This window comes from Litorisediminivivens sp. KMU-197, from assembly GCF_056858395.1.
The window spans coordinates 1-446,544 of sequence record NZ_JBXEQG010000002.1; the positions used below are offsets into that span (position 1 = coordinate 1).

Sequence of the window (446,544 nt, forward strand, 5' to 3'; positions counted from 1 at the left end):
TCCAAGACAAAATCGACGAATGTGCTGGCTGCCCCAATCGCAAGACGGGCATGGCGTGGTTGCAGTCCCTTGAAGTCGCGACCGCGGCCGTGGCCCTTGCCATATACGTTCCGCAATGGAGCGAGAGAATGCGCGATATTACCCAAGCTGGTCAGGATACCTCTGATTTCGTTCGCTCCTTTGGCGCTTTCGTCAATCCCATCCGGCATAATCTTGATCTCCTTGCGAAGGAACTTCAGCAACTCGGGGATTTCCGCCTTTTCAGGATATTCCACCTTCCGATCATCCAGGATCAGTTTGCAGCAGCTCTCGACGATTTCCTTGGCCAGGGCGATTGCCTCGCCAGGCTCACTGTCGCCGATGCGCTCGAGGCGTCGAAGGTCCTCGTAGAGCGTGTCTGAGTTCAGGGTGGCCGCCACGGACTTGATGCGCTGGACCGATCCACCCAGGGCGTGAACCTTGCGTTGCGGCACATAAGCCGGTCTGCCATCTATGATGGCGTCCTCGACGAGTTCCCATCCGTCAGCCCGCAGGTGACCATTGAATGCCCTGGCGAGCGCGTCCTGTTCCGAGTCTTCTTTTCGGACGATGGGATGGAGAACCTCGCAGATGAACTTCAGGAAGATGTCCGCTCGGCAGCATAGAGGCGGAAGCGCGGGTCGCTGTAGACCCAATCCTGTGGCCAGTCGAAGTTGTTGATGCAGTGCTGCCAGATGTCCTGCTCGGCGTTCTGGAAGCGGCTGTCATGAGCGGGCAGGGAGGTTAGATCAAAGATCCGGCTGAGAAAGGCGATCTCATCCAAGGCGCCGTGCCAAACCGTCTCCCTGGCGCGCATTTCGTCGAGGATGGCGGCGCGTGTCCGTTCGCGGATCTTCCCGTCGGACAGACGCCGTCCCGCCGGCGGCGCGCGCATCGGCGAGATCTCCGCGCTCACCCAGTATCCATTATCCTTGCCTGTGACGAGTTCGAGGTTCTTCGAAATGATCCCGGCGATCTCATCCCGGCTGTCCTCGATCGACACGAAAACGCTGACCGGGACGCGAAGAAAGACAGTCCAGAGTTCGGTGCCGCCATCCCAATTGTCGTAGCCGACCTCGTCGATCTCGATGTCTGCCTGGCTCATGGCGCGGAGAGCATCGTGTTCGCCCTTCTGGCGAAGGAGCTCCGCCACGGTGGGCAGGCTGCCTTCGTTCTCGCGTCTGATGCTCAGGTATCTCATAGGCTTCGGCTCAGAGTGTTGAAAAGAAGCAGGTTGGCAGTTCCCAACCCACCCTCCATCATTTCCCGTCTTTGTTTTAGGCCACGGCGAAGCCTCGAAGAGCGGCCAGCGCCGAACCAGGTAGTATGCGTTTCGGCGTTGCCTGCGCAAACCTTTGGGCAAATCGCGCAAACTTATGGGGATCGCGCACGATTACACGCGATCCTACAACCTGCTCAGAAGTCCAGATTTTCCACGCTTAGCGCGTTCTTCTGGATGAACTCTCTGCGCGGTTCGACCACGTCGCCCATCAGCTTGGTGAAGATGTCGTCGGCCTCGGCCACGTCGTCGATCTTGACCTGCAACAGCGTGCGCGCGTCCGGGTCCAGCGTGGTTTCCCAGAGCTGGTCGGGGTTCATTTCGCCCAGACCCTTGTAGCGTTGCAGCGTGTTTCCCTTCTCGCCCTCTTCAAGGATCGCGCGCAGCAGATCCAGCGGTCCGTGAATCACCTGATGGCGGTCCTTGCGGTGCAGGGTGGCGGCCGTGCCATAGACCTCTTGCAGGGACTCGGTGAAGCTGCCGGTGCGGCGCGCCTCGCCAGAGCGGAGCATCGGGCCATCGAGGGTGCGGACCTCTTCGACCCCGCGCAGGATACGGGCAAGCCGGATGCCGTGATCTTGCGTGATGCGGCCGCGCCAGCCCTTTTCGTATTCCACCGCGATCAGGTCGAGCCGTTGGGCCACCTGGTCGGCAACGCCTTGGAGGTCGGCGTCCACCGCGCCGGGCACGAAGGCGCCGGCGATGGCGGCCTGTTCGAGGATGTGGCGCGGGTAATGCGTCGGGAAGGCGTCGAGCACGCGCTTGAGCTGGCGGGCTTCTTCGACGATGCGCAGGAGGTCCTGGCCGGTGATCTCTTCGCCCGAGGCCAGCTTGAGAACCGCGCCCTCAATCCCTTGATTCATCAGATAATCATCCATCGCGGCCTGGTCTTTCAGGTAGACCTCGGACTTGCCGCGGCTGACTTTGTAGAGCGGCGGCTGCGCGATGTAGAGATAGCCGCCCTCGATCAGCTTGGGCATCTGGCGATAGAAGAAGGTCAGCAAGAGCGTGCGGATGTGCGCGCCGTCGACGTCGGCGTCGGTCATGATGACGATCTTGTGGTAGCGCAGCTTGTCGATGTTGAATTCATCGCGGCCGATGCCGGTGCCCAGCGCCATAACAAGGTTGCCGATTTCCTGGCTGCCGAGCATGCGGTCGAAACGGGCGCGTTCGACGTTGAGGATTTTGCCCTTGAGCGGCAGGATCGCCTGGGTGCCACGGTCGCGGCCGGTCTGGGCCGAGCCGCCGGCGCTGTCACCCTCGACGAGGAACAATTCGGTCTTGGCGGGGTCTTTTTCCGAGCAGTCCTTCAGTTTCCCGGCGAGGTAGTTCACGTCCATCGCGGTCTTGCGGCGGGTCAACTCGCGGGCCTTGCGGGCAGCCTCGCGCGCAAGCGCGGCCTCGATGATCTTGCCGACGATCTGCTTGGCTTCGTTCGGATTTTCCTCGAACCACTCGGACAGCTTCTCGCCGACCAGGTTCTCGACCGCCGGGCGGACCTCGGAGCTGACCAGCTTGTCCTTGGTCTGGGAACTGAACTTCGGGTCGGGCACCTTGACCGAGAGCACGCAGGTCAGGCCTTCGCGGGCGTCGTCGCCGGTGAAGTTGACCTTCTCCTTCTTGGCGATGCCGGTTTCCTGCGCGTATTTCTGGATCGTGCGGGTCAGCGCACCGCGGAAGCCCGCAAGGTGGGTGCCACCGTCGCGCTGGGGGATGTTGTTGGTAAAGGGCAGCACGGTTTCGTGATAGCTGTCGTTCCACCACATCGCCACTTCGACGCCGATGTCGTCCCGCTCGCCGTTAACATAGATCGGCTCGGGCATGACCGGGTGCTTGTGGCGGTCGACGTATTTGACGAATTCCTTGACGCCCCCCTCATAGAACAGCTCGATATGGAGCGGCTCAGCCGGGCGGTCGTCTTCCAGAATGATTTTCACGCCGGAGTTCAGAAAGGCCAGTTCGCGCAGGCGCTTCTCGAGAGTGTGGAAATCGTAATCGAGGTTCGAAAAGGTGTCGGTCGAGGCGAGGAAGCGCACCTCGGTGCCATGTTCGCCATGGGCGTCACCGACAACGCGCAGGTGTTCCGAGGTCTCGCCATGTTCGAACTTGGCGTAATGCTCTTTGCCATTGCGCCAGACGCGCAGTTCCAGCCAGACCGACAGCGCGTTGACGACCGAAACGCCGACCCCGTGAAGGCCGCCCGAGACCTTGTAGGAATTGCTGTCGAACTTACCGCCGGCATGCAACTGGGTCATGATGACCTCGGCGGCGGACACGCCTTCTTCCTCGTGGATGTCGACCGGGATTCCACGGCCGTTGTCACGTACGGAGACCGAGTTGTCGGCGTGTATTTTCACGTGCACATAGTCGGCATGACCGGCCAGCGCCTCGTCGATGCCGTTGTCCACGACCTCATACACCATGTGGTGCAGGCCCGAGCCGTCGTCGGTGTCGCCGATATACATACCGGGACGTTTGCGGACGGCTTCCAACCCTTTGAGAACCTTGATCGAATCCGCGCCGTATTCCGGTGCGGGCTGAGCTTGCTCGGACATGCGATGCCTTCTTTTTCAGTTGCCCGGAATATATGCGGTTTTGGGGGGTATGTCACGCCGATGCCACAATATTTTGTGTCATAGGCAAGGGTTTGTCAGGCTTCCGTTACGGCGGATTGCCCGTTGGTTTCGGTCACTTCGAAACGCTGGGCGCGCGGGCCCAGATCGGCGAAGAGTTCCGGGCCGGTGCCGGTCATCCAGGCCTGTGATCCCAGGGCGCAGATCTCATCATACAGCGCGGCGCGGCGGGTGGCGTCGAGATGGGCTGAAACCTCGTCGAGCAGCAGGATCGGCGGGCTGCCGGTGTCTTCAGAGAGCGCACGCGCATTGGCGAGGATCAGCGAGATCAGCAGCGCCTTCTGCTCACCGGTGGAGCAATCGCGCGCGGGGGTCCCCTTGGCGATATAGACCGCGTGCAGATCCGCACGGTGCGGGCCAACCATGGCGCGGCCGGTGGCCATGTCGCGGAAACGGCTTTCCGACAGAGCGGTGCGAAGGTCGTCTACGGTCGCGGGCATTTCGCCTTCGGTCGAGGTAAGATCGAGTTCGCTGACCGGAAAGGCGGTCATGGCGTCCTGCTGGGCGGTGGCGATCCGCGCGAGGGCCTTCAGGCGGTTGCCGTGCAAGGCGGCCCCGGCGCGGGCCATTTGTGCCTCGAGCGCGGTGTACCAGTGTGGATCGCGGACCTGATCTTTCAGCAGGCGATTGCGCTCGCGCATGGCCTTTTCGTAATCGAGCACGGTCTGGGCGTGATCCGGAAAGAAGCTGAGGGTCATGCGGTCGAGGAACCTGCGCCGCCCGTCCGCGCCTTCGATCCACAGGCGGTCCATCGCGGGGATCAGCCACAGGACGCGGGCGATGCGCGCGAGAGCGACCTGCGGGGCGGGTTTGCCGTCGATCCTGACCTGACGTGCGCCGCCGTTTTCCGAAGTGCTGTCGATCTCGTGCAGGCGTTCGGCCTGCACCTCGCCCGAGACCTTCCAACCCAGCGCCTCCGGCCGGCGCGTCATCTCGTCGGCGCTGGCACGGCGCAGGCCGCGCCCGGGCGAGAAAAGCGAAACCGCTTCGAGGATGTTGGTTTTGCCGGCGCCATTGGGGCCGTACAGCGCGACAGGACGGGCGTCCATCTGCATCACCACGCGCTTGTGCGAGCGGAAATGAGACAATTTCAGGGATGTCAGATGGGTGTGCAAACCGCTCCGGTCACACCCGCATCGGCATGACGACGTAGATCGCGCTGGTGTCGTTGCCTTCGCGCATCAATGTCGGATCGCCGGCCGAGTTGAACAGGAATACTGCGTTCTCGCGGTCGACCTGGCTGGCGATCTCCAGCAGGTATTTCGCGTTGAACCCAATTTCGAGCCGCTCATCGCCGTAGGCCACGGCCAGTTCTTCCTCGGCCGCTCCGCTGTCGGGCGCGTTCACCGACAGGATCAGCCGATCCTCGTCCAGCGCCATCTTCACGGCGCGAGACCGTTCGGACGATACCGTCGCCACCCGGTCCACGGCGCGGGCGAAATCGCTCGCGTCCACTTCCAGCTTGCGTGTGTTGCCCTGCGGGATGACCCGGGTGTAGTCGGGGAAGGTGCCGTCGATGACCTTGGACGTCAACGTGATCTCGGGAGTGGCGAACCGGACCTTGGTTTCCGACACCGAGACCGCGATTTCCATGTCGTCGTCATCGAGAAGCTTGCGCAATTCGCCAACCGTCTTGCGCGGCACGATCACGCCGGGCATGTCCGCCGCACCTTCGGGCAGGTCAGCGTCGATCCGGGCCAGCCGGTGGCCATCGGTGGCCACGCAGCGCAGCACCTTGCCGCCCTCGGAGTCCGAGACGTGCATGTAGACGCCGTTCAGATAGTACCGGGTCTCTTCGGTCGAGATGGCGAATTTCGACTTGTCGAACAGCCGCCGCAGCACCGAGGCCTTGGCCTTGAAGTTGGTGGCATATTCCGAGGTCGCCATGACCGGGAAATCCTCACGCGGGAGCGTCGCCAGCGAGAAGTTGGAGCGTCCCGCCTCGACCGTGAGCCGCCCCGAGGCGCCTTCTTCGGTCAGCGACACCAATGCGCCGTCCGGCAGTTTGCGGACGATTTCGTGCAGGGTGACGGCAGAGACCGTGGTGGCCCCGGCGCGTTCCACCTGGGCGTTGGTCTTGTCGACGACCTCGATATCCAGGTCGGTGGCGCGGAAGGACACGGTGTCGCCCTCGGCCTCGATCAAGACGTTGGCGAGGATCGGGATGGTGTTGCGGCGTTCGACCACCGATTGCGCCTGCGCCACCGCCTTGAGCAATGTGCCGCGTTCAATGCTGATCTTCATACCCTGTCCCTCCGAAACCCCGGGACCGGCACGTTAGCCGTATCCCCCTGTCGCTCCAAGCCCTTTTTCCGGGCGTTGCCGGAAGGTTTCCAATGCTTTGCGAGGGGCGTCAAGGGCAGGCGGGCAGGGAAGGCCCCCTGCCCGCGCTTTTGATGTTTTTGGCTTACGCTTCCAGCGTGCGGCGCAGCATTTCAAGGTCTTCGGCGATCTGGCCGTCCTGCACCTTGAGCTCTTCGATGCGGCGCACGCCATGCATCACCGTGGTATGGTCGCGCCCGCCGAAGCGACGGCCGATTTCCGGCAGCGAGCGGCTGGTGAGTTGCTTGCAGAGGTACATCGCCACCTGACGCGGGCGGGCAAAGACGCGCAACCGCTTTGGGCCGACCAGTTCGGACAGGCGAATGTTGTAATGCTCGGCCACCTGACGCTGGATCTCCTCGATGGTGATCTTGCGTTCCGAAGCGCGCAGCACGTCGGCAAGGCAGTCCTGCGTCAGCTCCATCGTGATCGGACGGCCGACCAGCGAAGCGAAGGCAAACAGCCGCGTCAGCGCGCCTTCCAGCACACGCACGTTGGTCGAGATGCGGTGGGCGAGGAATTCCAGCACCTTACCGTCAAGCTCGAGGTCGGGATATTGCAACCGGTGTGCCGCCAGCTTGGATTGCAGGATGCCGAGGCGCAATTCGTAGTCGGTGGGGTGCAGATCCACCACGAGGCCAGATTGCAGGCGCGACTGGATACGGTTCTCCATATCCTTGATTTCGCCCGGGGCACGGTCGGCGGAGATGATGATCTGCTTGTTCTGGTCGACCAGCGCGTTGAACGTATGGAAGAATTCCTCTTGCGTGGATTCCTTGCCGGCGATGAACTGCACGTCGTCGACCATGAGCACGTCGACCGAGCGGAAGATCTGTTTGAAATCCATCATCTTGCGGTCGCGCAGAGCCTGGACAAAGCGATACATGAACTGCTCGGCCGAGAGGTAAAGCACGTTGAGGTGCGGCTGGCGGGCCTTCAGTTCCCAGGCCATGGCGTGCATCAGGTGCGTCTTGCCAAGCCCGACGCCACCGTAAAGGAACAAAGGGTTGAAGGTGACTTCGCCGCCCTCACCGACGCGGCGCGCGGCGGCATGGGCCAGTTCGTTCGGCTTGCCGACGACGAAGCTGTCGAAGGTGAAGCGCTTGTCGAGCGGCGCGGACGGCAGCAGGTCCGCAGCCTCGGGCTTGGGCGCGCGGGCTTGCGGACGGGGCCGGGCACTGGCCGCAGGCGTGCTGACCTCCATGGCGGACGGCATCGTCGTCTTGTTGGCCGGCACGTCGAACTCGATGCGGCGCACTTCGGCGCCAGCGTTTGTCATCGTGTAAAGCAGCAGGTCGCCGAAGTTCCGCGACACGTAATTGCCGAGAAAGCTGGTCGGCACCAGAAAGCGCGCGACCCCATCCGCGACACCGTCAAATTCAAGTGGTTCGATCCAATTCGTGTAGTTGTTTGTCCCCACGGTTTCCCGCAGCTGCCCCTGTAATGCGCCCCATTGGTCTTTTGTCATGTTGTCCCTGCATCCGTTCCCAATTATGTCCGGGCGTCCCACAACACCCGTCGTCCCCGTTTTCGATGCCATATTGACCCCACCGGGCAGCCCGGCGGGAATGGCCTTTGCGGTCAGGATTACGATCCCCGGCAAAGGCAGCGCCGTGGGAATCGGTTCCAGAACCGAATTTCACTATGTTGGACACGGCAGCGAATAGAATACTCTAACTCGTTCAAAAAGAAGAGGTTTCCCCCTTCCCGCCGAACAAACCAGTCGTGGCAACGCGACTGTTTCCGCCTGTCCCCCCATGTGCGAGATGACTCGCAGGACCGAACCTAGCAACCTCGTCTGCGGAGCGGCAACCGAAACTAAATCTTGACTCGCACAAAGCCTGAAAAGAATCTTTCGGGCTGTGCAGACGCGCCACATACGCCTGGAGAAGCGCTATAGACGCAAAAAAGCGCCCGACGGACGGGCGCTTTCAATTCGTGCAGCGATGTGGCGCGTATCAGCCCAGCGCTTTGACGCGCGACGACAGGCGGGACATTTTCCGCGATGCGGTGTTCTTGTGCATGACACCCTTGGACACGCCGCGCATGATTTCCGGCTGGACCGCGCGAAGGGCCGCGGTGGCGGCGTCCTGATCGCCCGAGGCGATGGCCTCTTCGACCTTGCGGAGGTAGGTGCGGATGCGCGAACGGCGCGCCTTGTTCACGGCAAAGCGTTTTTCGTTCTGGCGGGCGCGTTTCTTGGACTGCGGCGAGTTGGCCATGTTCGTCTTCCCCTTCTTCGGGTCTGGTGCGTTTCAATTCTCAGCGCGATGCCAGACCGTCCCGGACCTTGGTCCACCGGGGTGATTCTAGCCTGAGCGGGCTGCACGCGCATGTATGGCGGCGGGCTATAAGCCAATTCGCCGCGCTTGCAAAGGGCTTATTGCAGCCCCGGTCTACTTGTCGCGGAACTGCGCCTCGCGCTTTTCCTGAAAGGCGGCCATGCCCTCGGTCTGGTCTTCGCTGGCAAACAGCGAATGGAACAGCCGCTTTTCGAACAGCAGGCCCTCGGCCAGCGACACTTCTTCGGCGCGGTTGACCGCTTCCTTGGCGGCGCTGGCGGCCAGCATCGACTTTTCGGCGATCTTCTGGGCGGCGCTCTGAGCCTCTTCCATCAGCTTCTTGGCGGGCACCACGCGGCTGACGAGACCGGAGCGTTCGGCCTCTTCGGCATCCATGAAACGGCCGGTCAGGTGCATGTCCATCGACTTGGACTTACCGACCAAACGGGTCAGGCGCTGGGTGCCGCCAAGGCCGGCGATGACGCCAAGGTTGATCTCGGGCTGGCCGAACTTGGCATTTTCAGCGGCAATGATGAAATCGCACATCATCGCCAATTCGCAACCGCCGCCCAGCGCATAGCCGGCGACGGCGGCGATGATCGGCTTGCGGGTGCCGGCGATCGCCATGTGTTCGGGCCAGAAGAAATCCTCGGTGAAGACCTCGACATAGGTCTTCTCGGACATCTCCTTGATGTCCGCACCCGCCGCAAAGGCCTTGTTCGACCCGGTCAGGATGATGCAGCGCACCTTGTCGTTCTGCTCCGCATCGCCCAGCGCCTGCACCAGCTCGCCGAGGAGCTTGGAGTTCAGCGCGTTCAGCGCATCGGGGCGGTTCAGGGTGATGGTGGCAACGTGGTCTTCTACTTCGACGATGATCGTCTCATAGGCCATGCTTGATGCTTTCCGTTGTTGCGGTCAGGTTCACCGTGCTTACCATTCCTGTTTGCCGGTTCAAGCTATCTTTGGCAGGCCGGGCAATAGAAACTCGAACGGCCGGACTGCACCACCCGGGCAATCACAGCGGTGCAGCCGGGGTTGCGGCAGGGCTGGCCCTCGCGCCCGTAGACATCGAAGCTGTGCTGGAAATATCCAAGCTCGCCATCGGCTTGCCGGAAATCGCGCAGCGATGAGCCGCCCGCGTCGATGGCTTCGGCCAACACGTCGCGGATCGCGGGAACGAGGCTGCGAACCCGCGCCTCCGCCACGTTACGAGCCTTGCGGCGGGGGGAGATGCCGGTGCGAAACAGCGCCTCGCAGACGTAAATATTGCCCAGCCCGGCGACGATCCTCTGATCCAGCAGCGCGGATTTGATCGGCGTGTTGCGGGTTTTCAGCGCCTCGACGAGATAGGATTCGCTGAAGGCGTTGCCCAGCGGTTCGGGCCCCAGCTTCGCCAGCAGGGGATGGGCCTCGGCGGTGTCGGTGGGCATCAGGTCCATCGCCCCGAAGCGGCGCGGATCGTTGAAGGTGATCCGGGCGCCGCTGGCCATGTCGATCACCACGTGGTCGTGCTTTTCCGCGGGCGGATGGTCGTGCACGAAGCGCCCCAGCGGATCGCCCGAGATCAGCATCCGGCCCGACATCCCCAGATGGATCAGCAGGGTCTCGCCGCTGTCCAGATCGGCGAGGATGTATTTCGACCGCCGCCGCAGCCGCGCGACCCTCTGGCCGGCCAACCGGTCGGCCATTCGGTCGGGGAAGGGCCAGCGCAGGTCGGGGCGGTTGACGGCGACGGTGGAGATGACCTCTCCCTCCATAACCGGGGCCATGCCGCGGCGAACCGTCTCGACTTCGGGTAATTCGGGCATTCCGGGCGGTCCTGTCCTTGGGGTCGCATTGTAACGGCCTGTCAGCGCCCTATAAGAATGCGTGAGGCAATGAAACGGCAAGGGCCCGGGCGACAAAGATGAGCGACAACGACGCAAAGACCACGCATTTCGGGTATCAGACCGTGCCGGAAACCGAAAAGGCCGGCCGGGTACAGGGCGTCTTTAACTCCGTCGCCTCGCGCTATGACGTGATGAACGACGTGATGTCGATGGGCATCCACCGGGTCTGGAAGGACGCGATGATGGACTGGCTGGCGCCGCGACCCGGCCAGCGGCTGCTGGATGTGGCGGGCGGCACCGGCGACGTATCGTTCCGGTTTCTCAAACGCGCGGGCCATGGCCATGCCACCGTGCTGGACCTGACCGAGCCGATGCTGATCGAGGGCCGCAAGCGCGCCGAGGCCGAAAGCCTTGCCGGCAGTCTCGATTGGGTGGTGGGCGACGCGATGGCCCTGCCCTTCGAGGACAACAGCTTCGACGTCTACACCATCAGCTTCGGCATCCGGAACGTCACCCGCCCCGAGGATGCGCTTTCGGAAGCCTACCGTGTGCTGAAACCCGGCGGCCGCCTGATGGTGCTGGAGTTTTCGCAGATCCCCAACCCGTCGCTGCAGTGGGCTTACGACCGTTATTCGTTCAACGTCATCCCGGCGATGGGGCAGATGATCGCCAACGACCGCGACAGCTATCAGTACCTTGTCGAATCGATCCGGCGCTTTCCGGATCAGGAGACCTTTCTGCAAATGATCCGCACCGCCGGTTTTGAACAGGCGAAGTATCGCAACCTGACGATGGGCGTCGCCTGCCTGCACTCCGGCTGGAAACTCTGATGCGCGGACCTCACAACATTTTCCGCCTGATCCGCACTGGTGCCACGCTGGAACGCACCGGCGCGATGAACGACGTGCTCGATGCCTTCGACGCGCCGGCACCGCTTCGGCTAGCCGCGCGGGCCTTGGGCTGGCCATTCAAGTGGCTGGGTTACAAGGGCGACCCCTCCTTGCCGCCTGTCACCCGCGCACTGACGGTGATGGGGCCGGCGTACATCAAGTTCGGTCAGGTTCTGTCGACCCGGCCGGACGTGGTGGGGTCGGATCTGGCGCTGCAATTGCGGCTGCTTCAGGATCAATTGCCGCCTTTCCCGGTGTCCGAGGCGCGGCTGTCGATCCAACGGGAGCTGGGCAGCGATGCGCTGTTCTCCGAGATCAGCGAACCTGTCGCCGCGGCCTCGATCGCCCAGGTTCACAAGGCCAAGGTGGCCGAGACCGGCGAGACCGTGGCAATCAAGGTGCTGCGGCCGGGCATCGAACGCGCTTTCCGCCGTGACATCGACGCCTTCTATTTCGCCGCGCGCTCGGTCGAGGTGCTGTCGCCGTCGTCGCGCCGGTTGCGGCCGATGGAGGTGATCCGGCATTTCGAAGGCGTGGTGATGGGCGAGCTGGACCTGCGACTGGAAAGTGCGTCGGCATCCGAATTCGCGGCCAACACCGGGGCCGACGAGGGCTTTCAGCTTCCCGAGGTGAAATGGGAGCTGTCCGGCCGCCGGGTCATGACACTGGGTTGGGCCGAGGGCGTACCGCTGGGCGACAATGACGCGCTCGACGCCGCCGGTCACGACCGCGAGCGGCTGGCCGAGAGGGTGCTGCAATTGTTCCTGAGCCATGCCCTGCGCGACGGTTTCTTTCACGCCGACATGCATCAGGGCAACATGAAGGTGGCGGCGAACGGCGACATCATCGCCTATGACTTCGGCATCATGGGCCATATCGACGAATACACCCGCCGCGTCTATGCCGAGATCCTCTTTGGGTTCATCCAGCGCGACTACCGCCGCGTGGCCGAGGTGCATTTCGAGGCGGGCTATGTGCCGGCCGACCGTGACGTCGATGAATTCGCGCGCGCGTTGCGGGCCGTGGGCGAGCCGATCTTCGGCATGGACGCGACGCGCATCTCGATGGCGAAGCTGCTGGCCTATCTGTTCGAGGTTACCGAACGGTTTGGCATGGAAACCCGCACCGAACTGATTCTCCTGCAACGTACTATGGTGGTGATCGAAGGGGTGGCGCGCTCGCTCAATCCGCGGACCAACATCTGGGAGGTCGCGCAGCCGATCGTGGAAAGCTACATTCGCGACAGTCTTGGACCGCGCGCTCTTGCCGGCGATCTGGCGCGGGCGGCGCGGGTGCTGTCGCGGTTTGGCCCGCGGCTGCCCGGGCTGGTCGAGGTTGCCCTGATCCGTCAATCGGAAGCGCCCCCTCCGCGGCCCCGGCCGCAGGCGCGTCATAACGCCTTCATGCTGGGCGTGGGCGCGGTGACGGGCGGTCTGCTGGTGGCCTTGGCGATCGGGTTTTCGTGACCCTTGTCGCGCCTCAAGCTACTGATCCACATAAAAAAACGGCGGCCCATCGGACCGCCGTTTTTTTTCGATTACCGCATTCCGATTAGTCGGAGCTGCCGGTCGTCGTGGTCGTGGACGAAGACGAGCTGTCGTCCTTGTTGGAAAGCGCCACGATGGTACCGACTGTTGCGATACCGCCCAGCACGTAGAGCGGAGTCAAATCCGACGGAGTGGCAACCACCACGAACGGGTCATCATCTTCATAATCGGTTTTCGACAGGTCCGCAGCGGTAGCTGCCGATGCCAGCGCGACCGCTGCTGCAGCGGCGGCGGCAAAGGTAAATTTTGTCATCATGTTCTCCAGACATCTTGGGTGAACACACACCCCACACGAGGCGAACCTACATCTACAGTTCGCGAGTTTCAAACCGTAAGCTACGGAATTTCATCAGTTTGAGCGACATGCAGCCCACCGCGGCAAAAGTGCAACAAAATAAGGCTGTGGTGAAGGTGCCGTGGCGGCATCACATGGTCGAAGCGCCAAGGTTTTGAACGTTAAGCAGGAATTTGCAGCACTCGCCGAGGTAGAATCAGGAGCGGATGCCTGTCACTGCCTCGGGAGTCACTGCATATCCCGTGCCGAACACAAGGTATACCTGCCCACCGTCAACGCGGGCCTCGGTGACCTCGTTGTAAGTTGCCACAGCCGTGCGGCCCAGTGATTCGCCGGCGGCGAAGTTTTCGACCGAGAAGCTGTACTGTCCGTGCGGGAACGGCGCGCCGCTGTCATCCAGCCCGGGCCACTGGAAATTGCTGCGGGTGGGGTCGATCGGGAAGGCCTGCACTAGGGTGCCGTCATCGGCATAAACCTCGAGCGTGGAGGATTCCGTGCCGATCACCGGCGTCACCGACACCGACACCGGCGCGCCGTCGAAACTGGCAGGCGCAGGGCTGCGCACTTCGCGTCCGACCCAGCCGGCAAGGTCGTTCAGACCGCTGGCGCCGAGCAGGCCAACCATGCTGCTGAGCAAATCGTTGGTGACCACCTGCTGCTCAACCGAGGAAAAGGTCGCAAGCTGCGCGGCATAGTCTGAAGAATCGATGGGATTGAGCGGATCCTGATTCATCATCTGCGCGGTCAGCATCTTGAGGAACGTATCGAAATCCGAGTTCAGTACGGTTTCGCCCGCGTCGGTGCCTGCCGATGCTGTGGCGCCGCTGAACAGCGGCGGCGTGTTTGTCGAGGGTGCGGTGATCATCTGGGGGCCTCCTACAGGCGGATATCGAGGCGGCCAGTGGCCAGCGGCTCGGGCCGCGGTGCCGGCTGGTCCGGGCTGGGGTTTTCGGTCATGGCATCCTGCCGGTCATCACCGGTGCCGGACGACGTGTCATCCCGACGACCGGAGGTTCCGAAATCGAAGGCGATGTCGCTGTATCCGAGGTCACGAAAGGCGCGTTCGACAATGTCGATGTGACGGCGCATGAGATCATGTGTTTCCGGGCGTTCGCTGAGGATCTGCAGGACGATCTGCCCGTCCGATCCGCTGAACCGCATCCGCACCTGACCCAATTCTTCGGGGCGCAAGGTCAGTTCGGTGACCTCGCCGGACGCAACCCGGGTGACCGACGACAGTTGCTGCGCGATGTCACGCGCCAGCGTCGCCTGATGAGCCGCCGAAGGAGGCAGGGCAAAGGGGGCTAATGTGGTCTCTCGCACGGCGGAGGAAGGAAGCTCCGCAGGCAACACTGGCGCCTGACCTTCCGGAATGGGTGGCACCGGGGATGCAACGCGGGCGGCGGATTCGACAAGCGTCTGCACCGGGGTCGGGTCCGGTTTCGGCGAGGGCGCGTGGAGCCTGAGCTCATGGTCGGGAGCCTGCGGGGCATGTGGCGCCTCGCGCCAGCCGCGACTGTCCGTCCTCGGCTCCGCGATCCGGAATCGTGGCTCTACCTCAGCGGGTGTCAGACCCACTTGTTGCGCGGGCGGCACAGGCATGGCGGACGCCGGTTTCGGCGATGGCTGGCCCGGCCGACCCATCGGTGCAATTGTCTCGAGGGCTGAGTGCGGGCGCGTGTCTCGTGGCGGCTGCGGGGTCGCCTGCATGGAGGTCTGAACTTGCCGCTCGGCACCGGTGGCAAGCTCTGATCCAGGCCTGCCCGACACCCCTATTGGGCTCGCGCTTTGGTTGTGCGTGCTTCGTGCTGGCTCAGACCCCTTAACCGGGTGCGGGGTCGCTCTGACGGTGGCCGGGTCCGGCAGTTGCCCCGTCGGCGCAGGTGCTGCGTTCGGGGACGTGCCAAGCTGCGTGCCGGGCTCGCCTGCTGTGCTGCGGGCAACAGGCATCATGGCTTTGGCTTCACCCGGATTGTCCTTCAGGCCGTGGGCGAACAAGAGGCCACGTCCCGGACCTGCTGCCGGCAGAACCCCTTCTGCGCGTTCCGAAATAGACATCGGCAATTCGGAACTGCTGGCGCTGGGGGGTGGGACCAATGCAGATACTGGCCGATGGGTGGCAGCGTCGGCCCGTCCGATTTGCGGCGACGGGTGAGGTGGCAGGGACTGGAGGGGCTCAAGGCCGAGCCGGGTGCCTGCCACGATCCGATCAGCACTCACACGAGCCGGGGGGGAACCGGGCCCGGGATCAGGTAGAGCCGTTTCCATGCGTGGGGCCGCCCGGGGTGTCCGGACGGAATCGGCCCTTGTGTCGACCAATCCCGCCTGCGCCGTATGCGACCGCGCCGCTGCGGCCATAGCCGGCACCGGGGCAGGCGGCAACTCTCCCGAAGGCTGAGCAGGGCTACCAGTGGATACCCTAGGTGCGCCTTCTTCAGGCCCGGCGGTGCGACCGGTTTCAATCGGGGCAACCTGCAGCACCTCGCTATTCCCTCGCGGCAGCCGTCGACCGTCCGCAGGAGGTGCGGCCAAGGTGCTCCAGGCCAGCTCGGCAATATGATCCCGGCCGTGCGATCCGACCGCTCGGTCGGGGCGCCGTTCAGAAACGACCCGGCCAGAGACATCCGCCTGATCCGGCATGTCAATGTCTGGGGCTTGCGCGCGGCCCTGGGGCGCCGGTGACGGATCGTCGATATCTGTATCGAGGTCGGCCGGCGCATCCTCCCGACCATCAGCCGCCCTTGGCACAGCCGGTTCTTCGTCCTCGAAACCTTCCGGGTCCACAACGTCTGGGTCGGCCGGGTTGGCATCGGTGTCATCAGCCTCGGTGGGGTCGGCCACATCGGAATCGCCATCTGGCACTTCCACATTGGACGTTGCACCGGGCATGTCTGTGTCCGACGGCGCCAAGGAGGAATACGCCTCGGCAAAATCCGGGGCGCCGGACACGTCCGCCACTGACGGCCTGTCTGGCTGCGGGTTGCGGCCCTTCATCGTGAGGGACAGGAACACTTCGGATTGCATGCGAACTCCAGGAATTCTTCCTAATGCCGCCGTTTATCCGCCATGACAGTTACCAGTTCTTTACCGGTTTCCCGTCAAATTCCTCAAAACCCTTAGAATTGTGGAGAGTTTGCACATGATCGAACCATTCCCTCACCGTATGACTGTGGCAATGCAGCCGGTTCCCGACCGGATGCGGCAGGCCGCGCAGGAGCTGGAGACCACGTTCCTTGCGGAGATGTTGAAAACGGCCGGTTTCGGCAAACCGGTCGAGGCTTTCGGCGGTGGGCCGGGCGAAGAACATTTTTCGTCCTTCCTTGTCCAGGCTCAGGCCGAGGCAATGGTGCAAGCTGGCGGGATAGGCCTGTCGGAAACATTCTACAAAGCGCTTATGGAGAAAGAACATGTCTGAACGCGCCTCCGAACTTCTCGATCAACTGAACGACCTTCTCGACCAGGAGCGCGCAGCGTTGCTGGCCGGCGACATTGACGAGGTCGGGCGGGTTCTGGACACCAAGGAAGCGCTGCTGCGGGACCTCACGGCCTGCGCCGCGGCCGATACCGAAGGGCTGAGCGATCTTAAGAACAAGCTGATGCGGAACCAGGAGTTGATCGACAGTGCCATGAAGGGCGTTCAAGCGGTCGCGGAACGGTTCGCGACGATCCGGCGGGTGCGCAAGTCGCTGGAGACATATGACCGCAGCGGCCAACGCAGGATGATCGACATTGCGCCGGGCGGCCGACTGGAGAAGCGCGCCTGACGGGCGCGGACTTGGTTTGAGTCAAATGCGGCGGAAGCCGGGGAGGCAAATTAGGGAAGCGTTAGGACCGAACGGTCAGATTGGCCACGCACCGGAAAGGTGGCGCAGTCAGGACCGAATGAGTGCTGGATGCAACTGTCAGAATGACAACGACGTCGGGGGTTCCGGCGTCTGGCATGAACACGGCGCAAAAGCGCCACACGCGTATATAGAGGAAAACCTATGTCCAGCATTCTGACCAACAACGGCGCAATGGTTGCGCTGCAAACTCTCAAGACCATCAACAAGGGCCTGTCCGACGTACAGTCGGAAATCTCGACCGGCAAGACCGTCGCCACTTCTAAGGACAACTCGGCGGTCTGGGCGATTTCCAAGGTCATGGAATCCGACGTCAAGGGCTTCAAGGCCATCGGCGACAGCCTCTCGCTGGGTCAGTCGACGGTTGCCGTGGCCCGCAACGCGTCGGAAACCATCACCGACCTGCTGACCGAAATGAAAGGCAAGATCGTCGCGGCGCAGGAAGACAACGTCGACCGCACCAAGATCAACGACGACGTCACCGCCCTGAAGGACCAGATCAACGCGGTCGTTTCGGCGGCGCAGTTCAACGGTCTGAACCTGATCGACGGCAACACCGCCAGCGCATCGGTTCTTGCGTCGCTGGACCGTGACAATGCTGGCAACGTGACCGCCTCGTCGATCACGGTCAACGGACAGGACCTTTCGTCCGGCAGCTACGTGGCCAACAACGTCTTCGGTGCCGGTCTCGGCACGGCGACGGTTTCTGCGGCGGCCGACACTTTCGTGATGTCGCTGGACAGCGCCGTCGGTGCGGATTCCATCACCATCCAGGATGGCGCGACCGCCTGGGCCGCCGGCGACAAGGTCTCGATGACCATCGGCGAGGAAGTCGTAAGCTACACCGTGACCGCGGATGATGCTGCGGCGACCACCACGTCCGATATCGTGGCCGTCGGCCTGAAGAACGCAGTCGACAACCTGGGCATTTCCGGACTGACCGTCGACTACAACAGCGCCAACCCCGGTCAGCTGGACTTTGCCAACACCGGCGCCACCGACCTGTCCGTCACCGGCCAGTTCACAAATGCCGGCTCTGGCGGTCTGGGCGCGATGAGCGGGATCGACGTCAGCACCGGCGGCGGTGCGACCTCGGCCCTGGCCACCGTGGAAACCCTGATCGACACTGCGATTTCGGCCTCGGCGGCGTTCGGTTCGGTGGAAGGCCGGATCGAGATCCAGGCGACCTTCATCTCGGACCTGACCGATTCGATGACCTCGGGCATCGGTGCAATGGTAGACGCCGATATGGAAGAGGCCTCGGCCCGTCTGCAGGCCCTGCAGGTTCAGCAACAGCTGGGCGTCCAGTCGCTGTCGATCGCCAACCAGGCACCGCAGCAGCTGCTGTCGCTCTTCCGGTAATCCGGACAGACGGGGGCGGCGACATCCGTCGCCCCCGCCCCTCTCATCACGACTAACCCGAGCTCCAGAAGGAAGGACGCGTCATGAACGCCCAGTCCATGGCACAGCGCGCCTATGCGCGATCCGCTGGCCCTACGAAAACCGACCGCCGGGCAGAATACGAGACCATTGCCCGCGCCACGCACGAACTGAAGGCCGCGGCGGAAAGGGCAGAATCGGATTTTCCCGGCCTGGCCGGCGCCCTGCACCGCAACAACCGGCTCTGGACCATTCTTGCCGCCGACGTCGCCGACCGCGACAACCGGCTGCCGCGGGAACTCAAGGCCCGGATCGTCTTCCTCTCGGAATTCACCAAGCGTCATACCACTCAGGTTCTTGCCGGTAAGGCCGGCGTTGCGCCCTTGCTGGACATCAACACCGCGATCCTGCGCGGGCTGCGCAACGGGAGCGCAAGCACATGACCGGGCTGGTCCTGAAACTCGGGCCCAAGGAACGGGTCCTGATCAACGGCGCCGTGATCGAAAACGGCGATCGCCGCAGCCGGCTGAACATCGTCACGCCGAACGCCCATATCCTGCGCCTGCGCGACGCGATCCATCCGGAGGAAGCGAATACGCCGGTCCGCCGGGTCTGCTTCGCCACGCAGCTGGTGCTGACCGGCGACGCCGAGCCGGAAGACCAGCGCCACCAGTTGCTGCGTCGGATCGAAGAGCTCAGCCAGGTGCTGACCGACGCTGACAGCCGAAAACTGCTGACCTCGGCCACCGAGGCGCTATTGGGCGATCAGTTCTACCAGTGCCTTAAGGCGCTGCGGGCCCTGATTCCGCGAGAGGACCGGCTGCTGTCGGCCGGTCTGAAATGAGCTTCCAGCCGCTCCTGCCCTCGACCGGACTGATCGGTTACAAGCTGCTGACCCGCACCATGGAAACGCAGCAGACGGCCCTGAACGAAAGCCCGGCGATTGCGCGCGATACGGAATACTTCAAAGCCAACATCGCCGCGATCGAGACGGCAGAACAACTGGTTGATGACCGACGCCTGCTGCGGGTCGCGCTTGCGGCCTATGGGCTGGAAGAAGACATCGACAACAAGTACTTCATCCGAAAAATACTTGAGGAAGGCACGCTGGAGCCGGACACCCTGGCCAACAAGCTGGCGGACGAACGGTACGCCGTTTTTGCCGAGGCCTTCGGTTTCGACCAATTCACCGGCGCGAATACCTACAACCCCGCCTTCGCGCGGGAGGTCGTGGACCGCTATAACCGCGCCTCCTTTGAGCTGGCGGTCGGTCAGCAGGACGAGGACATGCGCTTGGCGCTCTACGCCACGCGCGAGCTGCCCGAGATGGCCGCGCGTGACGGCACCGACGACAGCCGCTGGTTCCTGGTGATGGGCACGCCCGCCCTGCGCGAGGTTTTCGAGACCGCGCTTAACCTGCCCAGCGGCTTCGGCCAGCTCGACCTCGATCAACAGCTCGGCGAATTCAGGAAGCGGGCCGAGCAACGGCTGGGTGTGACCGAGATCTCGGACTTTGCCGACCCGGAGTTGAGCGAAAAATTGATCGAGCAGTTCATGCTGCAAAGCCAACTGGCCGAGAGCACCAGCTACACCGGCATGTCCATCGCGCTGACCCTTCTGCAGCAGGGCGCGCGATAATATCTAGCCAAGCCTGCGTGGTGCACGTTGCGCCGGCACGCGCCCGGCCTGCCCCCGGTTCGGACGATGGGTTTCGGCCTCGCGAAGGATTGCGTCCAGCCGCTCGAAGCTCTTGGCGATGTTTCCCGGCTCTTTCTGAGCGATCAGGCTGTCAAGCTTCTCGAAGACATGCACCGCCTGATCCAGAACGGCGTCGCCACCCGGCGCATAGAGCCCGGCTTTGATCATGGTCTCCGACCCGTGATAGGCGCTCATCAGCTTGCGGGCGTAGCCAATCTGCTCATTCTCGCGATCGCCCGCACAGGCCGGCAGGCTGCGCGAAACCGAGCGCAAGACATCCACCGCCGGATAGCGCCCGCGTTCGGCGATGGCACGGTCCAGCACGACGTGGCCGTCCAAGACGCCGCGCAGCACGTCGGCCACCGGTTCGTTCATGTCCGACCCGGCCACCAGCACCGTATAGATCGCGGTGATATCGCCGCCACCTTCGACCCCGGGACCGGCGCGTTCGCACAGCGACATGATCATATGCGCCATCGACGGCGGGTGGCCGCGCAGTGCGGGCACCTCGCCACCGGCGACGGCGACTTCCCGGTGCGCCTCGGCCAGGCGGGTGATCGAATCGGCGAGGAACAGCACCTTGAGCCCCTGGTCGCGGAAGTGTTCGGCAATCGCCATCGCGGCCGCGGGACAGCGACGGCGCACCAGCGGGGACCGGTCCGAGGTGGCCGCCACGACCACGCTGCGTGCCATACCCTCGGGGCCCATCACGTCATCGATGAATTCGCGCAGCTCGCGCCCGCGCTCACCCACCAGCGAGACCACGACGACATCGGCCTCGACCTCGCGCGCGAAATGGCCGATCAGGCTGGTCTTGCCGACACCGGAGCCCGCGAAGAGCCCAATGCGCTGCCCGCGTACCAACGGCAGCATGGTGTTGAAAAGTACCATGCCGGTCTCGAGCCGAGCGCCCATTCGGCCTCGGCTCGCCGGATCAGGCGGGCGGGCATGGATCGGGCGCAAATCCGCGCCGCCGTGCAGGGGCCGTCCATCGAGCGGCGTTCCGTAGGGATCGACCACGCGGCCGACCCAGCCGTCATGCGGCGCGATCTGCGCTTCAGGCATCAGGAACACCCTGTCGCCCAGCGCCACGCCCTCAAGCGCGTCGTCGGGCAGCATCATCACGCCGTTGGGTGCAATTTTAAGCACTTCGCCCCGAAGTGGCGCCCCGCGCGACCGCACGAGGCGCAGTTGATCGCCCATCCGCACGTTCTGGCCCAGCCCATCCACCATGAGATAGGTGCCATCGACACTAATGACGCGCCCAAACGGGCGGATCGGGGTGAGGCCGGCAATGCGGTTTCTCAGTCTCTCCAGTCGGGGCTGCTGCATCCGTGCGCTTCCTTCATGTCCTGAGAACCATTTCTAAAGGAATCATCGTTAAGCCTTGATTGAAGCCAATCGAGGGAGAAGCCCCGATGTTCGACAATCTGGAAGTCCTGCGTCTGTCGCAGGCGATGGCCCGCCATGCCGGGGCGCGACAAAGCGTTGCCGCCGGAAACATGGCCCACGCTGATACGCCGGGCTACAAGGCCCGCGACCTGATGTCCTTTCCCGAAATGATCCGGCAGGAGACCGCGCAATTCGGTCTGCTTGCCACCCGTGGCAACCATCTGCATGGCAATCGCAGCGGGCAGATGCCGGAACCGGCCGAGGATACGGGCGCGGTCAGCGATCCCAACGGCAATTCCGTGTCGCTTGAAACCGAGATGATGCGCTCGGTCGAGATCAAGCGCCAGCATGACCGCGCGCTGGCCATCTACCGCTCATCCCTGACCATTCTGCGCACCAGCCTCGGCCGCAACTAGGAGCGCCTGACATGACAGATTTCTCTTCTTCGCTATCGATCTCCGCCAGCGGGCTGAAAGCCCAGGCGACGCGACTTCGGCATGTGTCGGAAAATATCGCCAACGCCGATACGCCCGGATACCGGCGCAAAACCGCGCCGTTTGAACTGGACCGCCAGAACGGCGGTGCCGAGGGCCTGGTGACCACCGGTCGCGTGAGGCTGGATCAGAACGATCTGGCCAAAATCTACGATCCTTCGCATCCGTTGGCCGATGCTGCCGGCCAGTACGAAGGGTCGAACGTGAATCTGGTGATAGAAATCGCCGACGCACGGGAAGCCCAACGCAGCTACGAGGCGAACCTCAAGATGTTCGATCAGAGCCGGCAAATGTCGACCAGTCTGCTCGAACTGCTGCGCCGCTAACCCAGAAGGAGACCCAGAATGGATGTCCGCTCGATCTTTGCCGCGCAGAAATACGCGGCCTCCCGCCCCGCAACCATCCCCGACGACACGGGATCGGCCAGCGACTTCATCGCCGACAGTGCGCGCGATTTCGCCTCGACGCTGAAAGAGGCCGAACAGACGGCGAAATCCGCCATGGTTGGCGATGCCGATCCGCATGCTCTGGTGCAGGCGCTGTCGCAATCCGAGCTTGCGGTCGAGACCGTGGTGACAGTGCGCAACAAGGTGGTCGAGGCCTATCAGGAAATCCTGCGAATGCCGGTCTGACCTGATGGACGAAGCCATGTTCTTCGACACCATGCGCCACGGGCTCTGGGTTTCGGTGATCATGTCGGTGCCGATCCTGTCGGCGGCGCTGATCGCCGGGGTCACAATCGGCCTGTTCCAAGCGCTGACCTCAATCCAGGAAATGACGCTGACCTTCGTGCCCAAACTGGGCGCAATCGTCTTCGTCTTCTGGCTGTCGATGTCCTTCATGACCGAACGGCTGGTGGCCTTCTTCCACGGCTGGATCATCCCCCTGATTGCAGGAAGCTGAGATGGAAAACGCAACCTATACCACGCTGACCCGGCAGACCGGGCTGATGCGCGAGATGCAGATCGTCGCCAACAACATCGCCAATGCCGCCACCACCGGCTTCCGAAGCGAAGACATGGTCTTCTCGGAACATGTCGCGCGGGTCGAGAACGGGCCCTCGATCTCGATGGCGACGGCGAACATTTCGCATTCCTCGAACCTGCAGGGCGCGCTGACCGCCACCGGCGGCCAGTTCGACGTCGCGATCGAGGGCGAGGGATACTTCCTGATCCAGACCCCGGCCGGCGAACGCCTGACGCGGGCCGGAAACTTCACCCCTAACGCGGTCGGCGACCTTGTCACCAAGGACGGATACCCGGTGCTCGACGCTGGGGCGGCGCCGATCTTCATCCCGCCCGATGCCACGGACCTTGCCATCGGCGGCGACGGCACGCTCAGCGCCAACGGCCAGCCGCTGGCGCAGGTCGGGATCGTCGTGCCTACCGAAGGCCAGGACCTGATCCGCGAGGACGGCGTGATGTTCGAGGCGCCGGACGGCTTCGAGCCTGCGGAAAATCCGCGCGTGCTGCAGGGCTTTCTCGAAGGCGCCAACGTCGACCCGATCCGCCAGATCGCCCGCATGATCGAGGTCCAGCGCGCCTATGAAATGGGCCAGAACTTCCTTGACGCCGAAAACGAACGCATCCGTACCGCGTTGCAAACACTGATAAAATAAGGAGTGGGCAGATGCGCGCCCTGAAAATCGCCGCCACCGGCATGGCCGCCCAGCAGATGCGGGTCGAGACCATATCGCAGAACCTCGCCAACATGTCGACGACGGGCTACAACACCCGCCGCGCCGAGTTTGCCGACCTGCATTACCAGCAGTTCGCCCGCGCCGGCACCGTCAGTGCCTCGGACGGGACGGTGCTGCCGACCGGGGTGCAACTTGGCCTCGGCGTGCGGCCGGCGGCCATTTCCATGCACCTCGAACAGGGCTCGCTGTCGGCCACTCAGGGCGATCTTGACGTGGCAATCGACGGGCGCGGCTATCTCGAGGTGACGCTGCCCTCGGGCCAGGCAGGCTATACCCGCGACGGCGCGCTGAAACGCACCGGCGAGGGGTTGATCGTGACGTCGGACGGCTTCCCCGTCTCACCCGAGATCGTCATCCCGGACGATACCCGCAGCATCTCGATCAACGCCGACGGCGAGGTTTATGCCTACTTCAACGATTCGGCCCAGGCGCAGCTTCTCGGCCAGATCGGCCTGACCGGCTTCACCAATGCCAAGGGGCTGGAAGCGATCGGGTCAAACCTGTTTCTCGAAACCGAGGCCTCGGGTCCACCGAATGTCACCACCCCCGGGCAGGACGGGCTTGGCATCCTGCGGCAGGGGTATCTCGAGGACAGCTCCGTCGATGCGGTGCGTGAGATCACCGAACTGATCGAGGCGCAGCGCGGCTACGAGCTGAACGCCAAGGTGATCTCGGCCGCCGACCAGATGCTGGGCGCGACGACCCAGGTGCGGTGATGCGACTGGCGCTGATATCGCTTTTCGTAGCCGGGGTGGCCACAGCAGAGACGGTTGTCCCGACGCAGACCCTGCGCGCCAACACGATCCTGTCGCCCGATGACCTTCTGGTCCGCCCGGTAGAGACGCCCGGCGCGATCTCGGACCCGGAGGCGATCATCGGGCTCGAGACCCGCGTCACGCTCTATGCCGGGCGGCCCATCCGGTTGCGCGATATCGGCCCGCCGGCACTGGTCATCCGCAACCAGCTGGTGGTGCTGCGCTACGTGTCGAGCGGCCTGTCCATCCTTGTCGACGGCCGCGCGCTTGGCCGCGGCGGCGCGGGCGACCGTGTTCGGGTGATGAACCTCGGCTCGCGCACCACGCTTTTCGGAACCGTCCAGCCGGACGGCACAATCCTGGTTACCAACTGAGGCGACGTACATGCTGAATCGATCCACCGCCGGGCTGCTGGCGCTTCTTCTGACGACCCTTGCCTGCGGGAGGCTCGATCACGTGGGCCGTGCGCCAACCTTCACCGAGCCGGAAGAGACGCCCGAGCACTTCGCGATGCTCAGCCCGGGACTGCCCGTCGAGACAGAATACGCGAACCCCGGCCCCGAGCCGTCGCTGTGGGACGGCGGTCAGGCGTCGCTGTTCGGCGATCGGCGCGCGATGAAACAGGGCGACATCCTGACCGTGGTGATCGAGATCGACGAAAGTGCCGAGATATCCAATTCGACGTCCCGGTCGCGTTCGGGCAATGAATCCTTGGCGGTCCCAGAGCTGTTCGGCCTGCCGCAATACGCGCAGCCGCACCTTCCGGCCGGCTTCAACCCCGGCAACTTGGTGGAGCTGAACGGCGCGTCCAATTCCAGCGGCGACGGCGCGGTGCGGCGCAACGAGAAGCTGGAACTGCGGGTCGCGGCCACGGTCGTGGGCGTGCTTCCCAACGGAACGCTAAAAATCCAAGGGCTTCAGGAGGTTCGGGTGAATTTCGAGCTGCGCGAACTGATCGTGACCGGCTTCGTCCGGCCCGAAGACATCTCGCGCCAGAACCAGATCACCTATGACAAGATCGCCTCGGCGCGCATTTCCTATGGCGGGCGCGGCCAGATCACCGATGTTCAGCAACCGCGTATCGGGCAACAGGTGCTCGACGTCGTGCTGCCGTTCTGAGGGGGTGGCATGGGCAAGATCCTTCCCATCCTTCTGGCCGCAATCGGGATCGGTGCCGGGATTGGCGCCGGACTGATGCTGAAACCTGAACCGAAGCTCGACGAGATGGGCAATCCCTGTGGCGAGGTGCCGGCCAAACACGATGACGAACCGGAAGAGCCCGAGGCGCCCACCAATGTGGAATATGTCAAGCTGAACAACCAGTTTATCGTGCCGGTGGTCGATGAGGCGCGGGTGGCGTCGATGATGGTGATCGCGCTCAGCGTCGAGGTCTCGCAAGGTCGCCGGGAAGAGGTCTTTGCCCGTGAGCCGAAGTTGCGCGACGCCTACCTGCAGGTGTTTTTCGACCATGCCAACCTCGGCGGCTTCACCGGCACTTTCACCGCGTCGAAAAACCTTGAGACATTGCGGCGGGCGCTGCGCGAGACTTCGAAGAAGCATTTTGGCAACCTGATCAACGACGTGTTGATCACCGACATCGCCCGGCAGGACGTCTAGGGCTAGCTGGTCCTGCGCGAGGCCGCCATCCAGCGGCGGCCGAGTTCCAGATCGACCAGCGATTGCAGCTCTTCCTTGGCTGCCTGTTCCTCCAAATCGCTGCGCGCCCGCACCTCCAGATCCGTCAACGCCGAGTTGCGGCCAAAGGATTCGCGGGTGCGGGCCCTGATTTCGCCGGTAATGGCGCGTTGATGGGCCAGCTCAAGGTTCAGCTCACGCCGCCGCCGGTCGGCCCATCCCTGCCAAAGCGCCTCGCCCGTCTGGGCAAAGGCAACTTCCAGTTCGCCCTGAAGGGCCGCGGCGCGGCGGGCCTCGGACGCGGCCAGTGCATCCAGCGCGGCCTGCAAGTCGGCTTCCTTCGCCTGCGCCGCGCTCAGCGCTATGGCGTCGCGATCGAACTGCGCCTTGGCCACCCGCCGCAAATCCGCAAGCTGCTTCACGTCCATGAGCGGCGTTTCCTGCGCAGCGCGTCGGCGTAGCGGATTGCCACCGCGACGGCCTCGTAATGCTGGGGATTGATCTGCTGGTCGACCTCGATCGCGGCGTGCAGGGCGCGGGCGGTCGGCGGGTCGCTATAGATCGCCACGCCCGCCTCGAGCGCGATTTCCTTGATCTTCAGCGCCACCTCGTCGACGCCTTTGGCGACGCAGACCGGCGCTTCGCCGGCAAGTCGTTTCCATTTCAGCGCGACCGCATAATGCGTCGGGTTGACGATCACCACGTCGGCGTCCGGCACATCCTGGAGCATCTGGTTGAAGGCAATCTCTTGCGCCTTGCCGCGGCGGGCGGATTTCATGTAGGGGTCGCCTTCGGAATCCTTGACCTCGTCCTTTATCTCCTTGTCGGACATGCGGTTCTTGGCCATGTGACTGCGATACTGCCAGAGGTAATCGACCAGCGCGATGGACACGGCGATGGCCAGCACGATCCCCATCAGGTTGATCGAAAGCTGCAGCCAAAGCACCACCGCGCTGCCGACATCCAACTGCATCGCACCGAGGATCACTTCGCTTTTCGAGCGCAGGAATGCGGTAAGGATGGTGCCGTAAATCGCCAGCTTGACCGCGCTCTTGAAGAACTCGAACAGGCCGTTCCAGCCGAATTTGTTCTTGAAATTGCTGAGCGGAGAGATCCGCGAAAGCTTGAACTGCAGTTTGGTCGGGGCAAAGACCATGCTGCGCTGGGCGATCACTGCGACCAGCACGGTCGTGAAGGGCAGCAGGATCCAGGGTGCGGCGGCCATCAGGACGGCACCGATCAACCAGCCGCTGAACTCCATTCCGTCACCGCCAAACACGCCGTCCGCGATTTCGTGCGACCGGGCGAGCAAGGGGGTCGCGGCTTCGCCCAGCGCAGTCAGCGAGCTGCCACCGAATACAAGCCCGACAACAAGAAACCCCATGTACATGGCCGCGGTGTTGACCTCGGCGGACTTGACCAGCTCGCCCTTCTTGCGGGCGTCATCGAGTTTCTTGGACGTTGGTTCGTGCGGTTTGTCGCCATTTTCCGTCTCCGAGGACATTCACGGCCCTCCAAACGGATTGGCAAGGAACGCCGCGACCGCATCGTGCCAATGCGACAGCATGAATGGCGCGGCCAAGGTCAGGCAGACCATGCCGCCCAGGGTGATCACAGGCGCGCCGACAAAGGACACCATAAGCTGCGGCATCGCCTTGTTGATGACGCCGAGCGTGACATTGTAGAGCATCGACAGGATGACGAACGGCATCGCCAGTCGAAACGCCAGCGCAAAGGTCTGGCTGACGTGGGCTGAAATCCACATGGCCAGATCGCCCGAAGTCGGAACGGTGCCGATCGGCCAGATATCGTAGAACCCGGCAAGCGTGGCGAGAAAGGTCAGATGCGCGCCGCTGAGAAACAGCAGCGCCAGCCCGCCAACCACGAGGATATGGCCGATGGCCGGCATCGGCTCGGCCCCGGCGTTGCCGAATATCTGGCTGAGCGAAGTGGACTGCGCGGCGATGGTTCCGGCGGTCTGAAGCGCGAAGATCATGAAGCGGAAGGCGAGTCCGATGGCCAGCCCGATTACGGTTTCGCCGAAGAGCAGCGCGGCCGAGGGCTCGGGCACCGACTGACCCGGGGCGTAGAGCAGAACAGCGTAGAACCCCGACAGGGTCAGCGCCAACGCCAGCCGGATCCGCATCGGCACACTTTGTGTGCCGATGCCCGGAATGACAGAGACCACCGCGGCGATCCGAAAGAACACCAGGGCCGCGAAGGCAAGCCCGTCGCCCAGCGCGGCATAGGCGGCCTCGGACGTCATGCGGCCACCGTGCCCACCAGCATCGGACGGGCGTCGAGCCCCAGTTCCTCGAACGACAGCACCGGCGTCTGGAAGCCCTTGGCCCGGACGATCCGGCGCAGGAAGCGACGGCGGCGCGACGAGGTGATGATCGAGGCGGCCAAGCCGGTTTCGCCCGCGCGCTCGATCTCATCGGCGAGCGCGCGGGTCAGCTTGGCGAAAACCTCGGGCGGCAGGGCCACGTCGACGCTGTTCTGATCGGATTCCACCTGGTAGGTGGCGAAGGCCTCTTCCCATTCCGGCGCAAGCTGGATCAGCGGCACGCTGCCGTCCTCACGGCGCAGTCCGGCGACGATCTGGAAGCCCAGCCGTTGGCGCACGTGTTCGCAGATCGCCTCGGGCTGAGTGGTGAATTTCCGGGCTTCGCCAATGGCTTCCAGAATGACGGGCAGATTGCGGATCGAAACCTGCTCGTCCAAAAGGTGCTTGAGCACTTGGTGCAGCAGGTCCATCGGCACCCGGTCCGGTATCATCTCGTCCAGCAGCTTGCGGTTGGCCTCGGCGCGTTCGGGCTCAGTCAGGTTGACCATCTCGTCGAGCAGGCGGCGAAGCGCCTTGTGGGTGAACAGGCGGCTGAAGTTTGACTTGATGATCTCAAGCAAGTGGGTGGCCAGAACCTCGTTCGGGGTGACGATGGTCAACCCCTGAAGCGCCAGCTCCTCCTGCTCTTCGGGCTTGATCCAGCGCGCGGGCGCGCCATAGACCGGCTCGTCCACGTCCTGACCGACAGGCAGGTCGCCGGATCCCTGCGGGATCAGCGCTAGCACCAGATCGGGATGAACCTGCGCACGCGCCTGTTCGACGCCTTGGATCTGGATGATGTAAGTCCCCGGCTCGACCGAGACATTGTCGGTCAGGCGGATCTCGGGCAGGATCAGCCCATATGCGCTGGCGATATGTGTACGCATGTTGGAAATGCGCGCATCAAGTCCGGACGATGGGTCAAGCACCATGTCGACAAGGTCGCCCGCGAATTCGAGGTGGATATCATCGAGCGTCAGAACGTCGCCGATGGGCTTTGTGCGGGGGGCTTCGGGGGCTTCGGCAATGACCGGTTCGCCCTTGTCGGAGGCCTGCCGACGGTATCTGTAAAGCCCCATGCCGGCAAAAAGCAAAGAGCCGAGCACGAAGGGCACGAAGGGCAGTCCCGGCACCACCGCGAAGGTCAGCATCAGAAGCCCCACCGCCACCAGCGCCGCAGGATGGTTGCCAAGCTGCTTGAACACCGCGACATCGACCGCGCCGGTGTTGCCGCCCTTGGCGAGCAGAAGGGCCGAACCGATCGAGACGATGACGGCCGGGATCTGTGTCACCAACCCGTCGCCGACGGTGAGGATGGCATAGGTTTCAAGCGCGGACGCGAATTCCATTCCATGGGCAAGCGCGCCATTGGCGGTGCCCACCACGAGGTTGAGGACGGTGATCAGAAGCCCGGCCACCGCATCGCCCTTTACGAATTTGGACACCCCGTCGAGCGAACCCAGAAACGTCGTCTCGCGCTGGTCGTGTTCGCGCCGTTTCTTGGCGGTTTCGTGATCGATGGCACCGGCCGAAACATCGCTGTCGATCGCAAGCTGCTTGCCCGGCATCCCGTCCAGGGCGAAGCGCGCGCCGACCTCGGCCATGCGGGCGGCGCCCTTTGTGATCACGACGAAATTGACGATCAGGATGACGCAGAAAGTGACGATCCCGATAACGAAATTGCCGCCCATTATGAAGTTGGCAAAGCCGTCGATAACGTTGCCGGCGGCCTGGGTGCCTGTGTGGCCTTCACCGATGATCAGCTTGGTCGAGGACACGTTGAGCGCAAGCCGCAGCATCAGGCCGGCGAGCAGGATCATCGGAAAGGACGAAAACTCAAGCGGTTCGTTGATGAAGAGCACGATGACGAAAACGAGGATCGCAAGCGCGAAGCTGAACGACAGACCCAGGTCGAGGACCACGGCAGGTATCGGAAAGATCATCATCGCGACAATGCCAAGCAAGCCCACCGCAAGCAGAACAGTGTGATTGACGACCAGCGTCGGCAAACCCTTACCGGGCAGCGCGGGAGTGTCGGCGGGCATGATCAGGATTCTCCTGGTTCCGGGCGTTCTGCCCCGTGTTCGGTGTCACTGGTCCAGCACGAGCGCCGGGTCGGCCAACATTTCGGCCACTGATCGCGCAAGGGCCGAGGTGCTCTCGGTCAGTGCATTGGCGGTTTTCAGGGTCAGGTCGGGCGCGGCGGGGCCGGCGGCGTCGGGGGCCGGGGTGGTGTCCGCCTCCGGGTCAAGCCGCAACAGGAAATCCACCGGGTCGGGTTTGCCGAGTGCCATGGCGGTCTTCTTCGCCTCTGCAAAGCGTCCTGCAGATAGCAGCGCGGTATATCGCGCCTCCGCGGCCTCGGGCACGTTTTCCGCGCGGTCGAAAAGGACATCGTCCGGGATGCCCACGTCCCCGAACAGACGCGCCGACAGCGCCTGCGCGAGTAGCGCCGGGTCGAGCGTCTCCGAATGGCCTACCAACCTGGCCGCGGCCGAGTGAAACCTGTTCTGGTACAACCGGGCCGCCAGGGCCTGACGCACGTCGGTCGGGGTATCGGCCGCGGCGGCCAGATCGCCCAGCACGATCTTCAGGAAGGTCACGGTCTTCGCCGACTGCGCCAGCTCTCGGTAGAAGTGCGTTGCCGTGGTGGAAAAGGCGTCGCCGTCAAGGTCGCCACTGGACAGGATCGCCTGCGCCTCGGAAAATGCACCGCGGGAAATCAGGGAGAACGCCTCTGCCTTGCGCAGCATCTCGGCTGCGTTTCCCTGCCGTTGCTCGGCCGCGTGGCTGGACACCAGCTCGGACAGGCGCGCCGGCACCGTCTCGCCGGCTGCGATCTTGCGCTCGACCAGAAGGGCGCTTGCCTCGGCGGCTTCGCTGCCGTTCGACCGGGCGATCTCGTCGAGGATCGCATCTTGCGCGTCTGCATCCGTGGCAAGCAGGACGTCGGCCATTGATGGGTCATCTGTGCGGCCGGCCCGGTTGACGATGCGGCTGATCATGTCCGCCGGGTCGGGCTGGCCGGAGTTGACGAGGTTGGTGATCAGGCGCGGCGCGACGACGCGCAACAGCGGACGCGGCAAAAGTTCCGCCGCGCGAGCCACTTGCCATGCGGAGTCGTCGTCCATCGGCTTTCGCGCGGTCGCCAGAACCGACCAGAGAAGGTTGCCGGGCGCGCAGTGGACAAACCGGTCGACCGACGCGCGCGTGACCGTTCCTGACGCGTCGATGAGGCCGGCGAGGTCGGCCAGAAACGCCCTGCTCCCCGAAGGCTTGCCTGCCATGTTCAGAAGCTGCGCGGCTTCGGCCCCGAGCCCGCGTGACAGGTGCAATTGCGCCAGTTCGATCGCCGCGATGCCGTCCAGATCGAGCCGCTCGGTATAAAGGCGGGCGGTGATCGCGGCCTTTTGTTTGGCAAAGTTGCTTTCGCCATCGAACCGGCCAAGCGGGCTCACCGCGCGCGCGTCGCAATCGGCCTTGCGCCGCTCGGTCGGCTGTTTTGCGCTGTCCGGCAAAGATATGTTGGGCAGGTTGATGTTCCGCAGGTCCGCGCCGACGCGCGCATTCCGCGACGGCTGCACGGCGTCGGGGTTGCCGAGGTCAAGCACCTCGCGCGTGGTGCGCCGGGCAAGGGCTTCGGCAAATTGCGACAGGCTGGACGTGGAATAGGCGCCGCGATCGACAAGAGGACCGCGCAACGCCTCGCGCAGGGCCGGGACCTGTGCGGAGACCTCAGGCGCAACTCTGTCGACGGCGTCCGCGCTGTCATCGCTCTCGGAAGCGACCGCCGCTGCCTGGGCCGGCTCGACCCCCGGGTCGGTCGCGTCCTTGACGTCAATCACCAGCATGCGCGGCGATTGAAAGAACGTGTCGACCGCGCAGTCGCAGGACAGGGAGATCGCCAATCCGTTCCGGCCGGCCTGCTTGATAGCGTCGATGCGGGTTTTGGGGATGCGGTTGAAGACCGTTCTGGTATCGAATTCGAACTGCCGGTCACCGGTGATCCGCAGCGCAACCTCCCTGCCGTCGCGTTCGACCGTCCATTCGGGCTTTGCGGGCAGGAAAGCCACCAGCCGCGTAAAGGTCTCATGTTCGCCCGAGCGCACGGTCACTGTCTCGGCCCGGATCAGGCCCGGCAAGGAAATCAGCACCAAGAGCAGCAGGCGTCCTATCATGCGGCGTCCTGTTTCAAAGCCTTGATGGCTTCCTCAAGATCGTTGAAGTCCGGACGGATGTGCGCCGGCGTGTTCTGGCGACCGACCTCGATACAGATGTTGGTGGGATGCGCATGCAGGTTGGCCACCAGTACCTCGCGGATCAGCTGGTGAAAGTGCGAATCGTCCTCGACCACGGTCTTTACCCTTGCCGCGAAGGGGCCGACGAGGCCATAGGCCAGAAACACGCCCAGAAAGGTGCCGACAAGCGCGCCGCCGATCATCTTGCCCAGCACCTCGGGCGGCTGGTCGATCGAGCCCATGGTCTTAATCACGCCGAGGACCGCGGCAACGATGCCCAGCGCAGGCAGGCCGTCGGCCACCGTCTGAAGGGCGTGGCTGGAGTGCATCTTGTGGTGATGTGCGGCATCCATGCGCTTTTCCAGCACCTCTTCGACCTGGTGCGGATCGTCGTAGTTCATGGTGGCGGCGCGCAGTGTGTCGCAGATCAGGTCGACGGATTCCTTGTCGGACTGGATCTTGGCGTATTTGCCGAAGATCGCCGACTCGCCGGGGGATTCGATATGTTCTTCCAACTGAACGGGGTTTTGCTTGGCGATGCGGATCAATTCGAACAGAAGGCACAGCAGATCGCGATAATCCTCCTGCTTCCACTTCGGACCCTTGAAGACCTTGCCGATGTCTCCGACCGTGTGTTTCGCACTTGCCCCATCGTTGGCGATCAGGAAGGCGCCTAGCGCGGCGCCACCGATCATGATCATCTCGAAGGGCAGCGCTTTCATGATGAGGCCCAGCTTGCCCCCGGCCAGAAGATAGCCGCCGAAGACCATGCCGAATACCACTGCAATCCCAACAATTCCGATCATCGTTACACCCCTCGTTTCGCCAACCTTGGAATCGCACGGAAGTCTGAAGAAACCGTTCGTTTAGTCCTTCGGCACCTCGGCATTTCGCCCGGCCAACACGACCGAGATGGTATAGGCTGTCTCGGGTGCCAGCCCGGTCATGATGTCGGCGGCGGCATCCGGCCGCATCCGGCCGAGGAAACCCGCAGCAAACCCGGCATCCATCGTCTCGAACAGGGCGGCGGCGTCCTTGGGCTTCATGTTCTCGTAGACCGTGGTCAGCCGGGCCAGATCGGATTCCGCAGCCTCGTCGGCCAGGGCGATGGTGGCGCGCAGAGCCTCTTCCGAGGCTTTCAGCTCGGCCAGTTTTCCGGCGATCTTGTCGTCGGCCACCTTCAGCGCCCGCATCCGCATGGCCATCCGCTCCTCACGCTCGCGAATGCGCTCTTCACGCTCCTCCATCGCTTCCAGAAGCGGCATCAGGTCGGGGTCGGTCACACATTGCTGCGGCTCGGGACGCGACAGCGCCTCTTCCGCGGCCATGGCGGGCGCTTCACCCTCACGGGCGATCGCCTCAGTTGCCTGCAAGCCCACCCGCAATATGGCAGAGCCCAGCAGGAACACCGCGATGACCGTCAGAGTGCCGCGGCCGGGCCGGCGCGCAGGCTTGCGTTTCGCGGCTTTCGTCGTTTTCTTCTCGGCCATTCTCAAGCCCTCCCGGAATGGCGGGAAAACACCGGCGCCTGCGGATTGTCCTGCGGCGCAGGCGTCTGCGCCGTGTCGTCGGGGATGTCGTGCATCGAGGCGACCAGCAGTTCGAGCTTGCGCGAAACGGTCTCGGCCCGGCCGGTCAGATCCTCCAGCGACTTGCTGGAACCGCTGGCGGCGGCTTGCGCGGCCTGAAGCGTTTTCGTCAGGTCATCGACCTGCGCCGACAGCACGGCGACAGCCCCTCCGACACCGTTTTCCAGATCGTTGAACCGGCTCAGCCGCCGTGCCAGCACATAGCAGTACATCCCGGCCCCAAGGGCCCCCGCAACCAGCAGTACATCGGCGATCATTTCCACCATTGGGTCCCCCGTCAGTTGACCACGAATTCCATCACGAGCAGGTTGCTCACCCGCTCGTCACCCAGAACCAGTTGCGCCCGCCTGAGCAGGTGCGACCGGTATTTCAGCAGCGCCGTCGGCTGCTCGAGATCGGTAATTTCGACCGCGCGAAGATACCCGTTGAAGACGTCGACAACGCGCGGGAGCAATGTTTCGACATCGGCCTTGGCGGCGGTCGGCACCTCGAGTTGCGCGGTAAACTTCAGATGGCGCGTACCGGCCTGCGACGGCAGCGAGACGACGATCGGATCGAGCGGTACGAAGGCCACGTCGGGCATGTCCATCGTCCGGGCGTCTTCCTCGTCCTCAGTGTTTTCCGGGGTGGCTTCGGCGTGTGCGTCTCCGCCGCCGAGGATCATCCCCGAGTAGACCACGAAGAACCCGCCGCCGCCGCCCGCAAGCGCCAGCACCAGCCCGATGATCAGCCCGAGCTTGGATTTCTTCTTGACCGGCTCTTCTTCGGTTTCGTCGGTATCGGCCATGGTCCGCCTCTTGGGTTGGTTTCCCAAGCTATAACCTCAGATCAACTAACCGATTATTAAGGCTGTTCGGTCAGAACCAGACGGCAACGTCGTGCAGAACGCCGATGGACGGAGGACCGAGTGGAGCAAATCGCCAGAACCTGGACAGGCCTGAGCATAGGCAAGAAGATCGGCGCGATCGTTGCCGCCGTCGGCATGTTCACCGCAGTCTTCTTCATGAGCCGCATGGCCGCACAGCCCAACATGGCGCTGCTTTACGCCGGGCTGGAAAATGGCGCCGCGGGGGATGTCGTGCGGGCGCTGGAGCAGCGCGGCACGGAGTACGAGATTCGCGGCGGATCGATCTTCGTGCCGTCGAACCTGCGCGACGAACTGCGCCTGACCATGGCCAGCGAGGGCCTGCCGGCAAACTCCACCAAGGGTTACGAGCTGCTTGATTCGCTCAGCGGGTTCGGCACCACCTCGCAGATGTTCGACGCCGCCTACTGGCGCGCGAAAGAGGGCGAACTGGCGCGCACCATCCTGTCGAGCCCGGCCATCGCCTCGGCGCGGGTGCATATCGCGAATGCCTCGACGAACCCATTCCGCCGCGACAACGATGGTTCGGCCTCTGTCTTCGTCACGACGTCAAGCGGCGGGCTCTCGCCGCAGCAGGCCAAATCCCTGAAATACCTCGTGTCTTCGGCTGTGCCGGGGCTGGCGCCGGAAAGCGTCGCGGTGATCGACAGCGCCGGCGGATTGATCTCGGCCGCAGAAGAAGACGCCCCGGCGTCGGTCGGAGACGAACGCTCGGCCAGCTTGCGCGACGCTGTGACGAGGCTGGTTGAAGCGCGGGTCGGATACGGCAACGCCGTTGTCGAAGTCTCGGTCGAGACGGTCACCGAAAGCGAATCGATCCGCGAGCGCCGCATCGATCCGGACAGCCGCGTGGCGATTTCCACCGACACCGAGGAACGCACCAACAATTCACAGGAAGCCGGCGGCGGCGATGTTACAGTTGCCTCGAACCTGCCGGCCGGCGACGGCGCGGGCGGTGGCGAGTCGCAGTCGCAAGGCGCCGAAACCCGCGAACGGGTGAACTACGAGGTTTCGCAAACCGAACGCGAGCTGGTGCGCAGCCCCGGCGCGGTCAAACGGCTGACGGTCGCGGTGCTGGTCAACGGCACCAAGGCGACCGACGCAGGCGGCGCCGAGGTTTTCACGCCGCTGCCGGAGCAAGAGATCGCGGCTCTGCGCGAGTTGGTGTCCTCGGCCGTCGGTTTCGACGAGGCCCGCGGCGACGTGATCACCATCCGCTCCATGGCGTTCGAACCCATTTCGGAGGTCGGGACGGAGGCCAGCCCCGGCCTGATGGCGCAACTGCCGTTCAACATCGGCAATCTGATCCAGATCGCCGTTCTGGGGATCGTGGCGCTGATCCTCGGATTGTTCGTTGTCAAACCGATCCTCACCAATCCTCCGGCGCCCGAGATGCTGGCCCTGCCCCCGCGCAGCAATACCGGGCAGGAGGCTGACGAGGCCACCGACATCACGCCGCTCGACGGGGAAATCGACGACGGGGCCGGCTTCATGCCGCTGTCGCCCCAGGCGATGGGAACTGCCGAAGCCTTCGACATGTCGTCGCTCGACAGCGCCCAGCCCGACCCGGTCGACCGTCTGCGCGCCCTGATTGGAGAGCGCCAGGAAGAGACTGTCGAAATCCTGCGCGGATGGCTTGATGACACCGGAGAGAAAGCATCATGAGCATCGAGCACCTACTTGAGGATTTCGGTGGCGGACGGCGTTCGCTGACCCATTCTGCCGCCCTTCCGGACGAGGAAGAACTGGAAACCCGCCGCCTCGCTGCCTTTGAAGAGGGCTATCAGGCCGGATGGGACGATGCCGTGGCCGCGCAGGCCAAGGACAAGCTGCGCATCACATCCGACCTGGCGCAGAACCTTCTCGACATGTCTTTCACCTACAACGAGGCATATACCCACCTTTTCCGGGAATTGCGTCCGCTTCTGCGCGAAATGGTCGACAAGCTGCTGCCGCAGGTGATGCGCAGGGCCATCGGTCCGCGGATCGTCGAACAGTTGCAGACCGCCGCGGCCGAGAACCTGGGCGGTGACGCGCATATCCTTGTCCATCCGGCGCTGGTGGACCTCGTCGAGACATTGGTCGAGCAGGAGAACTCGTTCCCGGTAACGATCCGTGGTGAGCCTGGCCTGGCCGAGGGTCAGGCGCAGTTGTCGCTCTCGGACCGCGAGATAGAAATCAACCTGGACGAAATGGTCGCCGAGATTTCCTCCGCGCTCGATGCATTCACGCACGATCTTCAGAAGGAAGACATTCATGAGCGACAAAACGTCGTATGACGCCTCCGACAGCCCGTTCAAATCCGTTCCGATCGAGATCACGATCTCGGTCGGCAAGGCCCGACCAACAGTGCGCGACCTGCTGCAACTGGGGCCGGATTCCGTTCTGCCGCTGGACAAGCGCGTCGACGATCCCGTTGAGCTTTACGTCGGCACCCGGCTGATCGCGCGGGGCGAGCTGATGGAGGCCGGCGACGACCTGCCCGGCCAGCTGGCGGTGCGACTGACCGAAGTCGCGGACCTCAGGGACAACCTGGGCGAAGGCTGATGGCGCGCACTATCCTGCACGGCGCCGGTGCGGCGGCGCTGCTTCTGTTTCTGACGACCGGCGGTGTGCAGGCTCAGGAATTGTCGCTGGATCTCGGCGAGGGCGGTTCGCTCACTGTGCGCTCGATCCAGTTGATCCTGTTGATCACGGTGCTCAGCCTGGCGCCCGGCATCGCGATCATGGTCACCTGTTTTCCGTTTCTTGTCACCGTGCTGTCGATCCTGCGCCAGGCCCTTGGCCTTCAACAGGCGCCGCCCAACATGCTGATCGTGACGCTGGCGCTGTTTCTCACCTATTACGTGATGGATCCGGTCTTCACGGCAGCCTGGGAGCAGGGCATACGACCGATGATCGATGAAACCCTGAGTCCGGAAGACGGGTTCCTCCGCGCGCTGCAGCCGTTTCGCGTTTTCATGGCGTCGCGGCTCGATCCCGATACCTTCGATGCGATGGCGGCTTTGCGGCCCGACGTCGGGACCGCCGAGGTGTCCCCCGAGGCACCGCTCAGCGTGCTGATCCCAAGCTTCCTGCTGTCCGAGGTCGCCCGCGCCTTCCAGATCGGCTTCCTGATCTTCCTGCCCTTCCTGATCATCGACTTGGTGGTTGCCGGCGTGTTGATGTCGATGGGCATGATGATGGTGCCGCCAGCCATCGTTTCGCTGCCGTTCAAGCTGGCGTTCTTTGTGGTCGCTGACGGCTGGGCGCTGATTACCACCAGCCTGGTCAGAGGTTATCTCGGATAACTGGCACCTCCTGCCGGTACGACCAATGGTTTATTATTACGTTGCCGGACAGAACGTCGGACGCCTCGCAAGGACCCGTCATTCCGCAAGCTGAGCCGGGCGCATCACTGCTGCCTCAACTTGTCGGGTCTGAAACCAATGGCTCGCCCGAAGGCCCGCAATCACTGCGGCCCTCCCTGAAACGCCGCTATCTTCAGCGCACCACGAATTCCGCGTGCAACGCTCCGGCGGCCTTGATCGCCTTGAGGATATCGATCATGTCGCGCGGTGCCACGCCCAGCGCATTCAGACCCGCCACCACCTCGGACAGCGAAGTTCCGTCGGGCACTTCGGCAAGGTTGATGCCGGGTTCTTCCTCGATCTCGGCTCTGGTCCGTGGCACGATGACCGTCTCGCCTTCCGCGAAGGGGTTCGGCTGAACGGCGACGGGTGCCTCCTCGATCCGCAGCGTCAAGTTGCCCTGGCTGACCGCCACCCGGGATATGCGCACATCTTCGCCCATGACGATCGTGCCGGACCGCTGGTCCACGACAACGCGGGCCTTGCGCTCCGGCTCGACGAGGATGTTCTCGATCCGGCCCAGCGCATGCGCCGTCGACCGTGCCCCGGTCGATCCGATATCCAGCCGGACCGTGCCGGAATCCAGCATCAGCGCCACTTGCCGGCCGAAAGCCTGGTTGATCGCACGTTCGATCCGCGCGGCGGTGGTGAAATCGGGCTCTCTGAGGGCCAACCGCATGACCTCGAGCGAGGCCAGATCGAAATCGACCTCGCGTTCGATGCGGGCGCCTGCCGGGATCACGCCCGCGGTCGGCACGCCGAAGGTGACCTGTGCGGCATCGCCCTCGGCCTTGGCCCCGCCGGAGATGACGGTGCCCTGCGCAACGGCGTAGATATCTCCGTCGGCGGCATTGAGCGGCGTCATGATCAGCGTGCCGCCCAAGAGGCTCTTGGCGTCGCCGATGGCCGAGACGGTCACGTCGATCATGCTTCCTGACCGGGCAAAGGGCGGAAGCGTGGCGGTGACGAAGACGGCGGCCACGTTCTTCGGCCGGAACTGCTCACCGGTGACGTTGACCCCCAGCCGCTCGAGAATGTTGGTCATGATCTCTTCGGTAAAGGGCGCGTTTCGCAGACCGTCGCCGCTGCCGTCAAGCCCGACGACGAGGCCGTAACCCACAAGATCATTGCCGCGCACACCGTCGAATTCGACAAGGTCCTTGAGCCGGATCGGGCTGGCCGCCGCAAGTGCGGGCTGAAGAATCAGAACCAGTGAGATGAATAGGCTGCGCAGCACGGGGTTCACCTCATGAAATCCAGCAGCGACAGGCGCGAGGCGCGCACCGTCACCGCATAAAGCGTTTCGATCTGGGTCTGCACCTGCTCCAGCCGCGTGGCGGCCTCGTAGGGCTCGACGCCGAGCAACGCATTGCGCGACATTTCCAGCGTCAAGGCAGCGGTTTCATTGCGGACCTTGTTCTCTTCGATCCGCGACTGGACAAGGCCCAGCCCGGCGATGGTGTCGGTCAGCTCGGGCTGAAGCTCGATTAGGTCGGTGCCAGCCTGGGTCACCAGCGCCTGCTGAAGATTCGGGGCGAATGCCAGCGTCTCATCCCCAGCCAGCGCCGCCAACGCGGTGGCCTTCATCACATCGCGGAACACTTGGTCATCGGCTCGGATCGACAGGCCGACGCGGACGTCCTCGGACAATTGCAGGGGCGTGCCGTCGGTGTCGGACCCGACATAGCCCATGGTCGCGAACCCGCCGGCGGGGTCGTCAAACCAGGTGTCGAGGGCGTCCTCTATGCCGGTCAGCGTCACCTCGCCCGCCACCGCAGCGCGTAGCGAGGTCAACATGTCGGAACTGTCCGCAAGGGCGGCGGTGTCATAGGCGGCGCCGGCGAAAAGGCTGCGGTCGGCGGCGCTGGTATTGAACTTGCCGATGATGGTGCGAAACGCGTTCTCGGCATCTTCGGAGACAGTTGCCAGCCCCTGATGCGCACCGGACTGCGCCGCCAGCAGGAGACCGGCAGAGAGATCGGAGGACACCTCCTGCACCACGCCCAGCGCGCCCTGCATGGCAATCGTCATGGTATCGGCTTCGGTGATGGCAAAGCGGTAGGTTTCGAGCAGCGTCAGGCTGCGCTCGATGTCGCCGAGGTGCGCGTAGTCGCCCGACAGATGGCTGCGCGTATCGGCGGCCAGGCCGGTGGTCAATTCGACCTGAAGTCGCTGCGATTCGGCTTTGAGGTCAGCCTGGGTATGGCGCATGACGAAGCTGCGCGAGAGGTCGCCGATCGTGGTCAGGTTCATCAGGTGATCCTCAGCAGGACGTCGAGCATCTCATCGACGGTTTTCAGGACTTGGGCGTTGGCCGTATAGGCCTTTTCGATCTGCATCAGCTTCTGCAGCTCGGTGTCGGTATCGACACCGGTGCGCAGTTTCTGCTCGGTCAACTCCGCGCTGCGGGCGGCGGAATAGCTGAGCCGCGCCTCGCTGCGCGACAGATCGGAGCCGATGCCGGTAAGCAAGGTCGCGGTCAGGCCAGCCATGTCGACGGACATACCGGTCTGGCTGCCGGAGGCGACGGGGCGGTCCTCGCCCAACCGGTCGATCATGCCGAGCAGAAGGGTGCCGTTGCCCGAAGGCCCTTCGGCGCCGGCGTAGAGACCATCCCGCAACCGCCAGAGCGCGCCGCCGGCGTCCGGATCGACCTGCCCGTTGATCGCCAACCGGCGTGACAACCCGACCTCGTCGGCAGGGTTGAAGGCGGTGCCGCCGTCGGTGAACAGACCGGCCGCGCCGGCGCCTATCGTGGGGTCGAGCCCGCTATCCTGAAAGCGTTCCACAAGGTCGCGGGCCAGGGCGTCGACCTCTGCCTGATAGCCGACCAGCGTCTCGTCGCGCAATTCGAACAGTGCGGCAAGGCTGCCGCCACGGATGCGGCTGTCGTCGGATCCGAGCGGGTTATCGAAGCCATCGATGGTCAGACCCGACAACAGCCCGTTCTGCGCGGTCATGAATTCGGTAACCAGGCCTTGCGGCGTGAATTCGATTTGGGCAGCGCGACCCTCAAGCAGCACGGCACCGGAGGTGGTGACCAGCGCCACAGCCCCATGATCGCGCGGCATGACCCGCACCGGCACGATCTTGGCAACCTTGTCGATGGTTTCCTGCCGCAAGTCATAAAGCGCCTGCGGGTTCTCGCCGTTTTTCTCTGCGGCTGCGATGCGCGCGCCGATATCCTCGAGGTTCGAGAGGTGGCCGTTGAGGTCGCTCACCATCCGGCCAATGTCGGCGTCAATCTCGGAGCGCAGGGCCTGAAGTCCGGATGACGCGCTGCCAAAAGCGGTCACCAGGTTGTGCGCGCTGGAAAGGACATCCGCCTGCCGGTTGGCAAGGTCGGGACGCGCAGCCGCCGTGACCAGCGCGCCTTCGAACCGGTTCATCAGACCCGAGAGCGAGCCGGCCTCGTCGGGCGAGCCGAACAGACGCTCCGTCCGCGTCAGGAAGCCGGTGGCCACATCGAGCTCGGCAGTACCGGATTGCGCGCGCCGCCATTCGTCCAGCAGCGGCGCGTTCACCTCGCGGGTGACCGCGTCGATGGTGATCCCGCCCGACGCACCGTTGATGCGGGACGAGACCTCGAGGTTCCGGGTTGCGTAGTTTTCGTTGGTCGAGTTCGCCAGATTTGACGACACCAGCTCGGCCGCCATCGACGCGGCGCGCAAGCCCGACAGGGCGTTTGTAATGGACCCGGTAAAGGACATCTGTCACCTCGGTTCCGGCGCGAGCGCCTTAGCGTTTGATGTTGGTGGTTTCCTGAAGCATCTCATCGACGGTCTGGATCACCTTGGCATTCGACGAATAGGCCCGCTGGGTCTGGATCATCGACGTCAGCTCGGTCGCGACGTCGGTCGTCGATTCCTCGCGGGCGAAGGACTTCACGTCGCCGGTCGGGCCGTCACCGGCATCCCACAGGAAGAAGGATCCGCTGGTTGGCGAAATGCGATAGGTCTGCGCGTCCAGCGCGGTCAGCCCATTCGGATTGGGCATGTCGACCAGCGGGATCTGATACAGCCGCTCGGTCACGCCGCTGTCATAGATCGCGTAGACATAGCCGTTCTCGTCGACCTCGACCGAGGTCATGTTGCCGACCGGCGATCCGTCCTTGGTGATCGAAATCGGTGCGAAGCTGTCGGACAGTTGCGACAGGCCCTGGTTCTCACCTACCGCGCCGATGTCGAATGAGATCGGGCCACCCTCCACGTTGACGACCACTTCGCCGGTCAGGGGGTCATAGGTGCCGCCCGTATTGGTGACGACAGAGGCAATCGTTCCGCCTGAGGTCCGGCTGTCGTCAAAGGTCACCACGTATTCGCCGATCACCGCGCCGTTCTGCGCGGAATCGGTCATGGTGATCGTCCATTCGTTCGACGATCCGCTGGCCGGCACGGTCGGCGTGAAGGCCATGGCGACGGTCTGCGAGGTACCGAGGTTGTCGTAGTATTCGATCGACAGGTTATAGGGGTCGCCAGAGCCGCCCGCGATGGTCTGGGTTGCCGGCAGGTTCAGGCTGATGTCGACCCGGGTGGTGGGGTCGCCGACAAGGCTCTGCGCGAAACGGATCGGCACAAGCGCATCGGCGGTATCGCGTGAATAGGACGGTATCGAACCGTCGGGATTTGCCGGCCAGCCCATCAACACGAGTTCGGACGGCGTTGCCAGATAGCCATCTTCATCGATGCGGAACGATCCGGTTGTGGCAAGCAGCATTTCGGGCTCGCTGCCCGGTGCCCGCACCTCTGCAGCGCTGGTCACGGGAAACATGCCGCGCCCGCGCACCGCAAGGTCGGTCGGGTTCGACGTGGTGATCAGCGACCCGCTCTGATCGACCATCCTCTGTGTGCTGGTGCGCACGCCGCCGGCGGTATAGCTTCGGTTCGACTGGCCCAGCACCAGCGAATGAAAGTCGGTTTCCATCCGTTTGTAGCCGTAGGTCGAGGCATTCGCGATATTGTCGGAGATCGTGGCCAACCGGGTGGCATTCGCGGTCAACCCGGCCACCCCGGCATTCAAGGAAGAGGAAATCGTCATGGACACGCCTTTCTGCTGCATCGCTTCATCTGCATGCAACAGATAGACGGGCGCCCTTAACGCCCGCCTAACAGCTAAAATCTGCCCTAGTTTGGCTGGCGCAGGAAGATCACCTCCAGCCGCGAGTTGCGCAGCGCCAGGGGGTTGTCCACCGCCAGCTCACGGTCGGCATGTCCGGTCACTCGCGCCATGTCCGTGCTCGACATGCCCTCGAGTTCCAGCAACCCGCGAAAGGTCTGCGCACGCGCGACCGACACGTCCCAGACGACGTTCTCACGTACCACGATGGGGCTCGTGGGCACGTGGCCTTCTATGGCGACGGGGTTGTCGACGGTGCGGGCGGCCTCGGCCAAGGCATCCGCCAGCACCGCAAGCACCTCGGTCGGATGGCCGGCGTCGTCGAACAGCCGACTGTCATCAAGTTCGAACAATTCGACCACCAGGCCTTCGTCGGTTGTTTTCAGGACCACGTGCTTCAGCGTATTTTCCATGACAAGGCTTTCGCCTCCGGTGCCAAACAGGGCCTCTTCGATGATCTTGGCCTGTTCCTGAAACCTGTCGGCCTCGCCGGAACTGCCCTCGTCCTGGCCCGCGGTGCCGCCGGATTGCTGATGCGCTGTCGTATGCAGGCTGGTCGCGCCGGTGCCGTTCTGTGCCTTGATCTGCTGGGACATCACGCTGTCGCCGTTCAGCGGGCCTGCGCCGCCGCCCGATACCCTCACCAGCGGGATGGTCGGTGCGAAGAAGTCCGCAATGCCTTTTCTCTGTTCTTCAGTTGTCGCGTTCAACAGCCACATCAAAAGGAAGAACGCCATCATGGCGGTCACGAAGTCCGCATAAGCGACCTTCCAGGCACCACCATGGTGCCCGTCGCCGCCAACGACCTTTTTCCTTTTGATGATAACCGGCGCGACGTTTCCGTCAGCTGCCATGATCTCACCACCTATTTCACCCAAGGTCTTGATAACAGAGCGGCTGTTACCGCGGACTTAACATCTAAGATTGCGCCTTTTTCACGCTTTGGCTTCACCGTTCGGATTTTGCCACATTGGCGGGCTTTCGCCGGTCCGGCGATGGACTTGCCCCGAGGTTGCCCTTAACACTTCTGCGGAGGATCAGGGACAGGGCGATGTCATGCCGAATACCATGCGAGCCACGCTGAAAGGCAGCGTTACGGCACTGGCTGTCGGGATGATGGCGTTCAGCGGACCGTCCGCTATCGCCGAAGGTGTCCCGTCGTACAATCTGTACGGCGCGCCCGGCCTGATCGACATGCCCACCGGCACCGCCGCACCCGAAGCCACGCTGTCGTTCACGGGCGGTCATGCCGGCGATCAGACGCGGTTGACCGCAAGCTTCCAGATAACCCCAAGGCTGTCGGGCAGCTTCCGTTATTCGCGAATCGACAACCTGCCCATCGAAGGCGCGGTCGACGGGGTCTATTACGACCGCAGTTTCGACATCCGCTACCAGGTGCTGCACGAATCCGACCTGATGCCGGGTGTCACCGTTGGACTTCAGGATTTTGCCGGTACCGGGCTTTTCTCGGGCGAATACATTGTCGCCACCAAGGAAGTCGCGCCGGGCCTGCAGGTCACCGGCGGCATCGGCTGGGGCCGGCTGGGATCGCGTAACCCGATCGGCGGCTTCGGCGAGCGGCCGGATGACGATATCGGCCGCGGCGGCGTGCCAAGCTTCGAGCGCTGGTTCCGCGGCGATGCGGCGGCCTTCGGCGGGGTCAGCTACGCACCCACTCGCAACCTGTCATTCTCGGTCGAATATTCCTCGGATCGTTATGCCGTGGAAAGCCGGTTCGGTGAGCATGAAGACGATTCGCCGTGGAACTTCGGCGTCGATTACCGCTTTGACAACGGTGCGCAACTGTCGCTCTACCATGCCCACGGCAACACCGTCGGCGCACAGCTCAGCTTTCACACCAACCTGAAGGAAGCCCCGACACCGGGCGGTTCGGAATCCGCACCGCTCCCGGTCAAGCGGCGTGTGCCGGGGGCGCGGCAGGATCTGGGCTGGGTGGACGCCGGACCCGAAAGTTACCGGCGCTTGCTCGACAAGGCGATGACCAAGGACGGGCTGGTGCTGGCCGGTCTGTCGCTGGAACCGACCCGCGCCACCGTCCGCCTGCGCAACCCGAAGTACGGACAGGTGCCGCAGGCCGTTGGGCGCACCGCACGGGCGATGACCCGCAACCTGCCCGCTTCGGTCGAAACCTTCGTGATCGTGCCGGTAGTGAATGGCATGGCTTTGTCGGCCCTGACCTTCCGCCGCTCGGACCTCGAGGCGCTGGAGCATGAGGACAACGCCGAGATCCTCGCCCGGACGCAGATATCCGATGGCTTCCGGTTGGCGCCTTCAGCCTTCGATGATCAATATCCGAGGTTCGGCTGGGCGATCCTGCCCGACTTGGACATCAGCGCATTCGACCCGCAAGAGCCACTTCGCGTCGGTCTGGGCGTGCGGGCGCAGGCCCAGTACCGGCCAACCGCCAATCTGCTGGTGTCCGGGTCGGTCATCAAGAACCTTGCCGGCAATCTCGACGATATCGACCGCGAGACATCGTCGCCGCTGCCCAGGGTGCGCACGGACGGACCGAAATATCTGGCCGAAGGCGATCCCGCCGTCGAGCACCTGACCCTGACCCATTTCGGACGCCCCGCGCCTGAAACCTACAGCCGGGTGACAGCAGGCTACCTTGAATCGATGTACGCCGGTGTCTCGGGCGAATTGCTGTGGAAACCTGTCGACAGCCGTCTCGCGCTGGGCGCCGAGATCAACTTCGTCAAGCCGCGTGACTTCGACGGCGGTTTCGGCCTGCGGTCCTCGGATACGGCAACCGGCACCATCCCCGACTTCAACGGCCACGTCTCGGCCTATTACGATTTCGGCAACGGCTTCCACGGACAGCTGGATGTCGGTCGCTACCTGGCCGGCGATTACGGGGCCACCGTTTCGGTCGACCGCGAATTCGTCAACGGCTGGCGGGTCGGGGCCTATGCGACGCTGACCGACGTTCCGTTCGAGGATTTCGGCGAAGGCTCGTTCGACAAGGGCATCCGGATCACCATTCCGGTTGGCACCGTCTCGGCCCAGCCGTCGACCGGACGCAGCACGTTGGCGCTGCAATCGCTGACCCGCGACGGCGGCGCCCGGTTGCACGTGAACGACCGGCTGTACGAACAGGTGCGCAGCTATCATCAGCCCGAAATGGCCAAGACGTGGGGCAGGTTCTGGAGATGAGCGTGACTTCGAAGACCCGGTCCCTTGGACGTGCGACGCTGGCAGCAGTGGGCTTTGCCGGTCTGCTGTCCGGCTGCACCAGCGGCGAGGACTATACCGATACCCTGGCAATCGGCCGCAGCGTGCTGGACAGGACCCTCTCGCGCGGCGAAACCGTCGGTCCGCAGCGTGTCACGCCGGAGCAGTTGCAGCGGGTCGCCGCCACGACCGATCTGCCGATCGTGTTGATCGACTTTTCCAACAGCGGGTCCAGCGCGGCCCTTCTCGAGATCGAGCGCAGCGGCAACATCCGGGTCTATGCCACCTCGGCGCGGCAGACGGTTGCACTGCAAAACGGCCTTGCGCGCGGCACCCGCGGGCTAGGTGGCGACCTGATGTCGGCTGATCTCGGGTCCCTTCCCGCCCTGATCGCGGCACGGCGGGGCGGCACCACGACACGCGAGCTGCGTTTCCTGAATGGCGAGGAGATAACCGAGCGGCTGCGCTTCACCTGTTCGGTCCAAGCGGCACCCACGGGTGGCGGGTTGACCGCGATGACGGAAACCTGCACTCAGCAGAACGGACCGGAGCGCTTTACCAACACCTATCAGGTGGACACTCGCGGGCGGGTCGTCGCCTCACGCCAGTGGTTCGGTTCGCTTCAAGGCTATGCTACCATCCGGCAAATCCGCTTCTGATTTCGTAAGGCGCGGCGCTTAGCCTGCGCTCGCGCCCTCTTCGCTGCGCGCGCCCTCGATTTCGGACAGCGCAACCGCGTCCTCAAGGCGCCGCTCGACCCAGCGCTCCGCAATCTGGCTGACGGTGGTGCTGTCGTGCATCTCGATGGCCTTGCGCAGGTCCTGCAACACGTTCGCCATCTCCAACTCGGACAAGTGCCCCTCCTGCGCGCGCAGGATTTTCGGATGCGGCGTGGTCAGCATGTCGGTCCCGATCAGCAGCTCTTCCTCAAGCTTTTCGCCGGGGCGCAGACCGGTAAACAGGATCTCGATATCGCCCGAAGGATTGGCGGCGTCGCGCACCGTGTAGCCCGAGTTCTGGATCATCTTCCGCGCCACCTGCCAGATCGAAATCGGCTTGCCCATGTCGAGCACGAAGACATCCCCCCCGCGCGAGAACGAGCCGGCCAGCAGGACCAGCCGCACCGCTTCGCTGACGGTCATGAAATATCGGGTGACGTCGGAATGGGTCACCGTGACCGGCCCGCCCCGCGCGATCTGATCCTGAAACAGCGGGATGACCGATCCGGACGAGCCCAGCACGTTGCCGAAACGCACCATGGAATAAAGCGTCTTGCCCGAGCGCGTCGAGAGGTCCTGCACCAACATCTCGGCCAGCCGCTTCGACACGCCGAGAACACTGGTCGGCCGCACCGCCTTGTCCGTCGAGATCAGGATGAAGCGTTCGGCCTCGTACTTGCGCGCGGCATTTGCAACGACACGCGTGCCCAGCACGTTGTTGCGCATCCCCTCGATGTCGTTGGTTTCCAGCAGCGGCAGGTGCTTGTAGGCTGCGGCATGCAGCACCACGTCAATCGCGTGTTCGCGGAACACCCGCTCCACCAGCTGCGGTTCGCAGATCGAGCCGAGGATCGACACGATCTCGACGTCATGCTGGATCGCATGCAGTTTGCGGTGGATGTTATAAAGCATCAGCTCCGAGTGATCGAAAAGGATCAGCTTGGACGGCTGGCACATGGCGATCTGACGGCACAGCTCGGACCCGATCGACCCGCCGGCGCCGGTGACCAGCACGCATTTGCCTTCGTAAGCGTCGCTCACCCCGGGCAATTCCGCTTCAAGGTGGTTGCGCCCCAGCAGCTTCGAGAAATCCAGTGGCTTGGTCAGGGTCCGCGCGCCCTGGTTCAGAAGCATCTGCGCAAACGACGGCATGATATGGACTTCACAGGGCAGATGACTGAGTTGCCGGGCGATGCGCGCCTTGTCGGCCTCGCTGGCCGAGGGCATCGCAAGAATGATCCTGTCCACACCCTGGTTTTCAACCATGGTCTCGAGACGGGCGGGCGGGTGCACCTTGTTGCCCGCGATGGTCAGCCCGTGCATTGCCGGGTTGTCGTCGACAAAACCCACCAGCGACAGTTCGATATCGGTCAGCAGCGCCGAGGCCAGCTGCTGCCCGGTCCGCCCTGCCCCATAGATCATCACCCGCTTCAGCGCCTTGCCGCGCCGATAGATCCGGATCACCACCTCGCGCAGGATCAGCCGCGACCCGGCCGAGGAAATCAGCAGGATCATCGAGGCGATCACGAACAGCTGCGGCGAAATCCGCGCACCGTAGGCAAGGCTGACCAGAAGCCCAGCCACCCCGGTCGCCGCCGCCATGAATGCGGTCTGCAAAACACCCTTAAGCTCATAGGCGATCAGCTTGGTCCGGTGCAGGTCGAAATACAGGATAACCGCCAGCGCCACCGGGATCATTCCAGCCAGATAAGGCAGGCTGGCCCGCAGCACGTGTGCTGTAGGCATCTGTCCGATCAGCAGCGAATTCGACGCAACGAAAGAGAACGAGACGAGAAAGACGTCGATGGCGGCTATGACGGCTGCCTTTTGCCCACGGCTCATGCGTACCAGAATTCCGTGCAGCATCTACGTCTACCTCGTCTGACAGGCCGGCCGATATCGGCGTCCAAAGGCCGTGTGGCGACCTGTCACGCCAATCTTTGCAGTTTCTTCACACGGCACTGTCCTTGCCACAGACGGCGCTCATTTCGAAAAATTATCTGTCCCTATGGCGGGTTTCCGCCCAAATTTCCAGCGGTTGGACCGTCAACGGCGTCTGCGCAGGGGCACAGCGCGCAAAACCGTAGCCAGCATGAGCCGGAAATCATAGCACAGCGACTGGTTGTGCGCGTAAACCAGGTCCAGCTGTGCCTTTCTCGGCACGCAGCGCCGCGCATAGACCGAATCAGTCTCTTCCGGGGTGCTGCATCGCGCCAGCAACTGCTCCTCGCGGCGATGAAAGGCCAACGTGGCAAGCCCGGTAACGCCGGGACGCGACTTCAGAACCTCGGCATAGACCTCGGGGAACCGCTCGACGTACATGCGCAGCGGCGGGCGCGGTCCGACGAAGCTCAGATCGCCGCGCAGGATGTTCAGCAGTTGCGGAAGCTCATCCAGCCGCGTGGCGCGCAGGAAACGGCCCGTTCGGGTGACCCGCGCCGACTTGTCTCCGCCCGACACGCCGGAATTCTCCTGCGACTGGCGCATGGTGCGGAACTTGTAGAGCGCGAAGGCCTCGTCCGGGGTCTTCATCCGCTCGGACACATAGAGCACCGGCCGCCCGTCCCGCAGCAGGATCACCAGCGCCACGCCAAGGATAAGCGGGCTCAGCACAACCGCGAGCAGCAGCGCGATGACGATATCGAAAATGCGTTTCTGAAGCGTCATGCACCCTCTCCGTAACGCCGCCACTGAGCAACCAATTCCGCTGCCTCCGCGCTGTCCGTACCGGGATCGACCAGCCCCAGCAGGCGTGTCACATCCAGCGCCATCACCGGCAAGGCACCCTCGGGCGCAGGCTGCCAGTTGAACGCGCGTCCGGCGGCGCGGACGATGTCTTCCATCGCGACAGGGTCACGTCCCCCGACATTCAGCACGCCGGGCAGCTGGTCCACCGGCAGCCGCATCAGACCCTCGAGTATCCACGCCAAGGCACGCGGCGTGATATAGCTGCGTTTCGGGCCGCTGCCATCGGCAAACCGGTCCAGCTGCAACGGCTCAGGCTTAGAAAGAGAGTCGAACAACCCCCCTGCCCCGGCGACATTGCCGATCCGCAGGCAGACCGGTTTGGGCTCGGCACGCGCGAGCGCCTGTTCCATTCGCAGCTTCGCCTCGCCATAATCATTGCGCGGCAGGCACGGGTCTGTTTCGGTCAACCTTTCGTCCGACGGCGCATAGACCGCGGCGGACGACGCGTGAAAAACCCGGTCCGCGCCGCAGTGACGCGCAGCGCGTTGCGCCTCTTGTGCCAGCGCGGCGTTACGGGCCAGCAGGTCAGGCAAGCCGCCCACCACCCCCCACAGCGCGAGAACGGATTTGCACTGTGGCAACGACTCCACAGAAGCGCCTTCCTGCCAGACAATGTCGACACCCGGCGCAGCGCGCCGTCCGACCCAATGAAAGTGCATGTTTTGCGGCGGTTTTTCCGCCCAGACATGGCGCAGCATCCGCGCCGTCCGGCCAGTGGCGCCCAGCACGAGGACACTTATCTTCTGATCGTCGGGTGACACGCGGGCAAACCATCTGAATTATTGAATTCCCGGTCTGTCTATCACCGCAAAGAGCGGCTAGAAAGTTGGTGGACCTAGCGTTGATGATCGGGGGATGTCTTCGTGTCGATTATGTTGCGGCTGATTGCCGTTGTCTTGATGTTCGCCGTCGCCGGCTGCGGTAACCTGCCGCGCGGGGCTGCGCTACAGCGCGAAGTCACCCGTGAAGCCGGCACCGAGGACGCGCAATTCGACCTTGTCCCCGTCACCCGCGCCAACGCCGCGCTGATCGCCGACTGGCCGGTGACCGGCTGGACCGGCTCGTTCCACTGGATCAAGGCCAGCCGTGGCCCGCAAAGCCAGGTGCTGCGCGTCGGCGACCGCGTCGACATGCGGATCTGGGACGCACAGGAAAACTCGCTGCTGACGCCCATCGGATCGAATACCACCACAATGGAAGGTCTCGTCGTTTCCGCCGACGGGACGGTTTTCGTGCCCTATGTCGGTGACGTTGTCGTCAACGGGCTTACCGCCGACGGCGCGCGCAAGCGCATCCAGTTCGAGCTGGCCCCCATCGCCCCGGACGCGCAGGTCCAGCTGACCTCGTCCGCCGGCGTCGGCAATTCGGTCTCGGTCGTGGGCGGCGTTGCCAGCCCCGGGGCCTTTCCGCTGCCTAATCGCGATACGTCGATCCTCAACATCATCGCCCTTGCAGGCGGAATTCGCGACGGTCTGCGCAATCCCATCGTCTCGTTGCAGCGGGGCGACCGGACCTACTCCATACCGGCCAAGGATCTTTTCGCAAGCCCGGCCAAGAACACGCGCCTGCACGGCGACGACAAGATTATCGTGCAACAGGACGAACGCGTCTTCACCGCGCTTGGCGCATCCGGGTCGGAACAGCTGATCCACTTCCCCAAGGAATACGTCACCGCGCTTGAGGCGATGTCACTGATGGGCGGGCTGGACGACAACCGCGCCGATCCTCAGGGCATCCTCGTCCTGCGCGAATACCCTGCCTCCGCCGTGGTGGCCGAGCCGAAGAATGGCCCCAACCATCAACAGGTGATCTTTTCGCTCGATCTGACATCGGCCGATGGCTTGTTCGCGGCGCGGAATTTCCTGATAAACCCGAATGATACCGTTCTGGCAACCGAGTCGCCCGTCGTCGCAATTCGGACAATCCTGTCCCTGTTCGGCGCAGCTCTCGGCACCACGGCCCAGGTGGCCTCGACCGCCCGGACCGTTTCCAACTAGTTCACCGCACGACTGCCTCCGGCGCGACGTGCCTGAGGAGCTGATATCGTGCGCACGCGCTCTTTTCTGGCGGACAACGCGCCCTGGTTGGCTGCCGGGGCGCTTCTGGCGTTCCTGTCGAGCTTCGGGCAGACCTTCTTCATTTCGCTCTTCGCCGGTGAAATCCGTGCCGAGTTTGGGCTGAGCCACGGCCAGTGGGGCGGAATCTACTCGCTCGGCACCACGCTGTCGGCTGCGGTGATGGTCTGGGCCGGCGGGCTGACCGATCTGTTCCGCGCCCGGGTCTTGGGCTCCGTCGTGCTGGTGATGCTGGCCTTCGCCTGCCTGTCGATGGCGGTGTCTACGGTCTGGCTGCTGCCCGCCGTGATCTTCGCGCTGCGGCTGACCGGACAGGGGATGACGGTGCATATCTCGGCGGTTGCCATGGCGCGCTGGTTCGTGGCCTCGCGCGGCAAGGCCCTGTCGATCGCGCACCTTGGGTTTTCCGTAGGCGAAGCCTTCCTGCCGTTCATCTTCGTCGCCCTGCTGGCGATCTGGGACTGGCGGATGCTGTGGATCCTCTCGGCGGGTATCGCCATGGCCGGGATACCGATCCTGCTGCTGCTTCTGCGCACCGAACGCACGCCGCAAAGCCTTGCGCAAAGCGGCCAGAGCACCGGGATGGGCGGCCGTCACTGGACCCGTGGCCAGACACTGCGCACCCAGCTGTTCTGGTTCATGATCCCCGCCCTTCTGGGACCGTCCGCCTTCAACACCGCCTTTTTCTTTCAGCAGGTCCACTTCGCCGAGGTCAAGGGGTGGGCGCATCTCGACCTTGTGGCGCTGTTTCCCGTCTACACCGGCATCAGCGTGATCTCGATGATCGCCTCGGGCTGGCTGCTCGACCGGACCGGCACCGCGCGGCTGATCCCGTTCTACCAACTGCCGATGGTCGCAGCCTTCGTGGCCTTCGCCATCGCCGGTTCACCGGCGTCGGCGCTGATCGGTTTCCTGTTCCTCGCGCTGACCACCGGTGCCAATGCCACCCTGCCCAATGCCTTCTGGGCCGAATTCTACGGCACCGCTCACCTTGGCGCGATCAAGGCGATGGCCGCAGCCGTCATGGTGCTGGGCTCGGCGCTGGGTCCGGGGCTGACGGGGCTGTTGATCGACCTGGGTGTTGGCATCGAATCCCAGTATCTGGGCGTCGCGGCCTTTTTCGTCTTCACCACGGTGATGATGATGATCGGCGTCGGCCGTGCCCGCGCGCGCCTTACCGTCGCCGCCTGAGATAGACGTAGAACGCCCCGTGGCCACCGTGTTTCAGATGCGCCTCGCTGATCTGCAACACCAACGGTGCCAGTGGCGCCATCCGCAGCCATTGCGGCACCTGATGGCGTAGCACGCCCTGCCGCTGCGGGATCGGGCCGCCATCGTCCTTGACCTTGCCCTTGCCGGTAATCACCAGCACCAGCCGAAGGTCCTGCGCCGCCGCCCGCTGGATGAAACCGATCAGCGCCGGATGCGCCCGGTCCAGCGTCATGCCGTGCAGGTCGATGCGCGCCTCGGGTTTCAGCTTGCCGCGCTTCAGCCGGTGAAACGCCTTCTTGTCCATCGCCGGCGGCTCGGCTGCCAGCCTGTCGGACAGCGACGGTTGCAGCTTGTGCCGCGCCGGCGGGCCAGAGGCCTTTTCACCAATGCGGAACTTGGAAATCTCGGCCTTGGCCTTCGGCTTCGCGGGTGCGGGCGTCTTCGGATCCGGCCTCGGCGCGGCGGCTGGGCGCTTCTTGTGCATCGGAATGGCGGTCTTCGCCACCTGCCCCCACAATTCCGCCTCGTCCGGTCGCAAGCCACGCTTGCGTTTCATTGCACCGATTCCGGCAGCAGCGCATAGGCCCGCTGGATCGGCATCAGCACCAGCATTCGCCCCGGATCGCGCAGCCGTCCGGCCAGTTGGCCGGCCTTGTCCCCGGTGCCAAAGAATATGTCCGCGCGTTGTGCGCCCTTGATGGCCGAACCGGTATCCTGCGCCACCATCAGCCGCCGCATCGGGTCTGCGCCGTCCTTTTCGATCCAGACCGGAGAGCCGAGGCGCACGATCGACGGGTCCACCGCGATCGACCGCATCGTGGTGATCGACCGGTTCATCGCCCCGAGCGGCCCCTTGTCGGCCGGCACCTCCGAAACCTCGCGGAAAAACACGTAGGACGGGTTGTGATAAAGCAGTTCCTCGCCCACAGGCCCGTTGCGCTTGACCCAGTTCTTGATGACCGCGGCCGAAACCTGGTGCGCGTTATAGACACCGCGACGCACCAACTCCTGCCCGACAGAGCGGTATTCGTGCCCGTTCTTGCCGGCATAGCCCACCCGCACCATCGAGCCGTCATTCATGCGGATACGGCCGGAGCCCTGGATTTGCAGGAAGAACAGTTCCACCGGATCGTCGACCCAGGCGATTTCCAACCCCCGGCCCTCCATGGTGCCCGAGGTCAGGATCTCCTGCCGCGACAGCCACGGCTGGTTGCGCCGCGCCTCGGCGGGCATCCGGTGGACGGGATAGCGAAAGCGCGAGGTCCGCACCCGCGAGCCATCCAGCTCCGGTTCGAAATAGCCGGTGAACAGCATCGGCTGACCGTCCTCGATCAGCACCGGACGAAAGGTCAGTTCAAAGAACGCGCGACCGTCGTCCATGTCATGCGCCAACGCGCACAAGGCTTTCCAGTCCGGCCCGCGCATGTCGCGGCAGGTGTTGCGGAAGACGTGCAGCGCGGCGGTGTGGTCGTCATCCTCCCACCCGTCGAGATCGGAGAAGTCGAGCACCTTGTAGGTGATTTCGGCCATGGCGGGGGGCGCGCTCATCATCAGGCCGATCAAGCCAAGAAGGGCAAGCAACCTCCGCATCGCACCGGGTCACTCATCGGTTGCGACGAGAACCCAGTTCGGGTCGTCAGACCCCATGGTGCGGGCGAAGGTCCAGACGTCCTTCTGTTTCTTGACCTGGCTGGGGCTGCCCTCGATCACCTCGCCCGAACGGTCGCGGACCACCTGGGTCAACTCGCCGATGAACTTCATGGTGATCTCGGCCCGGTCCGAGGCCTTGTCGAAGGAAGCGCCTTGCAGGGTCAGTTCGCGCACGCCGACGAAATCGGCCTCGATGGTCAGGCCCTGCTCCTCGCGCGCCTCGACCACCTCGGCGAAGGTTTCATAGACGTCTTCGGCAAGGAACGGCTTGATCTCGGCCAGATCGCCGCGTTCAAAGCCCATCAGGATCATCTCATAAGCGCCGCGCGCGCCACCCATGAACTCCGAAACGCTGAACGACGGTTCGACACGCTTCATTTCGGTCAGGGCCTGCGCGGTGTCGCTGCCTTCGGGGACATAATCGGTGATGTCGCGATCAGGGCCGCCCTCGATTACCTCGAAGTCGCGCCGCCGGCCGGGTGTCGTGGTGCCCTTGGGCAGCGGAGGCTTCTCGAACCCGTCGCGCGTGCCCAGCACGGACTTCAGCCTCAAGATCAGGAATACGGCGATGCCAGCAAGGACAAGAAGCTGGAGCAGGGGCGAATTCATCGGGACCTCATGACTGGCGCGCTTTGAAAGCGGTTGAACTTGCACTTATGTAAGGCGTGTGTGGGGGCAAGTCCACCGCACGAACCGCAACCCTTCGGGATTACACAAATGTATCTTCTTCTGGCCTTCATCCTCGTTCCCTTGATCGAGATCGGACTGTTCATTCAGGTCGGCGGGGCCATCGGTCTTTGGCCGACCTTGCTGATCGTGATCCTGACTGCGATTGCCGGTACGATGATGGTGCGCCAGCAGGGTCGACACGCGATTGCCAGCCTGCAACGGTCGTTCAACGACCTGCAGGACCCGACGAAACCGCTGGCCGACGGCGCGATGATCCTGTTCTCCGGGGCGCTTCTGCTGACGCCCGGGTTCTTCACCGATGCGGTGGGCTTTGCGCTGCTGCTGCCGCCGGTGCGGCAGGCGGTCTATGACTTCATTCGCAAACGGGTAAAGGTGCAGCGCTTCGAAATGGGCCGCGGTCCGCGCGATCCGCACGCCCCGCATGACCCGCGCCGCCCGCGTGACACGGTGATCGACGCAGAATACACCGAGGTGCCGCCGGAAAACCGCGGATCGGGCAGGCCTTCGGGCTGGAGCGACCATTGAGCCTTGCCCACCAGGCTGGTAAAGCACCGCAAACCCAATTGCGGAGATGACAATGGCCGAGAACGAAACCGAAAACGGCGCAGCGGCACAGACCGAGACGCCGAAACCCCCCAAGATGAACGTGCTGGCGCAATACGTGCGCGATCTGTCGTTCGAAAACATCCTGGCGACCAAGGGCACCTCGGGCGAGGTCCAGCCCGACATGCAGGTGCAGGTCAATCTGGACGCCAAGAAGCGCGCGGCCCCGAACCAATTCGAAGTCACGCTGAAGCTGAAGATCACTTCGAAGTCGAAGAGCAACGAAGACGTGCTTTTCATCCTCGAGATGGACTACACCGGCATCTTCAACATCGAGAACATGCCCGACGATCAGCTGCACCCGTTCCTGCTGATCGAATGCCCGCGGATGATCTTCCCCTTCGCGCGTCGCATCGTCAGCGATATCACCCGCGATGGCGGTTTCCCGCCGGTGAATCTCGAAACCATCGACTTCGTTGCGCTCTATCGCAACGAGATCATGCGCCGGCAGGCCGAGCAGAAGCAGGCCAGCGAAACGGCCAACTGAGACCTCAGGCAAAACCGTAGGCCGGGCTTCAGCCCGGCACCCGCGGTCCCCATCCCGTTTGCCGGCCTATATCCGGTTCCAGAGCGCGTCTTCGCCCATCGCCGCAACAAATGCAGCATGGGCGGCGCGCTCTTCTTCCGTAATGCGGGGGGGCAGGGGCTCCGGACGCGGCGCAGGCTTCCATGCCCCGCCGCTGGCCACGTTGGTGCGTTCCACCCCGGCCAGAACAAGCCCCGGCTGACGTCCGCCAATCAGCTCCAGATAAACCTCGGCGAGGATTTCGCTGTCGAGCAGCGCCCCGTGCAGCGTCCGCGCCGAGTTGTCGATGTTGAACCGCCGGCAGAGGGCGTCTAGCGACGCAGGCGAGCCGGGAAACTTTTTGCGTGCCATCGCGACGGTGTCGATGGCGCGGTCCATCGCGATGATAGGCAGCTTGCACCACCCCAGTTCGGCATTGAGGAATTTCATGTCGAAGCTGGCATTGTGGATCACCAGCTTGGCGTCATCGGCCACGAAATCGAGAAAACTCTGCCCGACATCGCGAAACAGCGGCTTGTCGCGGAGAAAATCATCGCCCAGCCCGTGCACCTCGAAGGCTTCCTTCGGCATGTTGCGTTCGGGGTTGATGTACTGGTGATAGGTGCGGCCGGTGGGCACGTGGTTGTAAAGCTCGACCGCCCCGATCTCGACGATGCGGTCGCCGGTGTCGGGGTCGAAGCCCGTGGTTTCCGTGTCGAGCACGATCTCACGCATCTGCCATCCTCGCCTTGATGTCCCCAACCACTTCTGCCACCTGCGCGCGGGCATGTTCAAGCGTGTCGGTCTCTATCCGGTAATCCGCGCGGGCGAGTTTTTCCTCGATCGGCATCTGGTTGCCGAGAATTTGCAGGAATTGCGCCTCTGTCATGGTGCCGCGGGCAAGCACGCGGGCCCTTTGCTCCTCCGGCGACACGAAAACACACGCGACGGCGTCCATCTGCGCATCGCCGCCGGTCTCGTAAAGCAGGGGGATGTCGAAGACAGTGATAGGAACGCCGGCCTGCGCGGCAAATTCCGCCCGGTCCTGCGCCACCAGCGGATGCACGATCTGCTCCAGCCGGGGTAGGGCTGCGGCGTCGCCCGCGATCACCTGCTTCAAGGATTCGCGCGACACGGCGCCGTCCACGATCACCTCTGGCCAGGCGTTGGCAATCGACGCCACGGCCTCGCCGCCCCGGGCGTAGAGCTTGTGCACGGCGGCATCGGCATCCCAGACCGCGCAACCCGCGTCGGCAAACATCGCAGCGGTGGTGGATTTGCCCATGCCGATAGAACCGGTCAGCCCGAGCCGGAAGCTCATGGCAGGACGGCCAGCCTGAGGTTTTCGTCCACTTCGGGGCGGCGACCGAACCAGCGTTCGAAGCCCGGCACCGCCTGATGCAACAACATGCCCAAGCCATCCACGATGTGACAGCCGCGCCTGTCTGCCTCGTCCAGCAGACGCGTGCGCAGCGGATTGTAGACCAGATCGGTGACCACCGTGCCCGGCCGCAACCCGTCCAGCGGCACCCGCAGTTCCGGCTGGCCGGTCATCCCGAGCGAGGTGGAGTTCACCACCAAGGCCGCCTCTTCCATGACATTGCCGGCCTGCACCCAGTCGACGACCTGCACGCGTTTTCCGAATTCGTGCTGCAACTGCTCAGCCTTGATCCGGGTCCGGTTCGACACCATCACCTTGGGAACGCCGGCGTCGATCAGCGAGGACACAACCGCGCGACAGGCACCGCCCGCGCCCAGCACAACCGCCGGCCCGTCCGAGGCCTGCCAGTGCGGCGCACCCTGCCGGAGGTTCTCAAGAAATCCGTAACCATCTGTATTGTCTGCCAAAATTCCGCCGTCACGGCGAAAGATCAGCGTGTTGGCCGCGCCGATGATGGTTGCGCGGTCGGTGATCTGATCGGCAACCTCAAGCACCCGGACCTTGTGCGGAATGGTGACGTTGGTGCCGACGAACCCCATCTTCGGCATCGCCCTGAGCACGTCCATCAGATCCTTCGCACCAACCTCCATCGGCACGTAGTGGCCCCTGATCCCGTAGCGCCGCAGCCAATGGCCATGCAGCACCGGCGACATCGAATGATGAATCGGTTGGCCGATGACACCTGCCAGGGGCACGTTGTCGCTCATGTCTCGATCTCCCCGCGAATCGTCAGCCAATTCAACAGGTCGAGAAGGGGAAGTCCAAGCACGGTGAAGTAATCGCCGGTGATTGCGGTGAACAGGCGCGCGCCTTCCTCTTCAAGCTTGTACGAACCGACCGAGTGGCGGATGCTGTCCCAATTGCGGGCAACGTAGTCTGAGATGTAGCCGTCGCTCAATTGCCGCATGTGCAGTCTCACCACGCCGACCGTGCGCCAGACCGGCGCACCGTCGTCGAAGGCCACGCAGGCCGACAGAAGCTTGTGCCGCTGGCCACTGAGATGGTGAAGCTGCGCCTCGGCCTCTTCCGGTGTGTCCGGTTTCGATAGCAGGTCTCCGCCCAGGTCGAGCACCTGATCGCAGCCAAGGACCAATGCGTCGGGCCGTTTGGCGGCGGCTTTCGCGGCCTTCATCTCGGCCAGCAGGTCGGCGATATCGCGCGGGCTTCCGCCGTCATCTTGTACCGACCGCTTGATGGCTGATTCGTCGATTCGCACCGGCAACACGTCGATCTCGAGGCCGGCATTCCGCAAAAGCCGGGCGCGGATCTTGGAGCCGGAGGCAAGAACGATGGATTTCGGCATGTGGATCATTCCGTGGAAGGACACAGGGACAGGACAGTGACTATATGTGCGAAACGCCAAGGTCGAGACGGAGCAGGGGATGAATTGCCGAATTTCAGCCCGGTAGCGGAAAAGGGAACACAAAGGGAAAAGCATATCTCGAAGATCGGGGGAAAGTCGGTCCGTCCGCGGATTGTACCCTGCGATATGCACAGGCGGCTCGAGTGGTGGAGTTCCGATAACCATCTGAATTTAGGATGAAATTAGTCGATCTTTCAGCAAGTCCCTTGGATATGCCTTCAACCTCTCCGCATGTCGCGCACAGTGTTGATAAGCCGGGGCAGGGATCGGTAATCCACAAGTCGGCCACTCCCTACTCTCAAAATCAATTCTTTCTTTATTCTCTTTTTAAGGAAGGATGACCGGGAGCCCCGCGTCTCTGGCCTGCCCGATCGGCTCAGAAAAATGCAGAGATTGACTTTGAAGGTCTCGCTGTCTAGGTGATGACCTGTACCGTCCGGTACGTGTATTCCCATTCAAAGATGAAGCCAGGACGCCGAGTGTCGGCGCAGGCCCGGATATCCCATGACAGAAGAGCATCTGAACCTTGCTGACCTGAAGGCGAAAAGCCCCAAGGACCTGCTTTCCATGGCGGAAGAGCTGGAGATCGAGAACGCCTCGACCATGCGCAAGGGCGAGATCATGTTCCAGATCCTGCGCGAACGCGCGGACGAAGGCTGGAAGGTCTCGGGCGACGGCGTGCTGGAGGTCCTGCAGGACGGTTTCGGGTTCCTGCGTTCGCCGGAAGCCAACTATCTGCCGGGTCCGGACGACATCTATGTCTCGCCGACGATGATCCGCAAGTTCTCGCTGCGCACCGGAGACACCATCGAGGGCGAGATTTGCGCGCCCGACGACAATGAACGCTATTTCGCGCTGGTGAACGTCACCGCGATCAACTTCCAGGATCCCGAGCGCGCCAAGCACAAGATCGCCTTCGACAACCTGACGCCGCTCTATCCCGACCAGCGGCTGAAGATGGAAATCGAGGACCCGACGATCAAGGACCGCTCTGCGCGGGTGATCGACCTGGTGTCGCCGATCGGCAAAGGCCAGCGAGCGCTGATCGTGGCGCCGCCGCGGACCGGTAAGACGGTGCTGCTGCAGAACATCGCCCATTCGATCGAAACCAATCACCCGGAATGCTACCTGATCGTTCTGCTGATCGACGAGCGGCCGGAAGAGGTGACCGACATGCAGCGCAGCGTGAAGGGCGAGGTGATTTCCTCGACCTTCGACGAGCCTGCAACGCGGCACGTCGCGGTGTCGGAAATGGTGATCGAAAAGGCCAAACGGCTGGTCGAACACAAGCGCGACGTGGTGATCCTGCTGGATTCGATTACGCGCCTTGGTCGCGCCTTCAACACGACTGTGCCGTCTTCTGGCAAGGTCCTGACCGGCGGTGTCGATGCCAACGCCCTGCAGCGCCCGAAACGCTTCTTCGGTGCGGCGCGGAACATCGAAGAGGGCGGGTCGCTGACCATCATCTCGACCGCGCTGATCGACACCGGCAGCCGCATGGACGAGGTGATCTTCGAGGAATTCAAGGGCACCGGCAACTGCGAGATCGTGCTTGACCGGAAGGTGGCCGACAAGCGTGTCTTCCCGGCGATCGACATCCTGAAGTCCGGCACGCGGAAAGAGGACCTGCTGATCGACAAGATAGATTTGCAGAAAACATTCGTGCTGCGGCGCATTCTCAACCCGATGGGAACCACCGACGCGGTGGAATTCCTGTTGTCGAAACTCAAGCAGACCAAGACCAACTCGGAGTTCTTCGATTCGATGAACACCTGAGCCGGAGGCGGCAATGGACACGATCTTTGCCCTGGCATCTGCCCAGGGAAAGGCCGGCGTATCGGTCATTCGCATTTCAGGCCCGCAGGCGTTCGCCGCGGGCCGATTGCTTTGCGGCACGCTGCCGCCGGTACGCAAGGCCGGCCTGCGCGTGTTGAAGGACCGGGCGGCACGGCGGATCGACGAGGCTTTGGTGCTGTGTTTTGCCAAAGGCGCCAGCTTCACAGGCGAGGATGTCATCGAGCTTCAGGTACACGGTTCCATCGCCGTGGTGCGCAAGGTGCTGGACGAACTGGGGCAGGTGGACAACCTGCGACTGGCCGAACCCGGTGAGTTCACCCGACGCGCCTTTCAGAACGACTGCATGGACCTGGCCCAGACCGAAGGGCTTGCCGACCTGATCGATGCCGAGACCGAGGCCCAAAGACGCCAGGCTTTGCGCGTGTTGTCGGGCGATCTCGGGCGCGTGGTGACGGGCTGGCGCGAACAGCTGGTGCGCGCGGCTGCGCTGCTGGAAGCGACCATCGATTTTGCCGACGAAGAGGTGCCTGTCGACGTCTCGCCCGAGGTGACGGAGCTTCTGGATGAAGTTCGTGGCGGCATATCGCGTCAGGTCGAGGGTGTCGCGGTGTCGGAACGCATTCGCAACGGCTTCGAAGTCGCCATCATTGGCCGGCCGAACGTCGGGAAATCGACGCTGCTGAACCTCTTGGCTGGCCGGGATGCTGCCATAACGTCGGATATTGCGGGGACGACGCGCGACGTGATCGAGGTGCGGATGGACCTGAACGGTCTGCCGGTCACATTGCTGGATACGGCCGGTCTTCGTGAGACCGAGGATGCGGTCGAGGCGATAGGCGTGTCACGCGCCCGCGAACGCGCGGCCATGGCGGATTTGCGTGTTGTCCTGGTCGAGCCTGGGGATCAGCCGGATTTTGAACTTCAGCCGGACGATATCCTCGCGGTGTCGAAGGCTGATCTGCATGATGTGGTCGGCAATGGAATTTCCGCTATATCGGGTGTTGGTATAGATCATCTTGTGGCTCAGATCACCGATGTGTTGACGGCGCGCAGCGCGGGCGCTGGACTGGCCACGCATATGCGGCACCGCCAAGGCATGGAACGCGCATTGGCTGGACTGGCCGTCGCTCAGCAATGGGTGCGCGCAGGTCCTGATGGATATGATATAGCGGCCGAAGAATTGCGGATCGCGATTCGGGCTCTTGAAAGTTTGTTGGGCCGTGTGGATGTAGAAGATTTGCTGGATGAAATCTTCTCGCGGTTCTGCGTCGGAAAGTAGGAGTGTTTCACGTGAAACATTTTGATGTGATCGTTGTCGGTGGCGGGCACGCCGGATGTGATGCTGCGCATGCCGCGGCACGGATGGGTGCGCGCACCGCGTTGGTGACATTGAAGCGCGACGGGATCGGCGTGCTGTCATGCAACCCCGCCGTGGGGGGCTTGGGTAAAGGCCATCTGGTGCGCGAAGTCGATGCACTTGACGGTCTGATCGGGCGGGTAGGGGACCGCGCCGGCATCCAGTTCAGGTTGTTGAACCGGCGCAAGGGTCCCGCCGTACAGGGGCCGCGGGCGCAGGTCGATCGTCAGGTCTATCGCACCGCGATGCTTCAGGAAATCGTGTCGTGCCCGGGCCTTGAGATCGTCGAAGGGGAAGTGACCGATCTGGTCGTCAAAGGTGACACAGTGGAGGGGATCGTTCTTGCTGACGGCAGCATCGTCACCGCTCGCTCTGTGGTCCTGACAACAGGGACCTTCTTGCGCGGCGTGATTCACATTGGCGACAAGTCTTATTCCGGTGGCCGAATGGGCGACGACGCGTCCAACCGCCTGGCTGACCGTCTCTACGCGATGGACCTGCCGATTGGCCGTTTGAAAACAGGCACCCCGCCCAGATTGGCCAGCAAGACCATCAACTGGAGCATCCTCGAAGACCAGCCCGGCGATGCCGAGCCCGTTATGTTCTCGTTCCTGAACCGGTCCCCTGAATCGTCGCAGGTATCCTGCGGGATTACCCATACGAACGAACAGACCCACGAGATCATTCGTGACAATCTGGAACGCTCCGCCATGTACGGTGGACACATCGACGGCATCGGTCCACGCTATTGCCCCTCGATCGAGGACAAAATCGTGCGATTTGCCGACAAATCCAGCCACCAGATTTTCCTCGAGCCCGAGGGTCTGGAGTGTGAGACGGTCTATCCCAATGGGATTTCGACAAGCTTGCCGGAAACGGTTCAGTACGATTACGTGCGCTCCATCCGTGGGCTCGAAGCGGTTGAGATCCTTCAGCCGGGCTACGCGATTGAATATGATTACATCGATCCCCGCGCATTGACGTCGCAACTCAGCCTGAAGGATCTGAATGGTTTTTACCTGGCTGGCCAGATCAACGGCACCACAGGATACGAAGAGGCTGCCGCTCAAGGACTTGTTGCCGGTGTGAACGCCGCGGCACGCGCGTTGGGCAAGGATGCTGTCACATTCAGCCGGGCAGACAGCTATATCGGCGTCATGATCGACGATCTCGTAACGCGGGGCGTGTCGGAACCTTATCGCATGTTTACGTCGCGCGCCGAATTCAGACTTTCCCTGCGGGCGGACAACGCGGATCAGCGGTTGACGCCGCAGGGGATCGAAATCGGGTGTGTCGGACCGAAGCGAATGCAGGAATTCGATCAGAAGTCCGAGCGTTTGGCTGCTGGGCGCCGTATTCTGGACGCTGTGACTTTTACCCCCAAGGATGTCGCGTCGGTTGGAATAACTCTTTCAAATGATGGGGTTCGCCGGAGCGCGTTCCAACTACTGGCCTTTCCTGAGGTCGAAGTCGACGTCTTGAAGACCCTTGCACCGGAGATTTCACAGATTGAGCCGGAAACCTCGGAGCAATTGGCGCGCGATGCGCTGTACGCGAATTATGTCGACCGTCAGAAGCGTGACGTGGACGCGCTGCAGCGCGACGAAAAGTTGACCATCCCGTCCGACTTCTCTTACGCAGCTGTCGAAGGCCTGTCGAACGAGCTGAAGTCGAAGCTATCCCAAGCACGGCCGGAAAACCTTCTGCAAGCGTCTCGCTTGGATGGCATGACGCCGGCAGCACTGACATTGCTTTTGGCCAAAATACGGAAAATCGAGCAGCGGCGCAGCGCATGACGGATGACCCGTCTCTCGAAGAGCTGAATGTTTCACGTGAAACATTCGACCGCCTGTGTTCGTACGTCGACCTACTGAAAAAGTGGTCCCCAAAGATAAATATGGTGTCACGATCGACGCTCGATCACGTCTGGGATCGTCATATCAAGGATTCTCTTCAGATCGTACGGGCAACCCAAGACCTCACAGGCAAGCTGACCGATTTGGGCTCTGGCGGCGGCTTGCCCGGCCTGGTCATTGCCCTATGCCACCTCGATAACTTGTCTTCGGTGACGCTGATCGAGGCCGACGCCCGAAAAGCCGCCTTCCTACGCACCGTTCTGCGCGAAACAGACACCCCGGCAACCGTTCTTTGCGAGCGGATTGAAAAGTCGTCGCCTCAAATGGCCGACGTCCTCACCGCGCGCGCATTGGCCCCCTTACCCAAGCTTATCGAATTTTCAGAGCGCCATCTTGCACCTGGCGGCATCGCGCTGTTCCCCAAGGGTGTCACCTGGGAAAACGAATTGGCTGAGGCGAGGAAGAGATTTTCTTTCAGCGTCGACCCGATTAAGAGTGAGACTCAAGATGGTGCCGTCATTCTTCGCATAGGAGCGATTTCCCGTGTCTGACCCAATCCGCCCCACCGGACCCAAGATCATCGCGATTGCCAACCAAAAGGGCGGCGTCGGCAAGACGACAACCACGATCAATCTCGGGGCTGCCTTGGCAGAAGACGGCTACAACGTCCTGATCGTCGATCTCGATCCGCAGGGCAACGCGTCCACCGGCATCGGGGTCATCCCCGAGGATCGCGATATGTCGACATATGAACTTCTGCTCGAAGATGTCGCCCTCGAAGACGTCATCCATCCCACTGCCTTCGAAAACCTCGCCATCATTCCTGCCACGGTCGATCTGTCCTCCGCCGATATCGACCTGATTTCCAACGAAAAACGCAGCTATCTGCTGCATGATGCCCTCCGCCAGCCCGCGATCGACGACTATCGCTACGATTTCATACTGATCGACTGCCCGCCCTCGCTGAACCTTCTGACAGTCAACGCCATGGTCGCGGCACATTCGGTCCTGGTGCCGTTGCAAAGTGAATTCTTCGCGCTCGAGGGTCTGTCGCAGCTCATGCTGACGATCCGGGAGGTGCGCCAGAATGCAAACCCCGATCTACGGATAGAAGGCATCGTCCTGACCATGTACGATTCCCGCAACAACCTGTCGCAACAGGTTGAATCGGACGCTCGCGAAAACCTGGGTGACTTGGTGTTTACGACCCTGATCCCGCGCAATGTTCGGCTCAGCGAGGCGCCCTCTTACTCCATTCCGGTTCTCGACTATGATCCGCACTCCAAGGGTGCCATGGCCTATCGCGCATTGGCACAAGAGCTGGTAGGTAAAAACACAAGACGCGCAGCATAAAGGGGTCGAGCAATGAAAACCGCAAAGGATAAACGTCGCGGTCTGGGCCGCGGACTTTCGGCATTGATGGCGGATGTCGAACCGCAGGCGGTCGATGGCATGGAGACCCCGCGCAGGGCCGACCGTGACATCCCGGTCGAGCGGATCTTCCCCAATCCCGATCAGCCGCGGCGTCAGTTCACCCCGGATGCATTGCAAGAGCTCGCGAATTCCATCGCCGAAAAGGGCGTCATCCAGCCGCTGATCGTCCGACCCCGCGACGGGGACAAATACGAAATCGTCGCCGGCGAACGCCGCTGGCGGGCCGCGCAGATGGCACAGCTTCACCAAGTGCCGGTGATCATTCGCGAATTCTCCGACACTGAGGTTCTTGAAGTCGCGATCATCGAGAATATCCAGCGAGCCGATCTCAACCCGGTGGAAGAGGCGATGGGCTACCGCCAGCTTATGGATCGCTTTGGCCACACCCAGGAAAAGCTGGCCTCGGCGCTTGGAAAAAGCCGCAGCCACATTGCCAACCTCCTGCGTCTGCTCAATCTGCCCGAGCCGGTCCTGGACATGCTGAGAGGTGGCGAACTATCCGCCGGCCACGCCCGGGCGCTGGTAACAAGCGACGATGCCGTTGCCATCGCCAAACGTGTGGTCGAGCAGGGGCTCTCCGTGCGTGATACCGAAAAGGCCGCCAAGGCTTCCGGCACACCGAAACCCAGCGAGACAGCCGCGTTTCTGTCAGAACCTGCGGGCAAGGATGCCGACACGCGCGCGCTCGAAGGTGATCTGTCCGCTCATCTAGGCCTCAAGGTGACGGTCGAGCACAAGCAGGGCACCGAAGGCGGAAAATTGATGCTTCATTACAAGTCTCTGGATCAACTAGATGATATCTGTCGGCTTCTCGCCGGCAATTGATCAGTCCAGATCGCGGGCCAGTTCGCCAAGTATTGCGTTCAACACCGGTCGTCCGGCCGGTGTGATCGACACTTCCCTGTCGTCGGCGGTCAACATGCCTAGCGCTTGAAGATGTTCAAGCCGTTCGCGGCTCAGCTCAACCCCGGTGGTCCGCTGTAGGCGCTCCAAATCAAGAGGTTCCAACGTTCTCAGCCCCATCATGATGTATTCCAACGCAACATCTTGGGGTGATAGACAGTCGCGCGTCTCCGCCGTCTCGGACGCGACGGCCGACAGCCAACCGCCGGGCGTTCGCACGGCTTCGGTCGCGATCCGCCTGCCACCGAGTGTCAATCTGCCATGCGCGCCCGGGCCAATCCCCGCATAGTCGCCCGCGCGCCAGTAAATCAGGTTATGGCGGGATTCCGCACCCAGCCGCGCGTGATTTGAAACCTCGTATGCCGGCAGCCCGGCATCTGAGCACAGCATTTGCGTCAGTTCGTACATGTCTGCGGCCGTATCATCCTCCGGCAACCCGCGCAGCTTGCCGGCACGGAAACGGTCGCCAAACGCTGTGCCGTCCTCGATCGTCAGCTGATAGAGCGACATGTGATCAGCGCTGAAGGACAACGCCAGACGCAGTTCCGCTTCCCAATCTACAAGGCTCTGATCCTGCCGGGCGTAGATCAAGTCAAAGCTCACCCGGTCAAAGGTCTCGCGCGCGATTTCCAGTGCGCGTCGCGCCGCGGCCACGTCGTGCAACCGTCCGAGCCGCCGCAAATCCACATCGTTCAGCGCCTGCACGCCAAGCGACACCCGGTTCACGCCTGCCGCGCGATAGCCCGCGAACCGCGCAGCCTCGACCGACCCCGGGTTGGCCTCCAATGTGATTTCGACGTCATTCGCAAGCGTCCAGCGCGCAGACACCCGCTCCAGGATCGCCGCAATGGTTTCGACCTGCATCAGCGACGGCGTGCCGCCCCCGAAATAGACCGACCGCAGAACCCGCGCCGGGGTGTCGTCCGCGATCCGGTCGATTTCGCTCAGATAGGCCGCGGTCCAGGCCTCATGGTCGATGAACCGCGATACATGCGAGTTGAAATCGCAATACGGGCATTTCGCCTCGCAAAACGGCCAGTGGACATACAGTCCGAAGCCGCCGGCCTGCCAGTCCTCAGTCAAAGCACCCGGCCACCAGTTTCCGGAACGCATCCGCGCGGTGGCTGATCCGGTTCTTCTCCCAGCGATCCATCTCGCCGAAGGTCACGTCATACCCTTTCGGCACGAAGATCGGGTCGTACCCGTGCCCTTGATCGCCGCGCATCGGCCAGACGACCTCGCCGGGCATCACACCCGGGAACACCTCGTCATGTCCATCCGGCCAGGCCATCACCAGCGTGCAGCAAAACCGGGCCGTGCGCGGCGCTGGGGCGCTCTTCGCCTCCAGTTCTTCGTGCGTGCGTGTCATCGCCATCACGAAATCCCGGCCATTCGGCGTCTCCGCCCAGTCCGCCGTATGCACCCCCGGCGCGCCACCCAGCGCGTCGATCTCGATTCCGCTGTCGTCGGCCAGCGCCGGAAGCCCGGTGGCCTTGGCCGCGGCATGCGCCTTGATCCGCGCATTCCTGACAAAGCTGTCCTCGGTTTCGTCCGGCTCCGCCAGCCCAAGCTCGGCCGCGCCGACAACCGCCACGCCGTAGGTGTCCAGAAGCGCCTGAATCTCCTCCAGCTTGCCCGCGTTGTGGGTCGCGATCACAAGCTTGTCGCCGGCGAATTTCCGCATCACGCCACCGCCGCCTGCTGTGCCTCGACCAACTCGCCGACACCCTTCTCGGCAAGGTCAAGCAGCGCATTCATCTGATCGCGCGAAAAGGTCGCGCCCTCCGCCGACATCTGGACTTCCACCACCTGCTTGTTGCCCAGCATGATGAAGTTGCCATCCACGCCGGCTTCGCTGTCCTCGGGATAATCGAGGTCCAGCACCGGCTGCCCGGCATAAATACCGCAGCTTACCGCTGCGACCGGTGACACCAGCGGGTCAGACACCACGTCGCCCACCTTGATCAGCTTGTTCACCGCCAGCTTCAAAGCCACCCAACCGCCGGTGATCGCGGCGCAGCGGGTGCCGCCGTCCGCCTGGATCACGTCGCAATCGACGGTGATCTGACGCTCGCCCAAGGCAACCCGATCCACGCCCGCGCGCAGGGAGCGACCGATAAGCCGTTGAATTTCAACGGTTCTGCCACCCTGCTTGCCGGCCGAGGCTTCGCGCCGCATCCGTGTGTTGGTGGCACGTGGCAGCATTCCGTATTCCGCCGTCACCCAGCCCAGGCCCGAGCCCTTGATGAACGGTGGCACCCGGTCCTCGATCGTTGCGGTGCACAGCACGTGCGTGTCGCCGATCCGGATCAGGCAGGAGCCCTCGGCATGTTTGGTGACACCGGTTTCGATTGAAACGGCGCGCATTTCGCTTAGATTTCGTCCAGACGGTCGCATGGTCAGCTCTCCCGAGATTTCCCTGTCGGGATACGGGCGGCAGGACCCATGCGCAACCCTGTCGTCACGCCCCGAGAAAGGGTCACCAGAACCAATGAGCGACGAATCGAACCTGCTCGAAGAAATGAACGACCGCTCGCGCGAAGTGTTTCGCCGTGTGGTCGAAGGCTATCTCAGCTCGGGTGAGCCGGTTGGATCGCGCACTCTGACCCGGACGCTGTCGGAAAAGGTCAGCGCCGCCACCGTGCGCAACGTGATGCAGGATCTCGAATACCTCGGCCTTCTCAACAGTCCCCATGTCAGCGCCGGGCGCATTCCCACGCAGCTTGGCCTGCGGATGTTCGTCGACGGCCTGCTGGAAATCGACGAACTGGCCGTCGAAGACCGTGCCGCGCTCGATCAGACCATGGGCGACAATGCCGCCGATGTCGCCGGACTGCTCGATCGCGTCGGCTCGGCACTTTCCGGCGTGACCCATGGCGCGTCGCTTGTGCTGACGCCCAAGCACGAAGCACCGATCCGCCATATCGAGTTCGTCTCGCTGGCGCAGGACCGGGCGCTGGTGGTGCTGGTTTTTGCCGATGGTCATGTCGAAAATCGCCTGTTCACGCCGCCGCCCGGCCAGACCCCAAGCTCCATGCGCGAGGCCGCGAATTTCCTCAATTCTCTGGTCGAGGGCCGCACCCTCAGCGAGCTCCGCCACCAGATCAAGCAAGAGATGGCCACCCGCCGGCAAGAGATCGACAGCCTCAGCCAGGCGCTGGTCGACAGCGGCCTCGCCATCTGGTCCGAGGATGCCGACGACACCGGACGCCTGATCGTCCGAGGGCGCTCGAATCTCCTCGGCGATCAGGCCGAGGCGGAGGATCTTGACCGTATTCGCGTCCTTTTCGACGACCTCGAACGCAAACGGGACATCGCCGATTTCCTCGAACTCACTGAAAAGGGCGATGGTGTACGGATTTTTATCGGCTCCGAGAACAAACTTTTCTCACTTTCGGGTTCCTCTTTGGTGGTCTCTCCTTATATGAACGCGGATCGAAAGATCATCGGTGCGGTGGGCGTCATCGGCCCCACGCGGCTGAACTATGGACGCATCGTTCCGATTGTGGATTACACGGCACAGCTGGTCGGCAAGCTGATTTCCGACCGCAGTTAGAGGTGAAGAATGGCAGAGCCGGAAAAAGACAATTTCCTCGACGACATTGACGAGGCCGAAGCCGAAGAACTGGCTGGCGAGATCGAGGAACCGGATAGCGAGGCAATCGAGTTGGACGCACTCCGCTCCGAGCGCGACGAGCTGCGCGACAAATTCATGCGCGCGCTGGCCGATGCCGAGAATGCGCGCAAGCGCGCCACCAAGGAACGCCACGATGCCGAGCGCTACGGCGGCTCACGGCTCGCGCGCGACCTGCTCCCGGTTTACGACAACATGAAACGCGCCGTTGAAAGCGCGCCGGAAGAGAACAAGGAAAGCAACAAGGCGTTGATCGAAGGCGTGGAGCTGACCATGCGCGAGCTGATCTCGGTGCTCAAGAAACACGGGATCGAGCCGATTTCGCCCGCGGTGGGTGACAAGTTCGACCCGCAGCATCACGAGGCGATGTTCGAAGCCCCGGTGCCCGGCACCAAGGCAGGCGAGATCATTCAGGTCTCGGCCGACGGCTTCATCATGCACGATCGCCTACTGCGCCCCGCGCAGGTCGGGGTGTCGTCCAACACCGCCGGCTGAACGCTCCAGTTTGCCCCAGGGGTAGGCCGGGCTTCAGCCCGGCACCCGCCAGCGACAGCGTCAAGCGGTAGGATGGGTGATCCTCACCCATCTTTCGCCAAGGCCTTCAACTCATAGATCAACTGCAAGGCCTCCCGCGGCGACAGGTCGTCGGGATGCAACGACTTCAGCCGCGCTGCGACCTCGGAGTCCTTCGCAGGCGCCGGGGCAGGGGGCGCGGCCTGCACCGCCGAGAACAGCGGCAGATCGTCGATCACCGCCTTGGCCTTGCCACCCTCGCGTTCGCCCTGTTCCAGCGCATCCAGTATCTCGCGCGCCCGGCTCACCACGATCTTCGGCAGCCCTGCAAGCTGCGCCACCTGCACGCCGTAACTGCGGTCCGCCGCGCCCTTCCTGACTTCGTGCAGGAAGATCACCTCGTTTTCCCAATCCTTCACCGCCACGGTGGCGTTCTCCACGCCTTCCATGCGCGAGGCCAGCGTCGTCATCTCGTGATAGTGCGTGGCAAACAGCCCCCGGCAGCGGTTCACGTCGTGCAGATGCTCCAGCGTCGCCCAGGCAATCGACAGCCCGTCATAAGTGGCCGTTCCGCGCCCGATCTCGTCAAGGATCACCAGCGCGCGGTCGTCCGCCTGGTTCAGGATCGCCGCCGTTTCGACCATCTCGACCATAAAGGTCGACCGCCCCCGCGCCAGATCGTCCGATGCGCCGACCCGGCTGAACAGCTGGCTGACCAGCCCGATCCGCGCCACATCCGCCGGCACGAAACTGCCCATCTGCGCCAGCACCGCGATCAATGCGTTCTGCCGCAGGAACGTCGATTTACCGGCCATGTTCGGCCCGGTCAGCAGCCATATTGCCGATGCCCCGTCGGCATCGTTCAATCCGCAGTCATTGGCCACAAAGGGATCACCGGCCCGTTTCAGCGCCGCCTCGACGACCGGATGCCGCCCCGCCTCGACGTGAAACATCCGGCTGTTGTCGACAACCGGACGCACCCAATCCTCCTGCGTCGCCAGTTCCGCCAGTGCGGTCGACACGTCCAACTCGCTCAGCGCGCGCGCCAGATCACCCAGAGGCCCCGCAGCATCCAGAACCTGTTGCCGCAACGCGCCGAACAACCGCTTCTCGATCTCCAGCGCCCTATTGCCGGCGTTGAGGATCTTGGTCTCCAGCTCCGACAGATCCACCGTCGTGAACCGCACCTGGTTCGCGGTGGTCTGCCGGTGGATGAAGCGCTCGGACAATGCATGCATCTTCTCGGCGTGGGTCGCCGTGCATTCGATGAAGTACCCCAGCACGTTGTTGTGCTTGATCTTCAACGATCCGATGCCGGTTTCGCTCGCGTAGTCCTGCTGCATCCGTGCAATCACCGACCGGCCCTCATCCCGCAACGTCCGCGCCTCGTCCAACCCGTCGTCATATCCCGGCGCGATGAACCCGCCATCGCGCGCCAGCAAGGGGGGCTCCGCGATCAAAGCCTGATCAAGTGAATCAAGCAATTCATCGTGCCCGGACAGCCGATCGACTGCGCCAGCCAACCGGTCCGGAAGGTCCGTCGGTTGCAACCGGCCACCGATCTCCGCCGCCTGTTCCAGCGCATTCCGCACAGCCGTCAAATCACGCGGCCCACCCCGGTCCAGCGCCAGTCGGGACAGCGCCCGATCGACATCCGGGACCTTGCGCAAAGCCTCGCGCATAGCTGATCGGAACCCGCTGTCTTGCGAAAAAGCCACCGCCTCCAGCCGCGCCGAGATCTCCGTAAGGTCGCGCGACGGGCTCGACACCCGCCGTTCCAACAGCCGCGCCCCGCCCGCCGTCACCGTCCGGTCGATGCAGGCCAGCAAAGATCCCGCCCGCCCTCCGGACAGGGCCGATGTCAGCTCCAGATTGCGCCGCGTTGCCGCGTCGATCTGCATCACCCCGCCCGAAGCCTCCTTTACCGGCGGCCGCAGCAGCGGCAGCTTCCCCTTCTGCGTGATCTTCAGATAGTCGACCAGCGCCCCCATCGCCGACAGTTCCGCCCGCTCGAACGTCCCGAAAGCATCCAGTGATGCCACGCCAAACACCCCTGCCACCCGGTCCGGGGCCAGCGATGAATCGAAAGACGCCCGCCCCAGCGCGGTCAGCGCCGCGCCGGATTCGCTCACTACGCCGGCCAGGTCGGTCTCCTGCGCCTCCGACACCAGCACCTCGGACGGTGCCAGCCGCGCCAGTTCCGGCCCCAGCCGCACCGGCGGCAGGGGCATCACGTGAAACGCACCCGTCGAAATATCCACCCAGGCCAGCGCGGCCTCGTCCCGCACCAGCGCATAGGCGGCAAGGTAATTGTGCCGCCGCGCCTCCAGCAGGCTTTCCTCGGTCAGGGTGCCCGGCGTCACCAGCCGCACGACGTCGCGCTTGACCACAGACTTAGCGCCCCGCTTCTTGGCTTCGGCCGGGCTTTCCATTTGCTCGCAGACCGCCACGCGAAATCCCTTGCGGATCAGCGTCAGCAGATAGCCCTCTGCCGCATGCACCGGCACGCCGCACATCGGGATATCGCCGCCGTCATGCTTGCCGCGCTTGGTCAGCGCGATGTCCAGCGCCTCGGCCGCCGCCTTGGCATCGTCGAAGAACAGCTCATAGAAATCGCCCATCCGATAGAACAGAAGCGCATCCGGATGCCCGGACTTGATCTCCAGGTACTGCGCCATCATCGGCGTGACGGTCGATTTTCCGCTGCTCATCAAGACCCCCTCAAGTTCCGGCGGACCATACAAACCCGCGATTGTCTCGAAAAGCCGAAAGGCCCCTTCGTCCGGCTTGTGCTTGGCACGCCGCCCTGCGTTAGCTATGCGCAACGGGAAGACGAAAGGGAGGCCATCGGCATGGCGAAAGCAAAGTTCACCCGCGAAGAGGCGCTGGCCTATCATCTCGAGCCCACGCCGGGCAAATTCGAGATCACGCCCTCGGTCGCCATGACCACCCAGCGCGACCTTTCGCTGGCCTACTCCCCCGGCGTCGCCGTGCCCTGCGAAGAGATCGCCGCCAACCCCGAATGCGCCTACGACTACACCAACAAGGGCAACCTCGTCGCCGTCATCTCGAACGGCACCGCGGTGCTGGGTCTCGGCAACCTCGGCGCGCTGGGATCGAAACCGGTGATGGAGGGCAAGGCCGTGCTGTTCAAGCGCTTCGCCGACGTCAATTCCATCGATATCGAACTGGACACCGAAGACCCCGACGCCTTCTGCAACGCCGTGCGCCTGATGGGGCCGACCTTCGGCGGCATCAACCTCGAGGATATCAAGGCCCCCGAGTGCTTCATCATCGAGCAGCGCCTCAAGGAAGAGATGGACATTCCCGTCTTTCATGACGACCAGCACGGCACCGCCGTGATCTGCGCCGCCGGTCTGATCAACGCACTGCACATCTCGGGCAAGAAGATCGAAGACTGCAAGATCGTCCTGAACGGGGCCGGGGCCGCCGGGATCGCCTGTCTTGAGCTGGTCAAATCCATGGGCGCCAAGCATGACAACTGCATCATGTGCGACACCAAGGGCGTGATCTATCAGGGCCGCACCGAAGGCATGAACCAGTGGAAATCGGCCCATGCCGCGCAGACCGACGCCCGCACGCTGGAAGAGGCGATGAAGGGTGCCGACGTGTTCCTTGGCGTCTCGGCCAAGGGGGCGGTCACGCAGGACATGGTGTCCAGCATGGCCGAAAACCCGGTGATCTTCGCCATGGCCAACCCCGATCCCGAGATCACGCCCGAGGAAGCCCACGAGGTCCGCGCCGACGCCATCGTTGCCACCGGGCGCAGCGACTACCCGAACCAGGTCAACAACGTGCTGGGTTTCCCGTATCTGTTCCGTGGCGCGCTGGATATCCACGCGCGGGCCATCAATGACGAGATGAAGATCGCCTGCGCCGAGGCCCTGGCCGAGCTTGCGCGCGAGGATGTGCCCGACGAGGTCGCGCTGGCCTATGGCAAGAACCTGACCTTCGGCCGCGACTACATCATCCCCACACCCTTCGATCCGCGCCTGATCCACCGCATTCCGCCCGCCGTCGCCAAGGCCGGCATGGACACCGGCGCCGCCCGCCGCCCGATCGTCGACATGGAGGCCTACGAACTGTCGCTCAAGTCGCGGCTCGATCCGACCGCCTCGATCCTGCGCGGCATCAACGCCCGCGCCCGCGCCAATCAGGCGCGGATGATCTTTGCCGAGGGCGATGACCCCCGCGTGCTGCGCGCCGCCGTCATGTACCAGCGCAACGGGCTGGGCAAGGCGCTGGTGGTGGGCCGCGAGGACGACGTGAAGGCCAAGCTGACCGCCGCCGGCATGGGCGAGGCCGCGCGCGAACTGGAAGTGGTGAATGCCGCCAACTCCCGGTACCTCGATACCTACAAGGATTTCCTCTACGCCCGCTTGCAACGCGGCGGCCACGACATGAAGGATATCCACCGGCTCGCCGCGCGCGACCGGCACGTCTTTGCCGCGCTGATGCTGGCGCATGGTCATGGCGACGGCCTGATCACCGGTGCGACCCGCAAGTCGGCGCATGTGCTTGAGAAGATGAACTATGTCTTCGACGCCGATGCCGAACACGGAGCGGTCGGGGTCACGGCACTACTGCACAAGGGGCGGATCGTGCTGATCAGCGACACGCTGGTTCAGGAATGGCCCGACGAGGAGGACCTCGCCACCATCGCCGAACGCAGTGCCGATGTCGCCCGCCACCTCGGGCTTGAGCCGCGCGTGGCCTTCGTCAGCTTCTCGACCTTCGGCTACCCGGTGTCGGAACGCGCCACCAAGATGCATCTGGCCGCCAACGTGCTGGACCGGCGCGGCGTCAGCTTCGAATACGAGGGCGAGATGACCGTCGACGTCGCGCTGAACGCGCAGGCGCAGAAAGCCTATCCGTTTTCGCGGCTGACCGGCCCGGCCAACATCCTCGTGGTGCCTGCGCGGCACTCGGCCTCGATTTCGACCAAGCTGATGCAGGAAATGGCCGGCGCCACCGTGATCGGCCCGATTCTCGCCGGCGTGGACAAGTCGATCCAGATCTGTTCGTCTGTCTCGACCGCCAACGATATCCTGAACATGGCGGTCCTCGCCGCCTGCAAGGTGGGGTAGGATCGGCGCGGCACGCGAAACGGAAGAGGCTTCGGCATGACGATTTTCAATCTCGGATCGATCAATGCCGATCTCTTCTACCAGCTGCCACATCTGCCCGGCCCGGGCGAAACGCTGGCCGCGACCGCGTTTCATCGCGGTCTTGGCGGCAAGGGCGCCAACATGTCGGTTGCGGCGGCGCGCGCGGCAACGCATGTGACGCACATCGGCGCGGTCGGCAGGGATGGGCGCTGGGCAGTGCAAAGGCTGCTGGAAAACGGCGTCGATACCCGCCACATCGCGGAACTGGACGCCGCCACCGGGCACGCCATCATTTACGTCGATGCCTCGGGCGAGAACCAGATCGTGATCCACCCCGGTGCCAACCGTGCGCTGGGGCAGGGCCATGTCACGGCGGCGCTGGCCGAGGCCGGCCCCGGCGACACGCTGATCTTCCAGAACGAGACCAACCTGCAAAGCTTCGCCGCCGGGCTGGGCCGGCAGAAGAACATGCGGGTGATCTATGCCGCCGCGCCCTTCGATGCGCAGGCGGTGCAGGCGGTGTTGGACCGGATCGATATTCTCGTGCTGAACGAGGTCGAGGCCGGACAGCTTGTCGAAGCGCAGGGCCGCCGGCTGGAGGATCTGGAAGTCGCCGACGTGGTCGTCACACTGGGCGCCGATGGCTGCCGCCATCTCGATCTCCGGCGCGGGCTGGACCTGCACTACCCAGGGATCGAGGTCGAGGCCGTCGACACCACCGGCGCGGGCGACACCTTCACCGGCTACCTTGCCGCGGGGCTCGACCGGGGCATGACCAAGGAGCAGGCGATCCAGCTTGCCCAGCGCGCCGCCGCCCTGATGGTGACGCGGCAGGGCACCGCCGACGTGATTCCGGACCTGAAGGACCTCGAGGACTTCTAGGCGGACGCGCCCCCGCCAGTCCCGGAACACATCACCTCCGCATGACAGTCGCCCGTCCCGGGCTTGACCCGGGACCTCATGGTCAGCGTCACCGCTGGCTCGGGCTCACCCGCCCGCGAAGGGGGCCGCATCGCCCCAAAGGCTGCGCACCTTGGCGTCCCGCTTGCAGGCATCCCGATAGCGCTTGTAGGCCTTGGCCCGCGAGATGTAACCGAACCGCGTCAGTGTGCTGGCCTGCGACTTGTAGTAATTCTGGTGATAATCCTCGGCCTCCCAGAATTTGCCCGCCTGCAACACCGGCGTCACGACCTTTCGGCCCAGCGCGGCCTGTGCCTCGGATTTGACCCGCTCGGCCAGCGCCCGCTCCCCCGCATCCTGCGCGAACACCGCCGTCCGGTAGCTTTCGCCCCGGTCGCAGAACTGCCCGCCCGCGTCTGTGGGATCGACCGACCGGAAGAACAATTGCAGCAGTCGTTCGCGCGATATCACATCCGGATTGAACCGGATTTCCACCGCCTCGTAATGCCCCGTGCCGCCGCGCGTCACCTGCTTGTAGGTCGGGATCGCCGTCGTACCGCCGGTATAGCCGCTGACCACGTCGGACACGCCTTTGACCTTCTCGAAATCCGCCTCGACGCACCAGAAACAGCCGCCGGCGACGGTCAGAACCTCCAGTTCGGTAGCCTGGACCCGTTTCGCCTGAAGCAGGCAGGCAATCACGATCAGCACGGCCAGCAGGACGGGTTTCATATCGGTCAAACGCAGCATGGGCACTCCTCCTGCCTGCGAGGTTTCCGCAGATCCGGCGCTGCGGCAAGTCACAAGCCCGCGCCGTCACGCACAGGTGAGCCGATGTGAGCAAGCCAATTTCTCAAGCGGTGAAACTCGCCGCCCGTTCATTCCGTAGCTTCCTTCATGCCGGACGCGATCCGCGCATCGAAATTGTTCAGGGAGTTATCTGATGAAACGTTACGCACTGACCCTCGCCGCCACCCTTGTCGCCAGCACCGCGTTTGCCGGCGGCCACGGCATGGCCCCCGCCGTCGAAGCCGCCGATCAGGATGTTTCGGCCGGCACCGTCACCGCGTCGAAGGTTACCGCCGGCGCCAACGGTTGGCTGGTCGTCCACCGCACCGGCGAAGACATGAAGCCGGGCCCCGTAGTTGGCTATGCACCGTTGAAGATGGGCGAAAACATGGATGTCGCCGCGATCCTTCAGGAAGAGGTCGCCTCGGGCGACATGCTGATGCTGATGGTCCACGGCGAAGAGGGCGGCATGAAGACCGGTGTCTTCGAATACACCCTCGGCGCCAAGGAAGACGGCCCGGTCAAGCCCGACGGCGAACTGGTGATGGCGACGATCACCGCACAATAACACGAACAGATCCGCGGCCTGTTTCTCACGGCACATCCCGCCTGGCTGGCGGATCGTCCGGGACCGTCGGCTCACATGCCGGCGGTCCCATTTTACTTAGGGTGGGTGTTCAACCCACCACCAGTGATCTCAGCCTTTCAGCCGCCGGTCCCGCGACGCCAGCAATTTCAGCCGCAGCGCGTTCAGCTGAATGAAACCGGCCGCATCCTTCTGGTCGTAGGCGCCGGCGTCATCCTCGAAGGTCACATGTGCCTCGGAATAGAGCGAGTGGTCCGACCACCGTGCCACCGTCCGTGCCGCGCCCTTGAACAGCATCACCTTAACGGTGCCAGTGACGTGTTCCTGGCTCTTGTCGATCAGCGCCTGCAGCATCTCGCGCTCGGGGCTGAACCAGAAACCGTTGTAGATCAGCTCGGCATAGCGCGGCATGATCGAATCCTTCAGGTGGCCCGCGCCGCTGTCCAGCGTGATCTGCTCGATGCCGCGGTGTGCCTCCAGCAGGATCGTCCCGCCCGGCGTCTCGTAGATGCCGCGCGACTTCATGCCGACGAAGCGGTTTTCCACGAAGTCCAACCGGCCGATCCCGTGGCGGCGGCCATACTCATTCAGCTCGGTCAGGATCGTTGCCGGGCTTTTCGCCTCGCCATTGATCGCCACCGCGTCGCCCTTTTCAAAGGTGATCTCGATGTATTCCGGCTGGTCCGGGCCGCCGACCGGATCGTCGGTGCGCTGATAGACATAATCCGGCGCCATCTCGGCCGGGTCTTCCAGCACCTTGCCCTCGGACGAGGTGTGCAGCAGGTTCGCGTCGACCGAAAACGGCGCCTCGCCGCGCTTGTCCTTGGCAATCTGGATCTGGTGCGCCTCGGCAAACTCCAGCAGCTTGGTGCGCGAGGTCAGATCCCATTCGCGCCATGGCGCTATCACCTTGATGTCGGGGTTCAGCGCATAGCAGGCCAGTTCGAACCGCACCTGGTCGTTGCCCTTGCCGGTCGCGCCATGGGCCACCGCGTCGGCGCCGGTCTCCTCGGCGATCTCGACCAGCCGCTTGGAAATCAGCGGCCGCGCGATCGACGTGCCCAGCAGGTAAAGCCCCTCGTAGACCGCGTTCGCCCGGAACATCGGGAACACGAAGTCGCGCACGAATTCCTCGCGCACGTCCTCTATATAGATCTCCTTGACGCCCATGGTCTCGGCCTTCTTGCGCGCCGGCTCCAGCTCCTCGCCCTGGCCCAGATCGGCGGTGAAGGTGACGACCTCACAGCCATACTCGGTTTCCAGCCATTTCAGGATGATCGAGGTATCGAGGCCGCCGGAATAGGCCAGGACGACTTTCTTGGGCGCGGTCATGGGGCGATTTCCTTTTTGAATGACGCCCGCGCGATACCGGGTTTTCACGGGCGGGGCAAGGCGGCGGCGTTGACCTTGCCCCGCCCAGCGCCCACTGTGCGCGCGAATTTCAATGAAGAGGGCGGCGATGAAAGCCTGGTCAATGTTCACCCACTCGGTGCGCCTGGTGTTCAACAATCTCGACGTGGCGCTCAGGGTGTCGCTCGTGCTCTACGCGGTGCAGGTGGCCAGCCAGATCTACACCCATGGCGCCGCCGGTGAAATGGTCGAAGCCCCCGATGGCACCCGCGTCCCGGCGATCAGCGGCGACGAGGCGATGATGATGCTCGTGCTCGGCCTTGCCGCGCTATGCGCCAGCCTTTGGATCGCCGTGGCGTGGCACCGCTACGTGCTCTTGGGCGAAGAACCGCAGGGCTGGATCCCGCGCTGGCCGGGCGGCACCATCTGGGGCTATCTCTGGCGTTCGATCCTGTTGGGGCTGACGGTGGGTCTGGTGCTGATCCCGCTTGTCACCGTGCTGGGCTTCGTCGTGCCGCCGGCCTTCCTCGCCGCGCTCGCGGTGGGTGTCGGCGCCTACGTCTTCTTTCGCCTGTCTCCCATCCTGCCCGCCATCGCCACCGGGGAAGAGCTGAGCTTTCGGCAGGCATGGGCCCACACGCGCGCCCATTCGAACACGCTGATCGGCCTGTCCGGGTTGATGATCGGGGCGTCTCTGGTGTTGCAAATCCCCACTATCCTCAGCGGCGATCCCGGTTCGCTGGTCAGCCTGATCTATGCCTTGGTCGTCGGCTGGTTCGCCACGATGATCGGCATATCGCTTCTGACAACGGTCTACGGCCATTGCGTCGAGGGCCGCGGCATCGACTGAGCCGCAGGCGCGGGCTTGACCCCCGCGCCCGGTTTGCGCTTTACCCATCCGACAGCCAAAGCGAAGGGCCCACGATGAAGCCACCCGTTCCGTTCCGGCCCGACACCGAGCATCTGCGGCTCTACCGCAGTGCGCTCGGCCAGTTCGCGACCGGCGTGACGGTGGTGACCGCGCTGGGCGATCAGGGCCCCACCGGCATGACCGCCAATTCCTTCACCTCGGTTTCGCTGGCGCCGCCGCTGGTGCTCTGGTGCCTGTCGCGGCGTTCGCAACGCGCGCAGGTCTTCCTTGGTGCCGAACGCTACGCGCTCAACGTGTTGCATTCCGGCCAGTACGAGCTTGCCATGGGCTTCGCCGGCGACGGCGGCACCTTTACCGAGGCGAACTCGGTCGAGGGCACCGGCGGTGTGCCACTTCTGCGCGAGGCGCTGGCCGTCTTCGAGTGCCGACTGGACAAGACGGTGGACGCCGGCGACCACTCCATCGTCATCGGCGAGGTCGAGCAGTTGCGCTTTCGCGACGGCGATCCGCTGATCTTTCACGGCGGACATTTTGGCACCTTCTCCGGATAACGCGCGCTTCGCGGGGCAGGGGCTGCTCTCCCTTCCCGAGGTCCCGGACCTCACGGCCACCCGGTGCCTGCTGATGGCCCGCTACGACATGGACGCCTACCGCGACCGTGATTTTGCCCATTTCGGACTTGAACTGCCAAAGGCCTTGTCCCGCGCCGTTCCCAAGCGCCGCGCCGAATTTCTGGCCGGGCGCGCTCTGGCGCAGCACGCCCTGCACCTGCTGGACAGACCTGCCGCCACCATCGACCGGGGGGACAAGGGCGAACCGCTCTGGCCCCCCGGTGTGACCGGTTCAATCAGCCATTCCCGTGGATGGGCAGGGGTCTGGCTCGCCACCGACGGCGTGCATGTCGGCCTCGATATCGAGGCGCTGGCGGACGACCGGGCCACCCGCGCCATCCGCCACACCGTCCTGACCGCGGCCGATCGCGTCACCCTCGGTCCAACGGCCGATGCCGCCGACTGCACCGCCGTCTTTTCGGCCAAGGAGGCGCTCTACAAGGCGCTCTTTCCCATCGTCGGCCGGTTTTTCGGCTTCGACCATGCGGAGGTGACGGAAATCCACCGCGACAGGACGCACCTGCGCCTTGTAAAGCCTCTCGGACCCCGGTTCGATGCGGGATGGACAATCGACATTCACCAGACCTGGAAGGCAGGCAGCGTCATCAGTCGCTGCGAGATCGACCCATGACGCCAGACCTCCGCAAGACCGCGCTTCACCTCTTCGACAAGGCTGTCGAGGCCGCCGACCCCGCGATCGCCCTGCGCCGTGCCGTTGCGGACCATCCCCTGCCCGATCCCTCGGGCAAGCTGCACCTGATTGCCATCGGCAAGGCCGCGCCCGCCATGCTGAAAGAGGCCCTCAGCCACGTGTCGCGCCCCTGCGAGGCGCTGGCCGTCTGCCATTACGAGAATGGGATGGATGTCCCCGGCGCAACCGTCATGCGCGCCGCCCACCCGGTGCCGGACGATGCAGGGCTGCGCGCCGGACAGGAGATCATGTCGCGTCTTCAGGGGCTTGGCGCACAGGACGCGGTGGTCGTTCTGGTCTCGGGCGGGGGATCGGCGCTTGTGCCGGCCCCGGTGGAGGGCGTGTCGCTGGAAGAAAAAGCGGCGGTCAACAAGCTGCTTTTGGGTGCCGGGCTGGACATCGTGCAGATGAACCTCGTGCGGCAGCAATTGTCCAAGCTCAAGGGCGGCGGGCTGGTGCGTTGTGCCGCGCCCGCGCCGGTCGCGGCTTACCTGCTGTCCGACGTGATCGGCGACGACTTGCGCGCCATCGCCTCGGGTCCCACCGTCGGCCCGATCGGCACCCGCGCCGACGCGCGGGCTGTGCTGGAACGGGCAGGGGTCTGGGACCGATGCCCAGAAAGCGTCAGGTCGCATCTGTCGCAAACCGTCACCCCGCCCGCGATGCCCGAAGCTGAAAACCACCTGATCGGCTCCAACCGCAAAAGCCTCGAGGCCATGCTTCAGGCCGCCTCCGGGTTTGACGCCCGCATCGCCTCGGACGCGCTCGAAGGCGACGTGGCCGAGGCCGCGCGCATCGTGCTCGAAACCGCCGCTCAGGCCCCGAAGGACAAGCCGGTCGCCCTGATCTTCGGCGGCGAAACCACCGTCACCTTGCGCGGCGACGGTCGCGGCGGCCGCAATCAGGAGCTGGCCCTCCGCGTGGCGCTGGGTGCCGCGGACCACGACCTTCCCGGCAACTGGCTGTTCATGTCCGCCGGCACCGATGGCCGCGACGGACCCACCGACGCGGCCGGCGGCATCGTCGATGCCGGCACCGCCGCCGCCATCGGGGACGAGGCCGATCGCCTGCTTGCCAACAACGACAGCCACGAGGCCCTGCGCCGCGCCGAGGCACTTCTGATCACCGCCGCCACCGGGACCAACGTCGCCGACGTTCAGGTCTTCCTCGCAGGCTAGCTGGCCAGCCGGATGTCCAGTCCGGCACACAGGTCCCGCCGCGAGGCCGCATAGACCGTCACCAGCTTGCCGATATCGACGGTGTCGCCTTGCCCGGTCGCAGCCGCGCTTTCGCCCGCGGCGCAAAGCGCGGCGAAGGCGTCGAACCCAAGGTTCAGCGCGCTGCCCTTCAAAAAATGCATCTGCCCGTCAAGGTCCGCCATGCCCGGCGTCAGACCTTCGATGGCGCCGTCGACCTCGGACAGGAAAAGTTCGACCACCTCGGCGAAATCCTCTTCCCCGATTTCGTCCCGCAGTTCGGTCACGCGTGTCCAATCGATCATGCCGGCCTCTCCGATCCTGTGTGATGGAAAACTAGCGGAAAAGACTGAAGAAACCCTTGCGCAGATACCGTGGATTTTCGGCAAATGTCGCCCTTCATCAGTGGTTAAGGCAGGCCCGCCTATCACGGTCCGCAAGGTTTCGGACGGGTGATGCGTGATGGTTGTGGCAGAACAGACAACGGACGACAGGGCGCAGACAGACAAGCAGTTGCGGGTGCTGGTTGTCGACGACAGCGCCCTGCAGCGCAGGATTCTGTCGGCCTCGCTGCGCAAGCAGGGCTACGCCGTGGCAGAGGCTGAAAATGGCCAACAGGCGCTCGACTTCTGCAAGGCGGACCCGCCCGATCTGGTGCTCAGCGACTGGATGATGCCGGGCATGGACGGTCTGCAATTGTGCAAGGAATTCAGAAGGATGGAGCGTGAAACCTACGGCTATTTCATCCTCCTGACCTCGAAAAGCGACAAGGTTGCCGTGGCGCGCGGACTGGACAACGGGGCTGACGATTTCCTGTCCAAACCGGTGCACGCCGAAGAACTGCGCGCCCGCATCACTGCCGGTGAACGCATCATCCGGATGCAGCGCCAGCTGAGCCAGCAGAACAAGGTGATTTCCCAAACCCTGGCCGAGTTGCAAGGGCTCTATGACGCGCTCGACAACGATCTGATCGAGGCCAAGAAGCTTCAGCAATCGCTGGTCCGCGAACGCTTTCGTCGATTCGGTCCTGCGGACCTGTCGCTGCTGTTGCGGCCGTCGGGTCATGTCGGTGGCGATCTCGTGGGCTTCTTTCCGGTCAGCCGGACCCGGCTGGGGGTCTATGCCATCGACGTTTCGGGCCACGGCATCAGTTCGGCGCTGATGACCGCGCGGCTGGCCGGATACCTGTCTGCCAGCACGCCCGACCAGAACGTCGCGCTGCGCGACACCGGCGACGGCAGCCATGTGATGATGCCCCCGGCCGACGTCATCGCCCGGCTCAACACTCTCGTGCTCGAAGAGATGGAGACCGAGCATTATTTCACCATGGTGCTGGCCGATGTCGACCTCGCCACTGGCCGCGTCCGAATGGCCCAGGCCGGGCACCCGCATCCCCTTGTGCAGCGCCGCGACGGCAGTCTCGAACTGATCGGCAAGGGGGGTCTGCCGGTTGGCCTCTTCGACGGCGCCGAATTCGAAGAGTTCGAAACCACCCTCGCCCACGGCGACCGGCTGCTGCTCTATTCGGATGGCATAACCGAATGTCCCGTGGCCACGGGCGGCTTTGTCGACGACGCCGGGCTGAAGGACATGACCAGCAGCCTGCGCCACCTTGCCGGCCGCGAGTTCCTTGAAGCCATGGTCTGGAGCCTTTCGGAACAGGCCGGACAGGACGAGTTTCCCGACGACATCTCGGCCGCGCTGTTGGAATTCAGCCCAGACATCCCCGGCTGAACGCCAGCCGCAGCAGCGCCCGGTCGACCGGATTGGACAGGGCGGCGCTGGCTTGGCCCACGGGCACCAGCTCCGCATCGTGGCCCGGCTCTGAAGGCGCGCCGTGGCACCGCGCCGGGCGGGCCAGATACACCGTGCACAGCTTCTCCGCCCACAACCGGTACTCGGGCATGTAGACGAAACGTCGTGCGGCCCCCACCCGGACCGGCGCGCCGATACGCCAGCCGGTCTCTTCAAACACCTCGCGATGCAGCGCCCGCAGGGGCTGTTCCCCCGGATCGATCCCGCCGCCCGGCAGTTGCAGCGGCTCCTGCGACCCCGCCTGCCGGGTCAGCAACAGATGCCCCTCGACCGGCAGGATCGCATAGACCCCGGCGCGCAGCCGATACATCCTGTCGGGGTCTGGACTGTCGCCGACGCGCCGGATCATGCCTGTTTCCTTGCCCCGTCAGGTCTATTGGTTCCTGCCTTGCCGCCCCTATATAGAGGCGATATGCCAAGTCCGGGCAACAAGGAAACCCCATGACCTCCGTAAACAAGATCGCCTGGGACGATACCGTCCTGCCTTTCCAGCTTGATGCCTCCGACATCCGCGGTCGCGTGGCGCGGCTCGACGGCGTCCTTGGCGGTATCCTGAAGCAGCACGATTACCCGCCGCAGGTCGAGGCGCTGGTGGCCGAGATGGCGCTGCTGACCGCCCTGATAGGGCAGACCATAAAGCTGCGCTGGAAGCTGTCGCTTCAGGTCCAGTCCAACGGTCCGGTGCGGATGATCGCCACCGATTACTACGGCCCCGCGAACGAAGGCGATCCGGCGCTGATCCGCGCCTATGCCAGCTTTGACGAAAGTCGCGTGACCGATGCCGATCCCTTCGATCAGGTCGGCTCCGGCTATTTCGCCGTCCTGATCGATCAGGGCCAGGAAATGCAGCCCTACAAGGGCATCACGCCCCTGGCCGGCGGCTCGCTCCGTGCCTGCGCGGAGAGCTATTTCGCCCAGTCCGAACAGCTGCCCACCCGGTTCTCGCTCAGCTTCGGCAAGTCGACCGAAACGGGCGGCGAAGAACACTGGCGCGCCGGCGGCATCATGCTGCAGCACATGCCCAAAGCCTCGCCCTCGGTGAGCGGCGAAGGCGGATCCGGCGAACAGGGTCTGCTGACGGTCGACGATCTGCTGGCCGACGACGACGAGGCCGAGAACTGGAACCGCGCCAACATCCTGCTGGACACGGTCGAACAGCTGGAACTGATCGGCCCGCAGGTGCCGCCCACGGACCTTCTGGTGCGCCTGTTCCACGAAGAACAGCCGCGCGTGTTCGACGCCCAGCCGGTGCAGTTCGGCTGCACCTGTTCCGAGGACCGCGTGCGTCGCAGCCTGTCGATCTATTCCGCCAAGGACATCGAGAAGATGACAACCGACGAAGGCCGCGTCACCGCCGACTGCCAGTTCTGTGGCGCGCATTACGATCTCGATCCCGCCACCGTGGGGTTCGAGGCGGATGAGGACTGACCTCCGCGACCCTTTACTGAAGGCGTTGGCGCGTGACGCCGGCGCCTCTTCGGATTTCGATCTGAACCCGGATGTCCGCCTGCCCGAGGGCCGCAAGCTGCGGCCTGCCGGCGTTCTGGCGGCGGTCATCATGCGCGCGGACACCCCGCACCTGATCCTGACTAAGCGCTCCTCGGCGCTGAAACACCACCCCGGCCAGATCGCCTTTCCTGGCGGCAAACAGGAAGAATCCGATTCCGACGTCACCGCCGCCGCCCTGCGCGAAGCGCATGAAGAAATTGGCCTTCCCCCCGACCAGGTCGAGATCCTCGGCAGGCTGCCCACCCACGAGACCGTCACCAGCTTCACCATCACCCCGGTGCTGGGCTGGGTGAAGGGCGATTTCACCCCGGTGCCCGAACCCGGTGAAGTCGAAGAGGTCTTTACCGTTCCGCTTGCGCATGTCACCAATCCGCTCAACTATACGGTGCAATCGCGGCGCTGGCGCGGGGTGAGGCGACACTACTATACTGTGCCCGTCGGTCCCTATTACATCTGGGGCGCGACAGCCCGGATCCTGCGGGGACTGGCGGAAAGGATGTCTGCATGAGGGTAACGGGCGACTGGCTGACCAACCCGGCGACGCAAGCGGTCTGCAAGATGCTGACCGATGCGGGACACACGTCCTATTTCGTCGGCGGCTGCGTCCGTAACGCGCTGATCGGCGCCCCCGTCACCGACATAGACATCACCACCAACGCCCGGCCCGAGCAGGTGATGGACCTTGCCGGACAGGCCGGGCTGAAAGCCGTGCCCACCGGCATCGATCATGGCACCGTGACGATCGTGTCGGACGGCAAGCCGCACGAGATCACCACCTACCGCAAGGATGTCGAAACCGACGGACGCCGCGCCCTGGTGGCCTTTGCCGACAGCATCCACGACGACGCCCGGCGCCGCGACTTTACCATGAACGCGCTATACGCCGATCCCCGGGGCAGCGTGCTCGACCCGGTCAGCGGCCTGAGCGACCTCAAGGCGCGCAAGGTGCGCTTCATCGACGATGCCCAGGCCCGCATCCGCGAGGATTATCTCCGCATCCTGCGCTTCTTTCGCTTCAACGCGTGGTATGGCCGCGAAAAGGGCGGCTACGACCGCGAGGCGCTGGCCGCCATCGCCGCCAACCTCGACGGGCTCGACACCCTGTCGCGTGAACGTGTCGGGGCCGAGATGCTCAAGCTTCTCTCCGCCCCCGATCCCACCCGTGCCGTCGCCGCGATGGACAAGGCCGGGGTGCTGGTGCGAATCCTTCCCGGCGCCACCACCGCCTTTCTCGGCCCGCTGACATATGTCGAGGATGAGGCCGGCATCGCTCCCGACCCGATCCTCCGCCTTGCCACCCTCGGTGGCGAGGATGCACCCGAACGCTTCCGCCTCAGCAAGGCCCAGACGCGTGAGCTGGCCTTCTTCCGCACTGAAGTGGCCGCTCCCACGCCGCCGCACGAAATCGGTTACCGGTTCGGTTCGGAGCTGGCCGAGAAGCTGCTGGTCTACCGCTCCGCGCTGCTGCAGGAACACATCGACCGCACCGCCTTCGCCGAAATGGAGGAGGGTGCGAACGCCATCTTCCCCGTCAAGGCCGCCGACCTGATGCCCGCCTACGAGGGAGAGGCGCTGGGCGACAAGCTGCGCGCGCTCGAAATCCTCTGGATCGCGTCCGGCTTCACCCTGACAAGGGCGCAACTGCTCGCCGATGATTGACCCGCTCTACGGTTTCGTCTTCTTCGGGCTGTTCTCGCCGGGTCCGAACGTGATCCTGCTCACCACCTCGGGCGCACGCTTCGGCTTCCGTCCGACGCTGCCGCACCTTGGCGGCGTGGTGCTCGGGGTGGGCATCACCGCGGGTCTCACCGGGCTGGGCCTCGGGGCGCTGCTGGCCGCCGCCCCGGGGCTGGAGGCGACGCTGCGCATCGCCGCCGCGCTGTGGATCCTCTACATGGCGTGGAAGCTCTGGACCGCGCGCCCGCGCGAGGCCGCCCCCGGCCAGCGCCCGATGACCCTGCCCGAAGCGGTGCTGTTCCAATGGGTCAACCCCAAGGTCTGGGCGGTCGCGCTGGCCGCCGCCTCCGCCTATCCCGGCGGTCTCGCGCCGTGGCAAGAGGCGCTGCGGCTGGGCACCGCCTTTTCCGGCATCAACCTCTTCGTCTGCCTGTTCTGGACCTCCGCCGGGGCGCTGCTGGCCTACCTTCTCCACGCTCCCCGCGCATGGGTGATCTTCAACCGCACCATGGCGCTGGGCCTCGGCAGCTACGCCTTCCTGCTTTTTCTCTGACCGGCACCGCGGCACCCCCGTGCTCCCGCGCCCCGGCCGCCGCGCCGGGGCCTCCGCGTCAGGCCCATGTACCCCGGGGGTGACAAACCGCCGCACACGCGCTATGAAATCGACCTACCTGAACGGGAGCGCGCAGCATGGAGACAAGGTTCCGACCCAGCATTCGCTGAGCCACGGTCCTTGACGCGTGGTTCCGCCACGCCTTTCCCCGAGTTGCCCATTTCGCGCTGAGGAGCGCCCCATGTTCAAGTATTTCGAAAACCTCATAGACCCCTATTGCGATTATCCCCGGACCGATCATCCGCCGCAGACGCTCTGGGCGTTCCTCTGGGATTACGCCCAACCCTTCAAGCGGGTCTTCGCGCTCGCCGCGCTGATGTCGGTGGTGGTGGCCTCGGTCGAAGTCGGGCTGATCTGGGCGATGGGCTGGGTGGTCGACATCCTGACCGGCGCGCCGCAGCAGGTCTGGCAGGACTACGGCGGCTGGCTGATCGCGCTTGCGGTCTTCCTGCTGTTGGTGCGCCCTGTCCTGCACGCGCTCGATGTGGCGCTTCTGAACAACACCATCCTGCCCAACTTTGGCACCCTGATCCGGTTTCGCGCGCACAATCACGTGCTGCGCCAGTCCGTCGGCTGGTTCGAAAACGACTTCGCGGGCCGCATCGCCAACCGCATCATGCAAACCCCTCCTGCCGCCGGCGAGGCCGTGTTCCAGGTCTTCGACGCCATCACCTTTTCGCTGGCCTACGTCGTGGGCGCGGTGATCCTGCTCGGCCAGGGCGACCCGCGCCTTGCCGTCCCGCTGCTGCTGTGGCTGGTGGGCTACGCCTTGCTGATCCGCTGGACCGTGCGGCGCGTCGGCCCCGCGTCGAAAGCCGCCAGCGACGCCCGCAGTCAGGTCACCGGTCGCGTGGTCGACGCCTATACCAACATTCACTCGGTCAAGATGTTCGCCCACCACGACCGCGAAGCGATCTATGCTCGCGAGGCCATCGAGAACGCCCGCCGCACATTCCAGCGGGAAATGCGCATCTTCACCCGCATGGACGTCACCCTGACGCTCCTGAACGGCTTTCTCATCGTCGGCGTCGTCGGCTGGGGCATCTGGCTGTGGATGCAGGGCAGCGCCAGCGTCGGCGTCGTTGCTGCCGCCACCGCGCTGACGCTCAGGCTCAACGCCATGACCGGCTGGATCATGTGGGCACTGACCTCGTTCTTCCGCCAACTTGGCGTCGTGGCCGAGGGCATGGAGACCATCGCTCAACCCATCGTCCTCAAGGACGCGCCGGATGCGAAGCCTCTGCGCCTCACCCGGGGCCGCATCGAAATCGACCAGCTCTCGCACCACTACGGCCGCGGGCGCGGCGGTCTCGACCGCATTTCGCTGACCATCGAACCGGGTGAAAAGGTCGGGCTGGTGGGCCGCTCCGGCGCCGGCAAGTCGACCCTCGTGAAACTCCTGCTGCGTTTCTACGACGCCGAGAGCGGCTGCATCCTGATCGACGGTCAGGATATCGCCGACGTCACGCAGGACAGCCTCCGCCGCAATATCGGCATGGTGCAACAGGACAGTTCGCTGCTGCACCGCTCGATCCGCGACAACCTGCTCTACGGCCGTCCCGACGCCATCGAGCAAGAGATGATCGCCGCCGCCAAGCAGGCCGAAGCGCATGACTTCATCCTCGATCTCGAAGACCAGATGGGCAATCGCGGTTACGATGCCTTCGTCGGCGAACGCGGCGTGAAGCTCTCGGGCGGCCAGCGCCAGCGGATCACACTGGCCCGTGTGATCCTCAAGAACGCGCCGATCCTGCTGCTGGACGAGGCGACATCGGCGCTCGACAGCGAGGTCGAGGCGGCGATCCAGCAGACCCTCTACGGCATGATGGAAGGCAAGACCGTGATCGCCATCGCCCACCGGCTGAGCACCATCGCCCAGCTTGACCGTATCCTCGTGATGGACGACGGCCGCATCGTCGAGGAAGGCAGCCACGATGTGCTTCTTGCCCGGCAAGGTCTATATGCAGGGTTCTGGGCGCGCCAGTCGGGCGGGTTCCTTGTGACCGAAGACGACGACGCGGAGGCGGCGGAATGACCCCGAAAACCTGGATCGACCCCTTCGCCCACGCCGCGACGCCACCGCCCCGCACCCTCTTGCGCTTTTTCCACTGGTCCCTGCGCGGCGCGTTCCCGGCCATCGGCGCGGCCTGTTCGGCCTCCACGCTGGCCGGCTTCCTCGAGGTCATGGCCGCGATGACGCTGGGCTTCGTGATCGACGCCGCCCTGGCCGGAGAGCCGGCGACCATCTTCTCCGATCACGCCCTGCTGCTGTCCGGGGTGATGCTGTTCTTCCTGTTGCTGCGCCCGCTGGTGCTGATGCTGTCGTCCTACCTGCAGTCCATCGTGGTCCAGCCCAACGTTCTGGCCCTCGTGCTGTCGCGCCTGCACCGTTACACGCTGGGTCAGGACGTGACCTTCTTCGACAACGACTTCGCCGGCCGCATCGCGCAGAAGGAAATGCAGACCGCCCGCGCCATCACCGACGTGGTGGTCGAGATGATCCATACCATCTGCTTCGCGCTGGCCTCGGTGGTCGGCTCGATCCTTTTGCTGGGCACGGTGGACGGGCGCATTGCCGCCGGGCTGCTGGTATGGCTGATCGGCTACGGTCTGATGATCCGCTTCTTCATGCCCCGCATCCGCAAACGGTCCAAGGCGCGGGCGGCGGCGCGGGCCATGGTGACGGGGCAGGTCGTTGATACCGTGACCAACATCAAGACGGTCAAACTTTTCGCCCATTCCGACCACGAAGACCGCGCCGCGCTGGGCGCGATGGCCCGCTTCCGCGAGCGGCAGCTCGAATTCGGGGCCCTGTCGGTCCAGTTCCGCTTCTGGCTGATGTCGCTGGCCGGTATCCTGCCTGTGCTGCTGGTCGGCGGCGCGCTCTGGTACTGGTCGCGCGGGCTGGTCAGTGCCGGCGATATCGCCGCCACCGGCGCGGTGTCGCTGCGGCTGGCGCAGATGACCGGCTGGGTCAGCTTCACGCTGCTGTCGGTCTATGCCAGCATCGGCGAGGCCGAGGACGGCATGCGCACCCTGACCCCGCCGCACGGGCTGACCGATGCCGCCAACGCCACCGAACTGCAGGTCCCCGAAGGCCGGATCGCCTTTCGCCACGTGGATTTCGCTTACGGCCGCGACATCGGCGGCGTCGAGAATATTGACCTGACCATCGCGCCGGGCGAGAAGCTTGCCATCGTCGGCGCTTCCGGTGCCGGCAAGTCCACCCTCGTGGCGCTGCTCCTGCGCCTTTACGACGCCGAAAAGGGCGAAATCTGCATCGACGGGCAGGACATCGCCGGGGTGACGCAGGAAAGCCTGCGCCGACAGATCGGCATGGTCACGCAGGAAACCGCCATGTTCAACCGGTCGGCGCGGGACAACATCGCCTATGGCAAGCCCGATGCGACCGAGGCCGAGATCATCGAAGCCGCGAAACGTGCCGAAGCCCACGACTTCATCGTCGATCTCGAGGATCACGAGAAACGCCCCGGCTATGACGCCCATCTGGGCGAACGCGGCGTGAAACTCTCGGGCGGTCAGCGGCAGCGCATCGCGCTGGCCCGCGCCATTCTGAAGGACGCCCCGATCCTCGTGCTGGACGAGGCGACGTCGGCGCTCGACAGCGAGGTCGAGGCGGCGATACAGACCGCGCTCGACAACGTGATGGAGGGCAAGACGGTGGTTGCCATCGCCCACCGCCTGTCAACCATCGCGCGGATGGACCGGATCGTGGTGCTGGACGCGGGCCGCATCGCCGAACAGGGCAGCCACGATCAGCTGCTTGCCAAAGGCGGCCTCTACGCGCGCTACTGGGAGCGGCAGTCGGGCGGCTTTCTCAACATCGTCGAGGCGGCGGAATGACCGGCACCCCCTTCGCGAACCAGCCCGATCCATCAATGGATCGATCCTGATCCGTCAACGGATCAGCCACCGCACCCGGCCACCGTCCGCCACCGCGCCATAGCCGCCCGGTCAACCCGCGGGCCGCCCCCGATCCATCAATGGATCGGCACTGATCCGTCAACGGATCAGCCCCCGTCAGGGCTTCCCCAATCCGCGCCATCCCGCTATCCCCTCCGCCATGGAATACCTCATCGAACGTCTCGGCCACCATGGCGACGGCATCGCACAGGGCCCCGTCTTCGCTCCGCTCACCCTCCCTGGAGAGCGCGTCACCGGCACCGCCGAAGGCGACCGTTTGCGCGATGTGCGCATCATCGCCCCCTCGGACGACCGCGTCGCCGCCCCCTGCCGGCACTTCAAATCCTGCGGCGGCTGCCAACTCATGCACGCCTCCGACGCCTTTGTCGCCGATTGGAAACAGCAGGTCGTGCAACGCGCCCTTGCGGCCCAGCGGATCGAAACCACCTTCCGCCCCATCGCCAACTCGCCCGCGCAAAGCCGCCGCCGCGCCACCTTTTCCGCGCGGCGCACCAAGAAGGCCGCCATGGCCGGCTTCCATGGCCGCGCCTCGGGGGTGATCGTCGAAATCCCCGGCTGCCAGTTGCTGCATCCCGACCTGCTGGCCCTGCGTCCGGTGGCCGAGGCGTTGGCCACGCTCGGCGGCAGCCGGAAAGGCGAACTCTCGGTCCAGATCACCCTGTCCGAGGACGGCCCCGACGTCGCCGCCACGGGCGGCAAACCGTTCGACAAGACCCTTGAAGTCACCCTTGCCGAACTGGCCGGCCAGCACCGTCTGGCGCGGCTGGTCTGGGACGGCGAACCGATCGCCATGCGCGCCCCGCCGGGCCAGCGCTTCGATGGCATCCGCGTGGTGCCGCCGCCGGGCGCCTTCCTGCAGGCTACCGCGCATGGTCAGGCCACCCTGATTGCCGCCATGCAGGAGGCGGTGGCGGGCGCGGCCCATATCGCCGATCTCTTCGCGGGCTGCGGCACCTTCGCGCTGCCCCTCGCGCGCCACGCCGAGGTGCACGCCGTCGAGGGCGGCGGCGACATGCTCGCCGCGCTCGATCACGGCTGGCGCAACGCGCAAGGGCTGAAGAAAGTCACCACCGAGACGCGCGACCTGTTCCGCAACCCGCTTCTGCCGGAGGAACTGGATCGCTTCGACGCCCTCGTCATCGACCCGCCCCGCGCCGGTGCCGAAGCGCAGGTGGCGCAGATCGCCCGCAGCAGCGTCGCGCTGATCGGCTTCGTCTCGTGCAACCCTGTCACCTTCGCCCGCGACGCCGCCAAGCTCATCGACGCGGGGTTCCGCCTCGATTGGGTGCAGGTGGTGGATCAATTCCGCTGGTCGGCGCACATCGAACTTGCAGCGCGGTTTTCCCGCCCTCATATGTGACCCGGAACTTCCGAGGGACATAGACATGCGGGCGAAACTGGCGGTCTGGCTGGACCAGACTTGGGTGCGCAACACCATCATCGGCGTGATCCTGTTCAACGCGGTGATCCTCGGACTGGAAACCTCGGACGCGGTGATGGCCCGCTTCGGCGGGTTGATCGTGCTGGCCGACCGGCTCTGCCTCGCCTTCTTCGTTGCGGAACTGGCGCTGAAGATGTTCGCGCAGGGCACAGGCTTCTTCCGCCGCGGCTGGAACCTCTTCGACTTCACCATTGTCGCCATTTCGCTCGTGCCCGCCGCGCAGGGGCTCTCGGTGCTTCGTGCGCTGCGAATCCTGCGGGTGCTGCGGGTGCTCTCGGTCGCGCCGCGCCTGCGCCGGGTCGTGGAAGGCTTCATCACGGCGCTGCCGGGCATGGGCAGCGTCTTCCTGCTGATGGCGATCATCTTCTACATCGGCGCGGTCATGGCCACCAAGCTGTTCGGCCGCACGTTCCCGGACTGGTTCGGGGACCTCGGCTCCTCGGCCTATTCGCTGTTCCAGATCATGACGCTCGAATCGTGGTCGATGGGCATCGTCCGCCCGGTGATGGAGGTCTATCCCTACGCCTGGGCCTTCTTCGTGCCGTTCATCATGGTCACCACCTTCGCCGTGGTGAACCTGCTTGTCGGCCTGATCGTGAACTCGATGCAGGACGCCCATCACGAGGAAAGCAATGCCGCCACGGTCAGCTACCGCGACGAGGTTCTGATCCGGCTCGAAGCGATCGAAAAACAGCTGAAAGACGCTCAATCCCGATGAAACCCCTTCGCGACCTCGCGGTCTCATGATATGGTGCCGCAAAACATAAAAAAAACGAGGCGCGGTGCAGTATGCGGTTTCTTCGGATTCTTCTTTTGGTGTGCCTTGCGGTCGGCGTGTCAGCCTGCAGCAAGTTCAAGACATATAACGGCCCCGAGGTGACCCGCGTGGTCGTCGACAAGGGCGAGCGCAAGATGTACCTGCTGCATCACCAGAAGGTGTTGAAGCAGTACGACGTGGGTCTGGGCTTCACGCCCGAGGGACACAAGCTGAAACAGGGCGACGGTCGCACGCCGGAAGGCAATTATACGATCGACCGGCGCAATCCCAACAGCAGCTATTACCTGTCGATCGGCATCGACTATCCCAACGTGCGCGACGTTGCCAAGGCGCGCGCGGCCGGCGTCAAGCCGGGTGGAGACATCTTCATCCACGGCAAGCCCACCAAGCCCTTGGCCCGCAGGCGCATCAAGAAAACCGACGGGGACTGGACCGCCGGATGCATCGCCGTGAACAACGGCGATATGCGCGACATCTATGCCATGGTGAAGGACGGAACGCCGATCTCGATCCTGCCCTGAGATTGGCCTCCCGCCGTCCGCGCACTAGGCTCATACGGCAGGAGGCACCATGGCGGGACATCACCATCACCACGTCGATCCGGACGCCGGCGACCGCCGCGTGTTCACCGCGATTGCCGTCAACCTCGGCCTGACGCTGGCGCAGGTCATCGGCGGCCTTCTGTCCGGCAGCCTCGCCCTGATCGCGGACGCGCTGCACAATTTCTCCGACGCGATCTCGCTGATCATCGCCTTCGCCGCGCGCAAGATCGCCCGCAGGCCCCGCGATGCCCAGATGACCTTCGGCTATGGTCGGATCGAGGTCGTCGCCGCGCTGATCAACTACACCACGCTGATCCTCATCGGCCTTTATCTGCTTTACGAGGCCGCGATGCGCTTTGCCGATCCGCAGCCGGTCGGCGGCTGGATCATAGTCATCGTCGCCGGCATCGCGCTGCTGGTCGACCTCGTGACCGCGGCGCTGACCTACACCCTGTCGAAAAGCAGCGTGAACATCCGCGCCGCCTTTCTCCACAACGTGGCCGACGCCCTCGGTTCCGTCGCGGTGATCCTTGCCGGCACCCTGATCCTGTTGTTCGGATGGCATCTGGTCGACCCTCTCGTCACCGCGTTGATCGCAGGCTACATCCTCTGGCAAAGCCTCCGGGAAATCGGTCCCGTCATCCGCATCCTCATGCTCGGCAGCCCGCCCGACATCGAAACCCGCGCCGTGCTTGACGCGATCAGTTCCGTCGATGGCGTGACCGAGGTTCACCATGCCCATTTCTGGCAGATGGACGAACACCGCGCCGCGCTTGACGCGCATGTGGTTCTGGCAGCGGGCGAATGGTCGCGCGCGGACGCCATCAAGGACGCCATCAAGACATGCCTGCGCGACGACTTCGGCATCCATCACACCACGCTCGAGTTGGAATGCGCCGCCCACGCCTGCACCGACGCCGAGACCTTCGGCGGCGAAGGCGACCGGCAGACCGCCTGAGGCACAAGGTGTGCTACCCTTGCCGGATACCTTTCCCGCAAGGGTCATTTCCATGACCGACCCGTTTCAGAATCTCGCCGATCAAAGCGACGACCTGCTGCAGATGGTGGCCACCACGTTGGAAGAGCGGGCCGAAGACCCTGCGATGATCCCCACCATCGACGCCTATCTCGACGATATCGACTGGGCGCAGACGGGTCTCGCCGTCGAAGTCGGCAGCGGCACCGGCCCGATCTGCCGGATGATGGCGGCGCGTAGCTCGGGAACCCGCGTCGTCGGGGTCGAGCCTGCCGGACTGCTGGTCGAACGCGCCAAGGAACTTGCGCGGGACCTGCCCAACGTCAGCTTTCACACGGGCGGCGGCACCGATCTGCCCTGTGCCGACGGCGAAGCCGATCTGGTGGTCATGCACACCCTGCTCAGCCACGTCACCGCGCCGCCGGACTTCCTGTCCGAAGCACATCGCGTCCTGCGCGCCGGCGGTACGCTGGTCATCTGCGACAACGATTTCTCCAAAGGCACACTGGGCAACGCCTGGGGCGACCCGCTGCAATCCATGGCCGACTATTTCATCGAGAACTTCGTGACCGACCGCTACCTGACCGGCAAGCTCCGCGCCCTGACAACCGAGGCCGGGTTTGAAAACCGCACCTTCCGCATCACGCCCCGCGTCGTCACAGACAGCCACCAGATGGCGGCGTGGATCAGGTTCAGCGGCACCCACATGGTCGATCGCGGGCTCATCGGCCAGCCCCTCGTCGACGCGCTTCTGGCGGAATACGAGCGGCGGCAAACAGGTGGGATGCTCTACGGCTTTCAGGCCTTCGCGACGCTGATCGCCGAGAAGCCCTCAGCCGGCCTTACTTGAAGTCAGCGACAGGAACACGTCCTCAAGGTCCGCTTCCTGTGTCTTCACGTCGCGAATGCGGATACCGGCGGCGCGCACCGCTTCCAGCACGTCCTCGGCGCTGGTCTGGCTGGCGTTGTAGGTCAGAGTGATCGTGTCGCCGGTCTGTTCGGCCTCCAGTCCCTGCGCTTCCGGCAGGCGCGCGACCGGACCGTCTGGGACAATCACCATCGCCTTGCCCTCAAGCCGTCCCAGCAGGTTGGACGTGGAATCCCGCGCCACCACCTCTCCGTGGTTGACGATGGCGATCTCGTCGCACATCTCCTCGGCTTCCTCCAGATAATGCGTCGTCAGGATGATCGTCATGCCCCGCTCGCGGTTCAGCTTGCGCACGTTCTCCCACAGCATCTGCCGCAGTTCGATGTCGACGCCGGCCGTGGGTTCGTCCAGCACCAGCACCTGCGGATGATGCACCAGCGCCTTGCCCAGCAGAAGCCGCCGCCGCATCCCGCCCGACAGCGTCCGCGCATAGGCATTGGCCTTGTCCGACAGCCCCACCATCTCGAGGATCTCGTCGCTCCGCCGCTGCGCCTTCGGCACACCGTAAAGGCCCGCCTGCACCTCCAGCGCGGCACGCGGCGCAAAGAACGGATCGAGGTTCAGCTCCTGCGGCATCACGCCAATGGCGGCCCGCGACTGGCGCGGGTTCACATCCTGATCGAAGCCCCAGATCTTCACGGTGCCTTCGGTCTTGATCACCAGCCCCGCGAGGATGTTGATCAGCGTCGACTTGCCGGCGCCATTGGGCCCCAGCAGCCCGAAGACCGACCCCTGCGGAATGTCCAGATCGACGCCCTTCAGCGCCTCCTTGGCGGGGGATGTCCCCTGCGCCGCATAGACCTTGCGCAATCCGCGTAACTCGATGGCTGCCTCAGTCATGCCCGTACCCCCTGCTTGGTGACGGACAGCAGATACCGCGCCCGCGTGTCCGCTGAAACCGCGAAATCAGCTGTCGTCGCTCTGGCCCTTCTGCAACGCGCTTTCGATCCGCGCGGGTTTGGGGTTGCCCTTCTTCGCCGCGGGCCAGCCTTCGCGCTGGGCGGTGCGGTCGCCGTCGGTGTCCTCGGTCTGGTCGTGAAACAGCACCATCCGCGTCGGATAGGGCATGTCCACCCCGTCCGCGTCGAGCGCGTTGTAGACCTGCTTGATGACCTGCGCATAGACGTGCACCACGTCGGCGCGCTCCGGCTTCGTCCACCAGCGCAGGCGCACGGTGTTGCCATCGGCGTCCATCGACCACGGCAGCGCTTCCGGTGCGGGGTCGCTCAGCACGCCCTCGACGCCCGCACAGGTGTCGATCATGATCTTGCAGGCATTGTCGAAATCGTCGGAACAGCCGATCTGGATGTCATACTGCGACCGCCGCTTGTCGAAGGCGGTGTTCACCATGACGGCGTCGGTATAGATGTCCGCGTTCGGGATCACCACGCGACGGCCATCGTAGGTCTTGATCATGGTGGCGCGGGTCTCGATCCGCTCCACCGTGCCCTCGAACCCGCCCGAGACGATCTGATCGCCGACCTCGAAGGGCTGGCGCAGCAGGATCAGGATGCCGGCCAGCATGTTCTGCAGGATGTCCTTGAAGGCAAAGCCGATCGCCACCGACGAAATCCCCAACCCGGCGAACAGGTCGCCCGGGGTTATGGTCGGCGCGATGATGGTGATCGCCAGCATGACCCCGACGATGATGATCGCCCAGCGCGCCAGCGCACCGCCGACGTCGCCAAGGCTCGGACGGTCGCGGCGGTGCGCGACGCGGCTGATCAACCGCCCGATGAAACCGGCGATGATCCAGAACAGCACCAGCACCACCAGCGCGATCCCGATGTTCGGCAGAATGGTAAAGAACCCATCGACCCAGGCGTCGATTTTCTCGAAGAAGTTGCCGGTATCGGCATCGACCTTTTCCAATCCGGTATCTTCTTCCTGTTCCATGCACGCGCTCCCTGGCAGAAATCATCCTGATTGCATGCGAAATGGTCCGGTCTGACGGACCGTCAAGGTTCCAGCCTCTTGCTCCCCGGGGCCGGATCGGTATCATGCCGCCCGATGTGTCGCTAAGGCGCGTCACCCAAGTCACTCAACATTTCGGAACGCCCATGACCCTTGCCCCGCCCGAGACGCATATCGTGACCGCAACCCGTATCGCCTGCGACGGCGGCGAGGCGGCGCTGGGCCACCCCCGCGTGTGGCTTATGATCCCGGCCGAGACCGGCTGGGTGGAATGCCCGTACTGCGACGCCAAGTACGTTCACCAAGACCACGCGGACAAGGTCTGAGCATGGCGTTGCGTCGTCTCTCCGCAGCGCTGCTCGCGCTGGCCGTCTTTGCCGCGCTCGCATGGCGCATCGGGCTGAACATGCAGGTCAATGACTGGAGCCTGCCCACCGCGCTGTGGGAAATCTTCCGCTACTTCACCATCTGGACCAATTTCGCGGTGGGCGTCGCCGCCGCACTGATCGCACTGCGCGGGCGGCTCGACGGCCGGGTCTCGGGCGGGCTGGTTATGGCGATTGTCGCGGTCGGCATTGTCTATCACGCGCTTCTCGCGCATCTGAATGACTACACCGGCATCGACTTCGTGCTGGACGAGACGTTCCATACCATCGTGCCGATCTGGTTCGCCCTGCACTGGCTGGCTTTCGAACCGAAAGAGCGCATCAGCTTCGCCACCCTGCCGCTCTGGCTGGCCTATCCCGGTTTCTACTGCGTCTGGGCACTGGGCCGCGCGCAGTTTGACGGCAACTATCCCTACTTCTTCCTCGACATTGCCGATCACGGGCTCATGCAGGTGACGATCAACATCCTCGGCCTGATCGCCGCCTTCGCGGTGCTGGGCGCGGTGATCGTCGCGGTGGCCAAGGCGCTCGGACCCCGGCAGGTGGCGCAGCAGGGCTGAGGCCGGATTACGCGTATTCGCAAACCAGAGGGCGGGGACGGCTGGCCTTGCCCCCGCCGGCGTGGCATGAAACGGGCCGACGCCTAAAGGGGGACGCGCGATGTCGCAACAATTCGGCAAGGGATGCCACCTGCATCTGATCGACGGATCGGCCTATATCTTCCGCGCCTACCACGCGCTGCCGCCGCTCGCGCGCAAGTCCGACGGTCTGCCGATCGGCGCTGTCGCGGGCTTCTGCAACATGCTGCAGAAGTTTGTCGAGGATAACGCCGGACCCGACGCACCCACCCACGTGGCGGTGATCTTCGACAAGGGCAGCCACACCTTCCGCAACGAGCTTTATGATCAATACAAGGCCAACCGCGACGCCATGCCCGAGGACCTGCGGCCGCAGATCCCGCTGACCCGCCGCGCCACCGAGGCCTTCAACATCGCCTGCAAGGAGATCGAGGGCTTCGAGGCCGACGACATCATTGCCAGCCTTGCCTGTCAGGCCCGCGACGCCGGCGGCCGCGTCACCATCCTGTCGTCCGACAAGGACCTGATGCAACTGGTCGGCGAAGGCGTCGAGATGCTCGACCCGATGAAGAACAAGCGCATCGACAGCGATGGCGTGTTCGAAAAATTCGGCGTCGGCCCCGACCGGGTGGTCGACGTGCAGGCGCTGGCCGGCGACAGCGTCGACAACGTGCCCGGCGCCCCCGGCATCGGCATCAAGACCGCCGCGCTGCTGATCAACGAATTCGGCTCGCTCGAAGAGCTTCTGGACCGCGCCGAAGAGATCAAGCAGCCCAAGCGCCGCCAGACCCTGATCGAGAAACGCGACCAGATCGAACTGTCCAAGAAGCTGGTGCAACTCGACTGCGACATGGAACTCCCCTTCGGCCTCGACGATCTCGAAGTGCGCGAGCCCGACATCGACGTGCTGATGGATTTCGTCACCGAGATGGAGTTCCGCACCCTGTCCAAGCGCCTCGCCGACAAGTTCAACGTCGAGGCCCCGGTCATCGCCGAAAAAGCCCCCGCCGCCGCCGAAGCCGAGACGATCGAGCAACCGCCCTTCGCCCCCGACGCCTATGAATGCGTGCGCGACGCCGCAGCGCTTCAGGTTTGGATCGACCGCATCAATGACCGTGGCTACGTTGCCGTCGACACCGAGACCACCGGCCTCAACGACATGCGCGCCGATCTGGTGGGCATCTCGCTCTGCGTCAAACCGGGCGAAGCCTGCTATATCCCGCTGACCCACCGCGCCGCCGCCGCGGACGATCTCTTCGGCTCGGACACGCTGTCGGATGGCCAGATGGGGCTGGACGACTGCCTGACCCTGCTGAAGCCGGTGCTGGAAGACCCCGCCGTGCTGAAGATCGGCCAGAACATGAAGTACGACGCCAAGATCTTCGCCCGCAACGGCATCACCGTCGCACCCATCGACGACACCATGCTGATGTCCTACGCACTCAATGCCGGGCGCCACAATCACGGCATGGACGTGCTGTCGGAACGCTACCTGTCGCACAGCCCGATCCCCATCAAGGAAGTCATCGGCACCGGCAAGAGCCAGATCACCTTCGACCGGGTCGAGATCGACAAGGCCACCCGCTACGCCGCCGAAGACGCCGACATCACGCTCCGCCTCTGGCAGCAGTTCAAGCCGCAGCTTCACGCCCACCGCGTCACCCGCGTCTATGAGCGCATGGAGCGTCCCCTCGTGCCGGTGCTGGCCGAGATGGAGATGCACGGCGTCAAGGTCGACCGTGACACCCTCAGCCGCATGTCCAACGCCTTCTCGCAGAAGATGGCCGCGCTGGAGGATGAGATTCACACCCTCGCCGGCCGCAAGTTCAACGTCGGCTCCCCCAAGCAACTGGGCGAGATCCTGTTCGACGAAATGGGGATCGAGGGCGGTAAGAAGGGCAAAACCGGGGCCTATGCCACCGGTGCCGACATCCTCGAAGACCTCGCCACGCTGCACGACCTGCCCGCCCGCGTCCTCGATTGGCGGCAGCTCAGCAAGCTGAAATCCACCTACACCGACGCGCTGCAGGAACACATCCACCCGGACACAGGCCGCGTCCACACCTGCTATTCCATCGCCGGCGCCAACACCGGCCGTCTGGCGTCCACTGACCCCAACCTGCAAAACATCCCGATCCGCACCGAGGAGGGCCGCCGCATCCGCGAGGCCTTTGTCGCCGAGCCCGGCAACGTCCTCGTCTCGCTCGATTATTCCCAGATCGAGCTGCGCATCCTCGCCCATATCGCCGACATTCCGGCGCTCAAGGAAGCGTTCCGCGACGGTCAGGACATCCACGCCGCCACCGCGTCCGAGATGTTCGGCGTGCCGCTCGACCAGATGACCCCCGACGTCCGTCGTCAGGCCAAGGCGATCAACTTCGGCGTGATCTACGGCATTTCCGGCTTCGGCCTCGCCCGCAACCTGCGCATCCCCCGCGCCGACGCGCAGGGCTTCATCGACCGCTATTTCGAGCGGTTCCCGGGCATCAAGGAGTACATGGACAAGACCGTGGCCTTCGCGAAGGAAAACATGCGCGTCGAGACCCTCTTCGGCCGCCAGATCCACACCCCCGAGATCAACGCCAAGGGCCCCCACGCCGGCTTCGCCAAACGCGCCGCCATCAACGCCCCGATCCAGGGCACCGCCGCCGACATCATCCGCCGCGCCATGATCCGGATGCCCGCGGCGATCGAGGGGTTGCCCGCGCGGATGCTGCTACAGGTGCACGACGAGTTGCTGTTCGAGGTGGACGCAGGAGTGGCGGACGATCTAATCGGCCGCGCGCGGCAGGTGATGGAAGGCGCCGCCGACCCGGTGGTGAAGCTCGACGTGCCGCTGGTGGTGGACGCCGGGCAGGGGGCGAACTGGGCGGAGGCGCATTGAGGGAGCGAAACTCACCAGAAGTAGAAATAAGAGATTTAGTGACCCATGCTGACCACGTCATTCTGGGCCACCAGATCTTGGAGGAGGCCGAAAACCACATCAGCGACCGCTTCGGATACGCGAGAGTCACTCTTTTCCCGCTACAACCCCTAGATTTCTCTCGCCGCAGCCTGCAAAGTCCACCTTATAGTAAAATCATATGATTTCGGTGAAGGGCGCAGATGGAAGAGCTAGGCGCGAAGATTAATAGAATTCTAGACTATTTCGAAGGACTTGATTACGCAAAGCTTCTTAAGAACGGTGTAATAATTCTTTCTTTTTCGGTTTTGCATTTTATTGGGTATATCTACTTTGCATTTGATAGCGTTCCACCTTTCGTAGATTTCAAGTCTTTTTCAAGTCTAATTTTTGTGGCTGGAGGGTTCTTGGCAGTGGCAAGCCTTTTGAGCCGTGTTATTTCGATATTTTTTGTCAGGCTTTTGTTTCCGTATGTTCTGATGTTCTTAACGACGAAACGCCGGTCTAAGCATTTCTCTCTAAGAATTGCGCGCCGTGATGACAATGGGTTTGCTTTGCCGGCAGAACATCTGGCTCGGCGTCAGTATTTAAAACGGAATATTTATAGAGCTAGGAAAGTCTACATCAAAGCTTTAGAAATCCCCGAGAGGCGATATGATCTAGTTGTAAGATTTACACTACTGGGTCTAATATTCTCTTTTCTGTATCTCGGTTGGAGGATAGCGCCGATCTGTATTGCGGTCTTGACTGTATATTCTCTTGTCTTATTCTTTGCTTACTCCATAGTATATATCGTTCTTGAGTTGACCGCCACAGTCGTGATTAGTGAAAATAGGTCTGAAAGGGATCAAAGCCGGAGGGCGTCTTTATGGCAAGCACTACGCCATATATCTTCGATAAAGACTCTATTTGTCCTTCGAAAAGGTCAGCTAAGTGCGGCAGGCCAATCCTTAAGGCTATTCGTGTCCGCAAACGTCGGCCTTATGATAGTCATATCGGCGCTTGTGTTCGGTGCAGGTAGGTCCGCTCACATTCTCAGCACTGACAACTTTGAGATTAAAACAACAAGTAGCCGTACAGAAGAAATCATCTCATTGTCAGTCGTCTTAGTGACCTCCGATGGTATCTTGGGTAAAACGACGAAGGATCAATCCATGTTATTTATATCTTTTGATGCGGCACATGTGATAAAGCCGAACTACGATATCCAGCCGACATCTTACGTCAAACCGTTGGTTCACATGTTGATGCCGTTTCTTTGAGGCTAGGTTTAGAAGCTGGTGCGGGTTCAGATCTTTCGGAGCGCATCTAGGAGCCTACTGTAACATTTCTTTCACCCCAACTCCCCAGACGGTATAACCCCAAAGAACTCCCCCGACGACCACACCCCGAACCAGCTCTCCCCGTCCACGTCCTCGTGACAGCCGATCTCCACCAGCCGGTAAAAGCTCTTCCGGTCGATCAGCGCCTCCAACTCCGCCCGCACCAGCACATAAGGCGAGGGCTCGCCGGTTTCCGCGTCCCGCTCCACCCGGATCGGTGCCTCCGGCCCGGCCACCGTGAAATCGCCCACGTTGGTCTCAAACGTCAGCACCTGCTCCCGCCCGGACCCGGACACCTCGAAATCCACCGCCACGAAGGGCGCATCGTCGACCGTAATCCCCACCTTCTCGACTGGCGTCACCAGCACGTAGCGGTCGCCGTCCTTGCGCAGGATGGTCGAGAACAGCCGCACCAGAGCCTTCCGCCCGATCGGCGTCCCGAGGTAGAACCACGTCCCGTCCCGTGCGATGCGCATATCGATGTCGCCGCAGTCGTCGGGGTTCCACCGATGCACCGGCGGCAGACCCTTGCCCTTGCTCGCCGCCTTGGCCTGCGCAGCGATACCGTCCGCCGAGGGCTGCGCGCGATTTTGTGACGTCATTGCTTTTGCCATTTCCTGTTTCAGCGATACACTCACAGCCAGTGACCTAGTGCGCAAGGAGCAGTTTTCATGACAGACGCCCAGGATCTTGTGGCCGACATCGAGGCCTTGGAGACGAAACTGGCCCTTGCCCGCGAGTCCATTACCAAGCGCTTCATCGGACAGGAGCGTGTGGTGGACCTCACCCTCTCGGCCCTCCTGTGCGGCGGCCACGCGCTGCTGATCGGCCTGCCCGGGCTGGGCAAGACGCGGCTGGTCGAGACGCTCTCGACCGTCATGGGCCTGCACGGCAATCGCATCCAGTTCACGCCGGACCTGATGCCAGCCGATATTCTGGGCTCCGAAGTGCTGGAGACCGCCTCCGACGGCTCCCGCGCCTTCAAGTTCATCGAGGGCCCGGTGTTCTGCCAGCTTCTGATGGCCGATGAGATCAACCGCGCCAGCCCCCGCACCCAGTCCGCGCTGCTGCAAGCCATGCAGGAGAAACAGGTCACCGTCGCGGGCGAGAACCGCAAGCTGGCCGCGCCGTTCCACGTCCTCGCCACCCAGAACCCGATCGAGCAGGAGGGCACCTATCCGCTCCCCGAGGCGCAGCTCGACCGGTTCCTTGTGCAGGTCGACGTGCTCTACCCCGACCGCGACACCGAGCGTGACATCCTGCTCGCCACCACCGGCGTCATGGAAGACGACGCCCACGCCGTTTTCACCGCCGAGGAACTGATCGCCGCCCAGACCCTGCTGCGCCGTATGCCGGTGGGCGAAAGCGTGATGGAGATGATCCTCGATCTGGTGCGCGCCTTCCGCCCCGACGAGCCCGAAGCCTCGGACAGCGTCCGTGAAAACGTCGCCTGGGGCCCTGGTCCCCGTGCCGCGCAGGCGCTGATGCTGACGGTCCGCGCCCGTGCGCTGATCGAAGGCCGCCTCGCGCCTTCGGTCGACGACGTGATCGACATGGCCAAACCCGTGCTGTCGCACCGCATGGCACTGAACTTCGCGGCCCGCGCGCGCGGCATGTCGCTGTCCGGCCTGATCGACGACACCGCCGCCAACCTGTCGCGGACCGAGGCCGCGGCTTGACCCACAGCCCCGCCCATCTGCGCGCCAGATCCGAGGAAGAGGCCGCCACGCTTCCGCCCCTGCTAGCCCACGCCGAACATCTGGCGGGCACGGTGCTGCTGGGCGAACACGGCCGCCGGCGCGCCGGGGTGGGCGACGATTTCTGGCAGTACCGACCGGCGCAGCCCGGCGACCGTCGCCGCAGCATCGACTGGCGGCGTTCGGCCCGGTCCGACGGCACCTATGTCCGCGAACGCGAATGGCAGATCGCGCAAAGCGTCATGCTCTGGGTCGATCAGGCGGCCTCGATGCGGTTTTCCTCAACCAAGGACCTGCCCGAAAAGGGCGAGCGCGCCCGCCTGCTGGCCATGGCCACCGCCATCCTGCTGGTGCGCGGCGGCGAACGGGTCGGCCTGACCGGCGGCAGCCTCCCCCCTAGGCGCGGCGAGGCGCAAATCATCCGGCTGGCCGAAGCCTTTTCGCAGGACGATGCGCAGGACTACGCCGATCCCGAGGCACGCCTGATGCTGCCCCATGCCCGCGCCATCTTTATTTCCGACTTCCTCGCCCCCACCGAACCCGTCGAGGCCGCGCTGACCAAGGCCGCCGACCGGGGCGTCAAGGGCGTGCTGCTGCAAGTGCTCGACCCTTCGGAGGAATCCTTCCCGTTCCGTGGCCGCACCATTTTCGAAAGCGTCGGCAAGACCGTCCGCCACGAAACCCTGAAGGCCGCCGAGCTGCGCGACCGCTACCTGCAACGTCTGGCCGAGCGCAAGGACTGGCTCACCGGGATCACCCGCGCCACCGGCTGGCAATACCACCTGCACCACACCGATCACACCGCCCATGAGGCGCTGCTCTGGCTCTATCGCACGTTGGAGGACGCGAGGTGACACTGTTCGGCATCGGCTTCCTCTCGCCCTGGCTGCTGCTGGGCCTCGCGGCATTGCCGATCCTCTGGATCATCCTGCGCGCCGTGCCGCCCGCGCCGATCCGCCGGATGTTCCCCGGCGTGGTGCTGCTGTTGGGCCTCAAGGACGACGATCAGGTCACCGACCGCACCCCGTGGTGGCTGCTGCTGCTGCGCATCCTCGCCGTTGCCGCAATCATCATCGGCCTTGCCGGCCCCATCCTGAACCCGCGCGAAGAGGGCGACCGCGGCTCCGGCCCGCTGCTCATCGCCATGGACGCAAGCTGGGCCAGCGCCGGCGACTGGGCCGCGCAGTCCGAAGCCCTCGAGGCGCTGCTTCTCGAAGCACAGCGCGACAACCGCACTGTCGCCATGCTGCGGCTGACCCAGCCTCAGCCGATCCGCTTTCAGGCCGCCGACACCTGGCGCTCGCGCCTTCCAGGCCTCGCCCCGCAACCCTGGCTGCCCGGTGAAACCCTCTACGACGACGCCACTGCCGCGCTGGGCGACGCTGATTTCGACACCCTCTGGCTCTCCGACGGTCTCGCCCACGACGCCCGCGCCGGTTTCCTCGCCGAGCTTGAATCTCGCGGCACCGTCCGCGTGGTCCAATCCGCACGGCCGCTGATCGTCCTTGCCCCGCCGGGCTTCGAGGACGGCGCCATTCAGCTTGCCCTGCGCCGCATCGACACCGCGGGCGCCTACGAGGCCGCGGTGTCCGCCCACGGCAAGGACCCCTCGGGTAACCCCGCCGTCCTTGCCCGCACCACCGCCGAATTCGCCGCCGGAGACGACACCGCAACCATTGCCCTGTCGCTGCACGCCGAACTCCGCGCCCGCATCACACGGTTCGAGGTCGAAGGCCAGCGCTCCGCCGCCGCCACAGCCCTGTCGGACGACAGCTTGCAACGCCGCGAAGTCGCGCTGATCGCCGGTCGCGAAGACCGCGAGGGTCTCGAGCTGCTGTCCCCGCTCCACTACCTCGAACGCGCGCTCGAACCCAACGCCGACCTGCTGCAAGGCGCGCTCACCGATATCCTGCCCGCCAATCCCGACGTGGTGGTGCTGGCCGACGTCGCCACCCTCGCCCCCGGCGAGGAAGAGGCGCTGCTGGATTGGGTCGAGGATGGCGGCCTGCTGTTGCGCTTCGCCGGTCCCCGCCTTGCCGCGTCGGATGTCAGCCGCGCCGAAGAGCACCCGCTGATGCCGGTGCGTCTGCGCGCCGGCGGCCGCACCGTCGGCGGCGCCATGTCGTGGGGCGAACCCAAGGCGCTCGCGCCCTTCGCCGACGACAGCCCCTTCGCGGGTCTGCCCGTCCCCGATGATGTCCGCATCAGCGCGCAGGTCATGGCCCAGCCCGACCAGACGCTGGCCGACCGCGTGATCGCGCAACTGGCCGACGGGACGCCGCTGGTCACCCGCAAGCGGATCGAGCAGGGACAGGTCGTGCTGGTCCACGTCACCGCCAACGCCGAATGGTCCACCCTGCCGCTGTCGGGCCTCTTCGTGCAGATGCTCGACCGGCTCGCCGTGTCCTCCTCGGCCAGCACCCCCGACGCCGACAGTCTCGACGGCACCACGTGGGAGCCGCTTCAGGTCATGGACGCCTTCGGCACCCTCAGCGATGCCGGCACCCTGCCGGGCGTCGACGGGCCGGACCTTGTCACCGCCGATCTCGGCCCCGACCTGCTGCCCGGCCTCTACGCCAGCGAAGACCGCCGGCTGGCCCGCAACGTCATCACCGAGGACACCGAACTGGCCGCCGCCCAGTGGCCCGCCCGCATCACCGTCGAGGGACTCAGCCGCCCGCAGGAAATGCCGCTGGCCGGTATCCTGCTCAGTGCGGCCCTTGCGCTGCTGCTGATAGACGTGATCGCCTCGCTGGCGCTGGCGGGGCGCCTCACCGGCAACCTGCGCACCGCCGCCACCGTGCTGGCCGCGCTGCTGCTGATGCAGTCGCCGGCCGAGGCGCAGCAGCAGGGCAGCGACGATTTCGCGCTGCTGGCCACCTCCGAACTGGTCCTCGCCCATGTCCTGACCGGCGATCCGCAAATCGACGATACCGCCGCCGCCGGCCTTCGGGGCCTGTCGGAAACCCTGTTCTTCCGCACCTCGGTCGAGCCCGCCGATCCCATCGGCGTCAACCTCGAAACCGATGAACTGGCCTTCTTCCCCTTCCTCTACTGGCCGATCCATGCCGGCCAGCCGATCCCCTCGCAAGAGGCCTATGCCAAGCTGAACGAATACCTGCGCTCCGGCGGCATGATCCTGTTCGACACCCGCGATGCCGACGTGGCGGGCTTCGGCGCGGCCTCGCCCAACGGCCAGCGCCTGCAACGCCTCGCCGCGCCGCTCGACATTCCGCCGCTCGAACCGGTGCCCGAGGATCACGTCCTCACCCGCACCTTCTATCTGCTTCAGGACTTCCCCGGCCGCCACGCCGGCCGCGATGTCTGGGTCGAGGCCGCCCCGCCGGATGCCGAACGCATCGAGGGCATGCCCTTCCGCAACCTGAACGACGGGGTGACGCCGGTGGTGATCGGCGGCAACGACTGGGCGGCGGCCTGGGCGATGGATGATCGCGGCAACGCGATCTATCCGGTCGGGCGCGGCTACAGCGGCGAACGCCAGCGCGAACTGGCCTACCGCTTCGGCGTCAATCTGATCATGCATGTGCTGACCGGCAACTACAAATCCGATCAGGTTCACGTGCCTGCGCTGCTCGACAGGCTGGGCCAATGACCGGAACCATCGTCTTCGACCCGATGCTGCCCTGGCCGGTGCTGGCCGGGGTTGCCCTGCTGGTGCTGGTCGCCGTCAGCCTGGCGCTCTGGCGCGGCCTCTCCGGATGGGGCCTGCGTCTGCTCGGCGGGCTGGTGGTGCTGGCGGCGCTGGCGCAACCCGCCTATCAAGAGGAAGACCGCGCGCCCCTGACCGACATCGTCATGCTGGTCGAGGATGAGAGCGCCTCGCAGCAGCTCGACGACCGGGCCGAGACAACCGCCACTGCCGCCGACCGCCTCGAAACCACGCTAGCGGCCCGCGACAACACCGAGGTGCGCCGCGTCACCGTGGGCGACGGCGAAGGCGATCTCGGCACCCAGTTGATGACCGCGCTCAACACCGCGATGGCCGAAGAACCCCGCGCCCGCATCGCCGGCATCATCGCCCTGTCGGACGGCCGCATCCACGATATGGCCCGCGCCCCCGCGCTGCCCGCCCCCATGCACCTGCTGCTCACCGGGCATGAGGACGACTGGGACCGCCGCCTGATTGTCTCCAATGCCCCCGCCTTCGCCATCCTCGGCGAGCCCGTCACCCTGACGCTGCGGGTCGAGGACTCGGGCGCCGCCCCCGGCGACACCCAAACGCCGCTGCTGGTTTCGATCGACGGCGGCGAACCGCAGGAATTCATGGTCACGCTGGGGCAGGATATCGAGATTCCCCTGACGCTGCCCCACGGCGGCCGCAACGTGCTGCAATTCACTGTCCCGGAGGCCGACGGCGAACTGACCGACCGCAACAACACCGCGCTGATCCAGATCAACGGCGTCCGCGACCGGTTGCGGGTGCTGCTGGTCTCGGGCGAGCCGCACCCCGGCGGCCGCACCTGGCGCAACCTGCTGAAATCCGACAGCTCGGTCGATCTCGTCCACTTCACCATCCTGCGCCCACCCGAAAAGCAGGACGGCGTCCCGGTGCGCGAACTGTCCCTCATCGCCTTCCCGACCCGCGAGCTGTTCCTTGAGAAGATCGACGATTTCGACCTGATCATCTTCGACCGCTACAAGCGCCGCGGTATCCTGCCGGCGATCTACCTCGACAACGTCGCCCGCTATGTCGAAGAGGGCGGTGCCGTCCTCGTGGCCTCAGGCCCGGATTTCGCCAGCGCCGACTCGCTCTACCGCTCGCCATTGTCCGAGGTCGTGCCGGCCGCGCCCACCGCCCGCGTGATCGAGCAGGGATATGCGCCCAAGGTCACCGACCTCGGTGAACGCCACCCGGTGACCTCCGGGCTCGGCAATCCGGACGACTGGGGCCGCTGGCTGCGCCAGATCGAGATCACCCCCGACAGCGGCGAGGTGCTGATGTCCGGTGTCGACGACAAGCCGCTTCTGGTGCTCGACCGCGTCGGCCAGGGCCGCGTCGCGCTTCTGGCCTCCGACCACGCCTGGCTATGGTCGCGCGGCTTCGAGGGCGGCGGCCCGCAACTGGAACTGCTGCGTCGGCTGGCGCACTGGATGATGAAGGAACCGGAGCTGGAGGAGGAAACCCTCTACGCCGAGGCCACCGGCCAGACCATGCGCATCATTCGCCGCACCCTTGATGAACAGGCCGGCCCGGTGACGGTGATCGGCCCCGACGGCTCCGAGGTCGTGCTGGAGCTAAAAGAGGTCAGCCCCGGCCGCTTTGAGGCCATCCACGAAGGCCCCGAAATCGGGCTCTATCGTCTGGTCGACGGCGATGTCGAAAGCGTCATCGGCCTTGGCCCCGCCGCGCCCAAGGAATTCGAGGAAACCATCGCCACCGCCGCGGTGGTCGAGCCGCTGATCGACACCCTGCGCGGCGGCGTCCTGCGGCTGGACGACGGCCTGCCGCGCATCCGCGACGTGCGCGAAGGCCGCCCCGCCGCGGGCCGCGGCTGGATCGGCCTCACCCCGCGCGGTGCCTTCGAAACCCGCGATGTGACACAGGTGCCGGTGCTGCCGTCGTGGCTGGTTCTGCTTCTTGCCTCGGTGCTGATCGTCGGCGCATGGCTGCGCGAAGGGCGCAGCTAGGGGTCCGGCAGAATCGGACCGGTGCCCGGCGCGAGATCACGCACCCTGCGGCGTCGCAGGCACCATTGGCTTTGAAAGATAAGCGGCGCGCCGGGCCGTCAGTACCCGCCGTGGCCCGAAGGCTTCAGCTCGACCCGCACGGCTTCCTTCGCCCAGCCGTGTTTCGAACACCGCGCCCGCACCAGCACCACCCGCGCGCCGTCGGGTATCATCACGCCGCGCAGCGACCGGGTGAACGGCTGCTCGTGCACATGTGGATGATGCAGCTTGCGAGATCCCAGCCGTTCGCCATCCAGCGCCAGAACCTCCCAGCCGTCGGCGAAGTGGTCCCAGCCGGTATCGGCATGGCGCAGCGTTACCTTGAATTCCCAGCCCATGTCTGGCCTCGTCGCAGTGACGTCGACGATCTCGGGCGCCGCGGCACCGGCGAGGTTTGCGCTGAAGGCAAAGGCGAAGATCAGGGCGGATCGGATCATTTGGGCTCCGGACGGGCAGTTTCAGGCACCAATAGGGCTGCGCGGGATTGCGAGGCGAACTCGCGTCGGTAAAGAACCGCCAGCGTGAACGACACCGCCAATATGAGGGGAACCGCGCCCAAAAGCCATGCGGTCGCCGCCATCGCGAAGTAAATTGATCGTAATCCCCTGTTATAAGCGCGTGCGGCGGTGATGTTCAGTTCGGCCGCCTTCATCGCCCTCGGATGCGCCGCCGGGTGCTCGGGATCGTTCGGCACCGACGCCATGATCACCGCGCAATAGCCGAACAGACGGTGCGACCAGACGAATTTCAGGAAGCCGTTGACCACCAGCAGGATCATCACCAGCAGCTTCAGTTCCCAGACGATGATCGGGTCGCGCTCCAGCGTCAGGTCCTCGGCCAGCCCGGCCAGCCGCTCTGCATTGCCGATCAGCGCCAGCCCGCCGCCGATCGCGATCATGCAGGCCGAGGCGAAGAATGCCGTGCCCTGCCGCAGGATGCCGAGGATCTGGCTGTCGAAGATGCGCGGGTCGCGGGTCAGCATCTGCTCCATCCAGTCGCGCCGATACCGCCCGGTCAGCGACGAGACCGAGGCCCGCTTGCCCGGATATTCGATCAACAGCCCGATCCCCAGCCAGGCCACGATCAGCAGGATCAGACCGGCGAGGTCCCAATAGGTGAACAGGTGCAGGCGGTCGGTCCATGTCATGGCCGCAGCCTAGTGGGGTTGCTGTCCCGGCGAAAGGGGTGCGTCTTCAAGACCTTGCGGACAGGCCCGGCGTCGTGTCAGGCTCGGACTTGCTTTTAGGCGAAATTGGTTATATTTCTTTACCAATCCACAGGAGGCCCGCCCATGCAGATGCCAGACCCCCGCCCCGAACGGCTCGCGCGGAAAGACGATCTGGCCGCAGACCTGCGCAAGGTGCTTCCCGATACCGCTGTCATACACGATCCCGCCGAGTTGCGCGCCTATGAATGTGACGCGCTCTCGGCCTATCGCTGTCCGCCGATGCTGGCGGTATTGCCCTCGACCACCGAAGAGGTCGCCGCCGTGCTCAGGCTCTGCCACGCCGCCGGTGTCCCGGTGGTGCCGCGCGGCGCAGGCACCTCGCTCGCGGGCGGGTCGATGCCGACGGCGGATTCGGTGATCCTCGGCGTGGCGCGGCTGAACGCGGTGCTGGAAACCGACTACGACAACCGCTTCATCCGCGTGCAGACCGGGCGCACCAACCTGTCGGTCACCGGCGCGGTCGAGGAAGAGGGCTTCTTCTACGCCCCCGATCCCTCGTCGCAGCTGGCTTGCGCCATCGCCGGCAACATCGCGATGAACTCGGGCGGGGCGCATTGCCTGAAATACGGCGTCACCACCAACAACCTGCTGGGCGTGACAATGGTGCTGATGGACGGCACCGTGGTGGAACTGGGCGGCGCGCACATGGACGCCGGCGGCCTCGACCTGCTGGGGGTGATCTGCGGCAGCGAGGGCCAGCTCGGCGTCGTGACCGAGGCGACCCTGCGCATCTTGCCCAAGCCCGAGGGCGCGCGCCCGGTGCTGATGGCCTTCGACAGCAACGAGGTCGCCGGCGCCTGCGTGTCCGATATCATCCGCGCCGGCATCCTGCCGGTCGCCATCGAATTCATGGACCGCCCCTGCATCCGCGCCTGCGAAGCCTTCGCGCAGGCCGGATACCCCGACTGCGAGGCGCTGCTGATTGTCGAGGTCGAAGGCTCCGACGCCGAGATCGACGACCAACTGTCCCGCATCATGCAGATTGCCCGCCGTCACGATCCGCTGGAACTGCGCGAGGCGCAGGACGCCGACGAAGCGGGGCGCATCTGGCTGGGCCGCAAGTCGGCCTTCGGCGCGATGGGCCAGATCAACGACTACATGTGCCTCGACGGCACCATCCCGGTGAACGAGCTACCTTACGTCCTGAAACGCATCGGCGAGCTGAGCGAGGCCTTCGGCCTCGGCGTCGCCAACGTGTTTCACGCCGGCGACGGCAACATGCACCCGCTGATCCTCTACAACGCCAACACGCCCGGCGATCTGGAGAAATGCGAAGCCTACGGCGCCGAGATCCTCAAGCTCTGCGTCGAGGTCGGTGGCTGCCTGACCGGCGAACACGGCGTCGGCATCGAGAAGCGGGACCTGATGTGGCACCAGTACACGGCGGCGGACATGGAGGCGCAGATGGCGGTAAAGGATGTCTTCGACCCCGACTGGCTGCTCAACCCCGCCAAGGTATTCCCGCTGGACGCCTCCGAAGGCCGGCGGGCGGTGGCCAGGGCGGCGTGATCTTCGGGGGCGCTGCCCCCGGACCCCCGGGATATTTCTGACCAGAAGAAGAGCTGGACATGCGACCTGAGACCGAGGCCGAACTTGCCGAACTGATTGCCGGGGCCAAGGGGCCGTTGCGCATACGCGGCGGCGGCACGCGTGACGTGGGGCGCCCGGTCGCGGGCGCGGTGCTGGAAACCGGTGGCCTGTCCGGCATCACGCTCTACGAACCCGGCGCGCTGACCATGGTGGCAAAGGCCGGCACCCCGCTGGCCGAAATCGAAGCGGCGCTGGCGGCCGAGGGCCAGCGGCTGGCCTTCGAGCCGGCCGACTGGCGCGGGCTGCTGGGCACCGAGGGCGACAGCACCATCGGCGGCGTGGTGGCCGCCAACGTCAGCGGGCCGCGCCGGGTGACGGTCGGGGCCTGCCGCGACTTCATGCTGGGCGTGCGCTTCGTCGATGGTGCCGGCAACGTGGTGAAGAACGGCGGCCGGGTGATGAAGAACGTCACCGGCTATGACTTGGTAAAGCTGATGTGCGGCGCATGGGGCACGCTGGGCGTGCTGACCGAGGTGTCCTTCAAGGTGCTGCCCAAGGCCGAGGCGGTCGGCGTCCTGCTCTGCGAGGGGTTGGACGACCGGACCGCCGTCAAGGCGCTCGGCCGGGCGCTGGGGTCCCCGTGGGAGGTTTCGGGCGCGGCGCATCTGCAACAGGGCTTGGACGGCGCGCCGGTGACGATGATCCGGCTCGAGGGGCTGGAGGGCGCAGTGGCCTATCGCTGTGACGAAATGCAGAAGCTGCTGGCCGACATCGGCGCGTTCACAATCGAGCGCGACCCCGAGCGCACTGCGGCGGGCTGGCGCTACATCCGCGACGTCGAGCCGTTTCACGGCCAGACGGGCGCGGTCTGGCGGGTCTCGGTGAAGCCGTCCGACGGACCTGCGGTCTCGGCGGCACTGGGCGAGGCCGGGGTGGAACACCGCGCGGTCTATGACTGGGGCGGCGGGCTGGTCTGGCTGCTGGTGCCCGAGGCAACGCAGGTCCGGGACGCGGTGCAGCATCTGGGCGGCCATGCGACGCTGATGCGCGGCTCGGACACGGGCGGGCGCGACACCCCGGTGTTCCAGCCGCAACCCGCACCGCTTGCGCAGATCGAAGCCGGACTGCGGCGGAAATTCGACCCGAGGGGTCTCTTGAACCCTGGACTGATGGGATAGGGCGATGCAGACGACATTCACCGAAGAGCAGCTGAAAGACCCCGCGACCGCGCGCTCGAACGAGATCCTGCGCGCCTGCGTGCACTGCGGCTTCTGCACCGCGACCTGCCCGACCTATCAGGTGCTGGGCGACGAACTGGACAGCCCGCGCGGCCGCATCTACCTGATCAAGGACATGCTCGAGAACGAGCGCAAACCCGACCCCGCCACCGTCAAGCACATCGACCGCTGCCTGTCCTGCCTCGCCTGCATGACGACCTGCCCCTCGGGCGTGCACTACATGCACCTGGTCGATCACGCCCGCGAATACATCGAAGACAACTACGACCGCCCGTGGAGCGACCGCGCCCTGCGCTGGCTGCTGGCAAAGATCCTGCCCTATCCGGGGCGCTTCCGGCTGGCGCTGCTGGGGGCCAAGATCGGCCGTCCCTTCGCGCGGCTCATGCCCGATCCGCGGCTCAGGGCCATGCTGCAGATGGCCCCCCGGCAGATCCCCCCGGTCAGCCGCAATGACGATCCGCAGAGCTTCCCAGCGAAGGACGCGCCGAAGATGCGTGTCGCGCTGATGACCGGCTGCGCGCAGAAGGCGCTCAACACCGACATCAACGACGCCACCATCCGCCTGCTCACCCGGCTGGGCTGCGAGGTCGTCGTCGCCAGGGGCGCCGGCTGCTGCGGCGCGCTGACCCATCACATGGGCAAGACCGGCGAAAGCCACGCCCATGCCGCCGCCAACATCCGCGCCTGGACGCAGGAGATGGACGGCAAGGGGCTAGACGCGATTGTCATCAACACCTCCGGCTGCGGCACCACCGTCAAGGATTACGGCCACATGTTCCGCAACGAGGCGCTGGCCGGAGATGCCGCCCGCGTCTCGGCCATCGCCATGGACGTCAGCGAGGTGCTGATGCAGCTCGACCTGCCCGAAGGCGCCGACAAGGGGCTGACCGTCGCCTACCACGCCGCCTGTTCGCTGCAACACGGCCAGAAAATCAAGACCCACCCCAAGACGCTGCTGAAACACGCCGGCTTCAAGGTGGCCGAGCCCGCCGACAGCCACCTCTGCTGCGGTTCCGCCGGCACCTACAATCTGATGCAGCCTGAAATCTCGGCGCAGCTCAAGGACCGCAAGGTCCGCACGCTCGAAGCCACGCGCCCGGACATCATCGCCGCCGGCAACATCGGTTGCATGATGCAGATCGGCAGCGGCACCGGGGTGCCCGTGGTCCACACCGTCGAACTGCTCGACTGGGCCACCGGCGGGCCGGTTCCGCCGGCCTTGCAAAAGGACTGAATTCGCAAGCCAAACGCCGCAATTTTGCCTAAACTCCTTGCTACCTCTGAAGACACCTCTAGTGCCAAGACGACAGGGACCCGGGTTTTGCGTATTCTCCTTTTGCTGTTCGCCGCGATCTTCTCTGCCTCGCACGCCCTCGCCGAAGCCCGCGCCCTGCGCCAGTTGAACACCGGCATCGACGGCCGCGGCTGGGAGGCGGTGGGCCGTCTCGACTTTGGCACCACCGGCTTTTGTACCGGCGTTCTGGTGGCGCGGGACCTCGTGCTGACCGCCGGGCATTGCCTGTTCGATCAGGACAGCGGCCGCCGCTTCGAACCCGCCGAGATCAGCTTCAACGCCGGCCTGCGCAATGGCCGCGCCTCGGCCTACCGCGCGGTGAAACACGCCGTCCTGCATCCGCGCTATCGCTTCACCCGCAAGACCGACACCAGCCAGGTCCGCAATGACGTGGCGCTGCTGCAACTGGCCCGCCCCATCCAGACCACCGAGGTTCACCCCTTCGGCACCGCCACCCGCCCGGCGCCGGGGGCCCGGATCAGCGTCGTCAGCTATGCCCACGACCGCGCCGAGGCGCCATCGCTGCAAGAGGCCTGCGAGGTGATGGACCGCCGTCGCGGCGTGCTGGTGATGTCCTGCTCGGCGGATTTCGGGGCGTCCGGGGCGCCGGTGTTCTCGCTCGACAGTGGTGAGCCGCGGATCGTGTCGCTGATTTCCGCCAAGGCCGAGGCCGGCGGCGTGCCGGTGTCGCTGGGCACCTCGCTGGAAGAGCCGTTGTCGCTGCTGCAGGTCGAGCTGAACGCCCAGACCCGCTTTCGCCGCGCCAGCGACCGGACCCGGCCGGGCGGCGCCAAGTTCGTGAAGCCCTGACCGAGCCGGGCTTTCCAGCCTCAGAAGGTAACTGTCAGTCGGCTGCCCTGCGGCGTCAGTTCGGTGCGCAGCTCACCGTCCAACTGCAACGCCGCTGCGGCCATCAGGTCCGAGCCGAGATTGCCCTGCGCGTCGCCGTCGGCCTGATCGCGCGATCCGACACCGTCATCCTGGCAGTACAGGGTCATCGTATCGCCCATACGGGTCAGCCCGACACGCACCTTGCCGGGCTGGCCATCGGGATAGCCATGCTTGATCGAATTGGCGACGAACTCGCTGACGATCACGCCCAGCGCCGACACGATGTTCTGGCTCAGCCGGATCGAATCGGCCTCGCAGGTCAGTGTAGTGTTGGGCGGCGCGGAATCCTGCAACAGCGCCACCACCCGGCACAGAAAGGCGTCCACGTCGACGGACCCCCCCATGCCACTGTCCTGCAACTCGCCGTGCAGCGCGCCGATCGCCTCGATCCTGCGACGCACCGCCTCGAAGGCGTCAATGGCGGCAGGGTCCTTCAGGCTCCGGCCATAAAGCCGCACCAGTGACGACAGCGTCTGAAGCGAATTCTTCACCCGGTGATCGGCCTCGTGCCGCAGGGTCTCCTGTGCCTTCAGCGCAATCCGCAACTCCAGCTGCTTCATCACCTGCCGCGACAGTACCGCCAGCGCCTGACGTTGCAGGTCGGTCAACGGGCGGGGCTTGGTGTCCAGCACGCAGAGCGTGCCCAGCGGCATCCCGTTCGGCGCATCCAGTCGCGCCCCGGCATAAAATCGCATGTAGGGCTCTTGGTAGAGCAGCGGATTGTCACGGGTGCGCGGGTCCTGGGTGGTGTCGGGGATTACGACCACCTCGTCCTGAAGGATGGCATGGGCGCAGACCGATTGATCCAGTGGGGTCTCGCTCTTGCCCAGTCCGACCTCGGCCTTGAACCATTGCCGGTCGGTGTCGACAAAGCTGATAAGCGAAATAGGCGCCTCGCAAATCTGGGCCGCCAGCGCAACGATCTCGTCGAAGTCTTCTTCACGGGCGGTATCGAGGATCTCGTAGGCCCGAAGCGTGCGCAAGCGCTCGGACTGGTCCGGATGGAGCGGTGCAAGCAACGAAAAACCCCCTGTAAGTCCGTCATTTATGTGGACTCAGGCAGTCCGACGTCAAGTCGCCTGACGTATGCGGTGTGGATGACCAGACGGGTATGCCCGAAAGACGCGGAAATTGCCACTGCACGGGACCCCTTGAAAGCCGAAAATCCGATCCCCAGATAGGGGCTGTCCGGACGCCACAACGGGTCCGGACACGACCCGCGCCTGTCCCACTTGGGAAGGCGTCACATAATGGTATCGCTCAATGGAGGATGACCCATGCGTAGCTATGATTTTGCACCGCTGTACCGTGCAACCGTCGGCTTTGACCAAATGGCCGACCTGATGGACCGCGTACTGTCCAACGACGTGCAGTCCCAGACCTACCCGCCCTACAACATCGAAAAGACCGCCGACGATGCCTATCGCATCTCGATCGCCGTCGCCGGTTTCGCCGACAAGGATCTGGGTGTCGAGGTCAAGGATAAGGCGCTTGTCGTGACCGCACGCAAGGCCGAGGACGAGGGTGAGCAGGAACGCTCCTACCTGCACCGCGGCATCGCCACCCGCGCCTTCGAGCGCCGCTTCCACCTCGCCGATCACGTCAAGGTGGTGGGTGCGAGCCACGAGAACGGCATGCTCCACATCGACCTCGAGCGCGAGATCCCCGAAGCGCTGAAACCGCGCCGGATCGAGATCGCCAACGGCACCAAGGCCATCGAGAAAGACGTGGTCGACGCCAAGGCCGTCAACTAAGACCTGCCCCGGCGTCAGCCGGACATCCCACACACCCGCGCCTGCCGAGCACACCGCCCGGCAGGCGTTTTGCATTCTGTCGCCGGCGCAGGGGCGCCCTGCCGCGACCGTCCGCCTCTACCGGGAGGCCCGATGTCAGCCCACGCACATGACCCTTACCCAATCCGTGCGAAGTCTGGCATTATGTTGCGGAAAGGAGCCGTCTCATGCTGCATCTCGATCATCTCGTCGTCTCCGGCGAAACCCGCGACATTGCCGCTGACGCCATTGCCGCCACCCTCGGCGCCAGCCTTTTGCCGGGCGGTGACCATCCGCATTTCGCCACTCACAACCACCTGCTGAAACTTGACAACCGCCTCTACCTTGAAGCCATTTCCACCGACCCCTCGTCCAGCCCGCGGCAGACGCCTCGCTGGTTCGGCCTCGACGACTTCGAAGGGCGGCCGAGGCTCACCAACTGGGTCTGCTGGACCGATGATCTCGACGCCCTCCTCCGCGACCTCCCCGAAGCCGGCACGATCGTCGCCCTCCAACGCGGCGACCTGAAATGGCGCATGGCCGTCCCCGACGCCGGGCAGACCGCCTTCGACGGCGGCTTTCCCGCGCTCATGCAATGGGACACCGACAGACACCCGGCCGATACCCTCCCGGAGTCCGGCTGCTCGCTCGACCGTCTCACCGTCATCCACCCTCAGGCCGACCGCCTGCACCAGCGCCTGTCGCCCTACCTCGATGATGGCCGCATCCATTTCGAGCAAGGCTCGCCGCACCTTTCGGCCCGCATCCTCTGTCCCGCCGGCGAGAAGACCCTGACATGATCCGCCCTGCCGCGCCTTCGGACGCCGAGGGCATCGCCGCATTGGTCAACCCGGTGATCCGCGATACCCCGATCACCTTCACCACCACCGAAAAGTCGCCCGCCGACCTCGCCGACGCCATCGCCCGCTCGCAGTCCTATTTCGTCGCCGCCGACGGCACGCGGGTGGTCGGCTACGCCTGCTACTTCCAGTTCCGCGCCGGGCCCGGTTATACCCGCACCCTCGAACACTCCATCACGCTTGCCCCCGAAGCCCGCGGCAAGGGCATGGGCCGCCTGCTCATGGCGATGCTCGAAGACAGCGCCCGCGCCCGCGGCGGCCATTCGCTGATGGCCGGGATCAGCGGCGAAAATCCCGCCGGCATCGCCTTTCACACCGCCATCGGCTTCCGCCAGGTCGCGCGCCTGCCCGAAGTGGGCCGCAAGTTCGACCGCTGGATGGACCTCGTGCTGATGCAAAAAATGTTGTGATTGTCACGCTGACTTGTGCCGCGCCGCGGTCTAAACTCCCCTCATGTCGATCTGGACCCGCATCTCCGCCGCGCTCTCGGCGCTCCGCACCGGCGAACCCCTCAGCGAGGTGTTCGACCGCTTGCGCACGCCGCCCGAACGCTCGGTCGCCTTCACCATCGCGGTGATCGCGCTGGGCGCCAAGATGGCCAAGGCCGACGGTCTGGTCACCCGGGACGAGGTGACCGCCTTCCGCGAGGTGTTTCGAATCGCCCCCGAGGACGAGGCGCAGGCAGCCCGCGTCTTCAACCTCGCGCGGCAGGACGTGGCTGGCTTCGACGCCTACGCCCGGCGCATCAGCGAGATGTTCGACGGCACCCACAACGCGCTCTGCGACCTGATGGAGGGGCTGTTTCACATCGCCGTGGCCGACGGCAGCTACCATCCCGCCGAAGACGAGTTCCTGCGCGAAGTGGCGGCGATCTTCGGTCTCGACGACCGCCGCTTCAAGGCGCTCCGCGCGCGCTTCGTCCCCGATGCCGAGAACGACCCCTACACCGTGCTGGGCGTCGATCCCGACACCCCGATGGAGGATATCCGCAAAGCCTGGCGGCAGGCGGTGCGCGACAGCCACCCCGACAGGATGATGGCCCGTGGCGTCCCGGAAGAGGCCATCCGGATCAGCGAAAAGCGCATGATCGACATCAACAAGGCGTGGGAAGACATACAGGCCAGCCAGCGGCAACCAGCCCGGGCCTGACACGATCCGCAACACAGGATGTTGCACCCTCCGCAGTCCCGGACCTGATCCGGGACCTCATGGCCAGCGCTGATGAAGCGGTCCCGGATCAAGTCCGGGACGCGGGCGTCTTGGGGCCCTAGCCGTCGCTCAACTCAATGGCCGAGGCCGCGATATCCTCGATCGCCCGGCCGCCCAGGGCAGAGGCCGATGGCACATAGCCCTGCGATCCCGGCGCGCCCATCACCAGCGTCCACCAAATCTTGCCGTTGTCTTCCTGGAAGAAGGCAAAGCCCAGGTCGCGCGCATCCGGCGACAGGATCACCTCGCGGGTCCCCGGCTCTTCCATCCAGGCCGCCAGCGTTTCCAGCTCGGTCTCGTAGGTCTCGGAAATCGCCTCGCCCAGCATCCGGCCCTGGTACCCAGCCCGCGCCACCCGTTCGATCGGGGACGATCCGTCCGAGCCGAAATGCCACGGCCGGTTCTGCACCGACATGTCGCGCGCATGGGTCGCTGCGGCGGCGTTCAGGCTGGCGTCCAGTTCGACCCGCGGCAGGGCCCGCGCGTCGCGCAACGCGTTGATCGCGTCCAGCATTCGGAACTGCACCTGCCCCTGCGCGCCCGACCCCAGCTTGTAGACCCGTGGCAGCGGCTTGCCGTCCGGACCGAGCGTCGACACCGGGGTGGTGGTGCAGCCGGCCAGCACCAGCGCAATCGGCAGCAGAAGGAAGGCAAGTCTGTTCATGTCGGGAACCATGCGAAAATGCGTTTCGCCTGCCTTATCGCGAATGCCGTGGCCTTTCAAACCCACCTCGGCGACGTTCCGCCGCCCGCGCGCCGGTTTGATTTGCGACTGAGGCTTTCGCGCACTACAACACCCTGTGATCCCAGATGCCCCGCGAAGGAGACGGACATGACCTCCAAACCCCTGTCCCAGGTGAACCGACGCGCCTTCCTGACCGGGACCGCGGCGCTGCTTGGCGCACCGGCGCTGGCGCAAAACGCCGGCACCGTCGAATTCGAACGTGACCTGTCGACCTCGACTCGTCGCAATATCTCCAGCTTCCGCGCGCTGGACTGGCGACCTTATTTCAACAATCTCTCCAACGGCGCGATATTGGTCGATATCACGAGCCGTGCCTTGCACTACTGGTCCGAGGGCGAAACCGCCTACAGGCTCTTTCCGACCTCGGTACCCCTGACAGAGGATCTGACCCGGCGCGGACGTACCTCGATCGTCCGCAAGGTCGAAGGCCCCAGCTGGCGTCCGACGCCCGCGATGAAGAAGCGCAATCCCGAATGGCCGGACTTCGTCGGTCCCGGTCCAGACAACCCACTGGGAACCCACGCACTTTACCTAAGCTGGACGTATTATCGCATTCACGGCACCCACGATACGCGCAAGATCGGGCGGCGGTCGTCGAACGGATGCATCGGCCTTTTCAACGAGCATATCGCCGAACTTTTCGCGCGTGCGAAAGTGGGCACTCAAGTGTTGCTAATTTGACGACATGCGGGCGCGGCGCTGCGGCAAGGCATCAAGATCGGTTTGCATTCGCTCCGAATAGCTGCTTAGAAAAATGCACGAGGTAAGTCTTGGGTGCTTGCCGCAACCAGTAAGGTATGCGCGGCAAGTGAATATCTGGAGGATATGATTATGAAGAAACTCGCACTCGCCGCGGCCCTGTCCGCAGCAGCATCGACCGCATTCGCCGGTTCGTATGGCAAAGACGAAGTCATCATCGAAGCACCGGTGATCGTCGAAGAAACCGCACAAGCATCGTCGTCGGCCGGCATCCTGGTTCCGCTGATCCTGCTCGCGCTGGTGATCGCAGTTGCAGCACACGACTCCTAAGTCGTAGCGACATGCACAAGGAAAACGGCGCCCTCGGGCGCCGTTTTTCGTTTCGGGGGGCTGGGGGTCAGTCCAGCCAGCCGCCCAGGTTTTCCGCGATCACCTTCGACAGCGCCGCAATATGCGCCGCGTCGTCGTTCAGGCAGGGGATATAGGTAAAGTCCTCGCCGCCCGCGTGTTCAAAGCTCTCGCGAATTTCCTCGTTGATCTCTTCCAGCGTCTCGATGCAATCGGCCGAAAACGCGGGCGCGATCACCGCGATGCGCTTTTTGCCGTCTTCCTTGGCCAGCCGCGCCACCTCGTCCACGGTATAGGGCTTCAGCCATTCCTCCGGGCCGAACTGCGACTGGAAGGTGGTGGTGATCTCGGTATCCGCCCAGCCCAGCCGCTCTTTCAGCAGCCGCGTCGTCTTCTGGCACTGGCAATGATACGGATCGCCCTCCATCAGGTAGCGCTGCGGCAGCCCGTGGTAGGAACACACCAGGATGTCCGGCTTCCGCTCCAGCTCTGCATACTTGCGCTCGACCGAAGCGGCCAGCGCGTCGATATAGACGGAATGCTCGAAATAGGGATCGACGATCCGCGCCGTCGGCTGCCATTTCTCCGCCATCAGCGCCCGGAAGAACTGATCGTTCGCGGTGGCCGAGGTCGCCCCGGCATATTGCGGATACAGCGGGAAAAACAGGATCTTGCGGCATCCGGCCTCAACCATCGCCCGCACCTTGGACTGCGTCGACGGGTTGCCGTAGCGCATGCAGTAATCCACCATCACCCGGTCGCCGTAGCGTTCTTCCATCGCGGCCCGGATCGCCGCCGTCTGCGCCTTGGTGATCGTCGCCAGCGGGCTCTCCCCGGCGTCGTTGTTCCAGATCGTCTTGTAGGCAGCGCCCGAGGTGAAGGGCCGCTTGGTCAGGATGATCGCCTGCAACAGCGGCTGCCACTTCCACGCTGGGTAATCGATGACCCGCTTGTCCGACAGGAACTCGTTCAAATAGCGCCGCATCGACCAGTAATCGGTCCCGTCAGGCGTCCCGAGGTTGGCCAGCAGGACGCCCACCTTCGGGACGGGCAGGCTCGGGTGATCTTTCGGCCCGTGTGCAGGACGGCTGGTCTCGGTCATGGCTCTCTCCGCATGAGGTCGGACAGGACTTAACGGCCCCCCCGCCAAGGTCAATCGCTGAGCTTCGTCTCGCGACTGTTCAGCGCATCCGCAAGGCTGGCCTGCGCCGAGCCCGGACGCAATGGCTTTGGCTGGCTTTCGTCGGGCGACCACCCGGTCAGCACGATCATCTCGAAGCTTGCCGGTATGCGCCCGTCAGGCCCGGCGTGGGTCTCCGCATAGATCTGCGCCGCCCGCAGCAGCACTCCGCGCCGGGTGGGCCGGCGCAGGCGCGCGTCCAGCGCGTTGCCTTCACCCATCGCCCGCAACTCGCGCATCAGATGCAGCGGCGAGGCGTAACGGGCCGTCAGCGTGAACGAATCCGCCACCGGCAGGGCAAACCCCGCGCGTTGCAACAGCCCGCCCATGTCGCGGATCTCGGCCATGGGCGCCACGCGGGGCGACAGCCCGCCGGTGATCTCCGACTCGGCCTGCGCCAGACAGGCGCGCAATTCGTGCAGGGTCTGCCCGCCGAACAGCGATGCCAGAAGCAGCCCGTCCGGCCGCAGCGCCCGCCGGCACTGGATCAGCTGTCCCACCGGATCGTTGGCCCAGTGCAGCCCGTGCGAATGCACCACCAGATCATGCGCAGCCTCGGCCGCGTCCAGTGTTTCCATATCCGCGACAATCTTCGCCTCCGGCAGCACATTGTCCCAGATCGTGGGTTGCCCGGTCACCACCAGCGGCGCCGTAAACGATCTCTTAACCAAGCTCAGCCGATCCTCCAGATCGTCGCGCGCGGCCTCGAACAGGAACATCGCGCCGGGAACGGCGCGGGAACGATTGCGGGCAAGCGCGCGGGGATCGGTAAGACGTTGGTTCATGAAGGGCTAGATAGAGACGTGTCGGAGATAGTTCAAACCGCCTTGCGCGTCGTGTACCCGCCGCAGTGCCTGCTGTGCCGCGATCTGGTGGAATCCGAATTCGGCCTGTGCGGCCCCTGCTGGCGCGACACGCAGTTCATCGGCGGCACCGTCTGCGACGCCTGCGGCACGCCGCTTCCCGGCACCGATACCTTGGAAATCGCCCATTGCGACGCTTGCCTCAGCCGCCCGCAGCCATGGCACCGGGGCCGGGCGGCGCTGCTCTACCGCGACAACGGCCGGCGGCTGGTGCTCGGCCTCAAGCACAACGACCGCCGCGACATTGCCCGTACCGGCGCCGCATGGCTGGCCCGCGCGGTCGAACCCATCCTCCATCCCGACATGCTGGTCACCCCGGTGCCGCTGCACTGGATGCGCCTGATGTCGCGCCGCTACAATCAATCCGCCCGCCTGGCCGAGGCGCTGGCCGTCCATCTGGGCCTGTCCTATTGTCCCGACCTCTTGCAGCGCATCCGCCGCACCCGCAGCCTCGACCGGCGCAGCGCGGCCGAGCGCCACCGCATCCTCGATGGCGCAATCACCGTCCACCCGCGCCGCCGCCACCGCGTCGCCGGCGGCCGCCCGGTGCTGCTGGTCGACGATGTGCTGACCACCGGCGCCACGCTCGCCGCCTGCACCGAGGCGCTGCATGGCAGGGGCGCAGGGCAGGTCTGCATCGGCGCACTGGCACGCGTAGACCTTGCGGACTAGATAGAGGGCAACACTCTATCAAGGAAGGCACCACATGCCCGCTATCGACATCTACACCTCGCCGCTCTGCGGCTTCTGCCACGCCGCCAAGCGGCTGCTGAAACAGAAAGGCGCCGAGTTCAACGAGATCGACATTCTCGAGAACCCCGACCGCAAGCCCGAGATGATCCAACGCGCGCAGGGCGGCCGCACCGTCCCGCAGATCTTCATCGACGGCGAACATGTCGGCGGCTGTGACGATCTCTATGCGCTGGAACGCGCCGGAAAGCTCGACCCGCTGCTCGCCGCCGCCTGATGCGCAGCGCGCTGCTGCAACTCACCTCCTCGGACGATCCGGCCGAGAACCTCGCCACCGTTTCGGCGATGGTCGACGAAGCGGTGGCCGGCGGCGCGGGCTTCGTGCTGACCCCAGAGGTCACAAATTGCGTCTCCGCCAGCCGCACGCGGCAGCAAGAGGTGCTGCAACGCGAACACGACGACCGCACGCTGGCCTCTCTTCGCGATGTGGCGGCCCGGCACGGCATCTGGCTTTCGATCGGGTCCCTCGCGCTGAAGACCGGCGATGCCGATGGCCGCCTTGCCAATCGCTCCTTCCTGATCGACCCGCAGGGCGGGATCGCCGCCCGCTATGACAAGATCCACATGTTCGACGTGCAGGTCAGCGAGGCCGAGACCTACCGCGAAAGCGCTGGCTACCGCCCCGGCAGCCGCGCTGTCACCGTCCAAACCCCCTTTGCCACCCTCGGCCTGACGATCTGCTACGACATCCGCTTCCCCAACCTCTACCGCGCGCTGGCCCATGCCGGGGCCGAGGTGCTGCTGGTCCCCTCCGCCTTCTCCCCCGTCACCGGTGCCGCCCATTGGCAACCGCTGCTCCGCGCCCGCGCCATCGAATCCGGCGCATGGGTGCTGGCGGCGGCGCAATGCGGCACCCACGCGACGACACGGGGCAAGCAACGCACGACTTACGGGCACTCCATGGCGATCTCGCCCTGGGGCGAGGTCGTGGCGCAGGCGGGCACCGGCCCCGAGGTGCTTTATGTTGACCTGTCGCGCGATGCGGTGGACAAAGCCCGCAGCCGGGTGCCTTCGCTCACCCATGACCGAGACTTCCAAGGACCGTGATGGCCGACACCGCCAATTCCCTTGCCGTTGCCCTGTTCTCCGAACTCTTCACCTCGGACCAGATGCTGCGCAACCGGCTGGGCAAGATGCTGCCCAAGGGCATGGAGCTGTCGCATTTTTCGGTCCTCAACCACCTCGCCCGCTTCAAGCAGGAACGCACCCCGGCGCAATTGGCCCGCGCGTTTCACGTCACCCGTGGCGCGATGACCAACACCCTCGGCAAGCTCGAACTCGCGGGCTACGTCCACATCCGCCCCGATTGGGACGACGCGCGGTCCAAGCTGGTGACGATCTCGCCCGCAGGCGTCCATGCCCGCGACAGGGCGCTGGCGGCAATCACCCCGCTGATCACCGATCTTGTCGGCGATCTGGGGGCGGAAAAGGTCCGCGCCGCGCTGCCGATCCTGCGCGAATTGCGGCTCAAACTGGAGCAGGAAGGCTGAGCCGGCCGTCCGCGGGGGGCTTTTGTACAAAACAGGGGGGAGTTTTGTACAAATTGTACAAAACTCCCCGCCCGTGCCCTACGCCGGTTTCAGGCTCGTTGTGACATAATTCACGCTCAGATCCCGCGCCGAGACAGACCACGTCCAGGCCAGTGGATTGAACACGAATCCCTTGCGGTCCACCGGCTCCATCCCCGACTTTCTCAGCAGTTCGAACAGCTCGTCCGGGGTGATGAATTTCGACCATTCGTGAGTACCCTTCGGCAACCAGCGCATCACGTATTCCGCGCCCACGATGGCCATGGCAAAGCTTTTCGGGTTGCGGTTGATGGTCGAGCAGACCTGCAATCCGCCCGGTTCCAGAAGCTGCTGACAGGCTGTCAGATAGGCCAGCGGATCGGCCACGTGTTCGACCACCTCCATGTTCAGCACCACGTCGAAACGGGCGCCCTCGGCCACCAGCGCCTCGGCCGTGGTGTGCCGATAGTCAATCTCAAGCCCTTGCGATTGCGCATGAATCTGCGCCACGGGGATATTGCGCTCGGCCGCGTCGACACCCACCACCGAGGCCCCCAGCCGCACCATCGGCTCACACAGCAGCCCGCCGCCGCAGCCGATGTCCACGATCCGCAAGCCTTCGAACGGCTTCGGTTTCGACAGGTCGCGATCGAACTCTCCGGCAATCTGGCTGGTGATGTAATCCAGCCGTGTCGGGTTGAGCATGTGCAGCGGCTTGAACTTGCCGTTGGGGTCCCACCATTCGGCGGCCATCGCCTCGAACTTGGCGATTTCGGACGGATCGACGGTGGTCTCGGCGGCCTGCATGTCACGCTCCCTATGGTCATTCGGTCATCAGGTCTCATATAGGGGAGTATGGACAAATTCTCAGGGCAAAAACGCGCGGTCCAGTACCTCTATCCGCAGATCGATCCGTTCGATCAGCGCATGCTCGACGTCGGCGATGGCCATACCATCTACATGGAGCAGTCCGGGCGGCGCGACGGCATACCTGTAGTGGTTCTTCATGGCGGACCCGGCGGCGGATGCAGCCCTGCGATGCGGCGTTACTTCGATCCCGATGTCTATCGCGTGATCCTGTTCGACCAGCGCGGCTGCGGTCGCTCGCGGCCCCATGCCAGCGTCAAGGACAACACCACCTGGCACCTTGTCGGTGATATTGAACACATCCGCAGCGAGCTGGAGATCGACGACTGGATGGTCTTCGGCGGCAGCTGGGGTGCGACGCTGGCGCTGATCTATGCGCAGAGCCACCCGGACCGTGTGCGCGCGCTGGTGCTGCGCGGCGTGTTCATGATGACCCAGGCCGAGCTGCACTGGTTCTACGGCGGCGGGGCCGGCCAGTTCTGGCCCGAGACCTGGCAACGCTTCGTCGACCTGATCCCCGAAGATGAGCGCGGCGACCTGATCGCCGCCTACCACAAGCGTCTGTTTTCAGGCAATCTTCCCGAGGAAATCCGCTATGCCAAGGCCTGGGCCGCGTGGGAGAACGCGCTCGCGTCGGTCTATTCCTCGGGTCATGGCGGCGAGACGCCGGGCGATTACGCGCGCGCCTTCGCACGGCTGGAGAACCACTATTTCACCCACGCCGGTTTCCTCGAATATGACGGCCAGCTGCTTGATCGGATCGACCGCATTGCCCATATCCCCGGGGTGATCGTGCAGGGGCGTTACGACATGATCTGCCCGCCCCGCCGCGCCTGGGAACTGGCGCAGCGCTGGCCAAATGCCGACCTGCGCATGATCCGCAACGCCGGGCATGCGCTGTCCGAGCCGGGCATTTCGGCGGAACTGGTGCGGGCGATGGATCAGCTTGCCGGGCGCTGATCGGCACTGGTAGGGGCCCGCGCGCCGACGAACAAACTGTTGATTCCATTGACGCGGCGAGCGCTGCTAAGGTGAGGGGCGAATCGCGCGGGGGGGAATGGTGCCACCGCGAAACGGGGAGAGACCATGACACGACTGACACGACGCGGATTGCTGCGCTCCGGTGCCGCCGCAGGTGTTCTGGCCGCCTCGGGTTTGCCCTTGCAGGCGCAGATGCAGCGCGGCGGGCGCCTGCGCGCCGGGTTGGGCGGGGCGCATGTGTCGGACAGTTGGGATGCGCGAAGCCACCGGGACAGCTTCATGCAGATTGCCGGGCAGGGCGCGGTGTTCGACACGCTCACCGAGGTTGCCGCCGATGGCACCTTGAAGGGTGAGCTGGCCGAAAGCTGGGAGGCCAGCGGCGACGCCAAGGTCTGGACCTTTGCCCTACGCCGGGACGTGAGTTTCCACAACGGCAAGCCATTTGGCGCGGACGACATGATCGAATCGCTGCGGATGCACATGGACACGCCGTCGCCGGCGCGGCCGATCCTGTCGGGGATCACCGGGATGACCAAGCTTGGCCCGCATCAGGTGCAGCTGGTGCTTGCGGCCGGTAACGCCGATCTGCCCTACCTGCTGTCGGATTATCACCTGCTGATGTATCCCGCCGGTCAGATCGACGAGGCGATCGCGCAGGGCATCGGCACGGGGCTCTACCGGGTCGAGCATTTTGCGCCGGGGGTGCGGTTCCTCGGGCGTCGGGTCGACGGTCATTACAAGGACGGCAAAGCGGGCTGGTTCGACGAGGTCGAGTTCTGGGCGATGAACGATCCGGCGGGGCGCATGCAGGCGCTGCTGGCGGGCGAGGTGGATGCCATCAACCGGGTCGATCCGCGTCAGGCCGGGAAGATCGGCGGCGCATATCGTTTGCAGGAGGTCGCGGGCAACCGGCACCTCAGCTTCGCGCTGCGCTCGGACAGGGCGCCGCTGGACGATGTGAACCTCCGCCGCGCGCTGAAGCACGGGATCGACCGGGAGGCCATGCTGAAACGCGTTCTGAAGGGCCACGGCCGTATCGGCCATGACAGCCCGATCGGCCCCGCGAACCCCTATTTTGCCGAGCTTGACCCGGTGCTCTACGATCCCGACAGGGCCGCCTATCACCTGCGGCAGGCGGGTATAAGCGCGTTGAGCATCGACCTTTCGGTCTCACCTGCCGCCTTTGAGGGCGCGGAGGCGGCGGCGCGGCTGTACCAGAGTTCGGCCAAGCCTGCCGGGGTGCACATCAACCTTGTGCCGGAGACGGCCGAGCTTTCGCAAAAGGCCCCCGTCCGCGCATCGGCATGGTCGGGGCGGGCAACCGAGGACTGGATGTTCTCGACCGGTTACGCGCGTGGCGTGCCATGGAACGAGGGCCGCTGGGAGGACCCCCGGTTCGAGCGTCTGCTGACGGAGGCGCGGGCAGAGCTGGACAGCGACAAGCGCCGCGAGATGTACGGCGAGATGCAGCGCATGCTGCGTGACGACGGGCCGGCGGTGATCCCGGTCTTCGCCAACTGGGTGCAGGCGGTGTCGGCGCGGCTGAGCGTGCCGGACCGGGTGGGCAACCTGTGGGACATGGACAACGCCCGCATGGCCGAACGCTGGGCCTTGGGGTGAGGGTCGGGCCGCAAGACGCGCTGCGGTCCGCATAACCGGGAGCGGGCGATGATCCGTAGGCCGGGCTTCAGCCCGGCGACGAGAGGGCCGGGCTGAAGCCCGGCCTACAACCCGGTCATCAGCCCCGGAGCCGTGCGCCCGGGACGGCCGCGCATCCTCTTGCGTCAGAGCACGTAGCGGCTCAGGTCGGTCGAGCGGGTCAGTTCGCCGAGGTTCTTTTCGACGAAATCGGCGTCCACCGTGACCGACTGGCCGGCGCGGTCGGGGGCGTGGAAGCTGAGTTCCTCAAACACCCGCTCCATCACCGTGTAGAGCCTGCGTGCGCCGATGTTCTCGACGCTGTCATTGACCTCGAAGGCGATCTTGGCGAGCGCGGCGATACCATCCTCGGTAAAGCTGACCTCGACCTCTTCGGTGCCCATCAGCGCGGTGTACTGGCGGGTCAGGGCATTGTCGGTTTCGGTCAGGATGCGCACGAAATCGCCCTCGGTCAGCGCCCGCAGGTTGACCCGGATCGGCAGACGGCCCTGCAATTCGGGCAGCAGGTCCGAGGGCTTGGCGATATGGAAGGCGCCCGACGCGATGAACAGGATGTGGTCGGTCTTGACCGCGCCGTGCTTGGTGCTGACGGTGGTGCCTTCGATCAGCGGCAGCAGGTCGCGCTGCACGCCTTCGCGGCTGACGTCGCCGCCGCGGGCCTCCTGTCGGGCGCAGACCTTGTCGATCTCGTCGAGGAAGACGATGCCGTTCTGTTCGACCGCTTCCAGCGCCGCCTTTGTCACCGTCTCGTCGTCGAGAAGCTTGTCGGCCTCTTCGCCAATCAGCACGTCATAGCTTTCGCCCACGGTCATCTTCTTGCGGGTGGTGCGGCCGCCGAAAGCCTTGCCGAAGATGTCGCCGATGTTCATCATCCCCATCTGGCTGCCGGGCTGGCCGGGTATGTCCATGATCGGCATCGGGTTCGAATGATCGGTCAGTTCCAGTTCGATCATCGTGTCGTCAAGCTCGCCCGACTTCAGCTTCTTGCGAAACATCTCGCGCGTGCCCTCGCGGGCGTCCTCGCCGGCCAGCGCGGTGATCACGCGATCCTCGGCGGCCTTGTGCGCCTTGGACTTGACCTCGTCGCGCATGTATTCGCGGGTCTGGATGATGGCGTCCTCCATGAGGTCACGCACGATCTGTTCGACGTCGCGGCCGACATAGCCGACCTCGGTGAACTTGGTGGCCTCGACCTTGATGAAGGGCGCTTTCGCCAGCTTGGCGAGGCGGCGGCTGATCTCGGTCTTGCCGACGCCGGTGGGGCCGATCATCAGGATGTTCTTGGGATAGACTTCGTCGCGCAGGTCGTCGGAAAGCTGCTTGCGCCGCCAGCGGTTGCGCAGCGCCACGGCCACGGCGCGCTTGGCGTCGGCCTGGCCGATGATGAAACGGTCGAGCTCGGAGACGATCTCGCGGGGGGTCAGGTCGGTCATGGGTGTCCCTTTTCGTTGCGCGACAGATACGCATCGCGACGGGAGATTTGAAGGGGTTGAAATTTGTAGCTACAGGATGTAGATATATGCTCAGTCGGGCATTGGCGCAGCCTGGTAGCGCGTCCGTCTGAGGGACGGAAGGTCGCAGGTTCGAGTCCTGCAAGCTTGACCATTACGCTCCTCTCCCATCAGACACACCCGACTGCGGCCGGCTCCGACAACTCGGAGAAATCCGCCATGAATACCAAGACCTCACCGAATACATTCGAATGGGACACCAGAAAGAGATTAAGGAACTTAGAAAAGCATGGCCTCGATTTTATCGATGTTATCGAGATATTCTTTTCCTCATACCTTTCTGGCCCAGCTCGAAGTACAGACGAGGTGCGAACGAAAGCTATAGGTCAGGCCGATGGCATTGTATTCACCGTGATTCTTACAGTTCGGGAAGATGCAGTCCGTCTGATCTCAGCCCGGAGGGCTAGCCGAGATGAGCGACAACAGTATCAAGCGTTTCTCTCTCGAAGAGATTCAGAGGATGAAAGGAAAGACTGATTGGGAACGCCTGCGCGAGGCCGGCGATTATGAGGGTGAGCCAGAGTTCGAAGTTGACTGGGCTTCGGCCGAATTAATCGAGCCGGAGCCGAAAAATCTTATCTCGCTCCGGATCGATGCTGATGTCGTGGAGTTCTTCCGGGATCAAGGCAAAGGCTACCAGACCCGAATGAACGCCGTTTTGCGAGCCTACATGAAGGCCCAAAAGAAGGCTGATTAGCCGCCGATGGTCTCAACCGTCAGGTTGCCGTTGGTGTAGACGCAGATGTCGGCGGCGATGGCCATGGCCTTGCGGGCGACCTCTTCGGCGGACAGATCCGTGTCCATCATGCCCCGGGCGGCCGCCAGGGCGTAGTTGCCGCCCGATCCGATGGCGGTGACGTCATGTTCGGGTTCCAGCACGTCGCCGGCGCCGGTGATGACGAACATCTGATCGCCGTCCGACACGATCAGCATCGCCTCGAGCTTTTGCAGGTACTTGTCGGTGCGCCAGTCCTTGGCCAGTTCGACGCATCCGCGCGCCAGTTGCCCCGGCGTGGCCTCGAGCTTGGCTTCGAGCCGTTCCAGCAGGGTGAAGGCATCGGCGGTCGATCCGGCAAAGCCGCAGACCACGTCGGAGCCGCCAGGAGTGATGCGGCGCACCTTGCGGGCGGTGCCCTTGATGACGGTCTGGCCGAGGCTGACCTGCCCGTCGCCGGCGATCACCACCTTGCCGCCTTTCTTGACGCCGATGATCGTGGTGCCGTGCCAGCCGGGGAATTCTGTGTCGGACATGCTCGCCTCCTTCTTTCAACGGCCCATATGGGGTAAGCGAGCGCTCCGGGCAAGGCGTCGGGGCGAGACAGCGCCCTGCGGAGGCGGAGAGGGAATCGGAATTCGGAGAGCTGAAGGCACCGTCGTTCTGACCCGATCGCACGGTGTGGATCGGCTGTTTTCGCTGACGCAACGGGCCTTCGGGACGCTATACTAGCCTGTCAGAAGCCGCGCGGCGGCGTGAAACAGGCGCACACCCGGATCGATGAGCGGGTCGGGGAAGTCGTAGTCGGGGTTGTGCAGGGCCGGGTGCGACCGTCCCGCGCCAAGATAGACCATCGCCGCCTTCGCGTCCTGCCCGAACAGTCCGAAATCCTCGGAGGCGCGCATCGGGCAGCCCGCGTCGTCATGGGCCATGCCCAGAGCGTCCAGCGCCCGCCGCAGCAGGGCGACGGCCTCGGGATGGTTTTCGCAGTGCTGGAAGACGTCGTGATAGGCAATCTCGACCTTCAAGGCCCCGGCGGACCGGGCGATCAGCGCCTCGGCATCGGCGCAGAGCGCCGCCATGCCGCCGTCGATCCGGGTGCGCAGCGTCGCCTGCAGGCGGGCCTCGCCCGGTGCAACGCCGAAGGCGGGCTGGCCGAGCCGGGCATGTGTGACCGTCACCAGCCGGAACGCCCTGTCCTCCAGCGTGCCGTGACTGAGGGCGGCAAGCCCGGGCATCAGCGTGGCCAGCGCCGCCATCGGCGACAGCCCGCTGTCGGGGTCCGAGGCATGGGCTTCCTTGCCGCGCAGGGTGATGTCGATCCCGCGCGAGGCGCAGGCCACCGGCCCCCCTGCCAGCCCGATGTGACCCAGTGGCAGGCCCGGACGATTGTGCAGGGCAAAGGCATAGTCCGGGCGCAGCCCGGCCCAGCGGGGATCGGCGCGCACCGCCGCCGCGCCGGCGCCGGTCTCCTCGGCGGGCTGGAACAGCAGGATCACGCGGCCCCGCGCCGGTCTCTGGCGGGCAAGCAGTCGAGCCAGCCCGACGAGGATCGCCATATGGCCGTCATGCCCGCACAGATGCGCCACTCCCGGCTTCTCGGACATGTGGGTGGGGCCGGGCCGTTCTTGGATCGGCAGGGCGTCCAGCTCGCAGCGGAAGAGCACCGTCGGACCCGGTACCTGCGCCCGGTAGACTGCCGCCACGCCATGTCCGCCCAGCTTGGTCAGCACCTCGTCGGGCGCGAGGCCGGACAGCACGGAGACCACCTGATCTGCGGTTGCGGCCTCTTCCCCCGACACGTCGGGGTGGCGGTGCAGGTTGTGCCGGAACGCGGTGAGGTGGGCGATATCGTCAGCTGTGAGGTCCGTCATGGCCCGACCCTGCCGCATTGTCCCTGAAAGCAAAAGGGCCGCCGGTGAGGCAGCCCCTTTCCGATCACGGTCGCCTGTGGTCTCAGGCGATGGATTCGTCGATCCAGCTTTTCAGCGCTGCCTTGGGGGCCGCGCCGGTCTTGTTCGACACCGGCTGGCCGTCCTTGAAGATGAACAGCGCCGGGATGCCCCGGATGCCGAGCGCGGCGGCGGTGTTGGGGTTGCTGTCGACGTCGACCTTGGCGATCTTGACGTCGTCGCCGTACTCGGTCGACAGTTCTTCCAGCGCCGGGCCGATCTGCTTGCAGGGGCCACACCACTCGGCCCAGAAATCCACCACCACGGGCACGTTGGATTGCTTGACCTCTTCGTCGAAGGTGGCGTCGGTAACGGCAACGGTGGCCATGGCTCTGTCTCCTGACTGGATTCGCTGATGCGTGTTGGAGCGGGAACGTAGGTATGCCCCCGCCAGAGGTCAAGGCGATGTTGTGCGTGCCAGCGCCGCCGTCACCAGATCGTGTGGAAGTATCATCAGCGTCGCGGTGCGGGTCCAGAGCAGGCCGGTGACGATTTCATGCTTTGGATAGAGCGGCTTGAGCAATTCCGCATAGGCCCCCATCTGGCGCAGCAGGCCCTCGGGCACGTCCTCGGGGCGTTGCGGCACGGTGGCGTTGGTCTTGAAGTCGATCGCCCGGACCAGCCTGTCGTCCACGACCAGCCGGTCAATTACGCCGTGCAGCCGGCCCAGACCGGCCACGTCGCCGGTGATCGCCACCTCGGGCAGGGTGCCGGGCGCGAACAGCGGCGCGATGTCGGCGCCATCCAGCACGGCGCAGGCTTCGCGGTGGGCGCGGGCCTGCTCATCATCGGTGGGGGTCTTGGCGCGGGCTTCGGGCGGCAGGTCCGCCAACCGTTCCAGTGCGAGGTGGACCAGCGTGCCATAGCGTTTCGCCGTTTCCTCGTCCTGACCGTCGAGGCCAGGAAGCGCCTTGGCGCCGCCAAGATCCGAGGGGCTTAGGCTGGCCACGGCGGGCAGCGGTTGCATGGCCGGCTGCTGCGCCCAGCCGGGCAGCACCGCCGGACGCGGTTCGTGCGGCACCTCGCGGACCGAAGCGAGGCGCGGCCAGTCACCACTCTGATAGCGCAGCCCCGGCCCGAAGGCGAAGTCGTGTGGCGCGGCATTGGCACTTTGCATGGCCATGGCGCAGGTCTCGTACCAGCTTTGCCCGTCCTTCCCCAGATCGCCGGCGGCGCAGACGATCAGCCAGACCTCGGCCCGGGTCATCGCCACGTAGAGCAGACGGTCGCGTTCCTGCTGCTGCTTGTCTTTCACCACCTCCAGCGCTTCGGCCAGCGCGGCGGGGCTTTCGGGGGCGTTCGTCTTCCACGCCACGGTGTCCTGCAGCGGGATCAGCGAATCCTGTATCCGGACCTCGCGCTTGGCGCAGTCCGGCAGGATCACGATCGGCGCTTCAAGACCCTTGGCGCCATGCACCGTCATCACCCGGATGCGGTCGCCGGCGCTGTCCATCTGGCGCTTGATCTCGAGGTCGTCGGTTTCCATCCAGATCAGGAATCCGTTCAGGCTGGGCACCTCGGTCTTCTCATAGGCCAGCGCTTGGCTGAGCAGCGCGTTGATGCCGTCCTCGGCCTCGTTCCCCAGCCGCGCCAGCAGTTTGCGCCGCCCCTCGTGTCGCGTAAGGATGCGTTCGATCAGGTCGTAGGGCCGCAGGAAGTCGGCGTTGTTCTGAAGGTCGGTCAGCATCGCCCACAGCTTGGGGAATTCTGCCTGACGCGCGGCCAGTTCGCGCCAGAGGTATTTCTGTTCGCGGCCCTGCGCGAGATCGTAGAGCTGCGCCTCGTCCCAGCCCACCAGCGGCGATTTCAGCACCACCGCAAGGCTCAGATCGTCCTCGGGCAGCGCCAGCCACGACAACAGTGCCGCAAGGTCGCGCACCGCCAGTTCCGCGCCGACCTTGAGCCGGTCGGCCCCGGCGATCGGCAGGCCCTCTTCCTTGCAGGCGCGGATGATCTCGGCAAACAGGTCCGACCGGCGCTGCACAAGGATCAGGAAATCGCCCGGTGTCAACGTGCGCCCGGCCCAGCCGTGCGGCTCCTGTTTCCAGGGGATGGTTTCCTTGGCCTCCAGCATACGCCGGATCTCGCCCGCGATGCGGCGGGCCAGCAGGACGTTGTGATGGGTGTCGGCGGGCAGGTCGACGGGATCGTCCCAAGCACTTTTCTCGACCTTCCCGGCCGGTTCGATCACCGGCCAGAGATCGACCCGCCCGCCCATGTCGGATTTGAACGCCCGGTGGGTTTCCTCGCGCGAGAAGCCCGAGCGGGCCTTGGCCTCGAACACCGTGTCGACCAGCCGCAGGATCGCCTCGGCCGAGCGGAACGAGAATTGCAGTGTGGTGTCCTGCAAGGGCTGCTGCGTGGCTTGCAGGCGGTCGGCGAATTCTGCCTTCATCCTGTCGAACTCGGACGGATCGGCGCCCTGGAAGGAATAGATCGACTGCTTCTTGTCGCCGACCACGAAAATCGTGCGGGGCGTGTCGGGGCGCGCGCCTTCGCCGCTGGTGAATTCCTGCGCCAGCTTCTCGATCACCTGCCACTGCACCGGGCTGGTGTCCTGCGCTTCGTCGACAAGGATGTGATCGATGCCGCCGTCAAGCCGGTAGAGCACCCATTCCGCCACCCTGCGGTCTGTCAGAAGGGCCAGCGTCTTGTGGATCAGATCGTCGAAGTCGAGCCAGCCACGTGCGAGCTTCGCGGCCTCGTAACGCGGCAGGAAGGCGCGCGCGAAATCGTGCAGCGCCGTGCAGCGGGCGGCGGCGGCCAGCGCGCAGCGGGGATCGCGGGCGTCCTCGACCCGGCGCATCAGGTCTTCGAGTAGCGGCATGGCCCCGGCAAGGGCCCCCTCGCGCATCCCCTTTGTGGGGAAGTTGCCGATCTTGGCGGAGTGGGGCGATTTGGTCTTTTCGCCGTTCAGCAGCACGTCTTCCAGCACCGTCAGGGCCGCGAGGTCCGGCGCGGTGATGGTCTTCAGCTTGGCGGCGGCCGTCTGGTCTTTGGGCCCGCTTCCGGCCAGCGCAGCCGCGCAGTCTGCGAGCAGGTCCATTTCGCCGCCCAGAAAAACCCGGGCCAGCAACCAGTCCTCGCTGGCCTCTTCGGGCAGGCCGAACAGCGCCTTGATGTCGGTGCCACTCATCGGCTTGGCCAGCACGTTGCGCGACCGTGTCACCTCGGCGGTGATGGCGGCGAAGTCCATGTCCGTGAGGTAGGCGGCGATGCCCTCGACCACTGCCTTGTCTGCACCGTCGACCATCTGATCGACGATATCGGCGCGCAGCAGGGCGGCGGCGCGGTCCTCCATCTCCTGAAACTGGGGCGAGACCTGCGCTTCGAGCGGGAAGCGCCGCAGGATCGAGGCGCAGAATGAGTGAATGGTCTGGATTTTTAGACCGCCGGGGGTCTCGATGGCGCGGGCAAACAGCGTCCGCGCCTCGCGCAGCTTGTCAGCAGGGATCGACCCGTCGATGCCCAGATCGTGCAGGGCACCGCGCAGCGCCGCGTCTTCCTTCATCGCCCAGTCGCCAAGCCGCTGGAACAGCCGGTTCTGCATCTCGCTGGCCGCGGCCTTGGTGTAGGTCAGGCAGAGGATGTGCTCGGGCGAGACGCCCTGAAGCAACAGCCGCGCCACGCGGTCGGTCAGCACCCGCGTCTTGCCCGATCCGGCGTTGGCGGCCAGCCATGTGGACCGTTCGGGCCGCGCTGCCGCGATCTGGCGCAGGGTGGCTTCGTCGCGCTGGGTCATCCGACAGGTTCCCCCTTGGCGTCGTCCGTCAGTTCCCATTCGCCGAACCGCGCGAGCTGGTCGTAATCGCTGACATCGCGGGCCTGCTGCATGGCGCGGCGCGCGGTATAGCCCTGCGCGGCGTCCATGTATTTCGCGATCAGACCTTCGAACTGCGTCCAGACCTCGGCCGGCGGGTTGTCGGCCAGCGGCGCGGGTGTGTTCTTCGGCGTCGTGCCCAGCCCGATATAGAGCGCCTCGGCCACCTCGGCGGGGTCGATACCGTCGAAGCCACCGGTCTCGGCCACCGCGGCCTCGAGCAGCAACTGCTTGTCGAAATGGGTCTGTTCGTCCTTCGACGGCGGGGCGCCGGTCTTGTAGTCGTAGAGGCTGAGCCGCCCGTCGCCGAGCCGGTCGATGCGGTCGGCCTTGCAGGTCAGGCGGAAGTTCAGCGCCGGGATGTCGCGCCCGCCGCTGACCTCGTAGGCAATGGGTTGCCCGGCCTGCTGCCGCTTTTTCTCGTCACAGACGAAGGCGTCGGCGACACGCGCCATCCGCGCCTGCCACATGGTGCGCGCCGCGGGCCAGGGCACCTCGTCCGCCAGTACCGTGGCGGTGGTGGTCAACAGATCGCCGCGTGTCAGCCTTTGCGGGTTGGCCACCGTGTCACGGACGAAGCGTTCGAGCACGTCATGCGCGATGATCCCGCGCAGCAGCGCATCTGGCGCTTTCGCAAGCGAATCCAGTCGCTTGAGGCGCAGCACATGCCGCGCGTATATGGCATAGGGATCACGGATCAACCGCTTGATCTCGGTCACCGACAGCTTCCTGGGACGCACCTCGGCCGGCGGGCGGGGCGAGGGGCGCGGGGCAGGGGCCACCGGCGAAACCGCCTCGACCGCATGGGCCAACGCCAGCCAGTTTCTTCCGCGCCCGGCCATGCCGGCATAGGCCGCCTTGCCCTCAGCCCCCAGCCCGCGCAGCAGGTTCGACATCCGGTTCAGCCAGCGCGACGGCACGGTTTCGGCATCGTCCGAGCGGATCGCACGGGTCAGCCAGACCTCGCGCGCTCCGATTGCCTGCTGGAAGTCATGCGCCGACAGGCCGATCCTTCGTTCGGGCAGCAAGAGCCCCGCCTTGTCGCGCATCACCCGGTTGAGCCAGGGGTCGGGGCTGGGCGGTTCGGGCCAGGACCCTTCATTCAGGCCGCCGAGGATCAACAGGTCAGCGCCCATGACCCGCGCCTCGAGCGTGCCCCAGATGCGGATATGCGGGTGGCCGATATCACGGTCGCGCTGCTCTTCGCGGCTTAGCACCGCGCCGAAGAGATCAACGTAGTCGCGGGCGGTGAGCACACCGCCATGCGGCGCGGCCTCTTCCAGCTTGCGCACCACCACCAGAGTCTCGATGCCCGCTACCTGCACCCAGAGTTGCCCCGCGCCTTCCTGTCCGGCACCGGCGGCAAGGCTTTCGGCCAGCGCCCGGTGCCGCGCCAGCCAGTCGGTCAGGGGCTGCGGGGGCGCGCCGTCCAGCGCGCAGACCTGCGCGACCCACTGGCCCCACTCGGGCGCGCCCTTGTCCTTGGCGAAGGCCGTCAGCATCCCGCCGTCGGGGAACGGCGGTCCGTTGCGGCGCAGGTGCAGTTCCAGGTCACGGGTCAGGCGCAGATGCTCGTTGCGCGCGCCGCCCGAGTGGCAGAGCGGGTGTTTCAGCAGCGTCAGCAGGTCGGCAGCCGAAAGCGGTCCTGCGAAGAGGCCCGCCACGTGGCGCAGGAACCGCCCCGGCGCGGTTAGTTGCAGCGGGATACCGGCGCTGTCGTCCGGCACGATGTCCCAGCGGTCGAGCGTGGCCGTCACCTGCCGGGTAAGGTGGCGGTCAGGGGTGATCAGCGCCGCGCTCTGCCCGTCCTCGGCCGCCTGCCGCAGACGCAATGCAATGGTCAGAGCCTCTTCGCGCCGGTCCTGCGCCTCGACCAGCGTGATGTCGCGGGTGGCCTTGTCGAGGTCTTGCAGCGCGGGGCCTTCCGTCAGCCAGGCATCGGTGACGGGTGCGGGACGCAAGGCCAATGACACCAGTCGGTTGCGCGGCGGACAGGGGGCCGGCGTGGTGAGCCACGGCAGGACCTTGTCGACCTTCAGCGCGCGTTTCAGGCGGGCGAAGCGGAACTGTGGGTGATCTTCGGACACCAGCGCCTTGTCGAGCGCGGCCCAATTTGCCGGCGTCATGTCGAAGTCGTACCCCGGCAGCACAAGCGCGCCCTGCGGCAGGCGCGCCACCCCCTGCATCAGAAGCGCCGCCGCCCCGCGCGAGCCGGTGGAGCCGGCGACGATCACCGGGTGATCGGGCGGATCGGTCTGCCAATGCGCGGCCAAGACCTCGATCACGCGGCGCAGACGGGCGGTACCATCGGGGGCGTCGTCTTCGGGATCGAAGAAGCGTTGCACGATGGACAGGAAATCGCGCGCCCGCTGCCAATGGCCGGACTGGTCGGTCACGTCGAGCGCGTCGATGTCGGCTGGCGAGACGCCTTCGCCCTCCATTTCGTCCATCAGCCCGGCCAGCGAATCCGCGAGGTCGAAGAGCGCGGCACGGGGCGCGAGGTCGGGCTGCGCGTCGAGCAGGCGCGACACCAGCTGAACCAGTTCCAGCCGCCGTTGCAGCGGCGGCACGGCCTCGGGGATGTCGGCGGTCCAGGGTGGCTGAAGCTCGTTGAGCACGCGAATGCGCGGCAGCAGGCGCGGCGGGCCGGCGTCAAAGATCGCGCGGATCCGGCGGCGCATGCGTTCGGTGTTGACGATCAGTTCGACACGGGCCAGCGCCTCGGGGGGCTGGCCCTCGACGCGTTTCAGCAGGCCGTCCACCAGCGCCTGCGCGAAATCCACCCCCGGCGGCAGGCCGAAGACATGCGGCGCAGCAAGGCGGTCAAACATGCGCCATCATCTCTTCGGCAATTTCAATCGCGGCGGGGTAACCTACGTCGCACCAGTGACCGTCGTAGGGCAAACCGTACATGCGCCCGGCGGCAAGCATCGGCAGCCAGAGTTCACGGATCGAGAAGACCTTGTCGGGGATCGCTGCCAGCCCGTCGGGCTTGATGATCTGCAGCCCGGAATAGACCATCCCCGGCCCGCGCGTCAGCCGCCCCTCGGCGTCGCGCAGGAAATCGCCCTTGCCCTTGTGGCCGTGGGCCCGTTCGAGCGGGATGCAGAGCAAAAGGGCATCCATCCGCGTGGGATCCCACGCGGCTTCGAGCGCGCGGAGGGGGTTCGGGCCGCGCCAGACAGCATCGGTGTTGAGCGTGAAGACCGGGCCGGGGCCGAGCATCGGCAGCGCTCGTTTCAGCCCGCCGCCGGTTTCCAGAACCTCGGGTGATTCGTGGCTGATGGTGACGCCGCGCCCGGCAAGGTGATGCGCGATCATCTCGCCCCTGTAATGGGTATTGGCGACGACGCGGGGCAGGGCGAGCGGCTCGACAAGATCAAACGCGTGGTCGATCAGCGTCTTGCCATCCACCTGGATCAGCGGCTTGGGGCGGTCATCGGTGAGCGGGCGCATGCGGGTGCCAAGACCGGCGGCAAATAGCAGGGCGGCTTCGGGACGGGTCATGCGGCTACCTCGGGGGCGGGCAGATCGGCGAGGATGCTGCGCAGGTCGGACAGCGCCGGATGCGCCAGGTCGGCCTGCAGGTGGCGCCAGACGCGGGGTTGCAGGCGGCGGTAGTGCGGTTTCTGCCGGGTGACGGCGAGTTTCGAAAAGACGCCGAGGATGCGCAGGTTACGCTGCGCCCCGAGGGCGGCATAAGCGGCGCGGAAGGGCGATGGCTCTGCCCCGGTCGCGTCGATGAAGTAGGTGAGGATCGCGTCTTCGATGCCGGGGCTGAGGTCGCGACGGGCGTCCTGCAGCATCGACACGAGGTCATAGGCAGGATGCGTGGCGAAGGCGTCCTGAAAGTCCAGCAGCCCGACTTGGCGATCGCCGTCGCGGTCCGGCAGGTGGATCATGTTCTCGGCGTGGAAGTCGCGCAGCGCCAGCACTGCCGGTTGGGCGGCAACGGGGTCCAGCGCGTGTTGCAGCGCGTCGCGGGCGTCTGACAAAAGGCCTGCGCATTCGGGGGCGTAGAATTCGAAGGCGGGGACGACCATGGCGGCCAGCGCCGGGGCTGTCATGGGGCGCAGGCCGGCGGGCAGGGGTTTGGACTGAAGGCGGATCAGCATGTTGGCGGCAAGGCGATACAGCGGCTCTTCCTGCGTGCGGTCGGTCGCCATGACGCGGGCAAAGAGCGCGTCTCCGAAATCCTCGAGCAGCAGCAATCCGACATCGGTGTTTTCGTGGTGCAGCACCGGGGCAGAGAAGCCCAGCCGGTAGAGGTGCGCGCGAATGGCAAGGAAAGCGCCCTGATCGCCGCAGGTTTCGGGGTCGGCGTCCATCAGGATCAGCGACTGTCCGTCGGGGCCGCGCAAACGTTCGTAGCGGCGGGACGAGGCATCGCCGGCAAGCGCGTCGCGACGCCAGCCATTCAGGCCAGCCTCGGCGAGGAAGCCGGCGATCAGGTCGTCGCGAGTCATGCGGCCAGCGCTCCGGGCAGGTCGTCCCAGCGTGCCGCGCTCCACGCCAGTGTCAGCACGCGGGTGTCGTGATCCGGGCCCGGCTCGAAGCTCAGCCGCAGGGCCGTTCCCGGGGCGGTCTCCTCAAGACGGTCCGGCCATTCGATCAGGCAGATCGCGCTGTCGAATGCCTCGGTCAGGCCCAGTTCCTCGACCTCGTCCACGTCGCCAAGGCGGTACAAATCGGCGTGCCAGATTTCACAGGGCGCGGCGTCGTAGGTCTGGACCAGCGTGAAGGTCGGCGAGGGTACGTCTTCGGGTGCAGTCAGCAGCGTCTGGATCAAGCAGCGGGCGAAATGGGTCTTGCCGGCGCCGATCTCTCCCTCAAGCAGCAGGACGTCGCCCGGCCCCAGCCGGACCCCGAGACGGGCGGCAAAGCGGCAAGTCGCCTGCGGGGACGGCAAGGTGAGCGAGAGGGTCTGAGAGGTCATGGGCGGACATTACCTTGCCCGCCGGTCCGTGCAAGGCCGATCAGCCGAGCAGGGGCACCGTTGCGCCGTCACCGGCGGGTCCCGGCTCAACCTCGATCTGACGGAAGGACACCAGCGTCGCGCCACCTGGCAGCGGTTCGGCGCAGAAATCCAGTGCGCCGAGGGTTTCGTGTTGCAGCCGCGCGCGCCGTGCCGACCGCTCACCGAAGGCCGATACGAATTGCGACAACCCGTCCCAGACCGGGCTGACCGCACATTCCGACTGCCAGATCTTGAGGATGTCCGAGATCGTGGTTTCCGCGAAGCTTGAATCGGGGTCGAACCTCCACATCTGGCGGAACGCTTCGTTCGAGAAGGTCAGGATGCCAATCTGCGAGAACACCACAAGCGCATTGTCCTGACGGTCGAGCACGGCCTGACTGGTTTCCAGTTCGGCCCGGAAGCGGCGGGTCAGGGACACCTCGGCGCTGATATCCTCGAACAGGAAGGCCACCGCGCCGTCCGGGTGGGGCTTGCCGGTGACGCGGTAGGTCAGGCCGGAGGCGAGGTTCCAGGTGCGGCAATAGCGGCCGTCGCGCGCCGCCGCGATCACCGCGCCGATGCGTTCGCGCCAGTCGGGATAATTCTTGGGTTCGGGCATGACCTGATGGTCGCGCAGGTAATCGAAGAAGGCGGCAAGGCTGGGCCGCGCGGTCAGGAATTCAGCGGGAACGCCGGTCAGGTCGACCAGCGCCGGGTTGAACAGCGCCAGCCGCTGGGTGCGGTCGAAGACGGCCAGCCCGGTCGACAGGTGTGCGAAGGTCTTGGTCAGGGTCTGGACGAAGTTGCGTTGCGCCTGCTCGGCGCGGATCACCGCATCGACATTGACGGCATAGGCGACATAGCCGTTGTGGGTAACGCGGGTCGACACTTCGTACCATTCGGCGATCTCGCTGTCGCGGTCGCGGAGGGGCAGGCGCTTTGGGGTCGATACGGCCTCGGCGGGATCGAAGGCCCCGAACGGGCCCTTGAGATCGGTATCCATGCCGACCTGCTGGGCGAGGGTGCGATAGGCGCGGTTGTGCCAAGTGACGGTCGCGGTCTCGTCCACGGCCCAGACCGGATTGGGGGCGTCGGCGATGGCGGTGCGCAGGAAGCGCAGCTCGCGGTTGACGTCGATGCCAAGCTGACGGTCCAGCGACTGCGACGCATCGTCGATCAGCGTGATGCGCACCGCGTCGCCGGCCCGCGAAAAGATCAGGCGACCGGGATCATCGGCTGCCACCGCGGCGTAGGAGCGGCTGGTTTCCGCCCCGGTATCGAGCGCGTCTTCGGGCCGGTCAGGGAGGTCGCCGAAGCGGCGGCAGAGCTTCCTGCGCAGGCCGTGCCAGGCATTTCCGGTTGCGTCGTCCTCGGGATTGACATCATCGGCCAGCACCATCGCGGCCCCGCTGGCATCTGTCAGATCGACGCCGTGGAACAGGAAGCAGACGGTGTCGTTCTCGGGCTTGGCACGGCGTCGCGCCATGGACCAGCCCGGGTGCCCGACAACGAGCGCGGTCAGCAGTGTACCGGCCAGCGTCCCGCTCAGCAAAACAGCGAATTCGACAGTCGTGACATCGGCCAGCATGGATTGCTCTCCCTGTCCTCTGTCATGCACCGGGTCAGGTTAACAACTTGTTAAGACTGCTCGCCCATTTTTAACGGTTTCCGCCTCAGATCTCGATCGGCTGGTTCTCTCCCAGCGGGCCGGACCCTGCGCCCGCCGCACTGTCGAGCCGGTTGCGCGGCCAGGAGACCTCGACCAGCGCGCCGGACTGCCGGCCGGGTTGCAATGACCGGTCGTGGGGCGTGGAGGCATTGGTGAAGCTCAATTCGGCCCCCGAGCGCTCCAGCAGGGTCTTGGCGATGAACAGCCCCAGCCCCATGCCCTCGTACCCCGGGCGCTTGCTGCGGTCTGGATCGGTCCGGCGGCTGCGGACGAAGGGATCGCCGATCCGCCCGATCAGTTGCGGCGGATAGCCCAGCCCGTCGTCGACGATGCGGATCGAGATCTTGTCCTCGGTCCACATGCTGTCGATCCAGACATTGCCACGGGCGAAATCGACGGCGTTCTGCACGAGGTTGCGCAGCCCGTGGATGATTTCGGGCTGGCGGGCGATGGTGGGGATCGCCTGTTCGCCGCCGGGGCCGGGCTTGTGCTCGTAGTGAATTTGCTTGCCGCGGCTTTCGTGCGGTTCGGCGGCTTCACGGATGACTTCGGACAGGGGCGCGCGGCGAACCTGCATGTCGGCCTTGCCGGCGCGGCCCATGGAGCGCAGGATATCGCGGCAGCGGTCGGCCTGTTCGCGGATCAGCAGCGCGTCTTCCTTCAGGTCGGGATGGTCGTCCAGCTCGTCGGCTATCTCGGCGCTGGTCAGCTTGATGGTGGCCAGCGGCGTGCCCAGTTCGTGCGCCGCCGCCGCCACCACGCCGGCCAGATCGGTCAGCTTCTGTTCGCGGGCCAGCGCCATCTGGGTGGCGGTGACGGCATCGGACATGGCGTGCAGCTCGCCGGTCACACGGCGCGAATAGACCGACAGGAAGACGATGGCGATCACCATCGCCATCCATTTGCCGAAGACGAAAATGTCAGGGGTGCGCAGGATGAAGCCCTGCTCGGTACGCAGCGGCAGGTGCCAGACCGCGAGGACCGAGACCAGCAGGATGGCGATGGCGGCGATCACGATGGTGGGTCGGGTCGCCAGTACCGCGGCCGAGATCAGCACCGGCCCCAACAGCAGGATGATGAAGGGGTTGTGCAGCCCGCCGGTCAGAAACAGCAGGAAGGCCAGTTGCAGCAGGTCGAACAGCACCATCAGCATGTTTTCGGTGGCGCTGAGGCGCTTGTTCTCGGGGAATATCGCGATGGCGAAGAGGTTGGCCACGACCGACAGGCCGATCGCCAGATAGCACAGCCCGATTTCAAGCGAGAGGTTGAACCATTGCTGCGCCACGATCAGCGCCGTAAGCTGACCTATGATCGCCGCCCAGCGCAGCATGATCATGGTGCGCAGCCGGACCCAGTTGCCGCGGCGGTGTTCGGTCAGGAAGTCCGAGCCCAGTTCTGCCATCTGCGCGCTTTCGCCTCTTGATCCCGGATGGGGGATTGATACGTGTCGGACGCCGGGCATTCAACGCCCAAGGTCATCTTCGAGGTTGTCCCCATGGTCCGTATCGCCGCCCTTCTGGCCTCCCTAGCCGTCGTCGCGCTTGTCGGGGGGCTCTGGTATGCCTCGCAGCCGCGTGGGGGCGACCAATTTGCCCAGTGCCGGTCGGCGGCCATAGCCGGCGGCACCGATGCCATTGGCGGGCCGTTCGAATTGGTGAACGGGCAGGGCGAGACCGTCACCGACGCGGAGGTGATCACCGAGCCGTCGATCCTTTACTTCGGGTATACCTTCTGCCCCGACATCTGCCCGCTGGACTTTGCCCGCAATGCGCAGGCGGTCGATCTGCTGGCCGACCAGGGGCATTCGGTGACGCCGGTCTTCATCTCGGTCGATCCTGAACGCGACACGCCCGAGGTGGTCGGCGACTTCGCCTACAACAACCACGAGAAGGCGATCGGGCTGACAGGATCGGCCGAACAGGTGAAGGCCGCCAGCCAGGCCTACCGGACCTATTACAAGGCGCATGACAAGGACGACGAATTCTATCTGCTCGACCACACCACCTTTTCCTACCTCGTCCTGCCCGAGCACGGTTTCGTCGAATTCTTCCGACGTGAAGCCACGCCCGAGCAGATGGCCGAGACCACGGCCTGCTTCATCGGCGCCGCCGGCTGACGGGCGGCCTGCCGGCAGGAGGTTTGACACCGCCGCACCGGTCGGAGAATACTCGCTTCGACGCGGGGGAAGCCCTGCCTACCAGGAGGACGACGAGTGGCAGAGAACACGCAGGATCTGGGCGAGGACAAGTCGCTTCTACTGGTCGATGACGACGAACCCTTCCTGCGGCGGCTGGCCAAGGCAATGGAAAAGCGCGGTTTCGAGGTCGAGAGTGCCGGATCGGTCGCCGCAGGCCGCGCCATCGCAACCGCCCGCCCACCTGCCTATGCCGTGGTCGACCTGCGGCTCGAGGATGGCAACGGGCTCGACGTGGTGGAAGTGCTGCGCGAGAAGCGGCCCGACAGCCGGATCGTGGTGCTGACCGGCTATGGCGCGATTGCCACCGCGGTGGCGGCGGTCAAGATCGGGGCCACGGATTACCTGTCGAAACCCGCGGACGCCCGCGACATCACCAACGCGCTGCTTGCGACCGGCGACGACCTGCCGCCGCCGCCGGAGAACCCGATGAGCGCCGACCGCGTGCGGTGGGAGCATATCCAGCGGGTCTATGAGCTGTGCGACCGCAACGTGTCCGAAACCGCGCGGCGGCTGAACATGCACCGGCGGACCTTGCAGCGGATATTGGCGAAGCGATCTCCGAAATAGCGGTCGTCGGCGCGTCGGGTGGGTGCGGAAGTGGGGGCCAGCCCCCTTGCCCAGCTAATGATTGCACTTTTGGTGCACTGCTCGTCAACCGTGATGAGCTCAACCGCCCAATGGGATCAAGTGGCATGCAATCACAATCGAAAGCCTGTCTGGTGCAAGGCGTGTAGTTTGGCACAATAAACGTCCAAGGTGAGTCCCCTGGAGCCAAAACGTGCTTGCTGTTTCCAAGGCCTCATCAACGCGAACGGCTTGTTCTATACCCGCGCAGTCGGGCGCAGCCCGCAGGAAAGGCGCCGAACGGATCGGCGCCTTTCCTGCGGGCGGGCTTCCAGCGGGTCGATGCCTTATCAGCACACGATCCGCTGTTTCTTTGCCTCGCCTTTCTCGCCTGAAGCCTGCGAGCTCACCAGGCTGGCAAGGTCGGTTTCGAACTCGGCGCGAATTCCATGGAGCGCGGTTTCGTCCGGGATCAGGTCGATCGGAGCGATCAACATTTCCGGGTAGGTGTGGGCCTGGTCCACCATGGCGGGATCTCCGAGCAGCTCCTCCATCTGCGCCACGATCCGGGCATAGACGGTTCGGGGGTCCATCTCCGGCCGGCCCTGATGCTGCCTGCGGCGCAAGACTTCGGCAAGCTCCGCCTCGGCCGCTGCCAACCCGCGCCCGGCGTCTTCCAGGGGCGATTTGAGATCTGCAAAAGGCGCGCCGTCCTCGATCGCACGGAACAGGTTCTTCCGCTTGCGTTCAAAGCTGGCGATGGCCTTCCTCAGGCGTGCCTCTTCCGTCTCCAGGTTTGCCCCGGCCAGCTTTGCGCGCTCTTCCTTCAAGGCGGACTCGAAGCGAGCGCGCATGCCCGGGGCCTGGAAGGCGGCGCGCAGAGCACCGAAGACCCGCGCTTCGATACGGCGTCGCGAAATGGCCGTGCGGTTACCGCAGGCGCCCTTGCGCGCTTCGCCTCAGGAATAGCTCGTCCTGCTCGACATGACGTAGTTCGCCCCGCACTGCCCACAGCGCAGCAGGCCGGACAGCAGGTAGCGCGTGCGATGGGCCGAGCGCGGGTTGCCCTTGGCCCTTGCCGCGCGCTGTCGCCGTTCGAGCTCCGACCGCACGGCAGTCCAGAGATCGTCGGAGATGATGCGAAGCTCGGGGAATTCCTGCTCCACTGCATCCTCTTCGGTCTCGAAGGTTCGCTTCGAACCGGTTTCGGGATGATAGTGGCGCCCCGTCTTGCAGACGCTCGCGATTCCGATGTAGAGGCGATTGCGCAGGATGCCTTCGTGTCGCGCGGCGTGGCCGCGGATCGTCGTGCCCTCCCAGGTTCCGCCGTTCGGAGCCTCGATGCCGTCGATATTGAGGGCTCCGGCGATCTGCTGGCTCGACCGGCCTTCGGCGAACTCGGTGAATATGCGGGTCACGACCTCGGCCTGCTCGGGGTCGATCTCGCGGTTCAATCCCTCCGGCACATCCCGTTTGCGATAGCCGTAGGCCCGGGTGTGTAGCCGACCGCGGCTCAGCGCGCCGCGCATGCCGCGCCGGGTATGGGCCGCGATCATCTCGCTGAAATTCTGTGCGCCGAAGCCAGCGAAGAGAACCTTGAAGAAGTCCTGCGGCCCTTCGGTGGCCGAGTGCAGGGTGATGCCTTGGAACTGCAGGATCTCGAAGTGGTTGAGGGCGTCGGCCAGCCTGCGGGTCAGGCGTTCGACCGCCTCGATCACCACCACATCGGCCTGACCGGCCATGGCCGCATCCTTCATGGCCTGGAAGCCGGGACGCCGGATATTCCGACCGGTCATCTCCATGTCCGAATAGACCGCGACGACGGTCCAGCCGTTCCGGTTGCAGTATTCCCGCGCCATGCGCTCCTGATCCTCCAGCGAAGTTGCTTGCTGCAGGTCTGAGCTGAAACGCGTGTAGATGATAGCCCGCTTGCTCATGCGAGGCACTCGTCGCTGGCTCCGATCGCGAGCTGCTGCGCGTTGACGTTTGCCGGCAGCTTGCACGCCTCGCGCTGCGCCTCGGCACGGGCCAGCAGGCTCAGCAGACCGGTGATCGCAAGATCAGCGGCGCGCCTGCCGCAGGGGTTGTCGTTGGCAGCCTGGAGAGCGCGGGCGGGGGTGGTGATGGTCATCTTGGGATCCTTTCCGATTGCGATGGCCCGTCAGGGCAATCGGGAATTCGGTTCGCTTCTCCGGAGAGAGAATTATTTATTTCCAGGTTTGACCCCCGCTCGTCGCGCCCGGGGCGAAAGCCACCGGCCGCGCTGGTCTCAGGAGTCTTCGGCGCGGAACATCTCGGTGAGGTGCTCAGCCCGCCGGAGATCGTGGAGCTGTTCCAGGCGGTCTCGCAGGAGGACCAGCGCCTGCTTGCTGGCGTCGAGACGCGCCGCGTCTTCCGAGTAGGCCCAGTAGACCTCCGGTTCCCCGAACTCGTGGTAGTCCACTTGGCGCACGCGGCCGTCTTCCACCTTGGCGGCCACGGCCTCGATCACCCGGTCGAAGGCCGAGAGATCACGCGGGTCGAAGATGCGGTCGCGCGCAATCATCGCGCCGAGATCGCCCGCCCTTCGCGCCACGGCCCCGTCGAGCGCGGCAGTGATCGCCTGGAGCGCCTCGAGCGCCGGGCGCATCTGCACCAGAACCTGGTAGACGGAAGACAGCAGCGGATCGTAGTCGAGAACCGGTTCAGACATGACGCAGCTCCCGCACCGTGCGCTTGCCGCGCGCCCGCCACTCGACGGTTACCGTCCGGGGGCGCGATCTGCCGAAGAGCCTGCTGCGCCGGATGTCCCGCTCGGCATGGATCCGGGCGCGCACCCTCTGCATCCGCTCCTGCGAACGGCCGGTCAGCCGGCCCAGCACCGGCGTCTTGAACACGGGGTGCACGTCAAACCCCGGGTGGGAGAGCGCGACCTTGACGCGTCGCGTCATGTCGAAGCTCGTGGGACGGTCCAGCGAGGCGGAAACGAGCTCATCGCGCTGGTCAACGGCAATGGCATGGCTGGCGCGGGACGGTCGCGGCCGCGAGGTGCCGTAGGCCAGCTCGGCGAAGACCTGGTCACCGATCCTCTCCAGTTCGAGCACCAGAGAGGGCCGGCATTTGGGGGCGTCCGAGCCCCCGCACTCATGCGGGAACTCGAAGGCAACCACGTCGCCGACCCGGAGTGTCCTGGCCCAGGGGGCGGTCGTGTCTTGGGGCAATGAGGGCTCGTTGGCCATTTGTATCACTTGTGTTCGTCGTTGCGTCTTCTGCCGCCCGGTCGGGACCCTGTTTGCGGCTGCGCGACACCACCGGTGCGCAGCCGCAAACAGGGTCATGGCCGGCCTGCATCCTGACTGGCTTCGTCCTTGGGGAGAGCGGTCGAGAGGGTGGCCCTCTCGACCCGGCGCCGGGCGCGCGATCAGGTGGGGGTTTGGGGGAGGAGTGTGGAACGACGCTCTCCCGGGCGCCGGGGTCTCGGGGTGTGCAGAACGGCCCCGAGCGGTTTCCAACGGAAACTGCGCGGCCTGATTAGTGAGTAACCCGGCCCGCACCACCCCCATGGCGTCCGGCACGCGATAGACTCAAACCGCTTCGTTTCCGGAATTCGACCTTTGATCAGACCTCCCGACCTCCAGAACGGAGGACGGAAGATGGACGAAACAAAGAAGTTTCCGGTGGTTATGCGGATGCAGGGTCTCTCACCCAAAGATCTCGGCGGCTTCGAGGCCCACCGATGCCGACGCGGCGGAGACCTCGGCCATATCGATCAAGCGCGTTCCAAACTGAACCGACCCCTCATTGGCGACGGCGATTGGGCGGCCAAGGCGCAGGCCGAGGTGCTCGACATGGCTCATGAAAACTTCGCAACAGAACTGGAAGGGTTGAAGCGCCGCCGCCGCAAGGCGGACCTGCGCAAGCGCCTCACCGAGGGTCCCCGCGACCCTCGGCGTACCACCCGCCATGGACCAATGCGCGAGATCATCCTGACCGCGAACCAAAAGTGGTTCGAGAAGGACGGCGAGGCCATGGAAGACGGCTCGATGTCGATCGAGCAAATGTTCGGCGAGGACCGGATAGAGCTCTTCGAAGAGCGGGCGCTCGCCTGGCTGCAAGAGCACTTCGGTGACGATGTGATCCATGCCCGCGCCGACCTCGACGAGACCACCTATCACATCCACGCGGTGATCCTGCCCCGGGCCCAGGGCAAGGACGGCCGCCGCATGCTGCAGCCGTCGAAGCATCCGATGATCCGCGACTACGAGGCAGCCCAGGACAGCGTGGGGGCGTGGTTCGGCGGGATCGGACTGACATGCGGCGAGAAGCGCGCCGAGAAACGGCGAAATGCGATCCGTCACAACGAGAAGCTGCGCCAGGACCAGGCGCAAGGGCAGCGCGAAGAGGAAATTCCGGACTCCGTGCCGGAGAAGCGTCGGCATGTCAGTCCCCGCGTTTGGCGGCGGGAGCAGGAGGAGAAGCTGGCCCGGCAGGAAAGCGCCCTGCAGGCGCGGGAGGTCGAGGTCACCGAGAAGCAGCGCGACGCCCAGGATGTGCTCGACGTCGCCGCGAAGATTGCCGCTGGTGACACCACCGCCGTTGAGGCGCAGCCCTTGGATAGCCCCGGGGTGACACGCGCCCGAACACTCTTCGCGCGGGCCTTTGTCCGGCTACGGCACGCTGCACGCCATGAAGCGCAACAGCGCGTGAAAACCGCCTTGGAGCAAATTCGTACCGCTGACGCGGCGATTGTCCGGATGGCGAAGCAGCTGCCGCGCCAGGCCCGTGAAGACATCGCCAAGACGCGACCCGGGCTCGCCAGGACTCTCGGAAAACTTGGAGACATCGTCGGAGGGGCTGCCGGCCGCAAGCGCGGCAGGGACGATGAAGAACGGTAGAGTCAAACAATCAAACAAACCGTTTCCGAGTTCGCCAGACGGTATCACTTCCCATTCAGCCGTGGGCACTTGCCCCGGTCGCGGCACGCCGCTCACCTCAGAAAACCAAAAGGAAACCAATAGAATGAAAATGTCCCAGTCGCAGAAGCGCATCCTCTCCACGATCAGCGAAACCATCGAGCGCGAAGAGGCAGAAACCGCCATCATGCGGGTGCTCCAGGTCAAGATCGGCAAGTTCTTCGAGACTGCTCAAAGCGACCCGACGTTCCTCATCGAGTTCTTCGCCCGCGTCGAGATGGTCGCCAATGCCTCGCAGGCCAAGTCCATCGCAACGCATCCCATCCCGGCCGCCACAGGCAGCACGGCGTTAGGTCGTGAATTTTGAGCCTGAATCCGTTACAACAGCACCAGCGTAGGTGGTGTGGGCCGTAATCGGTGCAATCGACCGATGAAGTCAGGTATCCGGATGACCGGGTATTGCCGGATCGCCAACATGACAGATTACTGGCGAACACCGAAAGATAGTTACGGTTTCCCGTGCCCATACAAATTTGATTTCTAAACGTTTTTTACCGCCCTGCGCACAGAACTTTCTCTCGTTCACATTTGACAAAAGGACAAACAATGACCAGACACCAGGCACAAAGTATCTCGCGTCGCACATTGTTGCGATCCGGGGCCGCGTCGGCGGCGGCGTTGACGTTTGCGCCAAACGTTTTGCGGGCTCAGGGCGCCCGTGTCCGCAAGAACATGAAGAGCGAAGGCGGTCTTGTCGACCTGCAGACCTACGGCGAAGGCGTGGCCGAGATGCTGAAGCTGCCTTTGAGCGATGGGCGCAACTGGTACCGCCAAGGCTTCGTTCATTTCATCGACTGCCCTCATGGAAACTGGTGGTTCACCAGCTGGCACCGCGGATATCTTAGCCATTTCGAAGAGATCATCCGCGAATTGACCGGCAAGGAAGACTTCATGCTGCCCTATTGGGATTGGACAGAGCCTGCCCACTCTGTACCCGCGTCGATGTTCGGCAGTGACAATCCGCTGGATCCGGTCAATTTCAGGTCGCCCACGGCCAATTTCATCGCCACCAAGGAGGAGTTCCAGAAAACGGTCCGTCCGGTAATGGAAGACTTCTGGAACCATATGACGCCTAGCCAGAAAGTCGAGCAGGACAAGCGATCCAATACCGACTTCGAAGTCATGTGGGCCCAAAAACACCTCGAAAACGCCACCTATGCCTTCCAGGAACGGAAGTACGCGCGTTTTCTGACCGAAGCGAACCCGAAGCTGGACTCCCGCACGCGAAAGATGGTCGCGCTTGACGGGGTTCTCGGCAACCTCGCGCCGACGAAATTTGCCGGTCCGTTCAAAGGGAAAGATGATCCGTTTTTCGAGAATTCGGTAACCGACAGTCACCACGTAGAAGGCAAATTCAGCGGTTTGTCGGCGACCCATAACCTGGTTCACAACAGCACCGGCGGTTTCGAGGATGAACAGGAAAACTACGTTGAACCCTACGGCAACATGATGAACAACCTGTCGCCGTTGGATCCGATCTTTTTCCTGCATCATTGCAACATAGACCGGCTATGGGACGTCTGGACGCGAAAACAACAGGCCCTCGGATTGCCGATTGCCCCGACGGGGGACCTGCTTGAGCCCTACAAGAAAGAGCAATACCTGTTCTTCTTCGACCGCGCCGGTGACCCCGTCGGCGGCAACTCCACATCATGGGACTACTTCGATACCAGCGCCTTCGGTTACAGCTACCAGCCAGGTTCTGGTGAGCAAGCCGTCCCCCCGACGACCAGGCTTGCGAAAAGCGAGAATGTCGCCGGCGCCATGTTGGTCGCATCAGCCGGTCGCCTTGCCCCAACTGTGGATGCCGTCGTCTCAGGCGCATTGGCGCGGTCCATCGCACAGCCCAAAGAAAGCACGGTCCACCTGGCAACCGTTACTTTCGTGCCACCTGCCGACAGCCGTGCGAAGGTCTTCGATCTTTATATCTCGCCAAAAGGACAGCCTCCTGTTCTTGGCCTGGACAGCCCCGAATTCGCGGGCAGCTTTGCGTTCTTTGGTCACGGGCAAAGCACGGAGACCGGGTTTACCGTGCCGATCGATGCGGTTCTGGATCGCATGGCGGAAGACGGACTTCTGTCCGAAGGCGCGGCGTTGTCGTTTTCGCTGGTCGTTGCGGGAAGTGACAAAGCCGAGGCGGCCAGCGTGGAGGACAACGGGCTGCTGCAGTCGGTGAATGTTCACGTCGTTTCCGAGGGGTAGTGATCGCGCCCGTCACGCTCCGACGCGGGACTTGCGAAGCCTTTTGGCGCAACTGTTCGGCCCGCTTGGCATGCTTAGACCTTGCCGGGCGGGCTGCCTTGATGACCGCAGCTTGAGCACGAGAATTCGCAAATTTCCGCCAAATCGTGCACGTTGACAGAAAATCTACGGTGGTGATCATGGAGAACGTGGATTTGCGGGCCTGCGTTGGGGTCGCAGGACGTTTTTGCACCGGTACAGACTGGTTTAATCCGAATGAGCGCGCTGCTGCTCGGGCTATTCCGCCAAGATCACGGGAACTGCAGTCGCCGGTCTGCTCGCTACACCATTGAAGCTATTCGGAGAGAAAAAATTGACCCCACCAGCAGGCGTGTTCAGATCGTGCATCGGAAAATATCAGGTTACCGCGCTTTACGACGGCGCGATCCAGGTTCCAAACGACGTCTTTCTCGGGGAGGATCGGCAAAAGATCCAGGAGGCCCTACAGAACGGTGGCATGGGGCTGGCGCCTGACCTGGTCCCAATTCCGGTTCTCGCCTTTTGTCTGCAGTCGGACGATGCGACGATCCTGATCGATGCGGGGCTTGGCGCCGTCGACGCGTTCGGCCCCGGAACCGGGCACGTGGCAAGCGCGCTTTCGGCGGCGGGTATCCAGCCATCGGAGGTTTCGCTTGTCGTGGTGACACACGCGCATCCCGACCACATCGGCGGGTTGCTGACAGGCGAAGAGCCGACCTTTCCCAATGCCCGCATGGTGATGACCGAAGCCGAGCATGGGTTCTGGTCTGACACCGGGATCACGGCCCAGGCTCCGGAAGACATGCGCGGGTTCTTCCACCTGGCGCAGGGAGTGTTCGGCGCCTACGGAGATCGCCTCGAACTGGTGTCGCCGGACACCGAAATTCACAGCGGCATCCGACTTGAAGCTGCACCGGGACACACACCGGGTCATTCGATCCTGCATATCGATGGCGGGGACCAGCAATTCGTGATGATGGCCGACATTGTGCACAACGCGGTTCTGCAGACCTCCCATCCCGAGATAGGATTTGCCTTCGACGTCGATCCGGGCCAGGCCGCCGAGACGCGCTCCGGCTTGCTGGATCGCTGCGCTGCGGACAATGTGCTGATCGCAGCCTCACATGTGCCGTTTCCCGGGCTCGGGCGGTTCCTGCGGGATGGCGCCGGGTACCGGTATGCGCCTGCAACGCTGGCCGGATGATCGGTCTCGGGTGACGCCGTCCCGCGGCTCTGTGGTCCTGTGCCAGCCCGGTAAATCCTTGTGCCACGCCAGCGGCCCATGTCATGACTTGGTGTGCGGCATCCGGAATTATTGCCAATGCCCGGGGGGAATACGATGACACGACGTATCATGATCCTTGTATATCCGGGCTGCATGGCGCTTGATATCGTTGGCCCCTCGGACACGTTTTTGATGGCCAATACCGTCGTCCGCGAACATTCCGGCCAGACGGCCGAGCCCGCCTACGACGTCTCGCTGGTTGCGCCGACGCTTGGAAGCCTCAAGACCGCCGGTTCCATCATCACGATAAACGTCGATCGCAGGTGCGAAGACGTCACCGACGCGGAACTGGACGACACCGATCTGGTGCTTGTCAGCGGCGGCGTCTCTGCAATCGACATCCGAACCGACCCGGGGATGCAGGAATTCATCACCCGAGCCCATGGCCGGGCCAATCGGATCGGTTCGATCTGCACGGGGGCCTTTCTGCTGGCCGAGGCGGGCATCATCGGCGGCCGCAAGGCAGCAACCCATTGGCGCAAGGCCAAGGTGCTCCAAGAGGCCTATCCGGATGTCGAGGTCGAGCCGGCCAGCATCGTCTGCAAGGATGGCAACGTCTGGACCTCTGGCGGCATCACGTCCGGCATCGATCTGGCGCTGTCGATCGTCGAAGAAGACCTCGGGCCGGAAATTGCCCGCTCTGTCGCCCGACTGATGGTGACGCACATGACGCGGCGCGGCGATCAGAACCAATATGAGGATATCGACCTCGACGCCCCGACGCGCGTCGGAGCGGCGGATGTGGTGATGCAGGAAATACTCATCTACATCCGCGTCCACCCGACAAGGGACCTCAGGCTCGAGACGCTGGCCGAGCAGTTCAACCTGACGGAAAAGACGCTTGCCCGACACTTCAAGTCGTTCTCGGGAAGGACGATAGGGAAGTACGTCGAAGAGGTTCGCCTTGTCCATGCGCAGGCGCGGCTTGAAAACTCGGGGGAATCCTTAAGTGAAATCGCTCGCAGTTCGGGATTTCCGTCGAACGAGGCGTTGCGAAGAGCCTTCTCCAAACGCTTTTCCATTACGCCGGCGGAGTTCCGTGCGCGGTTTCGGACGGCTGCAGAGCAGTTGCAGAAGGCCCCCGCCGAATGAGCCCGTACCAAGCCGGATCGTCACTGCCCTGACCGCTCTGGCGCTACGCTTGTACCGAGCCCTGCTGCGCTGTGGTTGAAACTTACACAAGCACCGGGATCACGAGAACGGCTTGCCACGTCGGACGATCTCACCCGCAGTAAGCCAGAGCCTTTAAAGCGGTCGGTCCCGGGCCACTTTGTCCGAAATCGCGTGTCTTCTGTCCTGTGTCCGAGACAGCGGGATCCGTAGTCTTGTTGGATCAACAAGACAGGAACCTTTGCAATGTCTTACTCAGATTTAACTACATATTTCATGACCTTGGTGGCAATTTCCCTGGCGCCCGGCCCGGTTTTCCTGATGTTGCTGGTGCGGTCGGCCGGCAACGACATCTCGGGCGCGATCGGCTTTGCGATCGGTTACGCGATCGGCGGGATCGCGATCATTTCGGTGGTCTGCTTCGGGCTCAGCACATGGCTCACCGCGGTTCCCGAGGTTCTCGAGTACAGCAAGTACGTCATGATGGCTTACATGAGTTGGCTGGCCTACGGGATCTGGAAAGGCGACTTTGACTTGAACAGGTCGTGCGATGCGCCGCGCCGCCCGATCCTTTCCTCGATCTTCGCCGGGGTTTTCACCTGCTTCATCTCGCCCTACATGATGGTTCTGTTCCCGCTGGTGCTGCCCGAGATGATGGACATCACCCTGATCCGGATGCCCGAATTCCTGATCATCGCGGTCACAACCTTCCTTTCCCTGTTCGGAAGCGCGGCCCTGATCGTGGGCTTCGCAGCACCGCTGCGCCGCCTGGCCAAATCGCCGCGCTCGATGCGCCTCATGAACCGTTCGCTGGCGACGATCCTGGTATCGGTCGGCGGCTGGATGGCCCTGACCTGACCCTCAGGCATCCGGTTCGATGGATGCAGCCGGGTGACCATTGTCAGCGAGCTTCGGCTCGCTGACATGACGCGACGGGCAGGCCTCTGACGAAGGTCAGGCTGCGGCCCGGATCAATATCCTTGTTAACCCGTCACGCTGCCCCAATACTCGGCCGTGACAAAATCTGGAGAGCGCCATGCCGAAATTTCAGGGCAAGAGAATAAGAATTGCATTGGCGACAGCGCTTTTGATCGGCGGGGCTCCGCAGGCATTCGCGGCAAACTGCCTTGAGGTCACGCTCACCGGCACACAGGGCGGACCGGCTGTGTTCAACGGGCTGGCCGGGGCCGGAACTCTGGTCCGGTATGGCCCGGAGGAGAAGGGCTGCTCTGACATCCTGCTGCAATTCGATGCCGGTCGTGGCACGCTGCAGCGACTGTCGCAGATCGATGTGACAGTCCTCCAAATCCAGGCGATCTTTCTGACGCATGTCCATTCCGACCACGTCGATGGTCTGGCCGATCTGATGCAGTTGCGCTGGCACCTGGGGTCGCAGTTGCCAAAGGTCGATCTGGTGTGCAGCCAGGACGCGCCGTCGCCGACCGGACATGCGATGAGCTGCACGCAACTGGCGGAACATATCGGCGATCCCTACCTCCGGTCCGGCGAAATCGCCCAGCGGTTGGCCGAGAACCCTGATCGGCTGCCAGGCGGGTCAGCGGACCTTCTGAATATCGAGGTGTTCACGCCCGGCAACGCCCCCGCAGAAGTCTGGCGTCAGGACGACGTGGTCGTCAGCGCCATCGCGTCACGCCATGTCCCGGGGCACGTCTCCTACAGGGTCGATACGCCGGCAGGAAGTGTGGTGATTGGTGGCGACGCTTCCAACGACACACCGAAGCCGCCACGGGACAGCTCCGTGTCGGCCAACGTCGAAACCCTGGCGCAAGGGGCCGACATCCTGGTTCACAGCGTGATCCATCGCGTCATGGGGCCGGGCGGCTCCAGCGGATTTCCGACCTCGGTCTACTATCGCCAAAGCACCGCCGAGGACCTCGGCGCGATGGCAGAACGGGCCGGCGTCGCCAACCTGATGTATACGCATCTCATCCCACCGTTGGGCGCTGCGGTGATGGGGCCTTATCCCGTGCAGCCCGGCGGGCTGAGCGAGGCTGATTTCGAAGCCTCCGCGCGCGAGGGTGGATATTCCGGCAACGTGGTTGTCGGAACCGATCTGGCAACGCTCAAACTTCCCGCAGATTAGACCCTCGCGGATCAAGCGAAGGTTCACTTGAGCGCTTCCCCCAATTCAGTCAACTTCGCCTCTGGTTCTTACGGCTGACATCCACAGCTCAACCTGTGCGGCCCAGAGAGGATGATGTCCCGGGAAGTGGTGTAGCTCCGCATGAGCCTCGCGCTCACTGGCGGGCCGAGCTGGTCAGTCGCGCTGCGCAGCAGGCAGGCTGACCATGACATCATCGCAGACCGGCGTGAGCGTTTCCAGCGTCATGTAACGGCCACGCTGGACGGTCCATTCATCGGTCTGCTCCATCAGGATCGCCCCCACCAGTCTCCGGATCGACGCCTCGTTGGGGAAGATCCCGACGACGTCCGTGCGTCGCTTGATCTCACCGTTCAGGCGCTCAATCGGATTCGTGGAATGCAACTTCGCGCGGTGCTGGGCCGGGAAGGTCATGTAGGCCAGCACGTCCTCCTCCGCCGTATCCATGAGCGTGGCCAGTTTCGGCAGCTTGGGCCGCATCTGGTCCGCTACCAGCCGCCACTGGGTCTTGGCCGCGGCATGGTCGGGCTGCGCAAAGGCGGTGGCGATAAAGGCCGAGACCACCCTGCGGCTGCTCTTGCCGGCATGGGCCAGGGCATTGCGCTGGAAATGCACCCGGCAGCGCTGCCAGGTGGTGGACAAAACCCGAGCCGTGGCCGCCTTGATGCCCTCATGCGCATCGCTGATCACCAGCTTCACGCCGGAGAGACCGCGGCGGACGAGATCGCGCAGAAACTCTGTCCAGAACGGCTCGGCCTCGGAAGCACCGATCGCCATGCCCAGCACTTCGCGCCGGCCGTCAGTGTTCACGCCCACCGCGATCGTCACGGCGACGGACACGATCCGACCACCCTGGCGGACCTTGAGATAGGTCGCGTCGATCCACAGGTAGGGCCATTCTCCTTCGATTGGCCGGGTGAGGAAGGTATCGACCCGCCCGTCGATCTCTTCGCAGAGCCGGCTGACCTGGCTCTTGGAGATACCGGTGCCGCCCATGGCCTGCACGAGGTCATCCATCGATCGCGTCGACACGCCATGGACATAAGCTTCCTGGATGACGGCCGTCAGCGCCTTTTCCACCGAGCGCCGTGGCTCGAGAAAAGAAGGGAAGTAGGAGCCCGTGCGCAGGCGCGAGATGCGCAGCTCGACGCTGCCCGCCCGGGTCTGCCAGTCCCGATCGCGATAACCGTTGCGCCGTGCCAGCCGCTCGGGGCTCTTTTCGCCGTAGTCGGCGCCGGTCTTGGCACCGACCTCCAACTCCATCAGCCGCTCGGCGGCAAAGCCGATCATCTCGCGTAGCAGGTCCGCATCGCCGCTCTTCTCGACGAGCGCGCGAAGGTCAATCATCGGTTTGGTCATCGGGTCTATCCCTCGGTTCAAGTTGGTTGTCGCAACCCGACCCTACCGAGAAACCCGATGGCCACCGACAGCTACACCACGCCCCGGGACGTCACCCCAGAGAGGCGGACCTCCCCTGCAGCGACGGCGGAACTGCAATGGTCCGGCCGGGCGCGCCCATACGCCTGACCACTCGCTCCAACGTCGCTCTGCGGATGCCTGCAAAGGTGTCAATGGCTGCTATATCAAGTGCGCCTCTGGAGCCTAAGCTCCCAGCGACACGCATGCTATTGCACAGGTCTCAGAGCACAGAGCCGCCCGAATGGAAGTCCAATTGACGGCCGGGCAGCGCCCCACACCCCCGGAGTTTAGGGGCAAGATGAAGGAGCGGGTCAGCATTGCTCCAGCAGCGTGGCGTGACGCGCCGTGAAATCGTCGCGGACCTCGCGCGGCGGGCGCAGGGTGATGGTGAGACCGTCGATCTTGTCGGGGTCCGGCCTGCCGAAGAAGCCGTTGGCCTCCTGCTCGGTAAAGCCGGCGATCTGCGTGGCCTCCATCCAGGCGCTGATCCGGTCTGCCCGCTTGATCTGGCGCTTGATGATGGCCGGCAGCACCGCGGGCAGACCGAAGCGGATGTGGATTGCCGCGGTCAGCCGGTCGTCGAGCGCGCCGTAATCCGGCCCGACCGCCGCCTTGACCGGCGAGATCATGTCGCCGATCACGTATTCCGGCGCATCGTGCAACAGCGCCGCCAGCCGCCAGCGCACAGGGGCCTTGGGGTTCATACGGGAAAACAGCGCTTCGACCAGAAGCGAATGCTCGGCGACGGAATAGGCGAAATCGCCCCGGGTCTGGCCATTCCAGCGCGCCACGAAGGCGAGGCCATGGGCAATGTCCTCGATCTCGATATCCATCGGGGTCGGGTCCAGCAGGTCGAGCCTGCGGCCCGAAAGCATCCTCTGCCAGGCGCGGGGTGATTTGGGGGGCATCGCGTGGTCTCCGTTCGGGCACCGGTCCTAGCGCGCGGCCGGGCCGCCTGCAAATGCAAAGGCACGGGGTCGTCACGGGATTTTGGCCTGACGTTTATGGCGGAGAGGGCGATCACACGCCATATTTTGTGTGTGACATGACCGGGCTTCACTGCCCTTGCACATGAGGCCCCTGAACAAGGAGACTTCTCATGTACAAACGTCTGATAGCAGCAGCCCTGGTGTTTGGCGCGGCCGCGCTGGCGCCGCCCCTGTCGGCCCAGCCTTCGATCTGCATGTCGCGTGACGCGCTTGTGAAATCGCTCGAGACGCGCTTTGCGGAATCCTTCGGCGGTGGCGGCCTGCAGTCTGAAAAAAGGCTGATCGAGGTGTGGCGTTCGGTGGATACCGGCAGCTTCACGATCCTGCTGACCCGCCCCGATGGCACCAGCTGCGTGCTGGCGACCGGCGCCCACTGGCAGGACGCCCTGCTTGACCCCGAAGGTGTGGCCGGCTGATTCGATCCATGTTGTCGATCAGCCTGTCCGGTGCTATCTGCCGCTGCAACGTGAAATGTCAGCAGGATCCGATCACATGAGCACCGACTACACCGTGAAGGATATCGCGCTCGCCGACTTCGGTCGGAAAGAGCTGGATATTGCCGAAACCGAGATGCCGGGGCTGATGGCTCTGCGCGAGCAGTATGGTGAAGAAAAGCCGCTGAAGGGCGCACGCATCGTCGGCTCGCTGCACATGACGATTCAGACCGCGGTGCTGATCGAGACGCTGGTGGCGCTGGGCGCGGATGTGCGCTGGGCCTCGTGCAACATCTTCTCGACCCAGGATCACGCGGCGGCGGCCATTGCCAAAGCGGGCATCCCGGTGTTTGCCATCAAGGGTCAGTCGCTGGCAGAGCACTGGGACTACCTCGATAAGTCCTTCGCCTTCCCCGAGGGTGCCAACATGATCCTCGACGATGGCGGCGACGCCACGCTTTACGTGCTGCTTGGCGCGCGGGCCGAGGCCGGCGAGGATGTGCTGGGCGTGCCCGGATCTGAAGAGGAAGAGGTGATCTTCAACCAGATCCGCAAGCGCATGAAGGAAAGCCCCGGCTGGTTCACCAAGACCCGCGACGCCATCAAGGGTGTCTCGGAAGAGACCACCACCGGTGTGCACCGTTTGTATGACCTGCAGAAGAAGGGCCAGCTGCCGTTCCCTGCGATCAACGTCAACGACAGTGTCACCAAGTCGAAGTTCGACAACAAGTACGGCTGCAAGGAAAGCCTTGTCGACGGCATTCGCCGCGCCACCGACACCATGATGGCCGGCAAGGTCGCCGTGGTCTGCGGCTATGGCGACGTGGGCAAGGGTTCGGCCGCGTCGCTGCGCGGCGCCGGTGCCCGCGTGAAGGTGACCGAGGTCGATCCGATCTGTGCGCTTCAGGCGGCGATGGACGGTTTTGAGGTCGTGGTGCTGGAAGACGTCATCGACAGCGCCGATATCTTCATCACCACCACCGGCAACCGCGACGTGATCCGCATCGAGCACATGCGCGAGATGAAGGACATGGCGATCGTCGGCAACATCGGCCACTTCGACAACGAGATTCAGGTCGCCAACCTGAAGAACCACAAGTGGACCAACATCAAGGAACAGGTGGACATGATCGAGATGCCTTCGGGCAACCGCATCATCCTGCTGTCCGAAGGGCGCCTGCTGAACCTCGGCAATGCCACGGGCCACCCGTCCTTTGTGATGTCGGCGTCCTTCACCAACCAGGTGCTGGCGCAGATCGAGCTGTGGACCAAGGGCGACGACTACGGCAACCAGGTCTACATCCTGCCCAAGCACCTCGACGAGATGGTGGCCCGCCTGCATCTTGAAAAAATCGGCGCGCGGCTGACCACGCTGGACCCGGAGCAGGCCGCCTATATCGGCGTGACGCCGGAAGGCCCGTTCAAGCCCGAGCATTACCGCTACTGACACCGGCCTGCGCCCGGCTTTAGCCGGGCGCGCCTTCCGAAATCGACAGGCAGGTCGATTTTCGGCAAGAATTTTCTGCTGATCGGATGATACTACCTCAATCCGCGCCGATCGCGGCTGCGGGACAGGAGATCGTCGTGGTTACCGCTGTAGAAGACCCCGAACCCCTGCCGGACGGCGTTGTCGACTTGACGGCTGTGCCGTCGTCAGAGCCGATCGCCCGCACCCCCGAAAACGACGCGATCTACCGAGCCATCCGCGGCGAGATCAATGCCGAGCTGGCTCTGATAACCGCGAGGGTCAACTGGCTGATCGCCTCGCAGGCGTTCCTGTTCATGCCGCTGACCATCGGCAGCCGGTCCGAGAGGCTGGCCGACAGCATCCTGTTTCCCTTCGTCCCGGTGCTGGGGCTGGTGCTCTGCCTGCTGATCCTCGTGGCGATCTTCGCCGCCGTTTGGCGCAGCCAGCAGTGGCGGCGAAAGGCGAGGCAGGGTGCCTATCGCGGCGACACAACGGCCGACGAATTCTCGATCGTGTTGCCGCACACGCCGCTCATTCCCTACCTGGGGTTCATCGGCAGCCTTGGCGTTCCCTTGGCGTTGATCATCGCCTGGAGCCTGATCCTGTTGGCGCCCCCCGCTGCCGGGTGATCGTTGCAGGGCGCACACGCTGATCGACGACTTTTCAGTTTCCGGAAAAGGTCGGAGGGATTAGACATTGTCAGATCGTCGTTTGCCGGTAAGGTTGCCCTACAAATGACGCCCGCGAGATCGGGCGCGAGAAACGGGGAGACAGATATGGGAAAACGTGACGATCTGATTGCGCGCTACGCGGAAGATCTGCGCAACAAGTGCGGCATGGAGCCGGACATGGACCTTCTGCGCAAGGTCACCATCGGATGCGGTCCGGCGATCTACAACGAAGATTCGAACACGGTGGCGGGGTCGCAGACCAGCGAACTTCGGACCATCGAGAAGAATTTCCTGATGAAGAAGCTCGGCCTGCCCGAGGGGCCGGAGCTGATGGGCGGCATTCAGAAGGCCATCGAGACCTATGGCCGGTCCGAGCGGAACAAGTATCGAGCGGTGGTCTATTACCTGCTGACCAAGCACTTCGGAAAGGAATCGGTCTACGGCTGATTTCCCGCCGGAACGGTCGTTTGGCTGAAGGCGCTCCGATCCGGGGCGCCTTTTTCAATGACACCGAACTGAAAAGCCGGATTCCAGCCGCCTTGGTTGCCGAATTGCTAACCGGTATCCGCTACCCCTTGTTTCCAAGAGGTTGCCGCGGTGCCAAGCGCCGAAATTAATTCCGTTTTTACTAAGACCTGTGGGCTAACGCCGGTATTGCCTACAACTGGACTGAATATCAATTTGGTCCGGCGCGATTACTAATGTAGCTAGATAGGCGTCGGACCAGAAAGGTCGGAGCCAGGAAATTCACGAATGGATGTGTGGGAGCATCCGGGGTGAGTTGAGGCCCTGACCGAATACGCGGTCAGGGCCTCATTTCTTTTTAGAACAATGTCAGCATCAGACCCATCGCGGCACAGGCCAGCGTGGCATAGCCCGCGTCGATCGCCGACAGCTTGAAGGGGTTGCCCTGATAGAGGTTGTTGAGCACGATCCAGGGGCTGATAAAGAACAGTCCGATCCCGATTCCGGCCACGATTCCTTTACCTACCGTGTCGATGGCGGTCAGCGCGAAGGTGTGACGCATCATGCCCGCGACCAGCAGGATCATCAGGAACGACAGCGCGAAAATCTTAGGATCCTGCCCGCCCTTGGGCTTGCCGTCGGCGTCGCGTTCGATCCCTGCGGCTGTCATCCACGGTTCGGCCAGCCACATGTACCAAAGCGCGCCGAGGCCGAAGCCCACGATCGCTGCCAGAAGGACACTGAAAATTCCCATGTGATTCTCTCCCTGCGTTTGCCCTCGGAATTAACCCTTTGGCAAGCTTACCGCAGGGTATCCGGTCTGCGCAGGACTTTAGTCGAATTGACTGATCAAACCCCACCGAGGTCGCAGATGTGCTGCCATTCCGCCTCGGTCACCGGCTGCACGGACAGGCGGGAGTTCTTGACGAGCACCATGTCGGCGAGCTTCGGGTCGGCCTTGATCTGATCGAGGCTGACGGGTGTCGCAAGCGGCTTCACCGCCCGGATATCGACACATTCCCAGCGGTCATCATCGGTGGTGCTGTCGGGATGCGCTTCGGCCGAGACCTCGACGATGCCGACGATCTCGCGGTCCTTTTGCGAGTGGTAGAAGAAGCCCCGGTCGCCCACCTTCATCTCGCGCATGAAGTTGCGCGCCTGATAGTTGCGCACGCCGTCCCATTCCTCGCCCGCGTCGCCCTTGTTGACCTGATCGTCCCAGGACCATGTCGAGGGCTCGGACTTGAACAGCCAGTGGTTCATCCGCCGATCACCCGCTTCCATTCGATCAGCTGGACGTTGTCGAACAACCCCGCCTTGGCATAGGGGTCATTGTCTGCCCATGTCTGCGCTGCGGCCATATCCTCGACGTCGAGGATCACCAGAGACCCGGCCATTTCGCCGGCTTCCAGAAGCGGCCCGGCCTGCTGCACCACGCCGGTTTCTTCGATATAAGCAAGGTGTGCATCGCGGTTGTCCTTGCGGGTCTGAAGAGCGCCCGCCTTGTCGCGGGCGATCAGGGCAATCAGCATGTCATTCTTCCTTCAGTGGCCGGGCGAGAAGCTGGTCCATCGCCGCGCGGACGTCAAGCTTGCCTTCGATGATGGCGGCGACGGCAGCGGTAATCGGCATGTCGACGTCCTGCGCCCGCGCCACCGGCAGCATGGCCTTGGCCGTCGCGGCGCCCTCGACGGTGGTGCCGGGGTCGAACGCCGTGCCGCTGCCCAACGCCTGCCCGTAGCGATAGTTGCGCGACTGCGTCGACGTGCAAGTGAGCGTCAGGTCGCCAAAGCCGGACAAGCCCGCCAGCGTCTCAGGCTGCGCGCCAAGCGCCATGGCGATGCGGGTCATCTCGGCGAAGCCGCGGGTCATCACGGCGGCGCGGGCGCTTTCGCCCAGACCGGCGCCGATGGCCACGCCGGCGGCGATGGCAATCACGTTCTTCAGGCCGCCGCCCAGTTCGGCGCCGCAGACATCGGTGGTTCGGTAGACGCGCAGGTTCCGGGTCGAGAGTTGTTCTTGCAGCCCCTCGCTGCGGTCGGCATCGGAGCAGGCCAAGGTGAGCGCCGTCGGCAGGCCCCTTGCGATGTCGCTGGCAAAGCTCGGCCCGGTGAGGATGGCGCCCTGAGCGTTCGGCAGGATGCGGTTGATCTGGGTGACAGGGCCTTCGCCGGTGCGGACGGAGAAGCCCTTGCAACAGGCGACCAGGGTCTTGCCGGCCAGCGTATCGGCGTTGTCTTCCAGAAGCGCTTCGAGTTGTTGCATCGGCACCGACAGCAGCAGCACATCGGGCGCGCTGGCCTGCGTGAGGTCGGCGGTCGCGGTCAGGCTGTCGGGGAAGGCTGCACCGGGAAGGCGCTTGGCGTTCTCGCGCGCGGTCTGCATCCCGGCCATGGCCTCGGCGTCGCGGCCCCAGAGCAGCACCTCGCGCCCGTCCGCTGCCAGCGAGATCGCCAAAGACGTGCCGAAAGCCCCCGCCCCGATCACCCCGATAGTCATGCCTTGGCCCCTTTCTTGCCGCTGCCCAGCATCGGCGCGGCGCTTCGGTCGAGCGGCCAGCGCGGTCGCGCCGCGAGCGTCATGTCGTCAACCAGCCCCAGCGCCATACGTTCCAGCCCCGCATAGGCGATCATCGCCGCGTTGTCGGTGCAGAGCTTGAGCGGCGGGGCGGTGAAACTGACGCCGGCCTCCTTGCAGACCTCTTCAAGGCGCTGGCGGATCGCGGCGTTCGCGGCAACCCCGCCGGCGACGGCCAGCACGGGGGCGGCTGGTGCTTCCGCCACGTAGGTCACCAGCGCGCGTCGCGTTTTTTCGCCCAGAACATCCACGACGGCGGCTTGGAACCCGGCGCAGAGATCGGCGCGGTCCTGTGGCGTCAGCCCGCCCTTTTGCGCGACTATGGCATCCCGCGTCCGCAACAGTGCGGTCTTCAGGCCCGAAAAGGACATGTCGCACCCCGGACGGTCCAGCAGCGGGCGGGGGAAGGCGAAGCGCTTGGCATCGCCTTGGCGCGCGTCCGCCTCTACCGACGGGCCACCGGGCTGTGGCAGGCCCAGAAGCCGCGCGGTCTTGTCGAAGGCCTCGCCGGGGGCGTCGTCGATGGTGCCGCCAAGGCGGGTGAAATCCTCGGTGCCGCGCGCGATCAGGAACTGGCAGTGCCCGCCCGAGACCAGCAACATGAGGTAAGGAAAGGCGGCGCCGTCGGTCAGGCGTGGGGTCAGGGCATGGCCGGCGAGGTGATTGACCCCGACCAGCGGCAAGCCCGCCCCGGCGGCGATCCCCTTGGCGCACATCACGCCGGACACGACGCCGCCGATCAATCCCGGACCGGCGGTCACGGCGATACCGTCAACATCGGTTAGCGTCACCCCGGCGTTGCGCAGTGCTTCGCGCACGCAGACATCGAGCTTTTCCACATGCGCCCGCGCCGCGATTTCGGGGACGACGCCGCCGAATGCCTCGTGCAATCCGTTCTGGCTTTCGACGACCGAGGCCAGCACCTTTGCCTGTCCGGGCACACCGCGCACCACGGCGGCGGCGGTGTCGTCGCAGCTGCTTTCGAGGCCGAGCAGGGTCAGGGTGTGGGTCATTGCCGTCTCGTTGCGGTCATGTTGATTGGCAGGTATCACTTGCCCCCATGTCAAACAATCCCGACCGTGGCCGATGACCGACGCCAAGCCTGCGCTGTTGCTGACCCGGCCCGAGGCGGACGCGCGGGCCTTTGTCGAGGCATTGCGTGCACAGGTGACGCCCGGACCGGTGGTGATTTCGCCGCTGATGCAAATCGTGGCGCGGGACGTGGGGCCGAACCTGGCTGATATTGACGGGGTGATTTTCACCTCCGCCAACGGCGTCCGGGCCTTTGACGGTGGTACCGACCGGCGCGCCTTCTGTGTCGGGCGGAAGACCACCCAGATCGCAATGCAGCGGGGGTTTCGGGCGGAGTATTGCGGGCCGGATGCTGATGCCCTTGTCGATCACCTTCGTTCGACCCGTCCGGTACGGCGTTTCATGCACCTGCGCGGATGTCACACGCGGGGCGAAATCGCGGCTCGGCTGACGGAAAGCGGGCTGCCGACCGACGAGGCGGTGATCTACGATCAACAGGAGAGGCCGCTCAGCCCGGAGGCGCTGGCGCTTCTGACCGGGACGCGACCAGTGATCCTACCGCTGTTATCGCCGCGCAGTGCCGACATCCTGTCCGGTCAGATATCGCCTCGGGCGCAACTACTTGTGGTTGCAATTAGCCCGGCGGTGGCCGAGCGTGCCGCAGCGTTGCGCCCAAAGGTTCTGCGCATTGCCGAAAGTCCCGACCTCACTGGGGTTTGCACTGCGGTCGCGGCGCTCTATCTACATCCAAGTCCGCTTGAGGGGGGCAGACCACTGCCATAAGGTAAGATTGTTGCGTTGCAGCAGTAAGATTCGGAAAGGGTGATCGCAGGTGTCCAAGTCCAGAGGTCCGAAGTCGACGGAGAACCAAGACAAGCCGGTGACGGAGAACGAGACCGTCGAGAGTTCCGGGGCGGCGGAGGCCGAGACCGTAAGCGCATCCAAGGATGATCTGGCCGGCGAAGATACCCTTGTGCCTGCCGACGACACGTTGTCCGGCGGCGACACGGTTATCGGACCGGACGACGAGGACACCCTGCCCGAAGCCACCGACGACCTCGGCGACGCGGACGGAATTGGCAGCGAAGATACGGACGAACCTTTGGAAGCGCCGGAAGAAGAGGCAGCCGTCCTCACCGACGACCCGACGCTGGAAACGGCGACGCCCGCCACGCAATCCGCGCGCCGCGATGACAACCCGTGGCAGACGCAGGACGAGACCCCTGAGGAAGCGCTTGCCGGCGACGATACGCTGGGTGGGGACGATGCCTATATCGCGTCTTCGAATTATGACGATGACACGCTAAGGGCCAGCGACACCGACACGAACACGTCCAGCAGCACCGACGGCGGCGGAACCGCCGGCGTGGTGCCGCCTGCGGCCTCTGGCGATGGCGAGAATCGCCGCGGCGGGTTCGTCCCGATGGTGTTGGGCGGCGCGGTGGCCGCGGCGCTGGGCTTCGGCGCGGCTTGGTATCTCGGGCAGGACGACAGTTTCGAGACGGAATCCCGCGACACCTTTGCCGCGCAGTCCACACAGATCGAGGCGCTGTCCGGACAGGTCACCACGTTGAACAACGATATCGCGGCTCGGATCGGTGCCTTGGAAGAGGACCTGGCGGCGATTCAGGAGATCATCGGCGTGACGCAGGGCGACCTGTCGGCCATCGCAGATCGCGTCGGCGCCACCGAGAGCTTTGCCGACCAGATCGCGGAAATCGATGAACGGCTGACCACGCTGGCCAAGAAGCCGATCGCCGACACCGTGTCGCGCGAAGCGATTGCCGCCTATGAATCCGAGCTGGAGCGGCTGCGCGGGTCGATGGAAGAGCAGCGGTTGGCGATCGAGGAAACCGTCGCCGCCGAGAAGGCCAAGATCGAGAAGATCGCCGCCGAGGCCACCCAGATGGAGGAACGCGCACTGGAAGAAGCCCGGTTGGCCGCCGCCCGTTCGGCGATGACGCGGATCGTCTCGGCGCTGGACAACGGCACCGGGTTCGAAGAGGCGCTGGCCGAATTGCAGGACAACGTCGAGGCCGAGACTTCGGCGCTTGAAGCTGTGGCCGCCGAGGGCGTGGCCACGCAGAACGCCCTGCGCGAACGCTTTCCCGACGACGCCCGCGCCGCGCTGCGGGCCGCACGTGCGAATGCGCCGGACGAAGACAGCGGCGGCATCGGTGGCGTTTTGGGAAACATGTTTCAGGTCCGTTCGGTCGAGCCGCGCGACGGGGTGGGCGCCGACGCAGTGCTGTCACGCGCAGAGGCCGCAGTGCGCCGTGGCGACCTTGCCGAGGCATTGACCGAGATCGAGACCCTGCCGGAGGTGGCGAAAGAGGCTCTGTCGCAATGGGTGGCGGACGCCGAGGCCCGCAGTGCCGCGCTGGACGAAGCCAATGCCATCGCCGCGCGCCTGAACCAGTGATAAGGACGAAAAAATGCTTTGGACTCTTCTGAAAATCCTCGTCTTTGTCGCGGTCGTGGTGGCCCTCGCCTGGGGCGCCGGTTGGCTGCTGGAATATGACGGCGCAGGCATGCGCGTCACTTTTAACGGGCAGGAGTTCACCTTCTCGGCTCTGCAGGCGGTGCTCGCGCTGCTGGCGCTCTTGGTGGCGCTTTGGATCGTGCTCAAGGTGGTGTCGTTCCTCTTCGCGGTCCTGCGCTTCGTCAATGGAGACGAGACCGCGATCTCGCGCTATTTCGACCGCAACCGCGAACGCAAGGGCTACAATGCGCTGAGCGACGGGATGATGGCGCTGGCCTCGGGAGAGGGCAAGCTGGCGATGGCCAAGGCGAACAAGGCCGAGCGGTATTTGAACAAGCCGGAGCTGACCAACCTGCTCAAGGCGCAGGCGGCCGAGATGTCTGGCGACCGGGCCAAGGCCGAGGCGGTCTACAAGCAGCTGGTCACCAATGAAAACACCCGCTTCGTCGGGGTGCGCGGGATCATGAAGCAGCGGCTGGCCGATGGCGATACCGACACCGCGCTGAAGCTGGCCGAACGGGCCTTTGCGATCAAGCCGCGCCATGAAGAAACGCAGGACATCTTGCTGAAGCTGCAGGCCGAGCACGGCAATTGGTCGGGCGCGCGCAAGACGCTGAACGCCAAGCTGAAGCATGGTTCGTTGCCGCGCGACGTTCATCGCCGTCGGTCTGCCGTGCTGGCGCTGTCGGAGGCGCGCGACGTGGCCGCCGAGGACAAAACCATCGAACAGCGCGAGATTGCCATTGAGGCGAACCGCCTGTCGCCCGAGCTGATCCCGGCCGCCGTCATGGCCGCGCGCAGCTATATCGAACAGGGCAAGCCGAAGTACGCGACCCGCGTGATCAAGAAGGCATGGGAAGCTCGGCCGCACCCCGACCTTGCCGCCACCTTCGCGGCCATCGAGCCCGAGGAAACCCCGGCCGAGCGCATCAAGCGCTTCCAGCACCTGTTTAAGCTGGCACCGGATCACCGCGAAACCAAGCTGCTCAAGGCGGAACTGCACATCGCCGATGAGGATTTCCCCGCCGCCCGCCGTGCACTGGGCAACCTCGCCGAGGAAGACCCGGATATCCGCACCTTGACCATCATGGCCGCGATCGAACGTGGCGAGGGTGCTTCGGACGCGGTGGTCAAGGGTTGGCTGGCCCGGGCCTTGAACGCCTCGCGCGGGCCGCAGTGGGTGTGCGAGAACTGCTCGAATATTCAAGGCGAATGGACGGCGGTCTGCACCAATTGCAGCGCGCTCGACACGCTGAGCTGGAAGGTGCCTCAGGGCGAGACGTCCGCGTCGGCGCTGACCCGCGCCGACAGCGCCATGCTGCCGCTGATCGTGGGATCGATCGAAGACAAGTCGGCGATGAACATGGCCGCGGCGGACGATGCCGAAGGCTACGTGGATGACAGCGAACCCGTGGACGAGCCGGAGGATGCCGAGGTGATCACCACACCTCCGCCGCCTGACGCGGAAATCGAAACAGACAGACCTCGCGCCTGAACGGATTTAAGCATCACTGACGGATTTCCCCGGCCGGGGCCAAAAAGTTTCGGCCCGGGTTTGTCTGCGGCCAAGCCGACATGACTTTGATGGAGTTCGAGATCGGAGCCGGACAGATCGAAAGTCTATCGATGGGACTTGCAAGACCTGTCGGTAGATTTGCACCGCCCTGAGCGGGGTCATTCTGCGGGGGCGAACCCCTCAACCAACTGGCGCAGGCCCACGTAGGCCCCGGCGAAGATGCAGGCCAGCGTCACCGGCGCGCTCCACGCCAGCAATGACATCGCCGACAGACCCTGTCCGATGCTGCATCCCGTTGCCAGAACCGCGCCTGTGCCCATCAGGACGGCGCCGCCCAATTGGCGCTTCAACTCGCGCGGGTCGTCGCAGGCCTCCCAGCGGAAATGGCCCTTGATCATCGAACCTATGAAGGCCCCCGCCAACACACCGGCAACGGAGCCGACTCCGAAGCTCAGCCCCAGGCCGGAGGACAGCATCGCATAGAGAATCGCATCGCCAAGCGGCACCGAAAAGGTGTGCGACATGACCGCAACGTCTTCCCACCCGGTACGCGCGACCCAGGCGGTTCCGGCCCAGCCGCCCGTGATGGCCAGCCCCACCACAGCGCCCCAGATCAGGGTTTCGGGTGAGCGGTGCACCCTGCGCGGCAGGATCACCAGCAACAGCACAATCAGCCCTAGCGTTATGCCGAGGGGCACAACGCCAAGTCCTGTCAGCCGTGCCAGCCCATGTGCGATGCCGGGCAATGCATCGCCGCCCTGTTCGACCGGGAACAGCCAGACGCGCAGCGCCGCAAGCGGCCCGGACAGCGTGATATAGGCTGCAATCCCCGTCACCACCACGATCACGAAGGACCGCATGTCACCGCCACCAAGCCGCGCCAGCGCGCCGAAGCCGCAGTTGCCGCTGATTGCCATGCCATAGCCGAAGATCAGCCCGCCCAGGACCGAGGCCGCGGGATTCCACGCCTGCGCAAGAAACACCGGATCGGCCGGATCCAGCAAGTCCAGCCCGATCAGCCCAAAGGTGCCGATCACCGCTACGGCAAGAGCCACACCCCACATGCGCAGCCGCAGGTCCGAGCTGGAATAGAAGTAATCCTCGACCGCGCCCAGCGTGCAGAACCGTCCCAGCCGCGCCGCCAGCCCCAGCATTAGGCCGGTCACCAGCCCGACCAAGGCAACGGCTGCAGGTTCTCCCACTGTCTCGATCATCGGCGGATGCCTTCCTGAAAGGGCCGTCCTGCATTCATTCCTTTGCGCGGGCAGGGTTGCAGAACAGGTTGTAGACAACTTCCATAATCTGCCGGGGCCGCTCGTCGGCCAGCGAATAGTAGATCGCCTTGCCGTCGCGCCGGGGCTTCACCAGTCCCTCAAGACGCAGCCGCGAAAGCTGCTGCGACACGGCCGCCTGACGCGCGGAGAGCAGGTCTTCCAATTCGGTCACCGATTTTTCGCCAGTGGCGAGGTGACACAGGATCATCAGCCGGCCCTCGTGCCCGATGGCCTTGAGGAAGTTCGCCGCGCGGGTGGCATTTTCCATCATCTGTTCGAGATCTTCGTCGCAGGTGTTTTCATCAAACACCGGCAGGCCCACCGGACCCTGATCCACCTCTGCGCGTGTTGTGTCCATCATCCCGCCATCTCCGGTCCACTCGTTACTGCTGCCCGTTCGCCCAGCACGTCTTTCGCGTCTTCCATCAATTTGCCGAGCAGACCCCAAAAGAAGTCCTCGCCCGGGTACCCTTCGATCCTGCCGCTTTCCACCCCATCGACCATCAGGATGAAGGTTGGCGTGAAGTGGAAGGCACGATCGAATTCCATGTCCTCGGGCGGCCGGTCGCGGATGTCGATCCGCATCAGCGGCGCGGCTTGGCCCTCGGGGGTCTTGGGATAGATTGGCGCAATCTCGTCGTTCCAGCGGGCGCACCACATGCAGCCGTGCTCTTCAACCATGACAAGCGCCATCTCGGCACGGGCCGGCCCGGCCCACAGCAGGAGGGCCGACAGGATTCCGAAAAGAAATCCGACAATCGGGGAGGCTTTTGTTTGACCGCGCATTTGATAAACAACATAATTTGAATATGTGAATTTTACAAGCGGGAAGCGGAATGTTCGACGTCACCTACATCGGGGCTCTGCTGGCGGGGCTCTTGTCCTTCCTGTCGCCCTGCATCCTGCCGATGGTGCCGTTCTACCTGAGCTACCTTGCAGGCGTCAGCATGACCGAAGTTACCGCCGAGGCCACGATATCGCGCGCCGTGCGCCTGCGTGCGATGATTACCGCGACCGCCTTTGCGCTGGGCGTCATCACAATCTTCGTGGCGCTCGGAGCCTCGGCCACGATCTTCGGCCAGCTTGTGCGCGACTGGTTTGGCGTGCTGCGCTGGGTGGCGGCGGCGATCATCATCCTGATGGGCCTGCATTTCCTCGGCGTGATACGCATCGGCTTCCTCTACCGTCAGTTCCGCGCCGAGACGAGCACGACGTCCAACCTCGGCATCGTCGGTGCCTATGTCATCGGCCTGGCTTTTGCCTTTGGCTGGACTCCCTGCGTTGGTCCGGTGCTGGCCGCGATCCTGTTTACCGCCGCCGGGCAAGAGACCGCCGCGACCGGTGCCACGCTGCTGTTCACCTACGGGCTGGGCATGACGTTGCCTTTCATTGCCGCGGCGCTGTTCATCGGGCCGTTCATGCGGTTCATGGCCCGCTTCCGCCGTCACCTGCCGCTGGTGGAGAAGGCGATGGGGGTGCTTTTGATCATCTTCGGTGTGCTGATCGCCACCGACACGATAAACTACATCGCATTCTGGATGCTGGAGACCTTTCCGGTCTTCACAAGGATCGGCTGACGCCGAGGGGAGGACGACATGACACGGATTTTCGCATTGCTGACGGTGCTTCTGCTGGCGATTCCGGCCACTGCTGCCGAGCTGGGTGACGACGGGCTGCACAAGGCAGACTGGATGCGCGACACCTTCAAGGACCTGCGCGAAGATCTTGAGGAAGCCAATGCCGAAGGCAAGCGGCTGGTCCTGTTCTTCGAGCAGCGGGGATGCGTCTATTGCGACCAGATGCATCGGGAAGTGTTTCCGGTCCCGGAAATCGACGCGATGATTCGCGACAATTATTTCGTTGTCCAGCTGAACCTGCACGGAGACGTCGAGGTCACCGATTTCGACGGCGACGTGCTTGGCGAAAAGGACATGGCGCGCAAGTGGGGGATTCTCTTCACGCCCACGCTGATGTTCCTGCCCGAGGAGGTTCCGGAGGGCCAGACCGCGCCCCAAGCCGCCGTCGCCACCATGCCCGGCGCCTTCGGTCCGGGCACCACTCTGGACATGTTCACATGGGTCGCGGAAAAGCGATATCTGCTTGATAACGATGAAGATTTCCAGCGGTACCATGCGCGGATGATCCAGGAGCGAGACAACGGCAGCACCGACTGATTCAAATAGACTAATTCAAAGTCATGAATTTGTTGTTGCGTCGAGGTGACGCAGTGGACTACGGTACACCACAGCAACCTGACTCAAAAACAAGGTAGCGACTAAGGGAGGGAATATGAGGCTAACGACACTAGCACTGGCGGTTGTCGCGCTGGGCGCACACGCCGCGATCGCGGCCGAGGTCGCGCCGCAAGACGTCACCTATGACGATTACGGCGCCATCGAGGCCTCGCTCTCGGGCGCGGCGGGCGACGCGGAAAGCGGCGCCCAGATCATGATGAGCAAGTCCAAGGGCAACTGCCTTGCCTGCCACGCGGTCACCGCGTTGAACGAGGCGCCTTTCCACGGCGAAGTAGGGCCCGTGCTTGACGGAGTCGGATCGCGCTGGGAAGAGGCGGAACTGCGCGGCATCGTCGCCAATGCGAAGATGACCTATGACGGCACGGTCATGCCGGCCTTCTACAAGACCAGCGGTTACATTCGCCCCGGCTACGGTTTCACCGGCAAGGCGGGCGAAGAGCCCCTGCCGCCGCTGCTGAGCGCACAGGAAATCGAAGACGTGGTGGCTTTTCTTCTGACCCTGAAAGACGAATGACCTGCCCCCTGAAAGGAGAGCAATGATGCAATTCACGCGACGCGAAACACTGGCCCTCGGTGCCGGTGCCGCGCTTATGACCGTTCTGCCGTTCCGCGCCTTCGCGGCGGTCGAGGACATGATCAACGAGTTCACCGGCGGTGCCGACGTGGGCGAAGGCGGTCTTGAACTGACAGCGCCCGAGATCGCCGAAAACGGTAACACCGTGCCGATCGAGGTCTCCGCACCCGGTGCCAGTGCCATCGCGGTGTTTGCCGCCGGCAACCCGACCCCGCCGGTCGCCACCTTCAACTTCGGCCCGATGGCCGCCGCGCAGGAGGCTTCGACCCGGATTCGACTGGCCGGCACGCAAGACGTGATTGCCGTGGCGAAGATGGAAGACGGCAGCTTCGTCCGCGCCTCGAAGACCGTGAAGGTCACCATCGGCGGCTGCGGCGGCTAACCAGACAAAGGGAGTATTTATCATGGCAAAAGGTGTGAAACCCCGCGTCAAGGTGCCGAAAACGGCCAGCGCCGGTGAGGCGATTACGATCAAGACCCTGATCAGCCACCAGATGGAATCGGGTCAGCGCAAGGACAAGGAAGGCAACCCGATCCCGCGCTCGATCATCAACCGCTTCACCTGCGACTTCAACGGCGAGAACGTGATCGACGTGGCGATGGAGCCGGCGATTTCGACCAACCCGTATTTCCAGTTCGAAGCCACCGTACCGGAAGAGGGTGAATTCAAGTTCACCTGGTACGACGACGACGGCTCGGTCTACGAAGACGCCAAGAAAATCACCATCGGCTGAAGGCCCCGGCCTGTCCCGACTACGGGGCAGGCGCGCAATCTGACCCCGAAAAGGGGCAGGACAGCTTTGGGAGGGAAGACATGAAACTAAGGGCACTGACAGCCATTGCCGCGATGCTGGCGGTTCCGGCACTGGCCGGCGGACCGGACGACGACAACCTGCTGATCAACGGCGACGTCGAGATGATCACCAAGACCGACGCGCCCGCGCATCTGGATGGTGCGCTCGACCAGGTGATTTCGGGCTGGCACTACCGCACCGATGAAACCCAGTCGCTTGAGCTGGACGATTTCGACAACCCTGGCATGATTTTCGTCGATCAGGCGCTGGACCAGTTCGAAGTGGTCGAGGGCGACGCCGGCAAGAGCTGCGCCTCATGCCACGAGGATATCGAAGCCTTCACGGGCCTCGGTGCCAAGATGCCCAAGGTCAACGAATCCGGCAAATTGGTGGTGATGGAGGATTTGATCAACGCCTGCCGTACCGAACGTATGGAAGCCGAGCCTTGGAAATGGTCGGGCGCGGACATGCAGGGCATGGTCGCCGCGATCTATCACCAGTCGCGCGGCATGCCAGTGGATGTGGCCATCCACGGCCCGGCCCAGAGCTTCTGGGAGCAAGGCAAGGAGATGTACTATACCCGTTACGGCCAGCTTGAGCTGTCCTGCGCGTCCTGCCACGAGGACAACAACGGCAATTACATCCGCGCCGACCACCTGTCGCAGGGCCAGATCAACGGCTTCCCGACCTACCGTCTGAAGCAGGCCAAGCTGATTTCGAAGCACAACCGTTTCCGCGGCTGCATTCGCGACACTCGCGCCGAGACCTTCGCCGAGGGTTCCGACGAGTTCCGCGCGCTGGAGCTTTACGTGGCTTCGCGCGGCAACGGCCTGTCGGTCGAGACCCCGGCGGTCCGCCAGTAACCAACCAAACCCCCGCGTCGTCACCGGCGCGGGGGTTTCTGTTTTTAACTCATTCACATATGCGCATGTGAAAAGGATGAATGCCCGATGATCTCCCGCCGTGATTTCCTTCAGGTCTCGATGGCCGCTTCCGCCATGCTGGGTGCCTCCGGTTTCGGCAACTGGTCGCGCCTCGCCGCGCAGCAGGCACTGACGCAGGACCAATTGCTGGAGTTCGACACTTTCGGGAATGTCTCGCTGATCCATGTCACCGACATCCATGCGCAGATGAAGCCGATCTACTTCCGCGAGCCATCGATCAACATTGGCGTCGGCGACAACAAGGGCGCGGTGCCGCACGTCACCGGCGCGGATTTCCGCAAGCTCTACGGCATCGACGACGGCTCGCCGTCGCACTACGCCCTGTCCTCGGGCGACTTCGCCTCGCTGGCGCAGGCCTACGGACGGGTCGGCGGGCTTGACCGGGTCGCTACCGTGATCAATTCGATCCGCGCCGCCCGTCCCGACGCGCTGCTGCTCGACGGTGGCGATACCTGGCACGGCAGCTACACCTGCTATCACACGCAAGGCCAGGACATGGTCAACGTGATGAACGCGCTGAAGCCCAACGCCATGACCTTTCATTGGGAATTCACCCTGGGCTCAGACCGCGTGCATGAGATTGTCGAGGGGCTTCCCTTCGCGGCGCTTGGCCAGAACATCTTCGACGCCGAATGGGACGAACCGGCCGAGATGTTCCCGCCCTACCAGTTCTTTGAACGCGGCGGCGTCAAGATCGCCGTCATCGGCCAGGCCTTCCCCTACATGCCCATCGCCAACCCCGGCTGGATGTTCCCGGAATATGCCTTCGGCATTCGTGACGAGCACATGCAGGAGATGGTCGACGAGGTCCGCGCGCAAGGCGCCGAGTTGGTGGTCTGCCTCAGCCACAACGGGTTCGACGTCGACAAGAAGATGGCCGGCATCGTCACCGGCATCGACGTGATCCTGTCGGGCCACACCCATGACGCATTGCCCGAGCCGGTGCTGGTGGGCGATACGATCATCGTGGCCTCCGGCAGCAACGGCAAGTTCGTGAGCCGCGTGGATCTGGACGTGCAGAACGGCCGCATGATGGGCTTCCGGCACAAGCTGATCCCGATTTTCTCGGACGTCATCACCCCCGATGCCGAGGTTGCGGCGGTAATCGACGAACAACGCGCGCCTTACGAGGCCGAGCTGAAAGAGGTGATCGGCGAGACTGACACGCTGCTTTATCGTCGCGGTAACTTCAACGGCTCGTGGGACGACCTGATCTGCGATGCGCTGCTGTCGGAGCGCGACGCCGAGATTGCCCTGTCGCCCGGCGTCCGTTGGGGCCCCAGCCTGATCCCCGGACAGAAGATCACGCGCGAGGATATCTGGAACGTCACTTCGATGACCTATCCCAACGCCTATCGCACGGAAATGACAGGCGAGTTCCTCAAGGTGGTGATGGAGGACGTGGCCGACAACATCTTCAATCCCGACCCCTATTACCAGCAGGGCGGCGACATGGTGCGCGTCGGCGGCATGGGCTACCGCATCGATGTTTCCAAGCCGCAGGGCGAACGCATCAGCGACATGACCCTGCTCAGCACGGGCGAGGCCATTGACCCCGCGCGCAATTACGTCGTTGCCGGCTGGGCGTCTGTGAACGAAGGCACCGAAGGCCCGCCGATCTGGGACGTGGTCGAGGCACATATTTCCAAGTTGGGCACCGTTACGCTCGATCCCAATAACAGCGTCGAGGTCACCGGCGTCTGACAGACAACTTGGAGGAGACCCGCATGAAACGAATCGTCATCGCAGCCACCCTGGCAGCCACCCTTGCCACCACCGCCTGGGCGGAGGGGGAGACCCACCACGTCGCCTTTCACGTCGACGAAAACGACCCACAGGTGATGAACATGGCGCTGAACAACGTCGCCAACGTCACCAAGTTCTACGAAAGCCAGGGTGACACCGTCATTGTCGAGTTGGTGGCTTATGGCCCCGGCCTGAACATGCTGATCCCTGGCAAGAGCCCTGTCGAGGACCGGATCTCGGCCATGTCTCTGGAGCACGAGAACCTGAGCTTCGCGGCCTGCGGCAACACCCATCGCGCGATGAGCAAGAAGGCCGGCAAGGAAATCGAGATGATGGATGAAGCCAACATGGTGACATCGGGCGTCGTGCGGCTGATCGAGCTTCAGGAAGAGGGTTACGCCTACATCCGACCGTAACGCGCGACCGACCACCGCTCACGAAACACCGCCGTGCTGCTTTGGCAGCGCGGTTTCTGAACGCGCCAGCCATCTGGCGTTATCGTAACCCAAGGGAGAAGGGGCATTCATGTCTGACATCCTGAAATCATCCCGCCGCGCCTTCCTGCGCGGCAGTGTGGCGGCGGCGGCTGGCGCCGTCACCGCTGGTGCCGCCCGCGCCGTCACCCCCGATCCGCTGATCACCGATGTTCAGGACTGGGCCTCGGGCCTTGGCCACGGCGTCGACGAGGTGCCCTACGGCCTGCCCATTGAGTTCGAGAAGGACGTGATCCGGCGCAACGTGGAATGGCTGACCGCCGATACCATCAGTTCGATCAACTTCACCCCGATCCACGCGCTCGACGGCACCATCACGCCGCAGGGCTGTGCCTTCGAACGGCACCACTCGGGCGCGATCGAGCTGAAGAAGGAAGACTACCGCCTGATGATCAACGGGCTGGTCGACCGGCCGCTGGTATTCACCTACGCCGATCTGGAGCGCTTCCCGCGCGAGAACCATGTTTACTTCTGTGAATGCGCCGCAAACACCGGGATGGAATGGGCGGGCGCGCAGCTTAATGGTGCGCAGTTCACCCATGGCATGATCCACAACATGGAATACACCGGCGTGCCACTGCGGACCCTGCTGAAAGAGGCCGGACTGACCGCCGAGACCGAGGGCAAATGGGTCTATGTCGAGGGCGCCGATGCGTCATCCAACGGCCGGTCAATCCCGATGGAGAAAGCCTTGGACGACGTGCTCGTCGCGTTCAAGGCCAATGGCGAGGCTTTGCGTAAGGAGCACGGGTATCCCGTCCGCCTCGTCGTGCCGGGATGGGAAGGCAACCTCTGGATCAAGTGGCTGCGCCGCATCGAAGTCACCGAAGGGCCGGTGGAATCGCGCGAGGAGACCTCGAAATACACCGACACGCTGGATGACGGCACCAGCCGCAAGTGGACATGGGTGATGGACGCCAAGTCGGTCATCACCTCGCCTTCGCCGCAGATGCCCATCACTCACGGAGATGGCCCGCTGGTCATCACCGGCATGGCCTGGTCAGGGCATGGCCGGATCACCCGGGTCGATGTTTCGAAGGATGGCGGCATCACCTGGGAGACCGCGCGATTGGCGCGAGAGGGCGAGAACAAGGCACTGACGCGCTTCTACCTCGATACCGAATGGGACGGCGACGACATGCTGCTGCAATCCCGCGCCATGGACGAAACCGGCTATGTGCAGCCAACCAAGGCCCAACTGCGCGAGGTGCGCGGTGAGAATTCGATCTATCACAACAACTGCATCCAGACCTGGCATGTGAAACCCAATGGGAAGGCCGAGAATGTCGAAGTTTCCTAATGCCGCATTGGCCGCCGGCTGTATCGTCGGCTTCGCCGGGATCGCCGCAGTGTCCATCACCTTCGCCGACCGCGCCATCGTGCAGGTGCCCGAGAACAATCCGACCGTGCCTTTCGTGGTGAACATGCCGGCGAAGGTCGCGGCGGATGAACCCTCAGCCGAGGCAACGGTTTCGACATCCGGGTCCGAAACGGCCGCGGAGACGGAGCAGGCAAAGTCCGGAGCCGCCGAGGCGGAAAAGGTTCAGGTCGCGGAAGCCGCGACAGCCGCGCCGGAGACCGAAGAAGCGCCCACCGAACCGGAGACCGAGGTCGCCGCCGCACCGGAGACCGAGAATGCACCCGTCAAGGCCGCCGCGCTGCGCACCGATGCTGTAGAGGGCACCTTCGGCATCGGCCGTCCCGCACTGCCCGAGGAGGTCGCCGCCTGGGACGTCGACGTTCTGCCTGACGGCACCGGCCTGCCCGAGGGCTCTGGCGACGTCTGGACCGGCGAAGAGGTCTTTGCCGAGAAATGCGCCGCCTGTCATGGTGACTTTGCCGAAGGCGTCGGCAACTGGCCGAAACTCGCGGGCGGCTGGGACACGCTCGACCGGAAGGACCCGGTGAAGACCGTAGGCTCCTACTGGCCCTATCTCTCGACCGTCTGGGACTACGTCAACCGTTCGATGCCCTTTGGCGCGGCGCAGACGCTTACCGATGACGAGGTCTATGCCATCACGGCCTATATCCTTTATTCCAACGACATCGTGGGTGACGATTTCACCCTCACGCACGAGAACTTTCTCGAGGTCGAGATGCCCAACGCCGAGGGTTTCATCGTCGACGACCGGGCCGAGACCGAGTACCCGCAATGGCGCACCGAACCCTGCATGGAAAACTGCAAGGACAGCGTCGAGATCACCATGCGGGCGACGGTACTGGACGTGACCCCCGACGAGAGCGGTGACGCGGCCGAGATGGAAGCCGCCACCGAAGAGGTCAACGCCGAGGGCGAGGCCACCGAACTGGCCGTGGCCGGGGACTCCGCCGCCGGCGCGGCACCGGCGCCCACCGCGGACGCGACACCGGACCCGGAACTGGCCGCCGCGGGCGAGCAGGTGTTCAAGAAGTGCAAATCCTGCCACCAGTTGGGTGAGGGTGCCAAGAACCGCACCGGGCCGATGCTCAACGGGATCGTCGGGCATCCGGCAGGGGCGATTGACGGCTTCAAATATTCAAAAGCGTTGAAAGAGGCCGGCGAGAATGGTCTGATCTGGACGGAGGATGCGCTGAAAGCCTTCCTCGCCAAGCCTCGGGATTACCTCAAGGGCACCAAGATGTCCTTCTCAGGGCTGAGAAAGGACGCGGATCAGGAGGCCATCGTGGAATACCTGAAAACCTTCCCGGCGGAATGACGCCCCGGCGGTGTCTTGCCGCTCTGACCCTGGCCCTCTGCTCCGCGCAGATGGCCGGGGCCGAACTTTTGGGGGATGCCGAGCGTGGCAAGACCCTGTTCCGCGAATGCCGATCCTGCCACCAGATCGGCCCGCGCGCGCGTGACCGCGTCGGGCCGCACCTGAATGACCTGATTGGTCGCCACGCCGCCGCGCACGAGGGCTTTCGCTATTCAAAGGCGGTCCGTCAGGCCGCAGTCGACGGGTTGGTCTGGACCGAAGAGGCGCTCGATACGTTTCTGCAGAACCCCAAAGTGATGATACCCGGAACGCGGATGACTTTTGCCGGGGCGCGGAAGGCCGAGGATCGGGCCGACCTGATCGCCTATCTCGCGTCATTTACCCATGCTGTCGAACCCGAAGCCGCCCCCGCGAGCGTTGCTGCGGAAATTCTCGCGCTTGAGGGCGATCGCGAGTACGGTGAATATCTGTCGTCGGAATGCACCACCTGCCACCAGCGTGACGGTGGCGACAGCGGCATTCCGTCCATCGTGCACTGGCCGGAAGAGGACTTCGTTATCGCCCTTCACGATTACAAATCAGGGCGCAGAACCCACCCCGCCATGCAGATGATCGCCGGACGCCTGTCCGACGAGGAAATCGCGGCCTTGGCCGCTTATTTCGGGTCGCTTGAGGATTAGGGCGGCCGCACCATTTTCGGGAGGAAGACCATGTCAATTAACAGACGCACATTCATCGGTACGGCGGCGGCCACCTTGGCCGCGCCGATGGTTCAGGCCGCAGGCCACGGAATGCCGCGGGTCGTGGTGGTCGGCGGCGGTGCCGGCGGGGCAACGGCGGCGCGCTACATAGCAAATGACAGCAAGGGCGAGATCGACGTCACCCTCATCGAGCCAACGCGCACCTATTACACCTGCTTCTTTTCCAACCTCTATCTTGGCGGTTTCCGCAGTATCGAGAGCATCGCGCATTCCTACGGGACGCTGGCGTCGAACGGCGTGAATGTTGTCCACGATTGGGCCACCGGGGTCGACCGGGGCGGCAAGACTGTGACGCTGGCGGGCGGCGGCACGGTGCCTTACGACAAGCTGATCCTCAGCCCCGGCATTGACTTTGTCGAAGGGTCGGTCGCCGGCTGGGACCTTTCGGCACAGAACGCCATGCCGCATGCCTACAAGGCCGGGTCGCAGACCGAATTGCTGAAGGCGCAGATCATGGCGATGCCCGAGGGCGGCACCTATGTCATGGTCGCGCCGCCCAACCCCTATCGCTGCCCGCCCGGTCCGTACGAGAGGATCTCGATGGTGGCGCATGTGCTGAAGGAAAATAATCCAACCGCCAAGATCATCATCGCCGATCCGAAGGAGAAATTCTCGAAACAGGCGCTGTTCGAGGAGGGCTGGCAGAAGCATTACCCGGGGATGATCACCCGCATCGGCCCCGACTTCGGCGGCGAGAACATCAGCGTCGATCCCGCCGCCATGACCGTCGATATCGACGGCGAGGTGATCGAGGCCGCAGTCTGCAACGTGATTCCGGCCCAGAAGGCCGGGCGCATCGCTGACCTTGCCGGCGTGACCGAGGGCAACTGGGCCCCGGTGAACGCGATCGACATGTCGTCGAAGGCCGATCCGGATGTCTACGTTCTAGGTGACGCCAGCCAGCAGGGCGACATGCCGAAATCGGGCTTCTCGGCGAATTCGCAGGCCAAGGTCTGCGCCAACGCGGTGCGCGGTGCGCTGACCGGCTCGCGCGTGTTCCCAGCGCGGTTCTCCAACACGTGCTGGTCGCTGATCGCGACCGAAGATGGCGTCAAGGTCGGTGCCAGCTACGAGGCGACCGAGGAAAAGATCGCCTCGGTGGATACCTTCATCAGCCAGACCGAAGAGGACGCGGCGCTGCGCAAGACCACCTTCGAGGAAAGCCTTGGCTGGTACGACGCGATCACCGTGGACATGTTCGGCTGAGGCGGGTCATGCGTTATGCAGCGGTAGCCCTGGCTCTGATCGCGGTCGGAGCCGAGGCTAAGGAAGGTGCCACCGACACCGCCCGCCGGGCCAGGTCTGGCGACTTCGATGCCAAGGCCGAGATTGCCTGCGCGCAAGAGCGGGGCGAGGCACTGGGGGTCTGCCGGGCTGGGGTGGCACGCGGCAATGGCGGCAACGCCACCGTCGCCGCGACTTTCGGCAACGGGTTCACACGGCTGCTGTACTTTGTCGATGCAGAATTCGTAAGGGCCAGCGCGACCATGTCCGGGGTCGGAACCGATATCGAATGGCGGCTTGAGGAGGCCACCCATCACCTGCGCGTGGACGACCAGCGCTTCGTGATACCGGACAGTTTCCTGTTTATCGACTGACCGAAAAAGGAGCTGCGCCAAACAGGATGGCGCAGCTCTCTGTCAAATGGATCAGGGCGTGATCTTGTGGATCATGCCTTCATCCACGGCGGCATAGAGGCTGCCGTCGGGTCCGACTACAAGCGACCGGAAGCGTCCGGGTTCCATGCCCTCGGGCAAGGTCATCTCGGTCACGTCGACGACTTCGGTTTCGTCCTCGGTAAGCTGGATCACGTCGATCCGCTGGCCGATTGGCGTACCGCCGAAGCCAATGCCCATGATGCCCACGACCATGGCGTTCTGCCATTCGCCCCATTCTTCGCCGCGCAGGAAGTCGGCGGACGAGGTGCCCTGCGACCAGCCATTGTTGTTCCAGATCGGAGGCATGGCGTCGGGATAGGTGTCGAAGTCGGTCATCGGCATCCATGCCGCGCGTTCGAAGCGGTTCATGCCTTCCGCCTGGTTCGGGCTGTAGCCGCAGTAGTTGTCCGGACAATCGTCACGCCCGGCCATGTTCGGGCGCGGGTCCCATCCGGCATTTCCGCCGTTCACCAGCACCGTGATCTCGTCCGAGTGCCAGGGGCCGTGCTCTGCGGTGATCGGCGTGCCCGAGGCGTTGAACGTGATGCCCTGCACGTTGCGGTGCCCATAGGTGTAGGTCCGTTTGTCGAAACCTTCGGGCGGCGCGTTGTCGGGGGCCGCATTGCCGTCGGTGTCGATGCGGATCACTTTCGATCCCATCATCGTCGGGCTTTGCGGCACTTCGCCGTTATGGTTGTCGCCGGTGGTCAGATAGAGGAACCCGTCCGCCGAGTTGAACCGCACGCGCCCGCCGTTGTGCGCGCCGGGCCCGCCGAAGGGGTGATCTGTGGCTTCCATCTTGTAGGGCACGTCGTCGATGATGTCGGTTCGGCCCGAGACTCCGGTGAAGTCCTCGTTCACCTCGAAGCGCATCAGCCGGTTGGTATGCGGGTCGGACATGTTCGAGGTGGAATAGACGTAGATCCTGCGGTTGTCGTCAAACGCCGGATCAAAGGCCACGCCCATCATCCCGGCCTGTCCTTCGCAGAACAGGTCATCGCCGTTCGACGCATAACCCTCTGTATCGCCCACGCCGTAGAGCGCGTTGACGGTGCCGTCGGGCATGCGGACCGATAGGCCCTTGCACTTCTCGGTGAACAGCATCGTGCCGTCAGGCAGGAACGCCATGTCCCATGGGTTTTCCAAGCCTTCCAGCACGACGGAATGCGACAGACTCGAGGTGTTCTGTGCCAGTGCCGGCACGGCGTAAAGCGCCGCACCCATGGCGACAACCACCGCCAATGGTCTTGTATAGCTAAGCATTTTTAGTCCTCCCAGTGGTAAGTGAAATGCCCACCCGACCGGAGAAACTTGTTAAACCAACCTGCCTCGCCCGACGCTCTCCCCGCCGACCGTGCGCGCCTTTGGCGGCGCTATTCTTCTATTGATGTTATAAAAGCGACCACGTCGCCGATGTCTTCATCAGACAGCTTGCGGGCGCGCGGCGCCATGAGCATCGTATTGGGGCCGATCTTCTCGCCCGAGCGATACCGTTCGAGCATTTCGACCAAGTGCTCCCCGGTCTTGTCGGAGAGTCTAGGGTAGCTGGAGACCCCCTTGCCGGTGGGTCCGTGGCAGGCCCGACAGTTCTTCATATAAAGCTTTTCGCCTGCTTCGGCATCGAAGGCAGCGGCGTCGAAGGTGGCCTCTTCGTCCATGCCCTCCATGTCCGCGCCGTCGGACTGCTCCGTGGCCGCGTCTGACATGGTGGCGTCTTCGGATGCGCTGCCCTCGGCGACGGACTTCGTAACCTTGGAGCCGGCAAAAGCCCAAGCGGGCGCGACCCCGACAGCCAGTGCAAGCACGAGTGTCGTGTAAATGTTCAAGTGATTGATCCTCCCCCCAAAAGCGGCATGACTCCAATGTTTCGCGCCGTCATCAAGGATATGGTTCGACCAAGCGACAAGGCAAATACAATTTTAGCCGGTGATTTTAAGCGCGGTCTCGCGCGCATTTCCCCGCGATGTGCCTGCGGCATCAGGTGCTATGGCGAGGTGAAGCTTTCGCGCCAGCGCTCAAGGAACAACTCGCGTTTCTGCCGGTCGAGGCCGACCAGAAGAACCGGGGAAAGCGGTATCTGCCGGATGGCTGACCGTATCTCGGAGGGGTAGAAGAAGGCGCCGGGCACCGGGTCGGGATCGGTGAAGTCGACGATCAGGTGCTGCGTGGCCATCGCCCGGCGGCCGGTGTCCGACAGCATGTAATCGAGGAAATCCTGCGCCGCGCCAAGCGTGCCCGCACCCTCCGGGATCAGTGCCGCGCGCGACAGTACCAGCGTGTAATCCTCGGGCGCAACGACCACGAGGTTCGGCGTCTCGGAAGCGCGCGCCAGCGCGTAGGACCCCAGCACGTTGTACGCCACAAGGTAGCGTCCGCTGACCACGCCGTCGATGATTTCGGCCGAGCAGCAGGTGGCGATGGCGCCGGTGCGGTCCAGCGCCTCGAGCAGGCTGCCGAAAGTTGTGGCCTGACGCGAGTCGAGGAAGGCGAAGAGGTAGCCCAGTCCTGACGCCTCGATGTCGTAGGTTGCTACCCGCCCGGCATAGGGGCTGCCGTCCGGGCGCAGTAGGTCGATCAGGTCGAAGCGCGACCTCGGGGCCTCGGTCGGCGGCACCAATTCGCGGTTGTAGACTAGCACTGCCGGCTCACTGGTGATGCCCCAGAGTTCGTCTCGCCAGTTCAGCGCCTCGGGCAGGGCGGCGGTGCGGTCAGAGCGGTAGCTAGAGGCGCAGCCGTCGTTGACCAACTTGACCTGCAGGTCGACGGCGGATGAGATCACCATGTCCGCGACTTGCCCGCCTTCCGCGCAATCCTGCGCGGAGCGGGCGAAAAGCTCGTTTGAATTCCATTGCTCGTAAGTGATGCGGACATCCGGGCGCTGTTCGGTGAAGCCGGTCAGCAGCGGATCGAAGAGGGCGATATCGGTGGTGCTGCGGATCAGCAGACTCTGCGCATCGGCCGCGCCGTAGGCCTTGGTGGCCTCGGGCTCGGCGATGAGCGGAGAGGCCAGAAGGCAAAGCAGGAGCACCAGCGATCTCATGATGCGGCCTCGGCGGCGCGGGGCATGATGAGGGCGGCCTCGAAGCCCGCCTCGGAGCGTGAAAACGCCAGTTCGCCGCCGTGCGCGGCCGCCACCGCGTCGACGATCGCCAGCCCAAGACCGGCACTTTCGGTCGAGACACCGGAGGTGCGCAGGAAGCGGCTGCCCGCGTCGGCCCAGAAAGACGCCGGGAGGCCCGGCCCGGCATCGCGAACGATCAGCTTTGCCGCTCCGTCGGTCTCGGCCACGGCTAGGGTGACCGGCTCCGCACCATGGCGGAGCGCATTGCCCAGAAGGTTCTTGCAGGCCTCGACGAGGGATAGCGCGTCGCCATGGCACCAGACCGCGTTCTCGGGCAGATCCAGCCGCGGTCGGGTCTGACTGCCAAAGAGCGCATGGTCGGTTTCCTCCATCGCCTGAATCGCCACGGACCGCAGATCGACCCGCTCCAACGGTACGTTGTCGGCCCGGTGAATGATCAGCGCGTGGCTCAACAGCTGGTCCGTCAACCGGCTGAGGCTGCGCGACCGGACATGGATGCGTGCCGCGATCGCCCGCAGCCGGTCGGGATCGTCTTCTTCCTGAGCCAGCTCCGCCTGCGCCCGAAGCGCGGCAATCGGGGTGCGCAATTGGTGCGACGCATCGGCGATCAGGCTGCGCATCACGGCGATTTGCCGGTCCAGACGGGTCATGAAGCGGTTGAGCGTGGCGACGAGGCCCGCGACCTCGCTGGGGATAGCCACGTCGATGGGTGTCAGGTCCTCGACCGCGCGGCCGGCGATGTCGCGCTCGATCCGGCGCAGGGGGGCAAGGGCCGACCGCACGGCGAAGATCGCCAGCGCCGACATCATCAGTCCGGCCAGCGCGGCGGCGATCAGAGCGTTGCGGGTGATCTGCGATGCAAGCTCGTTGCGCGCTCGCATGGTCTGGCCGACAAGCACGTCGATGGTGCCGGAATAGGCGCGTTCCGAGAAGGTGCGGGCGGCGCGGGCCACGCGCACCGGCTCGCCGGTGAATTTAGCGGTAAAGAAGGTAGCCGCCTCGCCCGGCAGATGCAGCGCGTCGTAGCCGGTGATCACCGCGCCACCGCGTTCGATCACCGCATAGATCACGCGGTCGTCGGGGGCGAGCGACAGCAGCTCGAATGCCGAGACCGGCATGTCGACGCGCACGCGCCCGTCGCGCAAGTAGATGGACTCGGCGATCTGGTTGGCCGAGCCGATCAGAAGTCGGTCGAAACTTTGTCGGGCCGCCTCGCGGCCATAGGCCAGTGCTGCCAGTGCCACGGCGATGCCGCCTGCGGCCAGCACCACGGCCAGCGCCACCGCCAGCCGCGCGGTCAGGGAATAGCGGCGCGGGCCGGCGAGGTCAGGGATCGGCAACAAGCTGATACCCGAGGCCGCGCAGCGTGCGGATCGACACCTTGCTGCCCGCCAGTTTCTTGCGCAGCCGTCCCACGTAGGTTTCGACCGCGTTCATTCCGACCTCTTCGTCGTTGAACGCGAACATGCGCTCGAAGATCCGCTCTTTCGGTACCACGCGTTCGCGGTTGCCGAGCAGGATCTCAAGCAGACTGACTTCGCGCCGGGTCAGCGACAGGGGCTCGCCGCGCGCGGTGACCGAGCAACTGGCCGGATCATAGGTTACGTCCCCGAATTCGACGATGCCGCCCCGGTCGGGCCCGGCACGCCGGGCCAGCGCCCGCACCCGTGCCTCAAGTTCGCGCAGGTCGAAGGGTTTCACAAGATAGTCGTCGGCCCCGCTGTCCAGTGCCGAAACCCGGTCGTCGACCCTGGTGCGCGCAGTCAGCATTAGCACCGGCGTTGCGCTGTCGCTTGCGCGCAGGGCCTGCAGGACCTCCGTGCCACTGCCGTCAGGCAGACCGATGTCAAGCACTGCAACGTCGTAATCCTGCACCGCCGTGCTGGCCAGCGCGTCGGCCACGGTCGCCGCATGATCCACGGCATCGCCGCGCCGGGCAAAGCTGGCACAGATCGCCTCGGCAACATCAAGGGCGTCCTCAAGTAGCAGGATACGCAACCGGGTCAGCCTCCCCACCGCCGATTTCGGAGGCTCCACTATAGGCGGTGGCGGGAGCGGCGCAATACGGGTCCGGGTGCCGGACAGGATTCGACAGGTTGGTGACAGGGTGGCTTGATAACAGGGCGCATCGGGACGCGAATCGTGACGTCCCGTTCGATAATTCGCATGGTAAGGGAGGAAACATCATGCTTATCACTTCGTCCGTCCGCAAAGGACTTTCGGGTGTCTTCGCCGCGGCCGCGCTGTTCGCCGCGCCGGTAGCAGTGCAGGCCGGAAGCCATGCCTACAGCCCCGAGAACCCCGAATGCATCGCGCCCGCCAACCCCGGCGGCGGCTGGGACTTCACCTGCCGGCAGGTCGGCAAATCGATGCAGGATCTCGGTCTGATCGACAGCACTATGCAGGTCGTTAACCTTGCCGGCGGCGGCGGTGGCGTGGCCTTTGCCGAAGTGGTCAACAAGCGTGGCGACGACAATGACCTGATCGTTGCCGCCTCGACCGCGACGGCGACCCGTCTGGCGACCGGCGCCTATCCGGGCAACACAATGGACCAGGTGCGCTGGCTGGCCACGATCGGTGCCGACTATGGCGTGATCGCCGTGGCCGCCGACAGCGAGTTCGAAACGCTGCCCGAGTTGCTTGACCAGATCAAGTCCGACCCGACCTCGGTCTCTGTTGCGGGCGGCTCGGCTGTCGGCGGCTGGGACCACCTGAAGGTGCTGATCGCGGCCAACAAATACGGCATCGACGACGTGCGTTCGGTCAAATACATCGCTTTCGACGGTGGCGGCGAGGCAGTCACCCAGCTTCTCGCCGGGTCGGTCCAGGCGTTCAGCGGCGATATCTCGGAAGCCAAGGGCTTTGTGGACAGCGGCGACATCAAGGTGATCGCGGTGCTGGCGCCCGAGCGTCTTTCCGGTGACTTCGCCGACTTCCCGACTGCGACCGAGCAGGGTGTCGAGGCTGTCGGCGCCAACTGGCGCGGCTTCTATGCGCCGAAGGACATGTCGGATGCCGCCTATGACTACTGGGTCATGCAGATCAAGACGCTGTACGACTCCCCCGAATGGAAGGAAGTCATGGCGGCCAACGGTCTCGAGCCGCTGGACCTGCAGGGCGAGGCGTTCGAGAAGTTCGTGTCCGAATCGGTCTCGCAAATCCAGGACCTGACGGCCGAAATCACCAAGTGATCACCCACTGGACCGGGGCGGCAGCTTGTCGCCCCGGCACGCCCGTGACCCGCGGGCGTTCGTGATACCGGCGGAAGGCCCAAGGCCTTGCCGAGCGTCACGATAACCACCCACCGCACTCACCATTGGAGGACGTCTCATGAGTGACCGCATTCTCGGCGGAGTCGGCTTGTTTCTGGCCCTGTCCTACATCTGGTTGGCGACGCAGATCGAGGAAAGCCCGTTCTCCGACGTCGTTGGCCCCAAGGTCTTTCCGATCATCATCTGTGTCGTGATGGCGCTGAGCTCGCTCTACTTCATCCTCAAGCCCGACGCACAACCGACATGGCCGCCGATGGCGCGTCTGGCCGAGATCGTCGGCGCGGTGGCCTGCATGGTGCTCTATGCGCAGCTGCTGCCGGTACTGGGCTTTCTGATCGCGACTGCGCTGGCCTCGGCCTATCTGACCTGGCGGCTGGGCACCCGTCCTCTGCAGTCGGTGCTGGTCGGCGTTCTGACCGCGGTGGGCATCTACGTGGTCTTCCGTCTGATCCTCGGGCTGTCGCTGGCCGAGGGCCCCTTCGGCTTCTGAGTATTCGAGGATATCATGGACGTACTTGCTTCTCTCGGTGACGGGTTCGCCGTCGCCTTCACCTTCCAGAACCTGCTGCTTGCGGCACTGGGCTGCTTTCTCGGCACCGTCATGGGCGCGCTGCCCGGTCTCGGGCCGTCGAACGGCGTCGCCATCCTGATCCCGCTTGCCTTCACCATGGGCCTGCCGCCGACCGCGGCGCTGATCCTGCTGACCTCGGTCTATTACGGGGCGATGTACGGCGGGCGAATCTCGTCGATCCTGCTGAACATCCCGGGCGACGAGCCGGCGCTGATGACCTGCCTCGACGGCTATCCAATGGCACAGGCCGGCCGCGCCGGCGAGGCGCTGGCGCTGTCGGGCATCGCCTCTTTCGTGGGTGCTTTCTTCGCCACGTGGGGTCTGGTCTTCATCGCGCCGCAACTGGTGAAAGTCGCGCTGCTGTTCGGCCCGGCCGAGTATTTCGCACTGTTCACACTGGCCTTCGCCACGCTGGGCGGAATCTCGTCCACCAACCAGGGCAAGGCTGCCTTTGCCGCCGCGCTGGGCCTTCTGATCGCCACCATCGGCGTTGACGGCCAGACCGGCGTGCCGCGCTTCACCTTCGGCGAGGTGCACCTGTACGACGGCATCGACTTCCTCGTCGCGCTGGTGGGGCTGTTCGCGCTGTCCGAGGTGCTTGTCTTCCTCGAAAACCGCCATGGAGAGTCGGACGCGGCCAACAAGAAGGTCGTGATCGGCCGCATCACCCCGTCGCTGTCGATGCTGAGATACTGCACGCCGACCATGCTGCGGACCTCGGTCCTGGGCTTCGTCGCGGGCGTCCTGCCGGGCGCCGGGGCCTCGCTGGGATCGTTCATCTCCTATTCCATGGAGAAGCGCCTGGTCGACAAGGAAGGCACCTTCGGCACCGGAGACCCGCGCGGAGTCGCCGCCCCCGAGGCCGGCAACAACGCCGCCGCCGGCGGTGCGCTGGTGCCGATGCTGGCGCTGGGCGTGCCCGGATCGGGCACGACGGCGGTCTTGCTGGCGGTGCTGCTGGCGATGAACATCACGCCGGGTCCGCTGCTGTTCACCCAGAATCCCGACGTGGTCTGGGGCCTGATCGCCGCGCTCTTCATTGGCAACGTCATGCTCTTGTTGATGAACATCCCGATGGTGGGGCTGTTCACCCGCGTGCTGCTGGTGCCGCCACGTATTCTGATGCCGATCGTCGCCATGGTGTCCTTCGTAGGGATCTATGGCATCTCGGGCTCCAGCTTCGACCTGCTGGTCATGGTAGGCTTCGGCGTGCTGGGCTGGGTGCTGCGCAAGCTTGACGTGCCACTGGTGCCGATCATCCTCGGGATCCTTTTGGGCAATGCCATGGAATCGAACCTCCGCCGCGCCATGTCGATCTCGAACGGCGACTGGTCGGTTCTTGTGGGTTCGCCTCTGGCCATAGGTCTTTGGGCGGTCGCGCTGATCGGCTTCGTCCTGCCCATCATCTTCGGCGCCGCGCTGAAACGCCGGATGCGGATGGCCGGCAAGAAGGACGAAGAGGGCTCGTTCGTCGACTGAGGACCCCCGCGTGTCGCACCCGAAACCGTCCGGCACCGATGCCGGGCGGTTTGCATTGAGGGTGGGGTTACGCAAATTATAAGATGGTGCCGCTGATAGGACTCGAACCTACGACCCCATCATTACGAATGACGTGCTCTACCAGCTGAGCTACAGCGGCGCCGACAGGGCGTTTAGCACTGCGGATATGCCGAGGCAAGCCGAGATCTAACGCTCTGTGCCGCCCAAAGTCGGTGCCTGCGGCGATATTCCACCAGATATGCTTTTGACCTCCGTCCCGGATGACCTTAAGGAAGGCGCTCCTATTCCCGCGGCCGCGCGGCGGCCCGTTACAGGCAAAGGACGTCCCGATGCTGGACCATGTCGACATGCGCACATCGCTTGCCGAACACTATGACCTCGCCCCTTCGGTCGAACTGGCCGAAAACCTCGCCCACCTCTACGCGCCCATGAAACGCTCCATGCCGTTCCCGGACTGGGCGATGCATGCGCCTTACGTGGCGGCGATCAATCGGCTCAAGAAAGAGCGCAACGCGGTGATTTTGGCGCACAATTACATGACGCCCGAGATTTATCACGGCATCTCCGACGTGATTGGCGACAGCCTGGCGCTGGCGATCAAGGCCAAGGAGGTCGAGGCCGACGTGATCGTGCAGTGCGGCGTGCATTTCATGGCCGAGACGTCGAAGATCCTGAACCCGGCAAAGACCGTGCTGATGCCTGATATGGGCGCCGGTTGTTCGTTGGCTGAATCGATCACCGCCGACGGCATCGCCGAGATGCGGGCGAGGTATCCCGGCGCGCCGGTGGTCAGCTACGTAAACACCACGGCCGAGGTGAAGGCCGCGTCGGACATCTGCTGCACCTCCGCCAATGCGCTGCAGATTGTCGAGGCGATGGACAGCGATACTGTCATCATGACCCCCGACCAGTACCTGGCGCAGAACGTGGCCGCGCAATCGTCCAAGAACGTGGTCTACTGGCCAGGTTCCTGCGTGGTGCATGAGCGGTATTCGGCGCAGGAAATGCGCGACTACCGCGCCGCCAACCCCGGCACCCGCATCGTGGCCCACCCCGAATGCAAGCCCGAGGTGGTGGAAGAGGCCGATTTCACCGGCTCGACCACCGGGATGATCGACTGGGTGCGAGATAACCGCCCCGAGAAGGTGCTGCTGGTCACCGAGTGTTCGATGGCCGCCAACGTGGCGGAAGAACTGCCCGAGGTCGACCTTGCCAAGCCCTGCAACGCCTGCCCCTACATGAAGAAGATCACGCTGGAAAAGGTGCTCTGGTCGCTGCACACCATGACCGAGTCGGTGGAGGTTGATCCGGCAGTGGCTGAAAAGGCCCGCGTCGCGGTTGAGCGGATGATCGACCTGTCGCGCGAGCTGGGACTCTGAGCCCGGTGCAACGGATCGAAACCGCCCGCGTCATAATCATTGGCGCGGGACTGGGGGCGCTCTACGCAGCGCTGAAACTCAGCCCACACCCGGTGGTGATGATCTCGCCCGATGTGCTGGGCCGGGGCGCCAGTTCGGCCTGGGCGCAGGGTGGTGTCGCGGCGGCGATGGACCCGGCAGACAGCGCCGAAGCGCATGCTGCCGATGCTGTCCAGGCGGGCGCAGGGATCGTCGATGCCGAAGTAGCGGGGCGGGTGGCGCAGGACGCTCGGGCGCATATCCTCGACCTCACCGAATTGGGCGCGCCGTTCGACCGGGGGCCGGACGGCAGCTACGTCCTGTCGCGCGAGGCGGCGCACAGCTTTGCCCGCGTGGTCCGCGTTAAAGGCGATCAGGCCGGGGCGGAGATCATGCGCGCGCTGGTGGCGCAAGTGCGCGAGACACCGTCTATCCAGGTCGTGGAGGGCGTGTTGGCCATAGGGCTGGAGGTTTCCGGCGGGCGCGTCACCGGGGTTCGCCTGCGCCGCGACGGAGGCTCCGCGCCGGTGCTGCTGTCTGGGGCGGCCGTATTGCTGGCCGGTGGTGGCTCGGGCGGGCTCTACAAGCTGACCACCAATCCGAGGCGCATCCGAGGACAGGTGATCGGCATGGCGGCGCGTGCCGGCGCGATGATCGCGGACCCCGAATTCGTCCAGTTCCACCCCACCGCTATCGACACCGGCGACGACCCCGCGCCGCTGGCCACCGAGGCCCTGCGCGGCGAAGGCGCGGTACTGGTCAATCGGCACGGCACGCGCTTCATGACCGATGTTCACCCCGACGGTGAACTTGCTCCGCGTGACATCGTGGCCCGGGCTGTGTTCTCACAGACGCGACAGGGCCTGCGTCCGATGCTTGACACGACCAAGGTGCTGGGCGCGCGGATCGAGACCCTCTTTCCCGGTGTTGCCGAAGCCTGCCACCGTGGCGGCATCGACCCCGCAATTGCCCCCATCCCGGTGGCTGCGGCGGCGCATTACCACATGGGAGGGATCGCCACCGACGCGCAGGGACGTGCTTCGCTCCGCGGTCTCTGGGTCTGTGGCGAAGCGGCATCGACCGGGTTGCACGGCGCCAACCGGCTGGCCTCGAACGGGTTGCTTGAAGCGCTGGTCTATGCCCGGATCTGTGCCGGCGACATTGCCTCGGAAACTTCTTCGGGCGAGGCGCCGCCGGTGGTACTGCGTTTTGAACCGGCAGCGCCGGCGGATACTGAGACAGATGTTCAGGCCCTTCGGCAATTGATGACCGATCACGTAGGCGTGGTACGCGACGCCGCGGGGCTCAAGCGGGCATTGGCGGGCATCGCCCGACTGGAAGATGCCCATGGCCGCGACGAGACCTTCCGCAACATGTGCGCCACCGCAACTCTGATCGCTGCCGCTGCATTGCGCCGCGATGAGAGCCGCGGCGCGCATTTCCGTTCGGATTTCCCAAACGCAGGCCCCGAGGCCAAGCGGACCCACATCACGCTGCCGGAGGCGTTGGCCCTGCGGCAAGCCGCCAGCCAAGAGGAATTGGCATGACCACGACCGCACCCCTGCCCGACCTTGTGCTCGAACCGATGGTGCGCCATGCGCTGCTCGAGGATCTGGGCCAATACGGCGACATCACCACCCGCACCACGATCCCGTCCGGCACCCGCTATACCGCGCGTCTCAACGCGCGTGAGGCCGGTGTCGTCTCGGGGATGCAGGTCGCTGCGCTGGCCTTCCGGCTGGTGGATCCTGCCCTGGTGATCACCACCCACAGGCCGGACGGCTACGGCTGCGCCCCTGGCGACCTACTGATGGAGATCGAGGGTTTCGCTGCATCCATCCTGTCGGCTGAGCGCGTCGCGTTGAACTTTGCCGGTCGGCTATCCGGCATCGCCAGCCTGACCGCGCGCTTTGTGGCAGAGACGCGGGGCACCGCCAGTCGGATCACCTGCACCCGCAAGACCACGCCGGGGCTCCGCATCGTCGAGAAACTTGCCGTGCTGCATGGTGGCGGGTTCAACCACCGGATCTCGCTGTCCGATGCCATTCTGATCAAAGACAACCACATCGCGGCGGCCGGCGGAATCCGCCCGGTGCTGGAGGTCTGCAAGGCGCAGGCCAGCCACATGATCCGCGTCGAAATCGAGGTCGACACGCTGACGCAGCTGGCCGAGGTGCTGGAGGTCGGCGGCGCGGACGTGGTGCTGCTGGACAATATGGAGACCGACACCCTGCGCGAGGCGGTGGCGATGGTGGACGGACGGATGATCACCGAGGCATCTGGCAACATGGCGGCGGAGCGTATCGCCGAGGTGGCGGCAACCGGGGTGGACTACATCTCGTCGGGAGCGCTGACCCATTCGGCGCGGACACTGGACCTCGGCCTCGATTTCTAACCCGAGTTCGTGGCTCGGGACGTCAGGGCCGGCGCTGACGTGGAGGTCCCGGATCAGGTCCGGGACGCCGCTGCGGATCAGGCAACCGCCGCGTGGTCCACCCCGCGCGTGTTTGTCCGGTTGAAATCGCGCCGCTGCTCGGCTAACCCGGCGACAACCGAAGCATTTGGCGAAGTCCGGGCTGCGCCGGGACGGGGTGGCAGCCGCCTTTACGTCCGAAAGAAACCTGCGTTTCCACTGTCAGAAAAGGGCATCAGATCATGGCCGAGAACAAGTCTCCCGACATATTGTATACCATTGTAGACGAAGCGCCGGAACTCGCCAGCGCGTCGTTCCTGCCGATCATCCGCAAGTTCGCGTCGGCAGCCGGAATCACCGTCGGCACCAAGGACATCTCGCTCGCCGGCCGGATCCTCGCCACGTTCCCCGAAAGCCTGACTGAGGACCAGCGCCAGTCCGACGATCTTGCGGAGCTGGGGCGACTGGTCAAGCAGCTCGACGCCAACGTCATCAAGCTGCCCAACATCTCGGCCTCGGTGCCGCAGCTTGTCGCCGCGGTGAAGGAGCTTCAGGGGCAGGGCTATGCGCTGCCCGACTACCCCGAAGCCCCGAACACCGACGAGGAAAAAGCGATCCGCGCCCGTTATGACGGCATAAAAGGCTCGGCCGTGAACCCGGTGCTGCGCGAAGGCAACTCGGACCGTCGCGCCGCCAAGGCCGTCAAGAAGGACGCGCAGAACAACCCGCACCGCATGGGCAAATGGTCGAATGACTCCAAGACCAAGGTGTCGTCGATGGACGGAAACGACTTCCGCTCCAACGAGGTCTCGGCCACGATGAGCGCCGCGCAGGCGGGCAACGCGAAGATCGAATTCGTCGGCAAGGATGGTAGCACCGAGGTGATGAAGGACGGCTGGGCGCTGGACGAAGGTACCGTGGTCGACGCGACCTACATGTCGGCCAAGGCGCTGTCGGACTTCCTCGCGCTACAGATCGAAGAGACCAAGGCCGACGGTACGCTGTTTTCACTGCACATGAAGGCCACGATGATGAAGGTCTCGGACCCGATCATCTTCGGCCACGCAGTCCGCGAATGGCTGAAGCCAGTGTTCGAGAAGTACGGCGACGACCTGAAGGCCGCGGGTGTGAACCCCAATTCCGGCATGGGAGATCTTCTGGAGCGGGTGAAGGACAAGCCAGAAATCATGGCCGCCATCGAAGAGGTCCGTGACCAGCGCCCGCCGATGTACATGGTGAATTCCGACAAGGGCATCACCAACCTGCACGTGCCTTCGGATGTCATCATCGATGCTTCGATGCCGGCGTTGATCCGTGCGGGTGGCAAGGGCTGGGGTCCGGACGGGCAGGAGCACGACACCAACTGCGTGATCCCCGACAATTCCTACGCGCCGGTCTATGACGAGAGCGTGAAGTTCTTCAAGGAGAACGGCGCTTTGGACCCGTCCACCGCCGGGACAGTGCAGAACGTCGGCCTGATGGCCCAGAAGGCCGAGGAATACGGCTCGCACCCGACCACCTTCGAGGCACCTTCCGACGGCATCTTCCGCATCGTGCTGGAAAATGGCGACGTGCTGCATGCGCATGGCGTGGAAGCCGGCGACATCTGGCGCGCCTGCACCACCAAGAAGGCACCGATCGAGAACTGGGTGCAGCTTGCCATGGACCGCCAGCGCCTGACCGGCGCCGAGTCGATCTTCTGGCTGGACGAGACCCGCGCCCACGACGCCGAGCTGATCGCCTACGTCAAACCGATCCTTGCAGAGGCCGGCGTTGCCGACAAGTTCCAGATCATGGCCCCGCGTGAGGCTACCCGCGCTGCGCTGAAGACCATCACTGCCGGCGACGATTCCATCGCCATCACCGGCAACGTGCTGCGCGACTACCTGACCGACCTGTTCCCGATCCTCGAGCTGGGCACCTCGGCCAAGATGCTGTCGATCGTCAAGCTGATGAACGGCGGCGGGCTGTTCGAGACCGGCGCCGGCGGATCCGCGCCGAAGCACGTGCAGCAACTGGTCGAGGAGAACCACCTGCGCTGGGATTCGATGGGCGAATTCTGCGCGCTGGGCGAGAGCCTCAAGTTCCTCGCCGACAGCCAGGGCAATGCCAAGGCCGGCGTGCTGGGCGAGGCCGCCGAGGTTGCCACGCAGGGCATCCTCGACAATGACCGGTCGCCCTCGCGCAAGGTGGGCGAACCTGATAACCGCGACAGCCACTACTGGTTCGCCCGCTACTGGGCCGAGGCTCTGGCGGCGCAGTCGCAGGACGCCGATCTCGCGGCGCACTTCGAGCCGATCGCCAAGGAGCTGGCCGAGAAGGAAGCGCAGATCACCGGTGAACTGGCCGAGGCGCAGGGCAAGCCGGTCGACATCGGCGGCTACTACAAGCCCAGCGTCGAAAAGAAGGCTGAGGTGATGCGCCCGAGTGCGACGTTGAACGCCATCATCGGCTGATCGCTACCTTAAAGAACAAGCAAGCCGCCCGCATCGAACCGGGCGGCTTTTTCATGCGCGGTGCAAAATCCATCAATGGATTTTCACCGATTTGTCGACAGATCGGCGTCCTCATTCAGCCGCGATGTCGCCGATCCGTCGCAGGCCGGCCAGGTCGCAGATCGTCGCCAGCACTGCGTCGGGGCCGGTGCCGTGCCGCAGCGCTGTAAACAGGAACGGCCGCCCCTCACGCATCCGCCTTGCGTCACGCTCCATCACCTCCAGAGAAGCGCCGACGTGCGGCGCCAAATCGGTCTTGTTGATGATCAGCAGGTCCGACTTGGTGATCGCCGGCCCGCCTTTGCGAGGGATCTCGTCACCGGCAGCCACGTCGATCACGTAGATGGTGAAATCCGCCAGCTCGGGGCTGAAAGTGGCCGACAGGTTGTCGCCACCCGACTCCACCAGCACCACCTCGAGGTCATCATGCAGCTTGAGCATCTCGGTGATGGCCGCGAGGTTGATCGAGGCGTCCTCGCGGATCGCGGTGTGCGGACAGCCGCCGGTTTCTACGCCCATCACCCGGTCCTGCGGCAGCACCTGCATCCGCATCAGCGCTTCGGCGTCCTCCTGCGTGTAGATGTCATTGGTGATGACGCCGATGGAATAGGCGGGATGCATCAACTGCGCCAGCTTGGCCGTCAGCGTGGTCTTGCCGGCGCCCACGGGGCCGCCGATGCCGATCCGTAGGGGTCCGTTCATCCGTATCATGTGCGAAAGAGCCTCGGTTGTTGGGTTTCATGCGCCATTGCCGCCACGTCAGACAGGAAGGCGTTGGAGTAAAGGTCGTCATGTGTGGCAGCGGCGGTTTCTTCGGCGATATGGGCGCAAAGGGGTGTCTGTGCCGCCAGAACTGCCTGCCCTTCGGTCTGGCCCAGCGGCATCAGCCGGATCGCCGCCGATGTCAGGTTGGCCACGAAGGCATGCAGGTACATCGCAGAGGTCTGCTGCAACGGCAGGCCGGCCAACGCCGCCGCCCGCCCGATCGCCACCGGCAGCAGCATGTCCGGCAGCTCAAGGCCCCAGACCGCGTGCACCGTTCCGGCAAAGGCCGCGCCCTGCAGGTCGGCCTCCAGCAATCGCTCGGCTGCCGGGGCGAAAGCGCGGGCTGTGGCGTCGACTGCGTCCAGGTCCCTTGGCGTGTCCGCGCGGTAGGCCAGTGACAGAAGCACCGCGTCCGAACGCCCGCTGCCTTCGGTCAGAAGCGGCGCTAGCCAATCGCGCAGGCTGTCGGATGACATCACCCATCCGCGCGCGATTGCCAGCTCCAACCCGTGCGAATAGGCGAAGGCGCCGACCGGAAAAGACGGCGACAGCCAGTGTTGCAGGGTCAGAAGGTCAGTGTGCATGCGCCGTGTGTCCGTGCTCATGCGCATGGGTACGGCCATGGCCATAGGCGCCGCCCTCGGGAGTGAAGGGCTCGGACACCTCAATTAGGGTGGCGCCCAGATGCTCCAGCATGTGACCGATCACCTTGTCGCGCTGGATCAGCAGACGGTCGTCGCCGATCTGGCAAGGCGTGTGCCGGTTGCCGATGTGCCAGGCTAGGCGGACGAGGTCCCCGGTCACGGCATAGAGGTCTTCTTCGGCCGCCACCATCGCGATGCAGGCACCATTCGGCAGCACAAAGCCGTGCCCGTGATCGACAGACGTGGCGTGATCGAGATCGACAAGAAAACGCAGGCCGCGTTCGCTGGTCAGCACCTTGCGGCGCAGAAAACGGTCGTCATAGGTCAGATGCACGCGGTCGGTGAAATTGTCGGGGTGGGCGATTACGGTCTGGGTGACGGGGAGGGTCATCGTTTACACCTTGTTTGGGATGCTGCGGCAAGCTTGGGTGCGAACAAGGCGGACAGACGCGCTGGAAAGAGGAAGCTCATGCCCGGGGCCCTAGAAAAGGAAATACCGCTGCGCCATCGGCAGCACCTCGGCGGGCTGGCAGGTCAGCAATTCGCCGTCCGCGCGCACTTCGTAGGTTTCGGGGTGAACCTCGACCTCCGGTGTCGCCGTGTTCAGCTTGAGGTGTGACTTGCCGATCTTGCGGGTGTTTTCCACTGCAACGGTCCGCTTGGCCAAGCCCCATGTTGCGCCGATCTCCTCGGCCTGGGCGGCGGCGCTGACAAAAGTCACGGCGGAGTGTTCGACCGAGCGGCCATACGCGCCCCACATCGGCCGGGAATAGACCGGCTGCGGTGTCGGGATCGAGGCGTTGGGATCGCCCATCTGTGCACAGGCGATGGTGCCGCCCAACAGGACCATCTCGGGCTTCACGCCGAAGAAGGCCGGGTTCCAAAGCACCAGATCGGCGCGTTTGCCCACTTCAATGGAACCGATTTCGTGGCTCAGACCATGCGCGATGGCAGGGTTGATAGTGTACTTGGCGATGTATCGGCGGACACGGAAATTGTCGTTGTCGCCGGTTTCTTCGGGGAGCCGTCCGCGCTGCTTCTTCATCTTGTCAGCGGTCTGCCAGGTGCGGATCAGTACCTCGCCCACCCGACCCATGGCCTGGCTGTCAGAGGCGATGATCGAAAAGGCGCCCATGTCGTGCAGGATATCCTCGGCGGCGATGGTCTCGCGCCGGATGCGGCTTTCGGCAAAGGCCACGTCCTCCGGGACCCGTTTGTCGAGATGATGACAGACCATGAGCATGTCGAGGTGCTCTTCCAACGTGTTTACCGTGAACGGACGCGTCGGATTGGTGGACGAGGGCAGAACATGCTCTTCACCGCAGATCTTGATGATGTCGGGGGCGTGGCCGCCGCCGGCGCCCTCGGTGTGGAAGGCGTGGATGGTGCGGCCCTTCATGGCTTTGACGGTATGCTCGACGAACCCGCTCTCGTTCAGCGTGTCCGTGTGGATCATCACCTGCACGTCCATGTCGTCGGCCACCGACAGGCAACAGTCGATTGTGGCGGGCGTGGTGCCCCAGTCCTCGTGCAGTTTCAGCGCGCAGGCACCGCCCCTGACCTGCTCCACCAGCGCTTCGGGCAGCGATGCGTTGCCCTTGCCCGCGAATGCGAGGTTCATCGGGAAAGCGTCCGCCGCCTGAAGCATCCGCCCGATGTGCCACGGTCCGGGGGTACAGGTGGTGGCCAAGGTGCCATGCGCCGGGCCGGTGCCGCCGCCGAGCATCGTGGTCAGGCCGGAATGTAGCGCGTCCTCTATCTGCTGCGGGCAGATGAAATGGATGTGGCTGTCGAAGCCGCCGGCGGTGAGGATGCGGCCTTCACCCGCGATGACCTCGGTGCCCGGCCCTATGATGATGTCGACGCCCGGCTGCGTGTCGGGGTTGCCGGCCTTGCCGATGGCGGCGATACGGCCGTCCCTGAGACCCACGTCGGCCTTCACGATACCGGTCCAGTCGACGATCAGCGCATTGGTGATGACGGTGTCCACTGCGCCGCCGGCGCGGGTGACCTGGCTCTGGCCCATGCCGTCACGGACAACCTTGCCGCCGCCGAACTTGACCTCTTCGCCGTAGGGTCCGGTCAGGTCACGCTCGACCTCGATGATCAGGTCGGTGTCAGCCAACCGCAGCCGGTCGCCCACGGTTGGGCCGAACATTGCGGCATGATCGGCGCGTTTGATGGTGGTTGGCATTGGCGAGCTACTTCCGTTTCTTCGGCCCGCGCTTGATCAGCCGGCCGACATTGGACTTGGTGGTGGAGCGGATGGGCTTCAGCGCGTGGCTCAGCGTCTTGTGATTTTCCTGGCCCTTCATCGTGCCCAGCACCATGCGCATGCCGGCCTCGGTGAAGGCTTTCTGCTTTTCGGTCACCATGCGGGTGTTTTCGGATGGCAGGACGGACCACACGCCAGCCCAGCCCATGACCCGCATCGAGATGACCGCGCTGGCCTCCATCGCCATCAGCATGGCCTGTGTCTGGAATTTCAGCATGCCGAAAGGATCGGTGTAGACATCGTATTTCATAATTTACCCATTACCCGTTGATTGAAGCCGTAGATGCGGCGCGCACCGGAGACAGGGATCAGGCTGACCTCGCGCCGCTGGCCGGGTTCGAACCGGACCGCGGTGCCGGCAGCGATGTCCAGCCGTTTCCCGTGCGCGGCGTCACGGTCGAAATCTAGGGCGGGATTGGCTTCGGCAAAGTGGTAATGCGAGCCCACCTGCACCGGACGGTCGCCGGTATTGGCGACCATCAGCGTGATCGCCTTTGCGCCGTCGTTCAGCGTCAGCGTGCCGTCGGCGGGGATGAGCTCGCCGGGGATCATTTGCGCAAGGTTGCAATTGTGGCGGCGAGGGCGACGAAGCCCAGCGCCAGCGCCACGGTCAGCCAGTTGCCTGCGCCGTGCGGATGCAGGTGCGGGCCGGAGTGGGCAAAGGCGGGGGAGGCTGTCAATACGAGCGCGGGGGCAAGCATGCGGGTCATGAATAGGCTCCTAGTGCGGGCGCCGGGCTGAAGCCCGGCCTATGGTTAACGGATCGGATTGTGGACGGTGACAAGCTTGGTGCCGTCGGGAAAGGTGGCCTCGACCTGCACCTCGTGGATCATTTCGGGCACGCCTTCCATGCAGTCGTCGCGAGTGACGACCTCTGCGCCGGCCTCCATCATATCGGCTACCGACCGACCGTCGCGGGCGCCTTCGACGACGGCGTGGGTGATCAGGGCGATGGCCTCAGGGTGGTTCAGCGCCACGCCACGGGCCAGCCGCTTGCGGGCGACCTCGGCCGCCATGGCGATCAGCAGCTTGTCCTTTTCACGGGGAGTGAGTTGCATGGGTCAGAGTCTCCAGGACATGGGCAGCGTGTCGTTCGAGAGCAGGTCGAGCACGGGCAGAAGGTGACGGCGCAGCAGGTGGCTGTCGGGGGTGAGCAGGCGCAGGGCCATGACGTCGGGGGACAGCAGGCTGACGCCACCGGTCGCAGGCAGATGATCGCGGACGGCGGGCAGCAACGCCTCGGCATCGGGAGCGACATATAGGAGGCAGGCCATGGCACCTGCGCCATCGGCAACAGGTGTCTGTGCGAGGCGGTCCGAAATGGCGCCTTCCAGCCGGACCCCATCGCAGTAGAGAGGCCCTCCGGCGCGGCGGACCTCGATCCGATCGTGAAAACGACCCGAGTTCAACCGCTCGCCCATGGCCGCGCGTCCGAAGACCACCGGTTCGACCATCAGCAGTCGGGCGTCCGGGGCAAGTTCGATCCGCAAGGTGCGCGAAATTGCGCATCCATTGTAAAGGATCAGCTCTTGCGGGAGCCAGTGCAGCAGTCCGCCCTTAGCCACCTGCAGGCGGGTGTCCATATGGCCAAACTCGCCCCCGCGCGATCGATAGGCGCGTTCGGCGGCCTGTGTCGTCAAGCCCAGCCCTGTACCTTCGCCCACAGTAGCCTGAAGCGACAGCTTGTCGCCACCGGTCACGCCGCCCGAGGTGTTAATAATGATCGCCTGCAGCATGCTCCCCGTGCAGGGAAACAGCGTCTTGTAGGAACCCTGCTGCCGCAGCCCGTCGATCACGCTATCCGGTCCGCGACGCTTGGTCGACAGGGCAATCCTGCCGCGGGTGCGCGGCTGCGTGGCTTCGATGATATGGCCAGGATGCAGGGTGATGGGATTGCTCCGGGTTGGCGGGACGGTCGCCGTTTAATGAGCAGTTCCGATCGGAAATGGGTAGGTTCGCAGCAGATTCGAAGCTCGTGCCGGGGCCTCGCGCATAATTATCGGGCAAAATTGCGGATTACTGCCTGCAAAAGGGGCAATCGCTGCGAGAGTTGCGGAAAATACGCCGGTGGAATTGATCCGATCGCCGCAATGCAGAATGCCTGTAGTCGCTCAGCCGCAGGACATGATCCGAAGCGATGGGCGTGTGACGGCCTTCTGAACTGGCATTCGCTCCGGCCGCCACACATTCGCAACACTGATGTTGCAGGGCAGACCCGCCCGTGCATGGCACGCTTGGCCGGTCAAGTACCCTGCGGGGAGATATAGATGACCCGTTACACCAAGACCATGACCAGTATCGCCGCACTCGGCATGTTCGCCGCCGCCCCGACGCTGGCCGCGGAGTGCCCGATCAAGGTCGGCGTACTGCATTCGCTTTCCGGCACCATGGCGATCTCGGAGACGACGCTCAAGGATACCGTCGAAATGCTGGTCGAACAGCAGAACGAAAAGGGCGGGGTTCTGGGTTGCGAGCTTGAGGCCGTCGTGGTCGACCCGGCGTCGGACTGGCCCCTGTTTGCCGAGAAGGCGCGCGAACTGCTGTCGGTACACGAAGTTGACGTGATCTTCGGCAACTGGACGAGCGTCAGCCGTAAATCCGTCTTGCCGGTAATCGAAGAGCTGAACGGCCTGCTGTTCTACCCCGTGCAGTATGAAGGCGAGGAATCGTCGAAGAACGTCTTCTACACCGGCGCCGCGCCCAACCAGCAGGCGATCCCGGCAACCGACTACTTCCTAGACGAACTCGGCGTCGAGAAATTCGCCCTGCTAGGCACTGACTACGTCTACCCGCGCACCACCAACAACATCTTGGAGTCCTACCTGAAGTCCAAGGGCATCGCCGAGGACGACATCTTCGTCAACTACACCCCCTTTGGGCACTCGGATTGGGCCACCATCGTGGCCGATGTCGTGGCGCTGGGCGCGGATGGCAAGCAGGTGGGCGTGATCTCCACCATCAACGGCGACGCCAACATCGGTTTCTACAAGGAACTGGCCGCCGCGGGGGTATCCGCGGATGATATTCCCGTCGTGGCCTTCTCAGTCGGTGAAGAAGAGCTGTCGGGTCTGGATACCTCGAACCTCGTCGGTCACCTGGCCGCGTGGAACTACTTCCAGTCGGCCGAGACCGACGCCAACGCCGAATTCATCGAAACCTGGAAGGCCCGAATGGGCGAGGAGCGCGTGACTAACGACCCGATGGAAGCCCATTACATCGGCTTCAACATGTGGGTGAACGCGGTGGAAGCGGCGGAGACAACTGACGTGGATGCCGTGCGCGCCGCGATGTACGGCCAGGAGTTCCCGAACCTGACCGGAGGCACCGCGGTGATGCTGCCGAACCACCATCTGGCCAAGCCGGTGCTGATCGGTGAAATAACCGAGGACGGCCAGTTCGACATCGTCAGCCAGACTAAGGAAGTGCCGGGCGACGCCTGGACCGATTTTCTGCCTGAATCGGCGGTGCTGAAGTCGGATTGGAAAGACCTCGGCTGCGGCATGTACAACACCAACACCGAGACCTGCGTACAGATCAAATCCAACTATTGATCTGACCATCCGGCGGGCGCGGCTCCGGTCGCGCCCCTGCACCCTTCGACTGACAGGCCGATGAACATGCACCGCGTACTCTCCGCGTGCCTGGCCCTGCTTTGCCTGCCGCTGGCGGCAACGGCACAGGATCAGGCCCCCACGCACCCCGCCGAGCCAACCCTTCAAGCGATCTTGAAGACCCACGCGCCGCTGGTCGCCAAGCCCTCGCGCCGCACCATCGACACGGTGCTGGGGGATCTCGTGGACTCCGGCCTGCCGCAAGTGCCGGAGTTCCTGAACCGCTATGCGGAAAAGAACGTCTGGACGCGCGCAGCGGACGGTCGGTTCTTCTACGCCGAGAAGTCCGGTGACGAATACGCCCTCACCGATATCGACAGTGGCAACGTCGTGGCCAAGGCCTCAGGCGACGCCCTGGCCCGCATCAAGCCCAACGGCGGTGTGCGCCGCGCGATCGGGGCCGCGCTGGTGCAGTTTCAGCTCTCGGACCCGGATATCGCACGCCGCCGCGACGCGCTCGACGCCATTTCGCGCAACCCGGGTCCGTCGCAGCTGGACGCGCTTACCGCTTCAATCGAGGGCGAGACGGACCCGACCCTTCGCAGCCGAAAGGAACGCGCTGCCAACTACCTCACGGCCCGTTTCGGCACCACGATCGACGCCCGCGTCAACGCCATCCGCGCCCTGTCCGGTGACCTCAGCGTCGAAGGCCGCGCGGTGTTGAACCAGATCCTCGCCACGCAGTTCTCAGCCGCGGGTGAATTGCCCAAGGACGCAAACATCACCCGCGTCATGACCTCTGGCGACGGCATCGACCGTGACGTGGCCTATGCCGCGTTGGTCGAGGCCGGCCTTGCCCGGCCGGTGATCCGCGCCGACGAAGTCCGCGCCGCGCTGGAAAGCAATATCATCGACGGTCGCGTCGGCGGGGTTCCGACAGGTCAGCTCGGCACCCCCGAGGCCCGCGCCCGCGCCTATGCCGCGCTTGCCGGCGACGGCACCGTCGCCCCGCTAGTGACCGATGCTGACATCGACGCGGCGCTGGCAGCCCATGTCTTTTTCGACGTCTACGACGAGGCCGATCCCGCCATTACCGCGATCGCAGAAGAGACCCTGGCCGCCGTGCGCACCCGCGTTGGCATCGGCCAGACCATCGACCTGACGATGGACGCGGTGTCTCTGGCCTCGATATATTTCCTCGCGGCCATCGGCCTTGCCATCACCTTCGGCGTGATGGGGGTGATCAACATGGCGCATGGCGAATTCATCATGATGGGCGCCTACACCGGCTATGTCGTCCAGCTCTTCATCCCCGACTACACCCTGTCGCTGATCGTCGCCCTGCCGCTGGCTTTCGCCGTCACATTCGCCGCCGGCGTGGCGATGGAGCGGTTGGTGATCCGCTGGCTCTACCACCGCCCGCTTGAGACGCTGCTGGCCACCTTCGGCATCTCGATCGCACTGCAACAGCTGGCGAAGAACATCTTCGGCACGCAGGCGCGGCCTCTGACCTCGCCGGGCTGGCTCGACGGGGCATGGGTGATCAATGACGTGGTGCAGATTTCCTACATCCGGATCGCGATCTTCGTGCTGGCGCTGATGTTTCTCGGCCTGCTGCTCTTCATCCTGAAGAAAACCCGGCTCGGGCTTGAAGTCCGAGCGGTGACGCAGAACCCGCGCATGGCGTCGTCGATGGGCATCAACCCCGACCGCATCAACATGCTCACCTTCGGCCTGGGCTCGGGCATCGCCGGCATCGCGGGTGTCGCCATCGGGCTTTATGCAAAGGTCACGTCGGAAATGGGCGCCGATTACATCGTGCAGAGCTTCATGACCGTGGTCGTGGGCGGCGTCGGCAACGTCTGGGGCACACTGGCGGGCGCCACGCTGATTGGCTTCCTGCAAAAGGGCATCGAGTTCTTCAATCCGTCCAACACGCTGGCGGCGCAGACCTACATGATCCTCTTCATCATTCTCTTCATCCAGTTCCGGCCCAAGGGTATCGTCGCTCTCAAGGGCCGCGCCGCAGGAGATTGATCATGGAAATCCGCATCCTTCCCGAACCCACCCCCGAAGTCGAACGGCTGGTGGAGACCCACACCGCATTTTGCGACGCCACCGCGCCTGCCGAAAGCTGCCACAGACTGCCGGTCTCCGCGCTCTTTGCACCGCAGATTACTGTCTGGGGCGTCTATGATCCCGACCTGATCGGCATCGGTGCTCTGAACCAGTTCACGGACACCAAGGCCGAGGTGAAGTCGATGCACACGACCTCGGCCGCCCGCGGCAAGGGCGTCGCGCGGGCCTTGCTGCGCGCGATCATCGAAGAGGCGCAAGCGCGCGGACTGTCTTCGCTGTCTCTTGAGACCGGCGTGCACCCCGATTTCACCGCCGCGCGTGCGCTCTATGCCAGTGCCGGGTTTGTCGAAGCCGGGCCGTTCGGCAGCTACGTGACCGATCCGCACAGCACCTTCATGACCCTCGACCTGACCGCAGAGGCCACCCGATGACCCGCTCCTTCCTGTTCCGCAACCCGTCGGTGATGTGGTTCCTCGCGGCGCTGGCGCTCTTCACCCTCGGCGTGACCGCGCTGTCCGAGGCAACCGGCGTTGGCCTTGTATCGACCAGTTTCGTGAAAACGCTCGGCAAGACCCTCTGCCTCGCGCTCATTGCCATCGCGATGGACGTGGTCTGGGGCTATTGCGGCATCCTCAGCCTCGGTCACTTCGCCTTCTTCGGCATCGGCGGCTACGCCGTCGGCATGTGGCTGATGTATGCCCGGACCGAGGGCATCGTGCTGGAGAGCCTGCAGGCCGGCGCACTCCCGCCCACCCCGCAAGAGGTCACGGACGCCATCGCCGGGCAGATCTTCGGCGTTGTCGGTGCCTCCGAGCTTCCCGGCCTCTGGACCTTCGCCTATTCCCTGCCGCTGCAACTGGCAGCCGTCGTGATCGTCCCCGGCCTGCTGGCGCTTGTCTTTGGCTGGCTCGCCTTCCGCAGCCGCGTCACCGGTGTCTACCTGTCGATTTTGACCCAAGCGATGACACTGGCGCTGGCGCTTTACCTGTTCCAGAACGACACCGGGCTGCGCGGCAACAACGGCCTCTCGGGCCTGCAGAACATCCCTGGTTTCGAGGACACGCCGCAGAGCGTCATCTCCATGGCCTTCTTCTGGGCCTCGGCGCTGGCGCTGGGCGTGGGCTACCTGCTGTTTGCCTTCGTGGTAGATGGCAAGATGGGCAGCGTCATACGGGCCATTCGCGACAACGAGGCGCGGGTGCGTTTTCTGGGTTACCATGTCGAGAGCTACAAGCTTTTCGTCTTCACTCTGACGGCCGTGGTCGCGGGCATCGCCGGGGCGCTTTATTACCCGCAGGCCGGCATTATCAACCCGGCGGAGATCGCGCCAATTGCCTCGATCTATCTGGCGGTCTGGGTCGCCATCGGCGGGCGTGGCCGGCTTTATGGCGCGGTCATCGGTGCGGCCTTCGTGTCGCTACTCTCAAGCTGGTTCACCGGCGGCGGCGCGCCTTCCATTCCGCTGGGCTTCTACACCATCCAGTGGACCGACTGGTGGCTGGTTCTGCTGGGCCTGTCGTTCGTCGTCGTTACGCTTTTCTTCCCGAAAGGCATTGGCGGGCTGTTTGATTACGTCACCATCCGCCACCCGATCCCCGACCGCGTCGGTGACTATGGTCCCGACGGCGGCGCGCGACGCAAGGAGGAGGGCAAGCCATGAAAACGCTTCTTGAAATGTCCGGCGTCTCGGTCAGCTTCGACGGCTTCAAAGCGATCAACAACCTGAGCTTCCAGATCGGCGAGCCGGAACTGCGCGCCATCATCGGACCCAACGGCGCCGGCAAGACCACCTTCATGGACATTATCACCGGCAAGACGAAGCCTGACGAGGGCCGGGTGCTTTTTGGCGAAAAATCCGTGTCGCTTCTGAAGATGAGCGAAAGCCAGATCGCCCGCGCGGGCGTCGGGCGCAAGTTCCAGAAGCCCACGGTCTTCGAGGCCCAGACCGTGCGCGATAACCTCGCCATGGCGCTGGCGAACAAGCGCGGGCCGTTCGACGTGCTGGTCTATCGCAGGTCCAAACGCGTTGCCGCCCGAATTGAGGAGATCGCAGAGATGATCGGGCTGACGGATGCCCTGCCGCGTACCTCGGGTGAACTCAGCCATGGTCAGAAGCAATGGCTGGAGATCGGCATGTTGCTGGCGCAAGACCCGCGCCTTCTGCTTGTCGACGAACCCGCCGCCGGGATGACACCGGCAGAGCGGGAAAAGACAACCACAATGTTGGTAGAAGCGGCAAAGAAACACGCCGTCGTGGTGGTTGAACACGACATGGAGTTCGTCCGCCGACTGAACTGCAAGGTCACGGTCCTCAACGAAGGCTCGGTGCTGGCCGAAGGCTCGCTCGATCACGTGACCAAGAACAAGGACGTCATCGATGTCTATCTCGGACGGTAAACCGATGTTGGAAACTCGCGACTTGACGCTGAAATACGGGCACTCGCAGATCCTCCACGGCATCTCGATGCAGGCCCGGGCAGGCGAGGTGACCTGTGTGATGGGCACCAATGGCGTCGGCAAGACCAGCCTTCTGAAGGCGATCTCCGGCACCCATCCCCGCGCCGGGGGTGACCTGCTTATCGACGGTGAGGCGATTGGCCCGGCACCTGCCCACGCATTGGCACAAAAGGGCGTTGGCTATGTCCCGCAGGGTCGCGACATCTTTCCGCTGATGACGGTGATGGAGAACCTGGAAACCGGCTATGCCTGCCTGCCGCGGTCCGATCATCACGTCCCGGACGAGATCTTCGACCTTTTCCCGGTGCTCAAGCAGATGCGCACACGCCGGGGTGGTGACCTTTCGGGCGGGCAGCAACAGCAGCTTGCCATCGCGCGGGCGCTGATTACAAAACCCAAGCTCCTGCTGCTGGACGAACCGACCGAGGGCATCCAGCCCAACATCATCCAGCAGATCGGCGAGGTCATCAAATACCTGCGCGACAAGGACGAGATGGCCATCATCCTCGTCGAGCAGTTCTTTGACTTCGCCTACGGTCTGGGCGATCGTTTCGTCGTGCTCAAGCGCGGCGAGGTGGTGCTGGAGCGCGACCGCGCCTCGGCCGAGCGCGAGGTGCTTCTGCAACACGTTTCGGTCTGACCTCCCCGCATTCAGGACCTGAACCGGGCGCCTTTGCGACACCTCAGTCACCGACCAGGGGTCTGGCAGGTCCGGCTTCCCCAGTGGGCCCTGTAACGCCAGCGCATCGCAGGCTTTGGGTTGATCCGATCTCCCGCAGGATTGACCAAGCGGAAGGCCGGCGTCACATCGCGCAAGGCGCGACATTGTGATGATGTCGGCCTAATAATCGTCACAGGAAGGCGTTCAATGACACCCGCGAAACAGGAGGTGCGGTGATGATCAAACTCTTTGCGAGGGTTCTATGTCTTGTCTTTGGTGTGATCGGCGGACCTGTCATGGCGCAAGACGTCGGTTCGGTCCGGGCATATGTATGGGGCAACTCGCTGATCAATCATCCGACTGCGTTCGACGGCACGGCGGTGCCGGTATGGCTCGACCGGTTGGCCGAGGCGGATGGCCGCGAATTGGCTTTGAGCGGTGAATACGCCTTTGGCCGGGAGTTCCCGGACAAGCTGCCCGCCCGCCCGACGTGGGGGTTTCCCGGTGTGACCGCCAGCGTCGAAGCCGGTCAGAGCTTCGCCGACAAGCGCATTGACACGCTGCTCATCAACCCTGAGAACTTCATACAGTACAAGGGACCTTCCGAGCCTTATGACGGCGCCCGCGATGACCGCTCGCCAGTCAGTGGCACCGTGGCACTGACGCGGTGGGTGGCAGAGCAGGGGGCCGATCCGACGGTCTTCCTCTACGAGGGCTGGGCCGAGATGGACCGCTTTCCGCCCACGCGCCGCGCCTACCGACGGTATCTGGCTTATACCACAGGCGACTACCACGATTGGTATCTTGGCTATCGGGACGCAGTGGCGGCGGCACTGCCCGACATGGACGTGCGCCTGATCCCCGTGGGCCCGATCCTGACGCGTCTGCTGACGGAAGGGCCCTTGCAGGACCTGAGGCCGGTCGACCTCTATACCGATAACTCGCCGCACGGGACGCCGACGACCTATCTGATCGCCGCCTTGATCACCTATAGCGCGCTTTACAACACGCCACCGCCGGCAGGGTTTGATGCTTTCGAGGACGTTCACCCAGTACTGATATCGAACTACGCGGCAACGGTCGAATACATCTGGCGTGAAATGCAGGACCATGTGGCCCCCCGTCGCCATGCCGCGGCAAGCCCCGGTGCTGCACAGATCGAAAGAGCTGGTCTGCGGCAAACACCCGATGACATTTCGGGAGAGGATCTTTCCGCCACAGCCGCGTACGCCGGTCTGGACAAATCGTATCCGGCGACCGGCCTTGAAAATCCCTCCGTGGCTGTCGGCCTCAACGGCATCGCAGATTGGTCAACGCAGCGGCCCTTCATCGACGTGATGAAATCCGCGCGGCCCTGGGTCGGCCATTTGTCGGGTGCCGAGTGGGGCGGGATGACCGCACGTGATTTGGAGGAGGGTGGCTTTCTGGACGAAAACGGTTGGATCATGCGCCTGCCCGAAGCGATCGACCGGATTGAGACCTTCGTGCTGACCGACATGCCGCCCGAGGCGGTGTCCCTCGCCGGGCGCTACCGGATGACCTGGGAAGGCGAAGGCACCCTTGATATCGCCGGACGCGCGCGGGTGCAGCAGCGCGGGCCGAACGCGCTATGGTTCCTCTATGAACCGGGCGAAGACACCGTTGCGGTACAGATTCACGACACCGATCCGCGCGGAACAGGCGACTATATTCGCAACATCCAGATCGTTCACGAGGATCACTTGCCGTTTGCCGAAGCCGGGATGATCTTCAATCCCGCGTTCACCGCCCGCATCGCTGACTTTCGCGCGCTGCGTTTCATGGACTGGATGTTCACCAACGGTTCGCCAAAGGTCACCTGGGACGACCGCGCCCGGATCGAGGATTACACCTATGTCCGCCGGGGCGTCCCGGTAGAGCATGTGGTGGCACTGGCCAACCTCGTTGGGGCCGACCCATGGGTCTGCATGCCGCACCAAGCAGACGAGAGCTTTCTGCGTGGCTATGCCGAAACCGTCCGCGGCGGGCTTGACCCGCGGTTGAAGGTCTATGTCGAATATTCAAACGAGCTTTGGAACCGCATCTTTCCGCAGGCGGCTTGGGCAGAGGCTCAGGCCCGTACGCGCTGGGGTGAGGATGCGCCCGAAGACGCCTGGATGCAGTTTTCCGGCGCGCGCGCGGCGCAGGTTGCAGATGTCTGGGCTGCGGTTTTTGGAAAAGAGGCCGAGGCTCGTCTGGTCAACGTTATCGGCGTCCACACCGGCTGGCCCGGTCTCGAACAGCCGCAACTGGCCGCGCCGCTCTGGCAGGACGAGGGAAACGCGCCGCCGTCCGAAAGCTTTCAGGCCTACGCCGTCTCGGGCTATTTCGGCCACATGATCGGCAGCGAAATTGGGGGCGAGAGGGTCCGCGCGCTTCTGGACGCGGCGCGCGACAGGGTTCGGTCAGAGGGGGAGGCACTGGGTTTGCAGCGGGTCGCCCTGCGCGAATACATCCGCGCGCACCAGTTCGATGGCACCCTTGCTCCGACGATCGCCCGCCTGCGCCGCGATGCCCTGACCGAGTTGACCGGTACGCTCTGGCCCCATCACGCGGCGGTCGCCGCCGAGCATGGTTTGCGTCTGGTGATGTACGAAGGCGGCAGTCACGTCCTCGGTCATGGTTTTTGGCGGGAGGATGAGGAAATGACCGCCTATTTCCACGCCCTGAACTACTCTGCCGAGATGGGCGAGATCTATGCCGAGCTGCTGGAGGCCTGGCGCGGGCTCGGTGGCACCCTTTTCAATGCGTTCGTCGATGTCGGCAGTCCGTCGAAGTACGGCAGCTGGGGCAATCTGCGTCACCTCGACGACAGGACGGCGCGTTGGGATGCACTGACCGCCTTTAACCGTGTAACTCCCGGTGACTGGGAGGGTCGTGCCCCCGGTACGTTTCGGCAAGGTGTGATCCTGCGCGGCAGTGACGCGGCGGACCGGCTTTTGGGGACGGTGGAAGAGGATGCATTGTTGGGGTTCGGCGGCGACGACGTGCTGGTTGCGGCTGGCCGCAGCGATGTCCTGCACGGTGGGCCGGGGCGTGACGTGGCAGTTCTGCCGGGTGTCTACGCAGACTACGGCTTCGACCGGTCAGACGGTGTGCTTAGGGCATGGCGCGGCGCGGACGTGGTGCACTTGCGCGAGATCGAGGTCCTGCGCTTCGCGGATCTGGAGGTCGGCGCCGAGTTGGTGCAGTGAGGGGTTCGCGAGAGGATCGGCGCTGACCCGGCGCGCGCCGAAAGGCTAGCGGCCTCTGGCCACGGATTCGTGACGCCGGATACTAGCGGAAACCGTCAGTTGGCAGGCGGTGTCGTGACGCGCCGCATTTCCCGGGCAATGACCTCGGCTCCGAGGCTGGACCGGTAGTCGCGGTCTATGCGGGCACGGCCGGTTCGGCTGAGGCTCTGGGCAAGATCGGGGTCATTGACGATCCTCAGGATCGCCGCGGCTAGGGACTGCGGATCCTTCGGTGGAACCAGCAGGCCTTCGACGCCGTCGTCGATAAGCTCGGGCACCCCGCCCGCCGCGGTGCCGATGGTGGGAACGCCGCAGGCGATCGCCTCCATGTAGGCAACGCCCAGCGGCTCGTGCCAGCTGGCCAGCGCAAAGATGTGGGCCTGCAGCAGCCGCGCCTTGACCTCCGCCGCGTCTATTGCGCCCAGAAGTGTGACGTGATCCTGTAAGCGGTGCTGCTTGATCAGCTGTTGCAGGACCAGCCGGAAGCCCGAGCCCCCGTCGTCGTCCTGCCCGGCAATCTCGAGCCTGACGTCATGACCGGCCGCACGCAATTGGCGGACCGCTTCGATCAGGTCCTGATGGCCCTTGACCACGTTGAGACGGCCGCAGGCGAAGACCCGTATCGGACCATCTGGCGCTGGCGGCGCATAGGGCGCGGTACGGCGCAGATAGTCGGTGTCCACCCCCATCGGCCGCAGGATCATGGGCGGCAGGTCTTCGGGCTGCGCGGCCTTCATCTCGGCCATCAGCTTTCGGGTAATGACGGTGGCAAAGCGTGCATGGCGCCATTTGTAGCGTTGGCCGGATCCATAGTCGCTGAGCGGTCCGTGCAAGGTCAGCGAATAGCCCGCGCCGCCAAGGTGGTGCGCGAAACCCGCAATCATCGCGGCGCGACCGCACGAATGAACGTGGATATGGCTGATGCCCAGCCGCACGCAATGATCGCGCAGAGCCTCACCGGCGGCGGCGCATATCACGATGTCCTTGAGCAACCCGACCCCGTCGCGTGGCAGCTCGCGCAGCAATTCGCGCCATGGAAGTCGCGGCAGCACCCGCGCGGCACGCCGCAAGGACACCTCGTCCAAATAGGTGGTCCGCGCCATCGCCTCCTGCGACCAGTCATGCGCGATCAGCCCCTCGGGGGGCTGGCGGGTGGAAAACAGGATCGGTTCGATCCCCATCGCCTCGAAGGCCGCGATCTCGCGCCAGAAGAAGACATGGGTCTGCCCCGGAAACTGCGGTATCAGCACGCCCAGTCTGTCGCCTTGCCCCATCGGTCTCTTTTCCGTGATTATTGCGCTATATCATGGTTTGGCCACAGTTGGATGTATAGTCCTCAAGCTGAACGACTATTGTTTTGAGGACGCGTGTGGATCCGGACGTCCCCTTTGATCTGTCCGTGGCCGTCCCCGCGCATGACGAAGCGCGCTGGATCGGCCCCTGTCTCGACGCGGTCGTCGCGTCGAAGGGGCCGTTGCGCGCGCAGGTGATCGTCGTGGCAAACGGCTGTTCCGACAATACGGCGGCCCGGGCGCGGAGTTTTGCGCAAGCCTTCGAAGCGCGGGGCTGGCGGCTCGACGTGCTGGAACTGGCGCGGGGCAGCAAGCCCGGGGCGTTGAACGCGGCGGATGCGATTGCCGAGGCCCCTGTGCGGGCCTATCTGGATGCCGATGTGCAGGTGGACGAGGACGTTCTGGGACAGATCACCGACAGGCTGACGTGCGATCAGGCCGCCTGGGCCACCGGGCGGCTTTGCATTGCGCCGCCGGTCTCTGGCCTGTCCCGAGCATATGCCCGGATATATCGGCGCGTGCCCTTCATTGTTCAGGGCGTTCCCGGTTGCGGGCTCTTCTCGGTGAACGCGGCGGGACGCGCGCGTTGGGGTGCGTGGCCCGATATCATCTCTGACGACACTTTTGCGCGGCTGCATTTCGCCGGACCCGAAAGGCAATGTGTCGACGGCACCTACACCTGGCCGCTGGTCGAGGGGTGGCGGGCGCTGGTCAAGGTGCGGCGGCGGCAGAATCGCGGTGTGGAGGAGGTGCGCAGGCTCTTCCCGGAGCTTGCCGCGAACGACGACACACCTGGCGTTTCCTTGCGCGACAAACTTCGCATGGCGGTCAACGATCCCTTTGGATTTGCCGTCTATGGTGGGGTCGCGCTAGCCACGAAGGTCGGCGGTGACACGGGCTGGAGCCGAGGCAGATGATCGCAATGGCACAGAAGTTCCGCGGCGGTTCGCTGACCGCGCGGGCACTGCGTTCGGCGGCCTTCACGCTTGGCGGGTTCGGCACCTCTCAGGTAATCCGGCTGGCCTCGAACCTTATCCTGACGCGGCTGCTGTTTCCCGAAGCGTTCGGAATGATGGCGCTGACCATGGTGTTCATGCAGGGGCTGCAGATGTTCTCGGACGTCGGCGTCGCCCCGGCCATTCAGCAAAGCAAACGTGGCGACGATCCGGAATTCTTGGATACCGCCTGGACAATCCAGGTGGTGCGCGGCGTCTGCCTGTGGCTGGCGGCCTGCGCGCTGGCCTGGCCTGCAGCGCAGATCTACGGCGAGCCTATGCTGACGCTGCTGTTGCCGACCATGGGGATCACGCTGCTGATCCAGGGGTTCAATCCGACCAAGATGGAAACCGCGAACCGCCACCTCATGCTCGGCCGTGTCACTCTGCTGGACATTGCCACTCAGGTGATCGGCATCGTCATTGCCGTGGCGCTGGCGTTCTGGCTTCGATCGGTCTTTGCCTTGGTGATCTCGGGCATCCTGTCGATGGCGGCGCAGCTTTGGCTGAACCGGGTGTTCCTGCCGGGGCGGCTGAACCGCTTCCGCTGGGAGCGACCTGCAGCGCGGGAACTGATCCATTTCGGCAAGTGGATCTTTCTGGCGACGCTGGTGGGCTTCCTGTTCCATCAGGGCGACAAGCTGATCCTCGGGCGCTACCTGCCGATCGATCAGTTTGGCGTCTATAATATTGGTTTCTTCCTTGCGTCGTTCCCGATGCTCATGGGGCTGATGATCACCCGCAAGGTGCTGATCCCGATCTACCGCGAGACCCCTCCTGGCGCTGATCCGGCAAACTTCGCCAAGCTGCGCCGAATGCGGGTGCTCGTGACCGCCTCGCTGATGGTGCTTCAGGCGATCTTCGCTGCGTCGGGCGTCTGGATGGTCGACCTGCTCTACGATGACCGATACGCGCTGGCGGGGCCGGTGGCGGTGGTGATCGCCATGGCGCAAATTCCGCTGATCGTGGCACTGACCTATGACCAGACGGCGGTGGCGGCGGGCGACAGCCGGTCCTTCTTCTTGCTGCAGGCCACCCGCGCCTGTCTTATGGTCGCCGGTATCCTTCTGGGTCTACAGGTTGCGGGATTGCTGGGCGCGCTGGCCGGTCAGGGGCTGGCGATGCTGGCGGTCTACCCTGTCGTGGTGCGGCTGGCGCGACGGATGCGGGCTTGGGACCCGTTGCATGATGCCGTCTTCTTCGGCGTAGGCGCGCTGATCGCCCTGGGCGCCTGGGGCATCAACGGCGCTGCGATTTTGCAGCTGATGCCAGGCTTGCAACCGTGACCGGCGCGGCAGGCGACAGGCACGAATTAGGTGCTAAACTGGCAGGGGGCGGGACAGGGGTGTCCCGCATTTGCCGCAATTTCACCTCAATTTTGATCTATCCCTGCCATGTGGGGGCAAACGGGGTTCCGGATGTCTGTTTCAGATAAGCTCGCAGAGGTAAGCGAGACCGATATCGCCATCGTCGGCATGGCCACCCGGCTTCCTGGGGCCGGTTCTGTCGATTCGTTCTGGGACAACCTGCGCAACGGCCGCTCTTCAATACGCCGCCTGTCTGACGAAGAATTGCTGGAGGCCGGCGAAAGCCGCGGACTGATCCGTCATGCCGATTACGTGCCTTTCGCCGCGCCGCTTGACCACTTCGCCGACTTCGACGCCGAGTTCTTCGGTCTATCGCCCAAAGACGCGGCGATCATGGACCCGCAGCATCGCCAGTTCCTCGAATGCGCGTGGGAAGCGCTCGAGACGGCAGGCCATACGCCCGAGGCCGCACCCGGGCCGGTGGGGGTTTTCGCGGGATGTGGCATGGGCAGCTACTTCTACTTCAACGTCTGTTCCAACCCGGATCTGGTGGACGACACCGGGATGTTCCTGCTGCGCCACACGGGCAACGACAAGGACTTCCTGTCGACGCGGCTGAGCCACATCCTCGACCTCAAGGGTCCGTCGCTGAACTTGCAAACCGCTTGCTCCACCTCGCTTGTGGCGACGCACTATGCGGCGCAATCGCTGATCAATGGTGAATGCGACATGGCGCTGGCGGGCGGGGTGACCATAGAGCTGCCGCAGGGTCGGGGTTACCTTTTTAAGGAAAACGAGATCCTCTCACCCGATGGCGAATGCCACGCCTTCGATCACCGCGCACAGGGCACGGTCTTCGGCTCGGGCGTGGGTGTCGTGGTGCTGCGCCGGCTGGCCGATGCCATCACGGACGGAGACCACATCTGGGCCGTCATCAAGGGCAGCGCGGTCAACAACGACGGTGCGGCCAAGGCGGGCTATCTGGCGCCTTCGGTCGAGGGGCAGGCAGCGGCGGTGGCCGAAGCGCACGCGATGGCCGGCGTGACCGCCGATACCGTGGACTACGTTGAGTGTCACGGCACCGGCACCTACCTTGGCGATCCTATCGAGGTGGCCGCGCTGACCCAGGCCTTCGCCGAGACGACGGATGAGACCGGCTTTTGCCGCATCGGATCGGTCAAGACCAACATCGGCCATCTGGACACGGCTGCAGGTGCCGCCAGCCTGATCAAGGCCTCTCTGGCGCTGCACCACCGCGAGATTCCGCCGAGCCTTGGCTACGAGAAACCCAACCCCGCCATAGACTTCGGCACCTCGCCGTTTCGCGTTAACGACCGCCTGATCCCTTGGGAGCGCCGCAAGGGGCCGCGCCGAGCGGGGGTCAATTCGCTTGGCGTCGGCGGAACCAACGCGCATGCGGTTTTGGAGGAAGCGCCGGCGCGTCCCGCCTCGGAGCCCAGCGACTGGCCGTTCCACATCCTCACCGTCACCGGTCGCAGCAAGGCCGCGGTCGAGGCCAATGCACGCAAGCTTGCCGCCCACCTGCGGGCGCACCCCGAGCAGGACCTTGCTGACGTGGCCTTCACGCTGCAAACCGGGCGGCGGCACTTCCAACACCGGCGCGTGCTGGTCGCCGAAAGCCATGCTGAGGCGGCGGAGTTGCTGGAAACGCTCGACCCTCGCCGGGTCTTTGCCCACACAGCCCTGGAAACCGCCGCAAAGCCGGTCTTCATGTTCCCCGGCGGAGGCGCGCAATATGCGGGTATGGCCCGCGATCTCTATGAGACCGAACCGGTCTTTGCCGACTGGATCGATCGCGGATTGGCCGTCTTGCAACCTAAGCTCGATTACGACATTCGCGCGCTCTGGCTACCGCACGATGAGGACAGGCAACACGCCGAGGAGCGGCTCACCCGGCCCTCTGTGCAGTTGCCGCTGATCATGATCGTCGAATATGCGCTGGCGCAGCTCTGGCAGAGCTGGGGCGTGCCGCCGGTGGCGCTGGTCGGTCATTCGATGGGCGAAAACACCGCGGCCTGCGTCGCCGGCGTGATGTCGTTCGAGGATTGCATCGGCCTTGTCCACCTGCGCGGTACGCTGTTCGACAGTATCGCGCCAGGTGGCATGCTCTCGGTCTCGCTGTCGCCCGAGGCGCTGAAGCCCTACCTTGGTGACAGCCTCGATATTGCCTCGGTCAACGGGCCCGAGCTTTGCGCGGCCTCTGGACCGCAGCAGGCGCTTAAGGATCTTCAGCTGCGGCTTGAAGGCGAGGGCATCGACTGCCAACGCATCGCCATCGACATCGCCGCACATTCCGCGATGCTCGATCCGATCCTCGCAGACTTCAAAGCCTATCTGGCCGGTATCGACCTGCGGCCGCCGCAGCTGTCCGTCATCTCGAACCGCTCCGGACAGGAACTCACCGCAGAAGAGGCCACCGACCCCGAGTACTGGACTGCGCACCTTCGCCACACCATCCGTTTTGCAGACTGTATCGACACGCTGGCGCAGGACCCCGGTCATGTCTTCCTGGAGGTCGGGCCGGGCAAGGCGCTGGCCTCGTTGGCGCGGCTGCACAAGGACGTGCCGGGCAACAGAATTGTCGGCTCGCTGCGTCACCCGGGCGAGGACTTTGCCGACGACAAGTACTTCCTGACCGCGCTGGGCAGGCTGGCGACCCTGGGCGTCGCCGTCGACTGGGCGCAGGTCTGGGGCGAGGCGCGGCGCAATCGTGTGGTACTGCCGACCTATGCCTTCCAGCATCAGACCTACTTCATCGAGCCCGGTGAAGCTGTAGAACGCAAGGCCGAGAGCTTCCTGACCCGGACCGACGACATCTCGGGCTGGGCCAGCCACATGGCCTGGGTGCCGCAACTGGCCGCCTGCGAGATCGACGTGGAACATGAAATGTCGCTGAGCCAGCCTGAAACCTGGCTGGTCTTCATGGACGACGCCGGACTTGCACAGGAGGTCACCACGCGACTGCGCAGCGCAGGTCACAGCGTCATCGAGGTCTGGCCGGGGGATGCCTTCGCCCGCACTGGCGACGACGTGTATTTTCTTGCTCCGGAGCGTGGCCGTGAAGGCTATGATCTGCTGATCCGCGACCTCATGGGGCGGGGCGTCGTGCCCGGCCGTGTCGCGCATTTCTGGCTGGTGACGCGCGATCAGCGCCATCGTCCGGGCTCATCCTACTTCCACCGCGTGCAGGAGCAGGGGTTCTATTCTCTGATCTTCCTCGCACAGGCCATGGAGGAGGAAAACCTGCCGAAACCATTGCACCTGACCGCTTTCACCAATGGCGCGGCGCGGGTGCGGCAAGAGGCTCTGCTCTGGCCCGAGAAAGCCACGCTGGCCGGCCCGCTTCGTGTGCTCCCGCGCGAGGTTCCGGGCGTCACCGCAGCATCGGTCGATCTTGTCTTGCCAGAGGGGCGCGGACGCACCCAGGCGATGCAGGAACTTGCCGTGCAGGTTCTTGAAGACCTGCTGGCACCTCCGGCAAATGACGAAGCCGCCCTGCGCGGCGCCAAGCGTTTTGTCCGCAAGCCGCGGCCTTTGCCGCTGCCCGAGGCTCAGGTTGCGCCGGTCCGTCCGGATGGCGCCTACCTCGTCACCGGCGGCTTCGGCGGCATCGGGCTCAGCATCGCGCGGCGTCTGGTCGAAGACGGCGCCACTGCGCTGGTCCTACTGGCGCGCAGCCCGCTGCCCGATTGCGGTGCTTGGGACAACCATTTGCAAACCCATGCGCCACAGGACGCCGTCAGCCGCCGCATCCGCGCGGTTCAGGCGTTGGAGGAGATGGGCGCAGAGGTCATGGTTGCCGCAGCCGACGTCTGCAACCTGCAGCAGATGCAGAACACCGTTGCCGCCGCCCGCGCCCGTTTCGGCCGCATCCGGGGTGTCATCCATGCCGCCGGTGTCATCGACGACGCGCCGCTGCTGACCAAGACGCAAGCAACGATCGAGGACGTGCTGACCCCGAAAGTCCATGGTACGCAGGTGCTGGGCCAGATCTTCGAGGACGGCGATCTTGACTGGATGGTGCTGTTTTCCTCCAGCTCGACTGTCACCGCCCCGGCCGGACAGGTCGATTATGTTGCCGCCAACGAATACCTCAACGCCTGGGCACGCGCGCGGCAGGGCGGCAGGACCCGAGTGCTCGCGCTGAACTGGGGCGTCTGGGCCGAGGTCGGCATGGCGGCTGAAGCCGTTGCCGCGCGCACCGGTGGGCATCCCGTATCCGAGACAAGACCCGCAACCGTTCCGCTGTTCGACAGCACCGGCTTCAATGCCGCCGGCGACCGGACGTTGGAAGCCAGCTGGAATCCGAAAGACCTCTGGTTGCTCGACGAACATCGCACCCGTGATGGCGCGGCCCTGTTGCCCGGCACCGGCTACCTTGAACTGGCCTCCGAGGCCCTTCGCGCCCAGGGCGAAACCGGGCCTTTTGAAATCCGCGATCTGACCTTCCTGCGTCCGCTGCACACCCCGGACGACACGGCTACGACCATACGGCTGACCCTACGCCGCTCTGAGCCGGGCTATTCGATGTCAATGAGCAGCGCCGTTGCGCACAACGGGCGCACCGGCTGGCAGGTGCATGCCGAGGCCGAGCTTTCTCTGGCGCGGGTTGCCGCGCCGCCCACCCTTGATCTCTCCGCGGTGCGCGCACGCTGCTCGGGTGGCGCCTATAGCGACATTCCGCAAAGAACAGCGCAGGAAATGCACCTGAACTTCGGGCCCCGCTGGCGTGTCCTGCATGCCACCGCGCTGGGCGAACGAGAGGGCGTAGCCGACCTCGCGCTGCCGAAGGCTGCGAGCGGAGACGGGGCCTTGGGCATTCTGCTGCACCCGGCACTCATAGATATCGCCACCGGCTGGGCGATGGAACTGATCGATGGTTACGATCCGGCAGAGTTGTGGGTGCCAATGTCTTATGGACGGGTGACGGTTCACCGCGCCGTGCCTGACCGACTGGTCAGCTGGGTCCGTCTTGCACGCGCAAACAGTCTGAAGGACGCCGTTGCACGTTTCGACATCACGCTGGCGGATTCGCAGGGCAATGTCTGCGTCGATATCAAGGACTTCGCGATCAAGCGATTGGATGTCGGCGGCACTTTCGCGGTTGCGCCGACACCGTCTGCGAACGAATTGCACTTCGACGACGCGCAAGAGATCCAGCCGATGACGCCTGCCGAAGAGCGCTTGCGTCACAATCTGACCCAGGGCATCCGCCCCGAAGAAGGTGCCGAGGCCTTCCTGCGCGCGCTCGCCAGCCCGGTGGATCAGATCGTCGTCAGCTCGCTCGATCTGCCGTCGTTGATCGCGCAGGCGTCAGAGCCGGTGACGACGCGCGGCAGCGCGGCGCGGTTTGACCGACCTGACCTGGGCACCGACTATATCGCGCCCGCAACCGATATCGAACGAACATTGGCCGGGTTCTGGAAGGATCTGCTGGGGCTGGGTCAGGTGGGCGCAGAGGACAACTTCTTTGATCTGGGCGGGCACTCGCTGATCGCGGTGCGATTGTTCGCGATGATCCGCAAGACCTACCGCGTGGATTTTCCGATCTCGGTGCTGTTCGAGGCCCCCAGTATCCGCGCCTGCGCCGGGCTGATTGCCAGCCGTCTTGGCCCTCAGTCGGACGCGAACCGGCAGGAGGCAGACGAAAAAGAACCTGCACGGCGTTTCACACACCTTGTGCCCATGCACGAAGGTCGCGGCGGCGACAGCCTGCCGTTCTTCCTTGTCGCCGGCATGTTCGGCAACGTGCTGAACTTACGTCACCTGGCCCACCTGATCGGTGCCGATCGGCCGTTTTACGGGTTGCAGGCGCGGGGACTTTACGGAGACGACAGACCGCACCGCGACATCGTCGAGGCTGCCCGCGACTATATCGCCGAGATGCGTCAGGTGCAGCCGCATGGCCCCTATCTGCTGGGCGGCTTTTCGGGCGGTGGCATCACCGCCTACGAAATGGCGCATCAGCTCGAGGCTGCGGGCGAGGAGGTAGCGCTGGTGGTCATGCTCGACACCCCGCTGCCGGTGCGCCGTCCGCTGGAGCCGAAGGACAGGCTGTTGATCCAGTGGCAGGAGCTGCGGCGCCACGGCGTTGGATACCCGTTCCGCTGGGCTGCCAATCGTCTGCGGTGGGAAATCGCCCGCCGCCGCGTCCCGCAGACCGACGCTGCGCCGGAACACCAGTTCCACAACGCCGCCATCGAAGCCGCGTTCTATGAGGCCATCACCCATTACGAGGTCCGCCCATGGAACGGCAATCTGCATCTCTTCCGTCCGCCGATGCGCGGCAAGTGGCAGGTCTCTGGCGGGAGGTTGGTAAATGCCGACCGCGCCTATGTGCTGCCCGACAACGACTGGAGCCGCTATGCACCGGGCCTGCAGGTCGAAGAGGTGCCCGGCGATCACGATTCCATTGTGCTGGAACCGCAGGTCCGGGTCCTGGCGGCCCGCATCCGCGCGGCGATCATCGGCGTTGAGACCGTTCCTGATACGGAAGACACACCCAAAGCGGAGGCCGCGGAATGACCGGACCACGTCTGCTGGCCATCGTGCTGAACTACCGGACCGCCGAGATGTGCCTTGAGGCTGCCGAGGCCGCGATCGTCGCGCTCGACGGATTGGATGCCGAGTTGGTTATCGTCGACAACGACAGCGGCGACGGCTCGTTCGAGCATCTGACAGAGGCTGTCGCGGCGCGGGGCTGGCCGCACGTGCGGGTGCTGGCCTCGGGTTACAACGGCGGCTTCGGGGCCGGCAACAATTTCGGTATCAGGGCAGGACGGTCGGACGGCGCGGAGCCGGATTATGTGTATATCCTCAATTCGGATGCCTTCCCCGAACCCGATGCCATCCGCACCCTCGTGAACTGGTGCGAGGCACATCCCGACACCGGCATCGCGGGCGGGCTGACGCTCGACCCGAGCGGAGAGGCGCATGTCACCGCGTTCCGCTTCCCCTCTGTCGCCAGCGAATTCGAACACGCGATGCGCTTCGGTCCCGTCACCCGCATGCTGCGCAACAGCCGGGTACCGATGGATCTTCCCCCGGTCCCGCTTCCGGTCGACTGGCTTGCCGGAGCCTCGCTCCTGCTACGCCGCGAGATGCTGGATCGGATCGGGCTGTTTGACGAGCAATTCTTTCTCTACTTCGAAGAGACCGACCTGTGTTTGCGGGCTGCCCGCGACGGATGGCAGAGGGTTTTTCTGCCGGACAGCCGGGTGGCGCACATCGGGTCGGTCTCAACCGGCATGAAGCGCTGGGCGCGGACGCCGGAGTACTGGCTTGACAGTCGTATGCACTATTTCACTAAAAATCACGGCGCGCTCTATGCCGGACTCGCCACTCTCACACATATCGCCGGTGCCGTGCTTTGGCGTATCCGCCGGCAGGTCCAGCGCAAACCGCCTGCCGACCCGCCGCGCTTTCTGCGCGACCTGATCCGGCACGCCCTGCGCTCGCTGGTGCGTCCGCTCAGCACGCCCGGTGTTTCCCGCCCTAAACCGCAACCCGCAAAGAGGCTGCCATGACCGCTCTGGAAGTGATCCTCATCGGCAACGACACCCTGACCCGAGAATGTGGTCAGCAGGTGCTGGACGCCGGACATGCGATAACTGCACTGGTTACCCGCGAAGCAAGTCTGCAAGATTGGGCAGAGAGCCGTGGTCTGGCGGTCACGGCTCCGGGCCCCGGCCTCACCCGGCGGCTGAGCGGGCACGCGTGCGACTGGTTGCTGTCCGTGGCCAATCTTGACCTGTTGCCCGCGGATTTGCTGGCGCTTCCATCTGGTGGCGCGGTTAACTTCCACGATGGTCCCCTGCCGCGCTATGCTGGTCTGAACGCGCCGGTTTGGGCGCTGTTGAACGGCGAGCAATCCCACGGCATCACATGGCACAGGATCGAGGGCGAAGTAGACGCAGGAGACATCCTCGTTCAGCGCCAGTTCGACATTGCAGAGGATGAGACGGCGCTCAGCCTGAACCTGAAGTGCTATGCTGCGGGGCTTGAATCCTTTCCCGACGTTCTGTGCCAGCTTGCCGCGCCCCAGCCCGCCTGGAAGCCACAGGATCTGGACCATCGCAGCCTCTACCGCCGCGACCAGCGACCGCCTGCCATTGGACATCTGCGCTTTGACCAAACCGCCCGCGACAACCTGCGTTTGATCCGGGCTCTGGATCACGGCGACTACGTCAACCCGCTGTGCACGCCCAAGCTGTCATTGGCCGAGCAGGTCATCACCGTCGGCGGTGCACAACTTTCCGCAGGGCAGGGCGCGCAGGGGCAGATCCTCGCGCTTACCCCCGAGACGTTGACTGTGGCCTTCGCCGACGGTGCGCTCTGCCTGTCGCGCCTGCGGCATATGAACGGCGATGCGGTGTCCCCGGATACACTGGCAGCGGTGGGAGATTGTCTCGTAACCCCGGACGAGGCAACTCTCGACCGCCTGACAGCGCTGGGCGAGGAGATCGCCGCAGCCGATCCGGTCTGGCGCAAACGGTTTGCGTCTTTCGCGCCGGTGTCGCTGCCCACGATGCGCTCGGACGAACACGGCGTTCGAAGCCTTGCCCTGCACTGGCCCGCGGCGCTGACCCTGCAGCAGAAGGCCAAACTGGTGGCCGAATGGGCGGCGCAGGCGGCGGGTGAAGAGACCGCTGATATCGCCTTGCTGAGCCTTGCCACGGACACCATTCCCGGTTTCACCTTAAGGTGGATGCCGCTGCGACCGGGCGAGGACCCGACGGCGGTGCTCGCACAGCCGGCGCCGTCCGCTGATATCGCCCTGCGGGTGCCCGGCTGCCGTGGCCAGACTTGGCCGGACATCGCGTTCGACCCGCAATGCGGCGGTTCGCCCGGCTCAAGCCTGACGGTTACCGCCGACGGTCAACTGCATGTCGATACGGCGCGTGTGCCCCTTGCGCTGGCGCAGATTCTTGCAGACCGTCTCGCTTCCATGGGCGAAGCCATCGCCGCGGGCAAAACTCCCCCCCGGATGCCCGAGGCCGAGCGCGCGCTTGTGTTGCAAAGCTGGAATGCCACCACGGCGGACTATGACGAGACAGCCACGGTTCACGGGCTCTTCGAGGCTCAGGTCGCCCGTACCCCTGACGCGCCTGCATTGGTGGTCGGCTCCGAGGTCCTGACCTACGCAGACCTCAATGCCCGCGCCAATCGCGCCGCACATACCCTGCGCCTGATGGGTGTCGGACCAAACACGCTGGTTGGCCTTTGTACGCGTCGCAACGCCCATATGGTGGTCGGCGCATTGGCGATCTTCAAGGCCGGCGGAGCCTATGTGCCGATGGACCCGGCTTATCCGGCGGAGCGTCTGGCACTATACCTCGAAGACAGCGAAGCGCCCGTGGTGGTGACGGAAAGCGCGGTGGTCGGGGACCTGCCGTCCGGCACCGCGCAGATACTCGCACTGGACACCGCGCCCGAGATCGGTTCGGCCGAGACCGCCAATCCCGAGCCGACCTCAAGGCCGGAGGATCTGGCCTACCTGATCTACACCTCCGGCTCTACCGGGCGGCCCAAGGGGGTCATGGTCGAGCATCGCAACCTGTCCAATTTCATCAGCGGCATGGACAGCCGCATCGGGCGCGATACCCCGGGGACCTGGCTGGCGGTGACTTCGCTCAGCTTCGACATCTCGGTGCTCGAACTGTTCTACAGCCTTGCCCGCGGCTACAAGCTGGTGCTGGTGAATGAGGAAGACCGGCTTGAGGCTGCGGCTGCTCGACCGGTGGGAGGGATGGAGTTCAGCCTGTTCTACTGGGGCAATGATGATGGCGTGGGGCGCGACAAATATCGCCTGTTGCTCGACGGCGCGAAGTTTGCGGACAAGCATGGCTTTTGCGCGATCTGGACGCCCGAGAGGCACTTCCACGCATTTGGCGGCCCCTATCCGAACCCTTCCGTCACCGGCGCTGCCGTGGCAGGCGTGACCGAGAATCTCGCCGTGCGGGCGGGATCCTGCGTTGCGCCGCTGCACCATACGGCGCGGATCGCCGAGGAATGGGCGGTCATCGACAATCTCACCAACGGTCGCGCCGGATTGGCCATCGCCTCGGGCTGGCAGCCGGATGACTTCGTCCTCCGCCCGGAAAACACCCCGCCCGACAACAAGCCCACAATGCTGCGCCAGATCAATGAACTTCGGCGCCTGTGGGCTGGCGAACCGGTGGAATACGCCAGACAAGACGACACGATGCACCCTGTCGTAACCCAGCCGCGGCCGGTGTCGAAGACGCTGCCAATATGGGTCACTACCGCTGGTAATCCCGAGACCTGGAAAGAAGCGGGGCGGATCGGCGCCCATGTCCTGACCCACCTGCTAGGCCAGTCGGTCGCGGAGGTCGCGGACAAGATCGCGATCTACCACGCTGCGCTGCGCGAGGCCGGGCACGATCCGGCGGCTTTCTCGGTCACGCTGATGCTTCACAGCTACATCGCCGAGACACGCGACAAAGCGCGCGAGGTGGCGCGCGGGCCGATGAAGGATTACCTGCGTTCCGCCGCCGGGCTGATCAAGCAGTATGCCTGGGCATTTCCAGCCTTCAAACGGCCCGAAGGCGCGAGCAATGCCTTCGATCTGACGCTCGACGGGTTGAGCGATGACGAGCTGGACGCCATCCTCGAGTTTGCCTTCCAACGGTATTTCGAGGAATCGGGACTGTTCGGCACCGTCGAAGACGCGGTGGCACAGGTTGAAAAGCTCAAGCGGATCGGTGTGACCGAGGTGGCCTGCCTGATCGACTACGGCATTCCGGCCGATACGGTGCTGGAGGGTCTGCGCCCCCTCGCCGAGGTACTGGCACGCTGCAACGAAGGCATCGCGACCGATCACTCCATCGCCGCGCAGATCGTGCGACACAAGGTCACTCACCTGCAATGCACACCCTCCATGGCGCGGCTTCTGCTGATGTCGCCGGTGACCTGCGCGGCGCTTGGCGGGGTGGAGCGACTGATGCTGGGGGGCGAGCCGCTGGCGGGTGCGCTGGTGGACGAACTGCGCAACCTGACCGACGCGCAGATCGATAACATGTACGGGCCCACCGAGACGACGATCTGGTCGTCGACCTCACCAGCCTCTGGCGGCGATGCGATCTGCGACATCGGCACACCCATCGCCAATACGCAAATGTACATTCTGGATGCCGACCGCCAGCCAGTGCCGATCGGCGTGACCGGCGAACTCTATATTGGCGGCGCGGGTGTCGCCCGCGGCTACTGGCAGCGTCCGGACCTCACGGCAGAGCGCTTCCTGCCCGATCCCTTCAACGGCGGGCGGATGTATCGCACCGGCGATCTCGCTCGGTGGCAGGCCGACGGGCGCATCGACTTCCTCGGGCGCGCCGACACGCAGGTGAAATTGCGCGGCTTCCGCATCGAACTTGGCGAAATCGAGGCCCGGCTCGAAGCGATGGAGGGCGTCGGTCAGGCCGTTGTCGTGGTGCAGGACGGTGACACGCTCACCGCATTCTATGATGGCACTGCCAAGGCCTCGGAGGTTCGCGCCGCGCTGGCAAGCGACCTGCCGGCATTCATGGTCCCGTCGCGGCTTGAAAAGGTCTCATCCTTCCCGCTGACACCCAACCGTAAAGTCGATCGCAAGTTGTTGGCTGAGCGGAGGGCGCCATCGCCGGAGATTGCCTCGCCACCATTGCCGCAGGGTCCCTTGCTCCCGGATTTGCACGAAGGCATCAGCCGGGTTTGGCAGAAAACCCTGGGGCTGCAAGAGATCCCGACACAGGGCAATTTCTTCGACTTGGGTGGGCATTCGCTGCTGGCGATCCAAATGCACCGCGCCTTGCGGGAGGATCTGAACCTGACCCGCGTGAGCATCGCCGACGTATTCGGATATCCGACACTCGACGGTCTGGCCGCCCGCGTTGCGGAACTGGGCGAAACTGGTTACCGATCAAGCGGCCCGCAATCGGCACAGCCTGCAAACCGATCGGAGAACCCATCCGATAACAGGCCGCCGGTCACGGAGTCCCGTGCCGCAGCACGGTCCGATGCGATGGCGCGTCGACGCCAGATGAGGGCCAGGCGTCAGGCTGGATAGGTCAACACCGGTATACCGAAGGTGATTCGGTAAATATCTGGTATAATTATGAAATTATTGCCTGGAAACGCATTGTTTCCGCCTGAATTCACCGGAAAAGGTGGCGAAAATCGGGCATTTGAACTAACTTGCAGTCAGGCACGATACATGGTCCATCGCGTTGCGCAGGCAGCGGTGGACGCGGCGTGCCGCCGCGGGGGCGCGGAGTGGAGCGTAGAAGATGAACCAGTTGGGATCGTTCAGCGATCTGTTGTCCGTGCTGCGCCGCCGGCTGCCGCTGATCCTGTTCGTGACGTTGATCGGCTGCGCCCTGTCGGTGCATTTCGCCCTGCGACAGGAAAAGGTTTATGAGGCCATCGCCGTCGTCCAGATCGAGGACGCGCGCATTGTCGATGGCCGCACCGGCCGCACCGACGCCGGCCACCGCCTGCAACTGATCGAACAGCGGATGATGGCGCGTGACAATGTCATCGAAATCATCGAGGACTTCGGCCTGTTTGCGGATGAGGACGAGTCCATCGGTTACAAGGTCGCCCTGTTCCGCGAGGCGACCACCATAACCCCGGTCATGGACAGTGCGCAGCCCTGGCTGACCGACGGCAGCCCTACCGGGCTGACCATCACCGTCACGCTAGCAGACCCGCAGCGCGCTGCCGACGTGGCCAATGAATTGCTGGCGCGCGTGGTTGATCAGGGCCGTTCCCGTCAGGAAGAAGAGACCGAGAACGCGCTGATCTTCTTTTCTGGCGAAGAGCGCCGTCTGATCAACGAAACCGTTGCGTTGGAAGGGCGGCTGGCCGAGTTCAAACAGACCCACTCCGACAGCTTGCCTACCGCCGTGACAGCCCAGCGTGCGCGGCTTGATACCCTGCGCCAAACGGAACTGGATATCGAACGCGATATCATCCAGATCCAGACCGGAAGCCGTCGTACGCGTGAGGGTGTGCTTGAGGCGCAGGTCGCGCAGCTTGACGAACAGCGCCGGCTGGTGCGCGACCGCATCGAAGAGGTCGAAGCAGCGCTGCTGGCCGCGCCGACCGTCGAGCAGGAACTGGCGATACTCACCCGTGAGCTTGACCAGCTTCGCGAACAGTTGCGCCAGGTTACCACCCGCCGTGTCGAGGCCGAGACCGAACAGACCCTTCAGCAGCAACGGCAGACCGAGCGGTTCGAGGTGCTCGAAACCGCACTTGTTCCGGAGCATTCAGTGTCGCGCAGCCGCAAGAAAACCGCCGTCATGGGCGGCATCGCCAGCGTGATCTTCGCTGTTGGCCTTGCCCTGATGCTTGAGATGATGAACCCCGCGATCCGCAATTCCGCGCAGCTCGAACGTGCTTTGGGCATTCAGACAGTGGTGTCGATCCCTGTGGTGACAACGCGACGGGAACGTCGCTGGCACCGGTTCCTCGTGGCGAGCGGGGTTCTGGCCTTCGTGGCCTTGGCGATCGCGGCGGTGCGGCTGATAACCGACAGGTGGCCCAACATCATCCCTTTTAGGCTGGGCGAAGGCCAGACTGCCCGGCCCTGACCGATCCAGTGGCGCAGCCCGTAAGGGCTCAGTAACCGTAGACTTGCGCGTCCTTGTCTTCGGATTTGTTAAGCACCACGCCAAGCAACGGCGTGTCCGTGCCCAGGCGCCGTTCGACATCCCGCACCTGTTGCGGCTTGGTCATGCCGCCGCCGACGATCAGGATGATCCCGTCATAAAGCGGTCGCGCCGCCAGCACGTCGTCGTTGACCAAGGCTGGCGGCATGTCGAAAAGCACAACGTCCGGCTTGAGGGTGGCCTCCATGTCGTTCAGCACCGCTGCCGTCTGGCTGTCCTGCAGCAATTCGGCAGCGTAATCCTCGCGCCGGGCGTTCAGACCGAATGCGATATTATCGCCGATCTTGTGCGGGTTGCGGCCCGGGCGACGCAGAAATTCCTCTGGCGATAGTTTTCCAGACAGGAAGTCCCCCACTGCAGGCGGGTTCGATGCGTTCATGACCTTTGCCAAGGTCGGATGTCGCATGTCCAGATCGAGTATCACCGTCCGGCAATTGCTTTGCCGTGACAGGGATAGCGCGAGGTTGGCGGCCATGAAGGTCTTGCCGCAACCTTCGGTGGGCGAAGTGACAGCGACGCGGGTCCACCCGTTTTCGCGCAGGGCCCGCAACAACTTGGTGCGCAGCACGTCGAAGGCAGAATGGACCGGGTCCTCGCGGGTGGCGGTGATGACGCGGTTTCGTTCCAGCTTGTTTGCGTCGACCGGAAACCGGCCCAGCGCCGCCCAGTTACGGTCGATCCGGGCGGCTGTGGTGGTGTCTTCCGTGACGATGTCTGGCGCGGCAACGGCCTCGCTTTCGCGCGCGGCAGCTTCCCGTGCCTGTGGAACTGTTGAGATCACGCCAGAGTCCATGGCGGCCTGTTCTGCTGATTCGTCATCCCGTCTTGTGTCGGATGGCGCGTCGGTCTCTTCCGGCGTTATCGCGGAAGACGCTTCGCCTTGATCGACTTCTTCGCGCTCGACGGGCGTCGCAACCCGGACAGCATCATCCAGGCGCGTCAGGTCGATATCGCCCGAGAGCGCCGGCTTGGGATCGGGCCCGCCTGCATCGCGCGCTGCGCGTTTCTTTCTGGTCCAGCGTTTTTCCATAGTCATATGCCCGTGCCGGGTTGATCCCGGTCCTGCCCGCGGTCGACGTCCCCGGCAGGGAACACGAAAAATCGGGCAGAAATAAGCCCCTCCGTCCAATGCGGCTCAGAAGCCGAAGAGATTGGCCCGGGTGATCGCCTTGTCGATGAACGCCCTCCGGTCGGTCTCGGGTTGCCAGTCCAGCATGGATTTCGGCTTGGTGTTGTCGAACGGAGACAGATGTGCACGGCTTTTCCAATCTCGAAGCGAAGCGCGGACCGCCCCTCTGCGCCCGAGCAGGTGCCGCTTCAGTTGGTATTTCACAGCGTCGGCGGCCCAGAACGTGTAGAGGTTGCCGTGGCTGACCCTGATCCGCGCGCCAAGTTCCGCGTGGATCGCATCGAAATACGCCCGCGCGGTCATCATCGGCTCGCCCACGAGGTTGAAGCTTTCGCCCATCGCGCGAGGATGATCGCCCATAGTGATCAGCGCGTCGCAGACATCGTCGATCAGCACGAAGGGCAGAATGTTGCGCCCCTTGCCCCATATGCGGACCGCCCCAGCCCCGTGCCACCGACCGATGCCCCAGTGCTGCAGCGGACCGCCGGGGCCGACCACGATGCCAGGGCGGGCGACGGTTATCGGCAGGCCTTCTTCACGGTGCATCTGCATCAGCCTGCGCTCGCATTCCGCCTTGGACCGCGCATAGAGGTTGCGATCTTCCATGTCCTCGGGAAAGCCGGTGGCCTCGGTGATCGTCACCGCCGGATCGGACATGTCATACGAGGCGATGGTACCAGTATAGACCAGACGTTTCACGGCTGCCTCTTGCGCGGCCTTGGCCACGCCCACCGCGACGCCGACGTCGTTTTCCAGCGCCGCGTCCCAGGTTGTGTCAAGCGATCGCGCGAGGTTATAGACCACGTCTACCCCCTGCATCGCCTCGACCAATGCGGCATGATCTTTCAGCGAGACACCCACTGTCTCGACCTGATCCGGCAGGTCGGCGAACGGTCCCGAGCGTCCCCGCGACAGCACCCGCACGTCTGTTCCCCGCCCCACCAGCGCCCGTGTCAGGTGGCGTCCGATGAAGCCGGTGCCGCCGATCACCAGTGCTTTCGGATCGGGCTGGCGGCTTTGTTTAGGGATCGCGGGCGCCGGCAGTGCCGGCATCAAGGCCAACGTGTCCTCCAGCGCTTGCGTGATCTGCATGGCGGAGGTCATGCCGAAGCGCCCATCCACCGGTCGTCCGGTCTCTGCCGCCGAATAAAATGCTCGCACCATGCCCTGAAAGGAGAGCCCGTAAGGTGACTTGCGATTCAGGGACGCCAATTGCCGTGCGCCATTTCTCACGCCTTCCCGCAAGGCTTGGCCTGCTTGTCCCATTTGATGGATGAACGGGTTGGCGACGATGTCGGCACTGTTCTCGCGCTGAACAACCAGCGTGTCGCGGGCGTAGTCCAGCCTGGCCATCGCCGACGATCCCCGCACCGTCACGGAACGGTCGTCCATCACCTCGACCAGAGAGATATTGACCGCCAGGTCCACGCCACCCGCGTGCGCAAGCATTCGCCAAACCTGCGGCCGCGTTCCCATTCCGGGCAGGTCCACCGGCCGACCGATATCGAGGACGGAGACCTTCACCGGTCCGAAAAGGTCACCCGCGAAGGCGTAGAGATGCGGACCGAGCTCTTTCAGCAGGTTTCCCGGCTCACGCAGCAGCCACAACCCGTAGGGTCCCGAGCGCAAGGGCGGAAGCGGAAAATGCCAGTTGATCTCGGCCTGAACAACGCGCCCCAGATCACCTTCGCGGACCAGTCGCTTCAACCGCTCGTAGCCCGGCACCCCGAGGAAATTGTGGCCCGCCGCCAGTACCTTGCCCGAGGTTTCGGCAGCCTTGGTCATGCCGATCATCTCGTCCACAGACAGCGCCACCGGCTTCTCAACCAGACAGTGCAGCCCGGCGTTCAGGCACTGCACCGCAAGTCCGGCATGCAGGTGTGGCGGCGTGCAGATGTGGACCGCGTCCACAGCGCCTGCACGGATCATTGCGTCCACCGAAGTGAAGACCTTTGCGTCAAAAGCCCCGGCCAATGCCTCCGCCGCGTCTCTGTTCGGGTCGCAGACCGCTGCCAATTGCGCCGCACCGGTGGCCTTGATCGCCTCGGCGTGCCAGCCCGCGATATAACCTGCGCCGATGATGCCTGTGCGTAGTGTCATGTGTCTCACTTGTACTCGATGATCGACATGTCCCGCCCCATCCAACGTCGTAGATGAAAACGGATCATGCCAAGGACATTTGGAACCTTTGAAAGTGTCAGGTAGACAGACTGGTGCAGCGCCGGAGCGCGCGCCAGCCCCTCGTTTTGCTTGAGGCCGCGTGCCGTGCGCCACCACGACGCCAGATAGGCCAATGCGACCAGCACGGTCAGCCACGGTGCCGCAATCAGCCCAAAAAACGCCAGCATGGGCGCAGCAAGGCCCCAGACCCACGCGCGCCATCGCTCGCGAACGAAGTATTCCGGGTGCAGGTGACCGACCTGCGCGAAACCGTGGCCCGTACGCACCGCCCGTTGCCACCATTGGGATGGTTTCAGCATTGCCGCATCGTGGCGTGTCATGGGCTCTGGCAGACGCAGCAACCGCCAGCCGGCCTTGCGCAGCCGGCAGCATAGCTCATCATCTTCCGCTGCGATGACCGAGGCGTCGAACCCACCGACCGCGCGAAAGGCTGCCGCACGCACCATCATGTCACCGCCGCAGGCCATGATATCGCCCGCCGGGCGGTGCCATTCGACCTCGGCCATGGCATTGAAGACCGACGCCTCCGGGGCGACCTCGCTGCGCCAGCCAGTCACCAGCCCTAGGGTCGCGTCATTGGACAAGGCCGCTTGGCCGGCATTGATCCAATCCGGGCATATCGCGCAGTCGCCGTCGATGAACTGTACGAATGTCGCCGCGCCCCCGCTGCTTTCCAGGTGATCAATCCCGGCATTGCGTGCCCGTGCCGCCGTGAAGGGGCGCGAGCGATCCAGATGGACCACTTCGGCGCCCGCTGCCTCTGCCGCCGCGATGCTTCCGTCTGTCGAACCACTGTCGACGTAAACTGTACGTCGCGCCAAGCCCCGCGCCGAGACGAGGCAACGTTCCAGTCGCGCGCCTTCGTTGCGACCGATCAGGATCAGGTCCACCTCGGTCACGGACGCTTTCCAGGATGTGAGCTTTCACTCGAATAAATCTCGAATAGCCGGCCCAGCCAGACCGCCTCCTTGTCGATGTCGAAGGCCTCTTCCACGCGTTTGCGTCCGGCTGCGCCCATTTGCCTCCGCCAGTCCGCATCGCTCAGAACGTCGACTATTGCCTCTGCCAAAGTCAGCGCATCGCCCGGATGCACGAGATAGCCGCTGACCTTGTCCTCAACCAGTTCCGGAATGCCGGCGACCGAGGTGGTGATGACCGGTCGCCCCGACGCCATCGCTTCCATCAGCACAACAGGCAAGCCCTCGGCGAAGCTGGGCAGCACAAGTGCGTCGGTTTCCCGCAGGGCTTCGGCGACCTCGGTCTGATTGCGGTAGCCTGCGAAGGTGACGACGTCCCCAAGATCCAGATTGGCGGCGTCCCGCTCCAGCCGCGCCCGTTCCGGGCCATCGCCAATCAGCGTGACACGCAGGTCCGGTAGTTGCGGTTTGAGGAAGGCCAGCGCTTCGAGCAGAACGGGGATGCCTTTGACCGCAGCCAGACGTCCGACGAATAACAGATGCGGCGGTCCATTTCGCGGTGCCGGGTCGTAACGTGCAGGGTCTATGCCACAGTGCACGATATGCAGCTTGTGCCAGAGCTCCCGGCGGGAAAACACCATGGCCTGCGCGCGACAGAACTCTGAGATGCAGGCCACGAAGCGCGCTTGGGCGATTTTTTCGTCCAGACGCCAGTGCTCGGGACCGAAAAAGATGTCCGGGCCGTGCAGGGTGAAACTGAACGGAATGCCCGTCAACCGCGATGCCAGCATTGCCACCGTGCAGCTTGCCTTGGCGATGTGGTTATGCAAGTGCCTGACATTGTTGCGCTTCAGGAACTCGGCCAACATCAGGGCTTCTGCGAAGTAGAACATCTGCCACAGGTGGCCTCGCAGCCCGCCGGGTGCGGTTTTCCACGCCAAGGCGAACGCGCCCCAGAAGCGAGCCGGATGACGCAAGGCGCGCAGTTTGGCACGGGCCAGACGCAGAGGATTACGTGCGGCTTCGAGCACGTGGAAGGTGCCTGCCGCCTCCGAGACCTGCTCATCGCCTACCAGATGCTCGGGGCCGGTGCGGCGGATCGAGCAGGTCAGAACCGCGTTGCCGTGTCTGCGCAACGCCGCGACCTCGCGCTGGATGAATGTGTCTGTGGCGCGGGGATATTCGCCCGTCAGATAGGCGATCGGACTGGGGGCGCTCATGTCTGAGCCTCATGCATCAGCGCCTCGAATCCATGCGCCTGCCGGACGCCGAGGACATCCCGCATGCGGCTGTTGTCGTAACTCACCTTCAGGAAACGGGCCCTGAGCACGTCACGTCGCAGCAGTCCCGGCAGGCGCTCTGCCGGCGCGAACCGCGCGGCGGCCCAGGCCAGCGGGACCAGCCACTGCCACGGCAGGGGCACGGTGACGCGCGGGCCGTCGCGCAGGTTGGCAAGAAAGCGTACCCGGTCCGGCAGGTCTTCGTCGACCACGTTCACCGCCCCCGCCGCAGGACGTTCTGCCGCGTTCAGCAGCGCTGCCACACAGGTAGTGACATGGCAGAGGGGTATTTGTCCTTGGTGAGCGTGCCGGATCAGGACCGGTCCCAATCGCAGGCCCAGATGCGCATTCTGCAAGCGTCCGGGTCCGAAGATTGCTCCGGCGCGAAGAAGTGTGAGTGAATACTCATTTTGTCGCGCAGACCCCTCGACAAGTTTCTCTTGCGCACGCTTTGCCTGTGCGTAGCCGTCACCGTTGCAGCCCTCTATCAACTGGGTGCGCTCCGTGATCAGGTCGCCGGGCTTGACAGCGTCCATATCATAGACCGCGATGGAGCTGAGATGCACGAGCTTGGCCTTCGCCGGCAAACAGGTCAGAAGCTTGCGGGTTGCCTTTAACGTGTCCCGTTCATGGGTTTCAGCATCACCCGACATCGAGGCGGCCAGATGCAACACGACATCCGCTGACGCACAGGCCTCGGCCAGTCCCTCGACTGTTGCCAGATCACCAGCCAGCACCGTGATCCCGTCATCGCCGCTCCAATCCTCGGGCACACGGCCCCGCACAACTGCGATCACCCTGTGGCCACGTTCGCGCGCCTCGCTGACGGTATGGCGTCCGGCGTAACCAGCTGCGCCGGTGATCAGAAGGGTCAGACCGCCCATGGCATCGGCTCCGGTTTGCGGCAGGTGGTCGTCATGTCCTGCGGGCCGGTGTCGTCACCTGCATTGTGAATGGCCAGCGTGACCTCGGTCAGGTGCAGCGAAAAGTCGTTGTCGATACGACAGGCGCGGTCCTCGCGGATTGCCGCGAGCATCTCGACCGGTCCCAAGGCAAAGTTCATCGCGGCCGCCCCCTTGCGCGACACTTGCGGATGTGTCGGCCCACCTGTCCGGCAACGTCGGCCGAAAGGCAATTCCAGCAGTCGCCGCCGAACGCGGATGCGTCGATGATAGCGCACTGGCGCCGCGTTGTTCCATGCTGCGCGCACTTGCAACACGCCATCGTCGCCGATCACCCGGATGCGGTGGTCATGCGGGGCCGCGATCGAGCAGGTCAGCCGTGCAACCTCGCCCGAGTGAAAGAAAAGCGTCGCGACCGAAAAATCCGACGTTCCGTTTCCGCCCGGTTTGCCGGGCAATGTTTCCGCCGACGCCGCCACCACCCGGCGCACCGGTCCAAATGCGGCAATCATCCACGACAGGTAATAGCCCGCGTGCTCCAGCGTACAGCCGACCGCGAACTCATCCTCGGCGGGCCAGAGCGCGCCGCTTTCGCTGATCCAATGGCGATAGGGTGCCTGAGGGATGAAGCCGTCGTCAAGCTCGGCATAGATCAATCGCACTTTACCCGCCGTCTGGTTACGGATTGCCCGCATAAGTAGTTGCGCCGCCTCGCCCAGCACGCTTGCGGGGGCTGAGGCCAGCAACAGCCCCCGGTCTTCGGCCAGCGCGTGCAAGCGTGATGCTTCTTCCAGTGTCAATGCCAGCGGCTTCTCGCACCACACATGGCGGTCCGCATTCAGACACGCGAGATTCACGTCATAATGGGCCGTCGGATTGGTCAGGTTCAGCACCACGGCGCCATCGGGCAAAGCTGCCAAAAAATCTTCGAAATCGGGGTTTGCCGGGACCTTCCAATGGTTTGCGAAAGCCTTCAGGCGCTTCGCGTCAATGTCGTGCACTGCCGCCACCGTGATATCCGGATACAGAGCGAAAGAGCGCATGTAGAGATCGGCAACGAAGCCGCAGCCGATGATGCCCACAGCCTGCATCACCGGTCCTCCCACAGGGGGCCGGGCCAGAGCGTGGTGTCAGGCCTAAATATGCGCAACTGTCGTATCATCCTTCGGATCCAATCCCTTTCACCATGCGAAAGTGGCAATTCTTCGGCCCTCGGTGGCAGAAAACACCTGCGACTTCATGGGAGCCAGAGATTTACGGCCCCAGCCGCCCGTCATGGCCCGATTTGCCCTTATATTTGCCACCAACTCCGGCGAAACTGCCAAGCGCCAATCGGAGGGCATGTCTTTGTATTTTCAGGTGGGACCGACCCGCGTTGCAATCAATATGCCGCGACGTGATGCGCTGATGACCGAAATTGCTGCGCGGTTCGGGCGTGGCGAAGGGTTTGCGCTTGCGACGCTCAACCTCGATCACCTGGTCAAGCTGCGCGACGATCCCCTGTTCCGGGATGCCTATTCGATGCAGGATCTCGTTGTGGCAGACGGTAATCCTCTGGTCTGGATGTCACGGCTGGCAGGTGAGCCGGTAGAGCTGATCCCCGGTTCCGACCTGGTCGAGCCGTTGGCCGATCTGGCGGCCCGGATGTCAATTCCGGTAGCGCTGGTAGGCAGCACCGAGGGCGCCCTGGCCGCGGCAGCAAGAGCCCTTGGCGATCGCATCCCGGAGCTGACCATCGCCACCTGTGTCGCGCCGCCCATGGGTTTTGACCCCGGCAGCCCCGCCGGCGACGTTCTGCTGGACGAGATCGCCGCCTCGGGGGCGGTCATGGTTTTTCTAGCGCTTGGCGCGCCGAAGCAGGAAATCCTCGCGGCGAAGGGCAGGGCGGTGACCCCCGCAATGGGCTTTGCCTCGATAGGCGCGGGTCTCGACTTCCTCGCCGGGCACCAGACCCGGGCGCCAATCTGGGTTCGCAAGCTGGCCCTGGAATGGCTTTGGCGGATGTTGTCGAACCCTTTGCGCCTGACCAAGCGCTATGCAAGATGCTTCGGAATTCTGCCCGGACACGCACTCGAGGCGTTGCGATCGCGCCGGTCTTAAAGGTTACGCCCGTCCGGATTTGATCTCCGAGACGCCCAGCACTTCGAGCACCTTCGCCTCGATATCCTCTGCGTTGAGGCCCGCCACCGCGTACATGTCGCGCGGGCTGGCTTGGTCGATAAAGGTGTCCGGCAGAACCATCGAACGAAACTTGAGCCCGTGATCGAAAACGCCCTCGTCGGCCAGAAGCTGCGCCACGTGCGAGCCGAAGCCGCCCACCGCGCCCTCTTCGATGCAGATCAGTGCCTCGTGCTCGGCCGCGAGTTTCAGGATCAAGTCGCGGTCGAGCGGCTTGGCAAACCGGGCATCCGCCACCGTCGGCGTGATCCCCTTTGCGCCCAGCGCATCGCAGGCGTCCAGCACCTCTTTCAGCCGCGCGCCGAAGGACAACAGGGCCACGCCCTTGCCCTCGCGGACTATGCGGCCCTTGCCGATTTCCAGCGGGACGCCTTTTTCCGGCATTTCGACGCCCACGCCCTCGCCGCGCGGATAGCGGAAAGCGATGGGCCCCGCGTCGTGAGCCGCGGCGGTGGCAACCATGTGAACAAGTTCCGCCTCGTCGGCGGCGGCCATCACTACCATGCCGGGCAGGTTGGCCATGAATGCGATATCGAACGCGCCGGCATGGGTGGCCCCGTCAGCCCCCACCAGCCCGGCCCGGTCGATTGCGAAACGCACCGGCAGGCGCTGTATGGCAACGTCGTGCACCACCTGATCATAGCCGCGTTGCAGGAAGGTCGAGTAGATCGCGCAGAACGGCCTCATGCCGCCCGCCGCCAGACCGGCGGCGAAGGTCACCCCGTGCTGTTCGGCAATGCCCACGTCAAAGCAGCGCCCCGGGTAGCGTGTGCTGAACAGATCGAGTCCGGTGCCGTCGGGCATTGCCGCCGTCACGGCACAGACACGGCTGTCTGCCTCGGCGGCCTTGATCAGCGCCTCGCCGAATACCTTGGTATAGGACGGCGCGTTCGATTTCGCCTTCTTCTGCTTGCCGGTGACGATATCGAACTTGGCAGTGGCATGGCCCTTGTCGCTCGCCGTCTCAGCCGGGTGATACCCCTTGCCCTTGCGCGTCACTGCGTGGATCAGGATCGGCCCGGTCGCGCGCGCCTGAACCGTGCGCAAAACTGGCAGAAGCTGGCCCAGATCGTGGCCGTCGATCGGACCGAGGTAGGAGAACCCAAGCTCCTCGAACAGCGTACCGCCGATGGTCATGCCCTTGAGCATCTCCTTGGCACGCTTGGCGCCTTCGCGGAACGGCTCGGGCAGCAAGGACACCGCCCCCTTGGCAGCGGCCTTGAAATCCTGAAATGGCGCCTCGGCATAGATCCGCGACAGGTAGGACGACATCGCCCCGACTGGCGGCGCGATCGACATTTCGTTGTCATTGAGGATCACGATCAGGCGTTTTTTCAGATGCCCGGCGTTGTTCATCGCCTCATAGGCCATGCCCGCACTCATCGCGCCATCGCCGATCACCGCGATGGCGTCGCCGTGACCGGTCTCGGATGCGCCGCCGAGGTCACGCGCCACCGCAAAGCCGAGCGCGGCGCTGATGGAGGTCGAGCTGTGGGCCGCGCCGAACGGATCGTAGGGGCTCTCGCTGCGCTTGGTGAAGCCCGACAGCCCGTCCTTCTGGCGTAGGGTCCGGATGCGGTCACGCCGACCAGTAAGGATCTTGTGGGGATAGCACTGGTGGCTCACGTCCCAGATGATCTTGTCGCGCGGTGCATCGAACACCGCGTGCAACGCCACGGTCAGCTCGACAACGCCAAGCCCTGCCCCAAGATGGCCGCCGGTTTCGCTGACCGCGCTGATGGTTTCCTCGCGCAGTTCATGCGCCAGCCGGACCAGCTCGGCATCGGAGAACTGCTTGAGGTCGGCGGGTCCGTGAACGCGGTCCAGCAGCGGGGTTTCCGGTCGGTCTGACATGTCGGCTCCTTCATGCCGGGCGTCGGGCCCTAGCTGTCGCGCGAGATAACGAAGCGCGCCGCCTCTCGCAAGGTGTCGGCCCTTGTTCCGAAGGGCAGCAATGCGTCACAGGCGGTTTCGACCAGGGTCCGTGCCTCGGCCTTCGCCCCGCCCAATCCCAGCAGCGAAACGAATGTGGCCTTGCCCGCCGCTTCGTCCTTCTGAAGCCGCTTGCCGGCTTTTTCGGCATCGCCCTCCACATCCAAGATGTCGTCCGCGATCTGAAAGGCAAGGCCCAGCGTCTGCGCATATGCGCGCATCGGAGCAAGGTCCGCCTGCGCCAGCCGCGCCCCGGCCTCGGCCGACCATTGGATCAACGCGCCGGTCTTGCCGGCCTGCAAGGCGGTGATCTGCGCCAGCGTCAGGGGCGCGTCGGCGGTTTCCGCAGCAATGTCAAGCGCCTGGCCCAGCACCATGCCGCGGGCACCTGCGGCTTGCGCCAGCGTCAGCGCAAGATCGGCCCGCACCTCGGCCGCCTCGTGGCAGCGGGGGTCGCAGACCAGCTCGAAACCCAGCGTCTGCAAGGCATCGCCGGCCAGCACCGCCGTCGCCTCGTCCCATTTGACATGCACCGTCGGCTGGCCGCGCCGCAGGTCATCGTCGTCCATGCAGGGCAAGTCGTCATGCACAAGGCTGTAGGCATGCACCGCCTCGATCGCCGCTGCGGGCCACAGCGCCTTGTCTTCGAGGACCCCGAAGAGCCGCGCGCTTTCCATCACCAGAAAACCGCGCAGACCCTTGCCACCGGTGGCGGCATAGCGCATCGCCCGCGTCACGGGCAGGTCGTCCATGCCGGAGATTACGGCGTCAAGGTGGGCCGAGACGCGGGCGGCATCGGATTTCAGGGTGTCGGTGAACATCGGATTGTCCTCAGGCTGTCACACCGGGCCGCAGCGCGGGCCAGGAGTACCGGAGCCTCCGGCGGCAGATTATCTGGCAGGATGGGGCAGCGGCGCGATCAGAGCCCTTCTACCGGGCGTGTGCCGGTGGCATTGCCCTCGGCGTCGGTGGTGATCGCATGGACCTTTTCCTCGGCTTCCTTCAACTTGGTTTCGCAGCGTTTCTTCAGCGCCGCGCCGCGTTCGTAAAGCCGGATCGAATCGTCCAGCGCCACGTCGCCGCGTTCCAACTGGCCGACCACCTGTTCCAGTTCAGCCATCGCCTCTTCAAAGGTCATTTCCTCGACCGGTCTTTCGCTCACGCTGCTGCCTCCTGAAGGGTCCTCACATGGGCGGTCACGCTTTCCGCCAGTGCCGCCAGATCATAGCCCCCTTCAAGGGTAGAGACCACCCGGCCGCCGCAAAGCTCATCGGCCAGCCCGCATATTTCACGGGTGAGCCAGGCGAAGTCCTCGGTGCTCCAATTGAGGTTGGCCAGCGGATCGTCGCGGTGTGCATCAAAGCCCGCCGAGATCAGGATCAGCTCGGGCCTGAAGGCGCGCAGGCGGGGGAAAACCGTGTGGGTATACGCGTCGCGCATCTCGTACCCGTCACTGCCGGGGCTGAGCGGCACGTTCAGCACATTGTCATGGGCACCGCGTTCCGACGGGTCGCCGGAGCCGGGCCATAGCGGCATCTGCTGGCTGGTCGCCAGAAGGGCGCGTTTCTCGTCCCAGAGCAGCGCCTGCGTGCCATTTCCATGGTGCACGTCGAAGTCGATAATGGCCACCCGGTCCAGCCCGTGCCGCTCCAGCGCGTGTTTGGCGCCGATGGCGACATTGCCAAACAGGCAGAACCCCATCGGGGTCTCGGCCTCGGCATGGTGCCCCGGGGGCCGCATTGCGCAGAAGGCATTTCTGGCATCGCCCGTCAGCACCCGGTCAACCGCCTCGCGCGCCGCGCCGACCCCGCGCCACGCGGCGGCCAACGATCCCGGCGACAGCCATGTATCCGCGTCCAGCGCCTTGGCGCCGGCTTCGGGCTGCTCGGCTTCTAACCGCGCTACGTAGCGCTCCAAGTGACACAGCAGCACATCCTCGCGCGTGCCCTCCGGCGCCGTCTCGACCGTCACGTTGGCCTGCCGCAAGGCGTGCAGCACCTGCTCCAGCCGCGCCACCTGCTCGGGGTGGCCCTCTGGCGTCACATGTCCTAATCCGGCCTCGTGGCTCAGCACCAATGTCGGCATCTCGCCCCCGTTTCTTTTCTGTCTCACATGCCCACGTCCCGACCCTTCCGTCGCGGGTGCCGGCAGGCCGGGCGCCTCACCCATTTTTCTCAGTCAGGCGCCAGCATGTAGCCCGCGCCGCGTACCGTCTGCAAATATCTGGGTTGTTTCGGGTCGGCTTCCAGCTTGCGCCTCAGCCGGGTGATCTGTACGTCCACGGCGCGTTCATGGCTCTGGCCCTTGTCGCGGCCGAGATCCTCAACCAATTGCGTGCGGCTCACCGCCTCGCCCGGGCAGGCCGAGAATATCCGCATCAGCTGGCTTTCGGTCGCGGTCAGTCGCACCTGTTCGTCCCCTTGCCACAGTTCGCCGCGTTCGATGTCATAGCGCAAAGGCCCGAGCGACAGCACTTTCGGCATCGCCTGATCCTCTGCCGCCTCGGGCATGCGCCTCAGAATGGCATTGATCCGGAGCAACAATTCCTTGGGCTCAAAGGGTTTCACGAGGTAATCGTCCGCCCCGGCCTCGAGCCCGGCGATCCGGTCTTCGGTCTCGCCCTTGGCGGTCAGAAGCAGAATCGGTGTCGCAGAAGCCTTGCGGAGATCGCGCGTCAGGCTGATCCCGTCCTCGCCCGGCATCATCACGTCCAATACGATCAGGTCGAAGTCCAGCCCCGACAGGATCCGCCGCGCGTGTCCCGCATCGCGCGCTGAACTAACGAGGAAACCGCTGCGGATCAGGAACTTCTGCAAAAGGCTGCGGATACGCTCGTCGTCGTCGACGATCAGCAGATGCACGTCCGGTGTCATGTCCGCGGCTCCCTTAGCGCTTGGTAGTTGCGCCGCATGTCCGGGTCCATCATCGCTTCGAGTACCTGTCGGAACCCGGCCACAGCCTCCGGACCCGCCCGGCGATAGGCAGCCCGCATCCGCGCCCGCTGTGCATCCGAGAGTTGCGCTTCAAGCGCCTTGCCCTCATCGGTCAGGAACAGATGCCGTTCGCGCTTGTCCATCCGGCCCACCCGGCTTTCCACCAGCCCGTCGGCGATCAGGGTCCGCAGCACCCGGTTCAGTGATTGCTTGGTGACGCCGAGGATGTTCAGCAGGTTGTTGACGGTCGTTCCGGGTGCGCAATTGATAAAGTGGATTGCGCGGTGATGCGCCCGGCCATAGGACAGCTCGTCGAGAATGCGATCAGGATCAGCGGTAAACCCGCGATAGGCAAAGAACATTGCCTCGATACCCTGACGCAGTTGTTCGTCTGTCAGGTATAGAAGCTGTTCACCGCTCGGCTCTGCCATGCCGCCTCCCACTCGTCTTTCGATGACAGTACGTCAGCCTTGTTGACATTCCAACCCTGAACTGGTAGCGACTCACAGTTTTTGCGCAACTTTATGTCCGCATCGGACCGAACGGGCGCAACATATGGAAAAAGAACAGCTTTGGAGGAGCGACATGGCTGGCGCTTACGATGACCGCGATGGCAAGATCTGGTTGGACGGCAAGCTCGTCGACTGGCGGGATGCCAACGTGCATGTCCTGACCCACGGGTTGCACTACGCCAGTTCCGTATTCGAAGGCGAACGGGCCTATAACGGCAAGATCTTCAAGAGCGCCCGCCACTCCGAGCGGCTGCGCGAGTCCGGCGAACTGCTTGATATGCCGATCCCCTATTCGGTCGAGGAACTCGAGGCCGCGAAGTACGAAACGCTCAAGGCCAACGGGCTGACCGATGCCTATGTCCGTGCCGTCGCGTGGCGCGGCTCGGGCGAGGACATGGGCGTTGCTTCGTCGAAGAACCCGGTGCGGGTGGCCATTGCCGCATGGGAATGGGGCGCCTACTACGGCGACGCCAAGATGCAGGGCGCCAAGCTCGACATCTCCAAATGGAAGCGCCCCAGCCCCGAGACCATTCCTACCTCGGCCAAGGCTGCCGGGCTTTATATGATCTGCACCATGTCCAAGCACGCGGCCGAGGCGAAGGGGTGCTCGGACGCGCTGTTCATGGATTATCGCGGTTACGTGGCCGAAGCGACCGGCGCCAACATCTTCTTCGTCAAGGACGGGGAAGTGCACACCCCCGACCCCGACTGCATCCTCAACGGCATCACCCGCCAGACGGTGATCGGCATGCTGAAGGACCGCCAGATCACGGTGCACGAGCGCCACATCATGCCCGAGGAACTGGAAGGTTTCGAGCAATGCTGGCTGACCGGCACGGCGGCGGAAGTGACTCCGGTAAGCCAGATCGGCGACTACACCTTCGAAGTCGGTGCGCTGACCCGCGAGATGTCCGAAGCTTACGAAAAGCTGGTGCGCGAATGATCTGAACACGGGGCCGACCTGTCGAAAGGTCGGTCCCGATCTATCAACGGTTTCGGCCGGTTTTGCGATCAAAAAAAGACCCGAGCCGAAGCCCGGGTCAGTCCAACAGGGAGGTGCATGTGATAACCCGCACATGCGACGGGAACTGTTCTACCTTGAGCATAGCATCAGAACCGCTCTGACGCTATACGACCTTCAGGCATTCAGGCGATAACCACCAGATTCCGTGACCAGAAGCCGTGCGTTGGACGGCTCCGGCTCGATCTTCTGGCGCAACCTGTAGATGTGCGTCTCAAGCGTATGCGTCGTCACACCTGCATTGTAACCCCAGACTTCATGCAACAACACGTCGCGCGGAACGACGCCTTCTGGCGCACGATAGAGATACTTCAGGATGTTGGTTTCCTTCTCGGTCAGACGGATTTTCTTCTCGTCCTCGGTCACCAGCGTCTTCATCGCCGGCTTGAAGGTATAGGGGCCAAGAGCGAAAACCGCGTCCTCGCTTTGCTCATGCTGGCGTAGCTGCGCACGGACACGCGCCAGCAGGACGGGGAACTTGAAGGGCTTGGTTACATAGTCGTTCGCGCCGGCATCAAGGCCCAGAATTGTATCGGCATCACTGTCGTGGCCGGTCAGCATCAGCACCGGAGCTTTGACGCCCTGCTTGCGCATCAACCGGCAAAGCTCGCGTCCGTCGGTGTCGGGCAGACCAACGTCGAGGATGATCAGGTCGAAATGCGAAGCCTTCACTTTTTCCATCGCGGCGGCGCCGCTGTCGGCCTCGAAAACCTCGAAATCCTCGGTGATGATAAGTTGCTCTGCCAACGCTTCGCGCAAGTCGTCGTCATCGTCGACGAGAAGCAGGTTCTTCAATTGGGCCATTGCGCGTCCTCCGGTATTTGTCGTCAATGAGATCGTCACTGTCAGGGCAGGGCACAAGTTTTGCTGCAATGCTTTCACGGCCTCGTGTGTTCATAACGGCCCAATCAAGGAAATGTTTCAATTTCCTTGGATTAAGGTCTACATGACAGCCGTGATGACAGATGCTTTCGCGCCTTCGACAGAGGAACTGATCAACCGCGCCCGCGCCGATCTGCGCATGGGGGTGCCGGTCATTCTGCGCGGTCACGGCTCTTCGATGTTGGTTCTGGCGGCCGAAACCATGGGGCCGGACCGTCTGGCAGCGTTGCGCGCGTTGAGGGGACAACTCGTGATGACGATTACCGGTCGCCGCGCCGAGACGCTTAAGGCCCGTGCCTATGACGGCGATGTTGCCCGGTTGCCCCTGCCCGAGGATGCCGATTGCGCCTGGATACGCGCCATTGCCGATCCCAAAGATGATTTGCACATGCCGATGAAGGGCCCGCTTTTCGCCTTGCGTGATGGCGACGCCGCACTGAACCGACTGGCGGTGTCGCTGGTCAAGACAGCGCATCTGCTGCCCGCGGCGGTGATGCTCGATTGCGATCCCGCGGAATTGCCGGATGCTGCCCTGCTTACCGTCTTGGACGCCGAAACATCCGGCCCCCTGCTGCTGCGCGCGTCGCATCCGCATCCGGTCGTGGCTGCACGATTGCCGGTGAGGCTGGCAAACGGAGGCCGGTTGCACATCTTCCGGCCCGACGACGGCGGGGTCGAGCACTATGCTTTCGAGGTTGGTTCGCCCGACCGCTCCGAACCGGTGCTGGCGCGGTTGCATTCGGCCTGTTTCACGGGCGATGTGCTGGGGTCACTGAAATGCGACTGCGGACCGCAATTGCACGCCGCGCTGGCCCAGATGGGCGAAGAGGGTCGCGGGGTGCTGCTCTATCTCAATCAGGAGGGGCGCGGCATCGGGCTAGCAAACAAGATGCGTGCCTACAGTCTTCAGGATCAGGGTTTCGACACTGTCGAGGCCAACCACCGCCTTGGCTTCGAGGATGACGAGCGTGATTTCCGCATCGGGGCGGATATCCTGAAGCAGATGGGCTTTGGGACCGTGCGTTTGCTGACAAACAATCCCAAGAAAATTGCCATGATGGAAAACGCGGGCGTCGCTGTTGCCGAACGTGTCCCTTTGAAGGTGGGCCTGACCGATCAGAACGCCGCCTACCTGGCCACCAAGGCTGCAAAGTCGGGCCACCTGCTGTGATGGTCCTGACCCCGCTGGGTTTGCGCTTCGCGGGCCGGCTGTGGCCATGCACCATCGGGCGCGCGGGCCTCACGTCCGACAAACGCGAAGGCGACGTGGCCACTCCGCGCGGACTTCACTGCATAACCGGGCTGCTCTACCGCCCCGACCGTCTGCCGCGGCCTGCCCCCTGGGCGCGGCCAATCCGTCCCGGTGACCTGTGGTCCGACGATGCGTGCCGGGCAGACTATAACCTCCAGGTCAGGGCGCCCTATACCGGTTCGCACGAGGTCCTGCGTCGTGCCGATCCGTTGTATGACTTGATCCTGCTGACCGACTGGAACTGGCCGAAGGCCGAGGTCGGCAGGGGATCCGCCATCTTCCTGCACCGGTGGCGGCGGCCCGGCTATCCGACCGAAGGCTGCATTGCCTTTCGACCCGACCATCTGCGCCGCATCGCTGCGCTGGCCGCGCCGGGAACGCCGCTGCTTGTCAGGTGAAGCCATAACTGAAGAGCGGTCGAACGAATGGCAGAAGTCTTTCCTTTACCGCTTCGACTTTGGCTCGCAATCGCCCTTGGTACAGGCCAGAACCTGCGCGCGCATCTCTTCGGTGGGTTCGGCAAAGGCGTTCCCGCCGCAGGGAGTTATCACAAGCTCTGCCGGATCGCGGTCGATGTTGACGAAGGCGAGATGCTCTTGTCCGGGCACGGCAGTGGCGCACCAAGGCCCGAAACACTGTGCATTCAGCACGATGTCCTGACTGTAGGCCTGATCAAAACCGCTAGGTGACAACGCTGTGCCGACCAGCGTCGCGGGAATGCGCGTCTCTTCGGGCGTGTCCTGCTGGTTGTTCAGGTCGGTTTCGGGCAGGAGATCGGGGGCGAATGTCAGCCGCCCCACGACCACCACATACCGATCCTCGCTGGCATTAGCCTCTTTGAAGGTGGCCGCCACGTCATGCGGCAGGCAGCTCAGCGCCTGCGCGGCGGCAGACCAGAACACGAAGGGCAGGGCGGCAGTCAGGCGAAGCATGGGTTATCCCTCCAGATAGGGCGCGAAATCCTCGACCACGCGGGCATAGACGTCACGCTTGAACGGCACGATATTCGTCACCAGGTCTTCGGGCGGAAGCCAGCGCCATTCGGAAAATTCCTGAAAATCGTCAGCGTCGATACGAACCTGATCGTCGCTGCCATGAAACCGCAGCAGGAACCATCTTTGTTCCTGCCCACGGTAGCGGCCTTTCCAGATCTTCGGCACGAGGTCATGCGGAAGGTCATAGGGGATCCACTCGGTGGTCTCGGCCTCCACCGTCACCAGTTCGGGTGCGACGCCGGTCTCTTCCTGCAATTCCCTGAGGGCAGCGGCGCGCGGGTCCTCACCCTTGTCGATCCCGCCTTGCGGCATCTGCCATGCCGGCGCATCCGAGTCGCTGCGTTGGCCGACGAAGACATGTCCCTCGGCGTTGACCAACATGACGCCCACGTTGCGGCGATAGGGCAGCTTGGCGATGTCCTCAGAGCGCATCGGTCCCTCCGGACGCGGGCGGAGATCCGTCAATCGGTCTTCGCCATCTCTTTGAATAACGGTTGCGCCCCCGAGCCCATGCAGGATCCCGTGGGCGCCAAGGTTCACTTGTTCCGCGGACCCAATGCAACCAGACCCTTGAGGATGTCGATCGCATAGGCCAGTTGATAGTCCTCTTCGCGCAGCTTGGCAGCAGCTTCTGCCTCGGCCCGGTCTTCTTCGATCTGGCGCACCTCGTCCTCGGACAGACTGTCATTATCGAGCGAGCCGCGCAGGTCGGCTTCGGACCGGGATTGTGGCGTCGTGCCCTCTTCGGCCTCTTCCTCGGTGGCAGGATCACGACGGGGCTGCTCTACCACGATGTCGGGCGAAACGCCCAATGCCTGGATCGACCGGCCCGATGGCGTGTAATAGCGCGAGGTGGTCAGGCGCATCGCGCCGCCTTCGCGCAGCGGCATGACGGTCTGTACCGACCCCTTGCCGAACGACTTGGTACCCACAACGATGGCGCGGCGGTGATCCTGCAAAGCGCCGGCAACAATTTCCGACGCGGAAGCCGAACCACCGTTGATCAGCACCACGATCGGCTTGCCATCGGCCAGATCACCCGGAGTGGCGTTGTAGCGTTCGCCGTCTTCCGGCTGACGGCCCCGGGTCGAAACGATCTCACCTTCTTCGAGGAAGGCATCCGACACCCGGATCGCCTGGGTGAGCAGCCCACCGGGGTTGTTACGCAGATCAAGCACGATGCCGTTGATGTTGTCCAACCCGCCGGCGGCCTCAAGCTGTTCCTTCAGTCCGTCCTCGAGGTTCGGCATGGTCTGATCGTTGAAGGTGGTGACGCGCAGGACAACGGTCTCACCTTCGGTGCGGGTGCGCACGGCGGTCAGCTTGATCGTGTCGCGGATGATCGAGACGTCGAAGGGCTCGGGGGTTTCCTCGCGGACCACGGTAATGATGATTTCCGACCCGACCGGTCCGCGCATCAATTCGACAGCTTCGTCCAGCGTCAGACCAAGAACCGATTCGCCGTCGACGTGCGTGATGAAATCGCCTGACTCGATGCCAGCCGCCGCAGCCGGGGTGCCGTCGATCGGCGAGACCACCTTGACGAAACCCTCTTCCTGGGTGACTTCGATGCCCAGTCCGCCGAACTCGCCACGGGTCTGAACGCGCATGTCGGCAGCGTCCTCGGGCGAAAGATAGCTGGAATGCGGGTCGAGCGAGGTGAGCATGCCATTGATCGCGGCTTCGACAAGCTCGCGTTCATCGACGTCCTCGACGTATTGTGCACGGATGCGTTCGAAGATGTCGCCGAAGAGGTCGAGTTGTTCGTAGACGTTGACCGTCTTGCCGTCTTCCTGCGCCAACAGCGGGCCGGCGATCTGGGTCGTGGCGACGATGCCTGCCAGCGTGCCGCCGATGGCGGCCATGAAGAATCTTTTCATAGGTTGCTTATCCCTTGTCGGTGCGGAACCAGTCCTGCGGGTCCACCGGCTGATTATGCTCTCTCACCTCTATATAGAGCGTTTCCGGCCGCGTAGTTCCAGCCCCTTCACCCGATAGTGAGACATCGGTCTGCAGGTCCCCGCCCATCAGGCCCACCGGATCGCCGCCCGGCAGCACCTGGCCGATCCTGCCGAAGACCGCGTCCAGGCCGGCAAAGACGAAAAGCGTATCGGCCTGTGGTTCCAGGATGGTCACCAGACCATAGTTCAGAAGCGGCCCGGCATAGCGCACGGTGGCGGCGGTCGGCGTTGTCACCACGGCCTGTGGCCCGGTTGCCACCAGAATGCCGGGGCGGCGGACTCCGGCGGCATCGGCTTCACCCGGACCGCGCAGCAACTGCCCCTGCACCGGCAGCGGCAGCTTGCCCTTGCGGTGGCTAATATCCGGCAAACTGCCCTGTGCCTCGTCCTCGGCAATGGTGCTGAGCCCGCTGGCGAACCCTTCCAGAGTCTCGGTGGCAGCGATCAGAACGGCGGTCTGCACGGGGTTCTCGACAAAGCGTTGCGGCAGGTCCTTTCGGTCGGCCACGGCCTTCGACAGCGCGGTGCGCGCATCCTGCGCCCCGGTCAGGCCTTCGCGCAGCTTCTGAACCGATTGCTCCTGCAGCAGACGAAGGGTCTGCACCTCGTCCAGATCGGCGCGCAGCGCGTCGGCCTTGGCCTTCAACCCCGGCGTCACGTCGGTCAGCAGCATTCCCGCCCGCGCCGTACCAGTCGGTCCGGAGGGATGCAGCAGCGTCACCGGCGCCGGCGCCCGCGACATCGACTGCAAGATGCCGAGCAATTGAGAAATCTCGGTGTCCCGCGCCCGCAGGTCTTCGGTCAATTGCGCCTCACGCAGTGACGCCGCCCGCAAACCGTCACGTAGCGCGGCCAGCCCGGATTCATAACCCTTGACGATCTCGGTCAGGGCCTTGACCCGCTCCCGCCCGCCCTTGGCTTCGGTCAGGGCCTGCGAGGATTCCTCGAGAATGCGAACGGCATCCAGCGCAGCCGCACCCGGATCCTGCTGTGCAGATGCAGGCGCAGCCAGTAACGCCACCACGACAAACGCGCGAAGGATCATGCGATCAGGCTCTCCCCGGTCATCTCTTCCGGCGGGTCGATCTGCATCAGCGCCAGCAGCGTCGGCGCCAGATCGGCCAGCTTGCCGCCAGAGCGCAGCGACGCACCCTCGGGTCCCCCGACGAGGATCACCGGCACCGGGTTCAGCGTATGCGCGGTGTGCGGACCGCCGGTCTCGGGGTCGACCATCACCTCGCAATTGCCGTGGTCGGCTGTGACGATCATCGCGCCGCCAGCCTCGTCCAGCGCCTCCAGCGCCCGGCCCAATCCGGTATCGACCGCATGGCAGGCCGCCTTGGCCGCCTCCAGATCGCCGGTGTGGCCCACCATGTCGGGATTGGCATAGTTCACCACGATCAGATCATATCCCGCCCCGATCGCCTTGACGAACTGGTCCGAGACCTCCTCGGCGCTCATCTCGGGCTGCATGTCGTAGGTCGCCACCTTGGGTGAAGGTGCCATGTAACGGTCCTCGCCCTCCTCGGGGACTTCCTTGCCGCCGTTGAGGAAGAAGGTCACATGCGGATATTTCTCGGTTTCGGCGAGCCGGAACTGCTTTAGCCCTTTCGCCGCCACCCAAGCGCCGATGGTGTTCTTTACCACCTTCTTGGGAAAGGCCGCGGCCATGAAGCTGTCGTGCGTCTTCGAGTAATCCACCATGCCCAGGATCGACGACCACTGCGGGCGTTTGCGATCCTCGAAGCCGTCGAAGTCGTCCTCGCCGACGGCCAGCAGAATCTCACGCGCGCGGTCGGCTCGGAAATTGAGGCAAAAGAAACCGTCGCCGTTCTTTGCGCCGTCGTAGTCACCTATCACCGTCGCCGGGATGAATTCGTCGGTCTCGTCGCGGGCATAGGCCTCCTGCACCGCTTCGACTGCATTCTTCGCGTTGTGCTCTGCCGTGCCGCCCACTATGGCGCGATAGGCTTTCTCGACGCGGTCCCAGCGGTTGTCGCGGTCCATCGCGAAGTAACGACCGGTTACCGTGCCCACCTTTGCGCCCTCAGGCAGCTTGCCCATCAGAGTCTTCAGAAACCCCTCGCCGGATTTCGGTGCCACGTCGCGCCCGTCGGTTACGGCATGCACGACCACCGGAACCCCGGCCGAGACCACCATTTCGACTGCCGCAAGTACGTGGTCGATATGGCCATGCACCCCGCCGTCCGAGATCACGCCCATCAGGTGCGCCATGCCATCATGACCCTTGACCGACTCGATGAATGCGTGGATCGCCGAGTTGGAGAAGAACGACTTGTCCTCGATCGCGAGGTCGATCTGGCCTAAGTCCATCGCCACTACCCGACCGGCGCCGATGTTGGTATGCCCGACCTCGGAATTGCCCATCTGCCCGGTGGGCAGCCCGACCTCGTTGCCGTGTGTCTTCAGCGTTGCATTGGGGCATTCCGCCATTAGCCGGTCGAAATTCGGCGTTTCGGCCAGAGCCACCGCATTGGCCTCGGTGCTGTCGCTCAGGCCCCAGCCGTCAAGGATGCAGAGTACAATGGGTTTCGGCGCAGACATGGGTTCTATCCTTGTTCTGACGGATCATTCAGCCCGCAACCGGGGCTGCTTTTCTTTCGAAATACGCGAAATCCACGAAAGCCTCGCGCGGGGCTTACTCCTCGTAGGTCGGGTGGAACTTGCCAGCGGGCGACAGCGTGAAGATTTCGGCCCCGTCCGATGTCACGCCCACCGAATGCTCGAACTGCGCCGATAGCGATTTGTCGCGGGTCACGGCTGTCCAATCATCTGACAGCACCTTGGTCTCCGGACGGCCGAGGTTGACCATCGGTTCGATGGTGAAGAACATACCCTCTTCCAGCACCGGCCCGGTGCCGGCGCGACCATAGTGCAGCACGTTGGGGGGCGCGTGGAACACAGTGCCCAGCCCGTGGCCGCAGAAGTCGCGCACCACCGACATACGCTGGCCTTCGACGAAAGACTGGATCGCAAAACCGATGTCGCCGAAGGTGTTGCCGGGCCGCACGGCCTCGATCCCGCGCATCAGTGCGTCATGGGTCACCTGGATCAGTCGCTCGGCCTTGCGGCTCAGCTTGCCGGCCACGAACATCCGAGAGGTATCGCCGAACCAGCCGTCGACAATCACCGTGACGTCAATGTTCAGAATATCGCCGTCCTTCAGCTTCTTGTCGCCCGGTATGCCATGACAGACGACGTGATTGACGCTGATACAGGAGGCATGCTGATAGCCTTTGTAGCCGATCGTGGCGGACTCTGAACCCAGCTCTTTCACCCGGCGTTCGATGAACTCATCCAGCGCGCCGGTTGTCTGGCCGACCTCGACCATTCCAGCCACCTCGTCGAGGATCTGCGCGGCGATTGCGCCGGCCTTGTGCATGCCTGCGAAATCGGCCGGGTCGTGTATCCTGATGCCGTCCCGCGTCATCCGGCCCTTGTGACGGTTCATGCAGTCGCTCCGTTCGTCGTGTTTCGCCCTATACTTATGCGCTTGCAGCAAAAAGGGCCAGCCCGTTGGCGCTGCCGCACACTGGGGTCCGGCATCCGTCACGGAAGGAAGGTGATCGGATCGGAAGGCACAATCTCGATCGGGCTCATGCGGCACCCCAGCGCCATGACCTCGACACCCGCGGCGCGCGCCGCGGCGAAGCAATCGACATACGCCGGGTCGATGTCCGCAGCCAGCCGCATCGCCTGACAATCTGTGCGCTGCACCAGATACAGCATCACCGCGCGCTGTCCGGCCTGCGCCATGAGGGCCAGTTCGCGCAGGTGTTTCGCCCCGCGTGCCGTCACGCTGTCGGGAAACTCGGCCAGACCCGGCGCGCGGCTCAGCGTCACCGACTTCACCTCGACGTAGCAGTCACGCCGCCCAGCGCCCTGCAGAAGAAAGTCGATCCGGCTGCCGGTGCCGTACTTCACCTCCGGCCGCACGGTGTCGTAGCCCTCCAGCCCCGGAACCGTGCCCGCCTCCAGCGCCGCGCGCAAAGCGCGATTGGGCACCGAGGTATCGACACCGACAAGCACACCCTCGGCAGGCGACACCAGCCGCAGCCCGAAATCCAGTTTCTTCTTCGGATCTTCGTTAGGCTCCAGCCAGACGGAAAACCCTGGCTCTGCCAGCCCCATCATCGATCCCGGATTTGCGCAATGAGCCACAACTTCGCGCCCGTCATCCAGCCGGCAATCGGCCAGGAAGCGTTTGTAGCGGCGCAGCAGGGTGGCTCGCACAAGAGGGGTTTGAAAGCGCATGATCCCCGCCTATACCTCTGAAAACCTGTGTTCAAGGAGGCCCGGATGGCCAATCCCACCGCTGCCATGCTGGTGATCGGCGACGAGATCCTGTCGGGTCGCACCCGCGACGCCAACATGCACTATCTCGCCGGGGAATTGACCAAGCAGGGCATTGACCTCAAGGAGGTGCGCGTGGTCTCGGACGAGGCTCCGGCCATCGTCGCGGCGGCAAGGGCGTTGTCGGAAGGATTTGACCATGTCTTCACCTCTGGCGGCATTGGCCCCACGCACGACGACATCACCGCCGATTGCATCGCCGAGGTCTTCGGCGCCCACATCGACGTGCGTGACGACGCCCGCACCCTGCTGGCAGAGCACTACGCTAATACCGGGCGCGCGCTGAACGAAGCTCGGCTGCGGATGGCCCGCATCCCCGACGGCGCCACGCTGATCGATAATCCGGTATCTATCGCGCCCGGCTTCACCATCGGCAACCTGCATGTCATGGCCGGTGTGCCGAGCGTGTTTCAGGCTATGGTCGCCTCGGTCCTGCCGACGCTGCGCGGCGGCGCGCCCTTGCTCAGCCAGACCCTCAAGGTTCAGCGCGGCGAGGGCGATATCGCCGGTCCACTGGCCGAACTTGCAGGTGAATTCGATGATCTGTCCTTCGGTTCCTATCCCTATCAGCAGGATGGTGTGCACGGTGCAAACGTGGTGGTTCGCGGGCAGGACGGCACCCGTGTCGATGCCGCGATGACACGGTTGCGGAAGCTGTTTCCATGAGCGACATCGCAGCGCACCTGATGGGGGTCTGCGAGGCGACCTGGCCACCGGCGCGCCGCTTCGATCTGGGGCCGTTTACGCTTCGCGACGGGGCTGGTGGGGGCAAGCGCGTCTCTGCCGCAACTCTGAACGGTGGGAAAGTGCCGTCCAAGAGCGAGTTGCAACAGGCCGAAGGGGCGATGCGCAATCTGAACCAGGTCCCACTTTTCCTGATCCGCGATGGCGAGATGGCTTTCGACGCCCAGCTTGCCGCAGCGGGGTACGAGATCATCGACCCGGTGAACCTCTATGTGATTGAGGCAGCCGCTCTCACAGACCGTCCGCTTCCACGTGTGACGACCTTTTGTATCTGGGAACCTCTGGCCATCATGCGCGACCTCTGGGCCAGCGCTGGCATAGGAGCCCAAAGGATCGCGGTGATGCAACGGGCGGAATGCACAAAGACCACGATCCTCGGTCGTATCGAGGACGAGCCGGCCGGATCTGCCTATGTCGGGCTGCATCAGGACACTGCAATGCTGCACGCTCTTGAGGTGGTTCCGGAGAAGCGCAGGAAAGGGCTGGCGGAATGGATGATGCGCGCGGCGGCCTTTTGGACAATCGAACAAGGCGGCACGATGCTGTCTGTTCTCTGCGTTGCGGATAACTCCTCCGCGAACGGGTTGTATCGGTCGATGGGCTTCCGCCCGGCCGGGACTTATCACTACCGGATCAAGCGCGGCTGACTGCGTCGGAGAACGGCCCCGCTTGCGAGGCCGAACTCCTCGTCTCCGGGGTCTCAGACCCAATACAGCGGCGCGCGATAATGCTCGTGAAGCCGGGTTTCCCAGGCACGGTCGCGGTGCCAATCGGCGCTGCGTTCCGGTGCCCCTTGCACCTCGGTCTCGGTCAAATCGGTTACGAAGCCGTCCTTGCGGGTGTCATAGGTCAACTTACCCCATGGCACCGGGTGATGATCTTCCCCGAGCCCGAGAAAGCCACCGAACCCTATGACCGCATAGGCCACCTTGCCCGACTGCTTGTCGATCATCAGATGGTCTATCGAGCCGATGTGCGTCCCGTCGGACCCGTGCACGTTGGTGCCGTTGACGTCCGCCGACGATACCAGGCTGCTGTTGCCTGCGGTGCTCATGGTAAATCCTCCATTTCATGGACCCTGAGATCAGCCGGCGATCGGCAATGTTCCTGACGACCGCGCGTGGCTGAACGTGTCCAAATCACAGTTTCGCGAGTTTTCCTCTTGGCAGGCAGGGCGGTGGCGCTAGCTGGAAGATCAGATTTAAAGCAACCAGGAGCCTGACATGCGCAGCATCATCTATCTCGTCGGACTAGTCGTCGTCGTGATTGCCATCTTGTCCCTACTGGGACTGACCTGACACCGGACCGGCCCTAGACGGGCGCCGAACTTCCAAGACAGCTTGACGCCGGCGGTTGAACACGCCGGCGTTTTGCAGTTTGCTCACCCGGCACAGCCGGAGATACAAATGCGCACACCCGATCAGCCCACCGCGCTCGATCTGCCGATGGTCGATCCTTTGCCGGACGATACGCAGAAATACTTTGATGTATGTCAGGACAAGCTCGGCATGGTGCCGAATGTGCTGCGCAGCTACGCCTTCGATATCGACAAGCTGAACGCCTTCACCGCGATGTACAACGACCTGATGCTGGCCGATAGCGGGCTCAGCAAGCTTGAGCGGGAGATGATCGCGGTTGTCGTATCATCGGTGAACAAGTGCTTCTATTGCCTCGTCGCGCATGGTGCCGCCGTTCGGCAGCTTTCGGGCGACCCGAGCCTTGGCGAGAAGATGGTGATGAATTGGCGGGTCGCCGATCTGGATCATAGGCAAAGCGCTATGCTGCTTTTTGCCGAGAAGGTGACGAAGTCCAGCGCCGAGATCGTCGAGGCCGACCGGCAGGCCCTGCGCGATGCCGGGTTCAGCGACCGCGACATCTTTGACATCGCCTCGGTGGCCGGTTTCTTCAATATGACCAATCGGGTGGCCAGCGCGACCGCCATGAAACCCAACCCCGAATACCACGCTCAGGCGCGCTGACGCGGATGCGGGTGCTGGCGTTGATGCTGTCCATGCTGGCCACTGCGGGGGCGGCGCAGGATCTTACAATGCCGTCCGGTGCCCGCATGACGGCAGAGGATAAGACGCCGCTTGGCAGCTATGCCTTGCCCACCGGACCCTTCGCAGACGGAAGCATCCCGGTCGACGTCGTTGAAGGCGCGATCCTGAGACAGTCGTGGCGGCTGCCCGGTACACAACGGACGTTGCTGCAGATTCTCGCTCCGCTGCGCGAGCAAATCCAGTCGGCAGGGTTCGAGATCGTCGTCGACTGCAAGACCAGCGGTTGCGGCGGGTTCGATTTTCGCTTCGCGACCGAGGTTATGCCGGGGCCGGGCATGTATGTCGATCTGACCAATTTCCGCTTCCTGTCCGCCAGAAAGGATGGTGCCGCAGTCTCGGTCTTGGTGTCGCGGTCGTCCTCGGCAGGGTTCATCCAGTTGATCCGTGCCGGAACGGTTGCACAGGCAGACGTGCGCAGCGATCCGGAGGCTGCGTACGCGATTCCTGTGACAATTTCGGGGCCTCTGGCAGAGACGCTAGAGAGCCGGGGCAGGGTGGTACTGAGCGATCTGTCCTTCGAAACCGGTTCTTCCGACCTGGGAGACGGCAGCTTTGGCAGCCTCGACGCGCTTGCGGCCTATCTTGCCAGTAATCCAGGGCGCCGGGTGGCAATCGTCGGCCATACCGATTCCGTCGGCGCGTTGGACAGCAATATCGCGCTGTCGAGACGGCGGGCGGGATCGGTGCTGGAGCGATTGGTGGGTGAATATGGCGTGAAACGGGCGCAGCTTGAAGCCGGCGGGATGGGCTATCTGGCGCCGCTGGAAAGCAATCTGACCGCCGAGGGGCGCACCGCGAACCGTCGGGTCGAGGCCGTTCTGGTGTCGACGGAATAACACCTGCTGCAAAGGCCTAACCGTCTGAGTTCACGTGGCTTTGCGGATCGACAGTCGCCAAGCCCGCGTGTAGGGTTGCGCCGATCCGCTGTTGCTGATGAAGGAAAATGTATTGACCAAGGTCGTCCTTGTCTCCGCCGTCGCCCTGATTGACCGCGACGGTCGTGTCCTTCTGGCACAAAGACCCGAGGGCAAGTCGATGGCCGGGATGTGGGAGTTTCCCGGCGGCAAGGTAGAACCGGGCGAGACCCCGGAAGCGGCCCTGATCCGCGAATTGCACGAGGAGCTGGGCATCGATACCTGGGCCTCTTGCCTTGCACCTTTGACCTTCGCGAGCCACCAGTACGATACCTTCCACCTTCTGATGCCGCTTTTTGCCTGTCGCAAATGGGAAGGCATTCCGCATCCGAAAGAAGGGCAGGAACTGGCCTGGGTGAAACCGCAGAAGCTGCGCGATTATCCGATGCCGCCCGCGGACATTCCACTGATCCCGATCCTGCGCGACTGGCTCTGATCCGTCTCCGTTAACGAAAGCTTCAGCAACCTGTGGCAAATTGTTATGGACGCGAACCTTAGGTCACCTCGTCAACCGTTGGCCTGACAGGCGTCTCTTAGTGGTGCGGCAGCTCGGGTGGCGAAGATGCTGAGAACAATACTTCTGGGAAAATACATCGCGGTGCAGGGTGTCTTTGTACGTGCCTACGCCGATGGCCGGATCGCCGTGCGGGACGGCAGCCGAGTGTTCAAGGGCTTCCCGGTCCGTCTATCTACAGGCTGACCCGTTAATATACCGGCAGGAAATGCAAAAGGGGGCAGATTGCTCTGCCCCCTTTGAAGATTGGTTCCAGTGACGATTAGTCCAGGGTGCGTTCGACTTCCTGGCGTTCGAAAATCTCGATCACGTCGCCGGGGCGGATATCGTCGTAGTTCTCGAAGGCCATACCGCATTCCTGGCCGGACTGCACCTCGGCAACCTCGTCCTTGAAGCGTTTGAGCGTCTTGAGCGTACCTTCGTGGATCACCACATCGTCGCGCAGCAGGCGCACACCGGCGGAGCGGCGCGCCACGCCTTCGGTGACGAGACAACCCGCGACCTTGCCGACGTTGGAGACCTTGAAGACCTCTTTGATCTGCGCATAGCCGATGAAGTTCTCGCGCACTTCTGCCGATAGCAGGCCCGAAGCCGCCGCCTTAACGTCGTCCACGAGGTCGTAGATCACGCTGTAATAGCGGATTTCCACGCCCTTCTGGTTGGCCGAATTCCGTGCCGAGGCATTGGCCCGGACGTTGAAGCCCAGGATCGGCGCGTTGGACGCCTCAGCCAGGCCGACGTCGGTCTCGGTGATCGCGCCCACGCCATAGTGCAAAACGCGCACACGAACCTCTTCGTTGCCGATCTTCTCCATCGCCTGAACGATGGCCTCGGCCGAACCCTGCACGTCCGCCTTAACGAGAATCGGCAGCTCGGCCACGTTCTCGTCTTCCTTGGCCTTGGCCAGAAGCTGGTCGAGCGTGGTGGCGGCACCGGCGGCAGCGCGCTTGTCCTTGGCGGCTTGCTCACGATACTCGGCAATCTCGCGGGCCTGTGCCTCGGTTTCGACGACATTCAGAACGTCGCCGGCCTCAGGCGTACCGTTGAGACCCAGAACCTCGACCGGCACAGACGGCCCGGCCTCTTCGACACGGTCACCGGTGTCCGAGATCAGCGCGCGGACCTTGCCCCACTGCTCGCCGACGACGAAGATGTCGCCTTGGCGCAGGGTGCCGTTCTGCACCAGAACGGTGGCCACGGGGCCGCGGCCCACGTCAAGCTGGGCCTCGATCACGGCACCATGAGCGGCGCGGTCGGGGTTGGCCTTCAGTTCCAGAATCTCGGCCTGAAGCGCGATGGCTTCCAGCAATTCGTCGAGACCCTTGCCGGTGATGGCCGAGACCTCGATGTCTTGCACGTCGCCAGAAAGCTTCTCGACGATGACCTCGTGTTGCAGCAGATCGGTGCGCACCTTGTCGGGGTTGGCCGAGGGCTTGTCGCACTTGTTGATCGCCACGATCATCGGCACCTGCGCCGCCTTGGCGTGGTTGATCGCCTCGATGGTCTGCGGCATCACCGCGTCATCGGCGGCCACGACCAGCACGACGATATCCGTCACCTGGGCACCGCGCGATCGCATCGAGGTGAAGGCTGCGTGGCCCGGCGTGTCGAGGAAAGACAGCACGGCGCCGCCTTCGGTTTCCACCTGGTAGGCCCCGATGTGCTGAGTGATCCCGCCGGCTTCGCCCGACACCACCTTGGTGTTGCGGATCGCGTCCAGCAGCGAGGTCTTGCCGTGGTCGACGTGGCCCATGATGGTGATGACCGGCGGACGATCCTGCAGGTCTTCGGGCTTGTCCTCGACCTCCTTGATGACATCCTCGACATCGGCGTCGGACACGCGGGTGAACTTGTGGCCGAATTCCTCGATGATCAACTCGGCGGTATCTGCGTCGATGGTCTGGTTCTGCGTAACCATCATGCCCATCTGCATCAGCGCCTTGACCACGTCTGCGACACGTTCGGCCATGCGGTTGGCAAGCTCGGAGACGACGATTGCCTCGGGCAGCTTGACGTCACGCACCACCTTTTCACGCTCGACCGGCCCGCCCATCGCCTTCTGGCGGGCGCGCTCTTGCTTGCGCTTCATCGCGGCCATCGAGCGTTGCCGACCGCCTTCGCCGCCGGTCAGTGCCTGGTTCACGGTCAGCTTGCCGGAGCGACGGCCACCGTCACGGGCCCCCTTGCCACGGTTCTGGCGGTCCTGTTCGCGCTCGGGCGCCTTTTTGACCGGTGCGGTCTTGGCGGCACGGGCCTGGTCCGGGTCGGGCGCGGGCTGCGCGGCCTTGACGGCGGCAGCCTTGGCTGCATCCTCCGCGGCCTTGCGCTGGCGGTCCTCTTCCTCGGCCTTCGCCTTGGCCTTTTCCTCGGCCTCGCGCTGTTCGCGCTCCTTGGCCTCGGCCTCGGCGCGACGGCGGTCACGCTCTTCGGCGCGCTGCTTTTCCTCGGCCTCGCGGGCCGCAGCCTCCTCGACTTCACGCGCCTTGGCGGCCTGCACGGCCTTCAGGCGGCGGTCCATTTCGGCGTCGGTGATCCCGGCCGGACGCTTGGCAGCGCCACTGCCGGCCCCGGGGGTGCCGGTCGCGGGCTTGTTGCCGGCACCAGGCTTGGGCACGACAACGCGTTTACGCTTGGTTTCGACTACGACGTTCTTGGTCCGGCCATGGCTGAAGCTCTGCTTCACATTGCCTGAACGAGGTCCACGCAGACCAAGGGTCTTCTTGCCGTCATTATCGCTCATGAAGCTCTATTTTCCTTTCCGGCGACCGCTGCCGCCGTCGTCTTGCACGCGCAGATATTTCAATCTTGCGGCATCCTCTACTACACGATCCGTGAGTCCACCAGACGCGAGCGCGCCATGTATCACAGTTTGTCGGCCAAAAGCCAATCCTAACTCATTCGAACTCAGCCAGCCGATGAAGCTGCCCCACTGGGGCGTGCTCAGCTTCGACTTGCCGCGTTCCGATCCGTCGCTGGCCTGGATGAGGACGTCTGCCTCTTCCTTCATCAGCCAGTCCTTGACCCTTTCGTATCCGGCGACCGCTTGGCCACCCTTGCGCGCCAACGAGATCAGGTCGACCACGCGGCGTGCCAGCTGTCTTTCGACTTCGTCCACCAGACCGTCCGGAATGGTGACCGGTTGCTTGGCCGAGCGGGCGAAAAGCTTCTTCGTCACCGCCTTGTCCAATGCTTCGCGCGTGGACGAAACCCAGATGCCGCGCCCCGGCAGCTTGCCGAGGATATCGGGCACCACTTGGTTCTCGGGTCCCACGACGAAGCGGATCATCCGGGCCTTCGGCTGTACTTCGCCAGTTGCGATGCACTTTCGCTCGGGCCCGTCCTCGCCGCGATCCTTGTCCTTGCCGCCGCGCGTCATGCTGGCTTCCCCGGCGCTCAGGCCTGGGCCTCCGCGTTGGCTTCGGCGTCGCCTTCGCCCTCTTCGGCTTCGTCTTCCTCGTCCGATTCGAGGTCCGCGGGGTCGACCCAGCCGAGTTCGATCCGGGCGGTCATCACCAGTTGCTGGGCTTCTTCGAGAGAAACGTCGAAGGGTTCCAGCAGGCCGTCGTCCTTGATCCGCTCACCGTTGTCGGTGGTCCAGCCGCCGGCGAGTTCCCAGTCGGCGCAGGTGGCGAAATCTTCAAGCGTCTTGATGCCGTCCTTGGCGAGAACCTCGATCATTTGGGGGGTGAGACCCTCGAAGTCAATGAGGCTGTCCTGCGCACCGAGTTCGCGGGCCGCTTCCAACGCCTTCTTGGCCTGAGCTTCCAGGAACTCGCGGGCCCGGGTCTGCAATTCGGCGGCAGTGTCTTCGTCGACGCCGTCGATCACCAGCAGTTCGTCCTGCTCCACGTATGCCACCTCTTCGAGGTTGGTGAAGCCTTCCGATACCAGCAACTGGGCGAAGAATTCGTCGAGGTCCAGCGTCTCCATGAAGAGGTTTGTGCGCTCCTCGAACTCCTTCTGACGACGCGCCGACTCCTCGGCCTCGGTCATGATGTCGATGTCCAGCCCGGTCAGCTGCGACGCCAGACGCACGTTCTGACCACGGCGGCCGATGGCGAGCGACAGTTGCTCTTCGGGAACCACCACCTCGATCCGCTCGGCTTCCTCGTCGAGAACCACCTTGGTGACTTCCGCCGGTTGCAGCGCGTTCACCAGGAAGGTCGGCTGGTCCTCATTCCACGGGATGATGTCGATCTTTTCGCCCTGAAGCTCGTTCACGACGGCCTGGACGCGGCTGCCGCGCATACCGACGCAGGCCCCCACGGGGTCGATCGACCCGTCGTAGGAAATCACGGCGATCTTGGCGCGCGAACCGGGGTCGCGGGCGACGGCCTTGATCTCGATGATGCCGTCATAGATCTCGGGCACTTCCATCTTGAACAGCTCGGCCATAAACTCGGGCGCGGTGCGCGACAAGAAGATCTGCGGGCCACGCGCTTCGCGGCGCACGTCCTTGATGTAGCAGCGGATGCGGTCGTTTGGGCGATAGCTTTCACGGCCGATCTTCTCGTTGCGGCGCAGGATCGCCTCGCCACGACCGACGTCGACGATGACGTTGCCGTATTCCTCGCGCTTGACCTGGCCGTTGATGATGGTGCCGGCGCGGTCCTTGAATTCGTCGTACTGGCGGTCACGTTCGGCTTCGCGGACCTTCTGCAGGATCACCTGCTTGGCCGACTGCGCCGCAATCCGGCCCATTTCCACCGGCGGCACTTCCTCGACATAGGTGTCGCCGACCTTGGGATCGGCCATGTACTGCTTGGCCTGCTCGACGGTCATCTCGGCCTGGTAGTTTTCCAGCTCTTCTTCCTCGACCACGGTGCGGACGCGGGTAAAGGTCGCCCGACCGGTGCGGCGGTCGATGCTGACGCGGATGTCCATCTCGGAGCCGTAGCGGCTCTTCGCGGCGCGGGCGAGGCTTTCTTCCATCGCCTCGACCACGAGACCAGGGTCGATCATCTTTTCGCGCGCCACCGCCTCGGCGGTCTGCAAAAGCTCAAGCTGGTTGGCTGACGTAATTGCCATTATTCTTTCTCCTCTTGAGACGCCGCATCGTCGGTCTCGATCTCGTCAAACTTGGTTTCGTCCACTTCCGCCGCCTTGCGCTGGCGCAGCATCTCGCGGACCAGCTCGTCGGTCATGACCAGCTTGGCATCGCTCAGCCAGTCGAACTGCAGGCCCAGCGTCACGGTCTCTTCTCCCTCGGAGGAACCGTCGACGTTGATCAACACCTCTCCACCCTCGACACCGGCCAGTTCGCCTTTGAAGCGGCGGCGGCCGTCGATCAGCTCGGTGGTTTCCAGTTTGGCTTCATAGCCTTCGAAAGTCTCGAAATCCTTGAGCCGGGTCAGCGGTCGGTCGATGCCGGGGCTTGAGACTTCCAGCGTGTAGGTATCGAGAATCGGGTCCTCGACGTCCAGCACAGCGCTGACGGCGGTCGAGATCTCGGCGCATTCGTCGACTTCGATCCCGCCGGACGGGCGTTCGGCCATGATCTGAAGCGTCTGGCTCTTGCCGCTCATCAGGCGGATTCGGACCAGTTCGAAGCCCATGTCCTCGATCACCGGCGCGATGATCTCGGCCAGGCGGCGGTCGATTGCGGCCTTTGCAATCAGCGTGTTGGACAGAATATCGGTCATGCGGATCCTGAAGTGGTACGGGCACAAAAAAACGGGCGCGCGGCCCGTCGATCATTCCCGGTGGAGCTTCAGGCTTGGCCCGACGCGCCGCTGTTGAAGGGCCATATACGCGGTCCGCCCTCTCGGCGCAAGGGGCTTGCGGCACAAAGGGGTCCAAGCATTGCGGTGAATGCCGCCGGGGCCCATCCGATTGAGCCGCCCGGCATCCAAGTTCGCCGCCCGTAACCTGGACTCGGCACCGTGGCGCCCCAGCATATCGGCCTTGCCGTTTCAGGCGTCCTGCGAAGCGTGGCGAAAGACACGCCCTGATCTGACCGATCGATCGTGCCGCCACTGCCTCAGACCAAGATGTCTTCATCCGTCGCCACGGGTTCATCGTCGCCGGAGTCCGTAGTGTCGGTCATCAGAACACTGGTGGCCAACAAGGCTTCGGCCCATGATGACGTCAAGATCGGCGGATTGGAAGGCTTCGAAATCCGCATTCCAGGCGGGAACTATGCCCTCGAAACCCCAGCCTGAGCCCTGCGGATCGATGTCGGCAAACTGGGAAAGGAAACCCGAATTGTTGCTGGCCTCTTAGGTGTGTCCGGCAGCTTCGGCCACGTAGTTCGTCCAGAGATGTAGGCTCGTCTGGGGCGAGCCGTGGAAGTTGACTAATGAATTGGCGGAGATGAACTGACTTCTCTCAACAGGCATGGTGGCCCCTTCGGAGCAGATCAATGCAGGTGCGGTCGTGAGCGAACGCCTCGGTTGGTGCCAGTCAACCGACTAGAGGGAAACAAAGTTGACGGCACCTTAATGAATGCCAATTCAGTCTCACGCCGCCTCCTGCGGTGGCGCATGCTTAAATTTCAACGAATTGGCCGTGATGGAGCGCACGCTGCCGGGGCAAGCCAGCCGGCGCGACTGGCAAGAAAGTCCGGCACTCAGGTCTTCAGGCGACCGGCGGATTCCTTGATTGCGTCGTATTGGCCAGCCTTGCGGAACCGCCAGAGATAGTCCGGAATCACCGCCTCGATCGCCGTCGGCTGGATACCCAGATCGGCGAAGCCGGGCTGGCTGCCCGACACCACGTTGTCGACCCTGAGCGATTTGACCTGATCAGGAGTCAGCACGCTGTTCGAGAACAACCCGAAGGTCATCGTGGACAGGAGGTCAAGCGTCTTGGCCAGAAGCCCCGCCAGACCGAAGGGCATGTTCAGAACCATCCGGCGGCGTCGAATCACGTCGAGCATGTCCTGCATCAGATCGCGGAACGTCTTCACCTCGGGTCCGCCCAATTCATAGATGCCCGAGGCCTTACCCTCAGCCCCCATCACCGCCGCCTGCGCCACGTCATCGACATAGACCGGCTGGAAGCAGGTGTCGCCACCGACCACAGGCAGGACAGGTCCCAGACGCGACATGCCGGCGAAGCGGTTGAAGAACGCATCCTCCGGCCCGAAGATCACCGAGGGTCGCAGGATCATGGCACCGGGCATATGCTCCAGCACGGCTTGCTCGCCTTCGGCCTTGGTCCGCTGATAAGCGCTGTCCGATTCGGCATCTGCGCCGATGGCCGAGACATGCACCATGTGCGCCACGCCGGTCTCGGCAGCAAGCCGGGCGATCCGCCCGGCGCCGTCCACGTGGATGGCATCGAAGTTGTTCTTTCCCTTGGCGTCGAATGTGCCGACGCAATTAATCACCGCGTCTGTGCCCTGCATCACCTGCCGCACGGAGTTGTCGTCGCGGATATTGCACAGGACCGGTTCGACCTGACCGACAACACCGTAGGGGCGGACGAAGATCGCCTCGTTCGGGCGGCGGCAGGCGACACGCACACGCCAGCCGGCCTTGGCCATACGGCGCGCAATGTAACGACCGACGAACCCGGAACCGCCGTATATCGTGACCAGTTTCGACATGGTGGGCCTCACTTCCTGCGCGTGTTGCACAGGGAATATCGCCGGCCCGGGCACGTGACAAGGTGATAAGCTGACGCTTGCATCGCATTTCCTGAAGATTCCGCGTTGACACTCCCTTGTGGCCCAATTAAACGCCTGCCTCACGACACCTGCCCAGGTGGCGGAATGGTAGACGCGCTAGCTTCAGGTGCTAGTGTCCGTATGGACGTGGAGGTTCGAGTCCTCTCCTGGGCACCACTTTCCATTGAAACCTCAGTGTTTTCAGGCTGCTAGCCCGGATGCCACTTCACAAACGCTACATGAGATCGGGTGGCGGACATGAGGTTAACGATGGATGTGCATCGGTGTCAGTCGGGCGCTTGGCAGTCGACCTTCGATGAAAATATTCCCTTCATGATATCCTACGATATGATGGACCTGAGGAGATCATCCGTAATCTTGCCAATTACCTGACGCGGAGAGACTCGAGCGACTGTTGGGCATACCACACATAAGTATCGCGGATCCCTTCTTCCAAGCCGATACTGGCGGTCCAACCCAGGCGCGCAAGCCTGCTGACATCCATGAGTTTCCGAGGCGCTCCGTCCGGCTTTGTAGTGTCGAAGCTTAGTCGTCCCGCAAACCCTGTCACCCGGGCCACCGTCTCGGCCAATTCTCGGATCGTCACATCCGTGCCTGTGCCGACATTGATGTGGCTCAACATCAGATCGGTTTCGCGCGCATAGGTCTCGGCATCGAGGTCCAGTACGAACAGCGACGCCTCGGCCATGTCATCCACATGCATAAATTCCCGCATCGGGTTACCGGTGCCCCAGACCAACACCTCGTCGCGGTCCTCCTGAACCGCTTCCTGGCAACGGCGGATCAGGGCGGGCAGAACATGGGAATTCTGCGGATGAAAGTTGTCGCCCGGGCCATAGAGATTTGTCGGCATCACGCTGCGGTAGTCGGTGCCATATTGGCGATTGTAGCTCTCGCAAAGCTTGATCCCGGCAATCTTGGCTACGGCGTAGGGTTCATTTGTCGGTTCCAGAGGCCCGGTCAGCAGCGCGTCTTCGCGCATCGGCTGAGCGGCCATCTTCGGATAAATGCACGACGACCCGAGTTGAAGCAGCCGATTGACACCGGCACGAAATGCAGCATGGATCACGTTGCACTGGATCATCAAGTTTTCATAGATGAACTGCGCCGGGTAGGTGTTATTGGCCAAGATGCCGCCGACCTTCGCCGCTGCCAAGATCACCGCATCGGGCGCTACCTCGTCCATGAAGGCCATCACTGCCCGCTGGTCCATGAGATCGAGTTCCGACGACGTCCGGGTAACCAGGTCCAGCGCCTCGCCGGCGGACCTGCGTGCCTCCAGCTTTCGCAGGATCGCTTCACCCACCATACCCTTGTGTCCTGCGAGGTAGATTTTCATCCGCCGTTCTCTGCGGCCATCGGCAGGGCCAGCCCATGTAGCTTCAGCAAAGCGTGGCGGCGGGCGGATTTCAGATCTTCCGCCACCATCTCGGCGCATATCTCCTGTGCGGTAATTTCCGGCGTCCAGTTCAGCTTGGCCTTGGCTTTCGAGGGGTCGCCCAGCAGGGTTTCCACTTCTGCAGGGCGGAAATAACGCGGATCGATCCGCAGGATCACGTCGCCCGGCTTCACGGCCGGGGCCATATCGCTCGTCACCGCCGATACGGTTGCGATCTCATCGACACCATGGCGCGAGAACTTCAGAGTGATCCCCAATTCCGCTGCCGCCCAAATGATGAACTGGCGCACGGAATACTGCACGCCAGTGGCGATAACAAAATCCTCGGCTGTGTCCTGCTGCAGCATCATCCACTGCATTCGTACGTAATCCTTAGCGTGACCCCAGTCCCGCAGCGAATCAATGTTACCCATGAATAGGCAGGGCTCGAGTCCCTGCGCAATATTCGCCAGCCCGCGAGTAATCTTTCGGGTCACGAAGGTTTCGCCCCGGCGCGGACTTTCATGATTAAACAGAATACCGTTGCAGGCATACATTCCATAGGCCTCACGGTAATTAACCGTGATCCAATAGGCGTACATCTTGGCCACTGCATAGGGTGATCGCGGGTGGAACGGCGTGGTCTCGCGCTGCGGAGTCTCTTGTACCAACCCGTATAGCTCCGAGGTCGAGGCCTGATAGAAGCGAGTCTTCTTCTCAAACCCCAGGAAGCGAATCGCCTCAAGCAGGCGAAGTGCGCCAATTCCGTCCACATCGGCGGTGTATTCCGGTGCCTCGAAGGAAACCGCCACATGCGATTGCGCGCCTAGGTTATAGACCTCATCGGGCTGCACTTCGCTGAGGATGCGGGTGAGGTTCGAGGTGTCGGTAAGATCGCCATAGTGAAGCTTCAGTTTCGGGTTTGATTCGTGAGGGTCTTCGTAGATATGGTCGATCCTCTGGGTGTTGAATAGCGACGCACGCCGCTTGATCCCATGAACCTCGTAGCCTTTTTGCAGCAAAAACTCAGCCAGATAGGAGCCGTCCTGCCCGGTTATACCGGTGATCAATGCCTTTTTCATCCTCGCGTCTTACACCCTGCCAACCAATCGCCCCACCCTCAACGGGTAAATATTAGCGAGCGCTTCGATACCGCATATGTCGATCTTGAGCGGCGCCCGATAACCCTCGATGCATATCCGTATGATATTCGTCGGCATCGATAGTCGGCAAGCCCGCGATCACTCTTCGCAAAGTCAGCGAAAACCAAATGTACTGTAACATTTTTTCGATCGATCGCGACCACGATCCAGAAGTCGTATAGGTTACGCTGGCGCAACAGGACAAGAACGCCGTTCGGCGAGCCTACAAACGGACTACATGTCTGGAGGAACGCAACCCGCTGATGCAGGACTGGGCGGGTTTGCTGGACGAATTCGATGGAAAGAGTCGCGAATAAGACAATATCGAAATGCCGCAATGCGCGACGGGCGAAAACAGTTGATGGAACACCTTTCCCCCTACCGCCGAAAGGCACCGTCAAGTTCCAAATGAACTTCCGTTTAGACGTCCCCGGGATGTTGAACGCGTACTGCACTCGAAACACGGGTCGATCTCGCGCGATCCGGCGTTTTTGTTTCTTTGGGGCGCGAATATGAAGCTCTGCAAGGCTTTGCATGATTGCAAGGAAAGCGCCCAGTTTTTGCGCAGCTCTTCCGGCTTTTGCTGCTTCACGCGCTGTACCGAAGCGCCGGCCAGGTTCAGCTCAATGGCGAGTTTTTTTGTCATAGTCCAGCTTGTCGTTGGTGCCGTCGATCAGCAGACTCATAAGCTGGTCCGACCGGGCTTTGCACCGCGTTGCGTTCGGCGGTGCCTTTTTGGCCAAGCCTAAAGTCGGCGGCTGCATGTGATCATCTTGGGAAGCGACCCGGTTGACACTCCTACGCCGAGCCCTGGTAGAGGAGACAGTCGCAACATCTGCCTCAGATCAGCGATGGTTCCTAAGCGACACTGCCAAGAAATGTTGTCCTTTGCAGAACTTTGGTTGCATGGGTAAATCCAGACCAGATAGGCTGTGGGGCACTGAGCGTGTACACTGGGACCATCATGCGCAATTAAATTTGGCAGGTTGACGATTGATGAAACTGGTCATCCAAATCCCCTGTTTCAACGAGGCCGAAGACCTGCCGGGCACCCTTGCAGCGTTGCCTCGGGAAATTCGCGTAAACGACGTGATTAAAACCATCATTGTTGACGAAGGAAGCAGCGATCAAACCAAAGAGGTCGCACACGCCAGCGGTCTGGTGAGCGCCATCATCGGGCATCGCCGAAATCGCGGACTGGCATCGGCATTCCAAAGCGAGCTGGACGCCAGTCTTGCGATGGGCGCAGACATCGTTGTGAATCTTGGGGCCGATGGCCAATACGAAGCGACTGATATTGCCTCCGGTGTGCAGCCGATTGTCGAAGGTAGGTCAGATAAACTCGTCGGAGATCGGAGTGTCGCTGACAACGCGGATCTCTGCCCATGCAAAGGCGTGTTGCAGCGCTGGGGCAGCGCGGTTGTCAGGCAGCTTTCGGGCTCCTACATCCAAAATGCGGGGTTTTTACCTGGTGTGCTTTGGCGACTGCCATTGGGCACTTTGCCTAATTCTCCGTACGCCTCCCTCGCAGGGATGCGGATCATGGGGTCAGGTGGAGCCTCAGGTTCTTGTCCAGCGTACTTGTATCGGGCGACCGCGGGCTTGGAAAGTTCAGCTTGATGGCTCTGCATGGTCCCGAATACCCGGCTATCGCGCACTGTATCCCGTCCGACCACGCGCGAAGCTGCACCGCCTTTGACTTGCTGTTCGAAATTGCTAACTCAGCGAAGTGGTCCCGGCCTGCTAAGGTGCTGGATTTCGGGTGTGGCGATGGCCGCGCCGTCGATACGATTCGCCGGATCATACCGTCATGCGACTACACTGGTGTTGATATCGAGACATCGCCCGAAGTTGACAGCCGACGTCGCGATGACGCGCGGTTTGTCAGCTATAATGGTGTCGATTTGCCGTTTGCTACTTCGAGTTTCGATGTGGTACACTCGAGGCAGGTCTTCGAGCATGTCCGTCACCCTGACGCTGCCGCCGCTGAGATTGCGCGCGTGCTGGTGCCCAACGGAGTGTTCGTCGGATCGCTCAGCAATCTCGAGCCCTATCATTCGTTTTCCATTTTCAACTACACGCCATGGGGTCTTTTCCGCTTGATCGAAGACAATGGCATGCAACTATTGGCAATGCGTCCCGGACCCGAGGGCATGGCGATGATTATTCGACAATTGACAATGCGCCGCCTCAGTTTCGGGCTGGCTTATCCAGCAATCCGTGCGATGGGCCTGATTGCCGGTTGGGATGTCAAACAGCGAAACTACTTGAAGCTTCGTTTTTCCGGCCACATCTGCTTTATCGCACGTCGAGCAGAGCAGTAGACGGAAAGGAGACGTCTTGACTGCGCTGCCCCCATATGTCCGGTTTGTCACACGAAAATGGCCGCCAGCGGTTGGCGGCATGGAAACTTATTGTCTGCGCTTGTCAGAGCATTTGCCGAAATACTGCGACCTCGAGGTCATCGCCTTGCCAGGGCAGGCGAATGGCAATTCACCATCGGCGTGGAAACTTGCCCTTTTTGGAATAATAACTGCTCTAACATTGATGACTTCCCGCCGCGGCTCGGACGCCACGCATATCGCCGACATGGCCGCCTGGCCCTTGGGAGTGGTAGCTGGTTGCTTTAGCCGAAACAAAAAAATCGTGCTCTCCGCGCATGGCACGGATGTCAGCTTTGCTTTCCGCGAGGGGTGGAAAAACCGGCTGTACTGTCGGTATCTCGGCGCTGGGCGTAAGCTATTGGCCGACGCGACAATCGTGGCAAATTCGTCTGCGACGCAGGACGCGCTCCACCGCCTTGGCTTCGGGAACGTTCGCGTCGTACCTCTGGCTGCTGACAGCGCAGAGGAGATCCCGACCACTCAGCCGCAGCTGCATCTCTTGTTCGCTGGTCGGATTATCCGGCGAAAGGGGCTGTCTTGGTTTGTAAATTCGGTGCTGCCACTATTGCCACCCGAATTGACGCTGCACGTTGCCGGTCCTATCTGGGAGGATAATGAGGCAGTGTGCCTAAAGAACCCGCGGGTCAATTACCTAGGCACCCTGAGGCCCGACGCCCTGAATGTCGCATACCGCAACGCTTTAGCCGTGATCGTTCCCAATCTGGATTTGGAGATCGGTCATCTCGAAGGCTTTGGATTGGTCGCCACGGAAGCCGCGGCCGCCGGCGCAGTGGTTGTCGCCTCAGACGCTGGCGGCTTGGTGGACGCAGTTCTAGACGGACAGACGGGATTCAATGTCCCGGCAGGAGACGCAGAGGCCTGGGCAGCAAGGATCAGCAACGTCCGAGATTGGAGCCGCGCTGACCGAACAGCGTTCTTGCGACAGTCTAAAGAAGCCTGCCGTGCACACTTTTCTTGGGACCGGGTCGCGCGTGAGACGGTTCGTACATACTTCAGGGACTAGATTAGAATGCAAGCATTGCGAGCAAAGCCAATGAACTCTGGTTGCTTCTTGCGCGAGATCGTATAAAAATTCTTGGTCTGTTCTGTGGTGCAAGTACCAAGGTTCGAATTGAACATCGCTAAACCCGTCCGCAAGCTTCGTCAGTTAGTCTAAGAGTGTGCGAAGATTGGCGAGGTTGTCATAACCACAAACCGTTTGAGAACCGTGTAGCCATTGGCTTTGATATCTGAAGGTGTGCTCGCAGATGGAAAGTGCACGGGGGCACTTGCGTCAAGTCGAGAACTTAGCGTGCTAGGTGAGAATTGCGATTGCCTCAAAGCACAGAAGTTCTAACAGAACCCTTCCGAAGTAGAGCGCCCAGCATCACGAAACTCCAAATTGCAGTCATGGATGTCGTGGCAGCGGCGGCCCCAAGAAGCCCATAATATGGAATTAGGATGAGATTCAGCAGCACGTTGGCGACAAGAGCTACGCCTGCTGCGATTGCAGGCCATCTTTCTTCACCGATTAGGTTGAGCTTCGTCGATACAGGCCCAACGAACGACACAACCACAGGACCAATCGATAGAAGGAGTGCCACAGGATACGCGCTTTCGTAACCCTCCCCGAAAAGGTTCTCAAAAATGTAGCGTCCCAATATTGCAAGCAAGGCAATGCTGGCGACCGTCACCGCGAACATCGCAGACGATGCGCGCTGTAGGAATTTTCGAAGAGCAACTTGATCCGCGTCATCGATTAGAGCGATGAGGCGGGGGATGATAACCACAGTTATCGAAGCCATCCCGAACAGGATGAAGTTGGTCACATTTGCAGCCACACGATAAATACCTACGTCGCTCGCCTCCATCAGTGCTCCGAGCATCAAAACATCCACCGATGAATTCAAGGCCTGAATGCTCATGGCAGCGCCCAGCACGATCGAGGCGCGGAGCCAAGCTCGGCTCTGGTCGCGCGCGGGCCGCGGAGCGCTTCGGGCGGGGGACGGATAAAAGCGCCGAAACAAAATGTGGCCGATCAGGAAGGCAATTGCCGTTGCGGCCAAGTTCCACAGCATCGCACTTGTGGCCGAGGCCTGTCCGCCGACCACGACGAAATAGACGACTGCCGCCGAGAGCAGCAGCAAAGGCCGGAGCAGAAGTTCGGGCATCTGGCCGGAGTTCACGCGGCCAATTCCTCGTAGAGCCGCGCTGCGAATGCCGCTCATTGCGACCAGAGGGATCAGCGGCAGACTAAGCAGGATCGTGGTCATCCCGACGTCGGGACGTGGCAGCAGCATGAGGCTCAACAAGTACAATCCGACAAGAAACACCGAAAGCTTTCCAACGATTCTGGTCGCCCATCTCCAGATCGTGTTGCAGTCCTGTTCGTTCTCGCGGTGGAGCGCTCTCCCGATTTCGCGCACCAAAAGTGTTGGCAGTCCGGCCTGGGCGGGCACTGCTAATATTCCAATAAGCGAGATTACGTAACTATATTGCCCGAATCGGGCGGGGCCCAATAGGCGCGCAATGGCGATCGAAGCAGCTAGACCACAAGTTGCACCCGATATTTTCAGCGTCAGGTTAAGGGCGCTTGATTTCACTTCCTGATACTTCATGACCGGGCACGTTTTATGACATCTTGATAGAGATCGAGATACTTTTGGGCAATCGTCGCATATCCGAACCTCGAATGTGCCATTTCAACAGCCTGTTTTGACAGACGGGCAAGCCGTTCCGCGTCACGCAGGAGCCAGTCGGTGCCCTTCGCGAAATCCTTCGCAGAGAACGGCTGGGCAAGATAACCTGTAGACTGGTGATCCACGATGTCTGTAATCCCGCCTGTCTCGAATGCGACAATGGGCGTGGCACAGCTCAAAGCTTCGAGTCCGCAATTTGGCAGGTTGTCCATGCGGGATGGCAAGACAAAGACGTCTGCGGCAGAGTAGGCGCGTCTGATATCCAGGTCAGAGTTGAGCTTGCCTAAATAATGCGTCGGCGCGAGAAATGGCGGGCCATCGGCCTGCCCAAAGACAGCGAGATGCACGCAGGGCTGTCGTTGAACAAGCTCTTCTATGGCGGACCGAAGCAGATCGGCGCCCTTGCGCGGGTCTTTAATGCCTCCGTCCGCGCCAAACAGCACCAGCGGTACCTCAGTAGGTATTCCGAGTGCCGCACGTGCCGCCCTCTTATCAATTTGACACCAGATGTCCGTATCAATGGCATTGGGGATAACCGTGACCGGCCAGTCCTGCATGAGCGCACTGTTCCGGACGCAGTTGGCCAACCAATTTGATGGACAAATGAGTTGGATCGGCGTTTTCCAAGCTCGTCGCTTTGCCTGCCAAGTTAGCCTGTCGAGGTCTATCCCCGTTTGACCTGCTGGGCGGTTGGCCGCTGTGTAACCGGTCTCCCACCGATCGGTCTCAGAATAGTGCTCGGTTCCGCAGAAGGCCCACATGTCGTGAAGTGTCCAAACCAACGGTGCCTTAAACCGCACGAGGTCTGCTGGCGCCATCATTTGAGCGTTGATCCAGTGCAGGTGAACAATATCTGGTGTACCGCGATTGACACGCTCGGGAAGTCGCGATGGTATTGATGCAGGAGAACGGAACCCTTTGTCCGCTGAACTTTGCAACCAGTTTAATTTCTGGCCCACACCAGACCTGATCTTTGCGGCCAAGAGGCCCATCTGCCCTGAGCCAATGACCAAAGGGTCGCTGGAGTTTTTCCGCGAAACCAACATTCGGGAGCTGGCGTTCAAGCTTCCTAGAGCTTGATGGATACGATGTGCTGCGCGGCCAGCGCCTCCGTTGTCTGTGTATGTCAGGTGAACGACGTTCACGCGGACAGCGTCCATTTCTCGAACGCCTTTTCCAAGGCCCTTGTCAACTTGAGCTCACGGGCGGCAACTGTGCGCGGCGAATCCAGTCCATCTTCTAGAGCGTCAACAAGGCTTTCTGCAGTGAGTCCCATGAGGTTGAGGCAGGTAAGATCATAGCTTTCGGCAAGCTCCGAAACCTTGCCCCGTCCGAGCGTGTAATCAATAACGACTGGCCTCAGGCCGAGGCCAACCGAGAATATGGCCGAGTGAAATCGCATCGCAAGCACCAGGTCAGCGCTTTTGAAAGCTTTGGCGTAATCTATCGGTGGCAGCTCCCGCCCCAGGAGGCTCATGTCGATGCGGTCGCCAAACGATACTCCGCGAAACAGCCTGCGATAAAACCAGCGGTCGTCACCTCCGAAGTGATTTGTACACATCGGCAAAGGCCGAATTAAGAGGTTCTGGTTCCGGACGCACAATTCTTTCAATGCATCTACAACAGCAGATTCGTACTTCGCGTTCAGTCCTTCAATCGCGGACTGTGAGAGGTGTCTGGCATACTGATGACCGGGGAAGTCTCTCAGTCCGAGAAGCAGCACACGGTCATTGGATTTCTCGGTCCGTCCAAGTTGAACGGATATCTCTTTCAGCCAATTTAAAGCGGGATCTTCAGCGACTAGATCGTCTGGTCGCGCCGTATCGAGTTTTGCGGCCAGCTGGAGCGAACGGTCGTCACGGAAAATGCGGATATTGGCCAGTTCCAGAATGCGCGAGATTGAAGCATTTTGGTGTGGCAGACCCATTGGCCCGACGCCGCAACCGGCGATGATGGTTGTGACACTGGCCTTATGCGCAGTCTCGAACAGCACCTGCATTTCCGCCAGCTCCTGCAATCCCATGATTGGGCCGCCGCCAAATGCGAGAAAGTCGGCCGCAGACACCTTTGCCACCGCACTTTCGGGACTGACGATGGTCCAGCTCTCCAACTCCGGCATTTGGGCGACGGTTTGCGAGCTGATATATGGATTCAAGGACACAAGAATAAACTCAACGTCTCCAAGCACGGTCCGCAATGCGCTGGCTAACCCTGTAAGGATGGCCTTGTCGCCCAATGTCTCCGTGCCATACCAGCCGGCGATCATGACCCGCCGCTTTCCCTCAATTGCGCAATTCGGTCGCACAGCGACGGCGAGCTGTCGTAGCTCTGCAATCCGAGACGCGAAACCACGCTTCTTCCGCCACGTCCCCAGGCCAATGCGAGCGTACAGACCCTTCGCAGTATTTGTCAGTCGCAACTTGTCGAGTACCTCTAGAATAGTTTGTCGGACAAGCTCCTTTCGAGGTGGTAACCCGACATAGTCGTGATTACAGCTGTCGCATTCGTGTGCAATAATCCCGTCAAGATGCGGCTTGTTGCCGAAATAGAGCGCATTTGAATCGGCTTCGTAGATGCGTCCGAGGCTGTCGCTCTTGACCGCGCAATACAGCAAATCGCCCTTTGACGTGAGCGTCACGCCCCTGTGCTGCCAATCACAGCCTGCGGTACGCGGTTTGCTGTGAATGATTTGGCCTATCAGAGATTGATAAAAAAATCGCTGACTTGCACTTGGTTCGTAATTGCTACACAGCCCCTCGAGAAACTCAGCGAAGTGATACCGTTCCTCAAAAGTCAGGGCATAAGGCTCTTTGACGTCGGCGGTGTAGAGCCTGCGATGCGGTATGCCGAGGCGATATTTCACGTAAAAGTCTTCTGCGATGCAGAATTCGAGAAGGTCCTCAATTCCAAAAACGTTCTCTTTGATTACGGTGCATCCAATCCGAACCGAATGAACGGTCGGCTCGGCCTTGATGAACTCAAGGACCCTCTGCGCTCGGGCAAAGTTGCCTGGCTTCCCGCGGACGCGATCATGAACCTCGCCCACGCCGTCCAGTGACACCATCACGTCCAGTTTCGCGCCATGGTCATCAATGATGCGACCTATCTCAAATATCCGTTCCGTAACTTCATTTACGCGGAAAGCGTTGGTAATGAGAGAGACATTTCTGAGCGACGGCAGCCTTTCAAGAAGCACGGAAACTAGCTGAGCCAGGTCTTTTCGGAGCGTCGGCTCTCCGCCGTTAAGCCCCACCGCGCGGATGTTTGAGAAAAGCTCGTTATCCAAGCCCTGTCGCAACTGTTCCGGGGTAATATCGACTGATTTCTTGTTTTCCCAAATCTTGCACATTTGACAACGCGAGTTGCAGATATCGATGACCGGGAATTGAAGGACGACCGGTTTTTCCAATCGATATGGGGGACCCTTAATAATGTGTCCAAGTCGGTCCAGCTTACTTTTCATAGAGGGAGTTCGGTCCAATGGACGAAAGCGTTGCAATTGTACTTCAACCCGTTCCTTTCGGCTATGCAGGTTCGAAATTTGTCCTGACTGGCATACCGCGGAAGTGCAGCCAATTTGAGGCGCGCCATCGCAGTGTGCTGTAAGGCAACGTATCTGCGGTTTAACCTCCACATATATTTCATCGTAGTCTTGCTCCGCAGACATATCGGGCTATAAAGCACCTTGCAAAGGCAAGCGGGCGGGACAATGCCTTGGCTGCCGACAGACCTGCGGCAAAGAATCGTCCCTGCTCAACGTTGTCTCTGAGATCAAGGGAGTGGCTTGTAGCCGCAATCTCTGCGGGCAACTGCGCTAGCCTTCTCTTTGACTGAAATGACAGGGATTGATACGCCTGATCCTCGCAAATCAAGTCTATCGCAAGCTGCTGTTCACCAGTGCTGCGAAGTGTTCGGGAGCTATCCGATACCTGACCAGACTTGGTTCCCCGTCTCTGCGTGTAGAGGTAGTAAGTATCGCCAATCAGGCTGAAGCGGGCGCCGGCCATGAGCACGCGCATCAAGAAAACCATATCTTCCGCATGGCGAAGCGTCGGCCATTCGATGTTGTGCTGATTCAAAAAGCTACGCCTGACGACCGGTTGCATCCAACCCATGTTGATGCGTCCACCCGGCCGTGAATTTTTAAGAAACCGCTCTGCGGTCACAGCTATCTTGTCGCCCGAAGCCATTGAGAAAGCGTGACCCACGACTTGGCCAAGCCCTGGGTCAACCAACGCAAGGTTGTCGGCAATGGCATCTAGATAGGAATATTCAGCTTCGTCGATAAGTCGCTCCAAACGAACCCTGTCCATGTCGTCATCGGCATCCAGAACAGCGACCCACTTACCACGAGCAGCACGAAGTCCAAACGCGCGGGCAAATCCCGGGCCGCCATTTTTGTCTAAATTGACCAGACGGATACGGGGGTCGCGTGCCATCGCTTCCGAAACGATTTCTGCCGTACGGTCTTCTGAGGCATCGTCTATCACTATGACCTCCAAATCGCTGAGGCTTTGATCGAGGGCGCAGGTCATAGCATTTGCTATGAAGCTCTCACCGTTGTAAACCGGGATTAGAACAGAGGCGCGAACGGGTGAGGCAGCGGACATATTAGGTACCCAGCAGCTTCGAACGCAGACGACGATAAGTCAGATAAAGCGGCCAATAAAGCGCATAAGCCAAGCGCATCCTCAGACTTGCACAGTGCTGCATCTGCGCGCGCTCTTCTTCTTGGAACCTGTACCGCAGGGAACGCCAGTCATTGCGCGAGCTGATTCCGGTGTCGTCCATACAGGCCAGTATGCGCTTTATCGGAAGGAATTCGCATCTGGCCCGCCGAGCGCGAAGGAAGAACTCGTAATCCATCGCGACCCTAAATGACTCATCGAAACCACCGATTCTTTCAAACACTTCCCGACGGCAGATCGATCCTTGATGCAGAATAGCCTTGAAGGTCAAGCGCATACGAGGATGGTCAAAAAACAAGCTTCTGTAATTTCCGGAAGTTCCATGCAAAATGCCGCAGATCAGGATGTCGACGCAGCGTCCCGTGTACTCATCAATATCAGATAGGCTTTCTGCCTCGGCAAAAGTATCGCCCGCGTGCAGAACAATAATCCATTCACCCTTCGCCAGCGCGATCCCCTTGTTCATCGCATCAGCGATACCTGCGTCGGGTTCGCTGATCCAGACTACAGAGGCGTCAAGCGTTTCAAGATACGGCCGCGTCCCATCAGTCGACGCGCCATCTACGATCAAATGCTCCACATTGCAGTAGGTCTGCTCGCCAACACTGGCGATCGTCACCTTCAATGGGCCAAGCGCATTGCGGCACGCCGTGACGACTGAGAACTTCGGGCGCCGATCGGACGAGCCCAGTGGTACGATTTTGGGAACGGACGTGCGGCTTGGGTCAGCGATAGTCACAGTGCTTATGCTTTCTCGCGCTTGAGACGGTTTTCGCTTATTACGGCCTGCTGTCTCTCTCTGCAGCTTGGGGGTCGCTCTTTGACTGAGAGAGTAATTCGAGAAGTTGCTGGATGCAAAGGTGCATTGACGTCGATTGTGCGCTGACTGTGCACGCCCGGCCACAAGGCCCCTGTATCAAGAATGTCGGCTAGGTGTTTCGCGGAGTGTAAGCCGGACTTCGAGCCATACCAGAACCTCATCCTCAACCTAGCCCACCCGGTTTGAGCCCAGCCGGACCCTTTTAGGAAATTGGCCTGATTTTGCTGCCTGCCGCATTGATGGCAATGTCATCGTACCGTACGTGCTCTGCCACCCCCACCCGTAGTCCCTGCCAAAGGAGGCCGAGGTGTTTTGCCCCGGCGCATGATCCGGCCGCCAGACATTTCGCGGAACGACCGTTATTCGATCCGCCTAGGGCCGAAACTACAGAGCCGGGAAAGTCCGCGACGGGTTCAGCGTGAGTTGGCTGGACGCGGATATTGCAGTGCCTGCTAGGCTAAGATGTCGCCGGCGGATTGAACCCGATTCATGACACGGCCCGCTCAACACATAACACGGCCGGTTTTCTGAACAGGGCGAAGACCGCGTCCCCGGCGCAAGAACCGCAGGATCTTCACGTGGCGATGACCGAAACCACGATCCAGAACGCGCAGAACCATTTCACCCGCGTCTGGCCCACACGCTCCAGCAGGCGTGGGGCCAGGTAACCGCCCAGCAGGGCGCCGGAGGCCACGATCAGTCCGGTGTTGACGTCCGCGGGCAGGCTGGGGAAATCGACCGCCTGCACCGACAAAACGGTGAGCGCGGTGACCACCACCGCCATACCAATCGCCAGCGCCATGCGGAAGCCACGCAGCAACAGGTAGACGCCGATCAATTCACCCACCCCGATCGAGATCCACCCGACGAAAAGCCCGCCTGCAAATCCCAGGCCGGCCAGCATCGGCCCGTCCCGACCGGCGCGGAACCGGCCGTCACCTCGGTAGCGGCTGAGGCTCGCGGCCACGATCAGCACCACAAGCGCCAGTGAGATCGCCTTGTAAATCAACGTCAGCGGCAGGTCCGGGCGCAGGCCCAAGCGGGTCACGCACAACGCACCCAGCACTGCCGGCAACACCGCGAGCAGAACCATGCGCGTATAGTCGGTTCCGTCCACCGCGCATCCCTGACGCCGCCGCCGCGACAGGTAGGTCAAAGCTCCCATGGTCATGCCGAAGGACTGGATCAGCAGCGAGGTTCCGACGATGTCCTCTTCCGGCAAGCCGAGGTGGTTGAAGGCCGGCACGAACACCACGCCGCCTCCGATGCCGGTTGCGTTGGCCACCAGCGCTCCGGCAAGCCCGATCAACGGCAACCAGGCCTCCGCGATCATAGCACCGGGGTCGACCACTGTCAGCAGCAGCGCGACCAGCACCGCAACCAGCGCGATCCGGGCGCCGCTGAAGGACGCGTCTGATCCGGTCCGGCGATCTGGTGCGGAGGAGGTATCGCTCATGACCTTGCGTCATTCCGCAGCGGCCGCCGGCTGTCAATGAATCCGTGAAGGCTCCCGCCAACTTGTCGCAACCTGCTGCGTAAATGCTCTGTCTGATGGGGGCTTGGCAACCATCTTGCAGCCTCAGTACCAGGCATCTTCCATCTCGGACTTGCGACGCGCGACAAAGTCTTTCAGCGCCATGTCGGTGTCCATGTCGAGGGCGGGCGGCTCATAATCTTTCAGGATCTTCTTCCAGCGGGCATTGGCGCGGGTGGCATAATCCTCGGCACCGTCCTCGTCCCAGGTCTCCCACGGGCGGTCGTCGTTCAGGGCGCTATCCCAGTAGGCGTCCTTGTAATGCCGGAGCGTGTGTTGCGTCCCGAAAAGGTGCTCGCCCGGTCCTTTCTCGGCCAGCGCCTCGATGCCCAGTGTCTCATCCGTGACCTCGAAGCCCTTTAAATAGGCGTGCAGGGCACCGCACATGTCGGCGTCCATGACAAATTTCTCGTAGGACATGCTGAGCAGTCCATCGAGGAAGCCCGCCGCGTGCAGGATGAAGTGCGCGCCGCCCTGCACCGCCGACATCATCGACATCATCGCCTGCTGCATGGCCTGTCCATCGGGCCGTTTGGACGTTGAGAAATTGCCGCCGCACCGCAGTGGCAGTTGCAGCCTCCGTGCCAGCTGGCCCATGACCAGCGTGCCTACGGCCGGTTCCGGCGTGCCGAACGTGGGGCTGCCTGACCGCATTGCCATCGACGACATCAAACCGGCAAGGATCGCCGGGGACCCGGGCCGTACCAGCTGCGTCAGCGCGCATCCGGTCATCGATTCGGCCAGGCATTGCGCCAGCGTACCCGCCATGGTCAGTGGCGACACGGCGCCGCCCAGCAGGAAAGGCAGCACCAGCGCGCCCTGTCCCGCCTCGGCATAGGTGCGGATGCCGCGCAGGGTGATCCCGTCCAGCACCAGGGGCGAGGTGGTATTGAAGTTGCCGAAGGTCACGCAGTTCCGGTCCACGAAGTCGCGCCCAAAGGCGATGCGGCACATCTCGATCGAATCCGCCGCCCGCTCGGGCGCGGTCACCGACCCCAGGAAGCATTTGTCCGACAGCGTCAGGTGGGCATAGACCATGTCCAGGTGCCGCTTGTTCACCGGCACGTCGGTCGGCTCGCAGATGGTGCCGCCATTGTGGTGGAGCCAGGGTGTCGATTGGGTCAGCCGGATGAAGTTGCGGAAGTCGGCGATGGTGCCATAGCGCCGCCCCTCGTCAAGGTCCATCACGAAAGGCGAGCCATAGGCCGAGGCCAGCACCACCGCGTCGCCGCCGATCTGCACGCTGCGCGCCGGGTTACGGGCATGCTGAGTGAAGCTGGCAGGCGCTGTTTTCAGGATCTCGCGGATCATCCCGGGTTCGAAGGTCAGGATCCATGTATCGCGCGCCTTGTCGGTGACGGTGGCACCGGCCTTGCGGAACAACTCGACCGCTTGCGCGTCGTCGCGAAACTCGATGCCGATTTCCGACAGGATGCGCTCCGCCCCCGCTTCGATCTTCTCGAGGCTGGCTTCATCGAGCAGGTCATAGGTCGGGATGCCCCGGGTGATGTAGGGCACCTCTAGGTGCGGGTTTTGACCGGGCTCTGCGGTGCGCTCCGGGCGGGATCTGCGGCGACGGCTGTTTCGGGTGGATCGGTCGAGCATGATGGCGGCGCTCCCTGCTATGGTGCGCGGGATCTTCGACCCGCGACGCGGCGCATGGCAATTGCAAAAATATTCCCTTTCAGGTTAGCTGAATTTAGCCATGGGTTGCCCACGGTGCACGCTGTACGTTTCAGCCCGTGATCTTGACCAAGGATGCTTAATGCCCGACCGGCCCTATGATCTGCCCGCCCTGACCGCGCTTGCCAGTTTCGAAGCGGCGGCCCGGCATGAGAGTTTCAAGTCCGCCGCCCAAGAGCTGAACGTCACACCCGCTGCCGTCAGTCATCAGGTGAAGGCACTGGAGCGCGAATTGCGCCAGAGCCTGTTTCACCGCCATCACCGCGGCGTCGCCCTGACCGAGACCGGCGCCTATCTGCTGGTGGCCCTGCAGCGTGGCTTTGAAGAGATGTCAAACGCAATCAATCAGTTGCGACGTCGTGCACCGCGACCTGCGGTTACGATCCGCGCCACCACTGCGGTCAGTTCGCTCTGGCTGACGCCGCGGCTGGGCGCGTTCTGGCGCGCGCATCCCCAGATTACCGTGGCGCAGAATGTCACCGACGTGGAGCCGGCGGACGGCGACAGCGATCTTGCCATCCACTATGGAGATATCTCGCGCGAGAGCGGTGATTGCCGGATGCTGATGCACGATCGCATCCAGGCTCTGGCCAGCCCGCGATTTGCCGCGGAACATCCGGTGCAGGATGTTCGCGACTTCGAGCGACTGCCGCTAATTCATGTCGACCGCGCCGAGACCGGCTGGACCTCGTGGAGCGAATGGTGCCGGGCGCTGGGATACGGCGGGCCGGTCGGCAGCGGGTTGCACGTCAACAACTACATCATCGCGCTGCAGGCGGCCGAAGACGACATGGGCGCGGTGCTGGGCTGGGAGCGGCTGACCGGACCACTGCAAGAGGCAGGACGACTGGCGCCCTTGATCGAGGCGTCGGTGCCCTCACCGCTGGATTTCTACATAAAGGTCAGCCCGCAGGCATCGCGTCAGGCGCACCTGCTTTGCCGTTGGCTGGAAGGGCAACAGTAGCCTGATAGTCAGACTGCCATCGCAGAGGCCCGGGCCAAGCCTGGCTCTTCCTGTGGCGCCACTGTGACCTCAGAACGCCGCCCCGCGCCTAAATGCGCGGCGGCGCTTCATATTGCCCGCGCGACGTGTCATCACGGCATCTGGAAAAGACGAGGCAAACATACCGATGCTGACCAGACGACATTTCATTGCCACCGGCGCTGCGCTGTTCTCGGCCCCCCTTTCAGCGCAGGCCCAGTCGTCCCGGTGGGACCAGTGGGATGCCCAGGTGACGCCCGCGAATTACGATCCGGCCACCTCGAACCCCTGGGGCCTGCACCCGCGACTGCTGCCGAGACAGGTTGAGCACAAGGCGGGGCTGACACCGGGCGACATCCATGTCGATGCGGTGGCACGCTACGTGTATCACATTCGCGATGATGGCACGGCGATGCGCTACGGCGTGTCGATTGCCAAGGGCAACCTCTACGAGCCCGGCACCTACACCATCAGGCGCAAGGCCAAATGGCCGGGCTGGATACCGACCGCGAACATGATCCGGCGTGAGCCGGAGACCTACCTGCAATTCGCGGACGGCGTGCCGGGCGGCCCCGAAAACCCGCTCGGGGCGCGCGCGCTGTACCTGTATCGTGGCAATCGGGACACCTATCTGCGGATTCACGGCACACCGGTGCCGCGCTCGATCGGTGGACGCGCCAGTTCGGGTTGCGTGCGGATGGTGATGGCGCACATCATCGATCTCTACCCCCATGTTTCGACCGGGGTGACCGCCTACCTCTACCCGCCGGAAGACCGCGTCACCGCCGCAAGCTGACGGTTTGCGCCGGGCCCGCAGGGGCCCGGCTTTGGCACGTCCCTGTTCAGCTTGACTGGGCGCGGGCGCAGATCGGGGCGCCGCTCGCGGTGCGCAGCGGCAGATCGGCCACCTCGACCGGGCCGTCATAGCGGTACCAGTAGCAGCCGTCGGACGACTTGTAATAGGCCGTCGAAAGGTCTTGGTAGGGTGCCGCGATCTCGCGGACCTTCTCGGGCAGTGTCGACGCGATGACCGGGCCGCCCCCCGTTCCGGGCTCGGTACAGGCGCCAAGCAGAAGTCCGGCAGGCAACAGAAGGCGGGCAGAGATCATTGCGACAGTCCTTTTCAAGTTTCCAACGAGATAGACACCAATCGCCCCGCGCTGACAAGGCCGCGGGACAGTAGGCAGAGATCACCCCTTCTACACCTGTCCCGGAAGCCACAGCACGATGGCCGGAAAGGCCACAAGCAGCGCGATGGTGATGCCGTCGGCGATGAAGAACGGCGTCACGCCCTTGAACACGTCCTGCACCGACAGGTCGTCTCGCACCCCCGCCACCACGAAACAATTGAGCCCGATCGGCGGCGTGATCAGGCAGAATTCAGCCATTTTGACCACAAGGATGCCGAACCAGATCGCGCACATCGGACCGGACATGCCGAAGGTGCTGTCGGCGGCCGACACGAACTCGCCCCCGTTCAGCGCCATTACCGCCGGATAGACCACCGGCAGGGTCAACAGCAGCATGCCGATGGCGTCCATGAACATGCCTAAAACGGCATAGGCCAGCAGGATGCAGACCAGGATCAGCATCGGCGACACTGTGAGAGAGGTTATCCAGTCCGCAAATGCCCCCGGAAGGTCGGCAAAACCCAGGAAGCGCACGTAGATCAGAACCCCCCAGATGATGGTGAAGATCATCACGCTGAGCTTCGCCGTCTCCAGTAACGCATCCTTGAGCTCGGCCCAGCGCATTCCGCGATAGAGCGCCATCAGGAAGACCACGAACGCCCCGATCGCGCCGCCCTCGGTCGGCGTGCCCCAGGCATCTCCGCCGAACGGGTTGTAGACAAAGAAGATGATCGTCACGACGACAAAGACAATGGGCAAGGCCGGCGGCAGCGACACGAAGCGCTCGCGCCAGGTGAAGCCCTTCACCGGGGGGCCGAAGCCCCTGATCGTCACCGCCATGAGGATGATCAGCAAGCCATAGATTACTGCGGAGAAGGCCCCGGGAATGAAGCCCGCCAACAGCAGCTTGCCCACGTCCTGCTCGACGATGATGGCGTAGATCACGAGGATTGCAGAGGGCGGGATCAGCGAGGCCAGCGTGCCGCCTGCCGCGACCACCCCAGCGGCGAAACGCTTGTCGTAGCCAATGGCCAGCATCTCGGGGATGGCGATCCGGGCAAAGACGGCAGAGGTGGCGACCGAAGCGCCGGAAACGGCGGCAAACCCGGCAGTGGCAAACACCGTGGACACCGCCAGCCCCCCAGGGACCCAAGCCAGCCAGCGCTTGGCGGCCTCGAACAGCGCCTTGGTCAGCCCCGCATAATAGGCCAGATAGCCGATCAGGATGAAGGTCGGGATGAGGGACAGCGCCTGGCTGGAGATCTTGGAATGCGGCACCTGTCCGGCGGTCTTCACCGCAACGGTCAGCGCCCAGCCGAAATCGTCCATGCCATAGGCTTTCTTCGACCAGAAGATCCAGATCAGCCCGACCAGCCCCGCGAACCCGGCGGCAAAGGCCACCCGCATGCCAAGGATCACGAGCACCAGCAGCCCGCCGGTGACCGCCAGGCCGATATCGATGGATGTCATGCGAACTCTCTCCGGTCAGGGCTCATGTGTCGTGGCCCGAGACATGCTCGGCCTCGGCTGCAGCCAGTTCCGCCGCGCTTTGGACCAGCGGCACCGCCACCGGCGTCGGATCATTGCGGCGGAAGGCGCGACCATAGGCCCAGAGTTGCAGCACCAGCCGGACGCAGAGCACCCCGAAGGCCACCGGCGCCAGCAGCTTCGCGGGCCAGATCGGCAGCGCGATGTCCATGGTGCTGTCACGGCTCCACATCGGGGCAGCGAAATCGAAACTGCGCAGGAAATGCGCCCAAGAGCCCCAGACCATCAGCACCATCAGCAGCAGGATCGCCAGCGTCGTCACGATCTCGGCGGCATAAAGCGCCCGCCCGCGCAGCGCGCCCACCACCATGTCCATGCGAATGTGGCCGCCATCGCGCTGGGTATAAGCGATGCCGGTGAAGGCAATCAGCGGCATCGCGGTCTCGATCCAATCTACGTAACCCGGCAGCGGCTGGTTGAAGAAGTTTCGCCCACCGACCGAGATCACCGCCAGAACCATCAGTGAAAACACCGCCAGCCCCGAGATCAGGGCCAGTATACGCTCGATCCGGTAGAGCCGCCGGTCCAAGCGGCTGAGCGTTGAATCGTCGGAAAGCACCTGCGAAGCACCGGCCATGCGCGTCCCCTTTCTTGTGAAATAGCCCCGCCGCGGTAACGGCGGGGCAGGGCGCTTACATGTTGTCTTTGGCCACCATGCCGGTCACCAGGTCATAGAGCTCCTGAGCTGGCAGGCCGCGGCCGTTCATCTCTTCGATCCATGCCTGCGCAGCAGGTTCGGCGGCGGCTGCCTTGAAGGCGTCGATCTGGTCTTGCGGAAATTCGACCTGCTCGATGCCGCGCTCTTCCAGCGCCGGGCCCCAGGCCGCCATGGTCTGGTTGTTGTAGTAGTCGATGTAGTGGTCCAGCGCCTCTGGGACCGAGGACATCAGCGCCTCGCGCTCTTCGTCCGACAGGGCTGCCAGCGCGTCGTTGTTCACCACCACCGGGCAATTGACCGTGCCGGGGTTCAGGTTGGTAGTCCACCACTCGGCGTTTTCAATGGTGCCGAAGGACATATGCGCATGCGGCGCGAAGCTGACCGCCTTGACCACACCGGAATCCATCGCCTGACGCACCTCGGTCGCGGTCATCGAGGTCGGCACCGCGCCCACGGTTTCCATCGCCGCGCCAATGCCGCCGGTGGCGCGCACCGACATGCCTTGGAAATCTTCCAGCGTCTTGGGCGCGTCGCCCACACCCACCAGGTTGTACTGCGGCAGCGGCGAGGGCATCAGCAGTGTCGCGTTCCACCGCGCCAGGTCTTCCTGCACCGCAGGATGCTCATAGACCGCCATCGAGATCTCGCGCTCTTTTTCAAGCGACTCGACGCCGAGGAAGGGCAGTTCCAGCACGGTGATCGACGGGTTCTTGTCGCGGTGGTATCCTGCGCAGAACTGCGCCATCTCGAAGGCACCGATCGAGATGCCGTCAAGGTTCTCGCGGTTGTTCGACAGCCCGCCGTAAGAGATGTTCATGGTGAATTCGCCGCCGGTCTTCTCGGAAACCAGTTCGGCCAGTTTCTCGACGTGTTCGGTGAAGGCGCGGCGTTTACCCCAGACCGAGACATTCCACTCCGTCGCCATCGCCTCGCCGGCGAAAGCCACGGTAATCGCTGCAACGGCTGTGCGTGCCAGTAGCTTGTTCATGTAATCCTCCCAGATTATTTTGCTTTATGGGGGGACTATAGGGGCATTGTCGTGACTTTGAACAGGGCGTGTTTGCCAGCTGCAAGATCGCATGGGCGACGGTCGGGTTCGGGTGTCATTCCGGCCCGGCGCAGGGATCCGGCTTTGCGTCCGCGGGATCGCCCGGGCCAGACGTGGTAGCCTCTTCGCCGATGATCGGTTCCAGATTGCGCTCGGAAAATATGCACAAGGCTTCCGGCGTTTCGAAGTAGGGCATGACCAGCAGGTTGCCGCCTTCGGTGCCGGTGGCCATCATGACCTGTTCGTCAGCCGTCACGGCCATGTCCAGCGAGGTGATCGCACTGCTGTGCCCGGGCAATGCCGACCGGACGCTGGCCGTGAGATTTCCGCCTGCGCCATCTTTCAGCGCGTCCCGTACCTTCTTTGGCATCACGTCCCAGACCGCAAGAACTTCGTCCGAAGAGACGGTGATGGCGGTCATGCTGCCCGGAGCGAGATGCACGTCGGTGACCTCTGACTTGTGTTCTCCGGCCAGCAGCACGGTCTCGGAACGTCCCGTCGGCCAGAACCGGGCGGTGCGATCCGCCGCGCCGGTGATCAGGCTGCCATCGTCGCCGAAATCGACGGCGGTGACGGGGCCGGTATGACCGGTGCGGGCATCGGGATGTGCGGCCGGATTGGCGAGATCGAAGACCCGCAGGCTGCAATCCAGCAAACCAACCGCCAGCCGCCTGCCGTCGGCCGAGAAGTCGAGCGCATTGGGTTCAGGAGCCGCATCAGCGCAGGCGTCCTGAAGACCGGCCAGATCGGGCAGGGGGAAGCGCAGGACGTCTTCGCCGCCCTCTTCGCAGACCGTGTCGGACAAAAGCGCGTCGAGCGGGCAGACCACGATGGAATAGCCGCTGTCCGAGCCGATGCCGACAGCCAACCGGGCGCCGTCGGGCGAGATGGCGAGCGGACGGTTTGCAAGGCCAAGCGACGACGCGCCGCCGAACGCAAAGGTCATCCGGTGTTCCCTGTAACCACCAGCGAGGTCGCCAGTCCACAATTGCACGGCCTCCTCGTCCAGCGCGGCAGCAAGGATCGTCTGCGCCTTGTTCTCGTCGCCGCCGGCGGCAAGGTGGACAAACTTCGTGCCTTCGACGGCTTCTCTGTCTAGCGCGACGGGTGGTCCCTTTTCGGCCTTGATCAACACCTTCGTGCCATCGGTCAGTGCGACCCACTCGGCATTCGGGCCAAAGGCCAAGTCCACGATGCTGCGCGGTTCCCCATTTGGCTTGATCGAAGCGAAACGTCTGCTGAACCCGTCGTTCGCCGCCAGCGGCGCGTAAGGCGACCAGAGCCGCGCGCTGTTGTCCAGAGAGGCGCTCAGCAGGTATTGACCTGTGCTGTCAAAAACTACTGTGCGCCCGGCTTTTTCGTGCCCCTGCATCACGCCAAGCGGTTTCCAATGGCTGGCCTCGAACAGGCGCATCGACCCGTCCCAAGCCATGGTGGCCATGGTCTCGCCGTCGGGATCAAAGGCGATGTCCCAGATATCACTGTCATGCCACAGGTTGACCCCTGAGTTGACGACGTGGCTGCCGCCGTCGGGGTCATTTCGGACAGGCATTACCTTCCAGATCACGGCGCGGTCGTCGCTGCCGGCCGACACCAGCAGGTCGGCCTCGGGCTGGATGCCCGATCTGCTGATCTGCTCCGGCCGTTCAGCCTTGGGGCGAAAGGCCATTGCCTTGACCGGCTGACCGGGCAGGTGGCCGTCGCCGCTGCAAATCGGCACCGCCCCGTCAGGTTTCGGATGCGCCACGCAGACCTTGCCGTTGCTAAGCCCGGTTGCCAGGACCGAGCCATCCTCGTTCAGAGCCACCGAATAGACCCGAGCGCTGAAACCAATACGCGAATGCGAACGCCAGTCCAGCAAGCCGGGACCCTCGTGTCTGTAGAGCCGGACCATCTCGCCATCCCAGGACGCGGCGGCGAGATAGGTGCCGTCGGCGGAAAAAGCCAGGTCCAACAGCGATCCGCTATCCGGATCGAGGTCGTCGCGCGGTTGCTTCATCTCGCCACTGTCCGGGTTGACAAAAGCCAACGCACCCTTGTCGGTGCCGACCACGGCGAGTGTCCCGGACGGGGCGACCCGCATCGAAAGACCATGATGTCCCTCCAGCCCGAGCGTGTCGGCGGCGTCAAGGGTCGCGTGCGCAACGTCCTGTCCGTCACGCTTCCAAAGGTGAAGGATCGCGGCGTGGGTCAGGGTCAGAATGCGGTCATCTCCGTGCAAAAAGCCCGCGCCATAGACATCGCTGGACTCTTCGCCGCCGCCGGTCGTGACCGAATGTTTGTAGCGTCTTCGCTCGAAGGCATAGAAACCGGCGCGCCAGAGCTTGTTCATCGCGTTGCCGACGATGCTGTCCTCAAGGTTCAAAGTCATTGACGAACGTATGACTTCGACGGCTGTTTGAATCGTGATCGCTGGCGTCTCATCCGATGCTCCGGGCAGGATTGCGTCGACCGCGCGCATCGCCTCGATCCTGACGGTCTGTCTGGCGGCCTCGACCCGGGTCTGTGTGCGATCGGCCTGCCAGAGCAGGAACCCGCCAAGCGTCAGAAGCGCCGCAGCGGCGATCGTGCCCCGGCTCATCAGGGTCCGGTCGGCCTCGGCCTGATAAGAAACCCGAAGGAATGACTTGGTATGACGGTAGGTGACGTCGTCTGCGGTACCGGCCACGGTCCTTTGGCGGCCTGTTTTGCCTTCTGCGTTGACCTCGGCAAGGTGACGCTGCGCCCAGGCCTTGTTGGGGGCATGTTCCTTCCACCAGCCGTGGTACTGCCGCAGTCCGGCGCCCCGCAGCAGCGCATCGTCGCGGAGCCTCCGCCAAAGTGACCGCTCACCGTCCCAGCCCCGCGCCCGCCGCGCGAGATCCTTGAACATCTGCGCATTGCGCGCCTCACCGGGCAGCCATTCCTCTTGCAGACGCTCCCATATCCGCAGCACGCATTCGTGGCGTACGTCGATCTCGGGGTTTTCCTCGGCGGTCAGCGGCCCGCTGGTGCGCAGATAGCCGTCCTCGCCCTGTATGAAGGCTTCGATAAGCTTGATGGTGTCATCCACCGATCGGTCGATGATCTTTGCCAGCTTGTCGAGGGTCACCGGGTTGCGAATGTCCCGGCCTTCGCTGGTCATGTTGGTCAGGGCGCTGAAGGCCCGGGGAGTGACGACACGCAGATCGGGCGGCAGGCTTGCATAGATCCGGTCAAGACGGTTGGACATCGCCCGCCGCAGCGCTTGGTGACTGGAGGCGCCGGCGAACTCCGGGTCGGCGTCCAGCTCGAAAACTTCGTTGAAATCATCGACGCCGATGACAAGAGGCTGGCGGTGCTTGCGCCGCTGGTACAGAAGCTTGAGCGCGTGCTGCATCAATGGCAGCTTGTCCATTTCGCTTTCCAGATCGTTGAGCATCCGGACCGTCAGACGCGGGTCAATTTCGCCTCCGAACAGGCGGATTGGGCCTTCTATGGCCTCCTGCAACTGGTAGCGGTCCAGCGCCGGGGTCAGGAACTGGCTGGCGTTTATCGCACGGTTGAGACCGGGAAAGCGGGCGCAGCGGGCCAGCTCTTCATGGCGCACGGTGATCACCACATGGACGCGATCCGCCGCCTGCGCGGTCTTGAGCAGCACGTCGACGAACCGTGCCGTGGCGTGGAGATCCTTCTGCGGATAGCGGTGCAGTTCCTCGAATTGGTCAGCGAGGATGATGACCGGCCGGTCGCCAACTTCCGTCAATTCGTTCAGCGCCGGGTTCAGGTCGCTCGACACTTCGTCGATATAGCTCGCGAAACCCTCGGCCAAAGCCGCAACCCGGTCTTCATCGGGGGTGTCGGCACCGTCGGCATAGGGATCGCGCAGCACCGCGCGGGCCAGAGCATCGACCAGTCGCGGCAATGGGGCTTCGCCGGGCCGCATGTCGCAGATCACCCAATCGGATCCGGCACCGGGCAGATAGCCGGCCAGCAGCGCATTGAACAGCCCGGTGCGCACCAGCGAGGATTTGCCACTGCCGGAGGTGCCGGTCACGCAAAGGAAATGTGCCTTTTCCAGCTTGCCCAGCATGGCGTCGACCAGATCGTCACGGCCAAAGAAGATGTCGGATTCGCTCTGCTCGAAAGTGCGCAGGCCGGGGTAGGGGGCAGGGCTGAGGTCAAGCTGCAAGGCTCAACTCCCCGCGAGCGCCGCGCCGTCCTTGGGCTTCACGCCCAGCGCTTGGAAGAAATCGTTCAGGTCCCCTTCGTCAACCTCGTCCCGCACCCGAATGCGATAGATCCCGCGCCCCACCGGGCAGGGGTTGACCGCGCCGGGCGCCGCATCGCCGATCGCCAGCCGGCAGATCGCCGTCTTCTGCGACTGACAGAAGCGCCAGAAATCCTTGAAGTGCCGCTTTGCGCGGATCTGGGACGCCTCGTTTTCGCTATAGACCACCAGCACGGCGTCATTCTCGGCCACCGTGGTGCGAAGATCATCGCGCGAGGCGTCGTTGGTGATGGTGTCCGCGATGGCGATATTGTCCTGCTGGGTCAGGCGCTGGGCGAGCTTGTCGAACTTGTCCCGGTCCGTGGCAGGGTCGAAGTCGATGGCGATCAACTTGCCGTTCATGTCCGGCAATTCGTCCAGCCGCTGGTTTCTCCGCTGTGCGCTTGCCGCGGTGGCGCGGGCCGCATCAATGCATTTGATCAGGTACTGTTCGAAAGCCTCGACGGTGGTCGGATGGCAATTGCAGTCTTTCAGAAAGGCGCTGTGTTCCGGGCCGCAATCCTCGACATAGACTTCGGGCGCAAGCATGAGCGACGTGTCGGTCCCGGCCCGCGTTGAGGCCTCGTACTGCGCGGCCACCAGCGGCCGGCCCGTGCCGAACAGGTCGGCTTTGCCCGGCACCGCACCGACGATCTGCGCATAGTGATGACAGCCCGCGATGCGCTCTTGCAGGCTGTCGATGGTCCAGCCGTCCAGCCCCTCGGTCGCCGTCAGATCGTAGCAGGCGACGCTGTAGCCCTTGTCCTCCAGCGATTTCTTCAGGCGCATGGCGTGCTTGTGCGCATCTCGGGTCGGACAGGCAAGAAACAGGTCGTGAAATGTGACCGGGGCGGTCGGGTCAGACAGGTCGGTCACGAAACGCGCCGCAGGGACGGCAGCGTTAGCGTGGAATTCAATCGCGCGCCTGACCTCGGTCAGCAATTCCTGCAACCGCTCGGTGCCCTTGGGTCCAGCGCGGCTGGGGCGCGGGCTGGCCACGAGGTCCGAGACGCCGTCCACCTCGGTCCAGAACTGTGCGCAGCGCAGCCGATCTTGGGAATGGATTCGATGGCCCAGATCGCCCAGCTCGGTTCCGGGAACCTTGTGCCAATCCTTGACCATTTCGACCACGATGATGGGTTTGCCCAAGCGGTGCAGCTCGCGCAATTCATCGGCGCAGCCGGGCGAGTAGAGATAGTGCCGAGATATGAAGGCCACGGCCACGTCGCAATCGGTCAGCGCCGGTTTGATGGTGTCGTCGATGCCCTGACCGGCCACAAGGCCGCTGCGGTCGGTCCAGACCTTGAACGGCACCCGTTCGTTATTGGCGCCGATGGCCCGCTTGATGCGATCCTGCACCTCGGCCAGCCAGGATGTGTCTTCGCCCAGAAGCGGCTCGTAATCCTTGTGGGCGTAGCTGAAAAATACCAGCGTCTGTTTTGTCATTTTCGGGTCCACTGAAGCGATCTTTAAAAGATACTGCTCGCCCTCGAACCGTCATAAGAATGCAGTCTATGGTAACATCTGCCCAAAAAGTCGCAACCTAAAGTCGCGTGGGCGCATGGTTTTACCGGCGATTGACGAAGGCCAGAGAAAAAACGCCCGCGCCTTGCGGGCACGGGCGTCCTCCGGTCCTTGCGGGCCGAGAAAACCTTTAGCGGCGGATGCCGAGGCGCTTGATGAGGTCCTGATAACGGGCCTCTTCCTTGCCTTTCAGGTAGTCGAGCAGTTTCCGGCGCTGTGCGACCAGCTTCAGGAGGCCACGACGGGAGTGGTTGTCCTTTTTGTGGGTCTTGAAGTGCTCGGTCAGCGTACGGATGCGCGAGGTCAGGATCGCAACCTGGACTTCCGGAGAACCGGTGTCGCCGTCCTTGGTGGCGTATTCTTTCATGACCTTGGTTTTTTCTTCGACAGTAATCGACATCGGGGTCTCCTTTCGGAATTAGAGGAATGGCGCAAGCCGGGATGTCGTCCAGCAGGGCCCGTGGAGATGGAAAGCCCCCGGCACAGGGCCGAGGCTGGAGGGGCGTATACGCCATTCAGGAGATTTTGCAAAGCCCTAACGGCGCTATGCCGCGGCGGGCTGGACCTCGTATTGCGCGGCCTCGGTTTCCGAGACGAGCAGCATGTCGGACAAAGTGATGTCATCCGCGCCGCGCAGCAGCGCGACCTCTTGCCCGTCGACCGCCATGCGCATCAGGCCTGGATCGGCTTCGTCGGGGGTCAAACTGATTTCGACACCGCCCGAAGGATCGTCCACCACGATCATCAGCTGGTCCTCACCGCTCTCGAAGTCGATCAGGGTGACTTCCTGTCCGGCACCGGCATACAGGTAGATGTCGTCCTCGCCCTCGCCGCCGGTCACGACGTCTCCGTCGTCGGCGAGGATGATATCGTCACCGCCGTTGCCATTCAGGAAATCGGGGGCGTCAATGCTTTCCTCTGTGCCGTCTAGAACATCGTCGCCCGATCCGCCAAACAGTGCATCGCCTCCTGCGCCGCCCTCAAGCGTGTCGTCTCCATTGCCGCCCAGCAGCCCATCCTCGCCCGTGCCGCCGCGCAGTAGGTCTGCGCCCATGCCGCCTGTCAGGTCATCGCTGCCTGCGCCACCGGACAGCTGGTCATCGCCTGCGTGGCCAAAAAGGTGATCGTCGCCATCGTCGCCGTGCAGGCTGTCGTTGCCGGCTTCGCCGTGCAACGTGTCGTGATCGCTGCCACCATGCGCCTCGTCATCGCCGTCGCCGGCCCAGATCCAGTCGTCGTCGCCATTACCTGAAAGCGTATCGTCGCCGCCCTGTCCGTCGATGGCATCGCTGCCTGCGCCGCCGCTGATCGAGGAGGCGAGGTCGGTTCCTGCCAAGGTGTCGCTGGCGTCGGTGCCGGTGACGACCTCTTGAGGCGACGTTGCCGCCGCATCGTCCGGTTCGATATAGCCGTCCGGAGCCTCTAGCGCGTCGTTTTCCACGTCGGCTTCCGGCAAGCCGCGATCCGTGGTCTCGTCGTCTTCGCCAAAAGATCCGATCATGAAGACCGAGCCCATGGCAGCCATGCCAAGCAAGCCTGCGAATAGTAACATCGTCTCACACCCTTTTACCCAGGGTGAAGTATCGGCAAGAATGGCCGACGCGTCAAACCATACCGGAGCAAATGGTTAACGCTTTCATAAGGTTAGTATGTGTGCGCCATCCATCGTGCCGGTTTGTGAGTGTAGGAGACATAAAGCGGATGGCGCGGCAGGCCGTGCCGCGTCAACCCGAGGGTGTGCAGCTTCTCGGGCCGCGCAGCCAGCAGCGGCAGCGCCTCGGCGTCGCGGCCGCGATGGCGGCCATGCACACCCCAGGCGAGCAGGATCATGTCGGCCTCTTTGCTGGCTCGGCCAAGGAAAACGTCATTCTCGGGCCCGACCGGCCGGTCGGCGGCGCGCAGGTCTGACGGCTCGGTGGCGCGATAGGCAAACAGGTTGACGACATCCAGCGCGCCGAAGCCCAGCAAACGCGCCCGTTTTTCGCACCGGGCGATCGTCGGGTCATTCACCTTCTCGTTCGCGGTCGAGGGATTGAGCATGACGAAGGCCAGCCGGGGCCCGCCGGCGTCCCAGTAGCGCGTCAGGCGATAACGGTAGAGGCCGCAACCGGAATAGACAGCCTCGGACCGGCAGTCAGGGGTCTCATGGGTCTTGGTGACGAGCATCGCGGATCAGGTCAGGACGAACACACGCGAGGGGTGCAATGTCCCGCCGCGATATTCGCCCACGGCCACCGGCTGACCGTCATGACTGACCCAGGCGGTGTCGCCGAATTCGGCGTCGCTGCCGATCACCTCTCCGGGGTTGCCGTTGCGCAGGCGGGTGGCCGCATCGATGCCGCAACGCAGCTCGGGCAGGTCCTGCAGGCCGGTTTCCAGCGGCAGCAGAAGCGCATCCAGGTCCGGCGTGCGGGCCAGTGCGTCGATCTTGTCCAGCGTCACCGCGTTCTCCAGATCGAATGGGCCGGACCAGAGCCGCCGCAGGGTGACAACATGGCCAAGACAGCCCAGCGCCTGGCCGAGGTCGCGGGCGATCGAGCGAACGTAGCCGCCTTTGCCGCAGGTCATTTCAAAGACTGCGTGGTCGGCGTCAGGTCGGTCGGTCAGCAGAAGTTCCTCGACCCATAGCGGCCGCGGGGCAATCTCGACCTCTTCGCCGTCGCGGGCTAGCTTGTAGGCGCGCTGGCCGTCGATCTTCACGGCGGAAAACTGCGGCGGCACCTGCTGGATTTCGCCAACGAACTGGCCGAGTGCGTCCTTGATGGCATCGTCGGTAGGGCGCAGATCGGACGTCGCGGTAACCTCGCCCTCGGCATCGTCGGTGTTGGTGGCCTGTCCCCAGCGAACAGTGAACTCATAGGCCTTGAGTGCGTCGGTGACAAAAGGAACCGTCTTGGTGGCTTCGCCCAGCGCCACGGCCAGCAACCCTGTCGCATCCGGATCCAGCGTGCCGGCGTGGCCTGCCTTCTTCGCATCGAATGCCCAGCGGACCTTGCCCACCACTGCGGTCGAGGTCATTCCGGCGGGTTTGTCGACCACCAGCCAGCCGGATATGTCGCGTCCCTTGCGTTTGCGTGCCATGAAGCCCCCGTTTGTCAGAAGCGGCGGAATAGGCATCCGGGCGCGCCGCGTCAAGATGGGTGGGAACCACCCACCCTATTGCTCCGGTTCGACCACGCCGATGATCGGCCCCATGGGAAAACCCGGATCGCTCCGTGACAGTTCTGGCGCGTGCAGGCGCGACACATTGCCGTCGAGAAACAGTGCCAGCGGCACGCCCAACTCGTCGCGGAAAAAGCTGGCGAAATCCCAGAAGTTGACCGCATTGTTCGAGATCACGAACACCGCGCGGTCTCCGCCGGCGCTAGTTCCGACGCCGTTGCGGATAAAGCGAGAGGTGCTGCGCGGCCGGAACTCGGGATGCAGGTCGCCGTCGATCACCAGCATCGGACCCGACTGGGTGGCGTAGCGGCAGTCGGGTTTCCGGTCCAGATAGTCAAGCGTTTCGTAGACCCGCGCCGTGCCCTCGCCAATGCAGAACACGCCGTTGGGCAGCAGGCCGAAGTTGCCCGGTCCGGCGTTTGGCACAACGCGCATCTCTTCCTCGCCGTCCTCGACGTAGTGGCCCACAGGGGCCCGGTCTTCGTGATACATGCCGCCGTTGATCGCGAAATCGAGCTTTCGGCCCTCGCCCCTCAGAGCTTCGTCCAGAGTGGCGAAATTACCGTAGGGGGTGCCGCCATCGTCGGCACGAAACAGCCGCAGGTCCTCGGCCGTCGGATCGACGGTGCAGACACTGTAGCTGTTGCCCATATGCGATCTGTCCTCGCACTCCGCAGCGCTCGCCTGCGCAGCCGACAGGGTCAGCAGCAATCCCAGGAGCGCCAGCCGCATCATTCCTCCAGATCGCGCCGCACGTTGTCCTGCGCGAAGAGGCGCCGGGTGTCGTCCATCCGGTCGAAGGTGTCGTCGAGCCGGAAGCGCAGGTCGGGCGCGTGCTTGATGGTGAGTTGCTTGCTCACCAGCCGGCGCAGCTCGCCCTTGTTGCGAGCTAGCGCGGCAATCAGGTCGTCGCCGCCGTCGCCGCCCAGCGGGGAGGCAAAGACCGTGGCGATGCGGAGATCGGGGGTGACGCGCACTTCGCCCACGGTGACGGACACGCGCTGCAAATCGGGATCATGAACCTCGCCACGCAGCAGCACCTCGGACAAGGTCCGGCGGATCAGTTCCCCGACCCTAAGCTGACGTTGCGATGGGCCTTGCCCGTCTTGGAAGGTTTTCTTTGCCATGCTTCGCGACTTAGTGCGTTGGGCAGGCTTTGCCAAGCGTCCCCCCGCGGGTTATGTGGGATCCGACAGAAGGAGACCCGAAACATGAGCGCACCCATCCCCGGCATCGTGATCACCGGCGCCTCCGGCCGTATGGGCCGGATGCTGATCCGGAGCGTCAGCGAAAGCGACAAGGTCCAGCTTGTCGGTGCGGTCGAGCGCAGGGGCCACGACTGGATCGGCCGCGACGTGGGCGAGGCAATGGGCGGCGCGGCGCTGGGCGTTTTGGTCAGCGACGACCCGCTGGAGGCTTTCGCCAATGCCCAGGCGGTGATCGACTTCACCGCGCCTGATGCGACGGTCGAGTTTGCCGGTTTGGCGGCGCAGGCGCGGCTCTGTCACGTGATCGGCACCACCGGCTTCGAAGAGGCGCACCTGGCCCGGTTGCAGGCCGCGGCGCGGCATGCGGTGATCGTGCGGGCTGGCAACATGAGCCTCGGGGTGAACCTTCTGACGGTGCTCGCACGAAAGGTGGCGACAGCGCTGGACGACGATTACGACATCGAGGTGATCGAGGCGCACCACGGCCAGAAGGTGGATGCGCCGTCCGGCACGGCGCTGATGCTGGGCGAGGCCGCGGCAGAGGGGCGGGGCGTCAAGCTGGCAAATGTGGCGGACCGCGGTCGCGATGGCATCACCGGGGCGCGCAAGCGGGGCGATATCGGCTTTGCCGTGGTCCGTGGCGGCGACATTGTGGGCGAGCATGACGTGATGTTCGCAGCCGCCGGAGAACGTATCGTACTGCGGCACGTGGCAACGGACCGGGCGGTCTTTGCCCGCGGCGCGTTAAAGGCGGCGCTCTGGGGTCAGGACAAGACGCCTGGCGAATACGACATGCTGGACGTGCTGGGGCTGTCCGACGGGGCCTGAACCCACGGCGCAGGTCCCTGCCCGTTAATTGGACCTGACCCAACGGCGTCAGGTAAACGACCCGGCGGGATGATGCCGCACCGTAGAAGGCTCAGAAGTCGATGGCGAGGCCCTTCTTTTCCCAATCTCCGTAGCGCACGGGTTCAGGGCCGTCACGACCGCCAAGCTCGGTAGGCAGCGGCGGTTTCGCGGCCTCCGCGTCGCGGCGGGCATCGGCTTCTTCCAGCGCGCGGCGGGCGGCTTCGGGAAGGGTCGCGCGGCGTCGGGCTTCGGTTTCGGGCTGGGTTTCAGGCATCGGGCTTTCCTTGTCGCTTGGCTCTGGATATATGCCCTGAGCTTGAACACGCAAGCAGGCGAGGGGTCGCAGATATGGCGAGTATGGCACGGCAGGGCGCGATCTGGCTTCTCAATCAGGTGCTGGAGGAACGGCGGGTGCTGTCGGAACTGACCGTGGCACCGCAGCATCAGCGGTTGGAGCCGGCGGACCGGGCCCGGGCCTTGAGGCTGGCGGTGGCGACCTTGCGCGGATTGGAACGGGCGGACCGGGTGCTGAAACCCTACCTGCGCAAGATGCCTCCGCTGGCGGTGCGCAACGTGCTCAGGATGGCGACGGTGGAACTGGTGCAGGGCGGCGATGCGCACGGGGTGGTCAATGACGCCGTGGGATACGTGCGCAGGGGCAAGCGGACCACCAGCTATGGCGGTCTGGTCAACGCGGTGTTGCGCAAGGTGGCGGCAGAGGGGGCTGCCAGATGGGCCGAACTGCGGGTGCCGCATCTGCCGAAATGGCTGCGTGGACCGTTGAGGGAGGCATGGGGCCCGCAGGCGGTGGCTGCGATGGAGGCCGCGCATTTCTCGGGTGCACCGGTGGATGTGACGGTGCGGGCCGATGCTGCGGATTGGGCTGACAGACTCGGCGGCGAGGTGCTGCCCACGGGATCGGTCCGGCTGGCCGAGGCGGGACAGGTAAGCGCCCTTCCGGGGTTCGACGCGGGCGCTTGGTGGGTTCAGGACGCGGCGGCGGCGCTGCCGGTGCGGGGTCTGGGCGACGTGGCCGGGCTTGAGGTGCTGGACATGTGCGCCGCGCCTGGGGGCAAGACGCTGCAGCTGGCAGCCGGCGGGGCGCGGGTGACGGCGCTTGACCTGTCCGAGGCACGGTTGCGCCGGGTGTCGGAAAATCTGGACCGGACCGGTTTGACGGCAGACATCGTCGTCGGGGATGCCCGAGACCACAAAGGGCAATACGACGCCATCGTGCTGGATGCGCCCTGTTCGGCAACCGGCACGATCAGGCGGCATCCCGACCTGCCGCTGGCGCGCGACGGCGCCGAGATCGGCGGTCTGATCGCGCTGCAGGCCGAGATGCTGGACCATGCGCTGGGCTTGCTGAGACCCGGCGGACGGCTTGTCTATTGCACCTGTTCGCTGTTGCCGGATGAAGGCGAATGTCAGGTACTGGACGCGCTGGAGCGGCACGAAGGACTGCGCGTCGTGTCGGAAGCTTTCGACCTGCCCGGCGTGGAGCCAGAGTGGCGCAGCGAGGACGGCGGGCTGCGGCTGCGGCCGGACTATTGGGCGGACAAGGGCGGCATGGACGGGTTCTACATGGCCTGCCTGACGCGTTGAAGACGCCGGTTTCGGAACGGGCCCGCCCGACCTTTCACGTGACGGCGGTCGCGAACGCTCGGACCTACACGCGGTGCTGCCCGGCACTGCCGGCCAATCACATTCCCAGCTGCACGATGACGATTGCCGTCGGCCCGGTCTCCGGTGCGCTGCCATGAGACCGGGTGGCAGAAGCTTGCCTTTTCCAAGGTGACTTTGCTGCAAGTCACGACTAGGATTGTGCTAATAATCGCACGGAATGTGCGGACGAGGCAGAGCAAATGTCGGAGACCGAAAGCTGGTCAGTGCGATACACACGCCTGATGCACCGCGTTCACGCGCGGCTCGCAGCGCGGTCGCGTGCCGCGGCGGCCTTTGTCTCGCAGCCCGAACCTCGAACCATCGGCAGCTTCAATCGCGGTCGTCAGCTGACCGCTGGAAACCTGATGTTCGCCGGGCACCTGATCGAAGCCAAGGACGCCATGCTTTGGGACATGGAGCCGCCGGATCAGGCCTTCATCGAGCAGATCCACGGCTTCGGCTGGCTCGACGATCTCGCCGCCGTGGGCGACATGAAGGCGCGGAAGGTGGCGCAGCTCTGGCTCTGGGGCTGGATCGAACGCTACGGGCGCGGCACCGGCCCCGGCTGGACACCGGACCTGGCGGGGCGGCGTCTGATCCGCTGGACACATCACGCGATCTTCCTGCTGCGGGCGCGTGAGCCGGAAGCCTCCGCCGCCTACTTCAAATCGCTTGCCCACCAGACCCGCTTCCTCGCACGGCGCTGGTCCAGCGCGGCCCCCGGCCTGCCCCGCTTCGAGGCGCTGACCGGGCTGATCTATGCCGGCATCAGCCTAAGCGGAATGGAAAAATACGTTGGCCCGGCGCGGGCGGCGCTGGCCAAGGAATGCGCTGGCCAGATCGACCGGCAGGGCGGGATCCCGACCCGCAATCCCGAAGAACTGCTGGAGGTCTTCACCCTTCTCACATGGGCGGCGGCGGCGCTGGAAGAGACCGGCCACGACGTGGACCCGGCGCACCAGACCGCGATTGCCCGCATCGCGCCGACTTTGCGCGCGCTGCGTCACAGCGACGGCGGACTGGCGCGGTTCCATGGCGGTGGGCGCGGCATCGACGGGCGCCTGGACCAGGCGCTGTCGGCATCGGGCGTGCGCAAGGGGGCCGATGGGCTGGCCATGGGGTTCGCGCGGCTCTCGGCCGGACGCACCAGCGTGATCGTCGATGCCAGCGCGCCCCCCGAGGGCACCGCGTCTTACAACGCGCACGCCTCGACGCTGGCGTTTGAACTGACCTCGGGGCGGCGGCCACTGATCGTGTCCTGCGGGTCTGGCGCCTTCTTCGGCGAGGACTGGCGTCGGGCCGGCCGCGCCACGCCGTCACATTCGACGCTGGCGCTCGAGGGCTATTCCAGCGCGCGGCTTGGCCGTGAGGGCCGGGTGCAGGGCGCGCGCCGCGAGATGCTCGAGGACGCGCCGACCGAGGTGCCGGTCGAGATCGGCCATGCGCCCGACGGGCTGAAGCTGGAGGCCGGGCACGACGGCTATGTCTCGACCCACGGGCTGACCCATGCCCGCGTCCTTGAACTGACCTTCGACGGGCGCGGGCTGGTCGGCGAGGACATGCTGCTGGCCCTGAAATCCCCCGACAAGAGGCGATTCGTGCGGGTGCGCGCGGCCGCCGGCACATCGGGCATTCCCTTTCACGTCCGGTTTCACCTGCATCCGGATGTCGACGCCGAGGTCGATATGGGCGGCATGGCGGTCTCGCTGATGCTGCGGTCGGGCGAAGTCTGGGTATTCCGGCATGAGGGCGAGGCGCAAATCTCGCTCGAACCCTCGGTTTATCTCGAAATGGGCCGTCTGAGACCACGCGCGACGAAACAGATCGTTTTAACTCACCGGGCAATGGAGTATGCGACCCGCATCCGGTGGTCCCTGGCCAAGGCGCACGACACGGCGGTGGCCGTCAGGGACCTGATCCGGGATGACGATTTGGACCCAGACAGCTGACCGCAGGACCCGTGAGACCCATGACAGACGCAAACGCCCTCGTGCCGATCCGGCGCGCCCTCCTTTCCGTATCCGACAAGACCGGACTGACCGAACTTGGCAAGGCACTGCACGACCGCGGCGTGGAACTGCTGTCCACCGGCGGCTCGGCAAAGGCGCTGCGCGAGGCGGGCCTGCCGGTCAAGGACGTGGCCGAGGTGACGGGCTTCCCCGAGATGATGGACGGCCGCGTCAAGACCCTGCACCCGAAGGTCCACGGTGGGCTTCTGGCGCTGCGTGACAACGACGACCACGTGGCGGCGATGGAGCAACACGGCATCGGCGGCATCGACCTGCTGGTGGTCAACCTCTACCCGTTCGAGGACACCGTGGCGCGCGGCGCGGGCTATGACGAATGCATCGAGAACATCGACATCGGCGGTCCGGCGATGATCCGCGCGGCGGCCAAGAACCATGGCTTCGTCACCACGGTGGTGGACGTCGAGGACTACGAGGCGTTGTTGGCCGAGCTGGACGGCAACGACGGCGCGACGTCTTTTGCCTTCCGGCAGCGGTTGGCGCAGATCGCCTATGCCCGCACCGGCGCCTATGACGCCGCCGTCTCGTCGTGGATGGCGGGCGCGCTGGGCGAGGTGGCCCCACGCCGCCGGGCGGTGGCCGGCACGGTCCGCCAGACGCTCCGCTATGGCGAGAACCCGCACCAGCAGGCGGCGTTCTACACCGACGGCTCAGATCGTCCCGGCGTGGCCACGGCGCAGCAGCACCAAGGCAAGGAACTGAGCTACAACAACATCAACGACACCGACGCGGCGTTCGAGCTGGTGGCGGAGTTTGCCCCCGAGGACGGCCCCGCCTGTGCCATCATCAAACACGCCAACCCCTGCGGCGTGGCGAAGGGCAGCACGCTGACCGAGGCCTACAAGGCCGCGTTCGACTGCGACCGCACCTCGGCCTTCGGCGGCATCGTGGCGCTGAACCAGCCGCTGGACGAAGAGACCGCGCGCGAGATCACCGGCATATTCACCGAAGTGGTGATCGCGCCCGGTGCCAGCGAAGGCGCAATGCGCATCTTCAAGGAGAAGAAGAACCTGCGGCTGCTGACCACCGATGGCCTGCCGGATGTGCGCGCAGGCGGACAGGTCATGCGGCAGGTGGCCGGCGGTTTCCTGATGCAGGACAAGGACGTGGGCTTCGTCGGGCTGGATGACCTGAAGGTGGTGACGAAGGTTGCGCCCAGCGAGGCGCAGATGCGCGACCTGCTGTTTGCCTGGAAGGTAGCGAAACACGTCAAGTCGAACGCCATCGTCTACGTCAAGGACGGCGCCACCGTGGGCGTCGGCGCCGGACAGATGAGCCGGGTGGATTCCGCGCTGATCGCCGCGAAAAAGGCCGAGCGCATGGCCGAGACGCTGGGACTGTCCGAGCCGCTGACCAAGGGCTCGGCGGTGGCCTCGGACGCGTTCTTCCCCTTCCCCGACGGGCTGATGGAAGCGGCGGCGGCGGGCGCCACCTGCGTGATCCAGCCGGGCGGCTCGATGCGCGACGACGACGTGATCGCCGCGGCGGACGAGGCCGGGCTGGCGATGGTGTTCACTGGCATGCGGCATTTCCGGCACTAGGTGCGGGCAGGGGCGATGGGTGCCAAGCACTCATCCTGTGGCAGGAGGCAGCGATGAAAACGGTGTTCTGGGCGGGGGCTTGGGTGTTCCTGCTCGATCAGCTGAGCAAGTACCTGGTGGTGCATGTCATGGATCTGCGCACCCTGGGCGAGATCGACGTGCTTCCGCCATTCCTCAACCTCCGCATGGCGTGGAACTCGGGCATCAACTTCGGCCTGTTCTCGGGTCATACCGAATACGTCCAGTGGGTGCTGATCGCGATCGCGCTGGTGATCGTTGGCGCGGTGCTGGTCTGGGTCCGCCGCGATCCTCCGGGGCTGATCGGCAAGATCTCGGCCGGCATCCTGATCGGCGGTGCGCTGGGCAATGTGGTCGACCGGGTCGCCTATGGCGCGGTTGCGGATTTCCTGAACATGTCGTGCTGCGGTATTGAGAACCCCTATGCCTTCAATGTCGCCGACATCGCCGTTTTCGCCGGGGCACTGGGGCTGGTGTTGTTTTCCGGTTCCGGCTCCGGCAAGGCCTCGCCGGGTGGGAAAAAGGGCGCGTGACCTTCCCCGCCCGATCCGTTAAGTCTTGGCCAGCAGACAGGTGGAGTAAGGACGCATGACGATGTCGCCGGTTGCCAAGCTGGGAATCGCGCTGGCCGTGGTGGCCGGACTCTCGGCCTGTGGCGACAGGAGCGAGACCCGACTGCACGAACTGCGCGTCGGCGGCGACGGACCCGAGGAATTCTCGATCGTTCCCAACAAGCCGCTGCAAGCGCCCGAGACCTTTTCCGCACTGCCGCCCCCCACGCCGGGTGGCGCAAACCGCACCGACCAGACGCCCGAGGCCGATGCCGTGGCGGCCTTGGGCGGCGACGGCAACCGCGTTGCGGTGCGCGGCACCGGTGCCGCGGCGGGTGATGCGGCCCTTGTGACCTATGCCGCACGCGGCGGCGTGACCCCCGGAATTCGGGCGCGTCTGGCGCAAGAGGACCTCGCGTTCCGCCAGCGCGCTTCGTTGTTCTCCTGGCAGATCAAACGCGAGGACCGGTACTACGACGCCTATCGCAGGATGGCGATAGACCCCTACGAAGTGCTGCGCCTGTTCCGTCGCGCCGGTGTCCGCACCCCTGCCGCCGATCCGTCGGGCGATTGATCCGCGCGCATCGGACTGCCCTGCCGCGGCAGGGCGTTTATGGTTTTCAACCTCGCGTCACGCGCGATCACACAGCTTTCGCTTGAACTATTGCCAGCGTGAACCAAGGTTACGCGCATGCCACGTCAGGAGAGCCAGATGAGCGGACCCGCCCTTTTCGGACCCATGCGATTTCTTCGCCCCATTGTGCTTGGCCTGGGGTTGCTGAGCGCCAGCACCCTGGCGGCCGAGACGTCGATCGAGGATCAGGTAACCACCGACAGGCTCGACAATGGCATGGAGGTGGTGATCATCGAAGATCACCGCGCCCCTGTCGTCGTCCACATGCTGTGGTATCGCGCAGGCAGCGCTGACGAAAAGCCCGGCGTCTCGGGTGTGGCGCATTTCTTGGAACACCTGCTGTTTCAGGGCACCGAAACGCTGGAGCCCGGCGAATTCAGCCGCGTGGTGGCCGCGAATGGTGGTTCGGATAATGCCTTCACCAGCTTCGATTACACGGGCTATTACCAGCGCGTCGCCGCCGACCGGCTGGGGCTCATGATGCAGATGGAGGCCGACCGGATGGTCAACCTTCAACTCGGGGAAGAGGAAATCCGCACCGAGCGCGAGGTCATCATCGAGGAACGCAACATGCGCACCGAGAACGACCCCGGCGCCCTGATGCGCGAACAGTCGTGGGCGGCGCAATACCACAACCATCGGTACGGCGTACCGATCATCGGCTGGAAGCACGAGATGGAGGGCCTCGATCTCGAGGCCGCGCTGGACTATTACCACACCTATTACGCCCCCAACAATGCCATCCTTGTGGTGGCCGGCGACGTGCAGCCCGATGAGGTCATGGATCTGGCGCGCGAACACTATGGCCCCTTGCCCGCCAATCCCGAGCTTGAGCCGCGCGACCGCCCGCAGGAGCCGCCCCAGACCGCGGCCCGCCGGCTCGTGTTCGAAGATCCGCGTGTGTCGCAGCCCTATGCCATCCGCTCGTATCTTGCGCCGGAACGTGATCCCGGCGCGCAGGAAAAGGCGGCTGCCTTGACCTTGCTGGCCGACGTGCTCGGCGGCGGGCAGACCTCGGTCCTGAACGAGAAGCTGCAGTTCGAAAGCAAGATGGCGGTCTATGCAGGCGCCTCCTACAAGGGTGTGTCGCTGGACGACACCACGTTCTCGCTGGTGGTTGTGCCGGCGGACGGGGTCAGTCTCGAGCAGGCCGAAGAGGCGCTCGATATTGCGGTGGCGGAATTCCTTGAGGAAGGCGTCGATCCCGATCAGCTGGCCCGCATCAAGCGGCAGGCCGAAGCCGCACGGATTTATGCCCGTGACAATGTCGAGCAACTAGCCAACCTCTACGGCAGGTCGCTGGCCTCGGGCCTGACGGTCGATGACATCCATGCCTGGCCGGACGTGCTGGCCGCAGTGACCGAAGCCGACATCCTTGCCGCCGCGCGCGCAGTGTTCGACGAAAAAGCCAGCGTCACCAGTTGGCTGACCCGCCCGCAGGAGGTGACCCAATGAAACCGTTCCTTTATGCCGCAGCGGCGTTGATCCTGACGGCGCTTCCGGTTCGCGCCGAGATCGAGATACAGGAAATCACCACCCCCGGGGGCATCGACGCCTGGCTGGTCGAGGAACCCTCGATCCCGATTGTCGCGCTGGAGCTTCGCTTCAAAGGTGGCGGATCGCTGGATGCACCGGACAAGCGCGGCGCGACCAACCTGATGACCGGGCTGCTCGAAGAAGGCACCGGCGACATGGACGCCCGCGCCTTCGCCCGCGCCACCGAGGAACTGGCGGCCTCGTTCTCCTACTCCACCTATGACGACAGCATCGCTATTTCGGCGAAGTTCCTCACCGATACCACCGACGAGGCGATGGCGCTGCTGCGCGGCGCGCTGGTCGAACCGGCCTTCAACCAGGTGGCGCTCGACCGGGTGCGGGGTCAGGTGCTTTCGGGCATCGCGTCGGATCAGACCGACCCGGACAAGATCGCCGGGCGCACGTTCGACAAGTTGGCCTTCGGCGACCACCCCTATGCGACACCTTTGCAAGGTACCGCAGAAACCGTTCGCGCCCTGACGCGCGAGGATATCGTGGCGGCGCACACGGCGGCCTTTGCGCGTGACCGGGTCTATGTCAGCGCCGTCGGCGACATCTCTGCGGAAGAGCTTTCCGAGTTGCTCGACACCCTGCTGGGCGATTTGCCCGAAACCGGCGCGCCGCTGCCCGAGGATGCCCCTTGGCTTCTCGAAGGCGGGCTGACCGTCGTGCCCTTCGACACACCGCAATCGGTGGTGATATTCGGCCATCAGGGGCTTGAGCGCGATCATCCCGACTTCCTGGCGGCATATGTGATGAACGACATGTTCGGTGGATCGGGCCGTCAGAGCCGACTGATGGAGGAAGTGCGCGAAAAGCGTGGGCTGACGTATGGCGTCTATTCCTACCTCGTGCCCAAGGACAATGCAGAACTGATGATGGGCTCGGTCGCATCGGCCAACGACCGTGTCGCCGAGGCTATCGACGTGATCCGCGCCGAATGGGCCAGGATGGCGGAAGAGGGCGTGACGTCCGAGGAACTGGAGACCACCAAGACCTATCTGACGGGGGCCTATCCTCTGCGCTTCGACGGCAACGGCCCGATCGCCAATATCCTTGTCGGCATGCAGATGGACGGTCTGGGCACCGAATATGTGATAAACCGCAATTCCATGGTCGAGGCGCTGACGGTGGAAGAAATAAACCGCGTCGCCTCGGAACTGATGAAACCCGAGAACCTGCACTTTGTCGTCGTCGGCCAGCCGGAAGGCCTGGAAGCCGAACCCTCCCAGTAACCCGCAATGAACTCGGCCCAGCGCATCACCTGCGTCCGGGCCTGACTTCGGCAACATAGCCGAAGGAGCATTCGGGGGGGCGGTCGCCGCCTAGTTCAGCAGTCCCGCGTGACGCAGCCCGGCGTCGATCCTGTCGCGGACCGGTTGGCTCACCGGCAGCAGCGGCAGGCGGATCTCTTCACCGCAAAGCCCCAGCTTCGACATCGCGTATTTCGCCCCGCAAAGTCCCGGTTCGGCGAAAATCGCTTGGTGCAGCGGCATCAGCCGGTCCTGCACCGACAGCGCCTTGGCGAAGTCGCCCGCCTGACAGGCCGCCTGCACCTCGGCACAGAGCTTCGGCGCCACGTTGGCGGTGACCGAGATGCAGCCAACCCCGCCCTGGGCGTTGAACCCGTGCGCGGTGCCATCCTCGCCGGAAAGCTGCACGAAGTCGGTGCCGCAGGTAATCCGCTGGGCCGAGACACGGGCCAGATCGCCAGTCGCGTCCTTGACGCCGATGATGTTCTTCAGCTTGGCCAATTCACCCATGGTGGCCGGGGTCATGTCGACCACCGAGCGCGGCGGAATGTTGTAGATGATCACCGGCAGGTCGACGGCTTCGTGGATGGCGGTGAAATGCGCGATCAGTCCGGCCTGCGTCGGCTTGTTGTAATAGGGCGTCACCACCAGCGCGGCGGCCGCCCCGACCTCCTTGGCGTGACGCGCCAGCCGAATCGCTTCGGTGGTGTTGTTCGATCCGGCCCCGGCAATTACCGGGATGCGGCCGGCAGCGGCCTTGACGACTTCGGTCACCACCTGCTCGTGCTCGGCGTGGGTAAGCGTCGGGCTCTCGCCCGTCGTGCCCACGGGCACGAGGCCCGAGCTGCCCTGATCGACATGCCAGTCAACCAGCTTTCTCAGCGTCTCCAGATCGATCGCACCGTCCTTGAACGGCGTGACCAGGGCAGGCAGGGACCCTTTGAACATGGTGACGCTCCTTTCTTCGCGTGGCCGCGGCACGGGGGCCGCGAATGTTGTCGCCACTATCGGCATCGTGAGTTGAATGCAGTGGGCGGTGGGTTATCTTCTGGCTCGTGTCTATTCCTCTTAAGACTAGAAATTGCAAGTGATGATGCGTGTCCTCCTTTGCCTGCTGCTGATCGGCGCTGGTCCTGTCTCTGCACAAACCAGCACCGGGTCCGGTATCGCCGAAGATCTGACCTCCTCGCCCCGGCCCAGGCTGCGGGCGACTGGCGAAACAGAAGACGACCGAACGGCCGCCGCCGTGGTCGACGAGGAAGAGGTGGAGGCCACGGACCCTGCCGTGGAACCGGAACCGCCGCTGGCCGACGCCCGTCCCAAGGCGCGGCCGCAGGGCCTGCTGACCGAACGCCTCGATTCCGAAGTGCCGCCTGCCGACGCGGGCCTGACGGCGGCGTTGGCGCTGATGCGTGACGGGCTTTGGGAAGATGCCTTTCGCGTTGCCGGTCCGGAGGGTTCGGTCGCCCGCGACATCATCATGTGGCATTTCCTGCGCGGCGGCAGCGGCAGCCCCGGCGATGTGATGGGCTTCCTGCGCCGCAGCGGCGATTGGCCCGGCCTAGCCTACCTGCGCGAAAAAAGCGAAGGCACCATGGTGGCCGGCTCGGTCGAGGAACGGCTGACGTTCTTCGGCGATCACGTGCCCGAAACCGGCACTGGCGCGCTGGCCTATGCCGATGCGCTTTCTGCCAGCGGCGAGGATGGCGCGGCGCAGGCGACCGCGGTGCTGGCCTGGCGTACGTTGGCCCTGTCGGATGCCGAACAGAGTGCCTTTCTCGCCAAGTATGGCAGCCTGCTGAAGTCCCATCACGAGGCGCGGCTGGACTATGCACTCTGGCAGGGCTGGGCAATCAACGCGACCCGGATGCTGCCGCTGGTCTCGGACGGCTGGAAGAAGCTTGCCGAGGCCCGCCTCGCCCTGCGTGCGCGCCAAGGCAACCCGGATCCTCTGATCGCCGCGGTTCCGGCCAGCCTGCGCGACCACCCGGGCCTTGCCTATGAGAGGTACGAGTGGCGGATGCAGAAGGGTCTGACCGACGGTGCCACCGAGCTGCTGCTGGAACGCTCGTCCAGTGCCGAAGCACTAGGCGAGCCGGAATATTGGGCAGACCGCCGTCACACCATGGCGCATCGGGCCATGCGCGCGGGCAAGACCGATCTCGCGTACCGCATTGCCTCGACCCATTTTACCACCACCGGCCGTGACTTCGCCGAACTCGAGTGGCTGTCCGGCTATCTTGCACTGCGGTTCCAGAAGGACCCGCTGAAGGCGCTGGCGCATTTCGAACGCTTCCGCGAGGACGTCTATACCCCGATCTCGATGGGCCGCGCCGGGTATTGGATTGGCCGCGCGCACGAAGCCGCCGGCAATACCGCCGAGGCGCAGAAAGGCTATGCGCTGGGCGCCGATTACCAAACCAGTTTCTACGGGTTGCTTGCGGCCGAGCGCGGCGGACTGCCCTTTGACGCGGACCTGGCGCTGCCGCATCCGGCGGGTAACTGGCGCAAGGCCAAGTTCACCAATTCCAGGGTGCACGAGGCCGCCCTGATGCTGCTGGCCTCGGGCGAGGATTGGCTTGCCGAGCGCTTCTGGACCCACCTCGCCGAAAGTCAGGATACAGAAAGCCTGCGCATGATGGGAAAGATGCTTGACGATCTCGGTCAGCCCAACATCGGCGTCATGCTGGGCAAGCGCGCCGCGCAGGCCGGCGAGGAAATTGCCGCACCCTACTACGCGCTTCATCCCGTCGCCGCCCGTGCCCAGCCGATCCCCAAGGAGATGGTGCTGGCCATCGCCCGACGCGAAAGCGAGTTCGACCCCACCGTTGTCAGCCATGCCGGCGCGCGTGGGCTGATGCAGGTAATGCCGGGAACTGCCAAGATCGTCGCGCGACGGATGGGACTTGCTTACAACGAGGGGCAGCTTACCAGCAGCTGGGTCTACAATTCGCGGCTCGGCGCCGATTACCTGCGCGGACTGGCCGAGGATTTCGACGGCAACGTGGTGATGATGTCGGCGGGCTACAACGCCGGTCCCGGTCGTCCCCGGTCGTGGATGCGCAGTTACGGCGACCCGCGGCGCGGTCAGATCGACGTGGTCGACTGGATCGAGACCATTCCCTTCAACGAGACCCGCAACTACGTGATGCGTGTATCCGAGAGCCTGCCGGTCTACCGCGCCCGTCTGGGCAAGGAGCCGCACCCGGTGCCGTTCTCTGAAGAGCTGGTGGGTTCGACCTTGTTGCCGACAAAGAGGTAAAGCCGCGGTGACAGAGGGCATGGCTGCTGCTGTCTTGCGGCGCACGTTCGGTCTCGCCTGAGGTCGGCGATTACGCGGCGGCCTTCGGCCTTGAGTCCGCGCAGGGTGGGCGACAGAGAACATGCACTTCAGACCAACAGGTCAGCTCAATCCGCGACCGAGACCCCGCCCCGCCGCTTCTGCCGTTCTCGCCAGAGGGTGAACAGCCCGGCCCCCACGATCAGGGCCGCGCCGAACACCACCGTGACCCGCAGGCTTTCACCAAAGATCAGGATTCCCATGGCCGAGGCAAATGGCATCTGCAGATACGCGAAGGGCTGCACCGAACTGGCCTCTGCCACCTCGTAGCACTTGATCAGCAGCCAGTGACCGCCCGCCCCGGTCAGGCAGAGCGCCGCCATCCAGCCCCAGTCGGGCAGGATCATCGGTTCCCAGAACCAGACACCGATGGCGGTCATCCAGACGCAACCCACCGTGCCGGTCCAGAAGAACGAGGTTTCGGCCTTGTCCAGCCGCGCCACGTACCGTGTCAGCAACCCGTAGAGCGCAAACATCGCCGCCGCCAACAGCGGTATCAGCGCATAGACCGAAAACACCCCGGCACCCGGATCGATGATGATCATCACCCCTACGAAGCCGACGCCGATCGCCAGCCAGCGCCGCCAGCCGACCTTCTCGCCCAATATCGGCCCTGACAGGGCGGCCACCAGCAGCGGGTAGCTGACGAAGATCGCGTGGCTCTCGACCAGCCCGAGGTAGGTGAAGGCCAGCACCATGACGCAGATCTCGGAGGCCAGCAGGATACCGCGGAAGCCCTGCACCAGCGGCTGGCCGGTGCGGGCCACGTCGCGCAATCCGCCGGCCTTACGCACCGAGATTGCGATGACGAAGGCGGCGAAGAACCAATAGCGGATCATCACCACCATGAAGACGTTATATTCCGCCGCAAGATGCCGGCTCAGCGCGTCCTGAACGGCGAAGACCAGTGTGGTGGCGACCATCAGCCAGATGCCAAGGACCGTGTCATTGCGCATCACAGCACCGCCGTCGTCATGTGGCGTTTGCGTCCGAACCCCGGCGCGCGGGTGACAGTGAAGCCTGCGGCCTGAAGCGCGCGGCGCACATGACCGGCGGCGGTATAGGTCGCCGCGGTGCCGCCCGACGCGGTGTGGCGGGCGACCTCGGTCATCAGGTCCTCGCCCCAAAGCTCGGGGTTCCTGGCAGGGGAAAACCCGTCGAGAAACCAAGCATCCGCCTTGCCTTGCCATTCTGGCAAAGTCTCGCGCGCGTCGCCCGGAATCAGGGTGAATATCAGGTCATCGGTCTCGAAGGCTGTATCGCGGCGCTGCCAGAAGCCATGCAGGTCGCCCGCGATCCCGGCGATCTCGGGAAAAGCCGCCTGCGCCGTGATCATGTCCTCGGCCGCCATCGGGAAGGCTTCGAAGGTGGTGAAGCGCAACTTGCCCGGCACGCCCGCCTGCCGAAACGCCTGCAGCGCCGTCAGCAGGTTCAACCCGGTCCCGAACCCCAGCTCGGCAACATGGAACCCGTCGGTAAACCGGTCCGGCAGCCCGTTGCCGGCCAGAAACACGTGCCGCGTCTCGTCCAGCCCATTGTCTAGCGAGTAATAGGGATCGTCGAACCGGGTCGAGACAGGAACGCGCCCGTCGCGCCATTCCAGCTCTGCGCTCTGGTCTGTCATCGAAGCCTGCCGTAAGGGTTTGACCGAGGGGTAATCCCGTTGGAGGGGCTTTGCAATGGTCGACGTCACAGTGCGCGGGGCAGGGGTCTTCGGCCTCTCGGTGGCCTGGGCCTGCGCCCGGCGCGGCGCCTCGGTGCGGGTGATCGATCCGCATGGCCCGGGGGCTGGCGCCTCGGGCGGCATCGTCGGCGCTCTGGCGCCGCACGTGCCGGAGAACTGGAACGAAAAGAAAGACTTCCAGTTCCGCTCGCTGGTCATGGCAGAGACCTTCTGGGGCGAGGTTGCAGAGGCCGGCGGGCGCGACCCCGGCTATCTGCGCTCGGGTCGGTTGCAGCCGCTGGCCGACGGTCATGCGGTTGACCTCGCACGTCAACGCGCGGTCTCGGCACGGACGCTGTGGCAGGGCGAAGCCACATGGAGGGTTGTGGACAGCGCAGATCATGGCGATTGGGCGCCGCCGTCCCCGACCGGCCTGCTCATCCACGACAGCCTGACCGCCCGCATCCACCCCCGTCGCGCCTGCACCGCGCTGGTCGCGGCCTGCGCGGCCAGAGGAGCCGAGATCGTGACCGAGGGGGCGGACGAGGGCGCGGTGGTCTGGGCGACGGGTGTGCATGATCTCGAGGCGATGAGTCGCGCCGCAGGGCGGATGCTGGGCAACGGGGTGAAGGGGCAGGCGGCCCTGCTGCGCTTTGATGCAGCGCAGAGACCGCAGCTTTTCGCCGATGCTTTGCACATCGTGCCGCATGGCGACGGGACAGTGGCGGTGGGATCGACGTCCGAGCGCGACTATGAGGACCCGGTCGCAGTGGACGCGCAGCTTGATGCGGTGCTCGAGCGGGCGATGGCGGCGTTCCCGGTACTGCGCGGCGCAGAGGTGATCGCGCGCTGGGCGGGGGTGCGGCCACGATCACGGAGCCGCGCGCCGGTGCTGGGGCCGCATCCGCTGCGTCACGGCGCCTTCATCGCCAATGGCGGTTTCAAGATCGGTTTCGGTATGGCGCCATTGGTGGGCGAAGTGATGGCCGATCTGGTGCTGGACGGGCGCGATACGGTGCCGGACGCCTTTCGCGCCGAGAGCGTGCAGGGGTAATCCGCCCCGCAATCTGTCACCGAGGTCCGGCTCCCGAACCTCGCGCCCTCACTTCTCTCGCGGTGGCGTGCTGCGATAGACCGGCAGCTTCCAACCGAACCGCAGGCTTCCCGCACGCAGCACCCAGGTCGTCGCGGCGCAGCCGAGCAGGCTGAGGTCTTCCACCACCCCTGCCGAATCCAGCAGCAGGGCCGAGGCGGCCCCGGCAAGCGCTGCCGTGGCGTAGAGCTCCCCCTGCCGCAGCACCACAGGCACGTCGTTGACCACCACGTCGCGCAGCAACCCGCCGAGGCATCCGGTCGTCACCCCCATCAGCAGCACGATCAGCGGCGGATAGCCCAGCACCAGCGCGACGCCGGTCCCGGCTGCCACCGCCACGGCCAGCGCGAAGCTGTCGAGCCAGACCAGCAGCTTGATACGGCTTTCGACCAGATGCGCGGTGAAGAACACCAGCACCGCAGCGGCACAGGCGGCAAGGATGAAACCGGCATTGCCGATCCAGAACACCGGGTTGCGGTCCAGCAGAAGGTCGCGCACCGTGCCGCCGCCCACCGCCGTCAGGCAGGCCAGGAAGCAGAACCCCACGATGTCCAGCTGCGCCCGCGAGGCCGCCAGCGCGCCGGTCAGGGCAAAGACGATCACCGAAGCGTAATCCAGAAGCGTCAGCAGCATCCGCAGCCCTTTTGCATGGCGCCCGCTTTCACGATTTGACCTTGAAGGGCGCCATTCCGGCGCGGGCCAATTCATCCGCGCGCTCGTTCTCGGGGTGACCGGCATGGCCCTTGACCCATTCCCAGGTCACATCATGCCGGTCCTGCGCCGCGTCGAGCCGCTGCCAGAGCTCCACGTTCTTGACCGGCTTCTTAGCCGAGGTCTTCCAGCCGTTGCGTTTCCAGCCGTGGATCCAACCGGTGACACCGTTTTTCACATAGGCGCTGTCGGTCACCACGGTGATCTTCGACGCCCGCTCCAGCGCTTCAAGCGCATGGATCGCCGCCAGCAATTCCATGCGGTTGTTGGTGGTCTGGGCCTCGCCGCCGCTCAGTTCGCGTTCGCGCACCACGGTCTCGCCATCCTTGGCCTGCAACAGCGCGCCCCAGCCCCCCGGGCCGGGATTTCCGGAGCAGGCGCCGTCGGTATAGGCAAAGAGCGCGGGCATGGCTGTGTCCTCGGGTGGCGGCGGATGCTGCCACATCGCAAAGGGCGCGCGGGGTTGCAAGCGCGGGTTTGCCTATTTCGACGGAGAACCAGGATTGGAGCGCCGGATTGACGCAGAGCACTTCATATCCGGATTTTTAGGGGATCAGCCCCGGGGCGGCTGTCGGTCATCGCCGCCTGACCCTTTGATGCTCCGTCGCGCCGGGACAGGCTACCTGCCGCGATCCAGTCCGTCAGGCTGGCTGGCGCAGCACACGGGGCACCTTGAACTCGACGTTTTCCTGTGCCGTCTCCACCTGCTCCACGGTCACGTCGAACCGGGCGCGGAAGGCGTCGATCACCTCGTTCACCAACACCTCGGGGGCCGAGGCCCCGGCGGTGATGCCGACCGAACGGATACCCTCAAGCGCCCGCCAGTCGATGTCGGTGGCGCGTTGCACCAGTTGCGCGTAGTCGCAGCCGGCACGGCGGCCGACTTCGACCAGACGCTTCGAGTTGGACGAGTTCGGCGCGCCCACAACCAGCATGGCGTCGCATTTGGCGGCCATGGCCTTGACGGCCTCCTGCCGGTTGGTGGTGGCGTAGCAAATGTCTTCCTTGTGCGGACCGACGATCGCCGGAAAGCGCCGCTTCAGCGCCGCCACGATATCCGCCGTATCGTCGACCGACAGCGTTGTCTGGGTGACGAATGCCAGGGCATCGGGGTCACGCACGTCGACCTTTGCCACGTCGTCCACGGTTTCGACCAGCAGCACCTCGCCCTCCGGCAACTGGCCCATGGTGCCCACGGTCTCGGGGTGGCCGGCGTGACCGATCATGATCATCTGGAGGCCATTGTCGGCGTGACGCTGCGCCTCGATATGCACCTTGGAAACCAGCGGACAGGTGGCGTCGACAAAGACCATCTCGCGCGCCTGCGCCGCTTCGGGTACCGACTTCGGCACACCGTGGGCCGAAAAGATCACGGGACGGTCGCCGGGGCATTCTTCAAGCTCTTCGACGAAGACCGCGCCCTTGCCCTTCAGATCGTCCACCACGTATTTGTTGTGCACGATCTCATGGCGCACGTAGACCGGCGCGCCCCATTTCTGCAGCGCCATCTCGACGATCTTGATGGCGCGGTCGACGCCGGCGCAGAACCCGCGCGGCGCGGCTAGATAAAGGGTAAGGGGCGGGTGTTCGGACATGATGGGCCTCCGGCTTTGTGCGTGAGGTAATGCCTTTGCGCCGCCGCGTCCAGTGAGGCGCGTGGTCACGCGGGGGTGACTTGACCTTACCCTGCTGGAAGGCTGGAAGGCGGGCAAAAACCAAGGAGACTACAGTGAACAGACTGACGATGACGGCGGCGATGACGGTTCTTGCGGTGCAGGCCACTGCCGGAGAGCGCCCCGAGGATGCGGCGGGACTCTTTCCCTATTGGGACGCCGAGGCGGTTGCGCAGGGCGCGACGCTTTATGCCGACAATTGCGCGGCCTGCCACGGCGCGGATCTCGAAGGCGAGGACGACTGGCGCGGGCGCAACGACGACGGTTCGTATCGCGCGCCGCCGCATGACGAGACCGGCCATACATGGCATCACCCGGATGCGCAGCTTTTCGCTATCACGAAACTGGGCACCGAGACGGTGACCGGCGGCGCCGTGCAATCCGATATGGCAGGCTTCGGCGATGTGCTGAGCGACGAGGAGATCCTCGCCGTGATGGCCTTTATCAAGGCGCAGTGGCCGGAGGAGATCATCGCGCGGCACAATCAGATGAACCGTCAGTACGAAGCATCGCAGTAACGCCTGAATGCTCCGCGCTCCGGTTCGCCGCCGCACTCCCAGTGCGGCGGCGGAGGTCCCGGATCAGGTCCGGGATGCGGGCGGTTCACACCTGCGCCGTCGCCCAGGCCAGCACCAGGTAGCGCCCGGTCTTGGCCAGCGTCACCAGGACAAGAAACAGCCACAGCGGCGTCCGCATCACGCCCGCAATCACGGTGAAGGCATCGCCGAGCGGTGCCCAGCTCAGCAGCAGGGTCCAGACACCCCAGCGCGCGTACCAGCCTTCGGCACGTACCATCTGGCGGCGCGATACCGGGAACCAGCGGCGGCCCTCCAGATGCGCCGCCGACCGGCCCAACACATAGTTGACGCATGCGCCCAGCACATTTCCTACGCTGGCCCATATGACCAGCGAGGCGACCGGCGCGGTGCCGGCCAGTTGCATTCCGACGAAGACGATCTCCGACTGGAATGGCAGGATGGTGGCCGCACCAAAGGCCGCTGCGAACAGCGCGAACAGTGGACCGAGTTCACCCAATATCGTGGCGTCGCCGAGCGATCAGCCGCTGACCGCCTGTGCGGCGCGCGGTTCCTGGTTTTCGCGCGGTGGTCTTCCGATCACCTCGCGCAATCCGTCCAGTTCAATGAAATTGTCGGCCTGACGGCGCAATTCATCGGCGATCATCGGCGGTTGGCTGCGTATGGTCGACACGACCGAAACCCGGACACCCTGACGCTGGAGGCTTTCGACCAGAGGCCGGAAGTCGCCATCGCCTGAAAACAGTACGATATGGTCGATGCGCGGTGCCAGTTCCATGGCATCGACAGTAAGTTCGATATCCATGTTGCCTTTGACTTTGCGACGACCCTGGCTGTCCGTGTATTCCTTGGCCGGCTTGGTCACCATGGTAAACCCATTGTAATGAAGCCAGTCGACCAAGGGCCGGATCGGAGAGTACTCTTCGTTCTCGAGCAGGGCCGTGTAGTAGAAGGCACGCAAAAGCTTACCTCGCCGCACGAATTCCTGTCGAAGAAGTTTGTAGTCTATGTCGAACCCGAGTGCCTTAGCAGCAGCGTAGAGATTGGATCCGTCGATGAACAGCGCGAGCCGTTCGTCCTTGTAAAACATCAATTGCCCTTCCAATAATGTGGGCCCATTGCTCCGCTCCGTGAGTGAAATTTTGCGGATGAGCCTGTGTATAAGGGTAGAGAAAAAAGCACGTGCTGCAAGGGATAGATCACCAAAAAGAGGCAATCGGCCGCAACTTTAGCGCGAAACAGGCTCTGTTGGCGCTGGGCGCGAACCTGCCTTTGGGTCAGCGTTCTCCTTTGGAAACATTACAATCGGCACTGCACGACCTGAACGAAAGCGGTTTGGTCCTGCGAGCCTGCAGCCGATTCTATGCCACCCCCTGCTTTCCCAAGGGAGCGGGCCCTGATTACGTCAATGCGGCCGCAATCGCTGATTGGACGGGTGATCCCGCCGATTTGCTGGCACTTCTGCATGAGGTCGAGGCGCGCCATGCCCGCTCCCGTGAGACCCGCTGGGGCATGCGTACACTCGATCTTGACCTGATTGCGCTGGGTGACGAAATCCAGCCGGATCATGCAACCTGGACGTGCTGGCGCGATCTTGCCCCGGATGAGCAGGCGCGCCGCGCGCCCGACCGGCTGATCCTGCCGCATCCGCGGATGCAGGACCGCGCCTTCGTGCTGGTGCCGCTGATGGACGTGGCTCCGGACTGGCGGCATCCGGTGTCGGGCATGACGGTGGCCGAAATGACCGACGCCCTGCCAGAGGCCGAACGCGCCGAGGTCAAAGCTCTGTGAACTTGCCGTGACGCCCCTGCGGAGCGACAGAAAACCTGCTTGTCAAGGCTTTTGATCCGCTTTAAGAGCTACACTTTCTGACAGAACAAGCCAGACGGAGATTCCCCATGGCCCGCGTGACGGTCGAAGATTGCGTTGACAAAGTCCCCAACCGGTTCGAACTGGTGATGCTGGCCGCCCACCGGGCGCGCGAGATCTCTGCCGGTGCGGCCATCACCGTCGACCGCGACAACGACAAGAACCCCGTCGTGTCGCTGCGCGAGATCGCTGACGAAACCCAAAGCGCCGACGAACTGCGCGAGCGGATGATCGAGTCGAACCAGACCCAGATCGAAGTCGACGAGCCGGAAGAAGACGCCATGGCGCTTCTGATGGGGGCCGAGCCCGACAAGCCGCAGGACGACGACATGTCCGAAGAAAAGCTGCTGCGGGCGCTGATGGAAGCTCAGGGCCAGGGCTGACCCTCGCCCCCCGGCGCCATAGGGACGCGCGATGATATCTGCTGACGACCTCATCGCGCTTGTCCGCAACTACAATCCCAAGACCAATGAAGCGCTGATCCGCGCGGCCTATGAGTATGGCCGCGCGATGCACGAGGGCCAGTTCCGCCGCTCGGGCGAGCCCTATTTCACGCATCCGGTCGCCGTCGCCGCCATTCTGACCGAACAGCGGCTGGACGATGCGACCATCGTGACCGCCCTGCTGCACGACACCATCGAGGACACGAAAAGCACCTACGGTCATATCTCCGAGAAGTTCGGCGAAGAGATCGCGGTGCTGGTTGACGGCGTCACCAAGCTGACCAACCTCCAGCTCAATTCGTCCGAGACGAAACAGGCCGAGAACTTCCGCAAGCTGTTCATGGCAATGAGCCGCGACCTGCGGGTGATCCTCGTCAAGCTGGCCGACCGGCTGCACAACATGCGCACCATCAAGGCGATGCGCCCGGAAAAGCAGGTCCAGAAGGCGCGCGAGACGATGGACATCTATGCGCCTTTGGCGGGCCGCATGGGCATGCAGTGGATGCGCGACGAGCTTGAGGACCTGGCCTTCCGGGTGCTCAATCCCGAAGGCCGCGCCAGCATCATCCGCCGCTTCATCACGCTGCAACGCGAAACCGGCGACATGATCCAGAAGATCACCGGCGACATGCGGGCCGAGCTGGAAAAGGTCGGCATCGAGGCGCAGGTCTTCGGTCGCGCCAAGAAGCCCTATTCGATCTGGCGCAAGATGCAGGAAAAAGAGATGGGCTTTTCCCGCCTCTCCGACATCTACGGCTTCCGCATCATCACCGAAAGCGAATCCGACTGCTATGCCGCGCTGGGCGCGATCCACCAGCGCTGGCGCGCGGTGCCGGGGCGGTTCAAGGACTACATCAGCCAGCCCAAGTCGAACGGCTACCGCTCGATCCACACCACGGTGTCGGGCCGCGACGGCAAGCGGGTCGAGGTGCAGATCCGCACCCGCCAGATGCACGACGTGGCCGAAACCGGCGTCGCGGCGCACTGGTCCTACCGCGACGGGGTGCGCAGCGGCAACCCATTCGCCGTCGACCCCGCCAAGTGGATTTCCTCGCTGACCGAGCAGTTTCAGGACGACGAGGATCACGAGGATTTCCTCGAGGCCGTCAAGCTCGAGATGTATTCGGACCAGGTATTTTGCTTCTCGCCTAAGGGCGACGTCATCAAGCTGCCGCGCGGCGGCACGCCGCTGGACTTCGCCTATGCGATCCACACCCGCATCGGCCACGCCTGCGTCGGCGCCAAGGTGGATGGGCTGCGGGTGCCGCTCTGGACCCGGCTCAAGAACGGCCAGTCGGTCGAGATCATCACCGCCGACGGCCAGACGCCACAGGCCACATGGCTGGACATCGCGATTACCGGCAAGGCGAAAAGCGCCATCCGCCGCGCCCTGCGCGAACAGGACCGCGAGCGTTTCGTGCGGCTTGGCAAGGAGCTGGCGCGGGCGGCCTTTGAACACGTCGGGCGCAAGGCCAAGGACAAGGTACTGGAAACCGCCGCCCGCAACCTGCGGCTCGATAGCGCAGAAACACTGCTGGCCCGCCTCGGCTCGGCCGAGCTGACCACGCGAGCGGTGGTCGAGGCCGTCTATCCCGACCTGATCACCGAGGACGGCGACGAGATCGACCGCAAGCGCGCCGTGATCGGGCTGGAGAAGGGGCAGGGCTTCCGCCGCGCCCCCTGCTGCCAGCCGCTTCCGGGCGAGCGCATCGTCGGCATTACCTATCGCGGGCAGGGCGTGGTCGTGCACGCCATCGATTGCGAAAAGCTGGCCGAGTACGAGGAACAGCCCGACCGATGGCTCGACCTGCACTGGTCCGAAGGCAAGCACCCGGCGGAATACGTGGTTACGCTTGACTTGACGATGTCCAATGACGCCGGCGTGCTGGGACGTATTTGCACGTTGATCGGAGAGCACAAGGCGAATATCTCGGACCTCGAGTTCATGGACCGGAAACCCGATTTCTACCGGCTGTATGTGAATGTGGAACTGCGGGATGCCGAACATCTGCATTCCCTGTTCACCGCGCTGGAAGCGGAAAGCGACATCGCGCGGGTCGCGCGGATGCGGGATGTCACCCCGATATCCGCGCGCGCCGAGGCAAACTGAGAGGTATCAGGAACCGTGGTCTTCAAGCGCCGCGACAGAAAGCCAACCTGGCGCGCCGTGTGGGAGTTCTTCTGGCCGCGTGGAGGATGGACTCGTGCCGCCCGCTACGTCAAACACCGGCTGCGGCGCTTGCCGGATCCCCCCGAGAAGATCGCCCGTGGCATCTGGGCCGGCGTCTTCACCACCTTCACGCCGTTCTATACCATGCACTTCGTGGTCGCGGGGCTGATCGCCTTCATCATGCGGGGCAACATCCTTGCCGCGCTGCTGGGCACCTTTTTCGGCAATCCGCTGACCTACGTGCCGATTGGGGTGATCTCGCTCCAGACCGGGCAATTCCTGCTGGGGACAGAGCTGTCGCCCGATGTCGAACGCACCCTCATGGGCAAATTCGTCGACGCCGGCGAGGACCTGACCCGCAATTTCTGGCTCTGGATCAAAGGCACACCACAAGATTGGCGCGGGCTCGAGGTGTTCTGGCACGACGTCTTCTACCCCTACATGATCGGCGGTATCATTCCCGGCATCATCACCGCCACCATTGCCTACATCATCGCCGAACCGCTGATCCGCGCCTACCAGGCGCGCCGCAAGGGTGCGCTAAAGAAACGGCTCGAGGCCATCAAGGCCAAGGCCGCCGCGCGCAAGGCCGCGCAGGCCGAAGAGGCCGACTAGGCGGATTCGGGTTTCCTCGGTTGTTCCGCGGCGTTAGCCTGTGCCGAACAGACTTTCGGGGGCATCCATGACCAACCTCAGGCTCGGCGTGAACATCGACCACGTGGCGACCGTCCGCAACGCGCGCGGCGGCGCCTTTCCCGATCCGATCCGCGCCGCGAAGCTGGCCGAAGAGGCCGGCGCCGACGGCATTACCGCGCATCTGCGCGAAGACCGCCGCCACATCTCGGACGCCGACATCGACGGGCTGATGGAGGTGCTGTCGGTGCCGCTCAACTTCGAAATGGCCGCCACCGACGAGATGCAGGCCATCGCGCTCCGTCACAAGCCCCACGCTGTCTGCATCGTCCCCGAAAAGCGCGAAGAGCGCACCACCGAGGGCGGATTGGAGGTCGCGCGGGATGAAAACAGGCTGGCGCATTTCATCGCCCCCCTGCGCGACGTCGGCTGCCGGGTGTCGATCTTCATCGCCGCCGACCGCCGCCAGATCGAGGCCGCCCACCGCATCGGCGCGCAGGTGATCGAGCTGCACACCGGCGCCTATTGCGACGCCCACGCCGAGGGCCGCATGGACGACCGCAATCGCGAATTGGAAGCGCTGCGCGACATGGCCGCCTTTGCCCACGACCTCGGGCTGGAGGTCCATGCCGGCCACGGGCTGACATATGACACCGTTTCGCCGGTGGCCGCCTTCCCGCAGGTGATGGAGCTCAACATCGGCCATTTCCTGATCGGCGAGGCGATCTTTCGCGGGCTGGAACCCGCAATTGCCGAAATGCGCCGGCTGATGGATGCAGCCCGCACCTGAGCCGCCTGTTGCTGCGTGTCTTCGCAGTCGATCCGCATCGATGCGCAGGCTTCACACCAACGTGACGGCCCAACGCTTGCCGTAAGGTCACCCTCGGGCGCAGGCTGAAGCTTCCTGTTCATCCACGAGGTATTTCCGATGACCCGCCTGTTCACCACCCTTGCGCTTTGCGCCGCGCTGCCTGTCGCCGCGCAAGAGCCTACCCGCGCCCTGCACCACGTCACCGGCGATGTCTATCTGTTCCAGAACAACTTCCACAATTCGCTGGTGGTCTCGACCTCCGAAGGCACCGTCCGCGTCGATCCGATCAATGCCGAGGCCGGCGCATGGCTGAACGAGAACCTGTCCACCATCGACGCCCCGCCGGTGTCGCACCTGATCTATTCGCATTCCCACGGCGACCACGGATCGGGCGGCTCGGCCCATCCCGACGCCACCGTCATTGCGCACGAGGACGCCCCCGAGACCATCGACGACACCACGCCCGACACCCGGGTCGGCGACAGCCACACCCTCGAAGTCGGCAATAAGACCTTCGAGCTGACCAACCTCGGCTCCGGCCATGACAACCACATGCTCGCCGTCGTCGTGCGCCCCGAGAACGTCGCCTTCATCGTCGACGTGGCCGCGCCCGAACTGCTGCCGTGGCGTGACTTCGGCGGTGCCAACGTCGACGACTGGATCGGCCAGATCGAGGCCGCCGACAGGCTCGATTTCGATCACTTCGCGCCCGGTCACGGCCAAGTCGGCGACAAGGCCGACGTGCAGGAGAACCTTGCCTATTTCAACGATCTGCGCAGCGGCGTGCTGGAGGGGCTGAAGGCCGGCAAGTCGGTGGATGAGATCAAGTCGGAACTCACGCTCGACGCCTATGCCGGTTGGGGCCGCTACGACCAGATGCGCGAGCTGAACATCGAAGGCATGGCACGCTACCTGACCGAGGCCGGGCTGGTGAACTGAACCGGTCAACTGAGCCTTTCGTTCGCCTGCATTCCCTTCTAGCCTGAGACCGAACAAGGTAATGCAGGCACCCATGATCCTCGGCATCGGCACCGATCTGTGCAACATCGAACGGATCGAGGCCATCCTCGACCGCTTCGGAGACCGCTTCCGCAACCGCGTTTTCACGGAACGCGAACAAAGGCGTGCCGCCCGCCGCCCGCATGAAGCCGCCACCTATGCCAAACGCTGGGCCGCCAAGGAAGCCTGCTCCAAGGCGCTAGGCACCGGCTTGCGCATGGGGATCGCGTGGAAGGACATGTCGGTGACAAACATGCACACTGGCCAGCCCGTCATGCATGTCACGGGGTGGGCGAAGCGCCGGCTGGATGCGATGACGCCGTCGGGGCACGAAGCGATCCTGCACGTGACCCTGACCGACGATCACCCCTGGGCGCAGGCCATGGTGCTGATCGAAGCGCGGCCGCTGGGCTGAGTTTCACCACCCCGTCACACGCACGGCGCCGCCCCGGACCTCCTGCACAGCGGTGGCATGAGGCCCCGGATCGGGTCCGGGGCGGCGGCCCGCGACTGCCAACGGCCTCACTCCCCGCGCGGAAAACGCTGTCGTTCCTCGACCACGTTCAGGTCCATATGATTGCGCATGAACCGCTCGGACGCCTGCTGCAGCGGCTGGTAATCCCATGGGTAGTAGTCGCCATTGCGCAGCGCCTCGTAGACCACCCAGCGCCTCGCCTGGCTTTCGCGGACCTCGGCGTCGAAACTTTCAAGGTCCCAGCGCGCGGCCGCCGCGACCCGGAAGCGCTCAAGCTCCTCCGCATGGGACGGGTCCTCGGCAAGGTTGGTCAACTCGTGCGGGTCCACATCAAGATTGAACAGTTGCTCGGGGTCGAGCGCGCAATTGGTGTACTTCCACCGTCCCGCCCGCAGGCAGACCATCGGCGAATACGAGGCTTCTGCCGCATATTCCATCGCAACCGGGCTGATGCGCGTGCCGTCCTGGCCCAGCGGCACCAGCGTCTCGCCCGTCGTCCACGGCATAACCTCTTCCATGCTCACCCCGGCCAGATCGCACAGCGTCGGGCAGACGTCGATGGTGCTCACCGGCACCTCGACCAGCCCGGGCGCCATCTGCGGCGCCGAGATCATCAGCGGCACCCGGGCCGAACCTTCGAGGAAGGACATCTTGAACCACAGCCCACGCTCGCCCAGCATGTCGCCGTGGTCCGACACAAAAAGGATGATCGCCTCCTGCCGCGTCGACTCCAACGCTTCGAGGATGTTGCCGATCTTGTCGTCGAGGTACGAAATATTCGCGAAATAGGCGCGCCGCGACCGGCGGATGTCATCGTTCGAGATATCGAAGCTGCGCCAGTCGTTAGCGTCGAAGATGCGCTGCGAATGCGGGTCGTGCTCATCGTAGTCGAAGGCCGGCACCTCGGGCAGCAGGTGTTCGCAGTCTTCGTAGAGGTCCCAGTATTTCCTCCGCGCCACGTAAGGATCATGCGGATGGGTGAAACTGACCGTCAGGCACCACGGCCGCGCGTCCCTGCCACGGGCAAGGTCATAGAGCTTGCGGGTGGCGTGATAGGCGACCTCGTCATCGTATTCCATCTGGTTGGTGATCTCGGCCAAGCCCGCGCCGGTCACGCTGCCCAGATTGTGATACCACCATTCGATGCGCTCGCCGGGCTTACGGTAATCGGGCGTCCAGCCGAAGTCGGCGGGATAGATGTCGGTGGTCAGGCGCTCCTCGAACCCGTGCAACTGATCGGGCCCCACGAAATGCATCTTGCCCGACAGGCAGGTATGGTATCCGGCACGGCGCAGGTGATGCGCATAGGTCGGGATCGACGAGGCGAACTCGGCCGCGTTGTCATAGACCCCGGTGGCCGAGGGCAGCAGCCCAGACATGAAGCTTGCCCGCCCCGGCGCGCAGAGCGGGGAAGCGGTGTAGGCATTGGCGAAACAGGTCGAGCGCTGCGCCAGCTTGCGCAGGTTCGGCACATGCAGCCAGTCCGCAGGTCCGTCGGGGAACATTGTGCCGTTCAATTGATCGACCATCAGGATAAGGATATTGGGGTGTTCGGTCATCTCGGCCTCCCTGCTGTCTGGCGCAGCATTGGCCATGACGATGGGTTGCGTCCAGTGCCGATTGCTTGACACCTATGCCCCGGAGCCGCATGTAGCCTGCGACAAGCACACGCGGGGAGCCCCATGTCCATGGCCGAAGAGAAAAAGGGCAATGCGATCGTCGAGACGATCAAGACCGTTGTCTACGCATTGCTCATCGCGGGTGTCTTCCGCACGCTGTTCTTTCAGCCGTTCTGGATTCCCTCCGGCTCGATGAAGGACACGCTGCTGATCGGCGACTTCCTGTTCGTCAACAAGATGGCTTATGGCTATTCCTACGCCTCCTGCCCGTCGATCATCATACCGCGCTTCGGCATCAACATGGACGCCAAGGACTTCTGCGGCTGGGCCGACGGCGACAACACGCGCCTGTGGGGCGACGAGCCCGAGCGCGGTGACGTGGCGGTGTTCCGGCACCCCGTGACCGGCCGCGATTTCATCAAGCGGGTGGTCGGTCTGCCCGGCGAAAAGATTCAGGTCAAGAACAGCGTGCTGCACATCGACGGCCAGCCGGTCAAGCTGGAGCCGGTTGGCAATTTCGAGGAACGCGCCGGACCACAGGGTCCGCAACGGCTGTCTCCGCGCTGCTCCAACGCACCGGTGGGCGATGGCGGCACCTGCGTGAAAGAGAAATTCTCCGAAACCCTGCCCGACGGCACCAGCTATTCGGTTCTGAATATCGCGCCGCAGTCGTCCGACAACACCCCGGTCTTCACCGTGCCCGAAGGGCATTACTTCATGATGGGCGACAATCGCGACAACTCGACCGACTCGCGCTTCCGGCAGGAAGTGGGCGGCGTCGGGATGGTGCCCTTCGAAAACCTCGTCGGCCGCGCCGACCGGGTGATGTTCTCCTCCGCCGGCAGCTCGATGCTGTACTTCTGGACCTGGCGGGGGGATCGCTTCTTCAAGGCGATCAAGTGAAGCTTTCCGCCGAATTGAAGGCCCTGCAGAAGCGGCTGGGGTACGATTTCACCAACCCCCGCCTGCTGGTGCAGGCGGTGACCCATTCGTCGATGTCGACGCCTACGCGCAATGACAACCAGCGGATGGAGTTCCTCGGCGACCGCGTGCTCGGGCTGGTGATGGCCGAAGCGCTGCTCGCCGCCGACGAAGCCGCCGCCGAGGGCCTGCTGGCACCCCGCTTCAATGCGCTGGTACGCAAGGAAACCTGCGCCGACGTCGCTCGCCAGATCGACTTGGGTGCGGCGATGAAGCTGGGCCGGTCCGAGATGATGTCTGGTGGCCGGCGCAAGATGGCGCTGCTGGGCGACGCAATGGAAGCGGTGATCGCAGCCGTGTATCTGGATTCCGGTTTCGAAGCGGCAAAGGCACTGGTGCTGCGGCTCTGGGGCAAGCGCATCGACGCGGTCGACGAAGACGCCCGCGATGCCAAGACCAGCCTGCAGGAATGGGCGCAGGCCCGCGGTCAGAAGCCGCCGGTCTACGATCAGGTCAGCCGCAGCGGCCCGGACCATGCGCCCGTCTTCGTGATCGAGGTGCGGCTGCAAAGCGGCGAGACCGAGCAAGCCCAGGCCGGGTCAAAGCGGCTGGCAGAGCACGCGGCGGCCAAGGCCCTGTTGGACAAGCTGACCGCCGGCTGAGACAGCGCCCTGATCCGGCGGTGGACGCCACCGATGGCTGCACGGACATATCGTCCGCGCCAAACGCAAACCGTCAGAAGAACCCGGCCGATGACATCGCCTGCGCCGCCGCGCCGCCGGCGTTGGCGACAAGGACCGCCGCCGTCGCCACGACTGACACCACGGCGACCCAGCGGCCGGCGACATCGCCCTGCGGAGCAGGCCGCGCGCGAAGCGCCGCGGCCCCGGCCTCGATCGTTTCGGACCGGTCGACCGGACCGCAAATGTCCATCCGCAGGACGTTCTCTAGCACCCGCTGCGACTGCGCGGATGACATCCGGGGCACGGACCGGGCCGCCTTGCGCTTGACCGGCGGGCGTTTCGGGCGTCCCAGTGCCGGGTCGAGCGCCCGCAGAAAGCTTTCGCGGTCAAGCACCGCAGCCTGATCCAGCCATGCGATCCGCACCACCCGATGTCTGCGCACCAATGCCAGCGTCAGGCGCGCCAGTTCGGCCAGTGCAACCTCCGAGCTCGCGGCACGGACCGAGACCTTGCAGGCCGCCGGCCGGCGCGACACGATTTCGCAGACGGCGCGCACGCTGCCGGACGGGTGACCAGGCAGGGATTGCAGGCTCGAGATCTCGTTGGTCATCTGCCGCAGCAGCGACTCGGGCGGCGGGCCGGGCAGCGCTGGCCAGTGAAGAATTGCGAATTGTGTGACTAGGTTCTCGTCTGTTGAAGTCATAGTTTGCCCCGTTCCTGAACGCCGGGATCTAGTTAAGGAATGAGGCGGCAAATTGGACGTTTCGTGGAAAATTGTTTGCAGCGGATCGGATTGTGCACGTTTTCTGCCGCAATTGGTTCCCCCGGGGCATCAATGCCATCGCATGACACGGTATTGTCGCTGTGCTGTCGGCGCTGCATTGCATCTGGCGAGCGCCGGCAAAATCCTGTAAACGACCGGCTTTGATCACCTGGACCGGAACCCCATGACCACACGCGCCGGCTTCGTCGCCCTGATCGGAGAGCCCAATGCGGGCAAATCCACCCTCACCAACCGCATGGTGGGGGCCAAGGTCTCGATTGTGACCCACAAGGTCCAGACCACCCGCGCCCGAATCCGCGGCGTGGCGCTGGAGGGCGATGCGCAGATCGTGCTGGTCGACACGCCGGGCCTGTTCAAGCCGCGGCGCAGGCTCGACCGTGCCATGGTGGCCGCGGCGTGGGGCGGGGCGGCGGACGCCGACATCATCGTGCTGCTGGTCGAGGCGCACCGGGGCGTGACCGACGGCGTCGAGCGCATCCTGGGCGGGCTGGACGAGATCGGGCAGGGCCGCCGCGTGGCGCTGGCGATCAACAAGATCGACCGGGTGAAATCCGACGTGCTGCTGGGCCTGTCCGAAAAGCTGAACGCCGCCTATGCCTTTGAAGAGACCTTCATGATCTCGGCCGAGAAAGGCTATGGCGTCGACGACCTGAAGCGCTGGCTGGGGGCTGAGTTGCCCGAAGGCCCGTGGCTCTATCCCGAGGACCAGATCGCCGACCTGCCGCTTCGCATGATCGCCGCCGAGATCACCCGCGAGAAGCTGACGCTCAGGCTGCATCAGGAACTGCCCTATCAGCTGACGGTCGAGACGGAGAACTGGGAAGAGCGCAAGGACGGCTCGGCCCGGATCGACCAGATGATTTATGTCATGCGCGACGGCCATAAGGGCATCGTGCTGGGCAACAAGGGTGAATCGATTAAGGCGATCTCCAAGGCCGCGCGCGAAGAGCTTGAGGAATTCCTCGGTCGCCGGGTGCACCTGTTCCTGCAGGTGAAGGTGCGCGAGAAGTGGCAGGACGAGAAGGAACGCTATTCCGAGATGGGCCTCGATTTCCGCGACGGGAATGCCTGACCGGGGAGGCCTGCGATGCGCCTGACAGCGGATTTCTGGGTGGCCGCTTATATCGGCCGGCTGCGCCAGCAGGACATCCCGGCCTTCGTGGTGGCCCATGGAGACGATACGTCGGGCATGGTCGTGATCAAGCTGAACACGCTGGACGGTCAGGCCCGGCTGTACCAGCGGATGCACGACCTGATGGCCGACGAAACCCGCTGGGAAGAGATGCTGTCGGGCCCCGAGGCAGAGATCGACGCCGCGCTGTCGGCACAGCGGCGCAGCGACCCGGACCTGTGGATCGTCGAGGTCGAGGACCGCGCCGGACGCCACCTGCTCGCGGACGGCGGGCTGTGATCCGATGGAATGGCGTGACACCGGCATCCTGCTGAGCATCCGCCACCACGGCGAGAATTCCGCCATTGTCGAGGCCTTCACGCCCGAGCACGGGCTGCACGCCGGCGTCGTGCGCGGCGCCACAAGTCGCAAGCTGGGTCCCGTTCTGCAACCCGGCGCCCAGCTCGACCTGCGCTGGCGCGGGCGGCTGGAGGAACACCTCGGTGGGTTCTCGATCGAGTTGCAACGCTCACGCGCCGCGCAGGCCATGGGCAGCCGTCTGGCGCTGGCCGGCCTGAACGCGGTCTGTGCGCTGCTGGCCTTCTGCCTGCCCGAACGCGAGGCGCATGTAGCGCTCTATCGGCGGACCGAGCAGTTGCTGGACCTGCTGGGGCAGGACGAGGTCTGGCCGCTGGCCTACCTGCGCTGGGAATTGGCGCTGCTGGAGGACCTTGGGTACGGGCTCGACCTTTCGGCCTGCGCGGTCACGGGGGCGTCGGAAGGCCTGGTCTATGTGTCGCCCAAGTCCGGACGCGCGGTGTCGCGTGCCGGCGCCGGGGACTGGGCGGACCGGCTGTTGCCGCTGCCGGAGGTGCTTTTGGGGCGCGGTGCGGCGGAGGATGCGGAGATCGTCGCGGGGCTGGCGGTCACCGGCTATTTCCTTGGCGAAAAGCTGGCGCCGGCGCTGGGCAGCAAGCCTCTGCCGCCGGCGCGGGCGCGGTTGCTGGACAGGTTGCAGGCGCGGCAGGCGTGATCCGCCGGGGCGCTACGCGCGCAGGTTGGTTTGCGCTCGGGCCACGCAGGCCTTGGGGGCTCTGCCCCCAAACCCCCGGAGTTTACCTGGCAAGATGAAACCCGGGGGCGTTGAAAACCACGCCCTGTCCGGCGCCGTGTGACACGATCAGCGCGGCGCGGGCAGCCGCGGGATGATGCGTTATGTACGCCACGGATCGTTGCATGACGCGAAGGTGAAATATCGCGCTTCGCCCTTTCCCCGCCCCGCCCTGCGGGCTAGAACCCAAGGTATGCGCTGGACCCTGCCCAATATCCTTACCCTGCTGCGTCTCGTCGCGGCGCCCGCGGTGCCATTGATGTTCCTCTACTGGGCGCGGCCCTATGCCGACATCGCGGCGCTGGTTCTGTTTCTGGTGGCGGCGGTCACCGACTGGTTCGACGGCTACCTGGCACGCGCCTGGAAGCAGGAAACCAAGATCGGCACCATGCTGGACCCAATTGCCGACAAGGCGATGGTGGTGATCGCGCTGATGGTGATCGCGGCCTATTCGTCCTATTCGCCGTGGCTGGTGCTTCCGGCGACGGTGATCCTGTTCCGCGAGGTCTTTGTCAGCGGGTTGCGCGAGTTCCTGGGCGACGTGGCGGGCACGCTGAAGGTAACGAAGCTGGCGAAGTGGAAGACCACGGCGCAGATGGTGGCGATTGCCGTGCTGTTTTCGCAAGGCATCTTCGAGCATTATTTCGGCATGTGGTCCTGGGGGATGGACCAGCAGATGGTCGTCGACATCCTCGAGGGCCGCGAAGAAGACAACCTCGGGCTGGTGAACATGTACCATGGCATGTTCTGGTCGGGCTACATCGGGCTTGCGCTGCTGTGGATCGCGGCGGCTTTGACCTTGGCGACCGGGTGGGATTACCTGCGCAAGGCATTGCCGCATTTGCGGGAGGAAAGCTGATGGATGTTCTGTATTTCGCCTGGGTCCGCGAACGGATCGGCGTGCCGAAGGAACGGATTGAGACCGGGGCCGCGACGGTGGCCGATCTGGTGACCGAACTGAAGGGCCGCGAAGCGCGCTATGAAGCGGCCTTTGCCGACCTGTCGGCCTTGCGGGTGGCGCTGGATCAGGAACTGAGCGACTTCGACGCACCGCTGGACGGCGTGCGCGAGGTGGCGTTCTTCCCGCCGATGACCGGGGGCTGAGGGTCATGGACCTGAGGGTTCAGAGCGAGGCCTTCGAACTGGGGCAGGAAGCGCAGGGTTTTGCCGCCCGGCAAAACGGTGCCGGCGCGGTGGTGACCTTCACCGGCATCGTGCGGGACCGGGCGCAGGGCGGTCTGGCAGCGATGGAGATCGAGCATTACCCCGGCATGACCGAGCGCGCCCTGCGCAAGATCGCCAAAGACGCGCAGGACCGCTGGGATCTGGCCGACGTGCTGGTGATCCATCGGCACGGACGGTTGGCACCCGGCGAGATGATCATGATGGTTGCCACCGCCGCACGGCACCGCAAGGCGGCCTTCGAGGCGGCGGAATTCCTGATGGACTTTCTCAAGAGCCGTGCCCCCTTCTGGAAGAAGGAAATCGGTGCCGACGGGGCCGAATGGGTGGCCGCTAAGGATGAGGACGAGGACGCCCTGACACGCTGGTAGGACTTGGCGTTTCGTCAGGCCGACCGGTCTCAGGACACGGACGGAGGAGAGGCACCATGCGCAGGTCATTCGACGTGCGGCATCCGCTGTTCAACCCGCTCTGGCGGCGTGTGCTGGTGGTTGCGGTGCTGGCCGGCTGGACGCTGTTCGAAGCCTTCGCCGGCAATTGGCTCTGGGCTTTGGTGTTCGGCGCTGCGGGGGCGTGGTGCGCATACGAGTTCTTTGTCACTTGGCAGCCGCAGGACCCCCGCGATCGGTCGGACTGACTCCAGGCCAAGCGGCGGCGCGTTTATTCCACCTGTTTCTTGCCAGCAAATTCGTTCCAATGTGTCAATTGGGTTTCTAGTATGTTAGATGTGCGGGTAAACGAGGGAGAAGGACGAGGATGAAGCGGCTTTTGATCACTGGCGCGGCAGGCGGGCTGGGTGCGGAAATGCGCCATCGGCTGCGTCACATGGCGGACATTCTGCGGCTGTCCGACATCGCCGAGATGGAACCGGCGGGCGACGGTGAAGAGGTCGTGCGCTGCGACCTGGCCGACAGGGCGGCGGTCGAGTCGCTGGTCGAAGGCTGCGACGGCATCGTCCATTTCGGCGGCAAATCCGTCGAAGGCGCCTGGAGCGTGGTCCGCGACGCCAACATCGAGGGCGTGTTCAACTTGTACGAGGCCGCGCGCAAGCATGGCCATCCCCGGATCGTCTTCGCCTCGTCCAACCACGCCATCGGCTTCTACCGGCAGGACCAGCGCATCGACAACACGGTTTATCCGCGCCCCGACGGGCTTTACGGCGTGTCCAAGGTGTTCGGCGAAGCCATCGCCCACTTGTACCACGACAAGTTCGGGCAGGAGACCGCGATCGTCCGCATCGGGTCGTCTTTCCCGGAACCCGTCAACCACCGCATGCTGTCGACCTGGTTCAGCTATGCCGATTTCGTGCGCATGATCGAGCGGGTCTTCGACGTGCCGCATCTGGGTTGCCCGATCCTTTATGGCGTCTCGGACAATGCCGCGACGTGGTGGGACAATTCCAACACCGATTGGCTAGGCTGGACTCCTCAGGACAGCTCCGAGCAGTTCCGCGCCAAGATCGACGCCGCAATGGACCGGCCCGCCAAAGACGCGCCCGAGGTGATCTATCAGGGCGGGACATTCACCGCCGAAGGCATCCATGAGGACGACTGACATGATCGCACCCAATGAGCTGCAGGGCATCATCCGCTCAGGCTTGCTGTCCTTCCCGGTGACGCCGTTCGACGCCGAAGACCGCTTCAACCCGCAAGCCTTCTCGGCGCATCTGGAATGGCTGAGCCCGCACAGGATCGCCGGGTTGATCGTCGCCGGCGGCACCGGCGAGCTGTTTTCGCTGACGCCCGACGAGGTGGTCGAGGTGGTCAGGACCGCCAAGGCGGCGCAGCCCGGACAGCCGATCATCGCCGGCTGCGGCTACGGCACGCGTATGGCCTGCGACATGGCACAGGCGATCGAGGCGGCGGGCGGCGACGGTATCCTGCTGTTGCCGCACTACCTGATCGGCGCGCCGCAGGATGGCATCGCGGCGCATATTCGCGCGGTCTGCCGGTCCACCAACATGGGCGTGATCGTCTACAACCGGGGCCAGTCGGTGGTCGGGGCCGAGGCTCTCGTGCGGCTGGCCGAGGAGTGCCCCAACTTGGTGGGCTTCAAGGACGGCACCGGCGATATCGACACCGTCAAGCGCATCACGGTTGGGCTGGGCGACCGGCTGGCCTATATCGGCGGGATGCCGACGCATGAGTTGTTCGCGCAGGCCTACCGCGGCGCGGGGGTGGATACCTACAGTTCCGCCGTGTTCAACTTCGTGCCCGAGACGGCGCTGAAATTTCACGCGGCCTTCGTCGCCGGGGATGACGCGACCTGCACGCAGATGCTGCGCGACTTCTACTACCCCTTCGCGCAGATCCGCGACCGCAAGACCGGTTACGCGGTATCGGCGATCAAGGCGGGCGTCAGGCTGCGCGACTTCGATACCGGCCCGGTGCGCAGCCCCTTGACGGACCTCACCGACGAGGAAACCGCCATGCTGCAGGACCTCATGAAGGGTTACGCGTGAGCGCTCCTACAACTTCTGCCCCGACATCAGGCGCGGCAGGTCGCCGGTCAGTCCCGCCGCCTCGCGGATGAAACCACGCCTGAGGCCCGGCACCGCGTTCACCAGTCCCATGCCCAGATCGCGCCCGGCCCGCAACACGGCGTTGTCGCTTGAAAACAGGCGGTTGAACGTATCGGTCGCCAGCGCCAGCGCCGCCGTGTCGAACCGCCGCCATTCCGCATAGCGCGCAAGCACCGGGCTGCTTCCGATATCCTCGCCCCGGCGTGCCGCGTCGCAAAGCACCTCTGCCAAGGCCGCGATGTCGCGCAGTCCAGCGTTCAGCCCTTGCCCGGCAATCGGGTGGACCCCATGCGCCGCATCCCCGGCCAGCGCCACCCGCTCGGACACGAAGCTTTGCGCCAGCGTCAGCCCCAGCGGATAGGTGAACCGCTCGCCGGCCAGCGAGATCTCTCCTAGGAAATCCCCGAACCGTGGGCGCAGCACCGTCAGGTAATCCTCGTCGGGCAGGGCGTTGATCTTCGCCGCCATCTCGTGCGTCTCGCTCCAGACGATGGACGACCGGTTGCCGGTCAGCGGCAGGATCGCCAGCGGCCCCGCGGGCATGAAGAACTGATGCGCACAGCCGCCGTTTGGCCGCTCATGCGCAATCGCACAAACCAGCGCGGTCTGGCCATAGTCCCAGCCCGTTCGCCCGATCCCCGCGCGCGCCGCCGTGCCCGAACCGCGCCCGTCGCAGCCCACCAGCACTTGTCCCGACAGGCTCCGCCCCGTGGCCAACGTCACCGAGACCGACGTCACTCCGACGTCCTGAGCCACCACCTTCTCGCCCGGCAGGTGGGTCACCAGAGGCTCGGCCTCCATCGCGTCCAGCAGCACCCGCCGCAGACACCGATCCTCGACCATAAAGCCCATCGGGCCTTCCTCGATCTCGTTGTGATCGAAGTGCATGAAGAACGGCGACGACCCTTCGCCGGCTCGCCCGTCCGAGACGATGATGTCCAGCATCGGCTGCGCGTCGTCCTTCAGCCGGTCCCACAGCCCCAACGCCGCCAGCATCCGTTGCGAGGCGAGGGCCAGCGCATAGGCGCGCCCGTCGAAATTGTCCGATCGCTGAGCGCCCGGCGCCTGCGCGTCGATCACCGTCGCGGAAAACCCGGCCTGCGCCGCGGCCAGGGCCAGAACCGGGCCGTTCAGCCCGCCGCCGACGATCAGAAGGTCGCTGTCATGTGTCATGCAGGCGAATATGGGCGGCAGGGCGGGATTGTCCATGCCATTCCATGCCGCTACCGTCGCGCCGACACGAAGCGGAGGCATCATGCAGGACTGGCTATGGATGACGGCGGCCGATCTGGGCCGTGCAATCGGTGCGGGACAAATCGATCCGGTGGCGCTGACGGACGCCTATCTTGCCGCCATCGACGCCCATGAACACGGCGCCGCGACCTATGCCCGCACCACCCCTGACCGCGCACGCGCCGAGGCCGCCGCCGCCGCCCAACGCGCCCGCTCAGGCCACCGGCTGTCGCCGCTGGACGGCGTGCCGATCAGCTGGAAGGATCTCTTCGACACCGCGGGGATTGCCACCGAATCCGGCTCCGCGCTGCTCAAGGGCCGCACCCCCGTCCGCGATGCGGAGGTCCTGCAGAACGCCTCTGCCGCGGGGTTGGTCTGTCTCGGCAAGACGCACCAGAGCGAGCTCGCCTTTTCGGGGCTCGGCCTCAACCCCGTCACTGCCACGCCGCCCTGCGTAAACGGCGAGGGCGCGGTGCCCGGCGGCTCTTCCTCCGGCGCCGCCACCTCGGTGGCCTATGGGCTGGCGGCCGCCGGGATCGGCTCCGACACCGGCGGATCGGTGCGCATCCCGGCCGCGTGGAACGATCTCGTCGGCCTGAAAACCTCGCACGGGCGGCTTTCGAACGCAGGCACCGTGCCGCTGGTCGCCACCTTCGACACCGTCGGCCCGTTGACCCGCACCGTCGAGGACGCCGCCCTGCTGCTGGCCATCCTGGGCGGTGGCAAACCCGCCGACCTGCGCGGAGCCTCCCTGAAGGGCCGCCGCTTCGCCCTGCTCGAGACTGTCGCCATGGACGACGTCCGCGACGCGCCCCGTGACGCCTTCTTCGCGGCCGTCACACGGCTCAAGGCGGCGGGCGCGCAGGTCGAGACCATCGAGATACCCGAAATCGCCGACGCCATGGCACTGTCCGGCATCCTTTACGCCCCCGAGGCTTATGGCACATGGCGCGACACCATCGAATCCGCACCCGAGAAGATGTTCGCGCCGATCCTCGAACGTTTCCGCAGCGGCGCCGACGCGAAAGCTTCGGACCTGATCGCCGCCTATCAAACCTTGGACCGGTGCAAGGCCGCGTTCTACAAGGCAACTGCCCGGTTTGATGCCGTGCTCACCCCCACCGCCGCCAACCTGCCCCCGGATCAGGAAAGGTTGATGACCGAGCACGATTATTACGTCACCGAAAACCTTCTGACCCTGCGCAATACCCGCATCGGCAACCTGATGGGCTGCGCGGCGCTGACCCTGCCCACCGGTGTGCCCTCCTGCGGCTTGCAGATGCTGATGCCGCCCGGCACCGATGAACGGCTGCTGCGTCTGGGTCGGGCGGCGGAGCAGGCTCTGGACTGACGCCATCGCGGCACAATGCACCTGCGCCGTGCCGGACCTGATCCGGCACCTCAGGTCCCGCCGGGCCCCGTGCCCAAAAGCCACAAACCCTTCCCCCATCCCGCCTTTTTCTGGACGCGGTCCCTCTGCTGCCGTATCCTGACCGTCAAACGGGGCGCAGACGACCCCGTATCCGAGGCAGTAAAAGCAGTAATCCCATGTTCCCCGATCGGTTCTCGAACCTTCCGGCCTATGCATTCCCGCGCCTGCGCGCGCTGCTGGACCCGCATGCGCCGCGCGCCCATGCGGACGATGTGCTGCACATGACCATCGGCGAACCGCAGCACGCCTTTCCGGCCTTCGTGGGCGACATCCTGGCCGAGAATATCGCGGACTTCGGAAAGTATCCGCCGAACGAAGGCACACCCGAGTTGCGCAACGCCATCACCGATTGGGCGCAGCGCCGCTACGGCGTGACTCTGGACCCCGAGACGCAGGTGATGGCGCTGAACGGCTCGCGCGAAGGGCTCTACAACGCCGCCATGGCGCTCTGTCCCGAGCGGAAGAATGGCCAGCGCCCCGTCGTGCTGACTCCGAATCCGTTCTATCAGGTCTACATGATCGCCGCGATTTCCGTGGCGGCGGAGCCGGTCTTCGTCCCCGCCACGGCCGAAACCGGCCATCTGCCCGACTACGTCAGCCTGCCCGAGGACGTCCTGAACCGCACCGCGCTGGCCTATATCTGTTCGCCGGCGAATCCGCAGGGCGCCATCGCTCCGCGCGGCTACTGGCGGGACCTGATCGCGCTGGCCGAGAAGTATGATTTCCGCATCATCGCCGACGAATGCTATTCCGAGATCTACCGCGACACGCCGCCCACTGGCGCGCTCGACGTCGCGGCCGAGATGGGCGCCGATCCTGAGCGTGTGATCCTGATCAACTCGCTCAGCAAGCGGTCGAACCTGCCCGGCCTGCGCTCTGGCTTCATCGCGGGCGGACCCGAGAGCATCGCCCGCGTCAAGATACTCCGCGCCTATTCCGGTGCGCCGCTGCCGCTACCGATCCAGCGGGTCAGCGAAAGCGTCTGGGCAGACGAGGCGCACGTGCAGGAAAACCGCGCGCTCTATCAGGCCAAGTATGACGCAGCGGACGAGATCTTTGCCGGTACCCGGGGGTACACCGGACCAGAGGCGGGGTTCTTCCTCTGGCTGCCGGTCAAGGACGGTGAAGAGGCCGCGCTGAAGGCGTGGCAGGAGACAGCGGTCAGGGTGCTTCCGGGTGCTTACCTGTCTCGTGACGTGGCCGGGGCCAACCCTGGCAAGCAGTATATCCGGGTCGCCATGGTGGCCCCAATGGACGACATGCGCCGCGGCCTCACTCGGCTGCGCGACTGTCTGTTCGCAAAACAAAGGTGAGGTGAGCATGGCATTCCAGGCACGCGGGCGCGATCCGCTTCTCGACAGCAACACCCAGGCCGCCGTGGAACGACGCGGCAAAGAGCTTTTCGGCATCGCCCTGATCCTGCTGGGACTGGCAGCGGCGGCGATGATCGCGTCCTACACGCCGGACGATCCCAGCTGGATGTCCGCCACCGATGCGCCGGTGCAGAACTGGATGGGCCGCGCGGGGGCCTCGATCGCCGCGCCGCTGTTCATGATCGTCGGCTGGGGCAGCTGGGGTCTTGCCGCCGTGCTGCTGGCCTGGGGCCTGCGTTTCGCGCTGCACATGGGCTCGGACCGCGCCATTGGCCGCGTCATTTTTGCCCCCATCGCCATTGCGCTGGCCGCGGTCTATGCCGCCACGCTGGTGCCCGGCCCGGAATGGAGCCACGCCTTCGGCCTTGGCGGGCTGTTCGGCGACACTGTGCTCGGCTCGCTTCTGACTGCGCTGCCGGTGGGCTCCGCGGTGGTGGTCAAGCTGGCCTCGCTGCTGATGGGGCTGGCGATTCTCGCCGTCGGCGCATTCGTCACCGGCTTCACCATGCCCGAGCTGAAAACCATTGGCCGGTTCCTCCTGCTTGGCATCATCATGGCCTATGCCACGCTGCTGCGGTTCATCGGCGTCGGCGCAACCGGCGCCCTGGGCGCGGCGAAGATCCTGCAGGCCCGCCAGGCCGAGCGCCGTGCGCAACGCGCCGAAGAGCGCCGCCTTTCCGCCGAATGGGCCGAGCAGCAGGCCGCCGAGGCCGCCGCCGCCGCGCGGACCGCCACCCCGATGCCCGCCGCCCCGGAAGAGGCGCAGCCCGAGAAAACCGGCCTTCTGGGCCGCATGCCTTCGCTCATCCGCCGCTCCGATCCCGAGCCGCAGGAGATGCCCGGCCCCGAGCTTATCGAACGCACAGGCCCGACGGTCGACATCGACGCCCCCGGCGAAGACCGCATCCGCGCCCGCATCAACAGCGCCATCAAGGACCGCGTGCGCCGCAATCCCGAGGTGCAGGTCGAATCCGTGGCGCCGTTGACGAAGGGCCGCGGTCGTGGCCCCGACCCGCTAATCCTGCGAGATGAACCACGCCTGTCCGGCGGGCCTGCGCGTTCCGAACCGCCGCTCACCGCCGGTTCTGCGCCCGAGGCCCCCGCCGTCCCGGCCGCGCCCCCGGTGGCTGCCCAGACCGCTTACGGTAGCCACGTCCATGCCGAACCCGAGGCGACACCGACCGCCGAGAACATCTTCCGTGACGAAGGGGCCGGATACGGCGCCGAGGATGACTTCGAAGTCACGGAGGCCCCCGCACCGCAGGCCCCCGCCTTTACCGCGCGGCCCCCGGTGGCCGAGCCGAAGAAGGTGGTGCAGCAGCCGGTCCGCAAGCCCACGCAACTGTCGCAACGCGCCAAGGCCGAGGCGCAGCCGGAACTGGGTTTCGACCCCGCCGATGCGGAGTACGAACTGCCGCCGCTGGCGCTGCTCGGCGACCCGGCACTGATCGAACGGCACGTGCTGTCCGACGAGGCGCTGGAGGAAAACGCGCGGATGCTGGAGTCTGTTCTCGACGACTATGGCGTGAAGGGCGAGATTGTCAGCGTCCGCCCGGGCCCCGTCGTCACCATGTATGAACTGGAGCCCGCGCCGGGCCTCAAGGCCAGCCGCGTGATCGGCCTGGCCGACGACATCGCGCGGTCCATGTCGGCGCTTTCGGCACGGGTCTCGACCGTGCCTGGGCGCTCCGTCATCGGCATCGAACTGCCCAACGAGAAACGCGAAATGGTGTCCTTCCGCGAGATCCTATCGGGCAAGGACTACGGCGACGGCAACCGGTCGCTGCCGCTGGCGCTGGGCAAAAACATCGGCGGCGAGCCGGTGGTGGCCAACCTCGCCAAGATGCCGCACCTGCTGATCGCCGGGACCACCGGCTCGGGCAAATCGGTGGCGATCAACACCATGATCCTGTCGCTGCTCTACAAGCTGTCGCCCGATGACCTGCGGCTGGTGATGATCGACCCCAAGATGCTGGAACTCAGCGTCTATGACGGCATCCCGCACCTGCTGTCGCCGGTTGTGACCGATCCCAAGAAGGCCGTGGTGGCGCTGAAATGGGTCGTGGGCGAGATGGAGGAACGCTATCGCAAGATGTCCAAGATGGGCGTCCGCAACATCGACGGCTACAACTCGCGCGTGGCCGACGCGCTGGCCAAGGGCGAGATGTTCTCGCGCACCGTGCAGACGGGGTTTGACGAAGAGACCGGCGAGCCGGTGTTCGAGACCGACGAATTCGAGCCCAAGAAGATGCCCTATATCGTCGTCATCGTCGACGAGATGGCCGACCTGATGATGGTGGCCGGCAAGGAAATCGAGGCCTGTATCCAACGGCTTGCACAGATGGCGCGGGCGAGCGGAATCCACCTGATCATGGCAACTCAGCGGCCGTCCGTGGACGTCATCACCGGCACCATCAAGGCCAACTTCCCGACGCGGATTTCCTTCCAGGTGACATCGAAGATCGACAGCCGCACCATTCTGGGCGAGCAGGGGGCCGAGCAGCTTCTGGGCATGGGCGACATGCTCTATATGGCCGGCGGTGCCAAGATCACCCGCTGTCACGGGCCGTTCTGCTCGGACGAGGAGGTCGAGGAAATTGTCAATCACCTCAAGGCCTTCGGCCCGCCGGAATACGTCTCGGGTGTGGTGTCCGGCCCCGACGACGACAAGGCCGAGAACATCGACGCGGTGCTGGGGCTCAACACCGGAGGCAACACCGGCGGCGAAGATGCGCTCTACGATCAGGCGGTTGCGATCGTGATTCAGGACCGCAAATGCTCGACCTCCTATATCCAGCGGAAACTGGCCATCGGCTACAACAAGGCGGCGCGACTGGTCGAGCAGATGGAAGACGAGGGCGTCGTCAGCGCATCCAACCACGTCGGCAAGCGCGAAATTCTGGTGCCGGAGCAAGGCTGACGGCGACCGCGAGGCGGGCCATGAGGTCCCGGGTCAGGCCCGGGACGCGGTGGCAATATCACGCTAGGTTGAGCCTCGGCCGGGGCCGCCGGGTTTGCCCTCGGCCGGGCCCGCCCCTACATCCCTGACAAGGGACCGTGTTATCGCATATCATCGGCGTAACCGTGTAAGTGGTCCTCATGTAACCAAGTGGAAAGAACGCTCATGCGTGTACTGACGACATTGATTCTCACTCTCGGCGTGGCGCTAGCCGCGTTGCCTGCGGCAGCCGAGAAACTGTCGCTGGGGCAAATCCAGAACTATCTCAACCAGTTGCAGCAGGCCAAGGGAGCCTTCACCCAGGTCAATGACGACGGGTCGATCTCGACCGGGACAATCTCGATCCGGCGGCCCGGCATGGTCCGCTTCGACTATAATCCGCCGGCGAAAGCGCTGGTGCTGGCGTCCGCCGGCGAGGTGGCGATCTTCGATCGCAAGACCCGTCAGGCGCCTGAGCGGTATCCTTTGGGCGATACGCCGCTGAGCATCATCCTGGCCAAGACGGTGGACCTGTCGCGTGCCAATGTGACCAACCACACCTATGATGGCACCGCGACGACGATCCGGGCGCGCGATCCCAAGCGGCCGGAGATCGGCACCATCGACTTGGTGTTCACCGCCAACCCGGTGGAGCTGCGCCAGTGGGTCATTCATGACGATGCCGGCAGCGCGACAACGGTGATCCTCGGTGATCTCAACAAGAACGCGCGGCTGCCGCTGATCAACTTCTCGATACAGGAAGAGTTGCGCAAGCTGGGCAACTGACGCGGGGCCGAGTTTTGTACAAATTGTACAAAACACCCCCCTGTTTTGTACAAAAGCCCTCCCGGACCGGGGTCAGAGCCCGGTCCGGTCGAGAACCTCGGACAGGATCGGCGCCAGACGCTGCGCCCAGGCGCGCTGGGTGGCCTCTTCGGCGATCAGGTCGTTGCGCAATTCGATCAGCACATTCGGCAATCCCGTCTCAAGCGCGTGTCGCGCGATGCTGTCGCCGGGCAGGTGGCCGGAATAGGGCACGTTGGCTTCGGCCACGAGGTCGGTTTCCTGCTTGAGACGCGCGAGCAGCGGCAGGGCGAGGCGGGCGTCATGGCCGTGAAGAAGACCGATGTGCCACGGGCGCGGCGGACGCGCCTGTAGTTGCGGCGTGAACGAATGCACCGCGACGATCACCGTGTCCGGGCGACGCGAGGCCAGACGGTCGTATTCCGCATGATAGGGCCGGTGGTAGGCATTCAGCCTGCGGGCGCATTCGGCATCGTCGGCATGGCGGTTGGCCGGGATGATGGTCCCGTCGTAGAGCCTCATCAGCAGCGTGGGATCGTCCTCGCCGCGATTCGGGTCGATCACGAGACGCGAGAAATTCGCGAACAGCGCCGGGCTGTCGAGACGCTCGGCCAGGTAGCGGGTGACGCCCAGGGCGCCCGGGTCGAATGCGATATGACGCCGCATGTCGGCGGCCGAGAGTCCGAGGTCGCCGCCGTTGACTTCGGGCGGGACGCAATTTGTGGCATGGTCGCAGGTTATGAGCCAGCGGCCCGGCCTGTCGGCACCTTCTGTCCAATAGGGGTGGAAGCTCATGTCATCCTTTCGTAATGTCGCCCCGGGATATGTAGCCTGCCCGGCGCTTGCCTGCGAGGGCGAAACGGTGCATAGAGCGGGTGAAGGACGTTAGCGGTAACATCGCCTGATTTCAGCGCATACCGCCAGACACGAAAGGGCCCGAGCGCCAATGAAACGTGACCGCAAAGTCAAGATCGTCGCCACTCTGGGACCGGCGTCGAGCACCTACGAGATGATCCGAGCGCTGCACGAAGCGGGCGCAGACGTGTTCCGGCTGAACATGAGCCACGGCACCCACGAGGAGCAGGCGGCGCGGCACGCGATCATCCGCAAGGTCGAGAAGGACCTCGACAGCCCGATCGCCATCCTGGCCGACATGCAGGGCCCGAAGCTGCGGGTCGGCACCTTTGCCAACGACAGCGAAGAGCTTGAGCAGGACGCGATGTTCCGGCTGGACCTCGACAAGGCCGAGGGCGACGCGACCCGCGTCTGCCTGCCGCACCCCGAGATTTTCGCCGCGCTCGAGCCCGGCTCGCACCTGCTGGTGAACGACGGCAAGATCCGCCTGCGCGTTCAGGACTGCGGCAAGGACTACGCCAACTGCGTGGTGGTGGCCGGCGGCACCATTTCCGACCGCAAGGGCGTGAACGTGCCCGACGTAGTGCTGCCGCTGGCGGCGCTGACCGAGAAGGACCGCCGCGACCTTGAGTTCGCCTGCAAGCTGGGGGTCGACTGGATTGCGCTGAGCTTCGTGCAGCGGGCCAAGGACGTCTGGGATGCGCGCGACCTGATCGACGGCCGCGCCGCCGTGCTGTCGAAGATCGAAAAGCCCGCCGCGGTGAAGGACTTCGACGAGATCCTCGATGCCTCGGACGGGATCATGGTGGCGCGCGGCGACCTGGGTGTCGAACTGCCGGTGCAGAACGTGCCGGTGATCCAGAAGCGGCTGGTCAAGAAGTGCCGCTCTGCCGCCAAGCCGGTGATCGTGGCGACGCAGATGCTGGAAAGCATGATCGACAGCCCGATGCCGACGCGCGCCGAGGTGTCGGACGTGTCGAATGCCATCTACGAGGGCGCCGACGCCATCATGCTGAGCGCGGAATCGGCTGCCGGTGACTATCCGATCGAGGCCGTGACCACGATGGACAATGTCGCCATCGAGGTCGAGAACGACCCGACCTATACCGACGTGATCGAGGCCGGACGCAAGATCGAGCGCAAGTCGATCGCCGACGGCATCGTCGCCGCCGCGCGCGAGATCGCCGAGGCCACCGACATCAAGGCGATCTGCTGCTTCACCTCGTCCGGTACGACCGCGTCGCTGGTGTCGCGCGAAAAGCCGCGGGTGCCGATCATCGCGCTGACCAACCGGTTGACCACTGCGCGTCGACTGGCGCTGACCTGGGGCTGTTATTGCGTCAACACCGGCGACATGGAGCGCTTCAAGCAAGCAGTCGTGTCGGCAGCGCGGGCAGCGCGGTCTTCGGGCATGGCGACCGAGCGCGATCAGATCGTGGTCACCGCCGGTGTGCCGTTCAATGTCTCGGGCACAACCAACATCCTGCGGGTGGCGCCCTGCGATGAGCGTTTGATTTACAACACCGATCCGGAATAGAATCGGCCCCGGTTTCAAGGGGAATTTATTAGTATGGATACGGATTTGGCGCTGGTTCTGGGGGCAATCATCCTTGTCCTCGCGGTTCCCTCGATCATCTCGGCGCTCAGTGACGGCCGCGCCCCGCGTGCGGCCTCGATCGCGGTGCTGGTGGGGGGAGGCCTGATGGTCTTTGCCATCGGCGCGCATCCCGGCGGCTATCAGATTGGCGAGCTTCCGGAAGTGTTCTTTCGCGTGATGTCGCGCTTCTTCTGATCCCGATTTTTGCGCTTGGCATTCGTGGTCATGCGCTCTATACGGCAGCTTCCAACCGCGCGGCCGGCCGATAGTGGCATGCCGAGTCGCGCCTGAACGATCCATCAAGGAGACCGAAATGCCCAAGATGAAGACGAAATCGAGCTGCAAGAAGCGGTTCAAGGTGACGGCCTCGGGCCGTGTGAAGGCCGGCCAGGCGGGCAAGCGCCACGGCATGATCAAGCGCACCAAGAAATTCATTCGCGATGCACGCGGAACCACCGTGCTGACCAAGGCTGACGAGCAGATCGTCAAGCCGATGATGCCCTATTCGCGCTGAGGAGACCTGACACATGGCACGCGTCAAAGGTGGGACCGTTACCCACGCCCGTCACAAGAAAGTCGTCAAGGCAGCCAAAGGGTACTACGGCCGCCGCAAGAACACCTTCAAGGTGGCCCGTCAGGCCGTCGACAAGGCCAACCAGTACGCCACGCGCGACCGCAAGGCGCGCAAGCGTTCGTTCCGCGCGCTGTGGATCCAGCGGATCAACGCCGCCGTCCGCGCGCATGACGAATCGCTGACCTATTCGCGCTTCATCAACGGTCTGGCGCTGGCCGGGATCGAGGTGGACCGCAAGGTTCTGGCCGATCTTGCCGTGCATGAGCCGGCCGCGTTCGGCGCCATCGTCGACCAGGCGAAGGGTGCGCTGCCGGCCTGATGGGTCCGCCAGCGAGATGATGAGGGGCCGCTCCGGTTGGGGCGGCCTTTTGCGTCGGCAAGCTTCGTGTCGACAGGGTGGGGGGCTTCGCCCCCCCCCGGCCTGCGGCCTCCCCCCAGGATATTTCCGGCCAGAAGAAGCGCAGGGCGGGTGGCGGCTTGCGCAGGCGGGGGCATGGGGGTAGTTGAGGCGGAACGCCGAAAATGACCCCGAGGGCCCCCGTAATGGACGATTTGCGCGACAAGTACATCCAGTTGATTGCCGATGCCGGTGACGAGGCCGCGCTGGAGGATCTGCGGGTCACTGCCGTGGGCAAGAAGGGCGAGATCAGCCTGAAGATGCGCGAGCTGGGCAAGATGACCCCCGAGGAGCGGCAGGTCATGGGGCCGAAGTTGAACGCGCTGAAGGACGAGATCAACTCGGCCCTGGCGGCGCGCAAGGCGGCGCTGGGCGATGCGGCGCTGGAAGAGCGTCTGCGCGGCGAGTGGCTGGACGTGAGCCTGCCCGGGCGTGGCCGGCGGCAGGGCACCATCCATCCGATCAGCCAGGTGCGCGAGGAAGTCACGGCGATCTTCGGCGAGCTGGGGTTCTCGGTCGCCGAAGGGCCGCAGATCGACAGCGACTGGTACAACTTCGATGCGCTGAACATTCCGTCGCATCACCCGGCACGGGCGGAGATGGACACCTTCTACATGCACCGGGCCGAGGGCGACGACCGTGCACCGCATGTGCTGCGGACCCATACCTCGCCGGTGCAGATCCGCGCCATGGAGGCGCAGGGTGCGCCGATCCGGATCATCGCGCCGGGGCGGGTCTACCGGGCCGATTACGACCAGACGCATACGCCGATGTTCCACCAGGTCGAGGGGCTGGCGATCGACCGCGACATTTCGATGGCGCAGCTGAAGTGGACGCTGGAGGAGTTCCTGCGGGCGTTCTTTGAGGTCGAGGGGGTGGAGCTGCGGTTCCGGGCCTCGCACTTCCCGTTCACCGAGCCGTCGGCCGAGGTGGATATCCGGTGTTCCTGGGAGGGCGGTCAGCTGAAAGTCGGCGAGGGCGACGACTGGCTGGAGATCCTCGGGTCCGGGATGGTGCATCCGAAGGTGCTGGAAGCGGGTGGCATCGATCCGGACCAGTGGCAGGGGTTTGCCTTCGGGATCGGGATCGACAGGATCGCGATGCTGAAATACGGCATTCCGGACTTGCGGGCGTTCTTCGACAGCGATCTGCGCTGGCTGCGGCACTACGGGTTCACGGCGCTGGAGCAGCCCAACCTGCACGGCGGTCTGAGCCGATAGCGGGCGTTTGACCTGCGCATCGGGCCTGGTGGGAGGGGTGCCGGGCTGAAGCCCGGCCTACGGGGTGCTTTTGTCGGGTGGGGTTTCACGTAGCGGTATGCGCAGGCCTTGACGCTTGGCAAGAGGTCCCGGATCAGGTCCGGGACTGCGGTGGGGCGGGGTGTCAGTGTTGTGCTCTGGCTACCCTGACGGCGCGCTCCAGCGCATCCAGAAACCGTGACCTGTCTGCCTTGGAGAAGGGCTTGCCGCCGCCCTGGCGGAAGGGGTCGGCGGCGCGCAGGTCGGCCATCAGGTCGCGGGTGGCAAGTTTCTGGCCGATGTTGGCGGGGGTGAAGGCCTCGCCGGTGTGGCGCAGCACTTGCGCGCCGGCCTCGACGCATTTGGCCGCCAGGGGAATGTCGCCGGTGACCACCACGTCGCCGGGGCCGGCGCGACAGGCGATCCACATGTCGGCGACATCCGGGCCGTCGGGGACGATCACCACCTCGACCGCCGGGTTCTGCGACAGGCGCAGCCCGCCGTTCGACACCAGGTACATCTGCAAGCCGTGGCGGGTGGCGACCTTTTCGGCCTCGGCCTTGACCGGGCAGGCGTCGGCGTCGACATAGATCGCCACGTCAGCTCCAGAGCTGCTCGGCGTGGAAGATCACGTGTTCCTCCATGAAACTGGCCACGAAGAAATAGGAGTGGTCGTAGCCCTTCTGCATCCTGAGCACGTGTTCGACGCGCTTTTCGGCCATGGACTGGGCCAGTGCTTCGGTCTTCAGGAGGTCGCCGAACTGGTCGTCGGTGCCGGTGTCGATCAGCACCGGTACGTCGATCCCGTCCTGCCGCATCAGGCGGCTGGCGTCGTGGGCTTCCCAATCGGCGTCCTCGCCCAGGTAGGCGGTGAACTGCTTGCGGCCCCAGTCGCTGTCCGACGGGTTGCAGATCGGCGAGAAGGCGGAGACCGAGACGAAGCGGCCGGGGTATTTCATCGCCAGCGTCAGCGCGCCGTGGCCGCCCATGGAATGGCCGGTGATCGCCTGGGCCTCCTCTTCCAGCGGGAAATTGGCGAAGAGGACGCGGGGCAGCTCTTCCATGATGTAGGTTTCCATGCGGAAATTGGGCGCCCAGGGGGATTCGGTGGCGTCGATGTAGAAGCCGGCGCCCTGCCCGAGGTCATAGGCGTCGTCATTGGCGATCCCATCGCCGCGGGGCGAGGTGTCGGGGAACACCATGGCGATGCCGGCCTCGGCGCACCAGGCCTGGGCACCGGCCTTTGTCATGGCGTTTTCATGGGTGCAGGTCAGACCGGAGAGATACCAGATCAGCGGCACCGGCCCGTCCTCGGCCTGCGGGGGCAGGTAGAGGCCGAAGGTCATGTCGCATTTGCAGGCCTCGGAGGCGTGGGTGACGACGAGCTGCTGGCCCCCGAAGGCGCGGTTCTGTGCGGTGATGTCCATGGTGGTCCCTCCTGGGTCTGCGACGACGCCTCTGGCGGGCGTATTTGGGGAAGAGAAGAAGACCCCGGGCGGCGGGTGTCAAGCGCCGGTGATCCAGGCGATGACGTAGGGCAGGGTCAGGATCGACAGCGCGGTCGAGATCAGGATCGCCGCCGAGACCCTTTGCGGCGCGACGCCGTAGTGCTGGGCGAGGATGTAGACGTTGCCGGCCACGGGCAGCGCGGCGGCGGAGACCACGATGGTGGCCGAGAAGGCATCGACCTCGAAGACGTAGAGCACCGCAAGCGCCACCGCGATCGGGTGCAGCACCAGCTTGCAGAAGCTGAGCCAGCCGGCGATCTGCATCCGTTCGGCGGATTTCGACGCCAGCGAGGCGCCTATGGCGAAGAGCGCGCCGGGCGTGGCCGCGCCGCCGAGAATGAGCAGGAATTCGTTGGCCGGACCGGGCAGCGGGATGTCGGCGGCGGCCCAGGCGAGGCCGAGGCTGATCGAGACGATCATCGGGTTCTTCAGCAGCCCGAGGCCGACGGTGCCGAGGATCGCCAGCGACATGCGGCCATCGCGGGCACCGGTAATCAGGATCACGATCAGCGAGGAAAACACGATCAGATCGACGGCGAGGGCCAGCATGCTGGGCCCGATGGCCTGTTCGCCGAACAGCAGGACAAACATCGGAACGCCGAGAAAGCCGGCGTTGCCGATCACCGCGCATTGGGCTTCGACCGCGGTCTGTTCGATCCCGATGCCGCGGATCAGGCCGACAAGGGTGGCGACGAGGTAGATCGCGGTGGTGCCGGCGAGATAGGCGAGCACCAGCTGGGTGTCCCAGATCTCGGCCAGCGAAAGGTTGGCGGAAAACCTGAACAGCATCGCCGAGAGGGCGAAGTAGAAGACGAACTTGGTGAGATATGCGGTGGCTTCCTCGGAAAAGAACCGGGTTCGGCCGGCGCCGTAACCAAGCGCGATTATGGCGAAGAAGGGCAGGGTCTTGAGGAAGATGGGCAGCATGGGCACCGCATAGCATGTGGGGGGGCGGGGTCAATTTGGATCTGCGGGTGGGTGCAAGGCCGGCGGCGCGGCCACGGGGGGCGTGGGCGATGAGGTCCCGGCGCGGGGGCCGGGACCGCGGGGCGCCTGGGGCTAGCCGGAGCCGATCAGGACGCCGGCGGCGAATACCAGCGCGCCGCCCAGCACCACCTGAAAGGCGGCGCGGAGCATCGGGGTTTCCATGTACTTGTTCTGGATCCAGGCGATGGCCCAAAGCTCGACGAAGACCACGAGGATGGCGATGGTGGTGGCGGTCCAGAAGTCGGGGATCAGGTAGGGCAGGGCGTGGCCTAGCCCGCCGAGGGTGGTCATGACGCCCGAAGCGATGCCGCGTTTGACGGGCGAACCACGACCGGAGAGTTCGCCGTCGTCGGACGCGGCCTCGGTGAAGCCCATCGAGATGCCGGCGCCGACCGAGGCCGCCAGCCCCACGAGGAAGGTGGTCCATGTGTTCTGGGTGGCGAAGGCGACCGCGAAGATCGGCGCCAGCGTCGAGACCGAACCGTCCATCAGCCCGGCCAGTCCCGGCTGCACCCATGTCAGGATGAACTGACGGTGCGCGCTGGTATTTTCCTCGCTGCGCGCCTCGGGGTCGAGATGCGCCTCTTCCAGACGCTCGGCACTGTGCTGATGGCCGGCCTCGGCGGCGGCAAGGTCGCCCAGCAGCTTGCGGGTCTCGGCGTCGGAGGTGCGCTTGGCGGCCTTGAGGTAGAAGCGTTCGGCGTCACGCTCCATATTGGCGGCTTCCTCGCGCATCCGTTCGAGCCCGAGGTTCTCGACCAGCCAGACCGGCCGGCGGGCGTAGTAGCCTGCGACGTGTTCGCGGCGGATCAGGGGGATGACCTCGCCGAAGCGCCGCCGGTGCAGGTCGATCAACTGCTGGCGGTGGCTGTCCTCTTCCTCGGCCATGCCGTCGAAGACGCGGGCGCTGTCGGAGAAATCGGCGCGCAGGCGCTCGGCGTACATGCGGTAGATGCGGGCGTCGTCCTCTTCCGAGGAGATGGCCAGCGCCAGCACCTCCTGTTCCGAGAGATCGGAGAAATGCCGGCGTTGTGTCAGGAATCGCATCGCTGCCCTCGCGCTGGGTTTAGAATTGTTCTAAAGATATGCGTTGGACCGCGTCGGGCAAGAAGATTGTTGCGCTCAGTTGCGGCTGGGTGGCCGTGTGTCGGACATCAGGGCAAAAACCTCGTCGTTGCCCATCGCCTCGGCGGCGTAGGTGAAGGTGCCCTCGTCCAGAACTTCGCGGCCGGCGCGTTGCAACGCGCCCAGAGCGGCCCGGGCGAAAGAGCCGCCGACGCTGATGCGGCGCACCCCGGCCTCGGCAAGCTGAGATACGGTGAAGGCCTTGCCTTTCAGGCCCATGACCACATTGACCGGCTTGCTGACGGCGGCACAGACGGTGCGGATCGCGGCCAGGTCCGGCAGGCCGGGGGCATAGAGCACATCGGCGCCGGTCGCTTCGAAGGCTTGCAGCCGGGCGATCGTGTCTTGCAGGTCGGGGCGGCCCCAGAGGTGGTTCTCGGCCCGGGCGGTGAGCAGGAAGGGCTGGCCCCGGGCGGCCTCGGCCGCGGCGGCGATGCGATCGGTGGCCAGCGCGATGTCATGGATCGGATCGGCGGGATCGCCGGTGGCGTCCTCGATAGAGCCGCCGACAAGGCCGGTGGCGACGGCGTCGCGGATGGTGCGGGCGCAGGCCTCGGGGGCGGAGCCGAACCCGTCTTCGAGATCGGCGGTGACCGGCAGGTCGGTGGCCGCGACGATGGCACGGGCGTTGGCGAGGATCTCGTCGCGGGTCAGGCTGGCGGCGCTGTCGCGCTTGCCGGCGGCGAAGGCGTATCCGGCACTGGTGGTGGCCAGCGCGGCATAGCCCAGCGCGGTCAGGATGCGGGCCGATCCCGCGTCCCATGGATTGGCGACGACAAAGGCGCCGGGGCCGTTGTGCAGGCGGCGGAAGGTCTGGTATTTCTGCTGCTGGTCGGGCATGGGCGGACCCCCTTTTTGCCCCTGAGTAGCAGCGCGCAGCCGGGTCACGCAACGTCGCAGCCGGGCGGCGGCCTGTTGAAACTGAACCGAACGGTCTATACTTCTGGGGAAAGAACGGGTGAGACATGGGTGCAGACGCCAAGCTGGCACAGGCCGCAGAGGCCGGACAAATCCGCCGCGGACGCAAGTTCGATCAGGTGCTTGAGGGCGCGCGCGACGTGTTTCTGGCACAGGGGTTCGAAGGCGCTTCGGTCGACGATATCGCCCGGGTGGCGGGAGTGTCGAAGGCGACGCTGTACAGCTATTTCCCTGACAAGCGGCTGCTGTTCACCGAAGTGGCGTCCTGCGAATGCGGTCGCCAGGCCGAACATGCGCTGACCCATGTCGACATGTCGGCACCGCCGCGGCAGGTGCTGCTGCAGGTCGGGCGGCATTTCCTGAGCTTCATCCTGTCGGATTTCGGCTTGTCGATCTTTCGCATCTGCGTCGCCGAGGCGGACCGGTTTCCGGACCTCGGGCGGCAGTTCTACAATTCCGGCCCTGCGGTGATGAAGGGTGCGGTGGTGGCCTACCTGAAGGCCTCGGCGGCGCGCGGCGAGCTTCGGATCGAGGATTACGAATTGGCGGCGGAGCAGTTTGCCGAGCTTTGCAAGTCGGACCTCTGGCCGCGGCGGGTGTTCAACGTGGCGGAGGGATTCTCGGAGGAGGAGGTCGACCGGGTGCTGCACGGCGCGGTCGAGACCTTCATGGCGCGTTACGGCGCCCGCACCGAGGGCGCCACAGGCTGAGCGGGAGGTCCCGGATCAGGTCCGGGACTCGATTTCCGCATGGCCGACAGACAGATCGGGATTGCGCTGGCGGACGGCAATGATTGAGCCGCTAGAATGCCGCCAGGGTGTGTTCAAGGCCCTTGTCGATGTGCGTTTTCAGCGTCTCGGCGGCGGTGTCGATGTCGCGGGCGAGGGCTGCTTCGAAAACCTTGCGATGCTCTGCGACCGCCTCTTCGCCGCGATGGGTCAGGACCAGCATCTGATAGCGCAGGTACTTGTCATAGAGCACCGAGTGCAGGGAAAGCAGGTTCTTCGAGCCGCAGGCCTCGATCAGGGCAAGGTGGAATTCCCAGTCGTAGCGCTTCCAGTCCTCTTTCTGACTGTCGTCACCGTCGAGCATCTTTTGCTCCATCAGGTGCAACTTGTGGTGCGCCGCGACGAGGTTGCCCTCCCAGTCGGTGTCGCCGTTTTCGATGGACAGCCGCAATGCGTGGCATTCCAGCAGAACGCGGAGGTTGGCGATTTCGATCAGGTCCTCGCGAGAGACCGGTGTCACGAAGAAGCCGCGCTGATCCTGCGCGGCGACGAAACCTTCGCTGGCCAGCCTGTTCAGGGTTTCGCGCAGGGTGGACATCGACGCTGCATAGCGTTCGCGCAGACCGTCCAGCTTCAGTTTCGATCCCGGTGCGAGGGTACCGAAGATGATGTCGCGCTTGATGCGCTGGTAGGTCGATGCGCCCACGGCGTTGAGCGATTTTGCCATCAAATTTCGTCCGTTAGCCCTTGAGTGTTCCGACAAAGTATCCGAACGCAATGCTGACCGCAATTCTGAAAATTATATGCGATAGATAAAAATATCAGACATTATTGACTTCGTGTGTTGATAGCGTAAGTTGCGCGACGAACGGATTCGCGAGGCGGAAAGGTCAGGACATGTCACAGAGAACGCAGATTGCGATTGCAGGCTTTGGTCTTGTCGGTCGTCGCCATGCCGAGGTTGTCAGGCGTGCGCCGGACATGACGCTTTCGGCGGTCGTTGAGCCAAGTCCGGAAGGTCGGGCCGCGGCGACGGCGCTTGGCGTGCCGGTATACGCCTCGCTGGACGAGATGCTGTCATATTCCAGACCGGACGGCATCATCCTCGCAACGCCCACGCCGCTGCATCTGGAGCAGGGGCTGACCTGCATTGCTGCCGGCTGCCCGGTCCTGATCGAAAAGCCGATCGCGGTCACGTCCGAAGAGGCAAGGCAACTGACCGATGCGGCGGAGAGGGCCGCTGTCCCGCTTCTTGTGGGGCACCACCGGCGGCACAACGGGATGGTCAAGGCCGCGAAACAGGCGTTGGAGGACGGCGCCGTCGGGGACATTCGCGCGGTTCAGGCAACCTGCTGGTTCTACAAGCCCGACTATTATTTCGACGTCGCCCCGTGGCGCAGGGAAAAAGGCGCCGGGCCGATATCGGTCAATCTTGTCCACGATGTCGATCTGTTGCGCCATTTCTGCGGTGATGTCACCTCGGTTCAGGCTGTGGCGGTTCCGTCGCGCCGCGGTTTCGGGAACGAAGACCTTGCGACGGCTATCCTGAAATTCCGGTCCGGAGCGATCGCGACGATTTCCGTCTCCGACAGCATCGTCGCGCCCTGGAGCTGGGAGATGACGGCCCGCGAAAACCCGGCTTACCCGGCGACATCCGAAAGCTGCTATCTGATCGGCGGTTCCGAAGGTGGCCTGTCTCTGCCTGATTTGCGGGTCTGGAGCCACCCGGACGCGCCGGACTGGTGGACCCCGATTTCGGCGAAAAACCTGACCTGCAAGCGGGATGATCCGCTTGTCGTTCAGATGGAGCATTTCGCAGCCGTCATCGCCGGGCGCGAGACACCCCTGGTGTCGGGGTCGGAGGGGCTGAGATCTCTGGAAGTCGTCGAAGCCGTTGCCCTGTCCGCCGAATCCGGGCGCGAGATTGCACTTGCATTGGAGGCCGAAACTGACGCAACGCAAATTGCCTGCGGATAGCAAATATATCTGGTATTTTGCAAAATATATCTCAAACTGGAAAACGTCGCCATAAATACTGAAGCGCCCGTGGGGCGCAAAACCTAAGGGAGGACTCTCATGATGAAACTTACACGGCGGGCCGCGATCGCGTCCGTGGCAGCGCTTGGTCTTGCTGCTTCCGCGATGTCTGCGGCGGCTGACAGTCACAAGATGACATTCACACTGGCCACGTCAGGCTCCGAAATGGACCAGCGCTCTGTCGCGATGGCAGAGGTGTTCGCGCCCATGGTGGCGGAGTTCGCTGACTACCAGCCCGGCTACAACGGCACGCTCTTTGCGCAGGGGACCGAACTGGAGGCCATCGCAGGCGGGAACCTGACGATGTCCATCGCCTCGGCGCAGGAACTGGCACAGTTCTTCCCCGAGTTTTCGATCTTTGCCACGGGTTATGTCCATCAGGACGCGGCGCATCAGGTGCGCGTGTTCAACGACCCTCTGATGGACCCCTTCAAGCAGACGGTCGAGGATGAACTTGGCGTCAAACTGTTGTCGGTCATGTACCTCGGCCGCCGTCACGTGAACCTGCGCCAGACCCGTGACGAGCTTGAGGTGATGACGCCGGCCGATCTGGAAGGCGTGAACCTGCGGATGCCGGGCACCGATGCGTGGCAGTTCCTCGGCTCGGCGCTGGGCGCATCGCCCACCCCGCTGGCCTTTTCGGAGGTGTACACCTCTCTGGCTTCGGGCGCGATTGACGGTCAGGACAACCCGCTGCCGACCGTCGTCGACCAGAAGTTCTATGAGGTGACCAAGCAGATTGCGCTGACCTCGCACCTTGTCGACCTGAACTACATCGCCTTCTCGAAAGAGACATGGGACAGCCTTGATACTGACCAGCAGTTGACGGTTCAGCGTGCCGCGGATGCCGCCGCCGCCTATGGCCGACTGAAGCAGCTTGATAAGGAAAACAACCTGGCTGATTTCATCCGCAGCAAGGGCGTCGAGATTTATACGCCCGATCTGGATGCCTTCCGCTCGCATGTGCAGGCCCAGTACGTCGGCAGCGAAGTTGCCGCAGCTTGGCCCGAAGGCGTGCTCGAGCGCATCAACGAACTGGGAAACTGATCCGAGCAGTCCCTAGAGCCGCGGGAGAGCGAGCATGAGTGTATTTCTCAAATGGTTCACCCGCGGCGCAGAATTCATCGCCGCCATGGCCTTGGCGGCGATTTTCGTCACGTTCCTGCTGCAGATCCTTTTCCGCTACGTGCCGTTTCTTGAACCGATCGGCTGGTCGGTTGTCCTGATTTCGCTTCTGTGGGTGTTTGTCATCTTCTTCGGTTGCGCCTTCGTGGTGCGCGAATCCGATCACGTGACCTTTGACGTGCTGTACCTTGCCGTGCCGCGCCCCGTGCGGAAGGTGCTGGCCCTGATCACCGCCGTTCTGATGATTGCCGCAATGCTCTATTCCCTGCCGGCCGTGTGGGACACGGTCTTTGCCAATCGGTTGATGGACCTCAAGAAAATCCAGACGATCCGGATGCCGATCACAGGGGACAAGATCGCCATCAAGTGGCTGTTCGCCCCCTTCGTGATGCTGATGGTCGTGGTCACCATCCGCTATGTCTGGCGCATCTACACCGTGCTGCGATTTGGGCCGCCCAACACGGAAATCGGGGCGCTGCTGGAGGGCGAGACAGACAAGATGGAACCGCGCGAATGAGCATCGAGCTGATTTGCGGCATGATCGCGCTGTTCGGCATGGCGGCGATCGGCACGCCCGTTGCCTATGCGATCCTCGTGGGCGTTCTGGTCTATCTCGGCGTCTCGGGGCAGGACCTTGCGATTGCCGGAACGACGATGGTGCAGCGGCTGTTCGACGGGTTCCTGCTGCTGGCGGTTCCGCTGTTCATCGCGTCGGCCAACATCATGAATGCCGGGTCGATCTCGGACCGGCTGCTTCAGTTCTGCATCGCGCTGGTGGGCCGCTTCCGGGGTGGCATGGGGCATGTGAACGTGGTGGCCAGCCTGATATTCTCGGGCATGTCCGGATCGGCCGTGGCCGACGCCGCCGGGATCGGCAAGATCATCATCGACATGATGGTCAAGAGCGGGCGCTACACGCGCGGTTACGCGGCGGCCATCACGGCGGCAACCGCCACCATCGGGCCGATCATCCCGCCGTCGATCCCGATGGTGCTGTATGCGCTGGTCTCAAATGCCTCGGTCGGCGACTTGTTCCTTGCCGGGATCGTGCCGGGGCTTGTCATGGGCATCGTCCTGATGGCGATGAATACCGCGATCTCGCATCGGCGGAATTTCGGGCAGGAAGAGGCCGTGCCAATGCGCGAATTGCCGGGGCTGACCGTGCGGGCCTTTCCGGCACTGCTGATGCCGGTCATCCTGCTGGGCTGCATCTATTCCGGCGTGACGACACCCACGGAGGCGGCGGCCATTGCGGCCCTTTACGCGCTGATCGTGGCGGCCGGTCTCTATCGCGCCATCAAGATCAGGACGCTTTACGAGATCTTCGTGGAAAGCGCGCGGTCCGCGGCCTCGGTCGGCCTTGTGATCGGCGCGTCGATGATCCTGACCTACATCGTCATTCAGGAGAACATCCCGCAGGCGATTTCGAGCAGTTTCGCGGGGGCCGACATCAGCCCGCTGATGTTCATTCTGCTGGTCAACGTGCTTGTGCTGCTTCTGGGGTGCATTCTGGATGCCACGGTGATCATCCTCGTGATCATCCCGCTTTTCATTCCCACCTGCCGCGAACTGGGCATCGACCTTGTCCATTTCGGCGTGCTGATCGTTGTCAATTCGATGATTGGCCTGATCACGCCGCCCTATGGCATCCTTCTTTTCGTCATCAACGCGGTCACCGGCATCCCGCTGAAGGAAATCATCCGCGAGATCTGGGCCTTCCTTGCCGTTCTGCTGGGGGCGCTTCTGCTCATGATACTGTTCCCCGGCATCGTGCTGTGGCTGCCGAGGCTGTTCGGGTACCAGGGATGAGGCGTGCTGTGAACAAAGGGGCCGCAGCGAGGGGATTTCGCCCGCCCGTCTTTCGAAACCACCACCCACAGGAGAACGATGAGTGACCCCGCGAAATCCTTCCGGGTCGGTCTGATAGGGACCGGTCGCATCAGCGACATCTATCTTACGAACATCAAGGGATGCGCCGGCGTCGGGATCACCGCCTGCGGAAGCCTGAACATGGATGAAAGCCGCGCCAAGGCAGCCGATCATGGCGTGCCGCGGGTGATGGCACCAGAGGAAATCATTGCCGATCCCGACATCGACGCGGTGCTCAACCTGACCGTTCCGGCGGCGCATGCGGCGGTCAGCCTTGCGGCGCTTGAGGCCGGCAAACACGTCTATTCGGAAAAACCCTTCGTTACCGATCTTGCGGACGGGCGGCGCATTCTGGAACGCGCCGCTGCCAAGGGACGCAAGGTCGGCAACGCACCTGACACGTTTCTTGGGGGGCGGTGGCAGACCCTGCGCAAGTTGCTGGACAGCGGCATTATCGGTGAGCCGCACAGCGTGTCGGCCTTCGTGCCGACCAGCGGGGTCGAGCGGCATCACCCCAACCCGGATTTCTATTACGCCGAGGGCGGCGGCCCGCTTCTGGATCTTGGCCCCTATTACCTTGCGGCGCTGGTGTTCTGCCTTGGTCCGATCGCGCGTGTCGCGGGCATGGGACGTCGGCGGGAAACGGCGCGGAGGATCGAAAACGGGCCCCGCCACGGCCAGATGATGCCGGTGGAGGTCGACACCCACTGCCTTAGCCTGATCGAATTCGAAAGCGGCGTCACCGGCCAGATGATGGTGAGCTTCGATGTCTGGGACAGCGAAACCCCCCGGCTGGAAATCTACGGCACCGAAGGCACGCTGTGCATCCCCGATCCCGATCCGGGCGACGGGGCGAACATCTTTCAGGGGCCGGTCTGGCTGCGGACCCGCGACACCGCGCGCTGGACGAAGCGCCCGCGCCCCGACGCCCCGGCGCAATGGCAGGCGGCCGAGAATACCCACGGGCTGAACTTTGACGCCCGCGGGGTGGGGCTGGCAGATCTGGCGTGCGCCGTCCGCGAAGGGCGCGAGCCGCGTGCCAGCGGCGCGCTGAGCCTGCACCTGTGCGAGGTGATGGAGGGCATGACGCGAAGCCCCGGCCTTGGCCGCTTCGTCGAAATCGAAAGCACCTGCACCCGCCCGCCCATGCTGGCCGAGACCTCCGAGCCCGGCCTGAATGTCGATCTGAGGGTTGCGCCATGACCATCGAGACACTGACCATCGGCGACCCGTTCTTCCGGCTCCGCGTGTTGAGGAACGAGGACCGTCACGCCATCGCCGGCAGGACAATCGTTCTGAACCTTGCGGAACGGCCGCTTCGCGTACGCGACCAGTCGCTTGGCGCGCTGCAATCGGTGATCCTGAAGGACACCGACATTCGCGACGTGGCCCATGCTGTACTGATCGAGGGGGTCGACGATCATGCGGACGAGGGCGCGCTGCTGGCCCGCATCCGGGACACGTGGCCTTCGGCCTATCAGGTGCGCGGCGAAGAGCGCCTGCGCGGGGTGGCGCATTACATGTCGCCCAAGGTCTGGATCGGGCAATTCGGCTTCACGCTCTACCATTCGGCCTCGGTGCCGCTGAACGTCGGGCTGCACCGCGATCATGCCTTCTGCCCGGTGCCGGGGTTTCGCGAGGTGCACACCCAGATCATCGGTTTCGGCAAGATGCAGCAATGCCGCGCGCGGGATGTGGCGACGCTTTATCTTGAAGAGCCGATGGCCCCCGGCGCGACCCACCGCCCGATGTATGACGCCCAGGGCAACTATCCCTGGCACCAGTACGAGACGATCACGCCGTCGGTCTTCATGGCGGTCGAAATGCTGCCCGAGGGCGTGATGCCACCCGCATGAAGGAGGTCTGCCATGCTGTTACCTGAGACGATTGATTTTGACGGCAGTTTCCCCCGGCTCAGCCGTCGCCTGCGTCTGGGCGTGGTCGGCGGCGGGCGCATTTCTGGGATGCAGGCCACGGCCGCGCGCCTGACCGATCGGTGGGAGGTCGCGGCAGGCGCGTTTTCCTCTGACCCGGTGCGCGCCCGGGCGGCCGCGGCCGAATGGTATCTTCCCGAGAGCCGCTGCTATGGCTCTTACGCGGACATGGCGACCGCCGAGGCCGCCCGCGAAGACGGGGTGGACGCGGTGATGATCACCACGCCGAACCACCTGCACTTCGACTGCGCCAAGGCCTTTCTGGAGGCCGGGATCGATGTGCTTTGCGACAAGCCGCTGACCAACGAGGTGGCAGAGGCCGAGGCGCTGGTGGAATTGGCTGACGAGACAGGCTGCGTCTTCGGGGTGTCCTACGTCATGTCCTGCTTTCCGATGATCCGGCAGGCGCGCGAGATCGTGGCAGGCGGCGGGATCGGTCGGATCAACCAGATCCACGTCGAGTTCATGCAGGACTGGATGACGCCCGACGACGTGGCCGATGCGCCGCATGTGAAATGGCGGCTTGATCCGGCGAAATCGGGCAAGACCAGCTGCGTAGGCGACATCGGCACCCATGCTGCGCACCTTGCCAGCTTTGTCAGCCATCTGGACCTGACCGGGTTGCGGGCCGAATTCCACGTTTGCGGCGCACCGAAACCGCTGGAGGACACGGTCTTTGCCTGGACACGCCACGGCGACGTGCCGGGAACGCTGATGGCCACGCGGCTGGCGCCCGGCAATCGCGGCGGCCTGCGGCTGCGGGTGTTCGGCTCGGACGGCGGTCTGGAGTGGGACCTCGAAGATTGCGACCGGCTGAAGGTCAACCGTTTCGGTGAACCAGACCGTGTCCTCAGCCGCGGCCATGGTCACGGCGTGTCGGCCGCCACCGAGCGGCTTGTGCGCACCGCGCGGGGGTTCCCCGAAGGCATCATCGAGGCCTGGGGCAATCTTTACACCGAGTTCGCCATGGCTGTCGCCGCGCGCCGCGACGGCCGCGACCTGCCTGCGGGATGGCTTGGTCTGCCGCGTGTGGCCGATGGCGCCGAAGGCGTCAGGTTCATCGACGCCTGCGTGCGGTCGCACGAAGCGGCGGGATGCTGGGTTGAGCTGGCTTGCGCCGATGGTGCACGCGATATCTGATGTCTTGAGATGACCGACACCGTCGGCCGCTCAGGGGGCGCTGCCCCCTCGGCCCTTGGCCTCACCCCCGGGATACTTGTGAACCAGAGAAGACTCGGGGACGACGCTGCTGCTTCATCTTGCCGGATAAACTCCGGGGTGAGCCCGCAGGGCGAGGGGCAGCGCCCCTTTCTTTCTTTCAGGCTCAGTCGACGCGCCGCACCAGCAGCTGGTTGCCGGCGCCCTTGCGGGTCTCGAAAACCTTGAGCTTGGCCACGAGGTCGCTCAGCTTGCGGTGGCCGTAGCTGCGGGTGTCGAAGTCGGGATTGGCGGCGGTGATGAACTGGCCGATCTGGCCCAGGGTGTACCACTCGTCGTCCTGCTCGATCCCCTCCATCGCCTTGAAGATCAGGTTGCGCGCCTCGTCGAGCGAGCGACCGCTAGGGGTAGCCTTGGGTTCGTCTTCTCCGATGTTTTCGAGGAAGATGAAGCGTTTACAGGCCTTGCGGAAGGCTTCGGGCGTCTTGCGCTGGCCGATGCCATAGACCGCGAGGCCCTGTTCGCGGATGCGACTGGCGAGGCGGGTGAAATCGCTGTCCGACGACACCAGCACGAAGGCGTCGAAGCGGCCCGAATGCAGGATGTCCATGGCATCGATCACCAGCGCGATGTCGCTGGCGTTCTTGCCCACGGTGTTGGCGGGCTGGTGGTGCGGGACCATGCCGAATTCGGCCTGCACCCGCGACCATCCGGCCATCTGCTGTGAGGAGAAATCGCCGTAGCAGCGGCGCACGGAGGCCTCGCCCAGGGTGGCGATCTCGTCGAAGATCGCCTTGGTGTACTTGGGAGAGGTGTTGTCGGCGTCGATCAGGACGGCGAGCAAGGGGGTTTTGTCAGCCATGGGTTCCATATGGGCCACGGGTGCGGCTCCGTCAAACCAAAGTCTTGTACATCACCAGCGCGTCGACATGACCGTCGGTCGGGTGCCGGAAGGCGCCGGGCAGGCGGCCTACCACATCGAAGCCGGCCCGCTGCCAGGTTTCGATGGCGCGGATGTTGGTCGCGACGACGAAGTTGTACTGCATGGCGCGGTAGCCCTGCCGATGCGCCTCTTCCAGCGAAAACGTCAGCATCTGCCGCGCCACGCCCTTCCCTCGCGCCGCCGGGCTAGTGCAATAGCCGGCGTTGCAGACATGCGAACCGCCGCCGGTCTGGTTCGGTCGAAGATAGAAGCAACCGAGGTCTTGCCCGTCTTCCGAGGCGATCCAGACCTGCGCCGCCGCAGGCCAGAAGTACGCCAGCCCTCCGGCCATGCCGCCATTGGGATCGGCGCAGAAGGTATCGCCGGCCTCGACGGCCGGTTTCAGGATCTGCCAGACCCGCGCATCGTCCTCTCCGCGCCGGGCTTCCTGGATCGTGACTTCCATTCATCCCACTCCTTAGGCCTAGTCTACGCCACCCCATGCGCACCACGTGACAAAGGGGACCGCAGCCCCCCTTTGTCGGTAGGATGGGTGCTCGGCACCCATCGCCTGCGTCAGTAAACCACGACCGAACGGATCGACTTGCCCTCGTGCATCAGGTCGAAGCCCTTGTTGATATCCTCGAGCGGCATGGTGTGGGTGATCATCGGGTCGATGTCGATCTTGCCGTCCATGTACCAGTCGACGATCTTGGGCACGTCCGTCCGGCCCCGCGCGCCGCCGAAGGCGGTGCCGCGCCAGACCCGGCCGGTGACCAGCTGGAACGGCCGCGTCGCGATCTCGGCCCCTGCCGGCGCGACGCCGATGATGATCGATTCGCCCCAGCCCTTGTGCGCCGATTCCAGCGCCGTGCGCATGACGTTGACGTTGCCGGTGGCGTCGAAGGTGTAATCCGCGCCGCCCTTGGTAAGCTCGACCAGATGCCCCACCAGATCGCCGTCGACCTCGGACGGGTTGACGAAGTCGGTCATACCGAACTTGGTGGCCATGTCCTTCTTGTCGTTGTTCAGGTCGACGCCGACGATCTGGTCGGCGCCGGCCAGCCGGAGCCCCTGGATTACGTTCAGGCCGATGCCGCCGAGGCCGAAGACAATGGCGCGGGCGCCGATCTCGACCTTGGCGGTGTAGATCACCGCGCCGATGCCGGTGGTGACGCCGCAGCCGATGTAGCAGACCTTGTCGAAGGGTGCGTCCTTGCGGATCTTGGCGAGGCTGATTTCAGGCAGCACGGTGTAGTTCGAGAAGGTCGAGCAGCCCATGTAGTGCAGGATCGGCGTGCCATCGAGCATCGAGAACCGCGAGGTGCCATCGGGCATCACGCCCTTGCCCTGGGTGGCGCGCACCTTCTGGCAGAGGTTGGTCTTGGGGTGCAGGCAGTATTCGCATTCGCGGCACTCGGCGGTGTAGAGCGGGATCACGTGGTCGCCGACCTTGAGGTCCTTGACGCCGGGGCCGACCTCGACCACCACGCCGGCGCCCTCGTGTCCGAGGATCGCCGGGAACAGCCCTTCGGGGTCTGCGCCCGAGCGGGTGAATTCGTCGGTGTGGCAGATGCCGGTGGCCTTGATCTCGACCAGAACCTCGCCCTCTTTCGGGCCGTCGAGGTTCACCTCCATGATCTCCAGCGGTTTGCCGGCCTCAAGGGCCACGGCGGCTTTGGTGCGCATTGTCTCGCTCTCCCTGCGTCAGATTTCGCAAGACCCTGTGGCAAAGCGGGCGCGGGATCAAGAGCGGAGAATGGCTTTACTTGTCGATGCGATAGTCCTCGTGGCAGCTGCTGCAGGCGCGGCCGATCTGCGGGATGCCGGTCTTGAGCGCGTCGAGGCTGGAGGTGTCCAGGGCAGCCGCTGCCTGTTCCAGCGCTTCCGCCTCGGCGGTGAACGCGTCCCAATCCTGCCAGATGTCCGGCAGCGCTTCGCTTTTGGGATCGGCGGCGGGGGTTTTGAAGACCTCGGGGATGGCGGCGGCGCGGGCCAGCAGCTTGTCGCGTGCGGCGGCGGCCTGTTCGGCGTCGAAGGGAGCCATGCCGCGGGCCATGCCGGCCAGCGTCTTGACCGCCGTGCCCAGTGCAGACATGCCTTCCATCCGGGCCATGACGTCCGGGTCCTTGACGCCGTTGTGGGCCAGCGCGGCCGTGGCGAGAAGGGCAGAGAGGGTAAGGGCGGTGAGAGTGGATTTCATCGGGAAGGCCTTTGGTTGGGTCGCTTTGGCCGCAAGGTGGCGCAGGCCTGTGGCGGGTGCAACCGGTCGGTCTTCACGATCGGGGGAACTTCGCCGGGACCCGGCGGTTTTCCTTGCATGACTTTGGGGGTGCCTATGCGGAATTTCGTGATCAGTGTCTGTCTTGCGGTGCTGGCGGGTTGCGACGGGGTCGCGCCGATCGGCGAGGACGGGATGACCTGCGGTGCGGACCGGTTTGCCGAGCTTGAAGGCCAGCCGGTGACGGCGGCCGAGGCGGTGCCCGAGCCGAAGCGGATCATCCGTCCGGGCGACGTGGTGACGCTGGAGTTCAACCCGGTGCGGACCAACGTGAAGGTGGATGCGGAGGACGTGATCACCGGGGTGTACTGCGGCTGACGGCTTGGCCCTGCCGCGGCGGGCTCGGCGCCGCGCTGGGCAACCGCTGACTGTTTCCGACCAAAGCCGCCCTGCCTCGACTCCTTCGTGCGCCGGTGCTACCATGGAACAAATAGCGAACAAGCTGCCTGTTCCATGTCCCGCCGCCGTATTCTCTCTCTCTGGTTTCCCCGTCTCGGGGCCGAGCGCCTGTTGCGCCGTCTGCGCAGCGAGCCTGCCTTGCAGGACGCGCCGTTCGCGGTGGTTGAAGACGTGGGCAATACCCAGATCCTGTCGTCGGTCTCGGCGGCGGCAACGGCGGAGGGAATCTTCAAGGGACAAGCGTTGCGCGATGCCCATGCGGTTTCGGCCCGGCTGCGCACGGCGCGGCGCAACCGGCAGGCCGAGGCGGGGTTTCTGGATGCGCTGATGCGCTGGGCCGGGAAGTTCAGCCCCTGGGTCACGGTGGATGGTGACGACGGGCTGCTGCTGGATATCACCGGCTGCGCGCATCTGTTCGGTGGTGAGGCCGGGCTCTGCCGGCAGCTGGCCGAGGAGACCGCCGACATGGGGCTGACCGCGCGGATCGGGCTGGCCGACAGCCGCGGCGGGGCCTGGGCGCTGGCGCGTTATGCCGGGCGCGGGGCGGCGGCGGCGCGGTCGGGCGACGACATCGACCAGGAGGCGCCAGCGACGCGGTCGCGGGCCGGCAAGCGCCGCCACTGGGAGCGTGGCGGGGCAGCACCGGCTGCGCGGCAGGCCGAGGCAGGCACGGGTGGCGTTGCCGCACCGGGCCAGACGCGGACGGCGCTGGCGGGACTGCCGGTGGCGGCATTGCGGCTGGATCCCGAGGTGGTGGCACAGCTGGCGCGGCTGGGGTTGCGGGTGATCGGCGATCTCGCGGGTCAGCCGCGGGCGGCGCTGGCGCGGCGTTTCGGGCAGGCGCTGGTGCTGCGGCTCGATCAGGCGACCGGCGCGGTGCCGGAACCGCTGTCGCCGGCGGCGCCGCCGTTCCGGTTTGCGGTCAGGATGACCTTGCCCGAGCCGATCGGGCTGGAACAGGACATGGCTGCCGGGCTCGACCGGCTGCTGGCGCGGCTGGCGCAGTTGCTGCAGGACAAGGGGCAGGGGGCGCGGACGCTGCGGCTGCAGGCATACCGCACCGACCACACCATGCAGGCCATCGAGGCGCGGCTGGCGCGGGCCTCTCAGGATCCGGACCGGCTGCGGCCGCTGCTGGCGATGAAGCTGGGTGATATCGACGCCGGGTTCGGCATCGACATGCTGCGGCTGGAGGCGGTGCAGGTCGAGCCTTTGGCGCTGCGCAGCGCGGTCGGCCACCTGGCGGCCGGCGCGGCGGTGAACGCGCGGCTGGCGGCGAACACGGCGTTGGACGACCTGATCGGGCGGCTGGGGGCGCGGGTCGGCATGGAGGCGATCACCCGGCGCCATCCCGGCGACAGCCACATCCCGGAGAAGACCGAGCAGGTGCTTGCCGCCGCCTGGTCCGAGCCTGCGGCGGCCTGGCCCCGGGGCGGGCTGTCACGGCCGTTGCGGCTCTGGCGGCCCGAGCCGCTGATCGCGGCGGATCGGCCGCTGCCGCCGGCGCGGTTTCGCTGGCGCGGGCGCGATCTGCACCTTGCGGCGGCAGAGGGGCCCGAGCGGATTGCGCCGGAGTGGTGGCTGGACGATCCCGACTGGCGCACCGGCCAGCGCGATTACTGGCGGGTGACCTGCGCCGAGGGCGACCGGCTGTGGCTGTTCTTCGCCCATGGTGCGACCATGTCGCCGGGCTGGTTCTGCCATGGCAGTTTTGCGTAGGATGGGTGCTGAGCACCCATCCTACATGTCCTTCATCGCGGCGAGAAAAGCCGCCACCTCGGCCAGCGAATTGTAGTGGCACATCGAAACCCGGATGCAGGAGGGCTGGCCCAGCGGATCGAGGATGTTGCCGGAATAGTGATCCGCCTTGCGGGTGTGGGTGCGGATGCCTTGCGCGTTGAGGGCGGCAACGATTTCTTCCGACGCGGTGCCGTCGCGCCAGAAGCTGACGAGACCTTCGCGCGCCGGGTTGTCAGCGCCACCGACGATCTGCACGCCCGGCAATTCGGCGAGGCCGGGCAGGTTGCCGGTGCCGTGCAGCATGGCTTGCGTCAGCGCCTGTTCGTGATCGTGGATGGCGGCGCCGGCGGCGAGGATACGGTCGCGGCGCGCCTCTGCGTCCGAGACCTGTTCCCCCAACCAGTCGAAGTAGTCCACCACGTCGGAGAAGGTGGCATAGGCGCCGGTGTCGCGGGTGCCGAATTCCCAGTTTTCGTCCGGGCCGCCCTGAAGCCCTTCGAGCCGCAGCTTCGACGCCCGGTCCGAGACCCAGGCGATGCCGTAGCCATGGCGCGAGAACACCTTGTAGGGCGAGATCACGTAGCCGTCGATGTCGTAGCTGTCGATGTCGATCAACCCGTGCGAGGCATGCTGGATGCCGTCGACGAAGATCAGGCAGTCGGGGGCCGTGGCGCGGATGGCCTTGACGATGCCCGGCAGGTCCATCGCCATGCCGGTCACCGGCGAGGTGTGCAGGATGGTGGCGACGGTGGTGTCCTCGGTGACGTGGGCGGCGTAAGCCTCGGGGGTGGCGAGGCCCCGGGCATCGTCATGCGGCACGGCGATATAATCGCGGCCCGACACATGCGCCCATTTCCGGGCGGCAGAGCGCGAGGCCGGGTGCTCGACGGTCGAGCCGATCACCGGGCCCTGGCGGGAACCGAGGATCATGGCGCGGAGCAGGCGGAAGGTAAGCTCGGTGCCCGACTCGCCCACGAAGAATTGTCCCGTGGACGCGCCGAAGAAGGTGGCCATGTCGGATTTGGCCGTTGCGATGGCGTCCATCAACGCGTGGGCGGCGGGGTTGTCGCGGCCCTGATTGTCGGGGATGGCGGCGAACCGTGTTGAGGTTTCGACCACCGAGTTGAGGGTCAGCGCGCCGCCGGCGTTCTCGAAAAAGATGCGCGGGCCCTGAAAGGGGCAGGTGTCGACATGGGCAAAGCGGGCGCGCACCTGCGCGAGAAGGGTGTCGGGGAACATGGGGCCTCAGTCGAACTGGCGGATGGTGATGCCGGAGGATTCCAGCGCGGCGCGGACAGAGGCCGCCAGCTCGACCGCTTCGGGCGTGTCGCCGTGCAGGCAGATGGTGTCGATCTTGGCTGGGATGTGCTTGCCCGACTCCGTGATGATGGCGCCGGCCTTGACCATCTCGGCAATGCGCGGCCCGGCGCGGTCGGCGTCATGGATCACGGCGCCGGGTTTGGACCGGTCGACCAGCGTGGCGTCGTCGTTGTAGGCGCGGTCGGCGAAGATCTCGCCCACCCAGCGGTCGCCCAGCTCTTCAACGGCGGCCTGTTGAGCGGTTTCCGCAAGCACCATGATGCGGGCCTCCGGCGCGACCTTGATCGCCGCACGATAGCAGGTCAGCGCGAGGTCGCGATCTTCGGAGCACATGTTGGCCAGCGCGCCGTGCAGCTTGATGTGGCGCACCTCGCCCCCGGCGGCGCGGGCCATGCCCTGCGCAGCGCCGATCTGGTAGGTGACGAGGTTGGACAATTCCTCCGACGACAGTTTCAGGCGGCGGCGGCCGAAACCGCGCAGGTCCTCGAAACCGGGGTGGGCGCCGAGGCCGACGCCGTTCTTCACGGCCAACGCCATGGTTTTTGCCATGGTGTCGGGGTCGCCGGCATGGAAGCCGCAGGCGATGTTGGCCGAGGTGATGGTGTCGAGCAGCGCGGTGTCATTTCCCATGACCCACGGCCCGAAACTTTCGCCCATGTCGGCGTTGAGATCGACGCGGAGGCTCATGCTCATATCCTGTGGTTTGCGGAGGTTTCGGGCAGCATAGGCAGCGCGGCCGGGGGTGCAAGGGGGCCGATCTTTGTTGAGAATGGTTCTTAATTGCATTGACATCCGGGGCCGGGGCCGCATATTGGCGCAGAGGACCCTGAAGGAGAATACGCGATGTTGAGAGCTGCGATTGCCGCACTGACGCTGGCTGTTGGCGGGCCGGTGGCGGCACAGGATTTCAAGGTGGTGACGACCTTCACGGTGATTGCCGACATGGCGCAGAACGTGGCCGGCGACGCGGCGAAGGTGGTCTCGGTCACCAAGCCGGGCGCCGAGATCCACGGCTATGAGCCGACGCCGCGCGATCTGGTGGATGCGGTGGATGCCGACCTTGTGCTGTGGAACGGCATGAACCTCGAACTGTGGTTCGAGCAGTTTCTGGGCAACCTCGGGGACAAGCCGTCGGCCACGGTCAGCGAAGGGGTCGAGGAGATCCCGATTGCGGAGGGATCCTATGAGGGCAAGCCCAACCCCCATGCCTGGATGTCGCTGGATAACGCGCTGATCTACGTGGACAACATCCGCGACGCCTTGGCCGAGCACGACCCGGACAACGCCGAGACCTATTCCGCCAATGCTGCGGCCTACAAGGAACAGATCACGCAGGCGATTGAACCGCTGCGCGAGTTGATCCAGACCGTGCCGGAAGACCAGCGCTGGCTGGCGACCTGCGAGGGCGCGTTTTCCTATCTGGCACGGGATTTCGGGCTGAACGAGGTTTACCTCTGGCCGATGAACGCCGACCAGACCGGCACGCCGCAGCAGGTGCGGCGGATGATCGACACGATCCGCGCCAAGGAAATACCGGTGGTGTTCTGCGAAAGCACGGTGAACACTGATCCGGCGAAACAGGTCGCGCGGGAGACCGGTGCGCGGTACGGCGGCGAGCTTTACGTGGACAGCCTGAGCGAAGCGGACGGTCCGGTGCCGACCTATCTGGACCTTCTCAGGGTGACGACCGAAACGGTGGTGAACGGATTGACCGGTGGCTAGGATCGAGACGGCTGAGTTCGACACGGCGGGGCTTTGGGTCCGCGATCTTGCGGTGACCTATCGCAACGGGGTGACGGCGTTGAAATCCGCGTCCTTCGCGGTGCCACGGGGGTCGATCGCGGCCCTCGTCGGCGTGAACGGAGCCGGGAAATCGACGCTGTTCAAGGCGATCATGGGGTTCCTGCCGGCCTCGAAGGGCGAGATCGGCATTCTCGGGCAGGGGGTCGCGGCCTCGCTGAGACAGGGGCTGGTGGCCTATGTGCCGCAGGCCGAGGAGGTCGACTGGACCTTTCCGGTGCTGGTCGAGGACGTGGTGATGATGGGCCGCTATGGCCGGATGGGGATGCTGCGCATCCCCTCGGCCAAGGACAAGGCGGCGGTCAAGGCGGCGCTCGACCGGGTCGGGATGCAGGGCTATCGCAAGCGCCAGATCGGCGAGTTGTCGGGCGGCCAGCGCAAGCGGGTGTTCCTGGCGCGGGCGCTGGCGCAGGAGGGCCAGGTGATCCTGCTGGACGAGCCTTTCACCGGCGTCGATGTGCAAACCGAGGAGGCGATCATCGCGCTGCTGCGCGAGTTGAGGGCCGAGGGCAAGGTGATGCTTGTGTCGACGCACAACTTGGGTTCCGTGCCCGAGTTCTGCGATCAGGTGGTGCTGGTGAAAGGCACGGTACTGAACTACGGCCCGACCGAAGAGGTGTTCACGCGCGAGAACCTCGAGGCGGCCTTTGGCGGCGTGCTGCGGCACTTCGTCCTCGGCGGCGCCGACCTGCATGACGATGAGGACACGCGGGCGGTCACCATCCTGTCGGACGACGAGCGGCCTTTCGTGATGTACGACGATCAGGCGCGGACCCAGCACGCGGCCGAGGACGCGGCGAACGACAACGGGGACGAGACGTGAGCACGCTGCTCGAGCCCTTCGCCTATGGCTACATGACCAACGCGATGTGGGTCTCGGCGCTGGTCGGCGCGGTCTGTGCGTTCCTATCGGCCTACCTGATGCTGAAGGGCTGGTCCCTGATCGGTGACGCGCTTTCGCATTCGATCGTGCCGGGGGTGGCGGGGGCCTATATGCTGGGGCTGCCGTTTGCGCTGGGCGCCTTTCTGTCGGGCGGTCTGGCGGCAGCGGCGATGCTGTTCCTGAACCAGCGGACCGGGCTGAAGGAGGATGCGATCATCGGCATCATCTTCACCAGCTTCTTCGGGCTGGGGCTGTTCATGGTGTCGGTCTCGCCGGTGTCGGTGGACGTGCAGACCATCATCCTTGGAAATATCCTTGCGATCACGCCGGAGGACACGCTGCAACTGGCGATCATCGGTTTCGTGTCGCTGGCGGTGCTGCTGTGGAAATGGAAGGACCTGATGGTGGCCTTCTTCGACGAGACACATGCGCGGAGCATTGGCCTCAGGCCCGAGCGGTTGCGGTTCGTGTTCTTCGTGCTGCTGAGCGCCTCTTGCGTGGCGGCGTTGCAGACGGTGGGGGCCTTTCTGGTGATTGCCATGGTGGTGACGCCGGGCGCCACCGCCTATCTGCTGGCGGACCGGTTTCCGGTGCTGCTGACGATCAGCGTGGCAATCGGCGCGGTAACGTCCTTCGTGGGGGCCTATGCGTCCTATTTCCTTGATGGCGCGACGGGCGGGATCATCATCTGCTTCCAGACGGCACTGTTCCTGCTGGCGTTCTTCTTTGCGCCGAAGCACGGGTTGCGGGCGGCGAAGGCCCGCGCGGCCGAGGCGCTGCGGGAGGCGTGATGGACCAGCTGGCGATGCCGTTCCTGTTTCCCTTCATGCAGAACGCCTTTCTGGTGGCGCTGCTGCTGGCGCCGCCGACAGCGATCCTGAGCTGCTTTCTGGTGCTCAAGGGCTGGTCGCTGATGGGCGACGCGGTGAGCCACGCGGTGCTGCCCGGCGTGGTGCTGGCCTACATGCTGGGCATTCCGCTTATCATCGGGGCCTTCGTGGCCGGGATGACCTGTGCGCTGGCAACGGGGTATCTGAACGCCAACAGCCGGGTGAAGCAGGACACGGTGATGGGGGTGGTGTTCTCGGGGATGTTCGGCCTGGGAATGGTGCTTTACGTCAAGGTTCAGACCAACGTGCACCTCGATCACATCCTGTTCGGCAACATGCTGGGGGTCGGCGCGGCGGACCTGTGGACGGCGGGCATCGTGGGGGCGTTCGTGACCTTCGTGCTGGTGCTGAAATGGAAGGACCTGCTGCTGCATGCCTTCGATCCGGCGCAGGCGCAGGCCATCGGGTTGCCGGTGGGCTGGTTGCACTACGGCATGCTGTCGATCCTGTCGCTGACCATCGTCGCGGTGCTGAGCGCGGTGGGGCTGATCCTGGCGATCGGGCTGCTGATCTCACCCGGGGCGATCGCGTTCCTGCTGACGCGGGAGTTCCGGCACATGCTGGCGGTGGCCGTGGGGGTGAACCTGACGGCGATGCTGGGCGGGGTCTATGCGAGCTTCTGGCTGGACAGCGCACCGGCGCCGACCATCGTGCTGATGCTGACGTTATGGTTCATCGGCGCGTTTCTCTGGCGGCAATGGCGCAATGCGCGGCGGGAACGGACTGTATGACGGCGCCGGCGGTGGCGCTTGCGGGAATGCGGGAGCCTCCGGCGGGAGTTTTTCCGGCAAGATGAAGCGGGAGGAGCGTGACATGGCGCGGGTCGGGTTTATCGGAACGGGGCATATTTCGGCGCCGATGGCGCGGGCCTTGGCGCGGGCCGGTCATGAGGTGAGGGTGTCGGAGAGAAACCGCGAGACCTCGGCCAGGCTGGCGGCGGCGGGTCTGGGGATCACGGTGGCCGAGAACCAGGCCGTCGTGGAGGGCAGCGAGGTGGTGATCCTGTGCCTGCGTCCGGGGGTATGGCGCGAGGTGGTTTCGGCATTGGCCTTCCGGGACGGACAGCAGGTGGTGTCGGTGATGGCCGGGGTGTCTCTGGCGGAGTTGGGCGAGGTCTGCGCGCCGGTGACGCGGCTTTCAGTGACGATCCCCTACGGCTTTGTCGAACATGGCGGCTGTCCCTTGCCGGTGGCGGGGGACGCAGGCGCGATGCAGGCCCTGTTCGGGCCGATGAACCCGGTGTTGCCGGTGGCGGAGGATGCCATTCCGGCGCATTTCGCGGCCTCGACGCTGGTGACCGGGGTGCTGCAAATGCTGGAAACCGGGGCCGGCTGGCTGGCAGGCCGTACCGGAGACGCGGACGCGGCCGAGCTTTACGTGGCGCGGCTGGTGACGGGGTTTCTTCAGAGCACGCCGCTCGACCGCGCCGGTCGGCTGGCCGAGGAAAAGTGGGCGCTGGCCTCACCCAAGACGCTGAACAGGCAGATGGTGGAGGGCGTGGGCCTGGGCGACCTGCCGGAGGTTCTGGCGCGGATCGAGCGCAGCATGGACTAGGCCTCACGATTGACCGGTGCGAAATTCCGGTCAAGATAATCAACATGAAACTGCGCGATCACGAGGTGATGTCGGCGGACGAAGCCCGCGACCTGCTGAAGGTCAGCGCGCAGACGCTTTATGCCTACGTCAGCCGTGGCCATATCCGGTCGTTCCAGCATCCGGGCGATGCGCGCAGATCGCTGTATGTCCGCGAAGACGTTGAATCCTGGGCGGCGCGGAAGGCGCGCGGACGCACGCGCACCGCAGTGCGGCTGGAGCGCGGCGCGCGGGCGCCCCTGATCACGGAGGTGCGGGACGGGCGGCCGTTCTATCGCGGGAAGGATGCGCTGGCGCTGTCGCGCACGATGTCGTTCGAGGCGGTGACGGCGCTGTTGCTGGGACGCACCCTGACGGCTGCGCGGCCGGACAAGATGCCCCTGCTGGCCGCTCCGGAAGCGCTGCCGCGGATGTTGATGGCGCTGGCCCGGAGGGTGGCGGACCCGGAGGTCACGCCGCTCGACCTGGTGCAGGCACTGGTCAACGCGGTGACGCGGCAGCGCGGGATCGGGCCGGTCGAAGAGCAGTTGGCCGAGGCCTGGGAACTGGCCGACGACGAGGGAGACCTGTTGCGGCGGGTGCTGGTGCTGTGCGCGGATCATGCGCCGGACGCATCATCCCATGCCTGCCGGGTGACTGCCTCGACCGGTGCGGGGCTCGCCGCCTGCCTGGTCAGCGGGCTGGCGGCGCTGTCGGGCAGGGGCGACGGGGTCGTCCGGGCGCTGGAGACGATGCGCGCGGTACGCGACAAGCTGCCGGAGGATGTGCCGGCAGGGTTCGGGCAGTTGTCGTCAGAGGCCGATCCCCGGGTCGACGAGATATTCCGGGTGCTTCCGCTGGAGCCGGACTGGGAAAGGGTGGTCGCGTGGCTGGCCGAGCGCGGAGTCTGTCCGGGCCTCGACCTGGCGCTTGCGCATGTGGTGACGGTACTGGACCTGCCGGAGCAGGCGGGGCTCGAGCTTTTCGCGCTGGGGCGCTGTGCCGGGTGGATGGCCCATGCGGAGGAGCAGGCAGCCAGCGGCGCGGTGATCGGGCCGGGTTAGATCCCGGGCGGGTCGCCGGGGTCGCGGCTGCCGGGGACCGGCATGTGCAGGGCCTTGCAGATGTCGCGCAGGGCCGAGCGGAGGCCCTCTTCGAGCGTCGGGTGGTAATAGGGGCGGTTGTCGAGCAGGTCGCTGGCGGTGGCGCCGGTTTCGATCGCCCAGGCCAGCAGGTGTCCGAGATGCTCCGCGCCCGGGCAGAACAGGCTGGCGCCGGTGATGCGGCCTTCGGGGGCAGAGGCGTAGAGGCGCAGGAGACCGACGTTGCGAGCCTCGACCCGCGCGCGGCCCTGATCGGTGTAATGCGAGGTGCCAGTGTGGCCGTCGCCCTCGGGCGGGTGTCCGATGGACACCACGGGCGGGTCGGTAAAGGTGATGGTAAACGGCACGCGGCAGTCGGTCTTGACCACGGCGGGAAAGGCCACCGCATTGCGCCCGGCCACGGCACCCTCAAGCGAGGCTTCGTGAAGTACCGGGCGCATGCCGTTCACGTCGCCTGCCATGAAAATGGGCGCGTCGCCGCACTGCATGGTGGTGGGGTTGATGTCGGGCAGGCCCTTGTCGTTCAGTTCGAGGCCGGTGGCTTCGAGATCGAGCCCGTCCAGTTGCGGCGGCCGACCGGCGGCAAGAAGCACCTTGTCGAAGGTGTCGGTCTGGCCCTCGATGGCGAGGCGGACCTTGCCGTCGTGCACACTGGGCTGAGGATCGGTGCCGAGGTGCAGGGTCAGGTCCTGCGACAGGGTGTTCTGAAGCGCCCGCTGCACGGTCTGGTCGCGCATGGCCGCCAGCGTGGTTTCGCGGTCGTAGAGCGCCACGCGCACGCCGAGGCGGGCCATGGCCTGCGCCAGTTCCACGCCGATGGCGCCGCCGCCAATGACGGCAAGGCTTCCGGGCAGGTCGTCCAGTTCGAAGATGGTGCGGTTGGTGAGCACAAGGTCGCCGAGATCTTGGTAAGGCTCAGGGATCATAGGCGCGGACCCGGCGGCGATGATGACGGACTTCGCCTGCACGGTGCGGCCATCGTCGAGCGCGAGGTCGGTGGGGCCGGTGAAGCGGGCGCAGGCCTGGATGCAGGTGCCGTCAGGCAGTTCGTCGAAGCTTTCACGGGTGTGGGAGGCGAAGTCGTCGCGGAGGTCCTGGACGCGCTGCATGACGGCGGGTCCGTCAATGGCGACCTCGCCGGTGCGGATGCCGAAGGTGTCGCTGTTGCGCGCGGCATGGGCAGATTTCGCGGCGGTGATCAGAAGCTTGGACGGCATGCAGCCCACGGTGGCGCAGACGGTGCCGGCGAAATCGGGGTCGATCAGCAGGGTTTTGGCCCCGTGGCCGCGCGCGTTGCGTTCTGCGGCGAGCCCTGCGGTGCCCGCACCGATGATCGCCACGTCGCATGTCAGATCGGCCATGTTGGTCCCCTCAGGTTGCGGGGACACAACGTGTTGCGGGCGGGGTGGTTCCCTGCCCTTGGCCTTAGCCGCGGGAAGCCTTTTCGGCGATGCCGGAAGTGCCCTGCCGACGGGCGAGTTCGGCCAGAACGTCGTCGAGCGGCACGTCGCGGGCGGCGAGCATGACAAGGAGGTGATAGAGCACGTCGGCGGCTTCGTCCCGGAGGTTGTCGCGGTCGTTCTTCACCGCGGCAATGATCGCTTCCACCGCCTCTTCGCCGAACTTCTCGGCGCATTTCTCGGGCCCCTTCGCCAACAGCTTGGCGGTCCAGGAACTGTCGGGATCGGCGCTTTTGCGGGCGGCGATGGTGGCCGCGAGATCGTGCAGGGTGCTCATGTCAGCCTCATCGGGATGCCGCTGTCGATCATGTGCTGTTTGGCCTCGGCGATGGTGTAGTCGCCGAAATGAAAGATCGAGGCGGCGAGCACCGCAGAGGCGCCGCCCTCGAGCACGCCGTCGACGAGGTGATCGAGGGTGCCGACCCCGCCAGAGGCGATCACCGGGACCGACACGGCGTCCGAGATCGCGCGGGTCAGCGGCAGGTTGAAACCGGCCCGCGTGCCGTCGCGGTCCATCGAGGTGAGCAGGATTTCCCCGGCGCCCTTCTCGGTGACCAGTTCGGCGAATTCCACCGCGTCGATGCCCGTGGGCTTGCGGCCGCCGTGGGTGAAGATCTCCCACTTGCCGGGGCTGACGGTCTTGGCGTCGATGGCGCAGACGATGCACTGGCTGCCGAACTGGTCGGCAGCCTCGGCGATGACGTCGGGGTTGGCCACGGCGGCGGAGTTGAAGCTGACCTTGTCCGCACCCGCCAGCAGCAGCTTGCGGACATCGGCGGCGGTGCGGACGCCGCCGCCCACGGTGAGCGGGATGAAGCATTGCTCGGCGGTGCGCTGCACCACGTCCATCATCACGCCGCGGTTTTCGTGGGTGGCGTGAATGTCGAGGAAGCAGAGCTCATCCGCGCCCGCCGCGTCATAGGCACGGGCCGATTCCACCGGGTCGCCGGCATCGCGCAGGTCGACGAAGTTGACGCCCTTGACGACGCGGCCGTCGGCAACGTCGAGACAGGGGATGATGCGGGTCTTGAGCATGGGGTCTCATACGGCGCGGCGCGGCAGGGGGCAAGCGGGGCGTTGCAAATCGCGGCGGCTTGGGAAATGGTATACCAAAGTTCGGAGGAACACGGGATGACGGAATTTGCGCGCTATCCGAGCCTGCGCGGGCGGTCGGTGCTGGTGACCGGGGGAGCTTCGGGGATCGGGGCGGACATGGTGCGCGGCTTTGCCGGGCAGGGCGCGCGCGTCGGTTTCATCGACCTCGACGCGACGGCCGGCGCGGCACTGTCGGAGGAGCTTGGCGTGGCCTTCGCGGCCTGCGACCTGCGTGACATCGGGGCCCTTAGGGCGGCGGTGGCCGGACTGGCGGAACGTGTGGGCGCGCCGACCGTGCTGGTCAACAACGCGGCGCGGGACGACCGGCATGACTGGCGCGATGTGACCGGGGATTATTGGGACGACCGGATGGCGACCAACCTGCGGCATCAGTTCTTTGCGATCCAGGCGGTTGCGCCCGGGATGATCGAGGCCGGCGGCGGGTCGATCGTCAACATGGGGTCGTGCAGCTGGAAGCAGGGCATGGGCAACATGCCGGCCTACACCACAGCCAAGGCGGCGGTGCACGGGCTGACGCGGTCGATGGCGACGGCGCTGGGGCCGCACCGCATAAGGGTCAACACAGTGGTGCCGGGCTGGGTGATGACCGAACGGCAGAAGACGCTCTGGGCGACGCCAGAGGCTTTGCAGGAAAACCTAGACACGCAGTGCCTGAAGGAGCTGATCCAGCCGGGCTACGTAACGCAGATGGTGCTGTTTCTTGCGGCCGAGGATTCGGCGATGTGCACCTCGCAAGAGTTCCTTGTGGAAGCGGGGTTGCTGTGACGGGGCGCGGCCCCCGTCAAAGCCAGCACTGCGGCGTTTTCAGACAGACGACGGGCCCGAGAGCGGCCGGGCCGTGCGCAGGGCGGCGCGGTTCAGCAGCGCGACCAGCAGCGCGAAGAACGGCGCGGAGAGGACGTAGCTGAGCAGGATCAGGCGCATGTGCGGCGCGGCGGCGGTGAAGGCTGCGGTGACGGAGGGGCCACCGGCACAGGCCGCGAAGTCGCCATAGAGGCCGCCATCGCAGAGCAGGCTTGGCAGCAGGGCGAGGCCGGTCAGCAGCGACCAGACCGCACCGGCCCAGAGGGCGATGGCGCGCGCGGCGCGGTGCGGGTGTTGCCGGGCCGTGACCGCCGAGATCGCCGCGGGGGCGATCACGAAAAAGGCGAGGAGGGCGTCGCTGAGCATGGGCGCTCCGGTTTGGCCGGGATTATGCGGCCATTATGGAGAGCGCCTCGCGCAGGTCAATCGCACCGTCATAGAGCGCGCGGCCGGAGATCGCACCGTTGAGCGGGGCGCCGCAGGTCTTCAGCGCGCGCAGGTCGTCGAGTGAGGAGACGCCGCCGGAGGCGATGACAGGGATGGACACGGCGTTGGCCAGCGCCGCCGTGGCCTCGATGTTGGGGCCCTGCATGGCACCGTCGCGATTGATGTCGGTGTAGATGATCGCGGCGACACCGGCGTCTTCGAAGCTTCGCGCCAGATCGGTAACCAGCACGTCGGTTTCTTCGGCCCAGCCCTTGGTGGCGACGCGGCCGTCGCGGGCGTCGATGCCGACGGCGACCTGTCCGGGGAAGGCGCTGGCGGCTGCGCGCACCAACGCGGGATCCTCGACGGCGACGGTGCCGAGGATGACGCGGGCAAGCCCCTTGTTCAGCCAGCTTTCGATGGTGGCCATGTCGCGGATGCCGCCGCCCAGCTGGGTGGGCACCGCGGTGGCGGCGAGGATCGCCTCGACCGCGCCGGCGTTGACGGGCGCGCCGGCAAAGGCGCCGTTCAGATCGACGAGATGCAGCCATTCGCAGCCCGCATCGACGAAGGCGCGGGCTTGGGCGGCGGGGTCGTCGTTGAAGACCGTCGCCTTGTCCATATCGCCGCGCAGCAGACGCACGGCGTTGCCGTCCTTGAGGTCGATGGCCGGGTAGAGGATCATGAGCGTCGGAACCCTTGGTGTCGCAATAGCGAGGGCGTTTTGCATGTTAAGCGTCGGATTGCAATGGACCCCACGTCACACTTGCCAGTCGCGGCATATGACTCTCAGGATTGCATCATCACTCAGGGAGGACGAGAGATGAAAAAATTCGCGATGGCCTGTGCCGCACTGGCGCTGACGGCAGGGGCGGCAGTGGCCGATCCGGTGCTGGGCGTCTGGCAGACCGAGCCCGACGATGGCGCCTATGCGCATGTCACCATGAAGCCCTGTTCGGGCAAGGTCTGTGGCGTGATCAGCCGGACCTTCAACGCCGGCGGCGAATACGATTCGCCCAACAAGGGCAAGACGCTGGTGATCAACATGGTGCCCAATGGCGGCGGCAAGTATTCCGGCAAGGTCTGGCGGCCGTCGAACGACAAGATCTATACCGGCAAGATGACGCTGAGCGGCAATGCCTTGAAATTGCAGGGATGCGTCGCGGGCGGATTGCTGTGTTCGTCGCAGAACTGGTCGCGGATCCAGTAGGGTGCGCCACTGGGGGCAGGTGTCGGGAAGCGCCTGCCCCGCAACGATGACGGGAGATCCCGGATCATGTCCGGGATCGGCGGCGCGCCTGGGGGTGCGTGGACATGAAAAAGCCTGCCGCGCGGTGCGGGGCAGGCGGATGTCTCGGAGCGGAACGGCCGGTGTCAGGCGGCCTTCATCGCCTCGTGTTCGGTCAGGATCGTGTAGAGCGTGGAGCTGTCGTGGTTGGCGCGCAGCTTGGTGCAGACCGCTGCATCGCGCAGCAGGCGCGACACCCGGGCCAGCGCCTTGAGGTGTTCGACGCCTGCGTCCTCGGGCGCGAAAAGGCCGAAGACCAGATCCACCGGCTGACGGTCGACCGAATCAAAGTCGATCGGCTTTTCCAGCAGCAGGAAGCACCCGACGACGCTGTCGATGCCGCTGATCCGGGCATGCGGCAGGGCGACGCCGTGGCCAACGCCGGTCGGGCCAAGGCTTTCGCGTTCCAGAAGCGCTTCGACCGCGGTCGAGCCGTCGATGCCGTAGGCATGACGCGCCAGTTCGGCGACGTCATGCATCAGGCGCTTCTTGCTCGAACAGGTCGTGGAGACCCGGATCGCCTCGGGCTTCAGCAGTTCAGAAAGTTCCATGTCTTGCCTGTATTAAAGTCCCCTGAACGATCCGCGACCCACGTCAGGCCTGCTCTTGCGGTTCAATCCAGCCGATATTGCCGTCATCGCGACGATAGACGACATTCAGACCCTTCTTTTCGTTCCGGAACACAAGAACAGGCGCCCCGGCGATTTCCATTTGCATCACCGCTTCACCCACCGTGAGTGCGGGAATGTCGGTCTTCATCTCGGCGACGATCATCGGTTGCAGGCTGTCCGGCTCCGAATCTTCGTCGACCCCATCGCTGGCGAGGATATACGACGACGCCCCGAATGTTTCAACCGGCTCGCTCCGGTCCTTGTGATGGTCCTTCAGGCGGCGCTTGTAACGGCGCAGCTGCTTTTCCATCTTGTCGGCGCAGCTTTCGAAAGCTGCATAAATTTCAGTGTCATGCGCCTTGGCCTGAGCGGTCAGGCCGGTCGACAGATGCACTGTGGCTTCGCAGACATATTCATGCGCTGCCTTGGAGAACACCACGTTGGCGTCTGTCGGACGTTCGGCGTATTTCTGCATCACGGCCCCCAGCCCATCCTGAACGTGGGTTTGCAGGGCTGCCCCAATGTCGATTTGCTTGCCGGTTATTTGATAGCGCATCTCGGGTCCTTCTTATTGTTCCGGTGGCACGTCGGGCGCGGGGCTGCGTGGAACAGCCCAGCCGGATCAGGCACCATCTTGGGAAACTGACGCAGTTACTGACTTCATTGTACTCACCCATCCTGCAGGCAGGAGCGCGACGTCTGACACGGAAAGCCACTCGTGCGTCATGCCTCTATTTGAGGACAGGCAAAGCCTGTCTGTCAATGACCTCTGCAAAGATTATGGGTGGATTCGTAAGCGAAAGGTAAAAATCGCCGGGCGTCACGAGATCGAGAACTGATCGCCCAGATAGACGCGCCGGACATTTTCATTCTGAACCACCTCGTCGGGCGTGCCGGACATCAGCACCTTGCCGTCGTGCAGGATGTAGGCGCGGTCGACGATCTCGAGCGTTTCGCGGACGTTGTGATCGGTGATCAGGACGCCGATGCCACGGTGCGACAGGTCGGCCACGAGGCTGCGGATATCGCCCACGGAGATCGGATCGACACCGGCGAAGGGCTCATCGAGCAGCAGGTACTTGGGTTCGGCGGCCAGGCAGCGGGCGATTTCGACCCGGCGGCGTTCGCCGCCCGACAGCGCCAGCGCGGGGGCGCGGCGGAGGTGCTCGATGTGGAATTCCGACAGCAGTTCTTCCAGCCGCTCGCGGCGGCGATGGGCCTTGGGCACGGCAATGTCGAGGATGGCGCGGATGTTGTCTTCGACGGTCATGCCGCGGAAGATCGACATTTCCTGCGGCAAATAGCCGATGCCCAGCTTGGCGCGTCGATACATCGGCATCGAGGTGACGTCCTGTCCGTCGATGATGACTTTGCCGCCCTCGGGGAAGACAAGGCCGGCGACTGAGTAGAAGGTCGTTGTCTTGCCCGACCCATTGGGGCCCAGAAGCGCCACCACCTCGCCGCGCTGCAGCTCCATGCTGACGTCGCGGATCACCACCTTCTTGCGGTAGCTCTTGCGCAGGTGGTCGATGCGGAGGCCGGCGGAGCCTTCGGTCAGGGTCAGCTCTGGCTCGGGCATTACTGGCCGGCGTCGCTGCTGGGCTGGATCACGGTCTTGACCCGTCCGGACATCTGCGCCGTGCCTGCGTTGAGGTCGGCGACCATGCGCTCGGCGGTCAGCGCGTTGCCGCCCTGGGTCAGCAGCACGTTGCCGGTCATCACCACGGTGCCGGCCTCGACGTCATAGTCGGCGCTGTCGCCCTCGGCCGCCTCTTCGCCGGACACCAGCGTCACGCCGCCACGCGCTTCGAGCCGGGCGATGCCCGAGCGGTCGGAATTGTAGACCACCAGCACCCGCGGGGCCGAGAGCCGCATGTCGCCCTGGCCCACCACCACGTTGCCGGTAAATTCCGCGGTGCCGTCTTCCTGATTGACCGCAAGGTTGTCGGCGGTGACTTCGACCGGAGCGTCGGGATCGGCCTGTATCGTGCCAAAGCCCACTTGCGCGTTCTGTGCAAATGCGAAGGCGGGCAGCAGCGCAATCAGGCAGACCGCGAGGATACGAATACCGGTCATGGAGTATCACTTTCTACGTCACGGGTGGCTTTTGCGGGGTGATATACCAGTTTCACCCCCTTTGTGAAAAACAATTGAACGTCACCGTGGGTTCCGGCCTCGCGGATGCGGAATGCGCCGGCGGTGAGGTCTCCGATCGGGCCTGTCGCGGTCACCCCGCCGGGGGCGTCGGCGGTGACCGAGCGCAGCGCGGACCGCAGGGCATCGGTGCGCACCACGTAGCCGGAGGAGCTGTCGATCACCACGTCGCCGGTCAGGTTCAGCCGGTCGGCGGGTTCGTTCACCGCCGCGGTCTTGGCGACGATGTGGATGCGCGAGCCGTCGGTGAGGTGGAAGGCGGCATCGAGCCGGTCGGCGATGACCCCCGCCGGGTCCTCGGGCATCGGGCGGGCATGATCGGCGGTGACAAGCACCGCATGGCCCTCGGGCGTACTGCCGGTGTAGTAGGGCGCGGTGACGCTGTCGCTTTCGGGGATCTCCGAGGCGTCGCCGAGGAAGGTCAGGTCGGGGTCTTCGTTGACCGAGCGCGACAACAGGAACACGGTCGACAGCAGCGCCAGCGCAGTCAGCGGCAGCAAGACCTTGAGGCCGGCCACGATACTGGAATGGAGCGACTCTCGCATGGTCGGGCGGGTTCCTGTTGGATCGGCTTATACTTAAGCGCGGCGGGGCCGGGTGCAAAGGCGCCTTAATGCGCGAAGATGTCGGTGTCCGGCCAACCGGCGAGATCCAGCCGGGCGCGGGTGGGCAGGAAGTCGAAGCAGCTTTGTGCCAGATCGTTGCGGCCTTCGCGGTCGAGCCGTGCATTCAATTCATCGCGCAGCTGGTGCAGGTAAAGCACGTCCGAGGCTGCATAGTCGATCTGCGCGCGGGTGAGCGCCTCGGCGCCCCAGTCGGAGGATTGCTGCTGCTTCGAGATGTCGATGCCGAGCAGTTCCTGGATCAGGTGCTTCAGCCCGTGGCGGTCGGTATATGTGCGGACGAGTTTGCTGGCGATCTTGGTGCAATAGACCGGCGCGGCGAGGGTGCCGAAAGCGTTGTGGAGCGCGGCGATGTCGAACCGGCCGAAGTGAAACAGCTTGAGCACCGCCGGGTCGGCCAGCATGCGGCAGAGGTTCGGGGCTTCGGTCTGGCCTTTCGCGACCTGCACGAGGTGCGCGGCGCCGTCGCCCGAGGACATCTGCACCACGCAGAGACGGTCGCGGTGCGGGTTGAGGCCCATGGTTTCGCAATCCATGGCGACCACCGGCCCGAGATCGAGCCCGTCGGGAAGATCGCCCTGATAGAGTTGATGCGCCATGGCCGTGGGCTCCTGTAGGAAATGTGCCATGGGAATAGTAGTTTGGCGGGTGCGATGCAATGACGGCCCCGGCCGCCGGATGCCCGAATCACTTTGCCGCAATATCGCCGCAAATTTTTCCCGAATTTGTCCAATCCCCGGATCCGGGGGGTATTGATGACGCCGATAATCGCGTTTTGATGGGCTATCGCAAATAAATATTCAAGTTCTCGTATGGGTCATCGACGGCAATTTTGAATAGCCAAATGCCCTAGCGGAAACCGCGGGGCCCAGGGATTCCGGACCTGAGATTGGCGTCAATAGCCAGAGTTTTTTGCAAGTTGAACGCAGGGTCACGGAATTTTCAGGATCAGTATTGTGGTGCGTATTCGGCGTTATTCGGAAAAATCGCATGGCATTGTTTCGCCAATTTCGACAATTGCAATCGCTTTGCACGTCCGGCGTGTGTGGTGGCACTGCCGCATTCCCCGGACGTCCCCGGACCCTTGCCGGCGCCGGCGGTTGGGTACCGAATCGTAGCTTTGGCGGGATGGTCCGCTGTGCCGGCTTGGGGCGCCCGTATCGCGCCGATGCAGTACCGTGGCGCACCTTGACGGGACCGGTGCACCGCGCCAGATTTGACGAAGTCGAGCAAGACAGAGCTTCAATCGTGGCAAAATCTTGCAAACGGCACTTGGGGGTTGGTGCTTTCACTCTGGAGTGAGGGAAAAGGGTCAATAGTCTGTAATCGGCACGGTAAGAGCGCTGCTCGGCCCTGTCGTGACATGATATGTACATGAGGACGTACGGCACATCGCACCGGCACCGGTGCGACTGTCCGCGTGTGTCCGTCAGACTGGAAGCCTGAGCTTCGCTTCGTCGATGACCGCCTTGGAGGGCACAACATTGACACTGCACATGCGTTCGGTGGGACCTGCTGCCGGAACAACGGAAGACTTGCTGGCTGGCTCTATCGACCCGCTTCACCGCGGCGTCTATCGGCAGTTCGCCAAACGGCTGATTGACATCGGGATCGTGCTGCTGGCCCTCATCCCCGTGTTGATGATCCTGCTGCCGCTGTGCCTGATGGTGGCCATGGACGGACATTCGCCGCTGTATCGGCAAGAGCGGATCGGCCGTGGCGGGCGCGTGTTCCGGATGTGGAAGTTGCGATCCATGGTGCCGGATGCCGACGTGCAGTTGCAGGCACACCTCAACGCCTGTCCGCAGGCGCGGGCCGAGTGGAGCCGCAGCCAGAAATTGCGCGACGATCCCCGGATCACCGCGGTGGGCAGCCTGATCCGCAAGAGTTCCCTCGATGAGTTGCCGCAGCTGTTCAACGTGCTCCGGGGCGACATGTCGCTGGTGGGGCCCCGCCCGATGATGGTGAGCCAGCGGTCGATCTATCCCGGCACGGCATATTTCGCGATGCGGCCGGGGATCACCGGAATCTGGCAGACGTCGGCCCGCAACGAGGCCAGCTTTTCCGAGCGTGCGATCTTTGACGCGCGGTATTTCCGCGAGTTGTCCTTTGTCACGGACCTGCGGCTGATCGGACGGACCTTTCACGTGGTGCTGAAGGGCACCGGGCACTGACATCCTCGACCTTCCGAACGGGCGGTGCTAGGCCGGGCGCGCAATCGCGGCCCGGCCGCGCGACCCGGATTGGAGGCATGTGATGACCCTGAACGTATACCTGAGCGGAGAGATCCACACCGATTGGCGCGAACAGATCATCGAGGGCGCGCATGGCCTTGACGTGGTGTTCTCGGCACCGGTGACCGATCACGCGGCAAGCGACGATTGCGGCGTGGCGATCCTGGGTGGTGAAGACAACAAGTATTGGCATGACCACAAGGGTGCCATGATGAACGCCATCCGCACCCGCAAGGGCATCGAGGAGGCGGACGTTGTGGTGGTGCGCTTCGGCGAGAAGTACCGACAGTGGAACGCGGCCTTCGATGCCGGCTATGCGGCGGCACTGGGCAAGTCGCTGATTGTGTTGCAGCAACCCGATCACGACCACGCGCTGAAGGAGGTCGACGCGGCGGCGCTGGCGGTGACGCGCGAGCCGTCGCAGGTGGTCGATATCCTGCGCTACGTGCAGACCGGCAAGCTGCCGGGCTGAGCGGCGACGGCTGGACGCGGGCGGACGCCTGCGCCCGCCCGTCCCACGGGGCTGCGCAGGGCCGGGTGGACCTGCCCCAGCGTAAGCCCTTGGCGAAAAGTCTTGCTTGCGCTTTGGACAGGCGCAACCCTGCCGGCGTAGGCAAGCCAGCGAGGGACGGCAGACATGATCAAGGAATTCCGAAACTTCATCGCCAAGGGCAATGTCATGGACATGGCGGTCGGCATCATCATTGGGGCCGCCTTTACCGCCATCGTGCAATCGGTGGTGCATGACCTGATCAACCCCATCGTCGGCCTGTTCACCGGCGGCATCGACTTCACCGATCAATACGTGGTGCTCGCGGGCGAGGCGCCTTCGGACACCAGCCTTGAGGCGGCGCGCGAGGCGGGTGGGTCGATCTTCGCCTATGGTGCCTTTCTCATGGCGGTCATCAACTTCCTGATCATCGCCTTCGTGGTCTTCATGCTGGTCAAGATGGTCAACCGGGTGAAAGATGCGGCCATGCGCGAGGAAGAGCCCGACACCCCCGCCGAAGCCAAGCCGGCGGGACCCACGCAACTGGACGTGCTGTTGGAAATCCGTGACCATCTGAAGCGCGAATGACCCCTGCTCCCGTGGCGGGGCGTACCGGGGAGGGCCTGACATGGGACAGCCGGACCGACGCGCCGGCATCTGGTTCGACAAGCGCACGCGCTGGCAGGGCGAACTGCGGGCGCTGCGCGACATCATGCTGGGCTGCGCGGTGGACGAGGCTTTCAAGTGGCGCGGGCCGGTCTATTGCGCGCATGGCAGCAACGTGGCGATCCTCTGGGGCTTCAAGGAGCACTGCGCGCTGGGGTTCTTCAAGGGCGTTCTGCTGGACGATCCCGAGCGGTTGCTGATTGCGCCGGGCGAGAACTCGCGCTCGGCGCGGATGATCCCGTTCTCCAGCGAAGGCGAAATCCGGCGGTTGCAGGCGGTGATCGAGGATTATGTGGGGCAAGCGGTGGCGCATGCGGCGGCCGGGTTGAAGGTCGACCTGCCGAAGGACGATTTTAAGCTGCCCGAGGAACTGGCGGTTCGGTTGGCCGGCGATCCCGCATTGCAGGCGGCGTGGGCGGCGCTGACCCCGGGACGGCGGCGGGGTTACGTGCTGCAAATATCCGGCGCCAAGCAGGCCAAGACGCGGGAGGCGCGGATCGACAAATGGGCGCCCCTGATCCTTGCAGGCAAGGGGATGCACGACCGCTAGGGCGCCTCGGGAAACACCTTTACCTTTGGCATCCTGCGACCGGCCTGGGATTAGGGCTTCGGCGGGCGCGGCGTCAGCGACATAAGGCTGTCGACCCAGGCAAGTTGCTGCGGCAGGCAGACGGTTTTCAGGTCATACTGCGCGACCACGTGGCGGCGGGCGTTGGCCTTCAGGTGGGCTTGCAAGGCGGGATCGTCGAGCAGGGTGCAGACCTTGTCGACCAGCGCCTCGCGGTCGAAGAAATCAACCAGCAGGCCGGTTTCGCCGTCGCTCAGCGCCTCGCGCACCGGGGCGGTGTCGCTGGCCACGATCGGCGCGCCGATGCTCATCGCTTCGAGCAGGGACCAACTGAGCACGAAGGGGTAGGTCAGGTAGACATGCGCCCGGCTGACCCGCATGAAGGCGAGGAAACGGTCGTAGGGCACCCGTCCGAGGAAATGCACGCGGGCCCAGTCTTCGTCGGGGATCTGGCCGCGCACCTCGTCTATGAAGACCTGTTTCCAGCTTTTTCCGTCGGGGGCCTTGGCGCCGTAGCTGACCTGATCGCCGCCGATCAGCACGACCTGCGCCGCGGGGCGGCGGCGCAGCAGTTCGGGCAGGGCGCGCATGAAGATGTGATAGCCGCGGTAGGGTTCGAGATTGCGGTTGATGAAGGTGATGACCTCGTCGTCGCGGGTCAGGTCGCGTCCGTCCGAGACGGTGAGGCGGGCGTCACCATCGGGCTTTGCGAGGCCCGTGTCGATGCCGTCATGCGCGACGGTGATGCGCCGGCGCATCTCATCGGGGAAGGTGTCGGCCTGAAAGGCGGTGGGGCTGATACCGGCGTCGCCGATTTCGAAGTGCAGGCGGTTGTTGAGGTTCTTCAGGCGCAGCCGCAGGGAATCGGTCTCGGGCGAGGGCGGCGTGAACTCGGGGTCGAAGCCGACGAAGGGATAGTCATCGGTATGATAGAGCTCGCAATACAGGCCGAGGCGGGCGTTGGGCCAGACGTCCTTGAGAAACAGGCTCTCGCCCCAGCCGTGATGGGCGAGGATCACGTCGGGCGAAAAGCCGCGTTCTCGCAGGGCCACGGCGGCGCGATAGCAGGACTGGCCGCGAATCAGCTTGGTTTCGAAATCCACCAGCCATGGGTGGAGGCCCTGCGCAGGCTTGCCCTGATACTTGTACGGCAGCACGGTGACGCCCCGCCACTTCGTGGCCTTTTCGACCTTGGGGGTCAGCGCGACTACCTGATCGCCGCGCGCCGCGAGGGCGGGCGCGAGGTGCTTGTACTGGCCGGGGAAATTCTGGTGGATCAGGAGGTACTTGGTCACGCCGCCGCTCTTTGCCTTTTCCCGCGACTATGAGGGCAAAGTGCGCGGCGCTCAACCGCGCAGATCGGCAAAAGGAAAGGGCCGCGCATCACTGCACGGCCCTTCCGAATTCGGTTCGCTTGAAGCGCTCAGCCCTGACGGGCCTTGAACCGCCGTTGCGTCTTGTTGATCACATAGACGCGGCCCTTGCGGCGCACAACGCGGCAATCGCGGTGGCGATTCTTGAGCGAGCGGAGCGAGTTCTTGACTTTCATGGTCAGTCTCTCCTTCTACGCGGCGCTGGCGTGCGCCTTGGTTGCGGTTCTGCCACCCGGGGGCGGCGGTGATATGGTGGGCGATACTGGGATCGAACCAGTGACCCCTTCGATGTCAACGAAGTGCTCTACCGCTGAGCTAATCGCCCGGAAATCCGGCACCGTCGCGAGAGCCCCAAATGAATGGGGCGCGGAACCCCGCGCCAGTAGCGGTCCCTATAAATGGGTTCGTGGGGGCGATCAAGGGCTTTTGATACGGAAAGAAAACGGATTATCATCTGCCAAGCAAGTCTGGAGGCCTGAGTGCCGAAATTCGCATTTCACCTGTCGCGCCCCGAGCGGCTGACGACACCGGTCGTCTTTGCAAGCCCGCATTCCGGGCGCGATTATCCGTGGTCCTTCCTGCGCCGCACGGTGCTGGACGAACATGTCATCCGAACCTCGGAAGACGCCTATGTGGACAGGCTTTTCGAATGCGCGCCGCAGTTCGGGGCCCCGTTCCTGAAGGCCGGCGCGCCGCGCGCCTTCGTCGATCTGAACCGCTCGGCGGACGAGCTTGATCCGGCGCTGATCGACGGGGCGAGGAAGCCTGGTCACAATCCGCGCGTGACCTCGGGGCTGGGGGTGATTCCCCGGGTGGTGGCCGGCGGGCGCAACATCTATCGCGGCAAACTTCCGCTGACCGAGGCCGAGACCCGAATCGACCGGTACTGGCGGCCCTACCACGACGAGCTGCAAGGATTGCTCAGCGAAGCGCATTCGATTTTCGGCGAGGCAGTGCTGGTGGATTGCCATTCGATGCCGCACGAGGCGTTGGAGCCGATTGCCCGCGCGGGTGCGCGCAGGCCCGAGGTGGTGATCGGCGACCGGTTCGGGGCGTCGGCGAGCGAAGCGGTGGTGGACCGGATCGAAGCCGCATTCGTGAGCGCGGGACTCTGCGTGGTGCGCAACGCGCCCTTCGCGGGGGCCTATATCGCGCAGCATTACGGACGCCCGTCGCGCAACCAGCACGCTGTGCAGATCGAGATCGACCGGGCGATCTACATGAACGAGCAGGCGATCCGTCCGAACGCGAACTTTCAGGCGTTCCGCAAGCTGATCCGCGGCGTTGTGGCCGAAATCGCCGGCATCGGCGCGCAGGAGGTGCCGCTGGCCGCGGAGTGACGCGGCGCGGCGGTGTCGGCAGTGTGTCCCGATCCGGTCCGGGGCAAGTGCCGCATCACCCTAGCGCAAAGCCCGGCCCTTGAGGATCGCATCCGGCCCGAAACGGGCGCGAATGGCGTCGGTGGCGCGTTCGGCGCCGGCGCGGCGGACGGCGTCGGGGTCCAGCAGGTCGCCGGAGCGGTCGGCCTCGCCCGCCGGGACAAGGTGTGACAGCCCGCAGCCCAGCAGACGATAGGGCCCGCGGTCGCCGGTCGCGTCAAACAGCGCGCGGGCGGTGCGATAGACGGTATTGGCCATCTGGGTGGCGTCGCGCAGCGACTGGCGGCGGGTGAGGGTCTGGAACGTCGCGGTCTTCAACTTCAGCGTCACCACCTGACCGGCCTTGTCCTTGGCCTTGGCGCGGTCGGACACCTTTTCGGCCATGCGCCAGAGGTGGCCGTCCAGGAGATCGGGATCGGAGGTCGGGTCGTTGAAAGTGGTCTCGTTCGAGATCGACTTGACCGGCGCATTGGCCGAGACCCGCCGGCGGTCCTGCCCGCGCGCCAGATGCCACAGCCGTGTTCCCATGGAGCCGAAACGCGCGCTGAGATCGCGTTCGTCCCAGCGGCGCAGGTCGTCGAAGGTACGGATGCCGGCGCGCTCCAGCGATGCCTGCGCTGCCTGTCCGACGCCCCAGATCAGGCGCACGGGCTTGTCGTGAAGGAAGGTTTCGGTCTCGGCCTTGCCGATGACGGAAAAACCGTGCGGTTTGTCGAGGTCCGAGGCGATCTTGGCGAGAAACTTGTTGTGCGACAGGCCGATGGAGCCGGTGATGCCAAGCTCGGTCCGCATCCGTCGCGTCAGGCGGGCCAGCATGACGGCGGGCGGATGACCGTGCAGCCGTGCGGTGCCGGTGAGATCGAGGAAGGCCTCGTCCAATGACAGCGGTTCGACCACCGGGGTGAGTTCGTCCATCATGGCGCGGATGGCGCGGGAAACCTCGACATAGGCCTGAATGCGGGGCTTGATGATCACCGCATCGGGGCAGAGCTTGAGCGCCTGGAACATCGGCATCGCCGAGCGCACGCCGCGGATGCGGGCGACGTAGCAGGCGGTGGAGACGACCCCGCGCCGACCGCCACCGATGATGACCGGCTTTCCAGCCAGGGTGGGATCGTCGCGTTTCTCGACGCTGGCATAAAAGGCATCGCAATCCATGTGGGCGATGCTCAGGTCCCACAGTTCGTCATGCGCGACCACGCGGCGCGAGCGGCAGGCGGGGCAAAAGGCTCCGCTGTCGAAATCGTGCAGACAATCGCGGCAAAGGGCAGGCATGGGGTGCTCGGGCGCAGGTTTCGGTCTAGCTATGGTACAACGGGGCGGGCGCAGGTGCGAGACCTGCCGGGAAGGGTGTGGGGCGTGATGGGACAGGCGAAGATCGCGGTGATCGGGTTGGGGCCGCGCGGGCTGGGCGCTCTGGAGGCGCTGGCGGCCTCGGGGCGGTGTGACAGTCTGGCGGTGGATGTGTACGAGCCGGGGCCGCATCCCGGGGCGGGGCCCAACTTCTCACCCGAGGAGAGCGCGCTGTGCCTGCTGAACATTCCGATGCGGGACCTGTCGATCCGGCCGCCCGAGTTCACGAGTTGCGGCGGTTTTGGGGAATGGCTCGAGCAAGCGCCGGACGCGGATGCCTTTCCGACGCGGGCGGATCTGGGGCGGTATCTGGAAGCGCGCTACGCGGATTTGCGCGGGCTGGGCCGGCTTGATATTCGCCATTCCAGCAAGCGGGTGACGGCGCTGCGGCGCAAGGCAGAGGGCTGGTCACTGGAGGCCGAAGGCTGGCGCGGGCCCTATGCGGAGGTGCTGTTGGCGCTGGGGCAGCCGGCGGTCGCGCCGGACGATCAGTGGGCCGGGTGGCAGGCGCATGCTGGTACAGGCGGCGCGGTCGTGGCGCAGGCCTATCCGGCGGCGAGTCTGGTCGAGGCGGCACGGGACTGGACCGGCAAGGCGGTGGCGATCCGGGGATTGGGACTGTCGTGTTTCGATGTGCTGCGCGCGCTGACCATGGGGCAGGGCGGGCGGTTTGACGGCGGGCGATACCTGGCCTCGGGGAGGGAACCTGCGCGCATACTGCCGTTTTCGCTGGACGGGCAGCCGCCTTTTCCGAAGCCCGCGACCGGGGCGCTGGATGCGCGGTTTCGGCCGGGATCGCACGAAACGGAACAGTTTTCCGAGGCGATCGAACACGCGGCGGCGGCGGAGCCTGACGTGGCGCGGGAGGCGATCAGCCAAGCGCTGGCGGGCCCTGTGTCGCGAGTGCTGCGTGAGAACGGGGCGGCGGAGGCCGCCGGCGGAGTCGGCGACTGGATCGCGGCAGAATGGCGCGAACCGGGGTCGCAGTTTCAGGCCGGGCCGATAGAGACCTTGCAGCGGGGGGTGGCGCTGGCCGAAGGCAAGGTGCCACCGACGATCGGCTATGTCACCGGGCAAGTCTGGCGGCATTGGCAGGATGCCTTGCGCGCGGGGTTCAACCCGGTTCAGGCCAAGGCCGAAACGGCAGAGGTGATCGTGCGGTTCGACGAGGGGATGAAGCGGTACTCCTACGGGCCGCCAGTCGGGTCAGCGCGTGAGATGCTGATGCTTGCCGAGGCGGGGGTGTTGGACTTGGACTTTACGCGGGATCCGGACATCTCGGAGGTGGACGGCGGTTGGCGTCTGGCGTGCGAGGGCGCTGAGGCGGAAGTTTCGGTCATGGTCGACGCGGTGCTGCCCAACCCGGATCTGGGGATCGTGACCGACCCCTTGATCATGGGACTGCAGGCCGACGGCCGGATATACCAGATGGCGGAGGGGTTCGGTGCGCGGATCGACGCGGACGGACGGTTGCTGGGTGCCCAAGGTCGCGCACAGGACGGGCTGGCGTTGCTGGGTCGGATGGCGCTGGGCAGCGTGATCGCGGCGGATTCGTTGCATGACTGTTTTGGCGCGGCAGCGGATCGCTGGGCCGAGGGCGTCGTGGTGCGGCTGGGCTGACCCCCTCAGTCGAGCAGATCCTCGACGCCGCGCAGCAATTCCTCCTGCCGGAAGGGTTTGGCCAGCCGGGGACAGTCACGCATCTCCTCGGGGAAGGCGCTGGGCTCATAGCCGCTGAGCAGCACGAAGGGCACCCCAAGCTCGCGCAGGCGTTGGGCGACCGGCAGGCTGGTGCCGCGGCCGAGATTCACGTCGAGCACGGCGGCGTCGGGCTTGTCGGTTTCCAGCAGTCCCGTCGCCTCGCGGACGGAGTGGGTATAGCCGAAAACCTCGTAGCCGCCCTCTTCCAGCGTGGTGCCCACGTCGAGCGCAAGAAGCGGATCGTCATCAAGCACCAGAATGCGGCGCGTCATATCGGCACCGTGAACGAATGGATCCCGTCGGTCGGGATCGCGAATTCATAGACGACACCGGACGGGTCAAAGCTGACGTCCATCGTTCCCTCCAGCTGGGTTTCCACGGCGCTTCGGATGACCGTGCTTCCGAAGCCCTTCACACCGGGTTCGGACACCGCGTCCAACCCGCTTTCGTGCCACGTAAGCCGCAGCCTTTCGTCGTCAATGGCCCAGCAAACCTCGAGCCGTCCACCGGCTTTCGACAAGGCGCCGTATCTGGCGGCATTGGTGGCAAGCTCATGAACCGCCAGCGCGAGCGACTGTGCCGCCGCGGGGCCCACCTGCACCTCGGGGCCCTCGACCGAGTAGTGCCCGAAGTCGCCGGGGCCGAAAGCCTCAAGCTCGTTGCGAACGAGACGATCCAGAGCGATGCCATCCCAGTTTTTCTGCGCCAATGCCGCATGTGTCCGCGACAGCGACTGGATGCGGGCGGCGAAGACCGATCTGAAATCCTCGATGTTGTGTGCGGTGCGCGCGGTCATGCGGGCGATGGTGTTGACCAGCGACAGGATATTCTTCACCCGGTGGTCGAGCTCGGCCGAGATCACCTTGTTCCGCTCTTCCCAGCGCTTGCGTTCGTCGATGTCGATGGCAGCGATGTAGTAGCCTTCGAGCCGTCCCCCCTGCGCACGCGGTGCGCATTGCATGAGGAACGTCCGATCCCCATCGCCCGGAGTGGGCAATCGGCTTTCGAAATGCACCGCGCCGCCTTCTACCTCTGGGCTTGACCGCCTGAGCGCGTCCGCTGCCGGTTTGCCGAACACGGTCTCGACCGGGGCATTGCGGACCTCGTCGCTCACCAGACCGATCTGCTCGAACGTGCGGTTGGCCATGCCGATGCGGAAGTCTTCGTCGACGAGGGCAACCATCACCGGCAGGCCGTCGATCAGGTCTTGCAGGGCCTGTGTTTCGCGTTCGCGCATGCGTTGGGTTTCGGCGTGGTTGATGGCCAGCCAGAGGATCCGCGCGACGGCGCGCAGATAGTTGGTTTCCTCGACATCGAAATTGCAGTGGTGGTTGCGCCAGGCGCAGAGCACGCCGCTGGGCGCCCGTGGGGTGCCGATGCACAGGCAGACGCCGCATTTGACTTCGCGCTCTCCCAGCATTTCGGTCGGGGTGAAGCGACTGTCGTCGGCGATGTCAGGAACCACGACCGCCTGCTGCTGGCCGAGCGCGAAGCCCAGGTGCTGGTGCGGATCGTTCGGCGACAGTGCGTGGCCCACCATGCCGCTGGGCCAGCCATGCCCGGCGGTCAGTTTGAACCGGGACCTGTCAGGCGTGAGCATCTGCACCTCGACAACACGGGCGTCGAGATGTTCGGCGATGTCGTCGGCGATCCGCGCAAAGAGATCGTTCAGCGCGCCGGGGCTGAGCGCGAGTTCGCTGAGGTCGGCGATGCTGGCCTGTCGACGGGCCTGTTTTTCCATCCGCTCGTTGGCGTGCCGAAGGGACTGGACATCGGAATAGGTCACGACGATGCCCTGCATCTGGTTGGTGCGACTGCGGTAGGGCACGACGCGGCGCAGGTAAGCGTGGTGCGGCCCGGTTATGCTGCGCTCGACCGGGTCCTGCGTGCTCAGGACGCCTTGCACGTCGTCCAACAGCCTAGGGTCGCGAACCTTTAGGCTGAGTTCAGTAATTGGACGGCCGATGTCGGCGTCGCGGATCGACATCAGTTCGGCGGCCCTTTCGGAATAGCGGCGAATTGTCAGTCCGGTATCCACATACAGGGTCGCGATGTCGGTCGAAGAGATCAGGTGGGTGAGATCGTCGTTGGCGGCCTCGAGTTCGCGCACCTTCTTTTCGAGAGCGGCAACGCGGACGGCCAGAGCCTCGTTGCGGGATTTCAGTTTTTTTGTCGCGCCTGACCGTTTCTCGCGAGCGACCGGAAGCTCATCGTTGTCGGCGCGCAGGACTTCATCCGTAAAAGCGCCCGTCTTGGTGACTGTTTGCGCTTCGCGGTGGAGGGTCTGCGTCTGTTGCTGGTGGTCGGCGGTGAGCATGGTGTGCGGTGAGTCCGGGCGCTCTTGGTCTGTCGATCCGTCATCAGCGACGTTAGCGCGAACTGATTTGCCCTCCAAAGGCTCCGCCATGACCTGTGCCGTCCCTTTCTGTCCGTGTAGGTCACGAACCAGCATCTCGCTGCATTGTTCCGCTGCCCTAGCGGCAACCGGAGACCGATCTGCAAGCGTGCGCAGCGGGTGCGCGAGTGGGTCTTCAGGTATGGCTATTGGCGCTGATGGCAAGACCTGCTCACGGCAGACCGGGGCGCGGAACACGACCCGCCCCGCGCCTCTGGGAAAGGGCAAGGTCGGCCTACTACCCGCCATATCCTCGGATTAGCCGGAAACGGTTGGTTGACGCCTGCGGTAGGCGCGGGCACCGTTGTCCCGGAGGCGGATACCATGGATGAGACGGACGACCGGGGGGGCGAGGCGCCCTGTTTCCAGCACCTTTTGGGCGACGAACGGGCCGCAGACGAGGAGACCCTGCGGGACGTCATGCGCTTTCGCCGGGCCGAACGGACCCGCTTGCTGGGGCTGCGCAAGCGGTCGGTTGCGGCACGCAAGGCGGACGAGGCGGTCCTGACCGATTGCCTTGGGCGGATCGTTCCGGCAGGGCCGGGCGTGCGAATCGCGGCCTACTGGCCGATCCGGGGTGAGCCGGATCTGCGCGGCTGGATGGTCCGGGCGGCGGAGGCGGGCGCGGATGTCCTGCTGCCGGTGGTCGTCGCGAAGCAGCAGCCGCTGGAGTTTCACCGCTGGGCGCCCGGCTGCGCGATGACGCGCGGCGCGTGGAACATCCCGGTGCCGGTGGAGGGGCGGGCGGAGACGCCTGATGTGGTGGTGTCACCGCTGGTCGGGGTCGATGAGAAGCTGTTTCGGCTGGGCAATGGCGGCGGGTACTACGACCGGACGCTGGTGGCGCTGCCGGTGAAGCCGCGGGTGATCGGCGTCGGCTTCGCGGAGTGCCGGGTAGAGACGATCTTTCCGATGCACTGGGACGTGCCGATGGACGAGGTCGTGCTGTCGGACGGGACCATATTGCCCTGAAGGTTCAGCCGATGACCGGAAGCTCGGTGGCGGCACGCGCGGTCAGCAGTTCGGCGCCGTGGCGGCGCACGACGATGTTCTCTTCGTGCACCATGATGCGTCCCTCGCCGTAGCCCATGGACGGTTCGAGCGTCAGCACCATGCCCTCGGTGATTTCCGTCGTGTCCCAGGCCGCGTGCGAGGGCCATTCGGTAAGCTGCATTCCAAGCCCGTGACCCAAGCGGCCGACGTCCCCCGTGACGGGGCCGATCACGTCCTGCATGGCGCGGAACAGATCGCGGCATGTGTTGCCAGGACGGGCGGCGGCGATGCCGGCCTCGGTGGCGCGCCAGAGCACGTCATTGGCCCTTCGCGCGGCGGCGTCTGGCGGGCCCACTGCGAAGTTGCGATCGAAGTCGCAGAAGTAGCCGTCCCAGGTGGCCCCGGTGTCGAGCATGAGGATATCGCCCTTGGCCAGAGGGCGGCGGGACGGCGGCGAGATGACGTCGTGATAGCCGCCGGTGTCCGCGCCACCGACGAGGTAGGGCACGTCGTCGGCGCCCTGCGCCAGCGCCTCGCGGCGGAAGGCGCGGAACAGGTCTTCGAGCGGCTGTCCGACGTGGGCGATCTGCGGCACCTGCGCGAAGGCGCGCGAACCGATAGCGCAGATGTGGGCGATCTTGGCGATCTCGGCCTCGGACTTCACCATGCGCAGGGTGCGGATCAGCGGGGTGGCGTCTTCAATTCGAAGACCGGGAAGGTTTGCGCCAAGGCGTTCGTAATCGCCAAGCGGCATGCGCAGGTGAGTCTCGTGTCCCTTCGGGATGCCGATGGTGTCCTTGCGGCTGGCAAGGGGCAGAAGCAGATCGGTCAGCAGGCCGACACCGTCATCGCTGGGGGCGGGGGCGGACCATGTGCGGATATCGTCGAGCCATGTCCGGCGCATCAGGTCGGCGCCGATTTCGGGGATGATCGCGACGGGTTTTCCGCTGGCCGGCACGAACAGGAACCACGGTCGCGTCGGGCTTTGCCAGAAGAGGGTTTGGAAGCCGCTGAAATAGCGCACCTCCGCCTCGGTGGTGAGCAGCAGGCCGGAAAGGCCGGTTTCGGCCATCAGCGCTTGCGCGCGGGCGGTGCGGGCGGCGAACTCTTCCGCGGGGAAGCCACGGTCGGGGGCGGTCATCGGCGGTCCTTTCGCGTCGGGCGTGACAAAGTCTTTCCGGTTTCGCGGAAAGTGGCGAGGGGTTTTTTAGCCGCCGCGTCCGAAGACGGAAATTGCAAAGGCCGGAGGGGCTGTAGAGAGTGGGCGCAATCAAGGAGAAGAACGACATGACCGATACGCTGGAATTTCGGCCGGAGGTGGACCGCGCTTTGGCGTTCTTCCGTGCGCAGCCGGGCTATGCGATTTCGCCGCTGCACCGGATCGAGGGGCCGGGCGGTCTGACCGTTCTGGCCAAGGACGAGACCGGGCGCATGGGGCTGGGGGCCTTCAAGGCGCTGGGTGCGCCCTATGCTGTGGCGCGAATTATCGGCGAGGGCTGGCACGCGCAGACCGGCGAGGACCTGACGCCCGAACGGATGGGCGACGCTGATGTGCGGGCCTTCGCGGCGGCGCATACCTTCGTCTGCGCCAGCGCCGGTAATCACGGTATCGGCGTCGCGGCCGGCGCGCGTGATATCGGGGCTAAGGCACGGATCCACCTGGCGGCCACGGTGCCCGAGGGCTTTACCGGCCGGCTGGAGGCGCTGGGCGCCGAAGTTGTCCGGTCCGGCGACGACTATGAGCAGAGCGTGGCGGCGGCCTCGGCGGACGCGGAACGGACCGGAGCGACGCTGTTGGCGGACGGCACCTGGGAAGGCTACACCGAGATCCCCAAGTGGGTGATGGAGGGCTATTGCGTCATTGCCGAGGAACTGCGGGGCGAATTCGAAGCCTCGGGGGACTGGCCGACGCATGTCTATCTGCAGGCGGGTGTCGGCGGGCTGGCCGCGGCGATGGCGCATATGATCCGGCTGAACTGGGCGGAGCAGCCTGAGTTGATCGTCGTGGAGCCGGAGGCGGCGGCCTGCCTGCGGGCGAGCCATCTGGCCGGCAAGCCCACGCGGGGCGACGGGCCGGACTCGGCGATGGGGCGGCTTGACTGCAAGGATGCGTCGATCGTGGCGTGGCAGGCGCTGGAGCGCTGCGACGTGCGGTATGAAATGCTGACCGAGGAAGAAGGACAGGCGGGCGCGGATGCGCTGACAGCCAAAGGACTGGCGACGACGCCGTCGGGGGCGGCCGGGTATGCGGCGCTGTGCAAGCGCGTGCCCGAAGGTCCGGAGGTGCGGCCGCTGGTGATCGTGTCGGAAGGCCCTGCGTAGGGCGGGCACGGGCCCCCGGATTCCGGGGACCCGTCTGTCAGGCGCGGATCAGTTCAGCGCCGCGTCGGTGATCTTGGCGGTATAGGCGCCTTCCGGCTGCTTGGTGATTACCGGGTCCGAACCGCCAGCCAGCAGCGTATCCACCGTGCGCTGGAAGTCTTCGGGGTCGAGCGCGCCGTCAGACCCTTCGGTCAGCTTGGCGATCTCGCCCATCATGCGGATCTGGTGATCCTCGGTCTGGGCGCCGGTCTCGTCATTGTCGAGCACGATCATCGCCGCTTCCTCGGGGTTTTCTTCGGCCCATTTCCAGCCTTTCATCGACGCGCGGACAAACTTCTCCATCTTGGACACGAAGTCGGGGTCGTCGAGGTTTTCCTCGAGCACGTAGAGCCCGTCCTCCATGGTGGCGACGCCCTGATCTTGGTACTTGAAGGTCACCAGTTCATCCTCGGACACGCCTGCATCGAGCACCTGGCCGTATTCGTTGTAGGTCATGGTCGAGATGCAATCGGCCTGGCGTTGCAGCAGCGGATCGACGTTGAAGCCCTGTTTCAGAACCTCGACCGAGCCTTCGGCCTTGCCGTCGGTCTTGATCCCGAGGCTGCTCATCCACGACAGGAAGGGATATTCGTTGCCGAAGAACCAGACGCCCAAGGTGCGGTTGTCCAGATCTTCGGGGCTTTCGATCCCGGCGTCTTTCCAGCAGGTCAGCATCATGCCGGACGATTTGAACGGCTGGGCGATGTTGACCAGCGGCAACCCGTTTTCGCGCGCCGCCAGCGCGGCGGGCATCCATTCGACGATTACGTCGGCGCCGCCGCCGGCGATCACCTGCGTGGGCGCGATGTCGGGGCCGCCGGGCAGGATGGTGACCTCCAGTCCCTCTTCTTCGTAGAAGCCCTGATCCTGCGCCACGTAGTAGCCGGCGAATTGCGCCTGTGTGACCCATTTCAGTTGCAGGGTGACATCCTCGGCGAAGGCCGGGACGGCGAGGGCCGCGCTGGCGAGCGTGGCGATGAGTGTGGTTTTCATTGTCGTTCTCTCCTGTTGGTCTTCTTTTGATGCCTGTTCGGGGCCGGTCACCGCCTTTGCGAGGGGTGCCAGAAGGTCGTCCAGCGTTCCGCCAGCGTCACGAGGCCGTAGACCAGCGTGCCGGTGATCGCGGCGACGAGGATAGCCGACCAGACGAGGCCCAGGTCAAGCTGTCCGATGGATGTGGAGATGCGAAAGCCAAGGCCCAGCGTCGGCGAGCCGAAGAATTCGGCCACGATGGCGCCGATCAGGGCCAGCGTCGAGGTGATCTTGAGCCCGTTGAAGATGAAGGGCAGCGCCGCGGGCAGGCGCAATTTGCGCAGCGTCGCGCCCCAGGTGGCGGCGTAGGTCTGCATCAGGTCGCGCTGCATGGCAGAGGTTTCCTGCAGGCCCGCGACGGTGTTCACCAGCATCGGGAAATAGACCATCAGGACCACGACGGCGGCCTTGGACTGCCAGCCGAAGCCGAACCACATCACCAGGATCGGCGCGGTGCCGACAATGGGCAGCGCCGCCATGAAATTGCCAAGCGGCAGAAGGCCCCGGCGCAGGTAGTCGAACCGGTCGACCAGAAGCGCGGTGAGGAAGGCGGCCGCACAGCCGATAACCCAGCCCGACAGCGCGCCCTTGAGGATGGTCTGCACGAAATCGGCCCAGAGCATCGGGAGGTTGGCGGCGAAGGTCGCGGCGATCTCGGACGGGGGCGGAAGGATCACGCGTGGGACGTTCAGGCCGGTGACGATGAGTTCCCACATGATCAGGATGGTGGCACCGAAGATCAACGGCACGGCGAGGCGGGCGGCGCTGCTGTCGCGCGCGGGGCCGTTTGCGAGCCGCAGGTTGACGGCGAGCCCGATGATCCAGACGGCGAAGGCACCGAAAACGTGGGTCATGGCGTCATTCCCATGCGTTGCAGCGTGCGCCGCTCGGCCCAGCCGATGGCCCAGACCAGCAGCGCGGCGAGGGCGGCGGCGAGGAATAGCGCCGACCAGATCTGCACCGTCTGCCCGTAATAGCTGCCGGCCAGCATACGTGCGCCGAGGCCGCCCTTCTGCACCGGCAGTTCCCCGACGATCGCGCCGACGAGACTGGCGGCGATGGCGATCTTGAGCGAGGCGAAGAGGTAGGGCACCGAAGCCGGGAGCCGCAGCTTGAACAGCACCGCCGAGGTGGGCGCGTTGTAGGTGCGCATCAGGTCCATCTGCATGGCGTCGGGGCTGCGCAGGCCCTTCACCATGCCGACCACCACCGGAAAGAACGACAGGTAGGCGGAGATGACGGCCTTCGGCAGCAGCCCCTGCACGCCTACGGAATAAAGCACCACGATGATCATCGGCGCCAGCGCCACGATCGGCACGGTCTGGCTGACGATGGCCCAGGGCATGACCGACATGTCCATGACGCGCGAATGCACGATGCCGACGGCCAGCAGGATGCCCAGCCCGGTGCCTATGAGAAAGCCCACCAGCGTGGCGTTCAGCGTGACCACCGCGTGATAGACAAGCCCGCGGTTGGACAGGCTGCCGGAGTTCACAAGGCCGCGGCGGCCGGTGGTTTCCTCGACCCAGGTGGATTCGTAGAGCTCGGTCATGACCTGGTGAGGGGCAGGCAGTCGCGGGCGGTCGAGCGACCAGCTTTCACCAAGCGCATGGGTGTTTCGCGCGACCAGCGCCCAGGTGCTGGCGTCGCGGCGGTCCACGGCGGCGGCCGGGGTGACGGCAACACCGGCGCGTTCGGCGCGGGTCAGGGTTTCCTGCACGTTCATCGGCACCACGGCGACGTACCAGAGCGCGACGAGGCCGAGGATGACGGCGAGCACCGGGGGAAGGCTGAGGCCGGCCGCCGTCCCGGACTTGATCCGGGACCTCATGTTCAGCGCCTCAGACATGAGTGGCCGCCGTTGACGAGAGGCCCCGGATCAGGTCCGGGGCGGCGGAGCGCATGGGATGGATCATTCCTGGTACCCCGCGCGCAGGCCTTCGCGGACGCGGTGGGCGATCTCGATGAATTCCGGCGTGTCGCGGATGTCGAGCGGACGATCGGCGGGCAGGGGGCTTTCGATCACATCGGTAATCCGGCCGGGCCGGGGCGACATGACGACGATATGGGTCGACAGGTACACCGCCTCGGGGATCGAGTGGGTGACGAAGGCGATGGTCTTGTCGGTCTTGGCCCAGAGGCGCAGCACCTCTTCGTTCAGGCGGTCGCGCACGATCTCGTCCAGCGCTCCGAAGGGTTCGTCCATCAAGAGCAGGTCGGCGTCGAAGGCCAGCGCGCGGGCGATGGACGCACGCTGCTGCATCCCGCCCGACAGTTGCCAGGGAAACTTCTTCTCGAAGCCGCTGAGATCGACCAGGTCCATGACCCGGGCGATGCGCTCCTTCTGCTCGGTCTTGGAGAACCCCATGATCTCAAGCGGCAGGGCAATGTTGCTTCCGATGGTGCGCCACGGGTAGAGCCCGGCGGCCTGAAAGACGTAGCCGTAAGCGCGTGCCTGTCGGGCTTCGTCGGGGGTCATGCCGTTGACGGTGAGGCTGCCGCCGGTGGGGTGTTCCAGCGCCGCGATGCAGCGCAGGAAGGTGGTCTTGCCGCAGCCCGATGGGCCGATGAAGCTGACGAAGGCGCCCTTGGGAATGTCGAGAGAGACGTCCTTGAGAGCGTGCACCGGGCCATCACCCGTCTCGAAGGTCAGGTCCAGGTGGCTGGCCTGAATGACCGGTTCTGCCTGGGCCTGCGCGGGCTGGGGGGCGGGGGATGTCACGTCGGCGAGGTCCTCTGTACGGGGGCGGCGCTGGTCGAGCTTGAACGCGGCTGTCATCGGGTTGTCTTGCGCGTCGGGCGGGTTTGCACCGTCATACCCCGCTTGCCGGGATGCCCGACCGTTCCACCGGGCGCGGTGCCGTCAGTTCCTTCCACTTCGACAGCGCCTTGTTGGTGGCGGTGTTGGGCGTGCGCTTGACGAATTCGCCGTGTCCCTCCTGGCTGCGCAGCTCGCCATCATGCACCGCGACATGGCCGCGGGTCAGGGTGAAGCGCGGCAGGCCCTTGACCTGTTTGCCCTCGAAGACGTTGTAATCGATGGCCGAGACCTGCTTGTCGGCGGTGATCGTCTTGGTCTTCTCGGGGTCCCAGACTACGATGTCGGCATCCGCGCCGGGCAGGATCGCGCCCTTCTTCGGGTAGCAGTTCAGCACCTTGGCGATGTTCGTGGAGGTCACGGCGACGAATTCCTCGGGCGTCAGGCGGCCGGTTTCGACGCCATGGGTCCAGAGCATCGGCATCCGGTCCTCGAGCCCGCCGGTGCCGTTGGGGATCTTGGTGAAATCACCCACGCCGTAGCGTTTCTGCTCCGTGGTAAAGGCGCAGTGGTCCGTCGCCACGACCGACAGCGAGCCGGATTGCAGCCCCGCCCAGAGCGAGTCCTGATGCTTCTGGTTGCGGAACGGCGGCGACATGACGCGGCGGGCCGCGTGGTCCCAATCCTTGTTCATGTATTCGCTGTCATCCAGCGTCAGGTGCTGGATCAGCGGCTCGCCCCAGACGCGCTTGCCTTGCTGGCGGGCGCGGCGGATGGCTTCGTGCGCCTCTTCGCAGCTCACGTGGACGATGTAGAGCGGCACGCCGGCCATGTCGGCGATCATGATGGCGCGGTTGGCGGCCTCGCCCTCGACCTGCGGCGGGCGGGAATAGGCGTGGGCCTCGGGGCCGGTGTTGCCTTCGGCCAGCAGTTTTTGCTGGAGGTCGGCCACCACGTCGCCGTTCTCAGCATGGACCAGCGCGATGCCGCCGAGTTCGCCGATGCGCTGGAACGAGGCGTACATCTCGTCGTCCTGCACCATCAGCGCGCCCTTGTAGGCCATGAAGTGCTTGAAGGTGTTGATGCCGCGGTCTTTGACGACGGTTTCCATTTCGTTGAACACCTGCTCGCCCCACCAGGTGACGGCCATGTGGAAGGAATAGTCGCAATGGGCGCGGGTGGATTTGTTGTCCCACATCTTCAGCGCATCAAGCAGGCCCTGACCGGGAGAGGGCAGGGCGAAGTCGACGACCATGGTGGTGCCCCCGGCGAGCGCGGCGCGGGTGCCGCTATCGAAGTCGTCGGTGGAATAGGTGCCCATGAAAGGCATCTCGAGGTGGGTGTGAGGGTCGATGCCGCCGGGCATGACATAGCAGCCGGTGGCGTCGAGGGTCTCATCGCCTTTGAGGTCAGGGCCGATCTCGGTGATCTGGCCGTTTTCGATCAGGACGTCGGCCTTGTAGGTCCGGTCGTGGGTGACGATGGTGCCGTTCTTGATGACTTTGGTCATGTGTGTGTCTCCCTGTATCGCCCGTCCCGGCCTTGCGCCGGGACCTCGCCGGCGCCTACTCGGGAACGAGATGCGTAATGTCCCGCCATTGCGGGTTGAGTTCCGTGATGAGTTGGTCTTTCCACGCGCGTCGCCAGCGCTTGAGGCGCCGTTCGCGCAAGAGTGAGGCTTCGAAGTCCTCGTGCGCTTCGAACCAGACCAGAGTGCGGATGTTGTAGGCGGCGGTGTGTTCGGACATCCCGGCGCGATGCGTTTCGATCCGGACGCGCAGGTTGTGGCTGCGCCCTATGTAGATCGCTCCGCCTGGACGGGAGGCCATGATGTAGACGAAATGCGCCATACCGCATCGTTTTACGAGCAAGGTTAACACGGGATGAATCGCGCCCCGGCCCCCGCGCCGGGGCCTCGTGGCTGGCCATGAGGTCCCGGGTCAGGCCCGGGACGCGAGGTTTGAAGAGGCTCACGCCACGATCTCCGCCGTTTCGATCACCGCGTGGAACAGCACGTCGGCGCCGGCCTTGGCCCAGTCCTTGCTGATATCCTCGGCCTCGTTGTGCGACAGCCCGTCGACGCAGGGGCACATGACCATCGCCGTGGGCGCCACCCGGTTGATCCAGCAGGCATCATGCCCGGCACCGGAGATGATATTGCGGTGGGAATAGCCCAGCCGATCGGCAGCGTTGCGCACGGCGGCCACGCAGTCCATGTCGAACTCCACCGGGTCGAAGCCGCCGACCTTTTCGAACTCGACCGACAGGCCCATGTCGTCGCAGATCTTCTGCGCCTCGGTCTTTAGTCGCGCTTCCATGTCCTCGATCACCTCGAGCTGGGGCGAGCGGAAATCGACGGTGAAGACTGCCTTGCCGGGGATCACGTTGCGCGAGTTGGGGAAGACCTCGATATGGCCGGCCGCGCCCACCGCGTCGGGTTTGTGCGACCACGCGATTTCGTCGACCTTTTCGAGGATGCGCGCCATGCCGAGACCGGCATTCTTGCGCATCGGCATCGGGGTCGAGCCGGTGTGGCTTTCCTTGCCGGTCACGGTGACCTGCGTCCAGCTGAGGCCCTGGCCGTGGGTGACGACGCCGATGTCCTTGCCCTCGGCTTCGAGGATCGGCCCCTGTTCGATGTGCAGCTCGAAGAAGGCGTGCATCTTGCGGGCGCCGACCTCTTCCTCGCCGCGCCAGCCGATGCGCTGCAACTCGTCGCCGAATTTCTTGCCGTCGTGATCCTCGCGGTCGTAGGCCCAGTCTTGCGCGTGCATCCCGGCGAAGACGCCCGAGGACAGCATTGCGGGCGCGAAGCGGGTGCCTTCCTCGTTGGTCCAGTTGGTGACCACGATCGGGTGTTTCGTCTTGATCTCGAGGTCATTGAGGGTGCGGATGATCTCCAGCCCGCCCAGCACGCCCAGCACGCCGTCGTATTTGCCGCCCGTCGGCTGGGTGTCGAGGTGGCTGCCCACGTAGACCGGCAGGGCGTCGGGGTCGGTCCCCTCACGCCGGGCGAACATGTTGCCCATCTGGTCGAGGCCCATGGTGCAGCCGGCGGCCTCGCACCACCGCTGGAACAGAGCGCGGCCTTCGCCGTCTTCGTCGGTCACGGTCTGGCGGTTGTTGCCGCCGGCGACACCGGGGCCGATCTTGGCCATTTCCATGAGGCTGTCCCACAGGCGGTCGCCATCGACGGTCAGGTTGGCTGTCGGTTCGGTCATTTGATTCCCTGTCGTTGGCCCTTCGGGCTCTCATTGAATTTGACCAATCGGTCAAAAGCACGCTACCACGGGTGAGAGGTCAGTCAAGGCATTCGCTGGCCCGGCAGGCAAATGGCGGTAATTTGGGCAGGATTCGCGTGATATGACAGAAAGAACTGCACGGGCGCAAAACGGCGCCGTCCCCAAGCCGCGCACCCGCATCCAGAAGCGTAACCGCGAGGTGATCCTGAAGGCGGCGCTGGAAGTGTTTGCGCAATACGGGTTTCGCGGCGCCACGCTGGACCAGATCGCTGCCGAGGCCGGGCTGTCGAAGCCGAACCTGCTGTATTACTTCCCGTCCAAGGAGGCGATGCACGAAGAGCTGTTGCAGGGGTTGCTGAAGACCTGGCTCGATCCTCTGCGTGCGCTCGATTCCGAGGGTGAACCGCTGGACGAGATCCTTGCCTATGTGCGCCGCAAGCTGGAACTGGCGCGGGATTATCCGCGCGAGAGCCGTCTGTTCGCCAACGAGATTTTGCAGGGTGCGCCGCGGATGCTGCCCTACCTGAAGACCGATCTGCGCGAGCTGGTCGAGGAAACCGCGGCCGTCGTCGAGCGCTGGATTGCCGAGGGGCGGCTGGCGCCGGTAGACCCGGTGCACCTGATCTTTTCGATCTGGGCGCAGACCCAGCATTACGCGGATTTCGAGGTGCAGGTGACGGCGGTGCTTGGCAAGGGAGACCCTTTCGAGGCGGCAGAGGCGCATTTGGAGCGGGTGTTTCGGCGGGTGCTGGTGCCGTAGGACTGAGTGGCGTGCCTGAGACGTCACGGCGGACGGATCGTTCGAGTATGGTTCCAAGCGGGTTAACAGCGGCGAAGCCGCCCCGCATCGCCGGGCCGCCCTCCGGCACGGCGATATGACTGATGGACGCCTGTCAGCCTGAGCGTCTACGGCAACCGAAGGCATCAAGTGGCCTCCACGGATGCTGGATCGCCGCACCTCGGCCCGGCGATGCGGGGCTTAGCGTCCAGCCGGGATCTCCAGAATTTTCCGGTCATCCCGGCCAGTGCGGTCGGTCGTGTCCCCTTATTGTCCCCGATTACTCCGCCGCCTGTCCCATCGGGTTGTTGGGATGCGTGGTCCAGTTGGCGTATTCCTCCTGCACCACCTTGCCGGTGCGCGGATCGACGGTGCCGGGGGCCAGCCGTTCCATGGTGATACAGTTCTCGACCGGGCAGACATCGACGCAGAGGTTGCAGGCGACGCATTCGGCATCGATCACCTCGAACTTGCGCTCGGGCGACATGGCGATGGCTTGATGCGAGGTGTCCTCGCAGGCGGCGTAGCAGCGGCCGCACTTGATGCAAGCGTCCTGATCGATGCGGGCCTTGGTGACGTAGTTGAGGTTGAGGTACTGCCAGTCTGTGACGTTGGGCACCGCGCGGCCGATGAAGTCGGACGTCTTAGCATAGCCTTTCTCGTCCATCCACTGCGACAGCCCGCGCTTCATCTCTTCGACGATCTTGAAGCCATAGGTCATCGCGGCGGTGCAGACCTGCACGTTGCCGGCGCCCAGCGCCATGAACTCGGCCGCGTCGCGCCAAGTGGTGATGCCGCCAATGGCAGAAATAGGCAGGCCGTGGGTCTCGGGGTTGCGGGCGATCTCGGACACCATCGACAGTGCGATGGGCTTGACCGCCGGGCCGCAATAGCCGCCGTGGCTGCCCTTGCCGTCGATGGTCGGCTGCGGTGCGAAATTGTCGAGGTCGATGGCGGTGATCGAGTTGATGGTGTTGATCAGGCTGACCGCGTCGGCACCGCCGTTCTTGGCCGCCGTCGCCGGCTTACGGATGTCGGTGATGTTGGGGGTCAGCTTGACGATCACCGGACGGTCGTAGTTTTCCTTGCACCAGCGAGTGACCATCTCGATGTACTCCGGCACCTGGCCCACGGCGGAGCCCATGCCGCGTTCGGACATGCCGTGCGGGCAGCCAAAGTTAAGCTCAATCCCGTCGGCGCCGGTTTCGGCGACACGCGGCAGGATCGCTTTCCAGGCGGCTTCCTCGCAGGGCACCATGATCGAGGCAATCAGGGCGCGGTCGGGATAGTCGGCCTTGACGCGGGCCATTTCTTCGAGGTTCACCTCGAGCGGGCGGTCGGTAATCAACTCGATGTTGTTCAGCCCCAGCAGCCGGCGGTCGGCGCCGTGGATCACGCCGTAGCGCGGGCCATTGACGTTGACGACGGGCGGGCCGGCCTCGCCCAGCGTCTTCCAGACGACGCCGCCCCAGCCGGCCTCGAAGGCGCGGCGGACGTTGTATTCCTTGTCGGTGGGCGGCGCAGAGGCCAGCCAGAACGGGTTGGGCGAGGTGATTCCGAGGAAGTCTGTGGTCAGGTCAGCCATGGGTTCGGGTCCTTGATCCTTGCGGTCCGCAGCCCCGGACCTGATCCGGGGCCTCCGCGGATGTGTGGTGAGGTCCCGGATCGGGGTCCGGGACTGCGGCGCATCAGGCAGTGAGCGTCGCGTGAATGTCTTCCGCCGCGTCGCGGCCTTCGGCAACGGCAACCACCGTGAGGTCCTCGCCGGGGGTGCAGTCGCCGCCGGCCCAGACGCCGTCAATGCCGGTGCGGCCAGCGTCCGTCACCGCGACTTTGCCGCCGTCGAGGCTCAGACCGTCGAGCGGCACCAGCGTCTGGCCGATGGCGCGCAGCACCTGCACGGCGGGCAGTTCGAGGTAGTCGCCGGTGCCTTGCAGGCGCCCGTTGGCGTCGGCGGTATATTCCAGCACCAGCTTACCATCTTTCATCGCCACCGGCATCACGTTCGTCAGGATGCGGACGCCCTTGGAGGCCGCGAGATCCTGCTCGTACTTCGAGGCACCCATGCGGTCACGGCCGCGGCGATAGGCGAGGGTGACGTTTTCGGCACCAAGCAGCTTGGACTGCACGGCGGCGTCCACCGCCGTCATGCCGCCACCGATCACCACCACGTCGCGGCCCACGGGCAGGGTGGTCAGGTCGGCGGTCTGGCGCAGGGTGGCGATGAAATCGACGGCGTTGTCGGCGGCCTCGTCGCCCTCCATGCCCAGTGCGTTGACGGCACCGAGGCCGATGCCGAGGAAGACCGCGTCGTGATCGGCCTTGAGCGCGTCCAGCGTGATGTCGCGGCCCAGCGCCTTGCCGTATTCCACGGTGATGCCGCCGATGCCCATCAGCCACTCGGCCTCGCGCGCGGCGAAATCATCGGTCGTCTTGTAGGCGGCCAGCCCGTATTCGTTGAGCCCGCCGGGCTTGGGCCGCGCCTCAAAGATGGTGACCTTGTGGCCCTTCATCGCCAGCCGGTGCGCGCAGGCAAGGCCGGCCGGCCCCGCGCCCACCACCGCGATGTGCTTGCCGCTGTCGGCGGCGCGGGTGAAGGGGTGGCCCTGCCGGGTCATCAGCGCGTCGGTGGCATAACGCTGCAGGCGGCCGATCTCGACCGGCTTGCCCTCGGCCAGTTCGCGCACGCAGGCCTCTTCGCAGAGCGTTTCGGTCGGGCAGACACGGGCGCACATGCCGCCGAGGATGTTCTGTTCGAGGATGGTCTGCGCAGCCGCCTCGGGCTGGCCGGTCGAAATCTGCCTGATGAACAGCGGGATGTCGATGTCTGTGGGGCAGGCGGTGATGCAGGGCGCATCGTGGCAGAAGTAGCAGCGGTCGGCGGCGACATGCGCCTCATGCGCATCCAGCGGCGGGTGCAGGTCGGAGAAATTGGCCGCGAGGTCCTCGGGGGACAGCCGCGCGGCGGCGATACCTGGGGTCAACGGGTTGGTCATGGTAGCTCCCTGTTCTTTTGACGACAGGCTGCCACAGAAAATTTTTTTATCAAATGGTAAAAAACGGTGAAGCGGCGGAAATGTGCGGCTTGTATAAGGAAAGCGCGTGAAAACAGACGTTTCCGGGTGGGGCGAAAGATTTGCGAGACGCGCGGAACGGGCCGCCCGGGCGGTCTTTCGACGCTGGAGCACGTGTTAATCGGCGACCGGTGTCCTGTCCAGACCGGACTTGCGGTCGACGATTTCGCCTTGCGCCAGCCGTCTCAGGATCGAGCGAGTCGGCGCATGGGGTTCGCGCTCGGCGGCGTGACGGATGATGGATTTTGCATGGATGTTGTCCTGTCGCAGCAGACTGCGGGCGGCTTCGATCCGGACGGTGGGGTCGGGGTCGGCGAGGCCGCGGTTCACAAAGAGCTCGAAATTGTCGGTTCCGGTCTGTCCGGCCAGCGCGCTCAGCGCGGCCTTGCGCAAGGCGGGGTCGTCCGCGTCCGCGGCGATGTCCCTCAGACGGCGGATCGAGGCCGCGTCGGCGCGGTAGCTGAGCTGGACGATTTCGCGCGTGGCGCGCGCACGCTGGACGCGCAGGTCGGCCGGTGCGGGGTCCTCGGTCGTGGCCCCATCCGACGGGGATTGCGGGGCGACGGTGGTGGGGATGCCGTCGGCAATGACCCAGATCTTGCGCAGCGACGGGGGGCCCGCAGTCGCGCCGTCATAAAGCAGCACGACGGATTTCTGCGCCAAAAGCAGGCGCAAGGCGTCTTCGACCGAGAGCCGGTCGAAGGTCACGTCTTGGTGCAGCGCGGGCAATCTGGCGCTGATCCTGACGTCGACGCCGGCCAGCTCGCCGATCCGCCGGATGATGCTGGCGCGGTCGGTGCCTTGCGGGAGGCTGCCGGACAGCAGGTTTTCACGAGCCTGATAGGTGAGCGATGCGGCGGCGGTGTCATCCACCGAGGCGGTCGCACCAGTGACCGCCGCGCAGATGAGCGCGGCGGCCAGGGCCAGGCGGGCCACAAGTGATTTGCAGCCCGACCGGGTCATCGCAGGGCGCGGGGGCCGCGGAACGCCATGGTTTTCATGGATGCCATCGTCGCGTTGGGGCTCGCCTTGGCCGTGCCATTGACCGACGAGGTCGTCATCGCGAAGGTCAGCACCGCATGCGCGGCCGCGTCGCTCATCTGGTCAAGCGCCTCGAGGCTGATGTTGTCGAACGTGTCGCAGGAGAGGTGGTAGCAGGGGTCGTATTGAGCGCCCGCCACGCCGCCATAGACCGCAGCTTCCTCGGTGGTCTTGGTGCCCTCCGCCCCGGTGAACAGCCCTGCCGCGGGAATGCCGACCGCGATGAACGGGCCATAGTCCGAGCGACCGTCGAAGGCTGTCGGTTCCACCGGCAGGCCCTGCGACGCGAAGTAGTCGAGGAAGATCGCCTCGGCATTGGCTGATCCGTTCGGCCCGGCGGTTCCGGTGGCGTCGCCGTCGCCGTCATAGACGAAGCGCACGAAGTTGGGTGATCCGATCATGTCGAAGTTGAGGTTGATGGCGATGTCCTTGGTGTCGCGCTTCGACAGTTGCGCCACGTAGTATTCAGAACCCAGCAGCCCGGCCTCTTCCGCGCCCCACCAGGCAAACCGGACCTGATTGCGCGGCTCGATCCCCAACTCGGCCATTTGCAGCGCAATTTCGAGGATCGCGCCCGATCCGGTGCCGTTGTCCTGAATGCCGGGGCCTTCGGACACGGAATCGAGATGCGCACCCACCACGACGACGCGGTCGTCCCGGCCGGCCGGGCTGTCGGCGATGACGTTCGCGGTGCTGCGAATTTCGGACGTGGCGTCGACCACCATGCGGACAACGACATCCTCGGCCGTTTCATCGCCATAGGCAGAGGCGAGGTCGGCGCCGACGGAGAACGAGGCGCCCACCACCGGGATGGTGAAATCGGGGCCGCCGAGGGTGCCGAGGAAGTTCTCGTCGCGCTCCGGCTGGCCTTCGTTAAAGATCACCACGCCCAAGGCGCCGGCATCCTGGGCATTGCTGGCCTTCTGGGCGAAGGAGCAGCTGCCGCGCTGGATGATCGCGATGTTGCCGGCATCGAAGTCCGCGAAGTCGGACGCTTCGCAGCCGCTGGTCGAGGTGTTGGCGTCGGGTGCGGGCGGCAGGATCAGATCGACGCCCTGAGCGATGCCGTTCACGTCGCCCGATCCGGAGTAGGACATCGTGGCAAACCCGGGCTCACCGAAGTAGGTGTAGCTGGTCGGGTTGGGCGAGATCTGTTGAAGGATCGCCTCGGTCAGTTCTTCGAAGAAGGGATAGTCGAAGGGCTGCACGGTGACGTTGTATCCGGCCTCCTGCATCAGCCGCGCGACGTATTCGACCGAGTCCTGATAGCCGGCGCTCGAGGCTTCGCGGGTGCCGCCGCTGTTATCGGCGAATTCCTGAAATGCCCACTGGTGGGCACGGATGGCCTCGACCGTGACGGCATCGCGCAGCGCCTGGCTGTCGGTTCCGACAGCTGCGTAACCCGAACCGACGAAAGCGGGTGCCAGAAGCAGTGCAGTCGAACCAAATAGGGTTTTTCCAAATGACATCTGTTCGATCTCCCATGTATTTCCGATTTTTTGAAGGCCCGAGGGTCGTTGCCCAACGGAGCGTCTTGAAAGACGTGCGGTGGCAAAAAGGGTCTGCCTCTGCGCGCGAACAGGCTACGCTCAGATCCGGGTTCTGCGCAACGATTCGTAGAGTTGATCATGAAATTGCAACCCATAGGTTGATACATGGCGTCTGCCTGAAGCGGGTTACGAGCGCGCATGAGGTGGCTTTGCCCGCCGCCGCAATGAGGCAGCAGCGGTGCGGAGCCAGCCATCGGGGGCGAAATGATCCGCCAGTCGGCTTGACACGCCCGGCACGAAAGGTGCGAATGGCAACTTCTGATGTGGCGGCAATGACCATGCGTCAGCCGTAAATTTTGAGAGGTGCCGATCGGCTTCAAAACCTACCACCGGTAGATCACGGAGGAGATATCATGCCCGCCCTTAGGAACCTTGCGCTCGCCGCGGCAGTCAGCGCCCTGACCGCACCGATTGCGGCACAGGATTACAGCTGGAAGCCAGACCGTCCGATCAATATCATCGTGCCGTGGTCGGCGGGCGGATCGACCGACCAGGTCACCCGCGTCGTGGCGCCTATACTGGAAGAGGCCTTGGGCACCGAGATCGTCGTGGTCAACCAGCCCGGCGCCTCCGGATCGACCGGCACCAAGGCAGCGCTGGACGCGCCGCGCGATGGGTACACATGGACCGCCAATGCCATTGCCAACAATGCCACCTATACCGTTACCGGGTTGATCGAGGATACCTCGATCGAGGATTACCGTATCTACCTGCATGTCGCGAATGTGCCGGTGGTCAGCGTAAACGCCAATGCGCCCTACCAGACCTTCCCGGAGCTGCTGGAGGCGATGAAGTCTGGATCGGTCACTGTCGGCACCGCCGGGGTGAACTCGTCTGGCGGCATGGCGTTGGCGTCGATCAAGGAAAGCGCCGAGGGCGACCTGTCGGGAGCCCGGATGATTACCTATGACGGCGGCAACCCCGCGGTGATCGCGGCGGCCAGCGGTGAGGTCGAGGTCACCACGCAGCTTGCGGTGGAACAGACCGAAATGATCCGCGCCGGTCGCCTGCGCCCGCTGACCGTGCTGTCGGACACCGCGCTGGTGGTCGAGGGCATCGACCCGGTGCCGCCGATCACCGACTTCCTGCCGGATTTCCACGTTGCGGCGGATTACTTCGGGGTGTTCATCCCCACCGGTGCCCCGCAGGAGGTCTATGACACCGTTGATCAGGTCTGGCAGGACCATGTGATGAACAGCGAGGCGTTGAAGACTTATGCGACTGACCGTGGCGCCGTGTTTTCGCCGAGCTATGGGCAGGCGGCGCTCGACAAGGCGATGCCGGTTGTGGTGACCGAGGCCTGCGCCCGCGTTACCCGCGGCGAGGCGGTCGTCGATCCCTCCGAGATCGGCATCGACTGCCCCGCTGAATAGGGCCGCGTGGGCGCGCAGCGGAGTACCGCGCCCGCGCCGCGTGGCAACGACAGGTGATCCGATGACCATGGCTCTGGCCGACCGGCTGACAGCGGTCCTCCTCTTTCTGCTCGGGCTGGCGTTGCTGGGCGGGGGTTACATGATGGACCGGCTGGAGGTCCGCCAGATTCATCCGGCTTCGATCCCCGGGCTGGTGCCGATGATCCTTGGCGTCCTGCTGGCGCTTTGCGCGGCGATGCTGTTCTGGTCGTCGTTCAGGGCGCGGGCCGAAGGCGAGGCGATGGTGTTGCGCGGAGGCTCTTGGGTGCGGCTGGGGCTGACCGCCGCGATCTGCGTGATCTATGCGTTGGGGCTGGTCGGGTCGCTGCCCTACGTCTGGGCGACCTTCCTTTTCGCCAGCGCCTTCGCGCTGCTGTTTTCCTTTCCGTTGAACGGCACTCGGCAGGCGCAGGCGGTCGCGGTGCTGGGCGCGCTGGCGCTGGGCACCGGGGTGGCCTTCGGATCGGCGCTGCTGTTCGCAGAGCTGTTTCTGGTGCGGCTGCCATGAGCGGATTGGGCGACCTGTTGAACGGGCTGGCCACGCTGGCGACACCCGGGATGCTGTTTCACGCGGGCTGGGCGACGCTGCTGGGCATTCTGGTGGGATCGCTGCCGGGGCTGACGGCGACCATGGGCGTGGCGCTGATGACTACGCTCACCTATTCGCTGGATTCGACCACCGCGATCCTCGTGCTGGTCTGCATGTATGTCGGCGCGATCTACGGCGGCTCACGCTCTGCCATCCTGCTGAACATCCCCGGCACGCCCGCAAGCGCAGCAACCTCACTGGACGGCTATCCCTTGGCCAAGGCCGGACGGGCCGGCTATGCCATGGGGCTGGCGACGGCCGGATCGGCGCTGGGCACGCTGGCGGGCGTGGTGATGTTGGTGCTGGTAGCGCCGCCCTTGGCCGAGGCTGCGCTGAACTTCGGCAGCTTCGAATTCTTCTGGCTGGCGGTCTTCGGAATCCTGATCTCGGGTCAGCTGACCGCCGGCACCACGCCGCTCAAGGGCTACATTGCGGGGCTGCTTGGGCTGGCGGTCGCCATGATCGGCTCGGAGGGTATCCACGCGCATGTGCGTTTCAACCTCGGGCTACAGGACCTGAATGCGGGCATCGCCCTGATCCCCGCCATGGTCGGTGCCTTCGGCTTTGCCGAGGTGCTGACGGCGATGTGGAACCGCGCCGGCGAGCTGGCGGTGAATAGGGATAAGAGCGACCGGACCCTGCCCGACATGATCGACCTGTGGCGTTACAAGTTCACCATCGCGCGGTCCGGCATCATCGGCACGCTGGTGGGCATCATCCCAGGCGTGGGCGAGGATATCGGCGCCTGGGCCAGCTATGCGGCGGCGCGCAGGACCTCGAAGGAGAAGGACAGGTTCGGCCACGGCAGCCACGAGGGGCTGATTGCGGCCGAGACCGGCAACTCGGCGGTGGTGCCCGGCTCGCTGATCCCGGCGATCACGCTTGCGGTGCCGGGCTCGGCCTCGTCGGCGGTGCTGATCGCGGCGCTGTTCATCCACGGCATAAGGCCGGGGCCGCTGATCATGATCGAGCAGCCGGACTTCATCGGTCTGATCAGCGCCATGGTGGTGATCGCGACGCTGTTCATGGCCTTCTTCGGGCTGACGCTGACGCGGGTCTTCGTGCAGGTGCTGAAGGTGCCCTATGCCTATCTGATGCCGGTGGTCTTCGTGCTCTGCGTGATCGGCACCTACGCGTTGAGCCAGCGGATTTTCGACATCTGGATCATGGTGGCCTTCGGGCTGGTGGGCTTCGTGCTGCGGCAGATGAAATACCCGATGGCGCCCCTGGTTCTGGGGATCATCCTCGGTGACCTGCTGGACAAGAGCTTGCGCCGCGGCCTGACGCTGAGCGACGGCGATTTGGCGCCGTTCTTCACCCGGCCGGTGTCGGCGGTCTTCGTGGCGCTGATCGTGCTGTCGATCGCAATGAACGTGGCGTCGGTGCGGCGGGCGGCGCTGGCGCCCTTTCGCTGGATCGGGGCCCGACTAAATGCCTGACCGACCCCTTTTGGATGCGGATCCGGCTTGACCCGACGGCAGTCTCTGAACAGTGGCTTGGCGGCGCAACGACATATACACTTAACATCGAAACGATGAGACGAGATTGAATGGCCAAACAGGTGACCCCGATCCGCAGGGATCGCAAGCGCAACCCCGAAGTGACACGCTCCGCCATCCTGATTGCGGCTTTGCAGGAGTTCAGCGAAGTCGGCCACTCCGGCGCTCGCGTGGACCGCATCGCCGCACGGGCCGGTGTCAGCAAGCCGATGATCTACGACTACTTCGGTGACAAGGACGCGGTCTATGCCGCCGCGCTGCGCGAGGCCTATGTCCAGATCCGCGAGGGGGAGTCCAAGCTGGAACTGGACACCCGTGAGCCGGGAGAGGCGATCCGGACGCTGGTGATGTTCACCATGAACCACTTCTGGAACAACCCCTGGTTTATCCGGATGCTCAACACCGAGAACCTCCGGGGTGGGTCGACCATTCGGGAACTCAAGGACGCGGCCGACATCCAGTCGCTGTTGCTGCAGCGGGTCGATGAAATTCTGCGCAAGGGGCGCGAGACCGGTCTTTTCAAATCCGAAATGTCCCCGGTGGAACTGTACATCTTCATTGCCTCGGTCTGCTGGTTTCCGATCTCGAACATGCACACCCTGTCGATCGCTTTTCGCACCCCGATCGAGGAAGACTGGCTGACCGGCCATGCCGAGAAGGCTGCGAACATGATTGTGACCTATCTGAAGACTGCCGACCCGGATGCGGAGTAGCCACGCTCAGCCCCCCGTTTAGCACAACCCTTTCGGGAACGAGGTCGCCCTGCGGCACCATCTTCGGCTTGACATAACTGATATAAACTACTATTTAGTAAGTTAAGCGTTTCAACCGTGCGGCGTAGTGAAGGGAGCGCGTGTCAGGGGGCGGCCCGGAGGGGCGTCAAGGCGGGGGACGTGACAATGGCAACACGACGCATCGGCATTATCATGCACGGGGTCACCGGCCGAATGGGGATGAACCAGCACCTGATCCGCTCGGTTCTGGCGATCCGCGATGAGGGCGGCATGGCGCTCAGGACCGGCGACCGGCTTGTGCCCGACGTCATCATCGTGGGCCGCAATGATGCCAAGATTGCCGAACTGGCCGCCAAACACGGCGTCGAGCGCTATACCACCGACCTTGATGCGGCGCTGGCCAACCCTGACGACTCGATCTTCTTTGACGCTGCCAGCACCCGGATGCGCCCCGGCCTGCTGCGCAAGGCAATCGACGCGGGCAAGCATGTCTATTCGGAAAAGCCCGTTTCGGAGAGGCTGGATGAAGCCATTGCCATTGCCCGCCACGCCAAGGAAAAGGGCGTCAAGAACGGCATCGTGCATGACAAGCTGGACCTGCCGGGTCTCGTTAAGCTCAAGCGGTTGCGCGACGCAGGGTTCTTCGGGCGAATCCTCAGCGTGCGTGGCGAGTTCGGCTACTGGGTGTTCGAGGGCGACTGGATGGCGGCACAGCGGCCGTCGTGGAATTATCGCAAGCAGGACGGCGGCGGCTTAGTGTCGGACATGCTCTGCCACTGGCGCTATGTGCTGGATAATGTAATCGCGCCGGTCAAGGCGGTATCCTGTACCGCCGTCACTCACATCCCCGAGCGCTGGGACGAGAACGGCGAACGCTATGACGCCACCGCCGACGACGCCGCCTATGCGACCTTCGAACTGGAGGGCGGCATCATTGCCCAGCTCAACAGCTCGTGGTGTACGCGCGTGCGGCGCGACGATCTGGTGACCTTTCACATCGACGGCACCCACGGCAGCGCGGTGGCCGGGTTGCACACCTGTTATTCCCAGGCACGGGTCAACACGCCCAAGCCGGTCTGGAACCCCGACCAGAAACAGACGATGAATTTTTTCGACGACTGGGTCGAAGTGCCCGACAACGCCGATTTCGACAACGGCTTCAAGGTGCAGTGGGAGCAGTTCCTGCGCCACGTGGTCGAGGATGGGCCCTGGTCTTATACGCTGGCAGAGGGCGCCAAGGGCGTGCAACTGGCCGAACTGGGCTACAGGAGTTCCGCGGAACGCCGCTGGCTCGATGTGCCGGCGCTGGACATCTGAGGAGGCGGAGATGGCGAGGCTGATCCTGCCCACCTCTGGCGGCGGCCTAGCACCGGTCGAGATCGCCGCAGGCCCTGTCCCGGTGCCGGGCGGCGATTGGACCCGCACCGCCTATGCCGCGGCGCATGTGGTCTCTGACCCAACGGCAGACGTCGACCCCGGCGATGGGATGGCCGTCGATTGGCACCGCACGATCTCGTTTCGCCAGCACCTGTGGTCATTGGGGCTTGGTGTGGCCGAGGCGATGGACACCGCGCAGCGCGGCATGGGTCTGGACTGGCCGACCTCGCTGGAGTTGATCCGTCGCAGCATGGACGCCGCGCCCGAGGGTGCGTTGATCGCCAGCGGCGCCGGGACCGACCACCTTGCCCCCGGCCCGAATGTCACCATCGACGACGTGATCGCCGCCTACGAGATGCAATGCGAGGCGGTCGAGGCCACCGGCAGCCGCGTGATCCTGATGACCAGCCGTGCGCTGGTGCAGGCCGCGAAAGGACCGGAGGACTACGCGAGGGTCTATGCCCGCGTGCTGTCGGGTCTGAGACAGCCGGCGATCCTGCACTGGCTGGGCGAGATGTTTGATCCGGCACTTGCGGGCTACTGGGGCAACGGCGACCACATGACGGCAATGGAGACCTGTCTGTCGGTCATCTCCGACAACGCCGACAAGATAGACGGTATCAAGATCTCGCTGCTGTCGGCCGAGAAGGAGATCGCCATGCGCCGGCGTCTGCCCAAGGGCGTGGCGATGTACACCGGCGACGACTTCAACTACCCCGAGCTGATCAAGGGCGACGATCGGGGCTATTCGCATGCGCTGCTGGGCATCTTCGATCTTATCGCCGGAGCGGCATCCCGGGCGCTGACGGCCTTGGCCGAGGGGGATGCCGCCGCCTATCACGATGCGTTCGATCCGACCGTGCCGCTCAGCCGCCATATCTTCAGGGCGCCGACGCGTTTCTACAAGACCGGTGTGGTGTTCCTTGCCTACCTGATGGGCCATCAGGACCACTTCACCATGATCGGTGGGCAGGAAAGTGCCCGATCGACCCTGCACCTGGCTGAGACGATCCGGCTGGCGAACGCGGCGCAGATCTTCACCGATCCCGACGAGGTGGTGCGCCGCGCCAAGCCGGTCTTCCAGGCCCGGGGTGTCTGGTCATGAGAACGCTGACCGCCGCCGACCTGTCGCTGAACACCGCGACCGTTTCGAGGCAATGGACCCTTGCGGAATGCATCGAGGGCTGCAAGCGTCACGGCATCGGTGGCATTTCCCCTTGGCGCGACGCGCTGCAGGCGTGTGGCGTAGACCGCGCCGCCAAGCTGATCCGCGAGGCGGGGCTTGGCGTATCGGGGCTCTGCCGGGGCGGATGGTATACATCCGAGGGCGCGCTGACACAGAGCGTGATCGACGACAACAGGCGCGCCGTGGACGAAGCCGCCGCCATCGGTGCGGACTGCCTTGTCATGGTGGTGGGCGGGTTGCCCAGAGGCTCCAAGGATATCGAGGCCGCGCGTGAGATCGTCACCGAAGGGCTGGAGAAGACGCTGGACTACGCCCGCACCGCCGACGTGAAGATCGCCATTGAGCCGTTGCACCCGATGTATGCCGCCGACCGCGCCTGCGTGAACAGCACCGGGCAAGCGCTGGATATCTGCGACAGGCTCGGCGACGGAATCGGCGTGGCGCTGGACGTCTATCACATCTGGTGGGACCCCGAGGTCGCGGCGCAGATAAAGCGCGCCGGCCGGGACCGACTTCACGCCTTCCATGTCTGTGACTGGCTGAACCCGACCCGCGACCTGTTGACCGATCGGGGTATGATGGGCGAGGGCGTCATCGACATCCCGGCGCTGCGCGGCATGGTCGAGGATCAGGGCTTCGACGGTTTCGTCGAGGTCGAAATCTTCTCGGCAAGGAACTGGTGGACCAAGCCGGCGGACGACGTGCTGGCGGCCATGGTAAAGGCGCTGCCTGCGATCTGACCGGCTCAGGTCAGCGGGTGTTCGGGAAGCGGAAGTCCGTCCGGCGGCGCGGCATCGGGCGTCAGGTAGGTGCGCATCCGCTCGTCGCAGCAGGCAAAACCCCAGTTGATCAGCAATCCCTGCTCGGTGTCATCGAAGGCGTTGAGCCGGGTGCGCATCGCGGCGATCCGCGCCACGGTGGCGGGCGAGCGCGGCAGCAGATCGGGGGCTGCGTCGGACGTCGGCCCCATGTCGATGCCCCAGTAGGATAGCTTCTGCTCGGTGAAGGGGCGCAAGGCGAACAACGCCGACACCCGGCGCGCGCGGGACTGATCCATCGCGATGTCGAGTGCGCGCAGCACCTGTTTCGGCGACAGCGGACCGAAGGTCGGGCCGTGGGTGAAGGGCTTGCCCGCGTCCGAGCACAGGATGGTGCCGAAGCGGTCGATGCGTTCGAGCCCGAGGTTGTCGTAGACGCCGCCGTCAGTCAGGTTGAGCTTGGTGGTGAACTCCGGTTTGCCAAAGAACTGCGTGCCCGGCAGGTCGCTCCAGTCCGAAGCGGCGAGGTCGAAGCTTACCGGCGACAGCACCGGGGGAAAGGCGCTGGAGGCGGCCATCGCCTGTGCCACGCTGAACCTTGCGGTATTGCGGATCTCGCCCACGAGGTAATCTGCCACCCGCACCCGCGAAAACCGGCAGGTGCGGCCGGTCTGAAGATTGGTGGACTTGAAAATGAAATCCGGCCGCTCGGGCATTTCGTCGAGGGTCATGCCACCCGTGAGCTGTTCGTCATAGGCGTCGATCAGGCGCTCGGCGGCGGACTTGGTAAAAGGGATCAGGCCCAGGCCCACGACCTTGAGGTCCAGCGTCTGGCGGCAGAAGTCGCGCAGCGGTTCGATGACCTCAGGCATCAGGTTGCCGGCCACGCCGCCCGCGCCGAACTGCAGGCGCGACCAACGCGCCGCAAGCCGGCCCGAGGCGATCGAGCCGCCCGACACGCTGGTGATCCGGTCGAGCCTCGGCAGCCAGCCGAGTTCGTTCAGACGCATCAGCGCGCCGCAATGGTAGAGCGTGGCGCGGAAGCCGCCGCCCGAAAGGGCAAGGCCGATGCGGGTGTCGGGGCGGGCGTCAGGCATCGGTAATGTCTTTCAGGATGGTCGGGATGTCGGCGTGGTTGTCGTACCAGATGGGCGTGATGCCCAGCCGCCGCAGGACGCGTGTCTCCTGCTCCTGCGCAAGGTCTTCGACCGCCTCCAGAATGCCCCGGATCTCGTGTTCGTAGCGGCTAGCGGCCTTGACGTTGTGACGCTGAAACCCCTTTTCCTTGCGGCCCATGGCGCGGGACTTGATGCCGGCGCTCTGAAAATCGTCCAGCAGCTGTTTCGCAGCGCGGTCGATCCCGTCGACCTGTGTCTTGTCGGGGACATGCCGGTCGGGGGTCTTCAGAACAGCGTAAATCTGCGCCCGCACCGGTGACAGTGACAGCGCGTCCAGTAGGCGGCGGATATTGCGGTCCGACAGCGACAGGCCGACCATCAACCCCACCGAGCTGGACATTTCGCGCAGCTGCACGAGGTTGGACCAGCTATAGGGGTCGCTGGCGGCGGCGTTGTATTCCTCTTCGGTGAAGACCACGCCTTCGGGCCCGGGGCCACCGTCGCGCGGAAAGGGGATGTAGCCGTGGACGTGAAAAATCGGCAGGCGGTTGCGTGGCGGCGCAGCGCGACTGAAGACCGGTGCGGCCTGCCTCTGGCCCTCAAGCGCGCGCTCCAGCAGGTCGTCGTAGTTGTAGGTCACTACCGAACGGACACCATAGCGTTGCCCGGTGTTGCTGGCACAGAGCCGGGCAACTGCTTGCAGCGTCTCGTTCCCGTCGATCTCGGGCGCGCCGCTGTCACGCAGGGTGGCATCCTCGATCCGGTAGAGACCGTCTCGTACTGCCGACAGGAACTCGACGTCGCCGTGCTCACCCTCGGGGTAAAGCTGGCGCAGCTTGCGGGCAACGACCTCCAGCGGTTCACGGGCTTCGCCCAGATACCAGTCGGCAATGGCAAAAAGGTAATTGGGGAAGGGGCGCCACTGGCCGAGCTTGGCCTCGGAGATGGCAGCGAAATAGACCGAGAGTACCAGCTTGTCCCAAGTCGGCAGGGCGCTGGCGACCGAAACACCGGCGCCAAGGTAGAGGCAGAGCTGCCGGTCCCTGAAAGCGCCATGCAGGGTTTCGCGGGCGTTGTCGGGCCAAACATAGGTCATGCCGAAAGACCCTGACGGCAGCAACCGGTGCAGGCCGGCCGCGCAATCGGTGGACAGAAGGATTTCAGACGCACGGCAGCAATTCCTGAAATTAAAAGGCGAGTTCTGAAAACTTTCGCAACCAGTGTGTGTGCGGAGGGGTGATTCAGCAAGGATTTTTTTGCCGTCTGGTCAAATTTTTCGCCCGCGTCCGAGTCCTGACTGCAAGGGCGACAGCGCTAACAGGCGCCGCCACTGGACCGCGCGGCCGCATCTGGGGCCTTGTCAATCGCAACGCGGTGGCAAAGACTGCGCGCATTGGCAAAGACCAGAAACGAAAACAACCAACAGGAAACTCCATGAACAAGACACTCGTATGCACCGTGACGGCCGCTCTGCTGGCCTCCACCGCATCGCTGAGCGCCGAGACGCTGCGCTGGGCGCGCTCCGGTGACGCGCTCACGCTTGACCCGCATGCCCAGAACGAGGGCCCGACCCACACCATTCGCCACCAGATGTACGAACCGCTGATCATCCGTGATGTGAAGGGCGATTTCGAACCCGCGTTGGCCACCAACTGGGCGCCGTCCGAAGACGATCCGAACGTCTGGGTCTTCAACCTGCGTGAAGGCGTGAAATTCCACGATGGCGCGGACTTTACCGCTGAGGACGTGGTGTTCAGCTTCGAGCGCGCCAAGCAGCCGAACTCGGACATGAAAGAGCTGATCGGCTCGATCACCGAGGTCCGCGCGGTCGACGACTACACCATCGAGATGGTCACTGACGGCCCGAACCCGATCCTGCCGTCGAACCTGACCAACCTCTTCATCCTCGACAAAGGCTGGGCCGAGGCCAACGACACCGTCAACGTCCAGGACTTTGAAGGCGGCGAGATCACCTATGCCACCACCAACGCCAACGGCACCGGACCCTACAAGCTGGAAAGCCGCGAGCCGGACGTGAAGACGGTGATGACCATCAACGAGGATTACTGGGGTAAGGACCAGTTCCCGATGGAAGTGACCGAAATCGTCTATACCCCGATCCAGAATGCCGCCACGCGGGTTGCCGCGCTGCTTTCGGGCGAGGTCGACTTTCTTCAGGACATGCCGGTGCAGGATCTGGACCGCGTCAACAACGCCGAGGGTCTGACCGTCAAGCAGGCGCCGCAGAACCGGGTGATCTTCTTCGGGATGAACCAGGGCGCCGATGACATCGAGGCAGACAATGTCGAGGGCAAGAACCCCTTGGCCGACGTCAAGGTGCGCAAGGCAATGTCGATGGCGATCAACCGCGATGCCATCCGCCAGGTCGTGATGCGCGGCCAGTCACAGCCCGCCGGCATGATCGCGCCGCCCTTCGTCAACGGCTGGACCGAGGAGATGGACGCTGAGGCCAAGACCGACATCGAGGCCGCCAAGGCGCTGATGGAGGAAGCGGGCTATGCCGACGGCTTCTCGATCCGACTGGACTGCCCGAACGACCGCTATGTCAATGACGAGGCGATCTGTCAGGCCGCCGTCGGCATGCTGGGTCAGATCGGCGTGACCGTGAACCTCGACGCGAAGCCCAAGGCGCAGCACTTCCCGCTCATCACAGACGGCAAGACCGACTTCTACATGCTGGGCTGGGGCGTGCCGACTTACGATTCCGAATACATCTTCAACTTCCTCGTGCACGGGCGCGAAGATGACATCGGTACCTGGAACGGCACCGGCTACGACAACGACGAGCTGGATGCCAAGATCGAGACGCTGGCGTCGAACACCGATCTGGAGGCCCGAAACAAGGACATCGCGGACATCTGGCGGGTGGTTCAGGATGAGCAGCTCTACATCCCGATCCACCACCAAGTGCTGAACTGGGGCATGGCCGAGAAGGTCGGCATCGAGGTCGACCCGGAAGACCAGCCCAAGATCAAGTACTTCACGATGAACTGAGCCTGCCGCTTCGGCGCTGGTTCGACACCTAAATGACAAAGACGCCCCCGCGAATGTTCGTGGGGGCGTTGTCGTTTGACATGATGACCTTGTCCGGCCGCGTCAGCCCGTGACGAGGCGGTTGACCCCTTGACGCGTCAAGGACGCAATCAGTGCGTCGGGTGGAAGTTCCTGTACGGGCACGTTCGCCTGCAATGCCAGCGCGGCGGCGGTGCCGGTCGCCTGTCCCATCGTCATGCACTGCGGCATCCCCCGGACCGAGGCAAAGGCCACTGGGTCCGCCGACAGGATGCGACCGGCGAACATCAGGTTCGCAATCCCGACGGGGATCAGGGAGCGGAACGGAATGGTATAGAAATCGCCCGGCTGCAACGCGGCCTCGTGGGTCATGTCACCCTCGGCGCGCATGACGTCGTCGATCGGGTTGTCGCAGGCCACGATGCCGTCGGGGAACTTGGTCGCGCGGGCAAGGTCCGCGCCGGTCACGCGGTAGACGCCCTCCAGCTTGCGCGTTTCGCGCACGCCGACGGTTGGTGACAGCATCGACATGTGCGCCTGTTCGAAGCCCGGCACGTCGCTGCGCAGGAACCGCGCCAGCTGGAGGCATCGGCGGCGGCCTTCCTGCGTGGCCTTGCCCACCGCGACGGGGGCGGTGCCATCGACGCCCCGGACATGGACGGAATTGCAGAAGACGGTGCCCCGGTGAAAGCCGCGCATGAGATAGAGCCTTGCAAGGTCGGGGTGAAGGCGCCCCTCGGCGACACCGCGCGCGCCGTAGCGTTCGAAATAGGGGTCGGGATTGGCGAAGGCCGCCTGCCAGTCCACGCCGACCATGTGAAACGAGATCGTGACCGCCATCATGTTGCCGCACGCGTCGCCAAGCACGTGCGGCACGCCCGCCTTTGCAGAGAGGTCGCCGTCGCCCGAGCAGTCGATGACAATGCCGGCCTCGACGGTGAACGGCCCGTTCCTGTCGCAACATGACACTGCTGCGATCCTGTCGCCCTGCATCTGCGGATGCAGCGCCATTGCGCCCAACCGGAGCCGCACGCCCGCCTCTTCCAGCATCTCGAACATGGTGAGTGTCGCGAGGTCGTGGTCGTAGACGATCTCGGGCCCGAAATTGTCCAGTGTGCAGGGGCGCACCTCGGCCGCGGGCGGATCCATCGCGGCAAGCCGCTCCGTAAGCTCCTGAATGAGGCCGCCGACGATCCGGTCCTGCGGGTATCCGCCGCCCCAGGGCATGCCGGGGCAAAAGGCCATGACGCCGCCGATCTTGGTGGTCGCCTCCAGCAGGGTCACGCTGAGCCCCTGCCGGGCCGCGGCGAGGGCGGCGCCGAACCCGGCCGTGCCGCCACCAACCACCAGTGCATCCCGCTTCTCGTTTCGCGTATCCATGCGTCTTGCTCCCGTATATCCTTGGGGTGGTGGCCTGCCTCGACCGGACGGTGAGAAACCGCGGGATTGCTGTCAAGCCGTCGGTCCAGGCCATAGCCACAGCACGCCACTCTGTCGACGGCTTGATACTGGCCGCTGCCACTGGTCCGCGTGCTTGCCGATGGACGCTTCGCCGTCCTGTGCTACCCTTGGTCAAACCAACAGGGGAGATACCGACATGCAACGTGTGATAAGCGCGGTCGCGCTGGGGGTGGCTTTGGCCGCGCCCGCCGTGGCCGAAGACTTCAAGTGGGCAGTCACCACCGATCCGCAGACCATGGACCCGCACGCCACCAATTCGGCCCCGGTGCTTGGCTTTCTCAACAATGTCTACGAAGGCCTCGTGCGGCGCGGCAAGGACATGTCGGTCGAGCCGGCGCTGGCAACGAGGTGGGAACCCATCGGCGAGGGCGAGGGCTGGCGTTTCACCCTGCGCGAGGGCGTCACCTTTCACGACGGTGCCACTTTCGACGCCGCGGATGTCATGTTCTCGTACGAGCGCGCCTCGAGCGAAGAGGCCGACACCCGCAGCTGGTTCGCGCCGGTTTCGGAGGTGAAGGTGGTCGATGACTATACCGTCGATTTCATGACCTCTGCGCCGAACCCGCTGTTCCCGTCGTCCATCGCCAACTGGATGATCATGGACAGCGGCTGGGCCGAAGCAAATGACACCACCCGCCCCGACAAGGAAAACGGCAACCACGCCACGCTGAACGCCAATGGCACCGGCGCGTTCATGGTGACCTCGCGCGAGCCCGGCCTCAGCACCGTGCTGGAGCCGTTCGAGAACTGGTGGGGTGAGGCCGAGCACAATATCACCCGCGCCGAACTGACGCCGATCCAGAACCCGGCCACCGCGCTGGCGGCGCTGCTGTCGGGTGACGTGGACTTCATCAACCCGGTGCCGATCCAGGACGTGGCGCGGCTGAAGGACAATCCCGATGTCGAGGTGATCCAGGGCATCGAGGCGCGGGTCATCATGCTGGGTTTCCCGCATGAGGCCGAGACGCTGAAGTATTCGTCCGACACCCCCGACGCCAACCCCTTTGCCGATGCCAAGGTGCGGTTGGCGGTGCAGTACGCCATCAACGTGCCGGCGATCCTGCAGACCACCATGCGCGGTAATGCCGAGCCGGTGAACCAACTGGTGAGCTCGGCGATGAACGGCTATTCCGAGGCGCTGGCAGATGCGCCCGCCTACGACCCGGTCAAGGCGCGCGAATTGCTGGCCGAGGCGGGCTATCCCGAGGGCTTCTCTTTCGGCTTCAAATGCCCCAACGACCGCTACCTGAACGACGAATCCGTTTGTCAGGCGGTGACGGCGATGCTGGCCCAGGTCGGATTGAATGCCACGCTGGAAGCGATGCCGGTCAACAACTACTGGCCGGAACTGCGGGCCGACAACTACGACATGTACCTGCTGGGCTGGTCGCCGGGAACCTTCGACGCCGAACACCCGATCCGCTTCCTCGTCGCCACGCCGAACGAGGAGAAGAAACTGGGAAGCTGGAACTTCGGCGGCTTCTCGAATGACCGCATCGACGAGCTGCTGCCGATGATCCAGTCCGAGATCGACGAGGAAAAGCGGCAGGCGATGGTCGACGAGGTCACGCAGATCATGGCGGACGAGGTGGCCTATGTGCCGCTTTACGTGCAGCCGCTGGTCTGGGGCGCGCGGTCCAACATCGAGCTGACGCAGCGGCCGGACGACTTCTTTATCCTGCGCTGGGTGACAGTGAACTGAGGCCGCATTTCGCGAGATGAAGGATTTGTAGTATTGTCCCTCCATTTACCAATTGGAGGGACAATTATTATGTTGGCCGTCGGTGCGAAAGTTTCAAATCCCAGGTCGGGAACGGAGTTCGAACTTCTCGACATGAGCGACGACGGATTCGTGATGCGTTACACGATGAACCAACCCTCGGCCGCGCCGGATTTTGCCGAGCATTTCCATCTTGGTTGGCACGAGGACTTCAAGGTTCTGTCCGGATCGGGCAGCTACCGGCTGGATGGCAAGGAGGGCAAGGTCAAGGCCGGCGACACGATCGCAATGCCAGAGCGGGTCAAGCATATACACCCGATGAACACGTCGTCCGAGCCGATGGTCATGGAGCATCACGCAAGGATCACCGGGCACGATCCGTCGGTCGTGCGGGACACGTTGGGCTTTTTCTTTTCCGTCTTCGACTGGGACCGGGCGGGCCGGATCAAGCTGGATAGACTGGGCCTGCCACGGCATCCTATGAAATTCGCCGCAGCCGGCCGGTTGTTGGGGCGCGCCGGCGGCTACGATGCACGCATCCCGAAGGGTGCAGCGGATTTTGCCGGGGCCACCGTCGGACGGCTGGCGGAGATGCTGGGCTACGACATGATTGATCCGAAGTGGCGCTGATCCACGCCGTCCTCAACCGGGGGTAGGCCGCCGAGTCCGCGCGGTCGCATCACGTTTCCGGGCGTCGCGACGTAACGTCACGACAGCGGCGCGTCGGGCGCCCTTTTGACCTTGACGCCCCAGACCGCCCGTTATCTTTTGGCGCCATGCTAGCTTTCATCATCCGCCGCGTCGGCCAGTCCATTCTCGTGCTTCTGGTGGTCGGCCTCGTGGCCTTCTCCATGTTCAATTTCGTCGGCGATCCGATCGACAACATGCTTGGTCAGGAGCGCACCGCCGAGGATATCGCGCGGTTGCGCGAACAGCTTGGCCTCGACCGGTCCTTCGTGGTGCAGTACGTCAAGTTCCTGCAGGAGGCCGTGCAGGGCAATTTCGGCGTCAGCTACAGGCAGGGACGTCCGGTCACTGACATCTTGCTTGAACGCGCCCCGGCGACGCTGGAACTGGCGGCGGTGTCCGGCATCCTTGCCATCGTGTTCGGCATCGCGCTGGGCGTCTTCACCGCGATCCGCCGCAACGGCGTGCTGGCCAATGCGATCATGTCGGCGTCGCTGATCGGGGTCTCGCTGCCGACCTTCCTGATCGGCATCCTGCTGATCTATGTCTTCTCGGTCGAGCTTGGCTGGCTGCCCAGTTTCGGCCGCGGTGAGGTGGTCGAGATTGGCGGCTGGAAAACCGGTTTCCTGACCGAGAGCGGGCTGAAGGCGCTGATCCTGCCGTCGATTACGCTGGGGCTGTACCAGATGACGCTGATCATGCGGCTGGTGCGGTCCGAGATGCTGGAAGTGCTGCGGCAGGATTACATCCGCTTTGCCCGCGCCCGCGGGCTGAAGACGCGGGCGGTGAACTTCCACCACGCGCTGAAAAACACCATGGTTCCGGTGATCACCGTGATCGGCTTGCAACTGGGGGCGATCATCGCCTTCGCCATCATCACCGAGACCGTGTTCCAGTGGCCGGGCGTCGGGCTGTTGTTCATCAACGCGATCCAGTTCGTCGATATTCCGGTGATGGCGGCCTACCTGATGCTGATTTCGGTGATGTTCGTGGGCATCAACCTGCTGGTGGACATCCTTTACTACTTCATTGACCCGCGCTTGCGCGCGGACCGGACCGGAGGCCACTGATGACCGACAGGCCCGATATGCCCTCAGACGCGCCGCTTGCGCCGCCGCCGAAGTCGCGGATGCGCCTCGCGCTGGAAAGCGACGTCTTCTACACCTTTCGCCGATCGCCGGTGGCGGTGATTTCGGCGATGGTGGTGCTGATCCTCGTGCTCTCGGCGGTTTTCGCGCCGCTGATCGCGCCGACCAACCCGTTCAATCCCGCCTCGCTGAACCTGATGAACGGTTTCACCCCGCCGATGGAACCCAACGCCTTTACCGGGGACACCTTCCTGCTGGGCACCGACGACCAGGGGCGGGACGTATTCTCGACCATCCTCTACGGGATGCGGATCTCGCTTTTCGTCGGCGTCGCGGCGGTTGCCTTTGCCATGGTGCTGGGGATCACGCTGGGGTTGGTGTCGGGCTATATCGGCGGATGGCTTGAGACCATCATCATGCGCACCGCCGACGTGCAGTTGACCTTTCCTTCCATTCTTGTGGCCATGTTGATCTTTGGCATCGCCAAGGGGATCACTCCGGTGGAGTACCGCGACCAGATGGCGATCTGGGTGCTGATCCTCGCCATCGGCCTGTCGGACTGGGTGCAGTTCGCCCGCGTGGTCCGCGGGGCCACGCTGGTTGAGAAGAACAAGGAATACGTTCAGGCGGCGCGGCTGATCGGGCGCACCAAGGGGGCGATCATGCTGCGGCACATTCTGCCCAACGTACTGTCCCCGGTGCTGGTGATCGCCACCATTTCGCTGGCGCTGGCGATCATCGCCGAGGCGACGCTGTCGTTCCTCGGCGTGGGTGCACCGCCGACGCAGCCGTCGCTGGGCACGTTGATCCGGATCGGGCAGGGTTTCCTGTTCTCGGGCGAATGGTGGATCCTGTTTTTTCCCGCCGTGACGCTGCTGTCGCTGGCGCTGAGCGTGAACCTGCTGGGCGACTGGCTGCGTGACGCGCTGAACCCGAGGCTGCGTTGATGAACCCAGCGCAAGTCTTACCGCGTAACCACATCAGGTTCGCAGGGTGCGTCTGGCCGCGCTGCGAGAAGGATGATCGATCGCACCGAGGCGCCCACCCGCTGCAAAGCAAGGTGGCTGCATGCCTATCGAAAGGACAGCCGTCATGAGCGAAACAGTCCTCTCCATCCGTAATCTTTCGGTCGAAATCCCGACGCGTCATGGAATCGTGAAGCCGGTGGACAATGTGAGTTACGACATTGCTAGGGGCGAAATCCTTGGCGTTGTCGGTGAATCCGGCGCGGGCAAGTCGATGGCCGGCAATGCGGTGATCGGGTTGCTTTCGCCCCCGGCGCATATCGCCTCGGGCGAGATCTGGCTGAACGGCAAGCGCATCGACGGCTTGCGCGGTGAAGCGATGCGGCGGCTCCGCGGCAAGGAGATCGGCATGGTCTTCCAAGACCCGCTGACCTCGCTCAATCCGCTTCTGAGGATCGGCGATCAGCTGGTCGAGACCATGCGCACGCACCTTCGGATCAGCGAAAGCCAGGCCCGCAGGCGCGCTGTCGAAGCGCTGGAAGAGGTCGGCATTCCCGGCGCATCGGAGCGGGTCGATTCCTACCCGCACGAGTTCTCGGGCGGGATGCGGCAACGGGTTGTCATCGCCCTTGCGCTTTGTGCCGAGCCGAGCCTCGTCATCGCGGACGAACCGACCACGGCGCTCGACGTCTCGGTGCAGGCGCAGATCATCGCGCTGCTGAAGCGACTGTGCCATGAGCGTGGCACGGCTGTCATGCTGATCACCCACGATATGGGCGTGATCGCCGAGGCGACCGACCGGGTCGCGGTCATGTATGCGGGGCGGCTGGCCGAGCTTGGCCCGGTCGAACAGGTGCTGACCCGGCCGCAGCATCCCTACACCCACGGCCTCATGGCATCGACCCCGCTGGCCTCGGCCGGCAAGGCACGGCTGCACCAGATCCCCGGCGCGATGCCGCGTCTGGATGCAGTGCCCGACGGCTGTGCCTTCAATCCGCGATGCCCGCGCGCCACCGAGGTTTGTCGGACGCCACCGCCGCCCAAGGTCGAAAGCGGAATGGCCGCCTGTTGGCATCCCCTTGTCGAAGAAGAAAGGGTGCTCTGATGGCGCTTGTCCGGGTGAACAACCTCAGCCGCGTCTTCGACGTGTCCAAACCTTGGTTGAACCGTGTGCTCGAACGACGCGGCAAGGCCTTTCTAACGGCGGTATCGGAGGTCGATTTTGAGGTGCCGGAGCGGTCCACCTATGCGTTGGTGGGCGAAAGCGGATCGGGCAAGTCGACCATTGGCAAGATGCTGGTGGGACTTCTGCGTCCCTCGGATGGCATGGTTGAGATCGAGGGTGTCGACCTGGCCACCGAAACGGACGAGGCCAAGGTGGATGCGATCCGGTCCGACATCCAGATGATCTTTCAGGACCCTTTCGCCTCACTCAATCCGCGTTGGCGCGTCAAGGACATCATCGTGGAACCGGTGGCCGCGCGCGGCGGCAAGACGGAGGGGCTTGCGGAGAAGCTGCTGGAGCAGGTCGGGCTGTCGGTTAAGGACGCGGGCAAGTTCCCGCACGAATTCTCGGGCGGTCAGCGCCAGCGGATCTGCATCGCGCGGGCGTTGGCCAGCGAGCCGCGGCTGATCGTCTGCGATGAGCCGACCTCGGCGCTCGATGTCTCGGTGCAGGCGCAGGTGCTGAACCTGATGAGCGACCTGAAGGATGATTTCGGGCTGACCTATGTCTTCATCAGTCACGATCTGACCGTGGTGCGGCACATGGCGGACATGATCGGTGTGCTGTACCTAGGGCGGCTGGTGGAAGAGGCTGCGCCGGAGGACCTGTTCAGCGCCCCGAAACATCCCTATACGAAAATGCTGCTCGAAGCGGCGCCCAAGATGGATGGTTTCGGCCGTGAGGTCCAGCCGCCCGAAGGCGAGATACCCGATCCGATCAATCCGCCGTCCGGCTGCGCGTTTCACCCGCGCTGCCCGCTGGCGCAGGACATCTGCACCCGCGAACGGCCGAGGCTGCGCGAGGTCGGCGCGTCTCGTTCGGCCTGTCATTTCGCGGAAGAGGTCTAGAAAAAAACCGGGCTCCGAAGAGCCCGGTTCTCACTCGCTAATTGAGGGAAACTTAGTATTCCCAGGAGTCTGCCGACTTCATCTCTTCTTCGGTGTAGGCCGTCGAGGCGACCAGAGAACCGTTTTCGTCACGACCGATTTCGATTTTGTCGAACGACAGGGCGACGGGCTTCTCGCCAATGCCGAGGAAGCCGCCGACGTCGACGATCACGGCGGTGATGCGTCCGTCCATGCCGACGACAAGGTCCGAGATCTCGCCGATGTCTTCACCCGTGCCGTCATAGACGTTCAGGCCGTCGAGGTCTTCGGCGGTCATGAAGTCACGACCCGCAGCGTCCGAACGTTCCATGTCTTCGTCGACGACATTGGCTTCGCGGTTCTCTTCGGTCTCTTCCATGGCCTCTTCGTTCTCGGCCATGTCAGTTGTCGACGCATCGGTGGCAGCGTCGGTATCGCCGGTGATCACGACGGTGTCGGACTCCTCGGTGGGGTTTTCCGTTTCGGTGACGTCTTCGGATTTCTCCATTTCGGCGTCGCCGGTCACGGACTCGGCTTCGGCTTGCTCGGTCACCGCAACGGTGTCGACGCGTTCACCGTCTTCCATCTCGGCCTGTTCGCCACGGTCACCATAGAAGGTCCAGCCTTCGTCGCGGGTCATGTCACGATCAAGCTCGTCCTGCTCTTCCAGAGCGGCACGGTCGCCGGTGTAGACCACGAAGTATTCCTCTTCGTCGCCTTCTTCACGCACGAACTTCAATTCGTCCATCGAGGTCGAGATTTCTTTCTCGCCCAATCCGAGGAAGCCACCGGCGTCCAGCACGACAGATTCGATCTGACCGTCTTCGGAAATGATCACATCACCGATTTCGCCCACGTCTTCCCAATCGGCGTCGGGCTCTGCCATGGTGTCACCGATTTCGGCTTCTGCATTGGCTTCGCCGCGCACGTAGACGCGTTTGCCAAGCAGGTCCGAAGCGTTGATGGTCAGGCCGTCAACTTCTGCCATCGGTTCCATCGAGGCATCGGTGTTCATTTCAGTGGAAGCAGTGGCTTCCATCTTGGTGCCATCGTCGGCTGCGACATGCGATTCCGCGAATGCGGCCGAGGCGGTCAGGGCAACAAGCGCGGTCGTTGCGAGGATGCGTTTCATAACGTGTTTCCTTCCTGGTTCATTCATTGCGCCGCAGTCGTGCGGCGCCACAGCAGACCAACCGGCAGGTGACCAATTGGTTTCCAACCTGCCTGAAAATAGATTTCCGATTCGGTGCGGAACCGGTAACGTATGCTGTGCGTTTACAAGGGCTTGCTGTGCGCGTTCCGCCGCGGCGGCCACAGCCCGGCTGGCAAGGAGACCTCGACTGATGTTGGAAATAACTGGCCTTGGCGGCCTTATCCTTTTGATCCTCGATCTCTGGGCCATCATTTCGGTCGTCGGATCGCGTGCGGGCACCGGCAAGAAGGTCCTTTGGGTAGTGCTGATCCTGATCCTTCCGCTCTTGGGCTTCATCATCTGGCTGATTGCGGGTCCGCGGGCTTCCAAGGATTGAGCGTGGCCGAAACCGAAAAGACAGCGGCACAAGCGTCGTCGCCCGCCGAGTTCGGGATGCGCATCTGGTGGAAGGTAGCGAAACGGGTCCTTGCGGAGTCCGATGCCCGCAATTTGGGCCTTATCTCGGCGGGGGTCGCGTTTTACGCGATGCTGTCATTGTTCCCCGGTATCGCCGCCGTGATCTCGATCTGGGGGTTCATCGCCGACCCGGCGACCATTGCCGGCCAGCTCGACATGGCAGAGCGTCTGGTGCCCGAGGCGGCCTTCCTGATCGTTGAGGACCAGATCGCGGTGCTGATTGCATCGAACGACTCGACCCTGCAATTGACCAGCCTCTTGTCGATCCTCGCCGCGCTCTGGACTTCCCGGCAGGCGGTGGCGGCGTTGATCCGCGGGTTGAACGCGGTCTATCGCGAGAGCCATCGCACCAACCCGATCGTGCGATACGCTATGGCGGTCGGGCTTACGGCGCTGTTGGTTGGGGTGGCACTGTTTGCCTTTGCTGCCGTGGTCATGGTTCCGGTGATCCTTGCCATCGTGACGGTGCCGGTCGGGATCGAGCTGCTGATCACTTCTATGAAGTGGGTGATCCTGTTGAGCGTCTTCCTGTTCTGCGTCGGGCTGCTTTATCGCTATGGTCCCAATCGGCGCGGCGCTCGCGTGTCCTGGCTGACGCCGGGCGCGTTGTTTGCGCTTTTGACCTGGACGGTGGGATCGGCGGCATTCTCGATCTACCTGCGCAATTTTGGTTCGTTGAACGAGGTCTACGGATCCATCGGTGCGGTGGTGGCGTTGCTGCTGTGGTTCTACATCAGTGCCTATGTGGTGCTGCTGGGCGCGCTGCTGAATGCCGAGCTTGAGCTTCAGACCGCGCAGGATACCACCGTCGGACGCGACCAAGCCCCCGGCCAGCGCAATGCTTTCGTCGCCGATCACGTCAAGACACCTGACGATGGCGTGCGCCTTGCGCGCCATGGCGAAAATCCCGCGGATGAGGCTGTCGAAGAGACCGAAGAAAATATTTGAAAAAAGTTCGGAACAGCGGGAACCAATTCGCGAACCGGGTGTTAACGAATAGATGACGCGCTGCGCGTCGACGATGTCCCGGGCTTGCATCCCTCATCTTTCCCCAAGCAAGCCCATAGCACCCCGCCTGTCCCTCGGGTGCCTGCCCCCGTCTGAAAAACGACGGGGGCCTTTTCTTGTCCAGCGTCTAAAACCGGGAGACGGACAAACCCGACGGGGATTACCCGTCGGGTCGTATGTCGTTGAATGGCTTGTACCTCAGCCCGCCTCGGCGGTCTTGGCCGAAGCTGTCGCGGGGGCGCCGGAATTCCTGGCGGCGTCCTTGTCGAAAACATCCAGCATCACCAGCGCAATGGCGAGAACGGGGATGGCGATGAAAGCGCCGATCGGGCCCCAGAGCCACAGCCAGAACACCAGCGACACGAAGATCAGCAGCGGGTTGACCGAAATGTGCTTGCCCACCAGAGACGGCGTCACGAATTGCGCCTCGATCATGTTCAGGCACAGGTAAATCAGGGGCGGTGCCATCACCATGAACCCGTCGAAGGCCACCAGACCGGCGATGAACAGGCCCACCGCCATTGCGATCGGACCAAGGTAGAGGATGAAGTTCAACGTTGCCGCCAGCAGTCCCCAGATGATCGGCGCGGGCAGTCCGATCAGGATCATCGCACTGCCAAGCGCCGCGCCGAGTCCGAAGTTGATCATTGTGATGGTGAGGAAATAGCGCGACACCAGCCGTTCGGCAGTGGTGAAGCGGCGCATGATGGTAAACGTGTCGGACGACGATCCAATGCGGCGCGACACCCAGATATAGATGCCCCGGCGTGTCAGCAGGAAGAAGAACAATGTGCCGAGGAAAATGAAGAACTGTGCAATGAAGACGGGCGCAAACAGCAACGCATCGGTCAGGTTGGGCATCACGCTTTCGCCCTCTTCCTCTGACGCGGTGCCATTATTTTCGGTGCCGAGCGCTTCCTCAACCTCGCGGTTGACCTCGTCCAGACCACGGATCACGGCGCGTACTTCATCCACCACCTCGCGCATCTCCAACTTGATGCGGGGCAGGGCATCGGCCACGCGCCAGATCACCGGCTCGACAAGGATTATGATGAGACCCAGCAGGATCATGCCGCTTAGCAGCACCAGCGAAGCGGCGAGCCCGCTGTTGAATCCGCGCCTGCACAACCAGTCGGTCAGGGGCGCCAGCATGACGCCTCCTACCGTGGCCAGCACGATGGGCGCGAAGATGTCTTCACCGATTTTGAGGACTGCGAAAACCATGACCACAGCGATCACGATAACTGCGGAACGGACGACCTGATCGCCTTGGAGGGGTGTGTTTTCCATGTCTTTGCAAACGTGACCTTCACGAATTTGTTCCCGTGCCGCTGACGGAACTTCCGCGGCGCGAAGGGCGTTGCCCGGATACACGACATTCGAAAGGAGAACGTCATGAACTGGGACCAAGTCAAAGGCCAATGGAAACAGATGAAGGGCAGCGCCAAAGAACAATGGGGCGAGCTCACCGATGACGAACTGGACAGGATGGAAGGCGAACGCGACCAGCTTGTCGGCAAGATCCAAGAGAAGTACGGCAAGACGCGCGAAGAAGCCGAGCGCGAAGTAGATGACTGGGGCCGTCGTCACTCCACCACGGTCTGATCATTTCGCGACAGGCGCCGGGAGCATTCCCCGGCGCCTTTTTCTTTTCAGGAACCATCAGTGCCGAAGCGCGTTCGGAACCCATGCTTCGCCTGCTTGGTCTTCTTTATCTTGTCTCCCTGTCCCTGATTGCCGTGCCTGTCGCTGCGCAGGACGAGTCACAGGCTTTCTACCACGTCGAAGCATTGAACGCCGGATTGGGTCCGAGGCCGGAGCCGGTGGAATTCGAGACACCGCGCGCCGCAGTCCGCAGTTTCATCGAGGCCGCCGACGCCGGACGTTTCGACGAGGCAGCGCACGCTCTTAACCTCAAATCCATCGCCGAAGACCAGCAGGCCCAGACTGGGCCGCTTCTGGCACGGCAGCTGTATCAGGTCATCAACCGCCGGGTCTGGATCGACTGGTCGGGGCTGCCGTCGCGCCCCGACGCGCTGGTGGAAGACGGGTCCGGCAACAACCCTCAGGCGGGCCAGGTGCGGCGCGATCTGGGGCTGAAGCTGTTCGAACTGGATGGACGCGCCTATGAGATTCGCCTGGGGCGGTACACCACCGACGGCGACGAACAGGCCGTTTGGATGTTCACCCCGCAGACGGTTGAGGACATTCCGGCGTTGCATGACGCCTTCGGTCCGCGTCCATTCGAACGGTTCATTCCGGGCGCGATGAAGCGCGAGGTCGCCGGGCTTCGGCTGTGGGAATGGATCGCGATGCCGATCATGCTGACAATGCTGGTTGCGTTGGGGTGGATCGTACACAACGGCGTCGACTGGATTGCGGCGCGACTGGAGAACCGGTTTCTTCGCACAGCGTTCTCCAACGCCGGATTTCCGCTGGCGCTGTTTGCCGTGGCGGTTGCGGCGCAGGTGGTGCTGGGATTGGCGATGTCCTTCTCGGGGCCAGTAACCAGCATCGTGCAGCCGCTATTGGTGATTGCCATGACCACCGGTGCCGGGATGGCCGCACTGCGAGTGGTGGACGCGGTGCTTGACCGGATCACCCTGCGCTATATCGGTGAGATCGACGACGCCCGGAACCTCGACAAGCGCGAACTCTATACCTCGATCTACGCATTGCGACGGGTGATCGTGTTGTTGATGGTTGGTTTCGCGCTGATCTTCATTCTCATGCGGCTGAACCTCTTCGAGTCGCTGGGGATCACGCTGCTGGCCTCGGCCGGGGTGCTGACAGTATTGCTGGGGATCGCGGGGCAGGCGGTGCTTGGCAACATCCTTGCCTCGTTGCAGATCGCGCTGGCCAAGCCTGTGCGCATCGGTGACAGCGTCGAATTCGAAGGAGACTGGGCTTATGTCGAGAGTATCTTCTACACCTTCATGCGCCTGCGCACTTGGGACGAGCGCAGGATCATCGTGCCGGTGAAGTATTTCGTGTCAAAACCTTTCGAGAACTGGTCGGTCAAGGATGCGCGGATGATGAAGACGATCAAGCTGACGCTGGATCACTCCGCTGATGTGGACGCGCTGCGCGACAGGTTCATGAAGGTTGCCGAGGACACCGACGGCGTGATCGAACCCGATCAATTGTCATGTTTCGTCACCGATCACAGCGCCGAGGGGCAGGAGGTCACGCTCTATGTCATGACCCCGGACCCCTCGACCGGCTGGGAGGTCGAGATGCAGTTGCGCGAACGACTGATGGAGTTCATCCGCGCCGAGCATCCGGAGTGGTGGCCGCGCGAGCGGATCCATGGACGCGGCGACAAGGATGCAGCCGTCATCTCGGACTGACAAGCCTCAAGTCACATCAGAGGGCGCTTTTCCGGGGCGTAGGTCGGCGGCATGTGCGCCACTTTGCACAGCGCCTCGTAGTCGTGAATGTCCAGCACCCCGTCGTGCCACTCGGCCAGCCCGTCCTGACGCAAGCGCTTGACCATCTTGTTGGTGTGCACAAGCGACAGGCCGATGGCATCGGCGAGGTCCTGCTGGCGATAGGGCAGCCGCATCCGTGCTTCCTTGGTCAGGCCCAGCGCGGCGGCCTGATCGAACAATTTCACGAAGGCACGGGCGACGCGCTCGATCGCCTCCATGCGGCCAATCACGGCAAGTGTCTCGCCCAGATAGTGCTCTTCGACCGCGGCGACCCATGTCAGGTCGAAGGCGCGGTCCGGGTGATCGCGGAACAGCGTCCAGAGGTTCTTGCGGTCGAAGACGCACAGCCGCATCCGGGTGGTGGCTTCGACCGAATGTTTCATCTGCTGCATCACACCGGCCTGAAGGCCGATGAAGTCGCCGGGCAGAACGAAGTTGATGACCTGCCGGTTTCCGTTTTCCAGCGTCTTGTAGCGCAACCCCATGCCTGTGAGCGCGGTGTAGAGCTGCGGCGAGCTCGAGCCCTCCATCATCAGCGTCGCGCCTGCCTCGACCTCGAGTTCGCCAACCTTGAACTTGGCCATGAAGGCGATTTCAGCCTCGGTCATCGGATCGAAGATTGGACGGCCGCGCAAGGGGCAGGCTGAACAATGTATTGCCAAAGTAAGTTGCTCCCGGCCGGCATTTATCTGTCGAACTATGTCACAGATTAATGCGCGACATCCAAATTAAATGCACAGTGGAATCTCTTAGGAGGGGATCGGATGTCTATTCACGGGTCAAACGACTCGTTTTCGGAGGTCATGCCTGTGCGTGTTTTCCTGTTGCTCGAGCATGATGCTCTTGTCGCTGAAGATATCGAAGGATCACTGAAAGCTGCCGGCGAATGCCGGGTCATTCGGGTCAAGCAACCGTCCGAAGTCGGCGCCCATGTGGCGGGCGAAGGGCGGATCACCGCTGCTATCCTGGGGATGCGTTATGCGCAGGTGGTGGATAGCGGCCTGCACCGCGATCTGGTCGATCGCGGTGCACATATCGTGCTCACCAAGGGTGAGGACGATTACGATCGGGTCCGCGACAGCGGCTGGAGCATGCTGGTCCGGCCGTTTTCGGACCTGATGATTCTCGACGCGCTGAAGGACACCGAGTACTAGGCGTCATTCCTTCTTGCTGCGGGCCTGGCGTCCCGCGGCAAGCCCCATCGCAAATCCTTCCGCCAATTGCACCAGAGGCTCGCGCGGGACCACCGGAGCCGGAGGCACCGCCGTTGCGGGCGGCACCGCGCCATAGCGGCGGGTGCGTGATCCGAACGCAAGGAAGATGATGCCAAGCAGAAGGTACAGTCCGCCGAGGACGGTATAGGCCACCAGCGGTCCCTGGCTCATGGCGATCAGATACCACAGCGCAACGGTCAGGAAGACTAGGCCAACGAGGCTGAAGACGATGCCGATGACGGAAAAGGCGGCGGCACGGGCGGCAAGCCGAGCGCGCCACTGGAGCGTCGTGAAGTAGGCTCTCACCGGTTATTTCCGGCCCGACATGAAGCCGAGCAGGAAGCCTATTCCGACGGCTAGCCCCATCGCGGCAGCCGGCTGCTGGCGCACGGCCTCGGCAGCCTGCTTGCCCAGATCCTCGGCCGTTGTCTGCGCTTCGGCGACCTTGCGCTCACCGGCAAGGCGCAGGTCTTCCGCCGTGCGCTTGGCAGTGCTGACGGCTGCGGCACTTGTCGAGCTTCCGAGGTTGGACAGGGTCGTGGTGATTCCCGCAATGTCCTTTTTCAGCGCAGCGATCTGTTGCGAAAGCTGCTCGATATCCTTCTCCGGCGTGGCGGCGGCAGTCGTCTTGGTGGCGGTGGCCATTATGTTTTCCCCTTTTGCAAACAGAGTCCTCGTAGAGATAACGCATCCCGGCGCCTTCGGTTCCCTTCGCTCTCAACCTCCTGAACTGACGGATTAAACGGGTCGTCCATGGGGAACCATGATGCGATCCGTCGGTTGACAGCCCAATCGTAACCGCAAACTTCACGAAGGAGAAAGCTATGCTTTATTGGGCATTACTATTCCTCGTCGTCGCCCTGATCGCAGGCCTCTTTGGTTTTGGCGGAATCGCGTCGGCCTCTGCCGGGATCGCTCAGATCCTGTTCGTCATCTTCCTGGTCCTGTTCGTCGCCGCCCTAGTGATGCGCGCCATGCGGGGTCGTGCACCCTGACGGGCGGATGCCATGACCGAACGAAAAAACCCTGCGCCTTGCGGTGCAGGGTTTTTCCGTTCAGGCAGCAGGCCTCAGGCCTTGAGGGTGTCTGTGCTGGCGAAGAATGTAGCCTGGCTGACCGCCGACTGGACCTGCATCTCGGTGTAGGGCTTGGTGATCAGGAAGGTCGGCTCGGGCCGCTCGCCGGTCAGCAGACGCTCCGGGAAGGCCGTGATGAAGACCACCGGCATGTCGCCGGTCTCTTTCAGGATGTGCTTTACCGCATCGATGCCCGACGAATTGTCTGCCAGTTGGATGTCGGCGAGGATCATGTCCGGCGGATCCTTGCGAGCCAATGCCACGGCTTCGTTCTTGGTCCGCGCGTTGCCGGTGACGATATGGCCCATGTGTTCAACGATGGCGATAATGTCCATGGCGATGATCGCTTCGTCCTCGATCACGAGGATGCGGCTTTCGATGTTGCTCTGCATCTCGCGCCGCGCGATCGACAGAAGCTCCGCGGCGTCGTCTTCGGGCTCCTCCAGGATCTCCGCGATCTGCGCCGTATCGAACCCTTCGATGCTGTGCAGCAGCAGCGCCTCGCGGGTGTTCTTGGTCAGCCCCGCCAGACGCTTCTGCGCGCGGGCTTCGGGGGTCGAGGGATCCTCGGCGTCATCGATGGGCGACCCGGAGGAGACCCAAATCTGATGGAATGCCTTGAATAGCGCCGTCTTGGGCGCCAAGCCGCTGCGCAGGATGCCGTCATCCTCGAGAATTGCCTCGAGCGTGGCCGCAGCATAATTGTCGCCCGATTGCTGTTTGCCGGTCAGGGCCCGCGCATAGCGCCGCAGATAGGGAAGTTCCTGGGCGATCTGGTGCGTCAGGTCTTGCTGACTTGCTGTGTCGGTCATGGGTGTCCCTCAAAAATAATGCTCAGCAGGGAACCAAACGCTGATCCTTGTGTTATGTTCCCGAGCGAGCGTGAAAAACCGCTCGTTCAATGATGCAGAAACGTCGGTGCAATGGCAAATAAATCCGGGACTTCCAAGTTGGAACAACAAATTGATGAAAACCTAAGACGCGTGTACGCAGACGTGGCGCAGGAACCGTTGCCTGACAGGTTTACGCAACTGCTCGACCAACTGCGTCAGAAGGAACAGGCAAACTCCGAACCCACGTCCGAGGATGAGCAGTGAGCAATGTCAAGGACCCGAGGGAGGAGTTGGTAGAGCATCTCCCCGCAATGCGTGCCTTCGCGATGAGCCTGACAAGGAATTCGGCCGCGGCCGATGACCTCGTGCAGGATGCTGTTGTGAAAGCATGGGGTAATTTCGACAAGTTTCAGACCGGGACCAATCTGCGGGCCTGGCTGTTTACCATCTTGCGCAACACATACTATTCGCTTTACCGCAAGCGCCGGCGTGAAGTTGAAGATCCCGATGGCAAGATGGCTGGCAAACTGTCCGAAAAACCCGCGCATGATGGTCACCTCGCGATGACCGACTTTCGTTCGGCCTTTGCAAAACTGACGGATGAGCAGCGCGAAGTGCTGATTTTGGTAGGGGCCGAAGGCTTTTCCTACGAGGATGCCGCCGAAATGTGCGGTTGTGCCGTCGGAACCATCAAGAGCCGCACGAACCGCGCCCGTAAGCGCCTGTCCGAACTGATGCATCTGAGTGATGAGGACGAACTTGAGATGACCGACGCAGCGACCCTTGCCGTGGTAACGGGAAAACCGGCTGCATGAATCCGAAAAGAGGAGAACCGCGCCGGTTCTCCCGACCGGGACTGGCATTGCGTCTGATCTTCGTGCTCAGTATCGCAATGCTTCCGCTTGGGCTGATCTCGGTCTACCAGACAAAAAAGGTGATCGAGGATCGGCGAACCCTGTCGGGCGCTGCGCTTCAGGATGCCACCCAACAGGCCGCGTCGGCCAGCCGCGGCTTGTTTGGCGCTGCCTCGGGCGCGGCCGAGACGCTCAGCCTGATGCTGCCGCTGTTGCGCACCTCCGACACCGACTGCGACGCCGTGATGCGCCAGATGGTTCAGCGCAATCCGTCCATCGTCTTCGCGGGTTACACCGATACGGAATTTGATCTGGTGTGTTCGTCGCGGGATCGCGATGAAAGCCTGCTGGGCGCCTTCGAGACGCTGAGCGAGACACTCCAGCCCGGCGCACCGGGAATCTTCCTCCGCTCGCTCGAATTTCTTGGTGGGGTCGTCACGGTCAATGTCACGGTCCCGGTGATCGTCGAAGATCGAATGCTGGGCACGATCTGGGTCGCCCTGCCGCTCTCGGCCTTGCAGAACGCCCTGACCGCCGCCGCACCAAACGCCGACCTTGTGCTGTTTCAGGCCGATGGTCAGGTTCTGGCAACCGAGGAGTTCAACGACAGCCGACGTGCCGTCCTTCCCGAAGACCGGACGCTGCCCGAGTTGGCCACCGGCGGGCGGCAGGTGTTTCGCGGTGTCAGCCGCGAAGGTCTGGACCGCGACTTCGTGGTTGCGCCGGTGTTTGACGACGATGTTTTCGTTCTGGGCAGCTGGGAACCGCGTCACCGCGGTCTGGTAACGCCTGCCTACGCCGAGGCCATCGCGCTCTATTTCCCCATTGCAATGTGGGTGATCGCCACGCTGGTGGCCTCGATCGGCCTGCACCGGCTGGTCATTCGCCACGTTCGTCGCTTGCGGTCGTGGCTGCGGCTCTATGCCGGCGGCCACAGCAACTTCATCCACGCCCGGCTGGACAATGCTCCGCAGGAGCTTGAGGAATTGGCCGAGGCCTTCCGCGCCATGACCGGCAGGCTCACCGATCAGGACCGTGCGCGCGAAGAGGACCTTCAGGAGAAGACGGTACTTCTGCGCGAGGTCCACCATCGGGTGAAGAACAATCTTCAGCTGATCTCGTCGATGATGAACATGCAGATCAGGGCCACCGACAGTACCGAGGCGAAGTACCTTCTGCGCCGGGTGCAAGACCGGGTGATGGCGCTGTCGGCGGTGCACCGCTACCTGTATCTGGCGCGCAAGCTTTCGCTGGTGCGGATAGACAAGTTGCTGGAGGACATTATTCAGCAGCTCGTGATTGTCGGCACCATGCAGGAGGCCGGCTATCGCATTTCCGTCGCAACCGAACTTGATCCGATCGAGATCAACCCGGACCAGTCGGTTCCGGTGTCGCTG

General features: G+C 64.3%; 438 protein-coding genes, 4 tRNA genes and 1 pseudogene (1 of these 443 only partly in view). 235 read left to right on the top strand and 208 right to left on the bottom strand.

From position 1 onward, the window contains the following. The 9 genes and pseudogenes from AC04PT_RS04890 to mutM all read right to left on the bottom strand — a co-directional run. Positions 1 to 209 (bottom strand): abortive infection family protein (locus AC04PT_RS04890; protein ID WP_482873069.1); only part of this gene is annotated, 209 nt, incomplete at its 3' end. 228 nt (positions 210 to 437) lie between these two features. Next, a pseudogene (locus tag AC04PT_RS04895) lies at positions 438 to 1,219 on the bottom strand (AbiJ-related protein); the annotation flags it as partial. 215 nt (positions 1,220 to 1,434) lie between these two features. After that, on the bottom strand, positions 1,435 to 3,852 hold the full coding sequence (gene gyrB, locus AC04PT_RS04900) for a DNA topoisomerase (ATP-hydrolyzing) subunit B (protein WP_482872449.1): 2,418 nt from the start codon (positions 3,850 to 3,852) through the stop codon (positions 1,435 to 1,437). A 95-nt stretch (positions 3,853 to 3,947) separates the two neighbouring features. Beyond that, positions 3,948 to 5,045, bottom strand: a complete 1,098-nt coding sequence (gene recF, locus AC04PT_RS04905; RefSeq protein ID WP_482872450.1) for a DNA replication/repair protein RecF — start codon at positions 5,043 to 5,045, stop codon at positions 3,948 to 3,950. Between the two features lie 10 nt (positions 5,046 to 5,055). Continuing rightward, positions 5,056 to 6,174: a DNA polymerase III subunit beta gene (gene dnaN, locus AC04PT_RS04910; protein ID WP_482872451.1), complete on the bottom strand. Its 1,119-nt coding sequence runs from the start codon at positions 6,172 to 6,174 to the stop codon at positions 5,056 to 5,058. A 163-nt stretch (positions 6,175 to 6,337) separates the two neighbouring features. Next, positions 6,338 to 7,720, bottom strand: a complete 1,383-nt coding sequence (gene dnaA / locus AC04PT_RS04915; RefSeq protein ID WP_482872452.1) for a chromosomal replication initiator protein DnaA — start codon at positions 7,718 to 7,720, stop codon at positions 6,338 to 6,340. A gap of 490 nt (positions 7,721 to 8,210) precedes the next feature. Continuing rightward, a complete protein-coding gene (gene rpsT / locus AC04PT_RS04920) occupies positions 8,211 to 8,474 on the bottom strand; it encodes a 30S ribosomal protein S20 (protein ID WP_482872453.1) in 264 nt (87 codons plus the stop codon). Between the two features lie 174 nt (positions 8,475 to 8,648). Further along, complete coding sequence (locus tag AC04PT_RS04925; protein WP_482872454.1) at positions 8,649 to 9,425, bottom strand: enoyl-CoA hydratase; 777 nt, start codon at positions 9,423 to 9,425, stop codon at positions 8,649 to 8,651. A 65-nt stretch (positions 9,426 to 9,490) separates the two neighbouring features. Further along, positions 9,491 to 10,342, bottom strand: coding sequence for a bifunctional DNA-formamidopyrimidine glycosylase/DNA-(apurinic or apyrimidinic site) lyase (mutM, locus tag AC04PT_RS04930; RefSeq protein WP_482872455.1), 852 nt, complete (start codon positions 10,340 to 10,342; stop codon positions 9,491 to 9,493). 98 nt (positions 10,343 to 10,440) lie between these two features. Between mutM and ubiE the strand changes: the two genes are divergently transcribed. Together ubiE and ubiB are read left to right on the top strand one after the other, a co-directional pair. Continuing rightward, a complete protein-coding gene (gene ubiE, locus AC04PT_RS04935) occupies positions 10,441 to 11,193 on the top strand; it encodes a bifunctional demethylmenaquinone methyltransferase/2-methoxy-6-polyprenyl-1,4-benzoquinol methylase UbiE (RefSeq protein ID WP_482872456.1) in 753 nt (250 codons plus the stop codon). After that, on the top strand, positions 11,193 to 12,719 hold the full coding sequence (gene ubiB / locus AC04PT_RS04940; RefSeq protein WP_482872457.1) for a 2-polyprenylphenol 6-hydroxylase: 1,527 nt from the start codon (positions 11,193 to 11,195) through the stop codon (positions 12,717 to 12,719). The genes ubiE and ubiB overlap by 1 nt, the downstream gene beginning before the upstream one ends. A gap of 85 nt (positions 12,720 to 12,804) precedes the next feature. Here ubiB and AC04PT_RS04945 read toward each other — a convergent pair whose 3' ends face one another. From AC04PT_RS04945 to AC04PT_RS04955, 3 genes are all read right to left on the bottom strand, one after another. Next, positions 12,805 to 13,053 (bottom strand): hypothetical protein, encoded by a 249-nt coding sequence (locus AC04PT_RS04945; RefSeq protein WP_482872458.1) that lies wholly within the window; start codon positions 13,051 to 13,053, stop codon positions 12,805 to 12,807. Between the two features lie 238 nt (positions 13,054 to 13,291). Then, positions 13,292 to 13,960, bottom strand: a complete 669-nt coding sequence (locus AC04PT_RS04950; RefSeq protein ID WP_482872459.1) for a flagellar hook capping FlgD N-terminal domain-containing protein — start codon at positions 13,958 to 13,960, stop codon at positions 13,292 to 13,294. Positions 13,961 to 13,971: 11 nt separating this feature from the next. Continuing rightward, entirely contained in the window at positions 13,972 to 14,418 is a 447-nt protein-coding gene (locus AC04PT_RS04955; RefSeq protein WP_482872460.1) for a flagellar hook-length control protein FliK, read from the bottom strand. Between the two features lie 1,840 nt (positions 14,419 to 16,258). On the opposite strand from AC04PT_RS04955, the gene AC04PT_RS04960 reads away from it, so the two are divergent. The 6 genes from AC04PT_RS04960 (at position 16,259) to AC04PT_RS04985 (ending at position 19,955) form a co-directional block, all read left to right on the top strand. After that, the gene (locus AC04PT_RS04960; RefSeq protein WP_482872461.1) at positions 16,259 to 16,510 is read left to right on the top strand and encodes a rod-binding protein; all 252 of its coding nucleotides are present in this window, start codon (positions 16,259 to 16,261) and stop codon (positions 16,508 to 16,510) included. Next, the gene (locus AC04PT_RS04965) at positions 16,503 to 16,859 is read left to right on the top strand and encodes a flagellar biosynthesis protein FlgN (RefSeq protein WP_482872462.1); all 357 of its coding nucleotides are present in this window, start codon (positions 16,503 to 16,505) and stop codon (positions 16,857 to 16,859) included. Before AC04PT_RS04960 ends, AC04PT_RS04965 begins: the two co-directional genes overlap by 8 nt. Before the next feature lie 222 nt (positions 16,860 to 17,081). Beyond that, entirely contained in the window at positions 17,082 to 18,299 is a 1,218-nt protein-coding gene (locus tag AC04PT_RS04970) for a flagellin N-terminal helical domain-containing protein (RefSeq protein ID WP_482872463.1), read from the top strand. 83 nt (positions 18,300 to 18,382) lie between these two features. Beyond that, a complete protein-coding gene (gene flaF / locus AC04PT_RS04975; protein ID WP_482872464.1) occupies positions 18,383 to 18,760 on the top strand; it encodes a flagellar biosynthesis regulator FlaF in 378 nt (125 codons plus the stop codon). Then, on the top strand, positions 18,757 to 19,161 hold the full coding sequence (gene flbT, locus AC04PT_RS04980; protein WP_482872465.1) for a flagellar biosynthesis repressor FlbT: 405 nt from the start codon (positions 18,757 to 18,759) through the stop codon (positions 19,159 to 19,161). Before flaF ends, flbT begins: the two co-directional genes overlap by 4 nt. Next, positions 19,158 to 19,955, top strand: coding sequence for a DUF1217 domain-containing protein (locus tag AC04PT_RS04985; RefSeq protein ID WP_482872466.1), 798 nt, complete (start codon positions 19,158 to 19,160; stop codon positions 19,953 to 19,955). The genes flbT and AC04PT_RS04985 overlap by 4 nt, the downstream gene beginning before the upstream one ends. A gap of 3 nt (positions 19,956 to 19,958) precedes the next feature. Here AC04PT_RS04985 and AC04PT_RS04990 read toward each other — a convergent pair whose 3' ends face one another. Next, positions 19,959 to 21,347, bottom strand: a complete 1,389-nt coding sequence (locus AC04PT_RS04990) for a FliI/YscN family ATPase (protein ID WP_482872467.1) — start codon at positions 21,345 to 21,347, stop codon at positions 19,959 to 19,961. A gap of 86 nt (positions 21,348 to 21,433) precedes the next feature. On the opposite strand from AC04PT_RS04990, the gene AC04PT_RS04995 reads away from it, so the two are divergent. From AC04PT_RS04995 to AC04PT_RS05035, 9 genes are read left to right on the top strand one after another with little or no spacing between them, the layout of a single operon-like run. Further along, positions 21,434 to 21,823, top strand: a complete 390-nt coding sequence (locus tag AC04PT_RS04995) for a FlgB family protein (RefSeq protein WP_482872468.1) — start codon at positions 21,434 to 21,436, stop codon at positions 21,821 to 21,823. 11 nt (positions 21,824 to 21,834) lie between these two features. Beyond that, on the top strand, positions 21,835 to 22,227 hold the full coding sequence (flgC, locus tag AC04PT_RS05000; RefSeq protein WP_482872470.1) for a flagellar basal body rod protein FlgC: 393 nt from the start codon (positions 21,835 to 21,837) through the stop codon (positions 22,225 to 22,227). Between the two features lie 18 nt (positions 22,228 to 22,245). After that, positions 22,246 to 22,533 (top strand): flagellar hook-basal body complex protein FliE, encoded by a 288-nt coding sequence (gene fliE / locus AC04PT_RS05005; RefSeq protein ID WP_482872471.1) that lies wholly within the window; start codon positions 22,246 to 22,248, stop codon positions 22,531 to 22,533. Position 22,534: 1 nt separating this feature from the next. Then, positions 22,535 to 22,804: a flagellar biosynthetic protein FliQ gene (locus AC04PT_RS05010; RefSeq protein ID WP_482873070.1), complete on the top strand. Its 270-nt coding sequence runs from the start codon at positions 22,535 to 22,537 to the stop codon at positions 22,802 to 22,804. Between the two features lies 1 nt (position 22,805). Further along, complete coding sequence (locus tag AC04PT_RS05015) at positions 22,806 to 23,519, top strand: flagellar hook-basal body complex protein (protein ID WP_482872472.1); 714 nt, start codon at positions 22,806 to 22,808, stop codon at positions 23,517 to 23,519. Positions 23,520 to 23,530: 11 nt separating this feature from the next. Beyond that, entirely contained in the window at positions 23,531 to 24,316 is a 786-nt protein-coding gene (flgG, locus tag AC04PT_RS05020; RefSeq protein ID WP_482872473.1) for a flagellar basal-body rod protein FlgG, read from the top strand. Then, a complete protein-coding gene (gene flgA, locus AC04PT_RS05025; protein WP_482872474.1) occupies positions 24,316 to 24,729 on the top strand; it encodes a flagellar basal body P-ring formation chaperone FlgA in 414 nt (137 codons plus the stop codon). Before flgG ends, flgA begins: the two co-directional genes overlap by 1 nt. A gap of 10 nt (positions 24,730 to 24,739) precedes the next feature. Continuing rightward, on the top strand, positions 24,740 to 25,474 hold the full coding sequence (gene flgH, locus AC04PT_RS05030; RefSeq protein ID WP_482872475.1) for a flagellar basal body L-ring protein FlgH: 735 nt from the start codon (positions 24,740 to 24,742) through the stop codon (positions 25,472 to 25,474). Between the two features lie 9 nt (positions 25,475 to 25,483). Continuing rightward, positions 25,484 to 25,972 carry a flagellar basal body-associated FliL family protein gene (locus tag AC04PT_RS05035; protein WP_482872476.1) on the top strand — a complete coding sequence of 163 codons (489 nt, stop codon included), beginning with the start codon at positions 25,484 to 25,486 and terminating at the stop codon, positions 25,970 to 25,972. Positions 25,973 to 25,974: 2 nt separating this feature from the next. Here AC04PT_RS05035 and AC04PT_RS05040 read toward each other — a convergent pair whose 3' ends face one another. Genes AC04PT_RS05040 through AC04PT_RS05080 form a run of 9 tightly spaced genes read right to left on the bottom strand, consistent with a single transcriptional unit; the run spans position 25,975 to position 34,930 of the window. Further along, a complete protein-coding gene (locus tag AC04PT_RS05040) occupies positions 25,975 to 26,418 on the bottom strand; it encodes a hypothetical protein (protein ID WP_482872477.1) in 444 nt (147 codons plus the stop codon). Next, positions 26,409 to 27,494, bottom strand: a complete 1,086-nt coding sequence (locus tag AC04PT_RS05045; protein WP_482872478.1) for an EscU/YscU/HrcU family type III secretion system export apparatus switch protein — start codon at positions 27,492 to 27,494, stop codon at positions 26,409 to 26,411. Before AC04PT_RS05045 ends, AC04PT_RS05040 begins: the two co-directional genes overlap by 10 nt. Continuing rightward, positions 27,495 to 28,256 carry a flagellar biosynthetic protein FliR gene (locus AC04PT_RS05050; RefSeq protein ID WP_482872479.1) on the bottom strand — a complete coding sequence of 254 codons (762 nt, stop codon included), beginning with the start codon at positions 28,254 to 28,256 and terminating at the stop codon, positions 27,495 to 27,497. Further along, a complete protein-coding gene (gene flhA / locus AC04PT_RS05055) occupies positions 28,253 to 30,361 on the bottom strand; it encodes a flagellar biosynthesis protein FlhA (protein ID WP_482872480.1) in 2,109 nt (702 codons plus the stop codon). Before flhA ends, AC04PT_RS05050 begins: the two co-directional genes overlap by 4 nt. 45 nt (positions 30,362 to 30,406) lie before the next feature. Beyond that, on the bottom strand, positions 30,407 to 32,494 hold the full coding sequence (locus AC04PT_RS05060) for a hypothetical protein (RefSeq protein WP_482872481.1): 2,088 nt from the start codon (positions 32,492 to 32,494) through the stop codon (positions 30,407 to 30,409). Then, entirely contained in the window at positions 32,491 to 33,360 is an 870-nt protein-coding gene (gene motA / locus AC04PT_RS05065; protein ID WP_482872482.1) for a flagellar motor stator protein MotA, read from the bottom strand. Before motA ends, AC04PT_RS05060 begins: the two co-directional genes overlap by 4 nt. 60 nt (positions 33,361 to 33,420) lie before the next feature. Next, complete coding sequence (locus AC04PT_RS05070; RefSeq protein ID WP_482872483.1) at positions 33,421 to 34,044, bottom strand: MotE family protein; 624 nt, start codon at positions 34,042 to 34,044, stop codon at positions 33,421 to 33,423. Between the two features lie 2 nt (positions 34,045 to 34,046). Continuing rightward, positions 34,047 to 34,406: a hypothetical protein gene (locus AC04PT_RS05075; RefSeq protein WP_482873071.1), complete on the bottom strand. Its 360-nt coding sequence runs from the start codon at positions 34,404 to 34,406 to the stop codon at positions 34,047 to 34,049. A 14-nt stretch (positions 34,407 to 34,420) separates the two neighbouring features. After that, positions 34,421 to 34,930, bottom strand: a complete 510-nt coding sequence (locus AC04PT_RS05080) for a flagellar basal body-associated FliL family protein (protein WP_482872484.1) — start codon at positions 34,928 to 34,930, stop codon at positions 34,421 to 34,423. A gap of 120 nt (positions 34,931 to 35,050) precedes the next feature. On the opposite strand from AC04PT_RS05080, the gene fliF reads away from it, so the two are divergent. Genes fliF through fliP form a run of 4 tightly spaced genes read left to right on the top strand, consistent with a single transcriptional unit; the run spans position 35,051 to position 38,298 of the window. Next, a complete protein-coding gene (fliF, locus tag AC04PT_RS05085; RefSeq protein ID WP_482872485.1) occupies positions 35,051 to 36,673 on the top strand; it encodes a flagellar basal-body MS-ring/collar protein FliF in 1,623 nt (540 codons plus the stop codon). Continuing rightward, a complete protein-coding gene (locus AC04PT_RS05090) occupies positions 36,670 to 37,287 on the top strand; it encodes a FliH/SctL family protein (protein WP_482872486.1) in 618 nt (205 codons plus the stop codon). The genes fliF and AC04PT_RS05090 overlap by 4 nt, the downstream gene beginning before the upstream one ends. After that, positions 37,265 to 37,555 carry a FliM/FliN family flagellar motor switch protein gene (locus AC04PT_RS05095; RefSeq protein WP_482872487.1) on the top strand — a complete coding sequence of 97 codons (291 nt, stop codon included), beginning with the start codon at positions 37,265 to 37,267 and terminating at the stop codon, positions 37,553 to 37,555. Before AC04PT_RS05090 ends, AC04PT_RS05095 begins: the two co-directional genes overlap by 23 nt. Continuing rightward, positions 37,555 to 38,298: a flagellar type III secretion system pore protein FliP gene (gene fliP, locus AC04PT_RS05100; RefSeq protein ID WP_482872488.1), complete on the top strand. Its 744-nt coding sequence runs from the start codon at positions 37,555 to 37,557 to the stop codon at positions 38,296 to 38,298. Before AC04PT_RS05095 ends, fliP begins: the two co-directional genes overlap by 1 nt. Positions 38,299 to 38,491: 193 nt before the next feature. On the opposite strand, the gene AC04PT_RS05105 is transcribed toward fliP, so the two are convergent. The 5 genes from AC04PT_RS05105 to AC04PT_RS05125 all read right to left on the bottom strand — a co-directional run bounded on the left by AC04PT_RS05105 (position 38,492) and on the right by AC04PT_RS05125 (position 44,327). Further along, a complete protein-coding gene (locus AC04PT_RS05105) occupies positions 38,492 to 39,595 on the bottom strand; it encodes a flagellar basal body P-ring protein FlgI (RefSeq protein ID WP_482872489.1) in 1,104 nt (367 codons plus the stop codon). Between the two features lie 5 nt (positions 39,596 to 39,600). Next, positions 39,601 to 40,611, bottom strand: a complete 1,011-nt coding sequence (locus AC04PT_RS05110; RefSeq protein WP_482872490.1) for a flagellin — start codon at positions 40,609 to 40,611, stop codon at positions 39,601 to 39,603. Continuing rightward, entirely contained in the window at positions 40,611 to 42,068 is a 1,458-nt protein-coding gene (flgK, locus tag AC04PT_RS05115; RefSeq protein ID WP_482872491.1) for a flagellar hook-associated protein FlgK, read from the bottom strand. The genes AC04PT_RS05110 and flgK overlap by 1 nt, the downstream gene beginning before the upstream one ends. A gap of 28 nt (positions 42,069 to 42,096) precedes the next feature. Continuing rightward, the gene (locus AC04PT_RS05120) at positions 42,097 to 43,395 is read right to left on the bottom strand and encodes a flagellar hook protein FlgE (RefSeq protein WP_482872492.1); all 1,299 of its coding nucleotides are present in this window, start codon (positions 43,393 to 43,395) and stop codon (positions 42,097 to 42,099) included. 86 nt (positions 43,396 to 43,481) lie between these two features. After that, complete coding sequence (locus tag AC04PT_RS05125; RefSeq protein WP_482872493.1) at positions 43,482 to 44,327, bottom strand: flagellar motor protein MotB; 846 nt, start codon at positions 44,325 to 44,327, stop codon at positions 43,482 to 43,484. A 202-nt stretch (positions 44,328 to 44,529) separates the two neighbouring features. Here AC04PT_RS05125 and AC04PT_RS05130 point away from each other — a divergent pair, with 202 nt between their 5' ends. Together AC04PT_RS05130 and AC04PT_RS05135 are read left to right on the top strand one after the other, a co-directional pair. Then, complete coding sequence (locus AC04PT_RS05130; protein ID WP_482872494.1) at positions 44,530 to 46,650, top strand: YjbH domain-containing protein; 2,121 nt, start codon at positions 44,530 to 44,532, stop codon at positions 46,648 to 46,650. Continuing rightward, on the top strand, positions 46,647 to 47,327 hold the full coding sequence (locus tag AC04PT_RS05135) for a YjbF family lipoprotein (protein ID WP_482872496.1): 681 nt from the start codon (positions 46,647 to 46,649) through the stop codon (positions 47,325 to 47,327). Before AC04PT_RS05130 ends, AC04PT_RS05135 begins: the two co-directional genes overlap by 4 nt. Positions 47,328 to 47,345: 18 nt before the next feature. Here the strand turns inward: AC04PT_RS05135 and AC04PT_RS05140 are convergent, their stop codons facing one another. From AC04PT_RS05140 to AC04PT_RS05150, 3 genes are all read right to left on the bottom strand, one after another. After that, the gene (locus AC04PT_RS05140) at positions 47,346 to 49,253 is read right to left on the bottom strand and encodes a polysaccharide biosynthesis protein (protein ID WP_482872497.1); all 1,908 of its coding nucleotides are present in this window, start codon (positions 49,251 to 49,253) and stop codon (positions 47,346 to 47,348) included. A gap of 180 nt (positions 49,254 to 49,433) precedes the next feature. Next, the gene (locus AC04PT_RS05145) at positions 49,434 to 50,054 is read right to left on the bottom strand and encodes a sugar transferase (protein WP_482872498.1); all 621 of its coding nucleotides are present in this window, start codon (positions 50,052 to 50,054) and stop codon (positions 49,434 to 49,436) included. Further along, positions 50,051 to 50,896 (bottom strand): NAD-dependent epimerase/dehydratase family protein, encoded by an 846-nt coding sequence (locus AC04PT_RS05150; protein WP_482872499.1) that lies wholly within the window; start codon positions 50,894 to 50,896, stop codon positions 50,051 to 50,053. The genes AC04PT_RS05145 and AC04PT_RS05150 overlap by 4 nt, the downstream gene beginning before the upstream one ends. 111 nt (positions 50,897 to 51,007) lie before the next feature. Here AC04PT_RS05150 and AC04PT_RS05155 point away from each other — a divergent pair, with 111 nt between their 5' ends. Continuing rightward, positions 51,008 to 52,132 (top strand): polysaccharide biosynthesis/export family protein, encoded by a 1,125-nt coding sequence (locus AC04PT_RS05155; RefSeq protein ID WP_482873072.1) that lies wholly within the window; start codon positions 51,008 to 51,010, stop codon positions 52,130 to 52,132. Positions 52,133 to 52,180: 48 nt separating this feature from the next. After that, the gene (locus AC04PT_RS05160) at positions 52,181 to 53,401 is read left to right on the top strand and encodes an MFS transporter (RefSeq protein ID WP_482872500.1); all 1,221 of its coding nucleotides are present in this window, start codon (positions 52,181 to 52,183) and stop codon (positions 53,399 to 53,401) included. Here AC04PT_RS05160 and AC04PT_RS05165 read toward each other — a convergent pair. From AC04PT_RS05165 to AC04PT_RS05175, 3 genes are read right to left on the bottom strand one after another with little or no spacing between them, the layout of a single operon-like run. Next, the gene (locus AC04PT_RS05165; protein WP_482872501.1) at positions 53,385 to 53,978 is read right to left on the bottom strand and encodes a Smr/MutS family protein; all 594 of its coding nucleotides are present in this window, start codon (positions 53,976 to 53,978) and stop codon (positions 53,385 to 53,387) included. The genes AC04PT_RS05160 and AC04PT_RS05165 overlap by 17 nt on opposite strands. Further along, positions 53,975 to 54,970: a murein transglycosylase A gene (gene mltA / locus AC04PT_RS05170; protein ID WP_482872502.1), complete on the bottom strand. Its 996-nt coding sequence runs from the start codon at positions 54,968 to 54,970 to the stop codon at positions 53,975 to 53,977. Before mltA ends, AC04PT_RS05165 begins: the two co-directional genes overlap by 4 nt. A gap of 51 nt (positions 54,971 to 55,021) precedes the next feature. Continuing rightward, positions 55,022 to 55,681: a Tim44/TimA family putative adaptor protein gene (locus AC04PT_RS05175; protein ID WP_482872503.1), complete on the bottom strand. Its 660-nt coding sequence runs from the start codon at positions 55,679 to 55,681 to the stop codon at positions 55,022 to 55,024. Positions 55,682 to 55,789: 108 nt separating this feature from the next. Between AC04PT_RS05175 and AC04PT_RS05180 the strand changes: the two genes are divergently transcribed. Together AC04PT_RS05180 and secB are read left to right on the top strand one after the other, a co-directional pair. Next, on the top strand, positions 55,790 to 56,287 hold the full coding sequence (locus AC04PT_RS05180) for an FxsA family protein (protein ID WP_482872504.1): 498 nt from the start codon (positions 55,790 to 55,792) through the stop codon (positions 56,285 to 56,287). A 52-nt stretch (positions 56,288 to 56,339) separates the two neighbouring features. After that, entirely contained in the window at positions 56,340 to 56,852 is a 513-nt protein-coding gene (gene secB / locus AC04PT_RS05185) for a protein-export chaperone SecB (protein WP_482872505.1), read from the top strand. Between the two features lie 66 nt (positions 56,853 to 56,918). Here secB and dnaQ read toward each other — a convergent pair whose 3' ends face one another. From dnaQ to AC04PT_RS05205, 4 genes are read right to left on the bottom strand one after another with little or no spacing between them, the layout of a single operon-like run. After that, positions 56,919 to 57,605 (bottom strand): DNA polymerase III subunit epsilon, encoded by a 687-nt coding sequence (gene dnaQ, locus AC04PT_RS05190; RefSeq protein WP_482872506.1) that lies wholly within the window; start codon positions 57,603 to 57,605, stop codon positions 56,919 to 56,921. Beyond that, positions 57,598 to 58,191, bottom strand: a complete 594-nt coding sequence (gene coaE / locus AC04PT_RS05195) for a dephospho-CoA kinase (protein ID WP_482872508.1) — start codon at positions 58,189 to 58,191, stop codon at positions 57,598 to 57,600. The genes dnaQ and coaE overlap by 8 nt, the downstream gene beginning before the upstream one ends. Beyond that, on the bottom strand, positions 58,188 to 59,018 hold the full coding sequence (locus tag AC04PT_RS05200) for a shikimate dehydrogenase (RefSeq protein ID WP_482872509.1): 831 nt from the start codon (positions 59,016 to 59,018) through the stop codon (positions 58,188 to 58,190). The genes coaE and AC04PT_RS05200 overlap by 4 nt, the downstream gene beginning before the upstream one ends. Then, a complete protein-coding gene (locus tag AC04PT_RS05205) occupies positions 59,015 to 59,614 on the bottom strand; it encodes a Maf family protein (RefSeq protein ID WP_482872510.1) in 600 nt (199 codons plus the stop codon). Before AC04PT_RS05205 ends, AC04PT_RS05200 begins: the two co-directional genes overlap by 4 nt. Positions 59,615 to 60,178: 564 nt before the next feature. On the opposite strand from AC04PT_RS05205, the gene rho reads away from it, so the two are divergent. The 6 genes from rho to AC04PT_RS05235 are packed head-to-tail and all read left to right on the top strand — an operon-like array spanning position 60,179 to position 66,943. Further along, positions 60,179 to 61,450, top strand: coding sequence for a transcription termination factor Rho (gene rho / locus AC04PT_RS05210; RefSeq protein WP_482872511.1), 1,272 nt, complete (start codon positions 60,179 to 60,181; stop codon positions 61,448 to 61,450). Positions 61,451 to 61,463: 13 nt separating this feature from the next. Beyond that, positions 61,464 to 62,750: a tRNA uridine-5-carboxymethylaminomethyl(34) synthesis GTPase MnmE gene (gene mnmE, locus AC04PT_RS05215; protein ID WP_482872512.1), complete on the top strand. Its 1,287-nt coding sequence runs from the start codon at positions 61,464 to 61,466 to the stop codon at positions 62,748 to 62,750. An 11-nt stretch (positions 62,751 to 62,761) separates the two neighbouring features. Then, positions 62,762 to 64,624: a tRNA uridine-5-carboxymethylaminomethyl(34) synthesis enzyme MnmG gene (gene mnmG / locus AC04PT_RS05220; protein WP_482872513.1), complete on the top strand. Its 1,863-nt coding sequence runs from the start codon at positions 62,762 to 62,764 to the stop codon at positions 64,622 to 64,624. Continuing rightward, complete coding sequence (gene rsmG, locus AC04PT_RS05225; RefSeq protein ID WP_482872514.1) at positions 64,621 to 65,235, top strand: 16S rRNA (guanine(527)-N(7))-methyltransferase RsmG; 615 nt, start codon at positions 64,621 to 64,623, stop codon at positions 65,233 to 65,235. Before mnmG ends, rsmG begins: the two co-directional genes overlap by 4 nt. After that, entirely contained in the window at positions 65,228 to 66,037 is an 810-nt protein-coding gene (locus tag AC04PT_RS05230; protein ID WP_482872515.1) for a ParA family protein, read from the top strand. Before rsmG ends, AC04PT_RS05230 begins: the two co-directional genes overlap by 8 nt. Positions 66,038 to 66,049: 12 nt before the next feature. After that, positions 66,050 to 66,943, top strand: coding sequence for a ParB/RepB/Spo0J family partition protein (locus AC04PT_RS05235; RefSeq protein ID WP_482872516.1), 894 nt, complete (start codon positions 66,050 to 66,052; stop codon positions 66,941 to 66,943). Here the strand turns inward: AC04PT_RS05235 and hemW are convergent, their stop codons facing one another. From hemW to rph, 3 genes are read right to left on the bottom strand one after another with little or no spacing between them, the layout of a single operon-like run. After that, positions 66,944 to 68,134 carry a radical SAM family heme chaperone HemW gene (hemW, locus tag AC04PT_RS05240; RefSeq protein ID WP_482872517.1) on the bottom strand — a complete coding sequence of 397 codons (1,191 nt, stop codon included), beginning with the start codon at positions 68,132 to 68,134 and terminating at the stop codon, positions 66,944 to 66,946. Then, entirely contained in the window at positions 68,097 to 68,705 is a 609-nt protein-coding gene (gene rdgB / locus AC04PT_RS05245) for an RdgB/HAM1 family non-canonical purine NTP pyrophosphatase (RefSeq protein ID WP_482872518.1), read from the bottom strand. Before rdgB ends, hemW begins: the two co-directional genes overlap by 38 nt. Next, positions 68,705 to 69,418 carry a ribonuclease PH gene (gene rph / locus AC04PT_RS05250; RefSeq protein ID WP_482872519.1) on the bottom strand — a complete coding sequence of 238 codons (714 nt, stop codon included), beginning with the start codon at positions 69,416 to 69,418 and terminating at the stop codon, positions 68,705 to 68,707. Before rph ends, rdgB begins: the two co-directional genes overlap by 1 nt. A gap of 94 nt (positions 69,419 to 69,512) precedes the next feature. Here rph and hrcA point away from each other — a divergent pair, with 94 nt between their 5' ends. After that, positions 69,513 to 70,577 carry a heat-inducible transcriptional repressor HrcA gene (gene hrcA, locus AC04PT_RS05255; RefSeq protein WP_482872520.1) on the top strand — a complete coding sequence of 355 codons (1,065 nt, stop codon included), beginning with the start codon at positions 69,513 to 69,515 and terminating at the stop codon, positions 70,575 to 70,577. Positions 70,578 to 70,586: 9 nt separating this feature from the next. Beyond that, positions 70,587 to 71,150 carry a nucleotide exchange factor GrpE gene (locus tag AC04PT_RS05260; RefSeq protein ID WP_482872521.1) on the top strand — a complete coding sequence of 188 codons (564 nt, stop codon included), beginning with the start codon at positions 70,587 to 70,589 and terminating at the stop codon, positions 71,148 to 71,150. 83 nt (positions 71,151 to 71,233) lie between these two features. Here AC04PT_RS05260 and mutS read toward each other — a convergent pair whose 3' ends face one another. After that, positions 71,234 to 73,879, bottom strand: a complete 2,646-nt coding sequence (gene mutS / locus AC04PT_RS05265; RefSeq protein WP_482872523.1) for a DNA mismatch repair protein MutS — start codon at positions 73,877 to 73,879, stop codon at positions 71,234 to 71,236. A gap of 141 nt (positions 73,880 to 74,020) precedes the next feature. Between mutS and AC04PT_RS05270 the strand changes: the two genes are divergently transcribed. Together AC04PT_RS05270 and AC04PT_RS05275 are read left to right on the top strand one after the other, a co-directional pair. Beyond that, entirely contained in the window at positions 74,021 to 76,276 is a 2,256-nt protein-coding gene (locus tag AC04PT_RS05270; protein WP_482872524.1) for an NADP-dependent malic enzyme, read from the top strand. Between the two features lie 36 nt (positions 76,277 to 76,312). Further along, the gene (locus tag AC04PT_RS05275) at positions 76,313 to 77,179 is read left to right on the top strand and encodes a ribokinase (RefSeq protein ID WP_482872525.1); all 867 of its coding nucleotides are present in this window, start codon (positions 76,313 to 76,315) and stop codon (positions 77,177 to 77,179) included. A gap of 105 nt (positions 77,180 to 77,284) precedes the next feature. On the opposite strand, the gene msrA is transcribed toward AC04PT_RS05275, so the two are convergent. Next, positions 77,285 to 77,947 carry a peptide-methionine (S)-S-oxide reductase MsrA gene (msrA, locus tag AC04PT_RS05280; RefSeq protein WP_482872526.1) on the bottom strand — a complete coding sequence of 221 codons (663 nt, stop codon included), beginning with the start codon at positions 77,945 to 77,947 and terminating at the stop codon, positions 77,285 to 77,287. Positions 77,948 to 78,140: 193 nt separating this feature from the next. Here msrA and AC04PT_RS05285 point away from each other — a divergent pair, with 193 nt between their 5' ends. Continuing rightward, positions 78,141 to 78,554, top strand: coding sequence for a DUF7282 domain-containing protein (locus AC04PT_RS05285; RefSeq protein WP_482872527.1), 414 nt, complete (start codon positions 78,141 to 78,143; stop codon positions 78,552 to 78,554). A gap of 129 nt (positions 78,555 to 78,683) precedes the next feature. On the opposite strand, the gene AC04PT_RS05290 is transcribed toward AC04PT_RS05285, so the two are convergent. Further along, positions 78,684 to 79,904, bottom strand: a complete 1,221-nt coding sequence (locus tag AC04PT_RS05290; RefSeq protein WP_482872529.1) for an argininosuccinate synthase — start codon at positions 79,902 to 79,904, stop codon at positions 78,684 to 78,686. 127 nt (positions 79,905 to 80,031) lie between these two features. On the opposite strand from AC04PT_RS05290, the gene AC04PT_RS05295 reads away from it, so the two are divergent. From AC04PT_RS05295 to AC04PT_RS05310, 4 genes are all read left to right on the top strand, one after another. Continuing rightward, positions 80,032 to 80,772, top strand: a complete 741-nt coding sequence (locus AC04PT_RS05295; RefSeq protein WP_482872530.1) for a hypothetical protein — start codon at positions 80,032 to 80,034, stop codon at positions 80,770 to 80,772. Between the two features lie 74 nt (positions 80,773 to 80,846). Further along, on the top strand, positions 80,847 to 81,344 hold the full coding sequence (locus AC04PT_RS05300) for a flavin reductase family protein (RefSeq protein WP_482872531.1): 498 nt from the start codon (positions 80,847 to 80,849) through the stop codon (positions 81,342 to 81,344). 73 nt (positions 81,345 to 81,417) lie between these two features. After that, complete coding sequence (locus tag AC04PT_RS05305; protein WP_482872532.1) at positions 81,418 to 82,035, top strand: 4'-phosphopantetheinyl transferase family protein; 618 nt, start codon at positions 81,418 to 81,420, stop codon at positions 82,033 to 82,035. After that, entirely contained in the window at positions 82,032 to 83,273 is a 1,242-nt protein-coding gene (locus tag AC04PT_RS05310) for a glycerate kinase type-2 family protein (RefSeq protein WP_482872533.1), read from the top strand. Before AC04PT_RS05305 ends, AC04PT_RS05310 begins: the two co-directional genes overlap by 4 nt. Here AC04PT_RS05310 and AC04PT_RS05315 read toward each other — a convergent pair. Next, positions 83,270 to 83,596, bottom strand: coding sequence for an Hpt domain-containing protein (locus AC04PT_RS05315; RefSeq protein ID WP_482872535.1), 327 nt, complete (start codon positions 83,594 to 83,596; stop codon positions 83,270 to 83,272). The genes AC04PT_RS05310 and AC04PT_RS05315 overlap by 4 nt on opposite strands. A gap of 157 nt (positions 83,597 to 83,753) precedes the next feature. Here AC04PT_RS05315 and AC04PT_RS05320 point away from each other — a divergent pair, with 157 nt between their 5' ends. Then, positions 83,754 to 85,025: a PP2C family protein-serine/threonine phosphatase gene (locus tag AC04PT_RS05320; protein WP_482872536.1), complete on the top strand. Its 1,272-nt coding sequence runs from the start codon at positions 83,754 to 83,756 to the stop codon at positions 85,023 to 85,025. Here AC04PT_RS05320 and AC04PT_RS05325 read toward each other — a convergent pair. After that, on the bottom strand, positions 85,003 to 85,455 hold the full coding sequence (locus tag AC04PT_RS05325) for an NUDIX domain-containing protein (protein ID WP_482872537.1): 453 nt from the start codon (positions 85,453 to 85,455) through the stop codon (positions 85,003 to 85,005). The genes AC04PT_RS05320 and AC04PT_RS05325 overlap by 23 nt on opposite strands. Before the next feature lie 92 nt (positions 85,456 to 85,547). Here AC04PT_RS05325 and hslO point away from each other — a divergent pair, with 92 nt between their 5' ends. The 11 genes from hslO (at position 85,548) to AC04PT_RS05380 (ending at position 97,437) form a co-directional block, all read left to right on the top strand. After that, a complete protein-coding gene (gene hslO, locus AC04PT_RS05330) occupies positions 85,548 to 86,534 on the top strand; it encodes an Hsp33 family molecular chaperone HslO (protein WP_482872538.1) in 987 nt (328 codons plus the stop codon). After that, the gene (locus AC04PT_RS05335) at positions 86,524 to 87,123 is read left to right on the top strand and encodes a CoA pyrophosphatase (RefSeq protein ID WP_482872539.1); all 600 of its coding nucleotides are present in this window, start codon (positions 86,524 to 86,526) and stop codon (positions 87,121 to 87,123) included. The genes hslO and AC04PT_RS05335 overlap by 11 nt, the downstream gene beginning before the upstream one ends. Further along, on the top strand, positions 87,120 to 88,274 hold the full coding sequence (locus AC04PT_RS05340; RefSeq protein ID WP_482872540.1) for a CCA tRNA nucleotidyltransferase: 1,155 nt from the start codon (positions 87,120 to 87,122) through the stop codon (positions 88,272 to 88,274). Before AC04PT_RS05335 ends, AC04PT_RS05340 begins: the two co-directional genes overlap by 4 nt. Then, the gene (locus tag AC04PT_RS05345) at positions 88,267 to 88,845 is read left to right on the top strand and encodes a LysE family translocator (RefSeq protein ID WP_482872541.1); all 579 of its coding nucleotides are present in this window, start codon (positions 88,267 to 88,269) and stop codon (positions 88,843 to 88,845) included. The genes AC04PT_RS05340 and AC04PT_RS05345 overlap by 8 nt, the downstream gene beginning before the upstream one ends. Before the next feature lie 241 nt (positions 88,846 to 89,086). After that, the gene (locus tag AC04PT_RS05350) at positions 89,087 to 90,940 is read left to right on the top strand and encodes an ABC transporter ATP-binding protein (RefSeq protein ID WP_482872542.1); all 1,854 of its coding nucleotides are present in this window, start codon (positions 89,087 to 89,089) and stop codon (positions 90,938 to 90,940) included. Continuing rightward, positions 90,937 to 92,769 carry an ABC transporter ATP-binding protein gene (locus tag AC04PT_RS05355; protein ID WP_482872543.1) on the top strand — a complete coding sequence of 611 codons (1,833 nt, stop codon included), beginning with the start codon at positions 90,937 to 90,939 and terminating at the stop codon, positions 92,767 to 92,769. The genes AC04PT_RS05350 and AC04PT_RS05355 overlap by 4 nt, the downstream gene beginning before the upstream one ends. Positions 92,770 to 92,989: 220 nt before the next feature. Beyond that, positions 92,990 to 94,210, top strand: a complete 1,221-nt coding sequence (locus tag AC04PT_RS05360; RefSeq protein WP_482872545.1) for a class I SAM-dependent RNA methyltransferase — start codon at positions 92,990 to 92,992, stop codon at positions 94,208 to 94,210. Positions 94,211 to 94,235: 25 nt separating this feature from the next. Continuing rightward, positions 94,236 to 95,009 carry an ion transporter gene (locus AC04PT_RS05365; RefSeq protein ID WP_482872546.1) on the top strand — a complete coding sequence of 258 codons (774 nt, stop codon included), beginning with the start codon at positions 94,236 to 94,238 and terminating at the stop codon, positions 95,007 to 95,009. Positions 95,010 to 95,080: 71 nt separating this feature from the next. Further along, entirely contained in the window at positions 95,081 to 95,590 is a 510-nt protein-coding gene (locus AC04PT_RS05370) for a L,D-transpeptidase family protein (RefSeq protein WP_482872547.1), read from the top strand. A 49-nt stretch (positions 95,591 to 95,639) separates the two neighbouring features. Beyond that, positions 95,640 to 96,569, top strand: coding sequence for a cation diffusion facilitator family transporter (locus tag AC04PT_RS05375; protein ID WP_482872548.1), 930 nt, complete (start codon positions 95,640 to 95,642; stop codon positions 96,567 to 96,569). A gap of 52 nt (positions 96,570 to 96,621) precedes the next feature. Beyond that, positions 96,622 to 97,437, top strand: a complete 816-nt coding sequence (locus AC04PT_RS05380) for a methyltransferase domain-containing protein (protein WP_482872549.1) — start codon at positions 96,622 to 96,624, stop codon at positions 97,435 to 97,437. Here the strand turns inward: AC04PT_RS05380 and AC04PT_RS05385 are convergent. Continuing rightward, entirely contained in the window at positions 97,420 to 98,355 is a 936-nt protein-coding gene (locus AC04PT_RS05385; RefSeq protein ID WP_482872550.1) for an ABC transporter ATP-binding protein, read from the bottom strand. The genes AC04PT_RS05380 and AC04PT_RS05385 overlap by 18 nt on opposite strands. A 66-nt stretch (positions 98,356 to 98,421) precedes the next feature. Beyond that, positions 98,422 to 99,411, bottom strand: a complete 990-nt coding sequence (locus tag AC04PT_RS05390; protein ID WP_482872551.1) for a mechanosensitive ion channel family protein — start codon at positions 99,409 to 99,411, stop codon at positions 98,422 to 98,424. Between the two features lie 164 nt (positions 99,412 to 99,575). Between AC04PT_RS05390 and AC04PT_RS05395 the strand changes: the two genes are divergently transcribed. From AC04PT_RS05395 to AC04PT_RS05410, 4 genes are all read left to right on the top strand, one after another. Further along, on the top strand, positions 99,576 to 99,755 hold the full coding sequence (locus AC04PT_RS05395) for a zinc-finger domain-containing protein (RefSeq protein ID WP_482872552.1): 180 nt from the start codon (positions 99,576 to 99,578) through the stop codon (positions 99,753 to 99,755). Between the two features lie 2 nt (positions 99,756 to 99,757). Continuing rightward, the gene (locus tag AC04PT_RS05400) at positions 99,758 to 100,375 is read left to right on the top strand and encodes a Pr6Pr family membrane protein (protein WP_482872553.1); all 618 of its coding nucleotides are present in this window, start codon (positions 99,758 to 99,760) and stop codon (positions 100,373 to 100,375) included. Between the two features lie 100 nt (positions 100,376 to 100,475). Continuing rightward, complete coding sequence (gene polA / locus AC04PT_RS05405; protein WP_482872554.1) at positions 100,476 to 103,277, top strand: DNA polymerase I; 2,802 nt, start codon at positions 100,476 to 100,478, stop codon at positions 103,275 to 103,277. A gap of 221 nt (positions 103,278 to 103,498) precedes the next feature. Beyond that, positions 103,499 to 104,557 carry a hypothetical protein gene (locus AC04PT_RS05410; RefSeq protein ID WP_482872556.1) on the top strand — a complete coding sequence of 353 codons (1,059 nt, stop codon included), beginning with the start codon at positions 103,499 to 103,501 and terminating at the stop codon, positions 104,555 to 104,557. 71 nt (positions 104,558 to 104,628) lie between these two features. Here the strand turns inward: AC04PT_RS05410 and AC04PT_RS05415 are convergent, their stop codons facing one another. Beyond that, entirely contained in the window at positions 104,629 to 105,219 is a 591-nt protein-coding gene (locus AC04PT_RS05415; protein WP_482872557.1) for a DUF1285 domain-containing protein, read from the bottom strand. Positions 105,220 to 105,288: 69 nt separating this feature from the next. On the opposite strand from AC04PT_RS05415, the gene AC04PT_RS05420 reads away from it, so the two are divergent. Genes AC04PT_RS05420 through AC04PT_RS05435 form a run of 4 tightly spaced genes read left to right on the top strand, consistent with a single transcriptional unit; the run spans position 105,289 to position 111,963 of the window. Then, positions 105,289 to 106,296, top strand: coding sequence for an AAA family ATPase (locus tag AC04PT_RS05420; protein WP_482872558.1), 1,008 nt, complete (start codon positions 105,289 to 105,291; stop codon positions 106,294 to 106,296). Continuing rightward, on the top strand, positions 106,293 to 107,168 hold the full coding sequence (locus tag AC04PT_RS05425; protein ID WP_482872559.1) for a DUF58 domain-containing protein: 876 nt from the start codon (positions 106,293 to 106,295) through the stop codon (positions 107,166 to 107,168). Before AC04PT_RS05420 ends, AC04PT_RS05425 begins: the two co-directional genes overlap by 4 nt. Then, on the top strand, positions 107,165 to 109,927 hold the full coding sequence (locus AC04PT_RS05430) for a DUF4159 domain-containing protein (RefSeq protein ID WP_482872560.1): 2,763 nt from the start codon (positions 107,165 to 107,167) through the stop codon (positions 109,925 to 109,927). The genes AC04PT_RS05425 and AC04PT_RS05430 overlap by 4 nt, the downstream gene beginning before the upstream one ends. Continuing rightward, positions 109,924 to 111,963, top strand: a complete 2,040-nt coding sequence (locus tag AC04PT_RS05435) for a glutamine amidotransferase (protein ID WP_482872561.1) — start codon at positions 109,924 to 109,926, stop codon at positions 111,961 to 111,963. Before AC04PT_RS05430 ends, AC04PT_RS05435 begins: the two co-directional genes overlap by 4 nt. Positions 111,964 to 112,061: 98 nt before the next feature. Here AC04PT_RS05435 and AC04PT_RS05440 read toward each other — a convergent pair whose 3' ends face one another. Then, positions 112,062 to 112,439: a hypothetical protein gene (locus tag AC04PT_RS05440; RefSeq protein WP_482872562.1), complete on the bottom strand. Its 378-nt coding sequence runs from the start codon at positions 112,437 to 112,439 to the stop codon at positions 112,062 to 112,064. Beyond that, positions 112,436 to 113,149: a DUF599 domain-containing protein gene (locus tag AC04PT_RS05445; protein WP_482872564.1), complete on the bottom strand. Its 714-nt coding sequence runs from the start codon at positions 113,147 to 113,149 to the stop codon at positions 112,436 to 112,438. Before AC04PT_RS05445 ends, AC04PT_RS05440 begins: the two co-directional genes overlap by 4 nt. Before the next feature lie 144 nt (positions 113,150 to 113,293). On the opposite strand from AC04PT_RS05445, the gene AC04PT_RS05450 reads away from it, so the two are divergent. From AC04PT_RS05450 to AC04PT_RS05465, 4 genes are all read left to right on the top strand, one after another. Further along, positions 113,294 to 114,739 (top strand): FAD-linked oxidase C-terminal domain-containing protein, encoded by a 1,446-nt coding sequence (locus tag AC04PT_RS05450; RefSeq protein ID WP_482872565.1) that lies wholly within the window; start codon positions 113,294 to 113,296, stop codon positions 114,737 to 114,739. 59 nt (positions 114,740 to 114,798) lie between these two features. Further along, a complete protein-coding gene (gene glcE / locus AC04PT_RS05455) occupies positions 114,799 to 115,938 on the top strand; it encodes a glycolate oxidase subunit GlcE (protein ID WP_482872566.1) in 1,140 nt (379 codons plus the stop codon). A 4-nt stretch (positions 115,939 to 115,942) separates the two neighbouring features. Next, on the top strand, positions 115,943 to 117,232 hold the full coding sequence (gene glcF, locus AC04PT_RS05460) for a glycolate oxidase subunit GlcF (RefSeq protein ID WP_482872567.1): 1,290 nt from the start codon (positions 115,943 to 115,945) through the stop codon (positions 117,230 to 117,232). 87 nt (positions 117,233 to 117,319) lie between these two features. Next, positions 117,320 to 118,102, top strand: a complete 783-nt coding sequence (locus tag AC04PT_RS05465; protein ID WP_482872568.1) for a trypsin-like serine peptidase — start codon at positions 117,320 to 117,322, stop codon at positions 118,100 to 118,102. 20 nt (positions 118,103 to 118,122) lie between these two features. Here the strand turns inward: AC04PT_RS05465 and AC04PT_RS05470 are convergent, their stop codons facing one another. After that, positions 118,123 to 119,202: a sensor histidine kinase gene (locus AC04PT_RS05470; protein WP_482872569.1), complete on the bottom strand. Its 1,080-nt coding sequence runs from the start codon at positions 119,200 to 119,202 to the stop codon at positions 118,123 to 118,125. A gap of 258 nt (positions 119,203 to 119,460) precedes the next feature. Here AC04PT_RS05470 and AC04PT_RS05475 point away from each other — a divergent pair, with 258 nt between their 5' ends. The 4 genes from AC04PT_RS05475 to AC04PT_RS05490 all read left to right on the top strand — a co-directional run bounded on the left by AC04PT_RS05475 (position 119,461) and on the right by AC04PT_RS05490 (position 121,964). After that, on the top strand, positions 119,461 to 119,937 hold the full coding sequence (locus AC04PT_RS05475) for an Hsp20 family protein (protein WP_482872570.1): 477 nt from the start codon (positions 119,461 to 119,463) through the stop codon (positions 119,935 to 119,937). 206 nt (positions 119,938 to 120,143) lie between these two features. After that, entirely contained in the window at positions 120,144 to 120,755 is a 612-nt protein-coding gene (locus AC04PT_RS05480) for a VOC family protein (protein WP_482872571.1), read from the top strand. Then, complete coding sequence (locus tag AC04PT_RS05485) at positions 120,752 to 121,225, top strand: GNAT family N-acetyltransferase (protein WP_482872572.1); 474 nt, start codon at positions 120,752 to 120,754, stop codon at positions 121,223 to 121,225. Before AC04PT_RS05480 ends, AC04PT_RS05485 begins: the two co-directional genes overlap by 4 nt. Before the next feature lie 43 nt (positions 121,226 to 121,268). Then, the gene (locus AC04PT_RS05490) at positions 121,269 to 121,964 is read left to right on the top strand and encodes a TerB family tellurite resistance protein (protein WP_482872573.1); all 696 of its coding nucleotides are present in this window, start codon (positions 121,269 to 121,271) and stop codon (positions 121,962 to 121,964) included. Between the two features lie 118 nt (positions 121,965 to 122,082). Here the strand turns inward: AC04PT_RS05490 and dalA are convergent, their stop codons facing one another. After that, positions 122,083 to 122,688 carry a divisome-associated lipoprotein DalA gene (gene dalA, locus AC04PT_RS05495; protein WP_482872574.1) on the bottom strand — a complete coding sequence of 202 codons (606 nt, stop codon included), beginning with the start codon at positions 122,686 to 122,688 and terminating at the stop codon, positions 122,083 to 122,085. A gap of 168 nt (positions 122,689 to 122,856) precedes the next feature. Here dalA and AC04PT_RS05500 point away from each other — a divergent pair, with 168 nt between their 5' ends. Continuing rightward, on the top strand, positions 122,857 to 123,450 hold the full coding sequence (locus AC04PT_RS05500) for a L,D-transpeptidase (protein ID WP_482872575.1): 594 nt from the start codon (positions 122,857 to 122,859) through the stop codon (positions 123,448 to 123,450). A 150-nt stretch (positions 123,451 to 123,600) separates the two neighbouring features. Continuing rightward, positions 123,601 to 123,798 carry a ferrochelatase gene (locus tag AC04PT_RS05505; protein ID WP_482872576.1) on the top strand — a complete coding sequence of 66 codons (198 nt, stop codon included), beginning with the start codon at positions 123,601 to 123,603 and terminating at the stop codon, positions 123,796 to 123,798. Between the two features lie 67 nt (positions 123,799 to 123,865). Here AC04PT_RS05505 and hemH read toward each other — a convergent pair whose 3' ends face one another. Both hemH and AC04PT_RS05515 read right to left on the bottom strand, forming a co-directional pair. Then, positions 123,866 to 124,918 (bottom strand): ferrochelatase, encoded by a 1,053-nt coding sequence (gene hemH, locus AC04PT_RS05510; protein WP_482872577.1) that lies wholly within the window; start codon positions 124,916 to 124,918, stop codon positions 123,866 to 123,868. A 50-nt stretch (positions 124,919 to 124,968) separates the two neighbouring features. Then, positions 124,969 to 125,781 carry a methyltransferase domain-containing protein gene (locus AC04PT_RS05515; protein ID WP_482872578.1) on the bottom strand — a complete coding sequence of 271 codons (813 nt, stop codon included), beginning with the start codon at positions 125,779 to 125,781 and terminating at the stop codon, positions 124,969 to 124,971. Between the two features lie 42 nt (positions 125,782 to 125,823). Between AC04PT_RS05515 and AC04PT_RS05520 the strand changes: the two genes are divergently transcribed. The 4 genes from AC04PT_RS05520 to AC04PT_RS05535 are packed head-to-tail and all read left to right on the top strand — an operon-like array spanning position 125,824 to position 128,099. Then, positions 125,824 to 126,531 carry a double zinc ribbon domain-containing protein gene (locus AC04PT_RS05520; RefSeq protein ID WP_482872579.1) on the top strand — a complete coding sequence of 236 codons (708 nt, stop codon included), beginning with the start codon at positions 125,824 to 125,826 and terminating at the stop codon, positions 126,529 to 126,531. 34 nt (positions 126,532 to 126,565) lie between these two features. Beyond that, positions 126,566 to 126,826, top strand: a complete 261-nt coding sequence (gene grxC / locus AC04PT_RS05525) for a glutaredoxin 3 (protein ID WP_482872580.1) — start codon at positions 126,566 to 126,568, stop codon at positions 126,824 to 126,826. After that, positions 126,826 to 127,656, top strand: a complete 831-nt coding sequence (locus AC04PT_RS05530; protein WP_482872581.1) for a carbon-nitrogen hydrolase family protein — start codon at positions 126,826 to 126,828, stop codon at positions 127,654 to 127,656. Before grxC ends, AC04PT_RS05530 begins: the two co-directional genes overlap by 1 nt. Continuing rightward, a complete protein-coding gene (locus AC04PT_RS05535; protein WP_482872582.1) occupies positions 127,656 to 128,099 on the top strand; it encodes a MarR family winged helix-turn-helix transcriptional regulator in 444 nt (147 codons plus the stop codon). The genes AC04PT_RS05530 and AC04PT_RS05535 overlap by 1 nt, the downstream gene beginning before the upstream one ends. A gap of 78 nt (positions 128,100 to 128,177) precedes the next feature. Here AC04PT_RS05535 and ubiG read toward each other — a convergent pair whose 3' ends face one another. Beyond that, entirely contained in the window at positions 128,178 to 128,924 is a 747-nt protein-coding gene (gene ubiG, locus AC04PT_RS05540) for a bifunctional 2-polyprenyl-6-hydroxyphenol methylase/3-demethylubiquinol 3-O-methyltransferase UbiG (RefSeq protein WP_482872583.1), read from the bottom strand. 48 nt (positions 128,925 to 128,972) lie between these two features. Between ubiG and pip the strand changes: the two genes are divergently transcribed. After that, positions 128,973 to 129,944: a prolyl aminopeptidase gene (gene pip / locus AC04PT_RS05545; RefSeq protein ID WP_482872584.1), complete on the top strand. Its 972-nt coding sequence runs from the start codon at positions 128,973 to 128,975 to the stop codon at positions 129,942 to 129,944. Positions 129,945 to 130,070: 126 nt separating this feature from the next. Next, positions 130,071 to 131,585, top strand: a complete 1,515-nt coding sequence (locus AC04PT_RS05550; RefSeq protein ID WP_482872586.1) for an ABC transporter substrate-binding protein — start codon at positions 130,071 to 130,073, stop codon at positions 131,583 to 131,585. A 164-nt stretch (positions 131,586 to 131,749) separates the two neighbouring features. Here the strand turns inward: AC04PT_RS05550 and hslU are convergent, their stop codons facing one another. Further along, positions 131,750 to 133,057 (bottom strand): ATP-dependent protease ATPase subunit HslU, encoded by a 1,308-nt coding sequence (gene hslU, locus AC04PT_RS05555; RefSeq protein ID WP_482872587.1) that lies wholly within the window; start codon positions 133,055 to 133,057, stop codon positions 131,750 to 131,752. Positions 133,058 to 133,152: 95 nt separating this feature from the next. Here hslU and AC04PT_RS05560 point away from each other — a divergent pair. The 3 genes from AC04PT_RS05560 (at position 133,153) to AC04PT_RS05570 (ending at position 133,832) form a co-directional block, all read left to right on the top strand. After that, positions 133,153 to 133,229, top strand: a tRNA-Leu gene (locus tag AC04PT_RS05560). 65 nt (positions 133,230 to 133,294) lie between these two features. Next, the gene (locus tag AC04PT_RS05565; protein WP_482872588.1) at positions 133,295 to 133,612 is read left to right on the top strand and encodes a BrnT family toxin; all 318 of its coding nucleotides are present in this window, start codon (positions 133,295 to 133,297) and stop codon (positions 133,610 to 133,612) included. Then, positions 133,548 to 133,832 (top strand): BrnA antitoxin family protein, encoded by a 285-nt coding sequence (locus AC04PT_RS05570; RefSeq protein ID WP_482872590.1) that lies wholly within the window; start codon positions 133,548 to 133,550, stop codon positions 133,830 to 133,832. Before AC04PT_RS05565 ends, AC04PT_RS05570 begins: the two co-directional genes overlap by 65 nt. Here the strand turns inward: AC04PT_RS05570 and hslV are convergent. The 10 genes from hslV to regB all read right to left on the bottom strand — a co-directional run bounded on the left by hslV (position 133,829) and on the right by regB (position 147,650). Further along, the gene (hslV, locus tag AC04PT_RS05575) at positions 133,829 to 134,386 is read right to left on the bottom strand and encodes an ATP-dependent protease subunit HslV (RefSeq protein WP_482872591.1); all 558 of its coding nucleotides are present in this window, start codon (positions 134,384 to 134,386) and stop codon (positions 133,829 to 133,831) included. The two genes, AC04PT_RS05570 and hslV, sit on opposite strands and share 4 nt — an antisense overlap. Positions 134,387 to 134,578: 192 nt before the next feature. Then, positions 134,579 to 135,724, bottom strand: a complete 1,146-nt coding sequence (locus AC04PT_RS05580) for an amidohydrolase (RefSeq protein ID WP_482872592.1) — start codon at positions 135,722 to 135,724, stop codon at positions 134,579 to 134,581. Between the two features lie 82 nt (positions 135,725 to 135,806). Continuing rightward, the gene (gene trxA / locus AC04PT_RS05585) at positions 135,807 to 136,130 is read right to left on the bottom strand and encodes a thioredoxin (protein ID WP_482872594.1); all 324 of its coding nucleotides are present in this window, start codon (positions 136,128 to 136,130) and stop codon (positions 135,807 to 135,809) included. Between the two features lie 69 nt (positions 136,131 to 136,199). Next, complete coding sequence (gene addA, locus AC04PT_RS05590; protein WP_482872595.1) at positions 136,200 to 139,544, bottom strand: double-strand break repair helicase AddA; 3,345 nt, start codon at positions 139,542 to 139,544, stop codon at positions 136,200 to 136,202. Next, complete coding sequence (addB, locus tag AC04PT_RS05595; RefSeq protein ID WP_482872597.1) at positions 139,541 to 142,453, bottom strand: double-strand break repair protein AddB; 2,913 nt, start codon at positions 142,451 to 142,453, stop codon at positions 139,541 to 139,543. Before addB ends, addA begins: the two co-directional genes overlap by 4 nt. Continuing rightward, positions 142,446 to 143,129, bottom strand: coding sequence for a nucleotidyltransferase family protein (locus tag AC04PT_RS05600; RefSeq protein ID WP_482872598.1), 684 nt, complete (start codon positions 143,127 to 143,129; stop codon positions 142,446 to 142,448). Before AC04PT_RS05600 ends, addB begins: the two co-directional genes overlap by 8 nt. Further along, the gene (locus AC04PT_RS05605; protein ID WP_482872599.1) at positions 143,126 to 144,088 is read right to left on the bottom strand and encodes an aminoglycoside phosphotransferase family protein; all 963 of its coding nucleotides are present in this window, start codon (positions 144,086 to 144,088) and stop codon (positions 143,126 to 143,128) included. Before AC04PT_RS05605 ends, AC04PT_RS05600 begins: the two co-directional genes overlap by 4 nt. Next, a complete protein-coding gene (gene tsaE / locus AC04PT_RS05610; protein WP_482872600.1) occupies positions 144,085 to 144,558 on the bottom strand; it encodes a tRNA (adenosine(37)-N6)-threonylcarbamoyltransferase complex ATPase subunit type 1 TsaE in 474 nt (157 codons plus the stop codon). Before tsaE ends, AC04PT_RS05605 begins: the two co-directional genes overlap by 4 nt. Before the next feature lie 40 nt (positions 144,559 to 144,598). Beyond that, a complete protein-coding gene (locus tag AC04PT_RS05615; protein WP_482872601.1) occupies positions 144,599 to 146,167 on the bottom strand; it encodes a PAS-domain containing protein in 1,569 nt (522 codons plus the stop codon). 85 nt (positions 146,168 to 146,252) lie between these two features. After that, entirely contained in the window at positions 146,253 to 147,650 is a 1,398-nt protein-coding gene (regB, locus tag AC04PT_RS05620; protein WP_482872602.1) for a sensor histidine kinase RegB, read from the bottom strand. 93 nt (positions 147,651 to 147,743) lie between these two features. Here regB and AC04PT_RS05625 point away from each other — a divergent pair, with 93 nt between their 5' ends. Both AC04PT_RS05625 and AC04PT_RS05630 read left to right on the top strand, forming a co-directional pair. Then, on the top strand, positions 147,744 to 148,364 hold the full coding sequence (locus AC04PT_RS05625) for an SCO family protein (RefSeq protein ID WP_482872603.1): 621 nt from the start codon (positions 147,744 to 147,746) through the stop codon (positions 148,362 to 148,364). A 96-nt stretch (positions 148,365 to 148,460) separates the two neighbouring features. After that, a complete protein-coding gene (locus AC04PT_RS05630; RefSeq protein WP_482872604.1) occupies positions 148,461 to 149,012 on the top strand; it encodes an ActR/PrrA/RegA family redox response regulator transcription factor in 552 nt (183 codons plus the stop codon). Between the two features lie 347 nt (positions 149,013 to 149,359). On the opposite strand, the gene AC04PT_RS05635 is transcribed toward AC04PT_RS05630, so the two are convergent. The 5 genes from AC04PT_RS05635 to AC04PT_RS05655 form a co-directional block, all read right to left on the bottom strand. After that, the gene (locus tag AC04PT_RS05635) at positions 149,360 to 149,863 is read right to left on the bottom strand and encodes a hypothetical protein (RefSeq protein WP_482872605.1); all 504 of its coding nucleotides are present in this window, start codon (positions 149,861 to 149,863) and stop codon (positions 149,360 to 149,362) included. 105 nt (positions 149,864 to 149,968) lie between these two features. Beyond that, positions 149,969 to 150,946 (bottom strand): recombinase family protein, encoded by a 978-nt coding sequence (locus AC04PT_RS05640; RefSeq protein ID WP_482872606.1) that lies wholly within the window; start codon positions 150,944 to 150,946, stop codon positions 149,969 to 149,971. Then, complete coding sequence (locus AC04PT_RS05645) at positions 150,943 to 151,140, bottom strand: hypothetical protein (RefSeq protein WP_482872608.1); 198 nt, start codon at positions 151,138 to 151,140, stop codon at positions 150,943 to 150,945. Before AC04PT_RS05645 ends, AC04PT_RS05640 begins: the two co-directional genes overlap by 4 nt. A gap of 138 nt (positions 151,141 to 151,278) precedes the next feature. Then, on the bottom strand, positions 151,279 to 151,701 hold the full coding sequence (locus AC04PT_RS05650) for a hypothetical protein (RefSeq protein WP_482872609.1): 423 nt from the start codon (positions 151,699 to 151,701) through the stop codon (positions 151,279 to 151,281). Further along, the gene (locus tag AC04PT_RS05655) at positions 151,694 to 152,092 is read right to left on the bottom strand and encodes a hypothetical protein (RefSeq protein WP_482872610.1); all 399 of its coding nucleotides are present in this window, start codon (positions 152,090 to 152,092) and stop codon (positions 151,694 to 151,696) included. Before AC04PT_RS05655 ends, AC04PT_RS05650 begins: the two co-directional genes overlap by 8 nt. Positions 152,093 to 152,641: 549 nt before the next feature. Here AC04PT_RS05655 and AC04PT_RS05660 point away from each other — a divergent pair. The 7 genes from AC04PT_RS05660 (at position 152,642) to AC04PT_RS05690 (ending at position 160,680) form a co-directional block, all read left to right on the top strand. Beyond that, the gene (locus AC04PT_RS05660; RefSeq protein ID WP_482872611.1) at positions 152,642 to 153,883 is read left to right on the top strand and encodes a plasmid recombination protein; all 1,242 of its coding nucleotides are present in this window, start codon (positions 152,642 to 152,644) and stop codon (positions 153,881 to 153,883) included. Between the two features lie 124 nt (positions 153,884 to 154,007). Beyond that, entirely contained in the window at positions 154,008 to 154,268 is a 261-nt protein-coding gene (locus tag AC04PT_RS05665) for a hypothetical protein (RefSeq protein ID WP_482872613.1), read from the top strand. Positions 154,269 to 154,507: 239 nt separating this feature from the next. Next, entirely contained in the window at positions 154,508 to 156,163 is a 1,656-nt protein-coding gene (locus AC04PT_RS05670; protein WP_482872614.1) for a tyrosinase family protein, read from the top strand. Positions 156,164 to 156,491: 328 nt separating this feature from the next. Then, positions 156,492 to 157,385: an MBL fold metallo-hydrolase gene (locus AC04PT_RS05675; protein ID WP_482872615.1), complete on the top strand. Its 894-nt coding sequence runs from the start codon at positions 156,492 to 156,494 to the stop codon at positions 157,383 to 157,385. Between the two features lie 135 nt (positions 157,386 to 157,520). Continuing rightward, entirely contained in the window at positions 157,521 to 158,558 is a 1,038-nt protein-coding gene (locus tag AC04PT_RS05680) for a GlxA family transcriptional regulator (protein WP_482872616.1), read from the top strand. 294 nt (positions 158,559 to 158,852) lie between these two features. After that, positions 158,853 to 159,434, top strand: coding sequence for a LysE family translocator (locus tag AC04PT_RS05685; protein ID WP_482872617.1), 582 nt, complete (start codon positions 158,853 to 158,855; stop codon positions 159,432 to 159,434). A 214-nt stretch (positions 159,435 to 159,648) separates the two neighbouring features. Then, positions 159,649 to 160,680: an MBL fold metallo-hydrolase gene (locus AC04PT_RS05690; RefSeq protein ID WP_482872618.1), complete on the top strand. Its 1,032-nt coding sequence runs from the start codon at positions 159,649 to 159,651 to the stop codon at positions 160,678 to 160,680. Between the two features lie 174 nt (positions 160,681 to 160,854). On the opposite strand, the gene AC04PT_RS05695 is transcribed toward AC04PT_RS05690, so the two are convergent. After that, complete coding sequence (locus AC04PT_RS05695; protein ID WP_482872619.1) at positions 160,855 to 162,057, bottom strand: IS256 family transposase; 1,203 nt, start codon at positions 162,055 to 162,057, stop codon at positions 160,855 to 160,857. Between the two features lie 371 nt (positions 162,058 to 162,428). Next, positions 162,429 to 163,025, bottom strand: a complete 597-nt coding sequence (locus AC04PT_RS05700; RefSeq protein ID WP_482872620.1) for an HD domain-containing protein — start codon at positions 163,023 to 163,025, stop codon at positions 162,429 to 162,431. Between the two features lie 191 nt (positions 163,026 to 163,216). On the opposite strand from AC04PT_RS05700, the gene AC04PT_RS05705 reads away from it, so the two are divergent. The 4 genes from AC04PT_RS05705 (at position 163,217) to AC04PT_RS05720 (ending at position 166,126) form a co-directional block, all read left to right on the top strand. Then, entirely contained in the window at positions 163,217 to 163,522 is a 306-nt protein-coding gene (locus tag AC04PT_RS05705; protein WP_482872621.1) for a hypothetical protein, read from the top strand. A gap of 76 nt (positions 163,523 to 163,598) precedes the next feature. Continuing rightward, positions 163,599 to 164,987 (top strand): adenosylhomocysteinase, encoded by a 1,389-nt coding sequence (ahcY, locus tag AC04PT_RS05710; protein WP_482872622.1) that lies wholly within the window; start codon positions 163,599 to 163,601, stop codon positions 164,985 to 164,987. Positions 164,988 to 165,073: 86 nt separating this feature from the next. After that, positions 165,074 to 165,637 carry a hypothetical protein gene (locus tag AC04PT_RS05715; RefSeq protein WP_482872623.1) on the top strand — a complete coding sequence of 188 codons (564 nt, stop codon included), beginning with the start codon at positions 165,074 to 165,076 and terminating at the stop codon, positions 165,635 to 165,637. 147 nt (positions 165,638 to 165,784) lie between these two features. Further along, positions 165,785 to 166,126 carry a DUF2853 family protein gene (locus tag AC04PT_RS05720; protein ID WP_482872624.1) on the top strand — a complete coding sequence of 114 codons (342 nt, stop codon included), beginning with the start codon at positions 165,785 to 165,787 and terminating at the stop codon, positions 166,124 to 166,126. 376 nt (positions 166,127 to 166,502) lie between these two features. Here the strand turns inward: AC04PT_RS05720 and AC04PT_RS05725 are convergent, their stop codons facing one another. The 5 genes from AC04PT_RS05725 to tsaD form a co-directional block, all read right to left on the bottom strand. Beyond that, positions 166,503 to 166,898 (bottom strand): DUF1761 domain-containing protein, encoded by a 396-nt coding sequence (locus AC04PT_RS05725; RefSeq protein WP_482872625.1) that lies wholly within the window; start codon positions 166,896 to 166,898, stop codon positions 166,503 to 166,505. Between the two features lie 95 nt (positions 166,899 to 166,993). Further along, positions 166,994 to 167,407: an EVE domain-containing protein gene (locus AC04PT_RS05730; protein WP_482872626.1), complete on the bottom strand. Its 414-nt coding sequence runs from the start codon at positions 167,405 to 167,407 to the stop codon at positions 166,994 to 166,996. Then, the gene (locus AC04PT_RS05735; protein ID WP_482872627.1) at positions 167,404 to 167,676 is read right to left on the bottom strand and encodes a YciI family protein; all 273 of its coding nucleotides are present in this window, start codon (positions 167,674 to 167,676) and stop codon (positions 167,404 to 167,406) included. Before AC04PT_RS05735 ends, AC04PT_RS05730 begins: the two co-directional genes overlap by 4 nt. Position 167,677: 1 nt before the next feature. Then, on the bottom strand, positions 167,678 to 168,643 hold the full coding sequence (locus tag AC04PT_RS05740) for an NAD(P)H-dependent glycerol-3-phosphate dehydrogenase (RefSeq protein WP_482872628.1): 966 nt from the start codon (positions 168,641 to 168,643) through the stop codon (positions 167,678 to 167,680). After that, a complete protein-coding gene (gene tsaD / locus AC04PT_RS05745) occupies positions 168,640 to 169,734 on the bottom strand; it encodes a tRNA (adenosine(37)-N6)-threonylcarbamoyltransferase complex transferase subunit TsaD (RefSeq protein WP_482872629.1) in 1,095 nt (364 codons plus the stop codon). The genes AC04PT_RS05740 and tsaD overlap by 4 nt, the downstream gene beginning before the upstream one ends. Before the next feature lie 73 nt (positions 169,735 to 169,807). Between tsaD and AC04PT_RS05750 the strand changes: the two genes are divergently transcribed. Genes AC04PT_RS05750 through AC04PT_RS05760 form a run of 3 tightly spaced genes read left to right on the top strand, consistent with a single transcriptional unit; the run spans position 169,808 to position 173,730 of the window. Next, positions 169,808 to 170,536 carry a uroporphyrinogen-III synthase gene (locus tag AC04PT_RS05750; RefSeq protein ID WP_482872630.1) on the top strand — a complete coding sequence of 243 codons (729 nt, stop codon included), beginning with the start codon at positions 169,808 to 169,810 and terminating at the stop codon, positions 170,534 to 170,536. Positions 170,537 to 170,585: 49 nt separating this feature from the next. Continuing rightward, a complete protein-coding gene (locus AC04PT_RS05755) occupies positions 170,586 to 172,175 on the top strand; it encodes a COG4223 family protein (RefSeq protein ID WP_482872631.1) in 1,590 nt (529 codons plus the stop codon). 13 nt (positions 172,176 to 172,188) lie between these two features. Continuing rightward, on the top strand, positions 172,189 to 173,730 hold the full coding sequence (locus AC04PT_RS05760) for a heme biosynthesis HemY N-terminal domain-containing protein (RefSeq protein WP_482872632.1): 1,542 nt from the start codon (positions 172,189 to 172,191) through the stop codon (positions 173,728 to 173,730). A 179-nt stretch (positions 173,731 to 173,909) separates the two neighbouring features. Here AC04PT_RS05760 and AC04PT_RS05765 read toward each other — a convergent pair whose 3' ends face one another. The 3 genes from AC04PT_RS05765 to AC04PT_RS05775 form a co-directional block, all read right to left on the bottom strand. Next, on the bottom strand, positions 173,910 to 174,965 hold the full coding sequence (locus AC04PT_RS05765; protein ID WP_482872633.1) for a YeeE/YedE family protein: 1,056 nt from the start codon (positions 174,963 to 174,965) through the stop codon (positions 173,910 to 173,912). 34 nt (positions 174,966 to 174,999) lie between these two features. Beyond that, positions 175,000 to 175,296 carry an ArsR/SmtB family transcription factor gene (locus AC04PT_RS05770; protein WP_482873073.1) on the bottom strand — a complete coding sequence of 99 codons (297 nt, stop codon included), beginning with the start codon at positions 175,294 to 175,296 and terminating at the stop codon, positions 175,000 to 175,002. 86 nt (positions 175,297 to 175,382) lie between these two features. Beyond that, positions 175,383 to 175,811 (bottom strand): hypothetical protein, encoded by a 429-nt coding sequence (locus tag AC04PT_RS05775; protein WP_482872634.1) that lies wholly within the window; start codon positions 175,809 to 175,811, stop codon positions 175,383 to 175,385. Positions 175,812 to 175,861: 50 nt separating this feature from the next. Between AC04PT_RS05775 and AC04PT_RS05780 the strand changes: the two genes are divergently transcribed. The 13 genes from AC04PT_RS05780 (at position 175,862) to AC04PT_RS05840 (ending at position 186,887) form a co-directional block, all read left to right on the top strand. Then, positions 175,862 to 176,602 (top strand): cytochrome c biogenesis CcdA family protein, encoded by a 741-nt coding sequence (locus AC04PT_RS05780; RefSeq protein ID WP_482872636.1) that lies wholly within the window; start codon positions 175,862 to 175,864, stop codon positions 176,600 to 176,602. An 18-nt stretch (positions 176,603 to 176,620) separates the two neighbouring features. Beyond that, the gene (locus AC04PT_RS05785) at positions 176,621 to 177,199 is read left to right on the top strand and encodes a thioredoxin family protein (RefSeq protein ID WP_482872637.1); all 579 of its coding nucleotides are present in this window, start codon (positions 176,621 to 176,623) and stop codon (positions 177,197 to 177,199) included. A gap of 115 nt (positions 177,200 to 177,314) precedes the next feature. Further along, positions 177,315 to 177,794: a sulfur oxidation c-type cytochrome SoxX gene (gene soxX, locus AC04PT_RS05790; RefSeq protein ID WP_482872638.1), complete on the top strand. Its 480-nt coding sequence runs from the start codon at positions 177,315 to 177,317 to the stop codon at positions 177,792 to 177,794. 25 nt (positions 177,795 to 177,819) lie between these two features. Further along, positions 177,820 to 178,236: a thiosulfate oxidation carrier protein SoxY gene (gene soxY, locus AC04PT_RS05795; protein WP_482872639.1), complete on the top strand. Its 417-nt coding sequence runs from the start codon at positions 177,820 to 177,822 to the stop codon at positions 178,234 to 178,236. Between the two features lie 22 nt (positions 178,237 to 178,258). Next, a complete protein-coding gene (soxZ, locus tag AC04PT_RS05800) occupies positions 178,259 to 178,588 on the top strand; it encodes a thiosulfate oxidation carrier complex protein SoxZ (RefSeq protein WP_482872641.1) in 330 nt (109 codons plus the stop codon). Positions 178,589 to 178,668: 80 nt separating this feature from the next. Beyond that, complete coding sequence (gene soxA, locus AC04PT_RS05805; protein WP_482872642.1) at positions 178,669 to 179,511, top strand: sulfur oxidation c-type cytochrome SoxA; 843 nt, start codon at positions 178,669 to 178,671, stop codon at positions 179,509 to 179,511. An 87-nt stretch (positions 179,512 to 179,598) separates the two neighbouring features. Continuing rightward, the gene (gene soxB, locus AC04PT_RS05810; protein WP_482872643.1) at positions 179,599 to 181,296 is read left to right on the top strand and encodes a thiosulfohydrolase SoxB; all 1,698 of its coding nucleotides are present in this window, start codon (positions 179,599 to 179,601) and stop codon (positions 181,294 to 181,296) included. A gap of 23 nt (positions 181,297 to 181,319) precedes the next feature. Continuing rightward, complete coding sequence (locus AC04PT_RS05815) at positions 181,320 to 181,754, top strand: DsrE family protein (protein WP_482872644.1); 435 nt, start codon at positions 181,320 to 181,322, stop codon at positions 181,752 to 181,754. 109 nt (positions 181,755 to 181,863) lie between these two features. After that, entirely contained in the window at positions 181,864 to 183,132 is a 1,269-nt protein-coding gene (soxC, locus tag AC04PT_RS05820) for a sulfite dehydrogenase (protein WP_482872646.1), read from the top strand. A gap of 358 nt (positions 183,133 to 183,490) precedes the next feature. After that, positions 183,491 to 184,528, top strand: a complete 1,038-nt coding sequence (locus tag AC04PT_RS05825; RefSeq protein ID WP_482873074.1) for a c-type cytochrome — start codon at positions 183,491 to 183,493, stop codon at positions 184,526 to 184,528. A 50-nt stretch (positions 184,529 to 184,578) separates the two neighbouring features. Then, positions 184,579 to 185,208 carry a c-type cytochrome gene (locus AC04PT_RS05830; RefSeq protein WP_482872647.1) on the top strand — a complete coding sequence of 210 codons (630 nt, stop codon included), beginning with the start codon at positions 184,579 to 184,581 and terminating at the stop codon, positions 185,206 to 185,208. A 30-nt stretch (positions 185,209 to 185,238) separates the two neighbouring features. Continuing rightward, positions 185,239 to 186,495 carry an FCSD flavin-binding domain-containing protein gene (locus AC04PT_RS05835; protein ID WP_482872649.1) on the top strand — a complete coding sequence of 419 codons (1,257 nt, stop codon included), beginning with the start codon at positions 185,239 to 185,241 and terminating at the stop codon, positions 186,493 to 186,495. Positions 186,496 to 186,503: 8 nt separating this feature from the next. Beyond that, positions 186,504 to 186,887, top strand: coding sequence for a hypothetical protein (locus tag AC04PT_RS05840; RefSeq protein ID WP_482872650.1), 384 nt, complete (start codon positions 186,504 to 186,506; stop codon positions 186,885 to 186,887). Positions 186,888 to 186,938: 51 nt separating this feature from the next. Here the strand turns inward: AC04PT_RS05840 and AC04PT_RS05845 are convergent, their stop codons facing one another. The 5 genes from AC04PT_RS05845 to AC04PT_RS05865 all read right to left on the bottom strand — a co-directional run bounded on the left by AC04PT_RS05845 (position 186,939) and on the right by AC04PT_RS05865 (position 192,027). Further along, a complete protein-coding gene (locus AC04PT_RS05845) occupies positions 186,939 to 188,210 on the bottom strand; it encodes a PQQ-dependent sugar dehydrogenase (protein ID WP_482872651.1) in 1,272 nt (423 codons plus the stop codon). 110 nt (positions 188,211 to 188,320) lie between these two features. After that, positions 188,321 to 188,773 (bottom strand): c-type cytochrome, encoded by a 453-nt coding sequence (locus AC04PT_RS05850; RefSeq protein WP_482872652.1) that lies wholly within the window; start codon positions 188,771 to 188,773, stop codon positions 188,321 to 188,323. Between the two features lie 158 nt (positions 188,774 to 188,931). Continuing rightward, a complete protein-coding gene (locus AC04PT_RS05855; protein ID WP_482872653.1) occupies positions 188,932 to 189,987 on the bottom strand; it encodes an ABC transporter substrate-binding protein in 1,056 nt (351 codons plus the stop codon). Further along, a complete protein-coding gene (locus AC04PT_RS05860; RefSeq protein ID WP_482872654.1) occupies positions 189,984 to 191,372 on the bottom strand; it encodes a sensor histidine kinase in 1,389 nt (462 codons plus the stop codon). The genes AC04PT_RS05855 and AC04PT_RS05860 overlap by 4 nt, the downstream gene beginning before the upstream one ends. After that, positions 191,356 to 192,027, bottom strand: a complete 672-nt coding sequence (locus AC04PT_RS05865; protein ID WP_482872655.1) for a response regulator transcription factor — start codon at positions 192,025 to 192,027, stop codon at positions 191,356 to 191,358. The genes AC04PT_RS05860 and AC04PT_RS05865 overlap by 17 nt, the downstream gene beginning before the upstream one ends. 188 nt (positions 192,028 to 192,215) lie before the next feature. Between AC04PT_RS05865 and AC04PT_RS05870 the strand changes: the two genes are divergently transcribed. The 3 genes from AC04PT_RS05870 (at position 192,216) to AC04PT_RS05880 (ending at position 195,351) form a co-directional block, all read left to right on the top strand. After that, positions 192,216 to 193,220: a Bug family tripartite tricarboxylate transporter substrate binding protein gene (locus tag AC04PT_RS05870; RefSeq protein WP_482872657.1), complete on the top strand. Its 1,005-nt coding sequence runs from the start codon at positions 192,216 to 192,218 to the stop codon at positions 193,218 to 193,220. Between the two features lie 139 nt (positions 193,221 to 193,359). Beyond that, on the top strand, positions 193,360 to 193,791 hold the full coding sequence (locus AC04PT_RS05875) for a tripartite tricarboxylate transporter TctB family protein (RefSeq protein WP_482872658.1): 432 nt from the start codon (positions 193,360 to 193,362) through the stop codon (positions 193,789 to 193,791). 15 nt (positions 193,792 to 193,806) lie between these two features. Next, a complete protein-coding gene (locus AC04PT_RS05880) occupies positions 193,807 to 195,351 on the top strand; it encodes a tripartite tricarboxylate transporter permease (RefSeq protein ID WP_482872659.1) in 1,545 nt (514 codons plus the stop codon). A gap of 84 nt (positions 195,352 to 195,435) precedes the next feature. On the opposite strand, the gene AC04PT_RS05885 is transcribed toward AC04PT_RS05880, so the two are convergent. Then, positions 195,436 to 195,511 (bottom strand) — tRNA-Thr (locus AC04PT_RS05885). Between the two features lie 190 nt (positions 195,512 to 195,701). On the opposite strand from AC04PT_RS05885, the gene nadA reads away from it, so the two are divergent. From nadA to AC04PT_RS05905, 4 genes are all read left to right on the top strand, one after another. Then, the gene (gene nadA, locus AC04PT_RS05890) at positions 195,702 to 196,751 is read left to right on the top strand and encodes a quinolinate synthase NadA (protein WP_482872660.1); all 1,050 of its coding nucleotides are present in this window, start codon (positions 195,702 to 195,704) and stop codon (positions 196,749 to 196,751) included. 5 nt (positions 196,752 to 196,756) lie between these two features. Next, entirely contained in the window at positions 196,757 to 198,316 is a 1,560-nt protein-coding gene (locus AC04PT_RS05895) for an L-aspartate oxidase (RefSeq protein WP_482872661.1), read from the top strand. Then, positions 198,313 to 199,164 (top strand): carboxylating nicotinate-nucleotide diphosphorylase, encoded by an 852-nt coding sequence (gene nadC, locus AC04PT_RS05900; RefSeq protein WP_482872662.1) that lies wholly within the window; start codon positions 198,313 to 198,315, stop codon positions 199,162 to 199,164. The genes AC04PT_RS05895 and nadC overlap by 4 nt, the downstream gene beginning before the upstream one ends. A 260-nt stretch (positions 199,165 to 199,424) precedes the next feature. Continuing rightward, positions 199,425 to 201,638 carry an NADP-dependent isocitrate dehydrogenase gene (locus AC04PT_RS05905; RefSeq protein ID WP_482872663.1) on the top strand — a complete coding sequence of 738 codons (2,214 nt, stop codon included), beginning with the start codon at positions 199,425 to 199,427 and terminating at the stop codon, positions 201,636 to 201,638. 111 nt (positions 201,639 to 201,749) lie between these two features. Here AC04PT_RS05905 and ureG read toward each other — a convergent pair whose 3' ends face one another. From ureG to AC04PT_RS05950, 9 genes are all read right to left on the bottom strand, one after another. Then, positions 201,750 to 202,388: an urease accessory protein UreG gene (gene ureG, locus AC04PT_RS05910; protein WP_482872664.1), complete on the bottom strand. Its 639-nt coding sequence runs from the start codon at positions 202,386 to 202,388 to the stop codon at positions 201,750 to 201,752. Beyond that, on the bottom strand, positions 202,385 to 203,026 hold the full coding sequence (locus AC04PT_RS05915; RefSeq protein WP_482872665.1) for an urease accessory protein UreF: 642 nt from the start codon (positions 203,024 to 203,026) through the stop codon (positions 202,385 to 202,387). The genes ureG and AC04PT_RS05915 overlap by 4 nt, the downstream gene beginning before the upstream one ends. Continuing rightward, a complete protein-coding gene (locus AC04PT_RS05920) occupies positions 203,016 to 203,477 on the bottom strand; it encodes an urease accessory protein UreE (RefSeq protein WP_482872666.1) in 462 nt (153 codons plus the stop codon). The genes AC04PT_RS05915 and AC04PT_RS05920 overlap by 11 nt, the downstream gene beginning before the upstream one ends. A 90-nt stretch (positions 203,478 to 203,567) precedes the next feature. After that, positions 203,568 to 205,280: an urease subunit alpha gene (gene ureC / locus AC04PT_RS05925; RefSeq protein ID WP_482872667.1), complete on the bottom strand. Its 1,713-nt coding sequence runs from the start codon at positions 205,278 to 205,280 to the stop codon at positions 203,568 to 203,570. 7 nt (positions 205,281 to 205,287) lie between these two features. After that, positions 205,288 to 205,611, bottom strand: a complete 324-nt coding sequence (locus tag AC04PT_RS05930) for a hypothetical protein (protein WP_482872668.1) — start codon at positions 205,609 to 205,611, stop codon at positions 205,288 to 205,290. Beyond that, the gene (locus tag AC04PT_RS05935; protein WP_482872669.1) at positions 205,608 to 205,913 is read right to left on the bottom strand and encodes an urease subunit beta; all 306 of its coding nucleotides are present in this window, start codon (positions 205,911 to 205,913) and stop codon (positions 205,608 to 205,610) included. Before AC04PT_RS05935 ends, AC04PT_RS05930 begins: the two co-directional genes overlap by 4 nt. Further along, a complete protein-coding gene (locus tag AC04PT_RS05940; RefSeq protein WP_482872671.1) occupies positions 205,910 to 206,071 on the bottom strand; it encodes a hypothetical protein in 162 nt (53 codons plus the stop codon). Before AC04PT_RS05940 ends, AC04PT_RS05935 begins: the two co-directional genes overlap by 4 nt. 45 nt (positions 206,072 to 206,116) lie before the next feature. Then, positions 206,117 to 206,419: an urease subunit gamma gene (locus AC04PT_RS05945; protein WP_482872672.1), complete on the bottom strand. Its 303-nt coding sequence runs from the start codon at positions 206,417 to 206,419 to the stop codon at positions 206,117 to 206,119. Positions 206,420 to 206,422: 3 nt separating this feature from the next. Further along, positions 206,423 to 207,157 carry an urease accessory protein UreD gene (locus AC04PT_RS05950; protein ID WP_482872674.1) on the bottom strand — a complete coding sequence of 245 codons (735 nt, stop codon included), beginning with the start codon at positions 207,155 to 207,157 and terminating at the stop codon, positions 206,423 to 206,425. A 492-nt stretch (positions 207,158 to 207,649) separates the two neighbouring features. Here AC04PT_RS05950 and urtA point away from each other — a divergent pair, with 492 nt between their 5' ends. From urtA to AC04PT_RS05985, 7 genes are all read left to right on the top strand, one after another. After that, complete coding sequence (urtA, locus tag AC04PT_RS05955; protein ID WP_482873075.1) at positions 207,650 to 208,912, top strand: urea ABC transporter substrate-binding protein; 1,263 nt, start codon at positions 207,650 to 207,652, stop codon at positions 208,910 to 208,912. A 66-nt stretch (positions 208,913 to 208,978) separates the two neighbouring features. Continuing rightward, the gene (urtB, locus tag AC04PT_RS05960) at positions 208,979 to 210,949 is read left to right on the top strand and encodes an urea ABC transporter permease subunit UrtB (protein ID WP_482872676.1); all 1,971 of its coding nucleotides are present in this window, start codon (positions 208,979 to 208,981) and stop codon (positions 210,947 to 210,949) included. Between the two features lie 2 nt (positions 210,950 to 210,951). Further along, positions 210,952 to 211,422, top strand: coding sequence for a GNAT family N-acetyltransferase (locus AC04PT_RS05965; protein ID WP_482872677.1), 471 nt, complete (start codon positions 210,952 to 210,954; stop codon positions 211,420 to 211,422). Next, complete coding sequence (gene urtC / locus AC04PT_RS05970; protein WP_482872678.1) at positions 211,419 to 212,651, top strand: urea ABC transporter permease subunit UrtC; 1,233 nt, start codon at positions 211,419 to 211,421, stop codon at positions 212,649 to 212,651. Before AC04PT_RS05965 ends, urtC begins: the two co-directional genes overlap by 4 nt. Continuing rightward, positions 212,648 to 213,388 carry an urea ABC transporter ATP-binding protein UrtD gene (urtD, locus tag AC04PT_RS05975; RefSeq protein WP_482872679.1) on the top strand — a complete coding sequence of 247 codons (741 nt, stop codon included), beginning with the start codon at positions 212,648 to 212,650 and terminating at the stop codon, positions 213,386 to 213,388. The genes urtC and urtD overlap by 4 nt, the downstream gene beginning before the upstream one ends. Before the next feature lie 4 nt (positions 213,389 to 213,392). Next, positions 213,393 to 214,088, top strand: a complete 696-nt coding sequence (urtE, locus tag AC04PT_RS05980; protein WP_482873076.1) for an urea ABC transporter ATP-binding subunit UrtE — start codon at positions 213,393 to 213,395, stop codon at positions 214,086 to 214,088. 257 nt (positions 214,089 to 214,345) lie between these two features. Then, the gene (locus AC04PT_RS05985) at positions 214,346 to 217,321 is read left to right on the top strand and encodes a calcium-binding protein (protein ID WP_482872680.1); all 2,976 of its coding nucleotides are present in this window, start codon (positions 214,346 to 214,348) and stop codon (positions 217,319 to 217,321) included. 95 nt (positions 217,322 to 217,416) lie between these two features. Here AC04PT_RS05985 and epsE read toward each other — a convergent pair whose 3' ends face one another. Continuing rightward, positions 217,417 to 218,634 carry an exopolysaccharide biosynthesis GT4 family glycosyltransferase EpsE gene (gene epsE, locus AC04PT_RS05990; protein WP_482872681.1) on the bottom strand — a complete coding sequence of 406 codons (1,218 nt, stop codon included), beginning with the start codon at positions 218,632 to 218,634 and terminating at the stop codon, positions 217,417 to 217,419. Between the two features lie 95 nt (positions 218,635 to 218,729). Between epsE and AC04PT_RS05995 the strand changes: the two genes are divergently transcribed. The 6 genes from AC04PT_RS05995 (at position 218,730) to AC04PT_RS06020 (ending at position 234,567) form a co-directional block, all read left to right on the top strand. Then, positions 218,730 to 219,569, top strand: coding sequence for a glycosyltransferase (locus tag AC04PT_RS05995; RefSeq protein WP_482872683.1), 840 nt, complete (start codon positions 218,730 to 218,732; stop codon positions 219,567 to 219,569). Continuing rightward, positions 219,566 to 220,933 (top strand): oligosaccharide flippase family protein, encoded by a 1,368-nt coding sequence (locus AC04PT_RS06000; RefSeq protein WP_482872684.1) that lies wholly within the window; start codon positions 219,566 to 219,568, stop codon positions 220,931 to 220,933. Before AC04PT_RS05995 ends, AC04PT_RS06000 begins: the two co-directional genes overlap by 4 nt. A gap of 132 nt (positions 220,934 to 221,065) precedes the next feature. Beyond that, positions 221,066 to 227,500, top strand: coding sequence for a type I polyketide synthase (locus tag AC04PT_RS06005; protein ID WP_482872686.1), 6,435 nt, complete (start codon positions 221,066 to 221,068; stop codon positions 227,498 to 227,500). Continuing rightward, positions 227,497 to 228,501: a glycosyltransferase gene (locus tag AC04PT_RS06010; RefSeq protein WP_482872687.1), complete on the top strand. Its 1,005-nt coding sequence runs from the start codon at positions 227,497 to 227,499 to the stop codon at positions 228,499 to 228,501. Before AC04PT_RS06005 ends, AC04PT_RS06010 begins: the two co-directional genes overlap by 4 nt. Then, the gene (locus AC04PT_RS06015; protein WP_482872688.1) at positions 228,498 to 233,039 is read left to right on the top strand and encodes a MupA/Atu3671 family FMN-dependent luciferase-like monooxygenase; all 4,542 of its coding nucleotides are present in this window, start codon (positions 228,498 to 228,500) and stop codon (positions 233,037 to 233,039) included. Before AC04PT_RS06010 ends, AC04PT_RS06015 begins: the two co-directional genes overlap by 4 nt. A gap of 220 nt (positions 233,040 to 233,259) precedes the next feature. Next, positions 233,260 to 234,567, top strand: coding sequence for a GumC family protein (locus AC04PT_RS06020; protein WP_482872689.1), 1,308 nt, complete (start codon positions 233,260 to 233,262; stop codon positions 234,565 to 234,567). A 28-nt stretch (positions 234,568 to 234,595) separates the two neighbouring features. Here the strand turns inward: AC04PT_RS06020 and AC04PT_RS06025 are convergent, their stop codons facing one another. The 6 genes from AC04PT_RS06025 to AC04PT_RS06050 form a co-directional block, all read right to left on the bottom strand. Continuing rightward, on the bottom strand, positions 234,596 to 235,675 hold the full coding sequence (locus AC04PT_RS06025) for a nucleotide-binding protein (protein WP_482872690.1): 1,080 nt from the start codon (positions 235,673 to 235,675) through the stop codon (positions 234,596 to 234,598). Between the two features lie 105 nt (positions 235,676 to 235,780). Then, a complete protein-coding gene (locus AC04PT_RS06030) occupies positions 235,781 to 237,874 on the bottom strand; it encodes an NAD-dependent epimerase/dehydratase family protein (RefSeq protein ID WP_482872691.1) in 2,094 nt (697 codons plus the stop codon). A 5-nt stretch (positions 237,875 to 237,879) separates the two neighbouring features. Further along, positions 237,880 to 238,845 carry a glycosyltransferase family 2 protein gene (locus AC04PT_RS06035; protein ID WP_482872692.1) on the bottom strand — a complete coding sequence of 322 codons (966 nt, stop codon included), beginning with the start codon at positions 238,843 to 238,845 and terminating at the stop codon, positions 237,880 to 237,882. Positions 238,846 to 238,850: 5 nt separating this feature from the next. Beyond that, the gene (locus AC04PT_RS06040) at positions 238,851 to 240,092 is read right to left on the bottom strand and encodes a glycosyltransferase (RefSeq protein ID WP_482872693.1); all 1,242 of its coding nucleotides are present in this window, start codon (positions 240,090 to 240,092) and stop codon (positions 238,851 to 238,853) included. After that, on the bottom strand, positions 240,089 to 241,036 hold the full coding sequence (locus tag AC04PT_RS06045; RefSeq protein WP_482872694.1) for an NAD-dependent epimerase/dehydratase family protein: 948 nt from the start codon (positions 241,034 to 241,036) through the stop codon (positions 240,089 to 240,091). Before AC04PT_RS06045 ends, AC04PT_RS06040 begins: the two co-directional genes overlap by 4 nt. Further along, a complete protein-coding gene (locus AC04PT_RS06050; RefSeq protein WP_482872695.1) occupies positions 241,024 to 242,145 on the bottom strand; it encodes a Gfo/Idh/MocA family protein in 1,122 nt (373 codons plus the stop codon). The genes AC04PT_RS06045 and AC04PT_RS06050 overlap by 13 nt, the downstream gene beginning before the upstream one ends. Positions 242,146 to 242,461: 316 nt before the next feature. Here AC04PT_RS06050 and AC04PT_RS06055 point away from each other — a divergent pair, with 316 nt between their 5' ends. Further along, positions 242,462 to 243,154 carry a WecB/TagA/CpsF family glycosyltransferase gene (locus tag AC04PT_RS06055; RefSeq protein WP_482872697.1) on the top strand — a complete coding sequence of 231 codons (693 nt, stop codon included), beginning with the start codon at positions 242,462 to 242,464 and terminating at the stop codon, positions 243,152 to 243,154. Between the two features lie 3 nt (positions 243,155 to 243,157). On the opposite strand, the gene dxs is transcribed toward AC04PT_RS06055, so the two are convergent. From dxs to AC04PT_RS06085, 6 genes are all read right to left on the bottom strand, one after another. Beyond that, a complete protein-coding gene (gene dxs / locus AC04PT_RS06060) occupies positions 243,158 to 245,086 on the bottom strand; it encodes a 1-deoxy-D-xylulose-5-phosphate synthase (protein WP_482872698.1) in 1,929 nt (642 codons plus the stop codon). Positions 245,087 to 245,115: 29 nt separating this feature from the next. Next, on the bottom strand, positions 245,116 to 245,985 hold the full coding sequence (locus AC04PT_RS06065; RefSeq protein WP_482872699.1) for a polyprenyl synthetase family protein: 870 nt from the start codon (positions 245,983 to 245,985) through the stop codon (positions 245,116 to 245,118). Positions 245,986 to 246,083: 98 nt separating this feature from the next. Further along, positions 246,084 to 246,326 (bottom strand): exodeoxyribonuclease VII small subunit, encoded by a 243-nt coding sequence (locus AC04PT_RS06070; protein WP_482872700.1) that lies wholly within the window; start codon positions 246,324 to 246,326, stop codon positions 246,084 to 246,086. After that, positions 246,323 to 247,249: a histone deacetylase family protein gene (locus AC04PT_RS06075; protein WP_482873077.1), complete on the bottom strand. Its 927-nt coding sequence runs from the start codon at positions 247,247 to 247,249 to the stop codon at positions 246,323 to 246,325. Before AC04PT_RS06075 ends, AC04PT_RS06070 begins: the two co-directional genes overlap by 4 nt. Before the next feature lie 89 nt (positions 247,250 to 247,338). After that, the gene (locus AC04PT_RS06080) at positions 247,339 to 248,037 is read right to left on the bottom strand and encodes a response regulator (protein WP_482872702.1); all 699 of its coding nucleotides are present in this window, start codon (positions 248,035 to 248,037) and stop codon (positions 247,339 to 247,341) included. Continuing rightward, a complete protein-coding gene (locus AC04PT_RS06085; protein ID WP_482872703.1) occupies positions 248,034 to 248,528 on the bottom strand; it encodes a MarR family winged helix-turn-helix transcriptional regulator in 495 nt (164 codons plus the stop codon). The genes AC04PT_RS06080 and AC04PT_RS06085 overlap by 4 nt, the downstream gene beginning before the upstream one ends. A 154-nt stretch (positions 248,529 to 248,682) precedes the next feature. On the opposite strand from AC04PT_RS06085, the gene AC04PT_RS06090 reads away from it, so the two are divergent. Further along, a complete protein-coding gene (locus AC04PT_RS06090; RefSeq protein WP_482872704.1) occupies positions 248,683 to 249,552 on the top strand; it encodes a branched-chain amino acid aminotransferase in 870 nt (289 codons plus the stop codon). A 195-nt stretch (positions 249,553 to 249,747) separates the two neighbouring features. Here AC04PT_RS06090 and AC04PT_RS06095 read toward each other — a convergent pair whose 3' ends face one another. Next, the gene (locus tag AC04PT_RS06095; protein WP_482872705.1) at positions 249,748 to 250,434 is read right to left on the bottom strand and encodes a response regulator transcription factor; all 687 of its coding nucleotides are present in this window, start codon (positions 250,432 to 250,434) and stop codon (positions 249,748 to 249,750) included. Between the two features lie 154 nt (positions 250,435 to 250,588). On the opposite strand from AC04PT_RS06095, the gene ribA reads away from it, so the two are divergent. Together ribA and AC04PT_RS06105 are read left to right on the top strand one after the other, a co-directional pair. Further along, positions 250,589 to 251,683, top strand: coding sequence for a GTP cyclohydrolase II (gene ribA / locus AC04PT_RS06100; protein ID WP_482872707.1), 1,095 nt, complete (start codon positions 250,589 to 250,591; stop codon positions 251,681 to 251,683). Continuing rightward, a complete protein-coding gene (locus tag AC04PT_RS06105) occupies positions 251,683 to 252,162 on the top strand; it encodes a L,D-transpeptidase family protein (protein ID WP_482872708.1) in 480 nt (159 codons plus the stop codon). The genes ribA and AC04PT_RS06105 overlap by 1 nt, the downstream gene beginning before the upstream one ends. 45 nt (positions 252,163 to 252,207) lie before the next feature. On the opposite strand, the gene AC04PT_RS06110 is transcribed toward AC04PT_RS06105, so the two are convergent. From AC04PT_RS06110 to sfsA, 7 genes are all read right to left on the bottom strand, one after another. Then, on the bottom strand, positions 252,208 to 252,696 hold the full coding sequence (locus tag AC04PT_RS06110) for a hypothetical protein (protein WP_482872709.1): 489 nt from the start codon (positions 252,694 to 252,696) through the stop codon (positions 252,208 to 252,210). A gap of 3 nt (positions 252,697 to 252,699) precedes the next feature. Then, the gene (locus AC04PT_RS06115; RefSeq protein ID WP_482872710.1) at positions 252,700 to 253,191 is read right to left on the bottom strand and encodes an RNA pyrophosphohydrolase; all 492 of its coding nucleotides are present in this window, start codon (positions 253,189 to 253,191) and stop codon (positions 252,700 to 252,702) included. Positions 253,192 to 253,295: 104 nt separating this feature from the next. After that, entirely contained in the window at positions 253,296 to 254,639 is a 1,344-nt protein-coding gene (locus tag AC04PT_RS06120; protein WP_482872711.1) for a S41 family peptidase, read from the bottom strand. A gap of 7 nt (positions 254,640 to 254,646) precedes the next feature. Next, a complete protein-coding gene (locus tag AC04PT_RS06125; protein ID WP_482872712.1) occupies positions 254,647 to 255,765 on the bottom strand; it encodes a murein hydrolase activator EnvC family protein in 1,119 nt (372 codons plus the stop codon). Next, positions 255,762 to 257,285 (bottom strand): 2,3-bisphosphoglycerate-independent phosphoglycerate mutase, encoded by a 1,524-nt coding sequence (gpmI, locus tag AC04PT_RS06130; protein ID WP_482872713.1) that lies wholly within the window; start codon positions 257,283 to 257,285, stop codon positions 255,762 to 255,764. Before gpmI ends, AC04PT_RS06125 begins: the two co-directional genes overlap by 4 nt. A 94-nt stretch (positions 257,286 to 257,379) precedes the next feature. Further along, positions 257,380 to 258,192 carry a type I methionyl aminopeptidase gene (gene map, locus AC04PT_RS06135; RefSeq protein WP_482872714.1) on the bottom strand — a complete coding sequence of 271 codons (813 nt, stop codon included), beginning with the start codon at positions 258,190 to 258,192 and terminating at the stop codon, positions 257,380 to 257,382. Between the two features lie 98 nt (positions 258,193 to 258,290). Next, positions 258,291 to 258,995, bottom strand: a complete 705-nt coding sequence (gene sfsA, locus AC04PT_RS06140; protein ID WP_482872715.1) for a DNA/RNA nuclease SfsA — start codon at positions 258,993 to 258,995, stop codon at positions 258,291 to 258,293. Positions 258,996 to 259,040: 45 nt separating this feature from the next. Here sfsA and AC04PT_RS06145 point away from each other — a divergent pair, with 45 nt between their 5' ends. Together AC04PT_RS06145 and AC04PT_RS06150 are read left to right on the top strand one after the other, a co-directional pair. Then, positions 259,041 to 259,760 carry a competence/damage-inducible protein A gene (locus tag AC04PT_RS06145; RefSeq protein ID WP_482872716.1) on the top strand — a complete coding sequence of 240 codons (720 nt, stop codon included), beginning with the start codon at positions 259,041 to 259,043 and terminating at the stop codon, positions 259,758 to 259,760. Then, entirely contained in the window at positions 259,757 to 260,485 is a 729-nt protein-coding gene (locus tag AC04PT_RS06150; RefSeq protein ID WP_482872717.1) for a GNAT family N-acetyltransferase, read from the top strand. Before AC04PT_RS06145 ends, AC04PT_RS06150 begins: the two co-directional genes overlap by 4 nt. Positions 260,486 to 260,538: 53 nt before the next feature. Here the strand turns inward: AC04PT_RS06150 and AC04PT_RS06155 are convergent, their stop codons facing one another. Beyond that, on the bottom strand, positions 260,539 to 260,892 hold the full coding sequence (locus tag AC04PT_RS06155; RefSeq protein WP_482872718.1) for a PRC-barrel domain-containing protein: 354 nt from the start codon (positions 260,890 to 260,892) through the stop codon (positions 260,539 to 260,541). Between the two features lie 352 nt (positions 260,893 to 261,244). Here AC04PT_RS06155 and AC04PT_RS06160 point away from each other — a divergent pair, with 352 nt between their 5' ends. The 4 genes from AC04PT_RS06160 (at position 261,245) to AC04PT_RS06175 (ending at position 263,512) form a co-directional block, all read left to right on the top strand. Then, positions 261,245 to 261,817 carry a peroxidase-related enzyme gene (locus AC04PT_RS06160; RefSeq protein WP_482872719.1) on the top strand — a complete coding sequence of 191 codons (573 nt, stop codon included), beginning with the start codon at positions 261,245 to 261,247 and terminating at the stop codon, positions 261,815 to 261,817. Positions 261,818 to 261,822: 5 nt separating this feature from the next. Then, positions 261,823 to 262,734: an OmpA family protein gene (locus AC04PT_RS06165; RefSeq protein WP_482872720.1), complete on the top strand. Its 912-nt coding sequence runs from the start codon at positions 261,823 to 261,825 to the stop codon at positions 262,732 to 262,734. 97 nt (positions 262,735 to 262,831) lie between these two features. Further along, complete coding sequence (locus tag AC04PT_RS06170; RefSeq protein ID WP_482872721.1) at positions 262,832 to 263,248, top strand: (deoxy)nucleoside triphosphate pyrophosphohydrolase; 417 nt, start codon at positions 262,832 to 262,834, stop codon at positions 263,246 to 263,248. Between the two features lie 126 nt (positions 263,249 to 263,374). After that, a complete protein-coding gene (locus AC04PT_RS06175; RefSeq protein WP_482872722.1) occupies positions 263,375 to 263,512 on the top strand; it encodes a hypothetical protein in 138 nt (45 codons plus the stop codon). Between the two features lie 76 nt (positions 263,513 to 263,588). Here the strand turns inward: AC04PT_RS06175 and infB are convergent, their stop codons facing one another. From infB to rimP, 4 genes are read right to left on the bottom strand one after another with little or no spacing between them, the layout of a single operon-like run. Continuing rightward, entirely contained in the window at positions 263,589 to 266,066 is a 2,478-nt protein-coding gene (gene infB / locus AC04PT_RS06180; RefSeq protein WP_482872723.1) for a translation initiation factor IF-2, read from the bottom strand. Between the two features lie 6 nt (positions 266,067 to 266,072). Beyond that, on the bottom strand, positions 266,073 to 266,702 hold the full coding sequence (locus AC04PT_RS06185; protein WP_482872724.1) for an RNA-binding protein: 630 nt from the start codon (positions 266,700 to 266,702) through the stop codon (positions 266,073 to 266,075). Positions 266,703 to 266,719: 17 nt separating this feature from the next. Beyond that, positions 266,720 to 268,354, bottom strand: coding sequence for a transcription termination factor NusA (gene nusA, locus AC04PT_RS06190; protein WP_482872725.1), 1,635 nt, complete (start codon positions 268,352 to 268,354; stop codon positions 266,720 to 266,722). Beyond that, complete coding sequence (gene rimP, locus AC04PT_RS06195; RefSeq protein ID WP_482873078.1) at positions 268,354 to 268,956, bottom strand: ribosome maturation factor RimP; 603 nt, start codon at positions 268,954 to 268,956, stop codon at positions 268,354 to 268,356. The genes nusA and rimP overlap by 1 nt, the downstream gene beginning before the upstream one ends. A 405-nt stretch (positions 268,957 to 269,361) precedes the next feature. On the opposite strand from rimP, the gene AC04PT_RS06200 reads away from it, so the two are divergent. Then, positions 269,362 to 269,487: a hypothetical protein gene (locus AC04PT_RS06200; protein ID WP_482872726.1), complete on the top strand. Its 126-nt coding sequence runs from the start codon at positions 269,362 to 269,364 to the stop codon at positions 269,485 to 269,487. 407 nt (positions 269,488 to 269,894) lie between these two features. Here AC04PT_RS06200 and AC04PT_RS06205 read toward each other — a convergent pair whose 3' ends face one another. Continuing rightward, a complete protein-coding gene (locus tag AC04PT_RS06205) occupies positions 269,895 to 270,875 on the bottom strand; it encodes a complex I NDUFA9 subunit family protein (RefSeq protein WP_482872727.1) in 981 nt (326 codons plus the stop codon). Between the two features lie 151 nt (positions 270,876 to 271,026). Between AC04PT_RS06205 and AC04PT_RS06210 the strand changes: the two genes are divergently transcribed. Continuing rightward, positions 271,027 to 271,112: transfer RNA gene (locus AC04PT_RS06210), tRNA-Leu, on the top strand. A 208-nt stretch (positions 271,113 to 271,320) separates the two neighbouring features. Here AC04PT_RS06210 and fcl read toward each other — a convergent pair. The 3 genes from fcl to AC04PT_RS06225 all read right to left on the bottom strand — a co-directional run bounded on the left by fcl (position 271,321) and on the right by AC04PT_RS06225 (position 274,122). Continuing rightward, positions 271,321 to 272,295, bottom strand: coding sequence for a GDP-L-fucose synthase (gene fcl / locus AC04PT_RS06215; RefSeq protein WP_482872728.1), 975 nt, complete (start codon positions 272,293 to 272,295; stop codon positions 271,321 to 271,323). Continuing rightward, positions 272,292 to 273,416: a GDP-mannose 4,6-dehydratase gene (gene gmd, locus AC04PT_RS06220; protein ID WP_482872729.1), complete on the bottom strand. Its 1,125-nt coding sequence runs from the start codon at positions 273,414 to 273,416 to the stop codon at positions 272,292 to 272,294. The genes fcl and gmd overlap by 4 nt, the downstream gene beginning before the upstream one ends. 457 nt (positions 273,417 to 273,873) lie before the next feature. Next, positions 273,874 to 274,122 carry a hypothetical protein gene (locus AC04PT_RS06225; protein ID WP_482872730.1) on the bottom strand — a complete coding sequence of 83 codons (249 nt, stop codon included), beginning with the start codon at positions 274,120 to 274,122 and terminating at the stop codon, positions 273,874 to 273,876. Between the two features lie 350 nt (positions 274,123 to 274,472). On the opposite strand from AC04PT_RS06225, the gene AC04PT_RS06230 reads away from it, so the two are divergent. Genes AC04PT_RS06230 through AC04PT_RS06240 form a run of 3 tightly spaced genes read left to right on the top strand, consistent with a single transcriptional unit; the run spans position 274,473 to position 276,884 of the window. Then, positions 274,473 to 275,096, top strand: a complete 624-nt coding sequence (locus tag AC04PT_RS06230) for a glycosyltransferase (RefSeq protein WP_482872732.1) — start codon at positions 274,473 to 274,475, stop codon at positions 275,094 to 275,096. Further along, the gene (locus tag AC04PT_RS06235) at positions 275,096 to 275,800 is read left to right on the top strand and encodes a class I SAM-dependent methyltransferase (protein ID WP_482873079.1); all 705 of its coding nucleotides are present in this window, start codon (positions 275,096 to 275,098) and stop codon (positions 275,798 to 275,800) included. The genes AC04PT_RS06230 and AC04PT_RS06235 overlap by 1 nt, the downstream gene beginning before the upstream one ends. 16 nt (positions 275,801 to 275,816) lie before the next feature. Continuing rightward, a complete protein-coding gene (locus AC04PT_RS06240; RefSeq protein WP_482872733.1) occupies positions 275,817 to 276,884 on the top strand; it encodes a glycosyltransferase family 4 protein in 1,068 nt (355 codons plus the stop codon). A 313-nt stretch (positions 276,885 to 277,197) separates the two neighbouring features. On the opposite strand, the gene AC04PT_RS06245 is transcribed toward AC04PT_RS06240, so the two are convergent. From AC04PT_RS06245 to AC04PT_RS06275, 7 genes are all read right to left on the bottom strand, one after another. Then, entirely contained in the window at positions 277,198 to 278,478 is a 1,281-nt protein-coding gene (locus AC04PT_RS06245; RefSeq protein ID WP_482872734.1) for an oligosaccharide flippase family protein, read from the bottom strand. Beyond that, a complete protein-coding gene (locus tag AC04PT_RS06250) occupies positions 278,475 to 279,719 on the bottom strand; it encodes a glycosyltransferase (RefSeq protein WP_482872735.1) in 1,245 nt (414 codons plus the stop codon). Before AC04PT_RS06250 ends, AC04PT_RS06245 begins: the two co-directional genes overlap by 4 nt. Then, entirely contained in the window at positions 279,701 to 282,022 is a 2,322-nt protein-coding gene (locus AC04PT_RS06255; protein WP_482872736.1) for a polysaccharide pyruvyl transferase family protein, read from the bottom strand. The genes AC04PT_RS06250 and AC04PT_RS06255 overlap by 19 nt, the downstream gene beginning before the upstream one ends. A 178-nt stretch (positions 282,023 to 282,200) precedes the next feature. After that, positions 282,201 to 283,169 (bottom strand): glycosyltransferase family 2 protein, encoded by a 969-nt coding sequence (locus AC04PT_RS06260; RefSeq protein ID WP_482872737.1) that lies wholly within the window; start codon positions 283,167 to 283,169, stop codon positions 282,201 to 282,203. A gap of 1 nt (position 283,170) precedes the next feature. Continuing rightward, the gene (locus AC04PT_RS06265) at positions 283,171 to 284,151 is read right to left on the bottom strand and encodes a glycosyltransferase family 2 protein (RefSeq protein WP_482872738.1); all 981 of its coding nucleotides are present in this window, start codon (positions 284,149 to 284,151) and stop codon (positions 283,171 to 283,173) included. A 490-nt stretch (positions 284,152 to 284,641) separates the two neighbouring features. Next, entirely contained in the window at positions 284,642 to 285,523 is an 882-nt protein-coding gene (locus AC04PT_RS06270; protein ID WP_482872739.1) for a sulfite exporter TauE/SafE family protein, read from the bottom strand. A gap of 123 nt (positions 285,524 to 285,646) precedes the next feature. After that, positions 285,647 to 287,206: a trimethylamine methyltransferase family protein gene (locus AC04PT_RS06275; RefSeq protein WP_482872740.1), complete on the bottom strand. Its 1,560-nt coding sequence runs from the start codon at positions 287,204 to 287,206 to the stop codon at positions 285,647 to 285,649. 160 nt (positions 287,207 to 287,366) lie between these two features. Between AC04PT_RS06275 and AC04PT_RS06280 the strand changes: the two genes are divergently transcribed. Both AC04PT_RS06280 and AC04PT_RS06285 read left to right on the top strand, forming a co-directional pair. Further along, entirely contained in the window at positions 287,367 to 288,248 is an 882-nt protein-coding gene (locus AC04PT_RS06280; protein WP_482872741.1) for a LysR substrate-binding domain-containing protein, read from the top strand. Positions 288,249 to 288,414: 166 nt separating this feature from the next. After that, complete coding sequence (locus AC04PT_RS06285) at positions 288,415 to 289,062, top strand: L,D-transpeptidase (RefSeq protein ID WP_482872742.1); 648 nt, start codon at positions 288,415 to 288,417, stop codon at positions 289,060 to 289,062. A gap of 46 nt (positions 289,063 to 289,108) precedes the next feature. Here AC04PT_RS06285 and AC04PT_RS06290 read toward each other — a convergent pair whose 3' ends face one another. The 12 genes from AC04PT_RS06290 to rbfA form a co-directional block, all read right to left on the bottom strand. Beyond that, positions 289,109 to 289,375: a hypothetical protein gene (locus AC04PT_RS06290; RefSeq protein WP_482872743.1), complete on the bottom strand. Its 267-nt coding sequence runs from the start codon at positions 289,373 to 289,375 to the stop codon at positions 289,109 to 289,111. Positions 289,376 to 289,465: 90 nt separating this feature from the next. Beyond that, complete coding sequence (locus AC04PT_RS06295) at positions 289,466 to 290,866, bottom strand: TRAP transporter large permease (RefSeq protein WP_482872744.1); 1,401 nt, start codon at positions 290,864 to 290,866, stop codon at positions 289,466 to 289,468. 22 nt (positions 290,867 to 290,888) lie between these two features. Continuing rightward, the gene (locus AC04PT_RS06300; RefSeq protein ID WP_482872745.1) at positions 290,889 to 291,521 is read right to left on the bottom strand and encodes a TRAP transporter small permease subunit; all 633 of its coding nucleotides are present in this window, start codon (positions 291,519 to 291,521) and stop codon (positions 290,889 to 290,891) included. A gap of 55 nt (positions 291,522 to 291,576) precedes the next feature. Continuing rightward, positions 291,577 to 292,590, bottom strand: a complete 1,014-nt coding sequence (locus AC04PT_RS06305) for a C4-dicarboxylate TRAP transporter substrate-binding protein (RefSeq protein WP_482872746.1) — start codon at positions 292,588 to 292,590, stop codon at positions 291,577 to 291,579. 115 nt (positions 292,591 to 292,705) lie between these two features. Continuing rightward, complete coding sequence (locus AC04PT_RS06310) at positions 292,706 to 296,800, bottom strand: NACHT and WD repeat domain-containing protein (protein ID WP_482872747.1); 4,095 nt, start codon at positions 296,798 to 296,800, stop codon at positions 292,706 to 292,708. A 3-nt stretch (positions 296,801 to 296,803) separates the two neighbouring features. Continuing rightward, positions 296,804 to 298,324 (bottom strand): toll/interleukin-1 receptor domain-containing protein, encoded by a 1,521-nt coding sequence (locus AC04PT_RS06315; RefSeq protein ID WP_482872748.1) that lies wholly within the window; start codon positions 298,322 to 298,324, stop codon positions 296,804 to 296,806. Positions 298,325 to 298,532: 208 nt separating this feature from the next. Beyond that, on the bottom strand, positions 298,533 to 298,802 hold the full coding sequence (rpsO, locus tag AC04PT_RS06320) for a 30S ribosomal protein S15 (protein WP_482872749.1): 270 nt from the start codon (positions 298,800 to 298,802) through the stop codon (positions 298,533 to 298,535). Between the two features lie 144 nt (positions 298,803 to 298,946). Beyond that, on the bottom strand, positions 298,947 to 299,954 hold the full coding sequence (locus AC04PT_RS06325) for a calcium-binding protein (protein ID WP_482872750.1): 1,008 nt from the start codon (positions 299,952 to 299,954) through the stop codon (positions 298,947 to 298,949). Between the two features lie 92 nt (positions 299,955 to 300,046). Continuing rightward, the gene (locus AC04PT_RS06330; RefSeq protein WP_482872751.1) at positions 300,047 to 300,568 is read right to left on the bottom strand and encodes a DUF1643 domain-containing protein; all 522 of its coding nucleotides are present in this window, start codon (positions 300,566 to 300,568) and stop codon (positions 300,047 to 300,049) included. A 6-nt stretch (positions 300,569 to 300,574) separates the two neighbouring features. Further along, on the bottom strand, positions 300,575 to 301,483 hold the full coding sequence (gene truB / locus AC04PT_RS06335; protein ID WP_482872752.1) for a tRNA pseudouridine(55) synthase TruB: 909 nt from the start codon (positions 301,481 to 301,483) through the stop codon (positions 300,575 to 300,577). A gap of 75 nt (positions 301,484 to 301,558) precedes the next feature. Then, positions 301,559 to 302,299, bottom strand: coding sequence for a phosphodiester glycosidase family protein (locus AC04PT_RS06340; RefSeq protein ID WP_482872753.1), 741 nt, complete (start codon positions 302,297 to 302,299; stop codon positions 301,559 to 301,561). Next, the gene (gene rbfA / locus AC04PT_RS06345) at positions 302,296 to 302,691 is read right to left on the bottom strand and encodes a 30S ribosome-binding factor RbfA (protein WP_482872754.1); all 396 of its coding nucleotides are present in this window, start codon (positions 302,689 to 302,691) and stop codon (positions 302,296 to 302,298) included. Before rbfA ends, AC04PT_RS06340 begins: the two co-directional genes overlap by 4 nt. A gap of 84 nt (positions 302,692 to 302,775) precedes the next feature. Here rbfA and dapB point away from each other — a divergent pair, with 84 nt between their 5' ends. Continuing rightward, positions 302,776 to 303,600, top strand: a complete 825-nt coding sequence (dapB, locus tag AC04PT_RS06350; protein WP_482872755.1) for a 4-hydroxy-tetrahydrodipicolinate reductase — start codon at positions 302,776 to 302,778, stop codon at positions 303,598 to 303,600. Positions 303,601 to 303,691: 91 nt separating this feature from the next. Here the strand turns inward: dapB and AC04PT_RS06355 are convergent, their stop codons facing one another. Next, a complete protein-coding gene (locus tag AC04PT_RS06355) occupies positions 303,692 to 303,895 on the bottom strand; it encodes a DUF1674 domain-containing protein (protein WP_482872756.1) in 204 nt (67 codons plus the stop codon). Positions 303,896 to 303,969: 74 nt separating this feature from the next. Between AC04PT_RS06355 and AC04PT_RS06360 the strand changes: the two genes are divergently transcribed. From AC04PT_RS06360 to AC04PT_RS06390, 7 genes are all read left to right on the top strand, one after another. After that, positions 303,970 to 305,226: an RsmB/NOP family class I SAM-dependent RNA methyltransferase gene (locus AC04PT_RS06360; RefSeq protein WP_482872758.1), complete on the top strand. Its 1,257-nt coding sequence runs from the start codon at positions 303,970 to 303,972 to the stop codon at positions 305,224 to 305,226. 260 nt (positions 305,227 to 305,486) lie between these two features. Further along, positions 305,487 to 307,235: a heparinase II/III family protein gene (locus AC04PT_RS06365; protein ID WP_482872759.1), complete on the top strand. Its 1,749-nt coding sequence runs from the start codon at positions 305,487 to 305,489 to the stop codon at positions 307,233 to 307,235. A 20-nt stretch (positions 307,236 to 307,255) separates the two neighbouring features. Beyond that, positions 307,256 to 308,854, top strand: a complete 1,599-nt coding sequence (purH, locus tag AC04PT_RS06370) for a bifunctional phosphoribosylaminoimidazolecarboxamide formyltransferase/IMP cyclohydrolase (RefSeq protein WP_482872761.1) — start codon at positions 307,256 to 307,258, stop codon at positions 308,852 to 308,854. A 53-nt stretch (positions 308,855 to 308,907) separates the two neighbouring features. Then, the gene (gene lspA / locus AC04PT_RS06375) at positions 308,908 to 309,405 is read left to right on the top strand and encodes a signal peptidase II (protein ID WP_482872762.1); all 498 of its coding nucleotides are present in this window, start codon (positions 308,908 to 308,910) and stop codon (positions 309,403 to 309,405) included. A gap of 61 nt (positions 309,406 to 309,466) precedes the next feature. Then, positions 309,467 to 309,997, top strand: coding sequence for a DUF3035 domain-containing protein (locus tag AC04PT_RS06380; protein ID WP_482872763.1), 531 nt, complete (start codon positions 309,467 to 309,469; stop codon positions 309,995 to 309,997). Positions 309,998 to 310,135: 138 nt separating this feature from the next. Continuing rightward, on the top strand, positions 310,136 to 311,512 hold the full coding sequence (locus AC04PT_RS06385; RefSeq protein ID WP_482872764.1) for a M16 family metallopeptidase: 1,377 nt from the start codon (positions 310,136 to 310,138) through the stop codon (positions 311,510 to 311,512). Beyond that, positions 311,509 to 312,828 carry a M16 family metallopeptidase gene (locus tag AC04PT_RS06390; protein ID WP_482872765.1) on the top strand — a complete coding sequence of 440 codons (1,320 nt, stop codon included), beginning with the start codon at positions 311,509 to 311,511 and terminating at the stop codon, positions 312,826 to 312,828. Before AC04PT_RS06385 ends, AC04PT_RS06390 begins: the two co-directional genes overlap by 4 nt. 90 nt (positions 312,829 to 312,918) lie before the next feature. On the opposite strand, the gene dapA is transcribed toward AC04PT_RS06390, so the two are convergent. Further along, positions 312,919 to 313,794: a 4-hydroxy-tetrahydrodipicolinate synthase gene (gene dapA / locus AC04PT_RS06395; RefSeq protein ID WP_482872766.1), complete on the bottom strand. Its 876-nt coding sequence runs from the start codon at positions 313,792 to 313,794 to the stop codon at positions 312,919 to 312,921. Between the two features lie 145 nt (positions 313,795 to 313,939). Between dapA and AC04PT_RS06400 the strand changes: the two genes are divergently transcribed. Further along, positions 313,940 to 316,108 carry a lytic transglycosylase domain-containing protein gene (locus tag AC04PT_RS06400; protein WP_482872767.1) on the top strand — a complete coding sequence of 723 codons (2,169 nt, stop codon included), beginning with the start codon at positions 313,940 to 313,942 and terminating at the stop codon, positions 316,106 to 316,108. Between the two features lie 146 nt (positions 316,109 to 316,254). Here the strand turns inward: AC04PT_RS06400 and AC04PT_RS06405 are convergent, their stop codons facing one another. Further along, positions 316,255 to 317,142, bottom strand: a complete 888-nt coding sequence (locus AC04PT_RS06405) for a DMT family transporter (RefSeq protein ID WP_482872768.1) — start codon at positions 317,140 to 317,142, stop codon at positions 316,255 to 316,257. Continuing rightward, positions 317,142 to 317,810, bottom strand: a complete 669-nt coding sequence (mnmC2, locus tag AC04PT_RS06410; RefSeq protein ID WP_482872770.1) for a tRNA (5-methylaminomethyl-2-thiouridine)(34)-methyltransferase MnmC2 — start codon at positions 317,808 to 317,810, stop codon at positions 317,142 to 317,144. The genes AC04PT_RS06405 and mnmC2 overlap by 1 nt, the downstream gene beginning before the upstream one ends. 55 nt (positions 317,811 to 317,865) lie before the next feature. Here mnmC2 and AC04PT_RS06415 point away from each other — a divergent pair, with 55 nt between their 5' ends. Further along, on the top strand, positions 317,866 to 318,903 hold the full coding sequence (locus AC04PT_RS06415; protein ID WP_482872772.1) for an NAD(P)/FAD-dependent oxidoreductase: 1,038 nt from the start codon (positions 317,866 to 317,868) through the stop codon (positions 318,901 to 318,903). 48 nt (positions 318,904 to 318,951) lie between these two features. Here AC04PT_RS06415 and AC04PT_RS06420 read toward each other — a convergent pair whose 3' ends face one another. The 3 genes from AC04PT_RS06420 to ispH all read right to left on the bottom strand — a co-directional run bounded on the left by AC04PT_RS06420 (position 318,952) and on the right by ispH (position 321,248). Continuing rightward, on the bottom strand, positions 318,952 to 319,575 hold the full coding sequence (locus AC04PT_RS06420) for a trimeric intracellular cation channel family protein (protein WP_482872773.1): 624 nt from the start codon (positions 319,573 to 319,575) through the stop codon (positions 318,952 to 318,954). 28 nt (positions 319,576 to 319,603) lie between these two features. Then, positions 319,604 to 320,062: a ribonuclease HI gene (gene rnhA, locus AC04PT_RS06425; RefSeq protein WP_482872774.1), complete on the bottom strand. Its 459-nt coding sequence runs from the start codon at positions 320,060 to 320,062 to the stop codon at positions 319,604 to 319,606. Between the two features lie 232 nt (positions 320,063 to 320,294). Further along, a complete protein-coding gene (gene ispH / locus AC04PT_RS06430; RefSeq protein WP_482872775.1) occupies positions 320,295 to 321,248 on the bottom strand; it encodes a 4-hydroxy-3-methylbut-2-enyl diphosphate reductase in 954 nt (317 codons plus the stop codon). Positions 321,249 to 321,382: 134 nt separating this feature from the next. Between ispH and AC04PT_RS06435 the strand changes: the two genes are divergently transcribed. Then, positions 321,383 to 321,844, top strand: coding sequence for a c-type cytochrome (locus tag AC04PT_RS06435; protein ID WP_482872776.1), 462 nt, complete (start codon positions 321,383 to 321,385; stop codon positions 321,842 to 321,844). Between the two features lie 85 nt (positions 321,845 to 321,929). Here AC04PT_RS06435 and AC04PT_RS06440 read toward each other — a convergent pair whose 3' ends face one another. Then, positions 321,930 to 322,364, bottom strand: coding sequence for a YqaA family protein (locus AC04PT_RS06440; RefSeq protein ID WP_482873080.1), 435 nt, complete (start codon positions 322,362 to 322,364; stop codon positions 321,930 to 321,932). 18 nt (positions 322,365 to 322,382) lie between these two features. Beyond that, on the bottom strand, positions 322,383 to 322,952 hold the full coding sequence (locus AC04PT_RS06445; RefSeq protein ID WP_482872777.1) for a LabA-like NYN domain-containing protein: 570 nt from the start codon (positions 322,950 to 322,952) through the stop codon (positions 322,383 to 322,385). A gap of 92 nt (positions 322,953 to 323,044) precedes the next feature. Here AC04PT_RS06445 and folK point away from each other — a divergent pair, with 92 nt between their 5' ends. From folK to acpS, 7 genes are all read left to right on the top strand, one after another. After that, on the top strand, positions 323,045 to 323,653 hold the full coding sequence (gene folK, locus AC04PT_RS06450; protein WP_482872778.1) for a 2-amino-4-hydroxy-6-hydroxymethyldihydropteridine diphosphokinase: 609 nt from the start codon (positions 323,045 to 323,047) through the stop codon (positions 323,651 to 323,653). 107 nt (positions 323,654 to 323,760) lie between these two features. Then, positions 323,761 to 324,114 carry a DNA-directed RNA polymerase subunit omega gene (gene rpoZ, locus AC04PT_RS06455; protein ID WP_482872779.1) on the top strand — a complete coding sequence of 118 codons (354 nt, stop codon included), beginning with the start codon at positions 323,761 to 323,763 and terminating at the stop codon, positions 324,112 to 324,114. A 31-nt stretch (positions 324,115 to 324,145) separates the two neighbouring features. Continuing rightward, positions 324,146 to 326,284 (top strand): RelA/SpoT family protein, encoded by a 2,139-nt coding sequence (locus tag AC04PT_RS06460; protein WP_482872780.1) that lies wholly within the window; start codon positions 324,146 to 324,148, stop codon positions 326,282 to 326,284. A gap of 15 nt (positions 326,285 to 326,299) precedes the next feature. After that, positions 326,300 to 326,959 (top strand): DUF2062 domain-containing protein, encoded by a 660-nt coding sequence (locus AC04PT_RS06465; protein WP_482872781.1) that lies wholly within the window; start codon positions 326,300 to 326,302, stop codon positions 326,957 to 326,959. Positions 326,960 to 327,026: 67 nt separating this feature from the next. Continuing rightward, positions 327,027 to 327,767 (top strand): pyridoxine 5'-phosphate synthase, encoded by a 741-nt coding sequence (locus AC04PT_RS06470; RefSeq protein WP_482872782.1) that lies wholly within the window; start codon positions 327,027 to 327,029, stop codon positions 327,765 to 327,767. Positions 327,768 to 327,905: 138 nt separating this feature from the next. Continuing rightward, positions 327,906 to 328,727, top strand: coding sequence for an MBL fold metallo-hydrolase (locus tag AC04PT_RS06475; RefSeq protein ID WP_482872783.1), 822 nt, complete (start codon positions 327,906 to 327,908; stop codon positions 328,725 to 328,727). 73 nt (positions 328,728 to 328,800) lie between these two features. Beyond that, the gene (gene acpS / locus AC04PT_RS06480) at positions 328,801 to 329,202 is read left to right on the top strand and encodes a holo-ACP synthase (RefSeq protein ID WP_482873081.1); all 402 of its coding nucleotides are present in this window, start codon (positions 328,801 to 328,803) and stop codon (positions 329,200 to 329,202) included. A 107-nt stretch (positions 329,203 to 329,309) separates the two neighbouring features. Here the strand turns inward: acpS and betC are convergent, their stop codons facing one another. Continuing rightward, positions 329,310 to 330,821, bottom strand: a complete 1,512-nt coding sequence (betC, locus tag AC04PT_RS06485; protein WP_482872784.1) for a choline-sulfatase — start codon at positions 330,819 to 330,821, stop codon at positions 329,310 to 329,312. 129 nt (positions 330,822 to 330,950) lie between these two features. On the opposite strand from betC, the gene lepB reads away from it, so the two are divergent. Continuing rightward, positions 330,951 to 331,784, top strand: a complete 834-nt coding sequence (lepB, locus tag AC04PT_RS06490; RefSeq protein WP_482872785.1) for a signal peptidase I — start codon at positions 330,951 to 330,953, stop codon at positions 331,782 to 331,784. Beyond that, entirely contained in the window at positions 331,781 to 332,464 is a 684-nt protein-coding gene (gene rnc / locus AC04PT_RS06495) for a ribonuclease III (protein ID WP_482872786.1), read from the top strand. The genes lepB and rnc overlap by 4 nt, the downstream gene beginning before the upstream one ends. Before the next feature lie 73 nt (positions 332,465 to 332,537). On the opposite strand, the gene AC04PT_RS06500 is transcribed toward rnc, so the two are convergent. Continuing rightward, positions 332,538 to 333,188 carry a hypothetical protein gene (locus AC04PT_RS06500; RefSeq protein WP_482872787.1) on the bottom strand — a complete coding sequence of 217 codons (651 nt, stop codon included), beginning with the start codon at positions 333,186 to 333,188 and terminating at the stop codon, positions 332,538 to 332,540. 244 nt (positions 333,189 to 333,432) lie between these two features. Between AC04PT_RS06500 and era the strand changes: the two genes are divergently transcribed. From era to AC04PT_RS06545, 9 genes are all read left to right on the top strand, one after another. Continuing rightward, a complete protein-coding gene (gene era / locus AC04PT_RS06505) occupies positions 333,433 to 334,341 on the top strand; it encodes a GTPase Era (RefSeq protein WP_482872788.1) in 909 nt (302 codons plus the stop codon). A 15-nt stretch (positions 334,342 to 334,356) separates the two neighbouring features. Continuing rightward, positions 334,357 to 334,680, top strand: a complete 324-nt coding sequence (locus AC04PT_RS06510; protein ID WP_482872789.1) for a DUF1491 family protein — start codon at positions 334,357 to 334,359, stop codon at positions 334,678 to 334,680. A gap of 4 nt (positions 334,681 to 334,684) precedes the next feature. Further along, the gene (recO, locus tag AC04PT_RS06515; RefSeq protein ID WP_482872790.1) at positions 334,685 to 335,413 is read left to right on the top strand and encodes a DNA repair protein RecO; all 729 of its coding nucleotides are present in this window, start codon (positions 334,685 to 334,687) and stop codon (positions 335,411 to 335,413) included. Positions 335,414 to 335,684: 271 nt separating this feature from the next. Next, the gene (gene pgsA / locus AC04PT_RS06520; RefSeq protein ID WP_482872791.1) at positions 335,685 to 336,350 is read left to right on the top strand and encodes a CDP-diacylglycerol--glycerol-3-phosphate 3-phosphatidyltransferase; all 666 of its coding nucleotides are present in this window, start codon (positions 335,685 to 335,687) and stop codon (positions 336,348 to 336,350) included. After that, a complete protein-coding gene (gene moaD / locus AC04PT_RS06525; RefSeq protein WP_482872792.1) occupies positions 336,350 to 336,595 on the top strand; it encodes a molybdopterin converting factor subunit 1 in 246 nt (81 codons plus the stop codon). The genes pgsA and moaD overlap by 1 nt, the downstream gene beginning before the upstream one ends. Before the next feature lie 5 nt (positions 336,596 to 336,600). Further along, the gene (locus AC04PT_RS06530; protein WP_482872793.1) at positions 336,601 to 337,044 is read left to right on the top strand and encodes a molybdenum cofactor biosynthesis protein MoaE; all 444 of its coding nucleotides are present in this window, start codon (positions 336,601 to 336,603) and stop codon (positions 337,042 to 337,044) included. Between the two features lie 56 nt (positions 337,045 to 337,100). Next, positions 337,101 to 337,310 (top strand): hypothetical protein, encoded by a 210-nt coding sequence (locus AC04PT_RS06535; protein WP_482872794.1) that lies wholly within the window; start codon positions 337,101 to 337,103, stop codon positions 337,308 to 337,310. Between the two features lie 119 nt (positions 337,311 to 337,429). Continuing rightward, positions 337,430 to 338,227, top strand: a complete 798-nt coding sequence (locus AC04PT_RS06540; protein WP_482872795.1) for an NAD-dependent epimerase/dehydratase family protein — start codon at positions 337,430 to 337,432, stop codon at positions 338,225 to 338,227. Between the two features lie 4 nt (positions 338,228 to 338,231). After that, positions 338,232 to 339,134, top strand: coding sequence for a 5-dehydro-4-deoxyglucarate dehydratase (locus tag AC04PT_RS06545; protein ID WP_482873082.1), 903 nt, complete (start codon positions 338,232 to 338,234; stop codon positions 339,132 to 339,134). Positions 339,135 to 339,140: 6 nt separating this feature from the next. Here the strand turns inward: AC04PT_RS06545 and AC04PT_RS06550 are convergent, their stop codons facing one another. Further along, a complete protein-coding gene (locus AC04PT_RS06550; protein ID WP_482872796.1) occupies positions 339,141 to 340,403 on the bottom strand; it encodes an FAD-dependent monooxygenase in 1,263 nt (420 codons plus the stop codon). 46 nt (positions 340,404 to 340,449) lie between these two features. Between AC04PT_RS06550 and AC04PT_RS06555 the strand changes: the two genes are divergently transcribed. From AC04PT_RS06555 to AC04PT_RS06570, 4 genes are all read left to right on the top strand, one after another. Further along, positions 340,450 to 341,778, top strand: coding sequence for an amidase (locus tag AC04PT_RS06555; protein WP_482872797.1), 1,329 nt, complete (start codon positions 340,450 to 340,452; stop codon positions 341,776 to 341,778). Between the two features lie 197 nt (positions 341,779 to 341,975). Continuing rightward, a complete protein-coding gene (locus AC04PT_RS06560) occupies positions 341,976 to 343,172 on the top strand; it encodes an aminotransferase class I/II-fold pyridoxal phosphate-dependent enzyme (protein WP_482872798.1) in 1,197 nt (398 codons plus the stop codon). 7 nt (positions 343,173 to 343,179) lie between these two features. Next, complete coding sequence (locus AC04PT_RS06565) at positions 343,180 to 346,152, top strand: DNA translocase FtsK (protein WP_482872800.1); 2,973 nt, start codon at positions 343,180 to 343,182, stop codon at positions 346,150 to 346,152. A 204-nt stretch (positions 346,153 to 346,356) separates the two neighbouring features. Then, positions 346,357 to 346,956, top strand: coding sequence for an outer membrane lipoprotein carrier protein LolA (locus AC04PT_RS06570; protein WP_482872801.1), 600 nt, complete (start codon positions 346,357 to 346,359; stop codon positions 346,954 to 346,956). Between the two features lie 72 nt (positions 346,957 to 347,028). Here AC04PT_RS06570 and AC04PT_RS06575 read toward each other — a convergent pair whose 3' ends face one another. Next, on the bottom strand, positions 347,029 to 347,769 hold the full coding sequence (locus tag AC04PT_RS06575) for an N-formylglutamate amidohydrolase (RefSeq protein WP_482872802.1): 741 nt from the start codon (positions 347,767 to 347,769) through the stop codon (positions 347,029 to 347,031). Positions 347,770 to 347,920: 151 nt separating this feature from the next. Here AC04PT_RS06575 and pyk point away from each other — a divergent pair, with 151 nt between their 5' ends. From pyk to pheS, 5 genes are all read left to right on the top strand, one after another. Then, the gene (gene pyk / locus AC04PT_RS06580) at positions 347,921 to 349,366 is read left to right on the top strand and encodes a pyruvate kinase (RefSeq protein WP_482872803.1); all 1,446 of its coding nucleotides are present in this window, start codon (positions 347,921 to 347,923) and stop codon (positions 349,364 to 349,366) included. Positions 349,367 to 349,399: 33 nt separating this feature from the next. Then, on the top strand, positions 349,400 to 349,621 hold the full coding sequence (locus tag AC04PT_RS06585; RefSeq protein ID WP_482872804.1) for a hypothetical protein: 222 nt from the start codon (positions 349,400 to 349,402) through the stop codon (positions 349,619 to 349,621). A 118-nt stretch (positions 349,622 to 349,739) separates the two neighbouring features. Beyond that, on the top strand, positions 349,740 to 349,940 hold the full coding sequence (gene rpmI / locus AC04PT_RS06590) for a 50S ribosomal protein L35 (protein WP_482872806.1): 201 nt from the start codon (positions 349,740 to 349,742) through the stop codon (positions 349,938 to 349,940). Positions 349,941 to 349,953: 13 nt separating this feature from the next. Continuing rightward, positions 349,954 to 350,319 (top strand): 50S ribosomal protein L20, encoded by a 366-nt coding sequence (rplT, locus tag AC04PT_RS06595; RefSeq protein ID WP_482872807.1) that lies wholly within the window; start codon positions 349,954 to 349,956, stop codon positions 350,317 to 350,319. A gap of 224 nt (positions 350,320 to 350,543) precedes the next feature. Then, on the top strand, positions 350,544 to 351,617 hold the full coding sequence (gene pheS / locus AC04PT_RS06600) for a phenylalanine--tRNA ligase subunit alpha (protein WP_482872808.1): 1,074 nt from the start codon (positions 350,544 to 350,546) through the stop codon (positions 351,615 to 351,617). A 163-nt stretch (positions 351,618 to 351,780) separates the two neighbouring features. On the opposite strand, the gene AC04PT_RS06605 is transcribed toward pheS, so the two are convergent. From AC04PT_RS06605 to AC04PT_RS06625, 5 genes are all read right to left on the bottom strand, one after another. After that, positions 351,781 to 352,233, bottom strand: coding sequence for a YaiI/YqxD family protein (locus AC04PT_RS06605; protein WP_482872809.1), 453 nt, complete (start codon positions 352,231 to 352,233; stop codon positions 351,781 to 351,783). A 1-nt stretch (position 352,234) separates the two neighbouring features. Continuing rightward, positions 352,235 to 353,062, bottom strand: coding sequence for an S-formylglutathione hydrolase (gene fghA, locus AC04PT_RS06610; RefSeq protein WP_482872811.1), 828 nt, complete (start codon positions 353,060 to 353,062; stop codon positions 352,235 to 352,237). A 78-nt stretch (positions 353,063 to 353,140) separates the two neighbouring features. Beyond that, positions 353,141 to 354,070 carry an AEC family transporter gene (locus AC04PT_RS06615; protein WP_482872812.1) on the bottom strand — a complete coding sequence of 310 codons (930 nt, stop codon included), beginning with the start codon at positions 354,068 to 354,070 and terminating at the stop codon, positions 353,141 to 353,143. A 132-nt stretch (positions 354,071 to 354,202) separates the two neighbouring features. Next, a complete protein-coding gene (mbfA, locus tag AC04PT_RS06620; protein WP_482872813.1) occupies positions 354,203 to 355,177 on the bottom strand; it encodes an iron exporter MbfA in 975 nt (324 codons plus the stop codon). A 75-nt stretch (positions 355,178 to 355,252) separates the two neighbouring features. Then, the gene (locus AC04PT_RS06625) at positions 355,253 to 356,095 is read right to left on the bottom strand and encodes an isocitrate lyase/PEP mutase family protein (RefSeq protein ID WP_482872814.1); all 843 of its coding nucleotides are present in this window, start codon (positions 356,093 to 356,095) and stop codon (positions 355,253 to 355,255) included. Between the two features lie 125 nt (positions 356,096 to 356,220). On the opposite strand from AC04PT_RS06625, the gene AC04PT_RS06630 reads away from it, so the two are divergent. Continuing rightward, positions 356,221 to 356,883: a TetR/AcrR family transcriptional regulator gene (locus tag AC04PT_RS06630; protein WP_482872816.1), complete on the top strand. Its 663-nt coding sequence runs from the start codon at positions 356,221 to 356,223 to the stop codon at positions 356,881 to 356,883. Between the two features lie 91 nt (positions 356,884 to 356,974). On the opposite strand, the gene AC04PT_RS06635 is transcribed toward AC04PT_RS06630, so the two are convergent. Continuing rightward, positions 356,975 to 357,628: a GntR family transcriptional regulator gene (locus tag AC04PT_RS06635; RefSeq protein ID WP_482872817.1), complete on the bottom strand. Its 654-nt coding sequence runs from the start codon at positions 357,626 to 357,628 to the stop codon at positions 356,975 to 356,977. 170 nt (positions 357,629 to 357,798) lie between these two features. On the opposite strand from AC04PT_RS06635, the gene AC04PT_RS06640 reads away from it, so the two are divergent. The 7 genes from AC04PT_RS06640 to AC04PT_RS06670 all read left to right on the top strand — a co-directional run bounded on the left by AC04PT_RS06640 (position 357,799) and on the right by AC04PT_RS06670 (position 365,006). Then, the gene (locus AC04PT_RS06640; RefSeq protein ID WP_482872818.1) at positions 357,799 to 358,878 is read left to right on the top strand and encodes a Gfo/Idh/MocA family protein; all 1,080 of its coding nucleotides are present in this window, start codon (positions 357,799 to 357,801) and stop codon (positions 358,876 to 358,878) included. 99 nt (positions 358,879 to 358,977) lie between these two features. Continuing rightward, positions 358,978 to 359,985 carry a TRAP transporter substrate-binding protein DctP gene (gene dctP / locus AC04PT_RS06645; RefSeq protein WP_482872819.1) on the top strand — a complete coding sequence of 336 codons (1,008 nt, stop codon included), beginning with the start codon at positions 358,978 to 358,980 and terminating at the stop codon, positions 359,983 to 359,985. A gap of 34 nt (positions 359,986 to 360,019) precedes the next feature. Beyond that, positions 360,020 to 360,580, top strand: coding sequence for a TRAP transporter small permease (locus tag AC04PT_RS06650; protein WP_482872820.1), 561 nt, complete (start codon positions 360,020 to 360,022; stop codon positions 360,578 to 360,580). Next, positions 360,577 to 361,872: a TRAP transporter large permease gene (locus tag AC04PT_RS06655; RefSeq protein ID WP_482872822.1), complete on the top strand. Its 1,296-nt coding sequence runs from the start codon at positions 360,577 to 360,579 to the stop codon at positions 361,870 to 361,872. Before AC04PT_RS06650 ends, AC04PT_RS06655 begins: the two co-directional genes overlap by 4 nt. Positions 361,873 to 361,950: 78 nt before the next feature. Next, on the top strand, positions 361,951 to 363,135 hold the full coding sequence (locus tag AC04PT_RS06660; RefSeq protein WP_482872823.1) for a Gfo/Idh/MocA family protein: 1,185 nt from the start codon (positions 361,951 to 361,953) through the stop codon (positions 363,133 to 363,135). Beyond that, positions 363,132 to 363,788, top strand: a complete 657-nt coding sequence (locus AC04PT_RS06665) for a hypothetical protein (RefSeq protein WP_482872824.1) — start codon at positions 363,132 to 363,134, stop codon at positions 363,786 to 363,788. The genes AC04PT_RS06660 and AC04PT_RS06665 overlap by 4 nt, the downstream gene beginning before the upstream one ends. Positions 363,789 to 363,800: 12 nt before the next feature. After that, positions 363,801 to 365,006, top strand: coding sequence for a Gfo/Idh/MocA family protein (locus AC04PT_RS06670; protein WP_482872825.1), 1,206 nt, complete (start codon positions 363,801 to 363,803; stop codon positions 365,004 to 365,006). A 184-nt stretch (positions 365,007 to 365,190) separates the two neighbouring features. On the opposite strand, the gene AC04PT_RS06675 is transcribed toward AC04PT_RS06670, so the two are convergent. The 4 genes from AC04PT_RS06675 to AC04PT_RS06690 form a co-directional block, all read right to left on the bottom strand. Next, the gene (locus AC04PT_RS06675; RefSeq protein WP_482872826.1) at positions 365,191 to 365,886 is read right to left on the bottom strand and encodes an NYN domain-containing protein; all 696 of its coding nucleotides are present in this window, start codon (positions 365,884 to 365,886) and stop codon (positions 365,191 to 365,193) included. 31 nt (positions 365,887 to 365,917) lie between these two features. Beyond that, a complete protein-coding gene (locus AC04PT_RS06680; RefSeq protein ID WP_482872827.1) occupies positions 365,918 to 366,412 on the bottom strand; it encodes a GNAT family N-acetyltransferase in 495 nt (164 codons plus the stop codon). A 110-nt stretch (positions 366,413 to 366,522) separates the two neighbouring features. Beyond that, positions 366,523 to 367,635: an S-(hydroxymethyl)glutathione dehydrogenase/class III alcohol dehydrogenase gene (locus tag AC04PT_RS06685; RefSeq protein WP_482872828.1), complete on the bottom strand. Its 1,113-nt coding sequence runs from the start codon at positions 367,633 to 367,635 to the stop codon at positions 366,523 to 366,525. Between the two features lie 76 nt (positions 367,636 to 367,711). Continuing rightward, positions 367,712 to 368,149: a c-type cytochrome gene (locus tag AC04PT_RS06690; protein ID WP_482872829.1), complete on the bottom strand. Its 438-nt coding sequence runs from the start codon at positions 368,147 to 368,149 to the stop codon at positions 367,712 to 367,714. Positions 368,150 to 368,296: 147 nt separating this feature from the next. Between AC04PT_RS06690 and AC04PT_RS06695 the strand changes: the two genes are divergently transcribed. Together AC04PT_RS06695 and AC04PT_RS06700 are read left to right on the top strand one after the other, a co-directional pair. Continuing rightward, complete coding sequence (locus tag AC04PT_RS06695; RefSeq protein ID WP_482872830.1) at positions 368,297 to 368,545, top strand: I78 family peptidase inhibitor; 249 nt, start codon at positions 368,297 to 368,299, stop codon at positions 368,543 to 368,545. 135 nt (positions 368,546 to 368,680) lie between these two features. Next, positions 368,681 to 370,345, top strand: coding sequence for a Y-family DNA polymerase (locus AC04PT_RS06700; RefSeq protein ID WP_482872831.1), 1,665 nt, complete (start codon positions 368,681 to 368,683; stop codon positions 370,343 to 370,345). 21 nt (positions 370,346 to 370,366) lie between these two features. Here the strand turns inward: AC04PT_RS06700 and AC04PT_RS06705 are convergent, their stop codons facing one another. After that, positions 370,367 to 371,605 carry an aminotransferase class V-fold PLP-dependent enzyme gene (locus AC04PT_RS06705; RefSeq protein WP_482872832.1) on the bottom strand — a complete coding sequence of 413 codons (1,239 nt, stop codon included), beginning with the start codon at positions 371,603 to 371,605 and terminating at the stop codon, positions 370,367 to 370,369. 6 nt (positions 371,606 to 371,611) lie between these two features. Beyond that, positions 371,612 to 372,373 (bottom strand): LamB/YcsF family protein, encoded by a 762-nt coding sequence (locus AC04PT_RS06710; protein WP_482872833.1) that lies wholly within the window; start codon positions 372,371 to 372,373, stop codon positions 371,612 to 371,614. A gap of 156 nt (positions 372,374 to 372,529) precedes the next feature. On the opposite strand from AC04PT_RS06710, the gene AC04PT_RS06715 reads away from it, so the two are divergent. The 6 genes from AC04PT_RS06715 (at position 372,530) to AC04PT_RS06740 (ending at position 377,895) form a co-directional block, all read left to right on the top strand. After that, on the top strand, positions 372,530 to 373,408 hold the full coding sequence (locus tag AC04PT_RS06715; protein ID WP_482872834.1) for a metal ABC transporter substrate-binding protein: 879 nt from the start codon (positions 372,530 to 372,532) through the stop codon (positions 373,406 to 373,408). Then, on the top strand, positions 373,401 to 374,309 hold the full coding sequence (locus AC04PT_RS06720) for a manganese/iron ABC transporter ATP-binding protein (RefSeq protein WP_482872836.1): 909 nt from the start codon (positions 373,401 to 373,403) through the stop codon (positions 374,307 to 374,309). The genes AC04PT_RS06715 and AC04PT_RS06720 overlap by 8 nt, the downstream gene beginning before the upstream one ends. Next, the gene (locus AC04PT_RS06725; RefSeq protein WP_482872837.1) at positions 374,306 to 375,160 is read left to right on the top strand and encodes a metal ABC transporter permease; all 855 of its coding nucleotides are present in this window, start codon (positions 374,306 to 374,308) and stop codon (positions 375,158 to 375,160) included. The genes AC04PT_RS06720 and AC04PT_RS06725 overlap by 4 nt, the downstream gene beginning before the upstream one ends. Next, a complete protein-coding gene (locus tag AC04PT_RS06730; protein WP_482872838.1) occupies positions 375,157 to 375,990 on the top strand; it encodes a metal ABC transporter permease in 834 nt (277 codons plus the stop codon). The genes AC04PT_RS06725 and AC04PT_RS06730 overlap by 4 nt, the downstream gene beginning before the upstream one ends. A 61-nt stretch (positions 375,991 to 376,051) precedes the next feature. Continuing rightward, complete coding sequence (locus AC04PT_RS06735; protein ID WP_482872839.1) at positions 376,052 to 376,813, top strand: NAD(P)-binding domain-containing protein; 762 nt, start codon at positions 376,052 to 376,054, stop codon at positions 376,811 to 376,813. 44 nt (positions 376,814 to 376,857) lie between these two features. Beyond that, positions 376,858 to 377,895 carry a citrate/2-methylcitrate synthase gene (locus AC04PT_RS06740; protein WP_482872841.1) on the top strand — a complete coding sequence of 346 codons (1,038 nt, stop codon included), beginning with the start codon at positions 376,858 to 376,860 and terminating at the stop codon, positions 377,893 to 377,895. On the opposite strand, the gene AC04PT_RS06745 is transcribed toward AC04PT_RS06740, so the two are convergent. The 3 genes from AC04PT_RS06745 to hisF form a co-directional block, all read right to left on the bottom strand. Next, positions 377,892 to 379,295, bottom strand: coding sequence for a dihydrolipoyl dehydrogenase (locus tag AC04PT_RS06745; protein ID WP_482872842.1), 1,404 nt, complete (start codon positions 379,293 to 379,295; stop codon positions 377,892 to 377,894). The genes AC04PT_RS06740 and AC04PT_RS06745 overlap by 4 nt on opposite strands. Positions 379,296 to 379,359: 64 nt before the next feature. Next, a complete protein-coding gene (locus tag AC04PT_RS06750) occupies positions 379,360 to 379,671 on the bottom strand; it encodes a phosphoribosyl-ATP diphosphatase (RefSeq protein WP_482872843.1) in 312 nt (103 codons plus the stop codon). Next, positions 379,668 to 380,429, bottom strand: coding sequence for an imidazole glycerol phosphate synthase subunit HisF (gene hisF, locus AC04PT_RS06755; protein WP_482872844.1), 762 nt, complete (start codon positions 380,427 to 380,429; stop codon positions 379,668 to 379,670). The genes AC04PT_RS06750 and hisF overlap by 4 nt, the downstream gene beginning before the upstream one ends. 96 nt (positions 380,430 to 380,525) lie before the next feature. On the opposite strand from hisF, the gene AC04PT_RS06760 reads away from it, so the two are divergent. Further along, the gene (locus AC04PT_RS06760) at positions 380,526 to 381,275 is read left to right on the top strand and encodes an SDR family NAD(P)-dependent oxidoreductase (protein WP_482872846.1); all 750 of its coding nucleotides are present in this window, start codon (positions 380,526 to 380,528) and stop codon (positions 381,273 to 381,275) included. Positions 381,276 to 381,314: 39 nt separating this feature from the next. On the opposite strand, the gene AC04PT_RS06765 is transcribed toward AC04PT_RS06760, so the two are convergent. Both AC04PT_RS06765 and hisA read right to left on the bottom strand, forming a co-directional pair. After that, a complete protein-coding gene (locus tag AC04PT_RS06765) occupies positions 381,315 to 381,650 on the bottom strand; it encodes a hypothetical protein (RefSeq protein ID WP_482872847.1) in 336 nt (111 codons plus the stop codon). Between the two features lie 52 nt (positions 381,651 to 381,702). Beyond that, complete coding sequence (hisA, locus tag AC04PT_RS06770; RefSeq protein ID WP_482873083.1) at positions 381,703 to 382,425, bottom strand: 1-(5-phosphoribosyl)-5-[(5-phosphoribosylamino)methylideneamino]imidazole-4-carboxamide isomerase; 723 nt, start codon at positions 382,423 to 382,425, stop codon at positions 381,703 to 381,705. A gap of 138 nt (positions 382,426 to 382,563) precedes the next feature. Between hisA and AC04PT_RS06775 the strand changes: the two genes are divergently transcribed. Continuing rightward, the gene (locus AC04PT_RS06775) at positions 382,564 to 382,950 is read left to right on the top strand and encodes a DUF2147 domain-containing protein (RefSeq protein WP_482872848.1); all 387 of its coding nucleotides are present in this window, start codon (positions 382,564 to 382,566) and stop codon (positions 382,948 to 382,950) included. A gap of 164 nt (positions 382,951 to 383,114) precedes the next feature. On the opposite strand, the gene AC04PT_RS06780 is transcribed toward AC04PT_RS06775, so the two are convergent. The 6 genes from AC04PT_RS06780 to AC04PT_RS06805 all read right to left on the bottom strand — a co-directional run bounded on the left by AC04PT_RS06780 (position 383,115) and on the right by AC04PT_RS06805 (position 387,015). After that, positions 383,115 to 383,579, bottom strand: a complete 465-nt coding sequence (locus tag AC04PT_RS06780) for a PTS sugar transporter subunit IIA (RefSeq protein ID WP_482872849.1) — start codon at positions 383,577 to 383,579, stop codon at positions 383,115 to 383,117. A 43-nt stretch (positions 383,580 to 383,622) separates the two neighbouring features. Continuing rightward, complete coding sequence (gene hpf, locus AC04PT_RS06785) at positions 383,623 to 384,195, bottom strand: ribosome hibernation-promoting factor, HPF/YfiA family (RefSeq protein WP_482872850.1); 573 nt, start codon at positions 384,193 to 384,195, stop codon at positions 383,623 to 383,625. 264 nt (positions 384,196 to 384,459) lie between these two features. Further along, positions 384,460 to 385,218: an LPS export ABC transporter ATP-binding protein gene (gene lptB, locus AC04PT_RS06790; protein ID WP_482872851.1), complete on the bottom strand. Its 759-nt coding sequence runs from the start codon at positions 385,216 to 385,218 to the stop codon at positions 384,460 to 384,462. After that, on the bottom strand, positions 385,218 to 385,715 hold the full coding sequence (gene lptA, locus AC04PT_RS06795; RefSeq protein WP_482872852.1) for a lipopolysaccharide transport periplasmic protein LptA: 498 nt from the start codon (positions 385,713 to 385,715) through the stop codon (positions 385,218 to 385,220). Before lptA ends, lptB begins: the two co-directional genes overlap by 1 nt. Beyond that, positions 385,712 to 386,338 (bottom strand): LPS export ABC transporter periplasmic protein LptC, encoded by a 627-nt coding sequence (gene lptC, locus AC04PT_RS06800; protein ID WP_482872853.1) that lies wholly within the window; start codon positions 386,336 to 386,338, stop codon positions 385,712 to 385,714. The genes lptA and lptC overlap by 4 nt, the downstream gene beginning before the upstream one ends. 65 nt (positions 386,339 to 386,403) lie before the next feature. Continuing rightward, positions 386,404 to 387,015, bottom strand: a complete 612-nt coding sequence (locus tag AC04PT_RS06805; protein ID WP_482873084.1) for a ribonuclease D — start codon at positions 387,013 to 387,015, stop codon at positions 386,404 to 386,406. An 885-nt stretch (positions 387,016 to 387,900) separates the two neighbouring features. On the opposite strand from AC04PT_RS06805, the gene AC04PT_RS06810 reads away from it, so the two are divergent. From AC04PT_RS06810 to AC04PT_RS06825, 4 genes are all read left to right on the top strand, one after another. Continuing rightward, positions 387,901 to 388,590, top strand: a complete 690-nt coding sequence (locus AC04PT_RS06810) for a sugar transferase (RefSeq protein WP_482873085.1) — start codon at positions 387,901 to 387,903, stop codon at positions 388,588 to 388,590. An 82-nt stretch (positions 388,591 to 388,672) separates the two neighbouring features. Continuing rightward, a complete protein-coding gene (locus tag AC04PT_RS06815) occupies positions 388,673 to 389,122 on the top strand; it encodes a YtoQ family protein (protein ID WP_482872854.1) in 450 nt (149 codons plus the stop codon). A 165-nt stretch (positions 389,123 to 389,287) separates the two neighbouring features. Beyond that, the gene (mscL, locus tag AC04PT_RS06820) at positions 389,288 to 389,728 is read left to right on the top strand and encodes a large conductance mechanosensitive channel protein MscL (RefSeq protein WP_482872855.1); all 441 of its coding nucleotides are present in this window, start codon (positions 389,288 to 389,290) and stop codon (positions 389,726 to 389,728) included. A gap of 40 nt (positions 389,729 to 389,768) precedes the next feature. Beyond that, complete coding sequence (locus AC04PT_RS06825) at positions 389,769 to 390,356, top strand: YdeI/OmpD-associated family protein (protein ID WP_482872857.1); 588 nt, start codon at positions 389,769 to 389,771, stop codon at positions 390,354 to 390,356. A 50-nt stretch (positions 390,357 to 390,406) separates the two neighbouring features. Here AC04PT_RS06825 and AC04PT_RS06830 read toward each other — a convergent pair whose 3' ends face one another. The 3 genes from AC04PT_RS06830 to AC04PT_RS06840 all read right to left on the bottom strand — a co-directional run bounded on the left by AC04PT_RS06830 (position 390,407) and on the right by AC04PT_RS06840 (position 392,072). Beyond that, positions 390,407 to 391,669: a glycosyltransferase family 4 protein gene (locus AC04PT_RS06830; protein ID WP_482872858.1), complete on the bottom strand. Its 1,263-nt coding sequence runs from the start codon at positions 391,667 to 391,669 to the stop codon at positions 390,407 to 390,409. Between the two features lie 128 nt (positions 391,670 to 391,797). Next, entirely contained in the window at positions 391,798 to 391,923 is a 126-nt protein-coding gene (gene ykgO, locus AC04PT_RS06835; RefSeq protein WP_008562923.1) for a type B 50S ribosomal protein L36, read from the bottom strand. 74 nt (positions 391,924 to 391,997) lie between these two features. After that, a tRNA-Val gene (locus AC04PT_RS06840) sits at positions 391,998 to 392,072 on the bottom strand. Positions 392,073 to 392,226: 154 nt separating this feature from the next. On the opposite strand from AC04PT_RS06840, the gene AC04PT_RS06845 reads away from it, so the two are divergent. Further along, positions 392,227 to 393,087: an N-formylglutamate amidohydrolase gene (locus tag AC04PT_RS06845; protein WP_482872859.1), complete on the top strand. Its 861-nt coding sequence runs from the start codon at positions 392,227 to 392,229 to the stop codon at positions 393,085 to 393,087. 60 nt (positions 393,088 to 393,147) lie between these two features. Here the strand turns inward: AC04PT_RS06845 and AC04PT_RS06850 are convergent, their stop codons facing one another. Beyond that, positions 393,148 to 394,401, bottom strand: a complete 1,254-nt coding sequence (locus tag AC04PT_RS06850; protein ID WP_482872860.1) for a DNA polymerase IV — start codon at positions 394,399 to 394,401, stop codon at positions 393,148 to 393,150. Between the two features lie 87 nt (positions 394,402 to 394,488). Here AC04PT_RS06850 and AC04PT_RS06855 point away from each other — a divergent pair, with 87 nt between their 5' ends. Further along, positions 394,489 to 396,099 carry an FAD/NAD(P)-binding protein gene (locus AC04PT_RS06855; RefSeq protein WP_482872861.1) on the top strand — a complete coding sequence of 537 codons (1,611 nt, stop codon included), beginning with the start codon at positions 394,489 to 394,491 and terminating at the stop codon, positions 396,097 to 396,099. Between the two features lie 5 nt (positions 396,100 to 396,104). Here the strand turns inward: AC04PT_RS06855 and AC04PT_RS06860 are convergent, their stop codons facing one another. Both AC04PT_RS06860 and AC04PT_RS06865 read right to left on the bottom strand, forming a co-directional pair. After that, entirely contained in the window at positions 396,105 to 396,452 is a 348-nt protein-coding gene (locus AC04PT_RS06860; RefSeq protein ID WP_482872862.1) for a response regulator, read from the bottom strand. Further along, a complete protein-coding gene (locus AC04PT_RS06865; RefSeq protein WP_482872863.1) occupies positions 396,449 to 398,497 on the bottom strand; it encodes an HWE histidine kinase domain-containing protein in 2,049 nt (682 codons plus the stop codon). Before AC04PT_RS06865 ends, AC04PT_RS06860 begins: the two co-directional genes overlap by 4 nt. 402 nt (positions 398,498 to 398,899) lie before the next feature. Here AC04PT_RS06865 and AC04PT_RS06870 point away from each other — a divergent pair, with 402 nt between their 5' ends. Then, positions 398,900 to 399,547, top strand: coding sequence for a 5-formyltetrahydrofolate cyclo-ligase (locus AC04PT_RS06870; RefSeq protein WP_482872864.1), 648 nt, complete (start codon positions 398,900 to 398,902; stop codon positions 399,545 to 399,547). A gap of 4 nt (positions 399,548 to 399,551) precedes the next feature. Here AC04PT_RS06870 and AC04PT_RS06875 read toward each other — a convergent pair whose 3' ends face one another. Further along, positions 399,552 to 400,709: a M24 family metallopeptidase gene (locus AC04PT_RS06875; protein ID WP_482872866.1), complete on the bottom strand. Its 1,158-nt coding sequence runs from the start codon at positions 400,707 to 400,709 to the stop codon at positions 399,552 to 399,554. Between the two features lie 146 nt (positions 400,710 to 400,855). On the opposite strand from AC04PT_RS06875, the gene AC04PT_RS06880 reads away from it, so the two are divergent. Next, positions 400,856 to 401,890, top strand: coding sequence for a pyridoxal-phosphate dependent enzyme (locus AC04PT_RS06880; RefSeq protein WP_482872867.1), 1,035 nt, complete (start codon positions 400,856 to 400,858; stop codon positions 401,888 to 401,890). A gap of 48 nt (positions 401,891 to 401,938) precedes the next feature. Here AC04PT_RS06880 and AC04PT_RS06885 read toward each other — a convergent pair whose 3' ends face one another. The 7 genes from AC04PT_RS06885 to AC04PT_RS06915 all read right to left on the bottom strand — a co-directional run bounded on the left by AC04PT_RS06885 (position 401,939) and on the right by AC04PT_RS06915 (position 408,940). Next, entirely contained in the window at positions 401,939 to 402,922 is a 984-nt protein-coding gene (locus tag AC04PT_RS06885) for an ABC transporter substrate-binding protein (RefSeq protein ID WP_482872868.1), read from the bottom strand. Between the two features lie 47 nt (positions 402,923 to 402,969). Beyond that, positions 402,970 to 403,815, bottom strand: coding sequence for an ABC transporter permease (locus AC04PT_RS06890; protein WP_482872869.1), 846 nt, complete (start codon positions 403,813 to 403,815; stop codon positions 402,970 to 402,972). Further along, entirely contained in the window at positions 403,812 to 404,792 is a 981-nt protein-coding gene (locus tag AC04PT_RS06895) for an ABC transporter permease (RefSeq protein ID WP_482872870.1), read from the bottom strand. Before AC04PT_RS06895 ends, AC04PT_RS06890 begins: the two co-directional genes overlap by 4 nt. Before the next feature lie 81 nt (positions 404,793 to 404,873). Beyond that, on the bottom strand, positions 404,874 to 405,740 hold the full coding sequence (locus AC04PT_RS06900) for an ABC transporter ATP-binding protein (RefSeq protein ID WP_482872872.1): 867 nt from the start codon (positions 405,738 to 405,740) through the stop codon (positions 404,874 to 404,876). A gap of 34 nt (positions 405,741 to 405,774) precedes the next feature. After that, a complete protein-coding gene (gene hydA, locus AC04PT_RS06905; protein WP_482872873.1) occupies positions 405,775 to 407,229 on the bottom strand; it encodes a dihydropyrimidinase in 1,455 nt (484 codons plus the stop codon). Positions 407,230 to 407,284: 55 nt separating this feature from the next. Further along, complete coding sequence (locus AC04PT_RS06910) at positions 407,285 to 407,569, bottom strand: GIY-YIG nuclease family protein (protein WP_482872874.1); 285 nt, start codon at positions 407,567 to 407,569, stop codon at positions 407,285 to 407,287. Between the two features lie 120 nt (positions 407,570 to 407,689). Continuing rightward, positions 407,690 to 408,940 carry a Zn-dependent hydrolase gene (locus AC04PT_RS06915; RefSeq protein ID WP_482872875.1) on the bottom strand — a complete coding sequence of 417 codons (1,251 nt, stop codon included), beginning with the start codon at positions 408,938 to 408,940 and terminating at the stop codon, positions 407,690 to 407,692. A 142-nt stretch (positions 408,941 to 409,082) separates the two neighbouring features. On the opposite strand from AC04PT_RS06915, the gene AC04PT_RS06920 reads away from it, so the two are divergent. Next, positions 409,083 to 409,721 carry a TetR family transcriptional regulator C-terminal domain-containing protein gene (locus AC04PT_RS06920; protein ID WP_482872876.1) on the top strand — a complete coding sequence of 213 codons (639 nt, stop codon included), beginning with the start codon at positions 409,083 to 409,085 and terminating at the stop codon, positions 409,719 to 409,721. A gap of 298 nt (positions 409,722 to 410,019) precedes the next feature. Here the strand turns inward: AC04PT_RS06920 and preA are convergent, their stop codons facing one another. From preA to AC04PT_RS06940, 4 genes are all read right to left on the bottom strand, one after another. Then, a complete protein-coding gene (gene preA / locus AC04PT_RS06925) occupies positions 410,020 to 411,324 on the bottom strand; it encodes an NAD-dependent dihydropyrimidine dehydrogenase subunit PreA (protein WP_482872877.1) in 1,305 nt (434 codons plus the stop codon). Between the two features lie 103 nt (positions 411,325 to 411,427). After that, positions 411,428 to 412,735 carry an NAD(P)-dependent oxidoreductase gene (locus AC04PT_RS06930; RefSeq protein WP_482872878.1) on the bottom strand — a complete coding sequence of 436 codons (1,308 nt, stop codon included), beginning with the start codon at positions 412,733 to 412,735 and terminating at the stop codon, positions 411,428 to 411,430. 195 nt (positions 412,736 to 412,930) lie between these two features. Then, complete coding sequence (locus AC04PT_RS06935) at positions 412,931 to 413,749, bottom strand: hypothetical protein (RefSeq protein ID WP_482872879.1); 819 nt, start codon at positions 413,747 to 413,749, stop codon at positions 412,931 to 412,933. Positions 413,750 to 413,772: 23 nt separating this feature from the next. Further along, the gene (locus tag AC04PT_RS06940; protein ID WP_482872880.1) at positions 413,773 to 415,323 is read right to left on the bottom strand and encodes a M28 family peptidase; all 1,551 of its coding nucleotides are present in this window, start codon (positions 415,321 to 415,323) and stop codon (positions 413,773 to 413,775) included. A 434-nt stretch (positions 415,324 to 415,757) separates the two neighbouring features. On the opposite strand from AC04PT_RS06940, the gene AC04PT_RS06945 reads away from it, so the two are divergent. The 7 genes from AC04PT_RS06945 to AC04PT_RS06975 all read left to right on the top strand — a co-directional run bounded on the left by AC04PT_RS06945 (position 415,758) and on the right by AC04PT_RS06975 (position 422,941). Beyond that, positions 415,758 to 416,777, top strand: a complete 1,020-nt coding sequence (locus AC04PT_RS06945) for a Bug family tripartite tricarboxylate transporter substrate binding protein (protein ID WP_482872882.1) — start codon at positions 415,758 to 415,760, stop codon at positions 416,775 to 416,777. A gap of 61 nt (positions 416,778 to 416,838) precedes the next feature. Next, positions 416,839 to 417,324 carry a tripartite tricarboxylate transporter TctB family protein gene (locus AC04PT_RS06950; RefSeq protein WP_482872883.1) on the top strand — a complete coding sequence of 162 codons (486 nt, stop codon included), beginning with the start codon at positions 416,839 to 416,841 and terminating at the stop codon, positions 417,322 to 417,324. After that, positions 417,321 to 418,844 (top strand): tripartite tricarboxylate transporter permease, encoded by a 1,524-nt coding sequence (locus AC04PT_RS06955; RefSeq protein WP_482872884.1) that lies wholly within the window; start codon positions 417,321 to 417,323, stop codon positions 418,842 to 418,844. The genes AC04PT_RS06950 and AC04PT_RS06955 overlap by 4 nt, the downstream gene beginning before the upstream one ends. 110 nt (positions 418,845 to 418,954) lie before the next feature. Then, positions 418,955 to 419,617, top strand: coding sequence for a TetR/AcrR family transcriptional regulator (locus AC04PT_RS06960; protein WP_482872885.1), 663 nt, complete (start codon positions 418,955 to 418,957; stop codon positions 419,615 to 419,617). Between the two features lie 186 nt (positions 419,618 to 419,803). Next, a complete protein-coding gene (locus AC04PT_RS06965; RefSeq protein ID WP_482872887.1) occupies positions 419,804 to 420,955 on the top strand; it encodes a Gfo/Idh/MocA family protein in 1,152 nt (383 codons plus the stop codon). Positions 420,956 to 420,965: 10 nt separating this feature from the next. Next, positions 420,966 to 422,120 (top strand): dihydrodipicolinate synthase family protein, encoded by a 1,155-nt coding sequence (locus tag AC04PT_RS06970; protein WP_482872888.1) that lies wholly within the window; start codon positions 420,966 to 420,968, stop codon positions 422,118 to 422,120. After that, positions 422,117 to 422,941 carry a sugar phosphate isomerase/epimerase family protein gene (locus AC04PT_RS06975; RefSeq protein WP_482872889.1) on the top strand — a complete coding sequence of 275 codons (825 nt, stop codon included), beginning with the start codon at positions 422,117 to 422,119 and terminating at the stop codon, positions 422,939 to 422,941. The genes AC04PT_RS06970 and AC04PT_RS06975 overlap by 4 nt, the downstream gene beginning before the upstream one ends. A 5-nt stretch (positions 422,942 to 422,946) precedes the next feature. On the opposite strand, the gene AC04PT_RS06980 is transcribed toward AC04PT_RS06975, so the two are convergent. Then, complete coding sequence (locus AC04PT_RS06980; RefSeq protein WP_482872890.1) at positions 422,947 to 424,056, bottom strand: patatin-like phospholipase family protein; 1,110 nt, start codon at positions 424,054 to 424,056, stop codon at positions 422,947 to 422,949. Beyond that, the gene (locus AC04PT_RS06985; protein WP_482872891.1) at positions 424,049 to 425,173 is read right to left on the bottom strand and encodes an SIR2 family protein; all 1,125 of its coding nucleotides are present in this window, start codon (positions 425,171 to 425,173) and stop codon (positions 424,049 to 424,051) included. The genes AC04PT_RS06980 and AC04PT_RS06985 overlap by 8 nt, the downstream gene beginning before the upstream one ends. A gap of 338 nt (positions 425,174 to 425,511) precedes the next feature. On the opposite strand from AC04PT_RS06985, the gene AC04PT_RS06990 reads away from it, so the two are divergent. Beyond that, positions 425,512 to 427,092: an ABC transporter substrate-binding protein gene (locus AC04PT_RS06990; protein ID WP_482872892.1), complete on the top strand. Its 1,581-nt coding sequence runs from the start codon at positions 425,512 to 425,514 to the stop codon at positions 427,090 to 427,092. A 102-nt stretch (positions 427,093 to 427,194) separates the two neighbouring features. On the opposite strand, the gene AC04PT_RS06995 is transcribed toward AC04PT_RS06990, so the two are convergent. Then, positions 427,195 to 428,490 (bottom strand): FAD-dependent oxidoreductase, encoded by a 1,296-nt coding sequence (locus AC04PT_RS06995; protein WP_482872893.1) that lies wholly within the window; start codon positions 428,488 to 428,490, stop codon positions 427,195 to 427,197. A 217-nt stretch (positions 428,491 to 428,707) separates the two neighbouring features. Here AC04PT_RS06995 and AC04PT_RS07000 point away from each other — a divergent pair, with 217 nt between their 5' ends. From AC04PT_RS07000 to AC04PT_RS07025, 6 genes are all read left to right on the top strand, one after another. Continuing rightward, a complete protein-coding gene (locus AC04PT_RS07000; RefSeq protein WP_482872894.1) occupies positions 428,708 to 430,273 on the top strand; it encodes an ABC transporter substrate-binding protein in 1,566 nt (521 codons plus the stop codon). A 132-nt stretch (positions 430,274 to 430,405) separates the two neighbouring features. Next, positions 430,406 to 430,921, top strand: a complete 516-nt coding sequence (locus AC04PT_RS07005; RefSeq protein ID WP_482872895.1) for a cupin domain-containing protein — start codon at positions 430,406 to 430,408, stop codon at positions 430,919 to 430,921. A 146-nt stretch (positions 430,922 to 431,067) separates the two neighbouring features. Then, positions 431,068 to 432,048 (top strand): ABC transporter permease, encoded by a 981-nt coding sequence (locus AC04PT_RS07010; protein WP_482872896.1) that lies wholly within the window; start codon positions 431,068 to 431,070, stop codon positions 432,046 to 432,048. Then, positions 432,048 to 433,013, top strand: a complete 966-nt coding sequence (locus AC04PT_RS07015; RefSeq protein ID WP_482872897.1) for an ABC transporter permease — start codon at positions 432,048 to 432,050, stop codon at positions 433,011 to 433,013. Before AC04PT_RS07010 ends, AC04PT_RS07015 begins: the two co-directional genes overlap by 1 nt. A gap of 145 nt (positions 433,014 to 433,158) precedes the next feature. Continuing rightward, a complete protein-coding gene (locus AC04PT_RS07020; RefSeq protein ID WP_482872898.1) occupies positions 433,159 to 434,136 on the top strand; it encodes an ABC transporter ATP-binding protein in 978 nt (325 codons plus the stop codon). Continuing rightward, a complete protein-coding gene (locus tag AC04PT_RS07025) occupies positions 434,136 to 435,104 on the top strand; it encodes an ABC transporter ATP-binding protein (protein WP_482872899.1) in 969 nt (322 codons plus the stop codon). The genes AC04PT_RS07020 and AC04PT_RS07025 overlap by 1 nt, the downstream gene beginning before the upstream one ends. Positions 435,105 to 435,156: 52 nt before the next feature. Here the strand turns inward: AC04PT_RS07025 and AC04PT_RS07030 are convergent, their stop codons facing one another. Next, the gene (locus AC04PT_RS07030; RefSeq protein WP_482872900.1) at positions 435,157 to 436,254 is read right to left on the bottom strand and encodes a PRC-barrel domain-containing protein; all 1,098 of its coding nucleotides are present in this window, start codon (positions 436,252 to 436,254) and stop codon (positions 435,157 to 435,159) included. Positions 436,255 to 436,465: 211 nt separating this feature from the next. On the opposite strand from AC04PT_RS07030, the gene AC04PT_RS07035 reads away from it, so the two are divergent. Both AC04PT_RS07035 and AC04PT_RS07040 read left to right on the top strand, forming a co-directional pair. Then, on the top strand, positions 436,466 to 436,651 hold the full coding sequence (locus AC04PT_RS07035; RefSeq protein ID WP_482872902.1) for a PLDc N-terminal domain-containing protein: 186 nt from the start codon (positions 436,466 to 436,468) through the stop codon (positions 436,649 to 436,651). A gap of 2 nt (positions 436,652 to 436,653) precedes the next feature. Then, positions 436,654 to 437,679: a YihY/virulence factor BrkB family protein gene (locus tag AC04PT_RS07040; protein ID WP_482872903.1), complete on the top strand. Its 1,026-nt coding sequence runs from the start codon at positions 436,654 to 436,656 to the stop codon at positions 437,677 to 437,679. A gap of 258 nt (positions 437,680 to 437,937) precedes the next feature. Here the strand turns inward: AC04PT_RS07040 and AC04PT_RS07045 are convergent, their stop codons facing one another. Then, on the bottom strand, positions 437,938 to 439,029 hold the full coding sequence (locus AC04PT_RS07045) for an AI-2E family transporter (RefSeq protein ID WP_482872905.1): 1,092 nt from the start codon (positions 439,027 to 439,029) through the stop codon (positions 437,938 to 437,940). 105 nt (positions 439,030 to 439,134) lie between these two features. Between AC04PT_RS07045 and AC04PT_RS07050 the strand changes: the two genes are divergently transcribed. Both AC04PT_RS07050 and AC04PT_RS07055 read left to right on the top strand, forming a co-directional pair. Further along, positions 439,135 to 439,344, top strand: coding sequence for a CsbD family protein (locus tag AC04PT_RS07050; protein ID WP_482872906.1), 210 nt, complete (start codon positions 439,135 to 439,137; stop codon positions 439,342 to 439,344). Positions 439,345 to 439,427: 83 nt separating this feature from the next. After that, the gene (locus AC04PT_RS07055) at positions 439,428 to 441,089 is read left to right on the top strand and encodes a mechanosensitive ion channel family protein (protein ID WP_482872907.1); all 1,662 of its coding nucleotides are present in this window, start codon (positions 439,428 to 439,430) and stop codon (positions 441,087 to 441,089) included. Between the two features lie 11 nt (positions 441,090 to 441,100). On the opposite strand, the gene AC04PT_RS07060 is transcribed toward AC04PT_RS07055, so the two are convergent. Continuing rightward, entirely contained in the window at positions 441,101 to 441,832 is a 732-nt protein-coding gene (locus tag AC04PT_RS07060) for a Crp/Fnr family transcriptional regulator (RefSeq protein ID WP_482872908.1), read from the bottom strand. A 102-nt stretch (positions 441,833 to 441,934) separates the two neighbouring features. Here AC04PT_RS07060 and AC04PT_RS07065 point away from each other — a divergent pair, with 102 nt between their 5' ends. Continuing rightward, positions 441,935 to 442,324 carry a hypothetical protein gene (locus AC04PT_RS07065; protein WP_482872909.1) on the top strand — a complete coding sequence of 130 codons (390 nt, stop codon included), beginning with the start codon at positions 441,935 to 441,937 and terminating at the stop codon, positions 442,322 to 442,324. A 3-nt stretch (positions 442,325 to 442,327) separates the two neighbouring features. Here AC04PT_RS07065 and AC04PT_RS07070 read toward each other — a convergent pair whose 3' ends face one another. Beyond that, positions 442,328 to 442,690 (bottom strand): phage holin family protein, encoded by a 363-nt coding sequence (locus AC04PT_RS07070; protein WP_482872911.1) that lies wholly within the window; start codon positions 442,688 to 442,690, stop codon positions 442,328 to 442,330. 3 nt (positions 442,691 to 442,693) lie between these two features. Further along, the gene (locus AC04PT_RS07075) at positions 442,694 to 443,029 is read right to left on the bottom strand and encodes an ElaB/YgaM/YqjD family protein (protein WP_482872912.1); all 336 of its coding nucleotides are present in this window, start codon (positions 443,027 to 443,029) and stop codon (positions 442,694 to 442,696) included. 179 nt (positions 443,030 to 443,208) lie between these two features. Here AC04PT_RS07075 and AC04PT_RS07080 point away from each other — a divergent pair, with 179 nt between their 5' ends. Further along, a complete protein-coding gene (locus tag AC04PT_RS07080; RefSeq protein WP_482872913.1) occupies positions 443,209 to 443,379 on the top strand; it encodes a DUF1328 domain-containing protein in 171 nt (56 codons plus the stop codon). Positions 443,380 to 443,453: 74 nt separating this feature from the next. On the opposite strand, the gene AC04PT_RS07085 is transcribed toward AC04PT_RS07080, so the two are convergent. Continuing rightward, a complete protein-coding gene (locus tag AC04PT_RS07085; RefSeq protein ID WP_482872914.1) occupies positions 443,454 to 444,272 on the bottom strand; it encodes a response regulator in 819 nt (272 codons plus the stop codon). Positions 444,273 to 444,383: 111 nt separating this feature from the next. On the opposite strand from AC04PT_RS07085, the gene AC04PT_RS07090 reads away from it, so the two are divergent. The 3 genes in view from AC04PT_RS07090 to AC04PT_RS07100 are tightly spaced (each overlapping or abutting the next) and all read left to right on the top strand, a layout consistent with a single transcriptional unit that may run on beyond the window. Beyond that, positions 444,384 to 444,557 (top strand): NepR family anti-sigma factor, encoded by a 174-nt coding sequence (locus AC04PT_RS07090; RefSeq protein WP_482872915.1) that lies wholly within the window; start codon positions 444,384 to 444,386, stop codon positions 444,555 to 444,557. Then, the gene (locus tag AC04PT_RS07095; protein WP_482872917.1) at positions 444,554 to 445,108 is read left to right on the top strand and encodes an RNA polymerase sigma factor; all 555 of its coding nucleotides are present in this window, start codon (positions 444,554 to 444,556) and stop codon (positions 445,106 to 445,108) included. The genes AC04PT_RS07090 and AC04PT_RS07095 overlap by 4 nt, the downstream gene beginning before the upstream one ends. Beyond that, positions 445,105 to 446,544 carry the 5' portion of a sensor histidine kinase gene (locus AC04PT_RS07100; RefSeq protein ID WP_482872918.1) on the top strand. Its footprint extends 327 nt past the window's final position, so only the first 1,440 of its 1,767 coding nucleotides appear in the window; its start codon is at positions 445,105 to 445,107; its stop codon lies off the right edge, out of view. The genes AC04PT_RS07095 and AC04PT_RS07100 overlap by 4 nt, the downstream gene beginning before the upstream one ends.

Coding starts and splice junctions, on each gene's coding strand:
- AC04PT_RS05580 (WP_482872592.1), bottom strand. CDS start 135,724: ATGACGGACCTCACAGCTGACGATATCGCCCACCTCACCGCGTTCCGG.
- AC04PT_RS05535 (WP_482872582.1), top strand. CDS start 127,656: ATGGCCGACACCGCCAATTCCCTTGCCGTTGCCCTGTTCTCCGAACTC.
- mscL (WP_482872855.1), top strand. CDS start 389,288: ATGATCAAGGAATTCCGAAACTTCATCGCCAAGGGCAATGTCATGGAC.
- ubiB (WP_482872457.1), top strand. CDS start 11,193: ATGCGCGGACCTCACAACATTTTCCGCCTGATCCGCACTGGTGCCACG.
- AC04PT_RS04965 (WP_482872462.1), top strand. CDS start 16,503: ATGTCTGAACGCGCCTCCGAACTTCTCGATCAACTGAACGACCTTCTC.
- purH (WP_482872761.1), top strand. CDS start 307,256: ATGACAGACGCAAACGCCCTCGTGCCGATCCGGCGCGCCCTCCTTTCC.
- AC04PT_RS06890 (WP_482872869.1), bottom strand. CDS start 403,815: ATGACCCACGTTTTCGGTGCCTTCGCCGTCTGGATCATCGGGCTCGCC.
- ykgO (WP_008562923.1), bottom strand. CDS start 391,923: ATGAAAGTCAAGAACTCGCTCCGCTCGCTCAAGAATCGCCACCGCGAT.
- AC04PT_RS05570 (WP_482872590.1), top strand. CDS start 133,548: ATGAGCGACAACAGTATCAAGCGTTTCTCTCTCGAAGAGATTCAGAGG.
- AC04PT_RS06650 (WP_482872820.1), top strand. CDS start 360,020: ATGAGTGTATTTCTCAAATGGTTCACCCGCGGCGCAGAATTCATCGCC.
- AC04PT_RS06150 (WP_482872717.1), top strand. CDS start 259,757: ATGAGCGACATCGCAGCGCACCTGATGGGGGTCTGCGAGGCGACCTGG.
- AC04PT_RS06405 (WP_482872768.1), bottom strand. CDS start 317,142: ATGCGCAATGACACGGTCCTTGGCATCTGGCTGATGGTCGCCACCACA.
- flgG (WP_482872473.1), top strand. CDS start 23,531: ATGCGCGCCCTGAAAATCGCCGCCACCGGCATGGCCGCCCAGCAGATG.
- AC04PT_RS05325 (WP_482872537.1), bottom strand. CDS start 85,455: ATGATCCGGCGCGTCGGCGACAGTCCAGACCCCGACAGGATGTATCGG.
- ubiE (WP_482872456.1), top strand. CDS start 10,441: ATGAGCGACAACGACGCAAAGACCACGCATTTCGGGTATCAGACCGTG.
- AC04PT_RS05785 (WP_482872637.1), top strand. CDS start 176,621: ATGACACGGATTTTCGCATTGCTGACGGTGCTTCTGCTGGCGATTCCG.
- nadA (WP_482872660.1), top strand. CDS start 195,702: ATGCTGGACCATGTCGACATGCGCACATCGCTTGCCGAACACTATGAC.
- mnmC2 (WP_482872770.1), bottom strand. CDS start 317,810: ATGACAGACCAGAGCGCAGAGCTGGAATGGCGCGACGGGCGCGTTCCT.
- AC04PT_RS06950 (WP_482872883.1), top strand. CDS start 416,839: ATGACCATGGCTCTGGCCGACCGGCTGACAGCGGTCCTCCTCTTTCTG.
- AC04PT_RS04960 (WP_482872461.1), top strand. CDS start 16,259: ATGACTGTGGCAATGCAGCCGGTTCCCGACCGGATGCGGCAGGCCGCG.
- AC04PT_RS05165 (WP_482872501.1), bottom strand. CDS start 53,978: ATGAAACGCAAGCGTGGCTTGCGACCGGACGAGGCGGAATTGTGGGGG.
- AC04PT_RS05660 (WP_482872611.1), top strand. CDS start 152,642: ATGGACGAAACAAAGAAGTTTCCGGTGGTTATGCGGATGCAGGGTCTC.
- AC04PT_RS06875 (WP_482872866.1), bottom strand. CDS start 400,709: ATGACCGCCCCCGACCGTGGCTTCCCCGCGGAAGAGTTCGCCGCCCGC.
- AC04PT_RS04945 (WP_482872458.1), bottom strand. CDS start 13,053: ATGACAAAATTTACCTTTGCCGCCGCCGCTGCAGCAGCGGTCGCGCTG.
- AC04PT_RS04990 (WP_482872467.1), bottom strand. CDS start 21,347: ATGCAGCAGCCCCGACTGGAGAGACTGAGAAACCGCATTGCCGGCCTC.
- AC04PT_RS05095 (WP_482872487.1), top strand. CDS start 37,265: ATGAGCGACAAAACGTCGTATGACGCCTCCGACAGCCCGTTCAAATCC.
- lptC (WP_482872853.1), bottom strand. CDS start 386,338: ATGCGAGAGTCGCTCCATTCCAGTATCGTGGCCGGCCTCAAGGTCTTG.
- AC04PT_RS07005 (WP_482872895.1), top strand. CDS start 430,406: ATGAGCGACGACGGATTCGTGATGCGTTACACGATGAACCAACCCTCG.
- AC04PT_RS05355 (WP_482872543.1), top strand. CDS start 90,937: ATGACCCCGAAAACCTGGATCGACCCCTTCGCCCACGCCGCGACGCCA.
- trxA (WP_482872594.1), bottom strand. CDS start 136,130: ATGGCCACCGTTGCCGTTACCGACGCCACCTTCGACGAAGAGGTCAAG.
- addB (WP_482872597.1), bottom strand. CDS start 142,453: ATGTTTGACCGCCTTGCTGCGCCGCATGTCTTCGGCCTGCCGCCGGGG.
- secB (WP_482872505.1), top strand. CDS start 56,340: ATGGCCGAGAACGAAACCGAAAACGGCGCAGCGGCACAGACCGAGACG.
- AC04PT_RS07015 (WP_482872897.1), top strand. CDS start 432,048: ATGACCGACAGGCCCGATATGCCCTCAGACGCGCCGCTTGCGCCGCCG.
- urtA (WP_482873075.1), top strand. CDS start 207,650: ATGACCAGTATCGCCGCACTCGGCATGTTCGCCGCCGCCCCGACGCTG.
- mnmE (WP_482872512.1), top strand. CDS start 61,464: ATGGACACGATCTTTGCCCTGGCATCTGCCCAGGGAAAGGCCGGCGTA.
- AC04PT_RS05770 (WP_482873073.1), bottom strand. CDS start 175,296: ATGATGGAAAATGCCACCCGCGCGGCGAACTTCCTCAAGGCCATCGGG.
- AC04PT_RS05440 (WP_482872562.1), bottom strand. CDS start 112,439: ATGATCCGATCCGCCCTGATCTTCGCCTTTGCCTTCAGCGCAAACCTC.
- glcE (WP_482872566.1), top strand. CDS start 114,799: ATGCGACCTGAGACCGAGGCCGAACTTGCCGAACTGATTGCCGGGGCC.
- AC04PT_RS06990 (WP_482872892.1), top strand. CDS start 425,512: ATGAACAAGACACTCGTATGCACCGTGACGGCCGCTCTGCTGGCCTCC.
- AC04PT_RS06745 (WP_482872842.1), bottom strand. CDS start 379,295: ATGGCCGATCTGACATGCGACGTGGCGATCATCGGTGCGGGCACCGCA.
- AC04PT_RS06500 (WP_482872787.1), bottom strand. CDS start 333,188: ATGACTTCAACAGACGAGAACCTAGTCACACAATTCGCAATTCTTCAC.
- AC04PT_RS05130 (WP_482872494.1), top strand. CDS start 44,530: ATGCCGAATACCATGCGAGCCACGCTGAAAGGCAGCGTTACGGCACTG.
- AC04PT_RS05765 (WP_482872633.1), bottom strand. CDS start 174,965: ATGATCGAGACAGTGGGAGAACCTGCAGCCGTTGCCTTGGTCGGGCTG.
- AC04PT_RS05935 (WP_482872669.1), bottom strand. CDS start 205,913: ATGATCCCCGGCGAGCTCATCCCCGCCGACGGCACGCTGACGCTGAAC.
- AC04PT_RS06940 (WP_482872880.1), bottom strand. CDS start 415,323: ATGTCATTTGGAAAAACCCTATTTGGTTCGACTGCACTGCTTCTGGCA.
- AC04PT_RS06185 (WP_482872724.1), bottom strand. CDS start 266,702: ATGACGCGCGGCGGCAAGGACAAGGATCGCGGCGAGGACGGGCCCGAG.
- AC04PT_RS05310 (WP_482872533.1), top strand. CDS start 82,032: ATGACGCCAGACCTCCGCAAGACCGCGCTTCACCTCTTCGACAAGGCT.
- AC04PT_RS05490 (WP_482872573.1), top strand. CDS start 121,269: ATGTCGATCTGGACCCGCATCTCCGCCGCGCTCTCGGCGCTCCGCACC.
- AC04PT_RS05120 (WP_482872492.1), bottom strand. CDS start 43,395: ATGACGATTTCCTCTTCCTTGAATGCCGGGGTGGCCGGGTTGACCGCG.
- hrcA (WP_482872520.1), top strand. CDS start 69,513: ATGAGCGACGAATCGAACCTGCTCGAAGAAATGAACGACCGCTCGCGC.
- AC04PT_RS05700 (WP_482872620.1), bottom strand. CDS start 163,025: ATGCCCCCCAAATCACCCCGCGCCTGGCAGAGGATGCTTTCGGGCCGC.
- AC04PT_RS05205 (WP_482872510.1), bottom strand. CDS start 59,614: ATGCCGAAATCCATCGTTCTTGCCTCCGGCTCCAAGATCCGCGCCCGG.
- AC04PT_RS06575 (WP_482872802.1), bottom strand. CDS start 347,769: ATGAGCTTCCACCCCTATTGGACAGAAGGTGCCGACAGGCCGGGCCGC.
- lptA (WP_482872852.1), bottom strand. CDS start 385,715: ATGACCGGTATTCGTATCCTCGCGGTCTGCCTGATTGCGCTGCTGCCC.
- AC04PT_RS06680 (WP_482872827.1), bottom strand. CDS start 366,412: ATGGAAGTCACGATCCAGGAAGCCCGGCGCGGAGAGGACGATGCGCGG.
- AC04PT_RS06175 (WP_482872722.1), top strand. CDS start 263,375: ATGCTGAGAACAATACTTCTGGGAAAATACATCGCGGTGCAGGGTGTC.
- AC04PT_RS05815 (WP_482872644.1), top strand. CDS start 181,320: ATGAAACGAATCGTCATCGCAGCCACCCTGGCAGCCACCCTTGCCACC.
- AC04PT_RS05410 (WP_482872556.1), top strand. CDS start 103,499: ATGGAAGAGCTAGGCGCGAAGATTAATAGAATTCTAGACTATTTCGAA.
- AC04PT_RS06015 (WP_482872688.1), top strand. CDS start 228,498: ATGACCGCTCTGGAAGTGATCCTCATCGGCAACGACACCCTGACCCGA.
- AC04PT_RS06000 (WP_482872684.1), top strand. CDS start 219,566: ATGATCGCAATGGCACAGAAGTTCCGCGGCGGTTCGCTGACCGCGCGG.
- AC04PT_RS05905 (WP_482872663.1), top strand. CDS start 199,425: ATGGCCGAGAACAAGTCTCCCGACATATTGTATACCATTGTAGACGAA.
- AC04PT_RS06550 (WP_482872796.1), bottom strand. CDS start 340,403: ATGGACAATCCCGCCCTGCCGCCCATATTCGCCTGCATGACACATGAC.
- AC04PT_RS06675 (WP_482872826.1), bottom strand. CDS start 365,886: ATGGCTGACAAAACCCCCTTGCTCGCCGTCCTGATCGACGCCGACAAC.
- pip (WP_482872584.1), top strand. CDS start 128,973: ATGGACAAATTCTCAGGGCAAAAACGCGCGGTCCAGTACCTCTATCCG.
- rnhA (WP_482872774.1), bottom strand. CDS start 320,062: ATGCCCGCGCTCTTTGCCTATACCGACGGCGCCTGCTCCGGAAATCCC.
- flbT (WP_482872465.1), top strand. CDS start 18,757: ATGACCGGGCTGGTCCTGAAACTCGGGCCCAAGGAACGGGTCCTGATC.
- AC04PT_RS05480 (WP_482872571.1), top strand. CDS start 120,144: ATGCTGCATCTCGATCATCTCGTCGTCTCCGGCGAAACCCGCGACATT.
- AC04PT_RS06235 (WP_482873079.1), top strand. CDS start 275,096: ATGGCTCTGCATGGTCCCGAATACCCGGCTATCGCGCACTGTATCCCG.
- AC04PT_RS05725 (WP_482872625.1), bottom strand. CDS start 166,898: ATGGGAATTTTCAGTGTCCTTCTGGCAGCGATCGTGGGCTTCGGCCTC.
- AC04PT_RS06250 (WP_482872735.1), bottom strand. CDS start 279,719: ATGGACGCTGTCCGCGTGAACGTCGTTCACCTGACATACACAGACAAC.
- AC04PT_RS06225 (WP_482872730.1), bottom strand. CDS start 274,122: ATGACAAAAAAACTCGCCATTGAGCTGAACCTGGCCGGCGCTTCGGTA.
- AC04PT_RS06255 (WP_482872736.1), bottom strand. CDS start 282,022: ATGAAAAGTAAGCTGGACCGACTTGGACACATTATTAAGGGTCCCCCA.
- AC04PT_RS06965 (WP_482872887.1), top strand. CDS start 419,804: ATGGCAACACGACGCATCGGCATTATCATGCACGGGGTCACCGGCCGA.
- AC04PT_RS05435 (WP_482872561.1), top strand. CDS start 109,924: ATGACCGGAACCATCGTCTTCGACCCGATGCTGCCCTGGCCGGTGCTG.
- AC04PT_RS05565 (WP_482872588.1), top strand. CDS start 133,295: ATGAATACCAAGACCTCACCGAATACATTCGAATGGGACACCAGAAAG.
- AC04PT_RS05260 (WP_482872521.1), top strand. CDS start 70,587: ATGGCAGAGCCGGAAAAAGACAATTTCCTCGACGACATTGACGAGGCC.
- AC04PT_RS06760 (WP_482872846.1), top strand. CDS start 380,526: ATGACGGAATTTGCGCGCTATCCGAGCCTGCGCGGGCGGTCGGTGCTG.
- mutM (WP_482872455.1), bottom strand. CDS start 10,342: ATGCCCGAATTACCCGAAGTCGAGACGGTTCGCCGCGGCATGGCCCCG.
- AC04PT_RS06125 (WP_482872712.1), bottom strand. CDS start 255,765: ATGATCCTTCGCGCGTTTGTCGTGGTGGCGTTACTGGCTGCGCCTGCA.
- dnaA (WP_482872452.1), bottom strand. CDS start 7,720: ATGACAAAAGACCAATGGGGCGCATTACAGGGGCAGCTGCGGGAAACC.
- AC04PT_RS05870 (WP_482872657.1), top strand. CDS start 192,216: ATGCTTATCACTTCGTCCGTCCGCAAAGGACTTTCGGGTGTCTTCGCC.
- AC04PT_RS05140 (WP_482872497.1), bottom strand. CDS start 49,253: ATGCTGCACGGAATTCTGGTACGCATGAGCCGTGGGCAAAAGGCAGCC.
- regB (WP_482872602.1), bottom strand. CDS start 147,650: ATGGCAGAACTGGGCTCGGACTTCCTGACCGAACACCGCCGCGGCAAC.
- AC04PT_RS05965 (WP_482872677.1), top strand. CDS start 210,952: ATGGAAATCCGCATCCTTCCCGAACCCACCCCCGAAGTCGAACGGCTG.
- rsmG (WP_482872514.1), top strand. CDS start 64,621: ATGACGGATGACCCGTCTCTCGAAGAGCTGAATGTTTCACGTGAAACA.
- AC04PT_RS05930 (WP_482872668.1), bottom strand. CDS start 205,611: ATGAAATACGATGTCTACACCGATCCTTTCGGCATGCTGAAATTCCAG.
- AC04PT_RS06930 (WP_482872878.1), bottom strand. CDS start 412,735: ATGACCAACCCGTTGACCCCAGGTATCGCCGCCGCGCGGCTGTCCCCC.
- AC04PT_RS06555 (WP_482872797.1), top strand. CDS start 340,450: ATGCAGGACTGGCTATGGATGACGGCGGCCGATCTGGGCCGTGCAATC.
- AC04PT_RS06700 (WP_482872831.1), top strand. CDS start 368,681: ATGTCCCGCCGCCGTATTCTCTCTCTCTGGTTTCCCCGTCTCGGGGCC.
- soxB (WP_482872643.1), top strand. CDS start 179,599: ATGATCTCCCGCCGTGATTTCCTTCAGGTCTCGATGGCCGCTTCCGCC.
- pheS (WP_482872808.1), top strand. CDS start 350,544: ATGGACGATTTGCGCGACAAGTACATCCAGTTGATTGCCGATGCCGGT.
- AC04PT_RS07085 (WP_482872914.1), bottom strand. CDS start 444,272: ATGACCGACACAGCAAGTCAGCAAGACCTGACGCACCAGATCGCCCAG.
- AC04PT_RS06290 (WP_482872743.1), bottom strand. CDS start 289,375: ATGATCTCTGCCCGCCTTCTGTTGCCTGCCGGACTTCTGCTTGGCGCC.
- AC04PT_RS05050 (WP_482872479.1), bottom strand. CDS start 28,256: ATGACGTCCGAGGCCGCCTATGCCGCGCTGGGCGACGGGCTTGCCTTC.
- truB (WP_482872752.1), bottom strand. CDS start 301,483: ATGGCACGCAAACGCAAGGGACGCGACATATCCGGCTGGCTGGTGGTC.
- AC04PT_RS05335 (WP_482872539.1), top strand. CDS start 86,524: ATGAGGACTGACCTCCGCGACCCTTTACTGAAGGCGTTGGCGCGTGAC.
- preA (WP_482872877.1), bottom strand. CDS start 411,324: ATGGCTGACCTGACCACAGACTTCCTCGGAATCACCTCGCCCAACCCG.
- AC04PT_RS06460 (WP_482872780.1), top strand. CDS start 324,146: ATGATATCTGCTGACGACCTCATCGCGCTTGTCCGCAACTACAATCCC.
- mltA (WP_482872502.1), bottom strand. CDS start 54,970: ATGAGCGCGCCCCCCGCCATGGCCGAAATCACCTACAAGGTGCTCGAC.
- AC04PT_RS04995 (WP_482872468.1), top strand. CDS start 21,434: ATGTTCGACAATCTGGAAGTCCTGCGTCTGTCGCAGGCGATGGCCCGC.
- AC04PT_RS05200 (WP_482872509.1), bottom strand. CDS start 59,018: ATGAGCGACAACGTGCCCCTGGCAGGTGTCATCGGCCAACCGATTCAT.
- AC04PT_RS06635 (WP_482872817.1), bottom strand. CDS start 357,628: ATGGCAAAATCGCTCAACGCCGTGGGCGCATCGACCTACCAGCGCATC.
- nadC (WP_482872662.1), top strand. CDS start 198,313: ATGACCACGACCGCACCCCTGCCCGACCTTGTGCTCGAACCGATGGTG.
- motA (WP_482872482.1), bottom strand. CDS start 33,360: ATGATCGGAATTGTTGGGATTGCAGTGGTATTCGGCATGGTCTTCGGC.
- rpoZ (WP_482872779.1), top strand. CDS start 323,761: ATGGCCCGCGTGACGGTCGAAGATTGCGTTGACAAAGTCCCCAACCGG.
- AC04PT_RS06970 (WP_482872888.1), top strand. CDS start 420,966: ATGGCGAGGCTGATCCTGCCCACCTCTGGCGGCGGCCTAGCACCGGTC.
- flhA (WP_482872480.1), bottom strand. CDS start 30,361: ATGCCCGCCGACACTCCCGCGCTGCCCGGTAAGGGTTTGCCGACGCTG.
- polA (WP_482872554.1), top strand. CDS start 100,476: ATGTCGCAACAATTCGGCAAGGGATGCCACCTGCATCTGATCGACGGA.
- AC04PT_RS06775 (WP_482872848.1), top strand. CDS start 382,564: ATGAAAAAATTCGCGATGGCCTGTGCCGCACTGGCGCTGACGGCAGGG.
- AC04PT_RS06710 (WP_482872833.1), bottom strand. CDS start 372,373: ATGAGCCTCCGCGTCGATCTCAACGCCGACATGGGCGAAAGTTTCGGG.
- AC04PT_RS07065 (WP_482872909.1), top strand. CDS start 441,935: ATGTCTATTCACGGGTCAAACGACTCGTTTTCGGAGGTCATGCCTGTG.
- AC04PT_RS05415 (WP_482872557.1), bottom strand. CDS start 105,219: ATGACGTCACAAAATCGCGCGCAGCCCTCGGCGGACGGTATCGCTGCG.
- AC04PT_RS06655 (WP_482872822.1), top strand. CDS start 360,577: ATGAGCATCGAGCTGATTTGCGGCATGATCGCGCTGTTCGGCATGGCG.
- AC04PT_RS05450 (WP_482872565.1), top strand. CDS start 113,294: ATGCAGATGCCAGACCCCCGCCCCGAACGGCTCGCGCGGAAAGACGAT.
- AC04PT_RS06750 (WP_482872843.1), bottom strand. CDS start 379,671: ATGAGCACCCTGCACGATCTCGCGGCCACCATCGCCGCCCGCAAAAGC.
- era (WP_482872788.1), top strand. CDS start 333,433: ATGACCACACGCGCCGGCTTCGTCGCCCTGATCGGAGAGCCCAATGCG.
- dalA (WP_482872574.1), bottom strand. CDS start 122,688: ATGAACAGACTTGCCTTCCTTCTGCTGCCGATTGCGCTGGTGCTGGCC.
- hisA (WP_482873083.1), bottom strand. CDS start 382,425: ATGATCCTCTACCCGGCCATCGACCTCAAGGACGGCAACGCCGTGCGT.
- AC04PT_RS05685 (WP_482872617.1), top strand. CDS start 158,853: ATGACCTTGGTGGCAATTTCCCTGGCGCCCGGCCCGGTTTTCCTGATG.
- AC04PT_RS05855 (WP_482872653.1), bottom strand. CDS start 189,987: ATGAGATCGCTGGTGCTCCTGCTTTGCCTTCTGGCCTCTCCGCTCATC.
- AC04PT_RS05730 (WP_482872626.1), bottom strand. CDS start 167,407: ATGAACCACTGGCTGTTCAAGTCCGAGCCCTCGACATGGTCCTGGGAC.
- AC04PT_RS05530 (WP_482872581.1), top strand. CDS start 126,826: ATGCGCAGCGCGCTGCTGCAACTCACCTCCTCGGACGATCCGGCCGAG.
- AC04PT_RS06955 (WP_482872884.1), top strand. CDS start 417,321: ATGAGCGGATTGGGCGACCTGTTGAACGGGCTGGCCACGCTGGCGACA.
- AC04PT_RS05720 (WP_482872624.1), top strand. CDS start 165,785: ATGGGAAAACGTGACGATCTGATTGCGCGCTACGCGGAAGATCTGCGC.
- AC04PT_RS05110 (WP_482872490.1), bottom strand. CDS start 40,611: ATGAACCTGACCACGATCGGCGACCTCTCGCGCAGCTTCGTCATGCGC.
- epsE (WP_482872681.1), bottom strand. CDS start 218,634: ATGGGGCAAGGCGACAGACTGGGCGTGCTGATACCGCAGTTTCCGGGG.
- AC04PT_RS07090 (WP_482872915.1), top strand. CDS start 444,384: ATGGCAAATAAATCCGGGACTTCCAAGTTGGAACAACAAATTGATGAA.
- AC04PT_RS05400 (WP_482872553.1), top strand. CDS start 99,758: ATGGCGTTGCGTCGTCTCTCCGCAGCGCTGCTCGCGCTGGCCGTCTTT.
- rbfA (WP_482872754.1), bottom strand. CDS start 302,691: ATGGCAAAGAAAACCTTCCAAGACGGGCAAGGCCCATCGCAACGTCAG.
- AC04PT_RS06995 (WP_482872893.1), bottom strand. CDS start 428,490: ATGGATACGCGAAACGAGAAGCGGGATGCACTGGTGGTTGGTGGCGGC.
- AC04PT_RS06020 (WP_482872689.1), top strand. CDS start 233,260: ATGAACCAGTTGGGATCGTTCAGCGATCTGTTGTCCGTGCTGCGCCGC.
- AC04PT_RS05300 (WP_482872531.1), top strand. CDS start 80,847: ATGAAGCCACCCGTTCCGTTCCGGCCCGACACCGAGCATCTGCGGCTC.
- AC04PT_RS06660 (WP_482872823.1), top strand. CDS start 361,951: ATGAGTGACCCCGCGAAATCCTTCCGGGTCGGTCTGATAGGGACCGGT.
- AC04PT_RS06075 (WP_482873077.1), bottom strand. CDS start 247,249: ATGCCGACATTGGTGCTGAGCCACGAGGCCGGATTAGGACATGTGACG.
- AC04PT_RS04925 (WP_482872454.1), bottom strand. CDS start 9,425: ATGGCCTATGAGACGATCATCGTCGAAGTAGAAGACCACGTTGCCACC.
- AC04PT_RS05315 (WP_482872535.1), bottom strand. CDS start 83,596: ATGATCGATTGGACACGCGTGACCGAACTGCGGGACGAAATCGGGGAA.
- AC04PT_RS05080 (WP_482872484.1), bottom strand. CDS start 34,930: ATGGCCGATACCGACGAAACCGAAGAAGAGCCGGTCAAGAAGAAATCC.
- AC04PT_RS05780 (WP_482872636.1), top strand. CDS start 175,862: ATGTTCGACGTCACCTACATCGGGGCTCTGCTGGCGGGGCTCTTGTCC.
- AC04PT_RS05125 (WP_482872493.1), bottom strand. CDS start 44,327: ATGGCAGCTGACGGAAACGTCGCGCCGGTTATCATCAAAAGGAAAAAG.
- infB (WP_482872723.1), bottom strand. CDS start 266,066: ATGAGCGATAATGACGGCAAGAAGACCCTTGGTCTGCGTGGACCTCGT.
- AC04PT_RS05670 (WP_482872614.1), top strand. CDS start 154,508: ATGACCAGACACCAGGCACAAAGTATCTCGCGTCGCACATTGTTGCGA.
- AC04PT_RS07010 (WP_482872896.1), top strand. CDS start 431,068: ATGCTAGCTTTCATCATCCGCCGCGTCGGCCAGTCCATTCTCGTGCTT.
- AC04PT_RS06055 (WP_482872697.1), top strand. CDS start 242,462: ATGACCGAAATTGCTGCGCGGTTCGGGCGTGGCGAAGGGTTTGCGCTT.
- AC04PT_RS05385 (WP_482872550.1), bottom strand. CDS start 98,355: ATGACTGAGGCAGCCATCGAGTTACGCGGATTGCGCAAGGTCTATGCG.
- AC04PT_RS05395 (WP_482872552.1), top strand. CDS start 99,576: ATGACCCTTGCCCCGCCCGAGACGCATATCGTGACCGCAACCCGTATC.
- AC04PT_RS06360 (WP_482872758.1), top strand. CDS start 303,970: ATGGCGAGTATGGCACGGCAGGGCGCGATCTGGCTTCTCAATCAGGTG.
- hpf (WP_482872850.1), bottom strand. CDS start 384,195: ATGCGCTATCAAATAACCGGCAAGCAAATCGACATTGGGGCAGCCCTG.
- urtE (WP_482873076.1), top strand. CDS start 213,393: ATGTTGGAAACTCGCGACTTGACGCTGAAATACGGGCACTCGCAGATC.
- AC04PT_RS06400 (WP_482872767.1), top strand. CDS start 313,940: ATGCGTGTCCTCCTTTGCCTGCTGCTGATCGGCGCTGGTCCTGTCTCT.
- AC04PT_RS06535 (WP_482872794.1), top strand. CDS start 337,101: ATGCGCAGGTCATTCGACGTGCGGCATCCGCTGTTCAACCCGCTCTGG.
- ubiG (WP_482872583.1), bottom strand. CDS start 128,924: ATGCAGGCCGCCGAGACCACCGTCGATCCGTCCGAAATCGCCAAGTTC.
- AC04PT_RS06870 (WP_482872864.1), top strand. CDS start 398,900: ATGGATGAGACGGACGACCGGGGGGGCGAGGCGCCCTGTTTCCAGCAC.
- coaE (WP_482872508.1), bottom strand. CDS start 58,191: ATGAGCTTCCGGCTCGGGCTGACCGGTTCTATCGGCATGGGCAAATCC.
- AC04PT_RS07025 (WP_482872899.1), top strand. CDS start 434,136: ATGGCGCTTGTCCGGGTGAACAACCTCAGCCGCGTCTTCGACGTGTCC.
- AC04PT_RS06910 (WP_482872874.1), bottom strand. CDS start 407,569: ATGGCGCATTTCGTCTACATCATGGCCTCCCGTCCAGGCGGAGCGATC.
- AC04PT_RS06975 (WP_482872889.1), top strand. CDS start 422,117: ATGAGAACGCTGACCGCCGCCGACCTGTCGCTGAACACCGCGACCGTT.
- pyk (WP_482872803.1), top strand. CDS start 347,921: ATGAAACGTGACCGCAAAGTCAAGATCGTCGCCACTCTGGGACCGGCG.
- AC04PT_RS06120 (WP_482872711.1), bottom strand. CDS start 254,639: ATGAAAAGATTCTTCATGGCCGCCATCGGCGGCACGCTGGCAGGCATC.
- AC04PT_RS07035 (WP_482872902.1), top strand. CDS start 436,466: ATGTTGGAAATAACTGGCCTTGGCGGCCTTATCCTTTTGATCCTCGAT.
- flgK (WP_482872491.1), bottom strand. CDS start 42,068: ATGTCCTTTACCGGGTCCATTACAAACGCCCTGTCGGGCTTGCGCGCC.
- AC04PT_RS05695 (WP_482872619.1), bottom strand. CDS start 162,057: ATGACCAAACCGATGATTGACCTTCGCGCGCTCGTCGAGAAGAGCGGC.
- rdgB (WP_482872518.1), bottom strand. CDS start 68,705: ATGCGGAAATTCGCCGGCGACAAGCTTGTGATCGCGACCCACAACGCG.
- AC04PT_RS05040 (WP_482872477.1), bottom strand. CDS start 26,418: ATGGACGTGAAGCAGCTTGCGGATTTGCGGCGGGTGGCCAAGGCGCAG.
- AC04PT_RS06065 (WP_482872699.1), bottom strand. CDS start 245,985: ATGTTCACCGACACCCTGAAATCCGATGCCGCCCGCGTCTCGGCCCAC.
- gmd (WP_482872729.1), bottom strand. CDS start 273,416: ATGAAAAAGGCATTGATCACCGGTATAACCGGGCAGGACGGCTCCTAT.
- AC04PT_RS06860 (WP_482872862.1), bottom strand. CDS start 396,452: ATGACGCGCCGCATTCTGGTGCTTGATGACGATCCGCTTCTTGCGCTC.
- AC04PT_RS07055 (WP_482872907.1), top strand. CDS start 439,428: ATGCTTCGCCTGCTTGGTCTTCTTTATCTTGTCTCCCTGTCCCTGATT.
- AC04PT_RS05015 (WP_482872472.1), top strand. CDS start 22,806: ATGGAAAACGCAACCTATACCACGCTGACCCGGCAGACCGGGCTGATG.
- AC04PT_RS05635 (WP_482872605.1), bottom strand. CDS start 149,863: ATGCGCGCTCGCTTCGAGTCCGCCTTGAAGGAAGAGCGCGCAAAGCTG.
- AC04PT_RS05715 (WP_482872623.1), top strand. CDS start 165,074: ATGATACTACCTCAATCCGCGCCGATCGCGGCTGCGGGACAGGAGATC.
- AC04PT_RS06165 (WP_482872720.1), top strand. CDS start 261,823: ATGCGGGTGCTGGCGTTGATGCTGTCCATGCTGGCCACTGCGGGGGCG.
- dxs (WP_482872698.1), bottom strand. CDS start 245,086: ATGTCAGACCGACCGGAAACCCCGCTGCTGGACCGCGTTCACGGACCC.
- AC04PT_RS05880 (WP_482872659.1), top strand. CDS start 193,807: ATGGACGTACTTGCTTCTCTCGGTGACGGGTTCGCCGTCGCCTTCACC.
- AC04PT_RS05705 (WP_482872621.1), top strand. CDS start 163,217: ATGTACAAACGTCTGATAGCAGCAGCCCTGGTGTTTGGCGCGGCCGCG.
- AC04PT_RS06690 (WP_482872829.1), bottom strand. CDS start 368,149: ATGAAATCCACTCTCACCGCCCTTACCCTCTCTGCCCTTCTCGCCACG.
- AC04PT_RS05375 (WP_482872548.1), top strand. CDS start 95,640: ATGGCGGGACATCACCATCACCACGTCGATCCGGACGCCGGCGACCGC.
- AC04PT_RS06850 (WP_482872860.1), bottom strand. CDS start 394,401: ATGCCTGCCCTTTGCCGCGATTGTCTGCACGATTTCGACAGCGGAGCC.
- flgA (WP_482872474.1), top strand. CDS start 24,316: ATGCGACTGGCGCTGATATCGCTTTTCGTAGCCGGGGTGGCCACAGCA.
- lspA (WP_482872762.1), top strand. CDS start 308,908: ATGAAAACGGTGTTCTGGGCGGGGGCTTGGGTGTTCCTGCTCGATCAG.
- AC04PT_RS06445 (WP_482872777.1), bottom strand. CDS start 322,952: ATGTTTTACAAGGACGAACGGCTCGCGCTGTTCATCGACGGATCCAAT.
- AC04PT_RS05550 (WP_482872586.1), top strand. CDS start 130,071: ATGACACGACTGACACGACGCGGATTGCTGCGCTCCGGTGCCGCCGCA.
- acpS (WP_482873081.1), top strand. CDS start 328,801: ATGATCCTCGGCATCGGCACCGATCTGTGCAACATCGAACGGATCGAG.
- AC04PT_RS06355 (WP_482872756.1), bottom strand. CDS start 303,895: ATGCCTGAAACCCAGCCCGAAACCGAAGCCCGACGCCGCGCGACCCTT.
- AC04PT_RS06155 (WP_482872718.1), bottom strand. CDS start 260,892: ATGAGCACCGCAGGCAACAGCAGCCTGGTATCGTCGGCGGACGTCAAC.
- AC04PT_RS05680 (WP_482872616.1), top strand. CDS start 157,521: ATGACACGACGTATCATGATCCTTGTATATCCGGGCTGCATGGCGCTT.
- sfsA (WP_482872715.1), bottom strand. CDS start 258,995: ATGCGCTTTCAAACCCCTCTTGTGCGAGCCACCCTGCTGCGCCGCTAC.
- betC (WP_482872784.1), bottom strand. CDS start 330,821: ATGACCGAACACCCCAATATCCTTATCCTGATGGTCGATCAATTGAAC.
- AC04PT_RS06510 (WP_482872789.1), top strand. CDS start 334,357: ATGCGCCTGACAGCGGATTTCTGGGTGGCCGCTTATATCGGCCGGCTG.
- AC04PT_RS06115 (WP_482872710.1), bottom strand. CDS start 253,191: ATGCGCTCTGAGGACATCGCCAAGCTGCCCTATCGCCGCAACGTGGGC.
- AC04PT_RS06160 (WP_482872719.1), top strand. CDS start 261,245: ATGCGCACACCCGATCAGCCCACCGCGCTCGATCTGCCGATGGTCGAT.
- AC04PT_RS05740 (WP_482872628.1), bottom strand. CDS start 168,643: ATGACTATCGGGGTGATCGGGGCGGGGGCTTTCGGCACGTCTTTGGCG.
- AC04PT_RS05515 (WP_482872578.1), bottom strand. CDS start 125,781: ATGAACCAACGTCTTACCGATCCCCGCGCGCTTGCCCGCAATCGTTCC.
- AC04PT_RS06025 (WP_482872690.1), bottom strand. CDS start 235,675: ATGGAAAAACGCTGGACCAGAAAGAAACGCGCAGCGCGCGATGCAGGC.
- AC04PT_RS06145 (WP_482872716.1), top strand. CDS start 259,041: ATGGCCAATCCCACCGCTGCCATGCTGGTGATCGGCGACGAGATCCTG.
- AC04PT_RS05600 (WP_482872598.1), bottom strand. CDS start 143,129: ATGACCCGTCCCGAAGCCGCCCTGCTATTTGCCGCCGGTCTTGGCACC.
- soxZ (WP_482872641.1), top strand. CDS start 178,259: ATGGCAAAAGGTGTGAAACCCCGCGTCAAGGTGCCGAAAACGGCCAGC.
- AC04PT_RS06420 (WP_482872773.1), bottom strand. CDS start 319,575: ATGCTGCTGACGCTTCTGGATTACGCTTCGGTGATCGTCTTTGCCCTG.
- AC04PT_RS06670 (WP_482872825.1), top strand. CDS start 363,801: ATGCTGTTACCTGAGACGATTGATTTTGACGGCAGTTTCCCCCGGCTC.
- AC04PT_RS05305 (WP_482872532.1), top strand. CDS start 81,418: ATGGCCCGCTACGACATGGACGCCTACCGCGACCGTGATTTTGCCCAT.
- AC04PT_RS05390 (WP_482872551.1), bottom strand. CDS start 99,411: ATGGAACAGGAAGAAGATACCGGATTGGAAAAGGTCGATGCCGATACC.
- AC04PT_RS07000 (WP_482872894.1), top strand. CDS start 428,708: ATGCAACGTGTGATAAGCGCGGTCGCGCTGGGGGTGGCTTTGGCCGCG.
- AC04PT_RS06895 (WP_482872870.1), bottom strand. CDS start 404,792: ATGAGGTCCCGGATCAAGTCCGGGACGGCGGCCGGCCTCAGCCTTCCC.
- AC04PT_RS07050 (WP_482872906.1), top strand. CDS start 439,135: ATGAACTGGGACCAAGTCAAAGGCCAATGGAAACAGATGAAGGGCAGC.
- AC04PT_RS06230 (WP_482872732.1), top strand. CDS start 274,473: ATGAAACTGGTCATCCAAATCCCCTGTTTCAACGAGGCCGAAGACCTG.
- AC04PT_RS06665 (WP_482872824.1), top strand. CDS start 363,132: ATGACCATCGAGACACTGACCATCGGCGACCCGTTCTTCCGGCTCCGC.
- rpsT (WP_482872453.1), bottom strand. CDS start 8,474: ATGGCCAACTCGCCGCAGTCCAAGAAACGCGCCCGCCAGAACGAAAAA.
- soxX (WP_482872638.1), top strand. CDS start 177,315: ATGAGGCTAACGACACTAGCACTGGCGGTTGTCGCGCTGGGCGCACAC.
- AC04PT_RS07020 (WP_482872898.1), top strand. CDS start 433,159: ATGAGCGAAACAGTCCTCTCCATCCGTAATCTTTCGGTCGAAATCCCG.
- fcl (WP_482872728.1), bottom strand. CDS start 272,295: ATGAAAATCTACCTCGCAGGACACAAGGGTATGGTGGGTGAAGCGATC.
- flaF (WP_482872464.1), top strand. CDS start 18,383: ATGAACGCCCAGTCCATGGCACAGCGCGCCTATGCGCGATCCGCTGGC.
- AC04PT_RS05380 (WP_482872549.1), top strand. CDS start 96,622: ATGACCGACCCGTTTCAGAATCTCGCCGATCAAAGCGACGACCTGCTG.
- AC04PT_RS06325 (WP_482872750.1), bottom strand. CDS start 299,954: ATGTTACTATTCGCAGGCTTGCTTGGCATGGCTGCCATGGGCTCGGTC.
- AC04PT_RS06340 (WP_482872753.1), bottom strand. CDS start 302,299: ATGATGCGGCTGGCGCTCCTGGGATTGCTGCTGACCCTGTCGGCTGCG.
- fliP (WP_482872488.1), top strand. CDS start 37,555: ATGGCGCGCACTATCCTGCACGGCGCCGGTGCGGCGGCGCTGCTTCTG.
- AC04PT_RS06205 (WP_482872727.1), bottom strand. CDS start 270,875: ATGTCGAAACTGGTCACGATATACGGCGGTTCCGGGTTCGTCGGTCGT.
- lepB (WP_482872785.1), top strand. CDS start 330,951: ATGGCCGAAGAGAAAAAGGGCAATGCGATCGTCGAGACGATCAAGACC.
- AC04PT_RS05285 (WP_482872527.1), top strand. CDS start 78,141: ATGAAACGTTACGCACTGACCCTCGCCGCCACCCTTGTCGCCAGCACC.
- dnaN (WP_482872451.1), bottom strand. CDS start 6,174: ATGAAGATCAGCATTGAACGCGGCACATTGCTCAAGGCGGTGGCGCAG.
- hslO (WP_482872538.1), top strand. CDS start 85,548: ATGACCTCCGTAAACAAGATCGCCTGGGACGATACCGTCCTGCCTTTC.
- AC04PT_RS04950 (WP_482872459.1), bottom strand. CDS start 13,960: ATGATCACCGCACCCTCGACAAACACGCCGCCGCTGTTCAGCGGCGCC.
- rpmI (WP_482872806.1), top strand. CDS start 349,740: ATGCCCAAGATGAAGACGAAATCGAGCTGCAAGAAGCGGTTCAAGGTG.
- AC04PT_RS05345 (WP_482872541.1), top strand. CDS start 88,267: ATGATTGACCCGCTCTACGGTTTCGTCTTCTTCGGGCTGTTCTCGCCG.
- AC04PT_RS05920 (WP_482872666.1), bottom strand. CDS start 203,477: ATGACCCTCCCCGTCACCCAGACCGTAATCGCCCACCCCGACAATTTC.
- AC04PT_RS06300 (WP_482872745.1), bottom strand. CDS start 291,521: ATGGCCGGTGCTTCGCAGGTGCTTTCCGACGATTCAACGCTCAGCCGC.
- AC04PT_RS05370 (WP_482872547.1), top strand. CDS start 95,081: ATGCGGTTTCTTCGGATTCTTCTTTTGGTGTGCCTTGCGGTCGGCGTG.
- AC04PT_RS07080 (WP_482872913.1), top strand. CDS start 443,209: ATGCTTTATTGGGCATTACTATTCCTCGTCGTCGCCCTGATCGCAGGC.
- AC04PT_RS06080 (WP_482872702.1), bottom strand. CDS start 248,037: ATGACACCGGACGTGCATCTGCTGATCGTCGACGACGACGAGCGTATC.
- AC04PT_RS05840 (WP_482872650.1), top strand. CDS start 186,504: ATGCGTTATGCAGCGGTAGCCCTGGCTCTGATCGCGGTCGGAGCCGAG.
- ribA (WP_482872707.1), top strand. CDS start 250,589: ATGACAGATGCTTTCGCGCCTTCGACAGAGGAACTGATCAACCGCGCC.
- urtB (WP_482872676.1), top strand. CDS start 208,979: ATGCACCGCGTACTCTCCGCGTGCCTGGCCCTGCTTTGCCTGCCGCTG.
- AC04PT_RS06805 (WP_482873084.1), bottom strand. CDS start 387,015: ATGGCGCATCAACTCTATCAGGGCGATCTTCCCGACGGGCTCGATCTC.
- AC04PT_RS05235 (WP_482872516.1), top strand. CDS start 66,050: ATGAAAACCGCAAAGGATAAACGTCGCGGTCTGGGCCGCGGACTTTCG.
- AC04PT_RS06855 (WP_482872861.1), top strand. CDS start 394,489: ATGGGACAGGCGAAGATCGCGGTGATCGGGTTGGGGCCGCGCGGGCTG.
- AC04PT_RS06270 (WP_482872739.1), bottom strand. CDS start 285,523: ATGAGCGATACCTCCTCCGCACCAGATCGCCGGACCGGATCAGACGCG.
- AC04PT_RS05070 (WP_482872483.1), bottom strand. CDS start 34,044: ATGGCCGAGAAGAAAACGACGAAAGCCGCGAAACGCAAGCCTGCGCGC.
- AC04PT_RS06275 (WP_482872740.1), bottom strand. CDS start 287,206: ATGCTCGACCGATCCACCCGAAACAGCCGTCGCCGCAGATCCCGCCCG.
- hemH (WP_482872577.1), bottom strand. CDS start 124,918: ATGACCGAGACCAGCCGTCCTGCACACGGGCCGAAAGATCACCCGAGC.
- soxY (WP_482872639.1), top strand. CDS start 177,820: ATGCAATTCACGCGACGCGAAACACTGGCCCTCGGTGCCGGTGCCGCG.
- AC04PT_RS05500 (WP_482872575.1), top strand. CDS start 122,857: ATGACCTCCAAACCCCTGTCCCAGGTGAACCGACGCGCCTTCCTGACC.
- AC04PT_RS06565 (WP_482872800.1), top strand. CDS start 343,180: ATGGCATTCCAGGCACGCGGGCGCGATCCGCTTCTCGACAGCAACACC.
- hemW (WP_482872517.1), bottom strand. CDS start 68,134: ATGCGTTCCGGAAACTGGTGGCCGGGTGCTTTGACTGAGGACTGGCAG.
- AC04PT_RS05875 (WP_482872658.1), top strand. CDS start 193,360: ATGAGTGACCGCATTCTCGGCGGAGTCGGCTTGTTTCTGGCCCTGTCC.
- AC04PT_RS05090 (WP_482872486.1), top strand. CDS start 36,670: ATGAGCATCGAGCACCTACTTGAGGATTTCGGTGGCGGACGGCGTTCG.
- glcF (WP_482872567.1), top strand. CDS start 115,943: ATGCAGACGACATTCACCGAAGAGCAGCTGAAAGACCCCGCGACCGCG.
- AC04PT_RS06625 (WP_482872814.1), bottom strand. CDS start 356,095: ATGCCCGACCAGCAGCAGAAATACCAGACCTTCCGCCGCCTGCACAAC.
- AC04PT_RS05320 (WP_482872536.1), top strand. CDS start 83,754: ATGGTTGTGGCAGAACAGACAACGGACGACAGGGCGCAGACAGACAAG.
- AC04PT_RS05290 (WP_482872529.1), bottom strand. CDS start 79,904: ATGACCGCGCCCAAGAAAGTCGTCCTGGCCTATTCCGGCGGCCTCGAT.
- AC04PT_RS05835 (WP_482872649.1), top strand. CDS start 185,239: ATGTCAATTAACAGACGCACATTCATCGGTACGGCGGCGGCCACCTTG.
- AC04PT_RS06330 (WP_482872751.1), bottom strand. CDS start 300,568: ATGCTCGTCACCAAGACCCATGAGACCCCTGACTGCCGGTCCGAGGCT.
- AC04PT_RS06305 (WP_482872746.1), bottom strand. CDS start 292,590: ATGAACAAGCTACTGGCACGCACAGCCGTTGCAGCGATTACCGTGGCT.
- AC04PT_RS06105 (WP_482872708.1), top strand. CDS start 251,683: ATGGTCCTGACCCCGCTGGGTTTGCGCTTCGCGGGCCGGCTGTGGCCA.
- AC04PT_RS06715 (WP_482872834.1), top strand. CDS start 372,530: ATGTTGAGAGCTGCGATTGCCGCACTGACGCTGGCTGTTGGCGGGCCG.
- map (WP_482872714.1), bottom strand. CDS start 258,192: ATGAACCGTCACAAGGGCCGGATGACGCGGGACGGCATCAGGATACAC.
- AC04PT_RS05640 (WP_482872606.1), bottom strand. CDS start 150,946: ATGAGCAAGCGGGCTATCATCTACACGCGTTTCAGCTCAGACCTGCAG.
- AC04PT_RS06475 (WP_482872783.1), top strand. CDS start 327,906: ATGACCCGCCTGTTCACCACCCTTGCGCTTTGCGCCGCGCTGCCTGTC.
- AC04PT_RS05645 (WP_482872608.1), bottom strand. CDS start 151,140: ATGACCATCACCACCCCCGCCCGCGCTCTCCAGGCTGCCAACGACAAC.
- AC04PT_RS06825 (WP_482872857.1), top strand. CDS start 389,769: ATGGGACAGCCGGACCGACGCGCCGGCATCTGGTTCGACAAGCGCACG.
- AC04PT_RS06095 (WP_482872705.1), bottom strand. CDS start 250,434: ATGGCCCAATTGAAGAACCTGCTTCTCGTCGACGATGACGACGACTTG.
- AC04PT_RS06380 (WP_482872763.1), top strand. CDS start 309,467: ATGTCGCCGGTTGCCAAGCTGGGAATCGCGCTGGCCGTGGTGGCCGGA.
- AC04PT_RS05625 (WP_482872603.1), top strand. CDS start 147,744: ATGGTCCGTATCGCCGCCCTTCTGGCCTCCCTAGCCGTCGTCGCGCTT.
- dapA (WP_482872766.1), bottom strand. CDS start 313,794: ATGTTCAAAGGGTCCCTGCCTGCCCTGGTCACGCCGTTCAAGGACGGT.
- AC04PT_RS05605 (WP_482872599.1), bottom strand. CDS start 144,088: ATGACTCGCGACGACCTGATCGCCGGCTTCCTCGCCGAGGCTGGCCTG.
- flgH (WP_482872475.1), top strand. CDS start 24,740: ATGCTGAATCGATCCACCGCCGGGCTGCTGGCGCTTCTTCTGACGACC.
- flgC (WP_482872470.1), top strand. CDS start 21,835: ATGACAGATTTCTCTTCTTCGCTATCGATCTCCGCCAGCGGGCTGAAA.
- lptB (WP_482872851.1), bottom strand. CDS start 385,218: ATGCCCGAGCCAGAGCTGACCCTGACCGAAGGCTCCGCCGGCCTCCGC.
- AC04PT_RS05775 (WP_482872634.1), bottom strand. CDS start 175,811: ATGCGCGGTCAAACAAAAGCCTCCCCGATTGTCGGATTTCTTTTCGGA.
- recO (WP_482872790.1), top strand. CDS start 334,685: ATGGAATGGCGTGACACCGGCATCCTGCTGAGCATCCGCCACCACGGC.
- AC04PT_RS06920 (WP_482872876.1), top strand. CDS start 409,083: ATGACAGAAAGAACTGCACGGGCGCAAAACGGCGCCGTCCCCAAGCCG.
- gpmI (WP_482872713.1), bottom strand. CDS start 257,285: ATGTCTGCGCCGAAACCCATTGTACTCTGCATCCTTGACGGCTGGGGC.
- AC04PT_RS04970 (WP_482872463.1), top strand. CDS start 17,082: ATGTCCAGCATTCTGACCAACAACGGCGCAATGGTTGCGCTGCAAACT.
- AC04PT_RS06585 (WP_482872804.1), top strand. CDS start 349,400: ATGGATACGGATTTGGCGCTGGTTCTGGGGGCAATCATCCTTGTCCTC.
- AC04PT_RS04985 (WP_482872466.1), top strand. CDS start 19,158: ATGAGCTTCCAGCCGCTCCTGCCCTCGACCGGACTGATCGGTTACAAG.
- AC04PT_RS05445 (WP_482872564.1), bottom strand. CDS start 113,149: ATGACATGGACCGACCGCCTGCACCTGTTCACCTATTGGGACCTCGCC.
- AC04PT_RS05420 (WP_482872558.1), top strand. CDS start 105,289: ATGACAGACGCCCAGGATCTTGTGGCCGACATCGAGGCCTTGGAGACG.
- AC04PT_RS05340 (WP_482872540.1), top strand. CDS start 87,120: ATGAGGGTAACGGGCGACTGGCTGACCAACCCGGCGACGCAAGCGGTC.
- urtD (WP_482872679.1), top strand. CDS start 212,648: ATGAAAACGCTTCTTGAAATGTCCGGCGTCTCGGTCAGCTTCGACGGC.
- hslV (WP_482872591.1), bottom strand. CDS start 134,386: ATGTCCGACACAGAATTCCCCGGCTGGCACGGCACCACGATCATCGGC.
- AC04PT_RS06985 (WP_482872891.1), bottom strand. CDS start 425,173: ATGACCTATGTTTGGCCCGACAACGCCCGCGAAACCCTGCATGGCGCT.
- AC04PT_RS05135 (WP_482872496.1), top strand. CDS start 46,647: ATGAGCGTGACTTCGAAGACCCGGTCCCTTGGACGTGCGACGCTGGCA.
- AC04PT_RS06570 (WP_482872801.1), top strand. CDS start 346,357: ATGCGTGTACTGACGACATTGATTCTCACTCTCGGCGTGGCGCTAGCC.
- AC04PT_RS06365 (WP_482872759.1), top strand. CDS start 305,487: ATGTCGGAGACCGAAAGCTGGTCAGTGCGATACACACGCCTGATGCAC.
- AC04PT_RS06285 (WP_482872742.1), top strand. CDS start 288,415: ATGCTGACCAGACGACATTTCATTGCCACCGGCGCTGCGCTGTTCTCG.
- rho (WP_482872511.1), top strand. CDS start 60,179: ATGACAGAAGAGCATCTGAACCTTGCTGACCTGAAGGCGAAAAGCCCC.
- AC04PT_RS06630 (WP_482872816.1), top strand. CDS start 356,221: ATGGGTGCAGACGCCAAGCTGGCACAGGCCGCAGAGGCCGGACAAATC.
- AC04PT_RS06980 (WP_482872890.1), bottom strand. CDS start 424,056: ATGCCTGACGCCCGCCCCGACACCCGCATCGGCCTTGCCCTTTCGGGC.
- dapB (WP_482872755.1), top strand. CDS start 302,776: ATGAGCGCACCCATCCCCGGCATCGTGATCACCGGCGCCTCCGGCCGT.
- AC04PT_RS05940 (WP_482872671.1), bottom strand. CDS start 206,071: ATGACCCGCATGCTTGCCCCCGCGCTCGTATTGACAGCCTCCCCCGCC.
- AC04PT_RS05045 (WP_482872478.1), bottom strand. CDS start 27,494: ATGTCCTCGGAGACGGAAAATGGCGACAAACCGCACGAACCAACGTCC.
- AC04PT_RS05475 (WP_482872570.1), top strand. CDS start 119,461: ATGCGTAGCTATGATTTTGCACCGCTGTACCGTGCAACCGTCGGCTTT.
- AC04PT_RS06170 (WP_482872721.1), top strand. CDS start 262,832: ATGAAGGAAAATGTATTGACCAAGGTCGTCCTTGTCTCCGCCGTCGCC.
- ureG (WP_482872664.1), bottom strand. CDS start 202,388: ATGATACGGATGAACGGACCCCTACGGATCGGCATCGGCGGCCCCGTG.
- AC04PT_RS05845 (WP_482872651.1), bottom strand. CDS start 188,210: ATGCTTAGCTATACAAGACCATTGGCGGTGGTTGTCGCCATGGGTGCG.
- AC04PT_RS06315 (WP_482872748.1), bottom strand. CDS start 298,324: ATGACAAAACAGACGCTGGTATTTTTCAGCTACGCCCACAAGGATTAC.
- AC04PT_RS05945 (WP_482872672.1), bottom strand. CDS start 206,419: ATGCAACTCACTCCCCGTGAAAAGGACAAGCTGCTGATCGCCATGGCG.
- AC04PT_RS07075 (WP_482872912.1), bottom strand. CDS start 443,029: ATGGCCACCGCCACCAAGACGACTGCCGCCGCCACGCCGGAGAAGGAT.
- AC04PT_RS05060 (WP_482872481.1), bottom strand. CDS start 32,494: ATGATAGGACGCCTGCTGCTCTTGGTGCTGATTTCCTTGCCGGGCCTG.
- ureC (WP_482872667.1), bottom strand. CDS start 205,280: ATGCCAACCACCATCAAACGCGCCGATCATGCCGCAATGTTCGGCCCA.
- AC04PT_RS06815 (WP_482872854.1), top strand. CDS start 388,673: ATGACCCTGAACGTATACCTGAGCGGAGAGATCCACACCGATTGGCGC.
- AC04PT_RS06865 (WP_482872863.1), bottom strand. CDS start 398,497: ATGCTCACCGCCGACCACCAGCAACAGACGCAGACCCTCCACCGCGAA.
- AC04PT_RS05760 (WP_482872632.1), top strand. CDS start 172,189: ATGCTTTGGACTCTTCTGAAAATCCTCGTCTTTGTCGCGGTCGTGGTG.
- AC04PT_RS05365 (WP_482872546.1), top strand. CDS start 94,236: ATGCGGGCGAAACTGGCGGTCTGGCTGGACCAGACTTGGGTGCGCAAC.
- AC04PT_RS06885 (WP_482872868.1), bottom strand. CDS start 402,922: ATGAAAACCACACTCATCGCCACGCTCGCCAGCGCGGCCCTCGCCGTC.
- hydA (WP_482872873.1), bottom strand. CDS start 407,229: ATGACCAAAGTCATCAAGAACGGCACCATCGTCACCCACGACCGGACC.
- AC04PT_RS06280 (WP_482872741.1), top strand. CDS start 287,367: ATGCCCGACCGGCCCTATGATCTGCCCGCCCTGACCGCGCTTGCCAGT.
- soxA (WP_482872642.1), top strand. CDS start 178,669: ATGAAACTAAGGGCACTGACAGCCATTGCCGCGATGCTGGCGGTTCCG.
- AC04PT_RS06915 (WP_482872875.1), bottom strand. CDS start 408,940: ATGACCGAACCGACAGCCAACCTGACCGTCGATGGCGACCGCCTGTGG.
- hisF (WP_482872844.1), bottom strand. CDS start 380,429: ATGCTCAAGACCCGCATCATCCCCTGTCTCGACGTTGCCGACGGCCGC.
- moaD (WP_482872792.1), top strand. CDS start 336,350: ATGGATGTTCTGTATTTCGCCTGGGTCCGCGAACGGATCGGCGTGCCG.
- AC04PT_RS05485 (WP_482872572.1), top strand. CDS start 120,752: ATGATCCGCCCTGCCGCGCCTTCGGACGCCGAGGGCATCGCCGCATTG.
- AC04PT_RS05735 (WP_482872627.1), bottom strand. CDS start 167,676: ATGCTGATTGCCCTGATCGCCCGCGACAAGGCGGGCGCTCTTCAGACC.
- urtC (WP_482872678.1), top strand. CDS start 211,419: ATGACCCGCTCCTTCCTGTTCCGCAACCCGTCGGTGATGTGGTTCCTC.
- rph (WP_482872519.1), bottom strand. CDS start 69,418: ATGCGACCGTCTGGACGAAATCTAAGCGAAATGCGCGCCGTTTCAATC.
- AC04PT_RS06705 (WP_482872832.1), bottom strand. CDS start 371,605: ATGTTCCCCGACACCCTTCTCGCGCAGGTGCGCGCCCGCTTTGCCCAT.
- AC04PT_RS06615 (WP_482872812.1), bottom strand. CDS start 354,070: ATGCTGCCCATCTTCCTCAAGACCCTGCCCTTCTTCGCCATAATCGCG.
- AC04PT_RS06560 (WP_482872798.1), top strand. CDS start 341,976: ATGTTCCCCGATCGGTTCTCGAACCTTCCGGCCTATGCATTCCCGCGC.
- AC04PT_RS06030 (WP_482872691.1), bottom strand. CDS start 237,874: ATGACACTACGCACAGGCATCATCGGCGCAGGTTATATCGCGGGCTGG.
- AC04PT_RS05915 (WP_482872665.1), bottom strand. CDS start 203,026: ATGCACACTGACCTTCTGACCCTGCAACACTGGCTGTCGCCGTCTTTT.
- pgsA (WP_482872791.1), top strand. CDS start 335,685: ATGCGCTGGACCCTGCCCAATATCCTTACCCTGCTGCGTCTCGTCGCG.
- AC04PT_RS05650 (WP_482872609.1), bottom strand. CDS start 151,701: ATGTCTGAACCGGTTCTCGACTACGATCCGCTGCTGTCTTCCGTCTAC.
- AC04PT_RS06900 (WP_482872872.1), bottom strand. CDS start 405,740: ATGACAGCCGCGTTCAAGCTCGACCAGCGCCGCCCCCGTACAGAGGAC.
- AC04PT_RS06090 (WP_482872704.1), top strand. CDS start 248,683: ATGGCTGGCGCTTACGATGACCGCGATGGCAAGATCTGGTTGGACGGC.
- AC04PT_RS06295 (WP_482872744.1), bottom strand. CDS start 290,866: ATGACATCCATCGATATCGGCCTGGCGGTCACCGGCGGGCTGCTGGTG.
- AC04PT_RS06085 (WP_482872703.1), bottom strand. CDS start 248,528: ATGGCAGAGCCGAGCGGTGAACAGCTTCTATACCTGACAGACGAACAA.
- AC04PT_RS06960 (WP_482872885.1), top strand. CDS start 418,955: ATGGCCAAACAGGTGACCCCGATCCGCAGGGATCGCAAGCGCAACCCC.
- fghA (WP_482872811.1), bottom strand. CDS start 353,062: ATGGACATCACCGCACAGAACCGCGCCTTCGGGGGCCAGCAGCTCGTC.
- AC04PT_RS06415 (WP_482872772.1), top strand. CDS start 317,866: ATGGTCGACGTCACAGTGCGCGGGGCAGGGGTCTTCGGCCTCTCGGTG.
- AC04PT_RS05830 (WP_482872647.1), top strand. CDS start 184,579: ATGGCCGGGGCCGAACTTTTGGGGGATGCCGAGCGTGGCAAGACCCTG.
- rpsO (WP_482872749.1), bottom strand. CDS start 298,802: ATGTCGATTACTGTCGAAGAAAAAACCAAGGTCATGAAAGAATACGCC.
- AC04PT_RS06010 (WP_482872687.1), top strand. CDS start 227,497: ATGACCGGACCACGTCTGCTGGCCATCGTGCTGAACTACCGGACCGCC.
- AC04PT_RS05145 (WP_482872498.1), bottom strand. CDS start 50,054: ATGACGCTTCAGAAACGCATTTTCGATATCGTCATCGCGCTGCTGCTC.
- AC04PT_RS06640 (WP_482872818.1), top strand. CDS start 357,799: ATGTCACAGAGAACGCAGATTGCGATTGCAGGCTTTGGTCTTGTCGGT.
- dnaQ (WP_482872506.1), bottom strand. CDS start 57,605: ATGCGTGAGATCGTGCTCGACACGGAAACCACGGGCTTCGACCCCGAC.
- gyrB (WP_482872449.1), bottom strand. CDS start 3,852: ATGTCCGAGCAAGCTCAGCCCGCACCGGAATACGGCGCGGATTCGATC.
- AC04PT_RS06470 (WP_482872782.1), top strand. CDS start 327,027: ATGACCAACCTCAGGCTCGGCGTGAACATCGACCACGTGGCGACCGTC.
- dctP (WP_482872819.1), top strand. CDS start 358,978: ATGATGAAACTTACACGGCGGGCCGCGATCGCGTCCGTGGCAGCGCTT.
- rplT (WP_482872807.1), top strand. CDS start 349,954: ATGGCACGCGTCAAAGGTGGGACCGTTACCCACGCCCGTCACAAGAAA.
- AC04PT_RS05615 (WP_482872601.1), bottom strand. CDS start 146,167: ATGCTGGCCGATGTCACGACTGTCGAATTCGCTGTTTTGCTGAGCGGG.
- AC04PT_RS05175 (WP_482872503.1), bottom strand. CDS start 55,681: ATGAATTCGCCCCTGCTCCAGCTTCTTGTCCTTGCTGGCATCGCCGTA.
- AC04PT_RS06685 (WP_482872828.1), bottom strand. CDS start 367,635: ATGCGCACCAAAGCCGCCGTGGCCCTTGAGGCCGGCAAACCGCTGGAG.
- AC04PT_RS07045 (WP_482872905.1), bottom strand. CDS start 439,029: ATGGAAAACACACCCCTCCAAGGCGATCAGGTCGTCCGTTCCGCAGTT.
- ispH (WP_482872775.1), bottom strand. CDS start 321,248: ATGTCCGAACACCCGCCCCTTACCCTTTATCTAGCCGCGCCGCGCGGG.
- AC04PT_RS06385 (WP_482872764.1), top strand. CDS start 310,136: ATGAGCGGACCCGCCCTTTTCGGACCCATGCGATTTCTTCGCCCCATT.
- AC04PT_RS06050 (WP_482872695.1), bottom strand. CDS start 242,145: ATGCAGGCTGTGGGCATCATCGGCTGCGGCTTCGTTGCCGATCTCTAC.
- AC04PT_RS06110 (WP_482872709.1), bottom strand. CDS start 252,696: ATGCTTCGCCTGACTGCCGCCCTGCCCTTCGTGTTCTGGTCTGCCGCC.
- AC04PT_RS06005 (WP_482872686.1), top strand. CDS start 221,066: ATGTCTGTTTCAGATAAGCTCGCAGAGGTAAGCGAGACCGATATCGCC.
- AC04PT_RS06530 (WP_482872793.1), top strand. CDS start 336,601: ATGGACCTGAGGGTTCAGAGCGAGGCCTTCGAACTGGGGCAGGAAGCG.
- AC04PT_RS05035 (WP_482872476.1), top strand. CDS start 25,484: ATGGGCAAGATCCTTCCCATCCTTCTGGCCGCAATCGGGATCGGTGCC.
- AC04PT_RS05270 (WP_482872524.1), top strand. CDS start 74,021: ATGGCGAAAGCAAAGTTCACCCGCGAAGAGGCGCTGGCCTATCATCTC.
- AC04PT_RS05750 (WP_482872630.1), top strand. CDS start 169,808: ATGACCGACGCCAAGCCTGCGCTGTTGCTGACCCGGCCCGAGGCGGAC.
- addA (WP_482872595.1), bottom strand. CDS start 139,544: ATGACCCAGCGCGACGAAGCCACCCTGCGCCAGATCGCGGCAGCGCGG.
- AC04PT_RS06540 (WP_482872795.1), top strand. CDS start 337,430: ATGAAGCGGCTTTTGATCACTGGCGCGGCAGGCGGGCTGGGTGCGGAA.
- AC04PT_RS06040 (WP_482872693.1), bottom strand. CDS start 240,092: ATGAGCGCCCCCAGTCCGATCGCCTATCTGACGGGCGAATATCCCCGC.
- tsaD (WP_482872629.1), bottom strand. CDS start 169,734: ATGACCCACACCCTGACCCTGCTCGGCCTCGAAAGCAGCTGCGACGAC.
- grxC (WP_482872580.1), top strand. CDS start 126,566: ATGCCCGCTATCGACATCTACACCTCGCCGCTCTGCGGCTTCTGCCAC.
- AC04PT_RS06390 (WP_482872765.1), top strand. CDS start 311,509: ATGAAACCGTTCCTTTATGCCGCAGCGGCGTTGATCCTGACGGCGCTT.
- AC04PT_RS05505 (WP_482872576.1), top strand. CDS start 123,601: ATGAAGAAACTCGCACTCGCCGCGGCCCTGTCCGCAGCAGCATCGACC.
- AC04PT_RS05350 (WP_482872542.1), top strand. CDS start 89,087: ATGTTCAAGTATTTCGAAAACCTCATAGACCCCTATTGCGATTATCCC.
- AC04PT_RS05360 (WP_482872545.1), top strand. CDS start 92,990: ATGGAATACCTCATCGAACGTCTCGGCCACCATGGCGACGGCATCGCA.
- AC04PT_RS06880 (WP_482872867.1), top strand. CDS start 400,856: ATGACCGATACGCTGGAATTTCGGCCGGAGGTGGACCGCGCTTTGGCG.
- mutS (WP_482872523.1), bottom strand. CDS start 73,879: ATGAGCAGCGGAAAATCGACCGTCACGCCGATGATGGCGCAGTACCTG.
- AC04PT_RS05155 (WP_482873072.1), top strand. CDS start 51,008: ATGTTGCGGCTGATTGCCGTTGTCTTGATGTTCGCCGTCGCCGGCTGC.
- AC04PT_RS06260 (WP_482872737.1), bottom strand. CDS start 283,169: ATGTCCGCTGCCTCACCCGTTCGCGCCTCTGTTCTAATCCCGGTTTAC.
- AC04PT_RS05180 (WP_482872504.1), top strand. CDS start 55,790: ATGTATCTTCTTCTGGCCTTCATCCTCGTTCCCTTGATCGAGATCGGA.
- AC04PT_RS06945 (WP_482872882.1), top strand. CDS start 415,758: ATGCCCGCCCTTAGGAACCTTGCGCTCGCCGCGGCAGTCAGCGCCCTG.
- AC04PT_RS05985 (WP_482872680.1), top strand. CDS start 214,346: ATGATCAAACTCTTTGCGAGGGTTCTATGTCTTGTCTTTGGTGTGATC.
- tsaE (WP_482872600.1), bottom strand. CDS start 144,558: ATGACCTCTCAGACCCTCTCGCTCACCTTGCCGTCCCCGCAGGCGACT.
- soxC (WP_482872646.1), top strand. CDS start 181,864: ATGTCTGACATCCTGAAATCATCCCGCCGCGCCTTCCTGCGCGGCAGT.
- AC04PT_RS05665 (WP_482872613.1), top strand. CDS start 154,008: ATGAAAATGTCCCAGTCGCAGAAGCGCATCCTCTCCACGATCAGCGAA.
- hslU (WP_482872587.1), bottom strand. CDS start 133,057: ATGACCGACCTGACCCCCCGCGAGATCGTCTCCGAGCTCGACCGTTTC.
- AC04PT_RS06245 (WP_482872734.1), bottom strand. CDS start 278,478: ATGAAGTATCAGGAAGTGAAATCAAGCGCCCTTAACCTGACGCTGAAA.
- AC04PT_RS06045 (WP_482872694.1), bottom strand. CDS start 241,036: ATGGGCGGTCTGACCCTTCTGATCACCGGCGCAGCTGGTTACGCCGGA.
- fliE (WP_482872471.1), top strand. CDS start 22,246: ATGGATGTCCGCTCGATCTTTGCCGCGCAGAAATACGCGGCCTCCCGC.
- AC04PT_RS07030 (WP_482872900.1), bottom strand. CDS start 436,254: ATGAAACGCATCCTCGCAACGACCGCGCTTGTTGCCCTGACCGCCTCG.
- ahcY (WP_482872622.1), top strand. CDS start 163,599: ATGAGCACCGACTACACCGTGAAGGATATCGCGCTCGCCGACTTCGGT.
- AC04PT_RS06780 (WP_482872849.1), bottom strand. CDS start 383,579: ATGGAACTTTCTGAACTGCTGAAGCCCGAGGCGATCCGGGTCTCCACG.
- AC04PT_RS05295 (WP_482872530.1), top strand. CDS start 80,032: ATGAAAGCCTGGTCAATGTTCACCCACTCGGTGCGCCTGGTGTTCAAC.
- msrA (WP_482872526.1), bottom strand. CDS start 77,947: ATGCTGCGTTTGACCGATATGAAACCCGTCCTGCTGGCCGTGCTGATC.
- nusA (WP_482872725.1), bottom strand. CDS start 268,354: ATGGCAATTACGTCAGCCAACCAGCTTGAGCTTTTGCAGACCGCCGAG.
- mbfA (WP_482872813.1), bottom strand. CDS start 355,177: ATGCGATTCCTGACACAACGCCGGCATTTCTCCGATCTCTCGGAACAG.
- AC04PT_RS05275 (WP_482872525.1), top strand. CDS start 76,313: ATGACGATTTTCAATCTCGGATCGATCAATGCCGATCTCTTCTACCAG.
- AC04PT_RS06740 (WP_482872841.1), top strand. CDS start 376,858: ATGAAACTGCGCGATCACGAGGTGATGTCGGCGGACGAAGCCCGCGAC.
- AC04PT_RS06735 (WP_482872839.1), top strand. CDS start 376,052: ATGAAGCGGGAGGAGCGTGACATGGCGCGGGTCGGGTTTATCGGAACG.